The sequence below is a fragment of the Paraburkholderia sp. SECH4 genome (assembly GCF_030511745.1).
Lineage (GTDB): Bacteria > Pseudomonadota > Gammaproteobacteria > Burkholderiales > Burkholderiaceae > Paraburkholderia > Paraburkholderia madseniana.
In genome coordinates this window covers 1-457,835 of record NZ_JALOCP010000002.1, presented here as the reverse complement: position 1 = coordinate 457,835, position 457,835 = coordinate 1, and the positions used below count along the sequence as shown (strand labels likewise).

General features: G+C 61.9%; 429 protein-coding genes, 3 tRNA genes, 1 rRNA gene, 1 other RNA gene, 4 pseudogenes and 1 riboswitch. Of the genes and pseudogenes, 191 read left to right on the top strand and 247 right to left on the bottom strand.

Annotated features, from left to right (window positions below):
- The first annotated feature begins 92 nt into the window (after window positions 1-92).
- A complete protein-coding gene (trmB, locus tag M0D67_RS04990; RefSeq protein ID WP_154560890.1) occupies window positions 93-887 on the top strand; it encodes a tRNA (guanosine(46)-N7)-methyltransferase TrmB in 795 nt (264 codons plus the stop codon).
- A gap of 84 nt (window positions 888-971) precedes the next feature.
- Here the strand turns inward: trmB and M0D67_RS04985 are convergent, their stop codons facing one another.
- From M0D67_RS04985 to M0D67_RS04975, 3 genes are all read right to left on the bottom strand, one after another.
- The gene (locus M0D67_RS04985) at window positions 972-1,808 is read right to left on the bottom strand and encodes an undecaprenyl-diphosphate phosphatase (protein WP_154560889.1); all 837 of its coding nucleotides are present in this window, start codon (window positions 1,806-1,808) and stop codon (window positions 972-974) included.
- A gap of 81 nt (window positions 1,809-1,889) precedes the next feature.
- Window positions 1,890-2,483, bottom strand: coding sequence for a DUF1439 domain-containing protein (locus tag M0D67_RS04980; protein ID WP_154560888.1), 594 nt, complete (start codon window positions 2,481-2,483; stop codon window positions 1,890-1,892).
- 87 nt (window positions 2,484-2,570) lie between these two features.
- The gene (locus tag M0D67_RS04975; protein WP_168435723.1) at window positions 2,571-2,900 is read right to left on the bottom strand and encodes a YkgJ family cysteine cluster protein; all 330 of its coding nucleotides are present in this window, start codon (window positions 2,898-2,900) and stop codon (window positions 2,571-2,573) included.
- 232 nt (window positions 2,901-3,132) lie between these two features.
- On the opposite strand from M0D67_RS04975, the gene hemN reads away from it, so the two are divergent.
- A complete protein-coding gene (gene hemN / locus M0D67_RS04970; protein ID WP_266237578.1) occupies window positions 3,133-4,518 on the top strand; it encodes an oxygen-independent coproporphyrinogen III oxidase in 1,386 nt (461 codons plus the stop codon).
- A gap of 289 nt (window positions 4,519-4,807) precedes the next feature.
- The gene (locus M0D67_RS04965) at window positions 4,808-5,500 is read left to right on the top strand and encodes a hypothetical protein (protein WP_266237575.1); all 693 of its coding nucleotides are present in this window, start codon (window positions 4,808-4,810) and stop codon (window positions 5,498-5,500) included.
- A 107-nt stretch (window positions 5,501-5,607) separates the two neighbouring features.
- Here the strand turns inward: M0D67_RS04965 and M0D67_RS04960 are convergent, their stop codons facing one another.
- The 4 genes from M0D67_RS04960 to M0D67_RS04945 form a co-directional block, all read right to left on the bottom strand.
- Window positions 5,608-6,057: a hypothetical protein gene (locus M0D67_RS04960; protein ID WP_266237573.1), complete on the bottom strand. Its 450-nt coding sequence runs from the start codon at window positions 6,055-6,057 to the stop codon at window positions 5,608-5,610.
- A gap of 60 nt (window positions 6,058-6,117) precedes the next feature.
- Window positions 6,118-6,591, bottom strand: coding sequence for a hypothetical protein (locus M0D67_RS04955; RefSeq protein WP_266237571.1), 474 nt, complete (start codon window positions 6,589-6,591; stop codon window positions 6,118-6,120).
- A gap of 213 nt (window positions 6,592-6,804) precedes the next feature.
- Window positions 6,805-7,317: a hypothetical protein gene (locus M0D67_RS04950; RefSeq protein WP_266237569.1), complete on the bottom strand. Its 513-nt coding sequence runs from the start codon at window positions 7,315-7,317 to the stop codon at window positions 6,805-6,807.
- 12 nt (window positions 7,318-7,329) lie between these two features.
- Window positions 7,330-7,617: a hypothetical protein gene (locus M0D67_RS04945; RefSeq protein WP_266237567.1), complete on the bottom strand. Its 288-nt coding sequence runs from the start codon at window positions 7,615-7,617 to the stop codon at window positions 7,330-7,332.
- 408 nt (window positions 7,618-8,025) lie between these two features.
- On the opposite strand from M0D67_RS04945, the gene M0D67_RS04940 reads away from it, so the two are divergent.
- From M0D67_RS04940 to M0D67_RS04915, 6 genes are all read left to right on the top strand, one after another.
- Window positions 8,026-8,229 (top strand): hypothetical protein, encoded by a 204-nt coding sequence (locus M0D67_RS04940; RefSeq protein WP_266237564.1) that lies wholly within the window; start codon window positions 8,026-8,028, stop codon window positions 8,227-8,229.
- A gap of 4 nt (window positions 8,230-8,233) precedes the next feature.
- Window positions 8,234-8,707: a hypothetical protein gene (locus M0D67_RS04935; protein ID WP_266237562.1), complete on the top strand. Its 474-nt coding sequence runs from the start codon at window positions 8,234-8,236 to the stop codon at window positions 8,705-8,707.
- 578 nt (window positions 8,708-9,285) lie between these two features.
- Window positions 9,286-12,081, top strand: coding sequence for a DNA-primase RepB domain-containing protein (locus M0D67_RS04930; protein ID WP_266237560.1), 2,796 nt, complete (start codon window positions 9,286-9,288; stop codon window positions 12,079-12,081).
- 591 nt (window positions 12,082-12,672) lie between these two features.
- Window positions 12,673-13,197: a hypothetical protein gene (locus M0D67_RS04925; RefSeq protein ID WP_266237559.1), complete on the top strand. Its 525-nt coding sequence runs from the start codon at window positions 12,673-12,675 to the stop codon at window positions 13,195-13,197.
- Window positions 13,198-13,905: 708 nt separating this feature from the next.
- Complete coding sequence (locus M0D67_RS04920; RefSeq protein ID WP_266237557.1) at window positions 13,906-14,619, top strand: FRG domain-containing protein; 714 nt, start codon at window positions 13,906-13,908, stop codon at window positions 14,617-14,619.
- 49 nt (window positions 14,620-14,668) lie between these two features.
- On the top strand, window positions 14,669-15,325 hold the full coding sequence (locus M0D67_RS04915) for a hypothetical protein (RefSeq protein ID WP_266237556.1): 657 nt from the start codon (window positions 14,669-14,671) through the stop codon (window positions 15,323-15,325).
- 30 nt (window positions 15,326-15,355) lie between these two features.
- Here M0D67_RS04915 and M0D67_RS04910 read toward each other — a convergent pair whose 3' ends face one another.
- The gene (locus M0D67_RS04910; RefSeq protein WP_266237555.1) at window positions 15,356-16,189 is read right to left on the bottom strand and encodes a restriction endonuclease; all 834 of its coding nucleotides are present in this window, start codon (window positions 16,187-16,189) and stop codon (window positions 15,356-15,358) included.
- Complete coding sequence (locus M0D67_RS04905; RefSeq protein WP_266237554.1) at window positions 16,186-17,316, bottom strand: hypothetical protein; 1,131 nt, start codon at window positions 17,314-17,316, stop codon at window positions 16,186-16,188. Before M0D67_RS04905 ends, M0D67_RS04910 begins: the two co-directional genes overlap by 4 nt.
- A gap of 535 nt (window positions 17,317-17,851) precedes the next feature.
- Between M0D67_RS04905 and M0D67_RS04900 the strand changes: the two genes are divergently transcribed.
- The 3 genes from M0D67_RS04900 (at window position 17,852) to M0D67_RS04890 (ending at window position 19,333) form a co-directional block, all read left to right on the top strand.
- The gene (locus M0D67_RS04900) at window positions 17,852-18,385 is read left to right on the top strand and encodes a hypothetical protein (RefSeq protein WP_266237553.1); all 534 of its coding nucleotides are present in this window, start codon (window positions 17,852-17,854) and stop codon (window positions 18,383-18,385) included.
- Between the two features lie 499 nt (window positions 18,386-18,884).
- Window positions 18,885-19,067: a YodC family protein gene (locus M0D67_RS04895; protein WP_266237552.1), complete on the top strand. Its 183-nt coding sequence runs from the start codon at window positions 18,885-18,887 to the stop codon at window positions 19,065-19,067.
- Window positions 19,067-19,333 carry a hypothetical protein gene (locus M0D67_RS04890; RefSeq protein WP_266237551.1) on the top strand — a complete coding sequence of 89 codons (267 nt, stop codon included), beginning with the start codon at window positions 19,067-19,069 and terminating at the stop codon, window positions 19,331-19,333. The genes M0D67_RS04895 and M0D67_RS04890 overlap by 1 nt, the downstream gene beginning before the upstream one ends.
- Window positions 19,334-19,449: 116 nt before the next feature.
- On the opposite strand, the gene M0D67_RS04885 is transcribed toward M0D67_RS04890, so the two are convergent.
- Window positions 19,450-20,100: a hypothetical protein gene (locus M0D67_RS04885; protein ID WP_266237549.1), complete on the bottom strand. Its 651-nt coding sequence runs from the start codon at window positions 20,098-20,100 to the stop codon at window positions 19,450-19,452.
- A gap of 139 nt (window positions 20,101-20,239) precedes the next feature.
- Window positions 20,240-21,286 carry a tyrosine-type recombinase/integrase gene (locus M0D67_RS04880; RefSeq protein WP_266237548.1) on the bottom strand — a complete coding sequence of 349 codons (1,047 nt, stop codon included), beginning with the start codon at window positions 21,284-21,286 and terminating at the stop codon, window positions 20,240-20,242.
- Between the two features lie 133 nt (window positions 21,287-21,419).
- Between M0D67_RS04880 and M0D67_RS04875 the strand changes: the two genes are divergently transcribed.
- Window positions 21,420-21,504: transfer RNA gene (locus M0D67_RS04875), tRNA-Leu, on the top strand.
- Between the two features lie 230 nt (window positions 21,505-21,734).
- Here M0D67_RS04875 and M0D67_RS04870 read toward each other — a convergent pair.
- From M0D67_RS04870 to M0D67_RS04860, 3 genes and pseudogenes are all read right to left on the bottom strand, one after another.
- Window positions 21,735-22,316 carry a DUF2244 domain-containing protein gene (locus M0D67_RS04870; RefSeq protein ID WP_349768778.1) on the bottom strand — a complete coding sequence of 194 codons (582 nt, stop codon included), beginning with the start codon at window positions 22,314-22,316 and terminating at the stop codon, window positions 21,735-21,737.
- Window positions 22,314-22,583: pseudogene (locus tag M0D67_RS04865) on the bottom strand (ABC-type transport auxiliary lipoprotein family protein); the annotation flags it as partial. The pseudogene M0D67_RS04865 and the gene M0D67_RS04870, both read right to left, overlap by 3 nt.
- 133 nt (window positions 22,584-22,716) lie before the next feature.
- Window positions 22,717-23,238: a hypothetical protein gene (locus M0D67_RS04860; RefSeq protein WP_154560884.1), complete on the bottom strand. Its 522-nt coding sequence runs from the start codon at window positions 23,236-23,238 to the stop codon at window positions 22,717-22,719.
- Between the two features lie 143 nt (window positions 23,239-23,381).
- On the opposite strand from M0D67_RS04860, the gene M0D67_RS04855 reads away from it, so the two are divergent.
- Both M0D67_RS04855 and M0D67_RS04850 read left to right on the top strand, forming a co-directional pair.
- Window positions 23,382-23,732: a DUF1488 family protein gene (locus M0D67_RS04855; RefSeq protein WP_266237546.1), complete on the top strand. Its 351-nt coding sequence runs from the start codon at window positions 23,382-23,384 to the stop codon at window positions 23,730-23,732.
- Window positions 23,733-23,827: 95 nt separating this feature from the next.
- Window positions 23,828-24,385: a hypothetical protein gene (locus tag M0D67_RS04850; RefSeq protein WP_154560882.1), complete on the top strand. Its 558-nt coding sequence runs from the start codon at window positions 23,828-23,830 to the stop codon at window positions 24,383-24,385.
- Between the two features lie 128 nt (window positions 24,386-24,513).
- On the opposite strand, the gene M0D67_RS04845 is transcribed toward M0D67_RS04850, so the two are convergent.
- Genes M0D67_RS04845 through M0D67_RS04825 form a run of 5 tightly spaced genes read right to left on the bottom strand, consistent with a single transcriptional unit; the run spans window position 24,514 to window position 29,098 of the window.
- Window positions 24,514-24,855, bottom strand: coding sequence for a cytochrome C oxidase subunit IV family protein (locus M0D67_RS04845; RefSeq protein WP_154560881.1), 342 nt, complete (start codon window positions 24,853-24,855; stop codon window positions 24,514-24,516).
- An 8-nt stretch (window positions 24,856-24,863) separates the two neighbouring features.
- Window positions 24,864-25,571, bottom strand: a complete 708-nt coding sequence (locus M0D67_RS04840) for a heme-copper oxidase subunit III family protein (protein ID WP_154560880.1) — start codon at window positions 25,569-25,571, stop codon at window positions 24,864-24,866.
- Window positions 25,568-26,179 carry a cytochrome c oxidase subunit 3 gene (locus tag M0D67_RS04835; protein WP_171926128.1) on the bottom strand — a complete coding sequence of 204 codons (612 nt, stop codon included), beginning with the start codon at window positions 26,177-26,179 and terminating at the stop codon, window positions 25,568-25,570. Before M0D67_RS04835 ends, M0D67_RS04840 begins: the two co-directional genes overlap by 4 nt.
- Window positions 26,176-27,936 carry a cytochrome c oxidase subunit I gene (gene ctaD / locus M0D67_RS04830; RefSeq protein ID WP_154560878.1) on the bottom strand — a complete coding sequence of 587 codons (1,761 nt, stop codon included), beginning with the start codon at window positions 27,934-27,936 and terminating at the stop codon, window positions 26,176-26,178. Before ctaD ends, M0D67_RS04835 begins: the two co-directional genes overlap by 4 nt.
- 13 nt (window positions 27,937-27,949) lie before the next feature.
- A complete protein-coding gene (locus M0D67_RS04825; RefSeq protein ID WP_266237545.1) occupies window positions 27,950-29,098 on the bottom strand; it encodes a c-type cytochrome in 1,149 nt (382 codons plus the stop codon).
- Window positions 29,099-29,401: 303 nt separating this feature from the next.
- Between M0D67_RS04825 and M0D67_RS42050 the strand changes: the two are divergent.
- Window positions 29,402-29,617 (top strand): annotated as a pseudogene (locus tag M0D67_RS42050) (DUF1269 domain-containing protein); the annotation flags it as partial.
- Between the two features lie 479 nt (window positions 29,618-30,096).
- Here M0D67_RS42050 and M0D67_RS04820 read toward each other — a convergent pair.
- The 5 genes from M0D67_RS04820 to M0D67_RS04800 all read right to left on the bottom strand — a co-directional run bounded on the left by M0D67_RS04820 (window position 30,097) and on the right by M0D67_RS04800 (window position 34,902).
- Entirely contained in the window at window positions 30,097-30,474 is a 378-nt protein-coding gene (locus tag M0D67_RS04820) for a GtrA family protein (RefSeq protein WP_154560876.1), read from the bottom strand.
- A gap of 7 nt (window positions 30,475-30,481) precedes the next feature.
- Window positions 30,482-31,216 carry a bifunctional 2-polyprenyl-6-hydroxyphenol methylase/3-demethylubiquinol 3-O-methyltransferase UbiG gene (locus tag M0D67_RS04815; protein ID WP_154560875.1) on the bottom strand — a complete coding sequence of 245 codons (735 nt, stop codon included), beginning with the start codon at window positions 31,214-31,216 and terminating at the stop codon, window positions 30,482-30,484.
- An 18-nt stretch (window positions 31,217-31,234) separates the two neighbouring features.
- On the bottom strand, window positions 31,235-32,284 hold the full coding sequence (locus M0D67_RS04810; RefSeq protein ID WP_154560874.1) for a glycosyltransferase: 1,050 nt from the start codon (window positions 32,282-32,284) through the stop codon (window positions 31,235-31,237).
- 105 nt (window positions 32,285-32,389) lie between these two features.
- Window positions 32,390-33,673 carry a glycosyltransferase family 87 protein gene (locus tag M0D67_RS04805; protein WP_266237544.1) on the bottom strand — a complete coding sequence of 428 codons (1,284 nt, stop codon included), beginning with the start codon at window positions 33,671-33,673 and terminating at the stop codon, window positions 32,390-32,392.
- Window positions 33,670-34,902 (bottom strand): glycosyltransferase family 87 protein, encoded by a 1,233-nt coding sequence (locus M0D67_RS04800; protein ID WP_154560872.1) that lies wholly within the window; start codon window positions 34,900-34,902, stop codon window positions 33,670-33,672. Before M0D67_RS04800 ends, M0D67_RS04805 begins: the two co-directional genes overlap by 4 nt.
- A gap of 1,076 nt (window positions 34,903-35,978) precedes the next feature.
- On the opposite strand from M0D67_RS04800, the gene M0D67_RS04795 reads away from it, so the two are divergent.
- The 15 genes from M0D67_RS04795 (at window position 35,979) to M0D67_RS04725 (ending at window position 50,660) form a co-directional block, all read left to right on the top strand.
- Window positions 35,979-36,149, top strand: coding sequence for a Flp family type IVb pilin (locus tag M0D67_RS04795; RefSeq protein ID WP_154560855.1), 171 nt, complete (start codon window positions 35,979-35,981; stop codon window positions 36,147-36,149).
- Window positions 36,150-36,255: 106 nt separating this feature from the next.
- Window positions 36,256-36,465 carry a Flp family type IVb pilin gene (locus tag M0D67_RS04790; protein WP_154560920.1) on the top strand — a complete coding sequence of 70 codons (210 nt, stop codon included), beginning with the start codon at window positions 36,256-36,258 and terminating at the stop codon, window positions 36,463-36,465.
- Between the two features lie 200 nt (window positions 36,466-36,665).
- Window positions 36,666-37,202 carry a prepilin peptidase gene (locus tag M0D67_RS04785; protein ID WP_154560854.1) on the top strand — a complete coding sequence of 179 codons (537 nt, stop codon included), beginning with the start codon at window positions 36,666-36,668 and terminating at the stop codon, window positions 37,200-37,202.
- Between the two features lie 88 nt (window positions 37,203-37,290).
- Complete coding sequence (locus tag M0D67_RS04780; protein ID WP_266237542.1) at window positions 37,291-38,688, top strand: ATP-binding protein; 1,398 nt, start codon at window positions 37,291-37,293, stop codon at window positions 38,686-38,688.
- A gap of 37 nt (window positions 38,689-38,725) precedes the next feature.
- Window positions 38,726-39,562: a Flp pilus assembly protein CpaB gene (gene cpaB / locus M0D67_RS04775; protein ID WP_266237540.1), complete on the top strand. Its 837-nt coding sequence runs from the start codon at window positions 38,726-38,728 to the stop codon at window positions 39,560-39,562.
- 104 nt (window positions 39,563-39,666) lie between these two features.
- A complete protein-coding gene (locus tag M0D67_RS04770) occupies window positions 39,667-41,619 on the top strand; it encodes a type II and III secretion system protein family protein (protein ID WP_171926125.1) in 1,953 nt (650 codons plus the stop codon).
- A gap of 21 nt (window positions 41,620-41,640) precedes the next feature.
- A complete protein-coding gene (locus M0D67_RS04765; RefSeq protein ID WP_154560850.1) occupies window positions 41,641-41,952 on the top strand; it encodes a hypothetical protein in 312 nt (103 codons plus the stop codon).
- A 24-nt stretch (window positions 41,953-41,976) separates the two neighbouring features.
- Window positions 41,977-43,230 (top strand): TadE/TadG family type IV pilus assembly protein, encoded by a 1,254-nt coding sequence (locus M0D67_RS04760; protein ID WP_266237537.1) that lies wholly within the window; start codon window positions 41,977-41,979, stop codon window positions 43,228-43,230.
- Between the two features lie 39 nt (window positions 43,231-43,269).
- The gene (locus M0D67_RS04755; RefSeq protein ID WP_266237660.1) at window positions 43,270-43,779 is read left to right on the top strand and encodes a TadE/TadG family type IV pilus assembly protein; all 510 of its coding nucleotides are present in this window, start codon (window positions 43,270-43,272) and stop codon (window positions 43,777-43,779) included.
- On the top strand, window positions 43,776-44,240 hold the full coding sequence (locus M0D67_RS04750) for a TadE/TadG family type IV pilus assembly protein (RefSeq protein ID WP_171926123.1): 465 nt from the start codon (window positions 43,776-43,778) through the stop codon (window positions 44,238-44,240). Before M0D67_RS04755 ends, M0D67_RS04750 begins: the two co-directional genes overlap by 4 nt.
- A 26-nt stretch (window positions 44,241-44,266) precedes the next feature.
- The gene (locus tag M0D67_RS04745) at window positions 44,267-45,478 is read left to right on the top strand and encodes an AAA family ATPase (RefSeq protein WP_154560846.1); all 1,212 of its coding nucleotides are present in this window, start codon (window positions 44,267-44,269) and stop codon (window positions 45,476-45,478) included.
- Window positions 45,479-45,497: 19 nt separating this feature from the next.
- Window positions 45,498-46,865, top strand: coding sequence for a CpaF family protein (locus M0D67_RS04740; RefSeq protein WP_154560845.1), 1,368 nt, complete (start codon window positions 45,498-45,500; stop codon window positions 46,863-46,865).
- Between the two features lie 51 nt (window positions 46,866-46,916).
- Complete coding sequence (locus M0D67_RS04735) at window positions 46,917-47,894, top strand: type II secretion system F family protein (RefSeq protein ID WP_171926122.1); 978 nt, start codon at window positions 46,917-46,919, stop codon at window positions 47,892-47,894.
- A 48-nt stretch (window positions 47,895-47,942) separates the two neighbouring features.
- Window positions 47,943-48,905, top strand: a complete 963-nt coding sequence (locus tag M0D67_RS04730; protein ID WP_154560843.1) for a type II secretion system F family protein — start codon at window positions 47,943-47,945, stop codon at window positions 48,903-48,905.
- Window positions 48,906-49,232: 327 nt separating this feature from the next.
- Window positions 49,233-50,660, top strand: coding sequence for a sigma-54 dependent transcriptional regulator (locus M0D67_RS04725; RefSeq protein ID WP_266237533.1), 1,428 nt, complete (start codon window positions 49,233-49,235; stop codon window positions 50,658-50,660).
- A gap of 262 nt (window positions 50,661-50,922) precedes the next feature.
- Here the strand turns inward: M0D67_RS04725 and M0D67_RS04720 are convergent, their stop codons facing one another.
- Window positions 50,923-52,308 (bottom strand): amino acid permease, encoded by a 1,386-nt coding sequence (locus tag M0D67_RS04720; protein WP_154560841.1) that lies wholly within the window; start codon window positions 52,306-52,308, stop codon window positions 50,923-50,925.
- Window positions 52,309-52,522: 214 nt separating this feature from the next.
- Here M0D67_RS04720 and M0D67_RS04715 point away from each other — a divergent pair, with 214 nt between their 5' ends.
- The gene (locus M0D67_RS04715) at window positions 52,523-53,497 is read left to right on the top strand and encodes an alpha/beta fold hydrolase (protein ID WP_154560840.1); all 975 of its coding nucleotides are present in this window, start codon (window positions 52,523-52,525) and stop codon (window positions 53,495-53,497) included.
- A 43-nt stretch (window positions 53,498-53,540) separates the two neighbouring features.
- Here the strand turns inward: M0D67_RS04715 and M0D67_RS04710 are convergent, their stop codons facing one another.
- From M0D67_RS04710 to M0D67_RS04670, 9 genes are all read right to left on the bottom strand, one after another.
- Window positions 53,541-54,374 carry a M55 family metallopeptidase gene (locus M0D67_RS04710; RefSeq protein ID WP_154560839.1) on the bottom strand — a complete coding sequence of 278 codons (834 nt, stop codon included), beginning with the start codon at window positions 54,372-54,374 and terminating at the stop codon, window positions 53,541-53,543.
- Window positions 54,374-55,474 carry a P1 family peptidase gene (locus M0D67_RS04705; RefSeq protein WP_154560838.1) on the bottom strand — a complete coding sequence of 367 codons (1,101 nt, stop codon included), beginning with the start codon at window positions 55,472-55,474 and terminating at the stop codon, window positions 54,374-54,376. Before M0D67_RS04705 ends, M0D67_RS04710 begins: the two co-directional genes overlap by 1 nt.
- Entirely contained in the window at window positions 55,471-56,376 is a 906-nt protein-coding gene (gsiD, locus tag M0D67_RS04700) for a glutathione ABC transporter permease GsiD (RefSeq protein ID WP_154560837.1), read from the bottom strand. The genes M0D67_RS04705 and gsiD overlap by 4 nt, the downstream gene beginning before the upstream one ends.
- A 7-nt stretch (window positions 56,377-56,383) precedes the next feature.
- Window positions 56,384-57,304, bottom strand: a complete 921-nt coding sequence (gene gsiC / locus M0D67_RS04695) for a glutathione ABC transporter permease GsiC (protein WP_154560836.1) — start codon at window positions 57,302-57,304, stop codon at window positions 56,384-56,386.
- Window positions 57,305-57,412: 108 nt separating this feature from the next.
- Window positions 57,413-58,975: a glutathione ABC transporter substrate-binding protein GsiB gene (gene gsiB, locus M0D67_RS04690; protein WP_154560835.1), complete on the bottom strand. Its 1,563-nt coding sequence runs from the start codon at window positions 58,973-58,975 to the stop codon at window positions 57,413-57,415.
- Window positions 58,976-59,096: 121 nt separating this feature from the next.
- Window positions 59,097-61,019, bottom strand: coding sequence for a dipeptide ABC transporter ATP-binding protein (locus M0D67_RS04685; RefSeq protein WP_266237527.1), 1,923 nt, complete (start codon window positions 61,017-61,019; stop codon window positions 59,097-59,099).
- 99 nt (window positions 61,020-61,118) lie between these two features.
- Window positions 61,119-62,111, bottom strand: coding sequence for an isoaspartyl peptidase/L-asparaginase family protein (locus M0D67_RS04680; RefSeq protein ID WP_154560834.1), 993 nt, complete (start codon window positions 62,109-62,111; stop codon window positions 61,119-61,121).
- Complete coding sequence (locus M0D67_RS04675) at window positions 62,108-63,073, bottom strand: MurR/RpiR family transcriptional regulator (protein ID WP_154560833.1); 966 nt, start codon at window positions 63,071-63,073, stop codon at window positions 62,108-62,110. The genes M0D67_RS04680 and M0D67_RS04675 overlap by 4 nt, the downstream gene beginning before the upstream one ends.
- 182 nt (window positions 63,074-63,255) lie before the next feature.
- Entirely contained in the window at window positions 63,256-64,515 is a 1,260-nt protein-coding gene (locus tag M0D67_RS04670) for an MFS transporter (protein WP_266237524.1), read from the bottom strand.
- A gap of 93 nt (window positions 64,516-64,608) precedes the next feature.
- Here M0D67_RS04670 and M0D67_RS04665 point away from each other — a divergent pair, with 93 nt between their 5' ends.
- Both M0D67_RS04665 and M0D67_RS04660 read left to right on the top strand, forming a co-directional pair.
- The gene (locus tag M0D67_RS04665; protein ID WP_266237521.1) at window positions 64,609-65,319 is read left to right on the top strand and encodes a pseudouridine synthase; all 711 of its coding nucleotides are present in this window, start codon (window positions 64,609-64,611) and stop codon (window positions 65,317-65,319) included.
- Window positions 65,320-65,487: 168 nt separating this feature from the next.
- Entirely contained in the window at window positions 65,488-65,676 is a 189-nt protein-coding gene (locus M0D67_RS04660; RefSeq protein ID WP_154560830.1) for a hypothetical protein, read from the top strand.
- A 128-nt stretch (window positions 65,677-65,804) separates the two neighbouring features.
- Here the strand turns inward: M0D67_RS04660 and M0D67_RS04655 are convergent, their stop codons facing one another.
- Entirely contained in the window at window positions 65,805-66,881 is a 1,077-nt protein-coding gene (locus tag M0D67_RS04655) for a sugar nucleotide-binding protein (protein ID WP_266237517.1), read from the bottom strand.
- A 94-nt stretch (window positions 66,882-66,975) separates the two neighbouring features.
- Here M0D67_RS04655 and M0D67_RS04650 point away from each other — a divergent pair, with 94 nt between their 5' ends.
- Window positions 66,976-68,007 carry a CDP-6-deoxy-delta-3,4-glucoseen reductase gene (locus tag M0D67_RS04650; protein ID WP_154560828.1) on the top strand — a complete coding sequence of 344 codons (1,032 nt, stop codon included), beginning with the start codon at window positions 66,976-66,978 and terminating at the stop codon, window positions 68,005-68,007.
- 40 nt (window positions 68,008-68,047) lie between these two features.
- Here the strand turns inward: M0D67_RS04650 and M0D67_RS04645 are convergent, their stop codons facing one another.
- Complete coding sequence (locus M0D67_RS04645; RefSeq protein WP_154560827.1) at window positions 68,048-68,314, bottom strand: hypothetical protein; 267 nt, start codon at window positions 68,312-68,314, stop codon at window positions 68,048-68,050.
- A gap of 67 nt (window positions 68,315-68,381) precedes the next feature.
- Here M0D67_RS04645 and M0D67_RS04640 point away from each other — a divergent pair, with 67 nt between their 5' ends.
- A complete protein-coding gene (locus M0D67_RS04640; protein WP_154560826.1) occupies window positions 68,382-69,566 on the top strand; it encodes an acetylornithine transaminase in 1,185 nt (394 codons plus the stop codon).
- Between the two features lie 18 nt (window positions 69,567-69,584).
- Complete coding sequence (locus tag M0D67_RS04635) at window positions 69,585-70,052, top strand: GNAT family acetyltransferase (protein ID WP_154560825.1); 468 nt, start codon at window positions 69,585-69,587, stop codon at window positions 70,050-70,052.
- A 102-nt stretch (window positions 70,053-70,154) separates the two neighbouring features.
- Here the strand turns inward: M0D67_RS04635 and M0D67_RS04630 are convergent, their stop codons facing one another.
- From M0D67_RS04630 to M0D67_RS04600, 7 genes are all read right to left on the bottom strand, one after another.
- A complete protein-coding gene (locus M0D67_RS04630; protein ID WP_093638918.1) occupies window positions 70,155-70,871 on the bottom strand; it encodes an ABC transporter ATP-binding protein in 717 nt (238 codons plus the stop codon).
- Window positions 70,871-71,671 carry an ABC transporter ATP-binding protein gene (locus M0D67_RS04625; RefSeq protein WP_266237511.1) on the bottom strand — a complete coding sequence of 267 codons (801 nt, stop codon included), beginning with the start codon at window positions 71,669-71,671 and terminating at the stop codon, window positions 70,871-70,873. The genes M0D67_RS04630 and M0D67_RS04625 overlap by 1 nt, the downstream gene beginning before the upstream one ends.
- Window positions 71,672-71,691: 20 nt before the next feature.
- Window positions 71,692-72,861 (bottom strand): ABC transporter ATP-binding protein, encoded by a 1,170-nt coding sequence (locus tag M0D67_RS04620; protein ID WP_171926115.1) that lies wholly within the window; start codon window positions 72,859-72,861, stop codon window positions 71,692-71,694.
- Window positions 72,862-72,874: 13 nt separating this feature from the next.
- Complete coding sequence (locus tag M0D67_RS04615) at window positions 72,875-73,825, bottom strand: branched-chain amino acid ABC transporter permease (protein ID WP_266237509.1); 951 nt, start codon at window positions 73,823-73,825, stop codon at window positions 72,875-72,877.
- Between the two features lie 228 nt (window positions 73,826-74,053).
- Window positions 74,054-75,253 (bottom strand): branched-chain amino acid ABC transporter substrate-binding protein, encoded by a 1,200-nt coding sequence (locus tag M0D67_RS04610; protein ID WP_266237507.1) that lies wholly within the window; start codon window positions 75,251-75,253, stop codon window positions 74,054-74,056.
- 542 nt (window positions 75,254-75,795) lie between these two features.
- Window positions 75,796-76,755 (bottom strand): 4-hydroxy-3-methylbut-2-enyl diphosphate reductase, encoded by a 960-nt coding sequence (gene ispH, locus M0D67_RS04605; RefSeq protein ID WP_154565879.1) that lies wholly within the window; start codon window positions 76,753-76,755, stop codon window positions 75,796-75,798.
- A gap of 2 nt (window positions 76,756-76,757) precedes the next feature.
- Window positions 76,758-77,213 carry a peptidylprolyl isomerase gene (locus M0D67_RS04600; RefSeq protein ID WP_042321518.1) on the bottom strand — a complete coding sequence of 152 codons (456 nt, stop codon included), beginning with the start codon at window positions 77,211-77,213 and terminating at the stop codon, window positions 76,758-76,760.
- A gap of 200 nt (window positions 77,214-77,413) precedes the next feature.
- Here M0D67_RS04600 and radC point away from each other — a divergent pair, with 200 nt between their 5' ends.
- The 4 genes from radC (at window position 77,414) to nadB (ending at window position 80,813) form a co-directional block, all read left to right on the top strand.
- Window positions 77,414-78,313 carry a DNA repair protein RadC gene (radC, locus tag M0D67_RS04595; RefSeq protein ID WP_266237503.1) on the top strand — a complete coding sequence of 300 codons (900 nt, stop codon included), beginning with the start codon at window positions 77,414-77,416 and terminating at the stop codon, window positions 78,311-78,313.
- A gap of 241 nt (window positions 78,314-78,554) precedes the next feature.
- Window positions 78,555-78,788 (top strand): 50S ribosomal protein L28, encoded by a 234-nt coding sequence (rpmB, locus tag M0D67_RS04590; protein ID WP_007180631.1) that lies wholly within the window; start codon window positions 78,555-78,557, stop codon window positions 78,786-78,788.
- Between the two features lie 10 nt (window positions 78,789-78,798).
- Window positions 78,799-78,966: a 50S ribosomal protein L33 gene (gene rpmG / locus M0D67_RS04585; RefSeq protein WP_006050116.1), complete on the top strand. Its 168-nt coding sequence runs from the start codon at window positions 78,799-78,801 to the stop codon at window positions 78,964-78,966.
- Window positions 78,967-79,214: 248 nt separating this feature from the next.
- Entirely contained in the window at window positions 79,215-80,813 is a 1,599-nt protein-coding gene (nadB, locus tag M0D67_RS04580) for an L-aspartate oxidase (RefSeq protein WP_154565878.1), read from the top strand.
- Between the two features lie 84 nt (window positions 80,814-80,897).
- On the opposite strand, the gene nadC is transcribed toward nadB, so the two are convergent.
- The 6 genes from nadC to purN form a co-directional block, all read right to left on the bottom strand.
- Entirely contained in the window at window positions 80,898-81,809 is a 912-nt protein-coding gene (gene nadC, locus M0D67_RS04575; protein WP_154565877.1) for a carboxylating nicotinate-nucleotide diphosphorylase, read from the bottom strand.
- Window positions 81,809-82,948, bottom strand: coding sequence for a quinolinate synthase NadA (gene nadA / locus M0D67_RS04570; RefSeq protein ID WP_154565876.1), 1,140 nt, complete (start codon window positions 82,946-82,948; stop codon window positions 81,809-81,811). The genes nadC and nadA overlap by 1 nt, the downstream gene beginning before the upstream one ends.
- 142 nt (window positions 82,949-83,090) lie before the next feature.
- The gene (locus tag M0D67_RS04565; protein WP_154565875.1) at window positions 83,091-84,287 is read right to left on the bottom strand and encodes a fatty acid desaturase; all 1,197 of its coding nucleotides are present in this window, start codon (window positions 84,285-84,287) and stop codon (window positions 83,091-83,093) included.
- A gap of 203 nt (window positions 84,288-84,490) precedes the next feature.
- Window positions 84,491-85,846, bottom strand: coding sequence for a mechanosensitive ion channel family protein (locus M0D67_RS04560; RefSeq protein ID WP_154565874.1), 1,356 nt, complete (start codon window positions 85,844-85,846; stop codon window positions 84,491-84,493).
- 79 nt (window positions 85,847-85,925) lie between these two features.
- Window positions 85,926-87,185 carry an RsmB/NOP family class I SAM-dependent RNA methyltransferase gene (locus M0D67_RS04555; RefSeq protein WP_154565873.1) on the bottom strand — a complete coding sequence of 420 codons (1,260 nt, stop codon included), beginning with the start codon at window positions 87,183-87,185 and terminating at the stop codon, window positions 85,926-85,928.
- The gene (gene purN / locus M0D67_RS04550; RefSeq protein WP_093638893.1) at window positions 87,182-87,835 is read right to left on the bottom strand and encodes a phosphoribosylglycinamide formyltransferase; all 654 of its coding nucleotides are present in this window, start codon (window positions 87,833-87,835) and stop codon (window positions 87,182-87,184) included. Before purN ends, M0D67_RS04555 begins: the two co-directional genes overlap by 4 nt.
- A 118-nt stretch (window positions 87,836-87,953) precedes the next feature.
- Between purN and M0D67_RS04545 the strand changes: the two genes are divergently transcribed.
- The 6 genes from M0D67_RS04545 to dut all read left to right on the top strand — a co-directional run bounded on the left by M0D67_RS04545 (window position 87,954) and on the right by dut (window position 95,271).
- Window positions 87,954-88,949 (top strand): bifunctional riboflavin kinase/FAD synthetase, encoded by a 996-nt coding sequence (locus M0D67_RS04545; RefSeq protein ID WP_168435941.1) that lies wholly within the window; start codon window positions 87,954-87,956, stop codon window positions 88,947-88,949.
- Window positions 88,950-89,119: 170 nt separating this feature from the next.
- Window positions 89,120-91,957, top strand: a complete 2,838-nt coding sequence (gene ileS, locus M0D67_RS04540; RefSeq protein ID WP_266237498.1) for an isoleucine--tRNA ligase — start codon at window positions 89,120-89,122, stop codon at window positions 91,955-91,957.
- Window positions 91,957-92,463 (top strand): signal peptidase II, encoded by a 507-nt coding sequence (lspA, locus tag M0D67_RS04535; protein ID WP_093638890.1) that lies wholly within the window; start codon window positions 91,957-91,959, stop codon window positions 92,461-92,463. The genes ileS and lspA overlap by 1 nt, the downstream gene beginning before the upstream one ends.
- A 37-nt stretch (window positions 92,464-92,500) precedes the next feature.
- Window positions 92,501-93,715 carry a bifunctional phosphopantothenoylcysteine decarboxylase/phosphopantothenate--cysteine ligase CoaBC gene (coaBC, locus tag M0D67_RS04530; protein ID WP_154565870.1) on the top strand — a complete coding sequence of 405 codons (1,215 nt, stop codon included), beginning with the start codon at window positions 92,501-92,503 and terminating at the stop codon, window positions 93,713-93,715.
- A 75-nt stretch (window positions 93,716-93,790) separates the two neighbouring features.
- Window positions 93,791-94,810: an LLM class flavin-dependent oxidoreductase gene (locus tag M0D67_RS04525; protein WP_154565869.1), complete on the top strand. Its 1,020-nt coding sequence runs from the start codon at window positions 93,791-93,793 to the stop codon at window positions 94,808-94,810.
- A 14-nt stretch (window positions 94,811-94,824) separates the two neighbouring features.
- The gene (dut, locus tag M0D67_RS04520; protein WP_266237495.1) at window positions 94,825-95,271 is read left to right on the top strand and encodes a dUTP diphosphatase; all 447 of its coding nucleotides are present in this window, start codon (window positions 94,825-94,827) and stop codon (window positions 95,269-95,271) included.
- Between the two features lie 136 nt (window positions 95,272-95,407).
- Here the strand turns inward: dut and clpA are convergent, their stop codons facing one another.
- Window positions 95,408-97,705: an ATP-dependent Clp protease ATP-binding subunit ClpA gene (gene clpA / locus M0D67_RS04515; RefSeq protein WP_074282414.1), complete on the bottom strand. Its 2,298-nt coding sequence runs from the start codon at window positions 97,703-97,705 to the stop codon at window positions 95,408-95,410.
- Window positions 97,702-98,016, bottom strand: a complete 315-nt coding sequence (gene clpS, locus M0D67_RS04510; RefSeq protein WP_006050100.1) for an ATP-dependent Clp protease adapter ClpS — start codon at window positions 98,014-98,016, stop codon at window positions 97,702-97,704. The genes clpA and clpS overlap by 4 nt, the downstream gene beginning before the upstream one ends.
- A 553-nt stretch (window positions 98,017-98,569) precedes the next feature.
- Between clpS and M0D67_RS04505 the strand changes: the two genes are divergently transcribed.
- Complete coding sequence (locus tag M0D67_RS04505; protein ID WP_007180614.1) at window positions 98,570-98,776, top strand: cold-shock protein; 207 nt, start codon at window positions 98,570-98,572, stop codon at window positions 98,774-98,776.
- A 172-nt stretch (window positions 98,777-98,948) separates the two neighbouring features.
- Here the strand turns inward: M0D67_RS04505 and M0D67_RS04500 are convergent, their stop codons facing one another.
- Window positions 98,949-99,767 (bottom strand): hypothetical protein, encoded by an 819-nt coding sequence (locus M0D67_RS04500; RefSeq protein WP_266237492.1) that lies wholly within the window; start codon window positions 99,765-99,767, stop codon window positions 98,949-98,951.
- Between the two features lie 302 nt (window positions 99,768-100,069).
- Window positions 100,070-101,326 (bottom strand): NADP-dependent isocitrate dehydrogenase, encoded by a 1,257-nt coding sequence (gene icd, locus M0D67_RS04495; RefSeq protein WP_154565866.1) that lies wholly within the window; start codon window positions 101,324-101,326, stop codon window positions 100,070-100,072.
- Window positions 101,327-101,657: 331 nt separating this feature from the next.
- Here icd and M0D67_RS04490 point away from each other — a divergent pair, with 331 nt between their 5' ends.
- The 12 genes from M0D67_RS04490 (at window position 101,658) to M0D67_RS04435 (ending at window position 116,152) form a co-directional block, all read left to right on the top strand.
- Window positions 101,658-102,227, top strand: a complete 570-nt coding sequence (locus M0D67_RS04490) for a pseudouridine synthase (protein ID WP_054042670.1) — start codon at window positions 101,658-101,660, stop codon at window positions 102,225-102,227.
- Window positions 102,228-102,693: 466 nt separating this feature from the next.
- Window positions 102,694-102,888, top strand: coding sequence for a hypothetical protein (locus tag M0D67_RS04485; protein ID WP_041758551.1), 195 nt, complete (start codon window positions 102,694-102,696; stop codon window positions 102,886-102,888).
- A gap of 145 nt (window positions 102,889-103,033) precedes the next feature.
- The gene (locus M0D67_RS04480; RefSeq protein ID WP_168435940.1) at window positions 103,034-103,540 is read left to right on the top strand and encodes a DUF192 domain-containing protein; all 507 of its coding nucleotides are present in this window, start codon (window positions 103,034-103,036) and stop codon (window positions 103,538-103,540) included.
- A 314-nt stretch (window positions 103,541-103,854) separates the two neighbouring features.
- The gene (gene fusA / locus M0D67_RS04475; RefSeq protein ID WP_168435939.1) at window positions 103,855-105,960 is read left to right on the top strand and encodes an elongation factor G; all 2,106 of its coding nucleotides are present in this window, start codon (window positions 103,855-103,857) and stop codon (window positions 105,958-105,960) included.
- A gap of 203 nt (window positions 105,961-106,163) precedes the next feature.
- The gene (locus M0D67_RS04470; RefSeq protein ID WP_154565865.1) at window positions 106,164-106,679 is read left to right on the top strand and encodes a cupin domain-containing protein; all 516 of its coding nucleotides are present in this window, start codon (window positions 106,164-106,166) and stop codon (window positions 106,677-106,679) included.
- Between the two features lie 18 nt (window positions 106,680-106,697).
- Window positions 106,698-107,717 carry a HoxN/HupN/NixA family nickel/cobalt transporter gene (locus M0D67_RS04465; RefSeq protein WP_171926107.1) on the top strand — a complete coding sequence of 340 codons (1,020 nt, stop codon included), beginning with the start codon at window positions 106,698-106,700 and terminating at the stop codon, window positions 107,715-107,717.
- A gap of 333 nt (window positions 107,718-108,050) precedes the next feature.
- Complete coding sequence (locus tag M0D67_RS04460; protein WP_154565863.1) at window positions 108,051-109,715, top strand: ABC transporter substrate-binding protein; 1,665 nt, start codon at window positions 108,051-108,053, stop codon at window positions 109,713-109,715.
- 92 nt (window positions 109,716-109,807) lie between these two features.
- Window positions 109,808-110,818 (top strand): ABC transporter permease, encoded by a 1,011-nt coding sequence (locus tag M0D67_RS04455; RefSeq protein WP_154565862.1) that lies wholly within the window; start codon window positions 109,808-109,810, stop codon window positions 110,816-110,818.
- On the top strand, window positions 110,815-111,693 hold the full coding sequence (locus tag M0D67_RS04450) for an ABC transporter permease (RefSeq protein WP_266237485.1): 879 nt from the start codon (window positions 110,815-110,817) through the stop codon (window positions 111,691-111,693). The genes M0D67_RS04455 and M0D67_RS04450 overlap by 4 nt, the downstream gene beginning before the upstream one ends.
- Complete coding sequence (locus tag M0D67_RS04445) at window positions 111,690-113,861, top strand: ABC transporter ATP-binding protein (RefSeq protein WP_154565860.1); 2,172 nt, start codon at window positions 111,690-111,692, stop codon at window positions 113,859-113,861. The genes M0D67_RS04450 and M0D67_RS04445 overlap by 4 nt, the downstream gene beginning before the upstream one ends.
- A 674-nt stretch (window positions 113,862-114,535) precedes the next feature.
- Window positions 114,536-115,372: a hypothetical protein gene (locus tag M0D67_RS04440; protein WP_266237483.1), complete on the top strand. Its 837-nt coding sequence runs from the start codon at window positions 114,536-114,538 to the stop codon at window positions 115,370-115,372.
- A gap of 297 nt (window positions 115,373-115,669) precedes the next feature.
- Window positions 115,670-116,152: a hypothetical protein gene (locus tag M0D67_RS04435; protein WP_154567650.1), complete on the top strand. Its 483-nt coding sequence runs from the start codon at window positions 115,670-115,672 to the stop codon at window positions 116,150-116,152.
- Window positions 116,153-116,232: 80 nt separating this feature from the next.
- On the opposite strand, the gene M0D67_RS04430 is transcribed toward M0D67_RS04435, so the two are convergent.
- Window positions 116,233-117,078: an aldo/keto reductase gene (locus M0D67_RS04430; protein WP_266237480.1), complete on the bottom strand. Its 846-nt coding sequence runs from the start codon at window positions 117,076-117,078 to the stop codon at window positions 116,233-116,235.
- Window positions 117,079-117,282: 204 nt separating this feature from the next.
- Here M0D67_RS04430 and M0D67_RS04425 point away from each other — a divergent pair, with 204 nt between their 5' ends.
- Window positions 117,283-118,029 (top strand): GntR family transcriptional regulator, encoded by a 747-nt coding sequence (locus M0D67_RS04425; RefSeq protein ID WP_115780853.1) that lies wholly within the window; start codon window positions 117,283-117,285, stop codon window positions 118,027-118,029.
- Window positions 118,030-118,063: 34 nt separating this feature from the next.
- On the opposite strand, the gene M0D67_RS04420 is transcribed toward M0D67_RS04425, so the two are convergent.
- The gene (locus tag M0D67_RS04420) at window positions 118,064-119,455 is read right to left on the bottom strand and encodes a CoA transferase (protein WP_171926137.1); all 1,392 of its coding nucleotides are present in this window, start codon (window positions 119,453-119,455) and stop codon (window positions 118,064-118,066) included.
- Window positions 119,456-119,589: 134 nt separating this feature from the next.
- Here M0D67_RS04420 and M0D67_RS04415 point away from each other — a divergent pair, with 134 nt between their 5' ends.
- Window positions 119,590-120,825: a citrate/2-methylcitrate synthase gene (locus M0D67_RS04415; protein ID WP_266237475.1), complete on the top strand. Its 1,236-nt coding sequence runs from the start codon at window positions 119,590-119,592 to the stop codon at window positions 120,823-120,825.
- Window positions 120,826-120,962: 137 nt separating this feature from the next.
- On the opposite strand, the gene M0D67_RS04410 is transcribed toward M0D67_RS04415, so the two are convergent.
- Window positions 120,963-121,268, bottom strand: a complete 306-nt coding sequence (locus M0D67_RS04410; RefSeq protein WP_266237473.1) for a DUF2917 domain-containing protein — start codon at window positions 121,266-121,268, stop codon at window positions 120,963-120,965.
- Window positions 121,269-121,483: 215 nt separating this feature from the next.
- On the opposite strand from M0D67_RS04410, the gene M0D67_RS04405 reads away from it, so the two are divergent.
- The 3 genes from M0D67_RS04405 (at window position 121,484) to M0D67_RS04395 (ending at window position 126,025) form a co-directional block, all read left to right on the top strand.
- Entirely contained in the window at window positions 121,484-122,902 is a 1,419-nt protein-coding gene (locus M0D67_RS04405; RefSeq protein ID WP_266237471.1) for a PLP-dependent aminotransferase family protein, read from the top strand.
- A 189-nt stretch (window positions 122,903-123,091) separates the two neighbouring features.
- Window positions 123,092-124,477 (top strand): multidrug transporter subunit MdtD, encoded by a 1,386-nt coding sequence (gene mdtD, locus M0D67_RS04400; RefSeq protein ID WP_171926136.1) that lies wholly within the window; start codon window positions 123,092-123,094, stop codon window positions 124,475-124,477.
- 273 nt (window positions 124,478-124,750) lie between these two features.
- A complete protein-coding gene (locus M0D67_RS04395) occupies window positions 124,751-126,025 on the top strand; it encodes an EAL domain-containing protein (RefSeq protein WP_154558596.1) in 1,275 nt (424 codons plus the stop codon).
- On the opposite strand, the gene M0D67_RS04390 is transcribed toward M0D67_RS04395, so the two are convergent.
- Window positions 125,981-126,955, bottom strand: coding sequence for a sigma-70 family RNA polymerase sigma factor (locus M0D67_RS04390; protein WP_171926100.1), 975 nt, complete (start codon window positions 126,953-126,955; stop codon window positions 125,981-125,983). The genes M0D67_RS04395 and M0D67_RS04390 overlap by 45 nt on opposite strands.
- Before the next feature lie 201 nt (window positions 126,956-127,156).
- Between M0D67_RS04390 and clpP the strand changes: the two genes are divergently transcribed.
- Together clpP and M0D67_RS04380 are read left to right on the top strand one after the other, a co-directional pair.
- On the top strand, window positions 127,157-127,813 hold the full coding sequence (gene clpP / locus M0D67_RS04385) for an ATP-dependent Clp endopeptidase proteolytic subunit ClpP (RefSeq protein ID WP_154558598.1): 657 nt from the start codon (window positions 127,157-127,159) through the stop codon (window positions 127,811-127,813).
- A gap of 157 nt (window positions 127,814-127,970) precedes the next feature.
- Entirely contained in the window at window positions 127,971-129,401 is a 1,431-nt protein-coding gene (locus M0D67_RS04380) for an NYN domain-containing protein (RefSeq protein WP_266237466.1), read from the top strand.
- 139 nt (window positions 129,402-129,540) lie between these two features.
- On the opposite strand, the gene M0D67_RS04375 is transcribed toward M0D67_RS04380, so the two are convergent.
- From M0D67_RS04375 to xseA, 4 genes are all read right to left on the bottom strand, one after another.
- Complete coding sequence (locus M0D67_RS04375) at window positions 129,541-131,238, bottom strand: PQQ-binding-like beta-propeller repeat protein (RefSeq protein WP_171926135.1); 1,698 nt, start codon at window positions 131,236-131,238, stop codon at window positions 129,541-129,543.
- 327 nt (window positions 131,239-131,565) lie between these two features.
- Window positions 131,566-132,144 carry a glycine zipper family protein gene (locus tag M0D67_RS04370; RefSeq protein WP_171926098.1) on the bottom strand — a complete coding sequence of 193 codons (579 nt, stop codon included), beginning with the start codon at window positions 132,142-132,144 and terminating at the stop codon, window positions 131,566-131,568.
- A 568-nt stretch (window positions 132,145-132,712) separates the two neighbouring features.
- Window positions 132,713-133,291, bottom strand: a complete 579-nt coding sequence (locus tag M0D67_RS04365; protein WP_054034297.1) for a superoxide dismutase — start codon at window positions 133,289-133,291, stop codon at window positions 132,713-132,715.
- A 219-nt stretch (window positions 133,292-133,510) separates the two neighbouring features.
- The gene (gene xseA / locus M0D67_RS04360; protein WP_154558602.1) at window positions 133,511-134,890 is read right to left on the bottom strand and encodes an exodeoxyribonuclease VII large subunit; all 1,380 of its coding nucleotides are present in this window, start codon (window positions 134,888-134,890) and stop codon (window positions 133,511-133,513) included.
- A gap of 576 nt (window positions 134,891-135,466) precedes the next feature.
- On the opposite strand from xseA, the gene lpxK reads away from it, so the two are divergent.
- The 5 genes from lpxK (at window position 135,467) to M0D67_RS04335 (ending at window position 139,557) form a co-directional block, all read left to right on the top strand.
- Window positions 135,467-136,483 (top strand): tetraacyldisaccharide 4'-kinase, encoded by a 1,017-nt coding sequence (gene lpxK, locus M0D67_RS04355; protein WP_266237462.1) that lies wholly within the window; start codon window positions 135,467-135,469, stop codon window positions 136,481-136,483.
- Window positions 136,464-136,667 carry a Trm112 family protein gene (locus M0D67_RS04350; protein ID WP_006050060.1) on the top strand — a complete coding sequence of 68 codons (204 nt, stop codon included), beginning with the start codon at window positions 136,464-136,466 and terminating at the stop codon, window positions 136,665-136,667. The genes lpxK and M0D67_RS04350 overlap by 20 nt, the downstream gene beginning before the upstream one ends.
- Window positions 136,668-136,836: 169 nt before the next feature.
- Entirely contained in the window at window positions 136,837-137,637 is an 801-nt protein-coding gene (gene kdsB / locus M0D67_RS04345; protein WP_266237459.1) for a 3-deoxy-manno-octulosonate cytidylyltransferase, read from the top strand.
- 214 nt (window positions 137,638-137,851) lie between these two features.
- Window positions 137,852-138,517 carry an adenylate kinase gene (gene adk / locus M0D67_RS04340; RefSeq protein WP_054034304.1) on the top strand — a complete coding sequence of 222 codons (666 nt, stop codon included), beginning with the start codon at window positions 137,852-137,854 and terminating at the stop codon, window positions 138,515-138,517.
- A gap of 281 nt (window positions 138,518-138,798) precedes the next feature.
- The gene (locus tag M0D67_RS04335) at window positions 138,799-139,557 is read left to right on the top strand and encodes a 3-hydroxyacyl-CoA dehydrogenase (RefSeq protein WP_154558606.1); all 759 of its coding nucleotides are present in this window, start codon (window positions 138,799-138,801) and stop codon (window positions 139,555-139,557) included.
- Window positions 139,558-139,667: 110 nt separating this feature from the next.
- Here M0D67_RS04335 and M0D67_RS04330 read toward each other — a convergent pair whose 3' ends face one another.
- Window positions 139,668-140,510, bottom strand: a complete 843-nt coding sequence (locus M0D67_RS04330; RefSeq protein ID WP_154558607.1) for a SirB1 family protein — start codon at window positions 140,508-140,510, stop codon at window positions 139,668-139,670.
- Between the two features lie 5 nt (window positions 140,511-140,515).
- Window positions 140,516-142,066, bottom strand: a complete 1,551-nt coding sequence (gene murJ / locus M0D67_RS04325) for a murein biosynthesis integral membrane protein MurJ (RefSeq protein ID WP_154558608.1) — start codon at window positions 142,064-142,066, stop codon at window positions 140,516-140,518.
- A 575-nt stretch (window positions 142,067-142,641) separates the two neighbouring features.
- Between murJ and rpsT the strand changes: the two genes are divergently transcribed.
- A complete protein-coding gene (gene rpsT / locus M0D67_RS04320) occupies window positions 142,642-142,920 on the top strand; it encodes a 30S ribosomal protein S20 (RefSeq protein ID WP_054034306.1) in 279 nt (92 codons plus the stop codon).
- A 244-nt stretch (window positions 142,921-143,164) separates the two neighbouring features.
- Here rpsT and M0D67_RS04315 read toward each other — a convergent pair whose 3' ends face one another.
- Window positions 143,165-143,512 carry a DUF3579 domain-containing protein gene (locus M0D67_RS04315; RefSeq protein ID WP_154558609.1) on the bottom strand — a complete coding sequence of 116 codons (348 nt, stop codon included), beginning with the start codon at window positions 143,510-143,512 and terminating at the stop codon, window positions 143,165-143,167.
- Window positions 143,513-143,949: 437 nt separating this feature from the next.
- On the opposite strand from M0D67_RS04315, the gene argF reads away from it, so the two are divergent.
- Together argF and M0D67_RS04305 are read left to right on the top strand one after the other, a co-directional pair.
- Window positions 143,950-144,879, top strand: coding sequence for an ornithine carbamoyltransferase (gene argF / locus M0D67_RS04310; protein WP_054034310.1), 930 nt, complete (start codon window positions 143,950-143,952; stop codon window positions 144,877-144,879).
- 239 nt (window positions 144,880-145,118) lie between these two features.
- The gene (locus tag M0D67_RS04305; protein ID WP_154558610.1) at window positions 145,119-146,345 is read left to right on the top strand and encodes an argininosuccinate synthase; all 1,227 of its coding nucleotides are present in this window, start codon (window positions 145,119-145,121) and stop codon (window positions 146,343-146,345) included.
- 143 nt (window positions 146,346-146,488) lie between these two features.
- On the opposite strand, the gene murB is transcribed toward M0D67_RS04305, so the two are convergent.
- The gene (gene murB / locus M0D67_RS04300) at window positions 146,489-147,532 is read right to left on the bottom strand and encodes a UDP-N-acetylmuramate dehydrogenase (RefSeq protein WP_154558611.1); all 1,044 of its coding nucleotides are present in this window, start codon (window positions 147,530-147,532) and stop codon (window positions 146,489-146,491) included.
- Window positions 147,533-147,716: 184 nt separating this feature from the next.
- On the opposite strand from murB, the gene M0D67_RS04295 reads away from it, so the two are divergent.
- Window positions 147,717-148,202 (top strand): YajQ family cyclic di-GMP-binding protein, encoded by a 486-nt coding sequence (locus M0D67_RS04295; protein WP_054034313.1) that lies wholly within the window; start codon window positions 147,717-147,719, stop codon window positions 148,200-148,202.
- Window positions 148,203-148,429: 227 nt separating this feature from the next.
- Here the strand turns inward: M0D67_RS04295 and plsY are convergent, their stop codons facing one another.
- Together plsY and ybaK are read right to left on the bottom strand one after the other, a co-directional pair.
- Entirely contained in the window at window positions 148,430-149,050 is a 621-nt protein-coding gene (gene plsY / locus M0D67_RS04290; protein WP_266237453.1) for a glycerol-3-phosphate 1-O-acyltransferase PlsY, read from the bottom strand.
- 113 nt (window positions 149,051-149,163) lie between these two features.
- Complete coding sequence (gene ybaK, locus M0D67_RS04285) at window positions 149,164-149,655, bottom strand: Cys-tRNA(Pro) deacylase (RefSeq protein WP_266237451.1); 492 nt, start codon at window positions 149,653-149,655, stop codon at window positions 149,164-149,166.
- Between the two features lie 196 nt (window positions 149,656-149,851).
- Between ybaK and M0D67_RS04280 the strand changes: the two genes are divergently transcribed.
- The gene (locus M0D67_RS04280) at window positions 149,852-151,414 is read left to right on the top strand and encodes a class I adenylate-forming enzyme family protein (RefSeq protein WP_266237449.1); all 1,563 of its coding nucleotides are present in this window, start codon (window positions 149,852-149,854) and stop codon (window positions 151,412-151,414) included.
- Window positions 151,415-151,420: 6 nt separating this feature from the next.
- Here the strand turns inward: M0D67_RS04280 and xerD are convergent, their stop codons facing one another.
- From xerD to queG, 3 genes are read right to left on the bottom strand one after another with little or no spacing between them, the layout of a single operon-like run.
- Window positions 151,421-152,356 (bottom strand): site-specific tyrosine recombinase XerD, encoded by a 936-nt coding sequence (gene xerD, locus M0D67_RS04275; protein WP_154558615.1) that lies wholly within the window; start codon window positions 152,354-152,356, stop codon window positions 151,421-151,423.
- On the bottom strand, window positions 152,353-152,823 hold the full coding sequence (locus tag M0D67_RS04270) for a methylated-DNA--[protein]-cysteine S-methyltransferase (protein WP_054034321.1): 471 nt from the start codon (window positions 152,821-152,823) through the stop codon (window positions 152,353-152,355). Before M0D67_RS04270 ends, xerD begins: the two co-directional genes overlap by 4 nt.
- Window positions 152,824-152,851: 28 nt before the next feature.
- The gene (queG, locus tag M0D67_RS04265; protein ID WP_154558616.1) at window positions 152,852-154,093 is read right to left on the bottom strand and encodes a tRNA epoxyqueuosine(34) reductase QueG; all 1,242 of its coding nucleotides are present in this window, start codon (window positions 154,091-154,093) and stop codon (window positions 152,852-152,854) included.
- A 17-nt stretch (window positions 154,094-154,110) separates the two neighbouring features.
- On the opposite strand from queG, the gene tsaE reads away from it, so the two are divergent.
- Together tsaE and M0D67_RS04255 are read left to right on the top strand one after the other, a co-directional pair.
- On the top strand, window positions 154,111-154,695 hold the full coding sequence (gene tsaE, locus M0D67_RS04260; protein WP_154558617.1) for a tRNA (adenosine(37)-N6)-threonylcarbamoyltransferase complex ATPase subunit type 1 TsaE: 585 nt from the start codon (window positions 154,111-154,113) through the stop codon (window positions 154,693-154,695).
- Window positions 154,677-156,254, top strand: a complete 1,578-nt coding sequence (locus M0D67_RS04255; RefSeq protein WP_154558618.1) for an N-acetylmuramoyl-L-alanine amidase — start codon at window positions 154,677-154,679, stop codon at window positions 156,252-156,254. The genes tsaE and M0D67_RS04255 overlap by 19 nt, the downstream gene beginning before the upstream one ends.
- 99 nt (window positions 156,255-156,353) lie before the next feature.
- On the opposite strand, the gene M0D67_RS04250 is transcribed toward M0D67_RS04255, so the two are convergent.
- The 3 genes from M0D67_RS04250 to vapB form a co-directional block, all read right to left on the bottom strand.
- Entirely contained in the window at window positions 156,354-157,235 is an 882-nt protein-coding gene (locus tag M0D67_RS04250) for an EamA family transporter (RefSeq protein ID WP_154558619.1), read from the bottom strand.
- 74 nt (window positions 157,236-157,309) lie between these two features.
- On the bottom strand, window positions 157,310-157,711 hold the full coding sequence (locus tag M0D67_RS04245) for a type II toxin-antitoxin system VapC family toxin (protein WP_154558620.1): 402 nt from the start codon (window positions 157,709-157,711) through the stop codon (window positions 157,310-157,312).
- Window positions 157,711-157,944, bottom strand: coding sequence for a type II toxin-antitoxin system VapB family antitoxin (gene vapB / locus M0D67_RS04240; RefSeq protein WP_054034329.1), 234 nt, complete (start codon window positions 157,942-157,944; stop codon window positions 157,711-157,713). The genes M0D67_RS04245 and vapB overlap by 1 nt, the downstream gene beginning before the upstream one ends.
- Before the next feature lie 172 nt (window positions 157,945-158,116).
- Here vapB and M0D67_RS04235 point away from each other — a divergent pair, with 172 nt between their 5' ends.
- Together M0D67_RS04235 and trxA are read left to right on the top strand one after the other, a co-directional pair.
- The gene (locus M0D67_RS04235; RefSeq protein ID WP_154558621.1) at window positions 158,117-158,992 is read left to right on the top strand and encodes a pirin family protein; all 876 of its coding nucleotides are present in this window, start codon (window positions 158,117-158,119) and stop codon (window positions 158,990-158,992) included.
- A 156-nt stretch (window positions 158,993-159,148) separates the two neighbouring features.
- Window positions 159,149-159,997 (top strand): thioredoxin, encoded by an 849-nt coding sequence (gene trxA, locus M0D67_RS04230; RefSeq protein WP_154558622.1) that lies wholly within the window; start codon window positions 159,149-159,151, stop codon window positions 159,995-159,997.
- A gap of 11 nt (window positions 159,998-160,008) precedes the next feature.
- On the opposite strand, the gene tcdA is transcribed toward trxA, so the two are convergent.
- Window positions 160,009-160,878, bottom strand: coding sequence for a tRNA cyclic N6-threonylcarbamoyladenosine(37) synthase TcdA (gene tcdA, locus M0D67_RS04225; protein WP_154558623.1), 870 nt, complete (start codon window positions 160,876-160,878; stop codon window positions 160,009-160,011).
- A gap of 244 nt (window positions 160,879-161,122) precedes the next feature.
- On the opposite strand from tcdA, the gene pdxH reads away from it, so the two are divergent.
- The 3 genes from pdxH to M0D67_RS04210 all read left to right on the top strand — a co-directional run bounded on the left by pdxH (window position 161,123) and on the right by M0D67_RS04210 (window position 164,583).
- Window positions 161,123-161,764, top strand: coding sequence for a pyridoxamine 5'-phosphate oxidase (pdxH, locus tag M0D67_RS04220; RefSeq protein WP_154558624.1), 642 nt, complete (start codon window positions 161,123-161,125; stop codon window positions 161,762-161,764).
- Window positions 161,765-161,904: 140 nt separating this feature from the next.
- The gene (locus M0D67_RS04215) at window positions 161,905-163,119 is read left to right on the top strand and encodes a cyclopropane-fatty-acyl-phospholipid synthase family protein (protein WP_154558625.1); all 1,215 of its coding nucleotides are present in this window, start codon (window positions 161,905-161,907) and stop codon (window positions 163,117-163,119) included.
- Window positions 163,120-163,221: 102 nt separating this feature from the next.
- Window positions 163,222-164,583 carry a DUF72 domain-containing protein gene (locus M0D67_RS04210; RefSeq protein ID WP_266237440.1) on the top strand — a complete coding sequence of 454 codons (1,362 nt, stop codon included), beginning with the start codon at window positions 163,222-163,224 and terminating at the stop codon, window positions 164,581-164,583.
- A gap of 151 nt (window positions 164,584-164,734) precedes the next feature.
- On the opposite strand, the gene msrA is transcribed toward M0D67_RS04210, so the two are convergent.
- Window positions 164,735-165,283: a peptide-methionine (S)-S-oxide reductase MsrA gene (msrA, locus tag M0D67_RS04205; RefSeq protein ID WP_153134590.1), complete on the bottom strand. Its 549-nt coding sequence runs from the start codon at window positions 165,281-165,283 to the stop codon at window positions 164,735-164,737.
- Between the two features lie 256 nt (window positions 165,284-165,539).
- Between msrA and M0D67_RS04200 the strand changes: the two genes are divergently transcribed.
- A complete protein-coding gene (locus M0D67_RS04200; RefSeq protein WP_154558628.1) occupies window positions 165,540-166,049 on the top strand; it encodes a flavin reductase family protein in 510 nt (169 codons plus the stop codon).
- An 82-nt stretch (window positions 166,050-166,131) separates the two neighbouring features.
- On the opposite strand, the gene M0D67_RS04195 is transcribed toward M0D67_RS04200, so the two are convergent.
- The gene (locus M0D67_RS04195) at window positions 166,132-166,641 is read right to left on the bottom strand and encodes an Lrp/AsnC family transcriptional regulator (RefSeq protein WP_054034335.1); all 510 of its coding nucleotides are present in this window, start codon (window positions 166,639-166,641) and stop codon (window positions 166,132-166,134) included.
- A 130-nt stretch (window positions 166,642-166,771) separates the two neighbouring features.
- Here M0D67_RS04195 and kynB point away from each other — a divergent pair, with 130 nt between their 5' ends.
- The 4 genes from kynB to M0D67_RS04175 all read left to right on the top strand — a co-directional run bounded on the left by kynB (window position 166,772) and on the right by M0D67_RS04175 (window position 170,586).
- A complete protein-coding gene (gene kynB / locus M0D67_RS04190; protein WP_154558629.1) occupies window positions 166,772-167,410 on the top strand; it encodes an arylformamidase in 639 nt (212 codons plus the stop codon).
- 80 nt (window positions 167,411-167,490) lie between these two features.
- On the top strand, window positions 167,491-168,741 hold the full coding sequence (gene kynU / locus M0D67_RS04185) for a kynureninase (RefSeq protein WP_154558630.1): 1,251 nt from the start codon (window positions 167,491-167,493) through the stop codon (window positions 168,739-168,741).
- 10 nt (window positions 168,742-168,751) lie between these two features.
- Window positions 168,752-169,708, top strand: a complete 957-nt coding sequence (gene kynA / locus M0D67_RS04180; RefSeq protein WP_154558631.1) for a tryptophan 2,3-dioxygenase — start codon at window positions 168,752-168,754, stop codon at window positions 169,706-169,708.
- Window positions 169,709-170,100: 392 nt separating this feature from the next.
- A complete protein-coding gene (locus M0D67_RS04175) occupies window positions 170,101-170,586 on the top strand; it encodes a hypothetical protein (RefSeq protein WP_154558632.1) in 486 nt (161 codons plus the stop codon).
- A 111-nt stretch (window positions 170,587-170,697) separates the two neighbouring features.
- Here M0D67_RS04175 and M0D67_RS04170 read toward each other — a convergent pair whose 3' ends face one another.
- The 11 genes from M0D67_RS04170 to M0D67_RS04120 all read right to left on the bottom strand — a co-directional run bounded on the left by M0D67_RS04170 (window position 170,698) and on the right by M0D67_RS04120 (window position 181,881).
- The gene (locus M0D67_RS04170) at window positions 170,698-170,952 is read right to left on the bottom strand and encodes a hypothetical protein (protein WP_154558633.1); all 255 of its coding nucleotides are present in this window, start codon (window positions 170,950-170,952) and stop codon (window positions 170,698-170,700) included.
- A gap of 510 nt (window positions 170,953-171,462) precedes the next feature.
- The gene (locus M0D67_RS04165; protein ID WP_266237432.1) at window positions 171,463-171,717 is read right to left on the bottom strand and encodes a hypothetical protein; all 255 of its coding nucleotides are present in this window, start codon (window positions 171,715-171,717) and stop codon (window positions 171,463-171,465) included.
- Between the two features lie 914 nt (window positions 171,718-172,631).
- On the bottom strand, window positions 172,632-173,255 hold the full coding sequence (locus tag M0D67_RS04160) for a type VI secretion system amidase effector protein Tae4 (RefSeq protein WP_154558635.1): 624 nt from the start codon (window positions 173,253-173,255) through the stop codon (window positions 172,632-172,634).
- Between the two features lie 3 nt (window positions 173,256-173,258).
- A complete protein-coding gene (locus M0D67_RS04155; protein ID WP_154558636.1) occupies window positions 173,259-173,480 on the bottom strand; it encodes a hypothetical protein in 222 nt (73 codons plus the stop codon).
- Window positions 173,481-173,775: 295 nt separating this feature from the next.
- Window positions 173,776-174,513: an SDR family oxidoreductase gene (locus tag M0D67_RS04150; protein WP_154558637.1), complete on the bottom strand. Its 738-nt coding sequence runs from the start codon at window positions 174,511-174,513 to the stop codon at window positions 173,776-173,778.
- Complete coding sequence (locus tag M0D67_RS04145) at window positions 174,510-176,054, bottom strand: FGGY-family carbohydrate kinase (protein ID WP_154558638.1); 1,545 nt, start codon at window positions 176,052-176,054, stop codon at window positions 174,510-174,512. The genes M0D67_RS04150 and M0D67_RS04145 overlap by 4 nt, the downstream gene beginning before the upstream one ends.
- A 51-nt stretch (window positions 176,055-176,105) precedes the next feature.
- Window positions 176,106-177,200, bottom strand: coding sequence for an alcohol dehydrogenase catalytic domain-containing protein (locus M0D67_RS04140; protein ID WP_154558639.1), 1,095 nt, complete (start codon window positions 177,198-177,200; stop codon window positions 176,106-176,108).
- A gap of 34 nt (window positions 177,201-177,234) precedes the next feature.
- Window positions 177,235-178,242 (bottom strand): ABC transporter permease, encoded by a 1,008-nt coding sequence (locus M0D67_RS04135; protein ID WP_054034672.1) that lies wholly within the window; start codon window positions 178,240-178,242, stop codon window positions 177,235-177,237.
- On the bottom strand, window positions 178,229-179,749 hold the full coding sequence (locus tag M0D67_RS04130; protein ID WP_154558640.1) for a sugar ABC transporter ATP-binding protein: 1,521 nt from the start codon (window positions 179,747-179,749) through the stop codon (window positions 178,229-178,231). The genes M0D67_RS04135 and M0D67_RS04130 overlap by 14 nt, the downstream gene beginning before the upstream one ends.
- Window positions 179,750-179,819: 70 nt before the next feature.
- Complete coding sequence (locus tag M0D67_RS04125; protein ID WP_154558641.1) at window positions 179,820-180,773, bottom strand: substrate-binding domain-containing protein; 954 nt, start codon at window positions 180,771-180,773, stop codon at window positions 179,820-179,822.
- Between the two features lie 127 nt (window positions 180,774-180,900).
- Window positions 180,901-181,881: an AraC family transcriptional regulator gene (locus M0D67_RS04120; RefSeq protein WP_266237425.1), complete on the bottom strand. Its 981-nt coding sequence runs from the start codon at window positions 181,879-181,881 to the stop codon at window positions 180,901-180,903.
- Between the two features lie 386 nt (window positions 181,882-182,267).
- Here M0D67_RS04120 and dalD point away from each other — a divergent pair, with 386 nt between their 5' ends.
- From dalD to M0D67_RS04105, 3 genes are all read left to right on the top strand, one after another.
- Window positions 182,268-183,680 (top strand): D-arabinitol 4-dehydrogenase, encoded by a 1,413-nt coding sequence (dalD, locus tag M0D67_RS04115; RefSeq protein ID WP_154558643.1) that lies wholly within the window; start codon window positions 182,268-182,270, stop codon window positions 183,678-183,680.
- A gap of 113 nt (window positions 183,681-183,793) precedes the next feature.
- The gene (gene xylB, locus M0D67_RS04110) at window positions 183,794-185,275 is read left to right on the top strand and encodes a xylulokinase (protein WP_154558644.1); all 1,482 of its coding nucleotides are present in this window, start codon (window positions 183,794-183,796) and stop codon (window positions 185,273-185,275) included.
- 78 nt (window positions 185,276-185,353) lie between these two features.
- Window positions 185,354-186,307, top strand: coding sequence for a sugar-binding transcriptional regulator (locus M0D67_RS04105; protein ID WP_168435568.1), 954 nt, complete (start codon window positions 185,354-185,356; stop codon window positions 186,305-186,307).
- 27 nt (window positions 186,308-186,334) lie between these two features.
- Here the strand turns inward: M0D67_RS04105 and M0D67_RS04100 are convergent, their stop codons facing one another.
- The 7 genes from M0D67_RS04100 to M0D67_RS04070 form a co-directional block, all read right to left on the bottom strand.
- On the bottom strand, window positions 186,335-186,631 hold the full coding sequence (locus tag M0D67_RS04100) for a DUF1330 domain-containing protein (RefSeq protein ID WP_154558645.1): 297 nt from the start codon (window positions 186,629-186,631) through the stop codon (window positions 186,335-186,337).
- Window positions 186,632-186,703: 72 nt separating this feature from the next.
- The gene (locus M0D67_RS04095; protein ID WP_154558646.1) at window positions 186,704-187,813 is read right to left on the bottom strand and encodes an ABC transporter ATP-binding protein; all 1,110 of its coding nucleotides are present in this window, start codon (window positions 187,811-187,813) and stop codon (window positions 186,704-186,706) included.
- Between the two features lie 158 nt (window positions 187,814-187,971).
- Window positions 187,972-188,673 carry an HAD family phosphatase gene (locus tag M0D67_RS04090; RefSeq protein ID WP_154558647.1) on the bottom strand — a complete coding sequence of 234 codons (702 nt, stop codon included), beginning with the start codon at window positions 188,671-188,673 and terminating at the stop codon, window positions 187,972-187,974.
- Entirely contained in the window at window positions 188,670-189,503 is an 834-nt protein-coding gene (locus M0D67_RS04085; RefSeq protein ID WP_233464749.1) for a carbohydrate ABC transporter permease, read from the bottom strand. Before M0D67_RS04085 ends, M0D67_RS04090 begins: the two co-directional genes overlap by 4 nt.
- 38 nt (window positions 189,504-189,541) lie before the next feature.
- Complete coding sequence (locus M0D67_RS04080) at window positions 189,542-190,477, bottom strand: carbohydrate ABC transporter permease (RefSeq protein WP_093635644.1); 936 nt, start codon at window positions 190,475-190,477, stop codon at window positions 189,542-189,544.
- A 189-nt stretch (window positions 190,478-190,666) separates the two neighbouring features.
- Entirely contained in the window at window positions 190,667-191,989 is a 1,323-nt protein-coding gene (locus M0D67_RS04075) for a sugar ABC transporter substrate-binding protein (protein ID WP_154558649.1), read from the bottom strand.
- 97 nt (window positions 191,990-192,086) lie between these two features.
- Window positions 192,087-192,869, bottom strand: a complete 783-nt coding sequence (locus tag M0D67_RS04070; protein WP_266237418.1) for an L-iditol 2-dehydrogenase — start codon at window positions 192,867-192,869, stop codon at window positions 192,087-192,089.
- 310 nt (window positions 192,870-193,179) lie between these two features.
- Between M0D67_RS04070 and M0D67_RS04065 the strand changes: the two genes are divergently transcribed.
- The 4 genes from M0D67_RS04065 to M0D67_RS04050 all read left to right on the top strand — a co-directional run bounded on the left by M0D67_RS04065 (window position 193,180) and on the right by M0D67_RS04050 (window position 196,450).
- The gene (locus tag M0D67_RS04065) at window positions 193,180-193,659 is read left to right on the top strand and encodes a Fur family transcriptional regulator (RefSeq protein WP_154558650.1); all 480 of its coding nucleotides are present in this window, start codon (window positions 193,180-193,182) and stop codon (window positions 193,657-193,659) included.
- 88 nt (window positions 193,660-193,747) lie between these two features.
- Window positions 193,748-194,713, top strand: coding sequence for a metal ABC transporter solute-binding protein (locus tag M0D67_RS04060; protein WP_154558651.1), 966 nt, complete (start codon window positions 193,748-193,750; stop codon window positions 194,711-194,713).
- Complete coding sequence (locus M0D67_RS04055; RefSeq protein WP_266237415.1) at window positions 194,710-195,675, top strand: ABC transporter ATP-binding protein; 966 nt, start codon at window positions 194,710-194,712, stop codon at window positions 195,673-195,675. Before M0D67_RS04060 ends, M0D67_RS04055 begins: the two co-directional genes overlap by 4 nt.
- Complete coding sequence (locus tag M0D67_RS04050) at window positions 195,668-196,450, top strand: metal ABC transporter permease (protein WP_154558653.1); 783 nt, start codon at window positions 195,668-195,670, stop codon at window positions 196,448-196,450. The genes M0D67_RS04055 and M0D67_RS04050 overlap by 8 nt, the downstream gene beginning before the upstream one ends.
- A gap of 64 nt (window positions 196,451-196,514) precedes the next feature.
- Here M0D67_RS04050 and fghA read toward each other — a convergent pair whose 3' ends face one another.
- The 3 genes from fghA to M0D67_RS04035 all read right to left on the bottom strand — a co-directional run bounded on the left by fghA (window position 196,515) and on the right by M0D67_RS04035 (window position 200,181).
- The gene (gene fghA / locus M0D67_RS04045; protein ID WP_171929005.1) at window positions 196,515-197,366 is read right to left on the bottom strand and encodes an S-formylglutathione hydrolase; all 852 of its coding nucleotides are present in this window, start codon (window positions 197,364-197,366) and stop codon (window positions 196,515-196,517) included.
- A 35-nt stretch (window positions 197,367-197,401) separates the two neighbouring features.
- Complete coding sequence (locus M0D67_RS04040; protein ID WP_063497220.1) at window positions 197,402-198,508, bottom strand: S-(hydroxymethyl)glutathione dehydrogenase/class III alcohol dehydrogenase; 1,107 nt, start codon at window positions 198,506-198,508, stop codon at window positions 197,402-197,404.
- A gap of 227 nt (window positions 198,509-198,735) precedes the next feature.
- Window positions 198,736-200,181, bottom strand: a complete 1,446-nt coding sequence (locus M0D67_RS04035) for a xylulokinase (protein ID WP_154558655.1) — start codon at window positions 200,179-200,181, stop codon at window positions 198,736-198,738.
- 425 nt (window positions 200,182-200,606) lie between these two features.
- On the opposite strand from M0D67_RS04035, the gene M0D67_RS04030 reads away from it, so the two are divergent.
- Window positions 200,607-202,016, top strand: a complete 1,410-nt coding sequence (locus M0D67_RS04030) for a nucleobase:cation symporter-2 family protein (protein ID WP_154558656.1) — start codon at window positions 200,607-200,609, stop codon at window positions 202,014-202,016.
- Window positions 202,017-202,250: 234 nt separating this feature from the next.
- On the opposite strand, the gene M0D67_RS04025 is transcribed toward M0D67_RS04030, so the two are convergent.
- The 3 genes from M0D67_RS04025 to M0D67_RS04015 are packed head-to-tail and all read right to left on the bottom strand — an operon-like array spanning window position 202,251 to window position 208,242.
- Window positions 202,251-203,768, bottom strand: a complete 1,518-nt coding sequence (locus M0D67_RS04025) for an efflux transporter outer membrane subunit (protein ID WP_154558657.1) — start codon at window positions 203,766-203,768, stop codon at window positions 202,251-202,253.
- Between the two features lies 1 nt (window position 203,769).
- Window positions 203,770-206,991: an efflux RND transporter permease subunit gene (locus M0D67_RS04020; RefSeq protein ID WP_154558658.1), complete on the bottom strand. Its 3,222-nt coding sequence runs from the start codon at window positions 206,989-206,991 to the stop codon at window positions 203,770-203,772.
- 18 nt (window positions 206,992-207,009) lie between these two features.
- On the bottom strand, window positions 207,010-208,242 hold the full coding sequence (locus M0D67_RS04015) for an efflux RND transporter periplasmic adaptor subunit (protein ID WP_154558659.1): 1,233 nt from the start codon (window positions 208,240-208,242) through the stop codon (window positions 207,010-207,012).
- Between the two features lie 429 nt (window positions 208,243-208,671).
- Here M0D67_RS04015 and M0D67_RS04010 point away from each other — a divergent pair, with 429 nt between their 5' ends.
- The gene (locus tag M0D67_RS04010; RefSeq protein WP_154558712.1) at window positions 208,672-209,349 is read left to right on the top strand and encodes a TetR family transcriptional regulator; all 678 of its coding nucleotides are present in this window, start codon (window positions 208,672-208,674) and stop codon (window positions 209,347-209,349) included.
- Between the two features lie 4 nt (window positions 209,350-209,353).
- Here the strand turns inward: M0D67_RS04010 and M0D67_RS04005 are convergent, their stop codons facing one another.
- Window positions 209,354-209,986 (bottom strand): cysteine hydrolase family protein, encoded by a 633-nt coding sequence (locus M0D67_RS04005; protein WP_154558660.1) that lies wholly within the window; start codon window positions 209,984-209,986, stop codon window positions 209,354-209,356.
- Window positions 209,987-210,160: 174 nt separating this feature from the next.
- Between M0D67_RS04005 and M0D67_RS04000 the strand changes: the two genes are divergently transcribed.
- Window positions 210,161-211,159, top strand: a complete 999-nt coding sequence (locus tag M0D67_RS04000; protein WP_154558661.1) for a helix-turn-helix domain-containing protein — start codon at window positions 210,161-210,163, stop codon at window positions 211,157-211,159.
- Between the two features lie 133 nt (window positions 211,160-211,292).
- On the opposite strand, the gene M0D67_RS03995 is transcribed toward M0D67_RS04000, so the two are convergent.
- The 6 genes from M0D67_RS03995 to M0D67_RS03970 form a co-directional block, all read right to left on the bottom strand.
- Complete coding sequence (locus M0D67_RS03995) at window positions 211,293-212,054, bottom strand: CoxG family protein (RefSeq protein ID WP_154558662.1); 762 nt, start codon at window positions 212,052-212,054, stop codon at window positions 211,293-211,295.
- 32 nt (window positions 212,055-212,086) lie between these two features.
- Window positions 212,087-212,485 carry a DUF427 domain-containing protein gene (locus M0D67_RS03990; RefSeq protein ID WP_154558663.1) on the bottom strand — a complete coding sequence of 133 codons (399 nt, stop codon included), beginning with the start codon at window positions 212,483-212,485 and terminating at the stop codon, window positions 212,087-212,089.
- A 187-nt stretch (window positions 212,486-212,672) separates the two neighbouring features.
- Window positions 212,673-213,167, bottom strand: coding sequence for a carboxypeptidase regulatory-like domain-containing protein (locus M0D67_RS03985; protein WP_154558664.1), 495 nt, complete (start codon window positions 213,165-213,167; stop codon window positions 212,673-212,675).
- 259 nt (window positions 213,168-213,426) lie between these two features.
- Window positions 213,427-214,944, bottom strand: a complete 1,518-nt coding sequence (locus M0D67_RS03980) for a DegQ family serine endoprotease (protein WP_154558665.1) — start codon at window positions 214,942-214,944, stop codon at window positions 213,427-213,429.
- 179 nt (window positions 214,945-215,123) lie between these two features.
- Window positions 215,124-216,425 (bottom strand): ATP-binding protein, encoded by a 1,302-nt coding sequence (locus M0D67_RS03975; protein WP_154558666.1) that lies wholly within the window; start codon window positions 216,423-216,425, stop codon window positions 215,124-215,126.
- Window positions 216,426-216,429: 4 nt separating this feature from the next.
- Complete coding sequence (locus tag M0D67_RS03970; RefSeq protein WP_054034404.1) at window positions 216,430-217,092, bottom strand: response regulator; 663 nt, start codon at window positions 217,090-217,092, stop codon at window positions 216,430-216,432.
- Window positions 217,093-217,308: 216 nt separating this feature from the next.
- Between M0D67_RS03970 and dacB the strand changes: the two genes are divergently transcribed.
- The 3 genes from dacB (at window position 217,309) to M0D67_RS03955 (ending at window position 221,459) form a co-directional block, all read left to right on the top strand.
- Entirely contained in the window at window positions 217,309-218,973 is a 1,665-nt protein-coding gene (gene dacB, locus M0D67_RS03965; protein ID WP_233464747.1) for a D-alanyl-D-alanine carboxypeptidase/D-alanyl-D-alanine-endopeptidase, read from the top strand.
- 196 nt (window positions 218,974-219,169) lie between these two features.
- Entirely contained in the window at window positions 219,170-220,120 is a 951-nt protein-coding gene (locus tag M0D67_RS03960) for a sterol desaturase family protein (RefSeq protein WP_266237397.1), read from the top strand.
- A gap of 94 nt (window positions 220,121-220,214) precedes the next feature.
- On the top strand, window positions 220,215-221,459 hold the full coding sequence (locus tag M0D67_RS03955) for an SGNH/GDSL hydrolase family protein (protein ID WP_154558667.1): 1,245 nt from the start codon (window positions 220,215-220,217) through the stop codon (window positions 221,457-221,459).
- A 210-nt stretch (window positions 221,460-221,669) separates the two neighbouring features.
- On the opposite strand, the gene M0D67_RS03950 is transcribed toward M0D67_RS03955, so the two are convergent.
- From M0D67_RS03950 to M0D67_RS03910, 9 genes are all read right to left on the bottom strand, one after another.
- Window positions 221,670-222,722 (bottom strand): L-threonylcarbamoyladenylate synthase, encoded by a 1,053-nt coding sequence (locus M0D67_RS03950; RefSeq protein WP_154558668.1) that lies wholly within the window; start codon window positions 222,720-222,722, stop codon window positions 221,670-221,672.
- Between the two features lie 10 nt (window positions 222,723-222,732).
- Window positions 222,733-223,929 carry a 5-(carboxyamino)imidazole ribonucleotide synthase gene (locus tag M0D67_RS03945; protein ID WP_154558669.1) on the bottom strand — a complete coding sequence of 399 codons (1,197 nt, stop codon included), beginning with the start codon at window positions 223,927-223,929 and terminating at the stop codon, window positions 222,733-222,735.
- Window positions 223,930-224,026: 97 nt separating this feature from the next.
- The gene (gene purE / locus M0D67_RS03940) at window positions 224,027-224,545 is read right to left on the bottom strand and encodes a 5-(carboxyamino)imidazole ribonucleotide mutase (protein ID WP_029968172.1); all 519 of its coding nucleotides are present in this window, start codon (window positions 224,543-224,545) and stop codon (window positions 224,027-224,029) included.
- Between the two features lie 208 nt (window positions 224,546-224,753).
- On the bottom strand, window positions 224,754-225,644 hold the full coding sequence (locus tag M0D67_RS03935) for a phosphoribosylaminoimidazolesuccinocarboxamide synthase (RefSeq protein ID WP_028196245.1): 891 nt from the start codon (window positions 225,642-225,644) through the stop codon (window positions 224,754-224,756).
- Window positions 225,645-225,776: 132 nt separating this feature from the next.
- Entirely contained in the window at window positions 225,777-226,841 is a 1,065-nt protein-coding gene (gene fba, locus M0D67_RS03930) for a class II fructose-bisphosphate aldolase (RefSeq protein WP_154558670.1), read from the bottom strand.
- A 231-nt stretch (window positions 226,842-227,072) separates the two neighbouring features.
- On the bottom strand, window positions 227,073-228,509 hold the full coding sequence (gene pyk, locus M0D67_RS03925) for a pyruvate kinase (RefSeq protein WP_154558671.1): 1,437 nt from the start codon (window positions 228,507-228,509) through the stop codon (window positions 227,073-227,075).
- A gap of 427 nt (window positions 228,510-228,936) precedes the next feature.
- On the bottom strand, window positions 228,937-230,130 hold the full coding sequence (locus M0D67_RS03920) for a phosphoglycerate kinase (RefSeq protein WP_154558672.1): 1,194 nt from the start codon (window positions 230,128-230,130) through the stop codon (window positions 228,937-228,939).
- A 272-nt stretch (window positions 230,131-230,402) separates the two neighbouring features.
- Entirely contained in the window at window positions 230,403-230,726 is a 324-nt protein-coding gene (locus tag M0D67_RS03915) for an AzlD domain-containing protein (RefSeq protein WP_154558673.1), read from the bottom strand.
- Window positions 230,723-231,469 (bottom strand): AzlC family ABC transporter permease, encoded by a 747-nt coding sequence (locus tag M0D67_RS03910; RefSeq protein WP_154558674.1) that lies wholly within the window; start codon window positions 231,467-231,469, stop codon window positions 230,723-230,725. The genes M0D67_RS03915 and M0D67_RS03910 overlap by 4 nt, the downstream gene beginning before the upstream one ends.
- Window positions 231,470-231,661: 192 nt before the next feature.
- Between M0D67_RS03910 and M0D67_RS03905 the strand changes: the two genes are divergently transcribed.
- The 6 genes from M0D67_RS03905 (at window position 231,662) to M0D67_RS03880 (ending at window position 236,547) form a co-directional block, all read left to right on the top strand.
- Window positions 231,662-232,585 carry a branched-chain amino acid transaminase gene (locus M0D67_RS03905; protein WP_097390330.1) on the top strand — a complete coding sequence of 308 codons (924 nt, stop codon included), beginning with the start codon at window positions 231,662-231,664 and terminating at the stop codon, window positions 232,583-232,585.
- 77 nt (window positions 232,586-232,662) lie between these two features.
- Window positions 232,663-232,857 (top strand): zinc-finger domain-containing protein, encoded by a 195-nt coding sequence (locus tag M0D67_RS03900; RefSeq protein ID WP_007180502.1) that lies wholly within the window; start codon window positions 232,663-232,665, stop codon window positions 232,855-232,857.
- 276 nt (window positions 232,858-233,133) lie between these two features.
- The gene (gene waaF / locus M0D67_RS03895; RefSeq protein ID WP_154558675.1) at window positions 233,134-234,159 is read left to right on the top strand and encodes a lipopolysaccharide heptosyltransferase II; all 1,026 of its coding nucleotides are present in this window, start codon (window positions 233,134-233,136) and stop codon (window positions 234,157-234,159) included.
- A 177-nt stretch (window positions 234,160-234,336) separates the two neighbouring features.
- A complete protein-coding gene (locus M0D67_RS03890) occupies window positions 234,337-234,783 on the top strand; it encodes a nuclear transport factor 2 family protein (protein ID WP_154558676.1) in 447 nt (148 codons plus the stop codon).
- A 104-nt stretch (window positions 234,784-234,887) separates the two neighbouring features.
- A complete protein-coding gene (locus M0D67_RS03885; RefSeq protein ID WP_233464748.1) occupies window positions 234,888-235,982 on the top strand; it encodes a hydrolase in 1,095 nt (364 codons plus the stop codon).
- Window positions 235,975-236,547, top strand: coding sequence for a DUF2946 family protein (locus tag M0D67_RS03880; protein ID WP_154558678.1), 573 nt, complete (start codon window positions 235,975-235,977; stop codon window positions 236,545-236,547). Before M0D67_RS03885 ends, M0D67_RS03880 begins: the two co-directional genes overlap by 8 nt.
- Window positions 236,548-236,624: 77 nt before the next feature.
- Here M0D67_RS03880 and M0D67_RS03875 read toward each other — a convergent pair whose 3' ends face one another.
- Window positions 236,625-238,358: a M48 family metalloprotease gene (locus M0D67_RS03875; RefSeq protein ID WP_154558679.1), complete on the bottom strand. Its 1,734-nt coding sequence runs from the start codon at window positions 238,356-238,358 to the stop codon at window positions 236,625-236,627.
- Between the two features lie 134 nt (window positions 238,359-238,492).
- Here M0D67_RS03875 and moaC point away from each other — a divergent pair, with 134 nt between their 5' ends.
- Complete coding sequence (gene moaC / locus M0D67_RS03870; protein WP_093635573.1) at window positions 238,493-238,969, top strand: cyclic pyranopterin monophosphate synthase MoaC; 477 nt, start codon at window positions 238,493-238,495, stop codon at window positions 238,967-238,969.
- Window positions 238,970-239,038: 69 nt separating this feature from the next.
- On the opposite strand, the gene M0D67_RS03865 is transcribed toward moaC, so the two are convergent.
- The 8 genes from M0D67_RS03865 to recA form a co-directional block, all read right to left on the bottom strand.
- Window positions 239,039-240,823: a Wzy polymerase domain-containing protein gene (locus M0D67_RS03865; protein ID WP_154558698.1), complete on the bottom strand. Its 1,785-nt coding sequence runs from the start codon at window positions 240,821-240,823 to the stop codon at window positions 239,039-239,041.
- Between the two features lie 135 nt (window positions 240,824-240,958).
- Window positions 240,959-241,588 carry a pilin gene (locus M0D67_RS03860; RefSeq protein WP_302272335.1) on the bottom strand — a complete coding sequence of 210 codons (630 nt, stop codon included), beginning with the start codon at window positions 241,586-241,588 and terminating at the stop codon, window positions 240,959-240,961.
- A gap of 249 nt (window positions 241,589-241,837) precedes the next feature.
- Complete coding sequence (locus M0D67_RS03855; RefSeq protein ID WP_154558700.1) at window positions 241,838-242,542, bottom strand: TerC family protein; 705 nt, start codon at window positions 242,540-242,542, stop codon at window positions 241,838-241,840.
- Window positions 242,543-242,687: 145 nt separating this feature from the next.
- A complete protein-coding gene (gene sucD, locus M0D67_RS03850; protein ID WP_030101039.1) occupies window positions 242,688-243,569 on the bottom strand; it encodes a succinate--CoA ligase subunit alpha in 882 nt (293 codons plus the stop codon).
- A gap of 126 nt (window positions 243,570-243,695) precedes the next feature.
- Entirely contained in the window at window positions 243,696-244,865 is a 1,170-nt protein-coding gene (gene sucC / locus M0D67_RS03845; RefSeq protein ID WP_120303042.1) for an ADP-forming succinate--CoA ligase subunit beta, read from the bottom strand.
- Window positions 244,862-245,611 carry a DUF2889 domain-containing protein gene (locus M0D67_RS03840; protein ID WP_154558701.1) on the bottom strand — a complete coding sequence of 250 codons (750 nt, stop codon included), beginning with the start codon at window positions 245,609-245,611 and terminating at the stop codon, window positions 244,862-244,864. Before M0D67_RS03840 ends, sucC begins: the two co-directional genes overlap by 4 nt.
- Window positions 245,612-245,796: 185 nt before the next feature.
- Window positions 245,797-246,747 carry a recombination regulator RecX gene (gene recX / locus M0D67_RS03835; RefSeq protein WP_233464751.1) on the bottom strand — a complete coding sequence of 317 codons (951 nt, stop codon included), beginning with the start codon at window positions 246,745-246,747 and terminating at the stop codon, window positions 245,797-245,799.
- A gap of 7 nt (window positions 246,748-246,754) precedes the next feature.
- Window positions 246,755-247,831: a recombinase RecA gene (recA, locus tag M0D67_RS03830; protein WP_054034441.1), complete on the bottom strand. Its 1,077-nt coding sequence runs from the start codon at window positions 247,829-247,831 to the stop codon at window positions 246,755-246,757.
- A gap of 233 nt (window positions 247,832-248,064) precedes the next feature.
- On the opposite strand from recA, the gene M0D67_RS03825 reads away from it, so the two are divergent.
- From M0D67_RS03825 to M0D67_RS03810, 4 genes are all read left to right on the top strand, one after another.
- Window positions 248,065-248,853, top strand: coding sequence for a response regulator transcription factor (locus M0D67_RS03825; RefSeq protein WP_154558702.1), 789 nt, complete (start codon window positions 248,065-248,067; stop codon window positions 248,851-248,853).
- Window positions 248,854-248,862: 9 nt separating this feature from the next.
- Entirely contained in the window at window positions 248,863-250,401 is a 1,539-nt protein-coding gene (locus tag M0D67_RS03820; protein WP_154558703.1) for a sensor histidine kinase, read from the top strand.
- A gap of 230 nt (window positions 250,402-250,631) precedes the next feature.
- Window positions 250,632-252,290 (top strand): MFS transporter, encoded by a 1,659-nt coding sequence (locus M0D67_RS03815; protein ID WP_154558704.1) that lies wholly within the window; start codon window positions 250,632-250,634, stop codon window positions 252,288-252,290.
- Between the two features lie 86 nt (window positions 252,291-252,376).
- A tRNA-Met gene (locus M0D67_RS03810) sits at window positions 252,377-252,453 on the top strand.
- Window positions 252,454-252,560: 107 nt separating this feature from the next.
- Here the strand turns inward: M0D67_RS03810 and M0D67_RS03805 are convergent.
- From M0D67_RS03805 to M0D67_RS03790, 4 genes are read right to left on the bottom strand one after another with little or no spacing between them, the layout of a single operon-like run.
- Window positions 252,561-253,040: a DoxX family protein gene (locus tag M0D67_RS03805; protein WP_154558715.1), complete on the bottom strand. Its 480-nt coding sequence runs from the start codon at window positions 253,038-253,040 to the stop codon at window positions 252,561-252,563.
- Entirely contained in the window at window positions 253,040-253,855 is an 816-nt protein-coding gene (locus M0D67_RS03800) for a DNA-binding domain-containing protein (RefSeq protein WP_154558705.1), read from the bottom strand. Before M0D67_RS03800 ends, M0D67_RS03805 begins: the two co-directional genes overlap by 1 nt.
- A complete protein-coding gene (locus M0D67_RS03795; RefSeq protein ID WP_154558706.1) occupies window positions 253,827-254,717 on the bottom strand; it encodes a DUF692 domain-containing protein in 891 nt (296 codons plus the stop codon). Before M0D67_RS03795 ends, M0D67_RS03800 begins: the two co-directional genes overlap by 29 nt.
- Window positions 254,718-254,732: 15 nt before the next feature.
- The gene (locus M0D67_RS03790; RefSeq protein WP_154558707.1) at window positions 254,733-255,044 is read right to left on the bottom strand and encodes a DUF2282 domain-containing protein; all 312 of its coding nucleotides are present in this window, start codon (window positions 255,042-255,044) and stop codon (window positions 254,733-254,735) included.
- 271 nt (window positions 255,045-255,315) lie between these two features.
- On the opposite strand from M0D67_RS03790, the gene M0D67_RS03785 reads away from it, so the two are divergent.
- Both M0D67_RS03785 and M0D67_RS03780 read left to right on the top strand, forming a co-directional pair.
- Entirely contained in the window at window positions 255,316-255,843 is a 528-nt protein-coding gene (locus M0D67_RS03785) for a sigma-70 family RNA polymerase sigma factor (protein ID WP_154558033.1), read from the top strand.
- Window positions 255,840-256,493 (top strand): NrsF family protein, encoded by a 654-nt coding sequence (locus M0D67_RS03780; protein WP_154558034.1) that lies wholly within the window; start codon window positions 255,840-255,842, stop codon window positions 256,491-256,493. Before M0D67_RS03785 ends, M0D67_RS03780 begins: the two co-directional genes overlap by 4 nt.
- 205 nt (window positions 256,494-256,698) lie before the next feature.
- Here the strand turns inward: M0D67_RS03780 and M0D67_RS03775 are convergent, their stop codons facing one another.
- From M0D67_RS03775 to M0D67_RS03765, 3 genes are read right to left on the bottom strand one after another with little or no spacing between them, the layout of a single operon-like run.
- Window positions 256,699-256,911 carry a GDCCVxC domain-containing (seleno)protein gene (locus tag M0D67_RS03775; RefSeq protein WP_154558035.1) on the bottom strand — a complete coding sequence of 71 codons (213 nt, stop codon included), beginning with the start codon at window positions 256,909-256,911 and terminating at the stop codon, window positions 256,699-256,701.
- Window positions 256,911-257,198 carry a mercury resistance system periplasmic binding protein MerP gene (gene merP / locus M0D67_RS03770; protein WP_154558036.1) on the bottom strand — a complete coding sequence of 96 codons (288 nt, stop codon included), beginning with the start codon at window positions 257,196-257,198 and terminating at the stop codon, window positions 256,911-256,913. The genes M0D67_RS03775 and merP overlap by 1 nt, the downstream gene beginning before the upstream one ends.
- A gap of 9 nt (window positions 257,199-257,207) precedes the next feature.
- A complete protein-coding gene (locus tag M0D67_RS03765; RefSeq protein WP_154558037.1) occupies window positions 257,208-257,558 on the bottom strand; it encodes a mercuric transporter MerT family protein in 351 nt (116 codons plus the stop codon).
- 67 nt (window positions 257,559-257,625) lie between these two features.
- Between M0D67_RS03765 and merR the strand changes: the two genes are divergently transcribed.
- Window positions 257,626-258,036, top strand: coding sequence for an Hg(II)-responsive transcriptional regulator (merR, locus tag M0D67_RS03760; RefSeq protein ID WP_154558038.1), 411 nt, complete (start codon window positions 257,626-257,628; stop codon window positions 258,034-258,036).
- A gap of 188 nt (window positions 258,037-258,224) precedes the next feature.
- Here merR and M0D67_RS03755 read toward each other — a convergent pair whose 3' ends face one another.
- A complete protein-coding gene (locus M0D67_RS03755; protein ID WP_154558039.1) occupies window positions 258,225-258,464 on the bottom strand; it encodes a DUF2442 domain-containing protein in 240 nt (79 codons plus the stop codon).
- Between the two features lie 386 nt (window positions 258,465-258,850).
- On the opposite strand from M0D67_RS03755, the gene M0D67_RS03750 reads away from it, so the two are divergent.
- Window positions 258,851-259,180: a hypothetical protein gene (locus M0D67_RS03750; RefSeq protein WP_154558040.1), complete on the top strand. Its 330-nt coding sequence runs from the start codon at window positions 258,851-258,853 to the stop codon at window positions 259,178-259,180.
- A 127-nt stretch (window positions 259,181-259,307) separates the two neighbouring features.
- Here M0D67_RS03750 and M0D67_RS03745 read toward each other — a convergent pair whose 3' ends face one another.
- Window positions 259,308-259,751, bottom strand: coding sequence for a MarR family winged helix-turn-helix transcriptional regulator (locus M0D67_RS03745; protein WP_154558041.1), 444 nt, complete (start codon window positions 259,749-259,751; stop codon window positions 259,308-259,310).
- Window positions 259,752-259,926: 175 nt separating this feature from the next.
- On the opposite strand from M0D67_RS03745, the gene M0D67_RS03740 reads away from it, so the two are divergent.
- Window positions 259,927-261,462, top strand: coding sequence for a DHA2 family efflux MFS transporter permease subunit (locus M0D67_RS03740; RefSeq protein WP_154558042.1), 1,536 nt, complete (start codon window positions 259,927-259,929; stop codon window positions 261,460-261,462).
- 47 nt (window positions 261,463-261,509) lie between these two features.
- On the opposite strand, the gene M0D67_RS03735 is transcribed toward M0D67_RS03740, so the two are convergent.
- Entirely contained in the window at window positions 261,510-262,187 is a 678-nt protein-coding gene (locus tag M0D67_RS03735) for a FadR/GntR family transcriptional regulator (RefSeq protein WP_233464711.1), read from the bottom strand.
- A gap of 321 nt (window positions 262,188-262,508) precedes the next feature.
- On the opposite strand from M0D67_RS03735, the gene dgoD reads away from it, so the two are divergent.
- The 3 genes from dgoD (at window position 262,509) to M0D67_RS03720 (ending at window position 264,445) form a co-directional block, all read left to right on the top strand.
- On the top strand, window positions 262,509-263,657 hold the full coding sequence (gene dgoD, locus M0D67_RS03730; RefSeq protein WP_012434262.1) for a galactonate dehydratase: 1,149 nt from the start codon (window positions 262,509-262,511) through the stop codon (window positions 263,655-263,657).
- A gap of 228 nt (window positions 263,658-263,885) precedes the next feature.
- Window positions 263,886-264,188, top strand: coding sequence for a hypothetical protein (locus M0D67_RS03725; protein WP_154558043.1), 303 nt, complete (start codon window positions 263,886-263,888; stop codon window positions 264,186-264,188).
- On the top strand, window positions 264,185-264,445 hold the full coding sequence (locus tag M0D67_RS03720) for a YodC family protein (protein ID WP_308112553.1): 261 nt from the start codon (window positions 264,185-264,187) through the stop codon (window positions 264,443-264,445). The genes M0D67_RS03725 and M0D67_RS03720 overlap by 4 nt, the downstream gene beginning before the upstream one ends.
- Before the next feature lie 85 nt (window positions 264,446-264,530).
- On the opposite strand, the gene M0D67_RS03715 is transcribed toward M0D67_RS03720, so the two are convergent.
- Entirely contained in the window at window positions 264,531-265,463 is a 933-nt protein-coding gene (locus tag M0D67_RS03715; protein ID WP_154558045.1) for a CopD family protein, read from the bottom strand.
- Complete coding sequence (gene copC / locus M0D67_RS03710; RefSeq protein ID WP_154558046.1) at window positions 265,460-265,837, bottom strand: copper homeostasis periplasmic binding protein CopC; 378 nt, start codon at window positions 265,835-265,837, stop codon at window positions 265,460-265,462. Before copC ends, M0D67_RS03715 begins: the two co-directional genes overlap by 4 nt.
- Window positions 265,838-266,207: 370 nt before the next feature.
- On the opposite strand from copC, the gene M0D67_RS03705 reads away from it, so the two are divergent.
- The 4 genes from M0D67_RS03705 to M0D67_RS03690 all read left to right on the top strand — a co-directional run bounded on the left by M0D67_RS03705 (window position 266,208) and on the right by M0D67_RS03690 (window position 270,812).
- A complete protein-coding gene (locus M0D67_RS03705) occupies window positions 266,208-266,939 on the top strand; it encodes a cytochrome c (protein ID WP_154558047.1) in 732 nt (243 codons plus the stop codon).
- A 21-nt stretch (window positions 266,940-266,960) separates the two neighbouring features.
- Window positions 266,961-268,259, top strand: coding sequence for a cytochrome c (locus M0D67_RS03700; RefSeq protein WP_154558048.1), 1,299 nt, complete (start codon window positions 266,961-266,963; stop codon window positions 268,257-268,259).
- 118 nt (window positions 268,260-268,377) lie between these two features.
- Window positions 268,378-268,998, top strand: coding sequence for a hemolysin III family protein (locus M0D67_RS03695; RefSeq protein ID WP_093635539.1), 621 nt, complete (start codon window positions 268,378-268,380; stop codon window positions 268,996-268,998).
- Between the two features lie 233 nt (window positions 268,999-269,231).
- Entirely contained in the window at window positions 269,232-270,812 is a 1,581-nt protein-coding gene (locus M0D67_RS03690) for a DEAD/DEAH box helicase (protein WP_154558050.1), read from the top strand.
- A 38-nt stretch (window positions 270,813-270,850) separates the two neighbouring features.
- Here the strand turns inward: M0D67_RS03690 and M0D67_RS03685 are convergent, their stop codons facing one another.
- From M0D67_RS03685 to ggt, 4 genes are all read right to left on the bottom strand, one after another.
- Window positions 270,851-271,381, bottom strand: coding sequence for a pyridoxamine 5'-phosphate oxidase family protein (locus M0D67_RS03685; RefSeq protein WP_154558051.1), 531 nt, complete (start codon window positions 271,379-271,381; stop codon window positions 270,851-270,853).
- A gap of 135 nt (window positions 271,382-271,516) precedes the next feature.
- Window positions 271,517-272,344 carry a ferritin-like domain-containing protein gene (locus M0D67_RS03680; protein ID WP_154558052.1) on the bottom strand — a complete coding sequence of 276 codons (828 nt, stop codon included), beginning with the start codon at window positions 272,342-272,344 and terminating at the stop codon, window positions 271,517-271,519.
- A 340-nt stretch (window positions 272,345-272,684) separates the two neighbouring features.
- Window positions 272,685-274,049 carry an MFS transporter gene (locus M0D67_RS03675; protein ID WP_154558053.1) on the bottom strand — a complete coding sequence of 455 codons (1,365 nt, stop codon included), beginning with the start codon at window positions 274,047-274,049 and terminating at the stop codon, window positions 272,685-272,687.
- Window positions 274,050-275,687 (bottom strand): gamma-glutamyltransferase, encoded by a 1,638-nt coding sequence (gene ggt, locus M0D67_RS03670; RefSeq protein ID WP_154558054.1) that lies wholly within the window; start codon window positions 275,685-275,687, stop codon window positions 274,050-274,052.
- A gap of 342 nt (window positions 275,688-276,029) precedes the next feature.
- On the opposite strand from ggt, the gene M0D67_RS03665 reads away from it, so the two are divergent.
- The 3 genes from M0D67_RS03665 (at window position 276,030) to M0D67_RS03655 (ending at window position 278,043) form a co-directional block, all read left to right on the top strand.
- Window positions 276,030-276,809, top strand: coding sequence for a DeoR/GlpR family DNA-binding transcription regulator (locus M0D67_RS03665; protein ID WP_063497289.1), 780 nt, complete (start codon window positions 276,030-276,032; stop codon window positions 276,807-276,809).
- A gap of 308 nt (window positions 276,810-277,117) precedes the next feature.
- Window positions 277,118-277,315, top strand: coding sequence for a hypothetical protein (locus M0D67_RS03660; RefSeq protein ID WP_054034465.1), 198 nt, complete (start codon window positions 277,118-277,120; stop codon window positions 277,313-277,315).
- Window positions 277,316-277,416: 101 nt separating this feature from the next.
- The gene (locus tag M0D67_RS03655; protein WP_154558055.1) at window positions 277,417-278,043 is read left to right on the top strand and encodes a TetR/AcrR family transcriptional regulator; all 627 of its coding nucleotides are present in this window, start codon (window positions 277,417-277,419) and stop codon (window positions 278,041-278,043) included.
- An 89-nt stretch (window positions 278,044-278,132) separates the two neighbouring features.
- On the opposite strand, the gene M0D67_RS03650 is transcribed toward M0D67_RS03655, so the two are convergent.
- Window positions 278,133-278,507 (bottom strand): hypothetical protein, encoded by a 375-nt coding sequence (locus tag M0D67_RS03650; protein WP_154558056.1) that lies wholly within the window; start codon window positions 278,505-278,507, stop codon window positions 278,133-278,135.
- 202 nt (window positions 278,508-278,709) lie between these two features.
- Between M0D67_RS03650 and glpD the strand changes: the two genes are divergently transcribed.
- From glpD to M0D67_RS03630, 4 genes are all read left to right on the top strand, one after another.
- A complete protein-coding gene (gene glpD / locus M0D67_RS03645) occupies window positions 278,710-280,239 on the top strand; it encodes a glycerol-3-phosphate dehydrogenase (RefSeq protein ID WP_168435532.1) in 1,530 nt (509 codons plus the stop codon).
- 317 nt (window positions 280,240-280,556) lie between these two features.
- Window positions 280,557-282,056 carry a glycerol kinase GlpK gene (glpK, locus tag M0D67_RS03640; RefSeq protein ID WP_154558058.1) on the top strand — a complete coding sequence of 500 codons (1,500 nt, stop codon included), beginning with the start codon at window positions 280,557-280,559 and terminating at the stop codon, window positions 282,054-282,056.
- A 92-nt stretch (window positions 282,057-282,148) separates the two neighbouring features.
- Entirely contained in the window at window positions 282,149-282,862 is a 714-nt protein-coding gene (locus M0D67_RS03635; RefSeq protein ID WP_154558059.1) for an MIP/aquaporin family protein, read from the top strand.
- Between the two features lie 196 nt (window positions 282,863-283,058).
- Window positions 283,059-283,745 carry an HAD family phosphatase gene (locus tag M0D67_RS03630; protein ID WP_154558060.1) on the top strand — a complete coding sequence of 229 codons (687 nt, stop codon included), beginning with the start codon at window positions 283,059-283,061 and terminating at the stop codon, window positions 283,743-283,745.
- 93 nt (window positions 283,746-283,838) lie between these two features.
- Here M0D67_RS03630 and ribB read toward each other — a convergent pair whose 3' ends face one another.
- The 4 genes from ribB to M0D67_RS03610 all read right to left on the bottom strand — a co-directional run bounded on the left by ribB (window position 283,839) and on the right by M0D67_RS03610 (window position 287,550).
- Window positions 283,839-284,558 carry a 3,4-dihydroxy-2-butanone-4-phosphate synthase gene (ribB, locus tag M0D67_RS03625; protein ID WP_171927487.1) on the bottom strand — a complete coding sequence of 240 codons (720 nt, stop codon included), beginning with the start codon at window positions 284,556-284,558 and terminating at the stop codon, window positions 283,839-283,841.
- Window positions 284,559-284,704: 146 nt separating this feature from the next.
- Window positions 284,705-284,887: riboswitch (FMN riboswitch) on the bottom strand.
- A 134-nt stretch (window positions 284,888-285,021) separates the two neighbouring features.
- The gene (locus M0D67_RS03620; RefSeq protein WP_054034477.1) at window positions 285,022-285,711 is read right to left on the bottom strand and encodes a helix-turn-helix domain-containing protein; all 690 of its coding nucleotides are present in this window, start codon (window positions 285,709-285,711) and stop codon (window positions 285,022-285,024) included.
- A 239-nt stretch (window positions 285,712-285,950) separates the two neighbouring features.
- Entirely contained in the window at window positions 285,951-287,117 is a 1,167-nt protein-coding gene (locus M0D67_RS03615; RefSeq protein WP_154558062.1) for an MFS transporter, read from the bottom strand.
- Between the two features lie 31 nt (window positions 287,118-287,148).
- Window positions 287,149-287,550 carry a VOC family protein gene (locus M0D67_RS03610; protein WP_154558063.1) on the bottom strand — a complete coding sequence of 134 codons (402 nt, stop codon included), beginning with the start codon at window positions 287,548-287,550 and terminating at the stop codon, window positions 287,149-287,151.
- Window positions 287,551-287,666: 116 nt separating this feature from the next.
- On the opposite strand from M0D67_RS03610, the gene M0D67_RS03605 reads away from it, so the two are divergent.
- From M0D67_RS03605 to lnt, 7 genes are all read left to right on the top strand, one after another.
- A complete protein-coding gene (locus M0D67_RS03605) occupies window positions 287,667-288,650 on the top strand; it encodes a LysR family transcriptional regulator (RefSeq protein ID WP_154558064.1) in 984 nt (327 codons plus the stop codon).
- A 161-nt stretch (window positions 288,651-288,811) separates the two neighbouring features.
- On the top strand, window positions 288,812-290,185 hold the full coding sequence (gene miaB, locus M0D67_RS03600; RefSeq protein WP_154558065.1) for a tRNA (N6-isopentenyl adenosine(37)-C2)-methylthiotransferase MiaB: 1,374 nt from the start codon (window positions 288,812-288,814) through the stop codon (window positions 290,183-290,185).
- Window positions 290,186-290,231: 46 nt separating this feature from the next.
- Window positions 290,232-291,305 carry a PhoH family protein gene (locus M0D67_RS03595; protein ID WP_154558066.1) on the top strand — a complete coding sequence of 358 codons (1,074 nt, stop codon included), beginning with the start codon at window positions 290,232-290,234 and terminating at the stop codon, window positions 291,303-291,305.
- A gap of 84 nt (window positions 291,306-291,389) precedes the next feature.
- Entirely contained in the window at window positions 291,390-291,851 is a 462-nt protein-coding gene (gene ybeY, locus M0D67_RS03590) for an rRNA maturation RNase YbeY (RefSeq protein ID WP_154558067.1), read from the top strand.
- A 39-nt stretch (window positions 291,852-291,890) separates the two neighbouring features.
- Window positions 291,891-292,604 (top strand): gamma-glutamylcyclotransferase, encoded by a 714-nt coding sequence (locus tag M0D67_RS03585; RefSeq protein ID WP_168435533.1) that lies wholly within the window; start codon window positions 291,891-291,893, stop codon window positions 292,602-292,604.
- Window positions 292,605-292,846: 242 nt separating this feature from the next.
- Entirely contained in the window at window positions 292,847-293,743 is an 897-nt protein-coding gene (locus tag M0D67_RS03580) for an HlyC/CorC family transporter (RefSeq protein ID WP_054034680.1), read from the top strand.
- A gap of 49 nt (window positions 293,744-293,792) precedes the next feature.
- Entirely contained in the window at window positions 293,793-295,502 is a 1,710-nt protein-coding gene (lnt, locus tag M0D67_RS03575; RefSeq protein ID WP_171927489.1) for an apolipoprotein N-acyltransferase, read from the top strand.
- A gap of 125 nt (window positions 295,503-295,627) precedes the next feature.
- On the opposite strand, the gene M0D67_RS03570 is transcribed toward lnt, so the two are convergent.
- Both M0D67_RS03570 and M0D67_RS03565 read right to left on the bottom strand, forming a co-directional pair.
- Window positions 295,628-296,386: a M48 family metallopeptidase gene (locus M0D67_RS03570; protein ID WP_154558069.1), complete on the bottom strand. Its 759-nt coding sequence runs from the start codon at window positions 296,384-296,386 to the stop codon at window positions 295,628-295,630.
- A 295-nt stretch (window positions 296,387-296,681) separates the two neighbouring features.
- Window positions 296,682-297,296, bottom strand: a complete 615-nt coding sequence (locus M0D67_RS03565; RefSeq protein WP_171927491.1) for a glutathione S-transferase C-terminal domain-containing protein — start codon at window positions 297,294-297,296, stop codon at window positions 296,682-296,684.
- Between the two features lie 233 nt (window positions 297,297-297,529).
- On the opposite strand from M0D67_RS03565, the gene M0D67_RS03560 reads away from it, so the two are divergent.
- The 8 genes from M0D67_RS03560 to ruvB all read left to right on the top strand — a co-directional run bounded on the left by M0D67_RS03560 (window position 297,530) and on the right by ruvB (window position 306,031).
- Entirely contained in the window at window positions 297,530-298,936 is a 1,407-nt protein-coding gene (locus M0D67_RS03560; protein ID WP_154558071.1) for an aminopeptidase P N-terminal domain-containing protein, read from the top strand.
- Between the two features lie 31 nt (window positions 298,937-298,967).
- Window positions 298,968-300,209 carry a UbiH/UbiF/VisC/COQ6 family ubiquinone biosynthesis hydroxylase gene (locus M0D67_RS03555; RefSeq protein ID WP_171927492.1) on the top strand — a complete coding sequence of 414 codons (1,242 nt, stop codon included), beginning with the start codon at window positions 298,968-298,970 and terminating at the stop codon, window positions 300,207-300,209.
- A gap of 267 nt (window positions 300,210-300,476) precedes the next feature.
- Window positions 300,477-301,544 (top strand): tRNA dihydrouridine synthase DusB, encoded by a 1,068-nt coding sequence (gene dusB / locus M0D67_RS03550; RefSeq protein WP_154558073.1) that lies wholly within the window; start codon window positions 300,477-300,479, stop codon window positions 301,542-301,544.
- Entirely contained in the window at window positions 301,541-301,774 is a 234-nt protein-coding gene (locus M0D67_RS03545) for a Fis family transcriptional regulator (protein WP_007180440.1), read from the top strand. Before dusB ends, M0D67_RS03545 begins: the two co-directional genes overlap by 4 nt.
- A 55-nt stretch (window positions 301,775-301,829) precedes the next feature.
- Window positions 301,830-303,395 (top strand): bifunctional phosphoribosylaminoimidazolecarboxamide formyltransferase/IMP cyclohydrolase, encoded by a 1,566-nt coding sequence (gene purH, locus M0D67_RS03540; RefSeq protein WP_154558074.1) that lies wholly within the window; start codon window positions 301,830-301,832, stop codon window positions 303,393-303,395.
- Between the two features lie 172 nt (window positions 303,396-303,567).
- The gene (gene ruvC, locus M0D67_RS03535; protein WP_097390381.1) at window positions 303,568-304,110 is read left to right on the top strand and encodes a crossover junction endodeoxyribonuclease RuvC; all 543 of its coding nucleotides are present in this window, start codon (window positions 303,568-303,570) and stop codon (window positions 304,108-304,110) included.
- Between the two features lie 153 nt (window positions 304,111-304,263).
- Window positions 304,264-304,845 (top strand): Holliday junction branch migration protein RuvA, encoded by a 582-nt coding sequence (ruvA, locus tag M0D67_RS03530; RefSeq protein ID WP_093635484.1) that lies wholly within the window; start codon window positions 304,264-304,266, stop codon window positions 304,843-304,845.
- A 121-nt stretch (window positions 304,846-304,966) separates the two neighbouring features.
- Window positions 304,967-306,031 carry a Holliday junction branch migration DNA helicase RuvB gene (gene ruvB, locus M0D67_RS03525; protein WP_154558075.1) on the top strand — a complete coding sequence of 355 codons (1,065 nt, stop codon included), beginning with the start codon at window positions 304,967-304,969 and terminating at the stop codon, window positions 306,029-306,031.
- 33 nt (window positions 306,032-306,064) lie between these two features.
- Here the strand turns inward: ruvB and M0D67_RS03520 are convergent, their stop codons facing one another.
- From M0D67_RS03520 to tyrS, 3 genes are all read right to left on the bottom strand, one after another.
- Window positions 306,065-306,745 carry a histidine phosphatase family protein gene (locus M0D67_RS03520; protein WP_154558076.1) on the bottom strand — a complete coding sequence of 227 codons (681 nt, stop codon included), beginning with the start codon at window positions 306,743-306,745 and terminating at the stop codon, window positions 306,065-306,067.
- Between the two features lie 111 nt (window positions 306,746-306,856).
- Complete coding sequence (gene dtd, locus M0D67_RS03515) at window positions 306,857-307,315, bottom strand: D-aminoacyl-tRNA deacylase (RefSeq protein WP_063497315.1); 459 nt, start codon at window positions 307,313-307,315, stop codon at window positions 306,857-306,859.
- Window positions 307,316-307,371: 56 nt separating this feature from the next.
- Window positions 307,372-308,616, bottom strand: coding sequence for a tyrosine--tRNA ligase (gene tyrS / locus M0D67_RS03510; RefSeq protein ID WP_154558077.1), 1,245 nt, complete (start codon window positions 308,614-308,616; stop codon window positions 307,372-307,374).
- A gap of 206 nt (window positions 308,617-308,822) precedes the next feature.
- On the opposite strand from tyrS, the gene M0D67_RS03505 reads away from it, so the two are divergent.
- Window positions 308,823-309,953 carry an anhydro-N-acetylmuramic acid kinase gene (locus M0D67_RS03505; protein ID WP_168435534.1) on the top strand — a complete coding sequence of 377 codons (1,131 nt, stop codon included), beginning with the start codon at window positions 308,823-308,825 and terminating at the stop codon, window positions 309,951-309,953.
- A gap of 87 nt (window positions 309,954-310,040) precedes the next feature.
- Here M0D67_RS03505 and erpA read toward each other — a convergent pair whose 3' ends face one another.
- The 4 genes from erpA to M0D67_RS03485 form a co-directional block, all read right to left on the bottom strand.
- Window positions 310,041-310,406, bottom strand: coding sequence for an iron-sulfur cluster insertion protein ErpA (erpA, locus tag M0D67_RS03500; RefSeq protein ID WP_007180424.1), 366 nt, complete (start codon window positions 310,404-310,406; stop codon window positions 310,041-310,043).
- A gap of 269 nt (window positions 310,407-310,675) precedes the next feature.
- Entirely contained in the window at window positions 310,676-311,068 is a 393-nt protein-coding gene (gene rpsI, locus M0D67_RS03495) for a 30S ribosomal protein S9 (RefSeq protein WP_007180423.1), read from the bottom strand.
- Window positions 311,069-311,079: 11 nt separating this feature from the next.
- Entirely contained in the window at window positions 311,080-311,508 is a 429-nt protein-coding gene (rplM, locus tag M0D67_RS03490; RefSeq protein ID WP_007180422.1) for a 50S ribosomal protein L13, read from the bottom strand.
- Entirely contained in the window at window positions 311,480-312,103 is a 624-nt protein-coding gene (locus M0D67_RS03485) for a hypothetical protein (RefSeq protein ID WP_154558078.1), read from the bottom strand. The genes rplM and M0D67_RS03485 overlap by 29 nt, the downstream gene beginning before the upstream one ends.
- A gap of 88 nt (window positions 312,104-312,191) precedes the next feature.
- On the opposite strand from M0D67_RS03485, the gene M0D67_RS03480 reads away from it, so the two are divergent.
- Complete coding sequence (locus M0D67_RS03480) at window positions 312,192-312,614, top strand: OsmC family protein (RefSeq protein ID WP_063497318.1); 423 nt, start codon at window positions 312,192-312,194, stop codon at window positions 312,612-312,614.
- Window positions 312,615-312,718: 104 nt separating this feature from the next.
- Here the strand turns inward: M0D67_RS03480 and rnpB are convergent.
- The 3 genes from rnpB to pyrC all read right to left on the bottom strand — a co-directional run bounded on the left by rnpB (window position 312,719) and on the right by pyrC (window position 315,098).
- An RNA gene (gene rnpB / locus M0D67_RS03475) (RNase P RNA component class A) lies at window positions 312,719-313,132 on the bottom strand.
- A gap of 41 nt (window positions 313,133-313,173) precedes the next feature.
- Complete coding sequence (locus tag M0D67_RS03470; protein WP_154558079.1) at window positions 313,174-314,007, bottom strand: DUF3025 domain-containing protein; 834 nt, start codon at window positions 314,005-314,007, stop codon at window positions 313,174-313,176.
- A gap of 11 nt (window positions 314,008-314,018) precedes the next feature.
- Entirely contained in the window at window positions 314,019-315,098 is a 1,080-nt protein-coding gene (gene pyrC, locus M0D67_RS03465) for a dihydroorotase (RefSeq protein WP_266237347.1), read from the bottom strand.
- A 190-nt stretch (window positions 315,099-315,288) separates the two neighbouring features.
- Between pyrC and M0D67_RS03460 the strand changes: the two genes are divergently transcribed.
- Entirely contained in the window at window positions 315,289-316,218 is a 930-nt protein-coding gene (locus M0D67_RS03460; RefSeq protein ID WP_154558081.1) for a class II glutamine amidotransferase, read from the top strand.
- 83 nt (window positions 316,219-316,301) lie between these two features.
- On the opposite strand, the gene M0D67_RS03455 is transcribed toward M0D67_RS03460, so the two are convergent.
- From M0D67_RS03455 to M0D67_RS03430, 6 genes are all read right to left on the bottom strand, one after another.
- Window positions 316,302-317,027 (bottom strand): amino acid ABC transporter ATP-binding protein, encoded by a 726-nt coding sequence (locus M0D67_RS03455; RefSeq protein ID WP_054034498.1) that lies wholly within the window; start codon window positions 317,025-317,027, stop codon window positions 316,302-316,304.
- A complete protein-coding gene (gene gltK, locus M0D67_RS03450; RefSeq protein ID WP_154558082.1) occupies window positions 317,024-317,701 on the bottom strand; it encodes a glutamate/aspartate ABC transporter permease GltK in 678 nt (225 codons plus the stop codon). Before gltK ends, M0D67_RS03455 begins: the two co-directional genes overlap by 4 nt.
- The gene (locus tag M0D67_RS03445; RefSeq protein ID WP_154558083.1) at window positions 317,701-318,441 is read right to left on the bottom strand and encodes an amino acid ABC transporter permease; all 741 of its coding nucleotides are present in this window, start codon (window positions 318,439-318,441) and stop codon (window positions 317,701-317,703) included. The genes gltK and M0D67_RS03445 overlap by 1 nt, the downstream gene beginning before the upstream one ends.
- Before the next feature lie 82 nt (window positions 318,442-318,523).
- Window positions 318,524-319,417 (bottom strand): glutamate/aspartate ABC transporter substrate-binding protein, encoded by an 894-nt coding sequence (locus M0D67_RS03440; RefSeq protein ID WP_154558084.1) that lies wholly within the window; start codon window positions 319,415-319,417, stop codon window positions 318,524-318,526.
- Between the two features lie 265 nt (window positions 319,418-319,682).
- Window positions 319,683-320,996 carry a Glu/Leu/Phe/Val dehydrogenase gene (locus M0D67_RS03435; protein WP_054034502.1) on the bottom strand — a complete coding sequence of 438 codons (1,314 nt, stop codon included), beginning with the start codon at window positions 320,994-320,996 and terminating at the stop codon, window positions 319,683-319,685.
- 138 nt (window positions 320,997-321,134) lie between these two features.
- Window positions 321,135-322,097, bottom strand: a complete 963-nt coding sequence (locus tag M0D67_RS03430; RefSeq protein WP_154558085.1) for a LysR family transcriptional regulator — start codon at window positions 322,095-322,097, stop codon at window positions 321,135-321,137.
- 141 nt (window positions 322,098-322,238) lie between these two features.
- On the opposite strand from M0D67_RS03430, the gene purB reads away from it, so the two are divergent.
- Window positions 322,239-323,627, top strand: a complete 1,389-nt coding sequence (gene purB, locus M0D67_RS03425) for an adenylosuccinate lyase (protein ID WP_054034504.1) — start codon at window positions 322,239-322,241, stop codon at window positions 323,625-323,627.
- 95 nt (window positions 323,628-323,722) lie between these two features.
- Here the strand turns inward: purB and M0D67_RS03420 are convergent, their stop codons facing one another.
- The 4 genes from M0D67_RS03420 to edd form a co-directional block, all read right to left on the bottom strand.
- Window positions 323,723-324,226 (bottom strand): gluconokinase, encoded by a 504-nt coding sequence (locus M0D67_RS03420; protein ID WP_154558086.1) that lies wholly within the window; start codon window positions 324,224-324,226, stop codon window positions 323,723-323,725.
- Window positions 324,227-324,236: 10 nt separating this feature from the next.
- Window positions 324,237-325,622, bottom strand: coding sequence for a GntP family permease (locus M0D67_RS03415; protein WP_154558087.1), 1,386 nt, complete (start codon window positions 325,620-325,622; stop codon window positions 324,237-324,239).
- Between the two features lie 253 nt (window positions 325,623-325,875).
- Window positions 325,876-326,517 carry a bifunctional 4-hydroxy-2-oxoglutarate aldolase/2-dehydro-3-deoxy-phosphogluconate aldolase gene (eda, locus tag M0D67_RS03410; protein ID WP_054034506.1) on the bottom strand — a complete coding sequence of 214 codons (642 nt, stop codon included), beginning with the start codon at window positions 326,515-326,517 and terminating at the stop codon, window positions 325,876-325,878.
- Window positions 326,518-326,519: 2 nt separating this feature from the next.
- Window positions 326,520-328,436, bottom strand: coding sequence for a phosphogluconate dehydratase (gene edd / locus M0D67_RS03405; RefSeq protein WP_154558088.1), 1,917 nt, complete (start codon window positions 328,434-328,436; stop codon window positions 326,520-326,522).
- Window positions 328,437-328,727: 291 nt separating this feature from the next.
- Here edd and M0D67_RS03400 point away from each other — a divergent pair, with 291 nt between their 5' ends.
- Window positions 328,728-329,573, top strand: a complete 846-nt coding sequence (locus tag M0D67_RS03400; RefSeq protein ID WP_154558089.1) for a MurR/RpiR family transcriptional regulator — start codon at window positions 328,728-328,730, stop codon at window positions 329,571-329,573.
- Between the two features lie 126 nt (window positions 329,574-329,699).
- Here the strand turns inward: M0D67_RS03400 and M0D67_RS03395 are convergent, their stop codons facing one another.
- The 12 genes from M0D67_RS03395 to bamE all read right to left on the bottom strand — a co-directional run bounded on the left by M0D67_RS03395 (window position 329,700) and on the right by bamE (window position 343,271).
- Window positions 329,700-331,103: a YadA-like family protein gene (locus tag M0D67_RS03395; RefSeq protein WP_171926710.1), complete on the bottom strand. Its 1,404-nt coding sequence runs from the start codon at window positions 331,101-331,103 to the stop codon at window positions 329,700-329,702.
- Between the two features lie 753 nt (window positions 331,104-331,856).
- On the bottom strand, window positions 331,857-332,543 hold the full coding sequence (locus M0D67_RS03390; protein ID WP_166618135.1) for a YadA-like family protein: 687 nt from the start codon (window positions 332,541-332,543) through the stop codon (window positions 331,857-331,859).
- A complete protein-coding gene (locus M0D67_RS03385; RefSeq protein ID WP_154558091.1) occupies window positions 332,510-333,046 on the bottom strand; it encodes an ESPR-type extended signal peptide-containing protein in 537 nt (178 codons plus the stop codon). The genes M0D67_RS03390 and M0D67_RS03385 overlap by 34 nt, the downstream gene beginning before the upstream one ends.
- 548 nt (window positions 333,047-333,594) lie before the next feature.
- Window positions 333,595-334,011, bottom strand: coding sequence for a CopD family protein (locus M0D67_RS03380; protein ID WP_054034510.1), 417 nt, complete (start codon window positions 334,009-334,011; stop codon window positions 333,595-333,597).
- A gap of 111 nt (window positions 334,012-334,122) precedes the next feature.
- Complete coding sequence (locus tag M0D67_RS03375) at window positions 334,123-335,394, bottom strand: glutamate-5-semialdehyde dehydrogenase (RefSeq protein ID WP_154558092.1); 1,272 nt, start codon at window positions 335,392-335,394, stop codon at window positions 334,123-334,125.
- Between the two features lie 126 nt (window positions 335,395-335,520).
- A complete protein-coding gene (gene holA / locus M0D67_RS03370) occupies window positions 335,521-336,642 on the bottom strand; it encodes a DNA polymerase III subunit delta (protein ID WP_154558093.1) in 1,122 nt (373 codons plus the stop codon).
- Between the two features lie 84 nt (window positions 336,643-336,726).
- Window positions 336,727-337,278, bottom strand: coding sequence for an LPS assembly lipoprotein LptE (gene lptE, locus M0D67_RS03365; RefSeq protein ID WP_168435535.1), 552 nt, complete (start codon window positions 337,276-337,278; stop codon window positions 336,727-336,729).
- 91 nt (window positions 337,279-337,369) lie between these two features.
- Window positions 337,370-339,964 (bottom strand): leucine--tRNA ligase, encoded by a 2,595-nt coding sequence (gene leuS, locus M0D67_RS03360; protein ID WP_154558094.1) that lies wholly within the window; start codon window positions 339,962-339,964, stop codon window positions 337,370-337,372.
- 218 nt (window positions 339,965-340,182) lie between these two features.
- Window positions 340,183-340,620, bottom strand: a complete 438-nt coding sequence (locus M0D67_RS03355) for a biopolymer transporter ExbD (RefSeq protein WP_154558095.1) — start codon at window positions 340,618-340,620, stop codon at window positions 340,183-340,185.
- A gap of 28 nt (window positions 340,621-340,648) precedes the next feature.
- Complete coding sequence (locus M0D67_RS03350; protein WP_154558096.1) at window positions 340,649-341,365, bottom strand: MotA/TolQ/ExbB proton channel family protein; 717 nt, start codon at window positions 341,363-341,365, stop codon at window positions 340,649-340,651.
- A 65-nt stretch (window positions 341,366-341,430) separates the two neighbouring features.
- A complete protein-coding gene (dapB, locus tag M0D67_RS03345; protein ID WP_154558097.1) occupies window positions 341,431-342,228 on the bottom strand; it encodes a 4-hydroxy-tetrahydrodipicolinate reductase in 798 nt (265 codons plus the stop codon).
- Window positions 342,229-342,431: 203 nt separating this feature from the next.
- Window positions 342,432-343,271 carry an outer membrane protein assembly factor BamE gene (bamE, locus tag M0D67_RS03340; protein WP_154558170.1) on the bottom strand — a complete coding sequence of 280 codons (840 nt, stop codon included), beginning with the start codon at window positions 343,269-343,271 and terminating at the stop codon, window positions 342,432-342,434.
- 158 nt (window positions 343,272-343,429) lie between these two features.
- Between bamE and fur the strand changes: the two genes are divergently transcribed.
- Window positions 343,430-343,858: a ferric iron uptake transcriptional regulator gene (gene fur, locus M0D67_RS03335; RefSeq protein WP_012434340.1), complete on the top strand. Its 429-nt coding sequence runs from the start codon at window positions 343,430-343,432 to the stop codon at window positions 343,856-343,858.
- A gap of 118 nt (window positions 343,859-343,976) precedes the next feature.
- On the opposite strand, the gene M0D67_RS03330 is transcribed toward fur, so the two are convergent.
- The 3 genes from M0D67_RS03330 to M0D67_RS03320 all read right to left on the bottom strand — a co-directional run bounded on the left by M0D67_RS03330 (window position 343,977) and on the right by M0D67_RS03320 (window position 346,976).
- Complete coding sequence (locus M0D67_RS03330) at window positions 343,977-344,489, bottom strand: ureidoglycolate lyase (protein ID WP_154558098.1); 513 nt, start codon at window positions 344,487-344,489, stop codon at window positions 343,977-343,979.
- Between the two features lie 13 nt (window positions 344,490-344,502).
- Window positions 344,503-345,513, bottom strand: coding sequence for an allantoicase (gene alc, locus M0D67_RS03325; RefSeq protein ID WP_154558099.1), 1,011 nt, complete (start codon window positions 345,511-345,513; stop codon window positions 344,503-344,505).
- Between the two features lie 134 nt (window positions 345,514-345,647).
- Entirely contained in the window at window positions 345,648-346,976 is a 1,329-nt protein-coding gene (locus M0D67_RS03320) for a C4-dicarboxylate transporter DctA (RefSeq protein ID WP_168435536.1), read from the bottom strand.
- 227 nt (window positions 346,977-347,203) lie between these two features.
- Between M0D67_RS03320 and M0D67_RS03315 the strand changes: the two genes are divergently transcribed.
- A complete protein-coding gene (locus M0D67_RS03315; protein WP_154558100.1) occupies window positions 347,204-347,896 on the top strand; it encodes a FadR/GntR family transcriptional regulator in 693 nt (230 codons plus the stop codon).
- A gap of 88 nt (window positions 347,897-347,984) precedes the next feature.
- Here the strand turns inward: M0D67_RS03315 and gap are convergent, their stop codons facing one another.
- Window positions 347,985-348,995, bottom strand: a complete 1,011-nt coding sequence (gene gap, locus M0D67_RS03310; protein ID WP_063497349.1) for a type I glyceraldehyde-3-phosphate dehydrogenase — start codon at window positions 348,993-348,995, stop codon at window positions 347,985-347,987.
- Window positions 348,996-349,091: 96 nt separating this feature from the next.
- The gene (tkt, locus tag M0D67_RS03305) at window positions 349,092-351,113 is read right to left on the bottom strand and encodes a transketolase (protein WP_154558101.1); all 2,022 of its coding nucleotides are present in this window, start codon (window positions 351,111-351,113) and stop codon (window positions 349,092-349,094) included.
- A 291-nt stretch (window positions 351,114-351,404) separates the two neighbouring features.
- On the opposite strand from tkt, the gene speE reads away from it, so the two are divergent.
- The 3 genes from speE to M0D67_RS03290 all read left to right on the top strand — a co-directional run bounded on the left by speE (window position 351,405) and on the right by M0D67_RS03290 (window position 353,580).
- The gene (gene speE / locus M0D67_RS03300; RefSeq protein WP_168435537.1) at window positions 351,405-352,292 is read left to right on the top strand and encodes a polyamine aminopropyltransferase; all 888 of its coding nucleotides are present in this window, start codon (window positions 351,405-351,407) and stop codon (window positions 352,290-352,292) included.
- Between the two features lie 114 nt (window positions 352,293-352,406).
- A complete protein-coding gene (locus tag M0D67_RS03295; protein WP_054034519.1) occupies window positions 352,407-352,820 on the top strand; it encodes a glyoxalase/bleomycin resistance/extradiol dioxygenase family protein in 414 nt (137 codons plus the stop codon).
- Between the two features lie 19 nt (window positions 352,821-352,839).
- A complete protein-coding gene (locus M0D67_RS03290) occupies window positions 352,840-353,580 on the top strand; it encodes a 16S rRNA (uracil(1498)-N(3))-methyltransferase (protein WP_154558103.1) in 741 nt (246 codons plus the stop codon).
- 100 nt (window positions 353,581-353,680) lie between these two features.
- Here M0D67_RS03290 and M0D67_RS03285 read toward each other — a convergent pair whose 3' ends face one another.
- From M0D67_RS03285 to M0D67_RS03275, 3 genes are all read right to left on the bottom strand, one after another.
- Window positions 353,681-354,241 carry a barstar family protein gene (locus tag M0D67_RS03285; RefSeq protein WP_054034683.1) on the bottom strand — a complete coding sequence of 187 codons (561 nt, stop codon included), beginning with the start codon at window positions 354,239-354,241 and terminating at the stop codon, window positions 353,681-353,683.
- Between the two features lie 16 nt (window positions 354,242-354,257).
- Entirely contained in the window at window positions 354,258-354,674 is a 417-nt protein-coding gene (locus M0D67_RS03280; RefSeq protein ID WP_171926713.1) for a ribonuclease, read from the bottom strand.
- Between the two features lie 417 nt (window positions 354,675-355,091).
- The gene (locus M0D67_RS03275) at window positions 355,092-357,431 is read right to left on the bottom strand and encodes an NADP-dependent malic enzyme (RefSeq protein ID WP_171926714.1); all 2,340 of its coding nucleotides are present in this window, start codon (window positions 357,429-357,431) and stop codon (window positions 355,092-355,094) included.
- Between the two features lie 207 nt (window positions 357,432-357,638).
- Here M0D67_RS03275 and thiL point away from each other — a divergent pair, with 207 nt between their 5' ends.
- From thiL to M0D67_RS03255, 4 genes are all read left to right on the top strand, one after another.
- A complete protein-coding gene (gene thiL / locus M0D67_RS03270; protein ID WP_154558106.1) occupies window positions 357,639-358,637 on the top strand; it encodes a thiamine-phosphate kinase in 999 nt (332 codons plus the stop codon).
- On the top strand, window positions 358,627-359,199 hold the full coding sequence (locus tag M0D67_RS03265; protein WP_171926716.1) for a phosphatidylglycerophosphatase A: 573 nt from the start codon (window positions 358,627-358,629) through the stop codon (window positions 359,197-359,199). Before thiL ends, M0D67_RS03265 begins: the two co-directional genes overlap by 11 nt.
- 96 nt (window positions 359,200-359,295) lie before the next feature.
- The gene (locus M0D67_RS03260) at window positions 359,296-359,796 is read left to right on the top strand and encodes a CinA family protein (RefSeq protein ID WP_154558107.1); all 501 of its coding nucleotides are present in this window, start codon (window positions 359,296-359,298) and stop codon (window positions 359,794-359,796) included.
- Between the two features lie 40 nt (window positions 359,797-359,836).
- The gene (locus tag M0D67_RS03255; RefSeq protein ID WP_154558108.1) at window positions 359,837-360,349 is read left to right on the top strand and encodes a cupin domain-containing protein; all 513 of its coding nucleotides are present in this window, start codon (window positions 359,837-359,839) and stop codon (window positions 360,347-360,349) included.
- 16 nt (window positions 360,350-360,365) lie between these two features.
- Here M0D67_RS03255 and pyrF read toward each other — a convergent pair whose 3' ends face one another.
- The 12 genes from pyrF to M0D67_RS03195 all read right to left on the bottom strand — a co-directional run bounded on the left by pyrF (window position 360,366) and on the right by M0D67_RS03195 (window position 373,381).
- Window positions 360,366-361,181: an orotidine-5'-phosphate decarboxylase gene (gene pyrF, locus M0D67_RS03250; RefSeq protein ID WP_154558109.1), complete on the bottom strand. Its 816-nt coding sequence runs from the start codon at window positions 361,179-361,181 to the stop codon at window positions 360,366-360,368.
- A gap of 136 nt (window positions 361,182-361,317) precedes the next feature.
- Window positions 361,318-362,370, bottom strand: a complete 1,053-nt coding sequence (locus M0D67_RS03245; RefSeq protein ID WP_154558110.1) for an aldose 1-epimerase — start codon at window positions 362,368-362,370, stop codon at window positions 361,318-361,320.
- A gap of 218 nt (window positions 362,371-362,588) precedes the next feature.
- Window positions 362,589-363,548: an SMP-30/gluconolactonase/LRE family protein gene (locus tag M0D67_RS03240; protein WP_233464709.1), complete on the bottom strand. Its 960-nt coding sequence runs from the start codon at window positions 363,546-363,548 to the stop codon at window positions 362,589-362,591.
- Window positions 363,545-364,345, bottom strand: a complete 801-nt coding sequence (locus M0D67_RS03235; RefSeq protein WP_154558111.1) for an SDR family NAD(P)-dependent oxidoreductase — start codon at window positions 364,343-364,345, stop codon at window positions 363,545-363,547. Before M0D67_RS03235 ends, M0D67_RS03240 begins: the two co-directional genes overlap by 4 nt.
- Before the next feature lie 63 nt (window positions 364,346-364,408).
- Window positions 364,409-365,425, bottom strand: a complete 1,017-nt coding sequence (gene araH / locus M0D67_RS03230) for an L-arabinose ABC transporter permease AraH (protein WP_266237280.1) — start codon at window positions 365,423-365,425, stop codon at window positions 364,409-364,411.
- Between the two features lie 54 nt (window positions 365,426-365,479).
- Window positions 365,480-367,015 (bottom strand): L-arabinose ABC transporter ATP-binding protein AraG, encoded by a 1,536-nt coding sequence (araG, locus tag M0D67_RS03225; RefSeq protein ID WP_168435538.1) that lies wholly within the window; start codon window positions 367,013-367,015, stop codon window positions 365,480-365,482.
- A 268-nt stretch (window positions 367,016-367,283) separates the two neighbouring features.
- Window positions 367,284-368,282, bottom strand: coding sequence for an arabinose ABC transporter substrate-binding protein (locus M0D67_RS03220; protein WP_154558113.1), 999 nt, complete (start codon window positions 368,280-368,282; stop codon window positions 367,284-367,286).
- A 130-nt stretch (window positions 368,283-368,412) separates the two neighbouring features.
- Entirely contained in the window at window positions 368,413-369,189 is a 777-nt protein-coding gene (locus M0D67_RS03215; protein ID WP_266237279.1) for an SDR family oxidoreductase, read from the bottom strand.
- Window positions 369,186-369,866 carry a 2-dehydro-3-deoxy-6-phosphogalactonate aldolase gene (locus M0D67_RS03210; RefSeq protein WP_154558115.1) on the bottom strand — a complete coding sequence of 227 codons (681 nt, stop codon included), beginning with the start codon at window positions 369,864-369,866 and terminating at the stop codon, window positions 369,186-369,188. Before M0D67_RS03210 ends, M0D67_RS03215 begins: the two co-directional genes overlap by 4 nt.
- Window positions 369,867-369,902: 36 nt before the next feature.
- The gene (locus M0D67_RS03205) at window positions 369,903-370,961 is read right to left on the bottom strand and encodes a 2-dehydro-3-deoxygalactonokinase (protein ID WP_154558116.1); all 1,059 of its coding nucleotides are present in this window, start codon (window positions 370,959-370,961) and stop codon (window positions 369,903-369,905) included.
- On the bottom strand, window positions 370,958-371,929 hold the full coding sequence (locus M0D67_RS03200; RefSeq protein ID WP_154558117.1) for an IclR family transcriptional regulator: 972 nt from the start codon (window positions 371,927-371,929) through the stop codon (window positions 370,958-370,960). The genes M0D67_RS03205 and M0D67_RS03200 overlap by 4 nt, the downstream gene beginning before the upstream one ends.
- A 471-nt stretch (window positions 371,930-372,400) precedes the next feature.
- Complete coding sequence (locus M0D67_RS03195; RefSeq protein WP_154558118.1) at window positions 372,401-373,381, bottom strand: glycosyltransferase; 981 nt, start codon at window positions 373,379-373,381, stop codon at window positions 372,401-372,403.
- A 251-nt stretch (window positions 373,382-373,632) separates the two neighbouring features.
- Between M0D67_RS03195 and M0D67_RS03190 the strand changes: the two genes are divergently transcribed.
- Window positions 373,633-374,460 carry a glycosyltransferase family 8 protein gene (locus M0D67_RS03190; protein WP_154558119.1) on the top strand — a complete coding sequence of 276 codons (828 nt, stop codon included), beginning with the start codon at window positions 373,633-373,635 and terminating at the stop codon, window positions 374,458-374,460.
- Window positions 374,461-374,482: 22 nt separating this feature from the next.
- Here the strand turns inward: M0D67_RS03190 and mtgA are convergent, their stop codons facing one another.
- The 5 genes from mtgA to mpl form a co-directional block, all read right to left on the bottom strand.
- Window positions 374,483-375,205, bottom strand: coding sequence for a monofunctional biosynthetic peptidoglycan transglycosylase (gene mtgA, locus M0D67_RS03185; protein WP_154558120.1), 723 nt, complete (start codon window positions 375,203-375,205; stop codon window positions 374,483-374,485).
- Between the two features lie 72 nt (window positions 375,206-375,277).
- Entirely contained in the window at window positions 375,278-376,141 is an 864-nt protein-coding gene (aroE, locus tag M0D67_RS03180; protein WP_154558121.1) for a shikimate dehydrogenase, read from the bottom strand.
- Entirely contained in the window at window positions 376,138-378,252 is a 2,115-nt protein-coding gene (locus M0D67_RS03175) for a ribonuclease catalytic domain-containing protein (protein ID WP_168435539.1), read from the bottom strand. Before M0D67_RS03175 ends, aroE begins: the two co-directional genes overlap by 4 nt.
- Before the next feature lie 177 nt (window positions 378,253-378,429).
- Window positions 378,430-379,032: a YqiA/YcfP family alpha/beta fold hydrolase gene (locus tag M0D67_RS03170; RefSeq protein ID WP_093645190.1), complete on the bottom strand. Its 603-nt coding sequence runs from the start codon at window positions 379,030-379,032 to the stop codon at window positions 378,430-378,432.
- Complete coding sequence (mpl, locus tag M0D67_RS03165; RefSeq protein ID WP_154558122.1) at window positions 379,029-380,423, bottom strand: UDP-N-acetylmuramate:L-alanyl-gamma-D-glutamyl-meso-diaminopimelate ligase; 1,395 nt, start codon at window positions 380,421-380,423, stop codon at window positions 379,029-379,031. The genes M0D67_RS03170 and mpl overlap by 4 nt, the downstream gene beginning before the upstream one ends.
- Before the next feature lie 212 nt (window positions 380,424-380,635).
- Between mpl and M0D67_RS03160 the strand changes: the two genes are divergently transcribed.
- From M0D67_RS03160 to M0D67_RS03115, 10 genes are all read left to right on the top strand, one after another.
- Window positions 380,636-381,289, top strand: a complete 654-nt coding sequence (locus M0D67_RS03160) for a UDP-N-acetylmuramate--alanine ligase (protein WP_154558123.1) — start codon at window positions 380,636-380,638, stop codon at window positions 381,287-381,289.
- An 11-nt stretch (window positions 381,290-381,300) separates the two neighbouring features.
- Window positions 381,301-381,849, top strand: coding sequence for a TlpA disulfide reductase family protein (locus M0D67_RS03155; protein WP_154558124.1), 549 nt, complete (start codon window positions 381,301-381,303; stop codon window positions 381,847-381,849).
- 194 nt (window positions 381,850-382,043) lie between these two features.
- Entirely contained in the window at window positions 382,044-382,499 is a 456-nt protein-coding gene (gene aroQ, locus M0D67_RS03150; RefSeq protein WP_154558125.1) for a type II 3-dehydroquinate dehydratase, read from the top strand.
- 76 nt (window positions 382,500-382,575) lie between these two features.
- Complete coding sequence (gene accB / locus M0D67_RS03145; protein WP_097390440.1) at window positions 382,576-383,046, top strand: acetyl-CoA carboxylase biotin carboxyl carrier protein; 471 nt, start codon at window positions 382,576-382,578, stop codon at window positions 383,044-383,046.
- 128 nt (window positions 383,047-383,174) lie between these two features.
- Complete coding sequence (gene accC, locus M0D67_RS03140; protein WP_054040733.1) at window positions 383,175-384,542, top strand: acetyl-CoA carboxylase biotin carboxylase subunit; 1,368 nt, start codon at window positions 383,175-383,177, stop codon at window positions 384,540-384,542.
- Between the two features lie 3 nt (window positions 384,543-384,545).
- Window positions 384,546-385,448 (top strand): 50S ribosomal protein L11 methyltransferase, encoded by a 903-nt coding sequence (gene prmA / locus M0D67_RS03135; RefSeq protein ID WP_171926730.1) that lies wholly within the window; start codon window positions 384,546-384,548, stop codon window positions 385,446-385,448.
- Between the two features lie 48 nt (window positions 385,449-385,496).
- On the top strand, window positions 385,497-386,843 hold the full coding sequence (locus M0D67_RS03130; RefSeq protein ID WP_154558127.1) for a zinc-ribbon and DUF3426 domain-containing protein: 1,347 nt from the start codon (window positions 385,497-385,499) through the stop codon (window positions 386,841-386,843).
- A gap of 71 nt (window positions 386,844-386,914) precedes the next feature.
- Window positions 386,915-387,415, top strand: coding sequence for a thiol peroxidase (tpx, locus tag M0D67_RS03125; protein ID WP_154558128.1), 501 nt, complete (start codon window positions 386,915-386,917; stop codon window positions 387,413-387,415).
- A gap of 95 nt (window positions 387,416-387,510) precedes the next feature.
- Window positions 387,511-388,449, top strand: coding sequence for a carbohydrate kinase family protein (locus M0D67_RS03120; RefSeq protein ID WP_154558129.1), 939 nt, complete (start codon window positions 387,511-387,513; stop codon window positions 388,447-388,449).
- A 25-nt stretch (window positions 388,450-388,474) separates the two neighbouring features.
- On the top strand, window positions 388,475-388,951 hold the full coding sequence (locus M0D67_RS03115) for a glycine zipper 2TM domain-containing protein (RefSeq protein WP_054040737.1): 477 nt from the start codon (window positions 388,475-388,477) through the stop codon (window positions 388,949-388,951).
- A gap of 254 nt (window positions 388,952-389,205) precedes the next feature.
- On the opposite strand, the gene M0D67_RS03110 is transcribed toward M0D67_RS03115, so the two are convergent.
- The 3 genes from M0D67_RS03110 to M0D67_RS03100 form a co-directional block, all read right to left on the bottom strand.
- Window positions 389,206-389,820, bottom strand: coding sequence for a histone H1-like DNA-binding protein (locus tag M0D67_RS03110; RefSeq protein ID WP_093645210.1), 615 nt, complete (start codon window positions 389,818-389,820; stop codon window positions 389,206-389,208).
- Window positions 389,821-389,850: 30 nt separating this feature from the next.
- Window positions 389,851-390,177, bottom strand: coding sequence for a hypothetical protein (locus M0D67_RS03105; protein WP_093645212.1), 327 nt, complete (start codon window positions 390,175-390,177; stop codon window positions 389,851-389,853).
- Window positions 390,178-390,262: 85 nt separating this feature from the next.
- Window positions 390,263-391,498, bottom strand: a complete 1,236-nt coding sequence (locus M0D67_RS03100) for a ribonucleotide-diphosphate reductase subunit beta (protein WP_054040807.1) — start codon at window positions 391,496-391,498, stop codon at window positions 390,263-390,265.
- Between the two features lie 411 nt (window positions 391,499-391,909).
- Between M0D67_RS03100 and M0D67_RS03095 the strand changes: the two genes are divergently transcribed.
- Window positions 391,910-392,113: a hypothetical protein gene (locus M0D67_RS03095; RefSeq protein WP_266237271.1), complete on the top strand. Its 204-nt coding sequence runs from the start codon at window positions 391,910-391,912 to the stop codon at window positions 392,111-392,113.
- Between the two features lie 88 nt (window positions 392,114-392,201).
- Here the strand turns inward: M0D67_RS03095 and M0D67_RS03090 are convergent, their stop codons facing one another.
- The 4 genes from M0D67_RS03090 to ccsA all read right to left on the bottom strand — a co-directional run bounded on the left by M0D67_RS03090 (window position 392,202) and on the right by ccsA (window position 397,608).
- The gene (locus M0D67_RS03090; RefSeq protein ID WP_154558131.1) at window positions 392,202-395,207 is read right to left on the bottom strand and encodes a ribonucleoside-diphosphate reductase subunit alpha; all 3,006 of its coding nucleotides are present in this window, start codon (window positions 395,205-395,207) and stop codon (window positions 392,202-392,204) included.
- 529 nt (window positions 395,208-395,736) lie between these two features.
- Window positions 395,737-396,333, bottom strand: a complete 597-nt coding sequence (gene ampD / locus M0D67_RS03085) for a 1,6-anhydro-N-acetylmuramyl-L-alanine amidase AmpD (protein ID WP_154558132.1) — start codon at window positions 396,331-396,333, stop codon at window positions 395,737-395,739.
- Window positions 396,330-396,671 (bottom strand): PP0621 family protein, encoded by a 342-nt coding sequence (locus M0D67_RS03080; RefSeq protein WP_154558133.1) that lies wholly within the window; start codon window positions 396,669-396,671, stop codon window positions 396,330-396,332. Before M0D67_RS03080 ends, ampD begins: the two co-directional genes overlap by 4 nt.
- Before the next feature lie 10 nt (window positions 396,672-396,681).
- The gene (gene ccsA, locus M0D67_RS03075; RefSeq protein WP_154558134.1) at window positions 396,682-397,608 is read right to left on the bottom strand and encodes an inner membrane protein YpjD; all 927 of its coding nucleotides are present in this window, start codon (window positions 397,606-397,608) and stop codon (window positions 396,682-396,684) included.
- 81 nt (window positions 397,609-397,689) lie between these two features.
- On the opposite strand from ccsA, the gene ffh reads away from it, so the two are divergent.
- Complete coding sequence (gene ffh, locus M0D67_RS03070; protein ID WP_154558135.1) at window positions 397,690-399,057, top strand: signal recognition particle protein; 1,368 nt, start codon at window positions 397,690-397,692, stop codon at window positions 399,055-399,057.
- Between the two features lie 143 nt (window positions 399,058-399,200).
- Window positions 399,201-399,752: a hypoxanthine-guanine phosphoribosyltransferase gene (locus M0D67_RS03065; protein WP_012434394.1), complete on the top strand. Its 552-nt coding sequence runs from the start codon at window positions 399,201-399,203 to the stop codon at window positions 399,750-399,752.
- A gap of 138 nt (window positions 399,753-399,890) precedes the next feature.
- Here the strand turns inward: M0D67_RS03065 and M0D67_RS03060 are convergent, their stop codons facing one another.
- Together M0D67_RS03060 and M0D67_RS03055 are read right to left on the bottom strand one after the other, a co-directional pair.
- Complete coding sequence (locus M0D67_RS03060; protein WP_054040747.1) at window positions 399,891-400,490, bottom strand: MarC family protein; 600 nt, start codon at window positions 400,488-400,490, stop codon at window positions 399,891-399,893.
- 12 nt (window positions 400,491-400,502) lie between these two features.
- Window positions 400,503-402,239: a proline--tRNA ligase gene (locus M0D67_RS03055; protein WP_154558136.1), complete on the bottom strand. Its 1,737-nt coding sequence runs from the start codon at window positions 402,237-402,239 to the stop codon at window positions 400,503-400,505.
- Window positions 402,240-402,611: 372 nt separating this feature from the next.
- On the opposite strand from M0D67_RS03055, the gene M0D67_RS03050 reads away from it, so the two are divergent.
- Window positions 402,612-403,355, top strand: a complete 744-nt coding sequence (locus tag M0D67_RS03050; protein ID WP_154558138.1) for an RNA pyrophosphohydrolase — start codon at window positions 402,612-402,614, stop codon at window positions 403,353-403,355.
- Window positions 403,356-403,431: 76 nt separating this feature from the next.
- Window positions 403,432-403,989, top strand: a complete 558-nt coding sequence (locus tag M0D67_RS03045) for a CNP1-like family protein (RefSeq protein WP_154558139.1) — start codon at window positions 403,432-403,434, stop codon at window positions 403,987-403,989.
- Between the two features lie 114 nt (window positions 403,990-404,103).
- Here the strand turns inward: M0D67_RS03045 and proB are convergent, their stop codons facing one another.
- The 4 genes from proB to rplU all read right to left on the bottom strand — a co-directional run bounded on the left by proB (window position 404,104) and on the right by rplU (window position 407,250).
- The gene (proB, locus tag M0D67_RS03040) at window positions 404,104-405,222 is read right to left on the bottom strand and encodes a glutamate 5-kinase (protein WP_093645233.1); all 1,119 of its coding nucleotides are present in this window, start codon (window positions 405,220-405,222) and stop codon (window positions 404,104-404,106) included.
- Window positions 405,223-405,295: 73 nt separating this feature from the next.
- Complete coding sequence (gene cgtA / locus M0D67_RS03035) at window positions 405,296-406,420, bottom strand: Obg family GTPase CgtA (RefSeq protein ID WP_154558140.1); 1,125 nt, start codon at window positions 406,418-406,420, stop codon at window positions 405,296-405,298.
- A gap of 229 nt (window positions 406,421-406,649) precedes the next feature.
- Window positions 406,650-406,913, bottom strand: coding sequence for a 50S ribosomal protein L27 (gene rpmA / locus M0D67_RS03030; protein WP_007180330.1), 264 nt, complete (start codon window positions 406,911-406,913; stop codon window positions 406,650-406,652).
- A 25-nt stretch (window positions 406,914-406,938) separates the two neighbouring features.
- Window positions 406,939-407,250 (bottom strand): 50S ribosomal protein L21, encoded by a 312-nt coding sequence (gene rplU, locus M0D67_RS03025; protein ID WP_007180329.1) that lies wholly within the window; start codon window positions 407,248-407,250, stop codon window positions 406,939-406,941.
- Between the two features lie 239 nt (window positions 407,251-407,489).
- On the opposite strand from rplU, the gene M0D67_RS03020 reads away from it, so the two are divergent.
- The 6 genes and pseudogenes from M0D67_RS03020 to M0D67_RS02995 all read left to right on the top strand — a co-directional run bounded on the left by M0D67_RS03020 (window position 407,490) and on the right by M0D67_RS02995 (window position 413,657).
- Window positions 407,490-408,482 (top strand): polyprenyl synthetase family protein, encoded by a 993-nt coding sequence (locus M0D67_RS03020; RefSeq protein ID WP_154558141.1) that lies wholly within the window; start codon window positions 407,490-407,492, stop codon window positions 408,480-408,482.
- A 36-nt stretch (window positions 408,483-408,518) separates the two neighbouring features.
- Window positions 408,519-408,595: transfer RNA gene (locus M0D67_RS03015), tRNA-Pro, on the top strand.
- A gap of 203 nt (window positions 408,596-408,798) precedes the next feature.
- A complete protein-coding gene (locus tag M0D67_RS03010; protein ID WP_171926738.1) occupies window positions 408,799-410,103 on the top strand; it encodes an HlyC/CorC family transporter in 1,305 nt (434 codons plus the stop codon).
- A 132-nt stretch (window positions 410,104-410,235) separates the two neighbouring features.
- Window positions 410,236-411,543, top strand: coding sequence for a GspE/PulE family protein (locus tag M0D67_RS03005; RefSeq protein ID WP_154558142.1), 1,308 nt, complete (start codon window positions 410,236-410,238; stop codon window positions 411,541-411,543).
- Window positions 411,540-412,451: pseudogene (locus M0D67_RS03000) on the top strand (type II secretion system F family protein); the annotation flags it as partial. The gene M0D67_RS03005 and the pseudogene M0D67_RS03000, both read left to right, overlap by 4 nt.
- 279 nt (window positions 412,452-412,730) lie before the next feature.
- A complete protein-coding gene (locus M0D67_RS02995) occupies window positions 412,731-413,657 on the top strand; it encodes an HNH endonuclease (protein ID WP_266237258.1) in 927 nt (308 codons plus the stop codon).
- A 32-nt stretch (window positions 413,658-413,689) separates the two neighbouring features.
- Here M0D67_RS02995 and M0D67_RS02990 read toward each other — a convergent pair whose 3' ends face one another.
- From M0D67_RS02990 to M0D67_RS02975, 4 genes are read right to left on the bottom strand one after another with little or no spacing between them, the layout of a single operon-like run.
- The gene (locus tag M0D67_RS02990) at window positions 413,690-415,087 is read right to left on the bottom strand and encodes a site-specific integrase (RefSeq protein ID WP_266237256.1); all 1,398 of its coding nucleotides are present in this window, start codon (window positions 415,085-415,087) and stop codon (window positions 413,690-413,692) included.
- Window positions 415,084-415,602: a hypothetical protein gene (locus M0D67_RS02985; RefSeq protein ID WP_266237254.1), complete on the bottom strand. Its 519-nt coding sequence runs from the start codon at window positions 415,600-415,602 to the stop codon at window positions 415,084-415,086. Before M0D67_RS02985 ends, M0D67_RS02990 begins: the two co-directional genes overlap by 4 nt.
- 1 nt (window position 415,603) lies before the next feature.
- The gene (locus tag M0D67_RS02980; RefSeq protein ID WP_266237251.1) at window positions 415,604-417,601 is read right to left on the bottom strand and encodes a hypothetical protein; all 1,998 of its coding nucleotides are present in this window, start codon (window positions 417,599-417,601) and stop codon (window positions 415,604-415,606) included.
- A gap of 40 nt (window positions 417,602-417,641) precedes the next feature.
- The gene (locus tag M0D67_RS02975) at window positions 417,642-420,035 is read right to left on the bottom strand and encodes a hypothetical protein (protein WP_266237249.1); all 2,394 of its coding nucleotides are present in this window, start codon (window positions 420,033-420,035) and stop codon (window positions 417,642-417,644) included.
- Window positions 420,036-420,088: 53 nt separating this feature from the next.
- On the opposite strand from M0D67_RS02975, the pseudogene M0D67_RS02970 reads away from it, so the two are divergent.
- The 5 genes and pseudogenes from M0D67_RS02970 to M0D67_RS02950 all read left to right on the top strand — a co-directional run.
- Window positions 420,089-420,436: pseudogene (locus tag M0D67_RS02970) on the top strand (type II secretion system F family protein); the annotation flags it as partial.
- A 26-nt stretch (window positions 420,437-420,462) separates the two neighbouring features.
- Complete coding sequence (locus M0D67_RS02965) at window positions 420,463-421,404, top strand: A24 family peptidase (protein ID WP_154558144.1); 942 nt, start codon at window positions 420,463-420,465, stop codon at window positions 421,402-421,404.
- Between the two features lie 3 nt (window positions 421,405-421,407).
- On the top strand, window positions 421,408-422,016 hold the full coding sequence (gene coaE / locus M0D67_RS02960) for a dephospho-CoA kinase (protein ID WP_154558145.1): 609 nt from the start codon (window positions 421,408-421,410) through the stop codon (window positions 422,014-422,016).
- Between the two features lie 200 nt (window positions 422,017-422,216).
- Window positions 422,217-422,972, top strand: a complete 756-nt coding sequence (gene zapD, locus M0D67_RS02955) for a cell division protein ZapD (RefSeq protein WP_030100922.1) — start codon at window positions 422,217-422,219, stop codon at window positions 422,970-422,972.
- A gap of 102 nt (window positions 422,973-423,074) precedes the next feature.
- A complete protein-coding gene (locus tag M0D67_RS02950; protein ID WP_154558146.1) occupies window positions 423,075-423,272 on the top strand; it encodes a DNA gyrase inhibitor YacG in 198 nt (65 codons plus the stop codon).
- Window positions 423,273-423,371: 99 nt separating this feature from the next.
- Here the strand turns inward: M0D67_RS02950 and M0D67_RS02945 are convergent, their stop codons facing one another.
- From M0D67_RS02945 to secA, 4 genes are all read right to left on the bottom strand, one after another.
- A complete protein-coding gene (locus M0D67_RS02945; RefSeq protein ID WP_154558147.1) occupies window positions 423,372-423,794 on the bottom strand; it encodes an NUDIX domain-containing protein in 423 nt (140 codons plus the stop codon).
- Window positions 423,791-424,660, bottom strand: coding sequence for an ATP-binding protein (locus tag M0D67_RS02940; RefSeq protein ID WP_154558148.1), 870 nt, complete (start codon window positions 424,658-424,660; stop codon window positions 423,791-423,793). The genes M0D67_RS02945 and M0D67_RS02940 overlap by 4 nt, the downstream gene beginning before the upstream one ends.
- A gap of 42 nt (window positions 424,661-424,702) precedes the next feature.
- Window positions 424,703-425,944, bottom strand: coding sequence for a bifunctional glutamate N-acetyltransferase/amino-acid acetyltransferase ArgJ (gene argJ / locus M0D67_RS02935; RefSeq protein ID WP_154558149.1), 1,242 nt, complete (start codon window positions 425,942-425,944; stop codon window positions 424,703-424,705).
- 151 nt (window positions 425,945-426,095) lie between these two features.
- Window positions 426,096-428,906 (bottom strand): preprotein translocase subunit SecA, encoded by a 2,811-nt coding sequence (gene secA, locus M0D67_RS02930; protein WP_154558177.1) that lies wholly within the window; start codon window positions 428,904-428,906, stop codon window positions 426,096-426,098.
- 290 nt (window positions 428,907-429,196) lie between these two features.
- Here secA and M0D67_RS02925 point away from each other — a divergent pair, with 290 nt between their 5' ends.
- Window positions 429,197-429,682, top strand: a complete 486-nt coding sequence (locus tag M0D67_RS02925; RefSeq protein ID WP_054040773.1) for a DciA family protein — start codon at window positions 429,197-429,199, stop codon at window positions 429,680-429,682.
- Window positions 429,683-429,763: 81 nt separating this feature from the next.
- On the opposite strand, the gene lpxC is transcribed toward M0D67_RS02925, so the two are convergent.
- From lpxC to coq7, 18 genes are all read right to left on the bottom strand, one after another.
- Window positions 429,764-430,681 carry a UDP-3-O-acyl-N-acetylglucosamine deacetylase gene (gene lpxC, locus M0D67_RS02920; protein ID WP_097390468.1) on the bottom strand — a complete coding sequence of 306 codons (918 nt, stop codon included), beginning with the start codon at window positions 430,679-430,681 and terminating at the stop codon, window positions 429,764-429,766.
- 290 nt (window positions 430,682-430,971) lie between these two features.
- Complete coding sequence (locus M0D67_RS02915) at window positions 430,972-431,475, bottom strand: peroxiredoxin (protein WP_171926746.1); 504 nt, start codon at window positions 431,473-431,475, stop codon at window positions 430,972-430,974.
- A gap of 250 nt (window positions 431,476-431,725) precedes the next feature.
- Window positions 431,726-432,922 carry a cell division protein FtsZ gene (gene ftsZ / locus M0D67_RS02910; protein ID WP_054040778.1) on the bottom strand — a complete coding sequence of 399 codons (1,197 nt, stop codon included), beginning with the start codon at window positions 432,920-432,922 and terminating at the stop codon, window positions 431,726-431,728.
- A 132-nt stretch (window positions 432,923-433,054) separates the two neighbouring features.
- Entirely contained in the window at window positions 433,055-434,287 is a 1,233-nt protein-coding gene (gene ftsA, locus M0D67_RS02905; RefSeq protein WP_074282118.1) for a cell division protein FtsA, read from the bottom strand.
- 27 nt (window positions 434,288-434,314) lie between these two features.
- On the bottom strand, window positions 434,315-435,067 hold the full coding sequence (locus M0D67_RS02900) for a cell division protein FtsQ/DivIB (RefSeq protein ID WP_154558151.1): 753 nt from the start codon (window positions 435,065-435,067) through the stop codon (window positions 434,315-434,317).
- Window positions 435,068-435,102: 35 nt separating this feature from the next.
- Window positions 435,103-436,044 (bottom strand): D-alanine--D-alanine ligase, encoded by a 942-nt coding sequence (locus M0D67_RS02895; RefSeq protein WP_097393451.1) that lies wholly within the window; start codon window positions 436,042-436,044, stop codon window positions 435,103-435,105.
- Window positions 436,045-436,049: 5 nt separating this feature from the next.
- Window positions 436,050-437,453 carry a UDP-N-acetylmuramate--L-alanine ligase gene (gene murC, locus M0D67_RS02890; protein WP_154558152.1) on the bottom strand — a complete coding sequence of 468 codons (1,404 nt, stop codon included), beginning with the start codon at window positions 437,451-437,453 and terminating at the stop codon, window positions 436,050-436,052.
- Window positions 437,450-438,568, bottom strand: coding sequence for an undecaprenyldiphospho-muramoylpentapeptide beta-N-acetylglucosaminyltransferase (gene murG / locus M0D67_RS02885; protein ID WP_154558153.1), 1,119 nt, complete (start codon window positions 438,566-438,568; stop codon window positions 437,450-437,452). Before murG ends, murC begins: the two co-directional genes overlap by 4 nt.
- Window positions 438,565-439,845, bottom strand: coding sequence for a putative lipid II flippase FtsW (gene ftsW / locus M0D67_RS02880; protein ID WP_154558154.1), 1,281 nt, complete (start codon window positions 439,843-439,845; stop codon window positions 438,565-438,567). The genes murG and ftsW overlap by 4 nt, the downstream gene beginning before the upstream one ends.
- Window positions 439,842-441,353, bottom strand: a complete 1,512-nt coding sequence (gene murD, locus M0D67_RS02875) for a UDP-N-acetylmuramoyl-L-alanine--D-glutamate ligase (RefSeq protein ID WP_154558155.1) — start codon at window positions 441,351-441,353, stop codon at window positions 439,842-439,844. The genes ftsW and murD overlap by 4 nt, the downstream gene beginning before the upstream one ends.
- Window positions 441,354-441,376: 23 nt before the next feature.
- Window positions 441,377-442,546 carry a phospho-N-acetylmuramoyl-pentapeptide-transferase gene (gene mraY / locus M0D67_RS02870; protein ID WP_154558156.1) on the bottom strand — a complete coding sequence of 390 codons (1,170 nt, stop codon included), beginning with the start codon at window positions 442,544-442,546 and terminating at the stop codon, window positions 441,377-441,379.
- A gap of 17 nt (window positions 442,547-442,563) precedes the next feature.
- A complete protein-coding gene (murF, locus tag M0D67_RS02865; RefSeq protein ID WP_174825269.1) occupies window positions 442,564-443,991 on the bottom strand; it encodes a UDP-N-acetylmuramoyl-tripeptide--D-alanyl-D-alanine ligase in 1,428 nt (475 codons plus the stop codon).
- Entirely contained in the window at window positions 443,988-445,535 is a 1,548-nt protein-coding gene (locus tag M0D67_RS02860; protein WP_154558157.1) for a UDP-N-acetylmuramoyl-L-alanyl-D-glutamate--2,6-diaminopimelate ligase, read from the bottom strand. Before M0D67_RS02860 ends, murF begins: the two co-directional genes overlap by 4 nt.
- Complete coding sequence (locus tag M0D67_RS02855) at window positions 445,532-447,397, bottom strand: penicillin-binding protein 2 (RefSeq protein WP_154558158.1); 1,866 nt, start codon at window positions 447,395-447,397, stop codon at window positions 445,532-445,534. The genes M0D67_RS02860 and M0D67_RS02855 overlap by 4 nt, the downstream gene beginning before the upstream one ends.
- On the bottom strand, window positions 447,394-447,744 hold the full coding sequence (gene ftsL, locus M0D67_RS02850) for a cell division protein FtsL (RefSeq protein ID WP_115781101.1): 351 nt from the start codon (window positions 447,742-447,744) through the stop codon (window positions 447,394-447,396). The genes M0D67_RS02855 and ftsL overlap by 4 nt, the downstream gene beginning before the upstream one ends.
- Complete coding sequence (gene rsmH, locus M0D67_RS02845) at window positions 447,741-448,694, bottom strand: 16S rRNA (cytosine(1402)-N(4))-methyltransferase RsmH (RefSeq protein ID WP_154558159.1); 954 nt, start codon at window positions 448,692-448,694, stop codon at window positions 447,741-447,743. The genes ftsL and rsmH overlap by 4 nt, the downstream gene beginning before the upstream one ends.
- A gap of 15 nt (window positions 448,695-448,709) precedes the next feature.
- Window positions 448,710-449,138, bottom strand: coding sequence for a division/cell wall cluster transcriptional repressor MraZ (gene mraZ / locus M0D67_RS02840; protein WP_025647927.1), 429 nt, complete (start codon window positions 449,136-449,138; stop codon window positions 448,710-448,712).
- A 410-nt stretch (window positions 449,139-449,548) separates the two neighbouring features.
- Complete coding sequence (coq7, locus tag M0D67_RS02835; protein ID WP_154558160.1) at window positions 449,549-450,181, bottom strand: 2-polyprenyl-3-methyl-6-methoxy-1,4-benzoquinone monooxygenase; 633 nt, start codon at window positions 450,179-450,181, stop codon at window positions 449,549-449,551.
- 302 nt (window positions 450,182-450,483) lie between these two features.
- Between coq7 and M0D67_RS02830 the strand changes: the two genes are divergently transcribed.
- A complete protein-coding gene (locus M0D67_RS02830) occupies window positions 450,484-451,656 on the top strand; it encodes a porin (RefSeq protein ID WP_154558161.1) in 1,173 nt (390 codons plus the stop codon).
- Window positions 451,657-451,864: 208 nt separating this feature from the next.
- Here M0D67_RS02830 and M0D67_RS02825 read toward each other — a convergent pair whose 3' ends face one another.
- Entirely contained in the window at window positions 451,865-453,538 is a 1,674-nt protein-coding gene (locus M0D67_RS02825; protein ID WP_154558162.1) for a long-chain fatty acid--CoA ligase, read from the bottom strand.
- Window positions 453,539-453,684: 146 nt separating this feature from the next.
- Complete coding sequence (locus tag M0D67_RS02820) at window positions 453,685-455,763, bottom strand: molybdopterin-dependent oxidoreductase (protein ID WP_154558163.1); 2,079 nt, start codon at window positions 455,761-455,763, stop codon at window positions 453,685-453,687.
- 178 nt (window positions 455,764-455,941) lie between these two features.
- Here M0D67_RS02820 and M0D67_RS02815 point away from each other — a divergent pair, with 178 nt between their 5' ends.
- Window positions 455,942-457,138 carry a M20 aminoacylase family protein gene (locus M0D67_RS02815; protein WP_154558164.1) on the top strand — a complete coding sequence of 399 codons (1,197 nt, stop codon included), beginning with the start codon at window positions 455,942-455,944 and terminating at the stop codon, window positions 457,136-457,138.
- A 265-nt stretch (window positions 457,139-457,403) separates the two neighbouring features.
- Here M0D67_RS02815 and rrf read toward each other — a convergent pair.
- A 5S ribosomal RNA gene (gene rrf, locus M0D67_RS02810) occupies window positions 457,404-457,516 on the bottom strand.
- Window positions 457,517-457,835: the final 319 nt, after the last annotated feature.

The window sequence follows — 457,835 nt, the reverse complement described above, 5'->3', positions numbered from 1 at the left end:
GCGAACTGCGGCCCATGCCGCGCAAGCGCAAACGGCGCCTCGCAACGCGCCATGCAAGCCGCCAAGCCCTCACCCTAGTAGCAGTATCGACAATGATCCACGATCCAAACGACGCCGGCCTGCCCGACGAACTCCCGCCGCCTTCCACCGAAGCCGAAGGCCAACCGGCCGACGCCGACGCGACTGCCGACACCACGCACGAAGAAGCCTTGCATCGACGCCGCATCCGCAGCTTTGTCACGCGCGCTGGCCGCGTCTCGACCGGCCAGCGCCGCGCAATGGACGAACTCGGTCCGCGTTTCGTCGTGTCCTTCACACCGCAACAACCCGACTGGAACAGCGTGTTCGGCCGCGCGGCGCCGCGTGTGCTGGAAATCGGCTTCGGAATGGGCGCGACCACCGCGGAAATCGCCTCGCACCGTCCCGACGACGACTTCCTCGGCGTCGAAGTGCACGAACCCGGCGTCGGCGCGTTGCTGAAGCTGATGGGCGAGCAGACGCTGTCGAACATCCGCATCATTCAGCACGACGCGGTCGAAGTGCTCGAACAGATGATCGCGCCCGACAGCCTCGACGGCGTGCACATCTTCTTTCCCGACCCTTGGCACAAGGCGCGCCACCACAAGCGCCGGCTGATCCAGCCGAAGTTCGTCGCGTTGCTGGTTTCGCGTCTGAAGCCGGGCGCCTATCTGCATTGCGCGACCGACTGGCAGAACTACGCCGAGCAGATGCTCGAGGTGCTGGGCGCCGATCCCGCACTGGAAAATACCGCCAACGGCTACGCGCCGCGTCCCGAGTATCGTCCGGTGACGAAGTTCGAGCGCCGTGGGCTGCGGCTCGGGCATGGCGTGTGGGATCTGGTGTTCAGGAAGCGCGGCGCGGTATAAAGCCGCGCTGCAGTTGTGCTCGCCATACGCAAAAAGGTCCGCAAACGCGGACCTTTTTTCATGACGCGGAAGACAAGCGGAGACTCAGTCCGCCCAGCTCAACGCGCCGCTGTAACCCACCAGCAGGATCAACAGTCCAAAGCCGATCCGGTACCACGCGAACACGGTGAAATCGTGTGTGGCGATGTAGCGCAACAACCAGCGCACGCAGGCGAAGGCGCTGATGAAGGCCGCCACGAAGCCGAGCGCGAAACTGCCGAGCGCGTCGATGGACAGCAGATGCCAGTCTTTATAGAGCTCGTAAGCCGTTGCACCGAAGATGATCGGAATCGCGAGGAAGAATGAAAACTCCGTAGCGACGCGCCGGTCGAGGCCGAACAACATCCCGCCGATGATCGTCGAACCCGAGCGCGACATGCCCGGGATCAGCGCAAAACATTGAGCGAGGCCGACTTTCAACGCATCCAGCGGGCTCAGATCGTCGACGTTCTGAACACGTGCCGCCACGTCGCCTCGCGCGCGCTGACGCGCTTCAGCCCACAGGATCACCACCCCACCCGCCACTAACGCGAACGCAACCGGCACGGGCGAAAACAGCGCCGCCTTGATGGCCTTCTCGAACAGCAGGCCGAGCACAATCGCCGGAATCGTCGCGATGATCACGTTCAGCGTAAAGCGCCTCGCGTCGGGCCGGCTGGGCAAGCCGGTCACCACGCTGCCGATGCGGCGGCGAAACTCCCAGCACACAGCCAGAATCGCGCCGAGCTGGATCACGACATCGAAGGTTTTCGCGTGATCATCCGTGAAATTGAGCAGACTGCCCGCGACGATCAAATGGCCGGTGCTCGACACCGGCAAAAATTCCGTCAGCCCTTCGACGACGCCCAGAATCAGCGCCTTGCAAGCCATTAGCCAGTCCATCCGTGACCCTCATCGCTGTAGATAGTCGAAACGAACAGGGTCGGCACGGTGCGCGCGCGGCCCTGCCGGCCGCGCGCAGCGTCATTTCTCGACGATTTGCACGCGTATGCCGTTTGTAAGGATGGTGATTGTACCGGGTTCGTAATTCACGCCGGCAAATTGCAGTTGTTCGGGTTTGAAGGTGTAGATCGGGTAGTTGGTCAGCAACTGCGTAGCGAGCAGGGCCGCCGCGGCATTGATCTGCTGCGTATAGGCCTGCGCCTGCCCGCTCACGCTGACGTTGTCGACGTTCGGCGACTTCAGCACGACCGACTTGCTGGCGGCGTCGTAGGCCAGTTCGCTCGACAGCGTAAATACGCCGTCAACCGGTTGTGGCATGAATGGGCTCGCGAGCCGGGCGTCGAGCTTCACCGAGACGCGGTTCGCGTCCGGCAGGAAGCCGACCACCGGATTGGTCAGCGCGACGTCGAACACTTGCGAAACCGTGCGCTGATAGGGGAATTTGCGCTGCACCGCGTCCTGCACCTGCTGCTGCGAGAACGTGTAATGCGACGGGATGAACGGGAAAGTCGATGTCGCGCACGCCGCCAGCGAGACGGTGATGCCAAGCGCGGTGCAGCCTGTCAGCGCGGCAATCAGGAAGCGGCGCCGGGTCGGCGCAGCGGGTCGAGTCATGCGAAATCTCCTGTGGAAGCCTTCTCGAGCATGCGGTTGCGTTGGGTTGTTTGTCCGGGTGGATGACGTAGCGGAATCGTTCACGCGTTATCCGCGCACCGCCGGTTGCGGTTGAGTCTGCGTTTCAAGCTGGGTGAGCCACGCGAGCGCTTCACCGCGGCTCGTGCCGCACATGTCCATCTGCGGTTGCAGACCGGAACAGCACGCCGGCCGCTCCGGCTGACCGAAGATCGCGCAGCGCAGATCATCGCCGAGTTGCACGCAGCGCACGCCCGCCGGCTTGCCATTCGGCATGCCGGGGATCGGGCTCGAAATCGACGGCGCGATACAGCACGCGCCGCAATCGGGGCGACACGCATGACCGGCCACATGGAACGGGGACTCGCGCTTCACAACGCTGTTCGGCACATCACTCACGACATTTTTCCTGAACTCGAAAACAGGCAACGCAACATACAACGCCATACCAGACCCGCATTGTGCCATTGCATCCCGTGCGACCTTTTTACACAATTCGGCGAAGGGTCGCTCACGTAAACTTGTTGGATACGAAAGGCCACGCTCAAGAGGCGTCTGCGCTGTTCGAACCGGTCCCGAGAATCCGCCGGTTCGTGCCTCTTCAAGGGTGGCTGTCAAACCCGAGCGCCCCATGACCACCGCCAACACGCTATTCCGCCCTGACCTGCTCGCCAAATACAGCGCGAACGGTCCACGGTATACGTCCTATCCGACCGCCTTGCAGTTCCGCGACGATTTCGATCCCGCTGACTATCTGCGCGCCGCCGCAGACCCAGGTGCTTCCACCACCGACCTCTCGCTGTACTTCCACATCCCCTTTTGCGACACCGTGTGCTTCTACTGCGGTTGCAACAAGGTCGCCACAAAGAACCGCGCGCACGCGCGTCCCTATGTCGAGCATCTGAAGCGCGAAATGGCTTTGCAGGCGGCGTGTTTCGACACGCGGCGCCCCGTGTCGCAATTGCATTGGGGCGGCGGCACGCCCACGTTCCTGTCGCACGACGAAATGGCGGAACTGATGGCCGCGGCGAGCGAGCACTTCACATTGCTGCCCGATACTGAAGGCGAATATTCGATCGAAGTCGATCCGCGCGAAGCGTCGCCCGAGACCATTGCACATCTGCGTATGCTCGGCTTCAACCGGCTCAGTCTCGGCGTGCAGGATTTCGATCCGGTGGTGCAGCAGGCGATCAATCGCGTTCAGCCGCTCGAGATGACTGCGTCTGTGATGCAAGCCGCGCGTGATACTGGCTTCCACTCGATCGGCGTCGATCTGATTTACGGGCTGCCGCACCAAACGGTCGATAGCTTCAGCCGCACGCTCGACACGATGATCGAACTCGCGCCCGATCGTCTTTCGGTGTTCGCGTATGCGCACATGCCACAGCTCTTCAAGATGCAACGGCAGATGGATGAGGCCACGCTGCCCTCTCCCGCCGTGCGCCTCGCGATCCTCCAACGGGTAGTCGAGCGCTTGACCGACGCGGGCTATGTCTACATCGGCATGGATCACTTCGCGCTGCCCACCGACGAACTCGCGCGCGCACAAGCGCAGCGCACGTTGCATCGGAATTTCCAGGGGTACAGCACGCGGGCGGAATGCGATCTGATCGGCTTCGGCGCGTCGTCGATCGGCAAAGTCGGCGACGTGTACGCGCAGAACATCAAGGACCTGCCAGACTACGCCGCGGCAATCGATGCGGGCAAGCTCGCGATCACGCGCGGCGCGCGCCTCACTGCGGACGACCGTCTGCGTCGCGATGTGATCACGCAATTGATGTGCAATCTGGAACTACGCTTCGATGAATTCGAAGCGGCTTATGGCATCCGCTTCGCCGATACGTTCAAACCAGAGCTGGAGCGCTTGCGCGGCTTCGAGCAGGACGGGCTGGTGTCGGTGAACGACAGCAAGCTGGAAGTACAGATGGCCGGACGCATGCTCGTGCGCAACATCGCGATGGTGTTCGATCGCTATCTCGGTCAGCAGACGCTCGAACGTTTTTCACGCACGGTTTGAGGGCTGAGCAGGCGAAGAAGGCGACCGGCTTGCCCGTCGTCGAATTTTCCGCCATAATCTGCGTCTTCGCCGCGAGCCATACTCTGGCGCGTGCGCTGCAAGACCTGCCCAGGTGGTGAAATTGGTAGACGCAGGGGACTCAAAATCCCGTTGCCTGTCGGCCATGCGGACAGAGTCGAAGCCAATCCTTCCTCAAATTTCCTGCCTTTCTATCGTACCCCGAACTAATCGCAGACGGGTACAGCGGGCCCTTATAATCGCGTTGCCCAATCTCGCCCCACGGTGACGCGTGAAAGACTTCCTCGAATATCTGCAACAACAGTGGCCGCTCGTCTCAGAGCATCCATTCCCGTTCCTAATCACCTTCGCCCTAGCTGTCGCCCTGGCTTATGGGGCGTCAAAGTGGAGGCACGAAAGCATCATCCAAGTGCTGCGCGAGAGGCTTGATGCGAAAGAGCAGCAACTGACTGAGTATCGGAATCGCCCGTCAGCCAGCGAAGCTGACCAGAGTTCGCAGGCCGCCCACCCGCCAAAAATCGAAATTCACACGGAGCAAGCCGCGCCCTATCAGGTGACTGAAGTACAGGCCGCCCAAAAACTAAGCACAGTGAAGATCGGGATAAAAAATTCAGGCGGCAAGGCCTTGTCCAATTGCAAGGTATACATAGAGAAAATTTCGCCTCCAACGAACTCGCTAGGAGGTGATGTCCTGCTGCTGGACGGGACTGGCTTCCACTTACGCCACGACGATCCGGAGAAGCTTGTGGAGGTCGCCGCTCATTGGGGTAACTGGGATCAGTTCCGATTCAGCACTCCCGCGAGCGGCACATTCTACGAATCTCTGCAGTACATGGAAGACGGCACCAAGCGAACGTTTGTGATCCGGGTATCAGCGCGCGAATGCGAGCGCTCGGCCTTATTCAGCATCCGGACCGATGACTCAAAGAGGCTCCACCTCGAATTTGTGAACTATACAAACTAGCGCTCTGGGCAACCTGACGAAGAAAAGCCCGTCGCGGCGAACCGTGAAACGGGCTTTCGTACACATTAAAACACCTACAGGCGGCCTTCGAGCGCGCCGCCCTATTCCTACGCACCGCCCAAGAGCGCACGCATTCCGGCATCGTCCACAGCGCGGCTGTCGATACGTTCACGAACCCACGAGTCCATCGCCTGCCGCGCTGCTTCGTTTGCGTCGCGTACACGACCCGCTTCGTAATCGCGTACACCTTGGTTGAATGCGGCCCGCTTCACCTTCTCCAGTTCCGCAGGTGTAAAGGTCGTTCCGGGCGCACCTTTGCCGTTCGCCTTAAACGAGCCCTGCGCGGTGGACTGGCGGATAGGGCGCTTTCCTGAGCTCATACCCTGCGTGCCACCGTCATTCCTTCGAGCCATACCGACAGTGGACGGCTGAACGCCGCGAATCCCGCTGGTAGACGGTCGAATCGAATCGTGGGCGTGGAACGTCTTGCCGATGTGATACGCGTCCTGGACAAATACATTTCGAATGATGCGATGCGTGCTGGTTCGTACGGCCATACTAAACACCCCTAAATAAATGAGATACCACTGGTTGAACTACAGGTAATACGTAACACTTCAAGCCGCGAATCGAGCCCGCTTACGAGCGATATCGCACTCCAGCCACTTGATATACTCGCGGCCCTGACGCTTGCGCCGGACGTGCTTCTCTAGAACCGTTTCGCCGCGCGCCTTAGTGTTCGGAAGTCGAAGGAAGTCATCGTAATGATCTGCCAGACACCCGTGATCGATCAGATATTCGGCAATGGCCATAAACGCTAAGGCGAGCTGCGTATCGTTCGTCTCGTGCCCGCGTACGGTAAGAAGGCGCGGTGCGGTATTCCCCTCGTGGTCAAAGCCCAGAGTAAAGATCAGCTTGTTGCCGCGCTCACCGAATGCTCCAGATGCACTTCGCATAGTGGTCTCACCATCCGAATAGTTACGTTGGATGTTAAGCGTGAGCGTTTGCGCCAACTCGCGATAAGTGGTCTCGCGGAACACATTGCGCGAAACGGCGGCGCGGATAAGAAAATAAAGCAACTTTGAGTCCATACGACCTTCTACTAGACACAGGGTTAAACACTTCATTGGACACTTTGATTACACCTACTCGCGTGGCGTTCGGGTATCGGTAGACCAACGGCGAAACGGAATCCAGTGTTGCCGGGCTGTCCGATCTATCGCCGCTCGCGTCGTGAATCACTTTCGAGATAAGGTGGGTAACCAACACGACGCGTAACGCCACGCAGATGAACTTCCATCGGTTCACAGGGCGTTGCCTTCTCTCGTGAACCGGATGCCGTCACTGTTCGCATAGCGCGTCGCGGCTTCGTGGTACGCCGCGCGCCGACCGGCTTCACCTGCGTTCCACTCGCGCATGCCGCGCGCCAAATCTTCTGCGGCTTCGTCAGACAGTTCGTGTGTTGTCGTCTTGGCGAGTTGATCTGCGAGTGTTGCCGATAGACCTTTCGCGGCCAGAGCCTTTTCAGCCTCCACGCGGTGTCGGGCGTCGGCTGCTGCGGCGATATAGGCCGCAGTCGTTTCCAGCGCCGCTGCACACTTCGTTAGGTGTTCGGGCTTGCCGATAAAGTACCGGCCTAGCGACGCGAGAAACGCATCCAGTTGTTCGGCACCGTTCGCGCGGCGCTCGCAGTAGTCTAGGAAAGCGTCCTGGCCGCACAGGGATTCCACGGCACGGTTTTCGCCGAATGTCGCGACGGGCATATCCGAACCGTTAACGGTATAGCGGACGGTGGTGGCGAAAAGTTTGCTGAACATTTGATCGATTCCTTAAACGGTGGCCGCAGGTTTCTGACCGGGCTTGATGACGCCTTCGATTGCTTCGATGAGCTTCAGAAGGGCCGCGTCCTTTTCTGTCGGCTGCGCGGCGGATTCGGCTTGCTCGGTGTCGATACCGTTAATACTCCCGGTGTTCGTGATACCTGCCTTCTGCTCGGCGTTTTTGATCTGCTGAACCGGGCTGACATAGTGTTCGCCGTTTTGCAGATCGGAACCGGTGTAGCTGTCCGCGGCATAACTATCTGCGGTGACACGGCCAGCCGAGCGGCGACGGGCCATTGCGAGTCTATTCAAGCGATTCATGTTCAGGCATCCAAGTTATTGAGTTAAAAATTAAGCCGACTCATTCTCAACAGACACTTCCAAAGCAGTCGCGGCAACCGCCATTACGATGCACACGGCGGCGATCAAAACGTCAGTCGCGGACGAAGATGGCTTAATCGACAACGCAGCGAAAGCGAAAATCAAAAAATCGATGAATCAAATTAATACGGCCACGATTTAATCTGAGAAAGCTAATCGTCTTAATTATCTTGAAGGGCGTATCCGCCCGTTAATTCGTATTATATAGACAAGTTTATTTTTATAACCGGACACTAACAATAAAATCTTTATTCGTGGTGTACGAATATAACGGGCGCATACGCCCTATAATAGATACTCGATTAAAGCGGAGATAAACCAATAATGGAAAAATCATATGCAGACCATTTAAATCAGGCTCGTGAGATTATTGCCGCCTGCAAGGTATCCGAACTAGCTGATGTTGTGGGGTGTTCGCGTAGAACCCTGCGGCGTATCGAAAACGAACCGGATTATCACGTGTCCGCCGTAGTACTGTTCGATGTGATCGAACTTGGCACGACTCTTATTCAAAATCACGGAGCCTAATTAAATGATCTTGTCTGATTCCCTATTTAATGCCGTGCGACACATCCGCCGCCTGTATCCCCAATTGAAGCGCTCAGAAATACCTAACGACGCACTACGAAACGCCCTAGCCACAGGGCGCGACAAGCTGCAGTCAGTCATGGATTTTGTCGAGGCGTACGCGTTTTTGAAGGCGCGCGGCCACCAGTCGCAAGCTGCCTTTATCGCGGTTTTCCTGCCGGATGCGGGCGCTTACCTTAAGCCGCTGATTAATCGGGTGTGCGCGGGCGTTTCGATCACCGAAGGCTCTGACGTCTATCGTTCCGCCCTACGGGTCGCTATGGATGATGTGACGGTTTTCGACCTTTGGGATGATGCGATTGCGACGGCGGAACTGGAGCGCTTGTCCGATGAAGTGGGCGAAACATCCAAGGTGGGCCGCGAGGCATTGCGCATCCGGGACTGCATCGTTTCCGTACAGCACACCGCTCCGCACTAACCGTTTCCACGGTCAGATAGTGCATGGCGGTCGCGCGACTCGGCTGTAATATTTTTTTTCACTTTCTGTCGCAGCCACTAGGAAATGACCTTTGGCGTTCGGACGGCGCGACATAGGTAAGCTAGGCCGGCCCGCTTTCGGCCCACAGGACATTCCTTAGTTTGTCTGAGACGTGTTAAAGCCGAGCGGTTGCGCTAATCCAGCGAGCACGTGTGCCGTTCCGACTGGCGCTTTGCAGGCGTGACGCATTTGATTTGTTCACTTCGAACCGTTAATGTTTGGGCGTCCGTCATTCGGACTGCGCCAATCTGCGCTGTTTTAAGTTATTTCAATACGGAGCAAAAAAGAAGCCGCAGTCTAAATGAATAGATGTGCGGCTTTGAGAATTAGAATCGATAGAGCCGCGGAGGAAGCGACTGTACAGCAACCACGAACAACAGGACCAACGCGACAAAAACGAGATACAGCAGCAAACCCACTAATCGCAAGAAACCGAGAAAGAGGAATACAAGCGATGAACTACGAAACAACAACCCAAACGACCACCAACAACAACCCAACAAATAATAGGATAACTTATGCAGTTAACTACGTCTATAGTCACCGCACAAGAAAATAACGGGGCGGCGAGAAAGATTACTCCCATTGAACGTGTTGGAATAACTGAAGAATTCTTGGCTGAATTAGGTCGGGGATTGCCAGAAACCGAACGCGTCATGGTCGCCTATGCGGATGAAGTAACGCCGCAGATTAACGAAGATGGAACGCGCAACAACAGCGGATTTTGGCCTGAGCCCTATAAGGCAGAGAAGTATATCAAGCGCGACAAGAATTCATATGTCGTCATTTCGTCTTCCATAAAGACTCCGCATCCCAAGACTGGTGAACCGCGCTTTTGGCGCAGTCGCGAAAACTTCGGCCATGGGCTTGCGCTGATGGTAGACGATATCGGTTCAGATGCCGATAACATGGGCAAGGGCAGCAAGGGCGCGATGACGATTGCTTCGCTGTCCGAAGTCCTGCCGCCTACGGTCGTGATTGAGACGTCCCATGGCAATAACCAGTGTTGGTATTTCATGGATGCGCCGGTGGCCGACAGAGAACGTTTCGGTGCATTCCTTTACTGGTTCGCGGCGAGGGCACTCGACGAGGGCGGCGACCGGACGATTAAGGACATCACGCGTTATGGGCGGCTCCCTATCGGCATCAACAATAAGACACTGGAAGACGGCACGCTCAAGTATGGCGATGCGAATGGCAAACCGTTCCAGGTGCGTATGGTGTCGGCTGACTACTCGTTGCGCTACTCGATGGACGAGATTGCGGACGCGTTTGGTTTCCGGATCGTGGTGAACAAGAAGACCGCCGCGCCTGCCATTGCTAACGGTGAAGCGCAGTTCGATGCGTATTGGCTCAGTCGCGCTATTGAGATTGCGAACGCCACTCAGATGGGCGAAAGCGGCGCGATGCAGATTAACGCCAGCGGCAAATATAGGATGATCTGCCCGTGGGGCGACGAGCACGGCGGCAGTGCTGACGGCGCGGTGATTTGGGGACCGGATGCGCGGCAGGATCAGCCGTATGCCTTCCATTGCTCGCACGACACTTGCCAGAAAGCGGGCCGCAAGTGGGGCGTGTTCGTGGACAAGATCGTCATGGCAGCGATTGAATCCGAACTGGACGAGGTGAACGCGCTTTGGAGCGACGTGCCGAACGCGTTGGACTATGTCAGCGCCGCTGCGGCTGCTGAGGCTGTAGAAAAGGCCAAGGCGACTTCGGAAGCAGCGGCCAAGGTCGAGCCTGCCAGCGAAGCGAAAACCGAACAGGACACCGGAGATACAACGGCGAAGGCCGCGCCGGAGCAATCGAACGATAACGACCGTGCGGAGGCTGCAGACGCGGCGGCTCGCAACGCGGAGAAGTCACGCGCAGAGTTGGAGTCGCGAGCAGCGCAGGACTTGGGCGTTGGTCGCAACTGGTATCACGGCTGGTGGTACTCGCTTTCTGAAGGCCGCGTGTGTCGTCCCGGCAACAAGTTCACCTATTCCATAGCAGACTTCAACGCGACGTTCGGCGGCCATTTCTTCAGCATGAAGAGTGACGATAAGTTCAATTGCAAGAGCGCCTTCGCGTTTGTGCAGAACGTGCAAAAGTTCAAAATCGCGGCAGGGACGGCCTACGTGTGCGGCAGGCCTTCCGTGTTCGAGTGGAAGGGTTCTGTCCACGTCAATATGTTCAATGCAAAGTCCATCCCTGCGACTGCGACCGATTACACGGACGAAGGTTGGGCTGCAATTGAAACGATCCGATCCCACATCAGAAATCTGACGGGCGACGAGACTGCTGCGACCTACATCGAATCGTGGATTGCTATGAACGTCAAGAAGCCCGGTGAACTTATCGGGATGGCACCTCTGATCAAGGGCATCGAAGGCGATGGCAAAACGATCATCTTCCAAGGGCTTATGAAGGCACTTCTAGGCGATGCGAACATTGGTCTTGTGTCTGGGGACGAAGTCACGGAAAACACCGGATGGGCGAAGGGCAGCGCGGTCGTGGCGATTGAAGAGTTGAAGACCGACAGCGGCAACAACCGGCATCACGTGACAAACCGGATGAAGCAGTACATCACGAATGATACGGTGGACGTTGTTGATAAGTACATCAAGCGGCACGAGACGATGAACGCTACAAACTACGTTGCGATGACCAACTATTCGAACGCCCTGCCGCTGAACAACAAGGATCGGCGCTGGATGGTTATCTTCACGCAGTGGAAGGACATTTCGCAACTGATCGCTAAGGTAGGTCCGTACGACGCCTACTTTGCCAACATCGGGCACGCCATTGCTACTCAGGCCGCGCAGCTGCGGAAGTTCTTTATGGAATATGAGTTGGCAGCTGGGTTCCACTGGAATATGCGCGCACCGGAGACGGAAGGAAAGTTGAAGATGATCGGGATTGAGGATGCTGATTCGGGCATTAATAAGATCAAGACCTATCTGTCCGAAGGCGAATTGGGCGTCTGCGAGGAAATCCTGTGTACGCGCTATTTGCAAGAGCACATCCAACGCGATACTGGCGAAAAAAGAAGAATGACGCGGCAGATTGCGATGATGCTTGAACAATTAGATTACACTCGCGTGCCAAGGGATATTAAGTGGAAGGGCAAGGCGCACACGGTTTACGTCAAAGATCCACGGTATTTCGCTGCGGATTTGTTGGATGGAGAAAAGTTGCCTACGGAAAATCTGGCTGATGCTAAGTTTATGGAGAAATTCGTTAATGATCGGCTTCGGAAGATGCTGGATGAGACCGATACGAAGCCTAACAATGAGAGTTATGTTCCGGCGGCTCAGGTGGGTGGCTTTTGATTGCTGTTGATCAAAAATGTTGATTGAGATTTAGGGCGATTGATCTTTGGTCTTTCGCCCTTTATTTTTCTATAAAAACGAACGACCGCACTAAAGTGATGGTAAAAACCGTACTTTTTTGTGGGTTTCGGGCCGTTTTCGGACGATTTTTCGTGGCTTTTTCGGTCGGAAGTCGGAAATACGGCCCGCCTAAGTCGTTGATTTATGAAGAAGGTCGGATAAAAAGGTCGGAGTCGGATATTGGTTGAAAAGTCCTTTGCAGGATTTCTACTACTCTACGGCTTACGGCGATACTCTCCCCCTCTCTAGTGTACCAAGTACACTCCCCTTTAAAACTCTTTAATTAATATCCGACCTTCTCCGACTCCGACCTTTTTGGGCTTGAAAGCCTTGCGCGGCTTGAATCGTTCGCTCGGTCGGGATTAGAACACGGCAGGTCGGATAAATTTATTCCCGACCTGCCGCGCACAACAAAACCCACGGCACGCCCACGTACTGTGCGGCGAGGTTGACCTTTAATTCTGCTGATCCAATGAGCGTAAAATCCCTATATAATTAACGCAATAGAGATTAACGACGGATATAAGCATCATGGATCAACTCGAATACAGCCCAATCGACTTCGCCGATCAGGAATTTGCGAAGGAGTGCGCACCGTGCTTCGACTATTTCATTGAGCAGCTTGTGAAGGGCATTCCGCGAGATATAGCCATCATCGACGCATTCCAGATGATTCGAAAGAATGTTAGCCTTTTCAACGCGCACGAATTGGGTCTTGCGGCGGAATGCAACCCGTACGTCAAAGATAGGCTGGACGTAGCGCTGGCGGAAAAGAAGGCATCAGCGCTTTGGAACACAAATAAGTCAATCAATCGCATGTTGAAGATTGTCGAGAACCCGCGCGAAAAGGGCCAGACGAAGATCGCGGCGATGAAAGAGCTCAACGTGTTGGTCGGCATTACCGTTGTAGACGAAAACGGTCAGACGCGCGCCGGTCGTTCGCTGGAAGACTTCTATGCTGAAGCTCCGAAGAATAATGCCCACGCAGCCACTGTCGAATCCGTAACAAACCCTAAGCCGCGCGAACCCACGAAAGAGCCCGCGAAACTACACTAGAGCCGGTGTCCTAAGCGCTCGAAAGGGCGCGGCGAATACCTACCCCTGCCCTGCCGTAACAAAGCCCGCTAGACACGATCTAAACGGGCTTTCTTTTTTCTTACGACCCAACACTCCTCGGTAAGCATCGAGTAATCTCACGACCCAGCGCGGCGAGCCGATGCACAATACCTATCGATACCGAAAAATCGATAATACTAATTACGTAAAACGCGTAAGGTTTGCACTTTTATCCAATAACGCAATAACGACGTGCGATTGCTGTGAATCAATTGCTAGGAATACGAACCTTACTACAGTCAAAAAGAACGATATTCTAGCAACGCCGTAAGGTTAGGAGGCTTCTTCTCTTTGCCCCTTCGTCCGGTCGAAAGACTATGTGTCGGAGTAGTAACGAAATCGTAATGCCAAGAACGTTCGCGCGTTGTCCGGGATGGTCGTCCATAGCCTTACGACTTCCATTCTAAATCGTAGTTTGGAATGCCACTTCGTTTACCTATACACAAACACAAGCCCCGACTGACTTTTGCCGCACGGCCCATTTTCACACGTACACTTCGCAAAATTTTTCGACATTGATGCACAGGACACTCCGAAGCGAGCGACCGCCCTTCGCGGCGACAATCCGGGTGTATAAATGTGTCGCAATCCACCGATATCCGCGCGCGTTAAACTCACGACATTCGCACAATACTGCCACGGTGCTCCATGCAGACGGAAACGATAGAATCTCTCCCGCAGTTCCTTAAACAGACCGAAACGTTCAGTTTGATCGCCTATCACACGCTGTTCCGTGGCCAATCCCACAGGAGGAACCTGCTACCAGGCATAGCAAGGGCAGAACCGACAAAGGACACTACAGAACAAGAACAAGCCTTGCTGAAAACGCTGGAACGGATGGGCGCGACTAAGATCCAGCACCGAGACTTCGACAAGTGGGATTTACTGGTACTGGCACAGCATTTCGGTATGAAGACACGGCTACTCGACTGGACGAGCAACCCTCTCGCGGCCTTGTGGTTCGCATGCTTCAATACGAATGATCGTGACGGGTACGTCTACGCCTTGGAGGCGGACGACCATCTAATGCCAGATGCTTCATCCGTTGATCCCTTCAAGCTATCCGCGACCAAAGTGGTGCAGCCGCGTCTAGCCAATGAACGGATCGTGGCGCAGCACGGTTGGTTCACCGTACATCGATACTCGAAAGGCGCCAGAGGCTTTGTGGCTCTCGAAAACAACCCGGAAACGAGGTCGCATTTGTCCGAGTACGTGATACCGGCGAGCAGTAAGGAGGACGTGGTGCGCGAACTGGATCGCTGCGGCATTAACCAAAGCACACTGTTTCCCGATCTGGAGGGGTTGTGTCGCTACCTGAATTGGAAACACGAGACTAATCCCGAGAACCTTCCGAGACTTTAACGGGGTGACGTATAACGGCGAAACTCACGCGTAATCACAAGGCGACAATATGACAGCTTCTGCGGCGATAGCAGCCAGCGCGGCAACGTACGTGATCGGGGATGGTATCAGCAGTGGCGTTTGGTCGTTGCTTGGCAGCGCCATCGGAGCGCTCGCGGCGTACTCCATCGCAAGACATCAGCAAAAGGCTCAAAGTGAACGCGAGCGTATAAAGTCTGCTACCGATTCCGCAAGTTCGCACATGGCTAATGTCGCATTCGATAAATATGTCGAGTTTTGCGAGAGATATAAAGACGAAGCGGGGGAAGGTGTGTTGATCCTCATCCAACATGGACCGACCCCAGAGATCATTTCGGAGGCTCGAAAACTATCCGACATTCGCTACAGTTACACGTTGTGGATCCCGTCCGAGGTTGATACGCGCCTACAGGAGTTCGAGAAAATCTGGCTAACGATAGGCGCGTTTTCGAGATTTGAGGATGCTACCAAAACGTCCATAGATGAGGCGACGCGCCGCCAGCACGTCAGCATGGTGTACAAGGAATTCGCGAAGGTGATGGGCCTGAAAGAGTGGGAAGGCGAAGCAGTCACCAACGAGTTCACTGTCGCGTCCATCGTTGCGGGATTGCGCGAGGTGCTAGGCACGGAGAAGATGAGCAAGCTTCGCCGCAGAGTGCTGGACCGGGCAATGGCTGACCTCGATTAGTCAATCGTACACAACGAAAGGCGCGGCAGACTAAGAGATCGCTGGAATATCCATCGTTTCGGCCCCGATGAAGCCGGCGAGACTCTTTGCGGTGATCCTGCCTTTAAATTCGTTGCGAAACAAATCAAATAAGTCAGCCGCTTCGAGAACAAATACACCGGCTCGCTCAGCGAGCCTTCTTACCGTGCTTGGCATTTCGTGGGTCGTGAGAAGCAAAAGCGCTGCGGGTGCGTAGGGGCGCAGGTCGAGTTCTTTGTATCTAGCATCGACCGTCGAGAAAATCTTGCTGACGAGAAGTTCGTTGGTACCAACTAGCTCTCGGACGGCGTTCGTGCTCACCCCGTGCGTGATGTAATGCTTCGCCTGCGCTATCCATACGAGCTTGTGAGTGACGGCCCGCGACAACTCCGGCGTGAGGGTCAGGTATCCAAACGCGTCGACCCCTTGATCGTGCGATTGTGGGGTTTTAAACACGTGTTCGCAGCCCATGCGCTTGAGTACGACGGCTGCCAAAGCCTCAAACTCAGGCGGATCCACTTGATGCAATATATCTTGGAACGCGACACGACCGTCGCCGGTCGGTGGCTTCCTTCCTTTTATCCAGTCACCCTCGCCAAGTTTGTCTGCAACTTCGTATCGAAGAGCAAGATCCTTCTCTATTCGGAAATTATATTCATTTACCAACGCCTCTCGAAGCGCATTCAGACGCTTTTCGAGGAAATTTTCAACAATTTCTGAGGCATAGTTCTTCGACGCGGCCAAGCGTACAACGTCTACCAATTTTCTCTTGGGAGAGGTAGGCGGGTACTCGCAAAGGAAGTAAGAAATAAGCTCGTCATAGATACGTGCAAGTCGCTCGCTCATTTTTTCGCTGTTTGTGCGAGGCTCTTAAAGCCATCTATAGTGTCAATTATCTGCTCTAATACTGCAAGCTCTTTGCTTGTGAACGCCTTAGCTTGAGAAACACTTATGCGCGAAAGCGATTTGAGTATCTCTGCTAGGATTTCGCCCGGGGTCGCGGCGACTTTTCCATGTTCAGCAATACGGATAGCTTCAACTAAGCCTTGGTCTGGGTCTAAGAGGGAAGCGACAGCCAACTGGTTTCCGACAATCAGCTTGAGCCGACGCACGTCAGAGTAGGTCATTAGTTTCGGGTCGTGCTTCGCGTCGCCCGTCAGCAGTTGAAAGAACTCTCGCGCCAGCTCCACGTCAATGAAAGTGTTTTGCTCGTGGGACCAGCCAAAGCGCTCTCTAACCTCTGGCGATGAAACCATTTCGTGTAAGAGCCTGTAGAAGTTTGGTTCCGCTTTGTCACCATATAGTTCATCCTGCTCCATAAATTTGAGTGCAGCAATGGCTCGATATCGACGCGCCGCTTCAACGGACGAGATTCCGAGCATATTGCCAATCTCCTTGAAGTCAAGATCTTCGTCGTCTTTTAGCTCGGCCACAAGCAGGGCCTGTTGATATGCCCCCCACTCTCTGGGGCCTGCAATATGGCGTATGCCCATAATTACGCGTTCGGCGTGTTTGAGATCCTTGCCGGCAGATTTCAAAACCGCGCACGGCACCTTCGAGTACGACTTCTTTTGCGTAGTGGTGAGTGCAATTACCCCCTCTTCGCATTCCTTAAGAAGAGATTTAAGTGCGGCGACTCTGCGATTGCCCTCTACGACAACATAACAACCAGAAAGGTGCTTGTATGGAGCGACTATTATTCGCTCCATTGGGACATAACCGTTTACTAAGATGGAGTTTTTCAACTCATCGAGTTGATAATGGTGCTCAAGATTCTCTAAGGTCGCCGCCTGTACCTTTTCCTCATGGAATCGGGTAACAACCTTTTTCTTGAATTTTTTGTGGTCCAAGAACCGATAGTTATTCGGATCGAGCAGCAACTTTGTCAGCGGCAGATCGACCGTATCGAAATTGAACACACCCGATGCCGCGACGACCCCGCTCGGCGCGACGTTGATCTTTTTCGTTACCATAATTTAGCAATCTATTGTTTCTAAAGTGTTATGGAGTTGCGTCATGATGGATCGTACCTAGATCATCTCAACGCCAAAAGGACGGCACCAATGAAACGTTTCAATCTCAGACGCCAGCTAGTATAGGTGTAGCTAGATACCTCCGCCACTGCGCTTCACATGCGGGCCGGTTTTGATAAGGAAAAGGTTGCCTGGCGCTAGAGATGGAAGGTTAGCCACCAACCATCACCCACCGTCCCATCCTGCGTGGCCCTCGTGTCGAGGGCAGGCATCGTCACATCCACCCTACCTAGCGAATGGCGTTTAGTGATGTTTTCACACCTACCCCACCCCTGCTCGCTGATCGCGCACGGACCAATTTGAACAGGACACTCCGAATAGCTCGACTGCCCAGCGCGGCGAGAATCCGGATGTATAGATATGTTTCAGGCGAATAAAACGGACGGCCGGTTCATCTAGGGCACAGCACAAAAGTTAAGCTACACTCCCTCCGCAAACAATAATGCAACGATAGACTTACGGGGCTCATCGAGAAATGTGGCGCACCTCAAAATCCAAGACCAAATACGCATACCTTGTAGATGGCCGCTTGTCAGACGTTCTTGCGTTGATTCAACTTTTGGCACTTTCGCCCAAGACCCGACGCACGGAAGATGGTCTTATCTCGGAATTGCAGGGAAATCCAAAAAGCGCCAGCGGGTGGATAGACGTAGGCTTGGAGCACAGAGAATTCTTTCGAGTTAAGCCCAACGGGGACAAACCTGCACACGTTTCGCTGATCGCACGCAATGCGCAAGAGGACATCGATCCCGATAACGGAGATGCGGCTAAGCCCCTTCTTTCGCCAGCCACAACCGCAAAGCTCATGCAGCTTGCAGTTGATCTACACGCTAGACAGGTTCAGCGCAGCGAGGCCTGGAAAGTCTTTACCATACCCCTCGCAATCGCGATACTGGCGGCCATAGCATCCATTTCCGCTGCGTTCATAAGTGCGTCATGGAAGGCAGAGCAGCGCATTGAAGTCGGGCACCAAAGTAGCGCCGTGAAATTGGGCGGCAAAGCAGAGTGAGGGTGGGAATGAAGACGGCCCAATTCGTCGGCAGGTCATCGGGGTTCCCCCACTCGGACCTCCCGAATAGGGCCTCTCTGATCGCTGGCGGTCTGACCCGCCGTCCTCCGTCATATGCTTCCGCTCCATATAACTCTGCAAAGCCACATGGATCAGGGGTGAACACGTCTGTTGAGATAGTGTCCAACGACTGTATTTTGACGTTTTTCCCGATACATCAACCCCGTCAGGTCAGACGCTCACCGGTTGCAGCCAATGCGAATGGCGGGAGAGTTCAAAAATTGGGTCATGATCGGCCCTCCTTTCAAAAATCCCTATTTGGGGAGGCCTCAGTCTCCCACATACCTTCAGACTTTCGCAATAGAGCATGTAGTCCAAGCCGCTGTCCCATCCTGTATCGTTCTCGCGGCTACGGGCAGACAGCACACAGCCAAGACGACTCGACGCATCGCCCGTCAATGGTGTATAAAAGTGGCAGACCGTAAACTTGGGTAACAGAATGGCAACCAAATTCAAGATTGGCGACATCGTGCAACTGAAATCCGGCGGCCCAGAAATGACAGTTAATGACATTCCTAGGGAGTACAGCGATTACTACATTTGCCAGTGGTTTGCAGGAAAAAAACTGGAATCTGGTAATTTTAATGCCGCGTCACTGAAGCTTGTATCGGACACCGAGTAATGGATGCAGAAGCGACCGCGAAGTGGATGCTCACTCAACTCGAACGCGATGGCTGCGTTTACCAAGATGACGTGGTTGACCACTTGGTGAAGGGGAAATCCGAGAATCTGCTGCGCGAAAACAGCGATGGCAATTTGGTCGTTGGCCGCGCAGTGCTGGAATCATTCAAAGAGATTACGGAAACCACCGTTGTTTGGGTGAAACCTGATCGCTACTGGCGCTGGCGCGTCAAAGAAGATGAGCCGGGACGAGAAGCGCGCGGGTAAGCGCCGCGCCCTCCGAGAAAACCAACCCCGCCCTCATCCCCAAATAAACATCGCTGCCGCGCCAAACAGACACGCGATCCCGAACGTCAGCACGGCGATAGTGAACAGTTTGAATTTCATTCCGCCTTCTCCGCTTCGACACCAGCCGGCGCAATCTCGACCAAGGTGAACGCGTACATCCTCCCTTCGTGCTCGAACACTTCACAACCGGACGCCTTAAGCCCAAGCCGGAACCGAATGTGCTTCGCGTCCGGCAATCGGTAGTGGCGGAACGCTTCGCGCACAGACCGGTGCTCAGTGGTCTTCCCGTTGAATGTGACCGTTACCCCATGCCGGGTCAAACGCGCGGCGTACACCTCAGCATCCGCCCACGAAGCAGCCACCGCGAGCGAGTTATTACCGCGCGGCCTATCGAGCACTACCGGCGTGAACTCAACGCCTTCCGGGTTCTTCGGGAAGGGCCAAGGGCCTAGCGGGTTCGATTCCGGCGCGGCCTGTTCCCCGCTCGCTTCCGGCTGCGCGAGAGTACCGACTGCGGCCTCTACAGCAGTGTCCGGTACGATTTCCGCGCTCGCTTCGATACGGGTCCAACCCGCCGCGCCCTTAGCGGCCTCCTGGGCTTCGATAATCCCAACGCACTTCGACTCAGCAGCGGCACGGTCACGGAACCGCTTCACCTGCTCGCCCTCCGGTACGTTCGCGTTATGGAAGATCACGAGGTCGGACGTTCTCGCGGCGCGGATTTCTTCGTTGGTTGCAAAATTCACTGTGGACTCCTGAGTAATTGGCCGACTTTCAGGTGCTCATTTATTAAGCACCGCGAGGCGGATTATTCCTGGCGCCCACCATGCCGGCAACAAAAAGCTCATGCGCGCTGGAGAAGGCACATTTAGTTGTTGCTATTGGTCACTTCACGCGATAGCCAGCCCTTTCCAATCGCGTGGCTACGCCCTCAGACATTGGGCGCTCCCCGACTAGCTCTAGCAGGCACCCTGTCGCCTCGTTCGCCATTGCCCGTAGGCTCACTAACTCCGTCTGTATGTACCGGGTCGTGATCGCGCTTTTCGAAACGACCATGCCGCGCCCGTCCACCGCCCATTTATGTCCGAGCAGGACCGCCACCTTGTCTATCTCCGCCCCGAACCAGAATTTGGCCACGGTCGCCAGCGTGCGGCGTAAGTCATGCGCCGATACCCGGTCCACGCTCGCGGCCTCGCAGACGATCTGTAGAGCATCCCCTACGCTGGTCATAGGCGCGGATGACCCACCGCAGCGCTTCGGAAAGACGTAAATGTGTGACTCGCGGCGCTCGTGCCGCCTTCTGAGCAGGTTCACCACGTAATCGCTCAGCGGCATAACCCCGGTGAACCCCTTCCACCCAGCCGCGCCCGCATGGACGTAATAGAAGCCCCGATCCAAGTCCAACGAGTCCCACTTCATTCCGAGCGCGGCGCTCAGCCGGAAGCCGGTCATGAAAATCAACTTCACCGCGTCCTTACTGTCCTGCCTCTTCAATGCGCGGTCGATGGAGCGAAAGAACGGCCTGAGTTGCGGGATCGGGATATAGGTGTCTTTCGGTGGTGGTGCGATGAACAGGCGCGAGAGCCGCACCTTTGTGATCGGGTTGACGTCCAGCATGTCTAGGCCCATCAGGAAGCTATAGACCGCTGAGACGATATTCGACATGTACAGCGCCTTGGCCTCGCCGTACTGGGTTTTCACGCCGGTCAGGAAGTCCACCCACTGCATGACCGATACGTCCTCCAGCGGCCAGTCCTTCGCCGGTGCGAGCGCGATGCGATACCACTTGGTGTAATCGGCCTTCGTTTGGTCACTCAGCGGCTTCCCGAGCCGGGTACGCCTCGTTGCGAGGAACGTAGGAAGTGTATTGGCGAGCGTCAGAGGCATCGCGGCCTCTCTGGATAGCGCCGCGTATTCGTTTGGAGCGTTCATTTTTCGTTCTTCCGGTTAGGGTTGTCATCAGAGAACCGGAAAGATCAGCCCCCACCTTGCCCGTCGTCGAATTTTCCGCCATAATCTGCGTCTTCGCCGCGAGCCATACTCTGGCGCGTGCGCTGCAAGACCTGCCCAGGTGGTGAAATTGGTAGACGCAGGGGACTCAAAATCCCCCGCCGCAAGGCGTGCCGGTTCGATTCCGGCCCTGGGCACCAAAAGTTGTTCCGGCATAAGCCGCATGCATTCCTAGAAACCCCGTAAAGTCAACGACTTACGGGGTTTTTTCTTTCCTGGATGATCCGGCTCGACCCGAGTACCGCTGGTGGTATCGGCAACCTCCTCGCAGACGGTGGTCGCATGTATTTCCAGCTCGATAAGTCCGGCGCGAAATACTGGCGGATGAACTACCGGTATCAGACATGCCGGGCGATCATCGGCCGGCATGTCAATAGTCGGCCACGATAAAGCGGCGCAATTGACGCACGAACTCCGCGCGGGCGGCGGCAGGCAGTTGCCGTCCGACGGGAATACGCTGCCAGCCGTCGCAAAGGTAGACGACGCCATCGCTGTCGTCGAGAGACACGGCCAAGCGGCCAGCATTCATCCGATGCATCGTGCGGCGTCCGCGCTCGTGTACTTCGACGATCACGAACGGGGGCGCGAACGTCAGCACCTCGCCGTCCGTCGCGTGCCTGGAGTAGGCGATAAAGGCGATGCCGACGGCCACGGTGCAAAGCATCGAGAAAAACAGCGTGAGCCACGCGCCGAATGCGAATGCCGTTACCACGCCGATCGCGAGGTCGAGCGCCATGAGGAACACGGTCGCGGCGAGCGACTGCCGCGGCGTGAGGGAGCAGTTGCGCTTGATGCGCCACTCGCGGCTCGGCACACCTCCCTCGCCGTCGAAAGAGCCAGGCCCGTACGACCGCCTGAAGTATGCGTACATGATCGAAAGTCCCGCGTCGTGGAGCCATTCGTGACGCCCAATGGGCGTGCCGCGGTTCTCCAGCGTCGCCTGTTGCGTCAAGGTAGCGCGGGCGGGCTGCCCCGATTGCAGCGTCCACGCCGCTTGCAATGTCACCGTTCCGCTCGCATCGGTCTCGGCATCGAGCACCGTGACGACGAGCATCCGAGTGTCGGGCGGCTCCGGCGCGTCCGGGAAGATGAACACGCCTGGAGGCAGCCGGCTCGTCAGGTCCTGCACAAGCGTGCGCCACATCAGTTGAGCCAGTGGCGCGCCCCACCGGTCGCTTTCGTCGGTCGAAAGCCGGTTCGGCAAAATCTGCGTGACGACTTCAGGCCGATCTTCCGGCTTGGCTTTTCTTTCGTCTCGTCTGGCCGACCATGACTATCTCGACGAGGTGCTCATGTTGTTGCGCGGCGAGCCTTTTCTGCTCTGGAGACCGGTCGATCAACATGGCACCGGACTACGATGGGCCGCCCGCGTCCGCCTTGACCCCGCGGGATGTGTTGCGCTCCAGTCTCATGTACATGTTCGCCGCCACGATACCGAAGACGATGTGAGCGAACAGGCTGGCCCCGTTGCGTGCTTCTGCGAACCACGGAAAAAACCGTGTCATGCCGTAGAAATTAATCAGGTAAACGGCTGCAGCGAAAGCGCCACCCGCCAGTGAAGCCATCCCCATGCTCGAGTCAAGGTTGAATGACGTCATGATCAGACCGAGGATAAGCGCGAATACGATGGCAAGGGCAAAATGCATCACAAAGGCCCCGAGCACAATGCCAATTGAGAATGCTTGCTGCGATTGCAATGCGCCTCGTCCCAGCATGATCGCGGCGACCATGCGTGGGGGCTCCAGCAGACTTGCGCCCGTCATCAGTGCCATCAGGATAACCCCTAACGCCAGGAACACAGCGCCTGCGATGACGCCTGCGAGCACGGCTGCCCGCCAGTCAGGCTGGCCGTGTGTGAAATGATGGGAATCCATGCGAAGTTCCACAATTTCTCTCCCGATTGATTCGGATAATTCATTCTAGTCCTACAGCTCGCGAGACTGATAGCGCCGCATGGCTATCGCCCCCCCGACGGACGATCCTCGTTCTGGCGACGACGTGGCGTGATGAACTGCACGTGCAAGAGACCCTTGAGGCACGTCAGTTGTTGGGAGGTAGGAGGGTTGTTCGCAGCAGACCTGTCAGCGGATCGATAATTAATCTTTTAGCTCACAGTGGAGGATCAAATGTCTGCGAAGTCGAAAGCACAACAGATGGCTGCGCAATTACCGCCGAGGCGCTGGAAGATCATTTCGGCGCCCATTGCGCGCTGGAATCCGCCTTAATGGCTGCCTTCGACAACGGCCGCAATCCTATCCGTTCGGTTTACGCGGAAGCGATCGACCAGAACGGCGGCAAAGGAGTAGTGTTACATAGCGGACTGTTCAGAGTGGACGGCACGCAACCCGATCGCGGCACCACGGCATAGTCCCGGCGCGTGCCACCGCATGCACCTCTGTCTCGGCGCGGGTAAGGTGGGGCGGCATAGTCTGCAACCGCTAGTCAACGATGGAAGGAGGACACATGTCACTCATCGTCGCAGCACGCTTTACGACATTCCCCGCCGCTGAAGACGCGGCGCAACGGCTCTTTAATGCCGGTTTCGTCGAGGAGGACGTCACACTGTTTTTCGTCAATCCGATCGGCCAGCATGCACGTTTTCGGCCCGGCGGCGATATCAGCGCCGACACAAACGCGAGGGAGGCGCCGAAGGGTGCCGAGATAGGCATCACGATTGGCGCAGCGGTTGGCGCCGTGGTCGGCGTCGGGATCTTCGCGGCGTTTTCGGCGCCGCTTATCATGTCGCTGGTCGCGGCCGGGGTGAGTGCGTATGTCGGTTCATTGGTCGGCGCGATGATGCGCACGCGTGACGCCTGCGACGAAGAAACCCGTGAATGCGGCGTGCTGGTGGCCGTACACGTGTCGCAGGACAGCCAGTTGGACGCCGCACGGGTGCTGCGCGATGCCGGAGGCGCGGCGATCGAACGCGCGACCGGCCGCTGGCAACAAGGGCGGTGGGCCGACTTCGATCCGCTCAGCCAGCCTGTGCCGCTCAACGAATTCAGTGAGAAGCACGCCTGATTTGAAGGTGTTTTTCGCCGAGATTTTCAGCGAGCCAGGAAACAAAAACGGCCCGGCATTTGTCGGGTCGTTTTGTATTCGGAGCGGTGCGTTCCAGGCACTCGCCTGAGAAACGGTCGGCGAAGCGGTCAGTGGAAGAAGAGTTCCCGCATGCCGAAGGTGTGATCCGCTTCGGCAGCCATCAGCACCATCAGCACCAGCAGGCACAGGGGCGGTATCAGAATGGCGTACACCAGCGCCAGCCGCTCCCACATCATGTGCATGAAAATCGACACGATCAGCCCGGCCTTGGCGATCATCAACACGACGATCAGCGTCCAACGCAGCAGGCCTTGCACGTGGAAGTAATCCACCATGTACGACATCGTGCTCAGGACGAACAGCAGGGCCCAGATCTTCAGGTAGATGCCGATCGGATGCTGCTGGCCGTGCACGGCGTCGGGTCGATGGGCGGGATCGGTGTGGTCCATGGTCTGCCTCACCACAAATAGAACAGCGCAAAGATGAACACCCACACGAGGTCGACGAAGTGCCAGTACAAGCCGGCAATCTCGACGATCTGGAAGTTGCCGTGCTCGGTGAACGCCGGCTGCAGGATCTTGCGTGCGATCAGCAGCAGGTAGATCACGCCGCAGGTCACGTGAAAGCCGTGGAACCCGGTGATCATGAAGAAGCACGCGCCAAACTGCGCCGCACCCATCGGGTTGCCCCAGGGGCGGATACCTTCATGGACGATCAGCTTGGTCCATTCGAAGGCCTGCATCGACACGAAGGTCGCGCCCAGCAGCGCGGTCGCCAGCAACAGTGCGGCGGCGCGCTTTGCGTTGCGGCGGTAGCCAAAGTTGACAGCCATCGCCATGGTGCCGCTGCTGGTGATCAGGGTGAACGTCATGATGGCGATCAGCAGCAAGGGCACATCCACGCCGCCCACAGTGAGCCCGAACACCTTGGAAGGGTCGGGCCACGGCACCGTGGTCGACATGCGCACCGTCATGTAGCCGATCAGGAAGCTGCTGAAGATGAAGGTGTCCGACAGCAGGAAGATCCACATCATCGCCTTGCCCCACGGCACCTTGAAGGCTTCGCGGTCGCCCGACCAGTCCGTGACGATGCCGCGCCAGCCGTCAGGCCCGGCGTCGGTGGGCGTGGTGGCAGCGGATTCGGTGGGGAGCGTGGGCGTGGTCATGGCGCGGCTCCATACAGCGGCCCGCAGATGGCTGCGACGAACTCAGGGGTGATCCACCACATCGCCGCCAGCAGCACGAGCCAGACAGCCAGCAGGAAATGCCAGTAGATAGCGCACAGCACGATGGCGCGCTGGGCTCGGAAGGGGTCTCCGCGCTGGAGACGCGCGATCGTCACCGCCCAGGCCACCAGCCCGCCCAGCACATGCAACCCGTGCAGGCCGGTGAGCAGGTAGAGGAAGCTATTGGAAGGATTGACGGTGACGGTCTGCCCGGCCGCCGACAGCATGCGCCAGGCGGTCAGTTGTCCGATCACGAAAACGGCCGCTAGCACACCGCCGGACACCAGCCACGCCGCGCGGTGCAAGGTCATCTGCCGGGCACGCTGCATGGCAATGCTTGCCAGCACCAGCGCGCCGGTGTTCCACCACAGCAGCAACGGATGCGGGATCGGCTGCCAGTCGGGCTCGCGCATGCGCATTGCATAGGCGAACAGCAGCAGTGAAAACAATGTCGTTGCCACCGCCATGAAGACGATCAGGCCGATGCGGCTCGCATTCGGCAAGACAGGTGGCGCGTCAGGAACGAAGGGGCGGGGCAGTGTGGTCATTCGCGTGCCTCGCCGGGTTGAAGCGTCGGGTGGGCCGGTTCAGGCGCCGTCGCAGGCGCAGGCGGCTGGTTTTGCGGGACGAAGTCTTCCTCGTGCCCCGGCGGGCTGTATTCGTACGCCCAGCGGTAGACGACGGGCGGCGCGGCGCCCCAGTTGCCGTGCACTGGCGGCGTTTGCGGCGTCTGCCATTCCAGCGTGGTGGCCCGCCAGGGGTTGCTGTCGGCACGCTTGCCGCGCACAAGGCTCCACGCCAGGTTGTACAAGAACAGCAACTGCGCCGCCCCAACGATCAGCGCAACGACGGTGATGAAGGTGTTGAGCGTCTGCGCCGAAGACGGAATGAAGCTGTAGCCCTCATACGCGTAATACCGCCGCGGCATGCCCAGGATGCCGAGATAGTGCATCGGGAAGTAGATCGCATAGGTGCCGAGGAAGGTAACCCAGAAGTGCACGCGCCCGAGCGTGTCGTTGAGCATGCGGCCCGTCACCTTCGGATACCAGTGGTACATACCGCCAAACACCACAAGGATCGGCGACACGGCCATCACCATATGGAAGTGCGCCACCACGAAGTACGTGTTCGACAGCGGAATGTCCACGCTCACGTTGCCGAGGTAGAGCCCGGTCAGCCCACCCAGGACGAAGGTGCTGATGAAGCCGATGGCAAACAGCATGGGCACGGTCAGGTGGATATCGCCGCGCCACAGCGTCAGCACCCAGTTGTAGACCTTGAGGGCGGTCGGGATGGCGATGATGAGCGTGGTGGTGGCAAAGAAGAAGCCAAAGTACGGATTCATGCCGGCGATGAACATGTGGTGCGCCCAGACCACGAAGCTCAACGCACCGATGATGATGATGGCCCACACCATCATCTTGTGGCCAAAGAGGCTCTTGCGCGCGTGCGTGCTGATGAGGTCCGACACGATGCCAAAGGCCGGCAGCGCGACGATGTAGACCTCCGGATGCCCGAAGAACCAGAACAGGTGCTGGAACAGCAGCGGGCTGCCGCCGGCATGCTTGAGCGTCTGCCCCATCGACACCACGGCCGGTATGAAGAAGCTGGTGCCGAGTGTCTTGTCGAGCAGCATCATCACCGCCGACACGAACAGCGCCGGAAACGCCAGCAGCGCCATGATGGTCGCCACGAAGATGCCCCACACCGTGAGCGGCATGCGCATGAGCGTCATGCCGCGCGTGCGCGCCTGCAGCGTGGTGGTGACGTAATTCAAGCCGCCCATCGTTGTCGCGACGATGAAGATCGCCAGCGACACCAGCATCAACACGATGCCCCATTCCACGCCCGGCGTGCCCGGCAGGATGGCCTGGGGTGGATACAGCGTCCAGCCCGCGCCGGTCGGCCCGCCTGGCACGAAGAAGCTCGCCATCAGCACCAGCACGGCCAGCAGGTAGACCCAGTAGCTCAGCATGTTGAGAAACGGGAACACCATGTCGCGCGCGCCCAGCATCAGCGGGATCAGGTAGTTGCCGAAGCCGCCCAGAAACAGCGCCGTCAGCAGGTAGATCACCATGATCATCCCGTGCATGGTGACGAACTGGTAGTAGTGGTTGGCGTCGATGAAACTGAACTTGCCCGGAAAACCGAGCTGCAACCGCATCAGGTCCGACAACACAAGGCCGACCAGGCCGACGGCGATGGCCGTCAGCGAATACTGCACGGCGATGACCTTGTGGTCCTGGCTCCAGACATAGCGGGTCCAGAAGCTTTGCTGGGCGTGGTTGGTGTGCGCGTAGGGCATTGCGTCTGCTCCGCTAGGGTTTGGCTGCGCTGATGGCGGCCGGGCCGCCTTGCGATTCGATGTAGGTCACCAGCGCGGTCAGCTCCTGCTCGCTCAGGTCGAAGTTCGGCATGATGGGTGCGAAGCCCTTCACGACGCGGGCCTTCGGATCGCGGATGAAGGCGCGCAGATAGGCCTCGTCCACCTTCGGGGTGCTGCCGTCGGCCATCGTTTCGGTCTTGCCGTACAGGCCCTTCCATGTGGGGCCCACGCGCGGACTGCCGTCCACGGTATGGCAGGCGAAGCAGCCCTTGGCCTCTGCGAGCGTCTTGCCCTGATCAGCGAGCGCCTGGGCGCTGCCGCCTGCAGCGGCGGGTGCGGCCTGCACCTTGGCCTGCTGCCGCTGCGCGAACGTGCTCTGCTGCGCCAGCCAGCGCGAGAACGATGCTTCGTCTTCCACCACCACCACGCCGCGCATGTTGGAGTGCCCGATACCGCAAAGCTGCGCGCACAGGATGTCGTAACGCCCTGCCTTGGTCGGCGTAAACCAGAAGGTGGTCACCATGCCGGGCACTATGTTCATGCGCGCACGGAACGGCGGTACGTAGAAGTCGTGCAGCACGTCGCGCGACCGTGTCAGGACCTGGATCGGCCGGTTGAGCGGCAGGTGCACCTCGGGCGTCTCGATCAGGTAGTTGTCACGGCCGTTGGGGTCGCCGGGGTTCAGGCCGAAGGGGTTGTCGTTGCTGATGTAGCGCACGTCCGTCGTGCCCAGCTTGCCACCGGGGCCGGCAAAGCGGAAGCGCCATTGCCATTGCTGGGCGAGCACTTCCATCTGCAGCACGTTGCGCGGCGGCCGTACGAAGTCTGCGTAGACGAAGAGCCCCGGTGCCAGCAACGCTGCCACGCCGACAGTGGTCAGGCCGATCAGCCACCATTCCAGCCGCTTGTTGTGCGGCTCGTAAGCAGCGCGATGACCCCTGCGGTGGCGGTAGCGCACCAGTGCGATCACGATGAACAGGTTGATCGCGACGAAGAGCGCGCCGGTAATGACGAGCGTGATCGTCAGCATGTCGTCCATGCGCACCCAGTTCGAGGCGATCGGCGTGATCCACCAGGGACTGGCAAAGTGAAACCCCACCGCCAATACGATGATCAGGATCAGGGCAATCGCAAGCGACATAGGCCACCTCGCTGCGTGTCACTCGTTGGAGCCGCTAACAAAAAAGGCTCCTGGCGTCGTTGTGCCGCCTTGCCGTACTTCGTACTGCCTGCGCCGGCACTTCTGCCAGGACCGCTTCGCTGAGCGTTGTAAGCGGCCCTAAAACAAAGGTAGTCCTCTCCTCTGCATCGTGCAAGACAGCGCCAGGGGGAAGCGCGCCCCATATACGGATCGCGCGAATGGAGGAGTCACTTGCCGCGATGCAATACAAAACGGCCGCCTCCAGCATTGGTTGCCGAGGCAGCCGTTTCCCAAGGGCGCCGGGTGTTTAGGGTCTGTTCACGTGTGCGACGTGCGTACGACGACTTGCTGCCGGCGCGGATCACATCGCGACATATCCATGTCCTCGCGAATCACAGTGTCGCACTCGAACAGTTACCCGAGACATCCTTGCTGCAAAGCAGCGACGTCGTGCACTCGCTCGAACGCGGCGTGGCGCTCAGCGGTGCGACCGGCGCGCTTCTCGGCCTCGTCGCACTGGTTGTATTTAGACGAGGCCATCGGCGCCCCCTTTGGGTCGAATACGGCCCAATACGCGTCAAGCGGAGTCTCGACATGAGACATATGCAAAAGACAGAATGGCCAGCCAAAAGCACGTGAATGACCTAGTACCCACGCCCGGTGGTATTTTTGGTGGTATCCGTACCGGCAAAATTCCACGAACCCGCTCCAGCAAAGCGATAGCCGGAATTTTTCCATTCCGGCCCTGGCACCAAAAGTTGTTCCGGCATGAGCTGCGGTATTCTGAAAACCCCCGTAAAGTCAACGACTTGCGGGGCTTTTTCTCTCCTGGATGATCTGGCTCGACCCGTGTGCAACTGATGGTATCGGGTGGTATTAGCGCCTCCCGTTCGTCGGATCTGCGCGATAACGATAACTCGTTACATGCCATCGTCCCAGCCCGTTTAACGGCTTCCCGTTCTCCATGAAGAGCGCGGCGATACGCAGATGTCCACGTTCTATCGATATGTCCAGCGACGGTGTGTGACAAAAGTGAGCGGCGTTACCGCACAAACAACCATCGCAATCCCTATCCATGGTCCGGCCCCCGTAATCTGCGCGAGGTAGGACACCAGTCCGGTCAAGGCCGCACCGGCAAGCGAAACAGTGATGAATCGCCAGACGTTCCGCACACGCAGCGACGACGAAAAACTCCAGAGCGTGTTCACAAGGTACGACCAGCAGGTCGCGCATGCGAACGCGACCGTATTCGCGAGAAACTGCGACGTACCGGCGTGTGATATCAACGCGACGGCCACGCCGACATGCAGGGCAGTCGCCGACAGTCCGCAAACACCGAAGCGGATCAGTCTTGTCAACTCGGTGCTGTTTTTCATGCCGGTGTCACTTCGCTGTCAGCACAGCGAGCAGCGACACGCCGCATGGCAACGCGCCATGTGACACCCAGTGACGCTCGGCACTGAAGATCCGATAGAAGAGCATGTTCAGAGCACCGGTCGGCGTGGCATCGCCGCTCGACCGATCGTGCTTGAGCAGACGATCGATAAAACGCACGGCAATCGCCAGCGGAAGCAGCAGCGTGTTGAAGTAAGTCATGCGTTCGATCCGATACCCTGCCTCATCGGCGCACGCCGCGAGCGCCGTTCGACCGTACCGTCTGTGATGATGAAGATAAACGTCGTGCGCGCTCCACAGCCATTGGTACGCCGGCACTGTTACGACGATTTTCCCGCCGGGGGCCAGTACTTCCCGCATGCGCGCAAGCGAGCCAACGTCGTCGGCAATGTGCTCGAGGCAATCGAAAAAACAGATCAGGTCGAAGCGTTCGGAGTCGAAAGGCAGATCATCCGGGCAACGTCCTGCGCGAATATCGAAACGCTCTCCGGTGCTTTTTGCGGTCAGCATCCGCGCTGTCTCGTCCATCTCCATTCCGCTCACACTGCCGAACTCGGCCAGCATTTCCAGGTTGCCGCCGGTGCCGGAGCCCACTTCGAGCACGCGCGCGCCGGAGGGCAACATAAGGCGACGCAGCACCGAGCTCAACACATCGCGCCGGCCGCGAAACCACCAATGTTCGGCCTCGGTTTCGGCCATCTGAAGATAAGCATCGGGGGACATGATTCATACCTCCACGATTCAGCGGCCAGCGAACCGCACGCGTTTGCGCGAGGGTTCGAACCGCAGGGTGTTCGACATGCGTGCGCTGTTGCGCCCGACGGGCAGCGTGCTGATCTTGCTACTTTCCTGATAGCGGCGGCGCACGAGATAGACCGGCCGCCCCTTCGTCTCGTAGTAGATTCGGCCGATGTATTCGCCGACCACGCCGATCCCAATCAACTCGATACCCCCCATGAACAGCATCACGGAAAGCAGTGACGCGTAGCCCGGCACCGGGTTGCCGAGCCACAGCGTGCGGCCGATGATGAAGCCGCCGTACACAAAAGACACTGTGGCGATCGCAAGGCCGATATAGCTCCAGCTCCGCAGCGGCACGGTGCTGAAGCTCGTGATGCCTTCGAGCGCAAAATTCCACAACCGCCATCCGGAGAATTTCGAATGACCGGCGCTGCGCGGCTCGCGCTGGTATTCGACAATCACGGTCCGATATCCGACCCACGCAAACAGCCCTTTCATGAAGCGCCGACGCTCCGGCAAGCTTCGCAGTGCATTGACGACCTGGCGGTCCATCAGCCTGAAGTCGCCGACGTTCTCCGGCAGCTTCACTTCAGACAGCGCATTGTGAACGCGATAGTAGATCGCGGCGGCGGTGCGTTTCGCGAAGGTGTCGCACGCGCGGTTAGACCGTTTGGCGGCAACCACTTCTGCTCCGCTGCGCCAATGTTCGATCATCACCGGGATCAGGCTCGGCGGGTCCTGAAGATCCGCGTCAATAGGAATCACCGCGTCGCCGAATGCTTCGTCGATACCGGCCGTCAACGCCGCCTCCTTGCCGAAGTTTCGCGTCAGGTCGATGACACGTATGCGCGCGTCGCGCACGCTGGCGGCGATCAGCTTATCGAGCGTGCAATCGCTGCTGCCGTCGTTGACGCAGACTATTTCGAAACGCGTCGATGCAATCCCCTCGAGAACCGGAACGATCTCGCTAAAGAAATGATCTACCGCCTCGCCTTCGTTGTAGAACGGCACTACCAGTGAAATCAATGAAATATTATTTTGTTCAAACATGATTACCTCCCCGTAATTCTGATTTGATGCTATGAGCCGGTGGGAATGTGGGCCACACATCGCGCACGTTTTTCTCCGGCATTTTCTTCTTTTGTGTAGTGGCCCTCACTCGTCGGCATAACGTTGGAAGACCGGGGCCGCGCGCCTTTCCAGCGCGATGCGCCGCAGCAGCATCCCGAGCGTTGTCAGCGAGATCAACGGCAAGAACTGGAACGGCCCGCATGCCATGATCAACATGCCCCCGAGCGGCGCGATCCAGAGCGCGGCCAGCCATTCCCGTTCGCCGCGCTCCCAACCCGCGACCAGCGCATGCCGGCAATACCACGCGATCAGCACACCGAACCAGGCGAGATCGTAGTCGTAGAGATATGGACTCACCAGCAGGCTCGCGCAGATCAACGTTGCCGCACGCAGGGCATACGAGCATTCACGGCTCCACCCGTAACAGACGGCAGCCGCGGCGATCAGCGCACACGCGCCCTGCGCCGCGTAAGCGAGCCCAGCCGGCGCATGAACCAACGTAGCGAGCGCGAATACAGTTGGCACTCGTGCCAGCGTGGCGTGTGCGGACTCGATGCTGTAAGCGGCAATCCCGGTGTTATGCAGGAATGCAGTTAGCGTTTGAGCGCCGAACACGAGCACCGCAAGCGCGAGTGTGGCCCCGGCCGTCAACACGAAGGCAGCCAGCGCGCGCCAGGACCGGGAGCACAGCAGCGCCAGCGGAAACAGCAGGACCAGTTGCGGCTTCATGCACAACAGGCCCAGACAGGCCCCTGCAGCAACCGGCCGGCGGCGCAACCATACAAGTCCGCACCCTGCGAGCGCGGCTGTCAGCAAGCCGTTTTGCCCGGTGCTGATGACGAAAAGCGCACCAGGAAAGAACAGCACGGGCAGGATAGCGTGCCGGTCCGGCACGATGACCCGGATCACCTTGACGAAGAACGCGTATGCACCACCGAGCCATAGCACCGCAGCTGCCTTGTAGGGAAGCAGCGCGAGCGGAACGACCAGCAGCAACGTGTTTGGCGGATACAGCCACGGCAGGACGCCGTTGACGGTGCCGAGGTACGGCACCGTGCCGATCTCGATCACGGACAGCGCCTTTACGTTATAGGCGTCGACTGCGTGCCCATGCAGCGCAAGAACTGCTGCACTCCAGAACGGCAGGAAATCGACCACGAATGGACTCGTGCCGCTCAGCCCGTTCTGCCCGCTCATCCGGACCAGCAAGATTGCGATGAATAATGCGTAGCACCCAAATACGATGATCGGGTATAGCCGCAGACGATCCGCGTTGAGCCAATGCGGACGCCTCGCCGGACCCGCTGCGTGCAATACCGGCAGCGGCCGGCATTTCGCCGAGGCATGGCGAAACGCGCGCAGGTTCATACCGCCCCCTGCGCATCGAGCCGCGTGCGCCGCACGATAACGAGCAGAACAAGCAGCAACACGACCGGTCCGATTTGCGGCAAGTGACTCAGGCGGTTGAAGAATTCGTGTACCGGCAGCAGCCACGCAAGTACCAGAACGGCCTGCTCGCCGCGCCGCCAACCCTTTTCAAGGCCGCAAGCAGCAAGACAGACGAGTGCAACACCGAGCCAGGTCAGTTCGTAGAACCATACGTAGGGGTTGGCGAGCAGCGTCGCTACCGCAATCGCCGCAGCCCGCATTCGCAGATCGTCTGTGCGCCGCCACACATAGCACGCGGCCGCAGCAGCGATCAATGCGACTGCGCCTTGTGCAGCATAAGCCATGGCGGCAGACGCATCCGCGAGACGCAGCGCGGCAAATGGCGTCGGAGAGGAAGGCCAGTACAGCACGCGATTCTCGAGCACCAACTCGCGCGCCACGCTAGTGCCGACCATAAATGCGCGAAGCGATTGTGTGCCACACACGAGTACACTGATTCCAACAAACCCGGCAGCACTGATTGCTGCCACCCACATGGTTTTCCATGCGCGCGCTGCGATCAGCACAACTGGAAATAGCACGGCTAGTTGCGGTTTGATTGCCAGCAAGCCGATGCAGATGCCTGCGCGTACAGGATGTCGCTCGGTCCAGCGAACGGCGAAGGCCATCAGCGCGGCGGTAATCAACGCATTCTGCCCAACGACTGCTGCAGCAAAGACGCCTGGATATGCGAGCACGACGAGGGCGGCAAACTGCGGGCGCCGAAAGTGAGCAGCGAAACCGGTAACCCCCTGCGTGCCGGCCGCAAACAGCCAGGCGCCAACGCACACGAACAACAGGTAGCAGGGCGCGTACGGCAATAAAGCAAGCGGTGCGAACAGCAGCAGCAATGTGGGCGGATAAAGCCACGGCAAAAAACCATGCGCGCCAAATAGCTCCGCTTCGGCCCGTGAAAACGTTGGATAGTCGTAGACCGCCGCCGGTGAGCCGGTCAGCATCACATGCGACGCAGTCCAGAACACCGAAAAGTCGACGCCTGGTCGGGTGACGTCAGTCGCCATGAACCCGCCGCTAGTCCAACCCCATGCCGCCAGCAGGATGGCGCAAAGCACGAGCATCGCGCAGCTGTACAGCAGCACGCGTTCGCGTGTCAGCCAGCTATGGATGCAACGTTCGGCGCCGAGCGCTCCCCGATCTGAAAAGTACATGATCCCCGCCTTGCACGAGAGCCGGATATTTTTTCTCACCCGGTCTATCTGATTTTTTTGGTTTCCATTCCTAAGCGAACGAATGGTTCATCGCGCGCCTGTGGTCGATTCATTGTTGTAGGAAATACTTCGACTTTCAAGCCATCGTTTTCCTCACCGGTCGTGGCCACCGTCAAAGTCACGCGTCACAGCGCAAATTCGACGCCTTTTCTGGCGTCCTGGATCAGTCGCGTGTCAACTTTGAGACGGTTCGGACTGGCAGGCCCATGGAAATGCCGTCGATCTCATCGACGCCGGCGTCCTGACCGAACCAGGGTAAATCGCGAGATGTTTTCCGCAGAGCACCGAACGGCGGGCCTCTCCGGGATTCTGCCTCCGGCGGCTTGGCGCCCAAAATCGTCGCAGATTAGAGACAACCTGTGCGCCGGAGGTGGAATTGGACAACACGCAAACCGGTGTCACCTCCGTATTTCCTGGCATTTGGGGAAGCTGGCCCAGAGCTTGCGAAGGAAAGGGCGCGGAAGTCGACGACGTGACGACCGGCGCGATTCAGGTAGCAGGTACGAGAAAGAACCTGAAAACGCGACTGGAGTCAGCCACGGGGAAATTTCTTCACATACGCCGCTGCAATCATCAAAGACAGCGCGGATGGAAAGAGAACAGATGGTGGTCGCCGACTGACTAGCGGGCTCCGGCACGCCGGCCGGAAGCCAATAACGAGCAACAGAAGGCAAGGACCACGAGATGAAGACCGATCAAACAAAACGACGGGCCCACCGTCGCCACAGCGGCGCCGGCTTCACGTTCCCGGCAGCACCCACATCGATCATTCGTTGCGCGCATCGTCGCGCCGACAATGATCTCCACGGACCCTACGCGTGGCAATTCGCCAGGCGCACGCTTCGTGATCTGTTTCCTCGCAGCGACTCTTCCGACACGAAAGGTTTGCACGCATCCGCGTGTACGCCGACACGGTCGGCCTAGACTCGGCGCCCTTTTTTCTGCAGTGCCAGCAGTACCTTCCCTCAGCCAATTCTGGCCAAGGGTTATTAATTAGCCATCCAAAGGAGTTAGCCATGCAACATATCATCGCCCAAGCCAAGCGTTTCGTTCGTGACGAAGATGGTGTAACCGCTATCGAATACGGACTGATCGCATCACTGATCGCCGTGGCCATCATTGTCGCCGTAACGCTCGTTGGCACAAAGCTGACTGGGGTCTTCAACACGATCGCGAGTGACCTGTAAGCGGCGGGCCGACGGACAATGACCAGCCGTTGATTTGTCCGTCTCCGCCGGGTCCTCGATTCTCGCAGGACTCCCCCAACCAAGACAGGAGTGACCTATGAATGCGATGAGAGAAGCAGCATCGCGCGTCACGCTGCTGCAGCTCTTCCGGATCGACGCAGCCCGTACCAGACGTTTCGTGTTGGACGAACAAGGCGTGACAGCCATCGAGTACGGCCTTATCGCCGCACTAATCGCGGTGGCCATCATCGTTGCCGTAGCGCTAGTCGGGACAGATCTGAACGCGGTGTTCAACACCATCTCAAGCGATCTGTAGAGACGGGATTTGACGGGTGAGCGGTTTTCCGTCTCTCCCGTCTTCCCCAGAATCATTGCGTGTTCCACCGTCGACAGAAACCGACGACGAATCAGTTCGGGAGATAGCCATGCACGCATGGAGCGACATCTATCAGCACATCGCGACCAAGGTCACGGCGGCACGTTCATAAACGCAGACAAAACTCATCGAGACCCGCCATGTTTCTGCCCCCACAACCCATTCCTGCATGTGTGATTGCGCTGGCCATCGTGACAGCCAGCACGGATCTCACTTGCCGGCGGATTCCGAACCGGATCATCGCGATCGGCCTCGCCGCTGCACTTATCGTGCAGATCCGGCTGAACGGCCCGCTTGCCGGAAGTGCGGACTGGCTCATGGGCGCCCTGACCGGGTTCGCGGTGCTGCTGCCCTTCTATCTGTTGCGGGGCATGGCCGCCGGCGACGTGAAACTGCTTCTGACGATCGGCGCCTGGGTCGGGCCGGCGATGACCGTCCGTATCGCCCTGGCAACGTTCATCGCGGGCGGGATCTGGTCACTGTGTGTCACCTTGCGGCGCCGTCGCGCGAGGCAATTGCTCGTGAATCTCTGGTGCATCGTAAGCAGCATGTGGACCCCCGGACGACAGATAGCCGGGATTCCTCAGTACCAGCAGATCGAATCGGTTGGATCACTGCCCTACGGCGTTGCCATTGCCGCAGGGACTTTAGGCGTGTTGTTCGCATCGGCTGCATAGCCGAAGAAATCCGGGGTTGCCGCCAGCATGGACAGCCGAACCGTACAGCCTGTGATGCCGGTCGCAAACCGGGCAGGAGAAAAGAGCGATGAACCAGCAGAACATTGAAAACGGGAGTGTCGCACAGGTTACGCACCTTCCTGAGCCTGAGCCGTCGTACGGCCGTCATGCGGAAGAATCCACCGTGTCGCTGCGTGCTCCGCGCACGCTCGCTGAAACCGGACTGCCGCAGGAGTTCGTGACACGGCTCGTACTCAAGTCCGTCCTGCTGCACGGCAAGTCGAGTTTCGCGGATCTCGCCGAACGGCACAAGTTGTCGGTGGGGGTACTCGACGACGTGCTGGCATTTCTCGTGCGCGAGCACCTTGTCGAGATCACCCACCGCGGCGCGAATGACATCGACGTGCAGCTTCGCCTCACGGACAGCGGCCGCAATCTCGCACAAGACGAAATGACGCGCTGCAGATATTGCGGCCCCGCCCCCGTCGAGTTCGACGACTATGCAGCAAGCGTGCGCGAACATTCGGTTCGTTGGATCCGCATCACGCAAGGTGACGTAAGTTCGGCATTTCGCGACGTGGTCGTCGATCACGCGTTGCTCGGTGCAGCGGCGACATCGCTCAATGCCGGGCGGCCTTTGATGCTGCACGGCCTCGCAGGAAGCGGCAAAACGTTCCTCGCCGAGCGGCTCGGACTGCTGCTGCGCGGCAACGTGCCGATTCCCTATGCGCTCTACGTCGGCGGCGAAATCGTGCAGCTTTACGATCCACTCGTGCATCGCGACGCACCCGAGCAGAGCCAGACGCAGACGAGCGACCGGCGCTGGCGCATGTGCCGCCGCCCGGTGGTGATCTCAGGCGGCGAGCTGACGCTCGAAGCGCTCGACCTGCGCCATGACGCCACGGCCGGCTTCTACCAGGCACCACCGCACATGAAAGCAAACATGGGTCTGTATATCGTCGACGATCTTGGGCGCCAACGCATCGCGCCTCACGACCTGCTCAACCGCTGGTTGATGCCGCTCGATCGGGGTGTCGATCAGTTCACGCTGCAATCCGGCTCGCGCTTCGTTGCGCCCTTCGACGTATGGCCGGTGTTCTCCACCAATCTTGCTCCGGCCCAATTCGACGACGCATTCCTGCGCCGGCTCGGCTCGAAGCTGTACGTCGGACCCTTATCGGTCGACGACTATCGCGCGGTCTTCAACGCGCGTTGTGCTGCACTCAAGCTCACTGCTACGCAAGCCTCATTCGATTACCTGCTCCACAACCTGCATCTCCCGACCGGCAAACCGTTCCTGGCCTGCTATCCAGGCGATCTGCTCAATCTGGTCTCCGCCACGGCGCACTACCGCGGCACGGCGCGCGAAGTGACGGGGGATGGACTGCGCGAAGCATGGCACAGCTATTTCGGCACCGCGATGGACCACGACAGTACTTACCCACCTACGGCCGACCGGCCGGGCCAACAGTTAGCCGCCGGTTGACCGGCAAGTGTCCAACGACCTACGCAGGAGTATCACCATGAAAAACAGTCGCGCTTTAGTCATGCTGGCCGTCGCCATGCTGGCCGGTCTGGCCGCCGTGGTCTTCGCTTCTCGATGGCTGATACAAACCTCGTCGAACGCGGTTACGCCTATCGCGGTTGCGGCGGGCGATGTCAGTCTCGGCGAGCCGCTCAACGCCAGCCTGATCCGCACCGTCAACTGGCCGACGGGAAGTGTGCCGCCGGGTGCATTCACCGATCCGAAATCGCTCGAGGGCCGTGTGGTGCGTACGAGTCTCGGGCGCGGCGAGCCCGTGATCGAGGCGAAGCTCGCACCGATCGGCACCAAAGGCGGCCTCTCCGCTGTCATCGGCGAAGGTAGCCGCGCCATCACGGTCCGCGTCAACGACGTGGTCGGCGTAGCGGGCTTCGCGCTGCCGGGCAACTACGTCGACGTCATCGTGAACACTCAGGAACCGGGCAAGAGCGACGCTCAGCAAAGCATCTCGAAGATTGTGCTGGAAAAGATCCTGGTGCTCGCGGTGGCCCAGCAGGTCAATCGCGACGACACGGCGCCGAAGGTCGTCAACGCGGTCACGCTCGAAGTCACGCCTGGCCAGGCGGAAAAACTCGACCTTGCGCGCAGCGTCGGCACGTTGTCGCTGGTGTTGCGCAACCAGGTTGATAAGGCGATGCAGGCGACCGGCGGCGCCACGAAGTTCACGCTGCTCGGCACACCTGCAGCGGTACCGGCCTCGGCACCTGCCGCTTTGCCCGCGCGTCCGGCGCGCGTGCACTACGCCGCACGACCAGCGGCGAAGCGAGATTGCGTGGGCGTCCTCTCGGGTGCGTTGGGCAGTGTCGAATGTTTCTAGGGCGGATGCGGCGGCGTCTGCGAAGACGAGCCGCTGCAACTGGCACCACTAAGGCAAATAACGGAAGTCTCGATCGACCGATGTCGAGAAACGGGGGCAGGAAAATGAAAACGAAACTGAGGTTCTCAACCGGTGGTGCGATACGTAACCGCTCGCTGAGCGGCGTCGTACTCGCCTCGGCGTTGTGCACCGGATTGCTTGTCGCACAAAACGGCTCAGCGCAGGAAGCGCTCGAGAGCCCAGTGCTCGCGAAGGCCCGGCCGAATGCGCCGTTGCCGGTGGGCCGCGCGCCAACGCCGATGATGGTCAGCATGGCGCCAATGCCGGCTGGCGGGGCAGCCGGCGCATCCGTGCCAATGCGCGGCCCGAACTGCACTGGAGAGATCCACGAAGAAACCAGCGTCGTCGTGCCGGTCGGCAAGTCGACACTCTTGCCGCTCGCCGAACCGGCACGCAATCGCACGCTCGGCAATCCGACGATCGTGCAAGCCACGCTGGTGTCGCCGCGCACGCTTTACCTCGTCGGCATGGCGGTCGGCACGACCAACATGATCGTTCAGGGACGCAGCGGCGGATGCCAGATTATCGATGTGATCGTCAACATCGACGCCAACGGCTTGCAGCAATCGCTCGGACAACTGTTGCCCGGCGAGCGTGGCATCCGCGTATCGACCGCTGCGGGCAACCTGGTGCTCGGGGGAAGCGTGTCGAGCTCGCCGGCTGCCCAGCAGGCGCTGGAGATCGCGAAGGCCTTTGCGAGCGCACAGCCCACCCAGCAATCGCAGAGCGGAACCGGTGTCCTCGGCAACGGGACTCCCGTGAATCAGCAGAGTTCGAGCACCAGCAAGCCGGCCGAAGTGATCAACATGATGACGGTCGACTCGCCGCAGCAGGTGATGCTCGAAGTCAAAGTCGCCGAGGTGTCGAAGACGCTCATCAACCAGATGGGCGCGGCGCTCAACATTCAGGGTGGCTTCGGCTCATGGAGCGGCGTGCTCGCGAGCAACCTGCTGGCCGGTGTAACGAGCCTCATCTCGGGCAGCAAGGCGAACAACCGCCCGTTAAGCTTCGCCATCGACGCGCAGAAGACGGACGACCTCGTCAAGATCCTCGCCGAACCGAACCTCGTCGCCATCAGCGGCCAGGAGGCTACTTTCCTCGCCGGTGGCAAGATCTTCATTCCAGTGCCGCAGAGCAGCAGCACGGGGGCGACGACCATCACCCTGCAGGAAGAGGAGTTCGGTGTCGGCCTGAAGTTCACGCCGACCGTTCTCGCCAACGGCCGCATCAGCCTGAAGGTCGCACCTGAAGTGTCCGAGCTGTCGCCAACCGGCATCACGCTCAGCGCGACTAACGTGAGCGGTGTGTCGATTCTGCCGCTCATCACGACGCGTCGTGCATCCACGATGGTCCAGATGAACGACGGCGAGTCGTTTGCGATCGGCGGCCTGATGAAGAGCAACGTGACCGGCGCGCTGAAAGCCATTCCCGGCATCGGCGAAGTGCCGGTGCTCGGAGCGCTGGCACGCAGCACGTCATTCCAGCAGGATCTCACGGAACTGGTGTTCATCATCACGCCGCATCTCGTCAAGCCGCTGCAGACCGCCGACCTGCCGCTGCCGACGGACAGCTTCTCGCAACCGAACGAAGCCGACGTCTACGCAACCGGCAACATGGAAGGCCGTCACCCGAAAATGCGTGCCGCGCCTGCCGGCACTGCCCCGGCTGCCTCGCCCATGCCAGCCCCGGCTTCGGTGAGCCCGGCGGCACCGCTGCCCTCGCCCGCACCGGCGCCGCAACCGCCCACCGGGCCCGTTGCGACGGCGTTGCCGCAGCCCGGCCCGCAGGCCGCGACGCCCAGCGCCGACCGGTCGCGCCCCATGCCGGATACGGCGGCGGGCACGGCGGCGCCGCTAACGGACACGCCACGATCCGCGGACGCCGAACAGGCGGCCCGCGCCGCCCGTATCGAAAGCGCCGCGGCACGGATCGCCTCCCGCAAGGTTCCGCAAGAAGTCGCGAACGCGGACGCTTCCACCCACGCGATCGAACATTGATGTGATGCCAAGGGGAATCTCATGAAACAAGAACACTTTGCTTTCGCACGCTGGGCCGCGCTCATCGTGCCGGTCTGTGCAGCGCTCGGCGGTTGCATGTCGAGCACGCCGATCTGGGACGCGCATTTTGGCGAGGCGCTCAAAACCGTCACTCAGGCGCAGATCATCGATCCGCACGCGGCAGAACACGCTCAGGCGGCTCAGAGCATGGACGGCAAGTCCGCCGCTTCGGCGATGGACACCTACGACAGATCATTTCAACAACCCCCACCGTCGCCGAACGCGTTTGTCATCGGCATCGGAAGCGGGGGCGGCGGGGCCAGCGGTCAGTAAGAACAATATGCTCGGGGGGGCGTCATGCGTAGCGTCAATCAGTCAGGCAGGTGTGGTGCGGCTCGTCGAGGCGAGCGCGGCGCAGTGTCCATCATCGTCGCGTTGTCGCTCGTGGCGCTGATCGGCTTCGTCGGCCTCGCGCTCGATCTCGGCAAGCTGTACGTGACCCGAAGCGAGTTGCAGAACAGCGCCGATGCCTGTGCGCTGGCCGCCGCACGCGATCTCACCGGTGCAACAGTCAATCTGTCTGTCTCCGAGGCGGCCGGCATCACTGCCGGCCACCTCAACTACGCGCTGTTCCAGAGCGGCGCCGTGCAGATGACAACAGACAGCAGCGTGCTGTTCAGCGATTCGCTGAGCAACCCGTTCCTGCCGAAGAGTTCCGTCGCCACCCCGGTGAACATCAAGTACGCAAAATGCACAACGTCCAAGGCGAACATTGCAAACTGGTTCATCCAGGTGCTTGGCGCGTTCAGCGGCACGAGCGTAGCTAATGCAACCGTTTCCGCTACGGCCGTTGCAACCGTCGGTGCCGCGCAAACCACCTGTGCGATTCCGGCGTTCATCTGCAAGGCCGGAACGGAGACTACGCCGCCGACCGCAGGCGAGACGTATACGGTCGGGCAGTGGATCGCGTCGAAAACCGGCGCCTCTCCAGCATACGGACCAGGCAACTTCGGCTGGGCCGCCCTCGACGGCAGCAACAGTGCCAATTCGATCAAGAATGAATTGACTGGAAATTTTTGCTCCTTGCCCGCCACCGGCGCGAACATCGGCTCGACAGGCAACATGGTCGCCGACTCAGGCGCCTGGAATACACGCTTTGGTATCTACGGCACCTCGTTCAAGGGACCTGCCGACGGCCAGCCCGATTTCACCGGATACGCTTACACCGCAACAACGTGGACCGCGCAGAGCAACGCATATAGCGACTTCGTCAACGAGCGCAAAACGTTTCAGCCCTATCAGGGCGACAAGGTCACCGGCTCCAACACCAAAGGCACGTACAGCGCCAGCAACTACCCGCTCGGCGCCGACCGGCGTCTCGCACTCGCCCCCGAACTGGATTGCGGCGTGCTGGCGAGCAGCCACCAGGCTCCGGTCATTTCCTGGGATTGCGTGCTGATGCTCGACCCGATGGACTCCGGCGGGACGGCCGGCCCGGTCCATCTGGAGTACCGCGGTTCGTCGTCGGCGCCGGGAAGCCCGTGTGCAACGCAGGGTGTGCCTGGTTCCGGCAGTTCGGTCGGGCCGCAAGTACCAGTATTGCTGCAATAGGGGACTGTCATGAACAAACGCTCTACCCGTCCAGCACGCATGAGCGGTGTCGCCGCGGTGGAATTCGCCATCGTGCTGATTCCGCTCGTGATGCTCGTCGCCGGCGTGGCCGAATTTGGCCACGCAATTTACCAGTACGAAGCGCTCACGAAAGCCACGCGCGATGCCGCTCGCTATCTGTCCACCTACCTGCCGAGCGATAGCGCCTACCCGCTCGCGCAGGCCCAGTGTCTCGCCGTCTATGGCAGTACGACCTGCGCGGCGCCGGGCAGCGGTACGGAGCTCGTAACCGGTTTGACGACCTCGATGGTGATCGTGTGCGACAGCGCGCACACGACCAGTTGCGCCGATGCCTCCGACCCGGCGCAGTTCACCAACGTCCCGACCTATGACAACAACAACGGAACCGGGCCTTCGAACGCAGCCGGCAGCATCAATCTTGTCGAAGTCAAGATCAAGGGGTATCCGTACTCCCCGATCCTGAACTACTTCAATCTGTCTACGCTGAAGTTCGGCAACATCGTCACCGTGATGAGGCAAGTGTCATGAACCCGAGCCCCGTTTCCCGGCCACTTCGGCTACGCGCACAACGCGGTGCTGCCGCCGTGGAGTTCGCGCTGGTCGCAGGCATCTTGTGCACCTTGCTGATCGGCGTTTGCGAACTGAGCCGTGCGCTTTTTTACTGGAACACCGCGAGTGAAGCGGTGCGCCTCGGCGCACGTACCGCCACGGTCTGCGATGCCGATGCCACGGTGATCAAAAGCAGGATCACAAACCTGCTGCCGTTGCTCGCCACGTCCAACGTGAGCGTTACGTACACACCCTCTGGTTGCGACTCCGACGCCGCCACTGCACGCAGCACGTGCACGTTAGTCACCGTCAGCGTGACCAACGTCAGCGTGAAAACCATGATTCCGTTCGTGCCCCTCACGCTCAAGATGCCACCGCTCACCACCACCCTGCCGCGCGAAAGTCTCGCGACGTCGACAGGCGGCACCGTCTGTCAATAACACAACATATCCAGGCAGCCACGACCATGATCAACATTCTCATCACTTCGGAAAACGCCGCACGGTTGTCCCAGATCGTGAGTCTGATCGGCGAATGCGGCAACTATCGCACCACCCGCGTGGCCGGCAGACCGTCGTCGCTAGTAGAGCGCGGCGATAGCCTCGACGCCTTCGACGTGCTGATCGTCGACGCTTCGTCGCTCGAAACCGCCGAGCTTCCGGTTGTCGGCAAACTGTGCCAACGCCGCCCGCAGGTCACATCGATCCTGCTGATGCCCGATGCGTCGCCACAGACGCTGATCGAAGCCATGCGCGCCGGCTTTCGCGACGTGCTCGGCTGGCCGCTCAACAAGGCTTCGCTCGGTGAAGCGCTGTCGCGCATCGAGAGCCAGTTGGTGCAAAAAAATGGCGCGCACGAAACGCAGATCGTTTCGTTCCTGTCCTGCAAGGGCGGAGCGGGAACCAGCTTCATCGCCAGCAACGTGGCTCATGCGATCTCGGATAGCCAGCAAAAACGTGTGCTGCTGATCGACCTCAGTCAGCTCTTCGGGGACGCAGCCTTTCTCGTCACCGACGAAAAACCACCCTCGACCTTGCCGCAGATGTGTGCGCAGGTAGAGCGGATGGACGCAGCCTTCTTCGACGCGTGCCTCGTGCACGCGAGCGACACGTTCCACATACTCGCCGGCGCCGGCGACCCTATCAAAGCGTCGGAGATCAAGGAGGAAAGGCTCGAATGGATTCTAGGCGTCGCCGTTCCGCGTTACGACGTGGTGATTTTCGATCTCGGCCAGTCCATCAATCCGCTCTCCATCCTGGCGCTCGATCGCAGCAACCAGATCCATCTCGTCTTGCAGGCGAGCATGCCGCATGTACGCGCGGGCCGGCGTCTGCAGGAGATTCTGGCGTCGCTCGCTTATCCGGCTGACCGTACCCGGCTGCTTCTGAACCGGTACACGCGCCATGGGGAGCGCGCACGGGCCGCGCTGGAGGAAGTTCTCGGCATGCACCCCTATCAGGTCATCCCGGAAGACACCGAGACCGTGTCGGAATCCGTGAACCACGGCGTGCCGATCACAAAGATGAGCCGCAATAACACCGTGTCGCGCAGTCTGCTTGCGCTCGCAAACAACATTGTCAGCCTGTCGGCGGGACCCGAGGGGGTGCGCGTGAAGGGCGAGCCGCTGCTCACCCGCTTCTTCGGACGCAGCCCGGCACCGAAGCTCAAGGCTATGTAATACACCCCAGGAGACCATCATGTCGCTGCGTGAACAGATTTCCGCTCAACGCGTGCAGCCGTTCGGCGAACGCGAAAACGCACAGTACTCGCCGAACCAAATGGCGCGGAGTGCTTACCAGAAACTGAAACGGGAAATACATCAGTGCGTGCTCGAGCGAGTCGAACTGGAACGTCTGGCGCGAATGCCTTCCGAGCAGATCCGTCACGAAATCGGCGCGCTCATTACGCGCATTCTCGAAGAAGAGAAAGCGCCGGCCAACGATCTCGAACGCCGGCAGCTGGTGATCGACGTCCATGACGAGATGTTCGGGTTCGGTCCTCTGGAAAGCCTGCTGCGCGATCCGACGATATCCGACATTCTGGTCAACACATACAAGCACACCTACGTCGAACGCAAAGGCCGGCTCGAACTGACCGACGTGACGTTCTACGATGACGCGCACCTCATGAAGGTGATCGAGAAGATCGTGTCGCGCGTCGGACGGCGGATCGATGAATCGAGCCCGATGGTCGACGCCCGTCTTCCAGATGGCTCACGGGTCAATGCAATCATTCCGCCATCCGCGGTCGACGGACCGCTGCTCTCGATCCGGCGCTTCGCGGTCAATCCGCTGCAAGTCTCCGACCTGGTCCAGTTGCAGAGCCTCACGCCGCCGATGGCGGAAGTACTCGAAGCGCTGGCGCGCGCGAAGGTGAACATCCTGGTGTCGGGAGGGACCGGCAGCGGCAAGACGACGCTGCTCAATGTCCTGTCCGGCTTCATACCGGACGATGAGCGCATTGTGACAATCGAAGACGCGGCGGAACTGCAAATGCGGCAGCAGCACGTGCTGCGACTCGAAACGCGGCCGCCCAACATCGAAGGGCGCGGCGAGATCACGCAGCGCACGCTGGTGCGCAATGCCCTGCGGATGCGGCCTGATCGCATCATCCTCGGTGAGGTGCGCGGCGCCGAGGCGCTCGACATGCTCAACGCGATGAACACCGGTCACGAAGGATCGCTCGCCACCATCCACGCGAATACCCCGCGCGATGCACTGACTCGCCTCGAAAACATGATCAACCTCGGGGGCCTGTCGCTGCCGACCAAAACCATGCGCCAGCAAGTTTCATCGGCCATCTCGGTCGTGATCCAGGCTGCCCGGCTGACTGACGGCAAACGCAAGATCGTTAGCATTCAGGAGATCACCGGCATGGAGGACGACATCATCAACATGCAGGAAATCTTCACGTTCAAGCGAACCGGCATGGACGAGAACGGCAACGTGCGCGGGCGGTTTTGCGCGACCGGCGTGCGGCCCAAATTCGCCGAGCGCTTGCAGGCGTTCGGCATTGCATTGCCTGACGCTATCTACGATCCCGGACGGCATTTCGAAACCACGTGATCCGGCTGACCCGATCCGCTCATTGACTCTCTGCGGTCTCAGGAGACACGCATGACCCCGATCTTTTATGCATTCGCCATCCTGCTGTTCCTCGCTGTCGTGCTCGCGCTCGAGGGCGGTTACCAGTGGTGGAACAATCGTCACGGCCCTGCCGCCCGCCGGATCGAATCGCGTATCCGCGCACTATCCGCCGGCGGCCAGGTTCATAAGGAACGCTTGACGATCCTGAAGCAGCGCATGTTGAGTGAGTCGGCACTGCTCGACAAGCTGCTGATGCAACTGCCTCGCATCCAGACGCTCGACTTGTGGATCCAGCAATCCGGGCTCAAGTGGTCGATTGCGCGGTTGATCGGTACGACTTTCGTTCTGCCTGCCACCGTGCTCGCTCTCGCCACGCTCACGCCCGTACCGACGACGATCGCCGCGCTCGGCGCCTTGTCCGCATCAGTGCTGCCGTTCCTCCATGTGAGCCGGCGGCGTAGCAAGCGGCTGCGCCAACTTGAACGCCAGTTGCCTGACGTCGCCGACATGATTAGCCGCGCGCTACGCGCAGGACATGCGTTCTCTAGCGCAATCGGCATGGTCGGCACCGAATTCGCCGAGCCGATGGGGGGTGAATTCCGCATCACCTTCGACGAAATCAACTACGGCGTCTCACTGAACGAGGCCTTGATGAATCTCGCGACGCGCGTGCCGATCCGCGATCTGCGTTACTTCGTGATCGCCGTCCTCATTCAGCGGGAGACGGGCGGCAATCTCGCGGAGATACTGGACAGCATTGCAACGCTGATCCGCGAACGTATGAAGCTGTTCGACAAGATCCGCGTGCTGTCTGCCGAGGGCAAGTTGTCGGCGTGGATACTTGGCCTGCTGCCCTTTGTCACCGCGGGGTTCATGATGGTCCTTAACCCCACGTTCCTCGAAGTGCTGTGGCAGGACCCGGCCGGCCTCAAGGTCGTCGAGACAGTGGTGTTCTCCATGTTATGCGGCGTGCTGTGGATGCGGCGCATCGTGAAAATTCGCGTCTGATTGCACTTTTCGCACACGCGCCGCAGATCAGGAAATTAAGGAGCTGTCATGCAAACGCTCGACTCAATGCATATGCTGTTGCTGGTCGGCCTTTTCGCCGTGGTGTTCGGCGCGGTATTCGCCGCAATGCTGCTATTCTCGCCGCGCGATATGCGTCGGCGTATCGAACAGGCAGGCGGGACCACCCTCCCCATGTCCGACCCCGGCACCATGCCGTCAGGCTCGGCATGGCTCGAAAAGCTCGCCGAGATTTCGCAGCCGATTTCGAAACTGTCGATCCCGACTGAGGGCTGGGAAAACTCGGCACTACGCGTGCAAATGATGAATGCGGGTTGGCGCACGCAGGGGGCCGCCGCACTCTATTTCGCCGCGAAAACCCTGCTCGCGCTCGCGCTGCCGCTGATTGCACTTACGTGGCTGGCCAATACCTCGCTCGCGACGCAGCAGTACGTGTTGCTGTCCCTGCTCGCCCTGCTCGGCGCGATCGGCTACTACCTGCCGAATTTCGTGCTGACGCGCCGCATTGCATGGCGCAAGCGGGCAATTTTCGAAGATTTTCCCGACGCGCTCGACCTGCTAACAGTGTGCGTCGAAGCGGGCCTCAGCCTCGACGCGGCGTTGATGAAAGTGGCGGGAGAAATCGAACTGCGCAGCCCGGTGGTCGCCAGCGAACTCCAACTGATGCTGCTCGAAATGCGCTCCGGGTTTGCCAAGGAGAAGGCGTTACGCAATCTTGCTTTGCGCACCGGTGTCGAGGATGTCGATTCCTTTTGCGCAATGCTGGTTCAGGCCGAACGTTTCGGCACCAGCATCGGCGCCTCGTTGCGCGTGCTTTCGGACACGCTGCGCTCACGCCGCCGGACGCGCGCCGAAGAACAGGCATCGAAAATCGCGCTGAAACTACTATTTCCGCTCATTTTCTGCATCTTTCCTGCCCTTCTCACCGTCCTGCTGGGGCCGGCGTTTATCCACATCTACCGGGTTCTCCTCCCCACTTTGAGTGGCGGCTAGCAGGTGGTCGAGCGAGTTGCACTGCCAGGGAAACACGAGACGGCACTGCGCGCGTCGGTCATCGGCGACGCGTTTCGAATCTTATTTCCTCGGTATAAGTGCGCATTTGTCCACCGGCGAGTCGGGACGTTATCCCTGTATAGAAGTTTTGCGTACCGCGCTGTAGCCGCAGCATCAAGATTCTTTGTTTGCGGCGTCCGCAGCGAGTAGCATCGAAGCGACGGACGTCGTTGCGCTGCCGATTTTCAGGCGGGCAATGAAATAAGAAAGACGGCAAGGGGGAATATCATGCCAAAATCACCTGACCAATTCCAAACGAGTGCCTGCGTGACGGCCGACTCAACGCAGTCCACGCCCTCGCCCCAGTCGGACACCCTGCGGCGTGTGATCTGCGTTGCTCGCGCACCTAACAACGCGCTCCTCGCGGAGATGCGCTCAGCCGGCTGGGAAGTCGTCGTGGCGAAAACCGCCGCCGGCGCCGAGGCTGCGACGAAAAAATCAGGCGTCGCCGCCGGTCTCATCGATTTCGACGGTTTCACGCCGCGCGACTTTCCTACCCTCAAGGCATGTCTGAGCCAGACTGCGATCGGCTGGGTGGCAATCGCTGCTGAAGGCCAAACGGCAAGCAAGGCGGTTCGCGAACTGATTCGCAATTTTTGTTTCGACTACGTCACGCTGCCGCTGCCTCCCGAGTGGATTTCGCATGCGCTCGGGCACGCGCGAGGCATGGCGGCATTGGATTACGTCGATACGGCCGCCGATACCCTGCTCACGGATGACAGTACGATGGTGGGCACCTGCGAAGCCATGCAGCAGCTTTACAGCACCATCCGCAAGTTCGCCAATACGAACGCCAGCGTGTTCATCTCCGGCCAATCAGGTACCGGAAAAGAACTCACCGCCCTCGCGATTCACAGATGCTCGCCGCGCCGCAAAGCGCCTTTCGTTGCGATCAATTGCGGCGCGATTCCGCATCATCTTTTGCAGTCTGAACTGTTCGGCTATGAGCGTGGCGCGTTCACAGGCGCGGACGGGCGCAGGATTGGCCGCATCGAGTCGGCGAACGGGGGCACCCTGTTTCTCGATGAAATCGGCGACATGCCGTTCGAAGCCCAGGCGGGCCTGCTGCGCTTTCTGCAGGAAGGCAAAATTGAACGGCTCGGTGGCAACGAATCGATTCCCGTCGACATACGCATCATCTCAGCGACCCACGTCGACCTCGAAGCCGCGATACTCGCTGGCCGCTTCCGCACCGACCTGTTCCATCGCCTGTGCGTGCTGCGCATCAACGAACCGCCGCTGAGCGCACGCGGCAAGGACATCGAAATCCTCGCGCACTACGTCCTGCAGAAGTACAAGACCGATAGCACCCACAAGATTCACGGCTTCACGCCATCGGCCATCGACGCCATGTGCAGCTACCACTGGCCGGGGAACGTGCGCGAGTTGATCAATCGCGTGCGCCATGCGCTGGTCATGGCCGAAGGCAGGCTGCTGACACCCCGTGATCTCGACCTCGAATCGCAGCCGGCCGGAGAAAGGATGACGCTCGACCGTATACGCGAACAAGCCGAGCGCAGTGCGATCGAAACCGCTTTGCTAAGCCACGATCACCGGCCGGGAGAAACGGCGACGGCCCTCGGAATTTCGCGCGCCACGCTATATCGGCGAATGGTCGCGTACGGAATATACGTCGCGGAAGATACGGCTTTGGACGATACGGATGAGGAACTGAATGGGGATGTATCCACCTGATTTGCGACTTTCCGATCTCGTCAAAATAGTCACCCGGGTTGTCGTGCGGCGGTTGCGCAATAGCGAGTGACGATAAATGTGGCTGGTACTCGACCTCTTGATCCGCACACATGCCATGCCATGTCATTTCCGCGATCTGTCGACGCGGCTGATCAGCTTAGGCAATAATTGCCCAAGCAATATGTGACGCTCCGCCGGATATTGAAGCGCTTCTCGACATTGGGCGGTCCGACGCCAACGGCGCCGGCGCCCAATATCTGCCTTACCGCCCTGCCACCTGCGCGCCGCCATGCATTGATGCACGCCGGCGCTTGAACACGTAGCCGAGCCACATCACGACCAGCCACGCGGGCACGAGCCATACCGAAACCGACAGGCCCGGCGTCATGGCCAGAATCACGAGAATCAGCGCCATGAAAGCGAGGCAGATCCAGTTACTGACCGGGAACCAGAACGACTTGAACACGAGCGTCTCGCCCGCCGCCACCATCGCCTTGCGTGACTTCAGATGCGTCAGGCTGATCAGCGCCCAGTTCAGCACCAGCGCGGCCACCACCAACGCCATCAGCAGGCCGAGCGCTTCGGCCGGAATCAGATAGTTGACGATCACGCAGGTGAACGTGGCGAGCGCCGACAAACCAATCGCCATATAGGGCACGCCACGCCGGTCGACCTTCATGAGCGCACGCGGCGCATTGCCCTGTTCCGCGAGACCGTAGAGCATGCGGCTATTCGCATACACGCCGCTGTTGTAGACCGACAGCGCCGCGGTCAGCACCACCACGTTGAGGATGTTCGCGGTCAGTGTCGAGCCGATCTGCGAGAAAATCATCACGAACGGGCTGCCGCCGGCCGCGACCTGATTCCACGGATACAACGAAAGCAGCACCGCCAGCGAGCAGATGTAGAAAATCAGAATCCGGTAGATCACCTGATTCACGGCTTTCGGAATGCTCTTTTGCGGATCGGCCGCTTCAGCGGCCGTAATGCCGATCAGCTCAAGCCCGCCGAACGAAAACATGATGACCGCGAGCATCATGAACAGGCCATGAAAACCGTGCGGGAAAAAGCCGCCGTCGGCCCAGAGATTGGTGATCGACGCTTGCGGACCGCCATGGCCGCTGATCAGCAGATAGCCGCCGAACAGGATCATGCCGATCACCGCCACCACCTTGATGATCGCAAACCAGAATTCGGTTTCGCCGTACGCTTTAACGTTAGCGAGATTGATCGCGTTGATGACGGCGAAGCACACCAGCGCCGATACCCACGTGGGCACGCCCGGCCACCAGTAATGCACGTAGGTGCCGACCGCGGTCAGCTCGGCCATGCTCACGAGCACGTACAGCACCCAGTAGTTCCAGCCGGACAGAAAACCGGGAAAATCACCCCAATACTTGTACGCGAAGTGGCTGAACGAACCGGCAACCGGTTCCTGCGCGACCATTTCGCCGAGCTGGCGCATGATCATGAAGGCGATGATGCCGCCGATCGCGTAGCCGAGAATCATCGACGGGCCGGCAGCCTTCAACACGCTGGCGGAGCCGAGAAACAGGCCCGTGCCGATCGCCCCGCCCAGCGCGATCAACTGGATGTGACGATTCTTAAGCCCGCGCTTCAGGCCATCTTGCTGCTGTGCACTATTCAAAATTGCGCCCCAGTGTATGGATATCGATCGCCCGATCAGACTTATGGTCTGCCCGGGCAGAACCTGAAATTTTACCGCGGCCGATATTACCTAAATACTGGGAGCAACCCGCGCTTGGTTCTGCGCCGCACTTAACGGCGAGGATAGTGATTGTCACTGGCGTGGGGCTTCTGTATGTTGCCCTAGTCGAGGTTTCTGCCTTCGGAGATTCAACATGTCGCCCAAACGTCTGCTTTGCGCCGCTGCTTTGTGTCTCTGCTTCGCTGCGGCGGGTGCCCTCGCGCAAACGGCGGCGCCCACGGCAGAACCCGCCGCCGAACCGGCCGACATGCCGGGCATGGAGTCGAGCGCACCGGAAGCACCGGAGCCGCCACCGCCGCCCGCCGCACCGGCCGTAGTACCCGCGACGCCTGCCGCCACCGCCCCCACGCCCGCAGCACCCGCTGCGCCAACGGCGAGTGCCGCCAAACCTCGCGCAGCGCCGATGACCGGCCCCGTACACAACGTCGTGCTGGTTCATGGCGCGTTCGTCGACGGGTCGAGCTGGAACGGTGTGGTCGCGAAATTGCAGCAGAAGGGTTATCACGTGAGTTCGGTGCAGAATCCGCTCACGTCGCTCGCCGACGATGTCGCCGCCACCCGTCGTGTTCTCGCGCGCCAGAATGGTCCGACCATCCTCGTAGGACATTCGTGGGGCGGTGTCGTAATCACAGAGGCGGGCGCGAACGCGCCGAACGTCGCCGGTCTCGTCTATGTGGCGGCGATCGCACCGGACCTGCACGAATCTACGATGGACCTGATGAAGCGCGCGGCGCCGGCGCCGGCGGGTCAAGCCATCACCGCGGATTCCACAGGCTTTCTTTGGCTCGACCGCAGCAAATATCACGCCGACTTCGCCGCCGACGTGCCCGAGAATCTGACGCGCGTGCTCTCCGCCGCGCAACAGCCAATCTCGGCCAGGGCCTTCAGCGAAACGGTCAGTCAGGTCGCGTGGCGCGAAAAGCCTTCGTGGTACATCGTGACGACGAGAGACCGTGCGATATCGCCCGAAGTCGAACAGTTCATGGCCAACCGGATGGGCGCGAAGATCGTGCCGATCTCATCGAGCCATCTCGTGCCGGTGTCGCATGCGGGCGCGGTTGCGGATGTGATCGATCGCGCAGCGCGGGAGTTGAGCCGGCAGCAGTAGGTGGTGGCCAGGCTGTCGCCGGTCACACCCTCCGTCACACGGCTCAGCGCAGCATGAACGACATCGCCGACAGACAGTTCAGCATGCGCACCGCATGTTCCGCCGACTCCGCGCCAAAGCGCAACGTGACAGCGTCGATACGCGTGAGCGTCGGCCATTGGCAGAACAGATCGGCAAGCGCGCTGGTTTGCACACGCAACTCGCATTCGACGGGCCTTGCGGCAGCGCGCGTGGCTTGCGGCGCATGCCCGTTGTCGATGTAGTGCCGAACCACTTCGCGCGCTGCAGTTTCGATCGCGTCGCGAGCGCTTGCCGGTGTTTGCGTGACGCCGCTCGCATGCCCCGTCGCGCTCTTGGTGACCACGAAACGCGCGCCGGGAAAACGCGGCGCGGTTTCCTCGGCGAATACATCGTCGCCGGATAAAAGCGCTACCTGTGCGCCATATTCTTCCGCCAGCGCGCCGTACAATCCCGCCTCGCCGACTTCGACGCCGTTCAGCGAAACACGCGCGAACGCAAAGCTGTTGATCGTATGCGAGAGAATGCCGTGCGTTTGCGACCGGGCGTGATAGCCGATCATGAACACCAACGCGGCGCCGTACTCAAGGCCGGCCATCATGCCAAGCGTGCGTGGTTTGCCGAGCACGATCTGGGCGCGTGCGTCGAGCAGATCGGGCAGCAGATTGCGAAAACCGCCATGCGAATCGTTGACCCACACATGCGTGGCGCCACCGGCGAACGCGCCTACGATTGCGGCGTTGGCTTCGAGCGTCATCCAGCGGCGCGCGGCTTCGTATTCGCCGTTGCCCGCGCGCGTTTGTTCCGGATGGAACACGCCGGCCACGCCTTCGATGTCGACGGAAATCAGGACTTTCATCAGGAAGATTGCTTGAGAAGTTGAGCGAGGTCGGGTGCGGTGTCGTGCAGCGACAGGCGATGATGACCGTCGCGGCCCGTCACGGACGTGGCACTCCATAGTGCATCGACGATCGCTTGCTCGACGCTGTCCGCGCAGGCACGGAATAGCGGATCGAGGTGTGCGTCGGCAAGCACGGGCGGCAAAGCGACAAAGTCGGATTCGTGCGGCACAGTGTAGGCCGTTGAAAACGCCAACGCGATGTCTCCGCTGCCGTGGCCATACACCGAGCCGGTTCGAGCGAGACCGGCCGCGGCGCGCAATGACAGACGCTTGAGTTGACGAGCGTCGAGCGGCGCGTCGGTGGCAACGATCATGATGATCGAGCCTTGTTCGGGTTTCGAGGCGGTTGCTGATGTCGCCGCGCTAGCGGCGACAGCTTTGGCCGCGCGTTCGGCCAGCACACGGCCAAGCGGCGCACCGTCGATCGTCAGCATCGGCAGGCGGCCGAAGTTCGCCAGCACCAATGCGCCAACCGTATAGCTGCGCCCTGCTACGTCAATGACACGCGACGCATTGCCGATCCCGCCTTTCAGATCGAAGCAAGACATGCCGCGGCCTGCGCCAACCGAACCGCTCGCGACGTCAACGCTTGCCGCTTCACATGCATCGTTGTAATGCCGTTCGCTTACCGCCAATGCCTGAATATCGTTCAGGTATCCGTCATTACATTCGAACACCAACGGATTGACGGTCGACCATTCGCGTCCGATTTTTGGATTGCCTTGAATAGCCGCGCGAATCTGCGCTTGCGCGACAGCAGCGACGCCAAAGGTATTGGTCAACGCAATGGGAGTCTCCAGCACGCCGAGCTCCTCAACCTGCACGAGCCCGATGCTTTTCCCAAACCCGTTGATCACCGAAGCCGCAGCCGGCACCTTACTCACAAAAGGATCGCCACGATGCGGACGAATCACGGTCACGCCGGTTTGCACTGCGCCTTCATCCAGCGTGCAATGTCCGACCGTCACGCCTTCTACGTCGGCAATCGTTCCACGTGGGCCGCTCGGTAGCACACCGATATGCGGAGCGCTTTCACCTGCCGTTTCAGTCAAACTCATGGCCGGTCAAGCTTCGGATCGAGCGCATCGCGCAAACCGTCGCCGAGCAGATTGAATGCCAGCACGGTGAGGAAAATCGCCAGACTCGGAAACAGCGCGATATGCGGCGCGGTGACCATGTCGGCGCGTGCTTCGTTGAGCATCGCGCCCCACTCCGGCATCGGCGGTTGCGCGCCGAGTCCGAGAAACGACAGGCTCGCCGCCGTGATGATCGACGTACCGATCCGCATCGTGAAGTACACCACGATCGACGAAATCGTCCCCGGCAGAATATGCCGCACGATGATGGTCCAGTCCGATGCGCCGATACTGCGCGCCGCTTCGATATAGGTGAGTTGTTTGAGCATCAGCGTATTGCCGCGCACGAGCCGCGCAAACGCTGGGATGCTGAAAATCGCCACCGCGCAGATCACATTGATCATGCCGTTGCCGAGGATTGCGACCACACCGATCGCCAGCAGAATGCCGGGAAAGGCAAACAGCACATCGGCAACGCGCATCGTGATGCGGTCCCACCAGCCTTCGTAGTAACCGGCCAGCAAACCGAAGAACGTACCGATCACCGCGCCGATCGCCACCGACAGAAAACCGGCCTCGAGCGAAATACGCGAACCGGCCAGAATGCGGCTGAAAATATCGCGGCCCAGCGAATCGACGCCGAACCAGTGCGCGGCCGAAGGGCCCGCGTTCAACGCGTCGTAGTCGAAGAAATTCTCCGGATCGTACGGCACGATATGCGGCGCGAGAATCGCAACCGCAACCAGCAGCAGCACGAAAATGCCGGCGCCGAGCGCCACATGCTGCTTACGGAATTTGCGCCAGAATTCACTCCACGGTGTGCGGATCGCGTTTTCTACGAGGGCGGACTTGGCCGCATTCGCCTCGGTGACTGAGATGCTCATGCGGGCCTCACTTGAAACGGATGGTCGGGTTGATGACGGCGTACAGCACGTCCACCACCAGGTTGATGATGATGAACTCAAGCGAGAACAGCAGCACTTCCGCTTGAATCACCGGATAGTCGCGCATCGCCACGGCGTCCACCAGCAGGCGCCCGAGCCCCGGCCAGTTGAACACCACTTCGACCACGATCGAGCCGCCCAGAAGAAAGCCGAATTGCAGCCCCATCATCGTGATGACAGGAATCATCGCGTTGCGCAGGCAGTGTTTGACGATCACGAGCCATTCGGGCACACCCTTGGCGCGTGCGGTACGCACGAAATCTTCATTCATCACCTCGACGAACGAAGCACGCGTGAAGCGCGCCATCACCGCCGCCACCGCCGCGCCGAGCGTGAGCGACGGCAGCACGTAGCTCTTCCACGACCCATCGCCGACGATCGGCAGCCAGCCGAGCTTCACCGAAAAGATCTCCATCAGCAGCATGCCGAGCGCGAACGCGGGAAACGAAATACCCGACACCGCCAGCGTCATGCCAAGCCGGTCCGGCCAGCGATTACGCCACACCGCCGAGACGATACCGATTCCCATGCCGAGCACCACCGCCCACACCATGCTCGCGAGCGTAAGCAACAACGTCGGCATGAAGCGCTCGCCGATTTCCTGGCTGACCGGCCGCTTGCTGCGCGTGGACGTGCCGAAGTCGCCGTGCGCGATCTTCACGAAGAAGTTGGCGAATTGCTGCGGCATCGGCTTGTCGAGGCCGAGATCGGCACGCACCAGCGCAACGGTCGCCTCATCCGCTTCGGGACCGGCCGCGAGGCGCGCCGGATCACCGGGCAACAAATGCACGAACAGGAACACCAGCACGGCGACGATGAAGAGCGTCGGCAGCAGGCCAAAGATACGTTTGACGAGGAAGTTCAGCATGAAACCCAATCCGGCAATGATGCGGGCAACGATAGATCTTTCAGCGCAGTATGCGACCGTCCGGCCCGTGCGTTCGCGAAGAACACACAGCGCCGAACGGTCAGCTCATCACTTGATCGCGATCTCGTCGAAGTTGAACGAACCGTCCGGCGCGACATAGGCGCCCGACAAACGCTTGCTGCGCGCGTACACAACCTTCTCCTTGACGAGGAAGATCCACGGCGCGTCGGCCCAGATGCGTTTTTGCGCGTCGGTGTAGAGCGTGGCCTTCTGCGTGCGGTCGGTGGTTTCGAGCGCCTGCTTCAGATCGGTATCGACCGTGTCGTTCTTGTAGTACGCGGTGTTGACCATCTTCGGCGGGAACGAGACCGACCCGAGCAGCGGCGTGATCGCCCAGTCCGCTTCGCCCGTCGACGACGACCAGCCCGCGTAGTACATCCGCACCGGGGCGGTCGCCGGATCCTGGGCGCTTTCCACCTTGGCGACGCGTTGACCCGCTTCGAGCGCTTCAACCTGTGCCTTGATGCCGACTTGCGCCAGTTGCTGCTGCACGAACTGAATCACCTTCTGCGCGGTCGAGTAGTTATACGCGGACCACAGTGTCGTTTCGAAACCGTTCGGATAACCCGCGTCCTTCAGCAACTCACGCGCCTTCGCCGGATCGTACGGCCAGGGGCCGAGCTTCGTCGCGTACTCGACGCCTTGCGGCACCACGCCCTCAGCCGGCGTCGCGTACCCGGCAAACGCGACCTTGATCAACGCATCCTTATTGACCGCGTAGTTCAGCGCTTCACGCACCTTCGGATTGTCGAACGGCTTCTGGTTGACGTTCATGCTGATATAGCGCTGGATGATCGACGGCGAAGCAATCAGATCGACCTTCGGGCTCGACTGCAATTGCGCCGCCTGTTCGAACGGCACCTGGAACGCGAAGTCCGCTTCACCGGTGCGCATCAACGCAGCACGCGTGTTGTTGTCGACCACCGGTTTCCAGTCGATCGCATCGACCTTCGGGTAACCCTTCTTCCAGTAGCCCGCGAACTTCTTCACGGTCAGGTCGCCGGCCGGGTCCCACTTCACCAGTTCGAACGGACCTGTACCGACCGGATGGAAGGCGATGTCCTTGCCGTACTTCTTCAGCGCATCAGGCGAAATCATCACCGCCGACGGATGCGCCAGCACGTTGACGAACGCCGAGAACGGCGCCTTCAGGGTGATCTTCACCGTGTACGGATCGACCACTTCGGTCTTCTCGATACGGTTGAACATGTTGTAGCGCTTGAGCTTGTTCGCCGGATCGGTCACGCGGTCGAAGTTCGCTTTCACTGCCGCGGCGTTGAAGTCGGTACCGTCCTGGAACTTCACGCCGTGACGCAGCTTGAACGTGTAGACCTTGGCATCCGGACTCGCTTCGTAGCTGTCTGCCAGCACGTTGACCAGCTTCATGTCCTTGTCGAAACCGAACAGACCTTGATAGAACGACTTGGCGACGGCCTGCGACAGCGTGTCGTTAGCATCGTACGGATCGAGTGTCGTGAAGGTCGACGCAACGGCCATCACGGCCGTCGTATCGGCGTGCGCCACACTGCCCGCGAGCATCGCGAACACCACCGCGCCGCCGCTGATCAGCGCGCGCAAACGAAACGGAGAAGACGGGACCAGCAGGTTCATGAGGTTGGCTCCAGGCTGCGAATTGAAACAGGGTTATGTGCTGCGAGAGAAAATGGTTTCGCTTCAGGTTTAGCGAGCGGTTCAGGTCTGCGCACGGGTATGCGGCGTCTATCCCGTCTATCTAGTAAGCCCCGCCGACCCGATGCTGAGCCACGAAATGGTCTGGTCCGACCGCAATCAGCGGCGCCACGCTCGGTTCGTCGTTCAGCGCGCGGATCGGGCTTGGAATCTCATCGGCGGCGAGCATGCGTTTCGCGTGACGGCGCGCCGGATCGGCGACCGGCACCGCCCCCATCAGCTTCTTCGTGTACGGGTGCTGCGGCGCTTCGAACACCGCGCGGCGCGGACCGATCTCGACGATCTGGCCGAGATACATCACCGCCACGCGATGGCTGACACGCTCCACCACCGCCATGTCATGCGAAATGAACAGATACGCAACGCCGAGTTCGCGCTGCAGATCGAGCATCAGGTTGACGATCTGCGCCTGCACGGAGACGTCCAGCGCCGAGACGGATTCGTCGGCGATGACGACTTTCGGATTCAATGCCAGCGCACGCGCAATCGCAATGCGTTGCCGTTGTCCGCCCGAAAATTCGTGCGGATAGCGGCCTGCGGCCTCGCGTGGCAGGCCGACCTTTTCGAGCAGCCACGCAACGCGTGCCTGGGCTTCCGCGCCTTGAGCGACGCCGTGCACAAGCAGCGGCTCCATGATCGAGAAGCCGACCGTCAAGCGCGGATTCAGCGAAGCAAACGGGTCCTGGAAAATGAACTGGATATTTCGGCGCAGCGCTTGCAACGCAGGGCCTGTAAGCGAGCTGATTTCCTTGCCGTCGAATTCGATCGAGCCGCTCTGGCTTTCGACGAGGCGCAGCAATGAACGGCCGGTCGTCGATTTACCGCAACCTGATTCGCCGACCAGCGCGAGCGTTTCACCCGGGCGCAGATCGAAGCTGACTTTCTCGACCGCATGCACGCGGCCCGTCAAACGCCCGAACACACCGCTCTTGACCGGAAAGCGCGTGACCAGATCGCGCACGCGCAGAATCAGCGGCGTGCTGTCGTGGACCAGCGGTTGGTTTTCTTGTGCGACGGCGGCTGCGGGACGAACGGCTTCGTCGGTGCCGGTGAGCGCCGCCTGCTCGACGGTCAGAATCGGAAACTTGGCGGGCTGATCGGTGCCCTGCATTGCGCCAAGGCGCGGGACCGCCGCAAGCAATGCCTTCGTATAAGGATGCGACGGCGCGGCGAACAGCGTATCCGAGGCTCCCTCTTCCACTTTCTCGCCGCGATACATCACCAGCACGCGATCGGCCACCTCGGCCACCACACCCATGTCGTGCGTGATGAAGATCACGCCCATGTTCATCTCGTCTTGCAGGCCGCGAATCAATTGCAGGATCTGCGCCTGGATCGTGACGTCGAGCGCCGTGGTCGGCTCGTCGGCGATCAACAGTGCGGGCTTACACGACAGCGCCATCGCGATCATCACGCGTTGGCGCATACCGCCGGATAGCTGATGCGGAAAACGTGCGGCCACCCGGCGCGCTTCCGGAATGCGCACGAGTTCGAGCAGACGCAGCGTTTCGGCATGCGCGGCAGAACGGCTCTTCCCTTGATGCAAGGCAATCGCTTCGCTAATCTGATCACCCACCGTGAACACCGGATTCAGCGAGGTCATCGGTTCCTGGAAGATCATCGCGATGTCGGCGCCGCGAATCGAACGCATCGTGCCGGACGACGCTTTCGCGAGGTCGAGCACGCTGCCGTCGCGGCGCCGGAAAGCGATGCTGCCGCCGGCAAGGCGCCCACCGCCATGCTCGATCAGCCGCATCAGGGCGAGCGATGTCACCGATTTTCCCGAACCCGATTCGCCGACGATCGCCAGCGTCTCGCCACGCTCGACCGTCAGCGAGAGATTGCGCACCGCGTTGACGGTCTTGTCGCCGCTGCGGAATGCGACCGACAGATCGTCGACCGCAAGCACGCATTGCGGCGGCAAGGTTTCGATAAGCGGACGAGCGGTGTGCGATGAAGTCGGCACGATGGTTCCTTTGGATTCGAACGCGGCTAGCGGTGGTTCAAACGAAAACTTAAGCGGCAACTCAAGCGGCAGTTCAAGCGACGACGCAGCAAGACCGCATCAGCGATAGATCGCCGTCACCGGCGTCTCGCCGATTCGCGCGAAACCGCGATACATGCCCTCGGTGTTGAACGGCAGCGTGACGTTGCCGCGTGCATCGACGGCGACCAGACCGCCGCGTCCTTCGATCTTCGGCAAACGGTTCATCACCACGTCGTGCGCTGCTTCTTCGAGCGAGACGTTGCGGTACGCCATCTGCGCCGCGACGTCGTAGGCAGCCACCATGCGCATGAACATCTCGCCGGAACCAGTGGTCGAGACCGCGCAGGTTGCGTCGTCCGCGTAACAGCCCGCACCGATCAGCGGCGTATCGCCGACCCGGCCCACCTGCTTGTTGGTGACACCGCCAGTCGATGTCGCGGCCGCCACGTGGCCATGCTGGTCGAGCGCGACCGCGCCGACGGTGCCGAACTTGCGATTCGGATCAATCGGCTCATGCGGCGTGGGATCGTCGTCGCTCGACGATGGCGCGGAGGCCAGCGTCGCGCCGTCGTGATCGAGCATTGCGCGCTGTTGACCGCGTGCGAGTTGCCATTGGCGATAGCGCGCTTCGGTGTGGAAATACTCAGGCTCGACGAATTCGAGCCCTTGCGCGGCCGCGAAGGCTTCGGCGCCTTCGCCCGTAAACAACACGTGTTCGCTGCGTTCGAGTACGCGGCGTGCCGCCAGAATCGGATTGCGTACGCGCGTCACGCAGCAGATCGCGCCGGCGTCGAGCGTGCTGCCATCCATGATGGCTGCGTCGAGTTCATGCGTGCCGGCCGCTGTGTAGACCGCGCCGCGGCCCGCGTTGAAGAGCGGACAGTCTTCGAGCAAACGCACGGCTTCGCTGACGGCATCGAGCGCGCTGCCGCCGTCGGCGAGCACGCGCTGTCCGGCGCTCAGCACAGCGTGCAAGGCAGCGTGATAGTCGGCTTCGGCGCTGGCCGACATCGACGCGCGCAGGATCGTGCCTGCCCCGCCGTGAATGGCAATGACTGCGTTGGTGTTCATTTTTTGGCTTTGGTAGTGCGGGTGGTGCGGGTAGAAACGCGCGCGGGTTGATCAACAGTGCTGGCGACAGCCGCTTGCGGATCTGTGAGCCACGGCAGCACGAATTCGGTGACTTCGGCGGCAGCCTTCACCGAGCGTTTCGCCCGGTAGGCGACCGCGTCGCACAGCGCTTCAATAACGGCCAGCACGGCTGAATCGGCATTGGCCGCGAGCCGCCGTTCGGAGCGGATATAGAGCGAGAGATCGGCGAATTGCGCGAGCGGCGAGCGCGGGCTGTCGGTCAGCGCAAGCACACGTGCCCCGCGACTTGCCGCGCGCCGCGCGAGTTCGATCGTGTCTTCGACGTAACGCGGAAACGCGATCCCGATCACCAGATCGCCTTCATTCGAGGAGAACAGACGCCGCGCGGCATGCGACGGTCCGCCGACGAACGCGAGCGACTGCACGTTGTCGTGATACGGCATCAGGCCGTGCTCCATCAGGCCCGCGAGGAACGCACTTGAACCGGCGCCGAGCACGAAGACGCGACGCGCGGAAATGATCGCTTCTACGGCGGCCTCGGCGGCGGCGCTATCGATCGCGGAACGCGTGGATTGCAGATTGGTAGCGGCCTGTTCGAGCGACGCGTCAATCAGATCGTCGCCGGAAGCAAGCGATTCCTGCGCGCTACGCAGCCGCTCGACCGGCGCGAGCGTCGCTTCGAAACCGCGAACGAGCGCTTCCCGAAACTGCGGATAACCGTCGAAGCCGAGCGCGCGGGCGAAGCGATTCGCCGTCGCCACCGACGCACCGACCACGCTCGCCAGTTCGTCGATCCGCATGGTCGCCGCGCGGAACAGATTCGCCAGCACGTATTCGCCCATGCGCCGATGGATCGGCGTGAGAGTTGGCATCGCCGCGGCGATGCGCGCGGCGATGGCCTGCTCGGCGGGGTTCGAAGCGACGGACGAGTGATGGATCATGCGAGCAAGGCGGCCTGGTAACTGTCCTCAAAGAGGACTTCCTTCGGGATGTAAGCAAAATGCATGAAAGTATATTTACATAGAAATCTCGCTGAAAAAAATTCATTTTCATTTTCGAGGGTTTTCACGGACGCCCACAGGCACGTCGGCATGCAACGCGGCCATCCGATGAAAACCAGTTTTCATTGCGCGACTGCTGCGCCCGCCGGAATGTGCGCGAGCCGCGCCGCCGGCGACATGACGATGATCAGCGCCTGCACGAAGAAGGCCGCCGCAGCCGCAACCAGACACGCGTCCATCCCCCAGCGCGCGCTGATCGCCGCGCCAAGCAACGCGCCCAACGGCCGCGCGCCATAGGTCGCGGTGCTGTTGAGCGCCGAGACGCGGCCCATCATCCGTTCAGGCGTGATCGCCTGACGCAGCGTGGTCGAGCCGACCACCCACAGAATCGGTCCGGCGCCGAGCAGGAAGAAGCTCAGCATCGCGAGCCAGAACGACGGCGTGACGATCGTCGCCACCATCACGAGCGAAGCAAGCAAACCGCACGACGGTCCGATGATCAGCACACGGCCGAACGCGAGACGCCGCGCAATGGCCGGTGCGGCGAGCGCGCCGCACACCATGCCGACGCCGTACGCGCCGAGCGTCACGCCGACCATCGAAGCGCTCAAGCCCAACCGATGCACGGCATACGGCACATATACCGCCTGCAGCACGAAAAAACCGAGGTTGAAGAAGATCGCGGTGGCCAGCATCGGACGCAGTAGCGCGTCGCGCAGCACGAAGCGCGTACCGTCACGCAGTTCCAGCAGGAAGTGACGCTGGGGAGCAGCCGCTCGCGGCGGTTCGCGCAGCCCCGCGAGCAATGCGACGGCCAGCGCCGATAGCCCGGCCGCGCAGCCATACGCCCATCCCGCGCCGACCCAGCCGACCAGCAGTCCGCCGAGCGCCGGTCCCGCCGAATACGCGACGCTACGCGCCAGTTCGAGCCGGCCGTTGGCCTGGGCGTACGCCTCGCGCGGCACAATCGAGGGCACCAGCGAAGGCGCCGCAACGTTATATGCAACCGTACCGGTCGCGGCAATGAAGCCGAGCGCGGCGAGCAGCGGCAAGCTCAGCGCATGCGTCATCAGGAGCAACAGCACGCACAACATCGCGATCACGCGCACGCTTTCGGCGAGCGTCATCAACGTGCGGCGCGAGCGGCGGTCGGCCCATACGCCGAGCGGAATCGACAACAACAGGAACGGCAACGTCTGTGCGGTTTGCAGCAGACCGGTCTCGCGTGCGCCGGCGCCAAGCGCGAACACGGCGACGAGCGGCGCGGCGGCAAGGCTGATCTGCTCAGCCGATTGCGCGACCAGATTCGACCATGCGAGCCGCTGGAATGCGGCCGGCAAGCGAATCGCGGATGAAGACGACGAAGAGGAAGCGGCGTGCATCGATGAACTCCTGCGACGGGATGTGGGAGACCATCGTGGTCGCTATGGCGCAGCGCGGCGCTCCGCTTCTTGCGGTGTTATTCTTCGCTCGCCATGAATCTCGAAAGCATCCTCTTCACACAAGGTTTCGGCTCGCGCCGCCAATGCCGGGCACTGATCGGCGACGGCCGCGTGAGCATAGGCGGCTCAGTCTGCGCCGATGCCGACGCCGATTTCCCAACCGATGACAGCACGTTCTGCTTCAGCGTGGACGGGGTCGTCTGGCCGTATCGCGAGCACGCCTATCTGTTGCTGAACAAACCTGCCGGCTATGAATGTTCACGCGATCCGCAGCATCATCTGAGCGTGTTCAGCCTGCTGCCGCCGCAGTTCGCCGAACGCGGCGTGCAGTGCGTGGGCCGCCTCGATCAGGACACGACCGGCCTCCTGCTGCTCTCCGACGACGGCAAGTTCGTGCACATGTTCACGTCGCCCAAACGCAAAGTGCCGAAGCTATACATTGCGACTACTCGCCATCCCATCGACGATGCCCAGTTGCGTGCCTTGCGCGACGGCGTCTTGCTGCACGGCGAGCCCAAGCCGATCATCGCCGTCGACGTAGAGGCGCGCGGTGAGCACGCGCTGGCCCTCACCGTGATGGAAGGCAAATATCACCAGGTCAAGCGGATGATCGCGGCTGCGGGCAACCGTTGCGAAGCGCTGCATCGCGAGCGGATCGGCGGACTCGCATTGCCCGCGACGCTCGCGGAAGGCGCGTGGCAATGGCTCGATGAAACCGACCTCGGATCTTTACGGAGCGGGTAAACAGGTAGGTCCCCTTTAGAGCCTTGATGCGTCAGGAGAATGGTGTGCGCCCCCGCACACAAGCCCCGGCGGACACCTGATTGCACGCTGCATCGCAGCATGCTCTTGCTTACAACTCGCCCTATACTCGTTTAAACAAAGACTACAAAGAGTTCAAGGAGGGGCGCCATGGTCATCCACGACACCATCGCGATTTCGTATGTGATGATCGCTTTCGTGTGCCTCGGCCTGGTTCTGATTGGCGGACTGCTGGTCATGATGCGGCTGCGGCATAAATATCATCCGAACCTGATCGGCGCGCTAATCGGCGCAATGCTGTGTTTCCTGTTGCTGGAGGCATTGCCGGCGCTGACGTAAACCAACGGGGGCGCGCGCGGCTGGCGCAGAGGCCGGCGCGCGCGGAGTATCGCCGGGAGATGCACGGCCCGGCGGTTTGTTGTTCGCGGCTGAACGCGTTGAGACCCATCGCCTGATCGCGTGTTTTCTCAGCCGCGCGCTTTTGCTTCGGCATGTGGCACAGTGGCGCTCCGTTCGGGCCGCATGCGCAGAAAATCCTCGACGCTTGGATACTGCAAGCGCACACGCAACTCCTCTTTGAGGCGCCGGTTCACGAGCCGCCTCGATTCGCGCATGAAGGACAGCAAGGTCGGCTCGATCTGCTGCTCCGCCTCTGCGCGCGTGACGCGAGGCGCGCGCTCGAGACCGAACGCATCGGCCACTGCATCGAAGTACTCTCCCATTTTCAGCGACGTATCGTCGGACGCGTGAATCACGCGCCCCGGCCGCCCGCGTGTGGCGAGACGCACGAGGATCGCGGCCAGATCGTCGGCATGGATATGGTTGGTGTAGACGTCGTCTGCGTCGACCAAGGCGGGCGTGCGCTTTTCCAGCCGCGCGAGCGGCAGACGGTTGCTCGCATAGATGCCCGGAATCCGCGCGATGCTGGCAGCGACCACGCCTCGCGCGGTGGCGCGCCGCAATTGCCGCTCGGCCGACACGCGGCGTTTGGCACGCGCATTGGCCGGCTGCGACGCGCGCGTCTCGTCGATCCACGCGCCGCCGCAATCGCCGTAGACGCCTGTCGTGCTCGCGTACACCAGCCTCACAGGCACGTGCGGCGCGGCGGTCCAGCGCACCCTGTCGGGTACAATATTGGCTGCTTCAGATTCCGCCCATGAGGCACTCATGTTGCGCAACCCGCGGCGCAGCCGCCCGACCGGCGCCACCGTGCCGCGCGCGGCACGCATCGCCCGATCACGGCGCGCGCTCAGCGTAGCGAGCAAGGCCCGGGTGCGGCGGTCGTCATCGCCGGTCTTTTGCGGTGGCGCGAGATGCAGCACCGTCGGCGCGAGGCCGGCGAGCCGTTTCAGGCTGCGCCGTGCGTCGAGGTCGCCGACCAGCGGCGTGACGCCGGCGGCGCGCAATTCGGCGCTGCGTTCAGTGTGGCTGGTGAGCGCGAAGACATGTGTGCGTGGCCGCAACAGGGGCACGCAGCGCATGCCGACATCACCGCAGCCAACAATCAACACGCGCGGCCGGCGTAAATTTCGTGTCGCTTTCATGGTGGACGAATTGTAGCCGTCAAGCGCGGCAGGTACCGCACAGTTGTACAGCGGGTCCGATAACGATTACCGACTTTTCGATTTCGAACACTCTATGGCATTTAACGTCACGCTCCGGCAAAGCGGCCGGCAGTTTCAGGTGGAACAGGACGAACCGGTCCTGATCGCGGCCTTGCGCCAGGGCATTGGCCTGCCGTACGGCTGCAAGAACGGCGCCTGCGGCTCATGCAAAGGCACCGTGGTCAGCGGTCAGATCGAACAGCGTCAGCATTCGTCATCGGCTTTGTCGAACGACGAAAAGACGCGCGGCATGGCCCTCTTCTGCTGCGCGACGGCATGCTCCGATCTCGAAGTGGATATCCGCGAAGTGGCCGGCGTGGGCGACGTGCAGGTCAAGAAACTGCCGTGCCGCGTGAACGCGATCGAGCGCAAGGCCGACGACGTCGTCGTGCTGAAGCTGCAATTGCCCGCTAACGAGCGTCTGCAATATCTGGCCGGCCAGTACCTTGAATTCATCCTGAAAGACGGCAAACGCCGCAGCTATTCGATGGCGAACGCGCCGCACACCGAAGGCCCGATCGAATTGCACATCCGTCATATGCCGGGCGGCGCATTCACGGACCACGTATTCAACACGATAAAGGAGCGCGACATCCTGCGCTTCGAAGCCCCGCTCGGCACCTTCTTCCTGCGTGAAGACTCGGACAAGCCGATCGTGCTGCTGGCCTCGGGCACGGGCTTCGCGCCGCTGAAGGCGATCGTCGAACATGCGGTGTTCAAAAACCTGAACCGGCCCATGACGCTTTATTGGGGCGCGCGCCGCAAGAAGGACCTGTACCTGCTCGAGATCGCCGAGCAATGGGCTCGCGAGATTCCGAACTTCAAGTTCGTGCCGGTGCTGTCGGAACCGGACGCGGGCGACGCGTGGACGGGTCGCGTCGGCTTCGTGCATCGCGCGGTGATCGAGGACCTGCCGGACCTGTCGCCGTACCAGGTGTACGCGTGCGGCGCGCCGGTGATGGTGGAGTCGGCACAGCGCGATTTCACCCAGCATCATGGGCTGCCGGAAGACGAGTTCTACGCGGATTCCTTCACGAGCGCGGCGGATCTGGCGAACGCGGTTTGAGGCGATGAACGGGTTGATCGTCATCAGATCAACCCGTTCATCAAAACGAAACAGGCACGCTGGCAGACTTGCATAAATCCGCGTTGACGCGAATTTGTGCAAATTCATGGTTTACACCAGCGCTTTCCTTGTCGTATTCTTTCGCGCATGAACCGCATCCAGTCCGAACTCCGACGTCGCCGCTCGCCGCTCCCTTAGGGGCGCCGCTGGCTTCGTCACGGATTCGCGCCGCACAAAGGCGCAAGCAGTTCGAATCATGAAAGCCACGGCATGCCGTGGCTTTTTTGTTTGCTTTTTTTGTTTTCACCGGCCGCTGCTTCATTTGAGGCCAGCCGCTCACTCACCCTTCACCCCGCTGTCTGGAGCTTGCCGTCATGAATTTCAATGAGTACCCGATCGAGTCGCTGATGTACATCACGAACCGGCCCGAAATCGTTTTCACGCACGGCAAGGGCTCGTGGCTCTACGACAATAACGGCAAGCGATATCTGGACTTCATCCAGGGCTGGGCGGTCAACAGCCTCGGTCATTGCAACGACGGCATGATCGAAGCGCTGAACACGCAATCGAAGCTGCTGCTGAATCCGTCGCCGGCCTTCTACAACGAGCCGATGGCGAAGCTCGCCGGATTGCTCACCCAGCATAGCTGTTTCGACAAGGTGTTCTTCGCGAACAGCGGCGCCGAAGCGAACGAAGGCGCAATCAAGCTCGCGCGCAAGTGGGGTAAGAAGTTCAAGGACGGCGCGTTCGAAATCATCACGTTCGATCACAGCTTCCACGGCCGCACGCTCGCTACCATGTCGGCAAGTGGCAAACCGGGCTGGGACACGATCTACGCACCGCAAGTGCCGGGCTTCCCGAAAGCGGATCTGAACGACATCGCGTCGGTTGAAAAGCTGATCAATGCGAAGACCGTCGCGGTGATGCTGGAACCGATTCAGGGCGAAGGCGGCGTGATTCCCGCCACACGCGAATTTATGCAGCAACTGCGCGCGCTGACTAAAAAGCACAACCTGCTCCTGATCGTCGACGAAGTGCAAAGCGGTTGTGGCCGTGCCGGCACCCTATTCGCCTACGAGTTGTCGGGCATCGAGCCGGACATCATGACGCTCGGCAAGGGCATCGGCGGCGGTGTGCCGCTCGCGGCGCTGCTGGCGAAGGCCGACATTGCTGTGTTCGAAGCCGGCGATCAGGGCGGTACGTACAACGGCAATCCGCTGATGACCGCGGTCGGTTACTCGGTGATCTCGCAACTGACGGCGCCGGGTTTCCTCGAAGACGTGCGTGCGCGCGGCGAATATCTGCGCGCGAAGCTGCTCGAACTGTCGGAAGAACGCGGTTTCGAAGGCGAACGCGGTGAAGGTCTGCTGCGCGCCCTGCTGCTCGGCAAGGACATCGGCAACCAGATCGTCGAGAAGGCGCGCGTGATGCAACCCGACGGCCTGCTGCTGAACGCGGCGCGTCCGAACCTGCTGCGTTTCATGCCGGCGCTGAACGTCACGAACGAAGAAATCGACCAGATGATGGCGATGCTGCGTTCAATTCTCGACACGCTGTAATCACACAGGAAAGCGCGTATGACGACGAGCGCAACGCTATCGATCCGCCGCTTCGACGCGAGCGACACCGATGCCGTGGTCGCGCTGTGGCAGGAAGCGTTCCCCGAGTATCGGGACGTGACAAGGCCGCAACGCAATCCGCATCTGTCGATCGCCAACAAGCTGGCGACGCAACCGGAACTGTTCTTTGTCGCGGTGTTCGGCGAGCGTATCGTCGGCACGGTGATGGGCGGCTACGACGGGCACCGAGGCTGGCTGTATTCGCTTGCGGTAGATGAATCGTTGCGTCGTCACGGCATCGGCACGCGGCTGGTCGCACATGTCGAAAACGCGTTGACCGAACGTGGATGCCCGAAGCTGAATTTGCAGGTGCTGTCCGCGAAGGCCGATGTGCGCGCGTTCTATGAAGCGCTCGGTTATCGCGCGGATGCCGTGATCAGTCTCGGCAAACGATTGGGCGAACTGGCGGAAACGCCGGCGGCTTAAGCGCAGGCAATCGCCTGTATTGAGAAAGGCCGCATGCGCGATTGAAGCGCATGCGGCCTTTTTTACGGCTGAGGCAAACTTAGTCCGGCTTATTCACCCAGCTTATTCACCCAGATAAGCCGCCCGCACCTTCGGATCATCCAGCATCTGCTTCGCGTCACCCGACATCGTCACCAGACCCGAGTCCATCACGTAGCCGCGGTTCGCCGCCTGTAACGCGAGACGCGCGTTCTGCTCAACCAGCAGCACCGTCATGCCTTCAGCCGAGATCGCCCGCACCACTTCGAAGATCTTCTCGACCATGATCGGCGACAGACCCATCGACGGCTCATCCAGCAACAACAACTTCGGTTTGCTGATGATCGCGCGCGCCATCGCCAGCATCTGCTGTTCGCCGCCCGAGAGCGTGCCCGCGTATTGCGTCGCCCGTTCCTTCAGGCGCGGGAAAAAGCCGAACATGCGATCGACGTCTGCCTTGATGGCGTCGGTATCGTTGCGCAGATACGCACCCATCTGCATGTTCTCGACGATCGACATGCGCGAGAAAATTCCGCGGCCTTCCGGCACCATCGCGAGACCGCGCTTGAGCAGTTCGTGCGCCGGAATGCCCTTGATCGACTCACCCATGTACTCGATGTCGCCTGCCGAGTACGGCTTAAGACCCGTGATCGCCTTCATCGTCGTGGTCTTGCCCGCGCCGTTCGCGCCGATCAGCGTGACCAGTTCGCCCTGCGCAACTTCGAGATCGATACCCTTGACTGCCTGGATGCCGCCGTAATTGACCTGCAGGCCCTTGATTTTCAACATTGCCGTTGCCATTAGTGGACCCCCGCACCCAGATAAGCTTCGATCACCTTCGGATCCTTCTGCACATCTGAAGGCAGACCTTGTGCAATCACCTTGCCGTAGTCGAGCACCGTCATCTGGTTGCACAGACCCATCACCAGTTTCACGTCGTGCTCGATCAGCAGAATCGTCTTGCCGTCGCTGCGGATCTTGTCGAGCAGCTTGGTCAGCTCGACCTTTTCCGTTGCGTTCATGCCGGCAGCCGGTTCGTCCAGTGCGAGCAGCTTCGGATCCGTTGCCAGTGCGCGGGCGATTTCCAGACGGCGCTGGTGACCGTATGACAGATTGCGCGACGTGTAGTCCGCATACTGCGCAATGCCGACGTATTCCAGCAGTTCGACTGCGCGTTCCTTGATCTCGCGCTCTTCCTTGCGCTCGGCCGGCGTCTGGAACACCGCGCCGATCAGGCCATGCTTCGTGCGCACGTGGCGGCCGACCATCACGTTTTCCAGCGCGGTCATGCCGCCGAACAAACGGATGTTCTGGAACGTACGCGCAATACCCGCCTTCGCCACCTGATAGACGGCGGTCGGCGTGTATTCCGTGCCGTTGAGCTTGAACTCGCCCGAATCCGGCGTGTACAGACCCGTGATCACGTTGAAGAAGGTCGTTTTGCCGGCACCGTTCGGGCCGATCAGGCCATAAATCTGGCCCGCCTTGATTTGCAGGCCAACGTCGGACAGTGCCTGCAGGCCGCCGAAGCGCTTGTTGACGCCCTTAACCGACAGGCGGATCTGATCGCTGCCGACGCCGTTGTTTACGTTATCGCTCATATGATTTCTCCCTGCGGGCCTCAGGCGCGCACCGGCTTCTTGCCAGCGCGCTTCGCCAGTTTCGCAATCTTGTCTTCGTGCTTCGGCGACGGCCACAGGCCTTCCGAGCGGTACAGCATGATCACGACCATCGCGAGGCCGTACAGCAACTGACGGATCACTTCGGTATCGACGATTTCATGGCCGAAGATCATGTTCTGCAACGGACCCATGGTCGAGCGCAGGAATTCCGGGAACACGGCGAGCAGCACCGCACCGAGAATCACGCCAGGGATGTGGCCCATACCGCCGAGCACCACGCACGCCAGCACCACGACCGATTCCCAGAACGTGAACGATTCCGGCGACACGAAGCCCTGGAACGAACCGAACATCGCGCCCGACAGGCCGCCGAACGACGCGCCCATTGCAAAGGCCAGCAGCTTCACGTTACGGGTGTTGATACCCATCGCCTTGGCGGCGATTTCGTCTTCGCGGATCGCGGCCCATGCACGGCCGATACGCGAGTGCTGCAAACGCGTACAGGTCCAGATCACGAACAGCGCGCACAGCACGAACAGGTAGTAATACATGTACACCGACGGGAACGAAAACCCGAGGAACGTGTGTGTCTGCGCGAGGCTGAAGCCGCCTGCCGACACCGGAGCGATGCCGGTGATCCCCTTCGGCCCGTTCGTGATGTTGACCGGACGGTCGAGGTTGTTAATGAAGATCCGCACAATCTCCCCGAAGCCCAGTGTCACGATCGCGAGGTAGTCGCCACGCAGACGCAAGGTCGGCGCGCCGAGCAGGACGCCGAAGGTCGCGGCGAGCCCCATCGCAATCGGCACGATGATCCAGATCGGCGTATGCAGGCCGCCCGGGAACAGGTGCGCGATCCACTCGAACTGCGAGGTCAGGTGGGGCGAACTCAGCAGCGCCGCGGTGTACGCGCCGATCGCGTAGAACGCGATGTAGCCCAAGTCCAGCAGGCCGGCGAAGCCGACCACCACATTGAGACCCAGCGCCAGCATCACGTACAGCATCGCGAAGTCGAGCACGCGGACCCAGTAGTTGCCGCCAGCGGCACCGATGATCATCGGCGCCGCGATCACGAAGATCGCGGTGATGATGCCGACGGTCAGCGTCTTCGTCAGGTTCTTTTCAGGGATGAGCGTCGTGGACGGCTCGATCGGTTGAATTGATGTCATGTCTGTCTACTCCTTATGCTCGATCCGCAACACGTTCGCCCAGCAGGCCCGACGGACGGAACACCAGCACGATGATCAGCACGATGAATGCGAACACGTCCTGGTAGTTACTGCCGAACACACCGCCCGTAAGGTTGCCGATGTAGCCGGCGCCCAACTGTTCGATCAGGCCGAGCAGCACGCCGCCCACCATGGCCCCGCCGAGATTGCCGATCCCGCCCAGCACCGCCGCGGTAAAGGCCTTCAGACCCGGGATGAAGCCCATATAGAAGTGTGCGTTGCCGTATTCGGACGCGATCATCACGCCGGCCAGAGCGGCCAGCGCCGAGCCGATCATGAAGGTCGCCGAAATCACGAAATTCGGGTTCACGCCCATCAGGCTGGCGACACCCGGGTTCTCAGCGATCGCACGCATCGCGCGGCCCAGCTTGGTCTTGTGAACCAGCAACAGCAGACCGCCCATCACGAGGAACGCCACGACCATGATCACGATTTCGGTCATCGAGATCACGGCGCCAGGCGTCGTGTCGGTGGCCTTGATCACGTTGATCGGGTCGGTGGGCAACAGCTGCGGGAACGGCAGCGGGTTGCGCGACCAGATCATCATCGCGAGGGTTTGCAGCAGGATCGACACGCCGATCGCGGTGATCAGCGGGGCGAGACGCGGTGCTTTACGCAACGGCCGGTAGGCCACGCGCTCGATCGTGTAGCCGACCAGCGAGCAAACCACTGCCGCGATGATCAACGCGATGATGAGCGTCGGCACGTTGCCGAGGCCGGGGAAGTGGTTCTGAAGCACGCCTATGGCCGAGAGCGCAACCATCGCGCCCACCATCAACACATCGCCATGCGCGAAGTTGATGATGCCCAAGATGCCGTAAACCATCGTATAGCCCAGTGCGATGATGGCGTAAACGCTGCCAAGCACCAGCCCGTTGAGGACCTGCTGGATGAAGATATCCATTTAATGCTCCTTAGCCCGTGCGACTGGATTCGCGTTCTTCATCAGCCGGTGGGCGGTGATGCGGTACGCCAATCTCAACGGCACTGCGGGTACTGATGTAAAAGACCGGTAAGGGTTATCCGCTATCCGGTTCGTCTTACGACTGGGATGCAGTCGGGGACTCGCCGATGGCGGATGCAAAAACGGCACCGTTGGGTGGTTTCGGTGCCGTCAGGCTACATCCCGTCATCACTTCTTCACGACGTCGAGAACCGCTTTCTTGCCGTCCTTGAAGTCGTAAAGCGTAATGGCGCCCTCTTTCAAATCACCCTTGTCGTCGAACGCGATGTGGCCGATTACCCCGTTGTAATCGGTGGACGGCATCGCAGCCAGCACCTTGGGCGCCTCGATCGAATTAGCGCGCTTCATTGCATCGACAATCACGTACACAGCGTCATACGTGAACGGTGCGTAAATCTGCACCGGCGTGTGGAAGCGGTCCACGTACTTCTTTTCGAAGTCCGCTCCCTTGTCCATTTTCGAAAGCGCGAGTCCCGCCTCCGAACAGACCAGGTTTTGCACGGCGGTTCCCGCCAGCTCACCCACCTTGTCGGTACACACACCGTCGCCGCCAAGGATTTTTGCCCTGATACCGAGCGCCGCCGCCTGTTTGGTAAACGGCCCGCCCGTTGCGTCCATGCCGCCGAACATGATCACGTCCGGCTGAACACTCCTGATCTTTCTAAGGACGGCCTGAAACTCCGTAGCCCTGTCATTCGTAGCTTCACGCGCGACGATCTTCGCCCCGCTCGCCTGTACTGTCTTCGCGAACTCGTCGGCCAGTCCCTTGCCGTATACGGTCGAGTCGTCGACGATCGCGATGCGTTTCGCGCCGAGCACTTTCGTCGCGTAGTTGGCAAGCGCCGGGCCCTGCTGGGCATCGGTCGCGACCACCCGATAAGTCGTCTTGAAACCTTGCTGCGTGTACCCCGGATTTGTCGACGACGGTGAGATCTGCACGATCCCGGCATCGCTATAGATCTTCGACGCGGGAATCGAGACGCCTGAATTCAGGTGGCCGACCACGGCGACAACATGATCGTCGACAAATTTTTCAGCGACCGCCGTACCCGTTTTCGGGTCCGCGGCATCATCTTGTGCGTCGAGTTCCAACTGGATCTTGTGACCGTCGATGGTCAAGCCTTGCTTATTGATTTCCTCGACCGCCAGACGCGCGCCGTTTTCATTGTCCCTGCCAAGATGCGCAATACCCCCCGTTAGTGGGGCCGCATGACCGATTTTCACAACAGTCGTTTCACTCGCCGGTGCCGCTGCCGCCGTGGCAGCCGATGCACCTGCTCCCGCCTCGCTATCCTGCTTCTTGCCGCACGCGGTCAACATCGCAACCGCGGTCACGATGGACACGGCGTAAGCAAACTTGACTCGCATTAAGTAGGTCTCCTGCGCCTTGCAAAATCTATTGTTCGGGACCCGGAGGCCTTGAGAACGCGCGCATTGTAACTCCAATTATGCGACGGGCAATATTGTTGAAACGGTGGGGTTTTCCTGCATTGCAACCTTATTTTGAGAGAGGAATTCCGCAAAAGGCGCAACCGGGTTGCGACTGTTTTTCGTGCATCAGTTGCACCATCGCTGCGCCCAATGGCATCAAGTGTTGCAGCGATCTGGCCCGATCCCTGATTGCACCGTGGTTCGCGTTAAGTATTACGTTTCCATTGATATCAGGACGCGCGCACTATTTTAGTGCGCCAAAAATCGGGGCAACGCGTTTGATACGATTTAAACGGGGCCACATCATCGAAAAATTGATTAAAAGCCAAATCACAATTCAAAGGAATTTGTGTGGGAGGACACTTAAAACGGCTCGATACACTGATCTGGCACTTTATTTTCTGCGGGCTCACGATTTTGCGGGCGTAAAAAAAGCGCGCCCTCGGGCGCGCTTTCCTTTCAGAAACGTCGGCTGATTGTCAGGCAGGCAGACCCAGCCCGCGCGGCAACGGAAACGCGATGTTTTCCTCGATGCCTTCGAGCGCACGCACGTTGCGCACGCCGAGCTCACGCAACCGGCCGATCACCGCTTGCGCCAGCGCTTCCGGCGCCGAGGCGCCCGCCGTCACGCCGATCCGGCGCTTGCCTTCAACCCACACCGGATCGATCTGGTCCGGCGAGTCCACCATATAAGAAGGCACGCCAAGCTTTTCGGCCAGCTCGCGCAACCGGTTCGAATTCGAACTATTCGGGCTGCCAACCACGATCACGACGTCGCATTGCGGCGCCATGAACTTGACCGCGTCCTGGCGGTTTTGCGTGGCGTAGCAGATGTCCTGCTTCTTCGGCTCGCGGATCGCGGGATATTTCGCCTTCAGGGCGCCGATGATCTCGGCTGCGTCGTCGACCGACAGGGTGGTTTGCGTCACGAACGCGATCCGCTCGGGATCGGCCAACTGCAAGGCCAGCACGTCTTTGATGTCTTCCACCAGATGCATGCCTTCGCCCGCCTGCCCCATCGTGCCCTCGACTTCAGGGTGGCCCTTGTGGCCGATCATCACGATGTCGAAGCCGTCCTGGCGCATCTTCGCGACTTCGATATGCACCTTTGTCACGAGCGGACAGGTGGCGTCGTACACCCGCAGGCCACGCGACTCGGCCTCCGAACGCACCGCTTTCGACACGCCATGCGCGCTGAAGATGACCGTATTGCCAGCCGGCACTTCTTCCAGTTGCTCAATGAAGATTGCGCCCTTCTTGCGCAAATCCTCGACGACATAGGCGTTATGGACGATTTCGTGGCGCACGTAAATCGGCGAGCCGTGCAGCTTGATGGCCCGCTCTACGATTTCAATGGCCCGATCGACGCCGGCACAGAACCCACGCGGCTGCGCCAGCAGGATCTCGGTTTCGGCAAGAGTCGTATCCGTGATGCTCATGTTTACAGAATCCCGATGATTTTCACTTCAAACGCCAGCGCCTGGCCGGCAAGCGGATGGTTGAAATCGAACAACGCCGACGTCTCGCCAACTTCCTTGAGGACGCCCGCGTAGCGGCCGCCACCCGGCGCGTTGAATTCGACCAGGTCACCCGGCGAAAAATCCTCGCCGATCATGCTGTTTTCGCGCAGCGTGGCCAGCGAAACCCGCTGGATCAGCTCCGGATTGCGCGGACCGAACGCCTGACCCGGCGTTAGCTGAAAGGTCGAATGGTGGCCCACCTTCAAACCCAGCAAAATATCTTCCAGCGGCGGCGCCAGTTGACCCGCGCCGAGCAACAGCGTGGCCGGCTTGTCGGTAAACGTATTGATGACTTCGGCGCCATCGGCAAGGGAAAGCCGGTAATGAAGCGTGACGTGTGAACCGGGCTTCACTTCGGAAATGTCGATGATGCTCATGCAATGCTCGCTCAGTCGAAGCGCGCTGCACGCGTGCGCCGCGGGCGCAGTTGGCGCCGCAGTTGACGCGCGTGGCAAACCCTCGGGGTGCCGTGCGCAAAGCGTCTATTGTAAGCCACATAGCGGGCGGCGGCTTGGCTCCGTCGCGCGCATCGCGGCTCGGCCGCGCACCGCGCGCCGCCACAAACCCCAACTGGAGGATGCATATCTATATGGCCGACTATGCCTGCACGATAGACGAAGCCGCACTTGAAACGGCCTTGCCGGAGCCCATCGCGCCCGTCGTCGCGCCCGCCATCGCCGCACCCGCTGCACCCGCCCCGGCGTCGCCACGCGCTGGCGCCACAACGGGTCATACCGCGGCCGCAGCCGGCGTCAGCTCCGCGGACGCCACCGCGAACGGCGGCGCCCACCCTGCCCGCTCGCTTGTACGCGGCAAATGGCACAAAAACGACATGCCGCGCGAGCGGCTGATCGAGGAAGGGCCGGGCGTCCTGTCCGACACCGAAATGATCGTACTGGTGCTTGGCGCAGGATTGCCCGGCCACGACGTGTTCGACGTGGCGCGCACACTGCTCGACCGCTTCGGCTCGCTACGCGCCATGCTCGACGCAACTTACTCGGACTTCGACGGCTTGCGCGGCATCGGGCCGGCGAAAAAGGCCCAGTTGATTGCCATCATGGAAATGGCGCGGCGTTCGCTGGTCGATAAAATGCGTGACCGCTCGCTGATGAACTCGCCCGAAGCCGTGCAAGACTATCTGCGCCTGCGCATCGGCGGAAGTCCCCACGAAGTCTTCGTGTCGCTCTTTCTCGACGCCCGCCACCGGCTGATCCGCTGCGAGGAGAGCGCCCGGGGCACACTCACGCGCATGGCCGTCTATCCGCGCGAAATCGTGCGGCGGGCGTTGAGCCTGAATGCGGCCAGCCTGATCGTCGCGCATAATCACCCTTCCGGCGCCGTCCAGCCGAGCGCGAGCGACTGCCGGCTGACGCATACGCTGCGCGAAGCCCTTGCGCTGATCGACGTCCAATTGATCGATCATCTGGTGATCGGCGCGGATCGCACATACTCCTTTGCCCGCGCCGGCTGGCCGTGACACGGTGCGAACCAGGGTCGCGGCAACGTCGTGCCGAGTTCGGCATCGCAAATAAGGTTTGATTTTGCGGCTTTTTTTCTGCTAGAATTCCGGTTTGCCTATTTCCAACCCCCTGTTCCGAAGCCACCAAGGCGTTCCGGAAAGGAAACGTGCCTCGAGTTTCAATAAACTCTCAGCGCGGCTCTTTTCGGGAAACTTTCACGGCGTTCGAACTCAGAATTAGCGTATTAGGAGTGCTCTCATGGCACGCGTATGCCAAGTAACTGGGAAAGCGCCGATGAGCGGCAACAACGTTTCCCACGCGAACAACAAAACCAAGCGCCGGTTCCTGCCGAACCTGCAAAACCGCCGTATTTGGGTGGAAAGCGAAAACCGTTGGGTGCGTCTGCGCGTTTCGAACGCCGGCCTGCGCCTGATCGACAAGAACGGTATCGACGCTGTGCTCGCAGATCTGCGCGCACGCGGTGAAGCCTAAGGAGTAAATCATGGCGAAAGGCGCACGCGACAAGATCAAGTTGGAATCGACCGCAGGCACGGGTCACTTCTATACGACGACGAAGAACAAACGCAACATGCCGGAAAAGATGCTGATCAAGAAATTTGATCCGGTCGTCCGTAAGCACGTTGACTACAAGGAAACCAAGATTAAATAAATCTTGGCTCCTGCCTGACGAAGGCAAAAAGATTTGCAAAAAAGCCTCGCATTCGTGCGGGGCTTTTTTGTTTTCAACGTCCCAATATCGCGCTGATTAGCTGCCCTTTAGCTGTCCTTTCGCTGCCAGGACAGTCTTATCCCGTTCGGCTAGCTTTCCCTCATTCGTCGCGACGCGTATCCTTTCTCGTTTTAGCGGCATGCACACAGCATGGCGTCACGGCAAAACGAAAGACGGAGATGCAGGCGATGGAATTCGATGTAGCGATTGTCGGTAGCGGTCTGGCGGGCTTGAGCGTCGCGCTCAACCTCGCGGAGACCCGGCGGGTTGCGGTGGTCGCCAAGCGATCGATGACCGAAGGCGCGAGCGATTGGGCGCAAGGCGGGATCGCCGCCGTTCTGGATTCGGCAGACAGCGTCGAAAACCACGTGCGCGACACGCTGATCGCCGGTGGCGGCCTGTGCGACGAGACGGCGACGCGTTTTATCGTCGAGCATGGGCGCGCTGCGATCGAATGGCTAATCGAGCAAGGCGTGCCGTTCACCAAAGACGACGCCGCCGAACTTGGCTTCCATCTGACACGCGAAGGCGGCCACAGCCATCGCCGGATCATTCATGCTGCGGATGCAACGGGCCATGCAGTGGTCACCACGCTCAGCGAACGCGTACGCCGCCATCCGAACATCACCCTGCTCGAGGACCACTACGCGATCGACCTGATCACGTCCGACCGTCTCGGTCTGCCGGGGCGTCGCTGCCACGGTTTGTATGCACTCGATCTGCAAAGCGGCCGCACCGTCACAATCGAAGCGCCGCATACCGTGCTCGCCACCGGCGGCGCCGGCAAGGTCTATCTGTACACCACCAACCCCGACACCGCGACCGGCGACGGCATCGCAATGGCCTGGCGCGCCGGCTGCCGCGTGTCGAACATGGAATTCATCCAGTTCCATCCCACCTGCCTGTTCCATCCTTATGCGAAGTCGTTCCTGATCTCAGAGGCCGTGCGCGGCGAGGGCGGCATTCTGAAGCTGCCGGATGGCACGCGCTTCATGCCGAACCACGACGAACGCGCCGAACTCGCGCCGCGCGACATCGTCGCGCGTGCGATCGACTTCGAGATCAAGAAACGCGGCATCGATTGCGTCTATCTCGACATCAGCCATCAGCCGCCCGAATTCCTGCGCGAGCACTTCCCGACGATTCTGGCCCGCTGCCTGGAATTCGGCATCGACATCACCAAAGAGCCGATTCCGGTTGTGCCCGCCGCGCACTACACGTGCGGCGGTGTCGTGACTGACCTGGCCGGCAGGACTGATCTCGCGGGCCTCTATGCGGTCGGTGAAACGTCATGCACAGGCCTGCACGGTGCGAACCGGCTTGCCAGCAATTCCTTGCTCGAGTGTCTCGTGATCGGACGCTCCGCCGCGCAAGCCATCGAGGAAGAAGGCTTCAGCGCCGCCGTCCACGCGCCGCTGCCTGACTGGGACGAAAGCCGTGTGTCCGATCCGGACGAAGAAGTGGTGGTCGCGCACAACTGGGATGAACTGCGCCGTTTGATGTGGAACTACGTCGGCATCGTGCGGACGGACAAGCGGCTCGCCCGGGCCAAGCATCGGCTTGCCTTGCTTCGTGACGAGATTCACGAGTATTACGCGAACTTCAAGGTGAGCCGCGATTTGCTTGAATTGCGCAATCTGGTCGACGTAGCGTCGTTGATTGTCGAAGGTGCTCGCTCACGGCGTGAAAGCCGTGGCTTGCATTTCAGCCGTGATTGGCCGGCCACGTTGCCTAAAGCGCTGCCGACGGTGCTGTCGCCGGAGCATGTGCGTAACCGCAACGTGTGATTTCTGAAGCTGAAGTGAAAAAGCCATCGCCGGTTTCCCAGCGATGGCTTTTTCATGGATTGCGAACGCTTAAGCGTGCGCGGCTCAGACGATTCGCATCGAGTAATCCGTTGCACGCACATCTTTGGTCAGCGCACCGATCGACACGCGGTCGACACCCGTTTCCGCGATGGTACGCACCGTCTCGAAGTTCACACCGCCAGACACCTCCAGCACCGCCCGCCCTGCCGTGATACGCACTGCTTCACGCATCGCGTCGAACGAAAAGTTGTCCAGCAGAATGGATTGGGCGCGATGCGCCAACGCGGTTTCCAACTGCGCCAGCGTTTCGACTTCGATCTGGATCGGCACGCCCGCATTCAGCGCGAGCGCCGCATCCATTGCGGCATCGACGCCGCCCGCCGCGGCGATGTGGTTTTCCTTGATAAGAATGCCGTCGTACAAAGCGAGCCGCTGATTCGCCCCGCCGCCCACGCGCACCGCGTATTTCTGTGCGAGCCGCAAGCCCGGCAAGGTCTTACGTGTATCGAGAATGCGCGTTTGGGTGTGGGCAATTGCGTCGACATAGCGGCGCGTTGCGCTCGCCACGCCCGACAGCAGTTGCAGGAAATTCAACGCATTGCGTTCAGCAGTCAACAGCGCACGGACAGGGCCACGCAGCTCGCAGATCGGCATATCCGCCGTCATCCGATCGCCCTCGCGATAACGCCACTGCACATCGATACGCGGATCGACCTGGCGCATCACCGCGTTGAACCAGAGCACGCCGCACAGCACGGCATCTTCGCGCACGATGATGCGCGCATCACGCACGTCGTCTGCAGGGACAAGGCGGCCGGTCTGATCGCCTGCGCCAACATCTTCGGCCAGCGCGTCGGCGACGTTGCGCGCCAGCGCAGCATCGAATGCAGCGCCATACTGCGCATGAATCTCCGCGAACAGCGGCGACACCGCCTCGACCTGATTGCGCTCAACTGCCCCTTCAACCGCCCCCATTACGCCGCTCCCACGTTCGAATACAGTTGCGCGTCGCGTGCGAGATCGCCGCTGGCTTGCACGCGTTTCTTGTGACGCGCCGCGAAGTCGAGCATCCGGTCGATCGGCAGACGCGCCCGTTCGCCGATCGCTCGATCGACGAAGATTTCGTTGTGGCCGCGTTCGAGCACCTCGGCCAGATTGGCGAGGCCGTTCATCGCCATCCACGGGCAATGCGCGCAGCTCTTGCAGGTCGCGCTGTTGCCGGCCGTCGGCGCGGCGATCAACGTCTTGCCCGGCGCGGCGAGCTGCATCTTGTGCAGAATGCCGAGATCGGTCGCCACGATGAAATGCGTCGCGTCAAGTTTTTGCGCGGCGTCGATCAACTGCGTGGTCGAGCCGACCACGTCCGCTTGCGCGACCACGTTAGCCGGCGACTCCGGATGCACCAAAACTTTCGCGTCCGGATACTCGGCGCGCAGCAGATCGAGTTCAATGCCCTTGAATTCGTCGTGCACGAGACACGAGCCCTGCCACAGCAGCATGTCCGCGCCCGTCTTGCTCTGGATATAGCTACCGAGATGCCGATCTGGCGCCCAGATGATCTTTTCGCCGCGTGCGTGCAGATCGGCAACGATTTCCAGCCCGATCGACGACGTCACCATCCAGTCCGCCCGAGCCTTGACGGCCGCACTGGTGTTCGCGTACACGACCACCGTGCGATCCGGGTGCGCGTCGCAGAACGCCGAGAATTCATCGACCGGACAGCCGAGGTCGAGCGAACAGGTCGCGTCGAGATCCGGCATCAGAATGCGCTTGTCCGGACTCAGGATTTTCGCGGTCTCACCCATGAAGCGCACGCCCGCCACCACCAGCGTTTGCGCCTCGTGATCGCGGCCGAAGCGCGCCATTTCCAGCGAGTCGGCCACGCAACCGCCGGTTTCGTCGGCGAGTTCCTGCAGTTCCGCGTCGACGTAGTAGTGCGCAACGAGCACGGCTTTCTCGCGCTTAAGCAATGCGCGGATGCGTTCCTTCAACTCCACCTTCTGTTCCGCCGACGGCACGTCGGGCACCTTCGCCCAAGCCTGCCCGATCCCGCAGGTCGTGCCCTGCGCCTGTGGCCGGTCGTATTCGACGGTCCTGATCGTCTGCTGATCCATGATCTCCTCTGCCTTCGCTCTGCCGCCGCGGACTGTCAATCGCGTGTCGTTGAAATTGCCGCGGCCCAAAAAGCAAAACCCCGCCAACGCGGGGTTTTGTGACGTAACGAAATTTTAATAGATTTCGCGCTCAGGCATACGATCAGGCATAACGGCGCAGGCGCATCGCAAAGTCTTGCAGTGCTTTGATACCGCTCTGTTCCGCCCGATGACACCAGTCTTGCAACTGAATCAGCAGTTGATCACGCGACGCATTCGAGCGCTCCCACATCGCCGCCAGTTCATTGCGCATGTCGATGTAGGTCTTGAGCTTCTGGCTGTTCGCGAAGATCTGCGGCAACTGGCGCTTCTGCGGTTCATCGAGACCCGCTTCTTCCTTGTGGAACCAGCTACGCGCACCGCGCATCACCTGATACTTCTCGCGCGCGCCCACTTCCTTCAGATGCGCCAGTTCCTGGCGATATGCGCGCTTGAGCGCCTTGCCGTAACGCGCCATCACTTCGTAGCGGTTTGCCAGCACGGCTTGCAACGTGTCCTGATCGAGCACCAGCTTGCCAGTGGTCAGACGCGGCGTAGGCGCGATCTTCTTCACCTTGGCCAGACGGAACGCCGACATGATGCGGATGTACATCCAGCCGATGTCGAACTCGTACCACTTGTTCGACAGCTTGGCCGACGTCGCATACGTGTGGTGGTTGTTATGCAGCTCTTCACCGCCAATGATGATGCCCCACGGGAAGATGTTGGTGCTGGCATCCGACGAGTTGAAGTTGCGGTAGCCCCACCAGTGCGCGAGGCCGTTCACCACGCCTGCTGCCCAGAACGGGATCCACACCATCTGCACGGCCCAGATCGTCAGGCCGACGACGCCGAACAGCGCGACGTTCAGCACCATCATCAGGCTCACGCCGAGGATCGGGTACTTGGTGTAGACGTTGCGTTCCATCCAGTCATTCGGCGTGCCGTGACTGAACTTGCGCATCGTTTCTTCATTCTTGGCTTCGGAACGGTACAGTTCCGCGCCTTCGAGCAGCACCTTCCAGATGCCGCGCGTTTGCGGGCTGTGCGGATCTTCTTCGGTCTCGCACTTGGCGTGGTGCTTACGGTGAATCGCGGCCCATTGGCCGGTCAGCATACCGGTGGTCATCCACAACCAGAAACGGAAAAAATGACTGACGATCGGATGCAGCTCCAGCGCACGGTGCGCCTGGCAGCGATGCAGATAGACCGTTACGCCAATGATCGTGATGTGCGTCGCGACCAGCGTGTACAGCACAAGTTGCCACCACGAGAAGTGCAGCAAACCGTGAGCAAGGAAATCGAGCAAGGAATTCAACAAGGCAATTTACCTGTGGAACAAGAGACGCCAGACACACGCGAAATGCGCGTGTCAAGAAAGTGAAAGCATACAGCGGGATTGGACGATATTCTACTTGAAGCGTTCCAAGTGTTTGTAACAAATAGGGATTTTTTGTGCGGTATCAACCAGATGGAACGCGCCGGCGGTCTTTTTTGGACCCGCCGGCGGGTTCGAAGTGCCCGTCAGTGGGCGCTGTCGGCCTGATTGGCCACGGGAGCAGTCATTGTTACCGCTTGCGGCATGGCGTCGCTGACGTTGCCGACGATTCGCACTTCGCGTTGCGAGAAAGGAATTGCGATGTCGTGTTCGGAGAACAGACGCCAGATGTTGCGATTGACGGCCGAGCGCACGCCTGACGTGCCTGTTGCCGCGTCTTCGATCCAGAAACCCAGTTCGAGGTTGATGCCGTCGGGGCCGAAACCAACCAGATAAGGCGTAGGCGCCGGTTCCTGCAGCACCCGCGCGACGCCCTGTGCGGCCTCGGCGAGCAACGCCATCGCCTGCTCGACGTCGGTGGAGTAGGCGACCTGCACGGCCGCCTTGGCGTAGCCGCGCGTCAAATAGGACGACTGGTTCTGCACCACGTCCGTAATCAGCTTTTCGTTCGGAATCAGCGTTTCGATGCCGTCGAGGCCGCGCACCACCGTATAACGCGTGCGGATCTGCGTGACCATGCCCTGCAAGCCGCTGACATTGATGGTGTCGCCGATGCGCAGCGAGCGGTCGATCAGGATGATGAAGCCCGAGACGTAGTTGCTGGCGATCTTCTGCAAGCCGAACCCGAGCCCGACACCCAGCGCGCCGCCGAACACACCGAGCACCGTGATGTCGATGCCGACCAGCGACAGGCTGATCAACACCGCCGCCAGCACGAACGCAGCACGCCCGACTCGCGCCACCACCACCTTGAGGTTGGCGTCGAGCGTCTTGGAGCGCATCAGACGGTCTTCGAACGTGGCGCCGAGCCACATCGCAACGATCATCGTCACGCACACCCACAGAAGCCCCGTGGTAAGCGAAAGCAGCGTCATGTGCGCATTCGCGACCCGGAAGCGCACACTGCCCATCCAGGTGATCACGTCGTCCTGGATGCCCATCACGGTGAGCACCATGCCGATCCAGACGACCAGCGAAACGATTTTCTCGACGAGGAACAGCCACGGATGGTTCGAGCCGTCCTGACTGAAAACCCGCCGCGCGAAGAAAAACACGATGTAAATCAGACCGATACCGAACAGCGGCACCAGCGCCAGATCGAGCAGCGCGGTGTGCATGAACGGGCCGGTGATCGCCTGCGCAAGCCACACGAACGCCGCACCAATCAGCGGAAAGAACGCGCGGTTCAGGCTTTCCGCGCCGAAACGCAAGGTCTGGTAACGCGTCTGGCGCCGCAGATCGAGGGTGCGGCGCAACAGGCGCGCGAGCAGCCAGGCAATGCCGAGCGTCACGAGCAGGACGCCGACCTGCCACAGCATCACCGGCTGGCCGAAGTCGCGCGCGAGGTCGCCGAACATATGAGGGAAAATGCGGTTTTGCATGATGTCGCCGAAATCGCCGGAGCAGCGGGGTTCAGTTCAGAAAAGAAACCCGTTTGCGCCGGCAGACAGCCGGTTGCGTTTAGCTCTGGCGTTCCAGCACGGCTGCGAAGAAGCCGTCGGTAGCGTGGCGGTGCGGCCACAGCGACAGGTAATCGCCCATTTCCAGGTCGATGCGCTGCTCGGCGAGCACGTCGCGCGCCGGCACCAATGCGAAGTCCGGATGGTCGGCGAGGAACTGCTGCACGACGGCTTCGTTTTCCGCTTCCAGAATCGAGCAGGTTGCGTAGACGAGACGGCCGCCCTTCTTCACCAGACGCGAGGCACTGGCCAGAATCGACGCCTGCTTCGGCGCCAGTTCGGCGACCGATTCCGGCGACTGGCGCCACTTCAGGTCCGGGTTACGACGCAGCGTACCGAGGCCGCTGCACGGCGCGTCGACCAGCACGCGGTCGATCTTGCCGGCCAGACGCTTGATCTTGGCGTCGTGTTCACTGTCGATCAGCACCGGATTCACGTTCGACAGCCCGCTGCGCGCGAGGCGCGGCTTGAGCTTGGCCAAACGCCGCTCGGAGACGTCGAAGGCGTACAGACGCCCGGTGGAACGCATCGCCGCGCCCAGTGCCAGCGTCTTGCCGCCGGCGCCCGCGCAGAAGTCCACGATCATTTCGCCGCGCTTGGGGGCGACCAGCGAACACAGTAACTGGCTGCCCTCGTCCTGAACTTCGACCCAGCCGTGCTGGAACGCGTCGAGCTTGGTCAGCGGCGGCTTGCCGACCACCCGCACGCCGAACGGTGCGAAAGGCGTCGCGCCACCTTCGATGCCTGCCTTCGACAGCGCGTTCAGCACGTCGTCGCGGCTTGCCTTGATCGGGTTCGCGCGCAGGTCCAGCGGCGCCGGATAATTCAGCGCGGCGGCCAGCTGCGCAAGTTCCGCAGGTTCGAAGCGCTTCGCGAGCGCCTGATAGATCCAGTCGGGCAGATTCAGGCGAATCCGCAGCGGCAGGCTTTCAGGGTCGATCTTCGCGACGTGTTCGAGCCAGTGCGATTCGGTGTCCGACAAGAACGGCTTGAGGGCCGTGCGGCCGGCCGTTTGCATCAGTCCCAGCAAGGCCATGCGGCGCGCCGGGCTGCCCGCGCCGCCTTCGGCCAGATGGGCGAATTCCATCCGGCGGCGCAGGACGGCGAAGACCGCCTCGGCGATCACGCCGCGCTCGCCGTGCCCGAGCTTCGGATGCGCGCGGAAAAAGCGGCTCGTCGTGGCGTCGGCCGGACCGTTCAGCTTCAGGACTTCAGCCAGCAAAGTCTCGGTTTGTCCAATCAAAAAACCATGTAATCTCATGCGCCCTCTCCGGCGGTGTGACCGGCAAAGAGCCATTGCGGCTCCGGCGGCGTAAGCGTGACACGCAAGCCGTCGAGAGCAAGACGCCCTTCGACGAACCAGCGCACCGCGCGTGGATAGATAATGTGTTCAGTTGCCAGCACGCGTTCGGCGAGCGTGGCGGGGGTGTCGCCGGCCTCAACGGGGACGGCAGCCTGCGCGACGATCGGCCCGTGATCCAGCTGCGACGTGACAAAATGCACCGACGCGCCGTGCAGCCGCACGCCGGCGTCAAGTGCCTGTTGATGGGTTTTCAGGCCCGGAAAGCTCGGCAGCAGCGACGGATGCACGTTCAGCATGCGCCCGGCGTAATGGTCGACGAAACCGGCCGTGAGCACCCGCATGAAGCCGGCGAGCACGACGAGATCAGGCGCGAAGCTGTCGATTTCTTGCGCCAGCGCGGCGTCGAAGCTGTCGCGATCGGGAAACTGGCGGTGGTCGACCACCGCCGTGGCAATGCCGTGCGACGCAGCGAACGCAAGGCCCGCGGCGTCAGGACGGTTGGCAATCACAGCGGCGACTTGCGCCGCCCAGCCTTCGTCCGCGCAGGCGCGAATGATAGCTTCCATGTTGCTTCCCCGTCCGGAAATCAGGATGACGAGTTTTTTCATCCGCGGATTTTATCATTCGGGGGACACTGAAACGGCGACGCGCCGCCGTCTCGTGCGCTGAGCGTTTATAATCGTTTGTTTTGCGGCATCTCGGCCGCCCTACCTCAAACCCGCTATCGTGAGAGTCTTCCGCGGTCTTCCCAATGCCGAAAGCCGTGCGCCCTGCGCACTGACCATCGGCAACTTCGACGGTGTCCACCGCGGCCATCAGGCTTTGCTCGCCCACGTCCGGGCCGCCGCCGATGCACGCGGCCTGCCCGTCTGCGTGATGACCTTCGAGCCGCACCCGCGCGAGTTCTTCAACCCCGCTGGCGCGCCGCCGCGAATCGCCATGCTGCGCGACAAGCTTGAAGCGCTGCGCACCAACGGCGTCGACCGGGTCGTGGTCGAGCATTTCAATCACACCTTCGCGAGCCAGTCGCCGGATACGTTTGTCGAACGGATCATCGTCAACGGGCTGCATGCTCGCTGGGTGATGATCGGCGACGACTTCCGCTATGGCGCCAAGCGCGCGGGCGATTTCGCCTCGCTCAAGGCCGCGGGTCAACAGCACGGTTTCGAAGTCGAGCAGATGGCAACGGTGGCCGATCCGTCCGGCGCGCGCATTTCCAGCTCGGGCGTGCGCACGGCGCTGGTAGCGGGCGATCTCGATTCGGCGCGTGCCGCGCTGGGCCGCGATTACCTGATCAGCGGCCACGTCGTGCATGGCATGAAGCTCGGCCGCGACCTCGGTTTCCCCACGCTCAATCTGCCGATCGCGCACAAGCGCCCGGCACTGGCCGGCATTTTCGTGGTGCGCGTGCATGGCGTGGCGGACGAGCCGTTGCCGGGCGTCGCCAGCCTCGGCCTGCGCCCCACCGTCGACGATTCCGGCCGCGTGCTGCTCGAAGTACACCTGCTCGACTGGCACGGCGATGCGTATGGCAAACTCGTGCGCGTCGAATTCCTGAAAAAGCTGCGTGACGAGGAAAAGTACGTCGACCTCGAAACGCTGACCGCCGCCATCGCGCGCGACGTCGCCAATGCGCGCGCGTGGTTCGCGGCCGTCGGCGCCGGCACGCCGGGCAGCCGTTCCACCGGTTTCGCCACCTCGGCCACCGACCGAATTAGATAGCCGCCGCGGTACATGCGAGCGCGCTGAAGCGCTGCATGTACCCACTGCTGCGCGCATCGAAGGGCGTCCGTGGATCACGCGACATGCCTGCCGGGCGCGCCCAACGCCCTGCGCATCTTGCGCATACCGCAGCCTCGCTGCGCTTAGAAAGAATTCACCGCGACCTCATCATGAGCAACAAGAAAGCCGATTCGAAACCGCAGTCACGCTACCCGGTCAACCTGCTCGACACGCCGTTCCCGATGCGTGGCGACCTGCCCAAGCGCGAGCCGCAATGGGTCAAGGAATGGCAGGAACGCAAGGTCTACGAGACGATCCGCGCGGCCAGCAAAGGCCGTAAGAAGTTCATCCTGCACGACGGCCCGCCGTATGCGAACGGCGACATCCACCTCGGCCACGCGGTCAACAAGATCCTCAAGGACATGATCGTCAAGGCACGCAATCTGGCGGGCTTCGACGCGGTCTACGTGCCGGGCTGGGATTGCCACGGCATGCCGATCGAAATCCAGATCGAAAAGCAGTTCGGCAAGTCGCTGCCGGCCGCCGAAGTGATGCAGAAGGCGCGCGCCTACGCGACCGAACAGATCGAGAAGCAGAAGGTCGGCTTCCGCCGTCTGGGCGTGCTCGGCGACTGGGACAACCCGTACAAGACCATGAACTTCACGAATGAAGCCGGCGAAATCCGCGCGCTCGCGAAGATCATGGAAAAGGGTTACGTCTTCCGCGGCCTAAAGCCGGTCAACTGGTGTTTCGACTGCGGCTCGGCGTTGGCCGAAGCGGAAGTCGAGTACAAGGACAAGACGGATCCGACCATCGACGTGCTGTTCAGCTTCGCCGAGCCGGAGAAGACCGCGCAGGCGTTCGGCCTGAATGCGCTGCCGCGCAACGAAGGCGGCATCGTGATCTGGACCACCACGCCGTGGACCATCCCCGCCAACCAGGCGCTGAACCTGCATCCGGAAATCGTCTACGCGCTGGTCGATACACCGCGCGGTTTGCTGATCCTGGCCGAAGAGCGCGTTGAAGCTTGCCTGAAACTGTACGGAGTGGAAGGCACGGTCATCGCGACCACGCCGGGCGCGAAGCTCGTCAACCTGCGCTTCAATCATCCGCTCGCCTCCGCGCATCCGGCCTACAAGCGCACGGCGCCGGTTTATCTCGGCGACTATGTGACGACCGAAACGGGTACGGGTGTGGTGCACTCGTCGCCGGCGTATGGCGTGGAAGACTTTGTGTCCTGCAAGTCGCACGGCATGGCCGATTCGGACATCATCAACCCGGTGATGGGCGACGGCCGTTATATCGAATCGCTCGCGCTGTTCGGCGGTCTGTCGATCTGGGCGGCCAATCCGCAGATCGTCGAAGCCCTGCAAGCAGCCGGCTCGCTGCTGCGCACCGAGAAGTACACGCACAGCTACATGCACTGCTGGCGCCACAAGACGCCGATCATCTACCGCGCGACCTCGCAATGGTTCGCCGGCATGGACGTGAAGCCGAACGACACCGACAAGACGCTGCGCGAGACCGCGCTCGAAGGCATCGAGAACACCGCCTTTTATCCGTCGTGGGGCAAGCAGCGCCTGTTCAGCATGATCGCCAACCGCCCGGACTGGACGCTGTCGCGTCAGCGTCAATGGGGCGTGCCGATGGCGTTCTTCGTGCACAAGGAAACCGGCGAGCTGCATCCGCGCACGCTGGAATTGCTCGAAGAAGTCGCGCAACGCGTCGAGAAGGCCGGCATCGAAGCGTGGCAAACGCTCGACCCGCGCGAACTGCTCGGCGACGACGCCAACATGTACGAAAAGAACCGCGACACGCTCGACGTCTGGTTCGATTCGGGCACCACGCACTGGCACGTGCTGCGCGGCTCGCATAAAGACGAACTGCAATTCCCGGCTGACCTGTATCTGGAAGGCTCGGACCAGCACCGTGGCTGGTTCCACTCGTCGCTCTTGACCGCTTCGATGCTCGACGGCCGCCCGCCCTACAACGCGCTGCTCACGCACGGCTTCACCGTCGACGGCGAAGGCCGCAAGATGAGCAAGTCGCTCGGCAACGGTATCGACCCGCATGAAGTGGCGAACCGCCTTGGCGCGGAAATCATCCGTCTGTGGATCGCCTCGACCGATTACTCGGGTGAACTGGCGATCTCCGAAGAGATCCTGAAGCGCGTGACGGAAGGTTATCGCCGCATCCGCAACACGCTGCGCTTCCTGCTCGCGAACCTGTCGGACTTCGACTTCGCGCAACACGCGCGTCCGGTCGAAGACTGGCTCGAGATCGACCGTTACGCGGTGGCGCTATCGGCGAACCTGCAAAACGACATCCTCTCGCACTACGACAAGTACGAGTTCCACCCGGTGGTCGCGAAGCTGCAGACGTTCTGCTCGGAAGACCTGGGCGGCTTCTATCTGGACGTGCTGAAAGACCGTCTGTACACCACGGCGGCTGACTCCGTCGCACGCCGCTCGGCTCAGACCGCGCTGTATCACATCGCACACGGTCTGCTGCGCCTAATGGCGCCGTTCCTGTCGTTCACCGCCGAAGAAGCGTGGAAGATCTTCTCGCCGAACAGCGAAACGATCTTCACCGAGACCTATCACGCGTTCCCGGCGGTGCCGGAAGCGGGTGATCTGCTCGACAAATGGACGCTGCTGCGCGCCGCGCGTAGCGACGTAACCAAGGCGCTGGAAGAAGCACGCGTTGCGAACCTGATCGGTTCGTCGCTGCAGGCGGAAGTCGAAATCCGCGCGAGCGGCGCGCGTTACGACGCGCTCACGAGCCTCGGCGACGACCTGAAGTTCGTGCTGATCACGTCGGCGGCGACCGTCGTCAAGGTCGACAGCGAAGCGGAAGAAGGCGTCGAAGTGATCGCCTCGAAGTATCTGAAGTGCGAACGCTGCTGGCACTACCGCGCGGACGTTGGCGCCAATGCCGAGCACCCCACCCTGTGCGGCCGCTGCTTCAGCAATCTGTTCGGCAACGGTGAAGCGAGGAGCGCGGCATAATGGCGAAAACCATGTCGAAATCGTCAGCCGCCGGTGGTTCGCTGGCGCCGTGGCTCGGTGTCGCGCTGATCGTGATCCTGTTCGATCAGCTCACCAAAATCGCGGTCCAGAAGGTGTTCGCCTACGGTGTTCCGCATGAGGTCGCGCCGTTTTTCAACCTGATCCTCGTGTACAACCGCGGCGCCGCCTTCAGCTTCCTGGCGATGGCGGGCGGCTGGCAGCGCTGGGCGTTCACCGCGCTCGGCGTGGTCGCGGCGCTGGTGATCTGCTATCTGCTCAAGCGCCACGGCGGGCAGAAGATGTTCTGCACGGCGCTCGCGCTGATTCTGGGCGGCGCGCTCGGCAATGTGATCGACCGGCTGGCGTACGGCCATGTGATCGACTTTCTCGATTTTCACGTGCGCACGTGGCACTGGCCGGCGTTCAATCTCGCCGACAGCGCGATCACGATCGGTGCGATCCTGCTCGTGCTCGACGAGTTGCGGCGCGTGCGCGGCTCGCGCTAACGAGTATAGGTAGACCACGCTTTGTCGGAGGCTTTCGTTGGCAACCGCAGAACTCGCAGGAAAACACCTCGTCCTCGGCATGACGGGCGGCATTGCCTGCTACAAGATCGCCGAACTCACGCGTCTGTTGACCAAGGCCGGCGCGACCGTGCAGGTCGTCATGACCGAAGCGGCCACGCAGTTCATCACCCCCGTTACGATGCAGGCGCTGTCCGGCCGGCCGGTCTACACGAGCCAGTGGGACGCTCGCGTGCCGAACAACATGGCGCACATCGATCTCTCGCGTGAAGCCGACGCGATCGTCATTGCACCCGCCTCTACCGACTTCCTCGCCAAACTCGCGCACGGCATGGCCGACGACCTGCTGTCGACGCTGTGTGTAGCACGCGATTGTCCGCTGCTCGTCGTGCCGGCGATGAACCGGCAGATGTGGCAGAACCCGGCCACCCAACGCAACGTCACGCAACTGCGCGCGGACGGCATTGAAGTGCTCGGTCCCGATTCGGGTCCGCAAGCGTGCGGCGAAGTCGGCGACGGGCGCATGCTCGAAGCGGCCGCGACTTACGAAGCGATCGCGTCATTCTTCTCGCCGAAGATCCTCTCCGGCCGCCGCGTGTTGCTGACCGCCGGCCCGACTTTCGAACCGCTCGATCCGGTGCGCGGCATCACCAATCGTTCGAGCGGCAAGATGGGCTTTGCGCTGGCGCGCGCCGCGCAACAAGCCGGCGCCGAGGTACATCTGGTCGCTGGTCCGGTGGCGCTGGAAACGCCGTGGGGCGTGTTCCGCCAAGACGTGCAAACCGCGCAGCAAATGCACGATGCGGTGATGCGCTCGGTCGCCGACGCCGACATCTTCATCGGCGTGGCCGCGGTGGCCGACTGGCGCGTCGATCACGCCAGCGAACACAAGATCAAGAAGACTGCCGAGCGCGCGCTGCCCACCTTCACGTTCGTCGAGAATCCGGACATTCTGGCAGCGATTGCCAAGCTGCAGCATCCGCCGTTCACAGTCGGTTTCGCGGCCGAGAGCGGCGACCTCGAAGTGCACGGCGAAGAAAAGCGCATGCGCAAGAACGTGCCTTTATTGATCGGCAATCTCGGTCCACTGACCTTCGGCATGGACGATAACGAAGTCATCCTGTTCGAAGCGGCAGGTGCCACCAAGCTGCCGCGCGCCGACAAGCAGACGCTCGCGCGCGCATTGATCGTAGAAATTGCCAGGCGTCTGCCCGACACAAGTCTGATTCGCTAAAGCCGCGCGCGGCGGCGCATGTTGCATTCGCCGCGAGCGCCTCTAGCGCACCGATTCATCTGGAGCAGTACTGACATGACGCTACTTTCCGTGCTCGATCAAACGCCCGTGATCGACGGGCACTCAGTGGCGGACGCAATCGCCGCCACCGTCGAACTCGCGCAACTGGCTGACGACCTCGGCTACACGCGCTATTGGTGCGCCGAGCATCACGGCTTGCGCGGCGTGTCGAACCCGTGCCCCGAGGTGATGCTGGCGCGCCTCGGCAGCGTGACCAAACGCATTCGAATCGGCTCAGGTGGCGTGATGCTGCCGTACTACAGCCCTTTCAAGGTCGCCGAGCAATTCATGATGCTCGAGGCACTGTTTCCGAACCGTATCGACCTCGGCGTAGGACGCGCCCCAGGAGGCGACATGCGCACGGCGCAGGCGGTCGCGGCCGGTGCCTACAATCGCGGCGAGATTTTTCCGCAGCAGGTCGCCGATCTGGTCGGCCTGATGCACGGCACACTGCCCGAGGATCACCTTGGGCACGGCGTGCTGCTTCAACCGCAAATCGCTACGCGTCCCCAATTGTGGGTACTCGGGTCGAGTGAATTCGGCGGCCTGCTGGCGGCGCAACTCGGCATCCGCTTTGCGTTCGCGCATTTCATCAACGCGCATTTCGGGCATCAGGTGGCGCTGGCTTATCGTGAACGCTTCAAGGCTAGCCTGGAAACAGAACAGCCCTATCTGGCCGCCTCGGTATTTGTGATTTGCGCCGACACCGAACAGGAAGCCGCCGACCTGGAAAAAGCGGTCGACCTGCGCCGCGTGCAGATGGCCCTTGGCCTGAATGCGCCGATTCCGACGGTCGAGCAAGGCGCTGCGCAGGAATACGGCGTGCGTGAGCAACTGGTGATCGACCGCGAGAAGCCGCGCAGCATCATCGGCACGCCGGAAACCGTCACTGAGCGGCTGCATGCCTTGCAGGAGCAGTTCCAGGCCGATGAATTGATCGTGCTCACCGTAGCGGGCAGCTATCGCGCCCGGCTGCGCTCCTATGAACTTCTCGCCGACGCGTTCCAACTCGGACGCCCGGCCTCCACTCCTTAACCCTTCGAACCTGCATGAAACTCGACCTGAAGATTCTCGATGCGCGCATGCGCGAACAACTCCCGGCCTACGCAACCACCGGCAGCGCGGGCCTCGACCTACGCGCCTGCCTCGACGAACCGCTGCCCCTCAAACCCGGCGAAACCGCACTGGTGCCGACGGGTCTGGCGATTCACGTCGCCGATCCGGGTTACGCGGCGCTGATCCTGCCGCGTTCGGGTCTGGGTCATAAACACGGCATCGTGCTGGGCAACCTGGTCGGGCTGATCGATTCAGATTATCAAGGGCAACTGATGATTTCGACCTGGAATCGCGGCACAACCACGTTCGTATTGAATCCGATGGAGCGCCTTGCCCAACTGGTGATCGTGCCGGTCGTGCAAGCTGAATTCAACATCGTCGACGATTTCGAGACCAGCGAGCGTGGCGCAGGCGGGTTCGGCAGCACCGGCAAGCACTAAGCCCTATCGATCGATAAGCGTTGAAGCCTCGCTTGCTTCCAACAAGCGCTTCGCGCAACGCAAAAAGCAGAACGGCGCGGGGTTCAACCCGCGCCGTTCTGCTTTCAGATGAGACTGAAACGCTTACTCGACCGACTTACTCAACCTCAACCGCTTCCGGATTCGGATTACGCGGCGCCGGATGCTCGTCGAAGGTCAACTGCACCTTGTCTTCCGCATCCACGTCGACCGTCACGCGGCCGCCGTTCATCAGCTTGCCGAACAGCAACTCGTCGGCCAGCGCACGACGGATCGTGTCCTGGATCAGACGCTGCATCGGCCGCGCACCCATCAACGGATCGAAACCGTGTTTCGCGAGGTGAGCACGCAGCGCGTCGGTGAAGAGCGCATCGACCTTCTTCTCGTGCAGCTGATCTTCCAGTTGCATCAGGAACTTGTCGACCACGCGCATGATGATTTCTTCATCGAGCGAGCGGAAGCTGATCGTTGCGTCCAGACGGTTACGGAACTCCGGCGTGAACATGCGCTTGATGTCGACCATTTCGTCGCCGGTTTCCCGACGATTCGTGAAGCCGATCACCGCCTTGCCCATTGCCTCGGCGCCCGCGTTCGTCGTCATGATGATGATGACGTTGCGGAAATCCGCCTTGCGGCCGTTGTTGTCCGTCAGCGTGCCGTGGTCCATCACCTGCAGCAGCACGTTGTAGATGTCCGGATGCGCCTTCTCGATTTCGTCGAGCAGCAGCACGCAGTGCGGCTTCTTCGTGACGGCTTCGGTCAGCAGACCGCCCTGGTCAAAACCGACATAGCCCGGCGGCGCGCCGATCAAACGGCTCACCGCATGACGCTCCATGTATTCCGACATGTCGAAGCGGATCAATTCGATCCCCAGCGTGAAAGCCAGTTGCTTCGCCACTTCCGTCTTGCCGACGCCCGTGGGGCCGGAGAACAGGAACGCGCCGATCGGCTTATCCAGCTTGCCGAGACCCGCACGCGCCATCTTGATCGCGGCCGACAGTGCGTCGATGGCCGGGTCTTGCCCGAACACCACGCTCTTCAGATCGCGATCCAGCGTTTGCAGCTTGCTGCGATCGTCTTGCGACACGCTTTGCGGTGGGACACGAGCAATCTTCGAGATGATTTCTTCGATCTCGTTCTTGCCGATGGTCTTCTTCTGCTTCGACTTCGGCAGGATGCGTTGCGCCGCGCCCGCTTCGTCGATCACGTCGATCGCCTTGTCCGGCAGATGACGATCCGTGATGAAGCGTGCCGACAACTCAGCCGCCGCCGACAGTGCGCCCGACGAATACTTCACGCCGTGGTGCTCTTCGAAGCGCGACTTCAGCCCGCGCAAGATCGCCACCGTCTGCTCGACGGTCGGCTCAGTCACGTCGACCTTCTGGAAGCGGCGCGACAATGCCGCGTCTTTTTCGAAGATGCCGCGATATTCCGTGAACGTGGTCGCGCCGATGCACTTCAAAGTGCCCGACGACAACGCCGGCTTCAGCAGATTCGACGCGTCCAGCGTGCCGCCCGACGCAGCGCCGGCGCCGATCAGCGTATGAATTTCGTCAATGAACAGAATTGCGTGCGGACGTTCCTTCAATTCCTTGAGGACCGTCTTCAGGCGTTGTTCGAAGTCGCCGCGATACTTGGTGCCGGCGAGCAGCGCGCCCATGTCGAGCGAATACACCTGCGCATCGGCCAGAATATCCGGCACTTCGCCGCGCGTAATGCGCCAGGCGAGCCCTTCGGCGATCGCGGTCTTGCCGACACCGGCCTCACCGACCAGCAGCGGATTGTTCTTGCGGCGGCGGCATAGCACCTGGACCACGCGCTCGACTTCCGACTCGCGTCCGATCAGCGGATCGATGCGGCCGTCTTTCGCCATCTGGTTCAGGTTCTGCGTGAACTGGGCGAGCGGCGTTTCCTTCTGCGCGGCGGCTTCGTCGGACTCGGCATTCGCGTCGCTCGCTTTCGCGGCGTCCGTGCTGCTGGTCTTGGCAATGCCATGCGAGATGAAATTCACCACATCCAGACGCGTCACGCCCTGCTGCTGCAGGTAGTACACCGCATGCGAATCCTTCTCGCCGAAGATCGCCACCAGCACATTCGCGCCGGTCACTTCCTTCTTGCCATTCGAGGTGGATTGCACATGCATGATCGCGCGCTGGATCACACGCTGGAAACCCAGCGTGGGCTGCGTGTCGACGTCGTCCGTGCCAGGCACGGTCGGCGTGTTGTCATGAATGAAGTTGCGCAGGTTCTGGCGCAGATCCTCGATATTGGCCGCGCATGCACGCAACACCTCCGCCGCTGTTGGATTGTCCAACAGTGCCAGCAAAAGATGTTCGACCGTTATGAACTCGTGCCGCGCCTGGCGTGCTTCCATGAACGCCATGTGCAGGCTGACTTCCAGTTCCTGGGCAATCATGCTTCCTCCATCACACACTGCAGCGGATGCCCGGCCTGCCGTGCGTGGGTAACGACTTGCTCGACTTTGGTCGACGCGATGTCCCGCGTATAGACCCCACAAACTCCCCTGCCCTCGCGATGCACCTTCAACATCACCTGCGTTGCGGTTTCACGATCTTTATTGAAATATTCCTGCACGATCATCACGACAAATTCCATTGGCGTGAAGTCGTCATTCAGCAGCACTACCTTGTACATGGAAGGCGGCTTCAGCTTCTTTTCCTGCCGCTCCAGTACGGTGCCGTCCTGCTTGTCCGGGATAATCGCCATACACCCATTCTAAACAACTAGGACAGGCCCGCAATCCTGTCAAAACCCGGCCGACCGGCCGGTGAGCCCGTTCGCTCCCGCCTGATGGGTAAATACCCCCAAGCGGTGCGTCGTTCGACGAGCCGATTGCGGAGCCGGCCCCTATCCTGTGATGCGTCGCGGCCGTGCTGCGCCGCAGTCGGATCGAGTATCGCACAACCTGCCCATACTGGCTGACGGCACGCGCCCGGCCAGCGGACGGCGTGCGACCCGCAGAACAGCATGTGAGTCGATTATGCGACTTTTCAAGACAGCACGCTTGGGCAACCGCACATAAGAAAACAAAAGCGGGAAAAACCCTGGAAAACGCCTGTTTGCAACGCGACAACGACATCTCAAAATTTTCTTGACACTCGAATAAAGAGCCTCAACAATCAAGCTGGCACTTTTTTCACTGCGCCATAAATCGAAAAAATGCCGATGGTGAGCTTGTGAGGAGGGAGCGGCTGCATCGCGCGGCCGTCGAGCTTTTCGAGGGCTCGTGGTAGTGACATGAGTTACAGGGGAAGTTGGAATGGCAACTGGTACGGTCAAATGGTTCAATGACGCAAAAGGTTTCGGATTCATCACGCCTGACGAAGGTGGTGAGGATCTGTTTGCACACTTCTCGGCCATCCAGATGAATGGGTTCAAGACCCTCAAGGAAGGTCAAAAAGTAACCTTCGAGGTCGTGCAAGGCCCGAAAGGCAAACAGGCATCGAACATCCAGGCACCTGCCTGAACCTGTTCGTTACCCGTCCTTTGAAACCCGGCTCCGTGCCGGGTTTCTTTTTTTGGGCGGCGCGTTCTAATTTGAGGCGGATTGCCACTGCGGCTACCGTGGCTTGAAACGTCGACAAAGCGAATGTCTCAAATACTGGACACCCGCTTTCCTTTCCGAACGCTTTCGATAGTCACCCGTTGGCGGCCGCACGACTACCCGCCGTCGCACGTTGTAGCGCCAGACTGCGAGCGAGATCGCCTTCGTACACTGCAATGCCCTGGTGCCGCAGATTCGACCGCGCATCGACCGCTGGCGTGATACCGATGCTTGCGATGAGGCGGCAAAATGCATAGTCCTCGGACAGATACAACCGCGACTCCGGATCGATCATGGTGTCGAAGAACGCGTAGAGGAATGCCGCCGGCTCGCCCGTATCCAGTTCCGGACGGCCTGCGAGCCTCGAACGGCAATGAAGCTCAGGAAAGCGTTGCATCAGCGCCAGAAAGACTTCTCGCTTGATCAGCATGAAGCCGGTGGGCGCATAGAGAACGTCGAAAAAGCCGTCAGCGTCGGCTTCCAGTACATCTCCCCGCACTATTGCGGGGTACATGGCGTGGCGGGCGCGAAAATCGGCCTTCGTCGAACCGGCCGGGACCGCCTGCTCCAGACCGGCGGCCGGCCACCCATCGTTCTTCAGCGGATAGACGCCGGCCACCACCGGCCGATCGGCCTGCAACAGGCGAACCACATCCGCGCCTTTGAAGCCGATATCACCGTCGATCCACATCAGATGCGTGAAGCGGGCATCGGCGAGAAATTCCGCCACCATGGTGTTGCGCGCGCGAGTGATCAGACTGTCGAAGCTGTTGAAGTTGACCCGCAAGCCGAAGCCTTGTTGGGCCGCCTCGTCGTAGAGGTCGAGAAGTCCGAGCGCGTAGTCGGTCGTCACGACCGCGCCATAGCTGGGGGTGGCGACATACACATTGGCAACGGAATCTTTGTGGGTCATCGTTTTGTCACTCTCACGCAGGGAAGTTGGTTGGGTTCGCCGGCAGGTGGGCGCGCCTCGCTAACAGGCGGGCGCGATTTCCAGCCGGGCGTACCGTACCCGACGGGGTGCGGGGAGTTCTCGATATTGGTCGGATGCGACCTCTTGAAACGTCGTAACGTGACGTGGCGTTTTGAGCAAACGCTGTAGGAATGCATGAATCGCATGCAGATGCGCTTCATGCGCTGTAAAACAAAAAACCCCGGCCACCTCACGGCGCCGGGGTTTTGTTGACTCAGGCTGGAAAAACCAGCGCGAATCGCTTACATATTTTCGATCAACACCTGGCCAAAGCCCGAGCAGGACACCTGCGTCGCGCCTTCCATCAAGCGCGCGAAGTCATACGTGACCCGCTTTTGCAGAATCGACTTTTCCATCGACTTGATGATCAGGTCGGCCGCTTCAGTCCAACCCATGTGACGCAGCATCATTTCAGCCGAGAGAATTTCCGAACCCGGATTGACGTAGTCCTTGCCGGCGTACTTCGGCGCCGTGCCGTGCGTGGCCTCGAACATCGCGACCGAATCCGACATGTTCGCACCCGGCGCAATCCCGATACCGCCGACTTGCGCGGCCAGCGCGTCTGAAATGTAGTCGCCGTTCAGGTTCAGCGTGGCGATCACGTCGTATTCCGCCGGACGCAGCAGGATCTGCTGCAGGAACGCGTCGGCGATCACGTCTTTCACCACGATGTCGCCGCCCGTTTTCGGGTTCTTGATCTTCATCCACGGACCGCCGTCGATCAGCTCCGCAGCGAATTCCTTCTGCGCCAGCGCATAACCGTAGTCGCGGAACGCGCCTTCGGTGAACTTCATGATGTTGCCCTTGTGCACCAGCGTGAGCGAGCGGCGCTCGTTGTCGATCGCATACTGGATCGCCTTGCGCACGAGGCGCTCCGTGCCTTCGCGCGACACCGGCTTGACACCGATCCCTGAGGTTTCCGGGAAGCGGATCTTCTTCACACCCATTTCTTCGCGCAGGAACTTGATGACCTTCTTCGCGTCTTCCGACCCGGCGGGCCATTCGATGCCGGCATAGATGTCTTCCGAGTTCTCGCGGAAGATCACCATGTCGATCTTCTCCGGCTCACGCACCGGTGAAGGCACGCCCTTGAAGTACTGCACCGGGCGCAGGCAGACATACAGATCGAGGTCCTGACGCAGCGCGACGTTCAGCGAACGGATACCACCGCCGACCGGCGTGGTGAGCGGACCCTTGATCGAGACGACGTATTCCTTCAGCACCTGCAGCGTTTCTTCCGGCAGCCACACGTCCGGGCCGTACACCTTGGTCGACTTCTCGCCGGCGTAGATTTCCATCCAGTGGATTTTCTTCTTGCCCGCGTAGGCTTTTTCTACCGCGGCATCCACCACCTTCAACATCACCGGCGTGATGTCGAGGCCCGTACCGTCGCCTTCGATATACGGAATGATTGGCTGGTCGGAAACGTTGAGCGAGAAATCTGCGTTGACGGTGATCTTGTCACCGCCGGTCGGAACCTTGATGTGCTGATACGGCATGATCGGACTCCAGTGAAGGCTGTGCTGAAAGCTGATGGGAGACTGCGAAAACCGGGTGCTCCTCGCTACGCGCAATGCCGGACGCCCGCGAGCGGCCTGGTCGTCTATTCTAGCCCACGCCGACGCAGCCACGAGCCGGTATGCCGCTCGGGGTTTTCCAACATTGTCGAAAATCAAAATCAGTCGCTCGTTTAGTCTTATGTCTTATATAAGACAGAGGACTTGCAGCAGATCATTATGCATTATTATTCCGCCATTTACTACCGAGCCAGCGCCCCTCCTGGCCTGCGCGGCACGCTCCCGCCGCCGCTCGACCTTCATCGATTCCTCTATGCGACTCCTCGCCCTGAACAAACCGTTCGGCACCATCTGTCAGTTTTCGCCGCATGAAACGCGGGCGTCGCTGGCCGACTGGGTGAAAGTGCCCGGCATCTATCCGGCGGGCCGGCTCGACTCCGATAGCGAAGGGCTGCTTCTCCTTACCGACGACGGCGCGCTGCAAGCGCGCATCGCCGAGCCGCGTCACAAACTTGTCAAACGTTATTGGGCACAGGTGGAAGGCGCAGTCGATGATGCCACGCTGAAGAAGCTCGCACGCGGTGTCGACCTCGGCGATTATGTGACACGGCCCTGCCGCGCCGAATACGTCGAGCCGACCGACTCGCTTTGGACTCGCACGCCGCCGATCCGCTATCGCGCCGCGATTCCGACCACATGGATCGAGTTGTCGATCACTGAAGGCAAGAACCGCCAGGTACGACGCATGACCGCCGCAGTGGGTTTCCCGACATTGCGTCTCGTGCGTGCCGGTATCGGCGCACTCGATATTTTTTCGCTTGGGCTGCAGCCGGGAGAGAGTGTCGAGTTGCCGCTGAAGGCCCCATGGGAAGGCATCGCCTGAACGCATTTGCATGCGCGCCATGTCTGCACCGAACCCACACTGAACCCGCATCGAACCGCTATTTTGACCCCCCGGCGAGAAAGCTAACTCGTTGTATCCGCAAACAAAATAGCGCGTGAAACCAATATGAAAAACGCGTGAAACAATTGCGTTCACGATCGCTCTGCGGCCATTCATTTGCTTCAGCACGTCGGCATATAAATTTTCCACGAAATTCACGTCAACCGGTGCGCGAGCTCAGGCGTTATTCGACGCAGATGCCGCCCGAAGCTATCCGGCATTCAGCCTTAAGGGCCTTTGCACACGCCGCTCTCGCGGTGAGTACGGGGAGTCTGAGCGCTAAGCAGACGCGTCGAAAAAATGTTCGATGCGGCTGTCAACCGAAAGGTGGATGGCACGTTTACCGACATGACTCTACATATAACCGGGTCATTTGGTTAATCAACTAAAGCTGAGGATTCACAAAATGAACAAACTGATCGCCGCTCTGGTCGCTGGTCTCTTCGCAACGGCAGCATTCGCACAAGCTTCGGCACCGGCAGCAGCTTCGGCAGCTCCGATGGCAGCAGCTTCGTCGGCAAAGAAGACCACGAAGCACGCTCACAAGAAGTCGCACAAGAAGGCAGCAGCAGCAGCTGCAGCTTCGGGCGCTTCGGAGTAAGTTTGTTGTAAAAACGCAGTCAAGAACTAGCTTCATTGCCGTTCTTACGGCGTTGAAAGGCAGATCACCGCAAGGCGATCTGCCTTTTTGTTTTTGACGCGCTCGCGTAACATTCGCGAGTTAAATTTCAGCAAGGAGTCATGCCGTGCGATTTCCCATGCGCTCGTTGATTGCGCGTTTCGCTGTTGCCGTTGCACTGCCGCTCGCCGCGATGTCGTTCGCCGCGACCACCGCTGCCCCCGCTCATGCGCAACAGATGCCGGCGGGCGCTAAGCAGCCCGGCGACTTTCCGCGCGCAAAGCTGACCGCGGGCATGTTCGTGATCGACGCAGCCGTCGCCGCTAACGACGCCGATCGCGAACAGGGTCTGATGTATCGCACGACCCTCGCGCCGAATGAAGGCATGCTGTTCGTCTTCAATGAAAACGCCGTGCATTGCTTCTGGATGAAGAACACGTTGATCCCGCTGTCGATCGCTTTCATCCGCGCCGACGGCACGGTCACCGACATCGACGAGATGCAGGCCGAGACCACCAACAATCACTGCCCGAAGAACAACGGCGTGTATGCGTTGGAAATGAGCAAGGGCTGGTTCTCGTCGAAAGGCATCAAACCGGGCATGAAGATCCAGGGCTTGCCGGCCGCACAATAAAGGCGCGTCGACCACGACGACACCCTGCCGAGTCTTCAGCGGCCGCTTTTCACAAAAAGCCGGTGCCTTTCGCGAGGCGCCGGCTTTTTTCCATTCAGCGCGGGGCGGGTGATGCCCGGCACCACCCGGCAGAGGCCGGCGCCGTCGCGCGAGCCCATACCAGCAGGCCTTCACACGCGGCTGGCAAGATTCCTGCAAAAGACAGGCCGACGCGCTATCCTAGTATTCTTGGTAAAGCAGCATCCAAGGCTCCCCGGGCAGCACAGACTGCCGCCCGGCAAGCGTTTCAGGCGCGCCATTTCAAGGAGGTTCACGTGCCCCGCAAGACTCCCATCGAGCGCTACCGGAATATCGGCATTAGCGCTCACATCGACGCCGGCAAAACCACCACCACTGAACGCATCCTGTTCTACACAGGCGTGACCCACAAGATCGGCGAGGTTCACGACGGTGCTGCGACGATGGACTGGATGGAACAGGAGCAGGAGCGCGGCATCACGATCACATCGGCTGCCACGACTGCTTTCTGGAAGGGTATGGCCGGCAACTATCCGGAACACCGGATCAACATCATCGACACCCCGGGTCACGTCGACTTCACAATTGAAGTTGAGCGCTCGATGCGCGTGCTCGACGGCGCCTGCATGGTGTACGACTCGGTCGGCGGCGTGCAGCCGCAGTCCGAAACCGTGTGGCGTCAGGCGAACAAGTACAAGGTGCCGCGCATTGCGTTCGTCAACAAGATGGACCGCGTCGGCGCGGACTTCTTCCGTGTGCAACGACAGATCGGCGATCGCCTGAAGGGCGTCGCGGTGCCGATCCAGATTCCGGTCGGTGCGGAAGATCATTTCCAGGGCGTGGTCGACCTCGTCAAGATGAAGGCGATCTACTGGGACGAAGAGAACCAGGGCATCAAGTTCGAGTACCGGGACATTCCGCCCGAGCTCGAGGCGACCGCGAAGGAGTGGCACGACAAGATGGTCGAGGCTGCCGCTGAAGCGAGCGAGGAGCTGCTCGACAAATACCTGCACGGTGGGACGCTGACCGAAGATGAAATCAAGCACGGCATTCGTGTGCGTACCATCGCCAACGAGATCGTGCCGATGCTGTGCGGCAGCGCGTTCAAGAACAAGGGCGTGCAGGCCATGCTCGACGCGGTGATCGACTATTTGCCTTCGCCGCTCGACATCCCCGCGATTACCGGACACGACGAGCACGACAACGAAATCGAGCGGCATCCGAAAGACGACGATCCGTTCTCCGCGCTCGCCTTCAAGATCATGACCGACCCGTTCGTGGGCCAACTGATTTTCTTCCGCGTGTATTCGGGCGTGGTGAATTCGGGCGATACCGTCTACAACGCGACCAAGGAAAAGAAGGAACGCCTTGGCCGGATCCTGCAGATGCATGCGAACGAGCGCAAGGAAATCAAGGAAGTCTACTGCGGCGACATTGCCGCGGCAGTCGGCCTGAAAGAAGCGACCACGGGCGACACGCTGTGCGATCCGCAACACGTGATCATTCTTGAAAAGATGATCTTCCCGGAACCGGTGATTTCGCAGGCCGTCGAGCCGAAAACCAAGGTCGACCAGGAAAAGATGGGCATCGCGCTCAATCGTCTGGCGCAGGAAGACCCGTCGTTCCGCGTGCAGACGGATGAAGAATCCGGCCAAACCATCATCTCCGGGATGGGCGAGTTGCACCTGGAAATTCTGGTCGACCGGATGAAACGCGAGTTCGGCGTCGAAGCGACCGTCGGCAAGCCGCAGGTTGCTTACCGCGAAACGGTGCGCAACAAGGTCGAAGACGTCGAAGGCAAGTTCGTCAAGCAGTCGGGCGGCCGCGGCCAGTACGGCCACGCGGTGATCACGCTCGAACCGTCGGCGCAAGGCAAAGGCTACGAATTCGTCGACGCGATCAAGGGCGGCGTGATTCCGCGTGAATACATTCCGGCAGTCGACAAGGGCATTCAGGAAACACTGAAGGCCGGCGTGCTGGCGGGCTATCCGGTGGTCGACGTGAAAGTGACGCTGACCTTCGGTTCGTACCACGACGTCGACTCGAACGAAAACGCGTTCCGCATGGCCGGTTCGATGGCGTTCAAGGACGCCATGCGCAAGGCCAAACCGGTACTGCTCGAACCGATGATGGCCGTCGAAGTGGAAACGCCGGAAGACTTCATGGGCAACGTGATGGGCGATCTGTCGAGCCGTCGTGGCATGGTGCAAGGCATGGAAGACATCGCCGGCGGTGGCGGCAAGCTGGTGCGCGCCGAAGTACCGCTTGCGGAGATGTTCGGCTATTCGACTTCACTGCGCTCGGCAACGCAAGGTCGCGCGACGTACACGATGGAGTTCAAGCACTACGCTGAAACGCCGAACAACGTCGCGGAAGCCGTGATCAACGCAAAGCAGAAGTAAGCGCCGAGGGTTGCAACACGCCATGTGCTGCGACCCGCGATGCAATGAAGGCTGACAGCAAAAGGCCCGTCCCCTGTGGATGGGCTTTTTTTCGTCCGTGACACCGCCTGGAGCAGCCGGCAACACGCACGTTTTTGAACGTGCAAAAATGCCAAACGGCGCCGGGCCGACCGCCCGGACTAACGCCCTCAAGGAGACACACCATGAGCCAGGATCACGAACACCCGCACTACAAGGATGAGCAACCGCCGGCGCCGATCGATTGGCGCGAGCACGGCGTCAAGGTCATCAAGGGCGACCAGCTCGACAGCAATACCGCGCAAACGCCGGGCATGAATCGCGCGGCGGCGATCAACGCGGCGCGCGTCGGCGCGCAGAAAATCTGGGCCGGCACCGTGACGATCCATCCGAATGCAAAGACCGGCGCGCATCATCACGGCGCGCTCGAAAGCGTGATCTACGTGGTGCGAGGCCAGGCACGCATGCGCTGGGGCGAGCATCTCGAGTTCACCGCCGAAGCCGGCCCGGGCGACTTCATCTTCGTGCCGCCCTATGTGCCGCATCAGGAGATCAACGCCAGTACCGACGATCCGCTCGAATGCGTGCTGGTGCGCAGCGACAATGAAGCGGTGGTGGTAAATCTGAACATCGACGCGGTGGAAGCGCCGGAAACGGTCTTCTGGGTCGATCCGATTCACAAGCATCCGCACGATCACTAAACTTCTATCACGCAACTCATGACGCCGACTGCTTCGCTGCGCCCTCGCCTCATCACGCTGTATGCCGTCCTGATCGCCGCCAACCTCGGCGCGTGGGCGTGGGCGCTGATCGCGTTTCGCCACTATCCGCTGCTGCTCGGCACCGCGCTGCTCGCGTATGGCTTCGGTCTGCGCCACGCAGTGGATGCGGACCACATCGCGGCGATCGATGCCGTTACGCGCAAGCTGATGCAGGCGGGCAAGCAACCGCTCGGCGTGGGCCTGGCGTTTTCGCTGGGCCATTCGACAATCGTGATCGCGGCGACGATCGGCATTGCGTGGACTGCGCATTCGCTGCACGGCCGCTTCGACACCTTCAAGGCGGTCGGCGGCACGATCGGCACCGTCGTCTCGGCAGTGTTTCTGCTGGTGCTGGCGTGCGTGAACCTCGTGATTCTGCGCGACGTGTGGCGCCGCTATCGCCACGTCCAACGCGGCGGCGAACTCGCTGCTGAAACGACGGCAGGCGTCGCGCCCGCCGGTCTGCTGTCGCGCGCATTGCGGCCGATGTTCCGGCTCGTGACGAAAAGCTGGCACATGTACCCGGTCGGCGTGCTGTTCGGTCTCGGCTTCGACACCGCGACCGAGATCGGCCTGCTGGCGATTGCCGCGTCCGAAGCCGGCAAAGGTCTGCCGCTGTATTCGATCCTCGTGTTCCCGGCGCTCTTCACCGCGGGCATGACGCTGGTCGATTCGACCGACAACGTGCTGATGGTCCACGCCTACGGCTGGGCCATGGACGATCCGAAACGCAAGCTCTACTACAACGCGAGCATCACGTTCGTTTCGGCGGTGGTGGCAATCGTCATTGGCGGCGTTGAAGCGCTGGGCCTGCTGTCGGACAAACTCGGTTTGAGCGGCGGCGTATGGGATGCGGTGGCGGGTCTCAACGAACGCTTCGGCGTACTGGGTTACGGCATCGTCGCAACCTTCATGGCGTGCTGGATCGGCTCGGTGCTGTTCCATCGCTGGCGCCGCGCCGGCATCGTTGCACGGTAAATCCAACGTGCCTTCGCAGAAGACCGGCATGGTTTCCACGGCGGCGACGACACAACGGCAGTTTCCGCGCTGCGGCATCCTGCGCTTTTGCGCAACCGTGCGAGACAGCCCGCCGAGCGTTGTCGTGACGACACACGCCGGCCCTTTTATACGCCAAACGGCGACCGGACCGCGCAGCAAGCGCGCCGAACCGATGGGCAATCGCTTACACTGAAACCGCTTTTCAGCACTGCAGCGCGCTGCAGCTTTTCGTCATTGCAATAAAGTCGCCTGTCGCGTGCATCTGGCGCGGCCCTTCAGAACCGACAGCAGAACGGACTGGATACTCCATCGATGAAGACTCCCGCGGACCGATTTCTCGAACTCGACCTAGCTCGCCACACCGCCGACGCCTACGGCAACCACGCCATCGACGAATTCATCGCCGGCCGCATCACGCGCCGCGATCTGCTGCGCTATGCGAGCGTGATCGGTTTGTCGCTGGCCGGCGGCGGCGTGCTGAATGCGCCGCGAGCCCGCGCGCAAGGCGCACCGAGCCCGTCCAACCAGACGATCCGCGTGGCCCACCTGACGCCGGCCGGCGCCGTCGATCCGCTCACCGTGAACGATGCCGCGAGCCTCGCGCTGCTGAATCAGACCGGCGAATTCCTGATCGACGACGACGGCGAAAAACTCGTGCTGAAGCCGGCGCTTGCCTTGTCGTGGAAGCCGAACGACAAGGGCGACGTGTGGACCTTCACGCTGCGCCCGAACGTCAAATTCCACGACGGCCAGGCATTCACCGCCAAAGACGTCGTCGCCACCTTCGATCGGCTCGCCGATCCGGCGAGCGGTTCGGCGGCGCTCTCGGTGCTCAAGGGCGTGCTGTCGAAAGGCGGTGCGAAGGTCGTCGACGAACACACGGTCGCCTTCCATCTCGATGCACCGAACGGCAACTTCCCGTACTACGTTTCCTCGGACAATTACAACGCCGTGATCCTGCCCGCGAACTATGCGGGTGGTTATGAAAAGAGCTTCATCGGCACCGGTCCGTTCAAGCTCGAAAAGTATCAGGCGAAGGTCGGCGCCTCGTTCGTGCGCAATCCGGACTACTGGGGCGACAAAGCGTTACCGCAACGCGTACAGTTCTCGTTCTACGCCGACGAACAGGCACAAATGCTCGCGTTGCAAGGCCACCAGGCCGACGTGATGGGCACCTTCACCGTGCAGGGCGGCGCCGGCATTCTGAACAATCCGGATTACAAGGCAATTGGCGTGAAGTCGAGCGCGCATCGCCAGATTCATATGCGCAACGACAATCCGTTGTTCAAGGACAAGCGCGTGCGCCAGGCGCTGGCATTGTCGCTCGACCGCGACGTGCTGGTGCGAGGGCTGTTTAAGGGCCGTGCACAGATCGGCAACGACAGCCCGTTCGCACCGGTATTTCCGTCTTCCGATGCAGGCGTCGCGCAACGCAGGATCGACATCGCGAAGGCGAAGCAACTGCTTGCGCAAGCGGGCGTGCCGAACGGCTTCGACGTCACGCTGACCACCGAGAAGTACATGGAGATTCCCGATCTCGCGGTGGTCGTGCAGAACGCAGCGAAGGCGATCGGCGTGCGCATCAATCTGAAGGTGGAGAGTCAGTCGCTGTACTACGGCGCGGGCACACCGGGGAAATCGGATTGGCTCGACTCGCCGCTCGGCATCACCGATTACGGTCATCGCGGCGTGCCGAACGTGTTTCTGAACGCGCCGCTCACCAGCACCGGCACGTGGAACGCCGCGCACTTCAAGAACCCGCAATACGATCAACTGGTCGCGCAGTTCGTCGCGGCAGTCGACCTGGGCACGCAAAAGAAAATCTCCGGGCAGATTCAGACGCTGCTGCTCGACGAAACGCCCGTGATCATTCCGTTCTTTTACGATCAGTTGATCGCCATGCGCAAGGGTGTGAACGGCGTGCGCTTCACCGCACTCGCGCAACTCTATTTCGACCGCGCGGTGTTGAGCGCGTGATGTGGATGCAAAAGCGGTTTGAACGTAAAAGCGGTTTGACGCGAAGGCGTTGAAAGCATGAGCGCACGGCACTTCTTCGGCAGGAGATCACAATGTCGACCACGGTGACCCCTTCCGCCGCTCCGGTCCCCACCGGCAACGCCGGCCGTGTCGCGCGATTTCTGGCGACGCGGGTCGGTTTGTCGTTGATTACGCTGTGGCTGCTGTCCGTGATCGTGTTCGCGGGCGGCCAGTTGCTGCCTGGCGATATCGGCCGCGCCGTGCTCGGGCCGCTCGCCGATGCGCGCGCGGTCGCCGCGCTCAATCATCAGCTCGGCGCGGACCGGCCGCTCATGACGCAATACGTCGAGTGGATCTCGCATTTCGTGCGCGGCGACATGGGGCTTTCCTATGCGTACCGTGAACCGGTTGCGCCGTTTATCGCCGACGCCCTGGCGCATTCGGCCAAGCTCGGTCTGCTCGCGTTTATCGTCGTCGTGCCGCTCGGCATTGCGGGCGGTGTGTGGTCGGCCATGCACGCGGGACGCTGGCTCGATCGCACCATCAGCATCGCCGGTTTGTCGGCGACCGTGGTGCCGGAGTTCGTCTCGTCGATCGTGCTGATTCTGGTGTTCGGCGTGTGGCTGCGTTGGTTGCCGATCGAAGCGTCGTATCCGCCCGAAGCGAGCGCGCTCGAACAATTGCGGTATCTGATTCTGCCGGTGCTGCCACTGGTGTTGGTGTTCTTCGGCTACATCGCGAGAATGGCGCGCGCGGGCACCGTCGAAGCGCTCGATGCGGACTACACCCGCACGGCAATCCTCAAAGGCTTGCCGCGCCGTACCGTGATCTGGCGGCACGTGTTGCGCAATGCGCTGCTGCCGACCATCACCGTCGCCGCCACGCAGCTCGGCTACATGATCGGCGGCCTCGTGGTGGTCGAGACGCTGTTCCACTATCAAGGTATCGGCTCGCTGATCTACAACGCCGCCAAGGCCAAGGATTTTCCGATGCTCGAAGCGGGCGTGCTGACAATCGGCGTGGTCTACACCGCCGCCAACCTCGTCGCCGATGCACTGCATATCCTGCTCAATCCGCGACTACGAGTGAGGAGCGCCGAATGAGCACCATCGTTCCGCCGGCCGCGCCGCCCGCTCCACGCCCGGCTACTGAACCGCGCTTCGACCAGTTGCGCGTCCTGCTGCGCTCGCCCACGTTTGTGGTCGGCGTGTTGATCGTTGGATGGTGGGTGGTCTGCGCGATCGCCGGGCAATGGATCGTGCGGATCGACCCGTACGCATCCGATCCGCTCAACTCGCTCACACCGCCCGATGGCACGCATTGGTTCGGCACCGATCAGCTCGGTCGTGACGTGTTCTCCCGCGTCATTGTTGGCGCGCGCGACATTCTGACCATTGCGCCTTTGGCGACCCTGCTCGGCACGGTCGCGGGAACAGCCCTCGGCTTGATCGTCGGCTATTTCGAGGGCTGGGTGGACAACGTCGTGGGCCGCGCGATCGACGCTGTGCTCGCGCTGCCGCTCGTGATCGTCGCGTTGCTCGCGCTGGCCGCGGTCGGCGCATCGAACTTCACCGTGATCTTAGTGATCGGCATTACCTTCACGCCGATCACCGCGCGCACAGTACGCGCGGCCGTGTTCGCCGAACGGCATCTGGACTACGTCGCCGCAGCGCAACTGCGGGGCGAACGCGCGCCGTACATCATGTTCGCGGAGATTCTGCCGAACGTGCTGCCACCGATCATCGTCGAGGCGACCGTGCGGCTCGGGTATGCCATTTTCGCGGTCGCGACGCTGTCGTTTCTCGGCTTCGGCATTCAGCCGCCTTCCGCCGACTGGGGGCTCGCGCTGTCCGAGTCGTACACGCTGATGGCGGGTGGCGCATGGTGGACCGTGGTGTTCACGGCCGGCGCCATCGCCTCGCTCGTGGTCGGCGTGAATCTGATCGCCGATAGCGTGCAAGGAGTGCTCGACCGATGAACGGCCCGCCGCCCGCCTCGTTCCCCGCCTTCGACGTGTCGAAAAGCGATCGCACGGATGCGCTGACTGTCGTCGGCCTGACAGTCACGTACCGGATGCGCGGACGTGATCGTGAAGTGCTGCAGGACGTATCGTTTCGCGTACGGCGCGGCGAAGCATACGGCCTCGTCGGGGAATCGGGCTGCGGTAAATCGACGGTCGCAATGGCGGCGCTGCGCTATCTGCCACGAAACGGCAAGGTGAAGGCGGGCAAGATCATCATCGCCGGCCAGGACGTGCAGAAGCTCGACGCCGACGCGTTGCGCTCGATGCGAGCAAACGCGATTTCGATGGTCTATCAGGATCCCGGGCGCGCATTAAATCCGTCACTGACGATCGCGCGGCAAGTCACGGAAGCCTTCGAAGCGGCCGGTGTCTCGCGTAACGAAGCAGTGCAGCGCACGGTCGAGATACTGAAGCGGGTGCGCATAGCTTCACCCGAACGCGTGATGGACAGCTATCCGCATCAGTTGTCGGGCGGCATGCAGCAGCGTGTCGTGATCGCCATGGCGCTCGCGTCGAACCCCGCCTTGCTGATTCTCGACGAACCGACCACAGGCCTCGACGCCACCGTCGAAGCAGAAGTGCTCGACCTCGTGGCGCAACTGCGCGAAGAACTCGGCACCGCGGTGCTGTTCATCAGCCACAACCTCGCGGTGATCGGCCGGATGTGCGAGCGCGTCGGCGTTCTTTACGCAGGCAAGCTGGTCGAGGAAGGCGCCACCCAGGACGTGTTCGCGCGGCCACGTCATCCCTATACCGTTGGACTGCTGCGCTGCTTGCCGACCGCGGGACGCAGCAAGGACACCGAGCGGCTCGACACCATCGCGGGTAATTTGCCCTTGCCCGGCTCGGTCACGCAAGGCTGCATTTACGCGGACCGTTGCCGACTCGCCGACGACCGCTGCCGCCGTGAAGCACCGCCGCCGTATCGCGTGAGTGCCGCACACGGCGATCAGATGTCGCGCTGCCATTACCACGAACGCGCGATCGAACTGCCGCGTGCGTCCGCGGAAGGACTGCCCCTGCATGACGTTGCGTTGCGTGACGGCGAGCGCCCTGCTCTCGTGCTGCGCGCGGAAAAACTCTCGAAAACATTCCACGTATCCGGCGCTCCGCTGCGCGCGGTCGACAACGTTTCGATCGATCTCGCCAGTGGCGAAACGCTCGGCCTCGTCGGCGAATCCGGCAGCGGCAAGACGACGCTCGCGAAATTGATGCTTGGCCTGCTGACGCCCGATGCGGGCAGCGTGCTCGAACTCGACGGCACGCCACTCGCCGCGCGCGTCACGCGACGCAACGACGAGCAGGTCAAGTCGCTGCAGATCGTGTTCCAGAATCCGGACTCGGCGCTCAATCGCGCGCATTCGGTGAAGCGGCTGATCGGTCGTGCGTTGTCACGCCTCGCCGCGCTGCGCGGCGCTGCAATCGACGAACGGCTCGCTGCGTTGACAGCGGCGGTGCGTTTGCCCGAACGCTATCTCGGCTCGCGCACGCGTCAGTTGTCCGGCGGACTCAAGCAACGCGTGGCGATCGCGCGCGCGTTTGCCGGTGAGCCACGCGTGGTGGTTTGCGACGAACCCACGTCCGCGCTCGACGTCTCCGTGCAGGCCGCGATCCTCAACCTGCTCGCCGATCTGCAACGCGAGCGTGGCGTGAGCTACGTGTTCATCTCGCATGATCTGCACGTGGTGCGCTATCTGTCGGATCGCATCGCGGTGCTGTACCTCGGCCGGCTTCTGGAGATCGGACCGGCAGCCGCGGTCTTCGGCGGACCACACCATCCCTACACCGAAGCGCTTCTGTCTTCGGTGCCGACACTCGACGCCCGCGGCAACACCGCCCGCGTACGGCTGTCCGGCGATCTGCCCAGCGCCGCATCGCCGCCGTCCGGTTGCGTATTCCATACGCGCTGCCCGCGCAAACTCGGGGCGATCTGCGAGCAGCAAGACCCGCCCTTCCTCGAAGCCGGCAGCGGTGACGCTGGCCAGCCGTCCGCGCATCGCATCCGCTGCCATATCCCCGTCGACGACCTGCGTGTGCTGCAATCCGCCGCGCGCGACAACACCGGCAAGGTCTCCGGCAGCGGCTCGGAAAACGCACCGGAAAACACCGCGCGCAACGAATAACGCGCAATAAGGCGGCCTTCCGGCCACGCGTTTCATCATCGAAACATTTTCCTGCGTTTTTTCCTCGCGGGCATCGCACACCCCTATTCGACGCCCGTCGCCGCAAGGCTTTGCGGGCAGTGGCATGGATATCGCTAAGTACCGTCCATACATTCGAAGCCAAAGAGATCGGAAAAGAGTCGGAAGCGCCGCTTGTGCGAATCGCCGTGGCAAGAAGCGATACGCGACGCAGCGCACCCGGACGGTACCGGCTGACGTGCATGCAAGCGCTTGTCGGCGCACCGGCTACGGTGCCGGGAAGACAGTGATGGTGTTTGACTTGCATCCGCAAAACAGACTCGGGGGGCGATGAGGCCTGCGTTCAGACAGGCCCACCGTCGAAGTATCAGCGTGGGGGATGGCGGCAGCGAGGTGCCGGCGTCCCCTCGGGAGAGACGTGATGAAAACCAGAAAATTCAATCAGTACTACTTCGGGGTTATACGGAGTACGGCAATCGCGGCAGGGGTGGCCTTATTGATAACCCAGGTCGCGTACTCCGCGTCGACGGATGCGGTCCCCAAGTTGATTACGGTTGCCGATGCGCCAATGCCTGCGAGCGGCGCGCACGCAGCGACGCAAATCGCGCAGGACGAGGGTTCAGCGGTGGGCGCAGCGGCCACCGGCACCGCGCCCGATGAACCGACCGCTGCCGACGACGCGGCCCTGGTGTTCAGTCCGCGCGACTGCACAAGGACCAGTGTCGGGGGGTGCGAGCAGCATCGCGGCGGCAACGGCGCGGCGAGCGCAGGCAGCGGTGGCGCGGGTGCGAGCGGCAATGGTGCCGGCGGCGCGGCGGGCTCGGGCAGTGGCGGCGGCAAGGGTAATGGCGGCGGCAGCGGCGGTGGTGGAAGTAGCGGCGGTGGCAGCGGCGGTGGTGGAAGTAGCGGCGGTGGCAGCAGCGGCGGTGGCAGCAGCGGCGGCGGCAGTAGCGGCGGTGGTAGCAGCGGCGGCGGCAGCAGCGGCGGCGGCAGCAGCGGCGGCGGCAGCAGCGGCGGCGGCAGTAGCGGTGGTGGCAGCAGCGGCGGTGGTAGCAGCGGCGGTGGCAGCAGCGGTGGCGGCAGCAGCGGTGGTGGAAGCAGCGGTGGTGGAAGCAGCGGCGGTGGCAGCAGCGGCGGTGGCAGCAGCGGTGGCGGCAGTAGCGGCGGCGGCAGTAGCGGCGGCGGAAGCAGCGGTGGTGGAAGCAGCGGTGGTGGAAGCAGCGGTGGTGGAAGCAGCGGTGGTGGAAGCAACGGTGGCGGAAGCAGCGGCGGCAGCAGCGGCGGCGGCTGCGGTTGCGGTGGCGGCCCCGGCGGCGGGTTCGGCGGTGGAAAAGGCGGCCCCGGTGGTGGTTTTGGCGGAGGCTTCGGTGGCGGGTTCGGCGGCGGCTTTGGCGGAGGCTTCGGCGGCGGTCACGGAGGCAAGGGTAGCGGCGGTAACGGTGGTGGCAATGGCGGAGGAAGCGGGCACTAGCAGTCGCCTGTTTCCCGGGTAGGGGGCCCCCGCGCCCTACCCGTCGCTAACGACATGCGTATGCCGTTCGCAGTCCCCCGGCAGCGGCGGTGATGTCTCGATCCCCCGGTCGAGCGTCACCGCCCGAGGCCGGTCGGTATCGGCAGCACCCGCAGGCGGCTCGGCAAAACAGCACGCACCGCCGCAAAGCGCTGACAGACAGTTCCTGCTCTTGCACACGTTTAAAACCAAAACAATCGATCGCGTCGTGCGTGACCGGAACCAAACCGAAACGATTGCCTCATATCAGATTCAACGTTCGATATGAGGGCATCACAACATGCAACGAAACGTCCCCCACTCCATGGCGCGCACGGCCACCGGACTGCTGATGGTCGCCGCTCTGGGCCTCGCATCGCTCGCTCATGCGCAAACTGCGGCGCAAACACCGGCTACGCCTGCCCAGCCGCAGCCGCAAACCTTGTCGCAAGCCGCCCCGCCGGTCGATCCCACCTTCTCCGCCTATTCGCTCGCGCAAACCTGCAAGCAGAAAAACGATAACGTCGCACAAGGTCAATGCGTCGGCGCGATCCGCGGCATCATCCACGGCTATCAGTACGGCGTGCTGTTCCTCGGTCAGCGCGCGTCACTGCCGCCCAACGAAACGCAGCGGGTGTCGCTGTGTTTGCGCAATACGCAGGTGTCGTCGATCGTCGACGAATTCGTTGCCGACGCCGCCCAGGTCAACGAAGATTCGCTCAAGCACACGCCCGCTGAAGTCGCCGTTCTAGGTTCCGTGCACATGCACCACGGTTGCAATTAATGACGCCGGCGCAGCGAGCCGCAGCGCCATAAGCGCCGGCTCCACGGCCCGCCGCAATTCGCTAGCGGCAGCTAATGCGCTCACAGCATTTCGAGTGGCCGCTTGCTGCGTGGCGGTTTGAAATAAGTGTCGATAGCAGCGAGTTCATGCGTGTCGAGTTGCAGTTGCGACGCCCGATGGTTGTCGCGCACATGCTCGACGCGGCCCGCTTTCGGAATTGCAAACACGCCGGGTTTTTGCAAGACCCACGCTAGCGCCACCTGAAACACCGAGACGCCTCGTGCGGCGGCGATATCGTCGAGCGGTGAGCGTTTCGGCAGGCGCGCGTGATCGACCGGACTGTATGCCATCGCCGGCATGTTGCGCGCGGCGAGCCACGGCAACAGGTCGAATTCCGGCCCACGGCGCGCGACGTTGTAGAGAATCTGATTGGTCGCGCACGCCTCGCCGCCCGGCGTGGCGACGAGTTCTTCCATATCGTCGGTATCGAAGTTGCTGACGCCCCAGTGGCGAATCTTGCCCGCGCTGCGTAATGCCTCGAATGCCTGGACGGTTTCCGCGAGCGGCACCGGACCGCGCCAGTGCAGCAGATACAGATCGAGCCGATCGGTTTTCAGGCGCTTGAGGCTCTGCTCGCAGGCCGCGATCACGCCGCGCCGGCTGGCGTTATGCGGATACACCTTGCTGACGAGAAAGACCTGATCGCGCAGCCCCGCGAGCGCTTCTCCGAGAAGCGATTCGGTGGCGCCGTCGCCGTACATTTCCGCCGTGTCGATCAGCGTCATGCCCAGTTCGATGCCACAGCGCAGCGCGGCGAGCTCCGAGGTGCGGCGCGCCGGCTGTTCACCCATCTCCCAGGTGCCCTGCCCCAGTTTCGGAATACGCTCGCCGTCGGGCAGGCTCACGCTTGCGATATCGGTCGTCATGCTTTCTCCTCGAAATGACTAAACATAGGGCAACGCGTCCATGTCGATGCGGTGGCGCAGGCGAATCCGCGGCGCCTGATACGGAAATCGTAGGGACGAGTTTAGCGGTTGCACGAGCATCGGATCGAGCACCAGGCAAAAGCCCGCTATAACGGAGCGCGCCGATGTCTTAGAATTGCCGCTTGCCCTTCTTGCGTGAGCCCCATGACCTCTGCCTCGGAAGACCGCTGGCGCGATCTGCGCCCGGACCCGGAAAACGACACGCCGCTGTACCTGCAACTCGCTCGCAAGCTCGGCAGTGCGATTCACGAAAACCGTTGGAACGCGGGCGAGGCGCTGCCCTCCGAGCGCGTGCTGTCCGAAGCGCTCGGCGTATCGCGGATCACCTCGCGCAAAGCCATTGCCTTACTGGTCGAACAGGGATTGATCCGCCGCACTCAAGGCGCGGGCAGCTTCATCACGCCGCGCTATGAAGATCCGCTTTCGCGTCTGTCGAGTTTCAGCGAAATGCTGCGCCGACGCGGCTTTACGCCGAGTTCGAAGTGGTTGTCGCGAGAAATTTCGCCGGCTAACCGCGATGAGGTGATTCAACTGGGCTTGTCGCCGGCGGCGGCTGTGACCCGGTTGCGCCGCTTGCGGCTCGCCGACGGCATCGTGATGGCGGTGGAGAATTCCACCTTCCCTGCCGCGGTGATTCCCGATCCCCAGGCGATTGGCGATTCGTTGTACACATACCTAGAAAATCGCGGACTGACGATTGTCCGCGCGCTGCAGCATTTTCGCGCGGTGAACGCGAATGAAGAGATCGCGCAGCAGATGAGCATTGCGCCTAACGAGGCGCTGTTGCTGATCACGCGCGTCGGGTACACGGCGGATCAACGGGCGATCGAGCTGACCGATACCTACTGCCGCAACGATTACTATGATTTCGTGGCGGAGCTGAGGAAGTAAGCACGGTCTTTGCTCGTCGCGGCCCACAGTACCTTCACTCCCATTTCGCCTCGTGCGCGCCTATCCGAGCCGGTGGCAGCGCAAAATACGCGGGCGTCTCCTCCAGACGCTCAGCCGGCAGAACGCCCAGGACCCGCCCGAACTCCGACTGCACGGTTCCCAGACAATCCCGCACATCGTCGATTGAAACGTCGGGCGCCTTCCAGCCGTCGGGAAGCAATCCGAAGGATTGCAACCACCGTCCGGTCTGCGCGAGCGACACCCTCACGTGCCAGCTCCCGCCTTCGGTGGCTCGCCGCGTCAATGCGGCCATCGCGCCGAACGCAGCCAGATATCCCGTCGCGTGATCCAACGCCTGACAAGGCAGATGCTTCGGCTCATCCCATCCCGCCGCCTCGCGCTCGGTAAAAGCAATCCCGCTCGCGGACTGCACCAGACTATCGAAGCCACGCCGCCCGGCCCAAGGGCCCTTGTGCCCATAAGCGCAAACCGAGACATAGACGATCCCCGGCCGCACTCGCGCCAGCTCCTCGGGACCGAACCCGCGTGCCGTGAGCGCCCCCGGTCGATACGCCTGCAAAAACACATCGGCGTCGCTAACGAGGCCATTTAACGTTTCCCGGCCAGTTGCATTGCGTAAATCGATCACAGCCGAGCGCTTGCCGCGCCCGTTGTCGATCACCAGCGGCGCAATGTTCGGCAAGTGCGGACCGTTGACCATCAACACCTCGGCGCCATGCTGCGCGAGCGCGCGCCCCGCCACCGGCCCGGCAATGATGCGCGACACATCCAGCACCCGCACGCCCGCCAGCGGCCGCTCCGCGCCGGCCCCGCGCGGCGGCTCGACCGGCGCGTCGCCGATGCGCTCGATCTCGAACAACGGCAGCCCCGCAATCGCTTTCGCCTGATCGAGCGCGGCCCACTCGTCGGGCGTGCGAATCAATGCCGCGCACAAACCGGCGTCGGCGAGCGTCTGGTCAAGCATCGCGCCATCCCAGCCGCGAATCGCCTCGGCCACCGCCGCGCGATCGTTCGCGCAGCCGAGCACCTTCAGCACGCCCTCAAGATGATGCGGAAAGTTGGTGTGCAGTTGAATCCAGCGGCCGTCGCGCGTCGCGTAGAAACCCATCACCGGATCGCGCAAAGCGGGCGGCGGACCCTCGTCGATGCGCAGATAGCGCTCGCTGCGAAACGAAGCCAGTGCACGCCGCATCTCCACGGTGACGTGTTGCCGGCGCCCGGTGCGCAAGCGATGGTATTCGGCAGCCGCAAGGCCGCTCGCGGCGATGGTCGCCGAGGCCAACGCGCCGACCCGATAGACCGATGGCAAACCCGGATCGGTGCCGGGAAGCGAAACGGACCGCAGCGCAGTCGGGTCGCATTGCGCGGTCATCCAGATATGTTTGAGTGCGAGTTCAGGCGTCATGGTGCTCATATCGTTCGTCTCGTTCGTGTTGGAACAGGAAGAAAGTGAACCGAGTCTAGAATTTCGCCTTGCCGCAATCAATCTTGATTATGATAATCAACATATATTGATTTCTTCGGTTTCTACGCGTTTCCATGCCGCCTTCCCATTCCCTGACCGCGGCCGAGGCCGCCGCCGCGCTCGGCATCAGCCTGCCTACGCTGTATGCGTATGTTAGCCGCGGCATCCTGAACTCCTCGCCGGATGCGCAAGGCAAGCACCGGCTCTACGACGCCGGCGAAGTGCGGCGGCTCGCCCGGCGCAAGGAAGACGGCAAGCGCGCCGGCAAGGTCGCGCAAAAGGTGTTGGACTGGGGCGTGCCGGTGCTCGAATCGTCGATCACGCTGGTGGCCGACGGCCGCCTGCTGTATCGCGGGCACGACGCCATGGAACTGGCGCGCACGGCATCTCTGGAGGATGTCGCGGCGTTGTTGTGGGAATGCAGTGTGAGGCGTATCGCCGATGCACCGGCCGTCCCGTTCGCCGCCGCGCAGTGGGCCGCGTGGCTCAAGCTCTGGAGCGACAGCACGCCGCTCGACCGTGCGCTCGTGCTGCTGCCGGCCGCCGCCGCGCAAATGCCGCGGGTATGGGCGCTCGGCCGCGACGCGCAACTCGATACCGCCTGCGCGGTCATGCGTTTGCTGGCCGCCGCGATGGTCTCGGCGGCGCCGTCGAACGAACCGCTGCACAAGCAGTTGGCTTCGGCGTGGAACATACGCAACCGTCAGCAAGCGGGGCTGTTGCGCGCGGCGTTGGTGGCCTGCGCGGATCATGAACTGAATGCGTCGACCTTCACGGTTCGCTGCATCACGTCGACCGGGACGCATCTGTTCGGCGCCGTGGCCGGCGGTCTGGCCGCATTGGCCGGCCCGCGACATGGTGGCGAAACGGTACGGATTGCCGCGCTGCTCGATGAAGCGTCACGCGCACCCGATCTCGACCGCTATCTGGCGAACCGGCTCGCCCGCCACGAGCACGGCGCGCATGGGCCGGTGCTGTCGGGCTTCGGTCATCCGCTTTATCCGGACGGCGATCCGCGCGCGCGTCTGCTGCTCGGGATGCTCGCCGACTGTGCGCCGGCCCGTTCGCCGTTAGGCGAAGTGCAGGCGATCGCGCGCACGGTGCGCGACACGACCGGCGCGGAGCCGACCGTCGACTTTGCGCTCGTGAGCATCGAACGGGTACTCGGCCTGCCGGCCGGGGCCGCGTTCACGCTGTTCGCGGTCGGCCGGGTAGTCGGCTGGATCGCTCACGCAATGGAACAGACGCGCGACGGCCGGTTGATCCGGCCACGCGCGCGCTATATCGGGGAGGTTGAGGTGGCCGGATGAGGCGCGGCGCACGCCGGCAGCAAAGCAAATGCGGCACGTACTGCCTGCGCCGGGCACAAGCAAATGCATCCGGCACCACGCACGCCAGCGACACGAGCCGCTGCCATCTTAGCGGCCATGGCCACCACAGTTGCCCATCACGCCACACCTAACCAGCGCGGCAGCCAGTTCAACATCGGCGAACCGCTCAGCGGCCGCGTTACAGTGCGCTCTGACCCGCTAGCCAGCGCGAAACGCGCACCGGCCCGCCCCGCGCTGACCCACGCCAGCGCACCGCGCGGCAACTCGATCGATTGCCCCGTTGCCAGCCAGTGATCGCCGTTTTCGCCTTCGACAGTCAGCCAGATCTCGCCCGAGATCACCTTGAAGACTGACGGACGCGCGACACGCCAGGCCGCCGCGGGCTCGTCATGTTCCATTTCGAAAATCCGGACTTCACGCATCGCTTTTCTCCTTCAAAGAAACTTCCTGTTGTACTGATTATTGACGTGCGATCATCGAATACCCATGCACAGTTCCGAACACTTTCATCGGAACTGTTCAGTCGAAAAAACGGACAGTTGGCGGCAATCGCGCTTCGTCGGCGCGTGCAGCACGCGCCGCACCGACGGTTAGGGCGCTCTGGAACCCCTGCTGCCCGGCGAAGGAAAAGCACCGCATGAAACTCGAAATCCAACTCGATCGGGAGAGCGGCGTACCGCTCACCGAGCAGATCGTCACGGGCGTTACCACCTGGATTCGCTCGCGCACCGCTCACCCCGGCTCCAAGCTGCCGTCGATCCGCCAGTTCGCAGCCGACTACGGCGTGAGCCGATTTCCCGTGATCGAGGCTTACGACCGGCTGGTGTCGCTCGGCTATGTCGACTCGCGTCATGGCTCGGGCTTCTATGTCGCCGACCGCCAGCCGCCAAGCCCGCATTGCCAGGGCACCTCGGACCCGCGCCTCGCCGAGGACGAATCGGGGCACATCCTCCAGCAGTTCAACTACCAAACTGAGACGCTCAAGCTCGGCAGCGGCTTCATTCCCGATGCGTGGCGCGACACGGAGAGCCTCGCGCAAGCGATCCGCCACGTGTCGCGCACCGACATCGCGAGCATGGTCGATTACGCCACCCCGCTCGGCAATCTGACCTTGCGCGAACATCTGCAAGGCCGGATTGGTCAACTGGGGATTCAGGCGGACGCCTCGCAGATTCTGATCACCAACGGCGCGAGCCAGGCGCTCGATCTGCTGATGCGTTACATGCTCAAAGCCGGCGACACGATGTTCGTCGAGGACCCCGGCTACTACAACCTGTACGGTCTGCTGAAACTGCACGGCGTGAAGCTGATCGGCATTCCGCGCACCCGCAGCGGCCCCGATCTCGATGTGCTGCAGGCACAGTTGCAAGTGCATCGGCCGAAGCTGATGTTCATCAACACGGTGTTCCACAACCCGACCGGCACCACGGTCGCGCCGCCGGTGGCGTTCCGGCTGCTGCAACTGGCGCGCGAACACGGTTTCACGATCATCGAAGACGACATCTACGCCGACTTCCAGGCCGACGTCACTGACCGTCTCGCGACCCTCGACCAGCTCGAACACGTGATCTACGTGGGCGGCTTGTCGAAGACGCTGTCGTCGTCGTTGCGGATCGGCTGCGTGGTGGCGAGCCACGCGATCATCAAGGATCTGGTCGACATCAAGATGCTGACGAGTATCGGCGGTTCGCGCTTTGCCGAGGCGGTCGCCGTGTCGTTGCTGGAACGCGGTGCGTACCGCAAATATCTGGAGCGGCTGCGCCGCCGCATGCGCGACGCGCTCGGCTCGACCATTCAGACACTCGAAGACGCCGGCTGGGATCTGTTCGAAAAGCCTGTCGGCGGCAAGTTCGTGTGGGCGCGTGTGCCGCACGTCGACAACGCCGAACGGCTGGTGGCATGCGGCGCACCCCTCGGCGTGACCGTGGCGCCCGGCAGCTATTTCCGGCCGAACATGGAAGTGAGCCCGTGGACCAGGATTCACGCCGCGTTCGGCAATGACCCGCGTGCGCAGGCATTTTTCCGTGCTGCTGTGGCGTTGCCTCCCTCGGACTGACTTCGTCATCTTGCCTTCGCACTGAACGCATAGCCGCTGCGCCGGGCCACGCTTTTCCCTAGAATAGCGAGTCCCAGCCCGTCCCTGCGCGCCTAGCTGCCCTCCATGTCCACGCCGCCGATCCTGCCCGCCTCCGTCCCCGCCGCCCCCGCCGCCACTTCGGGCCCCTCGGCCCGCTCGCTCACTGTGATGCTGTGGCTCGTCGCCACCGGCTTCTTCATGCAGACGCTCGACTCTACGATCGTCAACACCGCGCTCCCCGCGATGGCGACGAGCCTCGGCGAGTTGCCGTTGCGCATGCAATCGGTGGTGATCGCCTACTCGCTGACGATGGCGGTGATGATCCCGGTGTCCGGCTGGCTCGCCGACAAGCTTGGCACGCGGCGTGTGTTCTTCAGCGCGATCCTCGTGTTCGCGGTCGGCTCACTGCTGTGCGCCAACGCGCATACCCTGAATCAACTGGTGATCTATCGCATCGTGCAAGGCGTGGGCGGGGCAATGCTGTTGCCGGTTGGGCGGCTCGCGGTGCTGCGTACCTTTCCGGCGGAACGCTATTTGCCGGCTTTGTCGTTCGTGGCGATTCCCGGACTGATCGGACCGCTGATCGGCCCGACGCTCGGCGGCTGGCTCGTAAAAATCGCTTCGTGGCACTGGATCTTTCTGATCAATGTACCGGTGGGGATCGTGGGTTGCATCGCCACATTCATCTTCATGCCGGATAGCCGCAACGAGCACACCGGCAAGTTCGATCTGAAAGGCTATCTGCTGCTGATTTTCGGCATGGTGGCGATTTCATTCGCGCTCGACGGCCGCACGGAGTTTGGCATCCAGCACGCCACCGTGCTGGTGCTGCTGATCCTCAGCCTCGCCTGCTTCGTCGCCTACGGTTTGCACGCCGTACGCGAACCCGCGCCGATCTTCCCGCTCGATCTGTTCAAGATCCACACCTTCAGCGTCGGCCTGCTCGGCAATCTGTTCGCGCGGATCGGCAGCGGCGCGATGCCGTATCTGATCCCTCTGCTCCTGCAGGTGAGTCTCGGCTATAGCGCCTTCGAAGCCGGCATGATGATGCTGCCGGTGGCGGCTGCGGGCATGGCGGCCAAGCGCCTTGTCACGACGCTGATCGTCAAATACAGCTACCGGCGCGTGCTGATCGTCAACACGGTGCTGGTGGGCCTGACCATGGCGAGCTTCGCGCTCACTTCAGCCAGCCAGCCGCTATGGCTACGGCTCGTGCAACTGGCGTTCTTCGGCGCGGTCAACTCGATGCAGTTCACCGCGATGAACACGCTGACGCTCAAGGATCTCGGCACCGGCGGCGCGAGCAGCGGCAACAGCCTGTTCTCGCTGGTGCAGATGCTGTCGATGAGTCTCGGCGTGACGGTCGCCGGCGCGTTGCTTGCGACCTTCACCGGCCTCCTGCCGCGCGTGACGGCCGCCAACTCCCTGCCCGCGTTCCATGCGACGTTCCTGTGTGTCGGCATCATCACCGCCGGCTCGTCGTGGATCTTCGCGCAACTGTCGCCGGACATCCGTACACCCTCGAAAAAGACCGATCCTTCGGAGCGGACCTGAGTTTTTGCGCCAGGTTGCGGTGGCGTTGCCCCTACCCGCCGCGCCCCGTCGCCGACCCGCAACGGGGCGCGGATCGCACCACCGAAGTGCGAATCATCGCCTGCGCGCACGCGCTTGCGCACAATCGCCGTACTGACAGCGGTAAGCGGGCGCGCACAGAGTGTTTCCGCACGCGCATAGTTCTTGCTCGCGTATCCTGTAAACTCACATTTTGCGCGTGCCCACTCGTGTCGAGCATGAGAAGCGCGCCGCCACTTCCACACGACTGACATGATGAGCATGATCGAACTCGATCCTCCCGGCTTCCAGCCGCCGCGCCCGATGGCCGGCGACGAAGGCTCCCGGCGCACCGTTCTGTACGGCGGCTACACGGTTTTCAGCGTGTTCCAGCCGGTTTTTTCGGTGTCGCACCGGCGTGCGATCGGCTATCACGCTTCGCTGCGCGCACACGACGAACATGCGCTGCAGGTGCCGTCGCACGAGGTTTTCACGCAGGCGGCGCGGCGCGGCGACCTGCTGGAACTCGGGCGGCTCGCCGAATCGCTGCATCTGGGCAACTTCAACGCATTCGACAGCCACGACGAATGGCTTTTCCTCAGCCTGCACCCGGCGGCGCTGATGGACACCAGTTACGGCGACGCACTGCTCGCCGGCCTCAAGGCGCTGGGCCTGCCGCCGCAACGAGTGGTGCTGGAAGTATCCGAACAGGCCGGCGGTGAAACCACGCGCTTCGCCGACATCATCGACGCTTTGCGCAAGTCCGGCTTCCTGATCGCGCTGGACGGCTTTGGCGCCAAGCATTCGAACATCGACCGCGTGTGGAATCTGCGTCCGGACATCGTCACGCTCGACCGCTGCATTCTCGCGCAAGCGAGCGAACACTCGCATATTGAACGCGTGCTGCCGGGCCTCGTTTCGCTGCTGCACGAATCCGGCCAACTGGTGCTGATGGGCGGCCTGAGCACCGAGCGCGATGCGCTGATCGCACTCGAATGCAACGTCGACTTCGTGCAGGGCGCGTACTTCGCGGGCCCGAGCGTCGAGCCGGTGAAACCGCAAGCGGCGGCCGGCCTGATGGACTCGCTCTCCGCGGCGCTACGCGAACGGGTTGCCGCGCGCGAACGCGCACAGTCCGCACGGCTCGCACCCTATGTCACGGCGCTGGAAACGGCGGCAGCCCAACTCGTGGCCGGGGAATCGGTGGCCCAGGCGACCGCGACGCTGCTCACGCTCGGCGAGACGGCACGCTGTTTCGTGCTCGACGGCTCGGGCCGGCAGATCGGCGACAACGTGCTACCGCCGGGGCGCGCTTCGCAACGCGCCAAGCGCTTCCGGCCGTTGCTGCATTCGCAAGGCGCGAGCTGGGAACGCCGGCCGTACTTCATTCAGGCCATGCGCGTGCCCGGGCAGGTGCACCTCACACCGCCCTACCTGTCGATCAACGAAGCGCACCTGTGCGTGACGGCCTCGATCGCCGCGCATACGCCGCACGGCACCCAGGTGCTATGCGTCGACATTAATTGGGAAGTCGCCGCGCATCGTAATTGAGGTAAGGGCGTGCCGCTGGATCCGCGCGAGCAGCTTCATGACGGCCGCGCGGCCCAGCAAGCGGTTGGCTGCCTGCAAACGCGCCGCGCTGGTGACGGCGCGCAACGCGACGATCTTGGTCGTTCCGCCCGCCAGACTTTGCGTGGACACGTCGATTACCGCGACAACCTCGCCTTCGAACAGCAACGCAATACACATTGCGCCTTCGACCGACACCACCTCGGCATGGCTCGCCTGATGCGCGAGCGCTGTCACCGTCTCCATCCAGGCCACTGGCGCCAGTTCCTGCGTGCACACCGGCGCGTCGCTGACGACTTCCGGCGCATCGCTAAAGAGCCGTAACAAGCCCGCCCGATCCTGCGCCTCCAGCGCCGTGCGCAAGCGTTCCACGATCCGCGCATGCGCGGCGGGATCCGGCCGCTCCAGCGGCGCGCCCGCACGCTGCAAACGCCCCTTGGCCCGATGGACGATCTGCCGGCAACTGGCCGGCGTTCGGTCGAGAATCTTCGCAATCTCCGCGTAGTCGCAATCGAAAGCTTCGTGCAGCACGAATGCCGCCCGCTCATCCGGCTTCAGACGCTCGAGCAGAAGCATCACGCCATACGACATCTCCGCCGCGCGCAAAGCCAGTTCCTCCGCGGATGGCGCCACCTCGTCGAGCCAGGGCTCCGGCAGCCAGCCGGCGGCCTGTGATGCGCGTTCGCGCTGCACGTGACGCAGCCGGTCGATAGCCGCGCGCGTGGTGATCGTGGTGAGCCAGGCGGCCGGTGTCTGCACCTCTTGCGTATCGGCGAGATGCCACTTGAGCCAGACGTCCTGCACCACGTCTTCCGCTTCGGCGCGGCTGCCGAGCATGCGGTACGCCAGCGCGAGCAGGCGGGCACGCACGGCCTCAAAGCTGGATGCCTTGTCGATTCCTTGTTCCGTCATGCGTTGACCTCCAGATCTGCATCCTTTTTACCTTGACGCTCGGGCTCCCGCCGATGTGACAGCCCAACGAAAAAATATTCCTGTCACGCCGCTGCCCTTCTTCTCGTCATAAGGACAACAACCCGCGCAAAGGGTGCGCGGTTGTTCGAATCGGCCACCGCTCCCGGCTACCGGCAACGCGCCACCTGAAACGAGGCAAACATGCATTCCAGCTATCCGTCCGTCACCGGCCTCGGCCTCGTGCCCACCGTGATCGAACAGTCCGGCCGCGGCGAGCGCGCCTACGACATCTATTCGCGCCTGCTGCGCGAGCGCATCGTTTTTCTGGTCGGTCCGGTGAACGAACAGTCGGCCAGTCTGATCGTCGCTCAATTGCTGTTTCTGGAATCAGAGAATCCCGACAAGGATATTTCTTTTTACATCAATTCGCCGGGCGGCTCGGTGTATGACGGCCTCGCCATCTACGACACGATGCAGTTCATCAAGCCGGAGGTGTCGACCTTGTGCACCGGCTTTGCCGCCAGCATGGGCACGTTTTTGCTGACCGCCGGCCAGCGCGGCAAACGGTACGCGCTGCCGAACGCGCGCATCATGATTCACCAGCCGTCGGGCGGCAGCCAGGGCACCGCTGCCGACGTCGAAATCCAGGCGAAAGAGGTGCTCTACCAACGCGAACGTCTCAACGCGATGATGGCCGAGCGCACCGGGCGCAGTATCGAAGAGATCGTCCGCGACACCGACCGCGACAACTTCATGTCTGCCCAAGGCGCGAAGGCGTACGGTCTCGTCGACGAGGTGCTCGAAACACGAGCGGCGCTAAGCAATCCAGGAGATCCGGCTCGTCACCGTGACATGTAGCGCGGCAAGGCCGCACCGCCAGAAACGTCCTCGCCCCCGGGCGGCTTTTTGCCAGCCCTATCGGTGCGCCGGAAACACAAAAGCTGATCACCTCCGCTGGAATCGCTATCATGGTCGCGATTCGTCGAATTCGACGATCGCTTCAATGGAGATATTCATGGCGTCATCCAACGAAACCGTCAGCATGGCGCTATTCTGCGACTTCGAAAACGTTGCGCTCGGCGTGCGCGACGCGAAGTACGACAAGTTCGACATCAAGCTGGTGCTCGAACGTCTGCTGCTCAAGGGCAGCATTGTCGTGAAGAAAGCGTATTGCGACTGGGACCGCTACAAGAGTTTCAAAGGCGCGATGCACGAGGCCAATTTCGAGTTGATCGAGATTCCGCACGTGCGCCAATCGGGCAAGAATTCCGCCGACATCCGGCTCGTGGTCGACGCGCTCGACCTCTGCTACACGAAATCGCACGTCAATACCTTCGTCATCATCAGTGGCGACTCGGACTTTTCACCGCTGGTGTCGAAGCTGCGCGAGAACAACAAGCAGGTGATCGGAGTCGGCGTGCAGCAATCCACCTCCGATCTGCTGATCGCGAACTGCGACGAGTTCTTCTTTTACGACGACCTCGTGCGCGAGAGTCAGCGCACGGTTGCCAAGCGCGAGTCGTCGCGCCCGCAACAGACCGCGCAGCAGACCGCCAAACGTACGCCCGACGAAGAAAAATCACGCAGCAAGGAAGACCTCGAAAAACGCCGCACCAAAGCGGTCGAGATCGCCGTGCAGACGTTCGACGCGCTCGCGTCCGAACGTGGCGACAGCGGGAAGATCTGGGCATCGGTACTGAAGAACGCGATCAAGCGCCGCAAGCCGGATTTCAACGAGACGTACTACGGCTTTCGCGCATTCGGCAATCTGCTGGAAGAAGCGCATGCGCGCGGGCTGCTCGAATTCGGCCGCGATGAGAAGTCGGGCGCGTACGTTTATCGGGGCGCGGCTGGAAATGCGGGTGCCGAAAACGTGAACGAGCCGGCCGAAGCGGGTGAGTCGGCAGAACAGATTGTTGAAGCACAGGTTGCCGAAACCGTTGTCGCCGAGTCGGGCGGCAAGCACGAGTCGCGCCGCCGAGGCCGCGGCAATCGCAAACCCGGTCGCGGCCAGCAGGAAGCAGTGCAGGAAGATCGTGCGGCGGTTGAGCACAGCCGCCATGCACAGGCTCAAACTGACACGGGGCACACGCACGCGCCATTGGCCAGTGAAGCCGTTTTCGAACAGCCGGAAGCCGCCTGGATAGAACCGGAGGCCTTTGCGGCTGAACCGGTCGCGGTAGCCGAAGAAGAGGCACAGGAAACGAGCGGCACCCAACCTGAGCGCCGCAAGGAACGCGCACCGCGCAAGACAGCCGCGAAGAAAACGAAGAAGGCAACACCGCGAAGGATCGACGAGGTACCGGAAATCGCGGCGCCTGCTGAAGCACCGGTGGCGTCGGTCGCCGAAGAAAAAGCGCCCGTGGCCGCCAAGAAGGCAGCGCGCAAAACCGCCCCACGCAGTCGCCGTCCGCGTAAGACAGCGGCAACGAGCGAGGTGGAATAAGCGTCTCACTTTGCGTCACGTGCACGGATTTCTTCCGGTACGCCCATAGCAATGTGAGTGCCGCCGCGCAAACTCCGCTCCAAACAAAAAGCCCCTGCTCGCAATGAACAGGGGCTTTTCCATTTCCCGTTCGTAACACCTACAGCAAACCAAACACCGCCACCCCATTCGTCGCGCCCACAAACACTTTGCCGCGCGCGATCATCGGCGTGATGAACTTGTTGCCCGCGCCCCATTGATCGCGCGCGCCCGCCTGATTGCTGTTGTACAACTCATGCGCAAGGTTGCCTGCGTCGTACGCATGCAAGGCACCCGTCGTGCCGTTTTCCGCCACCCAGACGATGCCGTTGCTCGAGCCATTGGCCGACACGGCCGGCGTCGCGCCGGGATAGGCAAACGTGGTTGGACTCTTTGACGATGCGGTGGTCGCGAGAAACGCACCGGAGATCGGCAGCGCCTTCAGGTTATCGTTCCAGCCGCCGTAATAGACCACACCGTTGTAATAAGCCGGCGACCCCCAGATGCCGCCCGCGAGCGTGCCGGTCAACACCTGCCAGTTATTGTTCGCCGTGGGACTGAACTTACCCATCGAGTCGCGATCGACCACATAGATCAGATTGTCCTTGCCCGCCGCCACCGCCAGGTGTTTGACGACGCCGCCCGCGGTCGTCTGATCCGGCAACAGCATCACGCCGCCCGAACCGAAATCGTTGTCGGCATTTGCCTCGGCCACGACGTTATCCATGGCGAAGTAATCGGTGACCTGCAGGTTTCCTAAGGACAGCTTCATCAGCGAGTTGCCGAAGTCGCCGTCGACGGGAAAGCCCTGCCCATTCAGCGTGGTGCCGAACGTGCCGTTGCCGTCGACGACGTAAATCGAGGTGCCGTCCGACGCCATGCCTGAGCCGGCCATCCAGATCGATCCCTGGCTGCCGTTCGGTGCGACGTCGAACACGCTGGTCTGCTGCAACGTGTCGGCGCTATAGGCCATCAACCAGCCGGTGTAAGCACCCGACATGCAGTGCGCGGTCCAGCCCATATAGACGTTGCCGCCGACCAGCGTGAGCGCCGCGCGCACCGCGTGCAGCGACGGATTGAAGGTGATGGTGCCGTTGACGCTCCCCGCGCCGCTGCCGGGGAAGCTCGCCGCAATCTCCGTCGGCCCGCCAAGCACCTCTGCCCCAGTGGTCAGATCAAGCGCATGCAGCCGATGATGGTACGCACCGCTGCCGTCTTTGGTCATCGCCACGGCATACAGCACACCATTCGCGCCGCGATTGCGATCGATCACCGGCGTCGACGTAATGCCGATTTCCGGCGTGATGTCCTGGCAACCGCGGTCGTCGCTGGATGTCTCGCCGCTGCCGACCAAGGAGACCTTCCACAATTGCGCGAAGGTGGTGGCGTCATACGCGTACACGCTATCGTGTTCGGTGGCGACGTAGACCACGTCGTGAGCGGTGCCGCCAATCGACAGACTCGTGACGAACAGCGGCTGCGCATCGACCTTGCCGTCCGCGGCGAGAAACGCCACTTTGCCGAAGCTCGCTGAATTCACGTTCGCGAGCGTCAGCGTCGTCTCGGCGAGCATCTGGCCCGTGCGGGCGAGATCGTTGTGATGCATCAGCACGTCGGTGGCGAAGGTCGCCGTTCCCATCGACGTGCCACCCGAACTGGTTGAGCCGGTGCCACCACTGCCGGTCGTCGAGCCGCCACCGGTGGTGCCGCTGCCGGCTGCCGAGCCCGTACCCGATGAGCCACCCGATCCGCCGCCGCAAGAAAGGAAGCAGCCAGCGACGAATGCAATCGCCAGCCACTCGCACACACGGGACCACATACTCGGATTGAACGTGCCGGTTTGCGGTCGCTGCATGGTCGCCTCGTTGGCACGATGTCCGGCTCACTCCGTGCGTCGGGCTGCGTCAAACGGCGGAGTCAGAAACGGCGGATGCCGGCAGGGATGGAGTGGAGTTTGCGGGCTGTGCGGAACCGCCAGACAGGTGGCGTCCCTGACCCTCCATTCAAACGTACGCCCTTTGCCGGGCGGCTTGCCGCCATCGTTTCGTGTCTTTCCGCCAGACATGACAAAAGCTCTACAGCAACAAGCTTGCCTGCTCCCTGGCGCAAACGGTTAGTTTCTGCGCAGCGAGGTTTCCGATCGACCTCAGTAATACGGGTAAGGCGCGTACATCACCGGAGGCGGCGCGACATACCTCGGCGGCGGCGCATAGTAGTACGGCTGAGGTGCGTAATAGACCGGCTGCGGCGCATAGTAGGCCGGTTGCGGCGGCTGCGAGATGGTGTTGCCTTTCGAGGTCATGCACTGCGCGTAGGCCGCGTCGTAGCGCGCTTGCAGGCCCGCCGCGGAATACTGCGCGCCATTCGCGCCGTTCGCGCCGCCGATCAGCAACCCGCTGCCCGCGCCGATCGCCGCGCCGGCGCCCGCATTGCCCGCCGCCGCACCGATCAGTGCGCCGACCGCCGCGCCGCCAAGCGTGCCCAGCGCGGCGCTGTTCACGCTGTTCGTGGTCGCCGCCTGGGCAGCCGCGTTCGGGTCCGTCGAGCGGTTCGCGTAGTCGCGGCATGCATAGTCGTCCTGCTGGAACTGCCCGAGCGGCTCGCCGCTACGCGGCAGCGCGACCACGCTTGGGCCGCTCGGCGGCAAGACCGCGCAACCGCCGAGCGCGAGCGCAACGACGGCGGCCGGTAGGGCGAGGCTTATCGACTTGGTGCTGGAGATCATGTTCGTGCGCTTCAAAGACATTGGAATTCAAACGTTATGCCAATCTGTATCGTCCTTGGTTACGAGATCGTTACAGATTTTTTTTCGCTTACATTCTCGCCCGCGTCCGCGCGGCACGGTCTCGCCCACCGGCGGAGGGCGCGGTCATCGGCATCGGCATCGGCATCGGCATCGGCAGATGTCGACGGATTCCGATACGACCGGGGCCGCATCGACACAGCCTTGATTGAACGCGCGCAAGGTCTGATGCGCAACGCTGACGAAGCTTGCCGGCAGCAAGGAATATGCAGTAACCCTTAAGTAAAAATGGATATGAATGACGAAAAATTTGACGCGCAAATGCGACGGCGTAGAAACGTGCAAACTTCATCTGTCGACCGCCGTGCACGAGCTGGCCTTCTGTTGAAGGCGCATGGCGTCGCCAAAATTGGCGACTAAAAAGCAGAAAGCCCTCACGAAGGAGGGCTTTCTGTTTTACTACCGTCTCCAGACTTCATTGCAGCGATCCGCTTAGATCTCCAGTTTCGTTGGATATCCGAACTATCTTGTCACGCTGCAACCGGCAAACTCACGCGAAGTTCTTCGACGCGAATGCCCAGTTGACGATGTTCCAGTACGCTTCAACGAACTTCGGACGCGCATTGCGGTAGTCGATGTAGTACGCGTGTTCCCACACGTCGATCGTCAGCAGTGCCTTCGCGTCCGTGGTCAGCGGCGTAGCCGCGTTGCTCGTCGACACCAGGTCGAGCGAACCGTCAGCCTTCTTCACCAGCCATGCCCAGCCCGAGCCGAACGTGCCGACTGCGGTCTTGGCGAATTCTTCCTTGAACTTCTCGAACGAACCCCACTTGGCGTTGATCGCGTCAGCCAGTGCGCCGGTCGGTGCACCGCCACCTTGCGGCGACAGGCTGTTCCAGAAGAACGTGTGATTCCACACCTGAGCAGCGTTGTTAAAGATGCCGCCCGATGCCTTCTTGACGATCTCTTCGAGCGACAGGTTCTCGAACTCCGTGCCCTTGATCAGATTGTTCAGGTTGGTCACATAGGTCTGGTGGTGCTTGCCGTAGTGGTACTCAAGCGTCTCTTCCGACATGTTCGGAACGAGTGCATTTTTTGCAAACGGCAGCGGCGGGAGCGTATGTTCCATGGTGCTTTCCTTGAGTCTGTATCTGTTGTGGGGGAGTCTGCGGATAACGCTTTAGAGCACTCGATTGTAGGCGAGTTGGAATAACCCCGCAAACCAACGGACTTTATGCCCGGCATCGGCGAACACGCCGCACACATAGCGTAATTAGTGCATTCGCACGGGCTGTGCCCGACTCTCGCGACGGTCAAAAATGCGCTTTTGCGTGCCGTCGGCGAAGTGTCAGAAACCGTCGGTCAAGCGCGGTTGCACGTCGGCGAGGGCAATGTCCGCCGCGCCTTCGGCGAGATGCACCGTGAGGCGCCGCCCCGGCTTCAGCGACGACGGCGAGCGCACCGCGCGGCCGCTCTGTGCATCGAGCACGGCAGCATAGCCACGCTCCAGGGTGCGCTGCGGACTTAGTACTTCGAGCCGGGCAGCCAACGTGTCGATGCGCGCGGACTGACGTTCATGCTGGCGTAACAATGCCGCGTCCAGACGCTGCGAGAGCATGCCGAGCTTTGCCTGATGCGCGGCGAGATCCGGGCGCCAGCGCTGCCAGCGCATCTGCAACAGAGAAAACCGCGCTCGGGCGTCACGCACGGGACGCGCGCCCGCCGATGCCAGCCGCACGCTCAATTGCTGCAAATGCGTGCGCTGCCGCGCGAGCCGCTCAGCCGGCGACACGAGCCGGCGTGCGAGCCAGTCGAGTTGTTGGGCGCGCCGCTCCATCATGCGGCCGAAGCCACGAGCGAGCGTCGCATGCCGATGATCGAGTTCGCGCAGCAACAGCACGCGCTGCGGGCTGACGAGTTCGGCGGCACCGGTGGGCGTCGGTGCGCGCACGTCGGCGGCGAAGTCGGCGATCGTGAAATCGGTTTCGTGACCCACGCCGCTCACCACCGGTATCGCGCTTTCGGCAATCGCGCGCGCCAGCACTTCTTCGTTGAACGCCCACAGGTCTTCAATCGAGCCGCCGCCGCGGCACACGATCAGCACGTCGACTTCGCGCCGCGCGCTGGCAGCATCGACCATGGCCGCTACTTTGGCACTGGCGCCCACGCCCTGCACCGGTGCCGGGTAGACGATCACCGGAATATGCGGGGCGCGGCGAGACAGGGTGGTCAGGACGTCGCGCAATGCGGCGGCCTGTAACGACGTCACGATACCGATCGCACGCGGATGGGCCGGCAAAGCGCGTTTGCGTTCGGCGGCAAAGAGGCCCTCGGCTTCGAGTTGCGCCTTCAGCCTGAGAAAGGCTTCATAAAGACGCCCCTGCCCCGTCCGGCGCACCGCTTCCACATTCAGTTGCAGCTCGCCGCGCGGCTCGTACATCGTCACCAGCGCGCGCACTTCGATGCGATCGCCTTCGCGCGGCGTGAACTCGGCGTATTGCGCGCGACCGCGGAACATCACGCAGCGCATCTGTGCCTGCGCGTCCTTGATCGAGAAATACCAATGGCCGCTCGCGGCACGCGTGAAGTTCGACACTTCCCCGGACACCCAGACGAGCGGAAACGAGCGTTCGAGCATCGTGCCAATCGCACGGTTGAGCGCGGAAACGGGGACGACAACTTCACCGCCGGGCGTAGCCGACGAGGAAAAAGGGCTTTCGGGATTCATGCGAGGAATATCGGTGACTGGCCGGACAGACGATAGACCGAGTGGCCATCGGCGTCCAGCACAGCAGACGAATTGTTAAAAGTGTCCACATGTCGGGAGCCGTTAGACGAATGCCGCCAGATTGCCCGCCAGGTCGCGTGAATTGGAAGCATGTCTTTGATTTATATGGATTTTGCATCTCGTTAAAGAGAACGATTGCCGATACGGAGCGCTCGGCGCGGCCCTCTCAGACCGTTGATGGGCAGGTTCTCCACAAAGTTATCCACAGGCTGCGAGCATCGTTCGGAGCCGTGACTTGCCGTGCGGCGCAAGGCGCGCGACTTGCCGGGCGGGACTTGCGCGCGCTAGAGTGGCGGGTTCGGCGGTATGTTGAACGTCCGCCACGCTCGCCATGATGGCCCATTGACTGCACACTGCGGGCACACTGCGCGAGTGCAGCGGATGCAGCCGCTGCCTGACCTTTTCGCTTCACTTTTCGACTGTCCGGAGAACCGCGTTGATGCTTGCACCGCGTATTGCGCCTGGCGCTTCCATGCCGCCGTCCCGGCCCCTTTCGCCCGTCCCTGCGGCTTGCCGATGAGCGGACTGAGCGACCGTCTCGAAGCACGCCTCGCGCGCGAGTGGCAGCAGCGTGGACCGCTTGCGTGGGCGCTGACGCCCTTCGCATGTGTGTTTGGCGCGATTGCCTCCGCGCGCCGCGCCGCTTTCTCGTTCGGCTGGCTGAAATCCGTGCGCATTGGCGTGCCGGTGGTGGTGGTCGGAAACGTGACCGTCGGTGGCACCGGCAAGACGCCGACCGTCATCGCCCTGGTCGAAGCCTTGCGCGCCGCCGGCTTTAAGCCGGGCGTGGTGTCGCGTGGCTATGGCGCGCGCGTCAAAGGACCGACGCGGGTTCTCGCGACGTCGGCGGCAAGTGTCGGCGGTGACGAGCCGCTGCTGATCGCGCGCCGCACCGGCGCGCCGGTGTGGGTCTGCCCGGATCGCGTCGCGGCCGCGCAGGCGCTGTGCACCGCGCATCGCGAAGTCGACGTGGTCGTCAGCGACGACGGCTTGCAGCACTACCGTCTCGAGCGCGACGCCGAACTGGTGGTCTTCGATCACCGGCTCGGCGGCAATGGTTTTCTGCTGCCGGCCGGTCCGTTGCGCGAGCCGCTGTCGCGCCGCCGCGATGCGACGCTGATCAACGACCCGTACGCCCGCACGCTGCCCGCATGGCCGAATACGTTCGCGCTGCAACTCGCGCCCGCCGACGCCTGGCATCTCGACAACCCCGGTCTGCGCCGCCCACTCGCGCAATTCAGCGGCGAGCGCGTGCTGGCCGCGGCCGGCATCGGAGCGCCGGAGCGTTTTTTCGCGACGCTGCGCGCGGCTGGCCTCTCGCCCGCCACCCGCGCCTTGCCGGATCACTACGCGTTCGAACGCAATCCTTTTGCGGACGTCGACGCGGACGCCATCCTGATAACTGAAAAGGATGCGGTAAAATTAGGGTCCTGGCACGACGCGCGCATCTGGGTTGTCCCTGTCGAAGCCGCGCTCGATCATCGCCTCATTGCATTAGTTGTGGAGAAAGTCCGTGGACGCTCGCCTGCTTGAAATTCTCGTCTGCCCGATCTGCAAGGGCCCGCTCAGCTACGACCGTTCCGCGCAGGAACTGATCTGCAACGCGGACAAACTTGCCTATCCGATCCGCGACGGCATTCCCGTGATGCTGGTCGACGAAGCACGGCAGACCGTGGAAGGCACGCCGGTCGATCTGAATCCGGGCTCTGTGGCCTGAGTCAGCTTTTGCCCGACGCGGGGCGGGTGCGGCGCGAGACCATCCAGCTCGCCGTGCGTGTCTGATCCGCAATTGCCGCATTTGCCGTCTTGTTTGCCGTCTTTCCCATCAGCGCCCGCACTGCACTTGCGAGCGCATTCTTCCGGTTTCATCGCCGCTCGTCCTTCCGATGACCAACGCTAACGCCACCACTCCCCCGTTCATCGCCGTCGTGCCGGCCCGGCTCGCCTCGACGCGTCTGCCCAACAAGCCGCTCGCCGACATCGGCGGCAAGCCGATGGTGGTGCGGGTCGCCGAACGCGCGCGCGAATCCGGCGCGCAGCAGGTGCTGATCGCCTCCGACGCGCAAGCGGTGCTGGATGTGGCCCGCGAGCACGGTTTCGAAGCCGTGCTGACGCGCGCCGATCATCCGTCGGGTACCGACCGTCTCGCGGAAGTAGCGGCGCAGTTCGGTTGGAGCGACGAGACGATCGTGGTAAACGTTCAGGGCGACGAGCCGCTAATCGACTCGGCGCTCGTGTGCGGCGTGGCGTCGCACCTGGCTTCGAGCCATGGTTGCGCGATCGCCACCGCTGCACATCCGATCACCGACCCAGCGGAAATTTTCAATCCGAACGTCGTCAAGGTCGTGCTCGACGCGCGCGGCGTCGCGCTGTATTTCTCGCGCGCGCCGATTCCGTGGGCACGCGACGCGTATCAGCCACATTGGCCCGACGTGGCAGCGATGCCCACGCCGCCGGCGCCCGCGGTCGTCCACCGGCATATCGGCCTGTACGCGTATCGCGCCGGATTCCTGCGCTCGTATCCGGGTCTCGCGATCTCGCCGATCGAGCAGGTCGAAGCGCTCGAACAACTGCGCGCGATGTGGCATGGTGAGCGAATCGCGGTGCTCGTCACGCAGAATGCGCCGCTGCCCGGCGTCGACACGCCCGCCGATCTCGCGCGCGTACAGGCTTTATTCGGGGCTTGAGCGGAAAAACCCATGGCATAATCGGACGGTTGTGCGCGCCTCCCGTTAAACGCGAGAGTCAGGGTTTGCCCCGGTCGCACCGTTGCGGTCTTGCAGCGCCGTCGTGTTCGACGTGCAGCGCGAGACGCAAAACGGCAGCCGATGCGGGTCCCTCGACGAATCGCGGGATGGCTGCAGCGTCACCAAAGAATTCACATAGATCTGGAGATATCACATGCGTTTGATCCTTTTGGGTGCGCCCGGCGCGGGCAAGGGCACTCAGGCAAACTTCATCAAGGAAAAATTCGGCATTCCGCAAATTTCCACCGGTGACATGCTGCGCGCCGCCGTCAAGGCAGGCACGCCGCTCGGTCTTGAGGCCAAGCGTTTCATGGATGCCGGCGAACTGGTCACGGACGAGTTGATCATCAATCTGGTGAAGGAACGCCTGCAGCAGCCGGATTGCGCGAACGGTTATCTGTTCGACGGTTTTCCGCGCACCATTCCGCAAGCTGAAGCCATGAAGCAGGCAGGCGTCGCGATCGACTACGTGCTGGAAATCGACGTGCCGTTCGAAGAGATCATCGTGCGTATGAGCGGCCGCCGCTCGCACGCCGCGTCGGGCCGTACGTACCACGTCAAGTTCAACCCGCCGAAGGTTGAAGGGGTGGACGACGTGACGGGCGAACCGCTGATCCAGCGCGACGACGACAAGGAAGAAACGGTCAAGAAGCGCCTCGACGTGTATGTTGCTCAAACCAAGCCGCTGATCGAGTACTACAACAACTGGGCGCAAAACGGCGACCCGGCGACCTCGCTGACGGCACCGCAATATCGCCGCATTTCGGGCCTCGGCTCGGTCGACGAAATTCGCAACCGCGCGTTCGATGCGTTGAAGTAATCGCACATCTGCGGTTGTCGGTCGAAAAACCCGCCCATTCCGGCGGGTTTTTTTATTGCACGCGGCGCGACGTGCGTTCTTACCCCGATCTCCATCGTCCGCCGCGCCCCGCATTAATTAGCCATCCGTAGCAGTTCATCGGCACTATGGGTCTTCGACAGAGGCCCCACCCGGCCGGCACCCCCGCCGCTTCGCTTTCCGCATTGCAGCATAGCCGTTACAATCGATCATCGAAAAGATATTCGATCGAGACATTACTGAACTGAAGCAAAGGAGAAGACATGGAGATTCGTGACAACGTATTCCTGATCACCGGCGGTGCATCGGGACTGGGCGCGGCCACGGCGCGCCTTTTCGTCGAGAACGGCGGCAAGGTGGTGCTGGCCGATCTGAATCAGGATGCCGGTGAGGCGCTCGCGAAGGAACTCGGCGGCGTGTTCGTCAAATGCGACGTGAGCCGCGAAGACGACGCCACCCAAGCGGTCGAAGCCGCCACGAAGCTCGGCACGCTGCGCGGCCTCGTCAATTGCGCGGGCGTTGCACCCGCCATCAAGACGGTCGGCAAAGACGGCCCGCATCCGCTCGAGTCGTTTGCCCGCACCATCTCCATCAATCTAATCGGCACCTTTAACATGATCCGGCTCGCCGCCGCGGCCATGTCGAAGAACGAACCGAATGCGAATGGCGAACGTGGCGTGATCATCAACACGGCTTCGGTGGCTGCGTTTGACGGCCAGATCGGCCAGGCCGCTTATGCTGCGTCCAAGAGCGGCGTGGTCGGCATGACGTTGCCGATCGCACGCGACCTGTCGCGCAACGCGATCCGTGTGATGACGATTGCCCCGGGCATCTTCGAAACGCCGATGCTGCTCGGCATGCCGCAGGAAGTGCAGGATGCGCTCGGCGCGATGGTGCCGTTCCCGCCGCGTCTCGGCAAACCGACTGAGTACGCGATGCTGGCGAAGCAGATCTTCGACAATCCGATGCTCAACGGCGAAGTGATTCGTCTGGACGGCGCGATCCGGATGCAGCCGAAGTAATGATGTACCCGGCGCGCAGCTTTATGCGGCTGCGCCTATGAAAAACGCCTGCACGTGAGTCACGTGCAGGCGTTTTGTTTTGTTTTGACCGGTCGGCCGGAAAGCGCCTCTTAGTCGCGGTCGTCGTACTGGGTGCGTTGACGCAGTTCGTGCAACTGCGACTCCACCACCGTCGCGTCCTCCGCATCCGGCCGGTCGCCGAGATAGCGTTCGAGGTCTTCGAGCGCTGGGCGCAGATAATCGAGCCGCGCGTAAGCGAAACCGCGATCGCGCACCTCCTCGATACTGTCCGGCAGCAGGATCACCAGACGCTGCTGCACCGCCAGCAGACGCTGCCAGCGTTCCGTCTGAAGATACGTGGACTTCAGATTGCGCAGCATGCGAGCGATAATCTCGCGGCGCGTGGCCGGTTGCAGCAAGATGCGCAGCGCTCTGCTCACCGACTCACCCGCCGACGCCACATACGGCTCCAGCATGTCCACCATCTGCGATTCGGACAGCGAATGTCCGCTGGTCGGATCGAGCATCACGTCGCCGTCCGGCGTCGTGACGCGCAACAGGAAGTGACCCGGAAACGACACGCCGCGCGCCGGAATGCCGATCTGCTCGGCCATCTCCAGATACAGCACCGCCAGCGAAATCGGAATGCCGCGGCGCCGCTTGAGCACCACATTCAGATGGCTGTTGTCGGGATCGTAATAATCGTTGAGGTTGCTGGCGAAACCCAGCTCGCGAAAGAAAAAACGGTTGAGAATGCCGACCTTCTGCCTGATGTCGGCATCGTCCGGCATGCGGCGCTGCAAACGCAAAACCAGCTCGTCGATCTCAGCCAGCGTGCCTTGCAAATCGAGATCGGGATAAGCGTCCTGCGCGAGCGAGAGCGCCGCCTCGGTCAGCGGCAGGCTGTCATCTTCGGCAACCAGCGTACTGAAATAGTCGAGAACTCGCGTCATCGTGATCACTTCACTCGCCTTTTGAAATACGCGTACTTGAAGCCCATCAGCCAAAGCATACCGAAATATAGCGCGGCGAACAGTACCAGGCACGCCCCCAGCAACACGATGCGGTCTACCGGCCGGTTATGCATGCCAATCCAGTCGAAGCTGATCGCGAGCCAGTGCATCGTGCCGGCCAGCACCAGACAGGCGCCGAACAACTGCACGAAGAACTTCAACCAGCCGTTCGACGGCATGTAGATGCCGCGCTTGCGCAGGCCGAGGAACAGGAACAACGCGTTCACGCACGCGCCGAGCCCGACGCTCAACGTGAGGCCCGCATGCGCGAAGATCGGCACGAACAGATAGTTGCTCATCTGCGTGACGATCAGCACGCCGATGCCGATCTTCACCGGCGTCTTGATGTCCTGTTTCGCGTAAAAACCGGGCGCGAGGATCTTGATGAGAATCAGGCCGATCAGGCCGATGCCGTAGGCCGACAGTGCACGGCCAACCATGACCACCGAGTTGCCGTCGAACTTGCCGTAGTGAAACAGCGTTGCGGTGAGCGGCTGAGCGAAGAAGAACAGCGCGACGGCGCTTGGCGCGGCCAGCAGGAAGGTAACGCGCAGCCCCCAGTCGAGCAGCGACGAATACTCATGCGGATCGGCGTCCACGTGCGCCTTCGAGAGGCTCGGCAGCAGGATCGTGCCGAGCGCGACACCGAGCAGCGCGGTCGGAAACTCCATCAGCCGGTCGGCGTAATTGATCCAGGAGACGGCGCCCGGGCCGATGCGCGACGCAATATTGGTGTTGATGATCAGGCTGATCTGCGCGACCGACACGGCGAACATCGCCGGCACCATCTTCGACAGCACCCGCTTCACACCGCGGTGCGCGAGCGCCTTCAGCGGATTCAGGCCGATGCGCGGCAGCATGTCGATCTTCTTCAGACCCGGCAGTTGCACGATGAATTGCAGCACGCCGCCGGCGATCACCGCCCACGCGAGCGCGTAGACCGGCGTTTGCAGGCGCGGCGCGACAAACACCGCCGCGACGATGAAGGCGACGTTCAGCAGGACCGGCGCGAATGCGGGCAGCGAAAAGTTCTTGTACGTATTCAGCACGCCCGACGCCAGCGACGTCAGCGAGATGAAAATGATGTACGGGAACATGATGCGCGTCATCGTGACCGCGAGCGCGTACGCCTGCCCTTCATGCGCGAGCCCTGACGCGACGATGAACACCACGCCCGACGCCCCCACCACGCCGATCAGCGAGAGAATCGCGAGCGCCCAGGCAAGTACCGTCGAGGTCGCGTCGACGAGCGCCTTGGTGGCGTCGTGTCCTTGCTGGTTCTTGAATTCGGCCAGAATCGGCACGAAGGCTTGCGAGAACGCACCCTCGGCGGAAATGCGGCGCAGCAGGTTCGGAATACGGAAGGCGACGTAAAACGCGTCAGTATATTGACTGGCGCCGAACGCGCGGGCGATCAGCGTTTCGCGGGCCAGTCCGGTCACGCGCGACAGCAGCGTGAAGCCGCTGACCGTCAGCAGGGCTCGGAATAGATTCATGGGGCGCTTATTATACGGGTGCCGCAGGTGCGGACGACGAGCCGGAACGCGAATCGGACCGATTTGCGCCGCAGACGTTCGGTCGAATGAGCGGATCGGGTTGTTTTTTGTTGCTTGCCGCGGGCTCCTCGAGCCACACCCTCGCCGCCCGCTTGCCCGTTGCGACGGCGTCGAGACGTTCGTGAACCGCCGAAACTCGCCAAAACTAACAGAATCCCCGGCGATACGCGCCGACCCAGGATCTCGGAATTGGCGATTCCTCGTTGCCACGTGCCTGATTTTGTTGCTATAATCGCCGGTTTCGAAGCTCGCTCAATTTTCGGACGGGTTTTCGATGAGGTTCGGGCACGCAGTAGGCAGGCGTCGCTCCAGCAGCGCGCAAGCCGTATTGAGGCGCCGACCAGCCTCGAAATACACCGGAACACGGGCCCGCCTTCGCGTAGTCCGATCGATTTTTCGAATTATTTCGACACTTTTGCGCTCTTGGGCAATCGCTTCCAAGAGTTCGATCTAAAAGCAGCACCTCACCATTTGAAGGTCAGGTACTGGAAACAGGAACAGGATAAGGAACCGTCATGGCTAACTCCGCACAAGCACGCAAGCGCGCCCGCCAGGCCGCCAAGGCAAACTCGCACAACTCGGCACTGCGCTCGAAGTTCCGCACGGCTATCAAGGCTGTCCGCAAGGCAATCGAAGCAGGCGACAAGGCTAAGGCCGTCGAGATCTTCCAGGCATCGTCGAAGACCATCGACATCATCGCCGACAAGAAAATCGTTCACAAGAACAAGGCAGCTCGCAACAAGAGCCGCCTGGCTGCAGCCCTCAAGGGTCTGCAAGCACCCGCAGCGCAGTAAATTCGGTCAGCCCGCTTCGGTGGGCTACCTCCTGTTTCCGCTGCTACAGAAAGGCTCGCTTCGGCGGGCTTTTTTGCTTGGTACCGACGGAAACGGGGACTGACTTACGCCTGTTCGCAAGTCAGTTGGCTACACATCGAAGCCACCGCATTGGAGCCACCCGCCTTGAAGCCATTGCTCCAGGCGCAAAAAAACCCGCTACTGGCGGGTTTTTCTTTTGCCGATCCGGCCCGGCAAGCTCGCGCTAGATCACATGCCTCTTCTCTTGCGGCGTAGCGTGCTCAAGTTCCAACTCGCACGCCTCGGTCACGAGAAGGTCATTGTCTTTCGCGAAGTTCAGGACGAAATCGAAGGCCATCGGCTCGATGTCGCGCAAGCGCGAATCGAGAATCACGCATTTGAGGTCGCCGATCATGGTAGGCCGGACGTACAGCGAGTATTGCAGGTAAGCATTCGGCCCCTTGCCGCGCGGGCTGGGACCAAAGCACGCCATGACACCTGCGAGCCGCTCCGACCAGTCACTCGGCCGAAACTTTTTTCCGGTCGACGTGATGCCCTGAATGAAATATTCGGTTGGAGCTGCTTCGGCCATGTAGGAATACCTGTGTGACTGCCCAGCGAGATGACGGCAAAGCTGACTGCAAAGCGGCTTTGAGATGCCTGAACACGTTGGCCACGCCTGAATGGCGAGCTGCGCCGCCAGAAACCACGAAGGGCCAGATAAGCCGCCTCGGCGCTCATCTTGACGGCGCACCGCGAGGAAACTTTCCGGAGTGCGCGAGCCGTGTCCCGCAAGCTTAATACCGGCCTGCTGGGCTTAGGGATAACCGGTAGATTATAGCGCAGCGGACCTTTTTCCGCACCGCACACAAGCCTCGTTTGACGGTTGCGAAAGGCTTTCAGACAGCTTGCCTGGCCTTTTGGCCGACTCGTCAAACGGGGCGAAATCCTTTATGCTGCATTGAGTTACCACAAACGACGGCGGCGCCGTCCGGCAATCCTGCCGGGTGAGACCGCCGTATTTGTTTCATGACCGCCAAGAAAATTCGCCACTACCTGCAGTTCAAGGATTTCTCGCTGGAAGACTACGAGTACGTGCTGGAACGCGCGCGCATTCTGAAACGCAAATTCAAGAACTACGAGACCTACCACCCGCTGCACGACCGCACGCTGGCGATGATCTTCGAGAAAAACTCGACGCGCACGCGCCTGTCGTTCGAAGCCGGCATCTTCCAGTTGGGCGGTCACGCCGTCTTCATGAGCACGCGCGATACTCAGCTCGGGCGCGGCGAACCGATCGAAGACGCCGCGCAAGTGATCTCGCGCATGGTCGACATCATCATGATCCGCACGTTCGGCCAGGACATTCTCACGCGCTTTGCCGAGAATTCGCGCGTGCCGGTGATCAATGGGCTGACCAACGAATATCACCCGTGCCAGGTGCTGGCGGACATCTTCACGTATTTCGAACATCGCGGTCCGATTCGCGACAAGACGGTCGCGTGGGTCGGCGATGCGAACAACATGCTGTACACGTGGATCGAAGCCGCCCAGATTCTCGGTTTCAAGCTGCGCCTGTCCACGCCGCCGGGCTACAAGCTCGACCACGCCATGGTCGCGGCTGAAAGCGCCCCGTTCTATCAGGAATTCGACGACCCGAACGAGGCCTGCACGGGCGCCGATCTGGTCACCACAGACGTATGGACCAGCATGGGCTTCGAGGCAGAAAACGAAGCCCGCAAGAAAGCCTTTGCGGACTGGTGCGTAGACGCCGAAATGATGGCGCGCGCCAATTCTGACGCATTGTTCATGCACTGCCTGCCTGCCCACCGCGGCGAGGAAGTCAGCGCGGAAGTGATCGACGGCCCGCAAAGCGTCGTGTGGGACGAAGCGGAAAATCGTCTGCACGTGCAAAAGGCGTTGATGGAATACCTGCTGCTCGGCAAGCTGAATCACTAAGCGAGTCGGCTACGCAGCACCTGCGTGAAGCGTGACGGGGCCTTGAATACGAGGCAAGGCATCCACGTTTAACGCCACGCATCGAGCCGGCGTCCGCGAAAGCAAACGGAACCGGCTCACCCACCGCAGCACTCCAAAAACGCGGGCAAGCGGCAGTTTAGTGTCAAAATAGTGGTTTTCCGCGCTCCGGAACCGCCGGCGCGCCTTGTTTTCCAGCTTTCTCCAGCTACGAGTTCACCATGAGCGATATCAAGAAAGTCGTGCTCGCCTATTCGGGCGGCCTCGACACCTCCGTCATCCTGAAGTGGTTGCAGGACAATTACGACGCCGAAGTCGTCACGTTTACGGCCGACATCGGCCAGGGCGAAGAGCTGGAACCGGCGCGCAAGAAAGCCCTGCAACTCGGCATCAAGCAGGACAACATCTTCATCGAAGACCTGCGCGAAGAATTCGTGCGCGACTACGTGTTCCCGATGTTCCGCGCCAACACGATCTATGAAGGCGAATACCTGCTGGGCACGTCGATCGCGCGTCCGCTGATCGCCAAGCGTCAGATCGAAATCGCCCGCGCCACCGGCGCGCAAGCGGTCTCGCACGGCGCAACCGGCAAGGGCAACGACCAGGTTCGCTTCGAACTCGGTTACTACGCCCTGGAACCGGGCATCAAGGTGATCGCACCGTGGCGCGAATGGGACCTGCTGTCGCGCGAAAAGCTGCTCGCGTACGCTGAAAAGGCCGGCATTCCGATCGAAATGAAGCACAAGCAAGGTGGCGCGCCGTATTCGATGGACGCGAACCTGCTGCACATCTCGTTCGAAGGCCGTCACCTGGAAGATCCGAAGGCCGAGGCCGAAGCCGATATGTGGCGTTGGACGGTGTCGCCGGAACAGGCGCCCGACCAGGCTGAATATCTCGACATCGAGTACGAGCACGGCGACCCGGTCGCGATCAACGGCAAGCGTCTGTCGCCGGCTGAAATGCTGACCGAGCTGAACCGCTTGGGCGGCAAGCACGGCATCGGCCGTCTGGACCTGGTCGAAAACCGTTACGTCGGCATGAAATCGCGTGGCTGCTATGAAACGCCGGGCGGCACGATCATGCTGAAGGCGCACCGCGGCATCGAGTCGATCACGCTCGACCGCGAAGTGGCCCACCTGAAAGACGACCTGATGGCACGTTACGCATCGCTGATTTATAACGGCTACTGGTGGAGCCCGGAGCGTCGCGCAATTCAGGTGCTGATCGACCATACGCAAGAGAAGGTCAACGGCTGGGTGCGTGTGAAGCTGTACAAGGGCAGTGTCTCGGTTGTCGCGCGCGATTCGAAGGAAACGCTGTTCGACAAGACGATCGCTACGTTCGACGATGATGGCGGTGCGTACAACCAGGCCGACGCTGGCGGGTTCATCAAGCTGAACGCGCTGCGTATGCGGATTGCAGAGAACGCGCGTCGTCAGCGCAGCTAAGGACGTGCGTTTCGGTGAAGGCTAACTTCGCGCTAGCGAAGTTAAGCGCCGAGAAGCGCAGCCGAAGCGGGAGCGCAGATGCTAAAAAGGCGCCGGGAGGAAACTCCCGGCGCCTTTTTCATTGCTGCATGCCACTCGCGCAATCACAAACAAACCGGCTCCGCTTCCAGCTCAACCCCAAATCGCGCCAGCACATCGCGCTGAACCGCCTTTGCAAGCGCCAACACCTCGGCGCCGCTCGCCCCACCGCGATTGACCAGCACCAGCGCCTGCCGTTCATGCACGGCCGCTGCGCCCATCGCGCGGCCTTTCCAGCCACATCGATCGATCAACCAGCCCGCCGCGAGCTTTACCCGGCCGTCCGGTTGAAGGTAAGACACGACCTCGGGCTCCTTGACTTTCAACGCCTCGAACTGCGTGACCTCCACAACCGGATTCTTGAAGAAACTCCCGGCATTACCGAGCTGAAGAGGATCAGGCAGTTTGGCGCGCCGCACGGCGACTACCGCGTCGAAAATCGCCTGCGCACTCGGCGCGGCGGCATCGGCATGACCACCAGCAGCCAGTTCACGCGCGATATCCGCATAGCCGGCGCGCGGCTGCCAAACCTTCGGCAAACGGAAAGTGACCGACGTGATGACAAACCGGTCGCGCCCTTCCCGCTTGAAAAAACTGTCGCGGTAACCGAATCGGCACGCCTCGGCATCAAGCTCGACTACGGCGCCCGTTTCCAGCTCAACCGCCCGCAGCGACGCAAATCGCTCGCACATCTCCAGCCCATACGCGCCGATGTTCTGAATCGGCGCCGCCCCCACCGTGCCCGGAATCAGCGCGAGGTTCTCCAGCCCAGGCAGCCCTTGCGCCAAAGTCCACGCGACAAAGTCGTGCCATGACTCGCCGGCTGCCGCCTCGACGTACCATGCATCATTGTCCTCGCGCACGACGCGGCGGCCTTGCAGCGCCACCAGCAACACCAATCCGGCGAAGTCGCCAGTCAGCACGACATTGCTGCCGCCGCCCAGCACCAGCCGCGGCAAGCCGGCAACACGCGGATCGCGCACGGCAGCCATCAGTTGCGCTTCGTGTTCGATCCGGCACGCAAACTGCGCGCGAACATCGAAACCGAAGGTGTTATGCGCCTTCAGCGGATAGCCGGCAATGAACGCGGCGGAGTCGGATTGGGACATCGGAATGAGAAGAATGGAACGGCCAGCTAAACGACATCTGGCCCCGGCCGCGCGACAATGCGCGGCGGCCTTAGGCAAAAGGGAGTGGCGTCGGTAAAATGACGTCCGGTCCGTGATTATAGCGAGTGCCCCGTGAGCAGCCGACCGGCCGCGCCACGCACCGCAGCACTATTGGGAGAAAACAATGCCATCGTTTGACGTCGTCTGCGAAGCAGACATGATCGAAGTCAAGAACGCGATCGAGCAGTCCAACAAGGAAATTTCAACCCGCTTCGACTTCAAAGGGTCGGACGCGCGCGTCGAGCACAAGGAAAGCGAAATCACCGCCTACGCCGACGACGACTTCAAGCTCGGCCAGGTGAAAGACGTCCTGCTGTCGAAAATGGCCAAGCGCAATGTGGACGTGCGCTTTCTCGACTACGGCAAGATCGAGAAGATCGGCGGCGACAAGGTCAAGCAGATCATCAAGATCAAGAAAGGTGTGTCCGGCGATCTGTCGAAGAAAATCGTGCGTCTCGTGAAGGACAGCAAGATCAAGGTCCAGGCGAGCATTCAGGGCGACGCGGTACGTATCACCGGTGGCAAGCGCGACGATCTGCAAAGCGTGATCGCGATGCTGCGCAAGGACGTGACTGACACTCCGCTCGACTTCAATAACTTCCGCGACTGAACGCGCGTCACGCTTGGTACCGGGTGCGTGTTGACGCCCGGCAACGGGCTATGTCAAGGCCCGTAATCCGGCGCAGGCTGAACGACCAGCACACAGGCAGTGCGCCTTCAGCGCGCACTCCGTGAACGCACTCAGGCACCACACTTCAGTACCACGCTCAGGCACGCCGGCTAGCGCCCTACCGGGCACACGCCGCCCGCGCTCAGGATTCGTTACCACCCGCCGCGCTAGGCCGTTGCGTCGGGTTTCTTCTTGGCGCCGATGCGGCTTTCCTGGCCGCGCATCAATTTGGCGATGTTGCCGCGGTGGCGCCAGACCAGCAGCGAACTCATCACGACAATCGCCAGCGCGATGATATGCGGCCCGAACAGAAAGCCGTCGAAGATCGGTGCGAACACCGCCGCGGCCAGTGCCGCCAGCGAAGAATAGCGCGTGAAGAACGCCACGATCAGCCACGTCAGCAAGGTGGCCACGCCAAGGATCGGGTTGATCGCGAGCAGCACGCCCGCCGCGGTCGCCACGCCCTTGCCGCCCTTGAAGCGGAAGAAGATCGGATACAGGTGGCCGAGAAACACTGCAATGGACGCAATCGCGACCGACGTATCGTCGAGGCCGTAACGCGCGCCGAAGTGCACCACGAACCACACCGGCAGCCATCCTTTAAAGGCGTCGCCGATCAAGGTGAGAATCGCGGCCTTCTTACTACCGCTGCGCAGCACGTTGGTGGCGCCCGGGTTGCCCGAGCCGTATGAACGCGGGTCGTCCAGCCCCATGGCGGCGCTCACGATCACGGCAAACGACACCGAGCCGATCAGGTAGGCAACGACAGCAACGATCAGGTTTTGCATCTGGGACTCTTATAAGGATCGGCGGTCTGAATCTCGACACCCCAACCGCAACAGGGAACAAGGCGGCGCACATTCTACCGAACCCACCCGTCCGGAAAACATTGAGACAAACGTCAATCGACGCTCGCGCACTGAACCGGCTTCGCTGCCAGCAAGCCGGTCAAAACCGTGGGCTCGATGCTGACCAGAAAACCGCGCCGCCCGCCGTTCAGCCAGATCTTGTCCATCTCTAGAATGCTCGACTCGACATACACCGGCATCTGCTTCTTCGTACCGAACGGCGATGTGCCGCCGATCAGATAGCCCGAATGCCGGTTCGCCACCTCGGGCTTGCACGGCTCGATGCGTTTCGCGCCGATCTGCCGCGCCAGATTCTTGGTGCTGACGGTGCGGTCGCCGTGCATCAGTACGATCAGCGGCTTGGCGTGCTCGTCTTCCATCACCAAAGTCTTCACGACATGATGTTCGTCCACGCCGAGCTGGCGCGCCGATTCCTCGGTGCCGCCGTGCTCGACGTAATCGTAAGGATGTTCGCCGAAAGTGACGCCATGACGGCGCAGAAACTGCGTCGCGGGCGTTTCGGAGACGTGTCTGGATTTGCTCATCGGCGCATTGTAATGGCGAGTTTGCACGACGGCTATTTGCCGAATGGCCAATTGTGCGGGTCCGGCGTTTGTGGCACGATCGTTCGCAAATCTTCCGGCACACTGTATGCCGGGCACTTAATACGTTTAGCGACCAGTTGCATGGGACCAGAGTTCGCGTTTCAGCGCGTTACTCTGGTCGACAAAGGAGACAGCATTGAGCCTCGATTCATCCACCCGCTCCACGATCGACATTCCCGCGCTGCTGGCCGCCCTGCCCGCGCGTATTGCCGACATTCCGGCGCTCGCGGCCGCACGCGATCCGCAACACGTCGCCTTGATCGAGGATGCGCGCCGCCTCACCAACGCGCAACTTCTGGAAGCCGTCGATACCACCGCCGCGCGACTGCGCGAATGGGGCGTGCGTGGCGGCGATCGCGTGATGATCGTGGCCGAGAACAGCGTCGTGCAGATCGTGCTGCTGTTCGCGACCGCGAAACTCGACGCGTGGGCGCTGGTGTCGAATGCCCGCCTGTCAGCCGTCGAACTCGACGCGATCCGTGCGCACGCGCAGCCTCGCGTGGTCGCGTATGCGGTCGAAAGCTCCGTGGATGCCCAACAGCATGCGCAGCGGCTTCAAGCCACCTCGGCGCCTGCCATCACGCTGGATATCGGTGCCTGGTCGTACACGATCGACACCGACGCAAAGGCAGAACCGGTCGAAGCCGCGAATGACCGTCAATGCGCCGCGCTGATCTACACCACGGGAACCACGGGCGCGCCGAAAGGCGTGATGCTGTCCCACCGCAATCTGCTCTTCATCGCAGCCGTCTCGAGCCGTTTGCGCAATGTCGGTCCGGACGATGTCGTGTACGCCGTTCTGCCGATCTCGCACGTATACGGCTTTGCCTCGGTCTGTCTCGGCAGCCTGCACGCCGGCGCGACCCTGCGTCTCGCACCGCGTTTCGCACCGGAAGCGGTGCGGCGCGCGCTCGCCGAAGAGCGGGTGTCGATCTTCCAGGGCGTCCCGGCCATGCACGCCAAACTGCTCGAACATTTGCAGACGCACGGCCACGCGTGGTCCGCGCCGCGTCTGCGCTTTGCCTATTCGGGCGGCTCGCCGCTCGACGCCGCGCTCAAGGCGCACGTCGAAAGCGTCTACGGCCTTCCGCTGCACAACGGCTATGGTATGACCGAGAGCAGTCCGACCGTCTCCCACACCATGCTCGATGCGCCGCGCAGCGATTGCTCGGTCGGCGAAGTCATTCCTGGTGTCGACGTGCGATTCGTCGGACTCGACGGCGTCGATGCAGCGCCGGGCGAAATCGGCGAACTGTGGGTACGTGGCCCGAATGTGATGCTGGGTTACTACCGCAGCCCGGAGCAGACCCGCGCCGTCGTTACCGAAGACGGCTGGCTCAAGACCGGCGATCTCGCGCGGCAGGACGCGGACGGTGCGTTGCATATCGTCGGGCGCAGCAAGGAGTTGATCATCCGCTCCGGCTTCAACGTGTATCCGGCAGAAGTCGAGCATGTGTTGAACGCGCACCCACAGGTGGTGCAATCGGCGGTAATCGGGCGCGCCGTGGAGGGTAACGAGGAAGTGGTCGCTTTCGTTGAATTGATCGCGGGCGCAAAGGTGACGCCGGCCGAGCTGATCGCGTGGTGCGGCGAGCGTCTCGCGCCATACAAGCGCCCTGTTGAAGTGAAGGTGCTCGCCGCGCTGCCGGCCGCGTCGACGGGCAAGCTTCTCAAGCACCGGCTTCGCGAATTCGTCTAACGCGCCTCACCCCCGCGGATGATGCTGCGCATGCAGCGACTTCAACCGTTCGCGGGCCACGTGCGTATAGATTTGCGTGGTCGAGATATCCGTATGACCGAGCAGCAATTGCACGACGCGCAGATCGGCGCCATGGTTCAGCAGGTGCGTCGCGAACGCGTGCCGCAGCGTGTGCGGCGAGAGCGGCGCGTGCACGTCGGCCGCTACCGCGTGACGCTTGATGATGTTCCAGAACTGCTGGCGGGTCATGCCCTCCGCGCGGCTCGTGACGAACAGCGCATCCGTCGCGCGCGCCCCCAGCAAAGCAGGACGCGCTTCGCGCAGATAGCGTTCGATCCAGCCGTGCGCCTCTTCGCCGAACGGAATCAGGCGCTCTTTCGAGCCCTTGCCCATCACGCGCACTACGCCTTCGTTCAGGCCCACTTCCACGGTCTTCAGCGTGACGAGTTCGGTGACACGCAAACCGCTCGCATACATCAACTCCAGCATGGTGCGATCGCGCAGGCCCAAGGGCGTATCGATATCCGGCGCACCGAGCAGCGCTTCGACTTGCGCTTCGGTGAGCGTCGACGGAAAACGCGGGGGTTGCTTGGCCGAACGGATACGCACCGTCGGATCGGCCTTTGCGCGATGCTCGCGCACGGCCCAGCCGTAATAGCGGCGAAACACCGAAAGCCGCCGGTTCGCCGAGGTGGATTTGTCTTTCTGACGGGCCGCGCTGTAGGCGTTGAGATCGGCCTCACTGGCTGTGTCGAGCGAGGTGTTGCGGGTTTGCGCGAGCCATTCGCAGAACAGGCGCAGATCGCGCCGGTACGCATCGAGCGTGTTGCGCGACAAGCCGTGCTCGAGCCATAACGCGTCGCAGAAGGCGTCGATCGAAGCCGAGCTCGATACAAACAGAGGTGACGCAATGGGCGCGTCTTCAGTCACGGTGTCGCTCATGCGTAGGGAATGCCTTCATGCGCCAGAAGCCAGCGCTTGACGTTGCGAAAGAAGCCATCTCCGGCGTGATGCGCGAATCCGCCGATGCCGCTCGCACTGACCACCCGATGACACGGAATCACGATCGGAAAGTAGTTGGAACCGCACGCCTGGCCGACCGCGCGCGGAACACTGCCTAGCTGCCGTGCCAGTTGCCCATAGGTCAGCACGACGCCCGGCGGGATGTCGCTGATCGCTTGCCACACGCGCCGCTGAAACGGGGTGCCAACCGCTGCCAGCGGCAATTCGAACTTCGCGGACGCCCGCTCGAAATAACGCTCGATCTGCTCGACTGCCTGCTTTGCAAGAAGCGTGTCCGGCGCCACGCTCTGCACCGACTCCGGCAGATAGACGATCTCGCGCACGGCCTCGCCTTCGAGGCGGATGCCGACCTTGCCGAACGGTGCATCGATCACTGCGTTGAACATGGTTGCCTGCTCCGTGATTGCCGCTACTTTACGCCGCTTCCAACGCCCATTCCACATGCTCGCGCACGACGGCAGAAGGGTCTCCAACGCGCAACTTCAGCGCGTGAACAATCGCCTCGCGCGCATCCACACTCAAACTCTCCGGTGACGCACGCAGCGCATTACCCATCCCCACCGCCAGATTGCGCAGCCAACTCTCATAGCCGATGCGACGAATCGCACTGCCCTGCATGCGCGTATCGAACTCGTCGGCGGACCATGCAAACAGTTCGACCAGCGTCGCGCGATCGAGTCCATGCCGCACATCGAAATCGGCGACCGGCGCGGCCTGCGCAAATTTGTTCCACGGACAGACGAGCTGGCAATCGTCGCAGCCATACACACGATTACCGATCAGCGGCCGCATTTCCAGGGGAATATTGCCCTTCAATTCGATCGTCAGATACGAAATACAGAGGCGTGCATCGACCTTATAGGGCGCCACGATCGCACCCGTCGGACATGCGCCGATGCAGCGCGTGCAACTGCCGCAATGCGAGCCCGGCGTTTCGGGTGCATCGTCGGGCGAAGTCTCGGCATCGGTCGGCAAGGGCACGTCGACGTAGATTTCGCCCAGGAAAAACAGCGAACCGGCATCGCGTTGCAGCAGCAGCGTGTGCTTGCCGCGCCAGCCGATTCCGGCCTTCTGGGCAAGCTCCACTTCGAGCACCGGCGCCGAATCGGTAAATACGCGGTAGCCGAACGCGCCGATCTCCGCCTCGATTTTCTCGGCCAGATGTTGCAGACGGTTACGCATTACCTTGTGATAATCGCGGCCCCGCGCATAGATCGACACCACCGCAGCCGACGGGTCCGCGAGCCGCGCATGCTCGGCTGCGCGCCAGTCTTGCGGTGCACGCGGCGTGTCCTGCAAAGCGCTTTCGGGCGCCTTTCCGCTCAATGTTTCTGCGGGCAAATAGGCGATGCGCGCGGTAATCACACGTCGCGTGCCGGCCACAAGCTCGGCGGGGCGCGCGCGTTTCATGCCGTGTTTCGCCATATAATCCATCTCGCCGTGGCACCCCGCTTCCAGCCATGCTGCAAGCGGCGCTTCGGCAGCGGAGAGATCGGTGTCGCTGATGCCGATCGCCCCGAAACCCAGTTCACGGCCCCACGTTTTGATGTTGAGCGCGAGCGCATTCAGCGCCGCTTCATCGAAATGACGCTCGGCACGCACATCGTCGTTAGACGCAGGCGTGCAGGAAACAGGGGACTCCGGACTTCGGTTCATCACGTCATTTTACGAGAATGCCCGTCAATCCCGATCTCGCGATCCAAACGCCCGCCGATATCCTGCTCGAACGCTCCTTCGCGCTCGCGGATGAGGCCGCCACCAACGCATTCGGCGAGCGCTTCGCGCAGGCGATCGAAAGCGTGCGCGAAGCACGGCAAGCAGCGCGACAACACACGCCAGGCGCTGCGGGTCATCAGGTATTCCACGGACTGCAAGTCCAACTCGTCGGTGACCTCGGCGCCGGCAAAACCACACTCGTGCGCGCGACCTTGCGCGGCCTCGGCCACACCGGCCGCGTACGCAGTCCCACCTATACACTCGTCGAACCCTACGTGCTCGAGCGGCCCGCTGGGGAACTCGCGCTCTATCACTTCGATCTGTACAGATTCACCGACCCGGCCGAATGGGCCGACGCGGGCTTTCGCGAGTACTTCGACAGCGGCGCGATCTGCCTCGTCGAATGGCCGCAGCGTGCCGGGCGTCTCCTTGGCGTGCCGGATCTCGTCTTCGCGCTCGACCTGGACCACGAGGGCGACGGCCGGGTACTCGTCGCACGGGCATACAGCGAATCAGGAAAGGCATGTCTCGAAAGATGTTGATCAAACCGTTCCGCTCGATCGAATCGGCGGCTACCGCAACGCATAACTGGCGGCGCCGGCAGATTCTGCGCGCGGGCGCGTCCACGCTGGTACTCGGCCTTGTCGCCCCGCGTCTTGCGTGGGCGAGCTCGGTGCTGGGCGTGCGGGTCTGGCCGGCGCGCGATTACACGCGCGTGACGATCGAATCGGACCAGCCATTGCAGAACGCGCAGCAGTTGCTGCAGGGTCCTGACCGGCTGGTGGTCGATCTGAGCGGCCTCGATCTGGATCAGGCGCTGAAGGATCTGGTATCGAAGATCACGCCGAACGATCCGCAGATCCAGTCAGTGCGTGTCGGGCAATATCAGCCGCACGTCGTGCGTATGGTGTTCGATCTGAAGGGCTCGGTGAAGCCGCAGGTGTTCACGCTGCCGCCGGTCGGCGCGTACAAATACCGGCTGGTGTTCGACCTGTACCCCGCTGTCGCGCCCGATCCGCTGATGGATCTGCTCGCGCAGACCGAGCGTAAGCAGCAAACGCTGGACGAAAACAACGCGCCGCCCGCCACGCTGAGCGGCCCTGGCACCACGCCGCCCACCGCCGACAACAGCGAAGCCTTTTTCGAGCGTTATGCGCAGAACGGCAGCGGCGGGACGGCGCCGAACGTGCCACGTCCGCCGGTGCACGTTGTGCCGACACCGGCTCCGCCCATCCTCGGCAAGCCTTCTACCCCGACGGCGCCCATCGCGCCGCCCACAGCGATCGCCCGCAACAAGGGAGGCACTAGTGGCAGCAACCTCGGTGGCGACGACAACGACGGCGACGATAACTACGCCTTCACCAATCCGAAAACCGGCAAGAGCAACACGGTGCGTCTGCTCACCGTCGCGGTCGATCCGGGTCACGGCGGCGAAGACCCGGGCGCGATCGGCGGCTCGGGCACGTATGAGAAACACGTCGCACTCGACATCGCGAAGAAGTTGCGCGCGAAGATCGATGCGCAGCCGAACATGCGCGCCATGATGACGCGCGACGCCGACTTCTTCGTGCCGCTGAACGTGCGCGTGCAGAAGGCGCGGCGCGTCGGCGCGGACCTGTTCGTGTCGATCCACGCGGACGCGTTCACCACGCCCGACGCGAAGGGCTCGTCGGTGTTCGCCTTGTCGGAGCACGGCGCGTCGAGCGCCGCGGCGCGCTGGATGGCGAACAAGGAGAACTCGTCGGATCAGATCGGCGGGATCAACATCAAGTCCGCCGACGCGACCGTTAATCGCGCGCTGTTCGATATGTCGACCACCGCGCAGATTCGCGATTCGATGCGCTACGGCAACTTCGTGCTGAAGGAGATCGGCGGTATCAACAAGCTGCACAAAGGCTCCGTCGAACAGGCCGGGTTTGCGGTGCTGAAGGCGCCGGATATTCCGTCGATTCTCGTGGAGACCGCCTTCATCAGTAACCCGGATGAAGAGCGCCGCCTGAACGACGACGCGTATCGGGAGAAAATGGCCGATGCGATCATGACCGGCATCAAGCGCTATTTCGCGGCGAATCCGCCGTTGGCGAAGAACCGCATGACCTGACGCTAGCCGGCGTGACGCCGCGTCATACCGTGTCATGCAAGCGATAAAAAAACGGCCGCTCGATGCGGCCGTTTTTTCTGCTTCACGCTTAAGAGGCCGTCAACGTGCCGGTGAAAGCCGCTGCACGACCCAACCGCCGAACACATTCACCGCCAACCCCGCCATCACCAGCAAGGCGCCTACGACCTGCGCCTCGGACAACTGCTCGTCGAGAAACAGGGACGCCGACGCCAGCCCGACAATCGGCACCAGCAGCGAGAACGGCGCCACCTGGCTCGCCGGATAGCGCGACAGAAGCCGACTCCACAACCCGTAGCCGATCAGCGTCGCGATAAACGCGAGATACACGATGGCGAAAATCGACATCGCACTGATCCCGGACAGCGCCGCAGCGATCCGTTGCGGCCCTTCGAACGTGTACGACAGCGCGAAAAACGGCAACGGCGGAATCAGGCTGCCCCACACCACCAGCCCGACCAGATCGACCTTGCCGACCTTCTTCGTGACGATGTTGCCGAGCGCCCACGAACACGCGGCGCACAGCGTGAGGATGAAACCCGCGAACGTCATCGCATGGCCGCCTTGCATGCCGATGACCGCGAGGCCGCCCGCCGCGATCAGCAAACCGACGATGTTTGGCACGCGAAAGCGCTCATGCAGAAACAGCGCCGCGAAGATCAGCGTGAAGAATGCCTGCGCCTGCAAAACGAGCGACGCGAGCCCCGCGGGCATGCCGACGTACATCGCCGAGAACAGGAAAGCGAATTGCCCGAACGAAATCGTCGCGCCGTAAGCGAGCAGCCAGCGCCACGGCATCTGCGGTCGCTTGACGAAAAACACCGCCGGCACAGCGGCGAGCGCGAAACGCAACGCGCCGAGCAGCATCGGCGGCACGCCATGCAGGCCCACCTTGATCACGACGAAATTGACGCCCCACGCAATCACGACGACCAGCGCGAGCAGTAAATCCCTGGGCGACATCCCGGTCTCCATTTCGTTGTTGGATCCGGCAGTTTAGCGGACGCCGCCTCACTCGGCAGTGCGTTAAAACGTAGTTAGCCGTTCAGCCAGTTTTCCACGCGCAACCCTGGATACGCGGCGAAGTCACGTTCGTTGTTGGTCACCAGCACAACGTCGAGCGCCACGGCATGTGCCGCGATCAGCTTGTCGAGTTGATCCTTCTTGCGCTCGCGCGTCGCTTCGCGAATCGGACCGTACGCGCTTGCTGCAGCGCTGTCGAACGGCATGACCAGAATGTCTTCGGCAAGCGCCGCCAGATTGCGGCGATCGCGCGCGCGGTTCGCCGATACCGCCACGCCGTATTCGAGTTCCGCAAAGGTGATGGCCGACATCACCACGTCGCCAACGAGACATTGCGCAAAGCGCTTCGCAACCTGTTCCGGTTGGTTTTTCATCAGGTAGATGCAGATATTGGTGTCGAGCATGTAGCGCGGCATTACAAATCCTCGCGCTCGGCCTGCTCGTGGTCACCACGTCCTTCCGCCATGAAGTCGGGCCCGAACTTAGCGAATTTCTTGAGCACGCCGGTCAGCGGACGCCGGGTTGGGCGGATCCGCAATTCTTCGCCGACTCGTTCGATTTCAACCTCGACGTCGGCCCGGTCGAAGGCCAATTCGGCTGGAATGCGCACCGCTTGCGAATTGCCGTTGCGAAAGACTTTTGTAAGCACGCTGAACTCCTGCTACGGATGTACGCTGTATGTACGAACCAATACTATAGTTCTCCACGGCGACGATGTAAATACATGTGTGTACATCGACCGCGGAATGCGGCCGCAGCCTCAACCGCAGTAGAATCATCCATTAAGCAAAATCCGACTCACCCTTCCAGCCGAGCCTGCCATGTCTTCCTCGATCAAAGCAGTTCTCAAACCGCATCTGCGCGACGTCGGCAGCCTCACCGTGCGGCGTGTGCTGCCGGCCATGGCGGCACGCCTGATCGGCCCGTTTATCTTTTTCGACCACATGGGCCCCGCCACGCTCGAACCCGGTGTCGGGCTCGACGTGCGTCCGCACCCGCATATCGGCCTCGCCACCGTCACGTATCTGTTCGAAGGCTCGATCATGCATCGCGACAGCCTCGGCTCCGAGCAGAAGATCGTCCCGGGCGACGTCAACTGGATGACGGCGGGACGTGGCATCGTCCATTCCGAGCGCTCGCCGGCCGAAGACCGCGCGAGCGGCCAGACCATGCACGGCATCCAGACCTGGGTCGCGCTGCCGCTCGACGACGAAGACATCGAACCGTCCTTCGCGCATCATGCGGCCAATACACTGCCGGTGGTCGAGCGCAACGGCGTCACCCTGCGCGTGATCGCGGGTACGGCGTTCGGCGAGACCTCGCCGGTCGCGACCTTTTCCGGCACGCTGTATGTGGCCGCCGAGTTCGCCCCGGGCGGCGCCTTCGCGCTCGAGCCGGAACACGAGGAACGCGGGGTCTATCTGGTGGACGGCGATCTGGAGATCGACGGCACGCCGCTCGAAGCGGGCCAGATGGCCGTGCTCGCACTCGACGAAACCGTCACGCTGGCCAGCACCCACGGCGCGCGCGTGATGCTGCTCGGAGGCGAGAAGCTGGATGGCGAACGCTTTATCGAATGGAACTTCGTCGCCAGTTCGCGCGAGAAGATCGAAGCCGCGAAGCTCGCGTGGACCAATCAGGAGATGGGCAAGGTGCCGGGCGAAACCGAATGGATTCCACTACCGACAAGAAAATGAGTGAGCGAGGCGGCGCCCATGCGGTCGCCACCGGCAAGCTCGCCGTCCGTGCGAGCATGTGCGGCCGCGATGGCCTGCATCCGCCGCATTGAACCATTGAATTCGCGGCATACGGCCCCATCTAGCCGACAAACCGTTTTTATCGACGAGGACGCAATGGACACCACTCTGGCCACTTTCGAACAGGACGTCATCACGGCGTCGACACTGGCCCCTGTGCTGGTCGATTTCTGGGCGCCGTGGTGCGGCCCCTGCAAGACGCTCGGCCCGATGCTCGAGAAGCTCGAAGCTGAAGCCGCCGGCAAATGGAAGCTGGTGAAGGTGAACGTCGACGAGAACCAGGAACTGGCCGCGCACTTCCAGGTGCGTAGCATTCCGCACGTCATGGCGTTTGCCGACGGCCAGCCGGTCGATCAATTCGTCGGCGTGCTGCCGGAAGGCCAGTTACGCGAGTTTATCGAGCGCCTCGTGCCGCAAGGCGCGGACGCGGCACGTCTTGAAGCGCAAGCCGCGTTGGCCGAAGGCCGTCGTGAGGATGCGTACGACGCGCTGCAAGCTGCTCTCGCCTACGACCCAGGCTTCGACGAAGCGCGCATGGATCGCATCGAAATGCTGCTCGAAGATAATCGCATCGACGAAGCGCGCAATGAAGTCGACCTGCTGTCGCCGAAAACCACACAAGGGATCGACGCCCGCTTCAACACGATCAAGACACGGCTCGATGCGGTAGACGCGGCGGCTGACCTGCCGCCTACGGATGCACTCGAAGCCAAAGTCGCAGCGAACCCGGACGATCTCGAGGCACGCTTCGATCTGGCTAGCGCGCTCATCGCCCGCCGCAAATACGAAGGCGCGCTCGAGCACTTGTTGGCGATCGTGCAACGCGACCGCACGTTCCGCGATGACATTGGCCGTAAGACGATGCTGTCGGTGTTCGATCTCGCCGCGCATCAGCCGGAGCTGGTGTCGCAATGGCGGCGCAAGCTGAGCGCGTTGTTGTATTAATTGGGGGGTGTTCAGGTGCGGCAAACGAGCCGCGCCTGCTCCGCCAACGCCCGCAACACATGCGCGGCCGCGGCAAAACCGAAGCTCGCCGTCACGCACACGCTCGATCCAAATCCCGCACAGTTCAAACCCACCGGTCCCGTATGACCCGGCGACGTCGTGACGTGCTCCGCTTCCTCGTCGATATCGCAGACAGCGGCTTCCGGATAGATCAGCGGTTCGTCGGAGTACACCGCGCTCACCTTGAACTTCGCCTTCGGACCACGCGGAAAGCCATGCAGTTTGCGCAACTGTCCGCGCACTTTCGACAGCAACGGGTCCTGGATGGTCAACGCGAGATCGTCGATCCGAATCCGCGTCGGGTCCAGTTGGCCACCCGCGCCGCCCACCGTAATCAACGGCTGCTTCTTCTCAACACACCACGCGATCAACGCAGTCTTGGTGCGCACGCTGTCGATCGCATCGATCACGTAATCAAAACCGCCGCCGAGCGTCGCCGCAAAATTGTCCGGCTCGACGAAGTCTTCAATCAGCCGCACGTCGCAGAACGGATTGATTGCCGCGATGCGTTCGGCCATCGCCTCAACCTTCGGTTTTCCGTAGTTACCGTCTAGCGCATGGATCTGGCGGTTAGTGTTGCTCTCGGCAACATTGTCGAGATCGATCAAGGTCAGCGTGCCGACCGCGCTGCGCGCCAACGCCTCCGCCACCCATGAGCCGACCCCGCCAATGCCGATCACGGCGACGTGGGCCCCTTCGAACGCAGCGAGCGCCGGCGCGCCGTACAGGCGGGCAACGCCGCCGAAGCGCCGCGCGCGGTCGGCGGTTTCACTCCCGTCGAGGCTGGTAGTAAGATCGGAATGCGCGGTGGGGCTGGACATGGCGGAAGGCTCGTTCAAAGCAGGCAAAACACAAAGTGATAAAAACGCTCAGGTACACCCAGGCGTTCGCAGCCCGTATTTTGCCTGATCGCGACGATGCACATGGCCACACCCACTTAGGCACGGATGGCTGCAAAACGTAGTGGCCTGGATGTCCACACAGCGCGGCGGGCCTTGATCTGGTCGCGCGCAAAGAATTCACGCCTTGGCTATACTGGTTGTACTGTAGCGTTCGCATAAGAACATGACCTCACTCGCCGAACTTCGAAAAAACTATTCGCTGGGTTCTTTGGACGTTGCCGATATCGACCGCAACCCGTTTCGTCAATTCGACACGTGGTTTAAGCAAGCGGTAGACGCCCAACTGCCCGAACCGAATACGATGACGCTGGCCACTGTCGACTCGCGTGGCCGGCCGTCGGCGCGTGTCGTGCTGATCAAAGGTGTCGACGAGCGCGGCTTTGTGTTCTTCACCAACTACGAAAGCCGCAAGGGCCGCGAACTGGCCGCCAATCCCTACGCGAGCTTGCTGTTCTACTGGATCGAACTCGAACGCCAGGTGCGCGTTGAAGGCCGCATCGTCAAAACCAGCCCGGCAGAAAGCGATACGTATTTCGCGTCGCGTCCGCTCAGTTCACGCATCGGCGCGTGGGCATCCAATCAAAGTCAGGTAATTGAAAGCCGTTCGCAGCTCGAAACACGTGAACGCGAAATCACCCTGCAATACGGCGACCAGCCACCGCGCCCACCGCACTGGGGCGGTTATCGTTTGGTACCCGAAGCAATCGAATTCTGGCAGGGCCGACCGTCGCGTCTACACGACCGTTTGCTCTACACGCGTTCAAGCGAAAGTAGCGACTGGCAAATCTCCCGCCTATCGCCTTGAATCGGAATACAACACGTATGCGCGTTGCCAACGCAGCAGCGCGCGACGGCCGGATTGCGCCTCGCGGTATGGGAGTTGCACCGCAGTGAGCTGCGATCCACACAGGCTTTGCTTTAGTTCAACGGACACGGAGAAATCACATGTTCTGGGAGAAAAAGCTGGCGCAGTGGGTGGAAGATGTAAAAACCAAGGCTAACGTGCCAGCACGCCTTGTGCTGTGGGACGGCCAGCAACATGACTTCGGGCAGTTCGCCGCGCCTCAGGTCACGCTACATGTCAAAAGCGCCACGGCGCTGCCCTATCTGCTCGAACCGAGCCTCGACAATCTCGGCGAGGCGTATGTGAAGGGCAAGATCGACATCGAAGGCAAGCTGTCGGACATCATCAACGTCAGCTACCAGCTCGCGCGCAACACCGTCACCAGCGCGAGCAAGCTGGCGCGCGTGCGGCGCTACTTCCAGCACTCGAAGTCGTCGGACAAGAAGGCCATTCAGTATCACTACGACGTCTCGAACGAGTTCTACAAGCTGTGGCTCGACGAGAACATGGTGTACTCGTGTGCGTACTTCGAGAATGGCGATGAAGATCTCGCCACCGCGCAGATCAAGAAGATCGACCACATCCTCACCAAGATCCAGTTGCAACCGGGGCAGCGCCTGCTTGATATCGGCTGCGGCTGGGGTGCGCTCGTACTGCGCGCGGCGCAGAAATTCGGTGCGAAGTGCGTGGGTGTGACGCTGTCGCAAAACCAGTTCGATCTCGCTACCGCCCGCGTGAAAGCCGCGGGCCTGGAAAACCAGATCGAGATTCGTCTGCAGGATTACCGCGACGTCGAAGGGCAGTTCGATCGCATCACCAGCGTCGGCATGTTCGAGCACGTGGGCCGCAAGAATCTGCCGGGCTACTTCCAGAAGATCCACGATCTGCTCGTCGACGACGGCGTCGCCATGAATCACGGCATCACGTCGAGCGATTCGGACAGCGGCGAAACCGCGCTCGGCGGCGGCGAATTCATCGACCGCTATGTGTTCCCGGACGGCGAGCTACCGCATATCGGCCTCGCGCTCGAAGCAATGCAGCGCGGTGGGCTCGAAGCGGTTGACGTCGAAAGCCTGCGCCGTCACTATGCGCACACGCTGGACATCTGGGCGGAAAACTTCGAGGCGCATGCGGACGAAGCCCGCACGCTGGTCGATGACGAAAAATTCCGCATCTGGCGCGTGTACCTCGCCGGTTGCGCGTACGCTTTCGAAACCGACGACGTCTCGATCTACCAGGTGGTGTGCCGCAAAGCCGGCCGCAGTGCGACAACCTTGCCGTGGTCGCGTCACTATATGTACGACAAATCACTGTGATACGGTTGCGCCACGGCGATGTGCCGTGGCTGCGTGCCGGGTCTACGTGCATTGCGTGGCGGCCCGACACGGCGCAAACCTTAAACAGCAGGTCGAACATCGATGGACCAGAGCGGGACAAGCGAAGTTGAACAGCCGGTGAGCGGCGAGCAGGACGCACAGGCCGACGCACCGCAGTTCGATCTGTTCGGGATGCCGGTCGAGCAGGCGCCGGCATCGGCGGCGCCTGCCGCTGCCACCCCGGCAACAGCCGACGAAACGGCACAGCTTGAGCGGCGGCGTCAGCCGCGCGCGAAGAAGAGTGCCACCACCCTCTGGCAGGAAGATGACGCGCCGCCGGCGCCCATCGCCGACGCCGACTCCAGTTCAACACCGTCTTCCCTGGATGGGCCGAAGAAACGCCGTACCCGCGACGTGCTCGCCGCTCCACCCTCTGCTGAACTCCTGGCGCTCGCCGCCGAACTGCCGTCGCAGATCCATCTCGGTACGTCGACGTGGTCGTTTCCGGGCTGGAACGGCATCGTCTACGGCGACGAGTACAGCAATAGCAAACTCTCGCGCGAGGGTTTGACTGCCTACGGCGCGCATCCACTGTTAAGGACTGTCAGCATCGACCGGTCGTTTTACCAGGCGCTCACCGTCACCGAATACTTGCGCTACGCGCAGCAGGTGCCGGCGCACTTCCGCTTCATCGTCAAAGCGCCGATGACGATCACCGACGCGACCGTCCGCGCCGAACGCGGCGAGCCGGTTTCGTTGAACCCGTGCTTCCTGAACGCGCAAATGGCAATCGACGAATTCGTCACGCCATGTCTCGAAGGCCTCGGTGCGAAAGCCGGTGCGCTCGTGTTCCAGCTCTCTCCGCTGCCCGACCAGATGCTCGCGCAACCGGCGGTGTTCATCGAGCGACTCGCCGAGTTCCTGACGGCGTTGCCGAAGCTGCCCGAAGGCACGTGCTATGCGATCGAAATCCGCGATGGGAGTTTGCTCACGCCGCGCTTTATCCGCACGCTAAAGGCGGCGGGCGTGCGGTACTGCGTGGGGATTCATGCGCGGATGCCGGATCCGCTGCGCCAGGCGGCGGCGCTCGCGCTGCTGGACGGCGAGCCGGCCGGCCCGCTGATCGTGCGCTGGAGTTTGCACGGCGGCTTCAAATACGAACAGGCGAAAGCCAAGTACGAACCGTTCGACCAGTTGGTCGATCAGGACCCGTCGACACGCGCCGCGCTCGCCGAACTGGCCGCGCGCTATGCGCTGGCCGGCCAGCCGGTGGTGATCGCGATCAACAACAAGGCGGAGGGGTCGGCGCCGTTGAGTTGCGTGGAACTGGCGCGGGAGATTATTGAAGCGTATGCGCGGCTTGCTCATGAGCACGAACACGAGCATGACCATGCGCAAACGCGCCCGGAGTCGGAGCCGGATTCGAACGAGAATGGGCAGCAAGAAGGGGACGAGCGAGGCTGAGCGGCGCAGCGCCCGCGCATGGCGAAGCGCCTGAGGTCTCCTGGCTTGCCGAGCCGCGATGTAAGCGGCGGCCCAGCTTGAAACCTGAACCGCCGCCTATCTCGCCGTCTCGCCAATCAGTCCGCCATCAAATCTCCACTGCCGCGCCGACTCAGCTCGCCTTGATCCGATGGGCGAACTTCTGACGGAACTTCGCAACTTTCGGCGCCACCACGAACGAGCAGTACCCCTGATTCGGATGCTGCGCGAAGTAGTTCTGGTGATACGCCTCGGCCGGCCAGTAGTTGCCGTCGAGCGGTAACACCTGGGTGACGATCTGGCCGTCGTAGATACCCTGTTCGCCGATCTCGCGAATCGCCTGCAGCGCCGTTTCTCGCTGCGCGTCGGAGTGGGTAAAAATCACCGAGCGGTACTGCGTGCCGACATCGTTACCCTGCCGGTTCAACTGGGTCGGATCGTGGATCGCGAAGAAAATATCGAGAATCTCGCGATAGCTGATCTTCGCCGGATCGAAGTCGACGTTCACGACTTCCGCGTGGCCCGTCACGCCGTCGCACACCTGTTCGTAGGTCGGCCGCTGGGTCTGGCCGCCCGCATAGCCCGACTCCACCGAGTTCACGCCTTCGACGCCCAGATATACCGCTTCGAGGCACCAGAAACACCCGCCACCGAGGGTGGCGACTTCGCCTGTCTGACTCATGCTGCTTGCTCCTTGATACTCATAGTCGGCCGATGCCGGTCCCAGTTAACCGCAACGCTCATGCCACCACCAAGACTTTCCAGCTTAGCGGTTTTTCCATTACCCGGCAGGTGTCGCGGCCAGTCCACCGCGATTGCAGTTAAAATTGGGGCAAATCGACGATTTTCACTATGACTTTTGAATCATTTGTTTCCGGCCGCACGCGCGATGGGTTCAGTCCGGGGTTCGCCCGGTTTGCGCCGAAGGCTTCCGCCCGATGAAGCGCGCCAGCCCGCCCAACTTCGACCAGCCCGCCTTTAAACAGGCGCTCAGCCAATTCGCCACCGGCGTCACCGTCATCACCACGCGTGCAGCATCCGGCCAGTTGATCGGCATCACGGCCAGCTCGTTCAATTCGGTTTCGCTCAATCCGCCGCTGGTGCTGTGGAGCCTCGCCACGCGCTCGGCGTCGATGTCGGTGTTCCGGGCGAACAGTCACTACGTGGTCAACGTACTCGCCGCGTCGCAGCTCGATCTGTGCAAGCGTTTTGCCACGGTGAAGGGCGATCGTTTCGAAGGTGTCTCGCACGCCGAAGGCGATACCGGCATGCCGGTGCTCGACGGCGCGCTCGCCTGGTTCGAATGCCATAACCGCAGCCGCTACGAAGAAGGCGACCACGTGATTTTCGTCGGCGAAGTGGAGCGCTGCGGCGTCCACGAGAGTGCCGCGGAGATTGCGCCGCTGGTCTTCCATAGCGGTCAATTCCACGGACTCAAATCGCTCTGAACGCGGCGCCGCCGTGTTTTAACAGCGGCCCGCTGGCGGGCAAAGGCAGGCACGCCGACGCAAGCTGAGCAGCTCCTCGCACTCAGCTATGCGGCGCGCTATGTCCGGTCGTTTTCGGCACTAGCGACACTGGCACACCCGAATCTTCTTTCAACGTCTGCAGCACGATATTCGAACGAATATCCATCACGCCCGGCGCCTTATAAAGGCGTTGCAGCACGAAATCCGAATAGTGTTTGAGATTGTGGGCGAGCACCCGCAGCAGATAGTGGGTTTCGCCGGTCACGACAAACGCGCCGACTACTTCCGGCCAGTCCCGCACCGCCTCCGCAAAACGCTCGTGCCAGTTCTCCTGGTCGTTGCGCATCGACACCTGCACGAACGCTTCCAGTTCGAAACCCAGCACTTCGCGGTTCAGACACGCACGGTAATGTTCGATGACGCCCTGCTCTTCCAGCAGGCGCAGGCGTCGTAGACAGGCCGATGGCGAAAGCGAAATGCGCTCCGCCAAATCGAGATTGCTGATCCGTCCTTCTTGCTGAAGCACCGTCAAGATACGGCAATCGGTGGCGTCGAGCGAGATCGCGTTCATATTCGGTCTCCCTTTCCCATTTGACTCAAATTATGTTCCAAGACACGGCTCAGAAGGAGATTTTTTCGCAATCACATTTCGCGCCAAGCCACCTATCATTCCTGGATAGACACAATCCGCCGATGGAGACATGGAAACACTCTGGGACATCACCCCCGCCGTCGATACCGCGACGCCCGTCTGGCCTGGCGATACGCCGGTCGGCATTGAACGCGTGTGGCGCATGGAGGCGGGCTCGCCCGTCAACGTCGCGCGCCTGACCTTGTCGCCGCATACCGGCGCCCACACCGACGCCCCGCTTCACTACGACGCCGAAGGCGCGGCGATCGGCGAGGTTGCGCTCGATGCGTACCTTGGACGCTGCCGCGTAATTCATTGCATCGGCGCTTCGCCTGTTGTGACGCCACAACACCTGAGCGGCTCGCTCGACGACCTGCCGCCGCGAGTCTTACTACGCACTTACAAAAACGCGCCGACTGCGGTCTGGGATAGCGCGTTCTGCGCGGTTGCGCCGGAGACCATCGATCTGCTGGCAGCGAAAGGGGTAAAGCTGATCGGCATCGATACGCCGTCGCTCGATCCGCAGGACTCGAAGACGATGGACGCGCACCACCGGATTCGCGCGCACCGCATGGCGATTCTCGAAGGCATCGTGCTGGATGCCGTCGCGCCCGGCGACTACGAACTGATCGCGCTGCCGCTGAAGCTGACCACGCTCGATGCGAGTCCCGTGCGCGCCGTGTTGCGCACGCTGCCCGAATCTCGCTGATCGTCGACGCTCTGCAAACTGAATCACCGCACTCATCGCATCCACCGAATTCCCTGATCTGACTGACTGACTGGACCATCATGAACACTCGTGAAGAAGCATTGGCGCTGGATAGCGCCGACCCGCTCGCAGCGCTGCGCGACCAATTCGCGCTGTCGTCGACGACCATTTATCTCGACGGTAACTCGCTCGGCGTGCCGCCGGCCGCCGCCGCGCAACGCGCGCAGACCGTGATCGGCGCCGAATGGGGCGAGGGTCTCATCCGCAGCTGGAACACCGCCGGCTGGTTCGAATTGCCACGTCGCCTTGGCAACAAGCTCGCGCCGCTGATCGGCGCGGCTGAAAACGAGGTGGTCGTGACGGATACGATTTCGATCAACCTGTTCAAGCTTTTGTCGGCAGCCCTGCGGGTGGCGAATGCGCGCGATCCGAAGCGTCGCGTGATCGTTTCTGAGCGCTCGAATTTCCCGACCGATCTGTATATCGCGCAAGGGCTGATCGAACAGCTCGACCGCGGTTATGAGTTGCGCCTCGTTGACGACCCGTCCGAGTTGCCCACCGCGATTGGCGAAGACACTGCGATCGCGATGATCACTCATGTGAATTACCGCACCGGCTATATGCACGACATGGCCGCACTGACCAAACTGATCCATGACAAAGGCGCGCTCGCGCTGTGGGATCTCGCGCATTCGGCGGGCGCGGTGCCGGTCGACCTGAATGGTGTTGGGGCTGACTACGCGGTCGGCTGTACGTATAAGTATCTGAACGGCGGTCCAGGCTCGCCGGCGTTCGTGTGGGTGCCGAAGCGTCATCAAAACGATTTCTCGCAGCCGCTGTCCGGCTGGTGGGGTCATCGTGCGCCGTTCAAGATGGACCCGGCCTATCAACCCGACGACGGCATCGGCCGCTTCCTGTGCGGAACGCAACCGATGGTGTCGATGTCGCTCGTCGAATGCGGTCTCGATGTGTTCCTGCAAACGGATATGCAGACGATCCGCGCGAAGTCGCTCGCGTTGACCGATTTGTTTATCGAACTGGTCGAAGCGCGTTGCAGCGAATTTCCTTTGAAGCTTGTAACGCCGCGTGAGCATGCGCAGCGCGGTTCGCATGCGAGCTTCGAGCATCCGCATGGTTATGAAGTGATGCAGGCGTTGATCGCGCGTGGCGTGATCGGCGACTATCGCGAGCCGCATGTGTTGCGGTTTGGCTTTACGCCGCTGTATACGCGCTTTGTCGATGTGTGGGATGCGGTCGAGACGTTACGCGAGGTGCTTACGCAAGAGACCTGGCGGGCACCTGAATTTGCCGCTCGCGGCGCTGTGACCTAAGGAGCGCGCGATGACCGATCATATGCAAACGCCGGGATTGCCGGAAGAGAAACCGGCGCAAGGGTGTCCGTTTGGGCATGGCAGTGGGGTTGCTCCTTCGGCTGCTGCTACGGCGTCTGCTACGGCCACTGCTGCCGCCGATTCCGGCGATGGCTGGCATGACGCGCAGCTCGATTTTTCGGAGTCGATGAGTTACGGCGATTATCTCTCGCTGGGGACGGTGCTGGATGCGCAGCATCCGTTGTCGCCGGATCACAACGAGATGCTGTTCATCATCCAGCATCAGACGAGTGAGTTGTGGATGAAGCTCGCGCTGTATGAATTGCGCGCGGCATTGAAGGCGGTGCATCGCGATGAGTTGCCGCCGGCGTTCAAGATGCTCGCTCGCGTGTCGCGGATCATGGAGCAACTCGTGCAGGCATGGAGCGTTCTCGCGACGATGACGCCGTCCGAATACACGGCGATGCGGCCTTATCTGGGTAGCTCTTCCGGGTTTCAGTCTTATCAGTATCGGCAGATCGAGTTTTTGCTCGGCAATAAGAATGAGCAGATGCTGAAGCCGCATGCGCATCGGGCGGATGTTCTTGCTGAGGTGACGGCTTCGCTGGAAGCGCCTTCGTTTTATGATGAAGTTGTTCGACTGTTGGCGCGACGTGGGTTTGCGATTTCACCGTCCAGATTGGATCGGGATTGGACGCAGCCTACTGTGCATGATGCTTCCGTTGAGGCGGCGTGGTTGGAGGTTTATCGGAATCCGTCGCAGCATTGGGAGTTGTATGAGATGGCGGAGGAGCTTGTCGATCTCGAGGATGCCTTTCGGCAGTGGCGGTTCAGGCATGTGACTACGGTTGAGCGGATTATTGGGTTCAAGCAAGGCACCGGTGGTACGAGCGGCGCGCCTTATCTCCGGAAGATGCTGGATGTGGTTTTGTTTCCTGAACTTTGGCATGTGAGGACGATGCTTTAGGCGTCTTCGTTTCGTTGCCAATGCTCGATGCATTGAGCGTGTTCGTGCGATGCGTGGTGCACGCGCAGACGCACGGGTCGCAATGTAAAGATTGGTCACAGTGTGTGCGTTTAGCCTGTGTGGTTGATCGTCTTAAAAAACAGTTGGGTTAGATTTCCAAATGCCGTCGGACAAGACGGCCGGGTATGAGAGCCCGAACGGTAGTTCGCATAACCCACATTCGTGGGTCGTGCGCTTGCTTCCACACGTCCATCCAATGGGCGGGTCGTAGTGAGGGGGCCGAAAGGCCCGCCGGTTTGAACTACCGCCGGTCTCTCAAACTCGCTACGGGCCCGCTCACCCTACTTGTCATTGGGTGTCGGGCGTGTCAGGAACACATCGGAAATCGCACCATGACCAAAACCACTAAGAAGACTCAAACGGCATCACGACCGCCCGTTGATGCGCTCCAGTACGAAAAGCTCGCACTGTCGGCTTTTGGAGCATGCGACCGACAAATCCGACAGCTTCGAACACTGATTGATCTCGCGGCAAGCATCACCCGATGCCCAGCTACGACGGTTGAGGAAAGACGCCGTGAGCGTAACTTGCTGGAACACCTGCTCTATACCGTCGAGCAATACCAGCAGGAAGTTGAATGCGATCGTGACCTGTACCAGGTGATCGCGCTCGATGCGAAGGGGGTTGCTCACAGTCGCATCACGGCCAAGCTTGCGACGGAACTTCTCTCGGATGCTGCGGAGGCGGGGCGAGAAGCAGGGGAAGCTGCAGCCGAAGCCGAAGGTGTGCCGGACAAAGCGGTGACGCGTAAGCGGGAGCGCGTAAAGACTGCCGCGTGCGCGCGGGCTGATGCACAGCAGACGGCAGTGAAGCACTAGGGTGAAATGGCGGCCACCAGGCCGCAGCAAAGAAGGCGCGGTTGCGAACTAGTCTCCAAGCTGGTCACCCGTAGACGCCTCGAGGTCCAGCTCATTGCTCGCGCTTTTTTGCTATCGCTTACCTTTCTTTTTAGGCGGAGGGCTCATATCTAGCCCTTCCGGAGCCAGACATGGATGCTCCAGCCACAGCTCCCGCAGTACATCCACAAATAGATAACCCATAGCCTTACCGGTTCCAGCACGAAATGCCTTGAATTCGTCGTCGGCGCAGCGCTGTTGAACTAGTGCGATAGATTCGTCCATCAGGCGCGTCACAGTCAGTAAACGCTCGCTGACCTCTGCGGCCACATCTTTGTCACCAATCAAAATTTTCTCCCTTAACGAGCGTTGCCTGCCTTATCCGTTTCAAACCTGCATCGACTGCTCAGCACATGGAAAGGAAGCAATCGCGCGTGCCCGGTGCGCGTCCTATCGCTTATCTTTTTTCTTCGGCGGAGTCATGACGAGACCTTCGGGAGCGAGGTTTGGATACGCCCTCCACAGTGGTTCGAGAAGCAGATACAGGCCCCCCGCGACTCTTCCCGCCTCAGAATGGAACGTTTTGAATTGCTCCTTTGAGCAGCGTTCTTGAACCAACTTCGTCGCATTTTCCAACGAATGGAACGAGGCCAATAACTCTCTGCTTAACTCGCGCGCAACATCCTCGGACACATCTTTATCCACCGCCCCCTATTCCTCCTCAGTGTTGACACGATTTACATCCAGGTCGCGCCGGTGGAATAGTTCCACCTGACGCTCTACCTCGGAGTGAACAGTCGCCTTTAAGTTGGACACCTCTCCATGCTCCCGGGGTACGGCTCGTTAATCGCGCCTTCTTTATCGCTTACCCTTCTTCTTCGGCGGAGGGCTCATATCCAGCCCTTCCGGAGCAAGTTCCGGGCGCGCTTGCCACAGCGGTCTCAAGAGAAGACCAAACAGATGGCCCGCCGCATTCACGGCTCCAGCACGAAATGCTTGAAGCTCTCTCTCTGAGCCGCGCTCCTCCACAAGCTTCAAAGCGTCAACAATTGAACGGTGCGCCGACAGTAATTTCTCATTGACCTCTGTTGCGAGATTCTCTTCCTCAATCAAGACAGTGCTCCTTAGCATCGGTTGCCTACCATGCACGCATTCATGCACCGGAAGAACGCGACTTGTCGTGGAGTATAGAAAGGCGCGAACTGAATTTCGCCCCAAAGGTTGAATCGCTGTCCAGCTTTTTGGACCGCTCAAATTTACGCGCGAATTTTTCACGTGTTCCGGTTCAACAGGACAGTCCTCACTGAGATGCGCACGACGCCGTATTACTCCCGACATACGTTACTGCACACGACGTTGCCATCGATACTCACGATCAAATCAGAAGCAAATGTGATCGGGCTAGTTATCTGGTACGTTGCCAGGTTCACAAAGGTTCATCGATTTCATGGGCACTGCCCCTAGAATATTTTCCTTCGGCACGAGAGAAAACGCAGACCAATCTGCTGCATTCACATAGACCACGCCAGCCTTGCATCGCATATGCGCTTGCTTCGGGTTTGTATCGCACCACGCACCGTCGATCGTACATCGTTGCCACTGGGGTATAACGCTCAAGGGCTTCACCTCTCCGTCCGCCGCCTTCGTATAAGTCTGCACGTCACGCGTTGCTATCGACATGTACATGAAATCAAAGTCAGCGCTTACCGGACGTGCAGCCTCGGCATCCGCATAGTGTCTGCGAAGGTCCACGACATAGAAGCATCCTGCCCCAAACAATACCGTTGTCACCAATCCAGCGGAGACAATGAACCCTCGTTTGAGCGTCAATCGTGGTCCGCGCGTGAACGCATGCCCCAGTAAGGGGAACCCGATAACGCACGCGGCAGTTATGAAGAACCAAATTCCAGTAGCGTGACTCTCACAGTCGTATCCGCATACGGGTGAGAAGGCAAGCACTATGCACGCGGCAACGCTGCCGGTAATTGCCCCGATAACAGCGAACACCACGAGCGCCGCCAGCCTTTTCATTTCATGGCCCAAAATAATATCTGCTTGGATTGACGCAAATCAGAAAATCCAAACGGAAAACCCGAGGCAAGAGAATTCAGTCCGAATCGTCTGCCAAGTGTTGCAATGGAGTCTATTGGGCCGCTTATGGTCAATCGTGTCCCGTTCCAAAGATCAATATGACCGCCGCTAAGATTGTCCTGCGAGTCCCCCTCCTGCCGCCAATACCCGTAGAAGAAGATAATACCTGTGCGACCCTTGACCTTTGATTCCCAATCTCCGCCAGTGATGTCCTCTGCGTTCGGAAGTCCCGCAAATGGCCGCAGCCTTAGCCACTCGGCCAGCTCGTATGCTCGCGTAGCCGTGGGTTTGCCATCCAACAGGATTCTCCCGAGCGTTGGCTTACCCGGCATCGGCTTGACTAGCTTCTGCGAGAAGGACTTCATCTCACTACCGATTCGATGAAATGTGACGCTCATGCGTATCGCACATTGATTCTTGTATTCTCCAGTTGGATCATTGTATGGGTTGCCCGAAGGAAAGTTGTCCCACAGTTCCTGGAATGTCAAAACCCTCAATTCAACCACTTTGATGGAGCCGGGTGTCGAGTTCGTTCTAACCACCGTTTTCTTGTTCGGCATTGCTTAGACTCCGGCCCGTCTTGCAAGGGCATCGTCGCCGCAATGAATCTTATAGCTGTCGGCTTCCTGATTCCCGATGCGGAGTAGGCTGCCATCGACATCGGTACGACGCAAGCCAGCGATAGTGGAATCGCCAGTTGCAGTCGCAATCCGCACGCCTTGTCCGGTCAGCGAACCGATGGTTGCAATCAGATCTGCCGTTTCGTTGGTTGTGGTATTTGCCACGAGCCCGTCTCCTACAGAGTTGAACAAACTTATCCGTAGAGACTCGCGCTTTTTTGCGGCGGGGGAAATCAGCCACGCTTGAAAAATGCGTGCGATGATTCTGAAGTTACGTAGGGTCTTAACGCTCTAACGTCAGAACCGTTTTATGCCATCAAGGTGTTGCGCCTTGAGGCATCGAGCGCGGCTGTTGTCTGCAAAACGGGACGTGGGCTCGCGGTCTGCCCCGATGGTGCGGGCCGCAGTGAGCGTCAACGCCGCATACGCGCAACCCGCTAGTCCCGCGCAGACAAACCAATCACCTTGCCGTATAACCACCATCAATCGGCAAACAAACTCCGCTAATCATCGAAGCCGCGTCGCTTAACAAGAACATAATCGGCACAGCAACCTCAGCGGACTCCGCGAAGCGGTGCAGAGGAATCGCCTTCAACGCGGGATCGCGCTTCGCGGGATCACTCCACGACTGCACCGCCATCGGCGTCAGCGTCACCGTGGGATTGACGCTATTCACCCGGATACCGTATGGCCCTAACTCGATACACAAAGCCCGCGTAACAGCATCGAGCGCCGCCTTCGAAGCCGAATAACTCAAATGATCATCCAGCGCCACCAGCGCAGCCTGACTAGAAACGTTCACGATGCTGCCAGCGCGTTTAGCATCGATCATCCCGCGAGCCACGTGCTTGGCAACCAACACCGCCCCACGCGCATTCACCCCCATCACGCGATCGAAACTCGCGCCGGTCGTATCCACCGCACGCTCGAGCAAAGCAATCCCCGCACAGTTCACGAGCCCATCAAACGCCTCGAGCGAACCCAATGCATCATCAATAGCGGACTCATCGCTCACATCGAGCATCATCGGCTCGCAGCCCGTTTCCTCAGCCAACCGCGCAAGCTCATTCACATTCCGCGCCGCAGCGACCACACTCGCGCCGGAAGCACACAACGCTTCCACCGTTGCGCGCCCAATTCCACTCGACGCACCCGTCACAAGAATCGAGCGACCGGAAAAATCAAAAGTAGCATTCATGATGTCTGCAACCGATGCATGACCGGCTTCAACGCCGGATACAAATCCGTATAAACGCCGAACCGCTGCTCGTACAACGCCATTCGTTGCGCGTTCGGTTCCGCACGTTCAATCAGCGTGACCCATCCGTTCTGCGCTTCTTCACGCGATACCAGACCGACACCGACACCCGCAAGCAACGCCGCCCCCATCGCTGCCTCCACGTCCTGCTCGATCGTATAGACCGGATAGCCGGTAATGTCCGCAATGATCTGCATCCACAGATCCGAATGCGCGGCGCCGCCCACGACAATCAACTTGTCATCCAGCGATTGCGCGCCCTTACGTCCGGCTTCGATGTTGTGCTTCAACGCGAACGACACGCCCTCCAGCACCGCGCGATACAAATGCGCCCGCGTGTGAAACAGGCTCAGGCCAACAAACGCACCACTCGCCTTCGCATCCCACACGGGGCTTCGTTCCCCCATCAAGTACGGCAAGAACATCACCCCATCAGAGCCTGCGGGAATCTGCGACGCACTCTCTTCAAGCAAGCGATGCGGATCTCCATTCGGCATCGCACGCGCCGCCTCGGTCTCCGCATGACAAAACTGCTCGCGATACCACGTCACCGAAGCGCCCGCCGTAATCGCACCACCGAAAACATAAATATCGCGTTGACCGTTGAACACATGCGGCATGCTGATCAACCCATGCCGCGCATCGACGGTCTGGTTGATATACCCCCAGCACATACTCGTACCGATCATCGCAACGTGCTGCCCCGCACGCGTGACGCCCGCGGCAAACGTCGCCACCGCAGCATCCACGCCGCCCGCAACGATCGCCGTGCCCGCCTCCAGTCCAAGCTGCTCGGTCCACTGCGACAACAACCCGCCCACCACGTCCGACGATTCCACCAACCGCTCCGGCATCATCGTCGCGGGGATGCCGAGCATGTCGAGCGCTTCATCCGACCAGTCGCATTTCGCAATATCGTAGATGCCGCCAATATTGCCCGCCGAACTATGATCGACGGCGACCTCGCCGGACAGCATATAAATCACGTAAGCATTCGGTGGCAGGAAGTAACGCGTATGCGCCCAGATTTCCGGTTCGTGATCGCGCAGCCACAGCATCTTCGTGTAACCGTAGTAGCTGTCCACACCGTTGCCCGTGATCGCATACAAGCGCTCGAGGTCAATGTTTTTACGCACCCACTCGACCTGATCGGTCGCACGCCGGTCCATCCAGATAAGACACGGATAAAGCGGCCGCATATCGCTATCGACGGGAATCCCCGAGCCGCCATACAGACTGCTCACGCACACCGCTTTGATCGACTTCGCCGCAACGCCCGCCTCCTTCGCCTTGCGCACGCAAGCCGCAATACACTCCACAACCGCCTTCAACCACACCGCCGGCCATTGCTCGGCCCATAGCGGCTTGGGCGTGTCCGGCTGATAGCTCGACGCATGCTGCGCGACGATCGCGCCGTGCTGATCGACCAGCAGCGCCTTGGTGCTCTGCGTGCCGATATCGACGCCGATGACGTAGTCCATACAGTCTCCGTTTATATGCCGCTCGTCCTTGCCTCACGCCGCGCCAAGCACTCAGGCACGCGGCTTCATCAATACCTTGATCGAATCGAGCGAGTTAGCGACCTTGATCGCTTCGTCCCATTCTTCCAGCGAAAAGCCGTGCGTGACAATGCCCTTCGACGTCACGAGCCCGCGAGCCAGCAAATCGATCGCAATCGGATAACAGTATGGACCCAGATGCGCGCCGCGCACATCGAGTTCCTTGCGGTCGCCGATCACCGACCAGTCCAGCGTCGTATCCGCACCGAACACGGAAAACTCGACGAAGCGACCAAGCTTGCGAATCATCTCCATGCCCTGATTGACGCCGATCGGCGCGCCGGTCGTTTCGATGTAGACATCGCAACCATAGCCATCGGTCAGCGAATGAATGATCGCCAGTACGTCTTCCTGCTTCGGATTGATCGTCACGTCCGCGCCGTATTCACGCGCAAGTGCCAGACGCTCCTCAACCAGATCGATCACAACGAGCTTCTTCGGCGTTTTCAGATGCGCGACTTGCGTCATCATCAAGCCAAGCGGACCAGCTCCGGCAATCACCACCACGTCGTCGAGTTGCAGATCACCGCGGTTCACCGTGTGGATCGCGCAAGCAAGCGGTTCAATGATCGCGGCGTCTTCGAGCGAGATGCCGTCGGGGATCTTATGGACGATTGCCGTCGGCGGAATGCGCATGTACTCGGCCATGCCGCCGTCCGCGACTTCGCGCTGAAAACCGAAGATGTTGTGCACCTCACACATCCAGTACTGGCCCGATTTGCAATAACGGCACTTGCCGCACGGCACAATCTGTTCGGCGATCACGCGGTCGCCGATCTTCACGCCGAAATGATCCGCCGCGCCCTCGCCGATTTCTTCGACAAAACCGAAGAACTCGTGGCCCGGAATCACCGGCGCTTTGACCCACGGACTCGGGCCGCCCCAAAACATCTTCGCGCCCGAATGACATTTGCAGTCGCTCGCGCAGATGCCGCACGCTGCGATGCGGATCACCAGCTCATGCGCGCGGGCCTTTGGCTTGGACACCTGTTCGACGCGATAGTCTTTCGGTGCGTGGCAGACGATCGCCGTCATGTTTTGCTTATCGGATTGCGTGGATTGAGTCATTGCATGGTCCTGCTAAAAGGAGGTCGTTTAAGAGTTACTTTCTACGGTCGCGGCTGATGTAGATCGCCAGCAAAATAATTCCGCCCTTGATCACGTTCTGCACATAAGGATTCACGCCGACCATGTTCAGGCCGTTGTTCAGCACGCCCAGCAGCAACGCACCGATCAAGGTGCCGATGATCGAGCCGCGTCCGCCGGAGATCGAGGTACCGCCCATCACCACGGCAGCGATGGCATCGAGTTCGAAGCCGACGCCTGCGTTCGGCTGGCCACTCATCAAACGAGCAGTCAATACGATGGCGGCAAAGGAGGACGTCAAACCAGCAATCGAGTAGACGATCAGCTTCACGCGAGCCACGCGCACGCCGGACAGACGTGTCGCCTGTTCGTTGCCACCAATCGCATAGACATAGCGGCCAAACGGCATGCGTTCGAGCAACACCCAGGCAATCGCATAGATCACCACCATGATCACAACCGGCGCCTGAATGCCGAGAATCTTGCCGCTGCCGAAGAAACTGACCCACTCAGGCAGACCGTCGATTGGATAACCACCCGTGTAGATCAGCGCGAGGCCACGAGCGATCCCCATCGTCGCAAGCGTGACAATGATCGGTGGCATACCGGCAAACGCGACGAAGAAGCCGTTGGCCGCGCCGAAGCCCAAACCGACCGCGATGCCGACCGCCAAGGCAGCCACCGCATTCATCCCGGCCACCATCAAGCCCGCGGCAAGCGTACCCGCCAAAGCCATCACGGAGCCCACCGACAGATCGATACCACCGGTCAGAATCACGCACGTCATCCCCACAGCAATGATCGCGTTGATCGACACCTGGCGCAGGACGTTCTCCAAATTCGCAGCGGAGAGAAAACTGTCGCTCGCGAATACCATCACGATGCACACCACCAGCAAGCCGATGAACGGATAGAAGAGCGTCGAGCGTTTCAACGCGGCCCATGTGAAACGCACCGGTGCGCCCGGCGTGTCACTACTGACGGTCGACGTTTTCGGCGATGAAGAAGGATTAGGCGTGTTCATGAACTGCTCCACGGGTGCCGGCTGTTGCATAGGTCATCACGGCGTTCGAGTCGATCTCGCCGCCTTCGAGCATCGCTTCGATGCGGCCCTGCCGGAACACGGCGACGCGGTCGCACATGCCAACGATCTCCGGCAATTCGGACGAGATCATGATGATCGAGTAGCCGCGCGCGGTGAGTTCGCGCATCAGCAGATAGATTTCGGCTTTGGCGCCGACGTCGATGCCGCGCGTCGGTTCGTCGAAGATGAGAATGTTGGTGTGGTGATTCAGCCAGCGCGCGATCACCACCTTTTGCTGATTGCCGCCTGAGAGGGTCGCGACTTCGGTGTGCATCGTCGGGGCTTTGACGCCGACGCGCTTCATGATGTCGGCGGTGGCGCGCGCTTCGCCGCGCTGATCGATGAAGAAACGCAGCGAGCGGTATTTGCCGAGGTTGTTGATCGAGATGTTCTGCTTGATCGAGAAATCGGTGATCAGACCTTCGGTCTTGCGGCTCTCCGGCAAAATGCCGACGCCGGCGCGCAAGGCATCGGCGGGATCGGATAGTTTTTCGGTTGTGCCGTTGATGCGGATTTCTTTCACGTACGCCGGGTCAGCGCCGATCACAGCCAGCGCGGTTTCTGTGCGGCCCGAGCCGACTAGTCCCGCGAAACCGAGAATCTCGCCTTCGCGCAAATTGAAACTCAGCACCGGGCTGTCTTTCAGCAACTGCAGCTTTTCGACGTCGAGCACGATCTTCGCATCGGCACGCAGTGGCGGCTTCGGCGGAAAGCTGTTTTCGATGCGGCGTCCCACCATCATTTCCACGAGGCGGCTCACATCAGATTGCGCGACCTCCGTCATGCCAACGTACTGACCGTCGCGTAACACCGTAATGCGATCACACACCTCAAAGATTTCCTCCAGGTGATGCGAGATGAAGATCATCGCGACGCCCTGCGTCTTCAGGTCACGCATGATCGCGAACAGGTGTTCCGCTTCAGCGGGTGTGAGCGTCGCGGTCGGTTCATCCAGAATCAGAATGCGCGCTTCCAAAGACAACGCCTTGCCGATTTCAACAAACTGCTGCTGCGCGACCGACAGCTCACGAATCGGCACCGACAAGTCGATCGCCACGCCCAGCCGCTGAAAAATCGCCGCGGCCGCGCGCCGCATCTTGCCGCGTTCGAGCAAACCCAAACCGTTCTTCAATTCACGGCCGAGAAACATGTTCTCCACCGCATTCAGATACGGAATCAGGCTGAATTCCTGAAACACGATACCCACGCCCGCGGCGACCGCATCGTGGTAGTTCGTGAAGTGCCGCACTTCGCCCGCGATCGTGATCGTGCCTTCATCCGGCTGATAGATGCCGCACAGAATTTTCATCAGCGTGGATTTGCCCGCGCCGTTTTCGCCGAGCAACGCGTGAATCTCACCCCGAGCGATTTCCAGGTGAATGCCTTGCAGCGCCTTCACGCCCGGAAAGCTTTTGGTGATGTTGTCGAGCTTGAGTATCGTGTCCATCGGGTCCTCCTCTGCTGCTCGTCGCCATGCTCATCGAAGAAGCACATGCACCTGGCAACGAGCATTCGGCTTACCAACTGAAGCCCTTGGCATTGCTCTTGTCGATCATCTTCACGTCGACCGGAATGGCTTTCGGTACATTGGCGCCCCACTTCTTCGCGAGTGCAGTGCCGAGCGCGATACGCACCTGGTCGGCCGGGAACTGCGCGGACGTTTCGATGAACTTCGAATTCGGTTTCTGGATCGCGGCAATCGCTTCCGGCGCACCGTCGACGCTGGTCAGCTTGATATCCTTGCCCGATGATTCGATCGCCGAGAGCGCGCCCATCGAGCCACCGTCGTTCACGCTGAACACACCCTTCAGATTCGGATGCGCCTGAATCATGTTCTCGGTAACGGACAACGCAGTCGCGCGTTCCTGCTTACCGTTCTGCATATCCGCGAGTTTGATGCCCGGCACTTTCGCAAGCGCCGCCTTGCAACCGCGCACACGTTCGAGAATCGGCACCACCGGAATGCCGTCGAGAATCGCCACTTCGCCGCTGCCGCCAATCGACTTCGCCAGATATTCACAGGCCATCTCGCCCGCGTCGAAATTCTTGGAGCCAACGAATGAATCGACCGGACCGTTCGCGTTCGCATCGACCGCAACCACCACCACGCCCGCCTTCTTCGCCGACGTGACCGCCGATTGAATGCCGGTCGAATCGGTCGGATTCACGAGCAGGATGTCGATCTTCTTTTGCAGCATGTCTTCGACGTCACTGACCTGCTTGCTGACGTCATGATGCGCGTCGGTGACGACCACCGTCGCGCCAATCGACGCAGCCGCATCGTTCAGCGCCTTTTGCATCGTCACAAAGTACGGGTTGTTCAACTCCTGAAACGTCATGCCGATCTTCAGCGGCGCGGCAAGTGCTGCCGGCGCGGCGATAAACGAAAGACCGAATGCAAGCGTCGCCAACGCAGCCGTGCTGCGCGCGAAGGTCTTCAACGATGTTTGCTTCGAAGTGGATTGCGTCATGGTTGTCTCCGTTATTGAAACTGTTCGATGAGATGAGCATGTCCCTCACGCTGTCTTTGGACAGCGTGATAGGTGTTGAAACGCGGATGAGTTAGAACGCTTCGGCTTTTAGCGTGGCGTAGGAGGACTACGTCGGTGGATAGGCAGCGGCAGCACTGCGTGGCAAACCTGGCGCGAGCACGATCGCGGGTGCATTGTCGATGCCGGCGCCGCGCGCGGCAGCTTCTTCGGAAGCGTCGCGGCTCGCATCGTTCAGTTGCTGATAGCGGCGGAATTTTGAAGGCGCCATGCCTTTGACCGCGAGGAACTGCCGGTTGAAATTCGACAGGTTGTTAAAGCCCGCCTTGAAGCAGATATCGGTGACGCTCAGTTCTTCGTCCGTGAGCAGTTGACACGCGAGGTTGATACGCATGCGGTTCACGTACTGCACAAACGGCAGCCCGGTATGACGGCGGAAGTACCGCGAGAACGCACTCACGCTTTGCCCGGCGAGCTGCGCGAGATCCGATTCGCGCAGGTCGTTGGACAGATTCTTGCCGATGTACGAGAGCGCGTGATTGATGCGCGTCGACGCAAAACCGGTCGGGTCGGCCTGATAGGCGGGACTCGCGAGCATCTCGCGGTCCTCGGCGTTCATCAGGATCTCGAGCATCGACATGAACAGCACGAGACGGCGCAGTCCGCGCGCCGCCAGCAATTCGAGGAACAACGGCTGGATCGCCGCACTCGTTTCTGCACCGAACGACACGCCGCGGCGCGAATCGGCGAGCAACGCTTCGACCTGGCGCCACTCCGGAAAACTACCCATGCAACCCGACACGAACTCCTGCCCGAACTGAACAACCAGATTGCGCTGCGCAATCGTCTTGCCTTCCGGCACGTCGCTGACCCAGTTGTGCGGCAGGTTCGGCCCCATCAGCACGAGGTTGCCAGGCGTAAAGCTGCTGATGTGATCGCCGACGAACGTCTTGCCGGTCGTCGCCACGATCAGATGGATTTCGTATTCCGGATGAAAGTGCCAGCGCACCGTACGGTACGGATAGCCGTGCGACCACACTTTGAAGGATTCGTCGCGCCGTACGGCGACGACTTCCAGATCGGGTTGCATTCGCGTCTTCCTCCATGAAGCGGCGTGTTGCGGGTGCCGCTGAACTTCGTCTTGTATAGCGAAAAGTAGCCCTCTGGAGCCTGATCCACCACTAAAAATCAAACCGCAGACCGATACTTTTTTGCATTCGGGTTAGTCCTGGCGCGGTGAAAGTCAAATTTGATGCAATGCAATACGCACCGCGAGACACGTCCCATAACGCGCGGGCGTCACGCGAGTCGCGCCGGAAGTCCCGCCACGCCGCGCTGCGCCACGAAAAGCCCTCTACGTCGCCTTGACATTCGTTCCGCCGGGTACGATCATTCGCTCACAGACAGAGCAAATGCTCCACCCCAAGAAAAACGCACGCGCCGAGCCGTGCGATCAAGGACACTCAGGAGACGCACATGAACAGCGGGCAAGGCAGCGGCGCGGCCGCACACGTGATCCTGCACATCGGCGCGGGATCGTTTCATCGCGCGCATCAGGCGTGGTATCTCCATCGGTTGAACGAGGCGAAGGTGGCGGGCGAGCCGCACTGGTCGCTGACAGTCGGCAATATCCGCAGCGACATGAACGCGGTGCTCGAGGCGCTCGCCGCGCAAAGCGGCGTCTATACGCTCGAGACCGTCACGCCGCAGGGCGAGCGCGCGTACGAGACAATTCGTTCGATCGAGCGCGTGGTGCCGTGGACCGAGAGTCTCGATGCGTTGATCGAAGCGGGCGCCGATCCGGCCTGCAAGATCATTGCGTTCACGGTCACCGAAGGCGGCTATTACCTCGACGAACACGACGAACTCGACACGGCCAATGCCGATCTTGCCGCTGACCTGAAAGGCGGCCACACCACGATTTACGGCGCGCTAGCGGCGATTCTCGACGCACGCATGAAGCGCGGCGCCGGCCCGGTCACTCTGCAGACCTGCGATAACCTGCGCAGCAACGGCGAGCGTTTTCATGCGGGCATGAGCGAGTTTCTCGAACGGCGCGGCGCGGAGGACCTGGCGCAATGGTTCGACGACAACACCGCGTGCCCGAGTTCGATGGTCGACCGCATCACGCCGCGCCCGACGCCCGACGTGCGCGAACGCGTCAAAGCCGCTACCGGCGTCGACGATACCTGCCCGGTGATGGGCGAATCCTTCATCCAATGGGTGATCGAAGACCGCTTCATCGCCGGACGCCCCGCGTGGGAAAAGGTCGGCGCTGAACTGGTCGACTCGGTGCTGCCGTACGAGGAAGCGAAGATCCGCATTCTCAACGCGACGCATAGCTGCATTGCGTGGGCAGGCACGCTGGTCGGACTGACCTACATCCACGAAGGGACGCTCGACCCGGACATCAACAAATTCGCCTTCGACTATGTGACCGAAGACGTGATTCCGTGCCTCACGCCAAGCCCGCTCGATCTCGAACGCTATCGCGACGTGGTGCTCGAACGCTTCGGCAATCCCTACATCCAGGACACCAACCAGCGCGTCGCGGCCGATGGCTTTTCAAAGCTGCCCGGCTTTATTGCGCCGACGCTCGCCGAATGCTTCGAACGTGGCGTCACGCCTTCGGCGACGGCGATGTTGCCGGCGCTGTTCTTCCGCTTCCTTGAGCGCTGGAACGCCGGCACGCTGCCGTATGTGTATCAGGATGGCGTGATGGACGAACGCATCGCCCGCGGCTTCTTTAGCGCGCCCGATCCGTTGCAGGCATTCGCCGCTGACCGCCTGCTCTGGGGCAGCATGGCGCAGACGCCGGAATTGGAATCGGCGTTGGCGGGCGCGTTGGCGCGAGTCGACGTATGGCTGGCCAAACGCGGCGCGGCCTGACCTGCGCTGTATCGAACCACGCGAAACACGCCGGTGCCAGGCTCAATGCGCATGGCACCGCGCGCCATGTGCGGCTAAAGTAGCGCATTCCTAACGACGAAGGTTTCGCGCCCATGTATCTCGGCATCGACCTCGGCACGTCCGAAGTGAAAGTCCTGCTGCTCGCCTCCGATGGACGCGTGATCGGCACCGCAGGCTCGCCCTTTACCGTTTCGCGTCCGCATCAGCGCTGGGCCGAACAGAATCCCGAAGATTGGTGGGCCGGTACGCGCGCGGCGCTGGCCGCGTTGCGCGCCAAACATCCGGACGAGTTCGCGCAGATTCGCGGCATCGGCCTCTCGGGGCAGATGCACGGGGCCGTGCTGCTGGATGCGCAAGACCGCGTATTGCGGCCCGCGATCCTGTGGAACGACATGCGCAGCGACAAGGAGTGCGCGGAACTGACCGAGCGCGCGCCGGAGTTGCACACCGTGGCAGGCAATCTCGCGATGCCCGGATTCACCGCGCCGAAGCTGCTATGGGTGGCGCACCACGAACCGGAAATCTTCGCGCAGACCGCCTGCGTGCTGCTGCCAAAGGACTACCTGCGCCTGCAACTGACCGGCGGCAAGGTGTCCGATCCATCGGATGCAGCGGGCACGCTGTGGCTCGACGTCGCCAAACGCGACTGGTCCGATTCGCTGCTCGCCGCCTGCAACATGACGCGCGCTCAGATGCCGGCCTTGTGCGAAGGCAGCGAGCCGTCCGGCACCCTGCTTCCCGCAGTGGCGCGCGAGTTCGGTTTGAGCGACGGCGTGATCGTCGCGGCCGGCGGTGGTGACAATGCCACGAGCGCGATCGGCATCGGCGCGACGCAACCGGGCGACGGCTTCGTCTCGCTCGGCACCTCAGGTGTGTTGTGCGTGGTCGGCGACAGCTTCCGGCCGAATCCCGCTTCCGCGGTGCACGCGTTCTGCCATGCGATTCCGGATCGCTGGCATCAGATGAGCGTGGTGTTGTCGGCGGCAAGCTGTTTGCGCTGGGTCTGCAAGCTCACCTCCACCGACGAGCCGACCCTGCTCGCCGAAATCGAGGCGCTCCCAGCGGAAGCGTTGACCACTGCCCCGCTCTTTCTGCCCTATCTGTCCGGTGAACGCACGCCGCACAACGACCCGTATGCACAGGGCGTGTTCTTCGGCATGAATCACGCGACCGATCGCGCCTTGCTCGGCTACGCGGTGCTCGAAGGCGTGACGCTCGCGCTCACCGACGGCCTCGACGCGTTGCGCGCGGCGGGCACCGAAGCGAAGGCGTTGTCCCTGCTTGGCGGCGGTGCGCGCAGCGACTACTGGGCACAACTGCTCGCCGACGCGCTCGACACCGCCACCCGCAAGCACGGCGGCGGCGAAACCGGCGCGGCGCTCGGCGCGGCCCGCCTCGGCTGGCTGGCCGCAGGCGGCGACCCGGCCAAGGTGCTGACCAAGCCGCCGATCGAAAAGGAGTTCACGCCGAACCCGCGACGGCACGCCGAACTGCGCACCCGGCTTGAAGCGTATCGCGCGCTCTACCGCCACGTGCGGCCGCTGTTCGACCCCGCGCGGCAACCGCTCGCCTGACCGGCAAAGCACAGCCGGTTCCCGTTGAGACGCGGGAACCGGCTGCTATCATCGGCGCACTTCAAGCGAACCGTCACCGTGCCCAAGTCCACAGAAAAATTAGACCTTGCTACCCGCGCCGCGTGGCTTTACTACGTCGCAGGCAACACCCAGAACGAAATCGCCGAGAAGCTGCAGGTGTCGCGCCCGGTCGCGCAGCGGCTGGTCGCCTTCGCGGTCGAAAAGAACCTGATTCGCGTACGCGTCGATCACAAACTGGCCGATTGCCTCGCGCTCGCCGATCAACTCTCGAAGCGCTACGGCCTGAGCATGTGCGAAGTCGTACCGATCGACAGCGATACGTCGGAAGAAGTCGACCGCAAGCTGGCGGTGGCCGGCGCGCAAGTCATGGAACGCTATCTTGGCGAAGAAAAGCCGATGGTGGTCGCCGTGAGCAGCGGCCGTACGCTGAAGGCCGCAGTCGATCAGATCGCCCAACTGGAGCGTCCGCAGCACCGCCTGGTATCGATGGTCGGGGCGATCGCCTCGGACGGCTCCTCGAACCGCTACGACGTCGCGCTGCACATTTCGGAGAAGACCGGCGGCAAGCATTTTCTGCTGCCCGCGCCGTTGCTCGCCGATAGCGAAGCCGAACGCGCACAGTGGTGCAATCACCGGCTGTACCGGATCGTCGAATCGCTGTCGGCGCAAGCGGATGTCGCGTTCGTCGGCATCGGCAATATCGGGCCGAAATGCCCGTTGCACGAAGACGGCTTTATCACGTCCGCGGAAGTAAAAGAGTTGATGCAGAACGGTGCGGTGGCCGAAATGCTCGGCCTGCCGATCGATGCAGCCGGCGCGCACGTCGAATCGCCGACCGGCCGGCGCGTCACCAGCATCGCGCTCGACTCGCCACCGCGGCGCCCCACCATCGGCTTTGCCGGCGGCGAGCGCAAGCGCGAAGCGCTGATCGCGGTGCTTAAAGGCGGCTGGCTGTCGGGACTGGTGACCGACGAGTTGTGCGCACGCGCGGCGCTCGAAGCGGCGGCTTAAAAGGCTTACAGGCGGCACACCGCCGCTCTACAACACCGGCAGCCCTTCCGTGATGATGATGCGGTACTCGCCGCCCTGCAGGCGCGTCTCGCTGACCGCCTGATACGCTGGGCTGCGATACCACGCGATCGCTTCGTCGTAACTGGGGAACTCGAGGATCAGGATTTCGTCGATCGGCGGCCCCTCCACCACTTCTTTCCGCCCGTGGCTCGCGAGCACCATGACCGCATGCTTCTCGAAGACTGCGGGCGCGTCCTGTTTGTATTCTTCCAGTTTGGCGGGGTCGAGCGTTTTCTCGCGTGTGATGACGACGTAGGCGGGCATGAACGTTTCCTGAGCGTGAATAAACGTGACCGGACGGAAAGCGGCGCGCCCGCCGCTTTCCCAATCACATACTCACGCGGCCAGCACTTCTACGATCTTACGCTGGAAGGCTTTCCCTTCGCTGTCGAACAAATGGCAGTGCTCAGGGGTAGCGCCGACCCGTTGCGTGTCGCCCTTGCTGTGGCGTTCGAGCGGCGGAATCCGCGCGATCAAACCATCCGGCGCCACGCTCGATTCCGCATACAGATATGCTGCGTCGCCAAGCGATTCGACTGCCATCGTGCGCGCCGACACGCCGTCGTCGGCCATTCCGAAGTGCAGATGCTCCGGACGAATGCCGACGGTGACCTTGTCGCCCTGCTTCACCGCGCCCGGCTCCACCGCAACGCGCTGCGTCTCGCCGGTTTCGTAGCGTACCGTGACACCGTCGTGCGTCACCGACTGCACGATCCCTTCCATAAAGTTCATCTTCGGCGAACCGATGAAGCCGGCGACGAAGCGATTGGCCGGCGCGTGATACAGCATGGTCGGGCTGCCGACCTGCTCCACATTGCCCGCCGACAACACGACGATCTTGTCGGCCAGCGTCATTGCTTCGACCTGATCGTGCGTCACGTAGATCATCGTGGTCTTCAGCTCGTCGTGCAGACGCGCGAATTCGAGGCGCATCTTCACACGCAGCGCGGCGTCGAGATTCGACAACGGTTCGTCGAACAGGAACACCTTCGGCTTGCGCGTAATCGCGCGGCCGATTGCAACACGCTGGCGCTGGCCGCCCGAAAGCTGCTTCGGCTTGCGGTCGAGCAGATGGTCGATGTGCAGGATCTTCGCCGCGTTGCGCACGGCGGAGTCGATTTCCGGCTTCTTGGTGCCGGCGAGTTTCAGGCCGAACGCCATGTTGTCGTACAGCGTCATGTGCGGATACAGCGCGTATGACTGGAACACCATCGCGATGCCGCGCTTGGCGGGCGGTACGTCGTTCACGCGCGTGCCGTCGATGGTCAGATCGCCGCCGCTGATGTCTTCGAGGCCGGCGATCATTCGCATCAGCGTCGATTTACCGCAACCGCTCGGGCCCACGAACACGACGAATTCGCCGTCCAGAATGTCGAGGTTGATGTCGCGCATCACCTCATTGTCGTCGTAGGCCTTTTTGATGTTGCGCAGAGTTACGCTTGCCATGATGTGTCTCCGTGTGTTGCTGTGTGTTGCTAACGATGCTTCAGCTGCGTTCGGTTGCCCAGGTTGCTTGCGTTGCTTCAGCAACTGCGTTGATTCGCTTCTCTATATGCTGTTCAAGTCCTGCTCATTCGCCGCTCATTTGCTTTGACCTGCGGCCCTTACGGTATCGCTGCCGTCGCGCTCAGCGTCCATTGCGCGACCAGGTCCGGCAACTGCAGCATGTCGTCGAACACAGTACGCGCACCCGCCGCATGCAACGCGTCGATCTGCGCGTCACTCGCATGACCGCCGCCGATAAAGCCCAGCACCGTCATGCCCGCCGCCGTTGCCGCCGTCACGCCCGTCACGCTGTCTTCCACCACGAGGCAGGCGGACGGCGCGAGGCCGAGACCAAGCGCGGCAGCGAGATAGACATCGGGCGCGGGCTTCGGATTCGGCACCGCATCGGCGCAAAAGAGCCGGTCGCCGAAGAACTTCACGAGGCCCGTGCGCGCCAGCACGTTCTCCACATACGGCCGGAAACTGTTGCTCGCACATGCCTTGGTGAGCGGCACCTGCGCGAGCGCGGACTCGATGCCAACGACCGCCGACGCCTGCATCGCCGCCGCTTCCACCGCCTGGCGGATCGACTCGATATCCTCGACGCTCAGGCTCTTGCCAAGTTGCGCCGCCGTGCCCTGCAGCACCTTTTCGATGCGCAAGCCGAGCAGCGGCAACACCACCGGCTCGACATCGGCATCGGGCCAGCGCGCCTCGAGTTCGTGCACCAGCATGCTCGCCGCCACGGCTTCGCTGTCGATCAGCACGCCGTCGCAATCGCAGATCAGCGCGAAATGACCTACCGTCGCACCTGCGGTCATTTGACCGCCCCAAAAGTAAGACCGCGCACCAGTTGCTTCTGCGACAGCCAGCCGACAATCAGGATCGGCGCAACCGCAAGCAGTGAAGCAGCGGAGAGCTTGGCCCAGAACAAGCCTTCAGGACTCGAATACGACGCAATGAACACAGTCAGCGGCGCGGCGTTCGAACTCGACAGGTTGATGCTCCAGAACGCTTCGTTCCACGACAGGATTACCAGCAGCAACGCGGTGGAGGCAAGCCCCGGCAGCGACATCGGCATCAGCAGATAGACGATTTCCTGCCACGTTGCCGCGCCGTCGATCCGGCCTGCTTCGAGAATGTCGCGCGGAATTTCGGCGAAGTACGTGAACGACATCCACACCGCAATCGGCAGATTGATCAGCGTGTAGACAATCACCAGACCGGACACCGAATCGAGCAGACCACTGTTCTTCCACAACAGATAGATCGGCACCAGCACGCCAACCGACGGCATCATCTTGGTCGACAACATCCACAGCAGGACTTTCTGCGTGCGGCGCGTCGGAAAGAAGGCCATCGCGTACGCGGCCGGCACGGCGAGAATCAGGCACAGCAGCGTGACGCCCGCCGAGATCAGGATTGAATTCCACGCGAACGAAAAGTAGTTGCTGCGCGCGAACACCTCGCGGAAGCTATCGAGCGTCGGGATGAAAAACAACGACGACGAATACGCCTGCTGCTCCGTCTTGAACGCGGTGATCGTCATCCAGAAGATCGGGAAAAACAGCAGCAACGCGACGAGCCAGGCGATCACGCCAGGAAGGCCGCGGCGAATTGCGGCGAACGGCGACTTGGCCGGCACGGTCATCGGCGCCGTGCCCGACGCAGAGGTAGAGGCAACGTGGCTCATTTTTCGTACTCCCCTTTCAGGTTCTTCGCGAGCATCCGCACAAGGAAGAACGACACGATGTTAGCCAGCACGACAGCCAGAATGCCGCCCGCCGAAGCGAGACCGACGTCGAACTGTTGCAGGCCCAGCGAATAGATCAGGTACGACAGATTGGTGGTCGCGGTGCCCGGACCGCCGCCCGTGGTCGTATAGATTTCGGCGAAGATCGACAGCAGGAAAATCGTCTCCATCATCACCACCACCGCGATCGCCCGTTTCAGGTGAGGCAGCGTGATGTAGAAGAACATCGAGAACGGACCCGCACCGTCGATACGCGCCGCTTCCTTCTGCTCCTGATCGAGCGACTGGATCGCGGTGAACAGAATCAGGAACGCGAACGGTAACCACTGCCACGCGACGATCATGATCACGGCCGTGAGCGGGTACTCGGCGAACCAGTCGATCGGCTGCAGCCCGATCGCGCGCATGCCCTGTGCGATCAGGCCATACACCGGATGCAGGATCATGTTCTTCCAGATCAGCGCGCTGACGGTCGGCATCACGAAGAATGGTGCGATCGCCAGTAGCCGCGCGATGCCCTGGCCGTAGAACTTACGGTCGAACAGAATCGCCATCAGCACGCCGCCGACCACTGTGATCACCAGCACCGAGATGATCAACTCGAGCGTGTGCCCGATCGACGGTCCGAACGACGGATCGCTGGCGAGATACTTATAGTTGTCGAAACCGGCGAAGCCTTTCAGATCCGGATTCAGCAGGTTATAGCGCGAGAACGAAAACCAGATCGTCATCGCCAGCGGAATCGCCATCCACAGTACGAGTACTGCGACTGAGGGCGTGACGAGCCAACGGGCCGAATTGGCTTTGCGGGTTTCGCGTTCTTTTTCTGTTTGGGGATGGGCATGCATAAGAGGCAGGCGTAAAGGACGCATGATTGACCACCTGTTCGGTAATGCGCGGGCCGGCGCTTTATCCGCCGTGATGGCTTAAACCGCCTGGCTACCGCGACGCAATGCGATGTCTCAGTGCCCACGCGGCGGGGACGGCCCGCTGTGCTGCGTGGGCCGGCTGACGGGCGTCAGCCGGCGCGTGCCACGTGACTCATGTGGCTGACTTCCGCTTTACTTCTGATACCCGGCCTGTTGCACGGCGCGATTCGCCGTTGCCTGGCCGGCTGCCAGCGCCTGATCGACCGTCATCTGGCCGGCAATCGCGCCGGAGATGCTCTGACCGACTACGGTGCCGAACGACTGGAACTCAGGAATGCCGACGAACTGCACACCGGTATACGGCACTGGCTTCAACGTCGGATGATCCGGGTCAGCCGTTTCGATTGCCTTCAGCACGAAGTCGCCGAACGGTGCAGCCTCCTTGTATTCAGGACGTGCGTAGGTTGAGTGGCGTGTTCCCGGCGGCACTGAGGCCCAGCCCTCATCCTTCGCGACCAGTTCGATGTACTGCTTCGACGTGGCCCACGCGATGAACTTCTTCGCCGAGTCAGCCTGCTTCGACGACTTCGGAATGGCCAACGCCCACGCCCACAGCCAATGCGAACCCTTCGGCGTGACGGCGATCGGCGCCGCCGCGAAGCCCACCTTGTCGGCGATCTGCGACTGCTGCTTGTTGTAGAGCATGCCGGCCGCCACCGTTGCGTCGATCCACATCGCGCACTTGCCCGAGGACATCAGCGTCAGGTTTTCGTTGAAGCCGTTCGAGCTGGCTCCCGGAGGACCGTCTTTCTTCAGCAGATCGACGTAGAAGGTGATCGCCTTCTTCCATTCCGGCGACGTCAACTGCGCCTGCCACTTGTCGTCGAACCAGCGGCCGCCGAAGGTGTTCACCACCGTCGTGCCATAGGCCATGTTCTCGCCCCAGCCGGCCTTGCCGCGCAGGCAGATGCCGTACATGCCGTTAGCTTTGTCGGTGAGCTTGTCGGCGAATTGCGCGATCTGGTCGTAGGTCGGCTGATCGGGCATCTTCAGGCCCTTCGCCGCGAACAGATCCTTGCGGTAATACGTCATCGAGCTTTCGACGTAGAACGGCAACGCGTACAACTGGCCGCCGCTCGAGAGGCCGTCGCGAGCCGTCTTCACGACGTCGTTCAGATCGTAATCAGCGGGCAGATTGGTGAGCGGGGTGAGCCAGCCGCGCTTGCCCCATTGCGGCGTTTCGTACGCACCGATCGTCATCACGTCGAACTGGCCGCTGCCGGTCGTGATGTCGGTGGTGGCGCGTTGACGCAGCACGTTTTCTTCGAGAATCACCCAGTTGAGCTTGATGTCCGGATTCGCCTGCTCGAAGGCGGGCGAGAGCTTCTTCAGCTCGATCATGTCCGGATTGTTCAACGTGGCGATGGTCACCGTGGCCGCCTGAGCGTGCAACGCAAAGCATGCGACAGCGCCGGCACTGACCGCCTTCAGCGCGGATTTTGTAGCTGGTTTCATGTGATGTCTCCTTTCTCGTACGTTATGTGATGCTGCGTTTGTTCTACGAAAATGACGAAGGGTGAAACAGGTTCGGCTCATCCACTCTGCGATTCGCTCAGCTCATCCAGTTCCCGCCGTCGACGTTCAGGGTTTGCGCGGTGATGTAGTCGGCATCCGCCGACGCGAGAAACAGGGCGGCGCCGGTCAAATCGTCCGGCACGCCCATACGGCCGAGCGGCACCGCTTCACCGACGAGGCGTTTCTTCTCGCCGAGCGGCCGGTTTTCGTAGCGTGCGAAGAGCGCGTCGACCTCTTTCCACATCGGTGTATCGACGACGCCCGGCGCAATGCCGTTCACGTTGATCTGGTGCGGCGCGAGGGCGAGCGCTGCGGATTGCGTGTAGCTGAGTACGGCGGCTTTGGTTGCGCAGTAGTGCGACACCAGCGCCTCGCCGCGCCGCCCGGCTTGCGACGACATATTGATGATCTTGCCGCCGTGGCCCTGCTCGACCATTTTCCGGGCGACGGTTTGCATCAGGAAGAACATGCCCTTCACGTTGACCGCAAAGAGGCGGTCGAACACTTCCCAGGATTCATCGAGGATCGGGCGCATATCGAAGAGCGCCGCGTTGTTGAACAGGATATCGACCTGGCCGAAGCGCTCCAGCGTACTCGCGAGGATGCGTTCGATATCCTCGCGGCGCGTGACATCGGCGCTGACGGTCAGCACGCGGTCGCCGTAAGCGGCGCGAAAAGCGGCGCCGAAACTGTCCGCCGGCTTGACGTCGACCAGCACGCAACGCGCGCCTTCGTCCAGATACCGCCGGGCCACGGCTTCACCGATTCCGCTTGCCGCGCCCGTCAGAATGGCCACCTTGTCTTGCAATCGTGCCGCCACTGCCTGTCTCCGGTTCGTTTCGCTTCTTGAGGCGCGGTGAGCGAACGCTCGTTGCGCGAACAATTGCTCTGTTGGTGATCGAATGATCGGATACGGACCGGGTCATGTCAAGGCGCTCGACCAGATTTCGATGGTGCAGCGCGGCAGGACCCTCGCACACCCTCTTCCGGCTTCGACCGACACAAATACGAGAAATCGAAGACCGCCAATCTGCTTTCTGCGCAAGCCGCTGACAAATATTCGAGATACGTTATATCATTGCGGCCTCGCTTCGCTCCGAAGCTTTGCAGGTTCGTCAGGGAGTCCGCTGATGGCTACATCGATTGCAGAACACCATGCCGTACGGCTCGCCCATGCCGAGGCGCACGCCGCCCTGCATGGGCTCGCGCTCACACCGCTGCGGCGACAGGTGTATGCGGCGATCGTCGCCAGCGACCGGCCGATCGGGGCCTATGAGTTGCTGGACGCGCTCGAGCCGCAACGCGGGCGCGTGCCGCCCACCACGATCTACCGGGCGCTGGACTTTCTGCTCGCGCACGGCTTCGTCCATCGGATCGAATCGAAGAACGCGTTTTTTGCCTGCTGCGAGGTCGGCGTGCCGCATCGCAGCCAGTTTTTGATGTGCGACGGGTGCGGCGCGACTGTGGAGATTCCCGGCGGCGATCTTGCCCAACAACTGTCGCATAGCGTGCCGGCACACGGTTTCGAGGTGCACCGCCAGGTGGTCGAGCTAAGCGGGCTGTGCGCGCGCTGCGCCCGCGCGGCGCGGCCCTCCGGTGCGTCCCTATGAAAGCCGGCCTGATCACCGGTATGAACGCCAAAACGCGCCGCTCCCAAGGAGCGTAGTTCATTCAACTCTCACGCAGCAGGAAACAACGATGAAGAAATTCGGCTCGATGTTGAACGGGGCGCGCCATGCGCTGAAGCTGTCGAAGACCGTGGCCATGGGCGCAGCGGCCGCCGCTGCTTTCACGCTCAGCCACGGCGCATTTGCCGCGGATGCGAAAATCCCGGTGGTGGCAGCGGAAAACTTTTACGGTGACGTCGTGCAGCAACTGGGCGGCGATCGCGTCGACGTGACCAGCATCCTCAGCAATCCGGATCAGGACCCGCATCTGTTCGAAGCCAGCCCGAAGACGGCGCGGGCCTTGCAGCATGCGAGCCTTGTGGTCTACAACGGCGCCGACTACGATCCGTGGATGGCGAAACTGCTGGCCGCTTCCAAGGGCTCGAATCGCGCGACGATCGTTGCCGCCGAACTGACAGGCAAGAAGAGCGGCGATAATCCTCACCTCTGGTACGACCCGGCCACCATGCCGAAAGTGGCGCGCGCGGTAAGCGCGGCGCTCGTCGCGGCTGACCCGGCGCACAAGTCGGCGTACGATGCGAACCTCGCGAAGTTTCTCGATTCGCTGAAACCCATCGACGCCAAAGTCGCCGATCTGCATGGCCGCTACGCCGGCGTGCCGGTGACGGCAACCGAGCCGGTGTTCGGCTATATGTCGGACGCAGTCGGCCTCTCGATGCGCAATCTGCGCTTCCAGTTGGCGACGATGAACGACACTGAAGCAAGCGCGGCCGATATCGCCGCGTTCGAACGCGATCTGCGCGAAAAGCGCGTACGCGTTCTGATCTATAACAGCCAGGCAACCGAGGCCCTGACCAAACGCATGTTGAAGCTCGCGCAGCAATCGAAGGTGCCGACCATGAGCGTCACCGAAACCGAACCGGCCGGTAAGACCTATCAGACGTGGATGCTGACGCAGCTCGACGCGCTAGGCACGGCGCTGGCTGCGGGCGGAGCGAATGCGGCGGCGAGCGCCGCCAAAGGAAAAACCCAATGAACGAAACTGGCCGCAGCACGCCAGCTAATGCATCGACGGGCGCACGCAGTAACGCGCCCGTGCTTGAACTCGAGCGCGTCACGCTCGAACTCGGCGGCCGCACGATTCTGCGCGACGCCGGCTTCGTGGTGAACCAGGGCGAATTCATCGGCGTGCTCGGGCCGAACGGCGCGGGCAAGACCACGCTGATGCGCGCCGTGCTCGGTCTCGTGCCGGCAGCGAGCGGCGCGATCCGCGTGTTAGGGCAGCCGGTCGAGCGTGGTAACTCGTCGATCGGTTATATGCCGCAGACGCGCAGTGCGCTGGCCGGGCGCCGCGTGCGCGGCCGCGACTTCGTCGCCATGGCCGCCGATGGACACCGCTGGGGCCTGCCCCATGCGGACAGCAAAACCCGCGCGGATGTCGAGCGGGTGCTCGATCTGGTAGGCGGCCGCCAGCTAGCTGAGCGGCCGTTATCGGAACTGTCGGGCGGCGAACGTCAGCGTCTGCTGCTCGCGCAATGCCTGCTCGGCAACCCCAAGCTGCTGCTGCTCGACGAACCGTTGATCAGCCTCGATCCGCATCATCAGAAGAGCGTGGTCGAGTTGGTGCGGCGCGTGCAGCAGGAGCTCGGCATTGCCGTGCTGTTCTCGGCGCATGAACTGAATCCGCTTCTGCACGCGCTCGACCGCGTGCTGTATCTCGGCAGCGGCGTCGCCGCGCTCGGCACCGTCGATGAAGTCATTACGCGGCCGGTGCTGTCGCGTCTCTATGGCTCGCCGATCGATGTGATGCGGGTGAAGGGCCGCATCTTCGTGATGTCGGGCGACGTCGAAGTCGAAAAACACGATCACGAGCACGAACACGACGAGAACGGCGGCCATAGCCACTCGCACGGGCATGCACATTCGCACGACCACGGTGGCGCACACGGCCACTCACACCAGCACGACTCACGCGACGGACACAAGCACGATGTTTGAATACGATTTCATGGTGAACGCGTTCGCGGCGTCGGGGATCGTCGCGGTGCTGGCAGGCGTGGTGGGCTATTTTCTGGTGATGCGTGGACAGACCTTCGCTGGTCATGCGCTCTCGCACGTCGGCTTCACCGGCGCGACCGGCGCTGTGCTGATCGGCATCTCGCCGATCTGGGGGATGATCGGCTTCACGCTCGCGGCAGGCGTCGGTATGGGCGCGCTCGGCGAGAAACTGGCCGGACGCGATGTCGCGATCGGTGTGATCCTGTCGCTGTCGCTCGGCTTCGGCTTGCTGTTCCTGCATTTCTTCACCGCATACGCGACTCAAGTTACCGCGCTGCTGTTCGGCAACGTGCTCGGCGTGAATGCGTCGACACTCGGCGTGCTGGCGGCGCTAGGCGTCATCAGTTTGCTGGCGCTCGCCGCGATCATGCGACCCTTGTTGTTTGCTTCGTTGCAGCCGGAATTAGCGGAAGCCAAGGGCGTGTCGTTGCGCAGGGTGTCGGTGCTGTTCCTGTCGATCGCCGCGCTCGCCGTGGCGGCGTGCACGCAGATTGTCGGCGTGCTGCTGGTGTTCACGCTGATGGTCGGGCCGGCCGCCGCCGCGCAAAACGTGACGACGCGACTCTCGACCGGTCTCGTGCTTGCCGCCGTGTTCGCCCTGGTGCAGGCGTGGCTCGGTCTGACGCTGGCGTTCTATACCGACTGGCCGACGAGCTTCTGGATCACCGTGCTGTCGGCGGTGGTGTATGGCGGGAGTTTGTTGAGGCGGCGTTGAGGCGGCGTTGAAGCGGCGCCTGGCGGCGACACACTGCGTGCCGCCGCCATCGTCCCGGTGAATATCAGCCGAGCAGCACCTTCGCGTGATGCGCGAGATGGTCCTCGATGAAAGTCGAGATGAAGTAATACCCGTGGTCGTAGCCAGCATGACGACGCAAGGTCAGCGGCTGTCCTGCGGCCTTGCAAGCGGCTTCGAACACATCCGGGTTCAACTGCTCGGCGAGGAACTGATCCGCCAGCCCCTGATCGACCAGAATCCCTTCAGCGAACTTGCGTGGTGCGTGAGCGACCAGCTCGCTCGAGTCATACTGCCTCCACGCTTCACGGTCCTCGCCCAGATACCCGCTGAACGCCTTCACGCCCCACGGGCACTGTGATGGCGCGGCGATCGGCGCGAACGCCGACACCGACCGATAGATCTCCGGGTTGCGCAGCGCCAGCATCAGCGCGCCATGGCCACCCATCGAATGCCCGAAGATGCCCAGACGCCCGCCGTCCACCGGCAGATTCGCGAGCACTGTTTCGCGCAGTTCATCGCGCACATACGAGTACATCCGATAGTGCTTCGCCCACGGCTGCTGCGTCGCGTTGACGTAAAAGCCCGCGCCGACGCCGAAGTCCCACGCCGCGCTTTCGCCCGGCACGCCCGCACCGCGCGGACTGGTGTCCGGCGCGATCAGCGCGATGCCGTGCTGCGCCGCGAAGCGCTGCGCGCCCGCCTTGACCGGGAAGGTTTCTTCCGTGCAAGTCAGGCCGGCGAGATAGAACAGCGCGGGGACGTTCGCGTTGGCCTGCAAAGCCTGCGGCGGCAGATACACCGAGAAGCGCATCGGCAGACCGACGGCCTGCGAATCGTGCCGGTAGATCCGCTGCTCGCCGCCATGGCAGGCATGCGACGACAATAGTTCAAGCATCGACATGCTCCTTTCTGTGCCGGGTCGGTGACGCATTAGTACAGCACGACCGAGCGGATCGACTCGCCCTTCTTCATCAGGTCGAAGCCCTCGTTGATGCGCTCGAGCGGCAGACGATGCGTGATCAGGTCGTCGATGTTGATCTTGCCTTCCATGTACCAGTCGACGATCTTCGGCACATCCGTGCGGCCGCGTGCGCCACCGAATGCCGAGCCCTTCCACTCGCGGCCTGTCACCAGTTGGAACGGGCGTGTGCTGATCTCTTCACCCGCCGCCGCCACGCCGATAATGAATGACTGACCCCAGCCCTTGTGCGTGCACTCCAGCGCCTGACGCATCACCTTGGTGTTGCCGATGCATTCGAACGAATAGTCCGCGCCGCCGTCCGTGAGTTGCACGATATGGTCGACCACGTTCTCGACTTCGTTCGGGTTGATGAAGTGTGTCATGCCGAATTTCTTCGCCAACTCAATGCGGCCCGGGTTGATATCGACGCCGATGATCTTGTCCGCGCCGACCATCTTCGCACCCTGGATCACATTCAGGCCGATGCCGCCCAGGCCAAACACCACCACGTTCGCGCCCGCTTCGACCTTCGCCGAATACACCACAGCGCCGACGCCCGTCGTCACGCCGCAGCCGATGTAGCAGATCTTGTCGAACGGCGCGTCTTCACGCACCTTCGCGACCGCGATTTCCGGCACGACGATGTAGTTCGAAAACGTGGACGTGCCCATGTAGTGAAACAGCGGCTTGCCGTCCAGCGAGAAGCGCGACGTGGCATCGGGCATCAGGCCGCGGCCTTGCGTCGAACGGATCGCCTGACAAAGATTGGTCTTGCGCGACAGACAGAATTTGCACTGACGGCATTCCGGGGTGTAAAGCGGAATGACGTGGTCGCCCTTCTTCAACGTGCCGACACCCGGACCCACATCGACGATCACACCCGCACCTTCGTGACCGAGAATCGCCGGGAAGATGCCTTCAGGATCCGCGCCCGAGAGCGTGTAGTAGTCGGTGTGGCAGATACCCGTCGCTTTCACTTCAATCAGGACTTCACCGGCGCGCGGCCCTTCCAGATCCACTTCTTCGATCGTCAACGGGGCGCCGGCTTTCCATGCGATAGCTGCTTTGGTTTTCATCGTGAATGCTCCTGTGAGTCGGTGAATGCCTGGCCCGTCGCGGTGAGATATCGCGCGGCGTGCCGGTGTCGCGGTTCGCGGTTCCGCAGTTAATTCGTGTGCCGGACTGGGGACGGACAGTGTCGTCGCCGCCCGGCATCAAGCGCCGGCCTATACCTTAGCGTGCGAAAGCCGTCATGGTATTGCAAAGTACGTCGCGGCATTGTCTGTAGCTGACATCGCGTTGTTCAGCGAAGCGGGGTTTTGCCGAACCATGATTCGACGCGGCCATACAGATCGAGAAAGCGCGCATAACGTTCGGCGAGCGCCGCATCGCCTTGCGGCCCGGCAACACGCGTCGCGCCTGGCGCAAGCGCGGCGAGGTCGCTTGCGTGCCAATGCCCGCTCGCCAATCCGCCGAGGATAGCCGCGCCACGCGGCGCTGCGTTGGGGCAGTCGACGGCATGGAGTTCGACGTTTAACGCGTCGGCGAGCAACTGCCGCCAGCGCGCATCGACGGAACCGCCGCCCGCGAGCTTCAAGGTCGTCACCGTCGCGCCGCTCGCGCGGATCGCGTCAAGGCCGGCACGCAGCGAGAACGCGACGCCTTCGAATGCGGCGCGCATCATCGTGCCGCGCGAGTGGTCGAGCGCGAGGCCAAGCCAGCCGCCACGCGCGGCAGGGTTGAGCCACGGGGTGCGCTCGCCGGTGAGGTAGGGCAGGAAAGTCAGGCCTGCTGCGGCGCTTGAGATAGCGGCTGTTGTATCACCGAATGCATCACGATAAGCATCAACCCATTCATACGACAACCAACCCCGCACGCGTTCGAGCGCGACGCCGACGTTTTGCATCGCCGCCATCCGATACCAGTGATCGCTCGCGGCCCGATAGCGATGCAGGCCTTTTACCGCTTGCGGCGCGTGCTCGGCGAGTACGACGATTTGTCCACCCGTGCCGGTGGTGAGCAACGCGTCGCCATCGCTCGCGAGGCCGCTGCCAAGCGCCGCGCATGGCGTATCGGCGGCACCGATCGCGAGCACGATGCCGGCGCGCAGACCCAGTTCCTGCGCGGCCTCCCGCGACAAAATGCCGCCCGCCGCATAGGAAGGCGCAAGCGGCGCAAACCATTCATGCGGCAATTCGAGCCGCTCGAGCAGCGCCTGATCCCACACGCCAGCGGGATCGGCAAGCGCGGTCGCGCAGGCGTCGGAGGGATCGGTTGCGACCGCGCCGCCCAACGCGACGCGCAACCAATCCTTAGGTTGCAGCGCCCATCGCGTCTTGCGCGCGGACTGCGGTTCGTTCTGGACGATCCAGCGCAGCAAAGGACCGGCCATGCCTGGCGCAACAGGATTCGGCTGCGGCTCGGGCCATTGATCGAGCAGACCCAACGCGCGCGTGTCGGGCCAGAGCATCGCCGGACGCACGGCTTCGCCATCGGCGTCGATCAACACGACACCGTGCATCTGTCCGGAGAAACCGATTGCATGCACGTCGCGACGCAACCCGGCAGGCAAACGCCTCGCCGCTTCGCATAGCGCGCGCCACCAGGTTTGCACCGAGATTTCGGCCCATCCGGGATGCGGTGTTTCGAGGGCATACGCGACACTCGCCGCTGCCTGCTCGCGGCCGTTTTCGTCGACGATTGCGACTTTCAGGGAGCCGGTGCCGAGGTCGATGCCAAGAAAACTCATGGGCGATAGGACGTCAATTTGAGCTTAGGGACAAGCAAGCGAAAGGTGCCTGGAACGGCGTATTTTCCGTCACCGCTGCGCGGCTTCGGAAGCGCGCCCGAATGCACGCTGAAAACCCGGAATCGCGGGTTAACCCCGCCACGCCGCGAGCCGCACGAAAACAGCACTATGCGTCGAGCGAGATACACCTCATTGATTCTCACACATATCCCGTTAGGACGGGCGCGCGCGGCGCGTGAGCGCCCATCGCCGCTGCAAGGGGCTTCCGGCGGATTTGTGCGGCGCACGCATTTCTTTTGCCTTTCAAACAGGCCTCATCCATATCGTCACCGGGAATGCCGGAATAGGCCCCAGTGGTCTTGTTGCAGCTTTTCGTTCCGCATACCTTGGAGCCATCCCAAAACGAGATGGTGGAGAGAGACAAAATGCAATCGAACACGGTTCACCCGTGCGACGAGCGACTGCCCGCGGGCCAGTTGCTGACGCTCGGCATTCAGCACGTTTTGGTGATGTACGCAGGCGCAGTTGCGGTGCCGCTGATCGTAGGCGCGGCACTGAAATTGCCGAAAGACCAGATCGCGTTCCTGATTAGCGCCGACCTGTTTTCCTGCGGCATCGCCACGCTGATTCAGACCCTCGGTCTGTGGATCTTCGGCATCCGTCTGCCGGTCATCATGGGCTGCACGTTCGCGGCTGTCGGTCCGATGGTCGCGATCGGCACCAACCCTTCGCTCGGCATTCTCGACATCTTCGGCTCGACGATCGCGGCCGGTGTCATCGGCATTCTTCTCGCACCGGCGGTCGGCAAGCTGCTGCGCTTTTTCCCGCCGGTGGTGATCGGCGTGGTGATCTCGGTGATCGGCCTCTCGCTGATGGAAGTGGGCATCAACTGGGCAGCCGGTGGTGTCGGCAACCCTGACTACGGCAATCCGGTCTATCTCGGCCTGTCGCTCCTCGTGTTGATGCTGATCCTGCTGATCAACAAATTTGCCAAGGGCTTCCTCGCCAATATCTCGGTGCTGCTCGGCATCGTTGCGGGTTTCCTCATCGCGCTGGTGCTTGGCCGCGTGAACATGGACGGCGTCACGCACGCACCGTGGGTCGGCATCGTGATGCCGTTCCACTTCGGCCTGCCGCATTTCGATCCGCTCGCGATTGCGACGATGGTCACCGTGATGTTCGTCACCTTCATCGAATCGACTGGCATGTTCCTCGCGGTCGGCGACATGGTCGATCGTCCGGTGGATCAGAAGACGCTGGTGCGCGGTCTACGCGTCGACGGTCTGGGCACGCTGATCGGCGGCATCTTCAACTCGTTCCCGCATACCTCGTTCTCGCAGAACGTCGGCCTGATCGGCGTGACGGGTGTGAAGAGCCGCTTTGTCTGCGCGATGGGCGGCGTGATCCTGGTGCTGCTGGGCCTGTTCCCGAAGATGGCGCAAGTGGTGGCTTCCGTGCCGGCCTTCGTGCTTGGCGGTGCGGGGATCGTGATGTTCGGCATGGTCGCGGCAAACGGCATCAAGGTGCTGGCCAAGGTCGACTTCGTGAAGAACCATCACAACCTGTTCATCGTCGCGGTGAGCATCGGCATGGGCCTGGTGCCGGTGGTGTCGCCGCAATTTTTCTCGAAGCTGCCGCCGGCGCTGTCGCCGCTGTTGCATAGCGGGATCTTGCTGGCGTCGGTGTCGGCGGTCGTGCTGAACCTGATCTTCAACGGCGTGAAGAGCGAGAAGAAGGCGCAGTGCGAGATTCGCAAGGCCGGACATGATTTCGACGGACGCGGCGGTAATGAATCGCCACGCGACGAGATGCTGCGTGCGGCGGATTTGCACTGAGCGTCGGGCCGCAGGCAACGCTGCGCGAGAGAGATCGCGCTGAGCGTGAGTGATGGGTTGAGCCGGGTCGATCCGAGTTGGGTTGATCCGAGTTGGATTGTGATCCGAGCTGAGTTGATCTCAGCGCCAACAAAAACGCCACGGCATGCCGTGGCGTCTTTTTTATTACCAGTTGCGCAGGACGGCATTCCTGATAAAACCGAAACCTGCCCTACGCGCCTGCTACTACAAGACTCAACCCGCAGTCGCCGCCGAAGCCGCCACCGGCGCACTTGCCGCACCGTAATCGACCGGTGCATCGGCCGGACGCGGCTGCTCGCCGGCCCGTTCGATCCAGCCGCCGCCGAGTGCCTGGTACAGCGTGACCAGGTTCTGCAGACGCTGCATGCGCGCGGTCACCAGCAACTGCTGCGATATATACAGATCGTTCTGTGCGGTCAGCACCGACAGATAGCTGTCGACACCGTTCCTATAACGCAGGTCCGACAGATCCAGCCGGCGCTGCTCGGCAAAGGTATTGCGCTCCAGCGCCTGGATCTGCTGATCGTACGTGCCGCGTGCCGCCAGTCCGTCCGCCACTTCGCGGAACGCCGTCTGGATCGCCTTCTCATACGTTGCGATCTGGATGTTCTTCTGCACGGTGGCGAGGTCGAGATTGGCCTTGTTCGCGCCGCCCTCGAAGATCGGCAACGTGATCGACGGCGCGAAGCTCCACGCCGCCGAACCCGGCTTGAACAGACCGCCGAGCGTCGGGCTCAGCGTGCCGAAACTGCCGGTCAGCGAGACCTTCGGGAAGAACGCTGCGCGCGCCGCGCCGATGTTCGCGTTGGCCGCGAGCAGATTCTCCTCGGCCTCCATGATGTCCGGACGACGTGTCAGCAGATCGGACGGCAGGCCCGCCGGAACATCCGTCAGGAGGTTCTGATTGTCCAGCGTCATGCCCGGCGGCAGATCGTCCGGCAACGGCTCGCCGACCAGCAGCACGAGCGCGTTGTCCGCCTGAGCCCGCAGACGCGCCTGCGACTGCAGGTTTGCCTGCGCCTGGTCGACCACCGTTTCTGACTGCCGCAGGTCCAGTTCCGAACCCGTGCCGTTGTCGAACTGCAGCTTGGCGATCCGGTACGACTCCTGCGCGGTCTTCAGCGTGTTCTGCGTGACCTTCAGCAGATCGTCCACCTCGAGCACCGTCATGTACTGATTCGCCACCTGCGAGACCAGCGCGATTTCCGCAGCCTTGCGCGCCTGAGCGGTGGCCAGGTATTGAGCCAACGCTTGATCCTTCAGGCTTTGAATCCGCCCGAAGAAGTCGATTTCCCAGGAAGCGTTCAGACCCACCGAGTAGGTGTTGCTGATCGTCAGACCAGTGGACGTCAGATCTTTCGGCGTGCGCTGTTTGCTTTGCGAAGCCGCAGCGTTCAGCGTCGGGAACAGCGCCGCGCGAGTGATCTGGTACTGCGCCTGCGATGCCTGGATATTCAGCACCGACACGCGCAGATCGCGGTTGTTCTTCAGCGCGATTTCGATCAGCCGCTGCAAACGCGCATCGGCGAAGAAATCACGCCAGCCGATGTCGGCGGCCGCCTGGCCGTTCGCGGTCCGCGAGGCACTCGCCGCGCCCGGCTGCGTGTCGTACACGCCGCCTGTCGGGAAGGTCGCCGTCACGGGCTCATCCGGGCGATGGTACTTCGGCGCCATCGTGCAACCCGCGGCGAACAGCGCAACCGCCACTGCAATCAAAGAGTGTTTTTGCATCTCAATGTCCGTCCTTGCCCGAGCCTTGATCAGTCGACCCGCCAGCCGACCCGCCACCTTGCGGATCATGCGGATGGTGCTGGTTGTAGTGTGCGAGCGCGTCATCCGGGTCTTCCTTCTCGCCGCCGAACTTCGCGCGGATCACGACGAAGAACATCGGGATCATGAAAATCGCGAGGAAGGTCGCCGTCAACATCCCGCCGATCACGCCCGTACCGATTGCGTGCTGGCTGGCCGAGCCCGCGCCGTTACTGATCGCGAGCGGCATCACGCCGAGAATGAACGCGAGCGAGGTCATCAGAATCGGACGCAACCGCAGACGCGCTGCTTCCAGCGCGGCCTCGATCGGCCCCATGCCTTCACCCTGCTGCAACTCGCGGGCGAATTCCACGATCAGAATCGCGTTCTTCGCCGACAGCCCCACCGTGGTCAACAGACCCACCTGGAAGAACACGTCGTTCTCGAGCCCGCGCAGCGTAGCGGCCAGCAGTGCGCCGATCACGCCGAGCGGCACCACCATGATCACCGAGAACGGGATCGACCAGCTTTCATACAGCGCCGCGAGACACAGGAACACAACCAGGATCGAGATGCCGTACAGAATCGGCGCCTGCGAACCGGACTGGCGTTCCTGCAACGACAAGCCCGTCCATTCGTAGCCGATACCCGCCGGCAGCTTCGCCACGAGTGCTTCCATGGCCGTCATGGCCTGACCGGTCGACTTGCCCGGTGCAGCCGCGCCCTGGATTTCCACCGCCGAGATACCGTTGTAGCGCTCGAGCTTCGGCGAACCATAGGACCACGTACCGCTCGCGAACGATGAGAACGGCACCATGGTGCCGACCGTATTGCGCACGTACCAGGCGTTCAGGTCTTCCGGTTTCATCCGGAACGGTGCGTCGCCTTGCAGATACACCTTCTTGATCCGGCCGTCGGTATCGAGGAAGTTGTTCACGTACTGCGACGCCCATGCGATCGAGAACGTCTGGTCGATCACCGACAGCGACACGCCGAGCGCAGCAGCCTTCTCGTGGTCGATGTTCACCGTGAACTGCGGCGTATCGTTCAGGCCGTTCGGGCGCACCTGAGCCAGCGTCGGATCTTTCGCGGCCATGCCCAACAGCATGTTGCGAGCCTGCATCAGCTTCTCGTGGCCGATACCGGCGCGATCCTGCAACTCGAAGTCGAAGCCGGCAGCCGTGCCGAGTTCAGGAATCGACGGCGGATTCACCGGATACACCAGCGCGTTCTTGTAGCCCGAGAAGTGCATGAAGAGGCGGCCAACCAGCGCCTGCACCTTCTGATCCGAGTGCTGACGCACCGCGTAGTCCTTCATCCGCACGAACACGAGACCCGCGTTCTGACCGCGGCCGGCGAAGCTGAAGCCGTTCACCGTGAAGGTCGATTCGACGATGCTCTTCTCGGTGTTGAGCAGGTAGTCGGAAACGTCCTTCAGCGCATGCGCAGTGGTTTCCTGCGTCGAGCCGGACGGCGTTTGCACCAGCACGAACATCGTGCCCTGGTCTTCGTCAGGCAGGAACGACTTCGGCAACTTCACGAACAGCAGGCCAACCGCGAAGATCACCACCATGTAGATGATCAGCCAACGGCCCGAGCGCTTGATCACGTGGTGAACGCCCGAGTGATACTTGTCGCGGCTCTTGTTGAACGTGCGGTTGAACCAGCCGAAGAAACCGGTGGTTTTTTCCTGATGGCCCTTTTCGATCGGCTTCAAGATCGTCGCGCACAGCGCCGGCGTCAGAATCAACGCGACCAGCACGGACAGCACCATCGCCGCCACGATCGTCAACGAGAACTGCCGGTAAATAGCCCCGACCGAACCGCCCGAGAACGCCACCGGCACGAACACCGCCGACAGCACGAGCGCCACGCCGACCAGCGCGCCGGTAATCTGGTCCATCGCCTTGCGGGTCGCATCTCGAGGCGATAACCCCTCCTCCTGCATCACCCGCTCGACGTTTTCCACCACCACGATCGCATCGTCCACCAGCAAGCCGATCGCCAGCACGAGCCCGAACATGGACAGCGTGTTGATCGAGAAGCCCACGATACCCATGATCGCGAACGTGCCCAGCAGCACCACCGGCACGGCGATCGTCGGGATCAGCGTGGCGCGCAGGTTCTGCAGGAACAGGTACATGACCAGGAACACCAGCACGATACCTTCGAGCAGCGTCTTGACCACTTCTTCGATCGACAGACGCACGAACGGCGTGGTGTCGTATGGATATTGCACGACGAGGCCGTGCGGGAAGTACTTCGACAGTTCGGCGACCTTCGCGCGCACTGCCTTGGCCGTAGCCAGCGCGTTCGCGCCGGTGGCGAGCTGAATACCGAAGCCTGCCGTCGGCGCACCGTTGTACTTGGTGTCGAAGTTGTAGTTTTCGCCGCCGAGCTCGATGTGGCCCACGTCCTTGATACGGACTTGCGAGCCGTCCGTGTTCACCTTCAGCAGCACGTTGCCGAACTGTTCAGGCGTATTGAGCAGCGTGGCTTCCGTGATGGTGGCCTGCAGCACCTGGCCCGGCACCGACGGCGTGCCGCCGAGCGAACCGCCCGCGACCTGCACGTTCTGCGCTTGCAATGCCGTCTGCACGTCTACCGGCGTAAGGCCGAAGTTGGTCAGCTTGTTCGCATCCAGCCAGATCCGCATCGCATACTGCGAGCCGAACAGCGTCACCGTGCCCACACCGTCGATCCGGCTGACCGGATCCTGGACGTTCGACGCGACGTAGTTCGCCAGGTCGTACTTGTTCATGCTGCCGTCTTCGGACACGAACGCCATCACCAGCAAGAAGCTGCTGCTCGACTTCGTGACCTTGGTACCCAACTGCTGCACGGCTTGCGGCAACAGCGGCGTGGCGAGCTGCAGCTTGTTCTGCACCTGCACCTGCGCGATGTCAGGATTGGTGCCGGCTGCGAACGTCAGCGTGATGGTTGCCGTACCCGAGTCGTCCGACGTGGACGACAGATACAGCAAGTGGTCGAGACCACTCATCTGTTGCTCGATCACCTGCGTGACGGTGTTTTCCACCGTCTTCGCCGATGCGCCCGGGTACGTTGCGCTGATCTGCACGGCCGGCGGCGCGATGGTCGGGTATTGCGCGATCGGCAACGTAAAGACCGACGCGATACCCGCGAGCATCAGAATAATGGCGATCACCCATGCAAAAATCGGGCGATCAATAAAGAACTTTGCCATGAGGCGGGCTCCCTGTTATTACGCGCCCGATGCAGCAGAAGCGGGTTTAGCCGTCTGCGTCGCACCGCTGGCGGCCGGCGCACCCTGAGCGGATGCGTCGGAAGCGGGTGTGGCGGGAAGTTGCGCGGCAACGGCCTTGACCTGTGCGCCCGGGCGGACCTTGTCGGTGCCCTGGACAATCACGCGGTCGCCGGCCTTCAGGCCGCTTTCCACCACCCAGTTCGAACCGTACGTGCCCGCAGTGACGAGCTGACGCAACGCGACCTTGTTGTCGTCGCCGACCACCAGCGCGGTCGGCTGACCCTTCTGGTCATGCGTGATGCCGACTTGCGGCACGACGAGCGCGCTGTCGTTGATGCCTTCCTCGATCTTCGCGCGCACGAACATGCCCGGCAGCAGCACCTTGTCCGCGTTCTTGAAGATCGCGCGCACGGTCACCGAGCCGGTGGTCTGGTCGACCGTCACGTCGGTGAACTGCAGCTTGCCCTTTTCCGAATAGGTGCGGCCGTCTTCGAGAATCAGCGAGACCTTGGCAGCGTCCGGGCCACTCGTCTTCAGGCGCCCTTCCTGCACTTCGCGGCGCAGCTTCAGGCCGTCGAGGCTGGATTGCGTCAGGTCCACATAGACCGGGTCGAGTTGCTGGACCGTTGCCAGCAGCGTGGCGGCGCTCGCCTGCACATACGCGCCCGGCGTGACTTGCGACACGCCGATCTGGCCGGTCACCGGCGAGGTCACGTCGGTATAGCCGAGGTTGATCTGCGCTGTGTCGACCGCTGCCTTGCCGGCGGCCACGTCAGCTGCGGCCTGGCCTGCAGAGGCCACCGCGTTGTCGTAGTCCTGCTTGCTGACCGCATTGGCGGCCACCAGCACCTTGAAGCGGTTGGCTTGCGCGGTGGTCGAGACGAGATTGGCCTGGGCCTTCGCCAGCGTTGCCTTCGCGTTGTTCAACGTCGCGATGTAGGGCGCCGGATCGATCTTGTACAGACGCTGACCAGCCTTGACCTCGCCGCCTTCCGTGAATTCGCGGCGCAGCACGATGCCGTCGACCCGTGCACGCACTTGCGCGACGAGGAAGGCACTGGTGCGGCCGGGCAATTCGGTGACGACGGGCACAGCCGTCGGCTGGACGGTGACGACACCCACTTCGGGCGTTTGTTGCGGCGGGGCAGATTGTTTTGGTCCGCACGCTGCCAGCAATACGGCAGCCGTCGCGGCACTGATTAAGCGGAATGGAACCCGTTCGACGCGCATGGAGCGACCTCTGTCAAAGACTGAGAATGAAAAAGTGCGCGCATCCCTACCCCGGGGACGACAGCGCACACATGCGTCTTGCGACGCGTGACCGGAAGCCCGTGGATGCAAACCGCACCTGCAGGGGCATCCTGAGCAAAATGCGCCATACCGGGGAAATGCCGCACGGCGCCGCCCGTCGGGGCACGGCGCAAGAGCGTTTTGAAAGGCAACAGTGACGGATATTAACCGGTCGTCACGGCTTGGGCTATCCGATCGTGGGATGCTATTATATATACATCCACGAATGCATGTAAAAGTGCGTTTAGTTCTTTGCAGGCGGGGGGCCTGCAAGATCGCTTCGTAAATTGCTTAACGGCAGACAGATTGTCATCGAGCGTACTTAAAAGCGCCCGGGAAAACCCCACAATCAGGGCAGGTCACCACAATATGGTCAGAAGAACCAAGGAAGAGGCACAGGAGACGCGCAACAGCATTCTCGACGCGGCCGAACGGGTTTTCTTCGAGAAGGGTGTATCGCGCACGTCGCTCGCCGACATCGCGCAGGCCGCCGGCGTGACGCGCGGCGCAATCTATTGGCATTTCGCGCACAAAGGCGATCTGTTTACCGAAATGTTCGACCGCGTGCTGCTGCCGCTGGACGAACTCAAGGCCGCCTCGCAAGACCCCAATGAACCCGACCCGCTCGGGCGCCTGACGGAAATCTGCACGGTCTGCCTGCGCGATACCGCCAACGACCCGCGCCGCCGGCGGGTGTTCGACATCCTCTTTCTGAAGTGCGAGTTCGTCGAAGAGATGGGTCCGGTGATGATCCGTTATCAGACCAACATGCGCGAAGGGCTGTTGAAGATCGAGGGCGGTCTGCGCAATGCGATCTCCAAAGGGCAATTGCCGGCCGATCTCGACACCAGAATCGCGGCGACGATGGTGCATGCGTTCATCAGCGGCTCGCTGCGCGACATGCTGTTTTTGCAGGCGGCGACCGATTTCAGCAAGCATGCGGAGCAAATGGTCGCCGGGATGTTCGATGCGCTACGGCTGAGTCCGGCGCTGCGCATCGGGAATCGGACGGCAGCCGCCGCCCGGTTACCCGGTCAGACTAGCTAGATACTTACGCCGCGACCCGGCGCGCCCGCGCCTTCTGATTCGACGTGTAGATATCGCCGCGTTCGAGCGGCGCCTCACCCTGCACCGTGGCGATCCACTGCTCCGTACTCGCCACCGCCGCGAAGTTCGACTGTAGGACCACGCTGAAGACCCGGTGAATCTCCTGCGCGCTCGCAAAGCCCGCGCTGTTCTCATAGGGCAGCGAGCCGGCTGCGTCGTGCAGAAATTCGACGGCAAACCCCGCATGGTATGCGTGGTTGATCGTCGACGCGTCGCAGTTGTGCGTCATGTAACCGACGACCGTCAGCGTGTCGATCTGCTGCGCGGCCAGCCAGTCGGCGAGATCAGTACCGGTAAAGGCGCTCGCCCGCGACTTCTCAATGTAGTGATCGTGTGCCCGCGCACCCACCACCGGATGCAGCTCGGCGCTTTCGCTGCCGCGCGCGAACACCGGCGAGCCGGCCGGCGCGAGATGTTGCACGACCACCACCGGCACACCGGCGGCACGAGCCGCATCCATCGCCCGGCCGATGTTGGCGAGCGAGGTTTGCACATCCGGGTATTCGATCGGCAGATCGCCGGTAACGTATTCGTTCTGCACATCGATGACGATCAGCGCGCGGCGGGGTGCGGTCATAGCAAGACTCCTGTCAGTTGAGCAGTTAGGGCTCGCGCTGCGCGACCCGGGATGGGCGTTCTGCAGGCAGCGGCGATGAAGCATTGTTCGTCAGCCGCCATGTCCCCGATAGCGACCCGAATGACAATCTTCGCTAGAATCGGGCCATCGTTAAATGTCACGGGGCGATTGCGAATGACGGCTACATCCACCTCCTCTACCGCCGGGCGCGACGTCGCGCCCCGCCATGTCGTCGCGGTCGTCGCGTTCGACGGCATCAGCCCGTTCCATCTTTCGGTACCGTGCGTGGTGTTCGGCGAGGACCGCAGCAACGGTGGCTTGCCCGATTTCGACTTTCGCGTCTGCGCTGCCGAGCGCTGCGCCCTGACCACCACCGCCGGCTTCTCGATCGCGGTCACACATGGGCTCGAAGCACTCGCCGACGCGGATACGATCATCGTGCCGAGCTGGCGCGATCCGGACGAGACGCCGCCCGCCGCCCTGCTCGACGCACTGCGCGCCGCCCATGCACGCGGCGCCCAGTTGGTCGGGCTGTGTCTTGGCGCGTTCGTGCTGGCCGCCGCAGGCATTCTCGACGACCGGCCGGCGTCGACCCACTGGGCGTGGGCGGACGATTTCGCTCGCCGCTATCCGCGCGTGCGGCTCGATCCCGACGTGCTCTATGTCGACGACGGCAACGTACTGACTTCGGCCGGCACCGCTGCCGGTCTCGACTGCTGCCTGCATGTCCTGCGCAAGATGAGCGGCGCGCAGGCGGCGAACTATGTCGCGCGACGACTGGTGGTGCCGCCGCATCGGCAGGGTGGCCAGGCGCAATACATTCAGCAACCGGTCGCGCCGAACGTGCGCGGCGACCGCCTGTCCTGTCTGCTCGATTGGGTAAGCGGGAATCTGGATGCGCCGCATACGCTCGACACGCTCGCCGAACGCGCGTTGATGAGCCGCCGCACGTTTACGCGACGCTTCCGGCTCGCCACCGGCACGACCGTCGGCGCATGGCTGCTGACGCAGCGGCTCGGCCGTGCGCAGCAACTGTTGGAAAGCACGGATGAGTCCGTGGAAGCGATCGCGGGGATTGCGGGATTCGGCTCGACCGCCTCGCTACGGCAACATTTCGCGGAGGCGTTCCGCACCTCGCCATCCGCGTGGAGGCGGGAGTTCCGCGGCGTGTGAGCGCGGGTGAGACCGGCAAAAGCGGATAGCGCATTCAAGGACCGCAAATGCCGTGTGGTCGACGGTGTTTCGTAGTCGCCCACCAGGATTTCGTAGTCGCGCTGGCACGACAGCGGTGCGCCAAGCCACGCCGTCACTGCTCGCTAATCCAGCGCGCCACATACAACAGCAGCGCCACCAGAAAAATCATGACCGCCCACGCCCAGTTCGGCACGACATGCGGATTGGGTTCGCGATGCGAGACTCCATGCGACACACCGTGGGCCGCCCCATGCGATGCGCTCGCCGCCCGCCCGGTCAGCGCATTGCCATGATCCACGCGCGTGCGCCGGGCAATCCCGCCAAGCGTGATCGGCCGCAGAAACACGTGCTGCCGACGCGCCGCCGAACCGCGTGCACGGTTCGGCCCTTGCCCATGCTTGGCTCGAACGACCGCGCCGAACTCGTCGAAAAAATCGTCGGCCAGTTGATGCAACGCGTTTTCGAGCTGGCGCGTGGGCAGTTCGGCGAGCGGCCCGGACGAGGTCGCCCAGATCGTGTAATCGATCCGCGTGCCCCGCTCCCTGCCGACGCCATGCGAGCCATCGTCCGCGCGCAACCTCACTTCGATCTGGCCGCGCAACGAGCCGATGCCCTCGGCGCGCGCCTTGAAGTTGATGGTGCGGCGCTGCGCGTCCGCCGGTCCGGAATCCTGGCCGGCGACATGGGCACGCGCTTCGTAACGCGCGCGCAGCGGCCCGAGCGGCACGGTCATGGTCAGTGCATATTCGCCGTCGCCGAGCCGTGTGAACGACTCGCAGTTGTCGAGGCTGGCACGCAACAAGGCGAGGTCCTGCAACGCGTCCCAAACGTCGGACGGCGCAAGCGGAATCCGTAACGCGTCGTTCAGTTCCATGGCAGCCTCCCCGATGAACGCGCGACAGCCGGTCAGGACGTCTGATCGATGCGGTCGACGCGCGATGCGTAAAACGCGAGATACCCTTTTATCTTTAGCGCCGGTTCAAGCGGCGTCTCATAGCTCCAGACGGCGTTTTCGATCAGACCGTCTTCGGTGCGCAAATGATAGTACGAGGCTTCGCCCTTGAACGGGCAGTGCGAAGTATGGGTGGAGCGTTCGAGGCGTGCCATGTTGACGTCGCCGCGCGGAAAATAGAACACGTCCGGCAGGCCGGTTTCGGTGAGCGTCAAGCCGGCCTGGGTATCGGCCATCGTCACGCCGCCGTGGATCACCCGCACCCGATGGTTGTTGCCGCTGATGGCGATGGTGTGCCCGCCCGTGCTCGCGCCGGCGCCGGGGCTTCCGTGAGGTGTCAAGGCATCGCTCATGTCTCGGCTCCGTGATGGGATGTAACCCGGGATGCAACTCGGGGTGCAACTCGGTATGCGGTCGTGCAACAAAAAAGCCACGGGGTGCACCCGTGGCTTCATTATCGGCCAAAGTTAAGCCGATTGCGCGGCCTTCCTGAATGCCGCTGGGGCGTCTCGCCCGGCGCCGCTCAGAGAGGCGAGCCGCTTATTGCGTATTCCAGTAGAACGCCGCCTTGGCGGTGCCCTTGGCCGGAATCGTCACCGCCTTGGTCTGGTCGTTATCCTTGTACTGCGCATGCACGGTATAGCGGCCCGGGCGCAGCCTGACCAGCATATACGGCCCACGCGAGGTGGCGGTCAGCACATTGCCATCGTGCGCATCGACGATCCGCACGTGGATGTCGGCGAGAAAATCGGAGCCGGGGCCGGTGAAGCGCATCGACAGCGGCCACTGGCTTTGCGCCTGCTGCAATGCTTTCGATTCGTCGAGACCGACGCCGCCCGACACGAACGAGACGTCGCCCTGGTGCTGGATTTGCGGCAGGCCGCCACCGTTGGCGTTGCCCGCGCTGCTTTCGTCGGTGGTCGTGCCGCCCGTTACGTCACTCGCCTGCGCGTAAGCGCCGCCCGCCAGACCGAGCGTGAGCGCTGCGCAAACTGCGGCGGCTACGATCCTTCGCTGCTTGCGTTGGGTTTTCATCGGTTCGCTCCTTCTTTAGGTCCTTGTCGTCCGGAATCCCTCGGAGGGTCCAGATCAAGGAAGACGCAACCTGCGTGCCCGCCATCAGTTCGCGTCGTATGGAAACCGCTGCTGCGCCATGCCATGCGGCGCAGAGCGCCCTGCTTTACAGCTTTGATACAGCGTTGAATCACGGCTTTGAAACAGATAAAAAAATGCCGGTCCGTACGCAGTAAGTGCAAGGACCGGCAAGCATTACTTCAATGCGATCAATGTCCGCTTAGCCGAGATCGACCGGCACGAAGATCTGCGCGTTATCCCGCTGGATCAGCAATGCGATGCTGTTGCCCGCGCCGGCGATCATCTGCTTCAACTGATCGACGCTCGTGACCGGCCGGCCATTGACCGCCAGAATCACGTCGCCCGGCTGGATGCCGGCGCTTTCAGCCGCGCCGCCCGATTGCTGCACCAGCAGGCCGTGCGACACCGACGCGCCGCTCTTCTCTTCCGGCGTCAGCGGCCGCACCGCCACGCCGAGACGGCCTTGCAACTGGGTCGGCTGATCGGCCTTGTCCGAGGCCACCTTGGCATCCGACAGTGAACCGATCGTCACCTTCAGGTCTTTGGTGGCCTTGTCGCGCCACACCTGCACGGTGGCCGAACTGCCCGGCGCCAGACCCGCGACCTGCGACGGCAGATCGGACGAGTCGCCGACCGGCTCGCCATTCACCGACAGAATCACGTCGCCCGGTTGCAACCCACCCTTGGCGGCCGGGCCGCCCGGATCGACCGAGCTGACGAGCGCGCCCTGCGGCTTCTGCATGCCGAACGAATCGGCCAGCGTCTGGTTCATGCCCTGCACCGCGACGCCGAGACGTCCGCGGCTCACATGGCCGGTCTTGACGATGTCGTCCTTGACCTTGATCGCTTCGTTAATCGGGATCGCGAACGAAAGGCCCTGGAAGCCACCCGTCTGCGAATAGATCATCGAGTTGATGCCGATCACTTCGCCTTGCAGATTGAACAGCGGGCCGCCCGAGTTACCCGGATTCACCGGCACGTCGGTCTGGATGAACGGCGTGTAGTTTTCGTTCGGCAGCGAGCGCGATTTCGCGCTGATGATGCCCGAGGTCACGGTGTTGTCGAAACCGTAAGGCGAGCCGATCGCGACCACCCACTGGCCGACCTTGCTCTGACGCGGATCGCCGATCTTCACGGTCGGCAGACTGCTCGCATCGATCTTCAGCACGGCGACGTCGGACTGCTTGTCGGCGCCGACCACTTTTGCCCTGAATTCACGCTTGTCGGTGAGCTTAACGGTGACGACGTTCGCGCCGTCCACCACGTGGGCATTGGTCAGGATGTAGCCGTCATTGCTGACGATGAATCCCGAGCCGAGGCTCGCGCTCGGCTGATCGGACGCATCGCCGCCGTCGCCGCCTTGCATGCCCGGCATGCCGCCGAAGAAGTGCTTGTAGAACTGATAGAAGGGGTCGCTCGGATCGATCGGCAACTGGTTGCCGCCGTTGGCGCCATTACCGCCGTTACCGCGCAATGCCGTCTGCTTGACCACGTGCTTCGCGCTGATGTTGACCACGGCCGGGCCGTAGGTTTCGACCAGACCTGAGAAATCGGGGATGCCGGTTTTCGCCGCGGCTTCAGCAGGCATCATCGCGGCCTGCGCCGGCGTGATCACCTGCGGCGCGGGCACGTCGCGATGCCCCGCCACATAGCCGGCGGAGAGCGCCACGGCGACAGCCACTGCAACAGCGCTGCGGGACAAGGTTTTCGCGTTCATCGTGTACTCCTGACTGGGAGAAAGAGGCTTTGGAATGAGATGAAGCGTACGTGGCATCGCTTAAAAGAGTCTTAAGCAGCGCCAGATCGCTTCAAGCCCATTTTTGAGGCTTGTTTAAGCCTCGTTTAAGCCACATTCAAGCCACGTTCGAGCCACTTTACGAACAGAAAGCCTCACCCTCAGAAGTGCACTTCGACCTGCAAACCACCCGCCGGCGATTCGTCGAGCTTCACCGCCGCATGGTGTTGCGTGGCGATGCGGCGCACGATCGCGAGGCCGAGGCCGCTGCCCGCCACATCAGTGCGCACGCGGTTCGCGCCGGCGCCGGCCCGGTAGAAGCGATCGAACACGCGCTCGCGTTCGGCCGGCTCGATGCCCGGCCCGCTGTCGGCAATCCGCACCATCGGATGACCTTCGTCGACATGCAGGCCGACGTCGACACGGCCGCCTCGCGGCGTGTATTTGGTTGCGTTATCAACGAGATTGTTGAACATGACCCGCAGCGCGTCGGCGTCGCCGGTCACCGTGGCGGGTTCGCTCGCCTCGATCCCGAGATCGACGCCGCGATTCTGCGCAAGCGGCGCGTACGCCGCCACGCAATCCTGCAGCAGCGCGCGCAGATCGATCGCGTTCGTCGCGGCGACGCCGTCCGGCTCCGAACGCGCAAGCGCCAGCAATTGTTCGGCGAGACGTGTGGCGCGCGTGACGCCCGCCTGCAGATCGGCCAGCGCTTCGCTGCGCGCGGCGTCGTCTTTCGCGCGGGCTACCAGTTGCGACTGGATCTGCACGGCGGCAAGCGGCGTGCGCAATTCGTGCGCGGCATCGGCGACGAATGCTTTCTGAATATCAAGCGCAGTGGCGAGCCGTTCGAGCAGGCCGTTCAACGCGCGCACGAGCGGCTGCACTTCGAGCGGCAGACGCTGATCGGGCAAGGGATCGAGCGCCTCCGGGTGACGCGCGTCGAGCGCACTGGTCACGCGCCGCAACGGCCGCAACCCGCGCCCGACGATTACCCACACCGCGAGACCCAGAAACGGCAGCAGAACGATCAAGGGCCACAGGGTCCGCAACGCGACATTCGCCGCCAGCCGGTTGCGCACCGAAACCGGCTGCGCGAGCTGCACGACGTTATCGCCGACGATCGCGCCGTACACGCGCCAGTCGCCGCGCTCCGTATGCTCGGTCGAAAAGCCGATTTCGGCGCGCGGCGCGAGCGGCGCACGCGGGCGCGAGTAGTACATCAGCACGCCGTTGCGATTCCAGATCTGCAGCACGATGCCTTCGTCGCCGGTGTCACGCGAACCGAGCACCTGGGAGAACGGTTCCGACGGCAGCGCCGCGGCGATCTGCTCCAACTGGTAATCGAACAGTTCGTTGGCTTCGGCAAGCGCTTGCCGGTAGATCAGCCAACCCGCAATGCCGACGCCGAGCAACACCAGCGCCAGCAGCCAGACCAACAATTGACGGCGAATCGAGCGCATCGGCTCAGGCGTCCTTCGCGATCATGTAGCCAAGACCGCGCACGTTGCGGATCAGATCCGCGCCGAGCTTCTTGCGCAGAGCGTGGATGTAGACCTCGACCGTATTGCTGCCGATTTCCTCGCCCCAGCCGTACATTTTTTCTTCGAGCTGGCTCTTTGAAAGCACCGCGCCGGGCCGTGCGATCAACGCTTCGAGCAGGGCGAATTCACGCGCCGACAACGCGACCGGCGCGCCGTCGAGCGTGACCTGATGCGAAGCCGGATCGAGCGTCAGGTTGCCGTGGCGAATCGTCGAATCGCTGCGGCCCGATTGGCGGCGGATCAGCGCGCGCATGCGGGCGCCGAGTTCGTCGAGATCGAAAGGTTTGACGAGGTAGTCGTCCGCGCCGGCGTCGAGGCCTTTGACGCGATCGGCAACCGCGTCGCGCGCGGTGACGATCAGCACCGGAATGGCCTGGCCTTTGGCGCGCAGCGTGCGCAGCACGTCGAGCCCGTCGCGTTTGGGCAGGCCGAGATCGAGCAGCACCAGATCGTAAGGTTGGCTGGCCGCAGCGCTGAGCGCCGCTTCGCCGTCTTCCACCCAGTCGACCGCGAAGCCTTCACCGCGTAGCGCCTTGCGTACACCTTCGGCGATCATCCGGTCGTCTTCGACTAGCAATATGCGCATGGTTGGTACGGTCCTGAAACATTTGACGATGCCGCATTCTAGCGCCCAGCCCCGACGTGCGCGCCGCGCGACGCTTTTTCACCGCAGCGTGGCGGCATGTCTCTACAATGGGCGCTTTGCGTCGCGCCGCGGTTTTCCGCGCGCCACGCGACGCTTCGACACCCTCTGGATTGCCGCGCGCCACCGCGCCCCGAAATCTTGCTTCTTCGCCTGTCCATGACGCACGCTTTTTTGCCCGCTTTTTTGCACTCTCTCGCACGCCGTGTGGTGCTGCGTCCGCTGCCTTCTCCTGCTGCAGACTCTCTGCTTCGCCGGTTCGCACCGCGCTCGGCGGCGTTGCTGCTTACCTGCGCCGCGCTCGGCTGCGGCGGCGCGGCGTTGCCGCTCACTGCACAGGCGCGCGTCAAGGCCACGCATCCAAGCGTCAACGTCACCACGGTGTTGCCGCAGCCGGTGATGCTCGGCCTGCAGCGCGCGCACGTGCCTTTGTCGTCGATCAGCGTGGTGGTCGAGAAAGTGGGCGACCGCACGCCAATCCTCGCGCTGAACGCCGGCAAGCCGATGATGCCCGCCTCGACGATGAAACTCGTCACCACCTACTCCGGCCTGTCGATCCTCGGCCCGGACTATCGCTGGCGCACGAGCGCCTACGCGGACGGCACGCTCGACGCCAACGGCGTGCTGCACGGCAATCTGTACATCCAGGGCACGGGCGATCCGAAACTCGTGCCCGAAGAACTGATCGACCTCGTGCAGAAGATCCACAAGTCGGGGATCAACGGCATCGACGGCGCGCTGGTGCTCGACAAGCGCTATTTCGACGCCTCCACGCGCGATCTGCCGCCGTTCGACGACGACACCACCGCGCCGTACAACGTCGGCCCCGATCCGCTGCTGTACGCCTTCAAATCGCTGTCGTTCACGCTGACGCCTTCGCCGGACGGCAGCGTCGCCATCGACGTGCTGCCCGCGCTCTCGCAGCTACAGATCGACAATCAGATGCACGCCGTCAACGGCCCGTGCCGCGGCGATGCCGCCTCCGTCTCGCCCACCGTCACGCCGCAGCCGAACGGCACCGTGGTGGCGTCGTTCGACGGCGATTACTCGGTGCGCTGCGGTCCGCGCACGATCAACGTCGCGGTGCTCGATCACTCCGCGTTCTTCGCGGGCGGATTCCTCGCCCTGTGGCAGCAAACCGGCGGCACGTTCAGCGGCGCGACCCGCGAAGGCCCGGTGCCGGTCGGTGCACGCCTCGTCGCCACGCACCAGGGGCCGATGCTCTCCGACATCGTGCGCGACATCAACAAGTTCAGTAACAACACGATGGCGCGCAACCTGTTCCTGACGATCGGCGCAACGGAAGAAAAAGCGCCCGCCACGCCCGCGAAATCGGCGCGCGCCATCGAGGAATTTCTGCGCCGCGACAGCGTCGACATGCAATACCTGACGCTCGACAACGGCTCGGGTCTGTCGCGCGACGAGCACGTCACCGCGCTCTCGCTCGCCGATCTGCTGCAGCGGGCCAATGCGAGCCCGGTCGCCCAGGTGTTCGTGGAGTCGCTGCCGATTGCGGGCGTCGACGGCACGATGCGCAACCGCTTGACCAACCAGGGCGCGGGCGGCAACGCGCACATCAAGACCGGCACCCTGCGCGACGTGCGTGCGATCGCCGGTTACGTGGCCTCGTCGGATGGCAACAGCTACGTGGTGGTGAGCCTGATCAACGACCCGCATTCGGAGGCCGCGCGCGCCGCGCACGACGCCTTGCTCGAATGGGTGTATCAGGGACCCTCCCAGGGATTCACGAAGGTCTCAGACTCCGTCGCCCAACCGCGCGGCAGCAAGCCCAGGAAAAACCCGCACAAGCGCGGTGCCCATTGAGGATTCCTTCTATAGAACCCACGCGCCGCAATGCGCCCAAGCGTGTACGCTGTCGGGCAGTGTTTGAGGCGCGCGTAAAACGTTATGCGTAGCGCACGAGCCACGCAGCCGTTACGAAAAGCGTGGCCCAATCAAACGATAACGACAACGTCCGCTGCGGCAAGCGCAGCGGCCAGGGACCACGGAGGAAGACACGATGCAATTCGATGCCGAATTGCTGCTGCTAGCCATGGCGCCAGTCTTTCTCGCATGCATTGGCTGGGAGGCGTGGCACCTGCGGCGCACGCGCCCCGGCGCGCAGCTCTATAGCTGGCGCGACACGTTCTGCAACGCCGCGCTCGCGCTGATGCAGCAAGCCGCAGACAAGCTCGCGTGGCTCGCGATCATCCCCGTCTACGCATTTTTCTACGATCACTATCGCGTCTATACGTGGCAGGCGAGCTGGGTGTCGTTCGTCGTGCTGTTCGTCGCTCAGGATCTGCTCTATTACTGGTTTCACCGGTGCAGCCACCGCGTGCGCTGGCTGTGGGCCGCGCATGTCGTGCATCACTCGTCGGAGCGGATGAATTTTTCGACCGCATTCCGCCAGAGCCTGATGTATCCGATTGCCGGCATGTGGTTGTTCTGGATTCCGCTCGCCGTGTTCGGCTTTCCGCCGAAGCAGATCGTCGCGATCGTGCTGATCAATCTCGGCTTCCAGTTCTTCGTGCACACGCAAGCGATCGGCAAACTCGGCTGGCTCGAATACGTGTTCAACACGCCGTCGATTCACCGCGTGCATCACGCACGCAACGACCGCTATATCGACCGCAACTATGCCGGCGTGCTGGTGATCTGGGATCGCCTGTTCGGCAGCTATGTCGAGGAAGATCCGCACGACGCACCGGTGTACGGCATCGTCGAACCGCTTCACACCTATAACCCGCTGAAGGCGACGTTTCATGAATGGGCGTCGATGGCCGCCGATTTCGTGAGCGTGCGAGGCTGGCGCAACAAGTTGCGCGCGCTGTTCGCACCGCCCGCATGGGCCGCGGCCTATCACGCGCGCCGCGCCGCGGGCGTGAGTGCCGGTGCCGCGGCATCCGGCGGCGCTACGGGCATTGAAGAGAACCATACAGCCGCGTTTCAAGCACCGCGCAGGCCGTAGAAGATTCTGTAAGCTGTCGTCATGCCGCCGACGCGGTGGGCGCTGCCTGCAATACATGGCATAAGGGCCACACATACGAGGAGATGTAGTCAACATGAAACAAACAGCATCGAAGCAACGTAATTTCGTCCGCGTCACGCAGATCGCCATCGCCAGTGCGGCGTTTGCGCTGCTCGCGGCTTGCGGCGGCAGCGATAACAACAACAGCTCGAGCAGCACGCCGGCAGGCGGCGTGAAATTGCAGGTCGTTTCGTTTGGCGACAGCTTGTCGGATGTCGGCACGTACGCGCCGGTGATTCAGTCGAGCTTCGGCGGCGGCCGCTTCACGACCAACCCAGGTGAAGTGTGGACCCAGAAGGTCGCGGAGTACTACGGCGGCACGTTGACCGCCGCGTATGTGGGCGGCTTCGGTCAACCGCTGGTTGCGACGGGCGGATTGGGCTACGCGCAAGGCGGCTCGGACGTCGTCAACGCCCAAGGCGAAGGTTGGGCACCGAACAACGCGGCGGCCACGACAGTGCCGGTGGTGACCCAGGTGGCGAACTACCTGGGCGCGCATACGAGCTTCAACTCGAACCAGCTCGTGCTGGTGAACGGCGGCGCGAACGACATCTTCCAGTTCTCGACCGCCGCCAATCTGACGGCGCTCGGCACCGCGCTACAGACGCAATACCCGCTGCTCGTACAGGCCGGCAAACTGCCGAACTCGCAGGCAGGCCAGGTACAGTTCATCGCCGGCTACCTGCAGCAACTGGCCAACCCCCAGATCGCGACGGCCGCCACGCAGCTCGCCGCGCAAATCCAGACCATCGTCAACTCGGGTGCGACCCACGTGGTGGTGTCGACGGTGCCGGACATCGGCAATACGCCGCAAGGCGTTCAGGCCAACGCAGCGGCACCTGGCACGGCTGCACTCCTGTCGGGGATTACCGCGGCGTATAACGGCATCCTGGTCCAGAGCCTGACGGCCCTCGGCCTGCTGGGCACGGGCAAGGTCATCGTGGCCGATGCTTTCACGTGGATCGATCAGCAGTTGCCGAACTACCAGGCGCTGGGCTTCACGGTGCCCAACACCGGTACGGCGTGTAACCTGACGTCGATGGTGGCCAACGCAACCGCGTTCGCCACCGCCAATCCGAGCGCAACGAACGGGCTGACCCCGGCACAGTACGGCGCCCAGTTCGGTTCGTCGCTGTTCTGCTCACCGCAGACTTACACGGTGGCTGGCGCTGACCAGACCTACATGTTCGCGGATCTGGTCCATCCGAGCACGCACTTGCACGCTTTGTTCGCGCAGTTCGTTCAGCAGCAGGTCGCGGCCACCGGGTTGGGGAAATAAGTTGAGGGTGGCCGCGTAGCGGCAGCAGGATGCGAATTCTGCGAACGCCCGGCTTGCTGGTCAAGCCGGGCGTTTTTTATTACCTGCGCGGCGCTTCGGATCAGGCGCCTGCAGCGTTAGCGTGCTGTGATTTGTTCGCCGAAGCGGCGCGCGATGTGTATTCGCCTGCTACGTGCCACGTTAGGGCCACACAGGCAAGAAGATCAAACCTTAACCTTGCGCTTCAAAGGCCGCTGCGGCCCTGCCCAGTCGATCGTTCACAGCGATCCACTCGATCGTGTCCGGCAACTTCTCGATGAGAATCCGGCTCACATTCGCGCGATCGAGTGCCCTTAGCAGGCCATACAGCTCGCGCGCATAAACGTGCGGATCTTCAGGCGCGGCAATGAAATGCACGCCCTCGGCATGAGCCCACTCCCGTGCGCGGGAAGCACGCGCTACCAAGGCCACGCGTTCATCGCCCTGGCGCGTCGCGAGCAAAATCTGCAACGCATCAAAAGACAGCAAGGCCAACGGCGTGCGCGGCGCATAGTGCGCCTTCAACGTCCCCGAAGCGCGCGGTGCCGTTGCATCCGAACCGTCGGGCAGGCGTGGCGCCTCGCCGAGTACGTCGGCGATATCCTGCGGCGTTACGCGACCGGGCCTCAACAGCGCCGGAAATCCGCGCGACAAATCCAGAATCGTCGATTCGATCCCGACATCAGATGCGCCGCCGTCCAACACATGAATCGCGCTGCCGAACTCGTCGCGCACATGTTGCGCCGTCGTCGGGCTCACATGACCAAAACGATTCGCCGACGGAGCGGCCACGCCGCCATGTCCGCCGCGCAACGCACTGAACGCTTCGAGCAAAGCCTGGGCAACCGGATGTGACGGGCAGCGCAAACCCACTGAGTCCTGGCCACCGCTCACGGCTGCATTGATCCGCTCGGCACGCTTCAGGATCAACGTGAGCGGCCCCGGCCAGAACGCATCGATCAAGCGCTGCGCTTCCGCCGGCAAATGCTCGACCCAGTAGTTCGGATCGCCCTGCGGCGCCAGATGCACGATCACCGGATGATTCGCCGGCCTGCCCTTCGCCGCGTAAATACGCGCGACCGCTTCCGGATTTTCAGCGTCGCCGCCGAGTCCGTAGACCGTCTCCGTGGGGAACGCGACGAGGCCGCCCGCGTCGAGCAGCGCGGCAGCGTGTTCGATCTGCTCGGCGCTCACAGGCAAGGCGCTTGCGGCGCCCCCTTCGGCAGGTTTGCTTTGATCCGGCATGGCGCTCGCGTCAGCTCGTGATGATATGCAGGAGCCGCGCGCAATCGCGCGCCGACGTGCGGGCTTCTTCGAGTGTCGCGGCCGTGAAGTTCACGTGGCCCATCTTGCGGCCGCAACGTGCTTCTTCCTTGCCGTACAGATGCAAACGCGCCGCCGGCATCGCGGCGACTTCGTGCCACGGCGGCGTGACTGCCGCGCCCTTCGGGCCGCTTGGGAACCAGACGTCGCCGAGGATGTTCAGCATCACCGCCGGCGAATGCTGGCGCGTGTCGCCGAGCGGCATGCCGGTCATGGCGCGGACCTGCTGTTCGAACTGGCTGGTCGCACAGGCGTCCACGGTGTAATGGCCGGAGTTATGCGGGCGCGGCGCCATTTCGTTGGCAACCAGCGACCCGTCTTCGAGAATGAAGAACTCGACGCACAGCACGCCGACATAGCCGAGCTTGTCCGCGATTTGCAGCGCGGCCTGCTGTGCTTGCTGGACCAGCGTCGGGCTTGCATCCGGCGCGGGCACGATGGTGTGCGACAGCACGCCGTCGCGATGCGTGTTCTGCGCCAGCGGATACACCACCGACGCGCCGCTCGCCGCGCGCGCGATCAGCGCGGACACTTCGAACTTCAGCGGCAAGCGCTTTTCCAGCACGCACGGAACACCCGCGAGCGACGCATGCGCCTCGCGCACCTCCTCGGCGTTGCGCACGCGGATTTGACCTTTGCCGTCGTAGCCCATGCGTGCAGTCTTCAGAATGCCGGGCAGCACGGCTTCGAGCTTCGCGTCGTCGAGCGCGGCCAGCGCGTCCGACGATTCGATCACCACGTGCGGCGCGACCGTCACGCCTGACGACGCGATAAAACGCTTCTCGGCGATCCGGTCCTGGGCCACGGCGACGCAACGGCCGGCCGGGCTCACGAAGGTGGTTTTCGCCATGAAATCGAGGCTCGCCGCCGGCACATTCTCGAATTCGGTCGACACCGCCGCGCACAGCCGCGCGAGTTCGGTGAGCGACGCTTCGTCGTCGTAAGCCGCACGGATATGGCGGTCGGCGACCGCGCCCGCGGGACTGTTTTCGTCCGGGTCGAGCACGGCAACGCGATAGCCCATTGCCTGAGCGGCAAAACAGAACATGCGGCCGAGCTGGCCGCCACCGACCATGCCAAGCCATGCGCCGGGCAGAATCGGTGAAACCGGTGTGTTGTCTGGGTTCATCTTAGTGGTCGGTCGCGGCCGGGTGCTGCATTCATACAGCAGCATCCAGCCGGGGGTCAAACAGTGGGGACGTCTTAAAAGCAATCAGCCTTGGCGCTTACAGCGCCGGCAGCACCATTGCGTGGGCCGCTTCGTTCTGGCGCACGCGGAACGCCGCCAGCTTTTCCGCATACTCGGCGCTCGTGCCGCTCAGAATCGACACCGCGAACAACGCCGCATTCGCCGCGCCCGCTTCGCCGATTGCAAACGTGGCGACCGGCACGCCTTTGGGCATCTGCACGATCGAATGCAACGAATCGACACCCTTCAGATACTTGCTCGCCACCGGCACGCCGAGCACCGGCACCGTGGTCTTGGCGGCCAGCATGCCCGGCAGATGCGCCGCGCCGCCCGCACCCGCGATGATCGCGCGAATGCCGCGCTCGCGCGCGCTCTCGGCATACGCAAACATCTCGTCGGGCATGCGGTGCGCGGATACGACTTTGGCCTCATACGGCACGCCGAATTCTTGCAGAATCGCGACGGCGTTCTTCATCACTTCCCAGTCGGAACTGGAACCCATCAGCACGCCGACAACCGGCGCGCCATGCGTATGGGCAGTTTGAGCTTCACTCATGGTACGGCTTCCTTGTTTCTTGAGAGCGCCCCCGACCTGTCGCTTCGCGCCAGGCCCCCCGAGGGGGGTGAGCAAACTTGGGGCGGCCCGGCGTTTTTTGAGAGCGCCCCCTACCTGTCGCTTCGCGCCAGCCCCCCGAGGGGGGTGAGCAAACTTGGCGCGGCCCTGCGTTTTCTCACGCTATGCAGATATAACCAGGTAAGCGTACTTAAGCGAGCTTGTGTCCGGTCAGGCGTTCGAGCGCTTCCTGATACTTCTCGCCCGTCTTCGTGACCACGTCGTCCGGCAGCTTCGGTGCGGGCGGCTCTTTCTTCCACGGCTGGGTTTCGAGCCAGTCGCGCACGAACTGCTTGTCGAACGACGGCGGGTTGGTGCCGACCTGGTACTGGTCAGCCGGCCAGAAACGCGACGAGTCGGCAGTCAGCGCCTCGTCCATCAGATACAGCTGGCCGTGGTTGTCCAGACCGAATTCGAACTTCGTATCCGCGATGATGATGCCGCGCGTAGCGGCGTAGTCAGCGGCTTCCTTGTACAGCTTGATCGAGATGTCGCGGATCGTGGCCGACAGTTCGGTGCCGATGCGGCGTTCCATCTCGTTGTAAGTGATGTTCTCGTCGTGGTGGCCCATTTCGGCCTTGGCTGCCGGCGTGAAAATCGGCTCAGGCAGCTTTTGTGCGTTCTGCAGGCCCGGCGGCAGTTCCACGCCGCACACCGACCCGGTTGCCTGGTAGTCTTTCCAGCCGCTGCCGGCCAGATAGCCGCGCACCACCGCTTCGACGAGGATCGGCTCGAGGCGCTTCACCACTACCGCACGGCCCTTGACCTGCTCGACTTCGTCAGCCGCCACCACGGATTCGGGCGCCACGCCCGTGAGGTGATTCGGCACCACATGCTTCAGTTTCTCGAACCAGAAGTTCGCCATTTCGTTGAGCACGCGGCCCTTATTCGGAATCGGCTCGCCCATGATGACGTCGAACGCCGACAGACGGTCGGTCGTGACGATCAGCAACTGGTCGTTGCCCACCGCATAGTTGTCGCGGACTTTACCGCGGCCGAGCAGCGGCAGCGAGTGGAGCGTGGATTCGTAAAGGGTAGACATCGTCGTGGTTCGCTAAAAGTGGGGCAAAAAGTGTGACCGGAACAAAAGGGAAACGCCGTTCCCCGGATGATGCGGGAACGGCGATCGAACGACAACCTGGCCAATCAGCCAGATGTAGAGCCTGCTTATAGCTTAGCGGACGACTTGCGCGAGCTCGCCCGATTTGTACTTCTCCGCGATTTTATCAAGCGAAACCGGTTTGATCTTGCCGGCCTGGCCTTCGCAGCCGAATTGCGTAAAGCGCTCGAGACAGATCTTCATCGCGGCTTCGCGCGCCGGCTTCAGGTAGTCGCGCGGATCGAACTTGCCCGGATTGGTCGCCATGTAGCGGCGGATCGCACCAGTGATCGCCAGACGCAGGTCGGTGTCGATATTGACCTTGCGCACACCGTTCCTGATACCTTCCTGAATCTCTGAAACCGGCACGCCGTAGGTTTCCTTCATGTCGCCGCCGAATTCGCGGATTTCCGCGAGCAGCTCCTGCGGCACAGACGACGAACCGTGCATTACCAGGTGCGTATTCGGAATGCGCTGGTGAATTTCCTTGATGCGCTGGATCGACAGGATGTCGCCCGTGGGCTTCTTGCTGAACTTGTACGCGCCGTGCGACGTACCGATCGCGATCGCCAGCGCGTCGCATTGCGTCAGCTTGACGAAGTCGGCAGCCTGCTCCGGATCGGTCAGCAGTTGCTCGCGGGTCATCGTGCCTTCCGCGCCGTGGCCGTCTTCCTTGTCGCCCTTCATGGTTTCCAGCGAACCGAGCACGCCCAGTTCCGCTTCCACCGTGATGCCGATCGAATGCGCCGCTTCAACCACCTTGCGCGAGACTTCGACATTGTATTCGTACGATGCGACCGTCTTGCCGTCGGCTTCGAGCGAACCGTCCATCATCACGCTGGTGAAACCGCTGCGGATCGCCGCCATACAGACCGCCGGCGACTGGCCGTGATCCTGGTGCATCACGACCGGAATATGCGGGTACGACTCGACCGCTGCTTCGATCAGGTGGCGCAGGAACGGCTCGCCCGCGTACTTACGCGCGCCGGCCGACGCCTGCATGATGACCGGGGCGTTGACCTTGTCGGCCGCGGCCATGATCGCCTGCACCTGCTCCAGGTTGTTCACGTTGAATGCCGGAATGCCATAACCGTTTTCGGCGGCATGGTCCAGCAGTTGACGCATTGATACGAGAGGCATGCTTAACTCCTTAGATTGAAACGAATTCTGTGCCGTCGGCATCTTTTGGGGCGATTTTATCGCGAAGCAAGCTGCGTACCCGTTCACACATTCCCTAAAGCGCGTTTTCCTTCACGCGCGATTGGAGTCTGTGCGCCGCCTCTCGCGGGGCATGACAGCCTGCTTCACTCAATCAAGCCTGCGTGCCGATCGAGCATTCTCCAACTTAAACAGTCTTCGGCTTAAACCGAATCAATACGGCTCACCGACGCGCACGATCTTCAGCGTATTCGTACCGCCTGCCTGGCCCATCGGCTCGCCGACAGTCAGCACTACCATGTCACCGTGCGACGCGTAGCCCTTGCTGACCACGGTTTCCAGCGCCTGCTGCAACGCGGTGTCGCGATCGGTGCTGGTATCCAGATGCAGCGACGTGACGTTGCGGTAGATCGCCATCGCCCGTTCGCTGCCGACGCGCGGCGTGAGCGCGAAAATCGGCACGTGCGTCCAGTGACGTGACATCCACAGCGCGGTCGAACCCGATTCGGTCAACGCGACGATCGCCTTCGCGCCCAGGTGGTACGCCGTAAACAGCGCGCCCATCGCGATGGACTGGTCGATGCGCGTGAACGTGCGGTCGAGGAAATCCTTGTCCAACTCCGACTGCTCCGACTTCTCAGCTTCGAGGCAGATCGCGGCCATCGTCTCGATGGTCTGCACCGGGTACTTGCCCGCTGCGGATTCGGCCGACAGCATCACCGCGTCCGTGCCGTCCAGCACCGCGTTGGCGACGTCCGACACTTCGGCGCGGGTCGGCACCGGCGCGTAGATCATCGATTCCATCATCTGGGTCGCAGTGATCACGAACTTGTTCGATTCGCGGGCCATACGAATCATGCGCTTTTGCAGCGCTGGAACTGCGGCATTGCCCACTTCCACGGCCAGGTCGCCGCGCGCAACCATGATGCCGTCCGATGCGTCGAGGATGCCTTGCAGTGCCGGAATCGCTTCCGCCCGCTCGATCTTCGCGATCATCTTCGGCTTGATGCCGTAGGGCGCACCCGCGATGTTCGCGAGCTGGCGGGCCATTTCCATGTCGGTGGCGTTCTTGGGGAACGATACCGCGACGTAATCCACGCCAAGCGACATGGCCGTGCGGATGTCTTCCATGTCTTTGGCCGTCAGAGCCGGCGCCGTCAGGCCACCGCCCTGGCGATTGATGCCCTTGTTGTTCGACAGCTCGCCGCCGACCTTCACGGTGGTGTGGATCTCGCTGCCGAGCACGCGCACGACGTCCAGCACGATCAGGCCGTCGTTGAGCAACAGCACGTCGCCCGGTTTCAGGTCGCGCGGCAGGTCTTTGTAGTCGAGGCCGACGCGATCGTCGTTGCCGAGTTCACATTCGGCGTCGAGGACGAAGGGGTTGCCGGGGACCAGCGTGGTCTTGCCGTTTTCGAATTTGCCGACGCGAATCTTCGGACCTTGCAGGTCGGCCATGATGCCGACTTCGCGGCCGGCCTGGCGGGCCGCCTCGCGCACGAATTCTGCGCGCTGGCGGTGGTCGTCGGCGGTGCCGTGCGAGAAATTGAGCCGCACCACGTCGGCCCCTGCCCGAATCATTTGCAGCAGGATTTCCGGCGTACTGGAAGCCGGTCCGATGGTAGCGACAATCTTGGTAGCGCGATGCATGAGTCTCCTCGTCTGGATGGGATCGCTGGAATGAGCGCTGCGAGTCGGATGCGGAGGCTGCGCACCGAAGGGTGCTGCTGGGGGCTGCGCGCCGGTTGAAACCAGCGTCGCTTTATGGGGTGAAGCGGTGTTCGATACCGGCACGGGGGGCGCCGGTGGGGGGGCGAGCGCAACCTCTTCGTCCGGGAGTTCTGCAGGCGAGTGGGCGGCTTGTCCGGTGGACAATTCCGCTGCCTCGCTGGCAGTGGTCAACTCCGCGAGCGCGAGGGACAACTCGGATTCCTGCTGCTGCGGGGCCGCGGCTTCAGCCACGGCCGTTGTGGCGGCGGAGCGCGCTTCGCGCTCCCCTGCCGTTGCTGCTGTGGTGTTGCGCGGCTTGCCGCCGCGCGCTTTTGCAGACTTCGCTGAGGGGGAGCGCGTCACCACGTTAAGCCCGCGATTCCAGAACTGCGACAGCGGGTAGTGTCTTGCCCTCGAGGAACTCGAGGAAGGCGCCGCCGCCCGTCGAAATGTAGCTGACCTTGTCGTGGATGCCGTACTTGGCAATCGCCGCAAGCGTATCGCCGCCGCCTGCAATCGAGAACGCCGACGATTTGGCGATCGCGTCAGCCAGCGTCTTCGTACCGTTGCCGAACTGATCGAATTCGAACACGCCGACCGGACCGTTCCACACGATCGTGCCGGCTTTTTCCAGTTGCGCGGCGAGCACCTTGGCGGTTTCCGGTCCGATGTCGAGGATCATGTCGTCGTCTTCTACATCGGCGACAGCCTTCACTTCAGCCTTGGCAGTCGGCGAGAATTCTTTCGCCGTCACCACGTCGGTCGGGATCGGCACCGAGGCGCCGCGGGCTTTCGCTGCGTCGATGATGGCCTTGGCTTCGGCGACCAGATCGGCTTCGGCGAGCGACTTGCCGATCTTCAGGCCGGCCGCCAGCATGAACGTATTGGCGATGCCGCCGCCGACGATCAGCTGATCGACCTTGTCGGCCAGCGATTTCAGAATGGTCAGCTTGGTGGACACCTTCGAGCCGGCGACGATCGCCACCAGCGGACGCTTCGGCGCGCCCAGCGCCTTGCCGAGCGCTTCGAGCTCTGCCGCCAGCAGCGGGCCGGCGCAAGCGATCGGCGCGTATTTGGCGATGCCGTGCGTGGTGGCTTCGGCGCGGTGCGCAGTGCCGAATGCGTCGTTCACGTAGACGTCGCAGAGCTTCGCCATTTTCTGCGCGAGCTCGTCGGAATCCTTCTTTTCGCCCTTGTTGACGCGGCAGTTTTCCAGCAGCACGAACTGGCCCGGCGCGACGTTCACGCCGTTTTCGACCCAGTTGGCGACCAGCGGCACGTCACGGCCAAGCAGCTCGGCGAGGCGCTTCGCGACCGGCGCGAGCGAATCTTCCGGCTTGAACTCGCCTTCGGTCGGGCGGCCCAGGTGCGACGTGACCATCACGGCGGCGCCTGCGTCCAGCGCGGCCTTGATCGCCGGCACGGAAGCGCGGATGCGGGTGTCTTCGGTGATGTTGCCTTGATCGTCCTGCGGCACGTTCAGATCGGCGCGGATGAACACGCGTTTGCCGGACAGCTTGCCTTCGGCGATCAGATCGGAGAGACGCAATACCTTGTTCATGGGCGTGTATGTGCGAGTTGATGGGAAGGCGGTGGCGGACGACGCGCTGGACCTCAAGCGCGGCAAACTCCAGCGCTTCGGCACGGCAGCGGCTCCACTGAGTCGGGCGCCGGCGGCTAAGCCGCGGCGGTCGCGCCATGCAGCGGCGCGCTTATCCCGGAAACAGCCATTTTAACTTATCCACACGGCCTTCTGACCCGCAACCAGGCGAATGTCCCGTATTTGAAGAATGCGCCGCGCATGTCGCGGTGCAGCATTTTCGATCCAATCAATTACATGAAGAGGCGCAAGAGCGTGAACACGGCCATTCCCACCACAATCGTGCCAAGCATGGTGCGCCGCCACATAAACCACGCCAGACCGGACAGCGTCGCGTAAAACTCGTGATTCGAGGGCGCGAACGAGAGCCCCTCCGGCGTCGCCAGCACATCGGGCAGCACGACGGCGGCAAGCGCCGCAGCCGGCGCATAGCGCAGCATCCGCTGCACGCGCTCCGGCAAAACCGTGCGCTCGCCGCCGATTAGAAACATCGCGCGTGTCACCGCGGTGACGAAGGTCATGCCGATAATGGCCAGCCAGATCTGCGTGGATGTCATTGGGAATCTCCGGCGCTGTTACGGATGCGGCGCAAGTCGGCGCGCTCGACCATCAGGTCGGCCGCGCTGCCGGCGACAATCGCCGCAATTACCGCGAGCGGAAGTGCGAGCCGGTACGGCAGGTCGAAAGCGAGCAGCGACACCAGGCCGGCGATGCTGACCGCGACCAGCGTGGAGCGCGTGGCGATCGCCGACACCATGATGGGCAGCAGCGCCAGCGTGCCTGCCAGTGCGAGGCCCCAGTTGTCCGGAATCAGGCTCGCCAGCAGAATGCCGACGATCGACGAGACCTGCCACGACAACCAACTGCACACCGCCATGCCCCAGAAGTACGCCTCCTTGCCCGGCACGTAACCGGTCTGGAAGCTCTTCTTCTGGAACAGCAGATAGATCACGTCGCCGTTGAAGTAGCCGAGCACGATGCGGCGCCACATCGGCAGATAGGAAAAATGCGGCGCGAGACCAGCGCTGAAGATCACGAAACGCGTATTGACCATCGCGGCGGTGAGCAGCACGGTCCAGATCGGCAGCTTGGCAGCCAGCAACGGCAGCACGGCCAGTTGCGACGATCCGGCGTAGCAGAGCAGCGACATGGTGAGCGCCTGCGGCAGCGTGAGCACGGACTTGCTCATTGCGATGCCGGTGACGAGGCCCCAGGAGAAGATCGCCATCAGCGTGGGCGAATAGTCGCGCGCGCCCTCACGGAAGGAACGGCGATCGGTATCTGACAAGCGAGCGAGCATGAGGCGAAACGCGGGCGCCAAGCGGCGGCGCAACGAAGGGAGGTCGGCGCCAGGTCGTCAAGCACCCGCTGGCGCATCCGGATTTGAATTATGCGTGCGCCGAATTATAGCGCCCGGGATGCGGCCAAATGCCCGTTCCTTGTGCAAAAGACGCTAAAATAACGCTCTTTCACCGCACCGCTGGAGAATCGTATGTCAATGGCCGATCGCGACGGCAAGATCTGGATGGATGGCAAGCTCATCGACTGGCGCGACGCCAAGATCCACGTGCTTACCCACACGTTGCATTACGGCATGGGCGTTTTCGAAGGCGTACGCGCCTACAAGACGGCTGACGGCGGCACGGCGATTTTCCGCCTCCAGGAACACACCAAGCGCCTCTTGAATTCGGCCAAGATTTTCCAGATGGACGTGCCGTTCGACCACGAAACGCTGGCCGCGGCTCAGTGCGAAGTGGTCCGTGAAAACAAGCTGGAATCCTGCTACCTGCGCCCGATCATCTGGGTCGGCTCGGAAAAGCTCGGCGTGTCGGCCAAGGGCAACACGATCCACGTGGCGATCGCCGCCTGGCCGTGGGGCGCTTACCTCGGCGAAGACGGTATCGCCAAGGGCATCCGCGTGAAGACCTCGTCGTTCACGCGCCATCACGTGAACGTGTCGATGGTCCGCGCCAAGGCGTCGGGCTGGTACGTGAACTCGATCCTCGCCAACCAGGAAGCGATTGCCGACGGTTACGACGAAGCGCTGCTGCTGGACGTGGACGGCTATGTGTCGGAAGGCTCCGGCGAGAACTTCTTCCTCGTGAACAACGGCAAGCTGTACACACCGGACCTGGCGTCGTGCCTCGACGGCATCACCCGCGACACGGTCATCACGCTGGCGCGCGACGCGGGCATCCAGGTGATCGAAAAACGCATCACGCGCGACGAGGTCTATACCTGCGACGAAGCGTTCTTCACCGGCACCGCCGCGGAAGTCACGCCGATCCGCGAGCTCGACAACCGCACGATCGGCTCGGGCGCACGCGGCCCGATCACCGAGAAGCTGCAATCCGGCTTCTTCGATATCGTGAATGGCAAGAGCGACAAGTACGCGCACTGGCTCACCAAGATCTAACGCGCGCTGCGCCGGCCTTTGGCCCGAGCCTTTTGTCGGCGCAACGCATGCACCCTGCATACAACGAGAAAGTCCCCATGAGCGAAATCAAGGAAATGCCGCTGGTCGAATTGTCGGCGAAGGATCTGCCGGCGTACTGCCCGAACCCGGCCATGCCGCGCTGGAGCGCGCATCCGCGTGTCTTTATCGACGTCACGCACGGCGAAGCGAAATGCCCGTATTGCAGCACGCGTTACAAGCTGCGCGACGGCGAAGTGGTCAAGGGTCACTGATCTTGAGCACTGCGCACTGAGCGCTGATCGTTTGCGGCGCTGCTTGCGGCCCTCTTTGCTGGCGCGCCTGCTGCCTGATTCGGCATGTGACGGACCGGCTGAGCTTTTGCAGCAGGTGGCGGCAACGCAATCGCTTCGCAGCAACGCCGCAGCCGCGGCGGGACCAGTCATGCCGGATCCGCGCCGCAAGGCTCGCGGCTTTTCCCCTTTTACCCAATCGAACGCCACGCGCATGGTTCGCGCGGCGCTTCGTTTCGACACCGGACACCCACTCTGATGCGTCGCGCGTTGGTTATCGCACCGAACTGGATCGGTGACGCATTGATGGCGCAGCCGCTGTTTGCGCGCCTCGTGAAATTGCATCCGCGCATCGTGATCGACGCGGTCGCGCCCTCGTGGGTCGCGCCCGTGCTCGAACGCATGCCCGAGATCCGCGACGTCTACGCAACGGACCTCGCGCACGGCAAGCTGCAGATGCTGCGCCGCTGGCAGCTCGCGAGCGACTTGCGCGATGTCGGCTACGACGCGGCCTATGTCTTGCCGAATTCGCTCAAGTCGGCGCTGATTCCGTGGATGGCGGGCATTCCGCTGCGCATCGGCTACACCGGCGAGAGCCGCTACGGCTTGCTGAACGTGCGCCACGGGAATCCGCGCAAAGATGAACGCCCGCCGATGGTCGGCCACTACGCCGCCCTCGCCTACGCGCAAGGCGCCAAGGTCCCCGACGACCTGCCGATGCCGCGGCTCGACGCGGATCTGAACGAAGCGTCGCGGGTCTCGGCGCGCTTCAATCTGGATACGCGTGTGCCGCTGCTGGTGTTCTGCCCGGGTGCCGAGTACGGTCCGGCCAAGCGATGGCCGCCCGAGCATTTCGCATCGCTCGCGCAGATCGTCGGCCAGTCGTTCCCCTACACGCAGATCGTCGCGCTCGGCTCGCCGAAAGACGCGCCGCTTGCCCAGGCCATCGCCGAAAAAGCGCCGAACGTGCGTAACCTGTGCGGCCAGACCGCGCTGAGCGAGGCCTGCGCGCTGATCTCGCGGGCCAACGCCGTCGTCACCAACGATTCCGGCCTGATGCACGTGGCCGCCGCGCTGCGCCGGCCGCTGGTGGCCGTGTACGGTTCGACCGATCCGCGCCACACGCCGCCCTTGTCCGAGCTCGCGAAGGTACAATGGCTTCATCTCGAATGCAGCCCCTGTTTTCAGCGCGAGTGTCCGCTCGGGCATCTGAACTGCCTGAAGCAGTTGAGTGCCGAGCAGGTGTTCGGCGATTTGCGCGGCATGTTGCTTGCGCAACGTTGAACCAAACTGATTCGGCTGATACTTGCACGCAACACCGCACGCCCTGAGCGCGTCGCGTCATGTTCGCGCCTTGCGGCGCGGGCATCCTCGCGCTTGGGTGCGATTGTCCGGTGCTCCGGACTGTCCCGCTGACCGCTGCCCCGCAACCGCGCGCCGCGCACAAGAGACTGACGAGCCATGCCACGTTTTGCCCATATCTTCGAAGCCGCCGCCGATACGCTGAACGCCTACTACCAGGCCATCGCCGAGGTGAATATCGACAGCTTGATGGGCCTGTGGATCGACGAGGAATTCGTCAGTTGCATCTGCGCCGACGGCTCCCACCTGCACGGCCTCGACAGCATTCGCGCCGGCTTGCAAATCCAGCTCGAAACCTCGCCCGTTTCGATTGAACCTCTCGACATTCGCGTCTACGACAGCCTTGGCACCGTCGTCTACGCCATTGCCGAAGCGCACCGCCCGGCCGATCCGAAGGCGGCGCCCACGATGGTGTTCACCACTTACGTGATGGTCCACGAGCGCGGCGAATGGCGCATTGCGCATATTCACGCGAGTCCGATGCCGAACGAGGCCGCCAGTCAGTTCGCGACCAAGATGCGGCATGGCCAGGGGTCGCTGCACTGACGCCTGACGGGCGCATTTCGCTTGTTTCACCGGTTCTATCTTTTTGTTTTGACGCTGGCATGAGCACGCCCCGCAGGAAGTCATCCGTCCCGAACGATTCCCACATGGGGGATTGGGAGACGACGCACCATCAATCCGCCTCTGCCGGCGCAGCACGCGCCACGGCCGCCGTCGGGGCCACCGTCGAGCTGCTCTACCGCGCACCGCTCTGGCTGCCGAACCGGCATGTGCAGACCATTGTCCCGGCGCTGTTTGCGCGCCGCCCGGCGATCGCGTTCCGGCGCGAACGCTGGGATACGCCGGATGGCGATTTCATCGATCTCGATTGGGTGGTGCATGACGGCACGCCTGCCTCAGCGCTCGCCCCTGCCACGCCCGCCAGGATTCCTGCAGACGACGCGCCGCTGTTCGTGCTATTTCACGGCCTCGAAGGCAGTTCCATGTCGCACTACGCCGCCACGTTGATGGCGGCCGCGCGCGAGTACGGCTGGCACGGCGTGGTGCCGCACTTTCGTAGCTGCAGCGGGCCATTGAACCGCTTGCCGCGTTTCTATCATCTCGCCGACAGCAACGAAGTCGACTGGATCCTGCGGCGCTTGCGCGCCACGCATCGCGGGCCGATCGTGGCGGCGGGCGTGTCGCTCGGCGGCAATGTGCTGCTGCGCTGGCTCGGCGAGCGGCGCGAAGATGCGTCGCCGGTGCTCGCGGCCGCCGCGGCGATTTCGACGCCGATCGACGTGCACGCCGGCGGCCGCGCGTTGTCGCAGGGCTTCGGCATGATCTACACGCGCAGTTTCCTGAAGACGCTGAAGCAGAAGGCCGAGCAAAAGCTGGCGCAATTTCCGGGACTGTTCGACCGCGACACCATGCTGGCGAGCCGCACAATGTACGACTTCGACAACGTGGTGACAGCGCCGCTGCACGGCTTTCGCGATACTAACGACTACTGGAGCCGCGCGACCACACGACCGTTGCTGCCCGGGATCGCAGTGCCGACTCTGGTGCTGAATGCGCGCAACGACCCGTTCTTGCCGGCCGAAGCGTTACCGGCAAGGCACGAGGTGTCGGCGGCGGTAGAACTCGATCAACCCGAACACGGCGGTCACGCCGGCTTTATGACCGGGCCGTTTCCGGGCCGCATCGACTGGTTGTCGCGGCGCGTGCTCGGCTATCTGGAGCAGTACGTCGATCATGGATGACATCGTCAAGCAGGCCTTGGCCAAATGGCCGAACGTGCCGAGTTGCACGGGATGGTTGATGTTGGACCGGCGCGGTAACTGGCGCATGCGGGATGAGGCCGCCCAGGCCAGCGGTACGCCAGGTACGGCGATCCGGCACGAGGCGTTGCTCGGGTTTATCAACCGGAATTACGACGCCGACGAACGCGGGCAGTGGTTTTTCCAGAACGGCCCGCAACGGGTGTATATCGAGTTGGGCTATACGCCGTGGGTGGTGAGGTTGTCTGCCGATGCCGCTGGCGTGCTTTCCTTGACGGACCAGGCCGGCGGGGCCTTCGAGCCAACGGCCGTGTTTGTCGACGATGAAGGTGGGATTCTGTTCGTCGATGGCTCGACGCCGCCGAGAGTCGCGGTTTTGCACGATCATGACCTCGAGGTTTTTTCCGACCACGCAGCGTTGGGCGATGACTCGATGAGCGGGGCGTTTCGCTGGAACAATGGGGTTGTGTTGCCCTTGCAGGACGTGCAGCGAAGTGAGGTTGCCGCGCGGTTTGGGTTTGTCGATAGTCCGGCGGCACACGTCTAGGTCGTTTGCCTGCTTATTTATCGCCTGGTTCTTTTGCATACCTCGCGTTCCGATCGGATAGCGCAAGCCCGCAACCCCTAACTCTTCTCGTCAAGCCGCTCCTCTTTATAGCGGCTCTCCATTTCATGTAACCGGGCGTCGACGGTCGCAAGATCGTAGTAGCCGATCGTCTTCAGATCCCGCGCTTCCTTCAGTTGCCGGATGGCCGACGGCCACGCCCCCTCGAGCGCGAATTTTTCGGCGAGCGCCCGATGCTGTGTCAACGCATCGCCGCTGCCGGCGCTTGCCTGCGCGAGATACATCCACCAGGCAGGCTGATCGGGCTGTGCACGCGTTTCCTTCCGGGCCAAAGCCTGCGCGTCGGCGAATCGCTTCAAGGTCAGCAAGGTCTGGATATGCATGTCGATTGCGGCATTCGACTGCGGCCAGCGCTTCTGCGCAAACTCGGCCAGCCGTGCCGCCTCGTCATCACGCCCGGCGCGGCGTGCGACGTCGGCCGCCAGCACGTCGAGGCTCGGCGAACTGCGCATGGGCTCGCCTTCACCGCGTTCGCCCGCGACAAATGCCGCACGCGACGAAGCCAGCGACGCCACCGCATCGTCGTAACGCTCGAGCAGCATCTGCCCATACGCAATCCCGTACCAGTTCGCGGCGACGTTCACCGCGGTACGTTCCTCGATTTCGGAGCGCAGGCGCGAAACCTCGTCCGCGTATTCACTGCGCGAGCGGTCCTGCAGCAAGCGCGCCCGAGCCCGCACGAAGCCGTATTCGGAGGTCTGATGCGGTTGCCGGTAAGGCGCGCGGCGCGCACGGTCCTCCATGTCGGCGATCCGCTCGCCGGTCAGCGGGTGGGTACGCGCATAAGCCGGCATGCCGGTGTCGCTCATCGCCGCGCGATCGAGGCGGCCGAAAAACGTCGTCATCGCGTAGGGGTCGTAGCCGGCGCCGGCCAGCAGCAGAAAGCCGACGCGGTCCGCTTCATGCTCGGCGGAGCGCGAGAAACGCAACTGGTTGTCGACCGCATAGGCCTGGCCGCCGATCGCAATCGCGCTGCCAAGGTCGCCGCTGTGGGCGAGCACGCCCGCCAGAATGCCGAACAACAGGCCGGCGAGCGCGGCATAGCCGCTGCGCTCGCCGGTGGTGATCATCCGCGAAATGTGCCGCTGCAAGACGTGCCCCATCTCGTGACCGAGTACGGAGGCGAGTTCGGACTCGGTTTGCGTCGTCACGATCAAACCGGTGTTCACGCCGATAAAACCGCCTGGCAGCGAGAAGGCGTTGATTTGCGTGTCGCGGACCGCGAACAGCTCGAAGTCCGGACGATAGCCGCCGATGTAGAGCGCGCTCGCCGCCGCGGAGAGTTTCGCGGCGACCGAGTTCAGATAGTCGCGCACGAGCCAGTCCTCGAGATAGTCGGGGTCGCGACGCAACTCGCGCATCACGCGTTCGCCGAGCTTGCGCTCGGCTTGCGGCGTCAGCGAGCCGGAGCCGCCATTGCCGAGGTCGGGCAGTTGCTGCGTGACGATCGGGGTGCGCCAGTTGGTGGTCGCGCCTGGGTTGCCGGAGAAGCGGTTCTGCGCGCCGCCATAGACGCCAAATACGCCTTGGGCGATGTCGGGCGGCACGACGGGGTCGGCAAAAGTTTCGACCGGGCCGCTTTCCAACGGCGGTTCGGCGGGCTGTATGTTGAGCGCGAGGGTCGTGCCCGTGTTGGTGTTCGCATTCGATGCGCCACGCGATTGCGGGTACACACCCGGCGGTGCCGCGAGCGCGACAGACAACAACGCAGCAAGAAACCGTTTCGAACGCATCGCGAGCTCGATATGACGAAGTCGAAAAGCGGCGCCCGCCGCTCGGACTAAGATAGCGGGCATACGGTGATTGTAATCATCTCGACTCGCCCAATCACGCTGCTATGATAGGCGCCCTCTGAAGGAGCCCAACCATGCCTGAACTCACTCATTTCGACGCGGCCGGCCAGGCGCATATGGTGGACGTCGGCAGCAAGCAGGAGACCAAGCGCATCGCGATCGCGCGCGGCTCGATTCGCATGCTGCCGGAGACGTTCGCGCTGATCCGTGATGGCAACGCCAAAAAAGGCGACGTGATCGGAATCGCGCGCATCGCCGCGATTCAAGGCTCGAAGCGCACCGCCGATCTGATCCCGCTATGTCACCCGCTCGCGCTGACCCGCGTGAAAGTGGACTTCGAGCTCGATGAAACGTTGCCCGGCGTGCATTGCACGGTGCAAGTGGAAACGCTGGGACGCACGGGCGTGGAGATGGAAGCGCTAACCGCCGTGCAGGTCGGACTGCTGACCGTGTACGACATGTGCAAGGCGGTGGATCGTGGTATGACGATCACCGATGTGAAGGTGCTGGAGAAGCACGGCGGGAAGTCGGGGGATTGGGTGGCGGGTTGATGACTGCGAACGTCATCGCCCCGCTCCATCGTTACAGCTAAAGCTAATGCCACAGAACGACAGCGCGGCTCAATCGTCCTCGCTGTCGTCGTCCTGATTGACGTCGCCTGGCGGCATGCCATAGCGCTTGACCAGTTCCGCCTTGAAGCCGGTCAGCGTCTTCTGCTCGTCGCACAGCTCATACACGTAGGCCAACTGCGACGGCCAGTCATTCAACTCCTGAGCAAAGATCTTGAGACGCTCGACGGTGTCGAACGCTCCCGCTGTATCACCGCTCAGTGCCTGCAGCACCGCATACCGGCGCAGCACGGTTTCCCCTGGCAGCAGCGCAATCGCCTGCTTGTGCATGGCGAGCTTGTGTTGCAAGTTCATCGAATTCATCGGCTCCAACGTCGCAAGGCCGTACTCGCCCCACGCCTGGAACAGGAACGACGGATCCGCACGATACTGCTCGGCAGGCCGCGAACCGTAGTACAACACCTCGGCGCGCGCGTAGTCCTTGTACACCGGATACAACGCGGCCAGCCCGCCGAAAACTACCACCTTGAACGCGCCGAATGACAGGCGGCCCGGCACGAGCCGCAGCGGCCGTGTCTCGAGCAAGCCGAACACGAACATCGCCGGCAGCAGGAAGAACATGTACTGCTGCGGATACTCGACCAGCGCATGCATGACCAGCACGCCGATCAACGCAATGCCGAACACGCGCGCAGCGCTCTGCGGCGCGCGGACCACGCGCACCAGCCACGTAATCAGACCGAACAGCACGATCGCAAGGCCGATCAAACCCGTCTTCGCGAGCAGGTCGATGAAAATGTCGTGCGAATTATTGGCAATCTCGACGCCGCCCAGCGCCTTCGCATACTCGAACTGGTAGCTCGGAAACTCGCCCCAGCCGACACCCAGCAGCGGATGCGCCTTGAACATCGTCCAGCCGTACTTCCACAGCGCCAAGCGCGGCGCGATCTGGCCGGCGTCCTTGAAGCGCTCGGCCGCCGACTGCCCAAGTTCCAGGTGGTAGTGCACATTGGCCCAGCGGATCAATGCATTGATGACGAAGAACAGCACCGCCAACGCGATCGGAATCAGCCATTCGCGATTGCTGCGGCGAAGATGCGGCTGACTGCGCGTCTGCGCGAAGGCCATCCAGAAACCCGCCACCACGATCACGCCCATCTGCAGCCAGGGGCCACGCGACACGGTCAGCGCGAGTCCAACGGCAAAAATCGTCGACACGAGCAGCCAGATGCTGACGGCAATGCGGCGCGTCTGCGCGAGGAACAGCGCACCCGCCATCGCGAATGCGATATAGGTGGCAAGGTGGTTCGCCTGCGCCATATTGCCGAATGGCCGGCGCTCGACGGTCACGTTGTAGGCGACGACCAGCGGCGAGACGCGCACCTCGAGGTGGAACAACTGGATCACCTGGCAAAACACCGCAAACAGGCCACCGATGATCAATGCCCCCGCTGCCCAGCGCAGTGCTGTCTCATTCAGCTTGGCGCGTGTGAAACCGTAGCCGGCGTGCGTCGCCATGAATGCGGCGAGCAGGTAACCGCCGCCGAGCCAGTTCATCGACGGCTGCGAGACCGGCAGCAGCACCGACTGTGCCACCAGCACGAGCCCGAACAGCAACGGCACCAGCGCGACCACCGGTGACGCAAACGTCACGCGCGGCCTCGCCGTCCACACCAGCAGCACGACGCCCGCGCCCGTCAGCAGATACAGCGCGAGCGCCGTGAATTCAGCGTAGAAGGTCGGAATCGGATACGTGTGGTTGGCGACTGCGTAAGGCAGCACCAACGCGAGAGCCAACAGAATGAGAGACAGGTAGCGCGCAAATGGGGTGGGCATCGAGTAACCGGAGGCGTCAGCAACCGGCGCACTATACAAAAAAATTCTCCTGCTGTGCGCCGGCTGGGCTGAAATATCCCGAAAATCAGCGTTTTACGTTCGGATAACAACTCACCCGATCTGCCACCCCATTGCTTACGCGCGGCACTCCGGCGGTGCAAGGTTCGACGGTAAGGAAGGCGTATCGGCTGGTGCGGGCCCGGCACCTGGCGCAGGCAACGAAGAGGCGGTTTTCCCGCCGGCGAAGCATTCCCAGGTGACCGCGCCCGCCTGTACCGCGCCCTTGCTCAAGGCGATTCGCGCAGTCGGCGCGTCGGCATTGTCCGGCACCGATGGCACCAGAGTCAGCGTGTTCGACCCGGCAGGCGCGACGCGCGTCGCGAAGGCGACCGTGATCTGCCCGGTATCGTCGTCGACGTGAACGGATTCGACGTTGCGGGTGGCGGGCGGCGACGCATAACCACCGCCAAACGCATTGCCGCTCGCGGCGTTTTCGGACACCGCAAGCCGCGCGGATGCAGCCAGTGAGAGACCCTCACCAACGCGGCTGCGGGCCAGATAGTCCTGATACGCCGGAATCGCATAGGCGGCGATCACGCCGACAATTGCCAGCACGATCATCAGCTCGATCAGCGTAAAGCCGAAACCGGAACCGAAACGGCGGCAGGCACGTGCGAGCGGCACGCTCCAGCGCGCTCGTTCGAACGCGTTCCGTGGCGAAGGCGTGGACTGTGAAAAAGGGGAATACGGCAAAGTAACGGTCATCGGCAGGCTCCTGAAACGAAAAACGCCTGCCCCTCGAATCGGGGACAGGCGTTTCAATCGTAGCCAGCGGTGCGCGTTCCACACAGTCAGCCGAATGGCTAACGTTGCGCTGGCACGGTGGTGTTCAGGTCAGATCGGGGCGGCGTGCGGTTCGCATTGCGCGGGTCCGCTCATGCCTCAGGTTCGGGTCCAGCCCGCCACGCGGCGTGTGCCGCGACGCTCGACTGAGACTCAGACTCAGGCTCGGAGTCAAGCCGCCGCACGATTCGCGTTGCGACGCTTGAGTAGATAACCGAGGATCACGACGAACAGCGCACCGGCGATGCTCATGCCGTATTCGGCCACCGGCGAATCCAGAACCGGCCAGCGGTCGCCGGCCGGGTCGTTGATGATCAGACCACCCGCGATCCAGCCCAGCAAAGCAGCGCCGAGCGTGATGACGATCGGAAAGCGGTCGAGCAGCTTCAGCACTAGCTGACTGCCCCACACGATCAGCGGAATACTCACCACCAGCCCGAAAATCACCAGCGCAAGGCGATGCTCGGGGTCGGCCGCCTCGGCCGCACCAGCAATCGCGATCACGTTGTCGAGGCTCATCACGGCATCCGCGATGATGATAGTCTTGATCGCCGACATCAGCTTGTCGGCCGGCTTGACGTTCTCGTGGACATCATGCGCGGGCGCCATCAGACGCACACCGATCCACAGCAGCAACAGGCCGCCCGCGAATTTCAGCAACGGCACGTCGAGCAGCGCCACGGCGAACGCAATCAGCGCCACGCGCAGCACGATGGCGCCGGCCGTGCCCCACAGCACGCCTTTCGTACGCTGCGCAGGCGGCAGGTTACGGCAGGCAAGCGCGATCACGACAGCATTGTCACCACCCAGCAGGATGTCGATGACGATGATCTGGATGACTGCGCCCCAATGGAGCGTGGCGAAGAACTCGAGCATGAGCAAAAGAATAAGAAGGAATCGGACGCGCGGGCAATAAAAAAGCGGGGGAGTCTAGACTCCCCCGCTTTTCAGGACTGCCTGCTCACGAAAGGGTTTCGTAAGCGTATCAAAAACGCGCCGTGATTGCGCGCGAATTTCGTTTTTACAGCATCGCCTTCAGAAGACGCGCCATTTCCGACGGGTTCTTCGTAACCTTGATACCGCATGCGTCCATGATTTCCAGCTTGGCTTCGGCCGTGTCCGCACCGCCCGAGATCAGCGCGCCGGCGTGGCCCATGCGCTTGCCCGGAGGCGCCGTGACACCGGCGATAAAGCCAACCACCGGCTTCTTCATGTTGTCCTTGATCCACTCAGCAGCATTCGCTTCGTCCGGACCGCCGATTTCGCCGATCATGATGACGGCGTCCGTTTCCGGATCGTCGTTGAACATCTTCATCACGTCGATGTGCTTCAGACCGTTGATCGGGTCGCCGCCGATACCGACTGCCGACGATTGGCCGAGGCCGATTGCCGTCAATTGGCCGACTGCTTCGTACGTCAGCGTGCCCGAACGCGACACGACGCCGATGCGGCCCTTGCGGTGGATGTGACCCGGCATGATGCCGATCTTCAGTTCGTCCGGCGTGATCGTGCCCGGGCAGTTCGGTCCGAGCAGCAGCGTCTTGCTGTTCTTTGCGCGCATGCGTGCCTTGAGCTCGATCATGTCACGGACAGGAATGCCTTCCGTAATACAGATTGCGAGATCCAGGTCGGCTTCGACGGCTTCCCAGATGGCAGCAGCAGCGCCTGCCGGCGGAACGTAAATCACCGACACGGTCGCGCCCGTTTCAGCCTTGGCTTCAGCGACGCTAGCGTAGATAGGAATGCCTTCGAAATCTTCGCCGGCCTTCTTCGGGTTCACGCCTGCAACGTACGCTTCGCGGCCGTTTGCATATTCACGGCAAGCACGCGTATGGAACTGACCGGTCTTGCCGGTAATGCCCTGCGTGATGACCTTGGTGTCTTTGTTAATCAGAATCGACATGTATTGACCTCTGTTCGTTTGGCGTCATGCGGTGGCGCCGCGAAGCGGAATGTTCTCGCCCGCGTCGCTGTTGCGCCACTCACGCGCCGCCATTCGTAATCCTGGTAAACGCGCTCGGGGTTTGGCTTACGCCTTGCCCGCAGCGGCCGCGACGACCTTCTGAGCCGCTTCTTCCATGCTGTCAGCCGCGATGATCGGCAGACCGGATTCAGCGAGCATCTTCTTGCCGAGGTCTTCGTTCGTGCCCTTCATGCGGACGACGAGCGGCACCTTCAGCGACACGGCCTTCGACGCCGCGATCACGCCTTCCGCGATCACGTCGCAGCGCATGATGCCGCCGAAAATGTTGACCAGAATCGCGGTCAGGTTCGGGTTCTTCAGCATGATCTTGAACGCTTCCGTGACCTTCTCGGTCGTGGCGCCACCGCCCACGTCCAGGAAGTTCGCCGGTTCGCCGCCGAACAGCTTGATGGTGTCCATCGTTGCCATTGCGAGGCCAGCGCCGTTCACGAGGCAGCCGATGTTGCCGTCGAGCGAAATGTAGGCGAGGTCGAACTTCGACGCTTCGACTTCAGCCGGATCTTCTTCGTCCAGATCGCGATACGCGACGATTTCCGGATGACGGAACAGTGCGTTCGAATCGAAGTTGAATTTCGCGTCCAACGCGATGACCTTGCCGTCGCCGGTCAGGATCAGCGGGTTGATTTCGGCCAGCGATGCGTCGGTTTCCCAGAATGCCTTGTACAGGCCTTGCAGGATCGCGCGCGCTTGCGGCAGCGAAGCGGCGGGCACGCCGATCTTCGTGGCGAGCTCGTCGGCTTCGGCGTCTTTCAGACCGGTCGACGGGTCGACGGCGATCTTGTGGATCAGCTCAGGCGTCTTTTCCGCGACTTCTTCGACGTCCATGCCGCCTTCGCTCGATGCCATCACGACGATCTTCTGCGAAACGCGATCGATCACGAGGCCGACATACAGTTCCTTCTTGATGTCAGCGCCTTCTTCGATCAGCAGACGATTCACCTTCTGGCCTTCCGGACCGGTCTGGTGCGTGACGAGCTGCATGCCGAGGATCTGGTTCGAGAATTCACGAACCTGTTCCAGCGACTTGGCGACTTTCACGCCGCCGCCCTTGCCACGGCCACCCGCGTGGATCTGAGCCTTCACGACCCATACCGGGCCGCCGAGCTCTTCCGCGGCCTTGACCGCATCATCCACCGAGAAGACCGGCTTGCCGCGCGGTACCGCGACGCCGAATTTCCGCAGGATTTCCTTACCCTGGTACTCGTGAATCTTCATGCGTGATTCCCTTCAGTCTGAGAGTTGGATTGAACTTCGTTTCCGCTGCCGTCGTTCATGCCGGACGCGTTGCCGCCCTCACCTGTCTGGCGGGCTGCCCCGTCGCCTGACGATGCCGCGCGATCCGCTGTATACGGAGCGCGGCCATACCAGCGCGGATAAAACTGTTGCACCGCCTCGCCGTCGAAACGCAGCGCGTGGCAGCGTCCCAACTGGAATGGCGGTTTGTTGTTGGAATGCTCGTCTGTGCTGTCTTTGCTTCTGGACTGCTCGGTCCCGGAACTCGCCGCTGCGCCCGGCGTGTCTTCATTGGTGTTCCACACGTCGCCGGCGAACGCCTGGATTGCGGCGGTCGGCAAAAGCGCGCACAACTCGGTGAGATGCGTGCAGCCGGCCGTGCCGGCCAGCAAACGGGCAGCATCGCGACGGAAGTTGTGGAACAGATTGAGCCCGATGAGGGCACGGTAGGCGGGATTGCTGGCTTGGCACAAGCCTGGATAGGGCACCCAGTCGGACGACGCTTCGGCGTCGACGACGTTGAGCTTGCGATCGATGGTGATGCGAAGCCAGAGTTCATGGATCGGCTGACCATTGGGCCGGACGCCCGACGCAAGCACCACATCGCGCGGTTTTTCGTCGGTCAAGCACGCTTCCACATCCCACAGGCCATCGGCTCGCTCATAGGCTTCCGCTCTGATTGCGCGACGATGGCGCAACTGACGGGATACTGGCGGGGAGAGCGGCATGCGGGAAGGAAAGGCCGGATTGGAAAACCCACGAATTTTAGCATACTGGGTATTTGAGACAGGCCGGAATGCGCAGGGCCGCCCAGCAGGCCGGAGAGCGCGGCAGGTGCTATCTCAAAGTGGGAACCGCACAGGTATCCGGCACGCGCTGTACGTCAAACGGGATAGCGCAGCTAGTCGCCGCTTCACTCCTCGTCGAACCCTTTGAGAATTTTGCCAATCGTAGCGCCCGAGAAACCGCGCGATGCCAGAAAGCGCGCCTGCTTGGCCCGCTCGGCGGCAGTTTCGGGAAGCCGGTCGAATTTTTTCCGCCAAACGGCTTGAGCGCGCGCCAGTTCGGTTTCGCGCAGTTGCGCACTGGCTTCTTCGACCAGCGTTTGGTCCACCGCATGCTGCTTCAATTCGCCGACGATCCGGCTCGCGCCCAAGCGCGACGAGCGCCGATGGATCAGGCTTTCAGCAAACCGCGAGTCGGACAGCCAGTTTTCGGCTTCCAGCGAATCGAGCAAGGTATCGAGCGAATCGGTTTCCTCGACGAACGGCTTAAGCTTGCGCGCCAGTTCGGAGCGGCTGTATTCACGCCGGGACAAATAGCCGAGCGCACGTCCTTTTAGCGAACGGGCCGGGCGTTGGGATTTTTTTGCATCGTCCTGTTCCGGCTTCGCCTCGCCAGGCGTGCGGCGCGAGCGGGTATAGGTGGTTTCGGACGGGTCCGCTTCAGCCTGCGCAGAGGGATCAGACTGCGGCTGGCGACCTGCGGCGCGATCGTGCGCGTCGAACGATTCGAAGGGATCGGCTTCGCCGGCTGCGGCAAAGGAATCGGGATCTGATGCGTATGAGCGGCCAGGGGCAGCATTGCCGGCAGGATCGCGCGGCGAACGTGAAGTGGAACGCCCGAACGAGCTTCCAGAAGATTTGCCGAACGATGAACCGGACGAACGACTAAACGAACTACCGGACGAACTGCTAGACGACTTTCCCGACGACCGCCCAAACGACCGGGTGGACCGGGAAGTCGAAGAGGAGGAAGGCGGCGATGAAGAGGATGACGACGATTCGAACGAATCGTCGCCACCGTCACGCGGGCCGTCCGCGTTGTGTCCAGCGTTGGACGGCGGCCGGCCCTTGCGTATCACGTGCTGGTTACTCTTCTTCGCCCGCGACTTCAGCGGCCGCACCGGTCGCCACTTCCGCCATGGCATTCACGCCCAGCGATTCGCGGATGCGGTTTTCGATCTCACGAGCGATGTCCGGATTTTCGCGCAGGAATTCGCGCGCGTTGTCCTTACCCTGACCAATACGTTCGCCGTTGTAGCTGTACCAGGCGCCGGCCTTGTCGACGATCTTGGCCTGCACGCCGAGGTCGATGACTTCGCCCTGACGGGAAATGCCCTCGCCATACAGAATGTCGAAAATCGCTTCGCGGAACGGCGGCGCAACCTTGTTCTTCACCACCTTCACGCGCGTTTCGTTACCGATCACTTCGTCGTTCTTCTTGATCGAACCGATCCGGCGAATGTCCAGACGCACCGACGCGTAGAACTTCAGCGCGTTACCGCCCGTGGTGGTTTCCGGGTTGCCGAACATCACACCGATCTTCATACGGATCTGGTTGATGAAGATCACGAGGCAGTTGGTACGCTTGATCGTGCCGGTGAGCTTGCGCAGCGCTTGCGACATCAGACGCGCTTGCAGACCCGGCAGCGAGTCGCCCATTTCGCCTTCGATTTCAGCCTTCGGCACGAGTGCCGCGACCGAGTCGATCACGATCATGTCGATCGAGCCCGAGCGCACCAGTGCGTCGGCGATTTCGAGCGCCTGTTCGCCGGTGTCCGGCTGCGAAACCAGCAGGTCGTTGACGTTCACGCCGAGCTTGCCCGCGTACTGGATATCCAGCGCGTGCTCCGCGTCGATAAACGCTGCCGTGCCGCCGAGCTTTTGCATTTCAGCGACGACTTGCAGCGTCAGCGTGGTTTTACCGGACGACTCCGGACCGTAAATTTCGACCACCCGGCCACGCGGCAAACCGCCGACGCCCAGCGCGATATCGAGGCCGAGTGATCCCGTTGAGACCACCTGGATATCTTCGACCGCCTCACCTGCGCCGAGCCGCATGACCGACCCTTTGCCGAACTGCTTTTCGATCTGCGCAAGCGCGGCAGCGAGTGCCTTGCTCTTTTCAGCAGTCAGTCCAGCCGAGCCTTTCTTGCTTTCTTCCATGAATCGTCCTTTGCTATGATGAACGGCGTCTGAGGCAGATGTGCAGCCTAGTTTTGGAGGACAGCACACGAAACTCAGACACTGTATAAAAAAACAGTAGTTTTGGCAAGCGCGATTCTCATGCGAACGCGCATTTTTACCGTCGCGCTGCCCAACTACCCACAATAATTTTCGGAGACCGCTGTGCGCCGGGGGGACACCCCACGGTGCCGGCAAGGCCAGGCTTGCGCACCATGCGAATTCTGATTGCCGAAGACGACAGCATACTCGCGGACGGTCTGGTTCGATCACTCCGCCAATCGGCCTATGCCGTCGATCATGTGAAGAACGGCGTCGAGGCCGACACCGCCCTGTCGATGCAAACTTTCGACCTGCTGATCCTCGATCTGGGCCTGCCCCGCATGTCCGGGCTCGAGGTGCTGCGCCGCCTGCGCGCCCGCAACTCGACCGTGCCGGTGCTCATCCTCACGGCGGCGGACAGCGTGGACGAACGCGTCAAAGGCCTCGATCTCGGCGCCGATGACTACATGGCCAAACCTTTCGCGCTGAACGAACTCGAGGCGCGCGTGCGCGCCCTGACCCGGCGTGGCGCCGGCGGCGGCCCGACGGTGGTGCGGCACGGTTCGCTGTCGTTCGACCAGGTTGGCCGGATCGCCTATGTCAACGAGCAGGTGATCGACCTGTCGGCGCGCGAACTTGGTTTGCTCGAAGTGCTGCTGCAGCGGATCGGCCGGCTGGTGTCGAAGGAACAGCTCGTCGACCATCTGTGCGAATGGGGCGAAGAAGTCAGCAATAACGCGATCGAAGTCTACGTGCATCGGCTGCGCAAGAAGATCGAGCCGAGCGGCGTACGCATCATTACTGTGCGGGGCCTCGGGTACTGCCTCGAGAAAGCCGCCCTGCCGCCAAACGTGAACATGAACGCGAACCAGAGCGCCAACCCGCCCGCCGAATCCGAGCCGCCCTCCTCGCCCTCTTCGTCCCCCTCGGCCGCGATGCCCGCGAGCCATCACTTCAAATAGGGGGCCTCCATGTCCGCACGCGCAGATCGCGCCACGGCGCACGCGGCGGACCTCGACGAGGTGCGCGACGAGCGCTACGCCAATCCGTTCGCCCCGCCCGACGAGACCGAAGCCGCCGCCGAAGCGCGCCCACGCTCGCTGTTCGGCGAAATTCTGGACTGGATGCTGGCGCCGCTTCTGCTGCTTTGGCCGATGAGCCTCGCGGTCACCTACCTGGTCGCCAAGTCGATCGCCAATGGCCCGTTCGACCGCGCGCTCGAAACCGACGCCTACGTGCTCGCCCGCCAGATCCATCCGATCAACGGCGTGGCGGAGCTGTCGCTGCCCGACTCCACCCGCGACTTTCTGCGCACCGACAATGTCGACAGCGTCTTCTATCAGGTGCTCGGCACGCGCGGCGAACTGGTGGGCGGCGAGCGCGACATGCCGTTGCCGCACGAGGAAGACCGGCCGCCGCCTGGCCTCGTGGAATTCCGCGACGACGTGCTGCGCGGCAACGATATCCGCGTCGCCTATACGACCGTCGAGTTTCCGCAAACGCCCGGTGCTCAGCCGGTGCTGGTGCAGGTCGCCGAGACGCTCGACAAACGCAGCCAGCTTGCCAACGACATCATCAAAGGCGTGATCCTGCCGCAGTTCGTGATCCTGCCGCTGGCGATCCTGCTGGTGTGGTTCGGCCTGTCGCGTGGACTCGCGCCGCTGCATGCCCTGCAGGCGCATATTCGCGCGCGCCGCCCGGACGATCTGTCGCCGCTCGAAGCCCGCCGCGCGCCGCCGGAAATCGAGCCGCTGGTGACGTCGTTCAACGATCTGCTGACGCGCCTCGAACAGAACATGGAGTTGCAGAAGCGCTTTATCGCCGACGCCGCGCATCAGATGAAAACGCCGCTTGCCGGTCTGCGCACCCAGGCCGAGCTTGCGCTGCGCCAGGACGCCTCCGAGGAAGTCCACCGCTCGCTCGAACAGATCGCCACCAGTTCGGAGCATGCGGCGCGTCTCGTCACCCAGTTGCTGGCGCTGGCGCGCGCGGAAAATCGCATGTCGGGCCAGATTTTCACGCCGGTTGAGGTGACCGAGGTGGCGCGCAGCGCGGTGCGCGACTGGGTTCAGGCTGCGCTCGCCAAGCAGATGGACCTCGGCTACGAAGCCCCCGAAGAGCCGGTCGAAGTCGACGGCAATCCGGTCATGCTGCGGGAAATGCTGTCGAATCTGATCGACAACGCGATCCGCTACACGCCGGCTGGCGGACGGATCACCGTGCGGGTGCGGCACGACGTGACGGCGCGACTCGTGCATCTGGAAGTAGAAGACACCGGGCTCGGCATTCCGGTGGCCGAGCGCTCGCGGGTGGTCGAGCGTTTTTATCGGATTCTCGGCCGCGAAGGCGACGGCAGCGGCCTTGGGCTTGCGATCGTCCGCGAGATCACGACGATGCACGGCGGGGAGATGACCATCGACGATAACGTCTACCAAACCTCCCCACGGCTTGCCGGAACCCTCGTGCGTGTCAGCTTGCACGTACTCGAACAGGGACGGGACTTACCCTAAGAGCGCAAAAATCGACGCTTGGGCCGGCGCCATATTGAGATACGTTTGTCAAAAATTACAAGAACTTAGGCGTCAATTGCCGCGTTTTGATGGAATTCCCCTCTCTACGCCTGAAACTGCCATTTCACCCCTCCACGTCAGTACGCCGTAAGTTTCCACTCCAATAATCGGTTCCACGGGAACGCCTTTGCCGGCGGACCGCGTGCACATATCAATATTGGAGACGACATATGGCTACCGTTGGCGGGCAAATCTCGCACGTACCGATGACGCGCGATGAGAAGCGGGTGATCTTCGCATCGTCGCTGGGTACGGTTTTCGAGTGGTACGACTTCTATCTGGCCGGCTCACTCGCCATCTTCATCAGCAAGAGCTTCTTCTCCGGCGTCAATCCGACTGCCGCTTTCATCTTTACGCTTCTGAGCTTCGCCGCGGGCTTCGCGGTACGGCCGTTCGGCGCGATCGTATTCGGCCGCCTCGGCGATATGGTCGGGCGCAAATACACGTTCCTCATCACAATCGTGATCATGGGCCTGTCGACCTTCCTGGTCGGCTTCCTGCCCGGTTATGCGTCGATCGGCATTGCGTCGCCGGTGATCTTCATCGCGATGCGCTTGCTGCAAGGTCTTGCACTCGGCGGCGAATACGGCGGTGCGGCCACGTACGTCGCGGAACATGCGCCGGCGGGACGCCGCGGTTTCTACACCGCGTGGATCCAGACCACCGCCACGCTCGGCCTGTTCCTCTCGCTACTGGTGATTCTCGGCGCACGCACGGCCATGGGCGAAGACGCGTTCGGCGCCTGGGGCTGGCGCATTCCGTTCCTCGCGTCGATCTTCCTGCTCGGCGTGTCGGTATGGATTCGCCTGCAACTGAATGAATCGCCGGTGTTCGCGCGCATCAAGGCTGAAGGCAAAACCTCGAAGGCGCCGCTGACTGAAGCATTTGGCCAGTGGAAGAACCTGAAGATCGTGATCCTCGCGCTGATCGGCCTGACCGCCGGCCAGGCCGTGGTCTGGTACACAGGTCAGTTCTACACGCTGTTCTTCCTGACGCAGACGCTGAAAGTCGACGGCGCGACGTCCAACATCCTGATCGCGATCGCGCTCCTGATCGGCACGCCGTTCTTCCTGTTCTTCGGCTCGCTGTCGGACCGCATCGGCCGCAAGCCGATCATCATGGCCGGCCTGCTGATTGCTGCCTGCACGTACTTCCCGCTGTTCAAGGCGCTGACTCACTACACGAACCCGGCGCTGGAAACCGCAACGGCAAAAGCACCGATCGTCGTGATTGCGAACCCGGACGAGTGTTCGTTCCAGTTCAATCCGGTCGGCACGGCGAAGTTCACGAGTTCCTGCGACATCGCCAAGAGCGCGCTCTCGAAGGCCGGCTTGAACTACGAGAACGTCGCGGCGCCGGCGGGCTCGCTGGCGGAGATCAAGGTGGGCGATACGGTGATCAACACGTATGACGGCAAGGCCGCCGACGCCAAGGACCAGGGCAAGGTGTTCGACAAGACCCTGGCGACCACACTGAAGACCGCCGGCTATCCGCCGAAGGCCGATCCGTCGCAGATCAACTGGCCAATGAGCGTGGTGATCCTGACGATCATGATGATCTACGTGACGATGGTCTACGGGCCGATTGCGGCGATGCTGGTGGAGATGTTCCCGACGCGCATCCGCTATACCTCGATGTCGCTGCCGTATCACATCGGCAATGGCTGGTTCGGCGGCTTCCTGCCGGCGACCGCCTTCGCGATCGTAGCGGCCAAGGGCAACATCTACTCGGGGCTGTGGTATCCGATTGTGGTCGCGCTCGTCACGCTCGTGATCGGCATGCTGTTCGTCAGGGAAACCAAGGACTCGGATATTTACGCGAGGGACTGAAACGCCGGATAGCCCGGGCAATTTAAAAAAGTTGCGCGCCGGGGGTTGACAGCCCCCGGCCCTATCCTCATAATCTCGCTTCTTTCGGCGAATTAGCTCAGTTGGTTAGAGCGACGGAATCATAATCCGCAGGTCCGGGGTTCGAGTCCCTGATTCGCCACCAGTTGCAAGAAGAAGCCGCTGATCCACAAGGTCAGCGGCTTTTTTGTTTCCGAACGGGAAAATGCTCCTAAACGGCGCATAACACGCTTCCATTTTAGATTCATCGCGTTACACCCTTGACGCCGGGCGACTACTAAAGCGTCTGTATAGCCAGTAGTCCAATGACCATTTGCCGGCACCCCGACACAGTAAGACCAGCAGCATGGCAGCCCATTGAATGTGCGTGGGCCATGCCTGCGGATACACGAACACCTCAATTACGGTTGTCATGCCGAGCAGGACCACTGCTACGGGTCGCGTCGCCAGGCCGAGCACAAGTAGAACAGGTGTCGTTAGTTCAATTGACACCGCCAGGTAGGCTGCAACCTCGGGAGGAAGCAACGGTAGTCGATAGTCTTCCCTGAATAACTCGAGCGCGGCATTCCAGTCGGCCAGTTTGGTCATCGCCGAGTTCCAGAAGACCGTTGCAACAGCGAGCCTCAGTGGAAGCGCGAGAACTGTATGCGGCACTCGCTCCAACCGCCCAACGGCGCGCAGTGCGCGGTCAATCAGTATTGAACTGCGATGAGCGGATTGAGATTCCGGCATCACGTGACTTGCCTCCCAATAGTTTGGCTGGATGCCTCATTTGATAGGCGGATGTCGACAAAGCATCCTGATGCAAGAAGGTGTGCGAGCCAGACGGATGTCTCCGCGTCCGGCACGTCGACAAGGGCATCATGCAAGGGGCGCCCCGCAATCAAGGCAGCCGTGAACCGGCATTGGCCCTCCGCCATGCGGTTCACCTCCACACCCGAAGGCCCTCGGTGGATATACAAACAGACCCGGTCAGCAGTCAGATTGATGTTTGCCAGTGCGCTGTCGTCCCGTGACAACACTGCGTGCCAGATGGCATCGACGGGAAACGGCGACTCAAGTACCCGCGCGGCCGGGCTCGGCAAAAACCTTACGACGTGCATGTCGGCTGCGTCGAGTTGCTCAAGGCGCCGTAAGTCAAGCGGCTTTGCGTCTGGCGCGTGTAGCGCCTCATTCACCGCCCATTCGAGTCGTGCCGTATCTGGCAGATAGATAAGAGACGCCGCTTCTGGCATCTGTGCCAGGAAATCCGGAAACGTGGCACCGTAGCTGTCTAGCTGTGCGTTCAACGGTGGGTGTTGCTCAATAAAAAGTCGAGCCGCGCCTTCGAAGAATTCGGACCCAACCAGAGCCTGCACGGCTGGATAAGTCAGCCTTAGCGCTGTAAGCAGCGTACTGTTCGCCGTATTTCGATAGATGGCGAGCCGCGCCTGCGGAGCCAGGCCGTCCGGTACCACATACCCGGATGCATCTCCATCGGAAAGCCCAAGCAAGTCCCTGCGGACTGCACATTGCAGCTCAAGCAGCGTGGGCGCACAGGTTGTCATTTCGCTGCCTCTCAATAGCGATCTCTGCAATTGCGGCTTCTTCCATCAGAACCTCAAGCGCCGGCACATCGGTGTCCCATTCGACTAGCGTGGGGACCGGTCCAAAACGCTTGAGTGCCAGCTCGAACAGGTCCCACACGGGAGGCGCGACGCGCGAGCCGTGGTCGTCAATGCGAATTATCTGGCCCTGGTCAAGCTGCCGGATGCTGTGCCCCGCCAGGTGGACCTCGGTAACTGACTCCGGCGGCAAAGCTTCAAGATAGGTCAGCGCATCCCAACCGTGATTGCTGGCACTGACGTAGATATTGTTGACGTCACAGAGGATGCCGCATCCCGTGCGGCGCGCGACCTCCGCAAGGAATTCCCATTCGGGGATGGTTGAGTGGCGGAACCGCAGATAGCTCGATGGGTTTTCTAACGAAATCCGACGCTGCAGGTAGGTTTGGGTCCTGTCGACGTTCGTGCAGACAATGCTCAGCGCTTCTTCCGTCATCGGCAGCGGCAGCAGGTCGGCGAGGTAGACGCCATCGCTTAGGCTCCAGGACAGGTGTTCAGAAACCAGCCCGGGCTCAACACGCTTCATGACATCGCGCACACTCTCGAGATGTCGAACATCGATGCCTTCGGCGCTGCCCAAAGAAAGTCCCACCCCATGGAGCGAGATTGGATAGTCCCGTCGAATGGCGTCGAGATATGCCGGAGCGCTGCCCCCGCCCATGTAATTCTCGGTATGCACCTCGAACCAGGCGGCCACCGGCTGCTCTTCGACAACCTCCTGATGGTGTCGAAAGCGCAGCCCGACCCCGGCGCATGCCGGAATCAGGTCATGCGCAAATTGCGACGCAACGGAAGCAGCATCCATGAAATCCCCGCCTGCTCAAGCTGGCTTCAACTTGCCGCCCTGGATTTTGCTGCAATCCCCGGCGGGCAACAGAACGAACGACTTCGTGTCGCGTGCCTGCGTCGCTTGTCCGGCGCAGGAGTGTGCGCCTTCAGCGCAGTCGTTTTTCGATACGGCGTTGACTCCGTAACACTTCTCCAGTTTGTTTGCCGCCATCCTCGCCATGTTGTCTTTCACAACTTTCGGCATTTCCTTCATGGTCTGGGCCTGGAGCGGTACCGTCTGCATGGCAAGTGCCAGCCCGATTGCCGACGAAAAGGCCGAGGCGGCCATAACACGTTTATTCATCACGTTTCCTCCTGAGGGTTGCGGCCCGGCATTCCGGCCGTCTAATGAAGTTCGGTCAGTCGCCGCAAAAGGTTACGGCCCAATCAAACTTTTTCTGCGTGACAAACTATCGACCGCGCAGCAAAATTTCCTCATGCTCCGGCACCCACCCCCACCCCCGCCTCATCCACTTCAAGGCTCCGAGCGAAAGGGCCGAGGCTCGTCCACGCCGACCCGGCAGGCTGCGCCACTGGCCAGTCGTGCGGATGGCAAGCTGGACTGGTCCCTGGCCATGGCGCAGGCGCAAACCGGCGACCAGGATGCCTATCGTCGGTTGCTCGAAGACATCACTCCGTATCTTCGTGCGCTCGCTTCACGGCACATCCGGAATGTCGACGACATTGAGGACACGGTTCAGGACGTGTTGCTAACCGTGCACTCAGTGCGCAACACATACGACCCGTCCCGCCCATTCGGGCCGTGGCTGGTCGCCATCGCAAGCAGACGCATCGTCGACGGTCTGCGTCGGCGTGGACGCGTTTGCTCACATGAATCTTTAATGGAAAATGAGCTGGAAACCTTTGTTGCTGATGGAGCGAACCTACAGGAAGAGGCAGTGAACGCCCGCCTGATACGGGAAGCTATCGAACAATTGACGGTCGGCCAGCGCGACGCGATGCGCATGCTGAAGCTTGAAGAAATGTCACTTCAGGAGGCTGCTGCCGCAAGCGGAATGTCGGTTGCGGCGTTGAAAGTAGCTACACATCGAGCAATGAAACATTTACGGGAAATGTTCCGGCAGAAAGGTAGCGAATCATGACCCGAACCTCCGACCTGATTGATGTCCTGGTCGCTGACGTAACACCTGTCAGGCGTCTGCGTGCTCCTGCGGCGAGAGCCGCATGCTGGTTATTGTTTGCGGGAGCTGTGATGCTCTTCGTCGGTATCGCGCACGGGGTACGTGCAGACATCGCAGTCAAACTGCATCAACCTCCTTATGTCGTCGGCGTCGCTGCAGCCATGACAACGGGTGTTCTGGCCGCCGCGGGTGCTTTTCTTGGCGGCGTGCCTGGCATGTCGCGCCGCTGGCTTCTTTTACCCGCCCCGGGCTCGCTCGTTTGGGTCGCCACGATTGGCTACGGCTGCCTGACTAACTGGGTCACAACTGGCCCGGAAGGTATGTCTATCGGCGAGACGGCCAAATGCTTTGCCACGTTGGTATTAGTCGGGATGCCACTATCGCTCGTGATGCTCATTATGCTGCGCCACGTTGCCCGACTATCGCCAGGCCCGGTCATCATGGCAGGAAGTCTCGCGGTCGCTGCAATGACTTCCGTGGCCTTGTCGATTCTCCACCCGCTCGACGCCACCGCGATGATATTGCTGTGGAACCTCGGTGTCGCCGGGCTTTATCTGTCGTTGAGCGGCCGGTATGGCGAGCGACTTTTGAGCTGGGTAACGCAGCGTTAGCGCGCGGGTGATTCGAATAAGACGTGTACCGGTCCAAAGCCCCGGATACAGTCAGTGGTACCGCGCGCACCTTGACGTCTGGCATGACCGCGCCGTCTTCCACTTCCTGATGAACCCATCGCAACGGGACCCTTACATCCGCGTGCTGATGAGAACACTCAGGTCGAATGGTCACGTTGTGATAGCCACATTCGCGTGAACATGGTCAGGCGCAGCAGGAGCCAGACTGCTGCATCGGCGGGCACCTGTTGGTACCGTACGAGCAATACACGCAGCAATCCCCGGGTTTCGGTCTGACCACTGCCTTGCAATGCTCGCATTCGTAAAACCACACACAGGCGTCGGTGGGCATTGTCTCGTCTTTCCTGTGCCCGCAGGCGGGACACGTGATGCTCGAATCCAGCACGACTGCAGCCATCACTGCACCTGCTTTACGTGAGACGGATAGCCGGCATCGGTCGTGGCGTTCGTCAACGCGTCGACCGAAACCTTCTTCGGGTCAAATACCACCTCCGCGCGCTTGCTTGCGAAGTCGACCTTTGCCGAGGTCACGCCGGGCACTTTCTCAAGTGCCTTGCGAACCGTAATCGGACACACAGCGCAATCCATGTTCGTGACGTCAAGGGTGACCTTGCGAAGCCCCTCGGCGAGGGCCGTGGATGCACTCAGCGCCGTCGCGACGAGCACAGCAATCAATTTCTTCATGGCAGGTACTCAATAGAAGAGCGGCGCATACAGGGGAAACGACATGAGCGCGAGCGCAGCCGGCATCACGACCCAGAAAATGAAGCGCTGCCGATGTCGCGCCGAAGGCACCGCGCAGGCTTTGCCCACCGCACATTCTTCGGACCTGGTGTAGAGCCTGCGAAAAGCGACCGCGAAAAACGCGATGGATATGGCGACAAATAGGGGTTGGAACGGCTGCAACGCGGTCAGGCGCGAGCCCCATGCGCCCCCGACTCCCAGCACAACAAGGAGCAAGGGGCCGGCGCAACAGGCGGATGCCCCGAATGCGGCAGCGGTTCCGGCTAACAAGGAGCCGGTAGTGGCCCAGCGAGGTCGCATGGCACTTCCTTTTCGGACTGGTTGAGTCTAGTCTAGGTGCGTACCTAAGTACGGAGTCAAGCGCGCCATGCAGGAAATGACCATCGGACAACTGGCTGAAGCGGCAGAGGTCAACATCGAAACAGTGAGGTACTACCATCGTCGCGGGTTACTGCCGGCGCCACCCCGCCCAGCAGGCGGCATCCGCCGATACCCGATAGCCGTACTGACGAGGCTTCGCTTTATCAGGCGGTCCCAGTCGCTTGGCTTTTCGCTCGATGAGGTGGAGGCGCTGTTGTCTCTGCACGATGGTCAGGCGTGCAACGCCGCGCGCGCTATCGCCGAACACAAGCTTGTCGATGTGCGCCAGCGCATCCAGGATTTGTCCATGCTGGAAGCCGCGTTGGCAACACTGGTACAGCGCTGCTCGACGTCGAAGGGCAAGGTTTCGTGCCCACTCATCGACACGCTGATGAACGGCGGTGGGCTGACCCAGTGAGCGCGTCAGCTTGACGCCGTCGAACGGACACGGATGTTTTGGCTAGACCTGCGCGACAGTGACGCTCACGGCATTGACGCCCGAGCCGCGTGTGTATGCGGGGTGTGACGAATCGCCCGACAGACGTGATATCGGAACGCACACGCGTACGCTGCAGGTCCAGGCAGAATACGCTCAACAGCGAAACGCTAGCGACCCGCGTTCTCGGGCCGATATGAAAGCAACGCTGGAACGTTCACGTCTTCATCTATTTCAGGCCAGATTATCTGCTCATGGTCTAGAGAGATGGCAAAGTGTTCGCGCTCGGCTGCCGTGGCGGCCTGCAACACGGGAAACCAGTCCAGTGGAAATTGAACGGCGGGGCCGTCGGACATGTCGATGAACATGTGCACGCGGTCAAAATGCACGTCCACCGCAGCGCGGTTCATGGTCATCTCCTGAAGTGAATCAGCTTAAAGATAGACCGCGGCAGAGCGGCATTCAAGAAAGAAGGCAGGAAAGAAGGCCCGCGCCAGCGCTGGTGTTTCGGGCAATTATCACCGGGGTGGGCTTGTACGCCTTGGGCGGCTCGTTACCCGGACAGGAAGCGAAGTGGGAACCGTCCCTGAAACCGAATGTAAAACTATGCGCGACTGCTACCCGGAACTGCTATCCTGAGAATCCTAGCAGCCGCGAAACCAAGCCGGACAAGGCTCACCGGCCATCTGGCGCGAGTCCCTGATTCGCCACAACTGCAAGAAAAAGCCGCTGATCCGCAAGGTCAGCGGCTTTTTTGTTTTGGTCTTCCAAATAGCAACTGCAAGGAGGTTTCTTGATGACGTTCCGCACCGCCGCGCTTGCCGTGGCCACCGCATCCGTCGCGCTTTTCACCGCCGCATCGCAACTCTCCGTCAACGCCCAAACGCCGCCCGACAGTCAGTGGCGCGCCAGTCCAATCACGCTTTCGACGTTGCTGCAGGACGGCTACAAAATCGTCGCCGTAGTAAACGGCGCGCACGGCAATGCCGGCTCGGCCGATACGATTTTCGTTCAGCGCGATCAGAGCGCCTTCAAATGTATCGACCCGTCTCCGGCCGATGCAAAAACCAAGGCTGCGTGCTTCGAACTGGTTCAGCCGTCAGGCGCCGCCCCCGAATCCAAATAGGCGGATGACTTTGCAGAATCGAGTCATCGGCTTTAACGCTCGCAACGAAAAAGGAGCGGGCTTACGCTCGCTCCTTCGCACTATCTTTGCCGGATCCTGCGCCAACTAAAACGGACAAGCCCCACGCTCACCGATCCACCAGCCGGCTGAGATTCCCGCGCACCCGTTGCAGCAGCGCGATGAGCTGCTTCGCTTCTTCGTCGGTAAAACCGTTCAGCGCTTCGAGCGCGATTTCATCGCCCACTTTGCGGGCCTTGCCGAGCGTGCGCTCGGCCTTCGGTGTCATGCGCACCTGGCGTTCGCGGCGATCCTCCGGATTGGCCGTGCGCTCGATCCAGCCGCCCTCCTCCATCCGGTCCAGCAGACGCCCCGCCGAAATGGGCGCGACTTCGAGCAGGTCCGCGAGGCGCGCCTGATTGACATCGCCGTAATGGGCGAGGTTGGCCAGCACGCGGCACTGCGCGCGCGTCAGATCGACCGATGACTTCGCGAGATCGTCGAAACGCTTGCCTGTCAGGCGGCCGACGTCGGAAATCAGAAAGCCGAAGCGTTCTTCGAGTTGGATGGTCATGGGCCGATTATACGAAAGGCTTCCGTTTGTCAGCGTCGAAATGGGCGGAAAACCGGCGCAACGGGCGCAACGGGCGCAACGGGCGCAATTCAGGCTCCGCATAAATCCTGATGGGCGGATGCGCTTGCAGCCAATATAATAAGCATGCTTACTATCTCGAAGGTCCCACTCCCCCATGTCCACCGACTCCGCGTCGACGAGCGCCGCCCGGCTCAATCGGCCGATGATCACCATCTCGATCATGCTCGCGACGCTGATCCAGACGCTCGACAGCACCATCGCCAACGTCGCGCTGCCTCACATGCAGGGCACGCTGTCGGCGTCGCAGGATGAGATCACGTGGGTGCTGACCTCGTACATCGTCGCGGCCGCGATCGCAACGCCGCTGACCGGCTGGCTGTCCGACCGGCTGAGCGTCAAGCGGCTGCTGATCTTCTCGATCGGCGGCTTCACGGTGGCCTCGGCGCTATGCGGCTTGTCGGAAACGCTGACGCAGATCGTCGCATCGCGTTTGCTGCAGGGGATTTTCGGGGCCTCGCTGGTGCCGCTGTCGCAGTCGATCCTGCTCGACATCAATCCGCGCGAAAAGCAGGGCCAGGCGATGGCGGTGTGGGGCATGGGCGTGATGGTCGGACCGATTCTCGGGCCGACGCTCGGCGGCTGGCTCACCGATAGCTACAACTGGCGCTGGGTGTTTTTCATCAACGTGCCGATCGGCGCGTTTGCGCTGTTCGGCGTAGCGACCTTCCTGCCCGCGCGTGAACCGAAGCACGACGCGAAATTCGACGCGTTCGGCTTTGCCACCCTGGGTCTCGCGATTGGCGCGCTGCAGGCAATGCTCGACCGCGGCGAGCAACTCGACTGGTTCGGTTCGAATGAGATTGTCATCGAGGCGCTGGTCGCTGCGATCAGCTTCGCGTTCTTCCTCGTGCATACGGCGACGGTCGGCAAGAAATCGTTCTTCAAATATGAGTTGCTGAAGGACCCGAACTTCGCCACCGGCACGTTCTTCATCTTCGTGATCGGCGCGGTGATGTATGCGACGCGCGCGTTGCTGCCGCCAATGCTGCAAAACCTGATGAACTATCCCGTCGCGACCACGGGCCTCGTCACGGCGCCGAGCGGCGCGGGAACCATGGTCGCGATGCTGTTCGCCGGACGGCTATTGAAGCGGATCGACGCGCGGCTTCTCCTGCTCGCCGGCTTCCTGATCTCCGCGTTCGCACTGTGGCAGATGATGCATTACACGATCGTGCTGTCGGAGTCGGACATCGTCTGGCCCGGCGTGGTGCAGGGCTTTGGTCTCGGCCTCGTGTTCGTGCCATTGAGCGCGCTGACCTTCTCCACGCTTATGCCCGAACTGCGCGCCGACGGCACTGCGACGTACAGCCTGATGCGCAACATCGGCAGCAGTATCGGCATTTCGATCGTGCAGACGCTGATGACCCGCAACACGCAGGTCTCGCATGCTGACCTCGCAGCGAATGTCACGCCGTTCAATCCGGCAATCCAGTCGATGCTCAATAGCGGCTCGAATTACGACCTGGCGGTGCTGAATGCGTCGATCACGCAGCAGGCGTCGATGATCGCCTATCTGAACGACTTCAAGCTGATGTTCGTGGCGACGCTACTGGTCATTCCGCTGCTGCTGTTGATCCGCCCAGCGCGCCAGGCGCCGGATGCATCAGTGGCGCACGCGGCAATGGATTGAGCACGATGATGGCGTCAAGCGGGAGCGGCACAGCTTTCGCGTCACACTCACGCTTCGATTCTTCCTCGCGTTACGCCCAGCAATCCCGCCATTGCGTCTCGCGCCGCCGTTGCATCACGGTCGCGGATCGCTTCGAACACCGCCGTGTGTTCGGCCAGCGACGCGTTGAACACGTCTGCGCGTTTCGCGTTCAGGCGTAGCTGCGCTTCCAATGTGCGCTCGATTAGCGTGCCGAGCGGGATCAGCAATTCGTTGCTGCAAGCCGTCAGCACGCTCAGATGAAATTGCAGATCGGCGCGCACCCATTCATCGACGTTACGCGCCCCGACCATCGACGCATGCGCTGCCGCGAGCGCATTGAAGGTGCCGTCCGTATGCGAGGCCGCCGCCAGACCCGCCGCATACGGCTCGATCATCTCGCGCATTTCCTGCAGCTTGAGCGCGAAGGCCATCGGCTCGGCGACGCGCGAATACCAGTCGAGCACATCGACATCGAGCAGATTCCACGCGTGTTTCGGCCGCACCCGTGTGCCCACCCGTGGCCGCGATTCGATCAGCCCTTTCGACGTCAGCGTACGCAGCGCCTCGCGCAACACCGTCCGACTCACGCCGAAGGTGTCCATCAACTCCGCCTCGCGCGGCAGGATCGAATCGGGCGCGTAGTCGCCACGCAGAATCGCGGTCGCCAGCAGATGGGCGACGCGCCCATGCAGATCGTGCTGAATAGCTTTCTCCCAGCAGCCTCTCGGCGCTATTGATATCGGAACTGAGCCCGGAACGACCGCGATTATCCGGCATCTCAACCCGCCGACCTCTGGCTTCGGCGCCGTTGCGGCGTTGGCATGCTGGCCGGCGTTCGGCGGCAACCTCATCGTCGCCGTCGCCCGGCGAATATCCAGCCGCCCCGGCCGGCATCTTTACCAACGCCCGGCCACCATTTGGCCAATAGTACTATTAATAGTACTTACTCGCGCTTTTGTTGTAGCATGTGAATCCTCGAAATTGTCCGCACACGCAGGCACCCAGGCCGCAAGGAGACGCACACCATGAAAATCACCAAGCTCGAAACCTTCATCGTTCCGCCGCGCTGGTGCTTCCTGAAGATCGAGACGGACGAAGGCATCGTCGGCTGGGGCGAGCCGGTGGTCGAGGGCCGCGCGCACACCGTGGCGGCCGCCGTCGAGGAGCTGTCCGACTATCTGATCGGGAAAGACCCGCTGCTGATCGAAGACCACTGGCAGGTGATGTATCGCTCGGGCTTCTACCGCGGCGGCCCGATCACGATGAGCGCGATCGCCGGCGTCGACCAGGCGCTGTGGGACATCAAGGGCAAGCATCATGGCGTGCCGATTCATGCGCTGCTCGGCGGCCAGGTGCGCGACAAGATCAAGGTGTATTCGTGGATCGGCGGCGACCGTCCGAGCGACGTCGCGAATAACGCGCGTGCCGTGGTCGAACGCGGCTTCAAGGCAGTGAAGATGAACGGCTCCGAAGAGCTGCAGATCATCGACACCTTCGACAAGGTGCAAGGCGTCATCAACAACGTCGCCGCCGTGCGCGAAGCGGTGGGACCGAACATCGGCATCGGCGTGGACTTCCACGGCCGCGTGCATAAGCCGATGGCGAAGGTGCTGGCCAAGGAACTCGACCCGTACAAGCTGCTCTTCATCGAAGAGCCGGTGTTGTCGGAAAACGCGGAAGCCTTGCGCGACATCGTCAACCAGACCAACACGCCGATCGCGCTGGGCGAACGTCTGTATTCGCGCTGGGACTTCAAGCACATCCTGTCGGGCGGCTACGTCGACATCATCCAGCCGGACGCGTCGCACGCGGGCGGGATCACCGAGTGCCGCAAGATCGCGTCGATGGCCGAGGCGTACGACGTCGCGCTCGCGCTGCACTGCCCGCTCGGCCCGATCGCCTTGGCCACCTGCCTGCAAATCGACGCGGTGAGCTACAACGCGTTCATTCAGGAACAGAGCCTGGGCATTCACTACAACCAGGGCAACGACCTGCTCGACTACATCAAGAACCCCGAAGTCTTCAAATACGAAGACGGCTTCGTGTCGATTCCGCAAGGCCCGGGCCTCGGCATCGAAGTGAACGAAGAGAAGGTGCGCGAGATGGCGAAGGTCGGCCACCGCTGGCGCAATCCGGTGTGGCGCCATGAGGATGGTAGCGTCGCGGAATGGTAATTGCCGGCGCACACGTTACGGCTGACGTAGCGTGTGCCGTCTCAGTTACGTAACACCCCGGACCGAACCGGCCGGAATACGCCCTTCGCGGCACTTTGCCGGCGCGGTCACACCACCCGCAAAGCCTTACCCACAAAGGCTTTCAAGCCGTTTGTTCGGCATCAGACATACGCATGGCCCGCTCCTTGCTCAAATGCATTCAAAACGACAAATGCATCGGGGAACATCATGGGCGAATTCCTTCCAGACTATCTGCTACGCGAACAGGCCGCCGTCGGCGCGCTGGTGGTGTTCGGCGTGCTTCGCATCATTGGCGCGATGCTCGCGTACGAACGCGGCTGGCGCATCTCGGTGGTCGAAAAATGCTTTATCGCTGCCGCGGTGCTGTACTGCCTGCCGCAACTCTTCGAGCTGCTGACCCACATGTACAGCTCACGTGCCGCAGGCGCGGAACTGGAAGGCAAAGCAGCGGGCTGCGCGATCGCGCTCTTCTGCGCGCCGATTCTCGGACATCGGCTCGGCCTCGAATGATCGGTTTCATCGAACGGACGCTCATCATGCGACCGCGAAAGAGACCTGCGAGCCCCGCGAAACCTGCCTACCGAGCCGGCGACGTCCTGACGCTCAGGTCCGGCGGACGTCCGATGACCGCCACCTGGAGCGGACCGGTGCTGTTCGCGCCGGGCAACTGGTTGATCTGCCAGTGGTTCGGCAACGACGGCGAACTGCAGCAGGAAATGTTTCCGGAAGAGACGCTGAAACGGGCGCACAACACGCTCGCCGCCTAAAGGGCAGTAACGGATCAGCCGGCCACCGCCGGGCGACCGTGTGTATTGCGCCGCACGCCTTTGCTGTGCGGCGCTTTTTTTAGCCTTAACTGCCCAACGCGGCGAATGCCGGCACGCTGTGCGACAACACGGCCGCAGCGACGAACACGCCGACCATCGCCAGCGCTTCGAGATAGAGCACGTTGACGAAGGTATGCGCGTCCATCGTCGAGGCCGTGCGGCGCAGGCGCGGCAGCGCCGAGAAGCGATTGAGCCCGCCGAGCACCAGCGCGAGCGCGACTAGCGCGAGCTTCAGCGTCAGCACATGGCCCCACGTGCTCATCTGGATGGCTTCGAACGAGCCGCCCGATCCACGCACGGCATTGAAGATCCCGGTGAGCAGCACCAACCCGACCGCCACAACGGATACGTGCGACACCTGCGTCGCCGTGCGGATCAGCATCCCGCGCGCGGTCGACGTGCCGAGCGCGGGCAATACCGCGAGCCCCGCCGCCATCGCCAGTCCGCCCCAGACGCTCGTCACCAGCACATGCAGCGTCTGCATGCCGATCGCCGCCGAGGCCGGGCCGGCATCCGCCGCATGTCCGAGCGACGCCTTGCCCGCCGCGATGGCTATCACCGCGAGCCACAGCAGCGCATTGCGCAGCATGCCCGTGTGATTGGCCATGGCCGTGCCCAGCAGCACCAGCGCGCCGGCGAACGCCACGCTCCAGCCGTAACCGACATGGGTTTGCGTCAATACAGTCGGCACCACGCCAATCGCCGACGGCAACGCGAGGCCGCTCATCGACGCCGCCTGATACAGCAGCCAGCCCAGATCCGCGAGCACCAGCACGACGGTGGCGGTCAGCATCGACCGTTGCGCGCGCAACCAGGCGGGCCGTGCGGGGTTGATCTTGCTCTGCGCGTCCTTGGCGAGCCAGGCGCTGAGCAACGCCGAACCGACGGCAAACGCAAACGCGACATTCATGAGCGCGGCCATCGCGACCTGCCCGATCCACAGTCCGTCCATGCTCATTTGACGATGAACGCGAAGTTGCCTTGCGTACGGTGGCCGTCCGTGGCAACGGCGACCCAGTGCACCGCGTAGCGGCCGGCCGTCAACTGCGGCAGCGCCAGGTGCATCACCTTTGCATCACTTTGGTCGACTTGCGACGCAGTCGGCGCGGCGGGCTTGCCGCTCGCGTCGCTGAGTTCGATCCGGCTGAAAGCCGGTTCGAGCGGCTCGGTGAAATGGATCGTCACTTCAGTGGCAGTGGCCACTTCGGCGTTCGCCGCCGGCTCGCTCGACACTAGATGCGCATGCGCGAAAGCCGTGGACGTCATGACCAGCGCCGCGGCGCCGAACGTCAACGCACGGAGCGCCGGACGGGAAAAATTGAATAGCTTCATGTAAGGCCGATAGCTTGTGGAAAGTAAAACGGTAGACGGTGAGCCGATGGTCGTCCGCGTCAGAGGGACGCCGGCGCGCCCGGAAGTGTACGCTTCGATGGCCGGTGCGCGCGTCGGTTCAACTTGCTTTGTTATGCAGGCCCATGGGAACGACATGTGCGTCTGTGATCCGGCAGACAAAAATCGAGATGGCCGCCCCGCTTGCCAGCCGATGACGCGCGTCAAACTGTCGCATCGCCGTGACACCCGGAACCTTCTCTAATGTGGCAAATAGTCACCATCAGCCTTCGATGATAGAATGCTGCGTCGCCGCAGCGCCGGCTGCCCTTCACACCGAGCCGCTCGAAGTTCGGTCAGGTCCCCGATTTTGATGGAGTTACGCGTGTCTTCAAGACGCATTTTCCGCCCGTTGCTTGCCCTTCTGCTGATCGGCTCCGCGGGTGTCTATAGCGCTGCGAAAGCGCAGACTCAACCGAAGGCCCCCGATACGATGGAAGCGCGCGTGCAAGGCTGCACGGCCTGCCACGGCTCCCATGGCCAAGGTACCGACAACGACTACTTCCCGCGTCTCGCAGGCAAGCCGGCCGACTATCTGTACAACCAGTTGCAGAACTTCCGCGAAGGGCGCCGCAAATACCCGCCGATGAACTACCTCGTCACGTATCTCTCGGACGACTACCTTCATCAGATCGCCACGTACTTCTCGCAGCAACGCCCGCCCTACCCCACGCCGGCCAAGCCGACCGTGTCGGCGGCCATCGTTGCGCGCGGCCAGCAGATCGTCCTGAACGGCGACGCATCCAAACAGATTCCGGCTTGCGCGGCTTGCCACGGCAAGGCGTTGACCGGCATGGAACCCGCTATCCCGGGTCTGGTCGGCCTGCATGCTGACTACATGAGCGCGCAACTGGGCGCATGGCGTTCGGGCTCGCGCCATGCCATCGCACCGGATTGCATGCACACCATCGCCACCCGCCTGACTGACGAAGACGTGAACGCCGTCGCTGCCTGGCTTGCCACGCAAAAGGCTCCACAAAACCCCGTGCCGGCTCCGGCCCGCTCGTTGAAGACTCCGCTTGCCTGCGGCAGCGAACCGCAATAAGGCACCGGGAGAGACACTCAAATGAAACGCAAGTCTTTGTTCGCCCTCTCGGCAGTCGTCGTCGTTGCGGCTGCCGCACTCGTTCCCGTCCTGTGGTCGGGCGGCGACAACCTGCATAACGGCACGGCCATGGCGGCAACGCCCGCCGACCAGGCCGCACTGATCAAGAAGGGCGAGTACCTCGCCCGCGCCGGCGACTGTATCGCCTGCCACACGGTGCGCGGCGGCAAGCAGTTCGCCGGCGGCCTGCCGATGGCTACGCCGTTCGGCACGATGTTCACGCCGAACATCACGCCTGACGACCAGTACGGTATCGGCAAGTGGACGCAGGACGACTTCTACCGCGCGATGCACACGGGCCGTTCGAAAGACGGCAGCCTGCTGTACCCGGGCTTCCCGTTCACGAGCTACACGAAGGTCACGCGCGCCGACTCGGACGCGATCTACGCGTACCTGCGCTCGGTCACGCCGGTCAATGTGGCGAGCCGTCCGCACGAACTGAAATTCCCGTTCAACCAGCGCAACATGCTGATCGGCTGGCGCACGCTGTTCTTCCGCGAAGGCGAGTACAAGGCTGATCCAACCAAGTCGGTCGAATGGAACCGTGGCGCGTACCTGATCGAAGGCCTCGGCCACTGCGGTATGTGCCACACGTCGATCAACGCCATGGGCGGCCCGGTCAACTCGGCTGCTTTTGCCGGCGGCCTGATCCCGCTGCAGAACTGGTATGCGCCGTCGTTGACGTCGAACAAGGAAGCCGGCCTCGGCGACTGGGAAACCAAAGACATCGCCGATCTGCTGAAGACCGGTGTGTCGAACCGCGGCGCGGTGTTCGGTCCGATGGCTGAAGTGGTTCACAACAGCCTGCAGTACATGTCGGACGAAGACATCAACGCGATGGCCACGTACCTGAAGACGATTCCGCAGAAGAGCGAAGCGCCGGAACCGCTGCAGCTCGAGACCTCGGAAAAGTTCGGTGGCGAACTGTTGAAGCAAGGTCAGAAGATCTACGCTGACAACTGCGCGAAGTGTCACGCGGAAAACGGTCTCGGTATGCCGCCGTCCTTCCCGCCGCTGGCGAACAACCAGTCGATCCAGATGCCGTCGGCGGTCAATCCGATCCGTATGGTGCTGAACGGCGGCTACCCGCCGAGCACGGAAGCCAACCCGCATCCGTACGGCATGCCGCCGTTCGCACAGGCACTGTCGAACACGGAAGTGGCCGCTGTTGTGACGTACATTCGTATGTCGTGGGGCAACCATGGTACGGCTGTGTCGCCACAGCAAGTGTCTGATCTGCGTTCGGCGCCGCTCGACTAAGCGGCGTTAGATGTACCGGGGGCGCGGCCTGCGGAATACGCGGCCGCGCCCTTCGTTTTTGCAGGACCGGTATCATGTGGGTACAAACCCTTATGAAACCGCGCAGGAGGAAAGAGCCGTGCATGTCGGTGAGCGTTTCAACAGCATTACCCATCTCGTCGGCGCCGTGCTGTCGGTGGCGGGGCTGGCTACGCTCGTGACAATGGGCGCGCTCGACGGCGACGCGTACAAGGTGGTGAGTTTCAGCGTCTACGGTGCGATGCTGTTCGTGCTGTATGCTATCTCGACGCTCTACCACAGCGTGCGCAACCCGCGTGTCAAAGCGGTTCTGCAAAAATGCGACCATTCGGCGATCTATCTGTTGATCGCCGGCAGCTACACCCCGTTCACGCTGGTCACTTTGCGTGGGCCGTGGGGCTGGTCGCTATTCGGCGTAAGCTGGGGGCTTGCCGCTCTCGGCATCGTGCAGGAACTGACGCTCGGGCGACGCACCCGCAGCGTTTCGATGGTGCTGTATGTCTTGATGGGATGGCTCGCGCTCGTTGCCGTCCGCCCGCTGGTTCAAGCTTTACCGGCAGCGGGTACCGCCTGGCTCGTGGCCGGCGGGGTCATCTACAGCGCCGGCATCTACTTCTTCATCAACGACGAGCGCATCCGGCACGGACATGGTATCTGGCACCTGTTCGTACTGGCGGGCAGTCTGTGTCAATTCGTCAGTGTTGCGCGCTACGTCGCGTGACATCCCACGGCGGCGAAATGCAACTTAAGGCCAGTCAACGTGTCTGCATAGCGCGTTGAAGCATTCGGCACGCATTTGAGCGTGCCGCCGATTTCTCTGCGACCGGAACTGGGCTTTGGCCTCGAACGCGCCATAGAGGCGTGTTCATGCCGTGCCTGTGCCCGCTGGTACCCGCCTGGGTCCATTGGGTGCCGTCTGGTGCCGTTCGCGAAACTGCATTGCAAAGAGCATTTATGTCTTTTGATTCCCTCGGCTTGTCCGAACCGCTGGTCCGCGCTGTACACGAACTCGGCTACACCACCCCGACTCCGATCCAGACACAAGCAATCCCCGCCGTGCTCAACGGCGGCGACCTGCTGGCTGGCGCGCAGACCGGCACCGGCAAGACCGCCGGCTTCACGCTGCCGATCCTGCAGCGTCTGAACACCATGCCCGCCGTCACCACGGCATCGGGCAAGCGCGCCGTGCGCGCGCTGATCCTCACGCCGACGCGTGAGCTGGCCGCACAGGTCGAAGAAAGCGTGCGCGCCTACGGCAAGTATCTGAAATTGAAGTCGACCGTGATGTTCGGCGGCGTCGGCATCAATCCGCAAATCGGCGCGCTGCGCAGCGGCGTGGACATCGTCGTCGCGACGCCGGGCCGTTTGCTCGACCACATGCAGCAGAAGACCATCGACCTGTCGCATCTCGAGATTCTCGTGCTCGACGAAGCGGACCGCATGCTGGACATGGGCTTCATCCATGACATCAAGCGCGTGCTCGCGAAGCTGCCGCCGAAGCGTCAGAACCTGCTGTTCTCGGCTACGTTCTCCGACGAGATCAAGACCCTCGCCGACAATCTGCTCGACTCGCCGGCACTGATCGAAGTCGCCCGTCGCAACACGACGGCTGAACTCGTCGCACAAAAGATTCACCCGGTCGACCGCGATAAGAAGCGTGAGCTGCTCACGCACCTCATCAAGCAACACAACTGGTTCCAGGTGCTGGTGTTCACGCGCACCAAGCACGGCGCGAACCGCCTTGCCGAACAACTGACGAAAGACGGCATCAGCGCACTGGCGATTCACGGCAACAAGAGCCAATCGGCCCGCACACGCGCGCTCGCCGAGTTCAAGGACGCCACACTGCAAGTGCTGGTCGCGACCGACATCGCCGCACGTGGCATCGATATCGATCAGCTGCCGCACGTGGTCAACTACGATTTGCCGAACGTGCCGGAAGATTACGTGCACCGCATCGGCCGCACGGGTCGTGCAGGCGCATCGGGCGAAGCGATTTCGCTGGTGTGCGTCGACGAACTGCAATTGCTGAAGGACATCGAGAAGCTGATCAAGCGTCAGGTGCCGCAGGAAGTGATCGCCGGTTTTGAGCCGGATCCGACTGCGAAGCCGGAACCGATTCTGCGCCGTGGCCAGGGTGGTGGCGGCGGCGGTGGCAATCGTCAGCCGCGTCAGAGCCAGGGTGCGCCGAAGCGCGAGGGCGGCCAGCGTGACGGCGGCCGCCGCGATGGCGCGTCGTCTGCCAAGCCCGCACAACGTTCGGGTCAGCGTCCGGCGAATGGTCAGCAGCAGCCGAAGCCGCAAGGTGCGAAGCCGGCCGGCAACGGCGGCCAGCCGCGCCGCGACGGCCAGCGCCATGACGGTCAGCCGCGTGCAGCGGCGCACGAAGGCAGCGCCGCGCAACATGCACCGCGCAAACCGCAGGGTGCAAAGCCGCAAGGCGGCAATCCGGGGGCTTTGCTGGGTGGCGCAAAGCCGCGCAACGACGCGCCGCGTGGCGGCCAGCCGACGCGCAGCGGCCAGCGCGGCCGTTAAGTTTCAAGCACTGCCCGCTCGCTAGCCGTCGTCCCAGACTAACGGCTAGCCGCAGCGGCAGCCTGCTTCAGGTGCTCGATCTGCCGTTCCCATCGATCGAGCACCGCCTCCCCTTCCCCTTCCCCTTCCAGTTCAAACGTGATGCCGTTCGTCAGGCGCGCATAACGCACGCTCTGCGCCTCCGCTGTGTCGATCGAGCCGATCATGTACACGAGGCCGCTATCGTCGCCTGTCACGCCCGCTAGCGGCGTCAAACGCAACTGCACCTGATAGAACGCCTCGTCGCAGACGAACGTCAGCGCGGCCCGGCCGTTTTGCGCGATCACGCGTGCCGCCCGAGCCTGTGGCCACAATGCGATGCACAGCGAGCGCGAATCAGGCGCGTACAACTCGCCGACGCCAAGCAGCGACGTGCGCACATGGCCGTTTGGATCGACGGTGAGCAGCGACGCGGTGAACCCCGTCTTGCTCGCCAGCGACGACCCGTCGAACAACGTGCGGACGGAGTCGGGCCATTCGTCGAACACGTTCTGTTCGAGCGGACGTTCGGGTGAAGGAGAATCGCTCATGGTATCGATCCAGTCAGTGGCGAGTTGCCGAGGTTGCGAAGGCTGCCGAGGATCAATCATGCCTCGAAAAACAAATGGCCCGCACAAGCGGGCCATTCATCTTCATCTGTACACCGCGAACTCAGCAGAAAAACCTCAGCGAAAGAACACGTGCTGCGTGATCTTGGCGAGCGGATAATGCACGCCCGGCTGAATCTTGGCCGGCAGATCGAGCGGCTTGAGCAGCATCTTCACGCACATGTCCGCTGACAGATTGCGCCGAACCAGCGCATTGATGCGCGCAGCGCGTTCGCGGTTATAGGCCGAATCGTGCACGCGTTCCGGATAACGAATCGCGAAAACATGGCGCAACGCGATCTCCGAGTCTTCGTTCTTGATCTCAATCACACGCCGCATCAATGCGCCGAGAACCGCAAGACGGCCATTGCCTTCGATCTTGTTGTACTTCTTGAAGAACTTGAAAAAGTGTTTGTAGTGACGGACTTCGTCAGTGCGAATGTTGTCGGTGATCTGCTTGAGCACGGGCTCGTCCGAACATTCGCCAATCGCGCGATACAGCGTTGCGGTACCCGTTTCCACCACACAGCGCGCGACCATCTCGAGCGCGCGGGTCTTTTCGAAGTCTTCGACCGAGCAGGTCAGCGAATACTCTTCCATGAAATTGCGGAACGCGGTGTCCCAATCGAACTCAGGCCAGACGTAGGCGACATACGTCTTGAGCGCCCGGCCATGCTGCATTTCTTCCGGCTCCCACTCCTGGTTGAGCCAGGCCGAGACTTCGGGGTCGCCGTCGAAGAAAGTACTCAGATTACTGGTGTAAAGATCGGTACCGCTTTCGATAAACGAAGCGGCGCACAACAGAAGCAGCAGGTCCTCGTTAGCGACGGCCTTCTGACGGTCTATGCGGGTGAGGTCGATATCCTCGATCCGCCAGGGCATCACATGGTTCAGCTCAGTGTGCATTGTGTCTTTGCTCCGAAAGCTGTATCGACTCGTGGAGCGCTCGAAACCGCCCACTATCGCAAGGGCGGTCCGCCGTGTCAGATACAGCGCCTTGATTAGAGTTAACCCCTTGTATCCTGCATCTTAGCCGGTGTTTCACAATTCTGCAGATAACCCAGCACAGACCGTGCCGAACCACTGCAGTTCCAATTTCACGGTAGTCGATTCCTTCAGTTGGTTACAAGCGGCACACGCAAGGCAAAAAAAAACCAGCTCGAAGAACTGGCTTTGGCTTGAAAAGAGATTCCACGTCAACCGCGACAAGGCTCGCTGCGAAGCACAACGGCTGCCGGCCACGCCGTCATGCGGGCTGAACGCCGTCGAGAAGCCGGACGCGCCGCATACGCCACGCGACCACGACAAGCGACAACCCCGACAACACTGCCGCAATCAGGACGTAGTAACTTGGCGCCAGCTTGTCGCCGGTCAAGTGAATGAAGGTCTCCACGATCGTCGGTGCAAAACCGCCGAAAATCGTTACGCCGATGCTGTAACCGATTGAAAGACCGGTCGAGCGCACCTGCGTTGGAAAGATCTCGGACATCAGTGCGGGCATCGGTCCGGAGTAAGCCGCCTTGAAAATTCCGGCGGTGCCTTGCAACAGCAGCAGCCAGCCGATCGTCGGATGCGACTGCAGCAAAGCGAACATCGGATAGATCAGCAAGCCCATCAGTATCGACGTGGTCAGCATGATGCGAATCCGGCCAATGCGGTCGGACAATGCGCCCATCACGGGCGAAAGCAGGAACTGCAAGCCGCCGTTGAGCACCACCACCCCGAACGACGCAGCAGCGGGCATGTGCAACTGCTTGACCGCGTACATCGGCATGTAGAGCTGCAGCACGTACACGCCAACCGTGGATTGCGCGACGATGCCCACGGCCAGCAACAGATTCACCCACTGGTTGCTGAACGACGCGTCCTTCGCGTCAGACGCCACCTGATGTTTGCTCGCGGACTCACGCGCTTTACGCAAGGCGAGAAACTCCGGCGTCTCGTCGAGATGCGAACGGATGTAATAGCCCACCGGCCCGACCAGCAGACCGAAGATAAACGGAAGGCGCCAGCCCCAGCTATTGAGTTGCTCAGGCGGCATCCACGCGGTCAGGAGCGAACCAAAGGCCGCCGCGGTGATCGCGGCCAGACCCTGGCTCGCGAACTGCCAACTCGCGTAGTAGCCACGCCGTGACGCGCTGTGTTCGACCATGAAGGCCGTCGCGCTGCCGAACTCACCGCCCACCGCGAAACCTTGCACGAGCCGCGCGAGCAGGATCAACACGGGCGCCGCAAGACCGATCGACGCATACGGCGGCATCACCGCCATCGTGAAGGTGCCGACCATCATCAGCGCGATGGCGAGCGTGAGCGCCGCCTTGCGGCCCTTGCGGTCGCCGTAGACGCCCAGCACGATCGCACCCAGCGGCCGCATCAGGAACGAGATGCCGAAGGTGGCAATGGCGAGCAGCGTAGAGAGCCACTCGTCCTGCATCGGGAAGAACTGTTTCGCGATGATGGTCGCGAAGTAACCGTAGACCAGAAAGTCGAACCACTCGAGCGCATTGCCGACCGACGAAGAAAACACGATACGCCGCACCATCGCTTTGGAAAGCGGCGCGGACGTGGAATGCGGGGATGCAGTCGCGGATTGCGACGCGGGGATGTTCATTTAGAACCCCGCTGCCAATCCGTCGCGACGGCTGTCGCTTGCCGCCACATAGCCGCGCTCCGGATCGTTGCGGTCGAGCTTCCAGATGTACTGGCCGGAGCCGAAGTCCATGTACGGATCGTCGACCGACTTGATCGTGTGACCCAGCTTCTCCAGCGCCGCGGCGGTCGTCGGATCGAGCGTCGCTTCGATGTCGATCGTGAAGTCGCGGTTGACCTTCCAGCGCGGCGCATCGCAGGCGGCCTGAGGTTGCTGACCGTAGTCGAGCATCCGCACGATCGATTGCAGGTGGCCTTGCGGCTGCATATCGCCGCCCATCACACCGAAGCTCATCACCGCTTCCTGCTTGCCGTCCACCTGCTGCGTCAGGAACGACGGGATGATCGTGTGGAACGGCCGTTTGCCGCCCTCCACCACGTTCGGCGACTTCGGGTCCATCGAGAAGCCGCAGCCGCGGTTCTGCATCGCGATGCCGCTATCGGGCACCACGATGCCCGAGCCGAAGCCCATGTAGTTCGACTGGATGAAGCTGACCATCATGCCGCGCTCGTCCGCCACCGACATGTAGATCGTGCCGCCGGCCTTCGGCATGCCGAAGTCGAATTGCGTGGCGCGTTTGTGATCGATCAGCTTCGCGCGCGACGTGAGGTACGCGTCGTCGAGCATCTGCTCGGGCGTGACGTCCATCGAACGCGGATCGGCGACGTAGCGGTAGACGTCGGCGAATGCCAGCTTCATCGCTTCGATTTGCAAATGCTGCGACTCGACGTTGTCGACGGCGAGTTCCTTCACGTCGAATTTTTCGAGGATGCCCAGCGCGATCAGCGCCGCGATGCCCTGGCCGTTCGGCGGAATCTCATGCACGGTGTAGCCGCGATAATCCTTGCCGATCGGCTCGACCCAATCCGCTTCGTAGTTGCGCAGGTCGTCGAGGGTCAACGCGCCGCCGCCTTCACGCGCAAACGCCGCGATCTGTTCGGCGATCTCGCCTTCGTAGTAGGCGCGCGGACCTTGTTCGGCGAGCTTGCGCAACGTCTTCGCGTGGCCGGGAAAGCGCACCAGTTCGCTGACTTCCGGCGCGCGGCCGCGCGGCATGAAGGTTTGCGCGAAGCCCGGCAGGTCCTTCAATTCGGGTACGGCTGCCGCCCATTTGTAGGCGACGATGCTCGCCACCGCGTGACCACGCTCGGCGATCTCGATCGCCGGCTCCATCAGATCGGCAAACGGCAGCGAGCCGAATTTCTGATGCAATGCTTCCCAGCCGGCGATCACGCCCGGCACCGTCACGGCATCCCAGCCGCGCTTGGGTTGTTTGGCAAGACCGTTTTCCTCACCGTACTTGCGCTTGAAGTAATCGACGTTCCAGGCCGCCGGCGAGACGCCCGACGCATTCAGGCCATGCAGCTTCTTGCCGTCCCACACCAGCGCGAAGGCGTCCCCGCCGAGGCCGCAGGAGACCGGCTCGACCACCGTGATGGCGGCCGCTGCCGCGATCGCCGCGTCGACGGCATTACCGCCTTTCCACAGCATCCGCAGACCGGCTTGCGCTGCGAGCGGATGCGAAGTCGAAACGATGTTGCGCGCGAATACAGGCAGACGCGGCGTCGGATAGGGGTTTTGCCAGTTGAAGCCAGTCATGTCGAACACTCTCGAAAGCGCGGTCCGGCGCGTTCTATAACGCCGGAAACCATGGGGAACGGGTAAAACTCGGGTAGCACGCGGGGTACAACGCGGAGCCTTGGATTGCAGCGCGATCCGGCACAAAAAACAAATTCATTTATCAAATGAATAAATGCGTAAATGACCTGAATAGGTCGCCGCAGGGTCGCCCTGGACCCGAACCATGACGCATGAGTTGGCAGACAAGACGCGCGATGGTCTTACAATACGCTCACCCTCGTTCACGCATTACCCGTTTGCCGGCTCGGCTTGTCGCGCCGGTGACGGGCAGCGCCGACAAAAACCCACGACCCGAGACACATGACCCGAGACCCCCGCCTGACTCTCAACGCCCGGCAACAGGAACTGCTGGAGTGGGTGCAACGCGACGGCTTCGTGACCGTGGACGACCTCGCGGCCCACTTCGACGTGACGCCGCAGACGATCCGCCGCGACGTCAACTGGCTCGCCGACATGAACCTGCTGCGCCGCTATCACGGCGGCGCAAGTCTGCCGACCAGCTCCGAGAACGTCTCGTACACGGCGCGTCAGCGGATGTTCCACGAAGAGAAGCGGCGCATTGCAACGCTAGTGGCCACTCACATTCCCGATCAGGCGTCCCTCTTCATCAACCTCGGCACGACGACCGAAGAAGTCGCACGAGCGCTCAACCGGCATCGCGGCCTGCGCGTGATCACCAACAATCTGAATGTCGCCAGCATGATGAGCGGCTATCCGGATTGCGAAGTGCTGGTGACGGGCGGCATCGTGCGGCCGTGGGATAAGGGCATCGTCGGCGAACTGGCGATCGACTTCATCCGGCAGTTCAAGGTGGACTTCGCGATCATCGGTACGTCGAGCATTGAAACGGACGGCACGCTGCGCGATTTCGACACCCGCGAAGTGCGCGTGGCCGAGGCGATCATCCAGCATGCACGCACCGTGTTTCTCGCCGCCGACAACTCCAAATTCGGCCGTCCGGCGCTCGTTCGCCAAGGTCACCTCGATCAGATCGACGCGCTTTTCACCGACGCCGCGCCACCCGCCGAGATGAACGAAACGCTCGCCGCCGCCAACTGCCAGGTGTATATCGCCGAGTGATCCCAGGCGTCTTCCGCCATGTTGCAGTGCACGCGAAACTTCGAGTGAAATCAAGGATCTGGCCGCTGCCCCAAACCGCCTCTGCGGGTCGCAATTGTCAAAGGGAAAATTTACTGGGACCCCTTTGGTGTTTGTCCGGCGGTTGACTACACTCCAGTTCCCCGGCGTCCGTTCCGCGTTACGCGGAGTGCCGGCAGCGTGAACCTGTCGTGATAGCCGCACCTCCCGCCTGATCCTCTAGCGGACTCCACTGGCATCGTGCCAGTCGCCTCCAAGGCCGTCCGCGTTTGCTTGACATGGAGAGAACGATGCTGAGTCCGCATGAATTCGCCACGTTGTTGCTCGTCAAGGACGCTCCCAATCAAGTCGATATGGAGCGAGAAGAACTCGACGCCTTGCTGGAACGCCAGCTTGTGCAACTTGAACGGCTCGCGTCGGGCAACGAACAATGGCGCGTAACCGAAACCGGCGACAGTGCGCTGCGGGCCATCAAGCGTTTTTCCTAGTACCCTGGATTACAAAGCAAAGCGGCCGCATCAACGGCCGCTTTGTTGTGCCCAATTCATTTACGCAGTAAATTGACGCGACGGACCTTCTGCCTTCGCGCATGCCAAAAACGCTCTCTTCCGACGACATCCAGCAATTCCGCGAAACCATGCGGCGCGTAGCCGAAAACGCATTCGCCACGCGCGGCGCGCAAGGCGTGACGATGCGCGAACTGGCGAAGGAACTGGGTTGCAGCGCGATGACGCCCTATCGCTACTTCCGCGACAAAGACGAAATCCTTGCGATGGTCCGCGCGGCGGCGTTCAACCGTTTCGCGGCGCGACTCGAAGCCGTGGCGAAGGAAGCGCCCGCGACCGACCGTTCCGCCGTCAGCGACGCCTACGTGGCGTTCGCACTCGACGAGCCGCACGCCTACCGCCTGATGTTCGATCTGACGCAGCAGGATGGCGCCTATCCGGAACTCCAAGCCGCATCGCACCGCGCCTGGCGCATGCTCGGGGCGCATTTCGAGCAGCTCGTCGCCGCGGGCCTTCTGGAAGGCGATCCGGAATTGATCGGTTACGCCTACTGGGCAAGCCTGCACGGCTTCACCATGCTGGCGCTCGCCAATCAGTTGCCTTTGCCACAGGCGCAACAAGCCGCAGGGAGCAACGCGCCGACGCGCGAGGCCGTCTTCGCGCAGATTCGTCGGATGTTGTGGCGCGGGGCGCAGCCGCAGCGCTGCTAGTCGCGCGTTAGCTCCGAGTCAGCGGCGCAACCCACTCGACGCGAATATCCGAGTGGGAAGGACTGGGTGGAAAACGCCGGGCGTGAAACTCAGCCCGCTCGCAAAGTCGGATCGGCCGCCGCGCGCCAGCTCAACGCTTTGGCTCGCTGGTCGGTGAAGAAAGTCACCCACTGATTACGCGCTTGCGGGTCCGTACTCGCTCCGAGGCTCGTGTAATGCTGTGCAAGCGACGCCTGAAACGCGCAGTAATCGTCCTTCGACAACTTGCCGCGCCGGTTCGCCACATACGCATCGAACAGCGTCGCGTAGACGCCTTGCGCGTCGTTGCCGTAGTCGACCGTCTGGGCACTGCACATCTGCTGCAACGATGCGAACGAAGGTGCGCCCATCGTCCCGTTCAAGCTCGGCGAGCTGATGCATCCCGTCAGGAGCGCTGCGGCGCCGATTATCCAAAATCCACGCATGAATTCACCTCGAAATGGCTGCTTCCGAGAGTATCGTCCGTGGCCACGCGTTACGCCACCAACTTAGCCAACCGCTAGAGGGGTCCGTAAGAAAACCGAACTTTACTTTTTCGAATATGTTCATTAAAGTTCGCAAACGAACACTATCGGTTCAATAGTTTTTCCAAACCAGTTTCTGAATACGACGCAGAGGACACAGCAGGTGACGCAAGGCTCGAGATACGATTTGCTCGTCGTGGGCGGCGGGATCAACGGCGCAGGCATCGCACGCGATGCGGCGGGCCGCGGCCTGTCGGTGCTGCTCTGCGAACAGGACGATCTGGCGTCCCATACGTCGTCGGCCAGCACCAAGCTGATTCATGGCGGCTTGCGCTACCTCGAGTACCGAGAGTTCGGGCTGGTGCGCAAAGCCCTGCAGGAGCGCGAAACGCTGCTGCGCGCCGCGCCGCACATCATGTGGCCGCTGCGCTTCGTGATGCCGCACATGCCCGATCTGCGCCCGGCCTGGCTGATCCGCGCCGGCCTGTTCCTTTACGATCACCTCGCCAAACGCGAACTGCTGCCCGGCTCGCGCGGCATTGTGATGCGCAACCATCCTGCCGGCGCGCCGCTGGTCGATTCGATCAAGCGCGGTTTCGTGTATTCGGACGGCTGGGTGAATGACGCGCGTCTGGTCGTGCTGAACGCGCTGGATGCGAAGGAACGCGGCGCGAAGATTCTCACGCGCACCAAGCTGCTGAGCGCGGTACGCGCCGGCGGCGAATGGCGCGCACAACTCAAGCGCGCGGACGGCACGATCCTCGACGTGCGCGCCGCTTCGATCGCGAATGCGGCCGGACCGTGGGTCGGCGAATTGCTGCACGGCGCGCTCGGACGGGAAGCAACGCACAGCGTGCGCCTCGTGAAAGGCAGCCATATCGTCACGCGCCGTCTGTTCGAACACGATCACGCGTACATCTTCCAGAATCCGGACAAGCGGATCATCTTCGCGATTCCGTACGAACACGATTACACGCTGATCGGCACGACCGACCTCGAATATCGCGGCGACCCATCGCAAGTGGCGATCAACGCCGACGAAACACAGTACCTGTGCGATTCGATCAACCGCTACTTCAAAGAGAAGATCTCGCCGCAAGACGTGCGCTGGACCTACTCGGGCGTGCGTCCGCTGCTCGAGGAAGAAGGCGCGGACAACCCATCGGCGGTTACGCGCGACTACTCGCTCGAACTCGATGCACCTGCGGGCGAAGCGCCGCTGCTGTCGGTGTTCGGCGGCAAGATCACGACCTTCCGCAAGCTCGCGGAAGAAGCCGTCGACAAACTCGCGTACGCGCTGCATAACGGCACACCCTCGTGGACGGCCGGTGCGCCGTTGCCCGGTGGCGATATTCCGCAAGCCAACTTCGAGCGCTTCCTCGCCGGTTTCAAGCAACAAAATGCATGGCTGCCCGCCGATCTGGCTCACCGCCTCGCGCGTGCATACGGCACGCGTGTGAAAAACATCATTGGCAACGCGCGCTCGGTGGCCGACCTCGGCCGCGCTTTCGCGCCGGGTCTCTACGAAGCCGAACTCACTTACCTGCGCGACACCGAATGGGCGCGCAGCGCGCAGGACGTCCTGTGGCGCCGCTCGAAACTCGGCCTGCACGTCGAACCGGGCACGCTCGATTCGATCACACACGACATTGACGCATGGTTCGCCCGCGAGCCGTTCCGACAGAGCGCCTAGCTAAACCGGTTAGTTGGATCGCTTAGTTAGGCCGCTTGGTTAAACCACTTAGTTGGGTCATTTAGTTGGGTCATTTAGTCAGGTCACTGAGTTAAGCCATTTAGCTGAGCCGCATAGCCAGACCACCTGGGTCAGGCTATCGCAACACGGCCTCGCTACGTGAATGGACCCGCATGACCCGAACGAATTTTCACCCCTCGGCTACTGACAAAGCCGGGACGCACACGCTCAAACTGTTGCAGCCCGCTTAAAACAACAAGCCGTTCCCGTCGCCGGTCAGCAATCCGGCGATTCATAAAACACATGGAGAAGAGACAATGCAGGATCAGTACATCCTCGCGCTTGACCAAGGCACCACCAGCTCCCGCGCGATGCTGTTTGACCGGCTCGGCAATATCGTGTCGACCGCTCAGAAAGAATTCCAGCAAATCTATCCACGTCCGGGTTGGGTCGAACACGACCCGCAGGAAATCTGGTCGACCCAGGCCGGCGTCGCCGCCGAAGCGGTCACGCGTGCCGGCATGAACGGCACCTCGATTGCCGCGATCGGCATTACCAATCAGCGTGAGACCACCATCGTGTGGGACCGCGAAACCGGTCATCCGATTTATAACGCGATCGTCTGGCAAGACCGCCGCACCGCCGACTTCTGCGATCAGCTCAAAGAGCAAGGTCTCGAAGAGAAAGTCCGCGCGAAAACCGGTCTGCCGATCGACTCGTACTTCTCGGCGACCAAGATCCGCTGGATTCTCGACAACGTCGAAGGCGCACGCGAAAAAGCGAAGCAAGGCCGCCTCGCCTTCGGCACGGTGGATAGCTGGCTGGTTTGGAATTTCACCAAAGGTGGTCTGCACGTCACCGACGTGACCAACGCGTCGCGCACGATGCTGTTCAATATCCACACGCTGAAGTGGGACGACGAACTGCTCGAAGCGCTCGACATTCCGCGCAACATGCTGCCGGAAGTGCGTGCATCGTCGGAAGTGTACGGGCCGACCAAGACCACCGTGTTCGCCTCCAAGATTCCGCTCGCGGGCATCGCCGGCGATCAGCACGCGGCCCTGTTCGGCCAGATGTGCACGGAGTCGGGCATGGTGAAGAACACCTACGGTACCGGCTGCTTCCTCGTGATGAACACCGGCGACAAGCCGATCGAATCGAAGAACAATCTCGTCACCACCATTGCGTGGCAGATCGGCGACCAGATCAACTACGCGCTCGAAGGCAGCATCTTCATCGGCGGCGCGGTAGTGCAATGGTTGCGCGACGGCCTCGGCATCATCAAGAACGCAGCCGAGATCGAAACGATGGCGCGCAGCGTGCCGCATAGTGATGGCGTGTATCTGGTGCCCGCGTTTGCAGGCCTCGGTGCGCCGCACTGGAATGCACGGGCTCGCGGCACGCTGTTCGGTGTGACGCGCGGCACGAGTTCGGCGCACATCGCTCGCGCCGCGCTCGACTCGATCGCGTATCAGTCGCTCGACGTGCTGAAAGCGATGGAGGCCGACTCCGGCATTCGCATCGGCGAATTGCGTGTGGACGGCGGCGCTTGCGCGAACAATCTGCTGATGCAATTCCAGGCGGACATTCTCGGCGTGGACGCAGTGCGTCCGAAGATATCGGAGACGACCGCATTGGGCGCGGCGTATCTGGCCGGTCTCGCAGTCGGCTACTGGAAAGACGTGAACGAACTGAAAAGCCAGTGGGCGCTCGATCGTCGTTTCACGCCTGCCCTGCCGCACGCTGACGTCAAGGAGTGCCTCGACGGCTGGCAGCGCGCGATCCGCGCCGCGAAGGCCTGGGCCGACACGCCCTGATTGCTTTCCACCGGTTCCATAAGACACCTTTCGACATAACGAAGCCGCCTATCCAGCGGCTTCCCTAACAACTATATTTCGGATACCAAATCATGTCTCCTTACATTGCGGAATTCATCGGCACCGCGCTCCTCGTGCTGCTCGGCAACGGCGCGGTTGCCAACGTGCTGCTCGCGCGCACCAAGGGCAAAGGCGCGGACCTGATCGTGATCGTGATGGGCTGGGCGATGGCCGTGTTCATCGCCGTGTACGTCACGGCATCGTACAGCGGCGCGCACCTGAATCCTGTGGTCACGATCAGCCTCGCGCTGGCAGGCAAATTCGCGTGGCTCAAAGTGCCGGGCTACATCGCGGCGCAGATGCTCGGCGGGATGGCGGGCGCCCTGCTCGTGTGGCTCGCGTATCGTCAGCACTTCAATAAGGAAGGCGATGCCGACGTGAAGCTCGGCGTGTTCTGCACGTCGCCCGCGATTCGCAGCGTGCCGCATAACCTGCTCACTGAAATGATCGCGACGTTCGTGCTGATTCTCGGCGTGCTGTATCTGGCTTCGCCGCAAGTTGGCCTCGGTGCGCTCGACGCGCTGCCGGTCGGCCTGCTGGTACTCGGCATCGGCATTTCGCTCGGTGGCCCGACCGGTTACGCGATGAGCCCCGCGCGCGACCTGTCGCCGCGTCTGATGCACGCGCTGCTGCCGATTCCGGGCAAACGTGACAGCGACTGGCGTTATTCGTGGATTCCGGTGTGCGGTCCGTTGTTGGGCGGCGCGGCGGCAACAGGGCTGTATTTGTATCTGCACGCGCACTGATTCTGCACCGCACGTGGGAGCGTATATGGGGCCCGCACAAGGCGCACTGATCACGCTCCCACGGCGCAAATGAGCGCCGACGGCAAGCGAAGGCGCCGCGCACGCGGCGTCAAAGCACGTATCATGATGCTTTCAATCTCCGCGCATGAGCTTGCAACTGTCTTGCTCGCGTGCCTCTCGCTTCCCGTTTTAAAGCATGATCGACCACCTCATCTGTGACTGCGACGGCGTGCTCGTCGACAGCGAAATCATCGCTGACCGCGTAATGCTCGAAACGCTGTCCGCCACCTTCCCCGGCCTCGACTTCGAACCCGTCGTCAAGACGGCGTTCGGCCAGCAGACCTCGCGCTTTCTCGAAGGCATCGAGAAGTCGTTCGATATCACGCTGCCTGCCGATTTCTTCAATACGATTGAACACAATGTCGAGCTTGAACTCGCGGCGTCGCTCAGCCCGATCAACGGCGTGCGCGACGCCTTGCAACGCGTGACGCTGCCGGCCGCGGTCGTGTCGAACAGCCGGATGGCGCGCGTGAATGCGTCGGTGCGGCGCGCGGGTTTGCAGCAGATTTTCGGCGAGCGGATTTTCAGCGCCGAACAGGTCGCGCGGCCCAAGCCTTATCCGGACGTGTATCTGTTCGCTGCGAAGACGCTGGGCGTGGAGCCCTCGCGCTGCGTCGTCGTGGAAGACAGCGTGGCCGGTTTGAATGCGGCACGAGCGGCGGGCATGAAGACGATTGCTTTCGTCGGTGCGAGCCACATCCCCGACGGTTATGCGGACGCGCTGCGCAAGATGGGCATGACACGCATCATGAAGCATATGGATGAACTGCCCGCGCTGGTCGAGGCCGGTGTGCGCGGCGAGTTTGGCGACGTGCAGTCTTAACGGATGCAGCAATAAAAAAGCCGGCTGCAATTGCCGGCTTCAGAATCCTGAGAAACCCCGCGCTTTTCCGAGCGCGGGGTTTTTTCTAACGCATCAAACCTCATCCGCGACGCATTCGCGCGCCGTCGCCAGCGCCTGGCGGAATTCCACCAGCTCGGCGATCGTCAGCATCGGCAGATTGTGTTGTTGAGCGAAGCGCTCCACATCCGCGCCGCGCGTCATCGTGCCGTCCGCGTTCATCAGCTCGCACAGCACGCCGGCCGGCTTCAGACCCGCGAGAATCGCCAGATCGACCGTGCCTTCGGTGTGGCCGCGACGCGCGAGCACGCCGCCTGGTTGTGCACGCAGCGGAAACACGTGTCCCGGACGCACGATGTCGGCAGGTTTCGCCGTATCGCTGATAGCCGCGCGGATTGTCGTCACGCGATCGAGTGCGGACACGCCGGTGGTCACCCCATCGCGCGCTTCGATCGAGACCGTGAACGCGGTGCCGTGACGGCTCTCGTTGTTGACAGACATCGGCGGCAGTTCGAGTGCGCGGATCTTCTCGTCGGGCAGGCACAGGCAGACGATGCCGCTGCATTCGCGGATCAGCAAGGCCATGGTTTCGACGGAAAGACGCTCGGCGGAAACGATCAGATCGGCTTCGTTCTCGCGGTCGTGATCGTCTTGCAGGACGACAGCGCGGCCATCGCGCATGGCTTGCAAGGCGGCGGCGATACGCGGCGGAACGGGCTCGGTGGCGAGCAGCGGGAGGTCAAGTGACGCGCTATCCGCAATCACCGACGGAGCAGGAAAAGTAGCAAAGGACATAGTTGAAACGCTCATCGCAAAAGTTGGGCGAAAAACGTTTCAGGGCATTGCAAACAGACAAAGACGCGCCGTTGAACGCCGCGCAAAGCGGCGCTCGCGCACCGCCCGAACCTCTGGAGGCATCACGGAAACGAACATGACTATCTGCACATCTTCTTCCATCCGGACTCTAACCGTCGGCTCTGGCTTCTCACCAGATCTGCTGACCCCACTGCGCTTTCGATACGCTGAAAGCTGAACGAAGCGGGCGCTCGCGGGCTCACCGGCTCACGCTTTCGCGCTGCCGGCATACCGCCGGTGGGGAATTTCGCCCCGCCCTGAAGACGCACTGATTGCCGGATTGACCGGCCGGCAAAGAATACAACAGTCGCGCGAAACCTGCAGCGCAACCCCTACTGGCTAGACGGACATCTCGGCTTCACCGCCGATTTTGACAGCACATCCGCCTGAAAAACCGCATTCGTCAAACCGGCGCGGCCTGGCGTGTCAAATCGTGCGGCGCGGGCACATCCCAGCGCGGCGGCGTTTCCGCCTTCAACGTGACGCGAAACGCGCGCGCTTCGGTGTCGCCGGGATTGCGCAGGCTGTGCGGCTGGTCGGCATCGAACACGATTGCGTCGCCCGTGGCCAGCAATTGGCGCTGGTCGTGCACGCTGACTTCCAGCGTGCCTTCGCTGACCACCAGATTCACCGTGGTGCCCGGCGCGCGGCGCGTGCCGGCCTCGGTATGCAACGGCGCGATACGCAGCTCGTGAAACTCGGCGGCGGTCGGTTCGGCGTCGGGATAAAGCGGCCGGGCCGAGTAGCGCCCATTCGAACTGACGAGCCGCGACGAACGCTCCGCCGGCAAATGCTCGAAGCCGTTGGTCGCATGACGCCGCAAGAACGCCGCCACCGAAACCTTCAACGCCGATGCCACTTTGCAGAGCACCTTGATCGACGGCACGCTGCGCGCCGACTCGATCTGCGCGAGCATCGCTCGCGAGACGCCCGAGGCGCGGGCGAGAGCGTCAAGCGAAAGTTGGCGCTCGGCGCGCAAACGGGCGAGATTCACGCCGACCAGATGTTCAAGAGCATCGAAAGGTTCAGCGGCACGCGGCGACGCATCGGTGTCAGCCGTGGGATCGCGAACCAGCGCAAGCGGGGAATGCATGATTGCCTCCAGGAGCGCCGCCGGACGGCGGGCAAGCGGTTAGTGGAAGCAAGATAGCACTGCGCCCCGCCGCGCCCAACGAAGTTATCTTCACACTGTTATCAGCATTGCGGAGGACGATTCTCGCAAAGCTTGTGCGAATTTTTCATATGGGCGTGTCTGGGGCAGATGTGGTTGAGCACGCTCACACGCACTCAACCACATCTGGATCCGTGGACGTCAGGTGCGCCCACGCAGACTCAGGCGCCTTGCGCCACGGTCCTTGCCGGCGCATCCATCCGCGCCGCGAACCACGTGAGCAACAACGCCACCACGCTAACCGCTGCCGCAACCCACGGCAGCGTATCGAGCGAATGGCCGTGATTGATCACCAGACCGCCGAGCCACGCGCCGCCCGCATTGCCCACGTTGAACGCACCGATGTTCAGCGTCGAAGCCAGATTCGGCGCGGCGGCGGCCTTCTCGACCACACGCATCTGCAACGGCGGCACCGTCGCGAACGCCGCAATGCCCCACACGAAAATGGTAATCGCCGCCGCCACCTGCGAGTGGCTGGTACGCGCGAAGATCGCCATGACTACCGCGAGCGCCACCAGGATTCCCATCAGCGAAGGCATCAACGCGCGATCCGCGAGCTTGCCGCCCACGGTGTTGCCGATCGTGAGACCGACGCCGAACAGCACCAGAATCAGCGTGACACCACGCGGCGAGAAACCGCTGACCTGTTCGAGAATCGGCGCGATATAGGTGAACACGACGAACACACCACCGAAGCCCAGCACGGTCATCGCGAGCGCAGTCCAAACTTGCGGGTCCTTCAGCACGCGCACTTCGTGACCCAGACCAACCGGGCCGGAATCATGGCGATTTGGCACCAGCAGCGACACGCCCGCCAGCGACAGCACGCCAAATGCGCTGACGATCCAGAACGCCGCACGCCAGCCAAACTCCTGGCCGACGAAAGTCCCGAACGGCACGCCGAGTACATTCGCGAGCGTCAAGCCGGTGAACATCAGCGCAATGGCGCTTGCCCGCTTTTCAGCCGGCACGAGCGAAGCCGCCACCACCGCACCGATGCCAAAGAACGAGCCATGCGCAAACGACGTCACCACGCGCGCGATCATCAGCACCGAATAGCTGGACGCAATCGCGCACAGCGTATTGCCGACGATGAACACGCCCATCAGCAACTGCAACGCGAGTTTGCGCGGCATCTTGCTGGTGACCACGGCGAGCAGCGGCGCACCGACGGCGACGCCGAGCGCATAGCCGCTCACCAGCAAACCGGCCGAGGGAATCGACACAGTCAGATCGCGCGCGACCTCGGGCAGCAAGCCCATGATCACGAACTCGGTCGTGCCGATCGCGAAAGCGCTAATCGCGAGCGCCAGTAATGGAATGGGCATTTTTCTACTCCAGGTTCTAAAGTTGAGCGTGTTAGCCACGGTGGGCGTTGCGCAGCGCCGTCACGAATTCGATGACCACACCCGGCGCGAGCGCGACGAAAAGCTGCTGTTCGGCTTGCTGCGGCCCCATCTGCGGCACTTCGGCAAGCTGATAAAGCAGGTCCGCCGCATGCACGCGCCGCAAGAGCGTCGCCCATTCGTCGGCACTTTCCAGCCGGAAGGCGACATGGTCGATGCGCGGCATGGCCCTGCCCGCTACGGCGGGCACCGTCGCATCGATCAGATGAATCACCGGCCGGCCGTTCGCATACAGCCAGTAGCCGTCGATCGAAAACGGCGGACGCGCGCCCTCCGTCAGCCCGGCGACGTCGACGAAGAAACGTCGGGCGGTCTCGAGGTCAGCGGTGACGATCGTTGCGTGATCGAGTTGCATGGCGTGGGCTGCACGGAGCACAAAGGGTTTACGAGGAGTGCATTGTGAGCGGAACACGCCAGTTTGATAATTGGCGTAGCATTTGAAGCATTTTCAAATCTATTTGAAAGATCGCGATGGACAACCTCGGTGACATCCGCCTGTTCGTGGAAGCGGCGCAGCAGGGCAGCCTGTCGGCGGCGGGCCGCAAGATGGGCCTGACGCCGGCCGCCGCCAGCGCGCGGCTGGCCAAACTCGAAACCGGGCTGAAAACGCGCCTGTTCGAGCGCACCACCCGTCAGCTCAGGCTCACGGACGAAGGCCGCCTCTACCTGAACTGCTGTCGCCAGGCGCTGCAATCGCTCGACGACGCCGAAGCCGCGCTGCAAGCCGGCCAGGGCGTGGTGCGCGGCAAGGTGCGGATCTCCGCGACCTCGGACTTCGGTCGCAACCTGCTGATGCATTGGCTCGACGAGTTCAACGCGCTTTATCCGGAAGTCACTTTCGCGCTGACGCTGTCGGACTCGCTGTCGAATCTGGTGCAGGAAGACATTGATCTGGCGATCCGCTTCGGCGTGCCGCAGGACAGCTCGCTCATCGCCCGCAAACTGGCGCCGAACCGCCGTGTGCTGTGCGCGTCGCCGGACTACATCGCACGCAAGGGCGAGCCGAAAGACCCGAACGATCTGGCGAATTTCGACTGCATCGTGCTCGGCACCGCATCCGGCCCGGCCAACGAATGGCGTTTCACGCGCGGCGACGAAGTGCAGCACTACACGGTGCCGTTCGAAACGTCCCGGGAAACCAACGACGGCGCCGTCGCCCGCGAATGGGCGCGGCGCGGCTACGGGATCGTCATCAAGTCGATGTGGGACGTGGAAGCGGACTTGCGGAGCGACTGCCTGAAAATCCTGCTGCCCGAATGGCGCTACCCGGACGCGCCGTTGCACGCGCTCTACCACCGCAACCGTTTCATGGCGCCGCGCGTGCGCGTGCTGCTCGATTTTCTGAGCGAGCGCTTCGCGCAGGTGTCGGACGAACTGGAAGGCCTGCTGGGCTTGCCGCCGGAGCGGCCGCGAGCCAAGGCGGCCGCGGAAACCGCATCCGGTGAAGGGCTATAATATTGAGCTACGCTGCAAACGTGCATTGAAAGTGGACCGAAATAGGCTCAAGCGGGCTCAAGCAAGCCCAGGCGCCGCCCCGCGGGCAGTCCGCACGTTTTCACCTCTCTCCACCTTTTAAACGACGCCCCCAGGTTAACCACTGCGACCGGCGAAAATCGATGACCAAGAAAGTTTATGTAAAGACCTACGGCTGCCAGATGAACGAGTACGACTCCGACAAGATGGTCGACGTACTCGGCGCGGCTGAAGGCCTCGTCAAGACCGACACCCCGGAAGACGCGGACGTCATTCTCTTCAACACCTGCTCGGTGCGCGAAAAAGCGCAGGAGAAAGTCTTCTCCGAACTCGGCCGTGTGCGCGAGTTGAAAGAAGCGAACCCGAATCTGATCATCGGCGTGGGCGGTTGCGTGGCGAGCCAGGAAGGCGCGTCGATCGTTGCGCGCGCACCGTATGTCGATCTGGTGTTCGGGCCGCAAACGCTGCACCGTCTGCCGCAAATGATCGACAAGCGCCGCGAAAGCGGCCGCGCTCAGGTCGACATCTCGTTCCCGGAAATCGAAAAGTTCGATCACCTGCCGCCGGCGCGCGTCGATGGCGCGAGCGCGTTCGTGTCGATCATGGAAGGGTGCAGCAAGTACTGCAGCTACTGCGTCGTGCCGTACACGCGCGGTGAAGAAGTGTCGCGTCCGCTCGACGACGTGCTGACCGAAATCGCCGGCCTCGCCGACCAGGGCGTGCGCGAAGTCACGCTGCTCGGCCAGAACGTGAATGCTTACCGCGCCGGCATCACGCTCGGTTCGTCGGAAATCGCCGACTTCGCCCAGTTGATCGAATACGTCGCGGACATTCCTGGCATCGAACGGATTCGCTACACCACGTCGCATCCGAAGGAATTCACGCAGCGCCTGATCGACACCTACGCCAAGGTGCCGAAGCTCGTCAGCCACCTGCATCTGCCGGTGCAGCACGGCTCCGACCGCATTCTGATGGCGATGAAGCGTGGCTACACCGTGCTCGAATACAAATCGGTGATCCGCAAGCTGCGCGCGATCCGCCCTGACCTGTCGTTGTCGACGGACATGATCGTCGGCTTCCCGGGCGAGACGGAAGAAGACTTCGACAAGATGATGGCGCTGGTGCACGAGCTGAAGTACGACACCAGCTTCTCGTTCATCTACAGCCCGCGTCCCGGCACGCCGGCCGCGAATCTGCACGACGACACCCCGCGTGAAGTGAAGCTCAAACGTCTGCAACATTTGCAGGCTACGATCGAAGAGAACGTGCAGCGCATCAGCGATTCGATGGTCGGCAAGATCGAGCGGATTCTGGTCGAGCGCCCGGCGCGCAAGGACCCAAACGAACTCGCGGGCCGCACCGAGAACAACCGCGTGGTGAATTTTCCGGCGCCGGTCGCGTCGCACGCACGGTTGATCGGCCAGATGGTGGACGTGAAAATCGTCCATGCGTACCCACATTCGTTGCGTGGCGAACTCGTGCTGGTGCACGACGACGCGCCCGCAACCACCCACTGAGCGACGCCAGCCAGCGTCACGAACCCCACAGGATCGATCCTCCGCCTTGAAGACCACTCAGCAGCATCTGGAATTCACCGCTTCGCGCGACGACAACGCGCGGCTCGCCAACCTCTGCGGACCGCTCGACGAAAATCTGCGGCAGATCGAGCAGGCGCTCGACGTGACGCTGCAACGCCGTGGCCACCGCATCACGATTCGCGGGCGCGGCGCGAAACTTGCGCTTACCGCGCTCGAAAAGTTCTACGACAACTCGCAGAAGCCCCTGTCGGTCGACGACATCCAGCTCGCGCTCGTTGAAGTGCGTCAGCCGGCACGCCATCGCGCGAACGGCAACGGCCATGGCACGGAAGCGCTGGACCCGCGCTTTCCGGGCAATCCGGATCACCCGTTCGACCAGCCCGCCGACAGCGGTGACGACGATCTCGAAGAACTCGGCCCGAAGCTGTACACACGCCGCGCCGATCTGCGCGGCCGCACGCCGATGCAACGCGAGTATCTGAAGCAGATCATTTCGCACGACGTGACTTTCGGCATCGGTCCCGCCGGAACGGGCAAGACCTATCTCGCGGTGGCTTGCGCGGTGGACGCGCTGGAGCGCGACCAGGTCAAACGCATCGTGTTGACGCGTCCGGCCGTCGAAGCGGGCGAACGCCTTGGCTTCCTGCCGGGCGATCTGGCGCAGAAGGTCGATCCGTATCTGCGTCCTTTGTATGACGCGCTATACGACCTGCTCGGCTTCGACAAGACCGCCAAGATGTTCGAGCGGCAGATGATCGAAATCGCGCCGCTCGCCTACATGCGCGGCCGCACGCTGAATCACGCGTTCATCATCCTCGACGAGGCGCAGAACACCACGCCCGAACAGATGAAAATGTTCCTCACGCGGATCGGCTTCGGCTCGAAGGCGGTGGTCACCGGCGACACGACCCAGGTCGACTTGCCGCGTGGCGCGAAGAGCGGGCTGATCGAAGCGCAGCAGGTGCTGGCGGACGTGCGCGGCATTGCGCTCACCCGCTTCACGAGCGCGGACGTGGTGCGGCATCCGCTGGTCGCGCGAATTGTGGAGGCGTACGATGCGCATTCGCAGAAAACCGCCAGTCCGGCGGATTCGCGCTAGATTGCGTCGTTGATTTACGTCGTTAATTTTGCGCCGAACTCCACTGGACAGGCCGCAGCAAACCAGGCAACAAACCGAACAAGCATGAGCCGCGCACCGAAACTGACGTTGAATCTGCAATTCCCTGCCGCCAAGACCTGGCCGGAACATAAGGCGCTGCTGCCGCGCGCCACCGTGGCCGGCTGGATCAAGGCGGCGCTCTTCGCGGACGGCGAGCTGACCGTGCGTTTCGTCGATGCCGACGAAGGCCGCACGCTGAACCGCACCTATCGCGGCAAGGATTACTCGACCAATGTGCTGACGTTTGCGTACGCCGAATCGGAAGACGATCCGGTGACGGGCGATCTGATCCTGTGCTGTCCGGTGGTCGAAAAAGAAGCCGCCGAACAGGGTAAGCCGCTGATCGCGCACTACGCGCATCTGCTGGTGCACGGCACCCTCCATGCGCAAGGCTACGACCACGAGGTCGAGGAAGAAGCCGAGGAGATGGAAGCGATCGAAACCGAAATTCTCGGCAAGCTCGGGTTCCCGGATCCTTACCAATAGTCTTTCCCAACCTCTTTACCCTCTCCGTCAGAAACCACCGTGAGCACGTCCTCCCCTGAAACCGATACGCGAACCACGCCCTGCCCGGACTACCCGCCCGCGCTCGGCGAACCGCGGCTGCTGACGGACGAGGAGTTGCGCGCGTCGCTCGAATGCACGTTGCGCGACTGGGACCGCAAGAGCGATCTGTGGCTGTTCGGTTATGGTTCGCTGATCTGGAATCCCGGTCTGCCTTCCGTCGAAGCGGCCCGCTCGAAAGTGCACGGTTATCACCGCGGACTGTATCTGTGGTCGCGCGTGAATCGTGGCACGCCCGAACAGCCGGGCCTCGTGCTCGCGCTCGATCGCGGCGGCTCGTGCTCCGGCATCGCCTTCCGCCTCGCCGCCGAGGGCGCGATGCCGCATCTGGAAGCGCTGTGGCGCCGTGAAATGCCGATGGGTTCGTATCGCCCGACGTGGCTGCCCTGCGTGCTCGCAGACGGCCGGCGCGTCGACGCGCTCGCGTTCGTGATGCGGCGTGACGTACCGACCTATACCGGCAAGCTGCGCGACGAGGTCGTCAAAACCGTGTTCGGCTGCGCGAGCGGTCGCTACGGCACCACGCTCGACTACGTCAGCCGCACTGTGCACGCGCTGCGCGAAAGCGGCATGCCCGACCGCGCGCTCGAAGCGCTGCTCGAGCGTTGCCGGGAGGAAAACCGCGAGGCCGGTCATGACGCTGACCGGCAAACGGGCCAAGGATCGGCACAATAAGCCGCGCGCAGCCGAACGCACTGCAGCGCGCCGCCACACTCCACCACACGCCGTACTTTTTTGCTCGAAAACGCTTTTCTTCGCGTAATCAGTTAGGATTGACCCATGCCCACCGCACGCGGCCGGGCGGGTTCATCACTGCTTCGCTCATCGCCCAGCCCGGCAGGACACGGTCCTGCCATGTGCCTGGTGTATCCTTAATGCTCTGCAACAGCGCGCCCAGTCTCGCCGGGCGCACTACCATGAACGACACGTATCCCAGTCGACACCGAACTAGCGACAAACCACAGGAAAAACGCTCACTCCTCGAGCGTCTGACCGACTTCATCTCGCCCGAACCCGACTCGCGGGCCGAACTCCTTGAAATCCTCCAGGACGCGCACGAGCGCAACCTGATCGACGCCGACTCGCTGTCGATGATCGAGGGCGTATTCCAGGTGTCCGAACTCAGCGCCCGCGACATCATGGTGCCGCGTGCTCAAATGGACGCGATCAACATCGCGGACAACCCCGCTGAATTCATTCCCTACGTGCTGGAAAAGGCGCACTCGCGCTATCCGGTGTTCGAAGGCAATCGCGACAACATCATTGGCGTGCTGCTCGCGAAAGATCTGCTGCGCTACTACGCCGAAGACGAATTCGACGTGCGCGGCATGCTGCGCCCCGCTGTCTTCATTCCGGAGTCCAAGCGCCTGAATGTGCTGCTGCACGACTTCCGCGTGAATCGCAATCACCTCGCGGTGGTGGTCGACGAATACGGCGGCGTGGCCGGCCTGATCACGATCGAAGACGTGCTGGAACAGATCGTCGGCGATATCGAAGACGAATACGATTTCGACGAGGAAAGCGGCAACATCATCGCCTCGCCGGACGGCCGCTTCCGCGTGCGCGCGCTCACGGAGATCGAGCAGTTCAACGAGTCCTTCGGCACGCATTTCCCGGACGACGAAGTCGATACGATCGGCGGTCTCGTCACGCATCATTTCGGACGGGTGCCGCATCGCGGCGAAAAAGTCCGCCTCGACGATCTGATCTTCGAGATTCTGCGCGGCGACGCCCGCCAGATTCACATGCTGCTGGTGCGCCGCGACCCGCTCGCCGGCCAGCGCGAGCGCGAAGCACAGCACGTGCAGACCTGATCCGCTCCTTTTCCTCGCTTCTTCAACTCCTCACGCCGACCGCGCAACAATGGCCGACCCGATTACATCCCGTTCGCGCCGCGGCGTGAGTGCCTCTGCCGCCCCTGCCACCCGGGAAGCGCGCGGCCGTGCACTGCCCCGCTGGCATTACCTCGTCGCGCTGGTCGCTGGTGCGGCCAATACGCTGTCTTTCGCGCCAACGCCTCATGGCGGCTGGCTCGAACTCGTGATCTTCGCGTTCTTTTTCGCATGGCTCACGCGCACGACCGGCTGGAAAAGCGCCGCGCTGACGGGCGGCGCATTCGGCTTCGGCAACTACGTCACCGGCGTATGGTGGCTGTACGTCAGCATGCACGACTACGGTGGCATGGCCGCACCGCTGGCGGGCGCCGCGGTCGTGCTGTTCACGCTGTATCTGGCGGTGTATCCGGCGCTGGCTGCCGGCGTCTGGTCGTTCTGCGCGGGGCACGCGCGCAACGGCGCGGCCGATACCGACAAGCCGTTCTCGCCGACCTGGCACGGCGCGCTGGCGTTTGCGAGCGCGTGGGCGATCGGTGAATGGCTGCGCGGCACCGTGTTCACCGGTTTTCCGTGGCTCGCGAGCGGTTATGCGCAGGTTGACGGGCCGTTCGCCGGGTTTGCGCCCGTGGCGGGCGTGTACGGCGTCGGCTGGATGCTGGCGCTGGTCGCGGCTTTGATCGTGCAGGCGCTGATGCCGCTGTTGCCTTCGCGCGGGCAGCTCGATACCGCCGACGGCGGCAATGAGGGCAAACGCGGCGTCGCACGCGTTGCTATGCCGGCGGGAATCGCGGTTGCGCTGATCGCGGCCGGCCTGCTGCTGCCGCTCGCGCAATGGACCCTGCCCGCCAACGCACCGCTGACGGTGCGCCTCCTGCAAGGCAACGTCAAACAGGAAATGAAGTTCGAAGAATCCGGCATGCGCGCCGCGATCGACCAGTATCAGCAGATGATCACGTCGAAGCCCGCCGACCTGATTGTCACGCCGGAAACCGCCATTCCGGTGCTCGCGCAGCAATTGCCGCCGCAGTTCGCGTCGGCGGTGCGCAACTTTTCGGACACGACCGGCACTGCGATCGTGTTCGGCGCGATCGGCGGCACGATTACGCCGGAAGGCCAGGTGATCGACTATACGAACAGCCTGTTCGGCGTCACGCCGGGCACGCGCGACGTATATCGCTACGACAAACACCATCTCGTGCCATTCGGCGAATTCGTGCCGTGGGGCTTTCGCTGGTTCGTGAATCTGATGAGCATTCCGCTCGGCGATTTCGCGCGCGGCGCGCCAGTGCAGAAGCCGTTTATCGTGCATAACCAGCCGGTCTCGGTCGACATCTGCTACGAGGATATTTTCGGCGAGGAGATTGCGCGAAACATTCGCGAGAGCGACACGCCCGCAGGTGTACTGGTCAACTCGACCAATCTCGCCTGGTTCGGCGACACGATCGCGCTGGATCAGCATCTGCAGATTGCGCGCATGCGTTCGCTGGAAACCGGCAGACCGATGCTGCGCGCGACCAACACCGGCATGACCGCCGCGATCGACGCCAACGGCAAGGTGATCGGACGCCTGACGCCGTACACGATCGGCTCGCTCGATGTGACGGTGCAAGGCACCTCGGGCAGCACGCCCTATGTGACGAGTGGCAATAACACGGTGCTGGCAGTTTCGTTATTGCTGCTGGCGTTCGGGTTTGCATTCGGCCCGGGGATTACGCGGCGGCAAAGCGGTAAGAAATAACTCGCGATAAACGGCGTGACTGTGCGCATGCCGTTTAAACGTGAAAGCACAGTGGTGAATCTCGCCCCAATAGAAAAACGCGCGCTCCGGAACCCCGTGAGCGCGCGTTTACAAAAAATCAGGCTTTACTGATTCGATGCGATCCGCTGCTGAATATGTTGGGCGCGCGCCGGTGAAGCCGGATGCGAACTCAACATGCTCGACTTGCCGCCATCCAGTTGTGCGAGCTTGTTGAACGCCGTCACCAATCCCGACGGATCGAGATTCTTCTTTTTCTGCAAGTCGAATGAATAATCGTCGGCCGCGCTTTCCTGAGTTTGCGAGAACTGCGCATTAATCAGCTTCTCGGAAAAATCGCCAAGCTGCGAACCGGACAACGCCCCCGCCACACCACCCGCCGACGATGCCACCGAACGCGCCGCCGAAGTCGCGTACGCGACCTGCATCGCCTTCTTCGTATGGCCGAGCGCAACGTGGCCCATCTCGTGGCCGACCACACCGCGCACTTCGTTGTCGTTCATCATGTCCATCAGACCGCTATAGACGCGCACGCAGCCGTTGGCCATCGCCCATGCATTGACGTCCTTGGTTACGTACACCTTGTAGTTCACCGGCACGCCGTTGATGTTGTTGCCCAGTTGCGCGGCGATCTTGTTCAGGCGTTTCTGATACTTGCTGTTCGCGGCGGCAATCTGATTTTCACTATCCAGTTGCGCGCACGACTTGTCGGTCAGCGCACGCACATCAGCATCGCTGAGTGTGGCGGCCTGGGCGGCCTGCTGGCCGGACTGGATCAGCGCAGTCGGATTAACGTTGCTGACGTTCGAGCACGCAGCAAACAGCGCACAGGCAGAAGCGGCAATAACAAAGCGGTACGATTTCATGGTGGAAGTCTCTTTTGCGGACGTTATTAATATCGACGGCGCGTTTTAATGCACCGTCCATTCGCAATGGCCGCAAATCACGGGAGAAAAACTCCACGTATGTCGATTGCATAAACCATTGCGCCACGCGGCAGACAAAAAAAATGCGCCTGACGGGTAGGCGCATTTTTACCACAAACGTAAGCTTAAATTTATGCTTATGAAAGCGTGAATGACATCATTTTGCAATTTAGCGAAAATTGCGGGCAGCGCGATTCCAGACAACCGCACCATTGAGCGGCAACGAGTACTTCGCTCAATTCGCCGGCACCGTATCAATGAACGACTGACGCAACGACAGTTTCTGGAAATGTTTATCCAGATTCGGATACCCTTCGCGCCAGTTCAACTCAGGCATGCGGAAATCGAGGTAGCCCAGCGCACAGCCCACCGCGATATCCGCGAGTGTGTAGTGATTGCCCGTGCACCACGGCTTGGTGCCCAAGCCTTGTGACATGGCGATCAGGCCTTCGTCGATCTTGCGCTGCTGCCGCGCGACCCACGCGTCCACGCGCTGTTCGGGCGCGCGCTGGGTGCTTTCGAGGCGAATCAGCACCGCGGCGTCCAGCATGCCGTCGGCGAGCGCCTCCCAGCAGCGCACTTCGACGCGCTCGCGCCCCGACGGCGGAATCAGCTTGCCGACTGGCGACAGCGTATCCACGTATTCGCAGATCACCCGCGAGTCGAACACCGCTTCGCCGTCTTCCATCACGAGGCACGGCACCTTGCCGATCGGATTGAAGGTGTGAATCGTGGTATCCGGCGCCCAGACGTTCTCGGGCACGAGTTCGTAGTCGATCTTCTTGTCGGCCAGAACGATCCGCGCTTTGCGCACGAACGGGCTGGCGAGCGAACCGATGAGTTTCATCATTACCATCTGCCTTTTCTTGAATTCGGCGAAAGTATAAGTGGTCGGCGGCATTCCCGAGCACAGCGCTGTCGCTTCGCAAGCCGCATGGATGCTCGCTGTGGATGGATTGCAACATTGCCGCGACACTAGCATGCCGTCTACCCGGCCAAATGGCTAACGTGGCTGGGGCGACCACCTCTCCCCGCCAGTATCCGCGCAAAATAAGTCTCCGCATTGGGCGCTACAATCTCACGATGAACCAGCCGACCGAACCCACCATCGCCATCGACGTCTACCGCACGCGCCGCGAGCGCGTCCTCGCCGCGCTGCGCGCGACGGGTGGGGGCGTCGCCATCGTCCCCACCGCGCCGGAAAAGCTGCGCAACCGGGACGCCGACTACCCCTACCGGCACGATAGCTATTTCTACTATCTGACGGGTTTCACGGAGCCCGAGGCCTTGCTGGTGCTCGACGCAAGCGCCGCATCGGGCGAACCGGCCTCGATCCTGTTCTGCCGCGAGAAGAATGTCGAGCGCGAGACATGGGAAGGTTTCCGTTTCGGGCCGGAGGGCGCACGCGAGGCGTTCGGCTTCGACGCCGCCTTCCCCGAGAGCGAAGTCGACGCGCAACTACCACGCATTCTCGCCGACAAGCCATCGCTGCATTACGCGCTCGGCACGTCGGCGGCACTGGACGAACAGGTGCGCGGCTGGCTCGACGCGGTGCGCTCGCTAGGCCGCAGCGGCGTCGCCACGCCCACAGTCGCGCATGATCTGATCCCGTTGCTCGACGACATGCGGCTCATCAAGGATCCCCACGAACTCGCCATCATGCGTCGCGCCGGACAGATTTCCGCGCAGGCGCATCGCCGCGCAATGGCCGCCTGCCACCCCGGCGTGCGTGAGTACGAACTGGAAGCCGAGCTGCTCTACACCTTCCGCAAATTCGGCTCGCAGGCGCCGGCTTACACGTCGATCGTCGCCGCGGGCGCCAACGCCTGCGTGCTGCACTACCCGGCCGGCAACGCGATCGCCCAGGACGGCGACCTGATCCTGATCGACGCCGCCTGCGAACTCGACGGCTACGCATCCGACATCACCCGCACCTTCCCGGCGAGCGGCCGCTTCACGCCGGCGCAGCGCGAGTTGTACGACATCGTGCTGGGCGCGCAGCAGGCTGCCGTCGACGCCACCCGCGTCGGTGCCACCTTCGACGATCCGCACCAGGCCGCCGTGCGCGTGCTATCGCAAGGGCTGCTCGACACCGGCATCGTCGACCGCGCGAAGTTCGCCTCGGTCGACGCAGTGATCGCGGAGCGCGCCTATGCGCCGTTCTATATGCACCGTACTGGCCACTGGATCGGCATGGACGTGCACGATGTCGGCGACTACCGCGAACGCGGCGCACCACGCGACGAAGCGGGCGCGCTGCCGTGGCGCACGCTGCAGGTGGGGATGACGCTGACCATCGAGCCCGGCTTGTACATCCGTCCGACCGAAGGCGTGCCGGAGCGCTACTGGAACATCGGCATCCGCATTGAAGACGACGCGATCGTCACGGCGGCAGGTTGCGAGCTGATCACACGCGACGTCCCGGTGGCGGCCGGCGAGATCGAGGCGCTGATGCAGGAAGCCCGCGCGGCCCAGCCGCTAAAGCAGTAACCGAGGCAGTAACCCAAGGAAGCAACCCGCAATGAACGACGTTTCCCAGTCGACGGTGATTCTGAAACCCGCCGCGTCCGACCATGGCTTCGATTTCGACGTGACGATCGTCGGCGCCGGGCCGGTCGGGCTGGCGCTTGCCGGCTGGCTGGCGCGCCGCAGCGCGACGCAGGCGCTGAAGATCGCGTTGATCGACGCGCGCGAACCGGAAGATTCGATTGCCGATCCGCGCGCGATCGCCGTCTCGCACGGCAGCCGGATGATTCTCGAACCACTGCGCTGGCCAGCCGACGCCACCGCGATCCAGCGCATCCACGTGTCGCAGCGCGGCCATTTCGGCCGCACGCTGATCGACCACAGCGAGCACGGTTTGCCGGCGCTCGGTTACGTGCTGCGTTATGGCTCGATCGTGCACGGTCTCGCCGAAGCGGTTCACGCGACCTCGGTGCACTGGTTCCGCTCCACCTCCGCCGCGGCGCCGACTCAGGACCTCGACGGCGTCACGCTGCCGATCGAAACCGCGGGTGTCACACGCAATCTGCGCACGCGGATTCTGGTGAATGCCGAAGGCGGCCTGTTCGGCGACCAGAAACAGAAAGCCACCGGGAGCACGGGCAGCAGCGCAGTCGGCGGAACGCGCGATTACGGGCAGACCGCGCTGGTCGGCACGGTCGCCGTGTCGGCGCCGCAACCGCATGTGGCGTGGGAGCGCTTCACGTCGCAAGGACCGATCGCATTGCTGCCGATGGGCGGCGTGCGCGGCGCGAATTACGCGCTGGTCTGGTGCTGCGCACCCGACGAAGCCGCGCGACGCGCACAACTCTCCGACGACGAATTCCTGCTCGAACTCGGCGCCGCATTCGGCAACCGCATGGGCCGCTTTACGCAAATCAAGGGACGCGCGTCGTTCCCGCTGGGACTGAACGCGGTCGATACGCTGGTGAACGGCCATGTCGTTGCAATCGGCAATGCGGCGCAGACGCTGCATCCGGTGGCAGGTCAAGGTCTGAATCTGGGCTTGCGCGACGCACACGCGCTCGCCGATGCCTTGTCGGCGGAAGGTCCGACCCCGCTGGCTCTCGCGACGTTCGCGCAACGCCGCGCGCTCGACCGGCGCCTGACGATCGGCGCCACCGACACGCTCGCGCGCCTTTTCACCGTCGACTTCCCGCCGCTCGCCGCCTTGCGCGGCCTCGCCCTCACCGCGCTCGAATTCGTGCCGCCGGTGAAAACCGCGCTGGCGCGGCAAATGATGTTCGGCCAGCGCCGCTGAGCGCGCCGCCCGTTCGCGCCCAACGCCCTCGGCCGCTGCAGCCTTTTTAGGCACCGTGCCAGGCACATAAGCAGGCCCATCAGCGTCGCCGCGCGAACGGTGCCGGTTCTATGAACCGGACCACTTTCATAGAAGATTTAATGAGTTACGACAGACTCAAGTCGGGTGTCGACTATCCGTTAACGCTAAAATGGCGGTTTTCCTTCGCATTTCGCGCAAGCTCCGATTGACAGAAACTTAACAATCGGTCACAAGCGCGTCCAAGTCATGCCCACTCTCGGCTCCCACAATCTGCGTAACAACCTGTTCGTCGCCCCCATGGCCGGCGTAACCGACCGGCCGTTCCGGCAACTGTGCAAACGGCTGGGCGCGGGCTATGCGGTGTCGGAAATGGTCGCCTCGAACGCGCAGTTGTGGAAAAGCGAAAAAACCATGCGCCGCGCCAACCACACGGGCGAGGTCGAGCCGATCGCCGTGCAGATCGCCGGCGCCGATCCGGCCATGATGGCCGAAGCCGCTCGCTACAACGTGGCGAACGGCGCGCAGATCATCGACATCAACATGGGCTGCCCGGCCAAGAAGGTGTGCAACGTGGCCGCGGGTTCCGCCTTGCTGCAGAACGAGCCGCTGGTGCAGCGCATCGTCGAGGCCGTGGTGGGCGCAGTGGGCGTCGGGCCGGATGCGGTGCCCGTCACGCTGAAGATCCGCACCGGCTGGGATCGCGACAACAAAAACGCTTTGACGGTAGCGCGTCTGGCCGAAGCCGCCGGCATTTCCATGCTGACCGTGCACGGCCGCACCCGCGCCGACCTGTATCACGGCGACGCCGAATACGAGACCATCGCTGCCGTCAAAGCAGCGGTGCGCATTCCGGTGGTCGCCAATGGCGACATCACGTCGCCGCAAAAAGCCCGCGAGGTGCTCGCCGCCACCGGCGCCGACGCCATCATGATCGGCCGCGCCGCCCAGGGGCGTCCGTGGCTGTTTCGCGAGATCGAGCATTTCCTGCAAACGGGTGAGTTGCTGCCGCCGCCGCGCATCGACGAAATCCAGCAGGTGATGAACGAGCATCTCGAAGATCACTACGCGTTCTACGGCGAATTTACGGGCGTGCGCACTGCGCGTAAGCATATCGGCTGGTACACTCGCGGCCTTTCTGGCGCCAACGTGTTCCGGCACCGTATGAATACGCTGGACACCACGCGCGAACAACTCCTCGCCGTCAACGAATTCTTCAACGCCCAAAAGGCGATTTCCGACCGCCTCGTCTACGTCGACGAGACGCTCAGCAAGAACGACGGCGAGCCGGACCATACCGACCGACTAGCAGCATGAGCAAGAACAATATCGAACAATCTGTCCGCGACAGCCTGGGGATGTATTTCCAGGATCTCGACGGCTCCAATCCGCATGACGTCTACGACATGGTTATTTCATGCGTGGAAAAACCCTTGCTCGAAGTGGTGCTCGAGCAGGCCGGCGGCAATCAGTCGCTGGCCGCCGAGTATCTCGGCATCAACCGCAATACGCTGCGCAAGAAGCTGCAACAGCACGGTTTGCTGTAGTTCGTTGTAGTTTCAAGCGCCCTGCCACGTTTCCCTTCGGCTTTTCGTCTTCATCATGATCAAGCAAGCGCTCATCTCCGTTTCCGACAAGTCCGGCATCGTCGACTTCGCCAAGTCGCTGTCGGACCTCGGCGTCAAGATCCTGTCGACCGGCGGCACCGCGAAACTGCTCGCGGACGCGGGCCTCTCCGTCACCGAAGTCGCCGACTACACGGGCTTCCCGGAAATGCTGGACGGGCGTGTGAAAACGCTGCATCCGAAGGTGCACGGCGGCATTCTTGCGCGCCGCGACCTGCCGGAACACATGGCAGCGCTTGAAAAGCACGACATCCCGACGATCGACCTGCTGGTCGTGAATCTGTACCCGTTCGTGCAGACCGTGTCGAAAGAAACGTGCTCGCTGGAAGACGCGATCGAGAATATCGACATCGGCGGCCCGACCATGCTGCGCTCGGCCGCGAAGAATCATCGCGACGTGACGGTGGTGGTCGATCCGGCCGACTACGCGGTCGTGCTCGACGAAATGCGTGCGAATAGCAACGCTGTCTCGTACAAGACGAACTTCCGTCTGGCCACCAAGGTGTTCGCGCACACCGCGCAGTACGACGGCGCGATCACGAACTACCTGACGAGCCTCACCGACGAATTGCAACACTCGTCGCGCAACACCTACCCGGCTACCTTCAACCTGGCTTTCGACAAGGTGCAGGATCTGCGCTACGGCGAGAACCCGCACCAGAGCGCCGCGTTCTATCGCGATCTGTCCGTGCCGGCTGGCGCACTGGCGAACTACAACCAGTTGCAAGGCAAGGAACTGTCGTACAACAACATCGCCGATTCCGATGCAGCGTGGGAATGCGTGAAGACGTTCGACGTACCGGCCTGCGTGATCGTCAAGCACGCGAATCCGTGCGGCGTCGCAGTGGGCGCGGACGCGAACGAAGCGTATGCGAAGGCGTTCCAGACCGATCCGACCTCGGCGTTCGGCGGCATCATCGCGTTCAACCGTGAAGTCGACGAAACGGCGGCGCAAGCCGTGGCCAAGCAGTTCGTCGAAGTGCTGATCGCACCGTCGTTCAGCACGGCGGCTCGTCAGGTGTTCGCGGCCAAGCAGAACGTGCGTCTGTTGGAAATCGCCTTGGGTGACGGTCATAACGCGTTCGATCTGAAGCGCGTCGGCGGCGGCCTGCTGGTGCAATCGCTCGATTCGAAAAACGTGCAGCCGCACGAATTGCGCGTGGTCACGAAGCGTCACCCGACGCCGAAGGAAATGGACGACCTGCTGTTCGCATGGCGCGTCGCGAAGTACGTGAAGTCGAACGCGATCGTGTTCTGCGGCAACGGCATGACGCTCGGCGTCGGCGCGGGCCAGATGAGCCGCGTGGACTCGGCGCGTATTGCGAGTATCAAGGCGCAGAACGCCGGTTTGACGCTGGCGGGTTCGGCGGTGGCGTCGGACGCGTTCTTCCCGTTCCGTGACGGTCTGGATGTGGTGGTTGCAGCAGGCGCGACCTGCGTGATTCAACCGGGCGGCTCGATGCGCGACGACGAAGTGATCGGTGCAGCAGACGAGCACAACATCGCGATGGTGGTGACCGGCGTGCGTCATTTCCGGCATTGAATTCGACTTCGCGGGCGGCGTCTTTGTGATGCGATGCTCGCCTGCGTAGCTTGCGCGAAACGGCCCGGTGGAGTTTTCCGCCGGGTCGTTTTGTTTTGGAACACCGACCGCCACACGGCGCGTTCGTTGTAGTATCGCAAGCACCTGGTTTTAACCGCATACGCGGCATCTCATGAGAATTCTCGGCATCGACCCCGGCTTGCGCGTGACCGGCTTTGGCGTAATCGATCAAACCGGACACACGCTCAGCTACGTCGCAAGCGGCGTGATCAAAACCGCCGACGCCGATCTGCCATCGCGTCTCGGCACCATTTTCGAAGGCATTTCGACGCTGATCCGCCAGCACTCGCCGGATCAGTCGGCGATCGAAAAAGTGTTCGTCAACGTCAATCCGCAATCCACCCTGCTGCTTGGTCAGGCGCGCGGCGCGGCGATTTGTGGGCTGGTGGCGGGCGGCGTGCCGGTTGCCGAATATACGGCGTTGCAGTTGAAGCAGGCTGTGGTCGGTTATGGCCGCGCGACCAAGGAGCAGATGCAGCAGATGGTGGTGCGGCTGCTCAACCTCTCCGGCGTGCCTGGCACTGATGCCGCTGACGCCCTCGGCATGGCGATTTGCCACGCGCATGGGGGCTCGACGCTGAGTACGCTCGGCGGCATTGCGCCGTCGCTAGCGAAGAAAGGCTTGCGTGTGCGGCGTGGGCGGTTGGTGGGCTAGGTGTTCAGTTCCGGCTGCCAGCGCCATGATCCGCAACATCACTGAGCCTGCTTCGGGCCGCACGAATTGTGGAAACAGCGCGAATCGCGACTACGCATCATGCCGCGCACCCACTGCGCTACACTCGCCCTTTCTCTCAAGATTGAATCCGCCATGATCGGTCGCATTGCCGGCGTTCTGCTGGAAAAAAACCCGCCGCATCTACTCGTCGACTGCAACGGCGTCGGTTACGAAGTCGATGTGCCGATGAGCACGTTCTACAACCTGCCGTCGACCGGTGAACGCGTCGTGCTGCTCACGCAAATGATCGTGCGTGAAGACGCGCATCTCCTCTATGGCTTCGGCACCGCCGAAGAACGCTCGACGTTCCGCGAACTGCTGAAGATCACAGGCATCGGCGCGCGTATGGCGCTCGCCGTGCTCTCCGGCATGAGCGTGCATGAGCTGGCGCAGACCGTCACGATGCAGGACGCCGCGCGCCTGACTCGTGTGCCGGGCATCGGCAAGAAAACAGCGGAGCGGCTGCTCCTCGAACTGAAGGGGAAGATCGGCGCCGACCTGGGCGCGCTGGCGGGCGCGGCGTCGGCATCCGACCACGCCTCCGATATCCTGAACGCACTGATCGCATTGGGTTACTCCGAAAAAGAAGCGTTGGCGGCCGTCAAGAACGTGCCGGCCGGCACCGGCGTTTCCGAAGGCATCAAGCTCGCGTTGAAGGCGTTGTCCAAGGGTTAAAAGCCCATGCCGTGACGGTGGCGCCGCGTGCGACAAGTAAAGCTTCGCACACGGCGGTGCGGCGCACACCCTGGCCGTTCGGCCGAGTTTCGCAACGGGCGGGGCGCGGTACAATGACCGCATGATCGAAACCGACAAACTCGCCGCCGAGCGCATCATCGCGGCCACGCCCGTCTCGCCGAACGAAGAAGCGTTCGAGCGCGCGTTGCGCCCACGCCAGCTCGAAGAATATGTCGGGCAGGAAAAAATACGCGGTCAACTGGAAATCTTCATCGAGGCTGCCAGGCGCCGGTCGGAATCGCTCGACCACGTGCTGCTGTTCGGGCCGCCGGGTCTCGGCAAGACCACGCTCGCGCACATCATCGCGCGGGAAATGGGTGTCAATCTGCGGCAAACATCCGGCCCGGTTCTTGAACGCGCCGGCGACCTCGCTGCATTGCTCACCAACCTCGAAGCCAACGACGTGCTGTTCATCGACGAAATCCACCGGCTCTCGCCGGTCGTCGAAGAAATTCTGTATCCGGCGTTGGAGGATTATCAGATCGACATCATGATCGGCGAAGGGCCGGCCGCGCGCAGCGTGAAGCTGGATCTGCAGCCGTTCACGCTGGTCGGCGCAACCACCCGCGCGGGTATGCTGACCAATCCGCTGCGCGACCGCTTCGGTATCGTCGCACGGCTCGAGTTTTATAACGCCGAAGAGTTGGCGCGCATCGTCACGCGTTCGGCATCGTTGCTACATGCGCAGATCCACCCGGATGGCGCATTCGAAATCGCCAAGCGCGCACGCGGCACGCCGCGGATCGCGAACCGGCTGTTGCGCCGCGTGCGCGATTTCGCAGAGGTGAAAGCGGACGGCAACATCACCGCTCAAGTGGCGGACGCGGCACTCAAGATGCTCGACGTGGATGCGGTCGGCTTCGACCTGATGGACCGCAAACTGCTCGAGGCGATCCTGCACAAATTCGACGGTGGCCCGGTCGGCGTCGACAATCTGGCAGCGGCAATCGGCGAAGAGCGCGACACGATCGAAGACGTGCTCGAACCGTACCTGATCCAGCAAGGCTTCCTGCAGCGCACGCCGCGCGGCCGCGTCGCCACACTGCTCACGTACCGGCATTTCGGTCTCGCCGCGCCGGATGCTTCGAGCCCCATATCCGGCCTGTGGGATGCGGCCGCGACCTGAGCCGGATGCGCGAGTTGAAATAACTCGCGCCGTTTAACGCCCCGGTTCCGGCACCCTCTTCTTGAAGCTATCGTCATCGCTCGGCGCGTCGAGATGCGACACGTCCGCCCACGACACGATCGTCGCCTTGCTGGCGTCGTCGGCATAATCCACCACGTTGACGCTCGTATTCAGCAACGCGTAATCACGCGGCGCATCGAGTGACAAACCGCACGCAAAACGACGTACGCAATCGAGCACACCGCCATGCGCGACCACAGCGATCCGGCCGCCCGGATGCACTGCCACCAGAGGCTCGATCGCGTGCAGCACGCGGTGATAGAGCGTGCGCTGCGATTCACCTTCAGGCGGCGCGAAGCCAGGATCGCGGGTTTGCCAGTGCGCGTACTCATCAGGGAAACGGACGGCGATTTCGTCGCTGTCATGCCCCTGGAACGCACCATACGAACGCTCACGCAAACCTTCACGCAGTTGCAGCGGCAGGCCGAGCGCGTCGGCGATCGGCTGCGCGGTTTGTTGGGCACGTTGCAGATCGCTCGAATAGATCGCGTCGAGCCGTGCGCCCTCTTTCACCTCACCCGCGATGCGGCGTGCAAGGCGTTGCGCCTGCGCGAGGCCGGTCGTCGCGAGCGGAATGTCGATGTGACCTTGAATGCGCTTGATGCGGTTCCAGTCGGTCTCGCCGTGGCGGATGAACAGAATCTGCGTAGTCATGGGATGAGCGTGGGCGCCAGTAGCCGGTTATGCCGAGCCGCTATTGTCGCAAGAAGCGGCTGGAGGAGTGGAAGCGTGCCGCCGCGTACACCATGCGGCAGCAGTGGAAGCTCAAGCGTTCGTCTGCAGCCAGAACGTGACCGGTCCGTCATTGACTAGCGACACCTGCATATCGGCGCCGAACTCGCCTGTCTCGACGATCGGGTGCTTGGCGCGCGCTGCCGAGACGAAGTAATCGAATAGCCGCTTGCCCTCGTCGGGCGGCGCGGCGGGCGTGAAGCTGGGACGCAGGCCGCTGTTGGTGTCGGCAGCCAGCGTGAACTGCGAAACGAGCAGCAAGCCGCCTGCGCGCCCTGCGCCGTCGAGGTTCTGCACGGAGAGGTTCATCTTGCCGGCCGCATCGCTGAAGACGCGATAGCCGAGCACCTTGGCGAGCAGCCGGTCGGCTGCAGCCTCCGTGTCGCCACGTTCGGCGCATACGAGCGCGAGCAGGCCCGCCTCGATTGCGCCGGTCACGCGGTCGTCCACGCGCACTTCCGCGCGGCGAACGCGCTGGATCAGCGCGATCATCGGCTCGACTCCAGATGCAACAACGCTCGAGTCGCCATCGTGTTATCGCTGAGTCATCAAGCCGTCAGCGTGACACGCGCGAAACGGCGCTTGCCGACCTGCACGACGTACTCGCCGGCTTCGACCTTCAGTCCCTTGTCGGACACGGTCGTGCCATCGATCTTCACGCCGCCTTGCTCGATGTTGCGCAGCGCCTCGCTGGTCGACGGCACGAGGTTGGCCTGCTTGAGCAACTGGCCGATTGCGAGCGGTGCGCCCGCGAGCGTCACGGCCGGAATATCGTCCGGCACGCCGCCCTTCGCGCGATGATTGAAGTCCTCGAGCGCGCGTTCGGCATCGGCTTGCGAGTGGAAGCGCGCGACAATTTCCTGACCGAGCATCACCTTGAAATCGCGCGGATTGCGGCCCGCTTCGATTTCCTTCTTGAAGCCGGCGATCTCGTCCATCGGACGGAACGACAGCAGCTCGAAGTAACGCCACATCAGCACGTCGGAAATGCTCATTAGCTTGCCGAACATGTCGGTCGGCCTTTCGCTGATACCGATGTAGTTGTTCTTCGACTTCGACATCTTCTCGACGCCGTCCAAGCCTTCGAGCAAGGGCATCGTCAAGATGCACTGCTGTTCCTGACCGTACTGCTTCTGCAGTTCACGGCCCACCAGCAGATTGAACTTCTGGTCCGTGCCGCCGAGCTCGAGGTCGGCATTCAGCGCGACCGAGTCATACCCTTGCATCAACGGGTACAGGAATTCGTGGATCGAGATCGGCACGCCGCCCTGGAAGCGCTTGGTGAAATCTTCGCGCTCGAGAATCCGCGCCACCGTGTAGCGCGAGGCGAGCTTGATCATGCCGTCGGCGCCGAGCGGCATCGACCACTCGCTGTTGTAGCGGATTTCGGTTTTGTCGCGGTCGAGCACGAGTGCTGCCTGCTCGAAATACGTCTTCGCGTTCGATTCGATCTGCTCGCGCGTGAGCGGCGGGCGCGTGGCATTGCGGCCCGACGGATCGCCGATCAGCGAGGTGAAGTCGCCGATCAGGAAAATCACCGTATGACCGAGATCCTGCAACTGGCGCATCTTGTTCAGCACGACCGTGTGGCCGATGTGGATGTCCGGCGCGGTCGGATCGAGGCCGAGCTTGATGCGCAGGGGCACACCAGTGGCCGCGCTCTTCGCGAGCTTCTGTGCGAATTCTTCTTCGATCAGCAGTTCGTCGACGCCGCGTTTGGTGACGGCGAGTGCGTGACGGACTTCGTCGGTGATCGGGAAGGCGGGGCTAGGCTTGGTGGACTCGGTGCTCATGCTGGAAACGTGAAGTCGCGAAAAAAGGAGATTGTCCCATAGATGCGCGCCGCCGCGCCCACTGACTCGGCGACAGGCGCGCCGTCGACGCATGATTTCGGCTTGCCGGGACGCGCCATTGGCACTGTGACGCTTTATATTCGACCGCGCTTGCGCCGATAATCTGCTAAAACAGATCGCAACGAATCATCGAGAGGAGCAACAACGTGGCGCAAGACCCCGCAGACGGCGTCTACTTGGGATTGATGTCCGGCACGAGCATGGACGGCGTGGACGGTGTTGCCGTCAGATTCGCGAAAGGAAAGCCGCCGGTGGTGCTGGCCGAGGCGTTTGTCGGCTTCGCGGCAGGCTTGCGCGACGCGCTGTTCGCGCTTCAACAGCCTGGGGACAACGAGATCGAACGCGAAGCGCTGGCCGCCAATGCACTCGCCACGCGCTACACGGTGTGCTGCCACGAACTGCTGGGAGCCAGCCGTGTTCCGGCCTCAGAAGTCCGTGCAATCGGCGTGCACGGTCAGACGGTGCGGCATCGGCCGGAAAAGGGTTACACGCGGCAGATCAACAACCCCGCGCTGCTCGCGGAAATGATGCACATCGACGTGGTTGCCGATTTTCGCAGCCGCGACGTCGCGGCCGGCGGCCAGGGCGCGCCGCTCGTGCCGGCGTTTCACGCCACGGTGTTCGGCGCGAAAGACGAAACGCGGGTGGTCTGCAATCTCGGCGGCATCAGCAATATTACGATCCTGAACGCGACCGGCGGCGTGCGCGGTTTCGACTGCGGACCGGCGAACGCGCTGCTCGACGAATGGGCGCAGCGCCATCTCGGCAAGCCCTTCGACGAAAACGGCCATTTCGCTGCGGGCGGACAGGTCGATCGCACGTTGCTTTGTGCATTGCTCGACGAACCCTTTTTCACGCAACAACCACCGAAAAGCACCGGCCGAGACCTGTTCAACCCGCAATGGCTGGATGCCAAGCTCCAACCGTTCGCCGCCCTCGCTCCCGCCGACGTGCAAGCGACACTGGTCGCGCTGACCGCAGTAACGGTTGCCCGCGAAATCGAACGGCATGCGTCGGACGCCAAGGCGGTCTATGTGTGTGGCGGCGGCGCGCGCAATCCGGAGATTCTGAAGGCCCTGCGACAGGCGCTGGAAGACAGCGGTGTAAGCGGCGTGCCCGTGATGACAACCGACGCGCTCGGCGTCCCGCCGAGCCAGGTCGAGCCGCTGGCGTTCGCATGGCTGGCGATGCGTTGTGTGGCGCGCTTGCCGGGCAATTTGCCGGCGGTCACTGGCGCCGCTGCCGAGCGCGTGCTCGGGGCGATCTACCCGCGTTAAGCCAAGAGCCTGGCTTTCAGCGCAGGCAACAAAAAACGGGGCCGAAGCCCCGTTGCTTTTACATCCTGTCGTCTAACCGGCCAACCATCAAACCGAGAACGACGAGCCGCAACCACACGTGGTCGTAGCATTCGGGTTCTTGATGACGAACTGCGCGCCGTTGATGTCGTCCTTGTAGTCGATCTCAGCGCCGACCAGATACTGGTAGCTCATCGAATCGATCAGCAACTGGACGCCGCTCTTGTTCATGACGGTGTCGTCTTCGTTGACGGCTTCGTCGAACGTAAAACCGTACTGAAAGCCCGAGCAGCCGCCGCCCTGCACGAAAACGCGCAGTTTGAGGTCCGCATTGCCTTCTTCTTCGATCAGTTGCTTGACCTTGTCAGCCGCTGCGTCGGTAAAAACGAAGGGGGCGGGCATCTCGGTCACGGGTGTATCGGTGACTGCGTTCATTCGAACTCTCCAAAAAGCTTCTAACCGCTATTGTAGGGCTGATCTCGATATCGTGCCGAAGCCCACAAAATCAATGGGTTCTTACAGCAAATTCAATGGTCGGCCCTGATGCCGCCACCAGCCTGCCTGAGCAGACCGCGTCGGCAGCTCCGGCAACAAAACCCTTACCGCGCAGCCTGGCCGCGAACCAATAAAAAAAGCCGCCTTCGCGAAAGCGTTGGCGGCTTTTGCAGCATTCCAGCCCGAAAGCCGGATTGCACACGAAGCGATTAACGCTTCGAGAATTGCTTCCGGCGACGTGCCTTGTGGAAGCCGACCTTCTTACGTTCGACTTCACGAGCGTCACGCGTAACGAAGCCAGCCTTCGACAGTTCCGGCTTCAGCGTTGCGTCATAGTCCATCAGCGCGCGGGTGATGCCGTGGCGAACCGCACCGGCTTGACCCGTTTCACCGCCACCGTTCACGTTGACTTTGATGTCGAACGTGACGCCGTGGTTCGTGAGTTCCAGCGGCTGACGCACGATCATCAGTGACGTTTCGCGCGAGAAGTAATCGGCGATAGGCTTGCCGTTTACAATGATCTCGCCCTTGCCAGCCTTGATGAAGACGCGTGCGACGGCGCTCTTGCGGCGGCCCGTGCCGTAATTCCAGTTACCGATCATGTGGGCTCCCCTTAGATCTCGAGCGCTTTCGGCTGTTGTGCCGAATGCGGATGCGTTGCTTCAGCGTAGACCTTCAGCTTCTTGATCATCGCGTAGCCGAGCGGGCCCTTCGGCAGCATGCCCTTGACCGCTTTCTCGAGCGCACGGCCCGGGAAGCGTTCTTGCATCTTGCCGAACGTCGTTTCATAAATACCGCCCGGGTAACCCGAGTGACGGTAGTACTTCTTGTCAGTAGCCTTGTTGCCCGTGACACGCAGCTTGCCGGCGTTGATAACGATGATGAAATCACCGGTGTCGACGTGCGGAGTGAATTCAGGCTTGTGCTTGCCGCGAAGACGGTGTGCCACTTCGCTGGCGACACGCCCGAGAACCTTATCCGTCGCGTCAATCACGTACCATTCACGCGTAACCTCATGGGCTTTTGCGGAAAACGTCTTCATGATCGATCCAAAAAAATTGCTGCGCCCAATGTATTTTTTCCTGCTTGTAGTGTGCGCATCGAGGCGCGTGCAGGCTCTCCCTGGTTCTTCCTCCGCGGGCGCGGATGCGGAAAAGCTCTGAATTATAAAGGAATTTGTCACGCGGAGTCAAAGCTTGCGGGGGTTTGGGCGAGAAATCGGGCGATCCGGCACCCGGATTTGGCCATTTGCCCTTCCCGCTCGCCCCGAATCTGGGGTTCGTGAGATCGAAGCCGTGGGCGAAAAAAAACCCGAACGAGCGGTTCGGGTTTAATCCACCAAAGGAGGAGGTGGAGGAGACAGCGGAGGTTGCAGAACTGCTGCAACCGATGGGATCGATTATATGAGGCGCCCTTGTGCGACGCAAGAACATTTGCATTGTGAAATTCGATTTTACAATGTGGCAGACGGGCTCACTGGCCAAAAAATTCTGAATTCCTTTTAAAATCAATGGCAAAAACCCTTTTAAGAGCTTGCATACACAGACATCATCTAGAGTAAAACCCCTAAACCCGTCAGGGCATTCCCGAATCACCGAAACATGCCGCACCGCAACACGCAAGCGGTCATCGGGCATAAGTTCCAGCGAAAGTCCCTTCGGGCGGACGCGCAAACACCGGGCTACAATGCGTTTTCGATATAAGCGAAGCGCGGTGGAGCACAGCATGGAATGCAAAGTTAGCTGGATGGGGCAAGACGGGATGGCATTTGCGGCCGAGACGGGCAGCGGTCATCTGGTCACGATGGATGGCGCGCCGGAAGGCGGCGGCCGCAATCTCGCTCCGCGTCCGATGGAAATGGTTCTGCTCGGCACGGGCGGCTGCACGGCGTACGACGTCGTGATGATCCTGAAGAAAAGCCGCCAGGAAATCGCCGGTTGCTCGGTGACGCTGAAGGCCGAACGCGCCAGCGAAGATCCGAAGGTGTTCACCAAGATTCACTTCCACTTCACCGTGACGGGCAAGAATCTGAACCCGGCTACCGTGGAGCGCGCGATCAATCTGTCGCACGACAAATACTGCTCGGCGTCGATCATGATCGCGAAGACTGCTGAACTCACGCACTCGTTCGATATCGTCGCGGGTTGAGCGCGGCGCGTCGGCTTCTGCGCGGATAGCCGCGCATTTAGCCTAGCCAGTGCGCACAAATAAAAATGCCGGCGTCCACACGGACGCCGGCATTTTTTGTTGGGTGGCAAAGCAAGCCGATAAGCCGGATTCTGTGCACGCGCCACGTCCGAAAACGCGATGCGCGTAGCAGTCATTCCTCTAGGCGCGCCATTACTGACGCGCTCAAGCTTCCTACCCGCAGACGTGACGGGGGCCCCGTCCTGCATCTCGAAGATGCTAGCCTGCCTACTTGGAATTGCTCCGGGTGGAGGTTACCGTGCCGGTCTGCCTTGCAGCAGCCGCGGTGCGCTCTTACCGCACCGTTTCACCCTTACCTGATCCCGGCTTGCGCCGGGCCATCGGCGGTTTGCTTTCTGTTGCCCTGTTCCGCGTGTCACCACGGATGGCCGTTAGCCATCACCCTGCCCTATGGAGTCCGGACTTTCCTCGCCCTCTTTGGCCGAAACCGCAGAGGCCGCGACTGCCTGGCCTGCTTTGCTGGGGCGCATTTTAACACTGCGGCGAATAGGGTGCGGCTTTAGCGCGAACGTCGTCCTGTACGAAAGACCGACGTGTCTTCGTAAAACTCGGGCGATTCGTTCTCGGCGCACCAGCCCGGAATCCCCAGCACCGGCAGCGGCGCAAACATGCGGCTCGTCAATGCCTCGGTGTTCAGGAGTGCCGTGCTGACAGCCTCGTCGAGCCAAGCGTCGCGCGCTGCGGCGTCCCATCCGAAGTACTCGGACGGCACGTCGACGATCCACGCGTGGCCCGTGCAGGCCTTGAACGGCGCGATCAGCTTTTCCAGCAACGCATGACCGAAGCAGCGCACTTCGCAGCGTGCGCCCCAGGCATCACGGTGAGCAACCATGAGCGTCTGCCAGTCGAACCCGCGCAATGCCGCGCTCAACGCGGGGTCGGCGCAGGCGAACAGCAGCGCGTTTTCGTCGAATAAGGTCAGCGTATCGCGCACGCCGCCGCGGGTCGGGCCGACGCCTAACACGTCGATCGCCGCCGACTGCCGCGCGTTCAGCGCCGCCTTGATCCGCGGAAAAGCAAACCACATCGACCCATTGAAGAAGTCATGCAGGTTGTGGCGCGTCGGCACGCAGCCGGTCGACGCGATGTGCGCCTCGTAAGCCGCGCCCGGCGGCAGATCTTCCTGCGCAATGAACGCGAGGCGCTGGCCGCGCCCCGTAACCTGCCGCATCTCACCGGCATCGGCATTCATTTCTGCAAGCAAGGCCGCGTAGCTCGTCAGCGCGCCCTGCTGCCAGCGCTCGCCGCGCGCCGCGAACTGCGCGAACCACGGTTTCGACCAGTCGATATCGGCGAAACCGAAGCCTACGCGCGCCGCTTCTTGCACCTGCATCTAATGCAACTTCAGACGAGGCGCCAGCCAATCGACTCACCGCCACGCAGCGGCACAACAGGCGTATCGCCGACCGGCAACTCGGCCGGCAGCGTCCATTCTTCGCGACGCAACGTGACTTTCTCTTCGCTGCGCGGCAGACCGTAGAAATCCGCGCCGAAGAAGCTGGCGAAGCCTTCGAGCTTGTCCAGTGCGCCGGCTTTGTCGAATGCTTCCGTATAGAGTTCGAGCGCATGCAACGCCGTGTAGCAACCCGCACAGCCGCACGCGTGCTCCTTCAAACCCTTCGGATGCGGCGCGCTATCCGTGCCGAGGAAGAAGCGCGGATTACCCGAGGTCGCCGCCTCCACCAGCGCCACGCGATGCGTCTCGCGCTTCAACACCGGCAGGCAGTAGTAATGCGGGCGAATGCCGCCCTGGAAGATCGCGTTGCGGTTGTACAGCAGATGGTGCGCGGTGATCGTCGCGCCCAGCAGCCCCGGCGCCACGCCGGCTTCGCGGATGTAGTCGACTGCATCTTTCGTGGTGATGTGCTCGAACACCACCTTCAGCGCCGGAAATGCGCGGCGCAGAGGCGTCATCACGCGGTCGACAAACACTTTCTCGCGATCGAACAGGTCGATCGACGAATCCGTCACTTCGCCGTGCACCAGCAGCGGCATGCCGGTTTCCTGCATCACTTCGAGCGTTTTGGCGCACTTCATGATGTCGGTGACGCCCGCGTCCGAATTGGTCGTGGCACCCGCCGGGTACAGCTTCACGCCGTGCACGAAGCCGCTTTCGCGCGCGCGGCGGATTTCGTCGGGCGGCGTGTTATCGGTCAGGTACAGCGTCATCAGCGGTTCGAACTTCGCCCCAGCCGGGATCGCGGCGACGATGCGCTCGCGGTACGCCTGCGCCATTGCGGTCGTGGTGACCGGCGGCTTCAGGTTAGGCATGATGATCGCGCGGCCGAACTGGCGCGCGGTATCCGGCAACACGGCAGCGAGCATCTCGCCGTCGCGAACGTGCAGGTGCCAGTCGTCCGGGCGGGCGAGCGTAACGGAGTTGATGGTGTCGACGGAATCGAGGGAGGCGTTGGAAGCGGTCATGGCGAGAGGGGAACGAGATTCGGCGGCAAAAAAAGCAAATCGGCGCGCTCGAAGCGGTACAAATCACAGCAATTCGCAGCGCTGGAGCCTAAACACACGTCAATTTTGCTATTTGGCGCTTCTGGCTCGGTGATATGCTTGGAAAATCATCATTGTAACGGCTCGCCCCGTTCACAGGCTTACCCGCAACATGTGCCAACTTCTCGGAATGAACTGCGCCGCGCCGACGGACGTCACGTTCTCGTTCACCGGCTTTGCGGCGCGCGGCGGCGTCACCGATCACCACGCGGACGGCTGGGGCATCGCCTTCTTCGAAGACAAAGCCTGCCGCCTGTTCATCGACCATCAATCGTCGGCGACCTCGCCGATCGCCGAGATGGTCAAGCGCTACCCGATCAAATCGAAGAACACGATCGCGCATATTCGCAAAGCGACGCAAGGGCACATCCTGCTTGAGAACTGCCACCCGTTCATGCGCGAATTGTGGGGGCGCCACTGGATCTTCGCGCATAACGGCGACCTGAAAGATTATTCGCCGGCGCTCAACGGCGTCTATCAACCCGTCGGCACAACCGATAGCGAACTCGCCTTCTGCGCGTTGCTGCAAGGTTTGCGCAAGGCTTTTCCGGGCTGCCAACCGCCGCTGGAAGAACTGTTCGCAGCGCTCGAAACGCTCACGCGCGAGATCACGCAATTTGGCGTGTTCAATTTCCTGATGTCGAACGGCCAGGCGCTGTTCGCGCATTGCTCGACGCATCTGCATTACATCGTGCGGCGCTGGCCGTTCTCGACCGCGCATCTGGTCGATGCCGACGTGTCGATCGATTTCGCCAAATACACGACTCCGGAAGACCGCGTCGCCGTGATCGCGACCAAGCCGCTCACCGATAACGAAGTGTGGACCGCCTTCAAACCGGGCGATCTACTGATGTTCCAGCACGGCGAAGTGATCGGCCGGGTCAATGTGCCGGTGCCGGCTTCGGTGCTGGAGAAGCTGCGCAATCCGGCGTTGGATGCATCGGCTTCGGCAACTACGATTGCGGCTTCGGTTGAGGCGGTTGCCACAGCCGCCGATGTCGACCTCGAAGCCGCGGACGACACGGCTGCTTTCGAGTCCTGATACGAAAAAGCCGCCCGGTTCGCGCCGGGCGGCTTTTTTCTGCCTAGGCCACGCCAACCAACCAGCGCGGCCCAAGAACACCCTCAGTGCAGGATCTTCGCCAGAAAATCCTTCGCACGATCCGACTTCGGATTCGCGAAGAAGTCTTCCTTCTTGTCGTCTTCCACGATCAAGCCCTTGTCCATAAAGATCACGCGGTGTGCGACCTTCTTGGCAAAGCCCATTTCGTGCGTGACGCACATCATCGTCATGCCTTCTTGTGCCAGTTCGACCATCACGTCGAGCACTTCGTTGATCATTTCCGGATCGAGTGCCGAAGTCGGCTCGTCGAACAGCATGGCGATCGGGTCCATCGACAGCGCGCGCGCAATCGCCACGCGCTGCTGCTGACCGCCCGACAATTGCCCCGGAAACTTATCCGCATGCGCACGCAGGCCGACTCGATCGAGCAGCTTGTAGCCCTTGGTCGTGGCTTCGTCCTTCGAGCGGCCGAGCACCTTGACCTGTGCGAGCGTCAGGTTCTGCACGATCGACAGATGCGGGAACAGCTCGAAGTGCTGGAACACCATGCCGACCTTCGCACGCAGCTTCGACAGATTGGTTTTCTTGTCGGTCAGCGATTGGCCGTTGATGACGATCTCGCCCTTCTGGAACGGCTCGAGGCCGTTGACGGTTTTGATCAGCGTGGACTTGCCCGAGCCCGACGGCCCGCACACCACCACCACTTCACCTTTTTTGACTTCCGTCGTGCAGTCGGTCAGCACTTGAAACTGGCCGTACCACTTCGAAACATTCTTGATAGAGATCATCTTGCGACCTTTTTCTGAAGACCTTTGACGAGGCTCGACGCGATCACGCAGATCACGAAATAACACGCGCCCGCGAACAGTACCATTTCGACATTCGTGCCGTCACGGTCGCCAATATTCGTGGCGGTGCGGAAGAAGTCGGCGAGGCTGATCACGTAGACGAGCGACGTATCCTGAAACAGCACGATACCTTGGGTGAGCAGCAGCGGCACCATCGCGCGGAACGCCTGCGGCAGCACGATGAGGCGCATCGCCTGCGGGTAGCTCATGCCGAGCGCAAACGCGGCATTGACCTGCCCACGCGGCACCGCCTGAATGCCAGCGCGGATGATCTCCGAATAGTACGCCGCCTCGAACAGTGAGAAAGCGACCATCGCCGAAGCCAGCCGGATGTCGATATCCGGCGACAAACCCAGCACGTTCTGCAGCACCTGCGGCACGATCAGGAAGAACCACAGCAGCACCATCACCAGCGGGATCGAACGGAACACCGTCACGTAGGCCTTGGCGAACCATTCGAACGGCTTGATCGGCGAAAGCCGCATGATCGCGAGAAGAGTGCCCCAGACAATGCCGATCACAATCGCAATCAGCGTGATCTTGATGGTGACGATAGCGCCGATCCACAGCGTAGGCAGTGCGCCCGGAATACCGCTCCAGTCGAAATGATGCATCACTTACCTCCGATATAGCCGGGCAACCGGGTCTTGGCTTCGACCCAGCGCATCAGTTGCATCACGACCAGATTGATCAGCACATAGGCTAGCGTGACCGCGATGAACGACTCATACGTCTGCGACGTGTAGTCGACCAGTTGGCGCGCCTGGGCTGACAGATCCAGCAGACCGATGGTCGACGCAACCGCCGAGTTCTTGAAGATGTTCAGAAACTCGGACGTGAGCGGCGGCACGATGATCCGGTACGCAACCGGCAACAGCACGTAGCGATACGTCTGCCATTGCGTAAAACCCATTGCCAGACCCGCGGCACGCTGGCCGCGCGGCAATGCGTTGATACCCGAGCGCACCTGCTCGCACACGCGCGCGGCGGTAAAGAGCCCGAGGCACAAAATAGACGATGAGAAGAACTGCGCGCTCGGCGGCAGTTGTTTGTACCAGTTCCCCATCGACACGGGCAGCAACTCCGGTATCACCAGATACCAGATAAAGAACTGCACGATCAGCGGGATGTTGCGGAAGATCGCGACATAGAGCGTGCCGATACCCGATGCCCATTTGTTCGGCACCGTGCGCAGCACACCGAACAACGAACCGACAATCAGCGCGATCACCCATGCCGACAGCGACACGGTGATCGTCACCCAGAAGCCGGACAGCAGCCAGCCCAGATAGGTGGTCGGCTCGCCGGTGGAGACCGGACTCAGCAGAATGCCCCAGTTCCAGTGATATGACATGACCAAGACTCCAGCAAAAAGAAACGGAAGAAGCGCGTGGCCCCTTCCGTTTCGTTCAGCGTTTCAAAAAAACAGCTAAGGTTTAATCGATTGCCTTGTCATTCGGGCTCTTGTAGAGCGCCTTGATGTCGTCGCTTTCCGGGAAGGCCAGGTTCAGGCCCTTCGGCGGAATCGGCGATTCGAACCACTTCTTGTAGATCTGGTCGGCTTCGCCCGAGGTTTCGACCTTCGCGATCGCGTCGTCGACGACCTTCTTGAATTCCGGATCGTTCTTGCGAATCATGCAGCCGTACGCTTCATGCGATTGCGGCGTGCCAACGATCACGAAATCGCCCGGGTTGTTCGACTTGGCGCGTTCGCCTGCCAGCAGCGCGTCGTCCATCATGAACGCGGCAGCACGGCCGGTGGAGAGCGTCAGGAACGACTCGCCGTGGTCCTTCGCGCTGATGATGTTCATGCCCATGCTCTTGTCCTGATTCATCTTGCGAAGCAGGCGCTCAGAGGTGGTGCCGGCGGTCGTGACGACCGTCTTGCCCTTCAGGTCAGCGAAGTCCTTGATGCCGGAGTCTTTCTTGGTCATCAGGCGCGTGCCGATCACGAAGATCGTGTTCGAGAACGCAGCCTGTTGCTGGCGCTCGGTGTTATTCGTGGTGGAGCCGCATTCCATGTCGACGGTGCCGTTTTGCACCAGCGGAATACGGTTCTGCGACGTGACCGGGGTGAGCTTGACCTTCAGGTTAGGCATATTCAGCTTTGCCTTGACCGCATCCACCACCTTCAGCGCGAATTCCTGCGAGTAGCCGATGACATTCTGCTTGTCGTCGTAATACGAAAACGGGATCGACGATTCGCGGTGACCCAGCGAAATGACGCCCGTGTCCTTGATCTTTTTCAGCGTACCAGCGTCTTGCGCATGCGCGCCAACCGTAAACAGTCCGAGAGTCGCGAGCAGCAGCGCAGCTTTTTTAACCTTCATTTGTGATCTCCTTGGCAAGAACCGGCGCCAGTTTAGCAAAGTAATTATTCTGAAAGTATGGCTATAAACCATGTTTGTTGCGCACGCGCGCCGCGGCGGGATTACAGCAGCTTAACCCGTCAATTCAAACGCGGCGGACACGCAAAGGCGGGCGGCATCGATAGGATGCCGCCCGCCGGGTGAAACACGCGGTCTTGTGGACCACGTCAAAGCAAGGATTCGCAGCGGCCCGCGAGGTGGCGGGCCGCCGTGTCATGCCAGTCGATCAGGGATACAGGCCGCGCAATTCGCGCGCTTCCAGTATCCGCTTACACGCGACGATAAACGCCGCGGTCCGCACGGAGACCTTCTGTTCGCTCGACACTTGCCACACTGCGGCAAATGCTTCGCGCATCACGCGCTCGAGACGCTGGTTGATCTCGTCTTCCGTCCAGAAGAAGCTCGAGAAGTCCTGCACCCACTCGAAGTACGACACCGTCACGCCACCGGCGTTGGCCACCACGTCCGGAATCACGAGAATGCCACGGTCGTGCAAAATGTCGTCCGCTGCCGTGGTGGTCGGGCCGTTGGCGCCTTCCACGACGATCTTCGTCTTGATCTTGCCGGCGTTCTTTTCGGTGATCTGGTTTTCCAGCGCGGCCGGAATCAGGATGTCCGATTCGACCGTCCAGAATTCTTCGTTCGTGACTGCATCGGCTTCCGGGAAACCGCCCACGCCGCCGTTCTTCGCCACGTAATCCGCCAGCGCAACAGCATCGATACCAGTCGACTTGTACAGCGAGCCGGTGTGATCCTGCACTGCGACCAGCTTCGAGCCCGCTTCCTGGAACAGACGTGCGGCGATACCGCCCACGTTACCGAAACCCTGAACGGCAATCCGCGCGCCTTCGATGTCGACACCGATACGGCGTGCAGCTTCGGAAGCCACCACGAACACGCCACGGCCCGTCGCTTCACGGCGGCCCAGCGAACCACCCAGCGCGATCGGCTTGCCCGTCACGACGCCCGTAGCCGTTTGGCCCTGGTTCATCGAGTACGTGTCCATCATCCACGCCATGATCTGCTCGTTCGTGTTCACGTCCGGCGCGGGGATGTCGGTATTCGGTCCGATGATGATGCCGATTTCACTCGTGTAGCGGCGCGTCACGCGCTCCAGCTCGCCACGCGACAGCGTACGCGGATCGACACGGATACCACCCTTCGCACCGCCGTACGGCACGTTCACAGCAGCATTCTTCACCGACATCCACGCCGACAGCGCCATCACTTCCGAAAGCGTCACGTCCTGGTGATATCGCACACCGCCCTTACCCGGACCGCGCGACACGTTGTGCTGCACGCGATAGCCTTCGAAGTGCGCGACCGTGCCGTTATCGAGTTCGATAGGCACATCGACGATCAGAATGCGCTTCGGGCGCTTCAGGGTTTCGAGCCAGCGGGACAGCGAGCCGAGGTACGGCGCGACGCGGTCGACCTGACGCAGGTAGTTGCCCCACGGGCCGAGGTCGTCTTTATTCAGGTAGGAAGGAACAGACTGCAACGTTGACGCGGATTGTGCTGCTTGTTGCTGGGATGACATGAACGCTCCGGCGTTGATCGAGTGACAGCATTGTCGAAAAACGCCGTTTTGAAATCCAATGCCGTTTCATTATCCGATTATGTTTTTTTTGCATAACCGTTAAGAAGCTGCAAATTCGCGTCGTGGGGACGCAGGTTTTCAGGCAGCGCCTGCGCCTTGCGCCAACTCCTCCGATACCACGTCCCACAACTGCCGCACGAGTATCTGCCGCGCGTCGTCGCCTTTCGCGGCCAGCTTGTCGCGATAGAGGCGAATCTCCATGGTCAGCGTGAGCTGCCCCTCGGGTGTGCCACGCGTTGCGCGATCGAGGCGGATCAGCTTGCCGTCCGCAATCGCGTCTTCCACCGCGCTGTGCGGCAGGAAGGCGATGCCGTGGCCGGCCAGCGCCATGGCCTTGAGCCCCTCGGCCATGTCGGTTTCGTACAACCGGTCGAGATACAGACGCTCCGGCGCGTTGGCGAGGATCACCTCGGTCATGCGGCCCAGGTACGCGTTCGGCGTGTAGGACAGATAGGGCGTGGGCGCCTCGGGGGTGCCCGGCAACGTATGACGCGCCCGGCCGGCGCGGCCCGGCGCGGAGAACGGGCTGATCGGCTCGTTGCCGAGCGTGAGCATGTCGTAGCGCGCCGGATCGAGCGCGATTGGATGGCTCGGATGGTGATAGGCCATCATCAGATCGCAGCCGCCTTCCACCAGCGCCAGAGCCGCGTCGTGCACGTTCAACGCCCGCAGCCGGGTATGGATCGGACCCATTTGCGCTTCGATGCGCTGCAGCCAGCGCGGGAAGTACGTGAGCGACAGCGTGTGCGGTACCGCGAACTCGATGGTGGCCTGCGGCGTCGCCGTGTGCCCGCGCAGCAAGGCACGCGCCTCGTGGAACTGCGACAGCATCGCGAGCGCCTGCTCGTAGAACACCTGGCCTGCTGCCGTCAGCCGCGTCGGGTAAACCGAACGATCGATCAGTTCCGTGCCCAGCCACGCTTCCAGCGCCTGAATCCGCCGCGAAAATGCTGGCTGCGTGACGTGACGAGATTCGGCCGAGCGGCTGAAACTACGCGTTTCCGCCAGCGAAACGAAGTCTTCGAGCCATTTCAGTTCCATGCGGGGCCTGCTACCAGCGGGAGGGAGGAAGTCAGCATTCTAGCGGCGCGGGGTGGTGCCGCCGGGTTGAGTGGTAAAATTCGCGGTTCCCTCCGTTCCCGATCCGCTCGCTGAGCGCTCGCTTTGACTCCGGCCCCCATCATGTCCGACACCCGCCCCGACACCCTGTTCGCGCTGAACGCGCTCTCCCCGCTCGACGGCCGTTACGCCTCGAAGACCGAAGCCCTGCGCGACTGGCTTTCGGAAGCCGCTTTCATGCGCAATCGCGTGACGGTTGAAATTCACTGGCTGATCGCGCTCTCGCACGCCGGTTTCGCCGAAGTGCCGCGCTTTTCCGAAGCCGCCGAACAATTCCTGCTGCAACTGGCCGAGCGCTTCACCGCGCACGACGCCGCGCGCATCAAGGATATCGAACGTGTGACGAATCACGACGTGAAAGCGGTCGAGTACTGGCTGAAGGAATCGGTCAAGGGTCAGGAAGAACTGGAACGCGCGAGCGAGTTCATTCACTTCGCGTGCACCTCAGAAGACATCAACAACACCTCGCACGGCCTGATGCTCGCCGGCGCACGTGAACACGTGATTCTGCCGGCACTGCGCTCGGTGCATCAGCGCCTCGTTGCGCTGGCTCACGCGCAAGCCGAACAGCCGATGCTGTCGCGCACGCACGGCCAGCCGGCCAGCCCGACCACGCTCGGCAAGGAAATCGCCAACGTCGCCGCACGTCTGGAACGCGCGATCGATCGTATCGCCAAGGTCGAACTGCTGGGCAAGATGAACGGCGCGGTCGGCAACTTCAATGCGCACCTGTCCGCATATCCGGAATTCGACTGGGAAGCGTTCTCGCGCGAAGTCGTCGAACAGCGCCTGAAGCTCACGTTCAATCCGTACACGATCCAGATCGAACCGCACGACTACATGGCCGAACTGTTCGACGCCGTATCGCGCGCCAATACGATCCTGCTGGATCTGGACCGCGACGTGTGGGGCTACATCTCGGTCGGCTACTTCAAGCAACGCACGAAGGCCGGCGAAATCGGATCGTCGACGATGCCGCACAAGGTCAATCCGATCGACTTCGAGAACTCGGAAGGTAATCTGGGTCTCGCCAACGCCACCCTGCGCCACCTCGCCGACAAGCTGCCGATTTCGCGCTGGCAGCGTGACCTGACCGACTCGACGGTGCTGCGCAACATGGGCGTTGCGTTCGGCTACTCGCTGCTCGCATACGACTCGCTGATTCGCGGTCTGGACAAGCTCGAAGTGAATGCACAGCGTCTGAACGAAGACCTCGACAACTGCTGGGAAGTGCTGGCCGAACCGGTGCAAACGGTGATGCGCCGTTACGGCATCGAAAACCCGTATGAGCAGTTGAAGGAACTGACGCGCGGCAAGGGCATCACGCGTGAAGCGCTGCAAACGTTCGTGACCGGTCTCGCGATTCCGCAAGATGCGAAGGACCGTTTGCTTGCCATGACGCCGGGTTCGTATATCGGCAAGGCAGTCGAACTGGCGAAGCGGATCGCTTAAGGCCGAGTCATTACCTCGCAGCTTCGACCATAAAAAAGGCGCTCACAAACGTGAGCGCCTTTTTTTCATCCTGCGACGTCAGTAAGCCTAAAGCCTCAGCGCGAAGTCATCTGCTTCAACACCTCTTCGACGATCTCTTCCGGCGACAATTCGATGCTCACCGTGATCGCCTCATCCGGGCCCGGCTCTTCGAGCGTATCGAGCTGGCTTTGCAACAGCGACGGATCGAAGAAGTGACCGGTGCGCGTGGTCAACCGCCCGCGCAGCACCTCGAACGAACCCTTCAGATAGACGAAGCACACGTCCTTATCGCCGCTGCTACCGCCGCGCAGAACATCGCGGTACGAGCGTTTCAGCGACGAACACGTGAACACCGCCTTCTCGCCCGCCCTCTGCTTTTCCTCGATCGCCGCACGGATGGTTTGCAACCACGGCCAACGGTCTTCGTCCGTAAGCGGAATGCCGTGGTGCATTTTCTCCTTGTTGGCGGCGCTGTGAAACGCGTCGCCGTCGGTGAACGCGCAGTGCAGGCGTTCCGCCAGCATTTCGCCAATCTTCGTCTTGCCGGCGCCCGACACGCCCATTGCGATCAAAATCATCAAAAACTCCTTACACGACCGTCGCGAGCGCGAAAGTCAAACCCAAGCCCATCAGCGAAATGATGGTTTCGAGGAGCGACCATGTCTTGAAGGTCTGCCCCACCGTCATACCGAAGTATTCCTTGATCAGCCAGAAACCGCCGTCGTTGACGTGCGAGAAAATCAGCGAACCCGAACCGGTGGCGAGCACCAGCAATTCCGGCGTGACCTGCACGCCGCTGGCGGCCGTGATCGGCGCGACGATGCCGCATGCGGTGGTCATGGCAACCGTCGCCGAACCCGTGGCCAGACGAATCAGCGCGGCCACCAGCCAGCCGAACAGCAGTGGCGACAGATGCATGGCCGTCGCAACGGTGACGATTTCCTTCGAAATGCCGCTATCCATCAGCACGCGCCCAAAACCACCGCCCGCGCCGACGATCAGCGTGATACCCGCGATCGGTGCGAGACATTCGCCACAGAACTTCTGGATCTGTTCACGACTGAAGCCGCGGCTCGCACCGAAGGTCCAGAAGCTAACCAGCACGGCGATCAACAATGCTACGTCCGAATTGCCCACGAAGTGCAGCAGATCGTTCGGCAAAGTCTTCGGCGTGGAGACGAGGTCGGCCCAACTGCCGATCAGCATCAGAATTACCGGCAAGAGGATCGTGAACAACGTGACACCGAAGCTCGGCAATTCGCGCTTCGGCGCCGCGCTTTTCGCGTTATTTTGCGCGTCATCACCATGGCCGAGGAATTGCGCGGCGAGCGGATTGTTCTCCGGCAGCTTGATGTAACGGCTGATCAGCAGCGCGAACAGCGGGCCGGCGACGATCGCCGTCGGCACGCCCACGATCAGACCGTACGCAATCGTCTTGCCGATGTCGGCGTGATACGCCTGCACCGCGAGCATCGCTGCCGGGTGCGGCGGAATCAGACCGTGCACGACGGACAGACCCGCGACCATCGGCAAGCCGACCAGCAGCAACGACTTGTTGGTACGTTTGGCGACGTTGAACGCGATCGGAATCAGCAGCACGAAACCGACTTCGAAAAACACCGGCAAGCCGACGATGATCGCTACGACCATCATCGCCCAATGGATGTTCTTCTCACCGAACCACTCGATCAGCGTGGTGGCGACGCGCTCCGCGCCGCCGGATTCGGCCATCATCTTGCCGAGCATGGTGCCGAGGCCGACCACGACCGCGATGTGGCCGAGCGTATTGCCGTTGCCGGTTTCGAACGATTTGACGATCGTGCCGATCGGCATGCCGGATACAAGACCCAGCAGCAGCGAAACGATGATCAGGACGAGGAACGGGTAAACCTTGTAACGGGTGATCAGCAGGATCAGAAGTGCGATGGCGATCACCGCGAAGACCAGCAGCGTGCTGCCGTGGACAGCTTCCATGAAGCTCCTCCTTTGCGTTATTGATTGTTGGTGCGGAACACAGCTGGCACCTGTCTCACGGCGACCTCAAGCGGTGCCTGAAAACCCGGCAAGCCGCGCGGACGCTGAATTTTACTGTTTGTTGTCTCTAAAAGCGCGCGAATCCGGCGCGCATATCGCAAAGGAGCCTCGGCGCGACAGCCTGACAGGCTGTTTCGACGAGGCTCCTTTGTGTAGGGCCTGGTTACCGGCCTAAAGTACGCGCCGTTTCAACTCAATGTGCAGGCGCGGCCAGCTCGCTGGCGGCACGTGCGAGACGCGTGACTTCGTCCCAGTTTTGCGCGGCAAGTGCAGCCTTCGGCGTCAACCACGATCCGCCCACACACACCACATTCGGTTGTGCGAGGAAATTGATGGCGCTTTCGGCCGTGATGCCACCGGTCGGACAGAATTTCAGCGTCGGGAACGGGCCGTAAAACGCCTGCAGCATCGGGATACCGCCGGCTTGCTGCGCCGGGAAGAACTTGACGATTTCGTAGCCGAGTTCGAGCGCCGCGATAATGTCGCTCGGCGTCATGACACCCGGCAGCAGCGGCAAACCCGCATCTTGCGCGGCCTTGTGCATGTCTTTCGTGAGACCTGGCGACACGCCGAATTGCGCGCCCGCTTTCTTCGCCTGAAAACAATGCTCGGGCTTCGTGATCGTGCCGACCCCGACCACGATGTCTTCGGACAGCTGGCTCGCGCGTTCGATCGCTCCGAGTCCCGCAGCCGTGCGCAGCGTGATTTCGAGCACCTTCACGCCGCCCGCATGCAGCGCGCGCGACACGTTTTCGCCCTGTTCGACCGAGTCGAACGCGAGCACCGGAATCACCGGGCCGAGGCGCACGATATCGCTTACTGTTTTCGCCGTCATAGTCAGACTCCTTGTTTCTGCAGCTCGTGGCTGGCTTGAGTGGTGCTTGTGTGTGCTTTCTTGTGTTCGCCGTGCTGCGCGCCGCGTTCGCCCACCATCGGACCGAACACCGAGGCGCCCTGCTCCGCCGGCGCTGCCGCCGCACGGAACACGCCGAACAGTTCGCGGCCGAAGCCGACTTCGTTTTCCGCCTGATGCTGCGGCAATGCTTCCGGCCGCGCCGCCCATTCGGCTGCATCGATTTCGATGTCGAGCACGCCTGCGTCTGCATCGATCACCAGCATGTCGCCGGTGCGGACTTTGCCGATCGGGCCTTGCAGCAATGCTTCCGGCGACAGGTGAATCACCGCCGGCACTTTGCCCGACGCGCCGGACATACGCCCGTCGGTGACCAGTGCAACGTGGAAACCTTGATCCTGCAACACACCGAGCAACGGCGTCAAACGATGCAATTCGGGCATGCCATTTGCGCGGGCGCCCTGGAAGCGCACCACGGCAATGAAATCACGCTTGAGCTCGCCGTTGTCGAACGCGGCCTGCACGGCTTCCTGCGAATCGAACACGATCGCGGGCGCCTTCACCTTGCGATGCTGCGCTGCGACGGCCGAAATCTTGATCACGCCGCGGCCAAGTTTGCCCTGCATCAGACGCAAGCCGCCATCCGGCTGGAACGGTTCCTTGATACCGCGCAGCACCGCCGTGTCTTCGCTCTTTTCCGTGCCCGGCACCCATTGCAGCTTGCCGTCGAGCAGCTTCGGTTCTTCGGTGTAGTGATGGAGACCCTTGCCGGCGACTGTGTTCACGTCTTCATGGAGCAAGCCGCCTTCCAGCAGATTGCGGACCAGGAACGCGACACCGCCCGCAGCGTGGAAGTGGTTCACGTCGGCCTTACCGTTCGGGTAAATCTTGGCGAGCAGCGGCACGGCTTGCGACAGCGTGTCGAAGTCGTCCCAGTCGATCACGATGCCGGCCGCGCGCGCGATCGCGACGAGGTGCAGCGTGTGATTGGTCGAACCGCCCGTTGCCAGCAAAGCGACGATGCCGTTGACGATGGCTTTCTCGTCGACCACGTGGCCGATCGGCATGTAGTTGCCGCGATCCACCGTCAAGTCGAGCACGCGGCGCGCGGCTTGCGCGGTCAATGCGTCGCGCAGCGGCGTATGCGGGTGCACAAACGCCGAACTCGGCAGATGCAGGCCCATCACTTCCATCAGCATCTGGTTGCTGTTTGCCGTGCCGTAGAACGTGCAGGTGCCGTGGCTGTGATACGCGGCGGCTTCTGCTTCGAGCAGCGCGTCGCGGCCGCACTGGCCAGTGGCGAAAAGCTGACGCGTCTTGGCTTTGTCGTCGTTTGACAGGCCGCTGCCCATCGGGCCGGCCGGCACGAAAATCGTCGGCAGATGGCCGAATTGCAGTGCACCGATCAGCAGGCCCGGCACGATCTTGTCGCAGATGCCGAGGCACAGCGCTGCGTCGAACATGTTGTGCGTGAGGGCAACCGCCGTGCTCATCGCAATCACTTCACGCGAGAACAGCGACAGTTCCATGCCCGCATTGCCTTGCGTGACGCCGTCGCACATGGCCGGCACGCCGCCGGCAAATTGCGCGACGCCGCCGTTTTCACGCGCAGCTTCCTTGATGATGTCCGGGTAGTTTTTGTACGGCGCGTGCGCCGACAGCATTTCGTTATACGAGGACACGATGCCGATGTTCGGCTGGCGAATCTGCTTGATGACGAGCTTGTCGTGGCCTTCAAGACCAGCAAAGCCGTGAGCCAGATTGGCGCACGAGAGCGCGCCGCGTGCAGGGAATTTGCCCTGGGCGTGCTCGATACGGGCCAGATACGCCTCGCGAGTGGGCTTGCTGCGCTCGACCACGCGTTGCGTGACCTTCAACAATTGCGAATGCGGGGAAACCATCGGAGCTCCTTCGTCGCTGGCGTGAGGCGTAGACGCACTATGCCAGGCAGGTATCGCGGGGATGTCGAAACAGTCGACGTCGCAATGTTAGTAGAAAAACTACACGATCGCAATCACGACTCCTGTTGCGCCGCGACATTTTTGAATAGCCTGAACGCCTTACTGGCTTTACCTTGGCCACGTATAGGGCAAAACCCAGGGAATATACCTACTGCCCGATATGTAGTTTTTGTACCTTTTTCTGCAATCAGATATAGTCCACGCATTCTTCAGCATAGTGCGAGTTTTCCGATGATGCTGTCCCAGGTGGAAGAGATGCGCGACCAGTTGCGTCCGTCCGAACGCAAGCTGGCCGATTACGTGATCGAAGCGCCGCGCGAGGTGCTCGATCTCTCGATGACCGAGGTGGCCGCGCGCGCGGGTGTCAGCCAGCCGACCATCGCGCGGTTTTGTCACGCGCTAGGGTTTTCGGGCTTTCGCGAGTTCAAGATCCGGCTGGCGCAAGGCATCGCCGCGGAAGTGCCCGTCGTCTATCGCGACGTGCGGCCGGACGAGCCGACGCCGGGCGTCGCCGCGAAGGTACTCGACCGGACTATTGGCGCGCTGATCCAGGTGCGCAACAATCTGTCATCGGACAGCGTGGCCGCGGCGATCGCGCTGCTGGCGCAGGCGCGGCGCATCGAGTTTTACGGCGCGGGAGGCTCGGGCATTGCTGCGCTGGATGTGCAACACAAGTTTTTTCGCTTGGGTATGCCGAGCGTCGCGTATTCGGATCCGCATACGTTTCTGATGTCGGCAACGCTGCTGGGTGAGGGCGATGTGGTCGTGGCGATTTCGAATACCGGACGTACGCGCGATATCGTTGACGCGGCGAAATCGGCGTTGGCAAGCGGCGCGAAGGTAATCGCGATCACACACGGTAATTCGCCGCTCGCGCGGCTCGCGACGGTAGGGCTGTTTGCGAACGTCGATGAAGACACAGATATTTTTTCGCCGATGACCTCGCGCGTGTCGCATCTGGCGATCGGCGACATTCTGGCGGTGGGGGTGGCGTTGAGCCGCGGACCGGAACTGGTTGAGAAGCTGGCGCAGGCGAAGGAAGTGATCAACCGCCGAAGGATCGATCCACGCTCATAACGATAAAAGCAACGAGATCATGGCGGTAAGAGTGCGTCCATGCTGGGCGAACAGCAAAAATCCCCGCCAGCCTTCCGGCTACCGGGGATTTCCGTTCAACTACCGTACGCTATCGAAAACCGTCGATCAGAACTCGTAGCCAACCTGAGCGCGCGCGCCCGCATCGCCCGTCGACGTCACGGAGACCGCACCGTTCGCGAGCCAGTGGCCCGTTTGCGAGCGATAGGTGACGCCCACCGCTCCTGCCGATGCGCCCTTATACGTGCCACCACCCGCCGCAACGACCGTCTTGCCGGGACCTGAGGGCGTCATGTTGGGCATGGCCATCGCCGCAGCTACGCCGGCATACGCGTTCTTCGCGATTTTGTCGGTGTAGTTCTTCGCCTGCGTCTTCGCCTCGTTCAACTGGTTCACGTTCACCGCGTCGGTCCCTTGCGTACCATTCGCCACGTTCACGATACGGCGCTCGTTGCCTTGCGAACCCACAGAGAAGGTGTTCGCCTGATCGGCCACCGACCCCGCACCGATGGCCACCGAATTATCACCGCTTGCTTGCGCTCCACCGCCGAACGCGACTGCATTGGTGCCCGACGATGTGGGCGCAGGCAGGCCCGCCGTGCTTACCGACATGGCCGACTTTACCGATTGAGTCAAATCGGCCAGGTTCTGATTGGTACTCGACAACTGGGCGCCGGTCACCGCGTCAGTGCTGGTCGCCGACAATTCGCCGTCCTGCAGATTGCTCAGTTTCACCGCCTGCGCGTTAGCCGAACCGCCCAGCGTCACCCGATCATGTTCCAAGGAGTCGTACTTGACGACCGTGTTGTTCAAGTCCGCGATGTCCGCTGTGTTCTTTTCGATTTCCGTCGTGTTCTTTTCGATGTCCGTCGTATTCTTTGCCACGCGACCGTCGAGGTTCGAGATCGCGTCGCCGACGTTGTTCACGGTCTTGCCATCGACACTATACGTTGGCGCCGAAATCGTGCCGTCTGCAGCAACCTTCGCGCCACCGCCGAGTGCCGCTGCTGTGCTGGCAGCGTTCGCATACAGCTCCGAGCCGTTCACCGCATCCTTACTCGTGCTGTTCACGGCACCTGCCCCGACGTTCTGGATAACGCCGTCCGAATTGATCGAAACGATCTGCCCATCAGAGCCTGCGCGGAAGTTAACCGTATTCGTCGTGCCGTCGGCGTAAACCACCGACCCGCCCGCCTCGAGCTCCGCAATATCGTGACCTGCGGGAAGATAGGCGTTGTTGGCACAACCGCTGACAACCGCCACCGTTGCTCCTCCTCCGAACGACACCGCGTCTTTTCCATCGCCGCCCGTCGCGCATACCTCGGCCGCAAACGCGCCTCCAGAAAGGAAAGCCGCTGCGGCGCCTGCGCCGACTAGCCTGGAGACGGTTGAAGCTGCACGCGTAGATCCGCCAACTTTGCGCGACTTTTCCCCAGATGGCCGGGTCGACTCGGATACCGCCACTTGGGCGCCCGTTGCCTTATTCGATACGTTTTTATGCGACTTACTCATGAATTTATCCCTCCGGACAGCATATCCGGTTCTGCATTAGAAAATGGCGTGTTGCAGGATTTTCGAACACACCAACCAGTAACGGGGGATCGAAACATGGTCACCGCTATGGAAATTCATGGACCATTTCGTTATTCCACCCGATCTGACAGCAGAGTAAGATTTGTATGTCAGATTTCGAATCGGAGCATTCTTAAACTGGACTGATTGGAGTAAGAGCACATAAGAAAAACGTCACTCAATAGTCGACCTCTTCAGAAGAGGCGGATCACGGGACTGTTAAAGGTCTGCCTGGAACGAGGGGGCGAACTCGCGGAAATAAAATGGACCTGATTTTCTTTCTGGGAGTTCGAGTTCGCTGTCACGAGCACCGACGATTTTTCCGTAACCGGCTGGACGCGATGATTGATCTTCGTCATCCGCTGGCTGTGCTGGCGAGACGGATGCCGTGGGCATCGAAGCGACGCTAGCCCCTTGCCCGCGCGGCGCGCTCCCGAAGGCCGGGTCAGTGAAGGCGTTGATCCGTTCGGCACGACACCGGCGCTAGCGGGCGCGGGCCAGAGCGAGGCAGGACGTCCGCGGCTGATCACCTTGCGAGCGGCGCGCGATGCAAACGCGCTTGGCAGGCACCGATGTGCAGAGGCGCAAAAAAGGCGGGCTCCCCGAAGAGAGCCCGCCTTTTTACTACCTACCTAAGACCGGTTCACGAAAAACACCCAAACCGCAGCGCTTTTCGCGACCATCACCCAACGCTTACCACTGATACGATGCACCTGCCCCGTAGGTCGTATCCGCCGCGCTGATCCCTGCACCGATCTTGACCTTCAGGTTCGCGGTAATACGCGCCGACGCGCCCAGTGCCACGGCCTGATAGCCCTTGTAGTTGCCCCCGGCAATACCGACCGCCAGCGTCTTGCCCGGATCGACTTCCGGAATCATCGTCAACGCGGTAGCGGCTGCAACACCGCTGTAAGCGTTACGTGCGACCGAGCCCAGACCCTGCTGGAACTGACGCATGTTCACGGCGTCCGTCGGGCCTTGGCCGTCAGCGACGTTCGTGATACGGCGCTCGTTGCCCGGCGAACCCACCGATACGGTGTTCGCCTGATCTGCCACCGAGCCTGCGCCGAGTGCCACCGAGTTGTCGCCACTTGCCTGAGCGCCGCCGCCCATCGCAATCGCGCCACTGCCGGTCGCCGTAGCGGCCGGAGCGCCAGATGTGTCGATCGCCAGCGCGCTGCTGCCGGTCGACTGCTGGTTCTGCACCGCCTGGTTCAGGTTAGCGACTTGCTGGTTGGTATTCCACAACTGCGCGCCAGTCACCGCGTCTGAACTCGTCGCCGACAGTTCACCGTCCTGCAAATTGGTCAGCTTCACCTTCGGCGCGCTGGCCGAACCGCCCAACGTCACCTGGTTGTGCGCCGCGCTGTCATACGACACCGCGTTCGCCACCGAGCCGTCGAGTTCGCACCCAATGCGACGGCGTTGGCCGCGGTGACAGAGGAGGCGTTACCAATGGCTATGCCGTTTTGCGCATTGGTTACGCTGGCCAGGCGGCCGAGGGCTATTCCGGCAGTCGAGTTGTCGTCGACTACCGTGTTGGTGCCGATAGCAACCGAATCTATTGCCGCTGCCTTACCCGAGCCATCCGTGTTTCCGCCGATGTAAATTGAATTCGCGGCGGTTGCGTTGGCGCCTTGGCCCACAGCGACTGCGTTCGTTGCACTGGCTTTCGCGCCCGTTCCGATTGCCTCGGCAGCGGCACCGGTGGCGCTGCCGCCATCCAAACCGCCCGCAATGGCATCCATCGACACTCCAATCGCCAGCAGTGCTGTTACCAGCGCCGTCTTCCGGCTCGACTTGCCGCGGCCCTTCGCCAGCTCGGAAGCGGCCACATACGTCCCAGTGATTTCATTCCATACACTCTTGTACGACTTGTTCATGATTTGATCCTTCTGAATATCAGTTATGGGTTTTGATGTCGCGGGAGGTGTCTTACCGAAGTCCTGCGCGCGTCACTGAGTAGCAAAAGGATTAAAACAGGGTCGTCGCAATTGGCTTTTTTTGACCATCCCATTAATCCCTCTGGAATGGAACCACTATATGACCGGGCAATTCTCAAATTAATAGGACAGTTCTTAAATCCTATGGAACAATAAGAATGCACAACGACAGATTGACAAAAATAGGACTCGCGGGCAGCAAACAGCCTACTGCGTATGGCTTGCGGATAACGGACACACGGAAGGATTCAGCGCAAGCGCACGAGCAACGTCACGTTCAGATCAAGAAAAATCTGAACGAATCACCTACTATGGGAGCACTTTGACTGGAAGAGGTTGGCGTAGAGACAGCCAGATTAAATCAACACTTCTTGACGAATGCCAACCACTCAACATTCGATTATTGAATCGCATCCAGCACGATTTTAAACACCGCGCGGGTGGATAAAAATTTGATCGACAAAAATAAATAGGAGAATTCCTATTTATCAAAACGGCTTAATAACTACCAACGCCACTGCCGCCAGCATCCCCAGCACGGGCAGTTCATTAAACATCCGATACCACTTATCCGAGCGGCGATTCTCGCCACGCTCGAATGTCCGCAACAGCACGCCGCAATACGCGTGGTAAATGATCAGCAACACCACCACACCGACCTTCGCGTGAATCCAGCCCTGCCCACGTCCGATGCCGACCGCGAGCCACAGCCACAGACCGCAAGCGAGCGCCGGCACCGCGATAAACGTCATGAAGCGGAACAGCTTGCGCGCCATCGTCAGAAGGCGCGCCGTGGCGGCGGGCTCCGTCTCCATCGCCAGATTGACGAAGATGCGCGGCAGATAGAACAGGCCGGCAAACCAGGAAGCAATCAGAACGATGTGAAACGTCTTTACCCAAAGCATCAGCGGTCCTCGTACTGCTTGTCAGCGTGGAAATGAACAGGGGCTACCCGCGCACTGAACGGAAAGCATGCGCCATCCCAAGGATGACAACAGCGCGCCGGCAGCGAACCGTTATTGCCGGCCTTCGCCGTGCCCCAGCACAATGTATTTCAGCGACGTCAGCCCTTCCAGCCCCACCGGCCCACGCGCATGCAGCTTGTCGTTCGAGATGCCGATCTCCGCGCCCAAACCAAATTCGAAGCCGTCGGCAAAGCGCGTCGACGCGTTGACCATCACGCTTGCCGAGTCGACTTCGCGCAGGAAACGCATCGCGCGGTCATGGTCTTCGGTGACGATCGCGTCGGTGTGTTGCGAGCTGTAGGTATTGATGTGGTCGATGGCCGCATCGAGGTCGTCCACCACCTTGATCGCCAGCACCGGCGCGAGATATTCGGTGCGCCAGTCTTCTTCGGTGGCATCGACGAGCGGGCCCACGCCTGCATCCGACAACACCGCGCGCGCTGCCGCGTCCACGCGTAGTTCGACTTCCTTGTCGCGATACAGCTTGCCCAAAGGCGGCAGCACCTCAGCCGCAATGCCGCGCGCCACCAGCAGCGTTTCCATCGTGTTGCAGGTGCCGTAGCGGTGCGTCTTCGCGTTATCGCAGACGGTCAACGCCTTCGCCACGTCGGCGCGATCGTCGACATAAACATGGCAGATGCCGTCGAGGTGCTTGATCATCGGCACGCGCGCTTCGTTCATCAGCCGCTCGATCAGGCTCTTGCCGCCGCGCGGCACGATTACGTCGACGTATTCGGTCATCGTGATCAGCTTGCCAACCGCGGCGCGATCGGACGTGGCCACGACTTGCACCGCGTCCTGCGGCAAACCGGCGGCTTCCAGCCCTTCACCGATCAGCTTTGCCAACGCCGTGTTGCACTCCAGCGCTTCCGACCCGCCGCGCAGGATCGTCGCATTGCCCGACTTCAGACACAGCGCGGCCGCGTCGATCGTCACGTTCGGGCGCGATTCGTAGATGATGCCGATCACACCGAGCGGCACGCGCATCTGACCGACCTGAATGCCGCTCGGCCGATACTTCAGGTTGCTGATCTCGCCAATCGGATCGGCCAGCGCGGCGACTTGCCGCAAGCCTTCGACCATCGTCCCGAGCGCCTTGTCCGACAGCGTCAAACGGTCGATGAACGCGGCGTCGAGCCCTTTCTCGCGTGCACGGGCAACGTCACGCGCATTGGCATCCTTCAGCAACGCGGCATCGCGTTCGATCGCGTGAGCAACAGCCGCGAGCGCGGCGTTTTTTGCCGCCGTCGACGCCCGCGCCATCGCACGCGATGCGTGGCGGGCGCGGCGGCCGAGGTCGGTCATGTACTGGTCGATATCCATGGTGAGTCTCATAGCGCCGCGCACGTCGAGGTGCGGCGGACAGGCAGAATTAGCGAAAGATCAAACGATTGTAAGTCGGGTGGCGGAGCTTTGCTCGCCGCCACAAGCCGTGCCGGCGGGGCCTGATCAGGCCGGCCTGCGAGCAGGTGCGGCACCCGCAGAGCGAGGTCGTGGCGGCGGCACGGGCGCCGCTTTTGCCGGCGAAGCGACTGTCATCGCCAGTTCGAACAAGCCGTCCCACGGATCAGGCGGCGGATCGTTGCGATGATTGCCCGGCGTGCCGCCGGACAATCCCTTCACCTGCCGATCCAGCCGCGCCGCCAAAGCGAGCGCCTTTTCAAGCGCCCCCTCGGTGACGCGCGACAGCGCCGGTCCGATCAGCCGCTCACGCGGCCCCCAGACGCGGTTCTCACGCACCAGCATCGCTAGCGGCTTGCCTGCCGCCACGCCACGCTTGATCCGCAATAGCGTGCGCACTTCTTCGACAACGGCCCACAGCACCAGCACCGCAGCCTCGCCTTCGCCGCGCAGCCCGTCGAGCATGCGCGCCAGACGGCCAACGTCACCGGCGAGCATCGCCTCGTTCAGCTTGAAAACGTCATAACGGGCGACGTTCAGCACAGCGTCCTGAATCTGTTCAAAACTCAACGAACCGGCCGGATACAGCAGCCCCAGCTTCTGAATTTCCTGATGCGCTGCCAGCAGGTTACCTTCCACGCGCTCGGCGATGAACGCCAACGCGCGCCGCCCTTCTTCACCAGCGGCAACCCGCTGGCCCTGAGCCGCGAGTCGCTGACCGACCCAATTCGGCAACTGTGCGCGCTCGACCGGATCGATTTTCAGCGCGACGCCAGCCTCAGACAGCGCGGTGAACCATGCAGACTTTTGCGTGGCGGCGTCCAATCGCGGCAGCGTGATCATCGTCAACACGTCGTCATTCACGGCGGCAGCGAGCGCCTTCAGCGCATCCGCGCCTTCCTTGCCGGGCTTGCCCGATGGAATGCGCAATTCGACCAGTTGACGGTCGCCGAACAGCGACATCGATTGACTCGCGCCAAGCAGCGAACTCCAGTCGAAACCGCGCTCGACGGTGAACACCGAGCGGTCGGTAAAACCGGCTGCACGCGCCGTCGCACGAATCCGGTCGCACGCTTCCTGCGCGAGCAGGTGCTCGTCGCCATACACGACGTACAGTCCGGCGAGTCCCTTCGCGAGATGCGTTTCGAGCGCGTCAAGTCGCAGTTGCATGGCTACCGATCGGCGAGGTTGAACGAGTACATGAGCGGGTACAAGAGCACGTACAGCACACTAAACAAAGACACAGCACACCGCTCACAGCGGCGGCGGCGGTAACGGCGCGCGCGGCGCAACCGCCGGCACCTGCTGACCCGGCTCCGGATGCAGCGAACGCACCAGCGACAGACGGCGCGTCAACTGGTCGATCGCGTCGTTCTCCATGTCCGCGTACAGAATGTCGGCTTCAGCAGCCTTGGCCTGCGAGAACTGGTCGCTGTAAGTCATCGCGCGGTTTAGCGCGATCACGCTCGGCGGAATCAGCACCGTGCCGTCCTTGCCGACCAGCGTATAGGTCATCGAGAGATTCATCGCATACTCTTCGACGACACCGAGCGAGTTCAGCGTGAGCGTACTGAGGCCGCGGCCTTCGGTGATCTGCAGCGTTGCGTCGGCATTCGCGACCGAAGTGACCACCACCGTGTCGCTGCCGCCCTGCACGATACGCGTGAGCCGCGCGCCGGCCGCTGCCGAACCGCCGGAGATAAAGAGTCGTTTGAATGCGTAGTCCTGCTGGCCGCGCAACTGGAAGCCGCAGGCGGACAACATCAGCACGCTGCACACCAGCGTCAATAACGATCTGCGAGTCACATGGGCTCCTGGTTCGCAGTAGATTCCGCGACGCAGACAAGCGCCGCCATGAGCGGCGGCGTCTTGCCTGCTGTCATGTTTCGGTGGGCTTTCAAACGACGACGTTCACGAGACGGCCCGGCACCACGACGATCTTCTTCGGTGCCTTGCCTTCGCTGAACTTCCCGACCGCCTCATGCGCAGCGGCGAGCTGTTCGATCGCTTCACGTGTCGCATCTTTCGACACCGTGAGCGCACCGCGCACCTTGCCGTTCACCTGCAGCACGAGTTCGATTTCGGCCTGTTCGAGCGCCTGTTCGTCGACCTTCGGCCATGCTGCGTCGAGCAGCGAGCCGAATTCGTCGGCGTAACCGAGTTCCTGCCACAACTGGAACGTCTGATGCGGCACGACCGGGTACAGCACGCGCAGCATCACGCTGTACGTCTCGCGCAGCACGGCCGGTTGCGCGCCCTTCGCGCTGTCGAGCGCGTTGAGCATCTTCATCGCCGCCGACACCACCGTGTTGTATTGCAAACGCTGGTAGTCGAAGTCGGCCTGCTTCAGCACGCTGTAGATCTCGCGGCGCAGCACCTTGTCGACTTCGCCGAGTTGCGAGGCTTCGAACTTGCCGCCGGCGCGCAGCGCTGCTTCATTCGCGTGACCAAAGCTCCACACGCGGCGCAGGAAACGGCTCGCGCCTTCCACGCCCGAACCCGACCATTCGAGCTGCTGCTCGGGCGGTGCGGCGAACATCACGAACAGGCGCGCTGTGTCCGCGCCGTGTTGATCGATCAGCAATTGCGGATCAACACCGTTGTTCTTCGACTTCGACATCTTCTCGACGCCGCCGAGCACCACCGGCTGGCCGTCCGAATTCAGCACGGCGCCAACCGGGCGGCCCTTGTCGTCGAACGAGACGTTGACGTCAGCCGGGTTGTACCAGGTCTTCTTACCCGCTTCGTTTTCGCGGTAGTAAGTTTCGTTGAGCACCATGCCCTGCGTCAGCAGGTTCTTGGCCGGCTCGCCGAACTCGATCAAGCCCATGTCGCGCATCACCTTCGCCCAGAAGCGCGAGTACAAAAGGTGCAGAATCGCGTGCTCGATGCCGCCGATGTACTGGTCCATCGGCGCCCAGTAATCGGTGCGCTCGTCGACCATGGTTTTCGCGTCCGGCGCCGCGTAGCGGTAGAAGTACCAGGACGAATCGACGAATGTATCCATCGTGTCGGTTTCGCGCTTGGCCGCGCCGCCGCAGGTCGGGCAGGTGCAGTTCACAAACGCTTCGGACTTCGCGAGCGGATTGCCCGTGCCGTCCGGCACGAGGTCTTCCGGCAGCACCACTGGCAGATCTTTTTCCGGCACCGGCACGTCGCCGCAGGTCGGGCAGTGGATGATCGGAATCGGCGTGCCCCAATAACGCTGGCGCGACACGCCCCAGTCACGCAGACGCCACGTGATCTGCTTGTCGCCGAGGCCGAGTTCTTTCAGATCGGCGGCAATCGCGTCGACTGCCTGCGTGTAGTTCAGACCGTCGTACTTGCCGCTGTTGATGCAGACGCCGCCTTCCTTCTCGCCATACCATTCCTGCCACGCTTCGGTCGAGTATTCCTTGCCTTCAAGGGCGATCACCTGCTTGATCGGCAGACCGTATTTCTTCGCGAACGCGAAGTCGCGCTCGTCGTGTGAAGGCACGCCCATCACCGCGCCTTCGCCGTAGCTCATCAGCACGTAGTTGCCGATCCACACTTCGACCTGTTCCTGCGTCAGCGGATGCGTGACGTAAAAGCCGGTGGCCATGCCCTTCTTTTCCATCGTCGCCATGTCGGCTTCAGCCACACCGCCGCGCTTGCATTCTTCGATGAAGGCCTGCAGTTCCGGCTTGTCTTGCGCGAGACGCGTGGCGAGCGGATGCTCGGCGGCGACCGCGCAGAAGGTCACGCCCATGATCGTGTCGGCGCGCGTGGTAAACACGCGCAGCAGCTTCTGTTCGCCGTCGATTTCATACGGGAAACCGAAGTTCACGCCGAAGCTCTTGCCGATCCAGTTCTGCTGCATGATCTTGACGCGCTCGGGCCAGCCGAGGCCTTCGAGGTCGTTCAGCAGCTCATCCGCGTACTGCGTGATGCGCATGTAGTACATCGGGATTTCGCGCTTTTCGATCAGCGCGCCCGAACGCCAGCCGCGGCCGTCGATCACCTGCTCGTTGGCGAGCACGGTCTGATCGACCGGGTCCCAGTTAACGGTGCCGGTTTTCTTGTACGCGATGCCCTTTTCGAGCATCTTCAGGAACAGCCACTGGTTCCACTTGTAGTAATCGGGGCTGCAGGTTGCGACCTCGCGCGACCAGTCGATCGCGAGGCCCATCGACTGCATCTGCTTCTTCATGTAAGCGATGTTGTCGTAGGTCCACTTCGCCGGCGGCACGTTGTTGGCCATCGCGGCGTTTTCCGCCGGCATGCCGAACGCGTCCCAACCCATCGGCATCAGCACGTTGTAGCCGTTCATCCGCAGATAGCGGTACATCACGTCGTTGATCGTGTAGTTCCGTACGTGCCCCATGTGCAGCTTGCCCGACGGGTACGGCAGCATCGAGACGCAATAGAACTTGGGCTTATCAGTGGTTTCCGACGTCTTATACGCGTCGATGGCGCGCCATTGCCCTTGCGCGGCGGCTTCGACGTCGGAGGGAACGTATTTTTCGTGCATGGTGTGATGGAATCGCTGGGTTCGGTGCTTTCGCACCGGGCCTGGTGCTCTGCTGGATGAAATGGCGTCGTTTCCCCTTCTGCGGGGGAAAGGGCTGATTATACCGTCCGCGGACGGGTGCGCCGCGTGGCGTGGCGCGCGGGGCGGCCTCGCAGGCGCAGGAGCGGCGGCATGTTTGCGGCATGGCCCGCCGGGCGCGGCGCCGCCCGATAACGCCGCTAGGGTTTAGCGCCCGGCGGCGGCGGATCCGTCACGAAACCGATCCGCTCGAGCCCGGCCTGCTGCGCCGCGCCCATCACCTGCGCGATCACTTCGTAGCGCGTGGAGCGCTCGGCGCTCAGGTGGATCTCCGGCTGGTCGGTCTGCGCCGCTTTGCCCGCCGCCATGAATTGCGCGCGCATCTGCTGCAGCGTAATGACGCTGCCGTTCCAGTACAGCTTGCCGGCGGCATCGATTGAAAGAGAAATGGTTTGCGGCGTTTGCCGCGCGGGCGCGGCCGCGACTTTGGGCAAATCGAGCCGGATCGCATGCGTGAATAAAGGCGCGGTAATGATAAAAATCACCAGCAGCACGAGCATCACGTCGATCAACGGCGTCATGTTGATCTCGGCCATCGGCGCAGCCGTCTGCTTTTTTTCGAGTCCGCCGAATGCCATGTCGCCTCCTTCTGCCTGAGCGCTGCGCTTAGTGGGTCGGGGTCCGGGCCTGGGCTTGCTGCGGCTGAGGCCGGGGCTGATCCGCCGGCGCGCACACATAGGCGTGCAGATCGTGCGCGAAGCCGTCGAGTTCCTCCGACAACTGCCGCACCATCCGCCCAAGCACGTTATAGGCGAGCACCGCCGGAATCGCGACCACGAGGCCGAAAGCCGTCATGATCAGCGCCTCGCCGACCGGACCCGCGACGTTTTCGATCTGCGCCTGACCGCTCGCCGCGATACTGCCGAGCGCGTGATAGATGCCCCAAACCGTGCCGAGCAGGCCGACGAACGGCGCCGTGCTGCCGACCGAGGCCAGCAGCACCTGGCCGAACTCGAGCCGCCGCTGCGACGCGTTGAGCGCCTGGCGCAGCGCCCGCAACACCCGCTCGCCGCGTTCGACGCGGGCAAGCAGTACGCCAGGAATGTCCACTTCGGCGGCATGCAACGCGGCCTCGGCGAGCGGCGTGAAGACGCGCTCGCGGTCCACGCGCCTCATTGCCGCGACGCCGTCCGACAACGTCGACGCTTGCCAGAACTGCGCAATCGCCGGCGTGGCCTGACGTTTGGCGCGCGTGAGGATCCAGCTTTTGACGATCAGAAAGCACCAGCTCGCAATCGACATGGCCAGCAGCACATACGCGACGCCATGCGTGATCGCGTCGCTGGTTTCCAGGTAGTGGATGATGCCGCTGCTGCCTGCCATCTGACCTCGCTATCGGAAAGTGATTACAGGGGCGTAACGGGGCCCTGCGCAGGCCCCGTGGCTGCTCAACGCAGCCCGAGCACGTCCTGCATGTCGAAAAAGCCCGTCTCGTGGCTTTCGAGGAAACGTACAGCACGAAGCGCGCCTTGCGCATACGACAGGCGGCTCGCCGATTTGTGCGTGATTTCGATGCGCTCGCCGATGCCGGCAAACAGCACCGTATGGTCGCCGACGATATCGCCGCCACGAATTGCCGAAAAACCGATCGTGGACGGATCGCGTTCGCCGGTCACGCCTTCGCGGCTGTAGACCGCGCATTCGTCGAGATTGCGGCCGAGCGCGTTGGCGATCACTTCACCCATGGTCAGCGCCGTGCCGGACGGCGCGTCGACCTTGTGGCGGTGATGCGCCTCGATGATTTCGATGTCGTAGCCGGTCGCGAAATGCTTCGCGGCGTATTCGAGCAGCTTCAGCGTGACATTGACGCCCACGCTCATGTTCGACGAGAACATGATGGCGATCTTGTCCGCCGCGGCGCGCAGTTGCGCTTTCTGCTCGTTGTCGAAGCCGGTCGTGCCGATCACCATTTTGACGTTGTGGCGCTGCGCGGCTTCCAGATGCATCAGCGTGCCTTCGGGACGCGTGAAGTCGATCAGGTAGTCGGATTCCGCGAACACGCGCTCGACGTTGTCCGTCAGCAGCACGCCCGTCTGTTTGCCGAGAAACGCACCGGCGTCCTGACCGAGTTGCGAGGAGCCCGCACGGTCGAGCGCACCGGACAGCGTGGCGTCGGAATCATTGAGGACGGTTTCGATGAGCATCCGGCCCATACGGCCCGATGCGCCAGCAATGGCAATTTTCATGGCTACGAGGGTTCGAAAGGGGTAAAACGCGGCAAAACCCGTCAAATGCGGGCAAAAGCGGCGGCGGGCAGCACACCCGGGCGCCGCACATACAGGACCAGCAGACGACCAGTACAGGTACGGCAGAACGGCTGACGGGCGCTGCGCACGGTACATTCCGACGCAGCGCCCGTCTTAAACGTCCCAAGAGAAGGACAGCGTGCCTAGCCGCCCGTTCCCACAGTGGACGAAGAAGACGTCAACGGCGCGTTATGCGTTGGGCCGCCATTGCTGCTTTGCGGGCCCGTCGGTCCCACCGGATTATCCTGCGTGCCTGGAACCTGCGGCGGCGGCGGACGATGGAACTGGAACTGCGGCTGCCCGGCGGCCGTGGGGCCTTGCTGCGGAATACCGCCGCCGTTGGCGGTCGGCGCGGTGGAGCGCACCGACGACTGCGTTTTGCCCGACGGCGATTGCACCGCATTGGTCAGCCGATTCGCGGCCTGCGCGGCTTCGGCGTTGGCGTCCGTTGACGGCACGGCCGCTGCTGCCGCGGCGGCGTCGACGGACGGCGAACTCGTGGTGTCCACGGCAGCCGGCGCAGCAGCCACCGGCGCGCTGGCGCCAGTCGCAGCACTTGCCACATTCGGCACGGCTGCCTTCTTCTTGCCGGACTTGTCGCCGTCAATTTCAGCCAGCAACTCGAGGTTGGACGGCAGATCTTCGCCACCCGACCAGCTGGCGACACGGTCGCCCGCGAACAGGATCACGAAGTCGCGCTGCTGCACGACGTTAGTCGAGCCGCGCTTGAAATAGAACACGTAGTCCCAGCGGTCTGCGTGGAACATGTCGGTCAACAACGGTGTGCCGAGCAACTGCTTCACCTGGGCGCGCGACATACCGACCTGCATCTGGGCAGCCGCTTCTTGCGAGACGAAATTGCCTTGCACCACCGTAATACGGTACGGGGTAATGCTTTGGGCAACGCGCTGCGTCAAGCTGTCGTAGGTGGAACATCCGGCAAGAACCGCGACAGTCGCAACAGCGATCAAGGTACCCCGCATGCGGCTCCCCCGGTAGATCAATTGAGATTTTGAAATCATTTCACTCACCGTGCGGGCCCGCTGACGAGCCGCGCGAGTTTCATTCCATCGAAGATGACCAGAACGGCAAAAACACATTACTATGAGAGCCCAGCATTGTACTCTAGGGATCCCTTGTCATGACCAATCCAACCGATCTCAAGAATATCGGGCTCAAGGCGACCCTTCCGCGCCTCAAAATCCTTGAGATTTTCCAGCATAGCCCAGTGCGTCATCTGACTGCAGAAGACGTCTACCGCAACCTGCTGCACGAAGAGCTCGATATCGGTCTCGCAACCGTGTATCGGGTGCTGACGCAGTTCGAGCAGGCTGGCCTGCTGTCGCGCAGCAACTTCGAATCCGGCAAAGCGGTGTTCGAATTGAACGAAGGGTCGCATCACGACCACCTCGTTTGCCTCGATTGCGGGCTCGTCGAAGAGTTTTTCGACTCCGAGATCGAAAGCCGCCAGCAATCCATCGCGAAGGAACGCGGCTTCAAGCTGCAGGAACATGCGCTGGCGCTGTACGGCGCGTGCACCAAGGAGAATTGCCCGCATCGCAAGCATTGAAGTCGAATGCTTGAGATGCCGGCCGCGTCGGGGGTGCGCGGTTCGGCGGGCAAAGAAAAAACCCGGTCGACGGCAAATCGACCGGGTTTTTTTACGCGTGCGGCGCTGCGATTCCAGCCTATTCCGCCAGCTCGACGCTCGCTTCGAACAGCAGCCGCCACGGCTCGGCCAATGACAATTCATCGCAGTTAGGCTGCTCGCCGCCACGATCCACCACCACAAAATCGCTCACCTGATCGAGCGCGAGCAGGGGGTGGTGCCAAACACCTTTCGAATAATTCACGCCCTGCCAACCGTCGCTCCAGAACGCCCGCATCCGCGCCGGATCGAACTCTCCCGCCGGCGCGACGACCACCAGATAGCGCCGTTCCGTTAAGGGAATGAAAGCCTGGCTGCCCAGCGGATGCCGCTCCATCATCGTGATTTCGATCGGCAGCGCCCGCGGTTGCGCCCGAAACAGGTTGATCAACGGCCGGCCGCCGTGCTCCGTCACGTCGACGTTCGCGAGGTCGTGATAGCGCTCGGTCGTGCCGCCGTTGATCGGGAAATGGCGCGCGCCGTCCAGTTCGATGACGTCGCCGAACGGCGCGAAGGCCGCGCGCGTCAGACGTTCCACATGCAAGGTTTTCATCGACGCAACTCCGTTATGCGATCTCGCCCCACAAGCGCAGACGCGATACGCCGCCGTCCGGGAAGATATTGAAACGCACATGCGTCACCGGGCCGAGAGAGGCGATGTCGTCCGCGAACGTGTGCACGTGGTCCATCTGCAGCTTCTGTTCGCCGAGCAGCACCGGCCAGAACATCGCCTGCGTGACGAGCGAATCGTCCGTCCCACCCGTCACCGAGGCCGCCTGCAGCGAACAGCGATCGGGATAATTGCCCTTGAAGTGCGCGGTATCGACTTCGATCTTGCGAATCACGCCCGGCCGCGCAAGCGCGACGATCGCCCAGTCGTTGCCCGGCTCGCGACGGCGTCGCGTTTCCCAGCCGTCGCCCATGTTGACGCCGCGGCCCGGCATCAGCATCTGCGAGGCCGGCCCGAAATGCTGGTTGTTCGCGGCGACAAGGTACGCGCCGTTTTCGATCGCGGCGAGATCCAGCAGCGTGCCGCGCTCGACGCGCTCCCAGTCCCGCTTCGGCTGGCCATACACGCGCAGACGCGCGAGACCGCCGTCTGGATAGAGATTTACGCGCAGATGGGTGAACGCGCGGGCGTCGTTCACTTCGACGTAATGGTGCTGATTGCCCTGCAGCGTGGTGGCCGGCACGAGCGTTTGCCAGTCGGCGTTGTCGGGCGGAACGTCGCCGTCCACGTAGCATGCATCGATCGACGCGGCCGGCGGGAAGTTGCCGGTGAAGTGGCTCGTGTCCAGATCGACGCCGTACACGACGCCCGGCCGCGCGAGCCGGATCACGCAATAGTCGTGGCCGGTGGTGCGCTTGCGGCGGGTTTCCCAGCCGTCCATCCATTTGCCGTGGTCGTCGTACTTGCCGGGAATGAACACTGCCGGTTGCGGCTCGAGCATGCGTTCTTTCGGGGCGAAGAATTCGTCGCTCGCGTGGAGCGCCTGCGCGCCAAGACGCGGGTCGGCGAGGTTCATGTAGCGACGGGTGAAAGCAGGAGCGTTAGGGTCGAGGATCGGATTAGCCATAGTCTCTGTCAGGCAACGAAAAGTAAGGAAGAGGCGGCGGAGTCAGCGCATCCGCCGGGTCAGAACGCGCGTTGCGTTGGCGCGCGGTTGAATAGCGATGAATCTGGCCACAGCGCAACTGCGGTTGTGCTTTTTCAAACTGCCGGTGCGTGTTCGCCGGCGGCCGGCTCGGCGCCTACATCTTCGCCTGCGGGTACGTAGCGCAGCGCTGCGTCACGGTTCAACACGCGATGGGCGCGCGCCCGGTCGATATCGTTTTCCCACACGGCGACCACCACCGTCGCCACGCAATTGCCGATCAGGTTGGTCAACGCACGGGCAATGCCGACGAACCAGTCGACCGGCAGAATCAGCACGAGGCCGAGCACGGGGATCGCCGGAATCGCGGACAGCGTCGCGGCCAGAATCACGATGGCCGAGCCGGGAATGCCGTGCGCGCCCTTCGACGTCACCAGGGACACCAGCACCACTACGATCAGGTCGTGGATGGACAGCGGCGTATTGGTGGCCTGCGCGATGAAAATCACCGCAAGCGTCAGATAGATGGAGAAGCCGTCCAGATTGAAGGAGTAGCCGGTCGGAATGACCAGTCCGACGGTCGAATCCTTGACGCCCATCCATTCGAGCTTGCGCATGATCTGCGGCAGCACGGCATCCGAAGAGGCTGTACCCAGTACGATCGAAAGCTCCTCGCGAAGATAGCGGATCAGCTTGAAGATGCTGAAGCCAGCCAGACGCATCACCACGCCCAGCACAACCACCACGAACACGAAGCAGCTCGCGTAGAACACCAGCACCAGCATGCCGAGTTGCTTGAGCGACTCGACGCCGTAGGTGCCGGTCGTGAACGCGATCGCGCCGAGCACGCCGAGCGGCGCGAGCTTGATGATGAAACCCATCACGCGGAAAAACACCTGCGAAAGCTCGTCGATCAGGCTACTGACGCGCTGTGCCTTATTGCCCAACAGCGACAGCGCCGAGCCGAACAGCACCGAAAACACGAGGATTTGCAGGATGTCGCCGGTGGCGAATGCGTTGATCGCCGTGTCGGGGATGATCTTCAGCAGGAAGCCGGCCGTGTCCTTCAGGCTTTTCGCGTGCTCGGTGTAGGTCGACAGCGAAGCGGGGTCGAGCGAATGCAGGTTGATGTTCATGCCGACGCCAGGCCGTGTTGCGTAGGCCAGCACCGCGCCGATCACGAGCGCAATCGTCGTCATGATCTCGAAGTAGATCACCGCCTTCAGGCCGACGCGGCCAACCTTGCGCAGATCGCCGGCATGCGCCATGCCGCTCACCACGACGCAGAAAACGATCGGGCCGATCACCATCTTGATCAGCTTGAGAAAGCCGTCGCCGAGCGGGCGCAGCGATTGGGCGAAATGCGGGAACACGGCGCCGATCACGATGCCCGCGACCAACGCTATGACGACCCGGCCAAACAGCGAATTGAAGAATTTCAACACGGCTTCCTCCTGGTTGCGATTCACATCTGTTCAGACTGGTCCGACCAGTTCTGTTATCTCGAATAGTAGGAAGCCGATATACTGGCGTCAAGGATTCGTTAAATAGCGTTTACCCGCTATTTTTTTGCAGTTCCGGGGCCGGATTGCGCACGTTAAACGGCCCGTCGTACGAGCGTTCAGAACGCGTATTACAATGCTGGTCAGACCGCGCACCCAAGTGAGCCACGATGAAAAACGTTCCGCACACCGTCACCGATGCCGCCATCGCGACCATCCGCGAACGGATCGAAGTGGGCGTCTATCCGGTGGGCAGTTTGCTGCCGGCACAGCGTCAGCTCTCCGAGGAACTGGCGATCAGCCGCGCATCGTTGCGCGAGGCGCTCTCGACGCTCGAAGCGCTCGGTCTGCTGATGATCCGTCCCGGTAAGGGCGTTTATGTGGAAAGTGCGCAGGCCGCGGCTGCGCAACCGTGGCGCTTCGCGGAGCAGTCGTCGCTGCCGGATACGTACCAGATGCGTTTCGCGTTGGAAGGCTTTATCGCGCGCATGGCGGCGCTGGCTGTCACCGATTCCGACCTCGCCTGGTTCGAAGACAACATTGCGGCCATGCAGACGGCGCTCGCCTGCGACGAACTCGACGAAGCCGCTCGCCTCGACTACGACTTCCACATGCGCATCGTGAGCATTGCCGGCAACGCGGCGATCGAATCGATTCTGAGCAGTGCCGCGGAAATCATGAAGGAAAGCCAGCGGATGCCGTTTTATCGGCGCGAGTTAGTGCTGTCTACGTACACCGAGCATCGGGCGATTCTCGACGCGCTCAAGGCGCGCGATTCCGCTGCCGCCGGCAAGGCGATCGAAACGCATATCTCGAACGCCGCGCAGCGCGCCGGCGTCTATTTCCCCACGCCTCAGGCGTAAAAAAACCGCTCCGAGGAGCGGTTTTTTGCAGTTGCCCTGCCACCGGCCCACGGCCAGCAGCAGAAACACACGAAGCTAGAACACCAGCTTACTTCGCGTTGGCCAGCGCCACAGCCGTGTCCAGCATGCGGTTCGAGAAGCCCCACTCGTTGTCGTACCAGCTCGACACCTTCACCAGACGGCCCGACACCTTGGTCAGCGTTGCGTCGAACGTCGACGAAGCCGGGTTGTGGTTGAAGTCGATCGAGACCAGCGGTGCGTCGTTGTAACCGAGGATGCCCTTCAGCGAGCCTTCCGACGCTTCCTTCATGATCGCGTTGACTTCCTCGACCGTCGTGTCGCGTGCAGCGATGAACGACAGGTCGACGACCGACACGTTGATCGTCGGGACGCGAATCGCGTAGCCGTCCAGCTTGCCGTTCAGTTCCGGCAGCACGAGACCCACTGCCGATGCAGCACCGGTCTTCGTCGGGATCTGGCTGTGCGTAGCCGAGCGCGCGCGGCGCAGGTCTTCGTGGTACACGTCCGTCAGAACCTGGTCGTTCGTGTACGCGTGGATCGTGGTCATCAGACCGTTCACGAGGCCGATCTTGTCGTTCAGCGGCTTGACGAGCGGTGCCAGGCAGTTGGTCGTGCACGATGCGTTCGAGATCACCGTGTCCGATGCCTTCAGGACATTGTGGTTCACGCCGTAGACGATCGTTGCGTCGACGTCCTTACCGCCTGGCGCCGAGATGATGACCTTCTTTGCGCCGCCCTTGATGTGCGCGCTGGCCTTTTCCTTGGTCGTGAAAAAGCCCGTGCATTCCATCACGACGTCGACGTTCAGCTCGCCCCACGGCAGTTCTGCCGGGTTGCGGTTCGCCAGCACGCGGATCTTGTCGCCGTTGACGACCAGGTAGTCGCCGTCCACCGAGACTTCGCCCGGAAACTTGCCGTGCGCCGTGTCGTATTGCGTCAGGTGAGCATTGGTCTTGGCATCGCCAAGATCGTTGATGGCGACGATTTCGATATCGTGCTTCTTGCCGTTTTCATAGAAGGCGCGCAGCGTGTTGCGGCCGATCCGGCCGTAGCCGTTGATTGCGACGCGAATCGTCATGATCTATCTCCTGATGGCTGAAAAAAAATCGTCCATGTTGGCCTGTCCTTCCGGCGCAACCGCGCGTGGGGCACACGCGGCTGCGCTTACCGAAGGTCAGCCGAGTGCGGCTTTTGCCGTCTCTACCACGTGCTCGACGGTGAAACCGAAATGCTTGAACAGCACGCCAGCCGGGGCCGATTCGCCGAACGTGTCGATGCCGACCACGCCGCCTTCCAGACCCACGTACTTGCGCCAGAAATCCGTGACACCCGCTTCGATCGCGACGCGGCGCACGCCCTTCGGCAGCACGCGTTCACGGTACTCGGCGTCCTGCTTGTCGAACACGGTGGTCGACGGCATCGACACGACGCGTGCCGCGATGCCTTCGCGAGCCAGCGGCTCGACCGCGTTCAACGCCAGTTCGATTTCCGAACCGGTGGCGATCAGGATGACCTTGCGCGCGACGATCTCGTCGTTCCAGTCGCGCAGCACGTAACCACCCTTCTCGATATTGGCGATCTGCGCGTCAGTACGCTCCGAGAACGGCAGATTCTGACGGCTGAAGATCAGGCACGACGGGCCATGATGCTCGACCGCGTGGGTCCAGGCCACCGCCGTTTCGACCGTATCGGCCGGGCGCCACACTTGCAGATTCGGGATCAGACGCAGGCTTGCGACGTGTTCGATCGACTGATGGGTCGGACCGTCTTCGCCCAGACCGATCGAGTCGTGCGTGAACACGAAAATCGACGGCGACTTCATCAACGCGGCGACGCGCAGCGCGTTGCGGCTGTAGTCCGAGAACGTCAGAAACGTGCCGCCGAAGGCCTTGAAGCCGCCATGCAGCGCGATGCCGTTGATCGCGGCGCTCATGCCGAATTCGCGCACGCCGTAGTTCACGTAGTTGCCGGCAGCCTTGCCTTCGGCGTTCACACGCACCGGCTTGGCGGCCTTCCAGTTGGTCAGGTTCGAACCGGTCAGGTCGGCGGAACCGCCAAGCAGTTCCGGCAACACGGCCGACAAACCTTCGATAGCCTGTTGCGATGCCTTACGCGTCGCGACAGTTTCCTTGCGTTCGTTCGCGCCGGCGATGATCGCCTTCGCCTTTTCCTTCCAGTCGGCGGGCAATTGCTTCGCGTCGCGGCGCTTGAATTCAGCGGCTTCCTGCGGGTATTTGGCTGCGTAAGCTGCAAACGCCTTGTCCCAGTCGGATTCGTTGCGTGCGCCAGCCTCTGTTGCATCCCATGCCGCATAGACTTCCTGCGGAATCACGAACGGCTCCCACTTCCAGCCGATCGCTTCGCGCGTGGCCGCGATTTCCTTGTCGCCGAGCGGCGAGCCGTGCGAATCGTGGCTGCCGGACTTGGTCGGTGCGCCTTCGCCGATCACGGTCTTGCAGCAGATCAGCGTCGGCTTGTCCGATTGCTTGGCTTGCTTGATCGCGGCGTCGACCGCGTCGACGTCATGGCCGACCACGTTCGGGATCACGTTCCAGCCGTACGCTTCGAAGCGCTTCGGCGTGTTGTCGTGGAACCAGTGAACCACTTCGCCGTCGATCGAGATGCCGTTGTCGTCGTAGAACGCGATCAGCTTGTTCAGCTTCAGCACGCCCGCGAGCGAGCAGGCTTCATGCGAGATGCCTTCCATCAGGCAGCCGTCGCCAACGAACACATACGTGTGATGGTCGACGATCTTCGCGTCAGACTTGTTGAATTCGGTGGCGAGCAGCGATTCGGCGAGCGCCATGCCGACTGCGTTGGCCAGACCCTGGCCGAGCGGGCCGGTGGTGGTCTCGACGCCCGGCGTGATGCCGTATTCCGGGTGACCCGGCGTCTTCGAATGCATCTGACGGAAGTTCTTCAGCTCTTCCATCGGCAGGTTGTAGCCGGTCAGATGCAGCAGCGAGTACAGCAGCATCGAGCCGTGACCGTTCGACAGCACGAAGCGGTCGCGATCGGCCCATTGCGGGTTCTTCGGGTTGTGACGCAGATGGCGCGACCACAAAGCCACGCCGATTTCGGCCATGCCCATCGGCATGCCGGGGTGGCCGGAGTTCGCTTTTTGAACGGCGTCCATGGACAACGCGCGGATTGCGTTGGCCATCAGGGAAGTGTGTGCGGGAGACGGGGTCGTCATGTCGAGTCCGGAGACAGAGTCAGAAGGCGGTGCGCGCTTGAGGCCCGGATGCTCGAATGCCAGTCCACTTCGGCGCACGGTGCGGCGCCAGGAGACGCGAAACGGGCAGAGCAAACGGACAAGGCTGAAAGCGTGACATTCTAACAGAACGTTAGCCGGCACCCCTCGCGCAAAGCCGCCTGGCGGCCTGGTTTCAGGCTGGTTCCGCACGCGGACCGGGCCCGCGCGACGCCTGCGCCTTTACAATTGAGCGACACCAACCCACCGCGCTCCCAACGGAGCCCGTCATCCGTGAGCGCTCCCTTGCTGTTCCACCCCACCGCCGACGCCGTCTACGGATTTCCGAACGCGCGGCGGCTTGCGCGCGTCGATTCGCCCTACCAGCGGATCGAGGTATGGGACACGCCACAGCTCGGCCGGCTGTTTACGCTCGACGGCCGCCCGATGACCTCCACCGGCGACGAATTCATCTACCACGAATGCATGGTGCATCCGGCCGCGCTCGCGCATCCATCGCCGAACGCAGCACTGGTGCTGGGCGGCGGCGATGGTGGTGCTGCGCGGCAATTGCTGAAGCACCCGGGCATCGAGCGGATCGTCGTGGCGGAGCTCGATGCCGAAGTCGTGCGCCTGACCCGCGAGTATCTGCCCGAGGTGCACGGCGGCGCTTTCGACGATCCGCGCGTCGAACTGGTGATCGGCGACGCCGCGCATTACGTCACGGGGGCCGCCCAATCGGCCCCAGCGACAGCACAATTCGATCTCGTCGTGTTCGACCTGACACCGCCAGACTCGCCCGCCTCAGGCCTCTACACCCCGGACTTCTATACGCGGCTCAAGCGCGTCATGAGCCCAACCGCCGCGCTCTCGCTGCATCTCGGTTCTCCCTATTTCCACGCGGAGCGCATCGCCGGCCTGCTCGACGATCTGCGCGACACCTTCGCCATCGTGCGCACAATGAGCACCTTCATCCCGCTCTACGGTTCGCTCTGGATGATGGCGACTGCCAGCGACACGCTCAACCCCGCCGCCCTCACCGCCGAAGCACTCTCCGAACGCCTTGCCGAGCGCCGAATCGACTCGTTGAAGCACTACGACCCGGCCCTGCATGCCGGACTGTTCTCGGCATCCCGGTCCGTGCGCGATAAACTAAGTCAATTCTTAAAGCCATCAAGCTAACGCGTGGGCAGAATGCACCGTTCGGTCGGCGCGCGCCATCGGTGTATCGATGCGCGACCGCCCGTCTGGCCTCGCAGCATGCATCCCGCAACCCCAAAAGATCCGGAGAACCCCATGACCGCCTCCCGCCCAGCCGGTGTGCCCTGGTTGACCCCCTATCTGACGGTGCGCGACGCACGTGCCGCCACGGCGTTCTTCGAAGCGGCATTCGGCTTCGAGGTCCGTGATAGCGTCCAGGACGACGGTGTCGTCATGCATGTCGAGATGACCTATCAAGGCCAGCTGATCGTGATGTTCGCGCCGGAAGGCGCGTTCGGCTCGGCGGCGAAAACACCCAAAAGCGCGGGCGCGATCGCGCCGCAATCGTTCTATGTCTATGTCGACGATGTCGACGCGGTTTACACGCGGGCGCTGGCCGCCGGCGCAAAATCGCTGAGCGAGCCACAGGATCAATTCTGGGGCGACCGGTTTGCCCAGGTCGAAGATCTGGACGGCTACCGTTGGGCGCTCGCTCGCCACCTTTCCTGAACCAATGAGTATTTTTCTGATGCCTCGCTTCTTCGTCGGTACGGCCCTCAAGCCCGACGACATCATGCAGTTGCCCGATGACGTCACGCGCCACATCCTCGTGCTGCGTTTGCAGCCCGGCGACTCGATCGTGCTTTTCAACGGCGAAGGCGGCGAATACAGCGCCGAACTCGTCGAAGTCGAACGCCGCTCGGCCAAGGTGAGAATTCGCGAATTCCGCGATATTGAAGTGGAAGCGCCGTATCACCTCACGCTCGCGCAGGGCATCGCCGGCGGCGACAAGATGGACTGGCTCATCGAGAAGGCGGTCGAACTCGGGGCATCGTGTTTCGTGCCGCTGACCACCACGCGCAGCGTCGTGCGTCTTTCTGGCGACCGCGCGCAGCGGCGGCATGTGCATTGGCAAGGCATCGTGCGCGCGTCGTGCGAGCAGTGCGGGCGCAATCGCCTGCCGGAAGTGATGCCGGTGCGTGAGATCGCTACATGGCTCGGCGCGCTGCCCCGCGCGCCTGAAGAAGGCGAAATGCGCATTCTGCTGTCGCCGCGCGCCAGCATCAGCTTTTCGGCGCTGCCCGTTAATCCGCCGTTCGGGCGCGTGACCGTGCTGGTCGGCCCGGAAGGCGGTTTTTCGGCAGCGGAAGAAGCCGCTGCGACTGATCACGGATTTACCGCCGTCGGTCTCGGTCCGCGTGTGTTACGCACGGAAACCGCAGGCATCGCAGTGCTCTCGGCGTTAGCAGCTCGCTGGGGCGGCTGGTAAGCCAAAAGCAAAGGCCCGCCAATTGGCGGGCCTTTCTCATTCTTTTACAGCGGTAAGCGGTACTCAGACACCCCATTCAGGCAAAGTGCTCAGGCCTACCTTACGCAAACGAATAAAACACCCGGAACGCAACCTTGCGCTCGGCCCAGAACTCGGACGCTTCGCGGAACACGTCAAGTAGCGTCTCGCGCCCTTCCTTGTCGAACTTTTGCGCGACCGGCAATTGCTCGAGCACGATCACGAAGCCGGGCTGCGCACCTGCCTTATGGACCAGATCGGTCAGGCAATCGTACAGCGCGTCGTAATTCTTGCCGAAATGCTTCGGAAACAGGAACGACGTAGCAATGGTCTCCAGCACTTCCTGTTTGGACTGAGCGTTCGCGCAGTACGCGTACAGAAAGTGCTGGCCGAGCTGGTTGGCCTCGTCAGCGAGATCCTGCACGCGAAACGCGCGGATCGACTGTACGATGTTCGGTCGTACGGTCTTGAAAAGACTCATGGGCTCCTCATTCGATGCAAGCACAGTGCTGCCTTCGCTCTGGGTATCCCGGCCCTGGTCGCCGGCGCGCATCCGCATGACGCGCTGGAACAAATTGCCGTCGCCGGCCGCGAAAAGATCCGTCGCGACTCCGGAGTCGTGCGCGTAGACGTTGTCGCTCATGCCGTTCATCCCGATGTCATTCAACAATACGATTAAAACTGGTGTAATGGTCGTCCGAGTAATAACAGTTGTCGATCCGCTGTAGCGGACCTCCGCAGACGATGCGACGCGCCCCGCGGTTTCGTGAACGAGGCGTAGGAACGGTGTATTCGTGGTAATAGCCGCGCCGATGCGGTGGTAGCAACCGTTCGCGATTGCCGAATACGATGCCGTCCTTCTCATACGGGTAAGGCCCGCCCGCGGCAATCAAGTTCAATGTATTGACCGCTTCGCGCGGCAACTGTGCCGCTGCAATAGTGCCCTGCACCTGAGCTTGTGTATCGGCAGATGTCGTGTAGTCGCGCGCAAACGCGCCAGGCACGGAGCCGAATAAAGCGCAGAGCGTCAAAGCACCGATCAGCACGCCTTTAATGCGCAGCCACTTGCGTGCCATGAATCAAGGTTCCCCGCTGTTAGATCACGAGTTTGACGACCATGAAAGTCGTAAGGGTATCGCTAAAACCCCACAGAATCAACGTTCGCCGGACAGGCAAAAGCTTCCAATCGCGTGGGAAAGAGCCACGGAACGGGCTTTGACGACTTTTGACAGAATATTTAGCTTGTGCAGGCTAAAATTAACCTGACGAAGCAAATGGGGCGCGCACAAACCCACGGGGCGCCCATTGCGCGGCCCATTCCCTCTAATGAAAGCCTTGCGGTTCCCGCAGTCTCTCGAAGGCGGAATGGTCTCATTCGGCCTTTTTTAGGGTGGCTATCCCCTGTTCACCCGCAGGCGTGCCCATTGCGGGCACGCCTTTTTTTTGCGCGGCGCCCAATTAGGCGGCGCCACGCTTCATTCCCGGATCAAGGATCAGCGGGAGGCGATTACGTCGGCAACCAGCAGCGCCGTCATGTTGACGATGCGGCGAACCGTGGCCGAGGCCGTCAGCACGTGCACCGGCTTGGCTGCGCCGAGCAGCATCGGACCAATCGCGATGTTGTTGCCCGCGGCGGTCTTCAGCAGGTTGTACGAGATGTTGGCCGCGTCGATATTCGGCAGCACCAGCAGATTTGCATCGCCTTCGAGCGTCGAGTCGGGCAACACTTCGCGGCGCAGATTCGCGTCGAGCGCGAGGTCGCCGTGCATTTCGCCGTCCACTTGCAGGTCGGGCGCGCGCTCGCGCAGGATCGCCAGCGTGTCGCGCATTTTCTGCGCGGTCGGCGCATTGCTCGAACCGAAGTTCGAATGCGACACCAGCGCGATCTTCGGCTCGATACCGAAGCGGCGCACTTCCTCGGCTGCCATGATCGTAATCTCAGCGAGTTGTTCCGGCGTCGGATCGACGTTCACGTGCGTGTCGACCAGGAAAATCTGGCGGTTCGGCAACACCAGCGCATTCATCGCCGCATAGACCTTCGCGCCTTCCTTCTTGCCGATCACCTGATCGATGAAGTGCAGGTGGCGATGCGTGGTGGACACCGTGCCGCAGATCATGCCGTCCGCCTCGCCCTTTTCCACCATCATCGCGCCGATCAGCGTGGTGCGGCGGCGCATTTCGAGCTTCGCCATCTGCTCGGTGATGCCCTTGCGGGACATCATCTTGTGATATTCCTGCCAGAAATCGCGGTAACGCTCGTCGTGGTCGGTGTTCACGACCGTGTAGTCCTGACCCGCGACCAGCCGCAGGCCGTAACGCGCGATGCGTTGTTCGATCACCGCCGGACGGCCGATCAGGATCGGCTTCGCGAGCTTTTCGTCGACGATGATCTGCATGGCGCGCAGCACGCGCTCTTCTTCGCCTTCCGCAAACACGATGCGCTTCTTCTCCGGCTCGACACCACGCGCCAGCTGGAAAATCGGCTTCATGGTCGTGCCGCTGTGATACACGAACTGCTGCAGATGCTGTTCGTACGCTTCCATGTCTTCGATCGGACGCTCGGCGACGCCCGAATCCATCGCTGCCTTCGCCACCGCCGGCGCGACCTTGACGATCAGGCGCGGGTCGAACGGCTTCGGAATCAGATATTCCGGACCAAACGAAAGATCCTGGATACCGTACGCAGTCGCGACGATATCGCTCTGCTCCTGGCGGGCCAGTTCGGCGATCGCGTTGACCGCGGCGATCTCCATTTCACGCGTCACCGTCGTCGCGCCCGCATCCAGCGCGCCGCGGAACAGGAACGGGAACACCAGCACGTTGTTCACCTGGTTCGGATAGTCCGTACGGCCCGTGCAGAGCACGGCGTCCGGACGCACTTCGAGCGCCAGTTCCGGCAGGATTTCTGGGGTCGGGTTGGCCAGCGCCAGAATCAGCGGCTTGTCAGCCATCTGCTTGACCATGTCCTGCTTCAGCACGCCGCCGGCCGAGAGACCCAGGAAAATATCCGCGCCGCCGATCGCCTCAGCGAGCGTGCGGGCGTCGGTTTCGCGCGCAAAGCGTTCCTTGTCCGGGTCCATCAGTTCGACGCGGCCCTTGTAGACCACGCCGGCGAGGTCGGTAACGGTGATGTTTTCGAGCGGCAGGCCGATGTCGACCAGCAGATCCAGGCAGGCCAGCGCCGCCGCGCCCGCGCCGGACGACACCAGCTTGACCTCCTTGATGTCCTTGCCGACCACCTTCAAGCCGTTGGTGATGGCCGCCGCGACGACGATGGCCGTACCGTGCTGGTCATCGTGGAAAACCGGAATCTTCATGCGCTTGCGGCATTCGCGCTCGACGATGAAGCAGTCCGGCGCCTTGATGTCTTCGAGGTTGATACCGCCGAAGGTCGGCTCCAGCGCCGCGATCACCTCGACCAGCTTGTGCGGATCGGACTCGTTCAGCTCGATATCGAACACGTCGATGCCGGCGAACTTCTTGAACAGGACGGCCTTGCCTTCCATGACCGGCTTCGAGGCGAGCGGCCCGATGTTGCCGAGACCCAGCACAGCGGTGCCGTTCGTGACGACGCCGACCAAGTTGCTGCGCGCGGTGAAACGGGCGGCGTTCAGCGGGTTTTCGACGATTTCCTCACACGCGAACGCGACGCCCGGCGAGTACGCCAGCGCGAGGTCGCGCTGGTTGATCATCTGCTTGGTCGGGGCGATCGCGATCTTCCCGGGGGTCGGGAACTCGTGATAATCGAGAGCGGCTTCGCGGAGTTTGCTATTGACGGGAGTCGACATAAGGCGGGCTTCGAAGGGCGGATTAGAATAGATGTTCGACGGCATTGTAGCCCCAATTGCCGGCTCAATTCCTTCAATACGGGTACAACTGCCGCGACTGAAATATAGCGAAAGGCAGACATGGCACGCTTTGGGCCAACCACCAGTCGAATCGGAGTTGTGCGCGAATAGAGTGTTTACCCGCGAACATCTCCGTACAATGCGCGCCGTTAGCGGCTTTTCGTTGCACTTATCCGTTCACCCATTGCCACCATGCTCTCCGAGTTTTCGCTGATCGATCGATTCTTCGCCCGCCGCGCAGCCGCTGCGTCATCCCGTGCTGCAGAAGGCGAACTCGGCATCGGCGACGACTGCGCCCTGCTCGCGCCGCGCCCCGGTGAAATGCTGGCGATATCGACGGACATGCTGGTGGAAGGCCGCCACTTCTTTCCCGACATCGATCCCGAGGCGCTCGGTCGCAAGGCGCTCGCGGTGAACCTGTCGGACCTGGCCGCGATGGGCGCAGAGCCGCTGGCGTTCACGCTGGCGTTCTCCTTGCCCAAAGCCGACGAAGCGTGGCTCGCCGCTTTCAGCGATGGCCTCTTCGCGCTGGCTGAGCGCTACCGCTGCAATCTGATCGGCGGCGACACGACCGGCGGCCCGTTGAATCTGTGCATCACCGTGTTCGGCAGCGTGCAGCCGCAGGTTGCGTTGCGCCGCGATGCCGCGCAACCGGGCGACGACATCTGGATCTCCGGCACGCTCGGCGACGCGCGCGCGGGTCTCGGCGTCCAGCGCGGAGAGTGGTCTGCCGATGCCAGCGACACTGCGACGTTTCGTCGCGCCCTCGAGCGTCCCGAGCCGCGCATCTTCCTCGGTCTCGCGTTGCGGGGCATCGCGCACGCAGCGCTCGATCTATCTGACGGGCTCGCCGGCGACTTGCTGCACATCCTGGAACGCTCGGAAATGCAGGCCACGGTCGACGTCGACGCCGTGCCGCGTTCGGCCGCGCTACGCCGCCTCTCGCCCGAGATCCAGCAACGTTGCACGCTAGCCGGCGGCGACGATTACGAACTGTGCTTCACCGCACCGGCCGCAGCGCGCGCCAAGGTCGAAGCAGCCGGGCGCGAGGTGGCCGTGCCGGTCACCCGCATCGGTACAATAAGCGCTCTTCAAACGGCGGCCGACCGCCCGGCGATCGGCTGGCGCGATGCCGCCGGCGCGCCGCTCACTCTGACGTTGCAAGGCTTCGACCATTTCCATGCAGACTGATCCCCCGCTGGGCCCCGCCGATGATCTGATCGGCCATCCGCAGCCCAACGCGTCCGGCCCGCGCGCGCCCCGTCCTCAGCCACGCCGCGCCACCGCGCGTTTCATGCTGTCGCATCCGCTGCACATTCTGTCGCTGGGTTTTGGCAGCGGCTTGTCGCCGGTTGCGCCGGGCACCGTCGGTACCCTGTTCGCATGGGCCTCGTTCGCCGTCCTGAGCCGTTATCTGACCGTGGTCGAATGGGGCGTGCTGATCGTCGCCGGCTTTTTCGGCGGCATTGCGATCTGCGGCTTTACAGCCAAGAAGCTGGGTACCGACGATCCGTCGCCGGTCGTCTGGGACGAAATCATCGCGTTCTGGCTGGTGTTGCTGATGGTCACGCCGGTCACGCTGACCGGGCAACTCTGGGCGTTCATCGTATTCCGCTTCTTTGACATGGTTAAACCGCCGCCCATCGGTTATTTCGATCGCCGACTGAAAGGTGGTTTTGGCATCATGTTCGACGACCTGGTCGCTGCGTTCTTCACGTTGCTCGTGATTGCGCTCTGGCGCATGTCGGTTTAACCGTTGCCCGTCGGCTGGTGCCGGTCGGCCTTTGCCCGCCGGCCACCGGCTGCCGACTGCCTCCCGCAGCAGTTCCCCGTTTTCCGGATTGACGCCATGCCTACCGATTCCGTGGTTCACCAGCTTGCGATTCGCGTGAGCAACCGCCTGCGCGACGAGCGCCTGATGCTCGTCACCGCCGAATCCTGCACAGGCGGCATGGTGGCGACCGCGATCACCGATATTTCCGGCAGCAGCGGCTGGTTCGAGCGCGGCTTCGTCACGTATTCGAATCAGGCGAAGTCCGAGATGATCGGCGTGCCGACCGACCTGATCGAAAAGCACGGCGCGGTCAGCGAACAGGTGGCGCGTGCGATGGCGGAGGGCGCGCTGCGCAACAGTCGCGCGCAGGTGTCTGTCTCGATTACCGGCGTTGCCGGCCCGGGCGGCGGCACGGAAACCAAGCCGGTCGGCATGGTGTCGTTCGGCTGGAGCAATCGGCTGCATACGTCCGTCGAAACCAAGGTCTTCAAGGGCGACCGCGAGAAGATCCGCGTGCAGGCCGCCGCGCACGCGTTGCGCGGTGTGCTGGCCCTGCTCGACGAGCGCGAACATTAACGTCCGGTTCAAATTCTGAGGCGCCGCCACGATGCCCAACATGTCGACTTCGCACGCAGCCAAAGACGAGTTGATCCGCCGCTTCGATCTAAAGCCGCATCCGGAAGGCGGATTTTTCAGCGAGACGTATCGATCCGCGGAGTCCGTGCGCCGCGATGATGGTTCAACGAAGACGCGCTCGGCGTCCACCGCGATTTACTACCTGCTCTGCGACGGCGCGCATTCGGCGTGGCATCGGATCAAGTCCGATGAGGTCTGGCATTTTTATGCCGGTGAGCCGTTGAATGTTCACGTGCTCGACGAAGCGGGCACGTTGATTACGCACAAGTTGGGCAATGTGCTGACGCATTCGGATGCCGTGTTTCAGGCAGTGGTGCCCGCGGGGCTGTGGTTTGCCGCGGAATGCGCGGACCCGGCGACGTTCGCGCTCGTGGGCTGCACGGTCGCGCCGGGGTTTGAGTTCAGCGAGTTCGAGCTGGCGGATGTCGAGGCGCTGAAAGCGCGGCATCCGCAGCGTGCGGCGTTTATCGAACGACTGGGGCCGGTTACCTGACCGGCCTCATCCGCCATCACCGGAACGCATTGATCCGGTCACGCGTTTCCATCGCGGCCTTAGCTGCGGCTTCGGCGAAATCGTCATCCTTACCGGCGTAGATAATCGCCCGCGACGAGTTGATCAGCATGCCCGTGCCGTTCGCCGTCCGGCCGGCGTTGACCGTCGCCTGAACATCGCCGCCTTGCGCGCCGATGCCCGGAATCAGCAGCGGCATATCGCCGACGATCCCACGCACCACTTCGATTTCCTTCGGGAACGTCGCGCCAACCACGAGCGCCAACTGGCCGCTCGCGTTCCACTTGTCCGCCGCCAGTTGCGCGACGACCTGATACAGCGGACGTCCGCCCGTCTCCAGAAACTGCAGGTCCGAACCACCCGCGTTCGAGGTCCGGCACAACACGATCACGCCCTTGCCCTCGTGCTCCAGATACGGCTGGATCGAATCGAAACCCATATACGGATTCACCGTCACCGCGTCCGCCTGATACCGCTCGAAGGCTTCACGCGCGTACTGCTCGGCGGTGCTGCCGATATCGCCGCGCTTCGCGTCCAGAATCACCGGCAAGCCCGGGTGGTTCGTATGAATGTGCGCGATCAACTGCTCAAGTTGGTCTTCCGCGCGATGAGCGGCGAAGTAGGCGATCTGCGGCTTGAACGACGACGCATAGGGCGCGGTCGCATCGACGATGGTGCGGCAGAAGTCGAAAATCGCTTCGGGACGGCCCGCGAGCGCGCCCGGGAATTTGCTGGGCTCCGGATCGAGGCCGACGCACAGCAGCGAGTTCGTGCGCTGCCAGGCGTCGTTGAGTGTCTGGATGAAATTGGACATGGTGAGTCTCGCGGCGAGCCGATAACGGAAGAGGCGCGTATTTTACCTGTCCTACGCGGCAAGCCGCCGCCACGCGTCACACCGGCTCAGGCTGGGGCGTGACGGGTACGCCGTACTGCTCCGCCCTGCTCTCCCCTTACTGCCGCCGGCGCGAACCACGTGCGCCCGGCATCGAGCGCAAACCCGTGCGTTCGACGGTAAAGCGGAACGTGCGCGTGAGCCGTTCGCCGCGCGCGAGCATCGTCATTCCGTTCTCGCACGCGCCGCCCGCCAGATTCATCGCGTTGATCGGATGATCGACTGGCTCGAAGCAGAAGAAGTCTTCGCGCGGCGGCGTGTACAGCACGTAGTAATCGGTGTCGGCGGCGATATTCAGCGACAGCCGCCGCTTCGGCCACACCACCGCCGCCTGCCCGCTCCAGCCCGTGAACGCGTGATTGACGATGGTTTCCGGCAAGGGATACGCCACGCCGAATTGCCATGCGGGCGGCGCCGGCACGTGGCGCACCGGCAGCCAGTCGTCGCCGGAAAGCCACAGGCCGCCGGCCGCCGCCGACAGTTCGGTGTCGGCGTCACGCACAAAAAATGGATGCACGCCCAGCCCGAAAGGCAGCGCCTCGCGGCCGGCATTCTCGATGTCCAGCGTGATGACGAGTGTGGGGCCGTCCAACGTATAGGTTTGCGTCGCGCGGAACGCGTACGGTTTGCCGTCGTGGCGATCGAGCGTCAGACGGACGTTTTCGCGGTCCGACTCCGCGACCTGCCAGGCCGAGAGCCAACCGTCGCCATGAATCGGCAAGGCCTCGTCGGCGCGATTTTGCGGCACCTCGACGCGCCGCCCCGCCACATTGAAATGACCGCCACCGATGCGATTCGAATACGGCAGCAGCGGATAGCATGCCAACTGGTTCGGCTGGGTATCCGAGGCGATGTGACGGCAGCGCCGGAAAATCGGCGTGAGCGCGCCGTCGTTGCGCCAATCGAAACGGGTGACGCCGCCACCGAGCGTCGGCGCGACATCGAGGCGCAAATGCGCGTTGGCGAGCGTGATGCACGCGAGCTCGCCGCCGCTCGTCTCACCGACCGCAACCGCAGAAGTACTGGGACCCGGAAGCACCGGATTGGCCGCCGCGTTAAGTCGCGCGCGTCGGCTCTGAGAAGAGGCGGAAACAGGATTCGCAACAGTCATATCTGGCTCCATCGAGAGGCGTGGGACGTTGCCGTCATTGCTGACGGATGCTGTTGGGCGATTTTTTTTGCACAGGTCGCCTCAGGGTCCGAACTGCATGCTGCCGATCTACTGCCGATTTGCTGGCACTGGGTTTGCGACATCAACGCTGGTTCACTTACAAAGTCACTGCGCGACTACACTCTGCTGCCTCGAGACTGAGGTTGCGCCATTCTGCGCTATGCGGGCGCGCCTTGGAACACCGGCTCCGGCAAACCTTGTCGTCCGGGCGTTGCGACGAACACGCCGCCCGCATGAGAATCGCCCGCGAGCGCGGCGGCATCGAGATCGATACGCGCACTCGTGATGTACAACGTGTCCAGTTGCACAGGCCCTGACGGAAGTCCTCTTGAGGGGCCGCCAAACGCGACGCAACTCGGCTGCGCAGTCGGCACGTCGACACGCTCGGTTTCCACGCCGTCGGGGCCATATCGCACTACTCTCCTGCCGCCCCACTGCGCGTTCCACACACCACCGTCGCGGTCGACGGTCGAGCCGTCGGGCTCGCCGGTCGCGTCCGTTAATGTCGTAAAGGCGCGGTCGTTGGCAATGCTGCCGTCCGCGCGATAGTCGCAGACGCGAATTTCACGCGTCGGCGAATCGCAGTAGTACATCGCCGCGCCGTCGGGACTGAACGCGATGCTGTTCGAGATCGCCGGTGCGGGCAACGGCAATCGCTCCAGCGACAAATCGTGATTCAGACGATAAAACCCGCCGACCGCCTGCAGCGGCGAGCCTTCGTCTTTCGTACCGAATACGAAACGACCTTGACGATCGCAGCGGCCGTCGTTCACGCGCGTGTTCAAGCCAGGTTCGACGTCGACGATACGCTGCGTCTCGCCGGTTGTCAGATCGAAGAACGCCAGATGCGTCGCCAATCCGAGCAGCAGGTAGCGCGGATCGGCGCACAACGCAAAACTCCCGAGACGCTCGGGCATGCGCCAGAACGTGCTGCCGCCGTCGCGCGGGTCATAGCGCCACAGCCGCGCGCCTTCGATGTCGTTCCAGTAGAAGCGATCGGTCCTCGCGCACCACGTCGCGCCTTCTCCGAGCGTGCATTTCGTGTCGAGCAGCAGCGCCGCGCTGTGTGCAGGCAAAGCCGCACCCGCATCCGAACCCGCAGACACGCCGGCACTCACGCCCAGCCTCCGTCGACGACGATATCCTGCGCGGTGATCATCCTGCTGTCATCGGCGGCTAGGAACAAGGCCATGCGGGCGAGATCGGCCGGTTGCAGTTCAGCATCGATGCACTGGCCTTCCTTGATCGAGCGACGGCCTGCATCGTCGAGCCACAAACGCTTCTGCTTGTCCGTCATCACCCAGCCCGGCACCAGCGTATTGACGCGAATATTGAAGTGACCGAGGTCGCGCGCGAGCCCGCGCGTCAGACCCTGCACTGCCGATTTCGACATCACGTACACCGGATAGCCGCCGTTCTTCAGCATCCAGCTGATCGAGCCCAGGTTGATGATCGAACCCGCGTTGGCGGCCTTCATGTCCTCCATCACCGCTTGCGCTGCGAAGAACTGGTGACGGATATTCACCGCGATGCCCGCGTCGAAAAACTCGCGCGTCACGTCGCCAATCGCGTGACGTTTGTCGTTCGCGGCGTTGTTCACCAGCACCTGAATCGGACCGAGTGTGGCCTTCACATCGGCGATCGCTTTTTGCAGCGCGTCGATGTCGGTCAGATCGCAGGGCAGGAACAGCGGCTTGTGTTTCGAATCGCCGAGTTCGTCGGCGAGCGCTTCACCCGCGGTCGCGTCGATATCGAAGAACGCGACGCGCGCACCCTGCGCCGCAAAATGCTCGACGAACGATGCGCCGATACCGGTCGCGCCGCCCGTGATCAACACTGTTCGGTCGACGAGACTCGGATAGCGGGCAAACGCGTTGTCCGCGAGGCGGTCGTTTGCATTGGCCGGAGACGACATCGTTCGATTCCTTTTAGAGCAAGGTGGGTGAGCCGCGGGTTTATTTCCGGGTTCAATCCCGGGTTAGTCCCGTGAGCCGCGGTTCTTCAACTGGTCGAGCAGCACAGCGGCGAGCAGGATCGCGCCACGCACGAGGTACTGATAGAACGCGTCGATGTTCATCAGGTTCATCACGTTCTCGACCGTACCCATGATCAGCACGCCGATCACGACACCGGAAATCGTCGCGCGACCGCCGAGCAGCGACACGCCGCCCAACACGCAAGCCGAAATCACGTTCAGCTCGAAGCCTTCCGCGGCATTCGGCTGGCCCGACGTAATCCGCGAAGCCAGAATCACCCCGGCCAGCGCGGTGACGGCGCCCTGAATCAGGAAGATAAAAACGCGCGTGCGTTCGACATTGATACCGGCAAGACGCGAGGCTTCCGGATTACCGCCGATTGCCAGCGTATTACGGCCGTACACGGTCTGATTGAGCATCACGCCGAACACGATGAAGCACAGCAGCGTGACCCAGATCGGCAGCGACACGCCGAAGAAGCTCAAACCGCCCAGCGCGATGAACGTATCCGACGACACGCCCACGGCTTGACCGTGCGACACGATAAACCCGAGACCGCGGACGATTTCCATCGTCGCGAGCGTCGTGATCAGCGCGTTGATGCGCAGGTAGGCGATCACGGCGCCGTTGACGAAGCCGATCACCGCACCCGCGAACACCGCCGCGATGATCGCGATGAACGTGTTACCGGTCGCGTTCAGCACCATCGCGCACAACACACCGGCGAACGCGACCGTCGAACCCACCGACAAGTCGAAATCGCGGGACGCCAGACAGAACATCATCGTGCACGCGACCATGCCGATCTGCGAAATCGACAGGGCGAGACCGAGCATGTTCTCGATCGAGAAGAAGTGGTCGACCGTCAGCGACATCGTGATGAACATCACGATGAAGATCAGAATCAGGCTGTACTCGGTGATCTGCTGCCACCATTTCGCCTTGTCGTTGCCTTGCGGAATCAGCGCTTCGGCCGCACTTTTTGCGGCTTGTTGCGCGAGGTTTTCTCTGGCTTGCATGTTGAAGACTCCTCCCGTTCCCCACGGGTTGCCGGACTTTCGTCCAAATAATGTTCAGGCCGCTTGCTCGGTGGCTGCGGTTCCGGGCAGCGCTGTCGAGCTTTGCGGCAAGGCGAGGCCCAACACGGATTGTTCCGTTGCGTCCTTACGCGCCAGCTCGCCGGAAATCCGACCCTGGCGCATCACGACGATCCGGTCGGATACGCCGAGCACTTCCGGCAATTCCGACGAAATCATCACGATCGCGCAGCCGCGTTCGGCAAGCTGATAAATCACGTTATAGATCTCATGCTTGGCACCGACGTCGATCCCGCGCGTCGGCTCGTCGAGAATCACGACCTTCAGATCGGGCTCGGCCAGCCAGCGCGACAGAATCGCCTTCTGCTGGTTGCCGCCCGACAGAAAACGGATCTTCTGACGACGGCTCGGCGTCTTGATCTTCAGCAGCTTGATAAAACGGTCCGCGGTTTCCGCTTCTTTCTTGCGATCGAGGAACATCCCGGCGCGCAGATAGTGACGGCGGCAACTGATATTGATGTTCTCCGACACGGTCGCCATCGCGACGATGCCTTCTTCCTTGCGGTCTTCCGGACACAGCACAATGCCGTGCTTGATCGCCTCACCCGCGCTGCGCACCTTGATCGGCTTGCCGTCGAGCACGATTTCACCGGCCTTCTTGTGATCTGCGCCGTACACCAGATGCATCAGTTCGCTGCGCCCGGCACCCACCAGACCGAAGAAACCGACGATCTCGCCGCGCCGCACTTCGAAGCTGGCCGGCTGCGCGAGCGCATGACCTTCGATCGCTTTCGCCGCGAAACGCACTTCGCCGAGCGGTCGTGAAGAGTAGTTGTAAATGTCGGCGATTTCACGTCCGACCATTTCGCTGACGATGGTGTCGCGTTTCACGCCTTCGAGCGTCGGATGCGAAGCAATTTTGCGGCCGTCGCGGAAGATCGTGCAGGCATCGCACAGCTCGTAGATCTCGTCCATGCGGTGCGAGATGTAGATCATCGCGCGATTGTCGGCACGCAGATCGCGCACCAGTTTGAACAGCACTTCGGTCTCGCGATGCGACAGCGAGCTGGTCGGCTCATCCAATGCGATCACGCGTGCGTTGCGCAGCAGCGCCTTGCAGATCTCGACCATCTGCCGCTGCGCGATCGAGAGCTTGCGCAGCTTCGCGTTCGGATCCAGCGCCACGCCCATCGCTTCGAGGCGTTCACGCACGAAGCGTTTGGCTTCGCCCTTGTTGACCCAGCCGAGCGAGTTCGGCAACTGGCCCAGCAGCAGGTTTTCCGCGACCGTCAGATCGGGCACGTATTGCAGTTCCTGGTGAATCACCGCGATCCCCGCCGCGATCGACGACGCCGCGCTCGTGAAGCGCACCTCATTGCCGTCGATCATCACGCGGCCCGAATCGGGCTGGTATTCACCGCCGAGAATCTTCAGCAGGGTCGATTTCCCTGCGCCGTTTTCGCCCATCAGGCCGTGCACCTGGCCGACGTTGACGTCGAAGGACACACCGTCGAGCGCGCGCACGCCTGGAAAGACTTTGCCGATATTGTCAAAACGTAGCGTCGCTGACACTTCGCCTCCTATGTCGACCGGTGTTAGTGCTTCAGCTGTCGACCAGAGTTCGCGCTTTAGCGCGTTACTCTGGTCCCATGCAAAGCCCTTACTCCGGTCCCATGCAATTAATTGCTGCTTCGTGTGAACCGTGCTTCTTCAGGTGCCTCATGGGCACAAAGCGTGGTCTGTCTCAACTGCTGATCTTGTATTGCTGTTGCCGGCGCGCCCAATCCTTGGAGAAACGACGCACCGGCAGTTCACTTCATTTAACTACGCTTTCAGCCGCTTAATTTGCCGCGAGGCCCATCTTCTGGCGCACATCGGCAACGTTGTCACGCGTGGCCAGCATGCCGCTCGTCAGCGTGAGCATCGGCGGTTCCTTGCCTTGCGTGATCCAGTCGTACATCAGCGTCGAGGTTTCTTCGCCGTGACGCTTCGGGCTGATGATGACCGTGCCGTAGAAGCCGGTCGGCGACGGCTTCTTGAATTCGTTCAGTGCCGATTCCGAACCGCCGATGCCGATACCGATCATGTTGTCCGCCTTGAAGCCGCGGCCTTCCGCTGCGCGCACCGCGCCGAGCACGCCTTCGTCGTTCAGCGCGTAAGCCACCCAGTGCTTGAAGTTCGGGTTCTTCGTCAGCGCGATGTTGGCGGCGTTGAACGCGTTTTCCGTGTCGGTCTTCGCTTGCGGCGCGGCGATGATGTTCGCCTTCGGGAAGCCGGCGGCAACCAGCGCGTCGGTCGCGCCGGTCGTGCGGTCATGCGCGGTCGGCAGCTGTTCGTAGGTTACGTCGATCGCGCCGACGTCCTTCATGTCCCAGCCGCGCTTCTTGATTTCCGCAGCCAGACCGTCACCCACCTGCTTGCCGATGTTGTATGCCGAGATGCCCATATGCGGCACCGAGGCGATCGGCTTGCCCGCGCCGTCGACGAGACGGTCGTCGACCGTCATCATCTTCAGGCCGTCGGCCTTCGCCTTGGCGACGATGCCCGGTCCGAGCTTGACGTCAGGCGTGCAGATCACAAAGCCTTGTGCCTTCTGTGCCGACAGGTTGTCGATAGCGCTCATCACCTTCTCGCCCGACGGCGCGCCGATCTTCACCAGCGTGAAGCCCTTCTCCTTGGCGGCCATTTCGGCGAACTTCCATTCGTCCTGGAACCACGGTTCTTCCGGTTGCTTCACGAGGAAGCCGATCTTGACCGGATCCGCGGCTTGCGCCACCGGTGCGTTGAAGAGCACACCCGCCGCCGCTGCTGCCAGCGTGAGGAAAATTCTTCGTTTCATAATGCGTGTCTCCTGACTAATTGATAACGAGAAGGTATCGGCCGCGTCTTCTTGTACCGGGTATGACACACGCGGCCAGCGCGTCGTCCGGTGAAACCTTTGCTGCTTTGTTCTTGCTGCCCCACTACGTTCAGTCGTGATACACCGCCGAGCGGCCGCCATCCACCGTGATGCAGGTGGCGTTGATGAACGGTGCCTCATCCGAGGCGAGAAACACCGCCGTCATCGCTACTTCCTCCGGGCGCCCGATGCGCTTCATCGGTTGCAGAGCCAGCGTCGCCTGTTTCGCGGCAGCCGGATCGGCTTGTTCGTTCCACCAGTCGTGCGTCAATTGCGTTTCGATGTACCCCGGCGCGATCGCGTTGACCCGCACGTTGCGCGGCGCGTATTCGATGCCGAGCGCACGCGTCAATCCGATCACGCCATGCTTCGCGACCGGGTACGGAAAACATCCCGGAATGATCTTGAATGCATGCGTCGACGCGATATTCACGATGCTGCCCGCGCCGCGTTCGACCATGCCCGGCAACACCGCGCGACACCCATTCCAGACGCCGTCGAGATCGACCGCGAAGCAACGGCGCCAGTCGTCATCCGTCACGGTCAGAGGGTCGCAGAACACGTTGATGCCGGCGTTGTTGACCAGTACGTCGAGCGCACCGAACGCCTGTTCAGCCTCGCTCACCGCGTGCTGAACCGAGGCCGATTGCGTCACATCCGTCTGCACCGCCAGCACGCGTGCGCCGGTTTGTGCCTTGATCTGTTCCGCCGTCTGCTGCGCGGTTTCGATATCGAGTTCCGCCAGCACGACCGCCGCGCCCTCGCGCGCAAACGCAAACGCGATCGCCGCACCGATGCCGCGCCCGGCGCCGGTGATCAACGTGACTTTGTCGGCGAGCCGCTTCATTTCTTCGCGCCTGCACGGGCGATGCGCAACCCGTTGATGAACGCCTTCGCGTGCGACGCGGTCACCGCCGCGCTCTGTCCCGGCTTGTACAGCGCCGAGCCGAGGCCGAAGCCATTCGCGCCGGCACTCAAAAACGGACCCATGTTGTCCGGCGTGATCCCACCAACCGGCACCAGCGGCACTTCCGCCGCGATCACCGCGCGCCACGCCTTCACGACCTGGCAGCCGAGTTGTTCGGCGGGGAACATCTTCAGCACATCCGCGCCGTTTTTCAGCGCGATGAAGGCTTCGTTCGGTGTCGCGACGCCCGGCGCGCACGCCATGCCTTGCGCCTTCGCGGCGCCGACGACCTCCGGGTCGCTATGCGGCATCACGATCAGTTCGCCACCGGCCGCCTTCACGTCGTTGACGAAACTCGGATGCAGCACCGTGCCCGCACCGACGATCGCATCGGCCGGCAACACCTTGCGGATCGCCGCGATGCTGTCGAACGGCTGCGGCGAATTCAACGGCACTTCGACGATGCGAAAGCCGGCTTCGTACAGCGCCTGACCGTGCTCGGCAGCATCGGCGGGCGTCACGCCACGCATGATCGCGATCAGCGGGCAGACCTCGAACGCCGCGATCAACCCCGCGTGCGGCATGTACGGGGCGGGCAGATTGATGTGAGGTTGCATGTCGGTTCCTTATTTCGTGAGCGGCGGCGCTGCCGATTAGCCGACGTGCGCCGCTTGTGGCGTGGGCTTGACGAGCCCCGCCTGGGTGGCGACGCGCCACAAGCCGCGCTCGGTGGCGTGCTTCACCAGTTCCGCGTGAGTGCAACCGAATTGCACCAGTGCCACGCGATAGCGTTCGCACAGCGCTTCATTGCCGATCAGACGCAGATGCTGCCCGGCGAGCGAGTTTTGCTGTTGCGTCAGCACGGCTTCGAGACCGGCCAGTTCGTGCCCGATCAGCAAACCAGACAGATAGTCCGGCTGCTGCTCGCGCGAAAGTTGTCCGGTGAGCCCGAGCGTGCGGGAGCTGAATACGGTTGCCAGCATCCCCGCCTGACCTTTATCGCGAGCGATGTTCACGCCGTGCAGAAACGAAGCGGTATCCGGACGATCCGGCGTGACCATCGTGCGGCCGAGGATGGTGTGCTCTCGCAATGCCGCGAACACTTCACCGGTCATGAAGGTGTGAAAGCGTTCGATGCGGCCCGCCTGCACGACGGCCCACTTCGCGTGCGTGCCAGGCAAGCCGATCAGTGCGCGCTTACCGCTGTCCGCTGCACCTGTGTCCTGCCCGAGCGCGCCGAAAATCTGGGTTTCTTCGCCGCGCATGACGTTGGGCAGCTCGCCGCGCTGCAGGACGCCCGGCACGATGTGCAGCGTCACGCCGCACGCGGCTTTCACACGGACGATGCCGGCCACCAGCGCATCCGCACTCGCCGGCGCGTCGACATACGGTGCTTCGAGCCAGCCTTGCGCGCTGCCGACCATACCGGCTGCGATCACCGACACGGCGGGCGCCTGTTCGAGCCATGCGCCGCACGCGTCCTCGAAGGCCGCGTCGAAGCCGCCTTGCTCGGCGCTACGCGGCAAATTCATGATGCCGGCCGTCGATGCCCGCGTCGCCAGTACCTCGCCGGCCGCGTCGTACAGATACGCGCGCAGCGACGTCGTGCCCCAGTCGAGCGCAATGAGCGCTGCGTCTTGGAGGGTAGCGTCGGCGACCGCGGCGGCGTGCACCGGATTGGCCGCTTGCGTGTGAGAAACCGCTCGCTTCATCGCTTGATCCTGCGGGTTGCCGGTTGCGGGGCACGCCAGCCGAGTTCCTCCGAGATCGCACGCGCTTCGCGCTGCACGACCGGAATCAGTTCATCCATGCGTTCGAGCGACATATACGGAATCGTGCTCGCCACCGACAGCGCCGCCACGACTGCGCCCGATGCATCGCGCACCGGCGCCGCGACGCAACGGATCGACGCTTCGTTTTCTTCGAGGTCGAAGGTGTAGCCGCCGGCGGCGTAGTTGGTCATGCGCTGCATGAAAGTCTGCGCATCGGGGCGGTTATCCGGCTTGAAACTGACGCCGGCGAGCGCACGCCGCGATGCTTCGAAGAGCGACTGCCAGACGTCCGGCGTGAGGTCGAGCATCATGGCTTTGCCGATCCCCGTCGACGCCAGCGGCATCCGGTGACCGACGCGCGAGCGCATTTCGAGGCCACGGGTGCCGGGGATTTTGTCGATGTACAGCACGTCGTCGCCATCGCGCACACCGAGGTGGATCGTGTCGAGCGTTTGCTCGGCGAGCGATTCGAGGTGCTGACGGGCCACGGCCGTCAGCGGCATCTGTTCGAGCGCGATGGTGCCGAGTTCGATCAGCTTCGGGCCGAGCAGATAGCCGCCTTGCACTTGCCGCAGATAGCGCGCCTGAACGAGGCTGCTCACCAGCCGATGCGTGGTGCTGCGGGTCGTGCCGAGCGCTGCGCCGAAGGTGCGCAGATCGCGGACACCGGCGGCGGCGGCTTCCAGAATCGCGAGGCCGCGCAGCAGTGTTTGCGTGCCGGCCTGTTGCGGCGTGATGTCGAGCAACGTGCTCGGCAAGGCGATTTCGTCGACCACGCCGTTTGGCGCTGCGGCGTGCGGCTTTTTTACGGCGCCGGCCAGTTGCGGGGCGGCACTGGGCAGCTCCGCCTGCGGCGTGACATCGGCGGCGGACGTGCTGGCGGCGTGAGTAGGCATCGCTTTGTTCATGGCGATAGGCAGAGGACTTTGGGTGGGCTACGGCGCGAGGCCGCTGGCGTGGTGCGATGAACTGCAAGCGCGAGCTTCCTGCCGCGAGGTCGATGGCGTCACTGGCTTGTCTCCGGTTTTTTTGCTGGCCGTGGCGATCCGTTGTGTGCGTCGCCGGCGTGTTGGTATGCATTGTAGGGCGGCTTTTTTCAAATCTCCAATATGTGAATGATTGGACCATATATTGGGATATTGACGTCATTTAGCAGCAGTCATGCGCCGCACCATAGCCCTAGGCGCGCGACCGACGATGAAGCGGGCGCGAACATCGTGGGAACGCGAGTCGCGGCTCGATCGGCCCGCGCGGGCTCGCTATGCGGCCGGATACCCGGAGACGTGGGAAACGAAAGACTTGGGGAGAACGTCGAGCGAGGGCTCGACGCGAGGATGGGGAAAACTCAAGCCGCAATGGCGACGGATTCGTGACGGGTTCTAGTGGCCGCCGCCAGCCAGAGCGGCCTGAAATGCAGCCACACGACTGGAATCCGCGACATGGGCGTAGAACGCCGCCCGGTTCGCAAAAGCAGGAAACACGGTCTGAAAGTAGCTGACCAATTCGGTCAACCTGCGGTTGCGCAAAACCCGCAGAAACGCGGCCAGGTCCTGTTCGTCGAGATCAGCCGAGAATAGTCGCGGCCCAGCCGCGCATAACGCCTGTGCGATCACCGCAGCCACCTCGACGCGCACCTTGCTCTGGTCTTCCCAGATCGTATTGTTCGGGTGCACCCGATAGGCAATGTGCTCCTCTTCCAGGTCGAGGTACACGCTGCTGTTAGCGCAAGCGAACATCAGGAAGTCCAGATCGTGGCAATACCGAAGTGACTGGAATCCGCCCGCCGCGCGCCAAAGCTCGCGTGCGAACACCATGTTCGATGTCGTCGCGACGAAATTCTCATTCAACAGCGCGAGTTGCGGCAGCTTCGTCTCATGGAGAAAGCGTCGGGCACGGTCGAGCCAGTCGATCGCGAAACCCGACTGCAGGCGAACACCGTTACCGTCAATGATGCCCAAATTTCCCGCGATCAAGCCGACGTCTCGCCGCTCACGAAGGATCACCCGACAACATTCGAGCTTCGCCGGCGCGAAGAGGTCGTCCGAGTTCAGTACGGCGATGTAATCGCCGCTGCTGAGTTCAATGCCCCGGTTGATCGTGGTATGCGCGCCCGCATTTTCCTGCCTGAAGGTCTTCGCGTGAGGCACATTCGAGAGCACCTGTTGCGCGAGCTCGAAGCCGTTATCCGACGAGCCGTCGTCGATCAGGATGATTTCGTCAGCGGCGGAGGTCTGGCTCAGCACACTGCCAAGCGCGGCTTCGATATACGGGGCGTGGTTATAAAGCGGGACCACCACGGAAATAGTGGGCGCCGCAGACGCGGCCGATGTCCACGCCGGTCGTAATTCGAAGTTCAACATTTCGGGGAAAGGGCCAATGAATCGTGCGGCGAAATACTGCCACTGCTTTTAGGCACGCCATTCTACCCTCAATATTTTTTAGATGGTTTTTATCCTTAAAAATAAATTAATAGTCGCAACACCCCATATATAATAATTTTAAGAATTGTCTCATTGCCAATTTAATTAAAAAGAATATCCTTTAACGGACTTAATTTCAAGATTCACATTCAATGCGCGTACTCATAGCAACCGCCTCAAACGACGCATACATGCCCCTCTTGCGCGGCTTACTGAATTCCCTCAAACAATTCGGAAATCCGCAGCCCTACTCGGACATCGGGTGTCTCGACGTGGGCCTGAATGCAGAAAACCGCGCCTGGGTTTGCTCACAGGGTGCGCACGTCGTCGAACCCGGCTGGGACCTGCCAGTCGATCCGGCAATGCGCGAACGCATGCCTTATCTGCGATCGCTAACGGCCCGGCCGTTTCTTCCCGCGTACTTCCCCGGCTATGACATGTATGTCTGGATTGACTGTGACGCCTGGGTTCAGGAGCGGTTCGTTTTCAACTGGTTGTTCAACGCAGCGAAAGACGGCGAATTGGGCATCGTGCCTGAGCTTCAGGTAGCCTATAAACAGAACATAACGGCTTCATGGCGAGCGCATCGCCTCGCTCAGTACTACAACGAAAATTTCTCGACTCAATCGCTAACGCAGAATTACTTTAACGCGGGCGTATTCGCGCTCACAGCAGATGCACCGCATTGGGCGCATTGGGCCCAACATTTCGATCAAGGATTGAGAGCGACGCATGGCACTCTCGTTTGCGATCAAACGGCTCTTAATGGCGCAATCTGGTCTGATTCACTTCCGGTGCATCCCCTGCCGTCGCTTTGCAACTGGCTATGTCATCTTGCGTTACCGGTTTTCAGTGTCGAGAACGCAAAGTTTTGCGAACCGTTCACCCCGTACAACACAATCGGCATCCTGCATCTCACCTCGGCAACCAAAGACCTGGTCTTCAGGTTGAAGGACAAAAACGGCTTGCCAATCGAGATCAGTCTTCGCTTTCCCGTCGCTGACCAGACGCCCATATAGCTCTCCGGTGCCGTGCACGGCGCTAGTCAGGCAACTCAGCCGCCCCCATCCGCCGCGCAATCACCCGCGAACGTTGAGCAAGATACCCTGAGCTCCTGTGCTCATCAAAATACTTAGGCTGCGGCAGCATCACAGCCAGCCGCGCCGACTGCCCCGCAGTCAATTTGGCAGCGGAAGTCTTGTAGTAATAATGCGCGGCCGCCTCCGCGCCATAAACCCCATTTCCCCACTCAACGGAGTTGAGATAAATCTCAAAGATCCGCTGCTTGTCCATCAGGGTCTCGAGCATCCACGTGATGATCAGTTCCTGGCCCTTGCGGATATAGCTCTTCTCACGAGATAGAAAAAGATTCCGCGCCAACTGCTGAGTAATCGTCGAGCCGCCGCGAACGATCTTGCCCTTGGCCTTGTTCTTCTCCCACGCCTGCAAAATGGCGTCGGTCTCGTAGCCGTTGTTATTCACGAAGTTCGCGTCTTCGGAAGCGATAATCGCTCGCTTCAGATTGTGCGAAATCTGTTCGTACGGCACCCACGTGCGTTGCACAGACAGATCAGGCCGATCCTGCGACAAGCGCCACGCGTCCGACCGCATAAAAGCGGTCGACTGAGGATTCGTGTAATTCCACACCGCGATCTGCGCGAAGTAAAACGCCTGCGTCGCAAGCCACGCAATCGCCACCACGGCGCCGAGATAAACGATCCATCGCACCGGACCTGGCCGGCTCGCGCGCCGCGTTGTTTTCATCGTGCCTGGAGTCCTCGAGTCGGTGAACGTGTGGGTTGGCGAGTTGCGTATTCCGGAAGTTAAAGCGGGGGTCTAGCCGTGCGGCGGCGCCGTCAACAACGCTCGCAATTCGGCCAGCACCGGCGCGCCGTCGGGCCGCACGCCTCGCCACACGTAAAACGATTCGGCTGCCTGCTCGACCAGCATGCCGAGACCGTCGGCGCCCCGTGCACCCAGCTTCCGCGCGTGCTCCATGAACACCGTCGGATGCGCGCCGTACATCATGTCGTAAGCGAGCGTACCGGTGCCGAACGCGCGGTCGTCGCAGTCCGGCAACGAAGCATCCAGACTGCCCGCCGTCGCGTTGACGATCACGTCGTATGCGCCTGCTTCGATCGCTCGCGCGCTGCCGCCGGTCAGACGGCAAGCGGCATCGCGTGCCGCCTGCGCGAACTGGTCCACTAACACTTCAGCCTTCGCTGCCGTACGGTTGACGATCGTCAGCGTATGCGGCGAACGGTCCAGCATCGGCAGCACGACGCCGCGCGCGGCACCGCCGGCACCGAGCAGCAAAATCCGCGCACCCTTCAATGAAACGCTGAGATTCACCTCGATGTCTCGAACGAGGCCGAAGCCGTCCGTGTTGTCGCCGTAGACACCGTTTCCGTCGAACCGCAGCGTGTTCACCGCGCCCGCTGCTGCCGCCCGCGGCGACAGGGTGTTAGCGAACGCATGCGCGTCGAGCTTGAATGGCACCGTCACGTTCATGCCGCGACCGCCAGCTTCGATAAAAGCGCGCACATGCGGGACGAATGCATCGACCGGCGCGAGCAAGTGGCCGTACTCGATCGGCTCGCCGGTTTGCGCGGCAAAGCGGCCATGAATGAACGGCGATTTGCTATGGCCGACCGGGTTGCCGATGACCGCGTAGCGGTCGCGCGAATCGTTGACGCTCATCGTCCCGGCTCCGCTACGTGCTGCTGGCCGGCTGCCGCATCGCTGGTGCCGGCGGCGTTTTCGGCATCGCCCGGTTCCGCCGCGCCGCCGTCGAGGTCGGCTTCCGCCTGAGCCTCGGCTTCGCCTTCGGCGCTTTCTTCCGCCACGTCGATGATTTCCTCTTCACCCTCGTCAGCTTCTTCAGCTTCGCTGCCGCTCGTCACCGTCGGCGCGTCGAGCACATGCAATAGGCGCACGGACGCTTCGACGGTCAGTTCGTCGATCGACATCACTTCCATCTGCAAGCGCGTACCGCGTGCGTGCACGCCGAGACCCGGCACATGCAGCAGCAGCGGAATCTCTTCCAGACGCACGAGATCGCCCTTCACCACCGATGCCACCACCTGCTTCCGGTTCTCCTGCTTCAGCCACCGCAGGCACCAGAAGTACTCCATGCGACGCTGGTGATCGGCATACGCGGTGTAGGTGTCGTCGAAACCTTGCACGACGGCGAACAGATCGGCGTCCTTAGGCTTGAACGGCGCAGCCAGTTTCGCGGTCACGCCATGCTGCACGCAGGCGAGCAACTGCCACTGGTTCACGAGGTCGACATAGCGGCGCAGCGGCGACGTGCTCCACGCGTATTGCGTGACGCCCAGGCCTTCGTGCGGCGCCGCATTGGTTTGCATGCGGGTGCGTTTCGGACCGGTTGGCGCGCCGAACGCGCGCTGCGAACGATAGATGCCCGGCACGCCGTGGTCATGCAGGAACGCGCCCCACGACGAGTTTGCGAGAATCGCGAGCTCCGCGACGATCGTATCGAGCGGCGAGCCACGCCTGCGCGGCGTGATCGTGATGTGCTCGCCTTCCACATAGAAGTTGAAATCGGTGTTGCGCTGCACTTCGCGGCGCAGGCCGTAACCGGCGCGCGCGGTCTGACGCTTTTCGAACAGCGCCTGCGCGAACGGCCACAGCACGGCGATGTCTTCCTTGTGCGGATAGTCGCCTGTGCCGGCGGCGAGCGCCTCTTCGGTGACCAGCTCATCCAGCGTGTTGTGGCGCAGATTGTTCTTCACGAACACGCGCTCGGCGCGCGTTTCGCTCGCCACGATTTCCTGCGTCTCGCGATTGATGATCACGTAGAGCGACAGAGCCGGCCGCAAGCCACCTTCAGCCAGCGTGAACGCTTCCACGACGCTATCGGGCAGCATCGTGATCTTGTCGCCCGGCATATAGACAGTCGACAAACGCGTACGTGCGATCGCATCGACATCGTCGCCACGGGCAATGCCGAGCGCCGGCGCGGCGATGTGCACGCCGATCCGCACGCGGCCGTCGGCCAGATGCTCGACGGAGAATGCATCGTCGATTTCGGTCGTGGTGATGTCGTCGATCGAGAACGCCTGTACATCGGCTTCCGGCAGATCTTCCGGCAATGTGCCGACCGTGACCGGCGGAAAACCGGTGCCGTGCGGGAAAAACTCGGAGAGGAATTTCGCCTCATGCAACGCGCGAGCCGACGGAATTCCGCCGCATTCGAGCATCAGCCGCGCCTGCGAAATGCCTCGTGCCGCTGCCGCGCCTTCGAGCGCCTTGTATTCGATCGTGTTCTTGTCCGGCCTCGTGAGCAAAGCCAACGCCTTGCTGCCGCTGAAGCCTTCCGGCAGACGGCCTGCCTTCAGTTCGTCTTCGTAACCGGCTTGCACCAGCGCCTGCTGGCGCTTGCGCTCCAGCCCGGCGAGCGCCATCTTGAGTTGCTCCTGCGGCGCGCGCTGGTACATGCCGCGGCCCTTGCGGCGGAAATACACCGGTGCGCCGTGCATGCGCAACACCAGCGCCGCGCGCTCGATGGCACCGAACGCTTCGCCGAAGTACTCGGCGCCCAGCGTGGCAAACGGAAATTCGTCGTCCGGTGCGCATTCCCACAGGAAGTCCAGATCGATGTCCTGCGCGGCGGCGTCAGCCTGTTGCATCAGTTCGCCCGCGCCCGGCTTTTCGAATTCGATCAGCACGTCTTTCGCGCGCACCTTGGCGCGCCGGCCGCCCGGCAGTTCGACCTGAAAAGCATCGCCCTGGCGCGACAGCACGCTGCCCGCCTTGAAACTGCCCGATTCCTCGAAGAAAACGTTCACTCAATACTCTCGTTCTGTCTTGCATCTGCCGGCGCGCCCGATTGGGTTCAGCTATCGGTCACTGCGTGCGCGGCACGGCAACGTGTTCGTGGTAGTGGATCCGCGGCGCGATACGCGCGCGCCGGCGGCATGATTCTGGTGATCCTCAGCGGCCTCGCTGCGGGATCGTCGCCACGCTCAGGCGGCTTCGCGCGGCGCCGGCGGCTCGACGTCTTCGGCATCGCAAAAGGCCAGCACCTCGTCGACGTATTGCGCGAATTCGCTGATTGCGTGGTCACTCCCTTGGATCAGCGTAGTGCGCGCGCCCGGATAGTGCGCGAGCATTTCGCGGTAATCGAGCACTTCGTCGCCGGTGGCGGCCATCAAATAATAGCGTTCGGGCCGCGTGATCGACGCGACGCCGAGCGCGCGCAGCTCGTCCAGATGATGTGGCTCGACCGTGATGCTGCCGCCGCCGTGCCACAGCGGCTGCTCGCCGAGATAGGCGCTCAGGTCACGCTGCGGCACGACCGCCGGGTTCAGCAGCACCGCCGGCCAGCCGTGCTTCTCGGCGAGATGCGTGGCGAAGTAGCCGCCGAGCGAACTGCCGATCACCGTGACGTCTTTCGGCTTCGCGGCCGCCACCAGCGATTCGGCGAGCGCCACGGTCTCGAACGGCGAGACCGGCAGCATCGGACAGCACCATTCGTCGCTGCGGCCGAGTTCGACGAGGCGCGCCGCCAGCACGCGCGCCTTGAACGAATTAGGTGACGAGCGGAAACCGTGCAGATAAAGGATCACGAAGCCCCTCGCGCGGAAAGTGCGTCGAGCAGCTTCTGATGCACGCCGCCGAAGCCGCCGTTGCTCATCACCAGAATCTGGTCGCCGGGGCGCGCTGCGTGAACCACCGCCTTGACCAGCGCGTCGAGATTGTCGAAAGCCTGCGCTTTGCCGTCGAGGGGCGCGAGCGCTTCGCCGAGATCCCAGCCGAGTGCGTCGCGGCCAGCGGGCGCGCCGTAGCCGAACACGAGATCCGCATCGGCCAGACTCGCCGGCAGTTGCGCTTTCATCACGCCGAGCTTCATGGTGTTCGAGCGCGGCTCCAGCACGGCCAGAATTCGTGTGTTTTCATGGCCGACGCGTGCACGCAGTCCGGCCACCGTGGTTTCGATCGCCGTGGGGTGGTGCGCGAAATCGTCGTAGACGGTCACGCCGTCGACGCTTCCGCGCACTTCCATACGGCGCTTCACATTCCGGAAGCTCGCCAGCGACTTCGCGGCTTGCGCCGGCGGCACGCCGACATGGCGCGCGGCGGCGATCGCAGCAAGCGCGTTCATGCGGTTGTGTTCGCCCTGCACCTGCCAATCGACCACGCCGACGCGCTCACTGTTGTGATACACGGCGAAACGCTCGTCGACCGGCACGCCGTCTTCCGCCGGCAAGGTTTCCCAGCCGCCTTGCACGCCGAACCGTTCGACTTCGCTCCAGCAACCGCGCGTCAGCACGCGCTCCAGCGCGTCTTCACGACCGTTCGTGACGATACGGCCAATGCCCGGCACCGTGCGGATCAGGTGATGGAACTGCGTTTCGATCGCCGCCAGATCCGGGAAAATGTCGGCGTGATCGAACTCGAGGTTGTTCAGGACCGCGGTTTTCGGCCGGTAGTGGACGAACTTCGAGCGCTTGTCGAAGAAGGCCGTGTCGTATTCGTCGGCTTCGATCACGAAGAAGCTCGAATCGGTCAGCCGCGCCGACACGCCGAAGTTCAGCGGCACGCCGCCGATCAGGAAGCCCGGATTAAGACCCGCGTCTTCGAGCAGCCAGGTCAGCATCGAACTGGTGGTGGTCTTGCCGTGCGTGCCGGCCACCGCCAGCACCCACTTGCCGTTCAGCACATGCTCGCCGAGCCACTGCGGACCGGAGACGTAAGGCAGGCCGCGATCGAGAATCGCTTCCATGAGCGTGTTGCCGCGCGAGACCACATTGCCGATCACGAACAGGTCGGCGTTGAGGCCGTTCAACTGCTCGGCGTCATAGCCTTCAATCAGACGAATGCCTTGCGCCTCGAGCTGCGTGCTCATCGGCGGATAGACGCCGGCGTCGCAGCCCGTCACGGTGTGGCCCGCGGCGCGCGCGAGGACCGCGAGTCCGCCCATGAACGTGCCGCAGATACCGAGGATGTGGATGTGCATAAGCCTGTCGTGCCGCGCGGGCGTATTTTGCGAGGGATGGGAGTGCAGAAGAGCGGTCGAAACGACCGTCCGCAAAGGACGCTATTGTAACCGACGCCTCCGAATCGCCCTACGAACGGGGCCGCCAGGATGGCTGCCCGCCCCGCCCCCGCAAAATGCCCGGCATGAACCGCCCAGAAAGGGCTGCCATCAATCTCTAGTATGATTGAGAGATGGTTCGCAAATCACATTTCGATCCGCAGCGCGTGCGCGAGGAAATCGCCATTGCGGCTGCCCGGATGATCGCTGAAGACGGTCTGGACTACGCAACGGCCAAGCGTAAAGCGGCACGGCAGGTAGTCGGCGAGAGCCGTGTTGCCGGCGAATGGCTGCCGGATAACGACCAGATTGAAGAAGAAATCCGTGAATATCAGTCGCTTTTCCAGGGTGACAGCCAGCCGGCGCTGTTGCGGCGGCTGCGCCGTATCGCGATCGACTGGATGGAGCGGCTTGCGCCGTTCAATCCCTATCTGACCGGCGCGGTGCTCGGCGGCACAGCGGGTGAACACTCGGATATTCACCTGCAGGTGTTCTGCGACAACCCGAAAGAAGTCGCGATCTACTTTCTGAACGCCAACATCCAGTACGACGTTTCGGAGACGCGGCATTTTGCCGGCCGCGGTTACGTCGAGACGCTGAGCTTCCTCTGGCGCCCCACAAACGAAGGGCGCGATGCGGAGCCGACCGGCATCCACGTCGCCCTGTACGAAACGGACGACTTGCGCGGCGCGGTTCGGGCCGACGCGCGCGGCCGCACGGCCCGGGCGAATCAGCAGGCCGTTCAGGCGCTGCTCGACAGCAGCAACGTCACCTCTTCAACTAATTAGACAGACCTGGAATGAATACGACACGGATTCTGGCAGGCGCGCTTGTCGCGATCGCCGCTGCGGGTGGCGGGGTGCTGGCCAATCACTTGCTGAACGGCGCCCCGGAAGTCGCCCACGCGGCGCAGCCCGGTTCCACGCAAAGCGCAGTCGAGCAACTTTGGACCGCGCCCGTCACGAATGTCGACGGCAAGCCGCAATCGCTAAGTTTGCTTAAAGGCCACCCAATCGTCGTCAACTTCTGGGCGTCGTGGTGCGGACCGTGCGTCGAGGAAATGCCCGCTCTTTCGCAACTTCAACGCGAATATGCAAAGAAAGGGATCCAGTTCGTAGGACTTGGCGTCGATTCGGATAAAAACGTTCAGGCGTTCCTGCAGAAGGTGAAAGTAGCCTATCCGATCTACGTGACCGGATTCGGCGGCGCCGACCTCGCGCGCGCGTTTGGCAACACCGCCGGTGGCCTGCCCTTTACCGTCGTCATTGACGCAAAAGGCAACATTCGTTCGACAAAATTAGGCCAAATCGACCCGCAAGCGCTGAAACAGACGCTCGACGCGCTCTAAATTTCACATTCTTTTGACGATCAGATCGGGGCAAAAGGCGCGAAATTACGCGCAAATCGCTCAAATTTGGGAGAAGATGGGCGCCCGGAGAGGCGGCGAAAGGTCGCCGGGATCGTTTCCAACGCGCAGGAAACTAGACAAGTTTCTCTAATCAGCGCTAAAGTGCGCCCAATTCCACGGAAAAAGAAGCGACCATGACGCGACTGCTGGTACTGCACGGCCCCAACCTCAACCTTCTCGGCACCCGGGAACCCGAGGTTTATGGTCGAGTAACGCTGCCGCAGATCGATCAGGCACTCGCGGACCGCGCAGCGGACGCGGGCGTCGACCTCGCATCCTTCCAGAGCAATCATGAAGGCGCTCTCGTCGATCGCATCCAATCCGCCCGGACTGAAAAAACCGATTTCATACTAATCAATCCCGCCGCGTACACGCACACCAGCGTGGCCATTCGGGACGCACTGGCGGGGGTCGGCATCCCGTTCGTCGAGATTCATCTGTCGAACGTACATCGCCGCGAACCGTTCCGGCATCACTCGTATTTCTCCGACCAGGCTGAAGGCGTGATTTGCGGCCTCGGCTGGAAGGGATATATGTACGCGCTCGAATTCGCGCTCGACCGGCTGTCGGCCGGCTCGTCGCGCGGCTGATTCCAAACACGTCCAATTTAAGCCGGGTACTGCGATTGCACGCGCCGGCACTTTACGCATTGAAAGGGGCTTCCTGATGGATCTACGTAAACTTAAAACTCTGATCGACCTCGTCTCGGAGTCCGGTATTTCCGAACTCGAAGTGACTGAAGGCGAAGGCAAGGTCCGCATCGTCAAGAATGCGCCGCCGGTTTACGTGCAACCGTCCGCTTCGTATGCTCCGCAATATGCCCAGCCGGTACCGCTGCCGGGCGGCGAAGCACCGGCTGCCGCAGCGGGCGCCCCGGCTACGCCGGCCGCCGTCGCGCCGCAAGGCCACGTGGTGACCTCGCCGATGGTCGGCACCTTCTACCGCGCGCCGTCGCCGGGCGCCGATCCGTTCGTCCAGGTGGGCGACACGGTCAAGGAAGGCCAGACGATCTGCATCATCGAAGCGATGAAGTTGCTCAACGAAATCGAGTCGGACAAGTCCGGCGTGGTGAAGGAAATCCTCGTCGAAAACGGCCAGGCGGTCGAGTACGGCCAACCGTTGTTCGTGGTCGGCTAACGCGGCACGCTTTGCGCTTTTTTTGCGCCTGCCGCCCGCGCGTCTGCTGTCCAAGGCGCGCGACCGATCCTCTGAGGCAGCCTGTGTTGTGATCAACCGGGCGCCCATTGATGAGTCGAAAATCCGCTATGTTTGAAAAAATTCTCATTGCCAATCGCGGCGAGATCGCGCTTCGTATCCAGCGCGCCTGCCGCGAACTCGGCGTCAAGACGGTCGTCGTCTATTCGGAAGCCGACAAGGAAGCCAAGTACGTGAAGCTCGCCGACGAGGCGGTCTGTATCGGCCCGGCGCCTTCGAATCTGAGCTACCTGAACATGCCGGCGCTGATCAGCGCGGCAGAAGTGACGGACGCCGAAGCGATCCACCCCGGCTACGGCTTCCTGTCGGAAAACGCCGACTTCGCCGAGCGCGTCGAGCAGTCCGGCTTCACCTTTATCGGCCCGCGCCCGGAAACGATCCGGATGATGGGCGACAAGGTGACCGCCAAGCAAACCATGATCAAGACCGGCGTGCCCTGCGTGCCGGGTTCTGAAGGCGCGTTGCCGGAAGATCCGAAAGAGATCGTGAAAATTGCCCGCCAGGTCGGCTACCCGGTGATCATCAAGGCCGCCGGCGGCGGCGGTGGCCGCGGCATGCGCGTGGTCCACACCGAAGCGGCGCTGGTCAACGCGGTCAACATGACGCGCGAGGAAGCCGGCCGTGCCTTCGGCAACCCGCAGGTCTACATGGAGAAATTCCTGGAGAACCCGCGGCACATCGAAATTCAGATCCTGTCCGACTCGTTCAAGAACGCAGTCTGGCTCGGCGAGCGCGATTGCTCGATGCAGCGCCGTCACCAGAAGGTGATCGAAGAAGCGCCGGCGCCCGGTATCGCGCGCCGCCTGATCGACCGCATCGGCGATCGCTGCGCGGACGCCTGCAAGAAGATGGGCTATCTTGGCGCGGGTACGTTCGAATTCCTGTACGAAAACGGCGAGTTTTACTTCATCGAGATGAACACGCGCGTGCAGGTCGAGCATCCGGTGACCGAGCTGATCACCGGCGTTGACATCGTGCAGGAACAGATTCGCATCGCAGCGGGCGAGAAGCTCGCGTTCCGTCAGCGCGACATCGTGTTCAAGGGTCATGCGATCGAATGCCGGATCAACGCGGAAGATCCGTTCAAGTTCACGCCGTCGCCGGGACGTTTGACGTCGTGGCATATGCCGGGCGGTCCCGGCATCCGCGTCGATTCGCACGCCTACAATGGCTATTTCGTGCCGCCGAACTATGATTCGATGATCGGCAAGCTGATAGCTTATGGCGCGACGCGCGAGCAGGCGATCAAGCGGATGCGCATCGCGCTGTCGGAAATGGTGGTGGAAGGCATTCAGACCAACATCCCGCTGCACCGCGAGCTGATGCTGGACGCGAAGTTCGTGGAAGGCGGCACCAGCATTCACTACCTCGAAAACCGGTTGGCCGCGAAGCAGCAGGCCGCGCCGGAAGAAGCGTAAGTCATGAGCTACCGGGAACTGATCGCCGAGCTGGCACGCGAGCACGCGGAGGAGTTCTCCGACGCGCTGCTCGAGTTGGGTGCGCTGTCCGTATCGGTCGAAGATGCGGACGCCGACACGCCCGACGAGCAGCCGCTGTTCGGCGAACCCGGTCTCACGCCGGATCGCACGGCGTGGCAGCGTTCGCGCGTGATCGCACTGCTCGCGCCGGAACAGGAGCCGGGTGTGCTGCTCGCGGCGGCGGCCAATGAGGTGGGACTGGAAAGCGCGCCATCGTTTACCGTGCGTGAAGTCGAAGAGCAGGATTGGGTGCGTCTCACACAGTCGCAATTCGATCCGATTTCGATCGGCGAGCGCATCTGGGTGGTGCCCTCGTGGCACGACGCACCGGACCCTGACGCACTCGTGCTGGAACTCGATCCGGGCCTCGCATTCGGTACCGGCAGCCACCCCACTACGCGTCTGTGCATGGAATGGCTGGAGCAGTCGGTGAAGGCGGAGCAATCCGTGCTCGACTACGGCTGCGGCTCGGGCATCCTTGCAATCCTCGCGAAGAAGTGCGGCGCCAACCCGGTGTACGGCATCGATATCGACCCGCAGGCGGTCGAATCGGCCCGTCACAACAGCGAGCGCAACCGGGCGGAAGTCACGTACGGTTTGCCTGACGAATGCCCCACCGGCGAGTTCGATATCGTGGTCGCCAACATCCTGTCCAACCCGCTCAAGCTGATGGCCTCGATGCTGTCGTCGAAGGTCAAGCCGGGCGGCCGGATCGCGCTGTCAGGCATTCTGGCGCGCCAGGCGGACGAAGTGGCGCAGGTCTATTCGCGATGGATCGACATCGGCGTATGGCGCGAACACGAAGGTTGGGTATGCCTGACGGGAACGCGCCGCGAAAGCCATTAGAATAAGGCGTATTGTCCAACCAACGGCCTTTCGGCTTACCGGCTCAATATGCTCCTGGCGACGCGTTGCCCCTTCTGCGAAACCGTCTTCCGCCTGCAACCGGCGCAGCTCGCGCTGCGCCGCGGCCTCGTGCGTTGCGGGCAGTGCCATGAAGTATTTGACGCATCGAGCAGCCTGTTCGAACTGAACGAGGACGGCGACTTCTCCACCGCCAAGCCGGTTGCCGCGGCTGCGGCGATCGAGGCTTTGTCCGGCGTACGCCCCAAGGGCCCCGATTTCAGTGCTGAAGCATGGGATCCGTGGGCACCGGCGCCCGACGCCGCGATCGACAACCGCCTGCTTCACAACGCCAGCAACCTGCCGCTCACGCCGATTTCCACCGGTGCAGGCGTCGCGGTCACGCCGCGCCACGCTACCGAGCCGGAACTGCCGGCGAGCGCCTTCACCGCGCCGATTGCTGCCGACCACGAACCCAGTCTCGCGAACGCGCCGCTCGAACCCGTTGCCCACGAGGCCGAGGCGCCCCCGGACCTGCCGCGTGAGCCTTTCGCTTACGAGGCCAATCCGTCTGCGGACGCAGCGCCGCGCGTCTGGCACAAGACCGAGCGTCCTTCTGAACATCTCGCTGATGCTGACGAGCCGGTTTTGCACGAACCGGCCAGCTTGCATGGCATTCCTGACAATGAACCGCATTTCGGTGCGGCCGGCTTAGGTGGGGCCGCCTCAGGTGGGGCCGGCTTAGGCGCTGCAGGCGTAGCTGCGGCAGCCGGACTGGGTGCCGCCGCCGCGGGCGGTGGCTCAGGTCCAGGTCCAGCCACCTTTGGATCGAGCGGCGAACCCTTCGCGGTCCAGCCGGTGCATGACGGCGTCGATCCCTTCCCGGTGGTACGCGAAACACGTCCGGCCGAACCGCGCCGCCTCGGCTGGATCATCTTCGGCTCGGTGGTCGCCGCGCTACTGGTTATCGCCCTGCTCGCGCAACTCGCCTGGTGGCAGCGTGAAACCATGCAGGTCTACTTCCCACGTTCGCAGACGCTCTACGTAAAGGCCTGCGCGCAGCTCGGCTGCCAGATCACGCCGCCGCACGACATCGACGGTTTGCAGGTCGAACCATCCGACCTGCGGCAGATCGACGGCCCGCACAAGCTCGAACTGAAGATGCCGCTGCGCAACCGCGCCAATGTTGCGCTGGCCTACCCGGCCATCGAACTCACGCTGCTCGACGACCAGAACAATGTCGCCGTGCGCCGCGTGCTGTGGCCGCAAGACTACGTCGCACCCGGCACGCCGATCGCGGCCGGATTGCCGGCGCACACGACCCAGACCATGATCGTGCATCTCGACACGGGCAATGCGGTCGCGTCCAATTTCCGCGTACAGATTTTTTATCCGTAACGCATCCTCGCGCCCGGCACTGACCGGGCGTGTTCACCGTCATTACTGACGAATTTTCGGAGCACGACAACATGAGTCAAGTTACGCTGGGTGGCAACCCGATCGAAGTAGCCGGCACGTTCCCGAGCGCGGGCCAGACTGCCCCCGCCTTCTCGCTGGTCGGCAAGGATCTGAAGCCCCTGTCGCTGGCCGACTTTGCCGGCAAGCGCAAGGTGCTGAACATCGTCCCGAGCCTCGACACGCCGACCTGCGCCACGTCGACCCGCAAGTTCAACGAGGCAGCAGCCAAGCTGAGCAACACGGCTGTGATCGTCGTGTCGGGCGACCTGCCGTTCGCCGCATCGCGTTTCTGCACGACCGAAGGCATCGAGAACGTCGTGACGGCGTCCACGTTCCGCGGCCATGAGTTCGCGCAAGCCTATGGCGTCGACGTCACGAGCGGCCCGCTAACGGGTCTGACGGCACGCGCCGTGGTGGTCCTCGACGAGAACGACAAGGTCGTGCACGCTGAGCTGGTCGGCGAAATCAAGAACGAACCGAACTACGACGCAGCGCTTGCCGCGCTGAAGTAAAACCTTCGCGCACGAACCCCGGCGCCGCGCTTCATGCGCGGCGCTGTCACGTCGTCGCGCCATTCTTTTTATCGATTTTTACAGGAACGCTCGCCTTGGCTACGCTGATTTGCGGTTCGCTCGCCTACGACAACATCATGACCTTCGAAGGCCGCTTTCGGGAGCACATCCTGCCGGAGCAGGTCCACATCCTGAACGTGAGCTTCCTCGTGCCGACGATGCGCCGTGAGTTCGGCGGCTGCGCGGGCAATATCGCCTACTCGCTGCATCTACTCGGTGGCAACGCGCGCATCATGGGCGCGCTTGGCGCGGTCGACGCGCAGCTCTACATGGACCGCTTCAAGCAGCTCGGCCTCTCGACGGAAAACGTCCTGGTGGTGCCGGACACGTACTCGGCCCAGGCGATGATCACCACCGACCTCGAAAACAACCAGATCACGGCGTTCCACCCGGGCGCGATGATGCAGGCGCATCTGAACCGTGCCGACGAAGCGAAGGGCATCACACTCGGCATCGTCGGACCGGATGGTTACGACGCCATGATCCAGCATTCCGAGCACCTGGCAGCGGCCGGCGTGCCGTTTATCTTCGATCCGGGTCAAGGTTTGCCGCTGTTCGACGGTGAGTCGCTACGCCGCATGATTGAACTTGCTACTTACGTAGCTGTCAACGATTACGAAGCCAAACTGGTGAGCAATAAAACGGGTTGGTCGATCGAAGAGATCGCCGGCAAGATCGAAGCGCTGATTGTCACGCTCGGCGAACAAGGCGCGCAGATCCATCACGCCGGCGGCATCGAAGCCATTCCGGCGGTCAAGGCACAGCAGGTGCTCGATCCTACGGGCTGTGGCGACGCGTTCCGCGGCGGCCTGCTGTATGGCATCGAGAACAAGCTGGGCTGGGCGACCACCGGGCGTCTGGCGAGCCTGATGGGCGCGCTGAAGATCGAACACCAGGGCCCGCAAAACTACGCGCCCAACCGGGCGGAGATCAACGAACGGTTCAAGCAGGCGTTCGGATACGACCTGCAGTAATGCCGCAAGCTATTGGAGTTAGGGAATGAGAACAACGAGTCGTCTGGTAGTGGCCGCCTTGATTGCCGGTTCGCTGGCCATGTCGGGGTGTGCGTACAACAGCAGTTCTGCCGACGTCTACACCGCGTCGCAGGCACAGCGCGAAGAGACGGTCCGCATGGGCACGGTCGACAGCGTTCGGGCCGTGAAGATCAGTTCGAACAACGGCCAGCCGAGCGGCCTGGGTGCGATCGGCGGCGGTGCGTTGGGCGCGGTGGCCGGCAGCGCGATCGGCGGCGGTCGCGGCTCGATCGTGACGGGCATCATCGGCGGCCTGGCTGGCGCAGTGGCAGGCAATGCAGTCGAGAACGGCGTCGCGGTGCACGACGGCCTCGAGATCACCGTGCGACTCGATAACGGCGACATGCGCGCGATCACCCAAAGCGCCACCGGCGAAATCTTCCGCGCCGGCGAGCGCGTCCGTCTGCTTTCCAGCGGCGGCGTCACGCGCGTCACGCACTAAGTTTCCCCTCTCGTGCGGTCGCGCTTCACGCGCCGCCGCGACGACCTCAAACGCATGCCCTCTGTGCATGCGTTTTTTTTTCGCCTGCGGGTTTTGCACTCGTTTCTCAAAACCGGCGCCTTCGCCCGAGCAAAAAAAATCCCGTCGCCAGAAACCCGGCAACGGGACCCTGACCGAGTAGCGCTCGGTGATGTTGCTTCAAGCGCTACTCGATCATCGACACACAGTACGACGTGTCGAAGTACTTCTACCGCTTACGGACGGCTGCCCGTCGGGAACGGCCATGCCGCTGCCGGGTTCAGCGCGGTCTTCACCGTCGCCGCCGGTGCGCTCGAGACAGAAGTCGCAGCGGGAGCAGGAGCAGCCTTCTTGGCGACAGCCTTCTTCGCAGGGGCAGCCTTCTTGGCAGGAGCAGCGGCCTTCTTCGCGGCAGCCTTCTTGGCAGGCGCAGCCTTTTTAGCGGCAGCCTTTTTCGCAGGCGCAGCCTTCTTGGCGGCAGCCTTCTTAGCAGGCGCAGCTTTCTTGGCAGCAGCCTTCTTGGCAGGCGCAGCCTTCTTGGCAGCAGCCTTCTTAGCCGGCGCCTTCTTTGCTGCAGCCTTCTTCGCCGGTGCTGCCTTCTTTGCTGCAACCTTCTTCACTGCTGCCTTCTTAGCCGGCGCCGCCTTCTTTGCCGGTGCCTTCTTCGCTGCAACCTTCTTCACTGCGACTTTCTTAGCAGCGACTTTCTTCGCCGGAGCAGCCTTCTTCGCTGCAACCTTCTTCACTGCGACTTTCTTAGCAGCGACTTTTTTCGCCGGAGCAGCCTTCTTTGCCGGAGCAGCTTTCTTAGCTGCGGGTTTCTTAGCTGCTGCTTTCTTGATAGTTGCCATCATTTTCTCCTTCAGGTTTTCAGATGAGAGTCAGTTCAAACTACACCCTTCGTCAAAACCCGCTTCCCGCGGACGCTTCTCAGGGCGCGCGCTACGAAGCGGGCTATTCATCGGCGTACGCAGGTGCTGCGCGCTTACGCTAATGAATGCGGTAAGGCGCGCCGTGCCCTTGGGCACCGCGCGCCAGATCTGGTCGGCGCTGGATCTCAACGCCGGCAATTGCTTGATCGGGCCGCTGGCGGCGACGCCAGCGGCTTTTTCCGGGGGGAAGTTTGCCCATCCCACTGAAGGGTTCGCAAAGTGCCAGTCATGTTTGTGGGCCGCGAAGGCACGCGGCGCACTGGGCACAATTTGCATCAGGCGGTTCTGCTCCTAACTAAATTGCCGCGGCCGAAGCCTGCCGGCATCCCCAAAATGAATGCATCTGCGACACGAACCCGGATCACTCCCAGGTCAGCGCGCCGCCAGTCTGATATTCGATCACTCGCGTCTCGAAGAAGTTGCGTTCCTTCTTCAGGTCGATCATCTCGCTCATCCACGGGAACGGGTTTTCCTCGTTCGGGTACAGCGGATCGAGACCGATCTGCTGGCAACGGCGGTTGCAGATGAAACGCAGATAGCTCTTGAACATCGACGCATTGAGGCCGAGCACCCCGCGCGGCATCGTATCTTCTGCGTAACGATATTCAAGTTCGACCGCTTGCTGGAAGATCTCGCGGATTTCCGCGCGGAACTCAGCCGTCCAGAGTTGCGGGTTTTCGAGTTTGATCTGGTTGATCAGGTCGATGCCGAAATTGCAGTGCATCGACTCGTCGCGCAGGATGTATTGGTACTGTTCCGCCGCGCCGGTCATCTTGTTCTGGCGGCCCAGCGCCAGGATTTGCGTAAAGCCGACGTAGAAGAACAGGCCTTCCATCACACAGGCGAACACGATCAGCGAGCGCAGCAGGGTCTGGTCTGCCTCGAGCGTGCCGGTCTTGAAGGCCGGGTCGGTCAGCGTATGGATGAACGGAATCAGGAATTCGTCTTTCGCGCGGATCGAGGAAACCTCGTGATACGCGTTGAAGATTTCGCCTTCGTCGAGACCCAGGGACTCGACGATGTACTGGTAAGCGTGCGTGTGGATCGCCTCTTCGAACGCCTGGCGCAGCAGGAACTGGCGGCATTCGGGCGCCGTGATGTGGCGGTAGGTGCCCAGCACGATGTTGTTGGCGGCCAGAGAATCTGCCGTCACGAAGAAGCCCAGGTTGCGCTTGACGATGCGGCGCTCGTCTTCGGTCAGCCCGTTCGGGTCTTTCCAGAGGGCGATGTCGCGCGACATGTTCACTTCTTGCGGCATCCAGTGGTTGGCGCAACCAGCCAGATACTTTTCCCAGGCCCACTTGTATTTGAACGGCACTAACTGATTGACGTCGGTCTGGCCGTTGATGATGCGTTTGTCGGCGACATTGACTCGCGCTTCGGAGGCGGCAGCCGTTCCGGTAGCAGCGTGGGTCACATGAGCGACGGGAGCGACTGCGATGTCGTTCGCGAAGATGTCTTGAGCCGAGGGAGCGTGAGGAGCGGAACGCGTTCCGACTTGCGAACCGACAGCCGATCCCGCAGCGTTGCGCAACACATTCTGTTGCGTAGCGCTCGAGGGAGTTACGGCAGTGATCTCGTCATCCCAGTTGAGCATAAATGTCACCATCAATTTAGAACGGTTTGTACCATCTTTTCACGAGCGATAAAAGAGTTCGCTGATGAAAAATCCTGTTTTCGATTCGCGTTGCTACGTTCATACAACACTTTGTTCAACAGACTGTGTGTGTCGCCTCATGTGAAGCGTGTTGAACGTGTGTCGTCGAGGTGCTTCGCGAGCTCGAAGAGCAACGTGTTAAAGCGACGTTTCGCTGCTCTATCTATCTGTATTGCGGAGCGTGCTTGCAGCGTTTTGCGATTGCTTCCTGCTGCCTCGTGCTGACGTTCCGGCTGTCCCGTGGTTGCCTGTTCGTCAGTGCCGGCGAGGTGAAGTTCAATGCAATGTCGAGCGATGCATCTGGCCGGCTGTGTCGATCGAGCTTCGACCGGGGCGTTTGCTGAGCGCTTCATGTCGAGCGCTTCGTCTGTGCTGCCGACTGCTGTCTGCTTCATCTACTACTTGCTTACCGCTTGCCTGCTGTTCGCCTGCCGCTTCACGACTTCAGTTGCTTGCCGTGCTTCGCTGCTTTTCGACGAGCGGCGCAACGTCGATTTCGTTTCGCTGCGCCGCTCGTCTACTTCACTTATGCATCACTTCTATGAGGCTTGCTGATCGCTGCATTCGGGTCTTTACCTACAACCCTTAGCCAGGCGGCGATCCTTCCGCCTGCTTCGTGCTTGCCCGGCAGTTGCCAGGCTTCTTACTGGCAAGCCTCGCACTCGTCGAAACCAGGATCGCCCGGACGCATCATGCACACCGGACCATCTGCTTCCGGCGCTGCTTCGACCGCAACTGCCGGCGCTGCCGCCGCGACCTGGATGCCGCCCGAAGCTGCACCGCCGCTCGCGCCGAAGCCGCCGGCCGCGCCGCCGCCGACACCACCCGCACCGCCCGATCCTTCGCCGCCACCCGAGCTCACCGCGTTCAGCGCGCCGTGCGCCACCGTCGACTTCTCGACGTGCGTCGCCGCCATCGTGCGGAGGTAGTAGGTCGTCTTCAGACCGCGTACCCATGCGAGCTTGTAGATCTCGTCGAGCTTCTTGCCCGACGCGCCGCCCATGTAAATGTTCAGCGACTGGGCCTGGTCGATCCACTTCTGGCGACGCGAAGCCGCCTCGACCAGCCACACCGGGTCGAGTTCGAACGCGGTCGCGTAGATCGCGCGCAGGTCGGCCGGGATGCGGTCGATGCGCGACAGCGTGCCGTCGAAGTACTTCAGGTCGGCGACCATGACTTCGTCCCACAGACCGCGTTCCTTCAGGTCGCGCACCAGGTAGTCGTTGACCACCGTGAATTCGCCCGACAGATTCGACTTCACATACAGGTTCTGGAACGTCGGTTCGATACAGGCCGACACGCCGATGATGTTCGAGATGGTCGCCGTCGGTGCGATGGCGACGCAGTTCGAGTTGCGCATGCCGTAGGTGGCGATGCGCGAACGCAGTTCGGTCCAGTCCATCGATTCGCTCGAATCGACTTCAACGTAACCGCCACGCGCTTCGGCCAGCAGCTTCACCGAGTCTTGCGGCAGGATGCCGCGATCCCACAGCGAGCCGCGGTAGCTGGAGTAACGGCCGCGTTCCTGCGCCAGTTCCGTCGACGCGTAGTAAGCGTAGTAGCAGACCGCTTCCATCGACGTATCGGCGAACGCAACCGCCTCTTGCGACGCGTACGGCGTGCGCAGCAGGTGCAGGCAGTCCTGGAAGCCCATGATGCCCATGCCGACCGGACGGTGCTTCAGGTTCGAGTTACGCGCCTTGGCGACTGCGTAGTAATTGATGTCGATCACGTTGTCGAGCATGCGCATCGCGACGCTGACGGTGCGCTTCAGCTTGTCGTGGTCGAGCGCCAGGGTGCCGTCGGCCTGTTCCTTCAGGTGAGCGACGAGGTTCACGGAGCCCAGGTTGCAGACGGCGATTTCGGCGTCGCTGGTGTTCAGCGTGATTTCCGTGCACAGGTTCGACGAGTGGACGACACCGACGTGCTGTTGCGGCGAACGCACATTGCACGGATCCTTGAACGTGATCCACGGGTGGCCGGTTTCGAACAGCATGCCCAGCATCTTGCGCCACAGTTGCGCCGCCGGGATCTTCTTGAACAGCTTGATCTCGCCGCGCGCAACCTTGTCTTCGTAAGCCGTGTAAGCCGTTTCGAATTCGGCGCCGAACTTGTCGTGCAGGTCCGGGCAGGTGGACGGCGAGAACAGCGTCCAGTCGCCGCCTTCGTGCACGCGCTTCATGAACAGGTCGGGAATCCAGTTCGCCGTGTTCATGTCGTGGGTGCGGCGACGATCGTCGCCGGTGTTCTTACGCAGCTCGAGGAATTCTTCGATGTCCAGGTGCCACGTTTCCAGGTACGCGCAGACCGCGCCCTTGCGCTTGCCGCCCTGGTTCACAGCGACAGCCGTGTCGTTGACGACCTTCAGGAACGGCACGACGCCTTGCGACTTGCCATTGGTGCCCTTGATGTGCGAACCCAGAGCACGCACGCGCGTCCAGTCGTTGCCCAGACCGCCGGCGAATTTCGACAGCAGCGCGTTTTCCTTCAGCGCTTCGTAGATGCCGTCGAGGTCGTCGTCGACCGTCGTCAGGTAGCACGACGACAGTTGCGAGCGGCGGGTACCCGAGTTGAACAAAGTGGGCGTGGACGACATGAAGTCGAAGCTCGACAGCACCTTGTAAAACTCGATCGCGCGCGCTTCGCGGTCGATCTCGTTCAGCGACAGACCCATCGCCACACGCATAAAGAATGCCTGCGGCATTTCGATGCGCACGCCGTCGTGATGCAGGAAGTAGCGGTCGTACAGCGTTTGCAGACCGAGGTAGCCGAACTGCAGGTCGCGGTTGTTGTCGAGTGCGGCGCCGAGGCGCTTCAGGTCGAACTGCAGCAGCTTGTCGTCGAGCAGCTCGGCTTGCACGCCGCGCTTGATGAATTGCGGGAAGTACTCGGCGTAGCGTTCGCCCATTTCCGTTTGCGTGACTTCCTCTTCGAGGATCTCGCGGCGGATCGTGTGCAGCAGGATGCGTGCGGTGACCTGGCTATAAGCCGGGTCTTTTTCGATCATCGTGCGGGCAGCCAGAATTGCCGAGTCGTAGACCTGGCTCATCGGCACGCCGTCGTACAGATTCTTGACCGTTTCCGCGATGATCGGATCGGCGCTCACGGCGTCGCCCAGGTTCGAGCAGGCCAGTTCGATGATGCCGCGCAGCGCAGCCATGTCGAGCGGACGCGTCACGCCGTTGTCGGTGACGTTCAGGCCCGGCGTGCTGGCGACGATCTGGTCGTCATGACCGCGCGCCTGGGTGCGCTTCTCGCGATACAGCACATACGCACGCGCGACGTTGTGTTCGCCGCCGCGCATCAGCGCGAGTTCGACCTGATCCTGGATGTCTTCGATATGGAACGTGCCGCCGTTCGGACGGCTGCGCACGAGCGCACGCACCACATTCTGCGTGAGTTGCTCGACCAGTTCGCGCACGCGAGCCGACGCCGCGCCTTGACCACCGTTGACGGCCAGAAATGCCTTCGTCACGGCGATGGCGATTTTCGACGGCTCGAACGACACCACGCTGCCGTTACGACGGATCACCTTGTAGTCGGCGTAGGTCACTTGCGGCGCGAGCGCCTGGGCGCCTTGTGTCTGGCCGAAGGCCTGGCCAGCCGGTGAACCCTCGTACCGGGTCGTCGCGTTGTCGGTGGTTTGCATGTGCAAAGCTCCTGGTCTTGGAAATGTTGCGGAGATAACCGCGGATTAAAACGAACGCTGCGCCGCCGCGTGCGCAAGCGATGGGGTGCAGGAAAAAGGCCGGCTGAGCCGGGTGGCGGGATGCGACAGCGATGAAGCCTGATTCGAATTGATAACGGTCTTCACCATGTGTGTCGCGATCACTTGCTATGCCCTTTTCCTGAATGCTTCTGGACGCTGCCGGCTCTCTCGACCGGCCACGCCGCAGGAATATTTTTCGCTGCCCGGAATGCTTGCGGCGCCATGCTCGGGAAGCGGGGCGCCGCAGACTTATGCACTCAGTTATGCACAGAGTTATACACACCGGACACAAGATATAGTGCGAAACTGAATTTCTGGCACCAAGTATAGTGTAGTTTCAAGACAGGTCAAATCGTTTTATTTGCTTTCAAAGGCTTGACTTTTGCATAGCGCGACGCGAAGCCGACTCCCCGGAGAACAAGGCAGCGCCTTGTTCTCCTCGCATCACGCGAGGTTGCGCGAAGGGTCGTTACAGCGTTTTGGAAAACTTGAGATAGGGGAAGTACTGATCCGCTAACGCGGCGTCGCGCTGCAGACGCTGCCACTCGAAATGCGGCCCTGGATCGGTCTTGCGGCCGGGGGCGATGTCCGAGTGACCGGCGAGGCCTTCGACCGGATAGCGGGCCTTGAGCGCCGTCACAAGTGCACCGAGCGTGCGATATTGCGCCGCTTCGAAAGCAGTCGTATCACTGCCCTCCAGCTCGATGCCGATCGAGAAATCGTTGCAGCGCTCGCGGCCGAAAAAATTCGACGGCCCGGCGTGCCATGCCCGCTCGTTGCAGGACACGAATTGCTCGAGCGCGCCGTCGCGATGAATCACGAAATGCGCCGACACCCGCACGCCGCGCAGATGCGTGTCGTAGTACGGGTGAGCGTCGCAGTCGAGTGTGTTCTGGAACAGTTCGGCGATCGCCGTGCCGCCAAACTCATCTGGCGGCAGGCTGATGTTGTGGACGACGATCAGCGTCGGCACGGCCCCTTCGGGCCGCGCTTCGAAATTCGGCGATGGCAGCTTGCGTGCGGCGGCAACCCAACCGTCGGCATCGACGGTGAACGCGACGTTCATCGAGCGTCGCGGCCCGAGGGACGCGCGCCATGACGCTGCGCGTGCGCGGCGCTGCAGAAAGGCTGCCCCGCCACCACCACGGAGTCGCTCTTCGGCGCGTGCACGCCGCACTCGGCGCAACGGATCATCGGCTCGGCGAGCTGGGGCTGCGCTTGCGGCGCATTGGGTCCACGCGCGCCGCCATTCGGACCGCTCTGGCCTCTTGCACCGCCGGCACCCGCGGCGCCATTCGCACCGGCGCCGGTGCGTTGCGACGCTTGCGCGTCATGGCGACGCAGCGCCTTGACCAGCCACTGGCCAACGATGAACAACAGGATCAGCAGAAAAATTTGTCGCATAGCAGGACACTCACACTACAGCACGGTGCAACAGCACCTCGAATACGAAACGGCTGCCGACGTACGCCAGCAACAGCGCGACGAACGACGCCAGCACCCAGCGCAATGCCGCACGGCCGCGCCAGCCGGAAACCTTGCGCGCAGTCAGCAGCGCGCCGAACATCACCCAGGAAAGAATCGCGAAGACGGTCTTGTGATCGAGCCGCAAGGCGCGGTCGACCAGTTGCTCGCTGAACAGGATGCCCGATACCAGCGTCAGCGTGAGCAGCACGAAGCCGGCGCCGATCAGACGGAACAGCAGCTTTTCAAGTGTCAGCAGCGGCGGCAAGGTGTCGAGCCAGCTCGACAGCCAGCCGTTGCCCGCCGCAGCCGTATTGCGTTGCGACATGCCGCCGCGCATGGCATGCAGACGCCGCTCGACCAGCAGCATCAGAACCGCGTGCAGCGCCGCGATCGCGAACAAGCCGTACGCGATATTGGCGATCAGAAAATGCAGCTTGAACATCGGCGCGGCTGAATACGGCAGCACGCGCACGCCATTGAACGCCAGCGGCAATAAAGAAGCGACGCAGGCAAGCGGCAACACCAGCAGGCGCAAGCCGTCGAGTGGAAAGAAAAAGCTCTCGATCCAGTAGATGCCGGCGCCGAGCCAGAACATCGCCGACAGCGCGAACGCGAAACCGAACACCATCGCGTTTTGGGGAAAGATGGTGGTGTGCAGCAGCACGCCGTGGGCAAGCAGCGCGACAAACAGCAGCGCGCGGCCCGAGGTGCTCATGCCCGAAGCGGCCGATGAGGCCGGGATGCCCGCGGAGACGGGCACCGGCGGCACGCTCTCGAGCATGGGGCGCAAGGCGGCGTGCCGGTGCGAGCGCCAGCCGGCCACGGCTAGACCGCCGTAGAGGAGCGCAGTGAGGGCATACAGTACAATATCCATATTCGAAGTTTACACTAGGCCCCTGCTCCGCGACGTCTCCCTCATCGCGCCCCGCTCCGGCCGCACAGTTCATCGCTCCCCATGCTCGACAATCTGACTCAACGGATGGCGCGCGTCGTCAAGACGCTGCGCGGCGAAGCCCGGCTCACCGAGGCGAACACCCAGGAAATGCTGCGTGAAGTGCGCCTCGCGCTCCTCGAAGCGGACGTGGCGCTGCCCGTCGTGCGCGAGTTCATCGCCAAGGTGAAGGAAAAAGCGCTCGGCGAGGAGGTGATCAGCAGCCTGTCCCCGGGTCAGGCGCTGGTCGGCGTGGTGCAGCGCGAGCTGACCGCGATCATCGGCGGCGACTATGAAGGCAAGGCTGTCGAGCTGAACCTCGCCGTCACGCCGCCGGCCGTCATCCTGATGGCGGGTCTGCAAGGCGCCGGCAAAACGACCACGGTCGGCAAGCTCGCCAAGCTCCTGCGCGAAAAGTACAAGAAGAAGGTCCTCACCGTTTCGTGCGACGTCTACCGCCCGGCTGCTATTGCGCAGTTGAAGACGGTGACCGAGCAGGTCGGCGCGGACTTCTTCCCGTCGGAACCGGATCAGAAGCCAGTGGATATCGCGATCGCCGCGGTGGATTGGGCCAAGCGCCACTACCACGACGTGCTGCTGGTCGACACGGCCGGCCGTCTGGGTATCGACGAAGCGATGATGGCCGAAATCACCGCGCTGCACAGCACGCTGAAACCGGCGGAAACGCTGTTCGTCGTCGACGCGATGCTCGGCCAGGACGCGGTCAACACCGCGAAGGCCTTTAGCGACGCATTGCCGCTCACCGGCGTCGTCCTCACCAAGCTCGACGGCGATTCACGCGGTGGCGCGGCGCTCTCCGTGCGCCACGTGACGGGCAAGCCGATCAAGTTCGTCGGCGTCGCCGAAAAGCTCGATGGCCTCGAAATTTTCTACCCGGATCGCATGGCGAACCGGATTCTCGGCATGGGCGACATTCTCGCCCTCGTCGAAGAAGCACAACGCGGTGTGGACGTTCAGGCCGCGCAGAAGCTCGCCGACAAGGTCAAGAAAGGCGGCGACTTCGACCTCAACGATTTCCGCACGCAGCTTACGCAGATGAAGAGCATGGGCGGCCTGTCGTCGCTGATGGACAAGCTGCCCGCGCAGTTCCAGCAGGCCGCTGCCGGCGCCAATATGGGCATGGCCGAATCGCAGATGCGCCGCATGGAAGGCATCATCAATTCGATGACACCGCTGGAGCGCGCCAAGCCCGATCTGATCAAGGCCACCCGCAAGCGCCGCATTGCCGCCGGCGCGGGCGTGCAGGTGCAGGAAGTCAACCGCATGCTGAATCAGTACGACCAGATGCGCACGATGATGAAAAAGCTGAAGGGCGGCAATCTGCAAAAGATGATGCGCGGCATGAAGGGCATGATGCCCGGCATGCGCTAAGCTTTAGCAAGACGGCGGCGCGCGTGCTTCCGTGCGTAAACAACGGCACGCGCGGCTGACTCCGGATTTGTGCGGGTTTATTCTGTACCGCACGCCGTCGTTCTCACCCACACTATGTATACAGTTACCGCCCGTCAGACGTCATGAACCGCGAAGAAGCTCTCCATATTTTTAGCCACTCCGAAGAAATCGTTTCGGCCGACGACGTCAACGCGTCGATCAGCGGCATGGCTGCCGCCATCCGCAACGAGATGAGCGAGGACTTCCCGCTCGTGCTGTCGGTGATGGGCGGCGCGGCGGTGTTCACCGGCATGTTGCTGCCGCACCTCGATTTCCCGCTCGAGTTCGACTACATCCACCTGACCCGCTATCGCAACACCACCAAGGGTGGCAATGAGATGCAGTGGCGCGTGGCGCCGGCTGAGTCGGTGAAGGATCGCGTCGTGCTGGTGCTCGACGACATCCTCGACGAAGGCGAGACGATGGCCGCGATCCGCGATCGCATCCTCGCGATGGGCGCGAAGCGCTTCCTGAGCGCGGTGCTGTGCGAGAAGATCATTCCGAAGGCCAAGCCGCTGCGCCCGGATTACTGTGGTTTCGAAGTGCCGGACCGTTACGTGTTCGGTTGCGGGATGGATGCGAAAGGCTACTGGCGCAACCTGCCGACTATTCGGGCGTTGACCGAAGGGGCTTAACTTAAAGCCAGGTTGGTTTGGCGGCGCCATTTACGGCGCGCACCGGCGTAAAAAAAGCGGCCCACTGGCCGCTTTTTGTTTATCAGGCAGGTGATAGCACTGCTGCGCTACCGCGCTGAACCCCATACCCGATCTCACTCAAAGTTGATGCACAAAAGAGCGGATACCGCCGAGCATCATTTCGACTGAGATCGCCACCAGCACCAATCCCATTAGCCGCTCAAAGGCCATCATCGCGCGCTCGCCGAGCCACGCCTGAATGCGCTCCGCCAGCATCAGCACGATCGCGCAGACGATCATTGTGACGGTCAGCGCACCGATCCACTCGAACATCTTGCCGGGCGCCTGCGACGTCAACAACATCACCGTCGCCAGCGCCGACGGGCCAGCCAGTGCCGGAATGGCAAGAGGCACGATGAGCGGCTCGCCGCCGCGCGTGTCACCGCCGAACGGACCGTCAGGATGCGGAAACACCATCCTGAGCGCAATCAGAAACAGCACAATCCCGCCACCGATGCGCAAAGACTGGTCGGTCAGACTCATCATGCGCAGGAAGCGGTCGCCGACCACCATGAAGACCAGCAGGATCGCGAAGGCGATCGCCACCTCGCGGAGAATGACGATCGTGCGCCGCTTAGGCGATACGCTGCGCAGACAACTGATAAAGAGCGGAATATTGCCGAGCGGATCGGTGATCAGAATCAGCAGGACGGTCGCGGATACGAAGGTGTACTCCACCGTCCGCTCCGCTTATTGCGCCAATGCTGCGCGAACCTTGCCGATCACCGTTTGGGCGGCGTCTTCGACCGGCAGCAGCGTCGCTTCAGCGTCGCGGCGGCCTTGATACTCGAGCTTGCCGTCCTTGAGACCACGATCGCCGATCACCAGACGATGCGGCACGCCGATCAGCTCCCAGTCGGCGAACATCACGCCCGGACGTTCGCCGCGATCGTCGAGGATCACGTCGACACCGGCTTCGACCAGTTCCGCGTACAGCTTGTCGGCCTGCTCACGCACGGCTTCGCTGCGGTCGTAACCCATCGGGCACAGCACGACCTCGAACGGTGCGATCGACTCCGGCCAGATGATGCCCTTGTCGTCGAAATTCTGTTCGATCGCCGCGCCCAGAATACGCGTGATGCCGATGCCGTAGCAGCCCATTTCCATCGGCTGCGGCTTGCCGTTCTCGTCGAGACAGGTCGCGTTCATCGCTTCCGAGTATTTCTTGCCGAGCTGGAACACGTGGCCGACTTCGATGCCACGGCAGATGTCGATCACGCCCTTGCCGTCCGGCGACGGATCCCCCTTCTTCACATTGCGGATATCGGCGATGACCGGCTCCGGCAGATCGCGGCCCCAGTTCACGCCGGTGGTGTGGTAATCCACTTCGTTCGTACCCACCACGAAGTCGCTCATGTTCGCGACTGTGCGATCCGCGACGACTTTGATCGGCTTCTTCGTGTTGATCGGGCCGAGATAACCCGGCGGCGTGCCGAAGGTCTCGATGATCTCGGCTTCGGTCGCCATGCGGAAGTCCGCCAGACCCGGCAGCTTGCTTGCCTTGATCTCGTTCAGCTCGTGATCGCCGCGCAGCATCAGCAACCAGATGGTCGGTTCGGCGCCTTCGTTTTCCGTGGCGAGAATGATCGACTTGATGGTGCGCTCGAGCGGGATGTTCAGCAGCTCGGCCACGGCCTCGCACTTTGCTTTGCCCGGCGTCGCGGTCTTCTTCATCTCTTCGGTCGGCGCTGCGCGTTCCGCGTACAGCGGCAACGCTTCGGCCGCCTCAACGTTCGCAGCGAACTCCGAGGTCGGGCAATACGCGATCGCGTCTTCCCCGGTGTCGGCGATCACGTGGAATTCGTGTGAGCCGCTGCCGCCGATCGAACCGTTGTCCGCTGCCACTGCGCGGAAATCCAGGCCGAGGCGTGTGAAGATACGCACGTACGCGTCGTACATCTTGCGATACGACTCGCGCAGGCCTTCCGCGTCCTTGTCGAACGAGTACGCGTCTTTCATGATGAACTCGCGGCCACGCATCACGCCGAAACGCGGACGGATCTCGTCGCGAAACTTCGTCTGGATCTGATAGAAGTTCACGGGCAACTGGCGGTAGCTCTTGATCTGGCCGCGCGCGATATCCGTGACCACTTCTTCGTGGGTCGGTCCGAGCACAAAATCGGATTGCTTGCGATCCTTGAAGCGCAGCAGTTCGGGGCCGTACTTTTCCCAACGGCCCGATTCCTGCCACAGTTCAGCCGGCTGCACCGAAGGCATCAACAGTTCGATCGCGCCTGCCCGGTTCATTTCTTCGCGCACGATGGCTTCCACCTTGCGGATCGAACGCAGGCCGATGGGCAGGTAGTTATAGATGCCACCGGCAACGCGGCGGATCATGCCGGCGCGTACCATGAGCTTGTGGCTGACGATCTCGGCGTCGGCGGGCGCTTCTTTCAGTGTGCCGATAAAGAAACGGGAAGCTTTCATTCAGATTTTCCAAAAGCGGCGGCTCCGGAGGGACCGCCCGAAAGGTGAAAACGGTGGGGAAACCGACACAGACCCGGCCTCGCGCCGGCACGGAATTGCCACATACCCGGCCAAAGTCTGTCCAGGAATCCGGCTCAGACCCGGCAAATGGTCCGCGTATACCAGGCAAAACCCCGGCAAAACCGGCCCGATCGCGGCGCCGAAGCCGCCGCGCAAAGCCTTTGCAGCAAGGGATAAGGCACGGAAAGACTGACAGGCTACCGCAAACGCGGGCCTTTTGCGGCGAATCGTTCCAATCTGGTGCGAATCGGTGCGTCGGGTCCGTTATCTGTTTATAATCAAAGCAATTTTAAAGGATTCGAAGGTGGTTGTATGCTGGATCGTGAAGGCTTTCGCCCGAACGTCGGCATCATCCTCTTGAACGCGCACAACGAGGTGTTTTGGGGCAAACGGCTCCGTGAACATTCCTGGCAGTTTCCCCAAGGGGGCATCAAGTACGGAGAGACCCCCGTGCAAGCGATGTATCGGGAGTTACACGAAGAAACCGGGCTGCTTCCTGAGCACGTCAAGGTGATCGGTCGCACGCGCGACTGGTTGCGTTACGAGGTGCCTGACAAGTTCATCAAGCGCGAAGTACGCGGTCATTACCGCGGCCAGAAACAAATCTGGTTCTTGCTCCGGATGGTTGGACGCGATTGCGACATTTGCTTGCGCGCCACCGACCACCCTGAGTTCGATGCGTGGCGCTGGAACGAGTACTGGGTGCCGCTCGACTGTGTGATCGAGTTCAAGCGGGATGTGTATCAGTTGGCGCTGACGGAGCTATCCCGTTTCATGCGCCGGGCTGCGCCGCGTGCGGAAAAACCTGGCGGGCACCATGGGCCGCGTTATCCCCGGATAGCGTCGTCGATGGAAAGTCCGCCGGATTCGACGATGATGACGGTCACCACCTCGGTGACCACAGTCAGCATCGAAACGTCGATTCACACGACGTTCGCGTCTGATTGCGGTCCGGGCTCCGGGTCGGTTGCCGAAGTTGGCTCCGCGTCGGAACACGAAGACGAATCGGAGCGCGAAACCGCCGGCTCGCTGTTCCGCCCTGGCGTGCGCAATTAACAATTCTGTGCGGCTGTCCACGCCGCTTCTGCTGGTGCGGCTCAATGAGCCGCACCAGTGTTTCGAGGAAACCATATTGAAAGCACTTGCTCTCGTCGTGGCGTGCGTCGCCACCGGCGCCCTGCTGGCTGGATGTTCGAGCGCCGGCAAACCTACCAATAAAGACGACAGCGAGTTTGCCTACCTGTTGGACCGGCCGAGCACCTGGGTTGAAAACAAGGTGGACGCCTTGCCGCCGCTGCCGCAAGACTCGAATCTTCTGCCCTTCGAGGTTTCGGGCAATACGCCGCTGCATTTCGCGATCGATAGAAATTCGCTTACCGTCGGGACCGACGGCGTGGTGCGCTACACCGTCGTCGTAACGAGCCCGAGCGGCGCGCGCAACGTGAACTACGAAGGGATTCGCTGCGATACGTATGAATGGCGCCAGTACGCGGGGCTGAACGCCGATCACGACGGCTGGGATCAAACCGTCGCCAACGACTTCAGGCGCATTGAGAATGGCGCGCTGAACGCCTATCAGGCTGCGCTGTATCAGGATTACCTGTGTGCGAACAAGATGCCCACGGGCAACGCCAAGCAAATTGTCGAGAACATCCGCTACAAGCGCACGCAGACCTCGTTGATTCACTAAGGCCGTTTTCGCGAGCGTCCTTCTTCGAATGTGGAAGCCGCCGCGAATGTGAAAAAGCCGTTCCAGCTCACGCCGGAACGGCTTTTTTTCTGTCGTGCGAACCGTGCTCGGGAGTCAGACCAGCACAAGGTTGTCGCGGTGAATCACCTCAGGCTCCAGCATATAGCCGAGCACCGATTCAATGTCGCCGCTCGGACGCCGCTGGATCAGCTTGGTTTCCGCGCTGCTGTAGTTCGTCAGGCCGCGCGCTACTTCACGCCCTGCCGCGCTCAGGCAAGCGATCACTTCGCCGCGCGCAAACGCGCCCTGCACACCGACGATGCCGATCGGCAGCAAACTCTTGCCGCCTTCGGTCAGCTTTTCGACTGCGCCGTCGTCGATCACCACGTGGCCGCGCACCTGCAGATGATCGGCCATCCATTGCTTGCGCGCCGCCATGCGTGCAGTGCGCGCGATCAACTGTGTGCCGATCGCCTCACCCGAGGCAAGCCGTGACAACACGTCTGCTTCACGCCCGCTCGCGATTACCGTATTGGCGCCGCTGTGCGCCGCGCGTTTGGCCGCGAGAATCTTGGTCAGCATGCCGCCTCGGCCCAAGCTCGAACCCGCGCCGCCCGCCATTGCTTCGAGCTCCGGCGCACCGGCATCCGCCTGCTGAACGAGCGTCGCGTTCGGATCCTTGCGCGGGTCTGCGGTGAAAAGCCCCTGCTGATCGGTGAGGATAATGAGCGCATCGCCTTCGATCAGATTGGCGACCAAGGCGCCTAGCGTGTCGTTGTCGCCGAACTTGATTTCGTCGGTAACGACCGTGTCGTTCTCGTTGATGATCGGCACGACGCCCAGACGCAGCAGGGTCAGCAACGTGGAACGCGCGTTCAGATAGCGTTCGCGGTCGGCCAGATCGGCGTGGGTCAGCAGAATCTGCGCAGTCTGGATCGAATGCTCGGCGAAGCGGCTTTCGTAGACTTGCGCGAGACCCATTTGACCGACAGCCGCGGCCGCCTGCAATTCGTCGATTTCGCGTGGCCGCTTGGTCCAGCCGAGCCGCTGCATCCCTTCGGCAATAGCACCCGAACTGACCAGCACCACTTCCTTGCCCTGCGCGCGCAGTGCTGCAATCTGCGCGGCCCAGCGGCCGATTGCAGCATGATCGAGGCCGCGCCCGTCATTCGTAACGAGGCTCGAGCCGACTTTCACTACCAATCGCCGTGAATCTGCGATGACGGAACGCATTGTGCGCGGTCTCCCAAGATGACGCGTGATGCATGCCGGCAGCCCGTGCAGGCGCCGGCGCTCAGGCTTGTTATTACTGCTGCGGGTCGACGCTCGAGTCGTCCGACGCAGCGGCCGGTGCTTCCGGCTTTGCGCGGAAACGCACGTCAGCAGCGAGATCTTCGGCTTCCGCCGCGCGCTGCGCGTCCGAATGCGCGGCGATGTGGTCATACACCGCGTAGCAAAGACTTTCGCAACCCTGACCGGTCAGCGCAGAGATTTCGAACACCGGGCCCTCCCAACCGTAGCCTTCAAGGAAGGCCGACACGCGCGCTTCGCGCTCGTCTTCGGGCACCATGTCGAGCTTGTTGAGCACCAGCCAGCGGGGCTTCTCATAGAGCAGCTCGTCGTACTTGCGCAGCTCGTTGACGATCGCCTTGGCTTCCGCGACGGGATCGACGGCTTCGTCGAACGGCGCGAGGTCGACGATATGCAACAGCAAGCCGGTGCGCTGCAGGTGACGCAGGAACTGGTGACCCAGGCCGGCGCCTTCCGCCGCGCCTTCGATCAGGCCAGGAATGTCGGCAATTACGAAGCTGCGGCTCGGCCCAACACGTACCACGCCGAGATTCGGCGCGAGCGTCGTGAACGGATAGTCCGCGATCTTCGGCCGCGCGTTCGACACCGACGAGATGAAGGTCGACTTGCCGGCGTTCGGCATTCCGAGCAGACCGACGTCGGCCAGCACCTTCAATTCGAGGCGCACCATACGGCGCTCGCCGGGCTTGCCGTCGGTTTTCTGACGCGGCGCGCGGTTCGTACTGGATTTGAAATGCAGGTTACCGAGACCGCCCGCACCGCCCTGCGCGATTTGCACGCTCTGGTTGTGCTCGGTCAAATCGGCGATCAGCTCGCCGGTTTCCATATCGGTGATAGTCGTGCCGACCGGCATGCGCAGCGTGATGTCGTCGCCGCCCTTGCCGTAGCAGTCCGCGCCGCGGCCGTTTTCGCCGTTGCGCGCCAAATGTTTTTTCGCGTAGCGGTAGTCGATCAGCGTGTTGATGTTGCGGTCTGCAACCGCGATCACGCTGCCGCCCCGGCCGCCGTCGCCGCCATCCGGGCCGCCGAACGGAACGAATTTCTCGCGGCGCATCGACGCGCTGCCATCCCCTCCGTCGCCGGCGATGACTTCAATCCTCGCTTCGTCAATGAACTTCATGCGTAACTCCGTCCCGTGGTGTGCTGCTAGATGGTGCTGCTGGGTTGATGCTTTCAGATGCTGCTATTTTGCCGCGCCCGCCGTGCGGTGGGCAATCGGCCGATCGGCTAACCGCGCCGATTTGGCCGTGCAATCCGCCAATTCTTCGGACAAAAAGCGCTGCAATAAAAAAAGCCCCGCGAACTTCGCGGGGCCTTTTTCCGGTCCTGAAGCCCGTGCCTGATTAAACTCAGACTGCTGCCGGGACGACGTTGACCATGTGCTTCTTCGCTGCGCCCTTCGTCGAAAAATTGACGTGGCCGTCCGTCAGCGCGAACAAGGTGTGATCCTTGCCGATACCGACGTTTTCGCCCGGGTGCATGCGCGTGCCACGTTGGCGAACGATGATGCCGCCAGCGTTGATGGCCTGACCGCCGTAAACCTTGACGCCGAGACGCTTCGATTCAGAGTCGCGGCCGTTGCGGGATGATCCGCCTGCCTTTTTGTGTGCCATTTGATTTGCTCCTTAACCGTTGCGCTTACGCGTTGATCGCGTCGATGCGCAGTTCGGTATAGTTCTGGCGGTGGCCGCCATGCTTCTGGTAGTGCTTCCGGCGACGCATCTTGAAGATGGTCACTTTTGCGTGACGACCTTGCGACACGACGGTAGCCTTGACGGAAGCCCCACTGACCAGCGGCGTACCGAACTTAATCGATTCGCCTTCGCCCACTGCGAGAACCTGGTCGAGCGTGATTTCAGCGTCAATGTCTGCCGGTATCTGTTCTACTTTAAGTTTTTCGCCGACGGCAACTTTATACTGCTTGCCACCGGTTTTTATGACCGCGTACATTGAGAACCTCACTCTGTGTTCATTTTTCCCACGCACCGCGCGCGGAAACCCGTGATTATACATAGAGTTAGCTGCTCGGTCAAAACTCATTGAGAGTCGCCGCGCGCACCGCCCGGCGACTTGCCGTCCAGCCCCGGCACACGGCCTGGCCGTTGCCTCCGTCGCGCCGTGCCGCAGCCTGCGACCCGGAACTGTCGCGATTCGCCTTATAATTCGCGGCACTACCCAATTCAGCCATCATGTCGTCGACTGCCACCCCCTCCTCCAACGCCGCCAGCCTGCTCGCTCCGATCGCCGAAGACATGCAGCAGGTCAATCGCGTCATACGGCACCGTCTGGCGTCCGACGTGATGCTGATCAATCAGATCTCCGAGTACATCATCAGCGCCGGGGGCAAACGGCTGCGGCCCGCGCTACTGCTGCTGGTGGCGGGCGCGCTCGGCGAAACCACCGGGCACCGGCACGAACTCGCCGCGGTGGTGGAATTCATCCACACGGCCACGCTGCTGCACGACGACGTGGTCGACGAATCCGACCTGCGGCGCGGCCGCCAGACGGCCAATGCGCTGTTCGGCAACGCTGCGAGCGTGCTGGTCGGCGATTTTCTCTACTCCCGCTCGTTCCAGATGATGGTCGGCGTGGGCAAGATGCGCGTGATGGAAATCCTGTCAGAGGCGACCAACATCATCTCCGAGGGCGAAGTGCTGCAGTTGCTGAACATGCACGACGCCGACGTGGACGAAGCACGTTACATGCAGGTGATCCGCTACAAAACCGCCAAATTGTTCGAGGCGGCCGCCCAACTCGGTGCGGTGCTGGCAGGGTCGGACGCGAAGACGGAAGCCGCCGCCGCGGAATTCGGCCGCCGCATCGGCACCGCGTTTCAGATCATGGACGACTGGCTCGACTACACGGGCACGGCTGAATCGATGGGCAAGAACGCCGGCGACGATCTGCGCGAAGGCAAACCCACGCTCCCGCTGATTTATCTGATCGAACGCGGCACGCCCGAGCAGTCGGCGCTCGCGCGGGAAGCCATCGAGCAAGGCGGCACGGACCGTTTCGACACCATTTTCGAGGCGATCACGCGTTCCGGCGCGCTGGATCACACGCTCGAGTGCGCGAAGCAGGAAGCGACGGCCGCAGCTGCAGCAATTTCTTCATTTCCGGATTCCATTTTCAAAGATAGCCTGCTAGAATTATGTTCTTACTCGACGGCAAGACAGTCTTGAAAGAGACTGAAACACCGTAGGAGTCCAGTACCAAATCGGGGTGTAGCTTAGCCTGGTAGAGCGCTACGTTCGGGACGTAGAGGCCGGAGGTTCGAATCCTCTCACCCCGACCAGATTTGCCTTGTTAGTTCAAGGCTCGAAAAACCGCCCAGCTTGCTTGGCGGTTTTTTTGTTTTGGGTCGTGATTTTTTGTGCCCCGCCGACGCCTTGCCACAACATACGATTTGTCCCAGTCTTCATAGACCATCCGCGGAGGCGGCTCGCCCAGCCCCCTCTGCTATATTCTCTCCATCCCGTCCCCTATCCTTCACTACGCGTGGAACAACTTCCCTTATGGGCGCAGATCGGCGCCGTCTTTCTGCTGCTTATCTGCTCCAGCTTCTTTTCGATTTCCGAAACGGCGATGATGGCGATCAACCGCCATCGCCTGAAACACCTTGCCAACCAGAATGCGCTCGGCGCAAAGACCACTCAGGGCCTGCTCGCGCACACCGACCAACTGCTGAGCGTGGTCCTGATCGGCAACAATCTGTTCAACACGATCATCCCGGTGCTCACCACCTCGATCGCGCTGCATACCTTCGGCCATAACAATGTGGTGCTGTCGATCGCGACCGGCATCGTTGCGTTCCTGATCATCGTGTTCGCGGAAATCACGCCGAAGATCGTCGGCGCGACGTTCCCCGAGAAGATCGCCCTGCCGGCCAGCCTGCTGATCGCGCCGATGATGCGCGTCGGCAAGCCACTCGTCTGGTTCGTCAATCTGTTCGCGAACACGATCCTGCGCGTGCTGCATATCAATACCAAAGGCGCGCAAGATCAGCGGCTCTCCACCGAAGAGCTGCGCACCATCGTGCTCGAATCGGGCAGCTTCATGCCGACCAAGCACCGCAGCATTCTGTTGAACCTGTTCGACCTCGAAAACATTTCCGTCGACGACGTGATGATCCCGCGCCGCCGCATCGAAGCGCTCGACTTTGACGCACCGTTCGAGCAGATCCTGCATCAGTTGGAAACCTGTTATCACAACAAGCTGATCGTCTATCAAGGCGACATCGACCGGGTGCTCGGCGTGCTCCACGTGCGCAAGACACTGGCTGCGCTGCACAACCAGGAACTGGAGCGCGAGACGCTGCGCGAACTGCTGGCCGAGCCGTATTTCGTGCCGAGCGGCACCCCGGTATTCCAGCAACTACAGTACTTCCAGGAAAGCCGTCACCGCACGGCGCTGGTCGTGAACGAATACGGCGAGTTGCAAGGGCTGGTTACGCCGGAAGACATCATCGAAGAGCTGATCGGCGAATTCACTACGTCGATTCCGCGTAGCGCCAATTCGCGCGGCGGATGGAACGAGAACGGCGAATGTATCGTGGCGGGCAGCATGCCGCTGCGCGAACTGAACCGCTGGCTGCATCTCACGCTGCCGACCGACGGACCGAAAACGCTCAACGGCCTGATCCTCGAGATTCTCGAAGAGATTCCGGACGGCGACGTTTGCGTGCAGATCCGCGAGGTGAAACTCGAAGTGATGCGCAGCGACGACCAGGCGATCCGCACCGTCAAGCTGTTCAAACCGCCCACTCGCACGGGCGCGAAAGCCGTCAAGGCGGCGCGCGGTTAAGGCCTACACGCTGCGCAGCGTCGCACATCGGCTCGAAACGCGCCATTAGCCGATTGGCTGAATGGTGGTGCCTGCGGCGTTACCGGATGATGGAGTCGTCGTGTTCTACAGGCGGCTCATCACCGGTCTCTCATGCAAGATTCTTTTCAACGCGCGGCGTCGTTGCGGCCTGTCGCCGTCGATAGCGAAAGTCCAGCGAAACCCAGACATAACGCCTTTGCGGCCGACACCAGTGCCAGCTCCAACCTCAACTCGAGTCTCCCCGATTCCGACAACGCGCCTGCCGTACGCCTATTGACCGACACCTTGCAGGAGGCAACCCGCCGCAATGCGTCGGACCTGCACATCGAGCCGGCGGAGCACGGCTGGCGCGTGCGTTTGCGTATCGACGGCGTACTGCATGAAATCCCTCAGCCCCCTGCGCATCTGCGCGATGCGTTCATCACGCGCGTGAAGGTGCTGGCGCGCATGGATATCGCCGAGCGGCGCGTACCGCAGGACGGACGGCTGCGTATTGCCACGTCGCCCGGTCGCGTCGAAGACTATCGTGTCAACTCGCTGCCTACGTTGTTCGGCGAAAAGCTGGTGTTGCGCAGGCTCGACGCGTTGCCCACCAATCTTTCGCTCGACTCGCTCGGCCTCGATCCACAGCAACGTGAAGCGGTCGATGCCGCCATTCGCGCGCCGCACGGCCTCGTGCTGGTCACTGGGCCCACCGGCAGCGGCAAGACACTGTCGCTGTATTGCTTCCTGCACATGCTCAACGACGAGGCACGCAATCTGTGCTCGGTAGAGGATCCGGCGGAGATTCAACTGGCGGGTATCAATCAGGTGAGCGTGCGCGAAAAGGCTGGCCTGACATTCGCGGTTGCGCTGCGTGCGTTCCTCCGTCAGGATCCCGATGTGATCATGGTCGGCGAAATCCGTGACGACGAGACCGCCGATGTTGCCGTGAAGGCAGCGCAAACCGGTCACCTGGTGCTGTCCACCTTGCATACGAACGACGCACCTGCTGCTGTCGCGCGCCTGATCGACATCGGCGTCGAGCCTTACAACCTGGCCGCCGCGCTAAGGATGGTGACGGCACAGCGGCTGGTGCGGCGACTCTGCGTTGCATGCCGCGCACCGGCGCCGCAATCGGCAGCGGCGCTGCGAGCAGCGGGCTTCGCCGACGATCGTCTCGACGGCTGGCAACCATTCGCCGCCACCGGATGCGAAGCCTGCCACGGCATCGGCTACCGCGGCCGCGTCGGAGTTCACCAGGTGATGCCGGGCTCCGATGCGATGCGCGAGTTGATCGTGGCACGCGCAGGCACCCATGAGCTGGCCCGGCTCGCGCAAAGTGAACAGGTCGCCACCTTGCGCGACGCAGCCCTGGCGCGTGTACGCGACGGCACGACGAGCCTGACCGAAGCGCTGGCCGCCACCGAGGTCACATGAACGCAGCGACGACTCACCCACCCCCAGCGCCCGAGATGCGCTTCAGATGGCGCGGCGTCGATGCCGACGGCGTACAGAAAACCGGTGCGCTCATTGCGCCGGACGTCAGCACCGCACGAGCCATACTCAAACGCGAAAAGCTGTTTATCGTCGAACTCGCGGCACGCGGGCACGCGCCACGCCCTCAAACCCGCACCACCGACGTCACGGTGTTCACCCGGCAGCTCGCCAGTCTGCTGCGCGCAGGCTTGCCACTCGCGCCTTCGCTGGAACTGCTGGCGCAAGCGGATGGTTCGCGCGGCCAAGGTATGCAGCGGATCGTCGGCGCGCTGGCACGCGACATCACCGGTGGCCTGCGCTTCTCCGCAGCATTGCAACGGCACCCTGCTCAGTTCAACGCGCTGTACTGTCAACTTGTCGAAGTCGGCGAAGCAGCCGGCGCGCTGCCCGCCGTCCTCGCCCGGATCGCGGACGACCGCGAACGCGCCGCCGCGCAGCGTGCCAAGGTGCGCGCGGCGCTCACCTATCCGGTCGCAATCCTGTTGCTTGCGATCGCAATAACCGCCGCGTTGCTGGTTTGGGTCGTGCCGACTTTCAAGCAAATCTTCGACGGCTTCGGCGCGAAACTACCCGCGCCCACGCAGTTCGTGCTGGCCTTGTCAGCGGGTGCCGCGCGCTGGAGCATTCCTCTGGTCGTCACGGTTTTCGCCGCGGGCTCGGCTATGACGTTTCTGCTGCGACGTTCCGAAGCTGCGCGCATTCGGTTCGCCCGCTTATCGCTGACAATGCCGGTCGCCGGTTCGTTGCTGCGCACGTTGTGCGCGGCGCGCTGGAGCCGCGCACTCGGTACCTTGCTGTCGGCCGGCACACCGCTCGCGGATGCGTTCGATTCACTGACTCACGCCACCGTTTCCCAGAATAACAACACTTCCAGCAAAAGTTGTCAGTTTCCCTCGCGGTGCAGGCGGGTTTGTTGACTTTGATTTCTATATCGACATTGATGGCCGCCGTGCGCTGTGGGCAACCCGAAGGGTTGTCCATCAGCGTAGGCGGAAGAGCTGTGGAGAACTCGCGGACCCCGCAGGGGCTGTCCACGGGGTGCCGGAGGCAGCCGGTGGGCAGGCGAGTTGCCCACAGCTCCTCGCGGCACGATAATTCAAAGACGACCTCTGAGCAATCACGTACACATGGACCCAATCGAGTACGCAAAAGCGTTCTATCTTCAGCATTACGCTGTTCTGAACATGTGGAACATCACGCCTGGTGTCCGGGTGGTTCTCGGGAGTGGCGGCCCGCAGATATGTCGATTCTGCCAGAGACCGGCACCCGAGGTTACTTTCAGGTTGAAGGCTCACGCCATCCCCGAAGCACTGGGCAACAAGGGGATGCTGTCCCGTTACGAGTGCGATGAGTGCAACAAGCACTTCGGCAGCACAATTGAAAACGACTTGGGAAACTGGTCACTACCGATGCGCACACTCTTGCGCATATACGGTAAAAACGGCGTCCCCACGCTGAAAAATGGGCGCGACGGTTGGCGCATCGAGTGTGATGACGGAACCGAACTGAAGGTCAGTCACAATCGCATTGATTCTGTGTTTGAAGTCGACGAAGCGCAGAAGCTCATTCGGTTCAATCTGAAGAGGGGGCCGTTCGTTCCGCTGGCCGTTCGCAAAGCGCTCGTCAAGATTGGTCTAACGCTGCTGCCGGAAGCGGAAGTGTCGAACTTCGAGGAAACAATCAGGTGGATTCGTGACCCACAGCACTCGAATGAACGAATGGTTCGGATGCCCGTGCTTCGAACTTTGAGGCCTGGACCAATGAACGGCCAGATGATTACGGCCGCAGTGTTGCGTAGAAACGAGCCCAATATCGCCTTGCCGTACGCGTTTCTTATCCTGTCGATTGCGAACGAGACCTACCAAGTGATGCTTCCGAGCCCACAGCTGGACCCGCCCTTGGACGCGGCACCAATGCAAATGCCGGTGTTTCCTGTCGGACTGGGCCAAAACCGCGACTCGATTTGCGCCGCCTTGAATCTCTCCGACAGCGAACGCGTGGTCGACGAGGTTCTGTCGGCTGTCATGTCGTACGACGCCCGAATTCCGAGATAGGTCGTCCACATACCGTCGGTCCTCTAACGTGCCTACTCAGGTGCTTTCAGTAGCTCGCCGAGTTCGGAGGCCGCTGCTTCAACAACCTCAGCCAGTGAAATGAACGCGGCGGATGTAGGTTTCGGCGCGCGAAACTGCGCGCTGTAGTCCCTGAGCAGCAGTTGGAGAGATTGTACGACTCTCTTAGCTTGGAGAAGGTCTAGAGTTTCCTGAAAGTTCGACTCGGCTTCGAAAGCCATGTGGATGTAATGGTCGAGCGCCTCAAGACTGCTGTGGCCGGTCCACTCCATCACCTTCGCTTTGAGCGTTTCAGTTGAAAGCAGTGCACGTCGTAGGTCGCTCGGGCTTTCGAAATGGTGGGTCCTGATGAGGTCCCTAAAAATGTTCGTGATATAGCGATGGCGAAAGGCATGCATGCACGCTTCTTCGTCGTCGATGCCAGCTGCTTTTCGGAGGACATAGAGCTCGGCTCCGAGCGTGTCAATCTCGAGGGGTTGCCCGTTCGTCTCTGCAATGAACAGGAATCCGTGGTCTTTTGCCGTTCCAATCGTACTGCGCATGACCCTGTGGCGGTAATGCTTGACGAACGAAAGAATATCCCGCAAGTCGGCTTGCGTTACTGGAACGTAGCGGAAGACATCGTCACGGCGCTGTTTGGCTGTATATACCTTCAGCTCGCCAGTTCGCTCCGCCTCCTCAAGGTCTAACACCCTCACCAATGAAACCTCAATTCGGCGCCCGCCCGTGATTTCTAGAAGCCGGAGCATGATGTAGCGCCTCCGCGCAACAAAAGCCGATGCCGCTACTGTCGCGTTCGCCTCGTACAACCGGTTGACGGCCGAGGTCGAAATAGGCTGACGCCGACGAGTGCGCCCGTGCCGAGGTACGTGCTCGTGAACCCACACCGTTCGGGTGACAGTCTGTCCGCCACGACTACCCTTCACCTGGATGGATTTCTTTTCCGCCCGAACACGCCCGTCAGGTCCGATGAGGTTCAGGCCTGGCATCCGGCTATCGACGAACGCGAGAAAGTTGAGAACCGTGGAGCAAATGTTCGAGACCTGCTGGTCGCCGCGCTTCCGTTCGGCGACCAGCTCCTCGTCCTTCTCCACCAACAGAGCGTTCACAAACATTCTGAAGTGGCTATCCGTTAGGTCTATGAAGTCGACCTTGTTTTGATAGCACCACCTCACTAAGTGACTCAGGTTTTTGGCCCAGGTCAGCAGGGTTCCGCCTTTGTTCTTCCTCGAACGCCCCTTGCGATAACCACTCAGGAGGTACAGGTTGACCAACCAGCAGACCGTCCCGTCGGGCCACAGTACCTGAGGTATATCATGCGCCGGGTAATGGGACACGCCGCTGGGAGTAACGTGCAGCGGTAGCGAGCAGTCGTCGGTCGTGATGCAGTAGAGCTTAGCGGAAGCACTCATGCTAGTTTGAACTTCCGGAGCAACTCGGCCCGGCGTTTGTAGAACTCCGCATCCTTGCCAGCTTCTTGCGCCATGTGCTGAGCCAAAGCGAGGACCTCATCGAGTTGCAGGCTCATCAGGGCAATGTCATTTGCCACTCGATTCAGCTTCGCGGCCTTGTCGGCAAGCTCGCTCTTGTACCAATCAATTGTGCCACGTCCTGGCTGGTCAGCACCCCGACCAAGCTCTCTGAGCCTTTCGAGTGCCGCCTTACGATAGGTGTTGAGCGCCTGGTATCCGCCCTGCAACTCCGCATCAGCAATCGCCTTGTGGGTGTTCAGAGACATTCCGATAATCCCAATTTCTGGCAGCTCGAATGCAGCGAGCGCTCCTTGCGATGCCAAGGCTGATAAGAGCGCGTCACGAACCGACCCACCTACTGACTCCGGCGTTTTCACGACCTGTTGGAGCAGTTCGAACTGTTTCTTGACCGACGCCATTTTGGGACGGACATTCAGTTGTGCGTTTGGTGCCACGTCAAGCCTCCTCACGTCGCTTTATCACGCGATACAACACACGGTATTCCTCCCCATTGGGTCCGTCGAAAAATTCAGGTTCGACCGCCGCTTCACCCGACACAATCAAGTCCTCCACATAGTCGACGACATCGCGCTCGGGCAGGATGTAAAGCTCGTTGAGAGAAATGCCGTATCGGTCGCAAACCAGTTGCGCCAAATCCTGTGTGGCAGGATGGTCGACCTTGATGAGGTCCTTGGCAACGGTCGCCTTCACGCGGCGCAGCACTTTGCCGGATACCGCTTCGGTGACGTATCTGTATGTCATGGACGGCTTGGAATGTCCAAGAAAGTAACGCAGCACTTCGATTCCGCCAAAGGACCCCTTCCAGAAAAACAGCATGGCAAAGTTGCGCCGAAGCTGATGTGCACGGACGTAGTAACGTCTCCCTTGTTCGTCCTGGCCAGCTTGGTGGAAATCGCAAAACCGGTTGAAGCATCGACGCAGGTCAGGTTGGCAGGTTCCGAAAAATGGTTGTGCTCCGTTCCAGGCGCTGTACGGCACTTCGAACAATCTGCCTTGGGTCGGATAACCCAACGTCTGAAGTGTTCGCGACAACTTTGCCAAGAGGAGCAACGCTTCGGCTGCTATGCCGGGTAACGGCCGAAGAACACGTTGTCTGTGTTCACCGACATTTGCTTTCCTCAGATAGAAGGCCAAGAAGTACGCACCGTGCTCTTCTACAATGCTGTCGGCCTTCATCTCCTCCAGCTCGGATGCGCGCCGAGCCATCAAAGTATTGACCATGATGGCGACGGCACCAATCAGCACCTCCAACATGTTGAACAGACATTCGCCTCGGCGGAGATGTCGGAAGAACTCGCCAGGAGTGCCCGCGTCCGAGCGCCAAGTCACGATGCCTAAAGCTGCAAGCTTGGGTGGCACCGGACAAGTCATCTCACGTATGTCATCTCCCTTGCGTGCCAGCGTGAGGTAGAAGTCGACAAGCGGCTCACCATACTCGAGGAAGAAGCCGATTGACTTCGAGAGCAAATCGTTCGCGAGAGAAAATGGAAGGGTGGTGAAACGCTGCCGTTCCTTGGTGCGTTCTTTGAGCAGAATTTCCGCTCCATCAAGGGCAGCGAGTGACTGTTCCGAAATGAGGCAAATTCCATGCTGTCGAGCGACGTGCATGTTTCTCAAAACGGCAAGGTATTGGCCCACATAGTCGACGGCCGCGCGCTCGTCGTCGTCGAGGTCGCTGACAGGAACGGCAGGCAACTCTTGCGCGAACCAGCGCGATGGTGCCACGTCTAGGCCGGGAAGCGTCAACCCGTCGAACTTGAGGTCCGTCAATACATATTCGCCTATCACCTTGGCCAACAGCCTTTTGCGCGCCACACGATACCGGTACTCCGTTGCCCCGCCGGTCTTTCCGGGAAGGTAACAGTCATTGAGCTTCAGCCAAGCCCTGGCGATGAGCGTCTGGTCAGGGGGAAGGTCCGACTCCTCGCCATCAGCCAACTCGAAAAGGCCTGGATTCGCAGCGCGCACCACGGCGAAGTCGCGCTCGGACACACACACACCTGCGAGGTGCTGGAGAATGCGATGTTTGGGCTCGTAAATCGCGTGTTTGAGTGTCCGATGCGAAGTGAGCGCGTCGATGAGGACCATCACGTCGTTGGCGGTGACGAGGCGGAAGCCATTGGCCGCTAGCCCGAATTGGCCACTGCGAAGCACGAAGTAGTCAAGCACGTGAAGAGCGACGGCTATGCGGCTACGCGCGGTCAGCGGCGCAAGAACAACGCTGCCAGTGAGGGCTGGGTGCGTCTGCAGACACAGGAATCGCTTGATGTCGTCCAGGAGAGGTTGATGCTTGCTGTCTGTCAACAGGCGGCCATCATCGAGGGTCTTCCGGAAGTCGATACTTGTTCGCGTCGTTCCGAACACACACTCCCATACATCGGATTTGAACTCGCTGGTGCGCCATGAAGCATGCTCCAGGGTGTTCTGGTCCAATCGAAACAGATTGATGAAGCGTAACTCCTCCGGCAACGGCCTATGCACAGACTACCTCTTCGAAATTGGACGGGTCCAGATTCCCCGAGGCGGCCGCCATCATGCGCTTGATACCTCTATCATGGAAGGCGTCGCTCTCGATATATGCCTTCAATCGCTGTGTGAACTCGGTCCAATACAGTGCCTGGGGCGCTAGCTGAAGTCCACGCTCTACGGCCTTGCCTGCGGCGGCCGTGATTGATAACAACGTAGCGAATAGACCGGGACTAGCGGCGACCATGACCTCGCTCACGCTTCGTTCGCAAGCAATCGGCTTTGATTCGCCTTCGTCCACTGGAATGAGCGGGGTCAGGGCATGGTTTCGCAAGAAGTCGTCCATCTCGGCTGGGTCCTTGAAGTGAAGAGCACGCTGCATGTACGGCGTACCCTTCGTCGCTTCTACAATCAGAAGGTTTTGGAAAATCCTGAGCCATCGGGTTGCAAAGTAGTCCCACAGCGAGTCTGGCAAATAGTGTCTCAAGGATGTCTCGCTGTCATTGCCCAGTTCTCGCGCCATTCTTGTCAAATCCATGGTCTCCAAGAACACAAGAACGCCACGCGTTGACCTGATGCGGGGGATGGTGACCTGGCCGGCGAGGGACCCGAGACGTCGCTCGTTGGCGAACGCGAACTGGAGGAACGCGCTGTTGAGATTGCTGCCGCGATTGAAATGCCCTGGCGCGCCCAACGGCTTGCCGACGTATATGAAAAGGTTTCTCCAGCCTTTGATTCCGTGCTGACGCATGTAGGTTCGCAACGGCGTTGTGAGATGAATCCAGCGGCGGACGTAGTCGGCCGCTTCCCCTTTCAGAATCACGTCGTGCCACCCGTCGGTGGCATTGCGCTCCTTCCGTACAGTAAGCGTTAATCCCGCATCGGTTTCAACTGCGTTGATTCGCTTACCGTTGATGTCTAACAGAGTTGCCGCCGACAATGACGATTCGGAGAAGCGGCCATCCTGTGATGCCAAGAACGCCATTAGTGCCATGGCCTCCCGTCGAGATGGCAGGCCGAGATAGCGGGATACCCTCTCCTTGGATGGCCCACCGCGCGCTGCAAGATTCGGATAAATCGGCGTAACGAATTTGGAAGTGTCGATGTAGCCGTCGTGGCGGCACCTGAAATACTTGACCGCGAGCGCGATGCCCGCGGTTTCCTTACGGTCTTCGCGAACCAATCGTTGCAGCTCAAGAATCGGTGGCAGCGAATCTACCGCACTCGAAAGCGTAACGCCTTGGTTGTAGTCTGCGAAAAACCTCTCTAGGTGTTCGCGCAACCAGGATTGCACAGTATCGAAGTCCGTTTTGAGCCGCCTGAACAGAAGCTGCGTGGCCTCCTCGTCAGTTACGTGCAGCGGTACCGGCACAATGAGCTTTCGCGTGACGCTTGTCGTAGTACCGTCGGGAGCGCGGACCAACCTTCGATGCGCTACGCCTGTTCCCGCTAGAAGCTTCGGGTTACCTGCGGGGAAGGCTGTCGATGGCGCTGCGAGGATTCCCTTGTTGGCCAAGGATGTCCAGTAGAGGCGATAGCGACTCCACAGCTTTTGTAGAGACGCCAGCGTGCCCTCCTGCACCGGGGATAGACGACGCACCATCTTCCTGAAGTGGAATTCCATGAAGTCAACCAGCCAGATTTGCACGAATGCTGGGTCAAGGAGCAGGTCGGCGGTAAGACGCTGCCCCAGCGAGGCATGGTGCTGAACAAACCCCGCAAACGTAGTACCGAAGTCTCGCAGAGCCGCGTCCTTCGCCTTCGCCCGGGCAATCGCACACAGGCCCTCGTGAAACGATGTGGTGAAGGCCTCACCCAAGACCGGAAGCATCTCTCCGAGCAGTACGTTGTACTCGATACCCGATTTGGCGGTTAGCAGAAACGGCTGCAGCTGTTTGACCTCTTCGAGATTGAGTTCAGTCTGCTCGAACGCCTCGATGAGCACCTCCGGAATCGCCGCTGTGGACGTCTGAAGATGGCCCGAAGCCATAACGGGTGTCTTAGCGCCAAGTTCCTCAACCAAGGTACGAAACGTGTGCGCCCACGCAATGCGTGTGGTCGTTGAGACATTGATAAAGCGTTTCGAGCCGAGCGCCCCATAGAACAATGTCTGAAGCGATTGGAACCGCACGGTGGCGAACGCAATTGGCGAGGCGAGGGCCGGTTCGCCAATGACCCGCAGCATGCAATCCAGTAAGAGCAGCACCCTCTGGTGTCGCTCAAGTGCGCTGGCAAGCCCTTTGGCTTTAGCTTCAGAAGCAGCCAGCAGTGCCGCTAGTGCTCCGCCTCGAATGCGCTGAAAGTGTTCCTCTGGCTCCCGCCAATCCTCAGCTGTCAAACGCAGTAATCGACGACTGACAATTGTCAGCCCTTTTTCAGTTCCCTTCTCCGCTACCTCCATCAGCCGCTTTCCCTTTTAAATCATGGATTCTTGGCGGGAAATTCTCAGCCACTGACAATTTCTTGTCAATCAAGGAAAGCGGGGGCAACGCTTTCTTCGATCGCGCCACGGTGGAGATCGCCGCCCGGCTGCGGCGCGGCGAACGGCTCGCCGCCGCGATGCGCGCGGCGCACTGCTTTCCACCGGAGGTAGTGCAGCCGGTTGCGGTTGCCGAGGAGTCCGGGGCGCTCGACAGGATGCTGATCGATGTGGCGTCGCTCGCCGATCGTCAGGTAGACGAAAAGATCGGCACGCTCTCGAGCCTGTGCGAACCGCTTGTCATCATCGTGCTGGGCACGCTGGTCGGCGGCCTGGTGATCGCGATGTATCTTCCCATTATTCAACTCGGCAACGTGGTGTAGCATCGCAGCCGAATCCCACCCTTTATATGCAGGCTACCCTTCCGCCCGTGTCAGATACTTCTTCCAGCCTGTTTTCGGGCCTGCTGTCCGGCCACGTCACAACCAGTCTCGGCCTGGCGTTCGGCAGCTTGCCCAACGGCCTGCAGATCGCATTCGCGATCGTGTTCGGTCTGGTGATCGGCAGTTTCCTGAACGTGGTCGTGCATCGGGTGCCGATCATGCTGGAGCGTGCGTGGCGCGAGGAAGTCAGCGAGGCCACCGAACAAGCGCTCGAAGACGACGGCTTGCCCGCCCGCTACAACCTGTGGGTGCCACGCAGTGCGTGCCCTCATTGCGGCCATGTGCTCAGCGCGTGGGAGAACCTGCCGGTGCTGAGCTATCTGCTGTTGCGCGGGCGCTGCTCCGCATGCAAGACACGCGTAAGCCTGCGCTACCCGCTGCTCGAAATCGCCAGCGCCGCCTTCGCGGCCGGGGCGCTCGCGCTGTATGGGCCGACCGGCATGGCACTCGCCGCCTTCGGACTGTGCGCCGCGTTGCTCGCAATGAGCGCGATCGACATCGACACCCACCTGCTGCCGGACTCGATGACGCTGCCGCTCCTGTGGGCCGGCTTGATCGTGAACTTCAACGGCATGTTCGCGAACCTCCACGATGCCGTGCTTGGCGCGATCTTCGGCTATCTGGTGCTGTGGGTCGTGCATTGGCTGTTCCGTCTGGTGCGCGGCGTCGAAGGGATGGGATATGGCGATTTCAAACTGCTGGCGGCGCTCGGCGCGTGGCTCGGCTGGGCGGCGCTACCGCAGATCGTGCTGATCGCGGCGGTCGCTGGCGCGGTGGTCGGCCTCGCGGCGACGTGGCGCGGCCGCATGCGCTTCGAAGAACCCCTACCGTTCGGGCCGTTTCTTGCAGCGGGCGGTGCTGTTACGCTATTTCTCGGCACACCGCTTTATCTGGCGTTGGGAGGCTGAAGCATGTTTGCTGTGGGATTGACCGGCGGCATCGGCAGCGGCAAATCGACCGTGGCTGACCTGTTCGCCGCGCACGGCGTGCCGCTGGTCGACACGGACCTGATTGCGCACCGCATCACGGCGCCGCACGGCATTGCGATGCCGCAGATTGCCGCGGAGTTCGGCGATTCGTTCGTGGCGGCAGATGGTTCGCTCGACCGCGCCCGCATGCGCACGCTGGTATTCAGCGACGACGGCGCGCGCAAACGCCTCGAAGGCATCACGCATCCATTGATTCGTGCGGAGACCGAACGCGAGCAGCGCGAGGCGCAAGGGCCGTACGTGATCGTAGTAGTGCCGTTGCTGGTGGAGTCAGGTAGCTGGAAAACTCGCGTGAATCGTGTGCTGACGGTCGATTGCAGCGTCGAGACGCAAATCTCTCGCGTGATGAGCCGCAACGGCTTTAGCCGCGAACAGGTGCTGGCGATCATCGCCCGCCAGGCGACACGCGAAGCACGCCTCGTCGCAGCCGACGACGTCATCGACAACGACAACGACAACGCGCCGCTCGACGCACTCAAGACGCAGGTCGATGCACAGCATCGCGTCTATCTGTCCCTAGCGAGCGCGTGAGAATACGCTGAACATGGCTTGTAGCGTGCGTGGTTTGCTCAGCCATGCAGCGGCACGCACGCAAAGCACGCGCCAAACCGCCTGAAACACGTGAAAAAAGTTGCGAAAGCGCGCTGAAAAAGTGCGTGATTGCTAGGGTAGTCCCACGGCATTAGAATGTTCTGCATTCCCGTCACCGACCACGCCCGAGGCGAGCCCGCTTGATCCTTTACGAGTATCCCTTCAACGAGCGAATCCGGACGCTATTGCGCCTCGAAGATCTGTTCGAGCGCTTCACGTTCTTTCTGACTCAGGAAGACGCCAGGGAACATCACGTCGCACTGACAACGTTGTTCGAAATCTCAGAGGTTGCAGGTCGCGCGGATCTGAAGTCCGATCTGATGAAGGAGCTCGAGCGCCAACGGCAAACTCTGGCGCCGTTCCGGGGCAATCCGGGGATCGAGCAGAACGCGCTGGAAGCAGTGCTAGGGGAGATCGAGCAGACCTTGTCAGGGCTTTCACAGATGCAGGGTAAGACCGGCCAGCATCTGGCGGACAACGAGTGGCTTGCCAGCATCCGCAGCCGCGCGATCATCCCGGGCGGCACTTGCAAGTTCGATTTGCCTTCGTACTACGCGTGGCAGCAGATCCATCCAGATCAGCGTCGGCAGGATATTGCCAAATGGGTCACGCCGCTGCTGCCGTTGCGCGATGCGGCAACAATCGTGCTGCGCCTCGCGCGCGAATCGGGTCAGGCGTCCAAAGTCATGGCGATGCAGGGCAGCTATCAGCAGATGCTGTCAGGTCGTTCATACCAATTGATGCAAGTACGGGTGGCACCGGAATTGCGGGTGATCCCCGAGGCCAGTGCTAACAAGTACATGCTCTGGGTGCGATTCACGGTGCAGGACGGCGATTTGCGTCCGCGCGCGGTGGATGTCGACGTGCCGTTCCAGCTCACGCTTTGCAGCCTGTAACGCTTGCCCTGTAGAACTGAATCGCGGGGCCGCGTCTTTAAAGCGGCGAAAAATGCCCCTATATTCGTAACTTGTTCCGTTTCCGATTGACTGCCTGACCGTATGCCTACCGTCGTCAAATGCCCCACTTGCGGCAAGGATGTCCGCTGGACTCCAGAAAGCCGCTTCCGCCCGTTCTGCTCTGACCGCTGCAAGCAGACCGACCTCGGCGCCTGGGCCGCTGAGAAGTACAAGATAGGCGGCACGGAGGAAGAAACGCCGTCTGATGAATCACCTGGCGCGGACTACACCCCGCATTGAGCACTGCAGGTTGCAGACGCACACCGCATGCGCGGCGTGTTGCAGTTGCGCAGGACGGCGCTGCGCACGCAGCGCCGTTTAAAACCGCCGATAATTTCCCTAGTTTTTCTCAGCCGCGAGCCATTCCAGCACGGGGATCGTCGCCGGCAACAGTGGCGAGACATCCGCCGGCAGCGCCTGCCACACAAATGCCTGGCCTTCGCGGCCGTGCGGTTCGCCGGACCACTGCGTGACCTTGCAGAAGAACAGCCGCACGTAGGCGTGCGGGTAATCGTGTTCGAGCGTGTGCCAAAGATGGCTCGTCTTGACGTCGATACCCAGTTCCTCGTGCAGCTCGCGGGCTAGCGCGGCCTCGACCGACTCGCCCGCTTCCAGCTTGCCACCCGGAAACTCCCAGTACCCCTCGTACGGCTTGCCTGCCGGGCGCTGCGCCAGCAGATAGCGTCCATCCGGCTGAATCAGCACGCCGACGGCGACTTCAGTCACCGGGCGGCCAGCCACGTTCTTCTGCGCATCGTTCATGCCGGGGTCTTCCGTCCTGACCAGTCGCGAGCGAATTGCCACGCGACGCGCCCGGAGCGTGAACCGCGCTCCAGCGCCCACACCAGCGCATCGCCGCGCGCCGCTTCGACTTCCGCGTCGTCGCAGCCGAAATGGCGAAGCCAGTGGCCGATGATCGACAGGTAGTCGTCCTGCTTGAACGGATAGAAGCTGACCCACAGGCCGAAGCGCTCGGACAGCGAGATCTTTTCTTCGACCAGTTCGCCCGGATGAATCTCGCCGTCGGCCATGTGCTTGTACGTCTCGTTGTCGCTCATGTACTCGGGCAGCAGATGGCGGCGGTTGGACGTTGCGTAGATCAGCACGTTGTCTGACTGCGCAGCGATCGATCCGTCGAGCGCGACCTTCAGCGCCTTGTAGCCCGACTCGCCATCTTCGAACGACAGGTCGTCGCAGAACACCACGAAGCGCTCAGGCCGCTGCGCGATCAGATCGACGATGTCGCCCAGATCGTGCAGATCGTCTTTATCCACTTCGATCAGGCGCAGGCCGTCTTTCGCATAGGCGTTCAGGCAAGCCTTGATCAGCGACGACTTGCCCGTGCCGCGCGCACCCGTCAGCAGCACGTTGTTGGCCGGCTGCTTACGCACGAACTGAAGCGTGTTCTGCTCGATCAACCCTTTCTGGCGATCGATGTTTTGCAGGTCGCCGAGCGTGATCGACGAAATGGCGGGCACGGGCTGCAGATAGCCGCGCCCCTGGCGCTTGCGCCAACGAAAGGCGACCGCCGCCGACCAGTCGATCTCCGGTTCGGCGGGAGGAAGCATCGCTTCGAGGCGGACGAGTACGGCTTCTGCCCGGGTCAGAAACTTTTCGAGTTTGTCCATGGCTGTAAGGTAAGCGGCCAAAACGCCGCGCAATAAACCTGGTTACGAACGATAGTCGGCGTTGATGCTCACGTAGTCGTGCGACAGATCGCAAGTCCAGATCGTGGCTTGCGCATTGCCCCGGCCGAGTACGACGCGAATGCCGATCTCGCTCTTTTTCATGACGCGCTGGCCGTCTTCCTCACGGTAGGCCGGATTGCGGCCGCCGGCAGTGGCGACCAGCACGTCGTCCAGATACAGATCGATCTTGCCGACGTCGAGATCGTCCACGCCTGCATAGCCGATGGCCGCGAGAATGCGGCCGAGATTCGGATCCGATGCATAGAAGGCCGTCTTCACGAGCGGCGAGTGGCCGATCGCGTACGCGATCTGGCGACATTCGCCGACGCTCGAGCCGCCTTCGACATGCACGGTCATGAATTTGGTCGCGCCTTCGCCGTCGCGCACGATCAGTTGGGCGAGGGTCTGTGCGACTTCGGTCACCGCGTCGCGCAGCGCTGCATAAGCGGGCGAATCGGTGGACGTGATCGCCGGCAGGCTCGATTTGCCCGAGGCGATCAGGATGAAAGAATCGTTGGTCGACGTATCGCCGTCGATCGTGATGCAGTTGAACGAGCGGTCCGCCACGTGCTTGACCAGTGCGTCGAGCACCGGTTGCGCGACGGCGGCGTCGAACGCGAGGAAGCCGAGCATGGTCGCCATGTTCGGCTTGATCATGCCGGCGCCCTTGCTGATACCGGTGAGCGTGACCGTGTGGCCGTCGATCGTGACCTGACGCGAGGTGGCTTTCGGCAAGGTATCCGTGGTCATGATCGCCTGGGCGGCGTCGTACCAGTTGGCTTCCTTGCGGTTCGCCAGCGCGGCAGGCAGACCGGCCTTCAGACGATCGACCGGCAGCGGTTCCAGAATCACGCCCGTCGAAAACGGCAACACCTGTTCCGGCGCGATGTCCACGAGGCGCGCGAGCTCAACGCAGGTTTCGCGCGCGGCCACGAGGCCAGGTTCGCCCGTGCCCGCGTTCGCGTTGCCCGTGTTGATCACCAGCGCACGAATCGGCTTGCCGCCCGCGCGCACGCGCTCCAGATTCTCGCGACACACCGTGACGGGTGCGGCGCAAAAACGGTTCTGTGTGAACACGCCGCCTACCGCCGCGCCTTCGCCAACGGAAATGACCAGCACGTCCTTGCGGTTCGGCTTGCGGATATTCGCCTCCGCCCAGCCCAGCGTGACGCCGGCGACAGGGTGAAGTTGAGCGGGATCGATCGAGGGGAAATTGACAGCCATGGTCGCGACCTGTCGAAGAAAATGCCGGCGTGGCGCCGGCATCGAGGGATCGGTAACTGATGGCTCGAGCCTGTAGCCGAACCACCGCGAAATCATCAACAAAACATCGTGTAAAACGAAGCGGCGCGCTTAAAGCGCGCCGCTTTCGGCATTATGCGATCTTGCCGTGACACTGCTTGTACTTCTTGCCGCTGCCGCACGGGCACGGGTCGTTACGGCCCACCTTCGGCACGTTGTCCACGCTCACGTCCGACCCAATGGCGTGCGAGGCGCCGTGGCTCATCGCGTCGCCGATCATGGCGGCGGTAGCCGCTTCCGCAGCGGCAGGCGCTGCTGCTGCCGCTTCGGCGAATTCGGCGTGACGGAACTCGACGTTTTCGAGGTGGCTGCCTTGCTCTTCGAGTTGCTCGGCGGCCTGTTCCAGCTGTTCCGGCGACTGGATCTGCACGTTCATCACCACCCGAGTGACTTCGAGCTTCACGGCGTCGAGCATCGCGGCGAACAGTTCGAACGCCTCGCGCTTGTATTCCTGTTTCGGATTCTTCTGCGCATACCCGCGCAGATGGATACCCTGGCGCAGGTGGTCGAGCGCGGCCAGATGTTCGCGCCAGCTACGGTCCAGCGTTTGCAGCATGATTGAGCGTTCGAACGCGCTGAACGATTCGCGGCCGACCTGTTCAACCTTCGATTCGTACGCTTCGTCCGCGGCGGCTTCGACAGCTTCGAGAATCTCGTCCGCGCTGATCGAGTTCGACTCGTTGATCATTTCCTGGATCGCGAGGTCGAGCTGCCATTCGTTGCGCAGCACTTCCTCCAGCTCGGGCACGTCCCACTGCTCTTCGATGCTGCCGGCCGGCACGAACTGGTGAACGATATCGGCGATCACGCCGCCGCGCATCGCGCCGATCGTTTCGGTGATGTCGTTCGCTTCGAGCAATTCATTGCGCTGCTGATAAATCACCTTGCGCTGGTCGTTCGACACATCGTCGTATTCGAGCAATTGCTTGCGAACGTCGAAGTTGCGCGCTTCAACCTTGCGCTGCGCCGATTCGATCGAACGCGACACGATGCCCGCCTCGATCGCTTCGCCTTCCGGCATCTTCAGGCGGTCCATGATCGCGCGCACGCGATCGCCCGCGAAAATGCGCAGCAGCGGATCTTCCAGCGACAGATAGAAACGCGACGAACCCGGGTCGCCCTGACGGCCGGCACGGCCGCGCAACTGGTTGTCGATCCGGCGCGACTCGTGACGTTCGGTGCCGATGATGTGCAGACCGCCCGCGGCCTTCACCTGATCGTGCAGCGCCTGCCATTCGTCGTGCAGCTTCTGGATACGGCGTTGCTTCTCGTCTTCAGAAAGCGTTTCGTCCTTTTCGATGAAGGACGCCTGTTTTTCGGCATTGCCGCCGAGCACGATGTCGGTACCGCGACCGGCCATGTTCGTGGCGATCGTGACCCGCTTCGGACGGCCCGCTTCCGCGACGATCTCGGCTTCACGCGCGTGCTGCTTGGCGTTCAGCACTTCGTGCGGCAACCCGGCCTGCTTCAGCAGATGCGAGAGCAGTTCCGAGTTTTCGATCGAGGTCGTGCCGACCAGCACCGGCTGACCACGCTCGTGGCAATCGCGGATGTCGCGGATCACCGCGTCATAGCGTTCCTTGGCGGTCTTGTAGATCTGATCCTGCTTGTCGATCCGCTTCGGCGGACGGTTGGTCGGGATCACGACCGTTTCGAGACCGTAGATCTCGTTGAATTCGTACGCTTCGGTGTCGGCCGTGCCGGTCATGCCGGACAGCTTCGCGTACATACGGAAGTAGTTCTGGAACGTGATCGACGCGAGCGTCTGGTTCTCGCTCTGGATCTTGACGTGTTCCTTCGCCTCGACAGCCTGGTGCAAGCCATCCGACCAGCGGCGGCCCGACATCAAACGGCCGGTGAATTCGTCGACGATCACGACTTCGCCGTTCTGCACGACGTAGTGCTGATCCTTGAAGAACAGCGTGTGCGCGCGCAGTGCGGCGTACACGTGGTGCATCAGCGTGATGTTCTGCGGCGCGTACAGGCTTTCGCCTTCGCCAATCAGGCCCCATTCGGCGAGCAGACGCTCAGCCTTTTCGTGGCCCGATTCCGTCAGGAAGACCTGGCGGCCTTTTTCGTCCAGCGTGTAGTCGCCTGGTTTTTCGACGCCGGTGCCGTCCGCTTTCTCTTCGCCGATCTGGCGTTCGAGCAACGGCGGCAGCGCATTCATGCGCACGTAGAGTTCGGTATGATCTTCGGCCTGGCCGGAGATGATCAGCGGCGTGCGGGCTTCGTCGATCAGGATCGAGTCGACCTCGTCGACCACCGCGAAATTCAGGGCTCGCTGCACACGCGCATCGGTCTCGTAGACCATGTTGTCGCGCAGGTAGTCGAAGCCGAATTCGTTGTTGGTGCCGTAGGTAATGTCAGCGGCGTACGCTTCCTGCTTCGCGCCGTGATCCATCTGCGACAGATTGATGCCGACCGACAGACCGAGGAAGTTGTACAGACGCGCCATCCATTCGGCGTCGCGCTGGGCCAGGTAATCGTTGACGGTGACGACGTGCACGCCACGGCCGGACAGCGCATTCAGGTACACCGGGAGCGTAGCGACGAGCGTCTTGCCTTCGCCGGTGCGCATTTCGCCGATCTTGCCGTAGTGCAGGACCATGCCGCCGATCAACTGCACGTCGAAGTGGCGCATTTTCAGCGTCCGCTTGCTGGCCTCGCGGCACACCGCGAAGGCCTCCGGCAGGAGCTTGTCGAGCGACTCGCCGCTCGCGACGCGCTGGCGGAATTCACCCGTTTTGGCGCGCAGTTGATCATCCGTCAATTGCTCGATCTGCGGCTCGAGCGCATTGATCGCCGTGACGGTCTTTTGATATTGCTTGACTAGCCGCTGGTTGCGGCTGCCAAAAATCTTCTGTAGAAAACCGGTGGTCATCGGATCGGTGTCTGCGTCGCGGCTTCGGCTGGTTCGCGGCGTGCAGTTCATGCACGTGCGCTCCGGGGTCGGAAGGGCCTCGGCGGCTTAGTCCAAGAGTGAATTCGAATCGCGCATTTTAGCACGCGCCCCCGCCCGCGCCTGTGTCAGCCGTGCGACGCCGGCAAGGCACAGAAAGCCCGCCGCAGCGACGTCCGACGGTACGCATTGAGGCGGGTCCGCGTGCATCCCGCGCGGTACAATCGCGGCGTGAACGCACATAGGGTGCGAACGCGCCGTCACTATCGAACATGAGCCGTATTCCGTCCTTTTCAAGGCCGCCGCCCAAGCAGTTCAAAGCGCGCCGCCCGCAGCCCGTCGCCGAAGTGCTGAATCGCACCGACGCATTCGTGGCCCTGCGCGCGGGCGTCGAGCAAATTGCGGCGCTGGAAAAGGATTTGCGCGAGCTGCTGCCGGACTATCTGGCCACGAGCGTGGAGCCCAGCTTTATCAAGGAAGGCGTGCTGGCCCTTTTTGCCGCGCACAATGCGCTGGCCGCCCGCCTGCGCCAGATCGAGCCGAGGTTGCTGTCGGATCTGCAGCAGCGTGGCTGGCCGGTCAATGCGCTAAGGATTCGCGTGCGGCCGCAGCCTTTGAAGGAGCCGCCGCCGGTCAAACAGGCGCGCATGACGCCGGTCGGCGCGGACGCGCTGCACGCGCTCTCCCAATCGCTCGCGCCCTCGCCGCTGCAGGAAGCTTTGGCGAAAATGGCAGCGCGGCATCGGAGAAATCGCTGAACAAAAAAATAAGCGGCCCAGAAGGGCCGCTTATTTTTCATCCATTCGTTTCGGACATTTCAGCCGAAGGCGCTACACAAATTACGCAAATGCCGTCTGCGTTTCGTACGCGAAGCCGCGTGGCGCCTTCTGCGTATCGTCGAACGTGACGATTTCGTACGCATCTTCATGCGCCAGCAACTCGCGCAGCAGCGCGTTGTTCAGGCCGTGGCCCGACTTGTATGCCGTGTACGAAGCCAGCAACGGATGGCCGACCACGTACAGATCGCCGATCGCGTCGAGCATCTTGTGCTTCACGAATTCGTCGTCGTAACGCAGGCCGTCGTTGTTCAGAATGCGGTATTCGTCCAGCACGATGGCGTTATCCATGCTGCCACCGCGCGCCAAACCGAGTTCGCGCATCATTTCCACTTCATGCGCAAAGCCGAACGTACGCGCACGGGCGATTTCCCGCACATACGACGTATTGGCAAAATCCACTTCCAGCGCCTGGCCGGTTTTATCCACAGCCGGGTGACGGAAATCGATGGTGAATTTGAGCTTGAAACCGAAATACGGATCGAGACGCGCGAATTTATCGCCGTCGCGAATTTCAACCGGCTTGGTGACCTTGATGAATTTCTTCGGCGCGTTCTGCTCTTCAATACCGGCCGACTGAATCAGAAACACGAACGAACCCGCACTGCCGTCCATGATCGGAATTTCTTCAGCGGTGACGTCGATATAAAGATTGTCGATGCCGAGGCCTGCGCATGCGGACATCAAATGCTCGATGGTCGACACGCGCGCGCCGTCTTTCTGCAGTACGGAAGCCAGACGCGTATCGCCAATCGCCATCGCCGACGCAGGGATATCCACCGGCGTGGGCAAATCCACCCGCGAAAACACAATGCCGGTGTTCGCCGCCGCCGGGCGGAGCGTCAGTTCGACCTTGCGGCCGGAGTGCAGGCCGATGCCGACTGTCTTGACGATTGATTTGATAGTGCGCTGCTTCAACATGGTGATCTTCTATTCGATTGAAAATCCCAATCGGGACTTTTTATTCCATAGCGCGAAGTATACTCCAATACCCTAAGGAGCGTCGTTACACGGAACGTATCAATCTGTTTCGCTGCATTACCCAAAGCGCGCCCGTCAGGGAAAGCGTGACGGGCCGATGTCCGGAACGGAGGCGTTTCCGGTCATCGGCCCGAGTAACGGCCCGTCACAAAAGCGTCTTATGCGCCGTTGCCCTGATACAACGCGGTAACCGCGCAGGCTCGAGGCAAAGGCATCGAACGCAATCGTGCCTAGCTCAACGTAGCGAGGATACTCCCTGCATCGCTGACTTCGAATTTGCCGGCAGCCTCGACGTTCAACGTCTTGACCACGCCGTCGTCGACAACCATCGCGTAGCGCTGGGAACGGATTCCCATGCCGCGCGCCGACAAATCCTGCTCAAGACCGAGCGCCCGCGTGAAAGCCGCACTGCCATCCGCCATCATGCGCACCTTGCCCGAGGCGTGCTGATCGCGTCCCCACGCGCCCATTACGAACGCGTCGTTGACGGACACGCACCAGATCTCGTCGATGCCAAGCGCGCGCAACTGCTCGGCGTGCTCGACGTAACCCGGCACATGTTTGGCTGAACAGGTCGGCGTGAACGCACCGGGCAACCCGAAGATCACCACGCGCTTACCCGCCGTCTGCTCGCGCACGTCGAAGCTGTTAGGCCCCAGCGTGCAACCCGCCCGCGTGTCTTCGACGAACTCGAAGAGCGTCGCGTCGGGCAGCTTTTCACCTGCTTGAATCATGCTCAGTCCCTTGCATCGATGCGAAGTACGTTCGCACGTCGTCGTGTCGCAGTGAATTTCAGCATCTGCCTAACTGCAGGCTCCGCCATCCGGCGACAGTTGCCCCATCCGCTTCGCGAATCCGAAGAGGGCACTTGTCCTTGCCGCGAATCAGACGATACGCGGCTTGTTCGCCGTTCACCCGCCACGCTCGTGCATTCGTCCGCCAGTGCTACGCAAGCAGCACCGCAACGAAAGCCTGCTCGTGCGCTCAGTCCGCCTGCTTGCGCAGGAATGCCGGAATGTCGTACGTGTCGACGCCCTTTTCCTGCAGCGCCTGCACGTGCGAAGCCGCCGTATCGCGCGACGTGCGCCACACAGCCGGCGTATCCAGCGCGCCGTAATCCGCCGTGCTTGCGTGCGACTGCGACGGTGCGTAAGCAGCGTGCGCGCTGATCGGCTGATTGTCCGTGCCGGTGCGCAGCAGCGTCATCGGTGCCGATTGCTGCTTCTTCGCCGCACGGCCCAGACCCGTTGCCACGACCGTCACGCGCAGCGCGTCGCCCATTGCATCGTCGTACACCGCGCCGAAAATCACGGTTGCGTCTTCAGCAGCATAGCTCTTGATGGTGTTCATCACTTCGCGCGTTTCCGACAGACGCAGCGAACGGCTCGACGTGATGTTGACCAGCACGCCACGCGCGCCCGACAGATCCACCCCTTCCAGCAGCGGGCTGGCCACAGCCTGCTCGGCAGCCAGACGCGCGCGATCGACGCCGGCAACCGTCGCCGTGCCCATCATCGCCTTGCCCTGCTCGCCCATCACCGTCTTCACGTCTTCGAAGTCGACGTTCACCAGACCGTCGACATTGATGATTTCCGCGATACCGGCAACTGCGTTGTTGAGAACGTCGTCTGCGCACTGGAAGCACTTGTCCATCTCGGCGTCATCGCCCATCACCTCGAACAGCTTGTCGTTCAGAACGACGATCAGCGAGTCGACGTGATCCTCCAGTTGCTGCGAACCAGCTTCTGCCACGCGCATGCGCTTGCCGCCTTCGAATTCGAACGGCTTGCTGACCACGCCAACAGTCAAGATACCCATTTCCTTGGCGATCTGCGCGACCACCGGTGCTGCGCCCGTGCCCGTGCCGCCGCCCATACCGGCGGTGATGAACACCATGTGCGCGCCACGCAGTGCGTCGGCGATGCGCTCACGTGCTTCTTCTGCTGCGGCGCGGCCCATTTCCGGCTTGGCGCCAGCGCCCAGACCCGTGTTACCGAGCTGGATCACCGCGGAAGCGCGCGAACGCGACAGAGCCTGCGCGTCCGTGTTCATCACGATGAAGTCGACGCCTTGCACGCCTTTGTTGATCATGTGCTGAACGGCATTGCCGCCAGCGCCACCTACTCCGATCACCTTGATGATGGTGCCGTTCGTTTCGGTTTCCAGCATCTGGAATTCCATGTTGCCTCCGTCAAGATAAAAAATTGCAGCCACTTCGGCCGTTATTCGGCAGGAGATCGGGCAACCTCCTGTCGCGCGCCAGCCGCCGGCACCAGCGCGTATTTACGTAAAACCGTTCGAAAAGCGAATTCGTTAGAAGTTGCCGAGGAACCAGTCTTTCATTCGCGTGAAGACCTGACCCATCGACCCCGACTGCACAGCGACCTTGCGGCCGCGCATCCGTTGCGAGCGTCCTTCGAAGAGCAGACCCATCGCCGTCGAATAACGCGGGTTACGCACGACGTCAGCGAGACCGCCCGCGTATTCCGGCACGCCAATTCGCACCGGCTTCAGGAAAATGTCCTCGCCGAGTTCGACCATGCCGAGCATCATCGACGCGCCGCCGGTCAGCACCACGCCGGAGCTAAGCAGTTCCTCGTAACCCGACTCGCGCACCACCTGCTGCACGAGCGAAAACAGTTCTTCGACCCGCGGCTCGACCACCGCCGCCAATGCCTGACGCGACAGCGTGCGCGGACCGCGCTCGCCGAGACCCGGCACTTCGATCATTTCGTCCGGATCGGCCAAGGCTTGCTTTGCAATGCCGTAGTCGACCTTGATGTCTTCCGCGTCCGGCGTCGGCGTGCGCAGCGCCATCGCGATGTCGCTGGTGATCTGGTCGCCGGCGATCGGAATCACCGCCGTGTGACGAATCGCGCCTTCGCTGAAAATCGCAATATCAGTCGTGCCGCCGCCGATATCGACCAGCACCACGCCGAGTTCTTTTTCGTCTTCCGTCAGTACCGCGAGCGACGAAGCCAGCGGCTGCAGGATCAGATCGTTCACTTCGAGCCCGCAACGGCGCACGCACTTCACGATGTTCTGCGCCGCGCTCACCGCACCGGTGACGATATGCACCTTCACTTCCAGGCGGATGCCGCTCATGCCGATCGGCTCGCGCACATCTTCCTGACCGTCGATGATGAATTCCTGCGTCAGGATATGCAGCACCTGCTGATCGGTCGGGATGTTGATCGCCTTCGCCGTCTCGATCACGCGCGCGACGTCTGTCTGCGTGACTTCCTTTTCCTTGATCGCCACCATGCCGCTCGAATTGAAGCTGCGGATATGGCTGCCGGCGATCCCGGTAAATACGTTCGTGATCTTGCAATCGGCCATCAGCTCGGCTTCCTCGAGCGCGCGCTGAATGGACTGCACGGTGGCTTCGATGTTCACCACCACGCCCTTCTTGAGCCCCTTCGATTCGCTCTGGCCGAGGCCGATCACCTCGTAGTGGCCCTCGCCCTTCAACTCGGCGACGATAGCCACTACCTTCGACGTCCCAATGTCGAGGGCGACCAGCAGATCTTTATAGTCTTTACTCATAGCGTGCTCATTGCGTGTGATGTCCGTTTACTTCTTGCCCTTGTCGGGTTCGCTGATGAAGCGCATGCCAGCGGCACGAATCGCGAAACCGTTCGGATAGCGCAAGTCCGCATACTCGATATCCTTTCCCCAACGTTGCGTCACCGCGTTCCACGCCGCGGTCAGGCGCCTGCTCCGATCGAGCAATGTGTCCTGATTGCGTTCGCGTCCAAGTTCCACCTGCATGCCGTTCGACAGCTTCACCGTCCACGCGTAACGCGGCGACAGCGTGACTTCTTCGGGCGTCGCGCCCAACGGCGCAAACCACTTCTTGAAGTCGCTATAACGCGCGACGACTTCCTTGGCCGTACCGTCCGGTCCGTCGAACGCGGGCAGCTCTTCTTCGAGCTCGCCCTGGTTCGCGGTGAACAGTTCGCCGTCCACGCTTACCAGTTGATCGCTGCCCCACGTTCCTAGCGGTTTGTACTCTTCAAGCGTGACAGCCAGTGCGTTCGGCCAAACCCTCCGCACACTCGCGTGACGCACCCATGGCATCTGCTCGAACGCCTGGCGCGCGACGTCGAGATCCACCGTAAAAAAGTTGCCTTTCAAGCGCCCTACTACACCCGCGCGCACCGTCGGCGAATTGATGTGCTCGGTGTCGCCGTCGATCTGGATTTCGCGTAACGCGAAATTCGGACGCTGGATGAGCCAGTAACCGCCTGCCGCCAGCAGCACGAGCACCAGCAACGCATGCAATGCGTTGGCGGCGAGATTGAGCTGGCGAACGTTGTTCCACATGGAGTTGCTTTCGGGTTGCCCCGGTTAGTCCTTTGTTAATCCTTGAGCGTCAGCGCCAACACGCCGACCACCAGTTCCTGATAGCTGATGCCCACCGCACGCGCCGCTTTCGGCGGCAGCGAGTGATCGGTCATCCCAGGCGCCGTGTTCACTTCGAGGAAGTACGGGTTGCCATCTGCGTCGAGCATGAAATCGGCACGACCCCAATCGGTGCAGCCAAGTACGTCGAACGCGCGGCGCGCCAGCACTTTCAGGCGCGACTCTTCGTCAGCCGCCAGACCGCACGGAATCAGATACTGCGTGTCGTTCGCGATGTACTTCGCGTGGTAGTCGTAAAACTCGCCGGCCGGCACGATGCGGATCACCGGCAGATCCAGATCGCCGGCGATACAGGCCGTAAATTCGCCGCCGCCCTCGATGCTCTTTTCCACCACGACGATCTTGTCGTACTTGACCGCTTCAAGCAGCGCTGCCGGCAATGCGTCGGCGCTTTTCACCTTGATCACCGCGACGCTTGAGCCTTCGCTGGCCGGCTTCACGAACAGCGGCAAGCCAAGCTTCGCGACGATGTCTTTTGCGCGTGCTTCGTAGTCGTCGCCGCGCAGCACGGCCTCGAATGGCGGCGTCGGAATGCCGAGTTGCTGCCACACGAGCTTGGTGCGGAACTTGTCCAGACCCAGCGCCGAGCCGAGCACACCGCTACCGGTGTAACGGATGCCGTAAAAATCCAGCGCACCCTGAATCTGGCCGTTTTCGCCATAACCGCCGTGCAACGCGTTGAACGCGCGCACGAAGCCTTCGTCCTTCAATGCGGCGAGCGGACGCTCGGCCGGATCGAACGGATGCGCGTCGATACCGGCGTCGCGCAGACCTTGCAGCACGAGGCGGCCGGAATTGAGCGACACCTCGCGCTCGGCGGAATCCCCACCGAGCAGCACTGCTACTTTGCCGAACTGTTTAGGGTCGATGCTGCTCATTTCACTCACACCTTCGTTTCTTGCGCCAGGCGACCCGGCACACCGCCGATCGAACCCGCGCCCATCGTGATCACCACATCGCCGTCGCGCACCACTGCTGAGAGCGCGTCCGGCACTTCATCAACCGTATCGACAAACACCGGTTCGACCTTGCCCGCCACGCGCAACGCGCGCGCGAGAGCGCGGCCATCCGCGGCGACGATCGGCGCTTCGCCGGCCGAATAAACTTCGGTCAGCACGAGCGCGTCGACGGTCGACAGCACCTTCACAAAATCTTCGAAGCAATCGCGCGTACGCGTGAAGCGGTGCGGCTGGAAGGCCAGCACCAGACGCCGCCCCGGAAACGCGCCACGCGCCGCCGCAACCGTTGCCGCCATTTCGACCGGGTGATGGCCGTAATCGTCGACCAGCGTGTATGCGCCGGCCGGATTGCCTTCCGATACGACCGGCACTTCGCCGTAGCGCTGGAAGCGTCGGCCCACGCCGTTGAAATCCGCCAGCGCTCGCTGGATATCGGCATCTTTCACTTCAAGTTCAGTCGCAATTGCAATTGCGGCCAAAGCGTTCTGCACGTTGTGCTCGCCCGGCAGGTTCAAGACGATGTCGATCGGCGCCGCGTCTTCGCGCATTGCCGTGAAATGCATCTTGCCGCCGTGCGCTTCGACGTTGACCGCGCGCACCTGTGCGTCCGGCGCAAAGCCGTAACGGATGATCGGCTTCGACACGAACGGCAGGATCTCCTTCACGTTCGGATCGTCGACGCACAGCACCGCGATGCCATAGAACGGCAGGCGGTGCGTGAATTCGATGAACGCCTGCTTGAGCCGCGCGAAGTCGTGGCCGTAGGTGTCCATGTGATCGGCGTCGATGTTCGTGATGACTTCGATCACCGGGAACAGATTCAGGAACGACGCATCCGACTCGTCCGCTTCGGCGACGATGAAATCACCCGTACCCAGACGCGCATTCGCGCCCGCGCTGATCAGGCGACCGCCAATCACGAACGTCGGATCGAGCCCGCCCGCCGCCAGCACGCTCGCCACTAGCGAGGTGGTCGTGGTCTTGCCGTGCGTGCCGGCAATCGCGATGCCCTGTTTCAGGCGCATCAGTTCCGCGAGCATCACGGCGCGCGGCACGATCGGAATTCGGCGATGACGCGCGGCCAGCACTTCCGGGTTGTCGCTGCGCACTGCTGTGGAAACAACCACAGCGTTCGCGCCTTCGATGTTCTCCGCCGCATGGCCGATCGCGATGCGTGCGCCGAGTGCGGCGAGGCGATCGGTGATCGCGTTGCTCGACAAATCCGAGCCGCTCACCTGATAGCCGAGGTTGACCAGCACCTCCGCGATGCCGCTCATGCCGACACCGCCGATGCCGACAAAGTGAATGTGTTTGACGATGTGTTTCATTGCTTTCCTTCTGGGCTCGCGCCCGAAATCGAACCCGCCACAGTCGCGCAAATCTTTGCGACCTGTTCCGTGGCGTCGGGTTTCGCGAGCGAGCGCGAACGCTCTGCCATCTCTGCGAGGGTTTCTCGCGTCTGGCTGCGCAACCAGTCGGCGAGCATTTCCGCCGACAGATCGCGTTGCTGCACGACCAGCGCCGCACCGTTGTCGGCGAGGAACGCTGCATTAGTGGTTTGGTGATCGTCTACTGCAAACGGGAACGGCACGAAGAATGCCGCCACGCCTACTGCTGAAATCTCCGACACGGTCATCGCACCCGAGCGGCAGATCACCAGATCCGCATTCGAGTACGCGCTTGTCATGTCGTCGATGAAAGGCACGAGTTCCACATCGGCACCGGCCTGCAGGCACGCTGCCGCATAGTTCTCGCGCAGTGCTTCAATATGCTTCGCGCCCGCCTGATGCACGATGCGCGGACGTTCATTCGGCGCCAGCAGCGCAACCGCGCGCGGCACCACTTCATTCAACGCCGCCGCGCCCAGACTGCCGCCCACCACCAGTACATTCAACGGACCGCTGCGCGCTGCGTAGCGTGCTTTGGGTGCAATTGCGCCCGCAAGTTCCGCACGAATCGGGTTTCCGGTCCATTCGCCATGCGGCAGCGCATTCGGAAATGCAACCAGCACGCGTTTCGCGACTTTCGCGAGCACCTTGTTGGCGAGACCCGCAATCGAATTCTGTTCATGCAACACCAGCGGACGGCCGCTCAATGCGGTCATCAAACCCGCCGGGAACGTGATGTAACCGCCCATGCCGAGCACGACATCCGGCTTCACGCGACGCAGCACACTCAAACTCTGCGAGCAGGCGCACAGCAGATTGAGCGGCAGCATCAGCTTGGTCTTCAGGCCCTTGCCGCGCAGCCCGCCGAAGCGCACATATTCCATCGGGATGCCGTGCTTCGGCACTAGCGTGGCTTCCATGCCCGCGGGATTTCCGAGCCATACGACCTTCCAGCCCCACGCCTGCATCAGGTGCGCGACCGCGAGCCCCGGGAACACGTGTCCCCCGGTGCCACCGGCCATCACCATCAGCGTGCGTTGCGGGAGAGCCGTCATACCTTCCCTCCGCGCATGAGCACCCGGTTCTCGTAGTCCACACGCATCAATACGGCCACTGCCACGCAGTTCAGCACGATGCCCGAGCCGCCGTAGCTGACGAGCGGCAACGTCAGACCTTTGGTCGGCAGCAGGCCGAGATTCACGCCCATGTTGATAAAAGTCTGCGCGCCGAACCAGATGCCAACGCCCTTCGCGACTAACCCGGCAAACGTCCGGTCAAGTGCGAGCGCCTGACGGCCGATCTCGAACGAACGGCGCACGATCCAGTAAAACATCAGGATCACGACGAGCACTCCGACAAAACCCAGTTCCTCGCCGATCACCGCGAGGATGAAGTCGGTATGTGCTTCCGGCAGGTAGTTGAGCTTCTCGACACTGCCGCCCAAACCCACGCCAAACCATTCGCCACGCCCGAACGCGATCAACGAGTGCGTCAATTGATAAGCCTTGCCTTGCGCGTAACGGTCGTCCCACGGATCGAGGTAAGCAAAGATCCGCTCACGACGCCACGGTGATGCCCATACCAGCAAGCTGAACGTACCGACCGCAGTCGCCACGAGGCCGCCGAACAGCTTGCCGTTCACGCCGCCGAGGAACAACACGCCCATCGCGATCGCAGCGATCACCATGAACGCGCCCATGTCCGGCTCAAGCAGCAGCAACGCGCCGACGAGACCCACTGCAACTGCCATCGGCAGAAAGCCCTTGGCGAAGCTGTGCATGTATTCCTGCTTACGCACCGTATAGTTCGCCGCGTAAATCGTCACGGCCAGCTTCATGATTTCCGACGGCTGCATGTTCGTGATGCCGAGCGGAATCCAGCGACGCGCGCCGTTCACGCCCTTACCGACGTGCGGGATCAGCACGATCACCAGCGCGGCCAGCGAAATCAGGAACAGCTTCGGCGCGTACTTATCCCACGTCGAGATCGGAATGCGGAACGACACGACGCCGATCACCGAGCCCATCACCACGAAAATGATCTGGCGCACGAGGAAGGCATAGTCGCGGTACGACGCGTACTTCGGCGAATCGGGCATCGCGATCGACGCCGAATACACCATCACGACGCCGAGCCCGAGCAACGCGACGACCACCCACAGCAGCGAGTGATCGTAGTCGAGCATCCGCGAGCGCAGCGGACGCACGCCGTTCACGGCGCTCGCGAGACCACTGCCGCCGGTGCGGCCGGAGGTGCGGCCCGTGCTACCCGTATCGCCATTGCCGGCACGGGAGCCGGCCAGGCGCGAACCGAAACGTTCCGACCAGCTCATATTATCGTCCCCCGTTCAGCCGCGATGTCTTCCACCGTGCTGCGGAACACCGCCGCGCGATGGGCGTAACCCTTGAACATGTCAAAGCTCGCGCAAGCCGGCGACAGCAACACGGCGTCCCCGGGTTGCGCCAATGCGGTGGCGGCCCGCGTCGCGTCTTCGAGCGTCGCGTGGTCGGTCATTGCGATGCCGGTGTCTTCCAGCGCGGCGCGGATCTGCGGTGCGTCGCGGCCGATCAGCATCACGGCGCGGCACCAGCGCATCACCGGCTCGGCGAGCGGCTCGAAATCCTGACCCTTGCCGTCGCCACCGGCGATCAGCACCGCACGCTGCGCGAGACCGTCGAGCGCAGCAACCGTCGCGCCGACATTGGTGCCCTTGCTGTCGTCGACGTAATCGACGCCTTCAATCGAGGCGATCAATTCCACGCGATGTGGCTCGCCACGGTATTCGCGCAGACCGTGCAGGAGCGGCGCGCCAGGCAGACCGATCGCGCGCGCCAATGCGTACGCGGCCAATGCGTTGGCGGCGTTGTGCAGGCCACGGATACGCAATGCGTCCGCCGGCATCAGGCGCTTGAGCGCGATGTTCTTCGGTGCCGCCACTTCGTTCTTGCGACGGCGCGTCGGCGCGGGTTCGTCGCTGACGTCGCGATCGTGCGCTTCGACCAGCCAGATCATGCCGTTGTCGCGCAGCAGACCATAGTCGCCGTCGTTCTTCGGCTCGGTCACGCCGAACGTGACCATTGCGACGTCACCGTCCGAAGGCGTGAGCGCCATCACTCGGGCGTCATCGCGATTCAATACGCGCACGGTTTGTGTACCGAAGATGCGGCCCTTCGCGGCAGCGTACGCATCCAGGCCACCATGCCAATCCAGGTGATCTTGCGTGATGTTCAAGACGACCGCTGCATCCGGAGTAAACGTGTGTGCAGTTTCCAGCTGGAAGCTCGACAGTTCCAGCACCCACACGTCAGGCAACGCGGTGTTGTCGATCGCTTCGCTGAGCTTGTCCAGTGCCGCCGGGCTGATGTTGCCCGCCACCGCGACCTTCTTGCCGGCGCGTTCGCACAAGAGGCCAGTGAGGCTCGTCGTCGTGGTCTTGCCGTTGGTGCCGGTGATCGCGATCACCTTTGGCGCATAGCCGCTTTCGCCAAGCGTCTTCAATGCTTGCGCGAAGAATTCGAGTTCGCCCCACACGGGGATGTCTCGCTCACGCGCCGCAGTGATGAGCGGCAGCAAGTCAGCGGCGAGCGGCGACAACCCCGGGCTGATCGCGACGAGTTCGACGCCTTCGAGCAACGAGAGCGAGAACGGGCCGCCGACGAACTCGGCATCGACGCTGTGCGCTTCCAGCGCGGACAGGTTCGGCGGCACTTCGCGCGTATCGGCCACACGCAGCCGACAGCCGTGCCGCGCGCACCAGCGCGCCATCGCGAGACCGGATTCACCGAGTCCCAGCACGAGCACCATCGGCTTTTGCCGATCCCGAAACTTCTCGCCAAACATCGCCTGCTTCCCCTAAATACGACTTAACGCAACTTGAGCGTGGACAATCCGAACAGACACAACATCAACGTGATGATCCAGAAGCGCACCACCACCTGCGTTTCCTTCCAACCCGACAATTCAAAATGGTGATGCAGCGGCGCCATTTTGAAGAGACGCCGCCCTTCGCCGAAGCGGCGCTTGGTGAACTTGAACCACGTCACCTGCAACATCACGGAAAGCGTCTCCGCGACGAAAATGCCGCCCATGATGAAGAGCACAATTTCCTGACGCACGATCACGGCGACCGTGCCAAGTGCGCCGCCGAGCGCGAGCGCCCCGACGTCGCCCATGAACATCTGCGCCGGGTGCGTGTTGAACCAAAGGAACGCGAGCCCTGCCCCGCCCATCGCCGAACAGAAGATCAGCAATTCACCGGCACCGGGGATATGCGGAAACAGCAGGTACTTCGAATAGACCGAACTACCCATCACATAAGCGAACACACCGAGCGATGCACCGACCAGCACGACCGGCATGATCACGAGGCCGTCGAGACCATCGGTGAGATTGACCGCGTTACTCGCGCCGACGATCACCAGATACGTCAGTACGATGAAGCCCCATACGCCGAGCGGATAGCTGATCGATTTAACGAACGGCAGCATCAGGTCGGCGCGCGCCGGCAAGCCCATCGACAAGCCGCTGCGCACCCACGCCATGAACAGGTCGAACACGCGCACGTTGCTCGCTTCGGACACGCTGAACGCGAGATACACCGCCGCGAACAGGCCGATCACCGACTGCCAGAAATACTTTTCGCGCGACGACATCCCGCGCGGGTCCTTGTAGACCACCTTGCGGTAATCGTCGACCCAGCCGATCACGCCGAAACCGAACGTGACGAGAATCACGATCCAGATGAAACGGTTGGTCAGATCGGCCCACAGCAACGTTGCCACGGCGATGCCGAGCAGAATCAACACGCCGCCCATCGTCGGCGTACCGGATTTGACGAGGTGCGTTTGCGGACCGTCTTTACGAACGGCCTGACCGACCTTCATCGCGGTCAGCTTGCGGATCACCGCCGGGCCACAGACGAGCCCGATCAGCAGCGCGGTGATGGTGGCCATCACCGCTCGGAAAGTCAGATAACTGAACACGCGCAAGAAGCTTGCGTCATTCTGCAGCCATTGCGCCAGCGCCAGTAGCATGCTTCGGTCCTTCTATTTCAATGTGCAGCGGGCGTATTGCCCGCTGCGTTGGGTTGTGGACTCGTTACGGCGTCCACCACGCGTTCCATTTGCATGAAGCGCGAGCCTTTCACGAGAAGCGTTGCAGCGGCGCCAAAACCCGCCTGCTGCAATTGCGCGACCAGCGTGCCGACATCGGCCACGTGATGTGCGCCCGTGCCATACGCGGTGCAGGCGTCGCGCGAGGCGTCGCCCATGGCGTACAGGACGTCGATACCGCGTTCTTTGGCGTAGGCACCGATTTCACGGTGAAACGCCGGGCCGTTGTCGCCGACTTCGCCCATGTCGCCCATCACCAGCACGCGCGGTGATTCGCGCGACGCGAGTACGTCGATCGCCGCGCGCATTGAATCGGGGTTCGCGTTGTAGGTGTCGTCGATCACCGTTGCGCCGGCGAGTGTGCCGAGCGCGGCGCGCTTCACCTGCAAACGGCCTTTCACGGCGCCGAACGATTCGAGGCCGCGCTTGATTGCGTCGAGCGACACGCCTGCAGCGAGCGCGGCGGAAGTCGCGGCCAACGCGTTGTGCGCGTTGTGGTTGCCGAGCACTTGCAGCGTGACGTCGACGTGGCCTTCCGGTGTGTCGATGCTCAGAACGTTGCCGGTGAACGTGCCGGTTACGGCGGCTTCGGTCACGCGCTCGGCGGTGTTCAAGGCGAAGTCGATGATGCGGTTGCCGGTTGCGGCGACGCGCCAGATGCTTGCGTAGGCATCATCGGCCGGGAACACGGCGACGCCTTCCGGCGTGAGCGCGTGAATCACGCTGGCGTGTTCGAGCGCAACGGCTTCGACTGTCGCCATGAATTCCTGATGCTCGCGCTGTGCGTTGTTCACCACCGATACCGTCGGCTCGGCGATCTTCGCGAGCAGCGAGGTCTCGCCCGGATGGTTCATGCCGAGTTCGACCACCGCCAGTTGATGCGCGGCGTGCAGACGGAACAGCGTGAGCGGCAAGCCGATATCGTTGTTGAAGTTGCCAGCAGTCGCGAGGCGTGCGTCCGCGCCGACCGCAGCGGCGAAGATCGATGCGATCATTTCCTTGACCGTCGTCTTGCCGTTGCTGCCCGTCACGGCGACGAGCGGCATGCTGAATGTGCGCCGCCAGCCGCGCGCAAGTGCACCGAGCGCGAAACGCGTATCGGCTACGCGCAAAGCGGGCACGTGCCAGTCTTGAGGCGTGCGCGTCACCAATGCCGCCGTGACGTTACGCGACGCGACTTCCGGCAGGAAATCGTGCGCATCGAAACGCTCACCCTTGATCGCGACGAACAGATCGCCCGGACCGACACTGCGGCTATCGGTCGAAACACGTTCGAACGTGACGTTGTCGTCACCCAGCACGGTGGCGCCGGGGATCAGCGCAGCGGCTTCACGCAGCGAGAACATTGCGGTACGCCGCCCGGTCATTCGCCACCTCCGCGTGCGTGCGTCGCCCGTGCGGCGAGCGCAAGGCGAGCATGGTCCTGATCGGAGAACGCGCGTTTCTTACCCATGATTTCCTGTGTTGCTTCGTGCCCCTTGCCGGCCAGCACGATGACATCTTCGCGCGCGGCGCAGCGGATCGATTGCAGGATCGCACTTGCGCGGTCTTCGATGCGACGGGCCTTCGACGCGTCTTTCATGCCTGCGGCAATCTGCTCGATGATCGACTGCGGATCTTCGCTGCGCGGGTTGTCGCTCGTCACGACGACGCCGTCGGCGAGCTTCTCGGCGATCGCGCCCATCAGCGGACGCTTGGTCGCGTCGCGGTCGCCGCCGCAACCGAACATGCAGATCAGTTCGCCGCCGCGTGCGGCCGCCATCGGGCGCAGTGCTTCCAGGGTCTTTTCCAGCGCGTCCGGCGTGTGCGCGTAATCGATCACGACGAGCGGCTCATCGTTCTGCAAACGGCCGCCGAGACGCTGCATGCGGCCATTTACCGGTTCGAGCTTCGCCAGTTCGGCCAGTGCGGCGTCAAAAGGCACATCAGCGGCAAGCAATGCGCCGAGTACGCCGAGCAGATTACTGACGTTGAAAGCGCCGAGCGTTTGCACTTCGACGTCGGCATTGCCCCAGTCGGATGTGGTCAGGTGAAACGCGGTGCCGATCGCGGTGGCGCGCACGTTCGAGGCGAGCAGCAACGCGTCGGCTTGCGGCGCGTCTTTGAGCGCTTCGTCGAGACCGAAGGCGACCGTGCGAGCATGGCCCTTCGTGCTCGCGAGCAGCCGACGACCTGCAGCGTCGTCACGGTTGATCACCGCGGCGCGCAGTTCCGGCCATGCGAAAAGACGCGCCTTCGCCGTTTCGTACGCTTCGAACGTACCGTGATAGTCGAGGTGGTCCTGTGTGAGATTCGTGAACACGGCGATGTCGAACGCCGTGCCGTTCACGCGGCCTTGATGCAGCGCGTGCGACGACACTTCCATCGCGACTGCTTGAGCGCCGGCATCGCGCAATTGCGCGAGACTGCGTTGCAGTTGCGGCGCGTCGGGCGTCGTGAAACCGGTGTGTACGAGTTGACCCGGCAGACCGGTGCCGAGCGTGCCGATGATCGCACAACGCTTGCCGAGCGCGGTCAAGGCTGCCGAGATCCATTGGCTGCAGGAGGTCTTGCCGTTCGTGCCGGTGATACCGACCGTCAGCATGCCGTCGCTCGGATCGTTATACCAGGCGCTCGCAATCGAACCGGCGAGTTCGTTCAACGCCGGCACGGCCAGCGTAGTGGACGAATCGATCGCACCGCTAAAGCCTTCGGGCTGAACCAGCACGGCTGCCGCGCCACGCTCGATCGCGCCGTCGATGAACGGACGGTTGTCCGCGCCGTCGACCGCATAGGCGAAAAACGCGTCGCCCGCTGCAAGCGAGCGCGTGTCGGCGTGCAGATGCGCGCCTGGCTGCACGCGAGCGTGCAGCCAGTTGAGTGCGTCGGCAATTTGCCGGTGCGCTGGGTGCTTCTTACGCAGCGCGCTCATCGCACAACTCCGGGATGGCTTTTCGCGTTGGCGGAAATCGTCATTTTCTTCGCGCCGGCGCTGGTGGAAAGTTTCTTGACCGTTGCGGGCGAGGGCGGTGCGCCTGGCGCAGCAGGCGCTGAGTCGTCCGACACGACCATCTGTTTGACCGGCATATCCGGCGGCACATTCAGCGAACGCAGCGTGTCGCCGACAATCGACGAGAACACCGGACCGGACACCTGACCGCCGAAGTGGCTGCCCGCCGTCGGTTCGTCGACCGACACGGCGACGACGATGCGCGGATTCGGCATCGGCGCCATGCCGACGAACGAGGCGCGGTACTTGGAGTGGTCGTAGCCGTGAGCACCATGCTTGTACGCAGTGCCGCTCTTGCCGCCGACGCGATAGCCCGGCACGGCCGCATCCGGCGACGTGCCGCCAGGCGCCGTGACGGTTTCAAGCATCGCCCGCACTTCGCGAGCGGTGGTGGGCGCGAAAATTTGCGGCCCCGTGGCCGGCTGATCGCCAGGCGTGCGGAAAATCGACACCGGCATGATCTCGCCGTCATGCGCAATCGCGGTGTACGCACGGCCCAACTGGAACAGCGACACCGACAAGCCGTAGCCGTACGACATGGTCGCCTGTTCGATGCGGCGCCAGCTCTTCCACGGACGCAGACGGCCCGCCGCCGCGCCCGGGAAGCCGACCTTCGGCGCCTGGCCGAGACCGATGCTGGTGTACATGTTCCACATCTCTTCGGGCTTGAGCTGCATGGCGATCTTCGTCGCGCCGATATTGCTCGACTTCTGGATCACGCCGCCTACAGTCAGCACGCCGAACGCGCTGTCGTCGGTAATTGGCGCACCGTCGAGCACAAAGCGGCCCGGCCCCGTATCTACCAGTGTAGTCGGCGTCACGCGGTGCAGGTCGAGCGCGAGCGACACCGTGAACGGCTTCATGATCGAACCCGGCTCGAAGGTGTCCGTGAGAATGCGGTTGCGAAGTTGGTCGCCTGTGAGGTGCGAACGGTCGTTCGGGTTGTACGTCGGGTAGTTAACCAGCGCGAGCACTTCGCCGGTTCGCACGTCGATCACCATCGCCGCGCCGGCCTTCGCCTTGAATTTCTCGACGGCCGCTTTCAGGTTCGTATAAGCGATGTACTGGATCTTGCTGTCGATAGAGAGATCGACGTCCTGGCCGTTGTGCGGCACGACCTGTTCGTCCACATCCTCGATGATGTGACCCATGCGGTCCTTAATGACGCGGCGGCTGCCCGACATGCCGGCCAGCAACTTCTGGTCGCCGAGTTCGACGCCTTCCTGGCCTTCGTCTTCCACATTGGTGAAGCCGATCAGGTGAGCCGTGATCTCGCCTTCCGGATAAAAGCGCTTGTACTCGTCGCGTGCGTAAATGCCGGGGATGTCCAGCTCGGTGACTTTCTCGGCGACGTCGACCGGCACCTGCCGCTTCACGTAGACGAAGTTCTTGTCCTCGGACAGCTTGGCGCGCAACTCCTTGTTCGTCATGCCGAGCAGCTTGCCGAGCTGATTCAGCTTGTCGGCCCCGAGGTCGTCCGGCACCGAATCGGGAATTGCCCAGATCGCGCGCACCGGCAGACTCGTGGCGAGCACGAGGCCGTTGCGGTCGAGAATCTTGCCGCGCGTGGCCGGCAGTTCGAGCCGGCGCTGATAGCGGATTTCACCCTGCTTCTGATAGAAGGCGTTGCCCGGCCCCTGAATCCAGAAGGCGCGCGCGGTCAGCGCGACAAACGCCATGAACAGCATGAACACGACGAGTTTCGAGCGCCACATGGGCAGGCGCACCGACAGGATCGGGTTCGCCGAAAAGGCGACGCTTTTGCGAGTCGACGATTTTTTCATCGCACGCCTCCGCGACGGCTCGCGACCGGCGCCGACGCCGGGCCGGAAGTCGGGATCGGTGCGTCCTCAGCCTTGGCGGCGCCCGGATCGAGCGTCAGGTACTGGGTGCGCCCGGTCGTGACTGATTGCATCTTCAGGGAATCAGTGGCGATCTGCTCGATGCGCGACGTCTTCGACAACGCGCTCTGCTGATATTGAAGCTGCGAATAATCCTGCTGCAACTGGCGCTCCTGCGATTGCGCGCGCTGCAACTGGATAAAGATCTGACGCTGCTGATTGGTAGCGTTGACGACCGACAAAGCGCAGCCCATCACGATCATCAGCAGGAAGATATTGAGGCGGCTCATGGCGCGATCCGCTCCGCCACACGCATCACGGCAGAACGGGCGCGCGGGTTCGCGGCGACTTCAGCGTCGCTGGCGAACACGCGGCCAATGATTTTGAGCGGAGGGCTCGGCAAATCGACCGCACGAATCGGCAGACGGCGGTCCACCGCAGGCGTACTGGCGTGCGCCTGCATGAATCGTTTGACGATCCGGTCCTCGAGCGAATGAAAGCTGATGACCACCAGCCGCCCCCCTTGCTCCAACAGCGACAACGCTGCTTCTAAAACGACTTGCAGCTCCGCAAGCTCTTGATTGATGTGAATCCGTATAGCTTGAAAGGTGCGGGTTGCCGGATCCTTGCCCTTCTCACGGGTTTTGACGACGTTAGCCACGATTTGGGCAAGCTCGCCCGTGCTGACGAGAGGCCCAAGACGGTCGGACTCTGCCCGGCGAGCAACAAGCGCCTTTGCAATCTGAAAAGCAAACCGTTCTTCCCCATAATCTCGTATCACCTCCGTCAGTTCCTGCACCGTGGCCCGCGCCAGCCAGTCAGCCGCAGACTCGCCGCGCGTCGGGTCCATCCGCATGTCGAGCGGGCCGTCGGCGCGGAAACTGAAACCCCGCTCCGGGTCGTCGACTTGCGGCGACGACACGCCCAGATCCAGCAAAACACCCGACACCCGCCCTACCCCGCGCTCCGCAATCGCGTCACGCAGTGAAGCAAAACTCTCGTGCACGATGCCAAAGCGCGGATCCGCAATCTGCTGGGCCGTGGCGATGGCGAGCGGGTCTTTGTCGAACGCGATCAGGCGTCCGGCTTCACCCAGCTTCTCCAGCACCAGGCGGCTATGACCGCCGCGCCCAAACGTACCGTCCACATAAACGCCGTCCGCGCGCGTGACCAGCGCTTCAACCGCCTCTTCCAGCAGCACCGTGCGATGCTGCAATTCGTTTCCCATCGCAGGTGCCATATATGTAGTCCGCGATCAGAACGTGAAATTCTTTAACGCTTCGGGCATGCCCTCAGCGATCGCTGCCTGTTCCTTTGCTGCGTAAATTTGTGCGTCCCACAATTCAAAATGACGACCCATGCCGAGCAGGTTCACTTCCTTTTCCAGCGAGCCGGCCGCGCGCAATTCCGGCGACACGAGCACGCGGCCCGCGCCGTCCATATCGACGTCCATGGCATTGCCGAGAAAAATGCGCTTCCACCACGCCGCGTTCATAGGCAACTTGTCGACCTTGTCGCGAAAGATCTCCCATTCCGGGCGCGGAAAGAGCAACAGGCAGCCGTCCGGGTGCTTGGTGATCGTCACCCGGCCCTCTGCCTGTGTTTGCAGCGCGTCCCGATAGCGAGAGGGAATCGACATCCGCCCTTTCGCATCGAGCGTCAGCGCCGACGCCCCTTGGAACACTTCGCTCTCCCGTGTCGGCGTTTTTTTCGCCGGCTGTCCGATTCGTGAAAATCTACCCGAAACCGCCTGTGAGATCACACAAAAATACACTTTCTCACACTGTCTCCCACTTTAGAGTAACGCTAAACAGGGGTCAAGGGAGATACGCGCTTTTCGAGCGAATTTTGTTTGTTAGAACAAGGACTTAGCGCGACTCCTTCACGTCAGACATAAAACGGAAAACCGTTATAAATGAATGAGCTAGTGAATCTTGTGAAGGTGATACGTGAAAAGTGCGAGGGAAAGGCGCGGAATGTAAGAGATCGTGAAGCGGGATCGGGAGGTGTTTGCTGGCGTTCCGGGTATTTCAAGCGGACGGCGCGCGAGGCGCCGCCCCACTCTCAGGCGGTGCGTGAGCAGAGGTCTCGGACCTATATATAGTAGGCGGTGCGTGTCATGACTTTCGATACCGCTCGCATCAGCGCTCGCGCAGGGAACGGTAGTTCGACGCCGCCCGCGTCCATGGCGGATTTGCCGTGCTCCGCTTCATCTACGCGCATCTGTTCGACGATCGCGCGTGACTCGCGGTCGGCCGCAGGCAACTGATCCAGATGGCTATCCAGATGCTGTTCGACCTGGCGCTCGGTTTCGGCCATGAAGCCGAGACTCACCCGATCACCCAGGCGGCCTGCCGCGAGGCCGATTGCCAGCGCACCTGTATACCAGAGCGGGTTCAACAGACTTGGACGCGAATCGAGCGCCTCGAGGCGTTTGGCGGTCCACGCCAGATGATCCTCTTCTTCTGTGGCAGCGTGATTAAACACAGCTCGCAAAGACGGCGACCTGGTAGCAAGTTTTTGAGCCTGATAAAGCGCTTGGGCGCACACCTCACCGACGTGGTTCACACGCATCAAACCGGCCGCATGCGCGCGTTCCGCCGGGGAGAGCTCGGCAGGCTCCGCCGCCGATTCTTGCGGAATCGGCAATGGACGACTCATCCGCGACACGCCGGTTATTGAGCGTAAACCCCTATCAAACTCGCTAATCAACTCGTCCAGAAACATTCAGCACTCCCTGATTCGACAACCGCCCCGCCGCGCTGACAGGTCCCCGCGACAAGACTTTGCGGGGTAAACCCGGCGTCGCGAAGGCCTTGAATTCAAACGATTCCGACGGCCAATTTCAGATTTTAGACCATGTTGCGTAAACGAAACAGGACCGGTCCCGGCCGTCTCCTTTTTCTTTGTGCCATGTAGGCCTTTTGTTACATTACGTGCAACTTCTCGCGAAGTTGGACAAGCAAGGCCTCAACGCTAGACAAATATTCGCCTTGTACAAAAGATTCGTAATCCTTGGAGATCATTCGATGAAAAAGTCGCTTCTCGCTCTCGCAGCACTGGGCGCATTCGCAGGCGTCGCTCATGCTCAGAGCAGCGTGACCCTGTACGGTATTATTGATGAAGGCTTCAACATCAACACCAACGCTAACGGCAAGCACCTGTACAACCTGTCCAGCGGCGTTCTGCAAGGCTCGCGCTTCGGCCTGCGCGGCACCGAAGATCTGGGCGGTGGTTTGAAGGCAATCTTCGTGTTGGAAAACGGCTTTGACGTGAACACCGGCAAGCTGGGTCAAGGCGGCCTGATGTTTGGTCGTCAAGCTTACGTCGGCCTGTCGACGAGCCAGTTCGGCACGGTTACGCTGGGTCGTCAGTACGACTCCGTGGTTGACTATGTCGGTCCGCTGGAAGCCGGTGACCAATGGGGTGGCTCCATCGCAGCTCACCCGAGCGACCTCGACAACTTCAACAACTCGTTCCGCACCAACAACACGGTCAAGTACACGAGCGCAAACTACGGCGGCCTGACGTTCGGCGGCACGTACAGCTTCGGCGGTCAAGCCGGCAATTTCTCGCAGAACCAGATCTGGTCGTTGGGCGCTGGCTACAACAACGGCCCTCTCGTTCTCGGCGTTGGTTACTTGAACGCACGCACCCCGGCAAATTCGGGCGGCCTGTTCAACACGCCTGCCACGCCGTCTGCGGCAGCCGCAGCTGTGACGTCGGGCGTGTACACCGGCTTCGCGTCGGCTAACACGTACCAAGTCATTGGTGCAGGCGGTGCATACACGTTCGGCGCAGCAACGATCGGCGCAACGTACTCGAATATCCGCTTCGGGAACTTGGGCGCTACGTACCATTCGCCGTTCGCGGGCCAATCGGCTACGTTCAACAATGCGGAACTCAACTTCAAGTATCAGTTGACCCCGGCGTTACTGGTCGGCGCAGCATATGACTACACCCGCGGTGCGGAAATCCAAGGTCAATCGCGCGCTCAGTACCACCAAGGTGCAGTTGGCGTGGATTACTTCCTGTCCAAGCGTACCGACGTGTACGTGACGGGTGTGTACCAGCACGCTTTGGGCGAGACGCTGAACACTGCAGGTGGCCTGACTCCTGCAACTGCATCCATCGCCAGCATCACCCCGTCGGCGAACCAGAACCAGTTCACGGCTCGCATCGGTATCCGCCACAAGTTCTAATAAGTCGTAATAAAGCAGTTTGCCTCAAAGGCGCCTTCGGGCGCCTTTTTTTATGGCCGCGCACCCGCGCAGATCAGACTTGGTTGGCGTGGAGGCGACGGGCCAAAGAGAAAGGCCCGGCAGACTTCCGTCTGTCGGGCCTTTCTCTTTCTTTCGTGCAATGCTTTACTTCGCGCCCGCTTTGGTCGGGCCGATGGGCCTGATGCGCTTACGCCCGGCCGTCGCGCAACTCGCGACGCAGAATCTTGCCAACATTGCTCTTAGGCAACTCTGTACGGAATTCGACGATCTTCGGCCGCTTGTAGCCGGTCAATTGCTGTTTGCAATACGCGAAGATATCCGCATCGGTAAGCGCCTGATCCTTCTTCACTACAAACAGCTTCACCGCTTCGCCCGAATGCTGATCCGGCACGCCGACCGCGGCGACTTCGAACACGCCCGGCAGCTTGGCAACCACGTCCTCGATCTCGTTCGGATAGACGTTGAAGCCGGAGACCAGAATCATGTCCTTCTTCCGATCGACGATCTTGACGAAGCCATTTTCGTTCATCAAGCCGACATCGCCCGATTTGAAGAAGCCATCCGGTGTCATAACCTTGGCCGTTTCGTCCGGGCGGTTCCAGTAACCCGCCATCACTTGCGGGCCACGGATGCAGATTTCTCCCGGCTGGCCGAGCGGCACCTCATTGCCTTCGTCGTCGCGAATCGAGATTTCCGTCGACGGCAGCGGCAAACCGATCGTGCCACTATATTCCGTAACGGTGACCGGATTGCAGGTGACGCACGGCGAGGTCTCCGACAGACCGTAGCCCTCGATGATCGGCCTATGTGTGTGCTCGAACCAGCGCTTGGCGACCGCTTCCTGCACCGCCATCCCGCCGCCATTTGCTGCGATCAGCTTCGAAAAATCCAGTTTGTGGAAGTCTGGGCTGTTCAACATCGCGTTGTACAGCGTGTTGACGGCGGGAATCGTCGTGATCGGATAACCTTCCAGCGCCTTGATCATGCCGGGGATATCGCGCGGATTCGGAATCAGCACGCCGAGGCCGCCAGTACGGATCGTCAACAGCCCGCAGACCGTCAGCGCAAAGACGTGATAAAGCGGCAACGCAACAACCGTGACGAACTGATCGATGTCCTTGCGGTTCGCGCGAACCGGATCGAGCCAGATTTCCGACTGCAACACGTTGGCGATCAGGTTCCGATGCAGGAGCGTCGCGCCCTTGGCCACGCCGGTCGTGCCGCCTGTGTACTGTAGAAACGCGACGTCGTCTGGACCTTGCTGGACCGGCTTAAAACTCTGGCGACCGCCTTCGGCGATCGCCGTGTTGAATTTGACGTGGCCCGGTAGACTCCACGCCGGTACCATTTTCTTCACGCGCCGCACGACAAAGTTCACCAGCGCGCCCTTCACGCCCATCAGATCGCCCATTGCGGCGACGACGACGTGCTTGATCGACGTATTGCGCACGATCGCCTGCAGCGTGACAGCGAAGTTTTCGAGCAGGATGATCGCTTCCGCGCCGCTATCCTTGAGCTGATGCTCGAGCTCCCGCGGGGTGTAGAGCGGGTTCACATTCACCACAACGTAGCCCGCGCGCAAGATCGCCGCAATCGCGACAGGATATTGCAGCACGTTCGGCATCATGATCGCGATGCGCGCGCCGCGGGCAAGACCCTTCGACTGAAACCACGCGGCCAGCTTGCGCGAGAGCTCGTCGAGCTCGCCGTAGCTGATCTCCTTGCCCATGCAGACAAACGCCGGTTTGGCGCGGTGGTCGCGGAAGGCTTCTTCGAGCAGTTCGGCGACGGACGAATAGCGAGTCGGGTCAATCTCTGCGGGAACGCCGGGTGGATAAGATTTCAGCCAGATTTTGTCCATGCAGCGTCTCCTCCTTTATTTTCGAATGGTCGTGCTAAAAACGCATCGTAGCATGGGCTTCCCTGTGTTATTCGTGAAAAGCGGCCAGGTTAGACTGCAACCTCGAACCCGTTAAGAGCCGTTGCAGCGGGATTTTTGAACGTGTTTCAGGCGCGTTCGACTTCGACGAGGCAGTCGTAGAACGTGGCTGATCCACCCAGATCGGTGAGCGCCTGGCTGGTGACCTGATTGGCGTTGCAGCCGTCAGGCGCGAGCTTCTTCCACCAGATTGACAGGCCGACCACGAGCCCTTTACGTGTCTTGTCGGTGACACGGGCGCGCGCCTGCATCGCGCCACGATCGTTGAATATGCGCACCAGGTCACCGTCGGCGATGTTTCGCTGCTGCGCGTCGGCCGGGTGGATGTCCAGGTGCGGCTCGCCTTCTGTCGAGCGCAGGCTTTCGATGTTCACGAAGGTGCTGTTCAGGAAGTTACGGGCAGGCGGCGAGATCATCGCAAGCGGGTAACGAGCGGCGAGTTCAGGCGCACCGTCTTCGGATTCGTAAGGCGGCAGGTAGTCGGGCAACGGATCGAGCCCTTGCAGCGCGAGGCGCTCGCTGAAGAACTCGCATTTGCCGGACGGCGTGCGAAAGCCGCCCTCTGCGAATGGCGCGTCAGGCAGATTCAGTGCGGCCCAGCCGGTTTTCTTTAGCGAGTCCCAGTTCACGCCTTCCAGCGTTTTGTCGTTCCAGCGGAAAGCAGACTGCGCGATAGCGTCGTCACTCTCGTAAAGCGCCGGTTCCTGCAGGCCCATGTGGCGCGCCAGGCCGCGAAAGATTTCCGTGTTCGGGCGTGCATCGCCGACCGGCGCGATCGCCGGCAAGTTGGCCATCACGTGCGTGTGTCCGTACGACTTGTGCACGTCGAGATGCTCCAACTGCGTCGTGGCAGGCAAAAGCAGATCGGCGTAGTCCGCGGTGTCGGTCTGAAAGTGCTCGAGGACGATCGTGAACAGATCTTCGCGTGCAAAACCTGCGGCGACCCGTTCCGAGTCCGGCGCGACCGCCACCGGATTCGAGTTGTAGACGATGATCGCCTCGACTTTCGGGCCGAACGTGGCATCGCCCGGATGCAGCAACGCGTCGCCGATTGCGTTCATATTGATGACGCGCGAAGTCTTGGCGGGCCAGCCCGGCATCAGGTCCGGCCGCTGCAACGCGTGCGAGTCCACTGGCGCCCATCCGCCCGAAGACAGCAACACACCACCCGCCCGCTCGCGCCATGCACCTGTCAGCGAAGGTAAGCAGGCGATTGCGCGCACAGCGTTACCGCCGCCACGCACCCGCTGCAGGCCATAGTTCATCCGGATCGCGGCCTTTTTCGTGCTGCCGTAAAGGCGCGCAAGATTGACGATCACCTGCTCGTCGACACCGCAGATTTGAGCAGCACGTGACGGCGGATAACTGAGCGCGCGGACCTTCAGTTCAGCAAAGCCCAAGGTATGAGCCGCGATGTAGGCGTGATCGAGAAGATTTTCCGTGATCAACACGTTGATCATGCCGAGCGCCAAAGCGCCATCAGTTCCGGGTTTCAGCGCAATGTGCTGGTGGCATTTTTCCGCCGTCAGCGATCGATACGGATCGATCGCGATCAGCCTTGCGCCGCGACGCTTGGCTTCCTGGGCGCGTGTCCAGAAGTGCAGGTTCGAAGCGATGGGGTTCGAGCCCCAGATCAGGATGACCTCGCTTTCGCCGAAAAACTCGGTGAGCATGCCAATGCCGGCGCCGTAGGTGTATTTCAACCCCGCCGCACCGGCGGCTGCACAAATCGTGCGGTCTAACTGCGATGCGCCGAGTTTGTGAAAGAACCGTTGCGCAATGCTGTCGCCTTGGACCAGACCCATCGTACCAGCGTAGCTGTAGGGCATGATGGCTTCGGGCGCACGGCTCGCGATCTCCGACAGGCGCGTTGCCGCGAACTCAAGCGCCTCATCCCAACTGATCGGCTCAAAACGGCCTTCGCCTTTGCGGCCGACGCGCTTCATCGGTGTCGTCAACCGATGCGGATGGTGCACCCGCTCGGCATAGCGGCTGACCTTGGTACATAGCGCGCCTTGGGTCGGCGGATGATCGGGATCGCCGACGACCTTGATCGCCCGTCCGCCTTCGACGGTCACGCGCATCGCGCAGGTATCAGGGCAATCGTGCGGGCACACCGCGCGGGCGAATTCAGTCGGAGCATTCATCGGCGATCCGTCCAGGAGAGCGTTAAGCGGTGGGGCAATTCCGAATTTTATTACGTCCTTTGCCCGTTGCCCCGTATGGTGCCGCCAAAAACGCCTTCGGCGTAGAATCGGTTATCAACGTGCCCGGGCAATATGGCCCCGAGCGATTCCACGCAAAGCAAAGCACAAGCGCACCATCATGAAACTGATCCCAGAAATTCAGGCCGCCCACGGCGAAATTCAAACCCTTCGACGAACCATTCATGCCCACCCCGAGCTGCGTTATGAAGAAACAGCAACTGCGGATCTGGTTGCCCGGACACTTGAGTCCTGGGGCATCGAGACTCATCGCGGATTGGGCAAAACGGGCGTAGTCGGCGTACTGAAGCGCGGTAACGGATCGCGCTCGATCGGACTGCGCGCCGACATGGACGCGCTGCCGATTCAGGAGCTAAACAGCTTCGACCATCGCTCGCAGAACGACGGCAAAATGCACGCGTGCGGCCATGACGGACATACTGCGATGCTGCTTGGCGCGGCGCGCCATCTGGCCAAGCACGGAGAATTTGACGGCACGATCGTATTCATCTTTCAACCGGCAGAAGAAGGCGGTGCCGGCGCACAGGCAATGATCGACGATGGCCTGTTTACGAAGTTTCCGGTCGATGCAGTCTTCGGCATTCACAACTGGCCGGGCATGCCGTCAGGCCACTTCGGCGTGACCGAAGGCCCGATCATGGCGTCCAGCAACGAATTTCGCATTGAAATCAAGGGCGTGGGTTCACACGCGGCACTCCCGCACAACGGACGCGACCCCGTGTTCACCGCGGTTCAGATTGCGAGCGGGCTGCAAAGCATCATCACGCGAAACAAGAAACCGCTCGATACCGCCGTATTGTCGATCACCCAGATTCACGCTGGCGACGCCCTCAATGTCGTCCCCGACGATGCGTGGATCGCAGGGACCGTGCGGACGTTTACCACCGAAACGCTCGATCTGATCGAAACACGCATGCGCAAGATCGCCCAGAGCACGGCAGAGGCTTACGATTGCTCGGTCGATATCCACTTCCATCGAAACTACCCGCCGACCATCAACAGTAGCGAAGAGACCCGCTTCGCGGCGGCGGTCATGAAGGAAATTGTCGGCGTGGAAAATGTCGATGACGCGGTCGAACCGACGATGGGCGCCGAGGATTTTTCATTCATGCTGCTGGCGAAGCCGGGCTGTTACGCATTTCTCGGTAACGGCGACGGTGGGCACCGGGACTCAGGACATGGTGCCGGGCCTTGCATGCTGCATAACGCGAGCTATGACTTCAACGACGAGCTATTGCCAATCGGCGCGACGTATTGGGTTCGGCTGGCGCAGCGATTTCTGGCACAAGAGAAATAAAGCGGCTGAATGGATCTGGGAGACGGCTTGTGATTCGGCCGTCGCTGCCACTGTGCGTATGTCGACGCGCGGCGCTACTGATGTCGGACGTGCTTATCTGGAGCTGACGCGGTACGCGAACGCGCTGCGGATCGGGAAGGAGTGAGACCAGAAGAGCCGGAGCGCTTCGAGGGTCTGACGGCGGCGATGTTTTCTGCGCCTGTTTTTGCCGGGTAAACGCAGAAACCCCACCTTTGCGGGGTGGGGTTTCTGGTCTTGCTGGGGAGCCTGACGATTACCTACTTTCACACGGGAATCCGCACTATCATCGGCGTGGAGTCGTTTCACGGTCCTGTTCGGGATGGGAAGGGGTGGGACCGACTCGCTATGGTCATCAGGCATGACTTGTTGTCGTGCTGGGTGGGTTTGAAACCCGGGCCAACACAACCAATCTGGAAGAAGTAGTTTCTGGTGATGCTCACCAGAGGGAGTTGTGTTGTTCGAGGCACAACAACGATCTCAACCTGTGTGTTCTGCTACCCCATCCGGGGTTCACACGCATCCCCTTCGGGGATCGGACCAGAGTAAGAGCTTTGCATGGGCCCGGAGTAAGTGCTAAAGCACTAACTCCGGCCGACAGCTAAAGCGCTAACTCTGGTCGAGACACACCTGTTATAGGATCAAGCCTTACGGGCAATTAGTATCAGTTAGCTTAACG

Bases quoted from the DNA above. Each gene is read 5' to 3' on its own strand.
- trmB (WP_154560890.1), top strand. From the start codon at position 93: ATGATCCACGATCCAAACGACGCCGGCCTGCCCGACGAACTCCCGCCG.
- M0D67_RS04985 (WP_154560889.1), bottom strand. From the start codon at position 1,808: ATGGACTGGCTAATGGCTTGCAAGGCGCTGATTCTGGGCGTCGTCGAA.
- M0D67_RS04980 (WP_154560888.1), bottom strand. From the start codon at position 2,483: ATGACTCGACCCGCTGCGCCGACCCGGCGCCGCTTCCTGATTGCCGCG.
- hemN (WP_266237578.1), top strand. From the start codon at position 3,133: ATGACCACCGCCAACACGCTATTCCGCCCTGACCTGCTCGCCAAATAC.
- M0D67_RS04960 (WP_266237573.1), bottom strand. From the start codon at position 6,057: ATGGCCGTACGAACCAGCACGCATCGCATCATTCGAAATGTATTTGTC.
- M0D67_RS04955 (WP_266237571.1), bottom strand. From the start codon at position 6,591: ATGGACTCAAAGTTGCTTTATTTTCTTATCCGCGCCGCCGTTTCGCGC.
- M0D67_RS04950 (WP_266237569.1), bottom strand. From the start codon at position 7,317: ATGTTCAGCAAACTTTTCGCCACCACCGTCCGCTATACCGTTAACGGT.
- M0D67_RS04945 (WP_266237567.1), bottom strand. From the start codon at position 7,617: ATGGCCCGTCGCCGCTCGGCTGGCCGTGTCACCGCAGATAGTTATGCC.
- M0D67_RS04940 (WP_266237564.1), top strand. From the start codon at position 8,026: ATGGAAAAATCATATGCAGACCATTTAAATCAGGCTCGTGAGATTATT.
- M0D67_RS04935 (WP_266237562.1), top strand. From the start codon at position 8,234: ATGATCTTGTCTGATTCCCTATTTAATGCCGTGCGACACATCCGCCGC.
- M0D67_RS04930 (WP_266237560.1), top strand. From the start codon at position 9,286: ATGCAGTTAACTACGTCTATAGTCACCGCACAAGAAAATAACGGGGCG.
- M0D67_RS04925 (WP_266237559.1), top strand. From the start codon at position 12,673: ATGGATCAACTCGAATACAGCCCAATCGACTTCGCCGATCAGGAATTT.
- M0D67_RS04920 (WP_266237557.1), top strand. From the start codon at position 13,906: ATGCAGACGGAAACGATAGAATCTCTCCCGCAGTTCCTTAAACAGACC.
- M0D67_RS04915 (WP_266237556.1), top strand. From the start codon at position 14,669: ATGACAGCTTCTGCGGCGATAGCAGCCAGCGCGGCAACGTACGTGATC.
- M0D67_RS04910 (WP_266237555.1), bottom strand. From the start codon at position 16,189: ATGAGCGAGCGACTTGCACGTATCTATGACGAGCTTATTTCTTACTTC.
- M0D67_RS04905 (WP_266237554.1), bottom strand. From the start codon at position 17,316: ATGGTAACGAAAAAGATCAACGTCGCGCCGAGCGGGGTCGTCGCGGCA.
- M0D67_RS04900 (WP_266237553.1), top strand. From the start codon at position 17,852: ATGTGGCGCACCTCAAAATCCAAGACCAAATACGCATACCTTGTAGAT.
- M0D67_RS04895 (WP_266237552.1), top strand. From the start codon at position 18,885: ATGGCAACCAAATTCAAGATTGGCGACATCGTGCAACTGAAATCCGGC.
- M0D67_RS04890 (WP_266237551.1), top strand. From the start codon at position 19,067: ATGGATGCAGAAGCGACCGCGAAGTGGATGCTCACTCAACTCGAACGC.
- M0D67_RS04880 (WP_266237548.1), bottom strand. From the start codon at position 21,286: ATGAACGCTCCAAACGAATACGCGGCGCTATCCAGAGAGGCCGCGATG.
- M0D67_RS04860 (WP_154560884.1), bottom strand. From the start codon at position 23,238: ATGGATTCCCATCATTTCACACACGGCCAGCCTGACTGGCGGGCAGCC.
- M0D67_RS04850 (WP_154560882.1), top strand. From the start codon at position 23,828: ATGTCACTCATCGTCGCAGCACGCTTTACGACATTCCCCGCCGCTGAA.
- M0D67_RS04845 (WP_154560881.1), bottom strand. From the start codon at position 24,855: ATGGACCACACCGATCCCGCCCATCGACCCGACGCCGTGCACGGCCAG.
- M0D67_RS04840 (WP_154560880.1), bottom strand. From the start codon at position 25,571: ATGACCACGCCCACGCTCCCCACCGAATCCGCTGCCACCACGCCCACC.
- M0D67_RS04835 (WP_171926128.1), bottom strand. From the start codon at position 26,179: ATGACCACACTGCCCCGCCCCTTCGTTCCTGACGCGCCACCTGTCTTG.
- ctaD (WP_154560878.1), bottom strand. From the start codon at position 27,936: ATGCCCTACGCGCACACCAACCACGCCCAGCAAAGCTTCTGGACCCGC.
- M0D67_RS04825 (WP_266237545.1), bottom strand. From the start codon at position 29,098: ATGTCGCTTGCGATTGCCCTGATCCTGATCATCGTATTGGCGGTGGGG.
- M0D67_RS04820 (WP_154560876.1), bottom strand. From the start codon at position 30,474: ATGAAAAACAGCACCGAGTTGACAAGACTGATCCGCTTCGGTGTTTGC.
- M0D67_RS04815 (WP_154560875.1), bottom strand. From the start codon at position 31,216: ATGTCCCCCGATGCTTATCTTCAGATGGCCGAAACCGAGGCCGAACAT.
- M0D67_RS04810 (WP_154560874.1), bottom strand. From the start codon at position 32,284: ATGTTTGAACAAAATAATATTTCATTGATTTCACTGGTAGTGCCGTTC.
- M0D67_RS04805 (WP_266237544.1), bottom strand. From the start codon at position 33,673: ATGAACCTGCGCGCGTTTCGCCATGCCTCGGCGAAATGCCGGCCGCTG.
- M0D67_RS04800 (WP_154560872.1), bottom strand. From the start codon at position 34,902: ATGTACTTTTCAGATCGGGGAGCGCTCGGCGCCGAACGTTGCATCCAT.
- M0D67_RS04795 (WP_154560855.1), top strand. From the start codon at position 35,979: ATGCAACATATCATCGCCCAAGCCAAGCGTTTCGTTCGTGACGAAGAT.
- M0D67_RS04790 (WP_154560920.1), top strand. From the start codon at position 36,256: ATGAGAGAAGCAGCATCGCGCGTCACGCTGCTGCAGCTCTTCCGGATC.
- M0D67_RS04785 (WP_154560854.1), top strand. From the start codon at position 36,666: ATGTTTCTGCCCCCACAACCCATTCCTGCATGTGTGATTGCGCTGGCC.
- M0D67_RS04780 (WP_266237542.1), top strand. From the start codon at position 37,291: ATGAACCAGCAGAACATTGAAAACGGGAGTGTCGCACAGGTTACGCAC.
- cpaB (WP_266237540.1), top strand. From the start codon at position 38,726: ATGAAAAACAGTCGCGCTTTAGTCATGCTGGCCGTCGCCATGCTGGCC.
- M0D67_RS04770 (WP_171926125.1), top strand. From the start codon at position 39,667: ATGAAAACGAAACTGAGGTTCTCAACCGGTGGTGCGATACGTAACCGC.
- M0D67_RS04765 (WP_154560850.1), top strand. From the start codon at position 41,641: ATGAAACAAGAACACTTTGCTTTCGCACGCTGGGCCGCGCTCATCGTG.
- M0D67_RS04760 (WP_266237537.1), top strand. From the start codon at position 41,977: ATGCGTAGCGTCAATCAGTCAGGCAGGTGTGGTGCGGCTCGTCGAGGC.
- M0D67_RS04755 (WP_266237660.1), top strand. From the start codon at position 43,270: ATGAGCGGTGTCGCCGCGGTGGAATTCGCCATCGTGCTGATTCCGCTC.
- M0D67_RS04750 (WP_171926123.1), top strand. From the start codon at position 43,776: ATGAACCCGAGCCCCGTTTCCCGGCCACTTCGGCTACGCGCACAACGC.
- M0D67_RS04745 (WP_154560846.1), top strand. From the start codon at position 44,267: ATGATCAACATTCTCATCACTTCGGAAAACGCCGCACGGTTGTCCCAG.
- M0D67_RS04740 (WP_154560845.1), top strand. From the start codon at position 45,498: ATGTCGCTGCGTGAACAGATTTCCGCTCAACGCGTGCAGCCGTTCGGC.
- M0D67_RS04735 (WP_171926122.1), top strand. From the start codon at position 46,917: ATGACCCCGATCTTTTATGCATTCGCCATCCTGCTGTTCCTCGCTGTC.
- M0D67_RS04730 (WP_154560843.1), top strand. From the start codon at position 47,943: ATGCAAACGCTCGACTCAATGCATATGCTGTTGCTGGTCGGCCTTTTC.
- M0D67_RS04715 (WP_154560840.1), top strand. From the start codon at position 52,523: ATGTCGCCCAAACGTCTGCTTTGCGCCGCTGCTTTGTGTCTCTGCTTC.
- M0D67_RS04710 (WP_154560839.1), bottom strand. From the start codon at position 54,374: ATGAAAGTCCTGATTTCCGTCGACATCGAAGGCGTGGCCGGCGTGTTC.
- M0D67_RS04705 (WP_154560838.1), bottom strand. From the start codon at position 55,474: ATGAGTTTGACTGAAACGGCAGGTGAAAGCGCTCCGCATATCGGTGTG.
- gsiD (WP_154560837.1), bottom strand. From the start codon at position 56,376: ATGAGCATCTCAGTCACCGAGGCGAATGCGGCCAAGTCCGCCCTCGTA.
- gsiC (WP_154560836.1), bottom strand. From the start codon at position 57,304: ATGCTGAACTTCCTCGTCAAACGTATCTTTGGCCTGCTGCCGACGCTC.
- gsiB (WP_154560835.1), bottom strand. From the start codon at position 58,975: ATGAACCTGCTGGTCCCGTCTTCTCCGTTTCGTTTGCGCGCGCTGATC.
- M0D67_RS04680 (WP_154560834.1), bottom strand. From the start codon at position 62,111: ATGAACACCAACGCAGTCATTGCCATTCACGGCGGGGCAGGCACGATC.
- M0D67_RS04675 (WP_154560833.1), bottom strand. From the start codon at position 63,073: ATGATCCATCACTCGTCCGTCGCTTCGAACCCCGCCGAGCAGGCCATC.
- M0D67_RS04670 (WP_266237524.1), bottom strand. From the start codon at position 64,515: ATGCACGCCGCTTCCTCTTCGTCGTCTTCATCCGCGATTCGCTTGCCG.
- M0D67_RS04665 (WP_266237521.1), top strand. From the start codon at position 64,609: ATGAATCTCGAAAGCATCCTCTTCACACAAGGTTTCGGCTCGCGCCGC.
- M0D67_RS04660 (WP_154560830.1), top strand. From the start codon at position 65,488: ATGGTCATCCACGACACCATCGCGATTTCGTATGTGATGATCGCTTTC.
- M0D67_RS04655 (WP_266237517.1), bottom strand. From the start codon at position 66,881: ATGAAAGCGACACGAAATTTACGCCGGCCGCGCGTGTTGATTGTTGGC.
- M0D67_RS04650 (WP_154560828.1), top strand. From the start codon at position 66,976: ATGGCATTTAACGTCACGCTCCGGCAAAGCGGCCGGCAGTTTCAGGTG.
- M0D67_RS04640 (WP_154560826.1), top strand. From the start codon at position 68,382: ATGAATTTCAATGAGTACCCGATCGAGTCGCTGATGTACATCACGAAC.
- M0D67_RS04635 (WP_154560825.1), top strand. From the start codon at position 69,585: ATGACGACGAGCGCAACGCTATCGATCCGCCGCTTCGACGCGAGCGAC.
- M0D67_RS04630 (WP_093638918.1), bottom strand. From the start codon at position 70,871: ATGGCAACGGCAATGTTGAAAATCAAGGGCCTGCAGGTCAATTACGGC.
- M0D67_RS04625 (WP_266237511.1), bottom strand. From the start codon at position 71,671: ATGAGCGATAACGTAAACAACGGCGTCGGCAGCGATCAGATCCGCCTG.
- M0D67_RS04620 (WP_171926115.1), bottom strand. From the start codon at position 72,861: ATGACATCAATTCAACCGATCGAGCCGTCCACGACGCTCATCCCTGAA.
- M0D67_RS04615 (WP_266237509.1), bottom strand. From the start codon at position 73,825: ATGGATATCTTCATCCAGCAGGTCCTCAACGGGCTGGTGCTTGGCAGC.
- M0D67_RS04610 (WP_266237507.1), bottom strand. From the start codon at position 75,253: ATGCGAGTCAAGTTTGCTTACGCCGTGTCCATCGTGACCGCGGTTGCG.
- ispH (WP_154565879.1), bottom strand. From the start codon at position 76,755: ATGAGCATCACGGATACGACTCTTGCCGAAACCGAGATCCTGCTGGCG.
- M0D67_RS04600 (WP_042321518.1), bottom strand. From the start codon at position 77,213: ATGAGCATCATCGACATTTCCGAAGTGAAGCCCGGTTCACACGTCACG.
- radC (WP_266237503.1), top strand. From the start codon at position 77,414: ATGCATATCTATATGGCCGACTATGCCTGCACGATAGACGAAGCCGCA.
- rpmB (WP_007180631.1), top strand. From the start codon at position 78,555: ATGGCACGCGTATGCCAAGTAACTGGGAAAGCGCCGATGAGCGGCAAC.
- rpmG (WP_006050116.1), top strand. From the start codon at position 78,799: ATGGCGAAAGGCGCACGCGACAAGATCAAGTTGGAATCGACCGCAGGC.
- nadB (WP_154565878.1), top strand. From the start codon at position 79,215: ATGGAATTCGATGTAGCGATTGTCGGTAGCGGTCTGGCGGGCTTGAGC.
- nadC (WP_154565877.1), bottom strand. From the start codon at position 81,809: ATGGGGGCGGTTGAAGGGGCAGTTGAGCGCAATCAGGTCGAGGCGGTG.
- nadA (WP_154565876.1), bottom strand. From the start codon at position 82,948: ATGGATCAGCAGACGATCAGGACCGTCGAATACGACCGGCCACAGGCG.
- M0D67_RS04560 (WP_154565874.1), bottom strand. From the start codon at position 85,846: ATGCAAAACCGCATTTTCCCTCATATGTTCGGCGACCTCGCGCGCGAC.
- M0D67_RS04555 (WP_154565873.1), bottom strand. From the start codon at position 87,185: ATGAGATTACATGGTTTTTTGATTGGACAAACCGAGACTTTGCTGGCT.
- purN (WP_093638893.1), bottom strand. From the start codon at position 87,835: ATGAAAAAACTCGTCATCCTGATTTCCGGACGGGGAAGCAACATGGAA.
- ileS (WP_266237498.1), top strand. From the start codon at position 89,120: ATGAGCAACAAGAAAGCCGATTCGAAACCGCAGTCACGCTACCCGGTC.
- lspA (WP_093638890.1), top strand. From the start codon at position 91,957: ATGGCGAAAACCATGTCGAAATCGTCAGCCGCCGGTGGTTCGCTGGCG.
- M0D67_RS04525 (WP_154565869.1), top strand. From the start codon at position 93,791: ATGACGCTACTTTCCGTGCTCGATCAAACGCCCGTGATCGACGGGCAC.
- dut (WP_266237495.1), top strand. From the start codon at position 94,825: ATGAAACTCGACCTGAAGATTCTCGATGCGCGCATGCGCGAACAACTC.
- clpA (WP_074282414.1), bottom strand. From the start codon at position 97,705: ATGATTGCCCAGGAACTGGAAGTCAGCCTGCACATGGCGTTCATGGAA.
- clpS (WP_006050100.1), bottom strand. From the start codon at position 98,016: ATGGCGATTATCCCGGACAAGCAGGACGGCACCGTACTGGAGCGGCAG.
- M0D67_RS04505 (WP_007180614.1), top strand. From the start codon at position 98,570: ATGGCAACTGGTACGGTCAAATGGTTCAATGACGCAAAAGGTTTCGGA.
- M0D67_RS04500 (WP_266237492.1), bottom strand. From the start codon at position 99,767: ATGACCCACAAAGATTCCGTTGCCAATGTGTATGTCGCCACCCCCAGC.
- icd (WP_154565866.1), bottom strand. From the start codon at position 101,326: ATGCCGTATCAGCACATCAAGGTTCCGACCGGCGGTGACAAGATCACC.
- M0D67_RS04490 (WP_054042670.1), top strand. From the start codon at position 101,658: ATGCGACTCCTCGCCCTGAACAAACCGTTCGGCACCATCTGTCAGTTT.
- M0D67_RS04485 (WP_041758551.1), top strand. From the start codon at position 102,694: ATGAACAAACTGATCGCCGCTCTGGTCGCTGGTCTCTTCGCAACGGCA.
- M0D67_RS04470 (WP_154565865.1), top strand. From the start codon at position 106,164: ATGAGCCAGGATCACGAACACCCGCACTACAAGGATGAGCAACCGCCG.
- M0D67_RS04465 (WP_171926107.1), top strand. From the start codon at position 106,698: ATGACGCCGACTGCTTCGCTGCGCCCTCGCCTCATCACGCTGTATGCC.
- M0D67_RS04460 (WP_154565863.1), top strand. From the start codon at position 108,051: ATGAAGACTCCCGCGGACCGATTTCTCGAACTCGACCTAGCTCGCCAC.
- M0D67_RS04455 (WP_154565862.1), top strand. From the start codon at position 109,808: ATGTCGACCACGGTGACCCCTTCCGCCGCTCCGGTCCCCACCGGCAAC.
- M0D67_RS04450 (WP_266237485.1), top strand. From the start codon at position 110,815: ATGAGCACCATCGTTCCGCCGGCCGCGCCGCCCGCTCCACGCCCGGCT.
- M0D67_RS04445 (WP_154565860.1), top strand. From the start codon at position 111,690: ATGAACGGCCCGCCGCCCGCCTCGTTCCCCGCCTTCGACGTGTCGAAA.
- M0D67_RS04440 (WP_266237483.1), top strand. From the start codon at position 114,536: ATGAACCGACCGCTGCCGACGACGCGGCCCTGGTGTTCAGTCCGCGCG.
- M0D67_RS04435 (WP_154567650.1), top strand. From the start codon at position 115,670: ATGCAACGAAACGTCCCCCACTCCATGGCGCGCACGGCCACCGGACTG.
- M0D67_RS04430 (WP_266237480.1), bottom strand. From the start codon at position 117,078: ATGACGACCGATATCGCAAGCGTGAGCCTGCCCGACGGCGAGCGTATT.
- M0D67_RS04425 (WP_115780853.1), top strand. From the start codon at position 117,283: ATGACCTCTGCCTCGGAAGACCGCTGGCGCGATCTGCGCCCGGACCCG.
- M0D67_RS04420 (WP_171926137.1), bottom strand. From the start codon at position 119,455: ATGACGCCTGAACTCGCACTCAAACATATCTGGATGACCGCGCAATGC.
- M0D67_RS04415 (WP_266237475.1), top strand. From the start codon at position 119,590: ATGCCGCCTTCCCATTCCCTGACCGCGGCCGAGGCCGCCGCCGCGCTC.
- M0D67_RS04410 (WP_266237473.1), bottom strand. From the start codon at position 121,268: ATGCGTGAAGTCCGGATTTTCGAAATGGAACATGACGAGCCCGCGGCG.
- M0D67_RS04405 (WP_266237471.1), top strand. From the start codon at position 121,484: ATGAAACTCGAAATCCAACTCGATCGGGAGAGCGGCGTACCGCTCACC.
- mdtD (WP_171926136.1), top strand. From the start codon at position 123,092: ATGCTGTGGCTCGTCGCCACCGGCTTCTTCATGCAGACGCTCGACTCT.
- M0D67_RS04395 (WP_154558596.1), top strand. From the start codon at position 124,751: ATGAGCATGATCGAACTCGATCCTCCCGGCTTCCAGCCGCCGCGCCCG.
- M0D67_RS04390 (WP_171926100.1), bottom strand. From the start codon at position 126,955: ATGACGGAACAAGGAATCGACAAGGCATCCAGCTTTGAGGCCGTGCGT.
- clpP (WP_154558598.1), top strand. From the start codon at position 127,157: ATGCATTCCAGCTATCCGTCCGTCACCGGCCTCGGCCTCGTGCCCACC.
- M0D67_RS04380 (WP_266237466.1), top strand. From the start codon at position 127,971: ATGGCGTCATCCAACGAAACCGTCAGCATGGCGCTATTCTGCGACTTC.
- M0D67_RS04375 (WP_171926135.1), bottom strand. From the start codon at position 131,238: ATGTGGTCCCGTGTGTGCGAGTGGCTGGCGATTGCATTCGTCGCTGGC.
- M0D67_RS04370 (WP_171926098.1), bottom strand. From the start codon at position 132,144: ATGATCTCCAGCACCAAGTCGATAAGCCTCGCCCTACCGGCCGCCGTC.
- M0D67_RS04365 (WP_054034297.1), bottom strand. From the start codon at position 133,291: ATGGAACATACGCTCCCGCCGCTGCCGTTTGCAAAAAATGCACTCGTT.
- xseA (WP_154558602.1), bottom strand. From the start codon at position 134,890: ATGAATCCCGAAAGCCCTTTTTCCTCGTCGGCTACGCCCGGCGGTGAA.
- lpxK (WP_266237462.1), top strand. From the start codon at position 135,467: ATGAGCGGACTGAGCGACCGTCTCGAAGCACGCCTCGCGCGCGAGTGG.
- kdsB (WP_266237459.1), top strand. From the start codon at position 136,837: ATGACCAACGCTAACGCCACCACTCCCCCGTTCATCGCCGTCGTGCCG.
- adk (WP_054034304.1), top strand. From the start codon at position 137,852: ATGCGTTTGATCCTTTTGGGTGCGCCCGGCGCGGGCAAGGGCACTCAG.
- M0D67_RS04335 (WP_154558606.1), top strand. From the start codon at position 138,799: ATGGAGATTCGTGACAACGTATTCCTGATCACCGGCGGTGCATCGGGA.
- M0D67_RS04330 (WP_154558607.1), bottom strand. From the start codon at position 140,510: ATGACGCGAGTTCTCGACTATTTCAGTACGCTGGTTGCCGAAGATGAC.
- murJ (WP_154558608.1), bottom strand. From the start codon at position 142,066: ATGAATCTATTCCGAGCCCTGCTGACGGTCAGCGGCTTCACGCTGCTG.
- rpsT (WP_054034306.1), top strand. From the start codon at position 142,642: ATGGCTAACTCCGCACAAGCACGCAAGCGCGCCCGCCAGGCCGCCAAG.
- M0D67_RS04315 (WP_154558609.1), bottom strand. From the start codon at position 143,512: ATGGCCGAAGCAGCTCCAACCGAATATTTCATTCAGGGCATCACGTCG.
- argF (WP_054034310.1), top strand. From the start codon at position 143,950: ATGACCGCCAAGAAAATTCGCCACTACCTGCAGTTCAAGGATTTCTCG.
- M0D67_RS04305 (WP_154558610.1), top strand. From the start codon at position 145,119: ATGAGCGATATCAAGAAAGTCGTGCTCGCCTATTCGGGCGGCCTCGAC.
- murB (WP_154558611.1), bottom strand. From the start codon at position 147,532: ATGTCCCAATCCGACTCCGCCGCGTTCATTGCCGGCTATCCGCTGAAG.
- M0D67_RS04295 (WP_054034313.1), top strand. From the start codon at position 147,717: ATGCCATCGTTTGACGTCGTCTGCGAAGCAGACATGATCGAAGTCAAG.
- plsY (WP_266237453.1), bottom strand. From the start codon at position 149,050: ATGCAAAACCTGATCGTTGCTGTCGTTGCCTACCTGATCGGCTCGGTG.
- ybaK (WP_266237451.1), bottom strand. From the start codon at position 149,655: ATGAGCAAATCCAGACACGTCTCCGAAACGCCCGCGACGCAGTTTCTG.
- xerD (WP_154558615.1), bottom strand. From the start codon at position 152,356: ATGAGCGACACCGTGACTGAAGACGCGCCCATTGCGTCACCTCTGTTT.
- M0D67_RS04270 (WP_054034321.1), bottom strand. From the start codon at position 152,823: ATGTTCAACGCAGTGATCGATGCACCGTTCGGCAAGGTCGGCATCCGC.
- queG (WP_154558616.1), bottom strand. From the start codon at position 154,093: ATGAACCGAAGTCCGGAGTCCCCTGTTTCCTGCACGCCTGCGTCTAAC.
- tsaE (WP_154558617.1), top strand. From the start codon at position 154,111: ATGCCCGTCAATCCCGATCTCGCGATCCAAACGCCCGCCGATATCCTG.
- M0D67_RS04255 (WP_154558618.1), top strand. From the start codon at position 154,677: ATGTCTCGAAAGATGTTGATCAAACCGTTCCGCTCGATCGAATCGGCG.
- M0D67_RS04250 (WP_154558619.1), bottom strand. From the start codon at position 157,235: ATGTCGCCCAGGGATTTACTGCTCGCGCTGGTCGTCGTGATTGCGTGG.
- M0D67_RS04245 (WP_154558620.1), bottom strand. From the start codon at position 157,711: ATGCCGCGCTACATGCTCGACACCAATATCTGCATCTACCTGATGAAA.
- M0D67_RS04235 (WP_154558621.1), top strand. From the start codon at position 158,117: ATGTCTTCCTCGATCAAAGCAGTTCTCAAACCGCATCTGCGCGACGTC.
- trxA (WP_154558622.1), top strand. From the start codon at position 159,149: ATGGACACCACTCTGGCCACTTTCGAACAGGACGTCATCACGGCGTCG.
- tcdA (WP_154558623.1), bottom strand. From the start codon at position 160,878: ATGTCCAGCCCCACCGCGCATTCCGATCTTACTACCAGCCTCGACGGG.
- pdxH (WP_154558624.1), top strand. From the start codon at position 161,123: ATGACCTCACTCGCCGAACTTCGAAAAAACTATTCGCTGGGTTCTTTG.
- M0D67_RS04215 (WP_154558625.1), top strand. From the start codon at position 161,905: ATGTTCTGGGAGAAAAAGCTGGCGCAGTGGGTGGAAGATGTAAAAACC.
- M0D67_RS04210 (WP_266237440.1), top strand. From the start codon at position 163,222: ATGGACCAGAGCGGGACAAGCGAAGTTGAACAGCCGGTGAGCGGCGAG.
- msrA (WP_153134590.1), bottom strand. From the start codon at position 165,283: ATGAGTCAGACAGGCGAAGTCGCCACCCTCGGTGGCGGGTGTTTCTGG.
- M0D67_RS04200 (WP_154558628.1), top strand. From the start codon at position 165,540: ATGAAGCGCGCCAGCCCGCCCAACTTCGACCAGCCCGCCTTTAAACAG.
- M0D67_RS04195 (WP_054034335.1), bottom strand. From the start codon at position 166,641: ATGAACGCGATCTCGCTCGACGCCACCGATTGCCGTATCTTGACGGTG.
- kynB (WP_154558629.1), top strand. From the start codon at position 166,772: ATGGAAACACTCTGGGACATCACCCCCGCCGTCGATACCGCGACGCCC.
- kynU (WP_154558630.1), top strand. From the start codon at position 167,491: ATGAACACTCGTGAAGAAGCATTGGCGCTGGATAGCGCCGACCCGCTC.
- kynA (WP_154558631.1), top strand. From the start codon at position 168,752: ATGACCGATCATATGCAAACGCCGGGATTGCCGGAAGAGAAACCGGCG.
- M0D67_RS04175 (WP_154558632.1), top strand. From the start codon at position 170,101: ATGACCAAAACCACTAAGAAGACTCAAACGGCATCACGACCGCCCGTT.
- M0D67_RS04160 (WP_154558635.1), bottom strand. From the start codon at position 173,255: ATGCCGAACAAGAAAACGGTGGTTAGAACGAACTCGACACCCGGCTCC.
- M0D67_RS04150 (WP_154558637.1), bottom strand. From the start codon at position 174,513: ATGAATGCTACTTTTGATTTTTCCGGTCGCTCGATTCTTGTGACGGGT.
- M0D67_RS04145 (WP_154558638.1), bottom strand. From the start codon at position 176,054: ATGGACTACGTCATCGGCGTCGATATCGGCACGCAGAGCACCAAGGCG.
- M0D67_RS04140 (WP_154558639.1), bottom strand. From the start codon at position 177,200: ATGACTCAATCCACGCAATCCGATAAGCAAAACATGACGGCGATCGTC.
- M0D67_RS04135 (WP_054034672.1), bottom strand. From the start codon at position 178,242: ATGAACACGCCTAATCCTTCTTCATCGCCGAAAACGTCGACCGTCAGT.
- M0D67_RS04130 (WP_154558640.1), bottom strand. From the start codon at position 179,749: ATGGACACGATACTCAAGCTCGACAACATCACCAAAAGCTTTCCGGGC.
- M0D67_RS04125 (WP_154558641.1), bottom strand. From the start codon at position 180,773: ATGACGCAATCCACTTCGAAGCAAACATCGTTGAAGACCTTCGCGCGC.
- M0D67_RS04120 (WP_266237425.1), bottom strand. From the start codon at position 181,881: ATGCAACCCGATCTGGAAGTCGTCGCCGTACGGCGCGACGAATCCTTC.
- dalD (WP_154558643.1), top strand. From the start codon at position 182,268: ATGAACAGCGGGCAAGGCAGCGGCGCGGCCGCACACGTGATCCTGCAC.
- xylB (WP_154558644.1), top strand. From the start codon at position 183,794: ATGTATCTCGGCATCGACCTCGGCACGTCCGAAGTGAAAGTCCTGCTG.
- M0D67_RS04100 (WP_154558645.1), bottom strand. From the start codon at position 186,631: ATGCCCGCCTACGTCGTCATCACACGCGAGAAAACGCTCGACCCCGCC.
- M0D67_RS04095 (WP_154558646.1), bottom strand. From the start codon at position 187,813: ATGGCAAGCGTAACTCTGCGCAACATCAAAAAGGCCTACGACGACAAT.
- M0D67_RS04090 (WP_154558647.1), bottom strand. From the start codon at position 188,673: ATGACCGCAGGTGCGACGGTAGGTCATTTCGCGCTGATCTGCGATTGC.
- M0D67_RS04085 (WP_233464749.1), bottom strand. From the start codon at position 189,503: ATGACCGTGCCGGCCAAGTCGCCGTTCGCCGCAATTCGCCGCGGCCTT.
- M0D67_RS04080 (WP_093635644.1), bottom strand. From the start codon at position 190,477: ATGCGTCCTTTACGCCTGCCTCTTATGCATGCCCATCCCCAAACAGAA.
- M0D67_RS04075 (WP_154558649.1), bottom strand. From the start codon at position 191,989: ATGAAACCAGCTACAAAATCCGCGCTGAAGGCGGTCAGTGCCGGCGCT.
- M0D67_RS04065 (WP_154558650.1), top strand. From the start codon at position 193,180: ATGGCTACATCGATTGCAGAACACCATGCCGTACGGCTCGCCCATGCC.
- M0D67_RS04060 (WP_154558651.1), top strand. From the start codon at position 193,748: ATGAAGAAATTCGGCTCGATGTTGAACGGGGCGCGCCATGCGCTGAAG.
- M0D67_RS04055 (WP_266237415.1), top strand. From the start codon at position 194,710: ATGAACGAAACTGGCCGCAGCACGCCAGCTAATGCATCGACGGGCGCA.
- M0D67_RS04050 (WP_154558653.1), top strand. From the start codon at position 195,668: ATGTTTGAATACGATTTCATGGTGAACGCGTTCGCGGCGTCGGGGATC.
- fghA (WP_171929005.1), bottom strand. From the start codon at position 197,366: ATGCTTGAACTATTGTCGTCGCATGCCTGCCATGGCGGCGAGCAGCGG.
- M0D67_RS04040 (WP_063497220.1), bottom strand. From the start codon at position 198,508: ATGAAAACCAAAGCAGCTATCGCATGGAAAGCCGGCGCCCCGTTGACG.
- M0D67_RS04035 (WP_154558655.1), bottom strand. From the start codon at position 200,181: ATGAGTTTTCTTGGCATCGACCTCGGCACCGGCTCCCTGAAAGTCGCA.
- M0D67_RS04030 (WP_154558656.1), top strand. From the start codon at position 200,607: ATGCAATCGAACACGGTTCACCCGTGCGACGAGCGACTGCCCGCGGGC.
- M0D67_RS04025 (WP_154558657.1), bottom strand. From the start codon at position 203,768: ATGCAAAAACACTCTTTGATTGCAGTGGCGGTTGCGCTGTTCGCCGCG.
- M0D67_RS04020 (WP_154558658.1), bottom strand. From the start codon at position 206,991: ATGGCAAAGTTCTTTATTGATCGCCCGATTTTTGCATGGGTGATCGCC.
- M0D67_RS04015 (WP_154558659.1), bottom strand. From the start codon at position 208,242: ATGCGCGTCGAACGGGTTCCATTCCGCTTAATCAGTGCCGCGACGGCT.
- M0D67_RS04010 (WP_154558712.1), top strand. From the start codon at position 208,672: ATGGTCAGAAGAACCAAGGAAGAGGCACAGGAGACGCGCAACAGCATT.
- M0D67_RS04005 (WP_154558660.1), bottom strand. From the start codon at position 209,986: ATGACCGCACCCCGCCGCGCGCTGATCGTCATCGATGTGCAGAACGAA.
- M0D67_RS04000 (WP_154558661.1), top strand. From the start codon at position 210,161: ATGACGGCTACATCCACCTCCTCTACCGCCGGGCGCGACGTCGCGCCC.
- M0D67_RS03995 (WP_154558662.1), bottom strand. From the start codon at position 212,054: ATGGAACTGAACGACGCGTTACGGATTCCGCTTGCGCCGTCCGACGTT.
- M0D67_RS03990 (WP_154558663.1), bottom strand. From the start codon at position 212,485: ATGAGCGATGCCTTGACACCTCACGGAAGCCCCGGCGCCGGCGCGAGC.
- M0D67_RS03985 (WP_154558664.1), bottom strand. From the start codon at position 213,167: ATGAAAACCCAACGCAAGCAGCGAAGGATCGTAGCCGCCGCAGTTTGC.
- M0D67_RS03980 (WP_154558665.1), bottom strand. From the start codon at position 214,944: ATGAACGCGAAAACCTTGTCCCGCAGCGCTGTTGCAGTGGCTGTCGCC.
- M0D67_RS03975 (WP_154558666.1), bottom strand. From the start codon at position 216,425: ATGCGCTCGATTCGCCGTCAATTGTTGGTCTGGCTGCTGGCGCTGGTG.
- M0D67_RS03970 (WP_054034404.1), bottom strand. From the start codon at position 217,092: ATGCGCATATTGCTAGTCGAAGACGACCGGATGATCGCCGAAGGTGTA.
- dacB (WP_233464747.1), top strand. From the start codon at position 217,309: ATGACGCACGCTTTTTTGCCCGCTTTTTTGCACTCTCTCGCACGCCGT.
- M0D67_RS03960 (WP_266237397.1), top strand. From the start codon at position 219,170: ATGCAATTCGATGCCGAATTGCTGCTGCTAGCCATGGCGCCAGTCTTT.
- M0D67_RS03955 (WP_154558667.1), top strand. From the start codon at position 220,215: ATGAAACAAACAGCATCGAAGCAACGTAATTTCGTCCGCGTCACGCAG.
- M0D67_RS03950 (WP_154558668.1), bottom strand. From the start codon at position 222,722: ATGCCGGATCAAAGCAAACCTGCCGAAGGGGGCGCCGCAAGCGCCTTG.
- M0D67_RS03945 (WP_154558669.1), bottom strand. From the start codon at position 223,929: ATGAACCCAGACAACACACCGGTTTCACCGATTCTGCCCGGCGCATGG.
- purE (WP_029968172.1), bottom strand. From the start codon at position 224,545: ATGAGTGAAGCTCAAACTGCCCATACGCATGGCGCGCCGGTTGTCGGC.
- M0D67_RS03935 (WP_028196245.1), bottom strand. From the start codon at position 225,644: ATGTCTACCCTTTACGAATCCACGCTCCACTCGCTGCCGCTGCTCGGC.
- fba (WP_154558670.1), bottom strand. From the start codon at position 226,841: ATGCCTCTCGTATCAATGCGTCAACTGCTGGACCATGCCGCCGAAAAC.
- pyk (WP_154558671.1), bottom strand. From the start codon at position 228,509: ATGCATCGCGCTACCAAGATTGTCGCTACCATCGGACCGGCTTCCAGT.
- M0D67_RS03920 (WP_154558672.1), bottom strand. From the start codon at position 230,130: ATGAACAAGGTATTGCGTCTCTCCGATCTGATCGCCGAAGGCAAGCTG.
- M0D67_RS03915 (WP_154558673.1), bottom strand. From the start codon at position 230,726: ATGACATCCACGCAGATCTGGCTGGCCATTATCGGCATGACCTTCGTC.
- M0D67_RS03910 (WP_154558674.1), bottom strand. From the start codon at position 231,469: ATGCTCGCTCGCTTGTCAGATACCGATCGCCGTTCCTTCCGTGAGGGC.
- M0D67_RS03905 (WP_097390330.1), top strand. From the start codon at position 231,662: ATGTCAATGGCCGATCGCGACGGCAAGATCTGGATGGATGGCAAGCTC.
- M0D67_RS03900 (WP_007180502.1), top strand. From the start codon at position 232,663: ATGAGCGAAATCAAGGAAATGCCGCTGGTCGAATTGTCGGCGAAGGAT.
- waaF (WP_154558675.1), top strand. From the start codon at position 233,134: ATGCGTCGCGCGTTGGTTATCGCACCGAACTGGATCGGTGACGCATTG.
- M0D67_RS03890 (WP_154558676.1), top strand. From the start codon at position 234,337: ATGCCACGTTTTGCCCATATCTTCGAAGCCGCCGCCGATACGCTGAAC.
- M0D67_RS03885 (WP_233464748.1), top strand. From the start codon at position 234,888: ATGGGGGATTGGGAGACGACGCACCATCAATCCGCCTCTGCCGGCGCA.
- M0D67_RS03880 (WP_154558678.1), top strand. From the start codon at position 235,975: ATGGATGACATCGTCAAGCAGGCCTTGGCCAAATGGCCGAACGTGCCG.
- M0D67_RS03875 (WP_154558679.1), bottom strand. From the start codon at position 238,358: ATGCGTTCGAAACGGTTTCTTGCTGCGTTGTTGTCTGTCGCGCTCGCG.
- moaC (WP_093635573.1), top strand. From the start codon at position 238,493: ATGCCTGAACTCACTCATTTCGACGCGGCCGGCCAGGCGCATATGGTG.
- M0D67_RS03865 (WP_154558698.1), bottom strand. From the start codon at position 240,823: ATGCCCACCCCATTTGCGCGCTACCTGTCTCTCATTCTGTTGGCTCTC.
- M0D67_RS03860 (WP_302272335.1), bottom strand. From the start codon at position 241,588: ATGACCGTTACTTTGCCGTATTCCCCTTTTTCACAGTCCACGCCTTCG.
- M0D67_RS03855 (WP_154558700.1), bottom strand. From the start codon at position 242,542: ATGCTCGAGTTCTTCGCCACGCTCCATTGGGGCGCAGTCATCCAGATC.
- sucD (WP_030101039.1), bottom strand. From the start codon at position 243,569: ATGTCGATTCTGATTAACAAAGACACCAAGGTCATCACGCAGGGCATT.
- sucC (WP_120303042.1), bottom strand. From the start codon at position 244,865: ATGAAGATTCACGAGTACCAGGGTAAGGAAATCCTGCGGAAATTCGGC.
- M0D67_RS03840 (WP_154558701.1), bottom strand. From the start codon at position 245,611: ATGCCGCTCTCCCCGCCAGTATCCCGTCAGTTGCGCCATCGTCGCGCA.
- recA (WP_054034441.1), bottom strand. From the start codon at position 247,831: ATGGAAGAAAGCAAGAAAGGCTCGGCTGGACTGACTGCTGAAAAGAGC.
- M0D67_RS03825 (WP_154558702.1), top strand. From the start codon at position 248,065: ATGCGAATTCTGATTGCCGAAGACGACAGCATACTCGCGGACGGTCTG.
- M0D67_RS03820 (WP_154558703.1), top strand. From the start codon at position 248,863: ATGTCCGCACGCGCAGATCGCGCCACGGCGCACGCGGCGGACCTCGAC.
- M0D67_RS03815 (WP_154558704.1), top strand. From the start codon at position 250,632: ATGGCTACCGTTGGCGGGCAAATCTCGCACGTACCGATGACGCGCGAT.
- M0D67_RS03805 (WP_154558715.1), bottom strand. From the start codon at position 253,040: ATGCCGGAATCTCAATCCGCTCATCGCAGTTCAATACTGATTGACCGC.
- M0D67_RS03800 (WP_154558705.1), bottom strand. From the start codon at position 253,855: ATGACAACCTGTGCGCCCACGCTGCTTGAGCTGCAATGTGCAGTCCGC.
- M0D67_RS03795 (WP_154558706.1), bottom strand. From the start codon at position 254,717: ATGGATGCTGCTTCCGTTGCGTCGCAATTTGCGCATGACCTGATTCCG.
- M0D67_RS03790 (WP_154558707.1), bottom strand. From the start codon at position 255,044: ATGAATAAACGTGTTATGGCCGCCTCGGCCTTTTCGTCGGCAATCGGG.
- M0D67_RS03785 (WP_154558033.1), top strand. From the start codon at position 255,316: ATGGCGCAGGCGCAAACCGGCGACCAGGATGCCTATCGTCGGTTGCTC.
- M0D67_RS03780 (WP_154558034.1), top strand. From the start codon at position 255,840: ATGACCCGAACCTCCGACCTGATTGATGTCCTGGTCGCTGACGTAACA.
- M0D67_RS03775 (WP_154558035.1), bottom strand. From the start codon at position 256,911: ATGGCTGCAGTCGTGCTGGATTCGAGCATCACGTGTCCCGCCTGCGGG.
- merP (WP_154558036.1), bottom strand. From the start codon at position 257,198: ATGAAGAAATTGATTGCTGTGCTCGTCGCGACGGCGCTGAGTGCATCC.
- M0D67_RS03765 (WP_154558037.1), bottom strand. From the start codon at position 257,558: ATGCGACCTCGCTGGGCCACTACCGGCTCCTTGTTAGCCGGAACCGCT.
- merR (WP_154558038.1), top strand. From the start codon at position 257,626: ATGCAGGAAATGACCATCGGACAACTGGCTGAAGCGGCAGAGGTCAAC.
- M0D67_RS03755 (WP_154558039.1), bottom strand. From the start codon at position 258,464: ATGAACCGCGCTGCGGTGGACGTGCATTTTGACCGCGTGCACATGTTC.
- M0D67_RS03750 (WP_154558040.1), top strand. From the start codon at position 258,851: ATGACGTTCCGCACCGCCGCGCTTGCCGTGGCCACCGCATCCGTCGCG.
- M0D67_RS03745 (WP_154558041.1), bottom strand. From the start codon at position 259,751: ATGACCATCCAACTCGAAGAACGCTTCGGCTTTCTGATTTCCGACGTC.
- M0D67_RS03740 (WP_154558042.1), top strand. From the start codon at position 259,927: ATGTCCACCGACTCCGCGTCGACGAGCGCCGCCCGGCTCAATCGGCCG.
- dgoD (WP_012434262.1), top strand. From the start codon at position 262,509: ATGAAAATCACCAAGCTCGAAACCTTCATCGTTCCGCCGCGCTGGTGC.
- M0D67_RS03725 (WP_154558043.1), top strand. From the start codon at position 263,886: ATGGGCGAATTCCTTCCAGACTATCTGCTACGCGAACAGGCCGCCGTC.
- M0D67_RS03720 (WP_308112553.1), top strand. From the start codon at position 264,185: ATGATCGGTTTCATCGAACGGACGCTCATCATGCGACCGCGAAAGAGA.
- M0D67_RS03715 (WP_154558045.1), bottom strand. From the start codon at position 265,463: ATGAGCATGGACGGACTGTGGATCGGGCAGGTCGCGATGGCCGCGCTC.
- copC (WP_154558046.1), bottom strand. From the start codon at position 265,837: ATGAAGCTATTCAATTTTTCCCGTCCGGCGCTCCGTGCGTTGACGTTC.
- M0D67_RS03705 (WP_154558047.1), top strand. From the start codon at position 266,208: ATGGAGTTACGCGTGTCTTCAAGACGCATTTTCCGCCCGTTGCTTGCC.
- M0D67_RS03700 (WP_154558048.1), top strand. From the start codon at position 266,961: ATGAAACGCAAGTCTTTGTTCGCCCTCTCGGCAGTCGTCGTCGTTGCG.
- M0D67_RS03690 (WP_154558050.1), top strand. From the start codon at position 269,232: ATGTCTTTTGATTCCCTCGGCTTGTCCGAACCGCTGGTCCGCGCTGTA.
- M0D67_RS03685 (WP_154558051.1), bottom strand. From the start codon at position 271,381: ATGAGCGATTCTCCTTCACCCGAACGTCCGCTCGAACAGAACGTGTTC.
- M0D67_RS03680 (WP_154558052.1), bottom strand. From the start codon at position 272,344: ATGCACACTGAGCTGAACCATGTGATGCCCTGGCGGATCGAGGATATC.
- M0D67_RS03675 (WP_154558053.1), bottom strand. From the start codon at position 274,049: ATGAACATCCCCGCGTCGCAATCCGCGACTGCATCCCCGCATTCCACG.
- ggt (WP_154558054.1), bottom strand. From the start codon at position 275,687: ATGACTGGCTTCAACTGGCAAAACCCCTATCCGACGCCGCGTCTGCCT.
- M0D67_RS03665 (WP_063497289.1), top strand. From the start codon at position 276,030: ATGACCCGAGACCCCCGCCTGACTCTCAACGCCCGGCAACAGGAACTG.
- M0D67_RS03660 (WP_054034465.1), top strand. From the start codon at position 277,118: ATGCTGAGTCCGCATGAATTCGCCACGTTGTTGCTCGTCAAGGACGCT.
- M0D67_RS03655 (WP_154558055.1), top strand. From the start codon at position 277,417: ATGCCAAAAACGCTCTCTTCCGACGACATCCAGCAATTCCGCGAAACC.
- M0D67_RS03650 (WP_154558056.1), bottom strand. From the start codon at position 278,507: ATGCGTGGATTTTGGATAATCGGCGCCGCAGCGCTCCTGACGGGATGC.
- glpK (WP_154558058.1), top strand. From the start codon at position 280,557: ATGCAGGATCAGTACATCCTCGCGCTTGACCAAGGCACCACCAGCTCC.
- M0D67_RS03635 (WP_154558059.1), top strand. From the start codon at position 282,149: ATGTCTCCTTACATTGCGGAATTCATCGGCACCGCGCTCCTCGTGCTG.
- M0D67_RS03630 (WP_154558060.1), top strand. From the start codon at position 283,059: ATGATCGACCACCTCATCTGTGACTGCGACGGCGTGCTCGTCGACAGC.
- ribB (WP_171927487.1), bottom strand. From the start codon at position 284,558: ATGTCCTTTGCTACTTTTCCTGCTCCGTCGGTGATTGCGGATAGCGCG.
- M0D67_RS03620 (WP_054034477.1), bottom strand. From the start codon at position 285,711: ATGCATTCCCCGCTTGCGCTGGTTCGCGATCCCACGGCTGACACCGAT.
- M0D67_RS03615 (WP_154558062.1), bottom strand. From the start codon at position 287,117: ATGCCCATTCCATTACTGGCGCTCGCGATTAGCGCTTTCGCGATCGGC.
- M0D67_RS03610 (WP_154558063.1), bottom strand. From the start codon at position 287,550: ATGCAACTCGATCACGCAACGATCGTCACCGCTGACCTCGAGACCGCC.
- M0D67_RS03605 (WP_154558064.1), top strand. From the start codon at position 287,667: ATGGACAACCTCGGTGACATCCGCCTGTTCGTGGAAGCGGCGCAGCAG.
- miaB (WP_154558065.1), top strand. From the start codon at position 288,812: ATGACCAAGAAAGTTTATGTAAAGACCTACGGCTGCCAGATGAACGAG.
- ybeY (WP_154558067.1), top strand. From the start codon at position 291,390: ATGAGCCGCGCACCGAAACTGACGTTGAATCTGCAATTCCCTGCCGCC.
- M0D67_RS03580 (WP_054034680.1), top strand. From the start codon at position 292,847: ATGAACGACACGTATCCCAGTCGACACCGAACTAGCGACAAACCACAG.
- lnt (WP_171927489.1), top strand. From the start codon at position 293,793: ATGGCCGACCCGATTACATCCCGTTCGCGCCGCGGCGTGAGTGCCTCT.
- M0D67_RS03570 (WP_154558069.1), bottom strand. From the start codon at position 296,386: ATGAAATCGTACCGCTTTGTTATTGCCGCTTCTGCCTGTGCGCTGTTT.
- M0D67_RS03565 (WP_171927491.1), bottom strand. From the start codon at position 297,296: ATGATGAAACTCATCGGTTCGCTCGCCAGCCCGTTCGTGCGCAAAGCG.
- M0D67_RS03560 (WP_154558071.1), top strand. From the start codon at position 297,530: ATGAACCAGCCGACCGAACCCACCATCGCCATCGACGTCTACCGCACG.
- M0D67_RS03555 (WP_171927492.1), top strand. From the start codon at position 298,968: ATGAACGACGTTTCCCAGTCGACGGTGATTCTGAAACCCGCCGCGTCC.
- dusB (WP_154558073.1), top strand. From the start codon at position 300,477: ATGCCCACTCTCGGCTCCCACAATCTGCGTAACAACCTGTTCGTCGCC.
- M0D67_RS03545 (WP_007180440.1), top strand. From the start codon at position 301,541: ATGAGCAAGAACAATATCGAACAATCTGTCCGCGACAGCCTGGGGATG.
- purH (WP_154558074.1), top strand. From the start codon at position 301,830: ATGATCAAGCAAGCGCTCATCTCCGTTTCCGACAAGTCCGGCATCGTC.
- ruvC (WP_097390381.1), top strand. From the start codon at position 303,568: ATGAGAATTCTCGGCATCGACCCCGGCTTGCGCGTGACCGGCTTTGGC.
- ruvA (WP_093635484.1), top strand. From the start codon at position 304,264: ATGATCGGTCGCATTGCCGGCGTTCTGCTGGAAAAAAACCCGCCGCAT.
- ruvB (WP_154558075.1), top strand. From the start codon at position 304,967: ATGATCGAAACCGACAAACTCGCCGCCGAGCGCATCATCGCGGCCACG.
- M0D67_RS03520 (WP_154558076.1), bottom strand. From the start codon at position 306,745: ATGACTACGCAGATTCTGTTCATCCGCCACGGCGAGACCGACTGGAAC.
- dtd (WP_063497315.1), bottom strand. From the start codon at position 307,315: ATGATCGCGCTGATCCAGCGCGTTCGCCGCGCGGAAGTGCGCGTGGAC.
- tyrS (WP_154558077.1), bottom strand. From the start codon at position 308,616: ATGAGCACCGAGTCCACCAAGCCTAGCCCCGCCTTCCCGATCACCGAC.
- erpA (WP_007180424.1), bottom strand. From the start codon at position 310,406: ATGAACGCAGTCACCGATACACCCGTGACCGAGATGCCCGCCCCCTTC.
- rpsI (WP_007180423.1), bottom strand. From the start codon at position 311,068: ATGATCGGTAACTGGAATTACGGCACGGGCCGCCGCAAGAGCGCCGTC.
- rplM (WP_007180422.1), bottom strand. From the start codon at position 311,508: ATGAAGACGTTTTCCGCAAAAGCCCATGAGGTTACGCGTGAATGGTAC.
- M0D67_RS03485 (WP_154558078.1), bottom strand. From the start codon at position 312,103: ATGCCCGATGACCGCTTGCGTGTTGCGGTGCGGCATGTTTCGGTGATT.
- M0D67_RS03480 (WP_063497318.1), top strand. From the start codon at position 312,192: ATGGAATGCAAAGTTAGCTGGATGGGGCAAGACGGGATGGCATTTGCG.
- M0D67_RS03470 (WP_154558079.1), bottom strand. From the start codon at position 314,007: ATGCAGGTGCAAGAAGCGGCGCGCGTAGGCTTCGGTTTCGCCGATATC.
- pyrC (WP_266237347.1), bottom strand. From the start codon at position 315,098: ATGACCGCTTCCAACGCCTCCCTCGATTCCGTCGACACCATCAACTCC.
- M0D67_RS03460 (WP_154558081.1), top strand. From the start codon at position 315,289: ATGTGCCAACTTCTCGGAATGAACTGCGCCGCGCCGACGGACGTCACG.
- M0D67_RS03455 (WP_054034498.1), bottom strand. From the start codon at position 317,027: ATGATCTCTATCAAGAATGTTTCGAAGTGGTACGGCCAGTTTCAAGTG.
- gltK (WP_154558082.1), bottom strand. From the start codon at position 317,701: ATGCATCATTTCGACTGGAGCGGTATTCCGGGCGCACTGCCTACGCTG.
- M0D67_RS03445 (WP_154558083.1), bottom strand. From the start codon at position 318,441: ATGTCATATCACTGGAACTGGGGCATTCTGCTGAGTCCGGTCTCCACC.
- M0D67_RS03440 (WP_154558084.1), bottom strand. From the start codon at position 319,417: ATGAAGGTTAAAAAAGCTGCGCTGCTGCTCGCGACTCTCGGACTGTTT.
- M0D67_RS03435 (WP_054034502.1), bottom strand. From the start codon at position 320,996: ATGTCATCCCAGCAACAAGCAGCACAATCCGCGTCAACGTTGCAGTCT.
- M0D67_RS03430 (WP_154558085.1), bottom strand. From the start codon at position 322,097: ATGGAACTGAAATGGCTCGAAGACTTCGTTTCGCTGGCGGAAACGCGT.
- purB (WP_054034504.1), top strand. From the start codon at position 322,239: ATGTCCGACACCCGCCCCGACACCCTGTTCGCGCTGAACGCGCTCTCC.
- M0D67_RS03420 (WP_154558086.1), bottom strand. From the start codon at position 324,226: ATGATTTTGATCGCAATGGGCGTGTCGGGCGCCGGCAAGACGAAGATT.
- M0D67_RS03415 (WP_154558087.1), bottom strand. From the start codon at position 325,622: ATGGAAGCTGTCCACGGCAGCACGCTGCTGGTCTTCGCGGTGATCGCC.
- eda (WP_054034506.1), bottom strand. From the start codon at position 326,517: ATGACGGCGAAAACAGTAAGCGATATCGTGCGCCTCGGCCCGGTGATT.
- edd (WP_154558088.1), bottom strand. From the start codon at position 328,436: ATGGTTTCCCCGCATTCGCAATTGTTGAAGGTCACGCAACGCGTGGTC.
- M0D67_RS03400 (WP_154558089.1), top strand. From the start codon at position 328,728: ATGATGCTGTCCCAGGTGGAAGAGATGCGCGACCAGTTGCGTCCGTCC.
- M0D67_RS03395 (WP_171926710.1), bottom strand. From the start codon at position 331,103: ATGAGTAAGTCGCATAAAAACGTATCGAATAAGGCAACGGGCGCCCAA.
- M0D67_RS03385 (WP_154558091.1), bottom strand. From the start codon at position 333,046: ATGAACAAGTCGTACAAGAGTGTATGGAATGAAATCACTGGGACGTAT.
- M0D67_RS03380 (WP_054034510.1), bottom strand. From the start codon at position 334,011: ATGCTTTGGGTAAAGACGTTTCACATCGTTCTGATTGCTTCCTGGTTT.
- M0D67_RS03375 (WP_154558092.1), bottom strand. From the start codon at position 335,394: ATGGATATCGACCAGTACATGACCGACCTCGGCCGCCGCGCCCGCCAC.
- holA (WP_154558093.1), bottom strand. From the start codon at position 336,642: ATGCAACTGCGACTTGACGCGCTCGAAACGCATCTCGCGAAGGGACTC.
- leuS (WP_154558094.1), bottom strand. From the start codon at position 339,964: ATGCACGAAAAATACGTTCCCTCCGACGTCGAAGCCGCCGCGCAAGGG.
- M0D67_RS03355 (WP_154558095.1), bottom strand. From the start codon at position 340,620: ATGGCATTCGGCGGACTCGAAAAAAAGCAGACGGCTGCGCCGATGGCC.
- M0D67_RS03350 (WP_154558096.1), bottom strand. From the start codon at position 341,365: ATGGCAGGCAGCAGCGGCATCATCCACTACCTGGAAACCAGCGACGCG.
- dapB (WP_154558097.1), bottom strand. From the start codon at position 342,228: ATGAAAATTGCCATTGCTGGCGCATCGGGCCGTATGGGCCGGATGCTC.
- bamE (WP_154558170.1), bottom strand. From the start codon at position 343,271: ATGCGGGGTACCTTGATCGCTGTTGCGACTGTCGCGGTTCTTGCCGGA.
- fur (WP_012434340.1), top strand. From the start codon at position 343,430: ATGACCAATCCAACCGATCTCAAGAATATCGGGCTCAAGGCGACCCTT.
- M0D67_RS03330 (WP_154558098.1), bottom strand. From the start codon at position 344,489: ATGAAAACCTTGCATGTGGAACGTCTGACGCGCGCGGCCTTCGCGCCG.
- alc (WP_154558099.1), bottom strand. From the start codon at position 345,513: ATGGCTAATCCGATCCTCGACCCTAACGCTCCTGCTTTCACCCGTCGC.
- M0D67_RS03315 (WP_154558100.1), top strand. From the start codon at position 347,204: ATGAAAAACGTTCCGCACACCGTCACCGATGCCGCCATCGCGACCATC.
- gap (WP_063497349.1), bottom strand. From the start codon at position 348,995: ATGACGATTCGCGTCGCAATCAACGGCTACGGCCGGATCGGCCGCAAC.
- tkt (WP_154558101.1), bottom strand. From the start codon at position 351,113: ATGACGACCCCGTCTCCCGCACACACTTCCCTGATGGCCAACGCAATC.
- M0D67_RS03295 (WP_054034519.1), top strand. From the start codon at position 352,407: ATGACCGCCTCCCGCCCAGCCGGTGTGCCCTGGTTGACCCCCTATCTG.
- M0D67_RS03290 (WP_154558103.1), top strand. From the start codon at position 352,840: ATGCCTCGCTTCTTCGTCGGTACGGCCCTCAAGCCCGACGACATCATG.
- M0D67_RS03285 (WP_054034683.1), bottom strand. From the start codon at position 354,241: ATGAGCGACAACGTCTACGCGCACGACTCCGGAGTCGCGACGGATCTT.
- M0D67_RS03280 (WP_171926713.1), bottom strand. From the start codon at position 354,674: ATGGCACGCAAGTGGCTGCGCATTAAAGGCGTGCTGATCGGTGCTTTG.
- M0D67_RS03275 (WP_171926714.1), bottom strand. From the start codon at position 357,431: ATGCCGTCGAACATCTATTCTAATCCGCCCTTCGAAGCCCGCCTTATG.
- thiL (WP_154558106.1), top strand. From the start codon at position 357,639: ATGCTCTCCGAGTTTTCGCTGATCGATCGATTCTTCGCCCGCCGCGCA.
- M0D67_RS03265 (WP_171926716.1), top strand. From the start codon at position 358,627: ATGCAGACTGATCCCCCGCTGGGCCCCGCCGATGATCTGATCGGCCAT.
- M0D67_RS03260 (WP_154558107.1), top strand. From the start codon at position 359,296: ATGCCTACCGATTCCGTGGTTCACCAGCTTGCGATTCGCGTGAGCAAC.
- M0D67_RS03255 (WP_154558108.1), top strand. From the start codon at position 359,837: ATGTCGACTTCGCACGCAGCCAAAGACGAGTTGATCCGCCGCTTCGAT.
- pyrF (WP_154558109.1), bottom strand. From the start codon at position 361,181: ATGTCCAATTTCATCCAGACACTCAACGACGCCTGGCAGCGCACGAAC.
- M0D67_RS03245 (WP_154558110.1), bottom strand. From the start codon at position 362,370: ATGACTGTTGCGAATCCTGTTTCCGCCTCTTCTCAGAGCCGACGCGCG.
- M0D67_RS03235 (WP_154558111.1), bottom strand. From the start codon at position 364,345: ATGTCGTCTCCGGCCAATGCAAACGACCGCCTCGCGGACAACGCGTTT.
- araH (WP_266237280.1), bottom strand. From the start codon at position 365,425: ATGCAAGCCAGAGAAAACCTCGCGCAACAAGCCGCAAAAAGTGCGGCC.
- M0D67_RS03220 (WP_154558113.1), bottom strand. From the start codon at position 368,282: ATGAAACGAAGAATTTTCCTCACGCTGGCAGCAGCGGCGGCGGGTGTG.
- M0D67_RS03215 (WP_266237279.1), bottom strand. From the start codon at position 369,189: ATGAAGCGGCTCGCCGACAAAGTCACGTTGATCACCGGCGCCGGGCGC.
- M0D67_RS03210 (WP_154558115.1), bottom strand. From the start codon at position 369,866: ATGCAACCTCACATCAATCTGCCCGCCCCGTACATGCCGCACGCGGGG.
- M0D67_RS03205 (WP_154558116.1), bottom strand. From the start codon at position 370,961: ATGAAGCGAGCGGTTTCTCACACGCAAGCGGCCAATCCGGTGCACGCC.
- M0D67_RS03200 (WP_154558117.1), bottom strand. From the start codon at position 371,929: ATGAACAAAGCGATGCCTACTCACGCCGCCAGCACGTCCGCCGCCGAT.
- M0D67_RS03195 (WP_154558118.1), bottom strand. From the start codon at position 373,381: ATGTTGAACTTCGAATTACGACCGGCGTGGACATCGGCCGCGTCTGCG.
- M0D67_RS03190 (WP_154558119.1), top strand. From the start codon at position 373,633: ATGCCCCTCTTGCGCGGCTTACTGAATTCCCTCAAACAATTCGGAAAT.
- mtgA (WP_154558120.1), bottom strand. From the start codon at position 375,205: ATGAAAACAACGCGGCGCGCGAGCCGGCCAGGTCCGGTGCGATGGATC.
- aroE (WP_154558121.1), bottom strand. From the start codon at position 376,141: ATGAGCGTCAACGATTCGCGCGACCGCTACGCGGTCATCGGCAACCCG.
- mpl (WP_154558122.1), bottom strand. From the start codon at position 380,423: ATGCACATCCACATCCTCGGTATCTGCGGCACGTTCATGGGCGGACTC.
- M0D67_RS03160 (WP_154558123.1), top strand. From the start codon at position 380,636: ATGGTTCGCAAATCACATTTCGATCCGCAGCGCGTGCGCGAGGAAATC.
- M0D67_RS03155 (WP_154558124.1), top strand. From the start codon at position 381,301: ATGAATACGACACGGATTCTGGCAGGCGCGCTTGTCGCGATCGCCGCT.
- aroQ (WP_154558125.1), top strand. From the start codon at position 382,044: ATGACGCGACTGCTGGTACTGCACGGCCCCAACCTCAACCTTCTCGGC.
- accB (WP_097390440.1), top strand. From the start codon at position 382,576: ATGGATCTACGTAAACTTAAAACTCTGATCGACCTCGTCTCGGAGTCC.
- accC (WP_054040733.1), top strand. From the start codon at position 383,175: ATGTTTGAAAAAATTCTCATTGCCAATCGCGGCGAGATCGCGCTTCGT.
- prmA (WP_171926730.1), top strand. From the start codon at position 384,546: ATGAGCTACCGGGAACTGATCGCCGAGCTGGCACGCGAGCACGCGGAG.
- M0D67_RS03130 (WP_154558127.1), top strand. From the start codon at position 385,497: ATGCTCCTGGCGACGCGTTGCCCCTTCTGCGAAACCGTCTTCCGCCTG.
- tpx (WP_154558128.1), top strand. From the start codon at position 386,915: ATGAGTCAAGTTACGCTGGGTGGCAACCCGATCGAAGTAGCCGGCACG.
- M0D67_RS03115 (WP_054040737.1), top strand. From the start codon at position 388,475: ATGAGAACAACGAGTCGTCTGGTAGTGGCCGCCTTGATTGCCGGTTCG.
- M0D67_RS03110 (WP_093645210.1), bottom strand. From the start codon at position 389,820: ATGGCAACTATCAAGAAAGCAGCAGCTAAGAAACCCGCAGCTAAGAAA.
- M0D67_RS03105 (WP_093645212.1), bottom strand. From the start codon at position 390,177: ATGCAAATTGTGCCCAGTGCGCCGCGTGCCTTCGCGGCCCACAAACAT.
- M0D67_RS03100 (WP_054040807.1), bottom strand. From the start codon at position 391,498: ATGCTCAACTGGGATGACGAGATCACTGCCGTAACTCCCTCGAGCGCT.
- M0D67_RS03095 (WP_266237271.1), top strand. From the start codon at position 391,910: ATGTCGAGCGCTTCGTCTGTGCTGCCGACTGCTGTCTGCTTCATCTAC.
- M0D67_RS03090 (WP_154558131.1), bottom strand. From the start codon at position 395,207: ATGCAAACCACCGACAACGCGACGACCCGGTACGAGGGTTCACCGGCT.
- ampD (WP_154558132.1), bottom strand. From the start codon at position 396,333: ATGAACGTCGCGTTCACCGTCGATGCCGACGGTTGGGTTGCCGCCGCA.
- M0D67_RS03080 (WP_154558133.1), bottom strand. From the start codon at position 396,671: ATGCGACAAATTTTTCTGCTGATCCTGTTGTTCATCGTTGGCCAGTGG.
- ccsA (WP_154558134.1), bottom strand. From the start codon at position 397,608: ATGGATATTGTACTGTATGCCCTCACTGCGCTCCTCTACGGCGGTCTA.
- ffh (WP_154558135.1), top strand. From the start codon at position 397,690: ATGCTCGACAATCTGACTCAACGGATGGCGCGCGTCGTCAAGACGCTG.
- M0D67_RS03065 (WP_012434394.1), top strand. From the start codon at position 399,201: ATGAACCGCGAAGAAGCTCTCCATATTTTTAGCCACTCCGAAGAAATC.
- M0D67_RS03055 (WP_154558136.1), bottom strand. From the start codon at position 402,239: ATGAAAGCTTCCCGTTTCTTTATCGGCACACTGAAAGAAGCGCCCGCC.
- M0D67_RS03050 (WP_154558138.1), top strand. From the start codon at position 402,612: ATGCTGGATCGTGAAGGCTTTCGCCCGAACGTCGGCATCATCCTCTTG.
- proB (WP_093645233.1), bottom strand. From the start codon at position 405,222: ATGCGTTCCGTCATCGCAGATTCACGGCGATTGGTAGTGAAAGTCGGC.
- cgtA (WP_154558140.1), bottom strand. From the start codon at position 406,420: ATGAAGTTCATTGACGAAGCGAGGATTGAAGTCATCGCCGGCGACGGA.
- rpmA (WP_007180330.1), bottom strand. From the start codon at position 406,913: ATGGCACACAAAAAGGCAGGCGGATCATCCCGCAACGGCCGCGACTCT.
- rplU (WP_007180329.1), bottom strand. From the start codon at position 407,250: ATGTACGCGGTCATAAAAACCGGTGGCAAGCAGTATAAAGTTGCCGTC.
- M0D67_RS03020 (WP_154558141.1), top strand. From the start codon at position 407,490: ATGTCGTCGACTGCCACCCCCTCCTCCAACGCCGCCAGCCTGCTCGCT.
- M0D67_RS03005 (WP_154558142.1), top strand. From the start codon at position 410,236: ATGCAAGATTCTTTTCAACGCGCGGCGTCGTTGCGGCCTGTCGCCGTC.
- M0D67_RS02995 (WP_266237258.1), top strand. From the start codon at position 412,731: ATGGACCCAATCGAGTACGCAAAAGCGTTCTATCTTCAGCATTACGCT.
- M0D67_RS02990 (WP_266237256.1), bottom strand. From the start codon at position 415,087: ATGAGTGCTTCCGCTAAGCTCTACTGCATCACGACCGACGACTGCTCG.
- M0D67_RS02975 (WP_266237249.1), bottom strand. From the start codon at position 420,035: ATGGAGGTAGCGGAGAAGGGAACTGAAAAAGGGCTGACAATTGTCAGT.
- M0D67_RS02965 (WP_154558144.1), top strand. From the start codon at position 420,463: ATGCAGGCTACCCTTCCGCCCGTGTCAGATACTTCTTCCAGCCTGTTT.
- coaE (WP_154558145.1), top strand. From the start codon at position 421,408: ATGTTTGCTGTGGGATTGACCGGCGGCATCGGCAGCGGCAAATCGACC.
- M0D67_RS02950 (WP_154558146.1), top strand. From the start codon at position 423,075: ATGCCTACCGTCGTCAAATGCCCCACTTGCGGCAAGGATGTCCGCTGG.
- M0D67_RS02945 (WP_154558147.1), bottom strand. From the start codon at position 423,794: ATGAACGATGCGCAGAAGAACGTGGCTGGCCGCCCGGTGACTGAAGTC.
- M0D67_RS02940 (WP_154558148.1), bottom strand. From the start codon at position 424,660: ATGGACAAACTCGAAAAGTTTCTGACCCGGGCAGAAGCCGTACTCGTC.
- argJ (WP_154558149.1), bottom strand. From the start codon at position 425,944: ATGGCTGTCAATTTCCCCTCGATCGATCCCGCTCAACTTCACCCTGTC.
- secA (WP_154558177.1), bottom strand. From the start codon at position 428,906: ATGACCACCGGTTTTCTACAGAAGATTTTTGGCAGCCGCAACCAGCGG.
- M0D67_RS02925 (WP_054040773.1), top strand. From the start codon at position 429,197: ATGAGCCGTATTCCGTCCTTTTCAAGGCCGCCGCCCAAGCAGTTCAAA.
- lpxC (WP_097390468.1), bottom strand. From the start codon at position 430,681: ATGTTGAAGCAGCGCACTATCAAATCAATCGTCAAGACAGTCGGCATC.
- M0D67_RS02915 (WP_171926746.1), bottom strand. From the start codon at position 431,475: ATGATTCAAGCAGGTGAAAAGCTGCCCGACGCGACGCTCTTCGAGTTC.
- ftsZ (WP_054040778.1), bottom strand. From the start codon at position 432,922: ATGGAATTCCAGATGCTGGAAACCGAAACGAACGGCACCATCATCAAG.
- ftsA (WP_074282118.1), bottom strand. From the start codon at position 434,287: ATGAGTAAAGACTATAAAGATCTGCTGGTCGCCCTCGACATTGGGACG.
- M0D67_RS02900 (WP_154558151.1), bottom strand. From the start codon at position 435,067: ATGTGGAACAACGTTCGCCAGCTCAATCTCGCCGCCAACGCATTGCAT.
- M0D67_RS02895 (WP_097393451.1), bottom strand. From the start codon at position 436,044: ATGAGCAGCATCGACCCTAAACAGTTCGGCAAAGTAGCAGTGCTGCTC.
- murC (WP_154558152.1), bottom strand. From the start codon at position 437,453: ATGAAACACATCGTCAAACACATTCACTTTGTCGGCATCGGCGGTGTC.
- murG (WP_154558153.1), bottom strand. From the start codon at position 438,568: ATGACGGCTCTCCCGCAACGCACGCTGATGGTGATGGCCGGTGGCACC.
- ftsW (WP_154558154.1), bottom strand. From the start codon at position 439,845: ATGAGCTGGTCGGAACGTTTCGGTTCGCGCCTGGCCGGCTCCCGTGCC.
- murD (WP_154558155.1), bottom strand. From the start codon at position 441,353: ATGTTTGGCGAGAAGTTTCGGGATCGGCAAAAGCCGATGGTGCTCGTG.
- mraY (WP_154558156.1), bottom strand. From the start codon at position 442,546: ATGCTACTGGCGCTGGCGCAATGGCTGCAGAATGACGCAAGCTTCTTG.
- murF (WP_174825269.1), bottom strand. From the start codon at position 443,991: ATGACCGGGCGGCGTACCGCAATGTTCTCGCTGCGTGAAGCCGCTGCG.
- M0D67_RS02860 (WP_154558157.1), bottom strand. From the start codon at position 445,535: ATGAGCGCGCTGCGTAAGAAGCACCCAGCGCACCGGCAAATTGCCGAC.
- M0D67_RS02855 (WP_154558158.1), bottom strand. From the start codon at position 447,397: ATGAAAAAATCGTCGACTCGCAAAAGCGTCGCCTTTTCGGCGAACCCG.
- ftsL (WP_115781101.1), bottom strand. From the start codon at position 447,744: ATGAGCCGCCTCAATATCTTCCTGCTGATGATCGTGATGGGCTGCGCT.
- rsmH (WP_154558159.1), bottom strand. From the start codon at position 448,694: ATGGCACCTGCGATGGGAAACGAATTGCAGCATCGCACGGTGCTGCTG.
- coq7 (WP_154558160.1), bottom strand. From the start codon at position 450,181: ATGTTTCTGGACGAGTTGATTAGCGAGTTTGATAGGGGTTTACGCTCA.
- M0D67_RS02830 (WP_154558161.1), top strand. From the start codon at position 450,484: ATGAAAAAGTCGCTTCTCGCTCTCGCAGCACTGGGCGCATTCGCAGGC.
- M0D67_RS02825 (WP_154558162.1), bottom strand. From the start codon at position 453,538: ATGGACAAAATCTGGCTGAAATCTTATCCACCCGGCGTTCCCGCAGAG.
- M0D67_RS02820 (WP_154558163.1), bottom strand. From the start codon at position 455,763: ATGAATGCTCCGACTGAATTCGCCCGCGCGGTGTGCCCGCACGATTGC.
- M0D67_RS02815 (WP_154558164.1), top strand. From the start codon at position 455,942: ATGAAACTGATCCCAGAAATTCAGGCCGCCCACGGCGAAATTCAAACC.